This is a genomic window from Microbacterium suwonense, from assembly GCF_030296555.1.
Taxonomy (GTDB): domain Bacteria; phylum Actinomycetota; class Actinomycetes; order Actinomycetales; family Microbacteriaceae; genus Microbacterium; species Microbacterium suwonense.
On the sequence record NZ_AP027728.1, the window covers coordinates 170,668 to 632,040 of the forward strand.

General features: G+C 67.6%; 391 protein-coding genes, 7 tRNA genes, 6 rRNA genes, 57 pseudogenes, 1 riboswitch and 2 other annotated features (2 of these 464 cut by a window edge). Of the genes and pseudogenes, 277 read left to right on the top strand and 184 right to left on the bottom strand.

What is annotated here, in order from left to right; all coding sequences use genetic code 11:
* Together QUE33_RS00930 and QUE33_RS00935 are read left to right on the top strand one after the other, a co-directional pair.
* On the top strand, positions 1-754 hold the 3' portion of the coding sequence (locus tag QUE33_RS00930) for a hypothetical protein (RefSeq protein WP_286301374.1). It extends 89 nt beyond the left edge of the window; only the last 754 of its 843 coding nucleotides appear in the window; its start codon lies beyond the left edge, outside the window; it ends in the stop codon at positions 752-754.
* A 26-nt stretch (positions 755-780) separates the two neighbouring features.
* A tRNA-Ala gene (locus QUE33_RS00935) sits at positions 781-853 on the top strand.
* Positions 854-927: 74 nt separating this feature from the next.
* On the opposite strand, the gene QUE33_RS00940 is transcribed toward QUE33_RS00935, so the two are convergent.
* Both QUE33_RS00940 and QUE33_RS00945 read right to left on the bottom strand, forming a co-directional pair.
* Positions 928-1,602, bottom strand: coding sequence for a hypothetical protein (locus tag QUE33_RS00940; protein WP_286301376.1), 675 nt, complete (start codon positions 1,600-1,602; stop codon positions 928-930).
* Positions 1,599-1,820 (bottom strand): hypothetical protein, encoded by a 222-nt coding sequence (locus tag QUE33_RS00945; protein WP_286301378.1) that lies wholly within the window; start codon positions 1,818-1,820, stop codon positions 1,599-1,601. The genes QUE33_RS00940 and QUE33_RS00945 overlap by 4 nt, the downstream gene beginning before the upstream one ends.
* Positions 1,821-2,667: 847 nt before the next feature.
* Between QUE33_RS00945 and QUE33_RS00950 the strand changes: the two genes are divergently transcribed.
* The 3 genes from QUE33_RS00950 to rrf (QUE33_RS00960) all read left to right on the top strand — a co-directional run bounded on the left by QUE33_RS00950 (position 2,668) and on the right by rrf (QUE33_RS00960) (position 7,906).
* Positions 2,668-4,192 (top strand): 16S ribosomal RNA (locus QUE33_RS00950).
* Positions 4,193-4,573: 381 nt separating this feature from the next.
* A 23S ribosomal RNA gene (locus QUE33_RS00955) occupies positions 4,574-7,683 on the top strand.
* Positions 7,684-7,790: 107 nt separating this feature from the next.
* A 5S ribosomal RNA gene (rrf, locus tag QUE33_RS00960) occupies positions 7,791-7,906 on the top strand.
* Together the 16S, 23S and 5S rRNA genes form the textbook arrangement of a ribosomal RNA operon.
* Before the next feature lie 101 nt (positions 7,907-8,007).
* On the opposite strand, the gene QUE33_RS00965 is transcribed toward rrf (QUE33_RS00960), so the two are convergent.
* Positions 8,008-9,327: an ISL3 family transposase gene (locus QUE33_RS00965; protein ID WP_434019600.1), complete on the bottom strand. Its 1,320-nt coding sequence runs from the start codon at positions 9,325-9,327 to the stop codon at positions 8,008-8,010.
* A gap of 192 nt (positions 9,328-9,519) precedes the next feature.
* Between QUE33_RS00965 and QUE33_RS00970 the strand changes: the two genes are divergently transcribed.
* Positions 9,520-9,654, top strand: a complete 135-nt coding sequence (locus QUE33_RS00970) for a hypothetical protein (protein ID WP_286301380.1) — start codon at positions 9,520-9,522, stop codon at positions 9,652-9,654.
* 79 nt (positions 9,655-9,733) lie between these two features.
* On the opposite strand, the gene QUE33_RS00975 is transcribed toward QUE33_RS00970, so the two are convergent.
* Positions 9,734-10,528 (bottom strand): IclR family transcriptional regulator, encoded by a 795-nt coding sequence (locus QUE33_RS00975; RefSeq protein WP_286301382.1) that lies wholly within the window; start codon positions 10,526-10,528, stop codon positions 9,734-9,736.
* Positions 10,529-10,580: 52 nt separating this feature from the next.
* Here QUE33_RS00975 and hutH point away from each other — a divergent pair, with 52 nt between their 5' ends.
* From hutH to QUE33_RS01000, 5 genes are all read left to right on the top strand, one after another.
* Complete coding sequence (gene hutH / locus QUE33_RS00980) at positions 10,581-12,137, top strand: histidine ammonia-lyase (RefSeq protein ID WP_286301384.1); 1,557 nt, start codon at positions 10,581-10,583, stop codon at positions 12,135-12,137.
* Positions 12,130-13,824 (top strand): urocanate hydratase, encoded by a 1,695-nt coding sequence (hutU, locus tag QUE33_RS00985; RefSeq protein ID WP_286301386.1) that lies wholly within the window; start codon positions 12,130-12,132, stop codon positions 13,822-13,824. Before hutH ends, hutU begins: the two co-directional genes overlap by 8 nt.
* A gap of 37 nt (positions 13,825-13,861) precedes the next feature.
* Positions 13,862-15,067 (top strand): imidazolonepropionase, encoded by a 1,206-nt coding sequence (gene hutI / locus QUE33_RS00990; protein ID WP_286301389.1) that lies wholly within the window; start codon positions 13,862-13,864, stop codon positions 15,065-15,067.
* Positions 15,068-15,090: 23 nt separating this feature from the next.
* Positions 15,091-15,990 carry an agmatinase family protein gene (locus tag QUE33_RS00995; RefSeq protein ID WP_286301390.1) on the top strand — a complete coding sequence of 300 codons (900 nt, stop codon included), beginning with the start codon at positions 15,091-15,093 and terminating at the stop codon, positions 15,988-15,990.
* A gap of 152 nt (positions 15,991-16,142) precedes the next feature.
* Complete coding sequence (locus tag QUE33_RS01000; RefSeq protein ID WP_286301391.1) at positions 16,143-16,787, top strand: SDR family oxidoreductase; 645 nt, start codon at positions 16,143-16,145, stop codon at positions 16,785-16,787.
* Here QUE33_RS01000 and QUE33_RS01005 read toward each other — a convergent pair.
* The 3 genes and pseudogenes from QUE33_RS01005 to QUE33_RS01015 all read right to left on the bottom strand — a co-directional run bounded on the left by QUE33_RS01005 (position 16,757) and on the right by QUE33_RS01015 (position 21,512).
* Positions 16,757-18,691, bottom strand: coding sequence for an alpha-glucosidase (locus tag QUE33_RS01005; RefSeq protein ID WP_286301394.1), 1,935 nt, complete (start codon positions 18,689-18,691; stop codon positions 16,757-16,759). The genes QUE33_RS01000 and QUE33_RS01005 overlap by 31 nt on opposite strands.
* A complete protein-coding gene (locus QUE33_RS01010) occupies positions 18,688-20,142 on the bottom strand; it encodes a glycoside-pentoside-hexuronide (GPH):cation symporter (RefSeq protein ID WP_286301396.1) in 1,455 nt (484 codons plus the stop codon). Before QUE33_RS01010 ends, QUE33_RS01005 begins: the two co-directional genes overlap by 4 nt.
* Positions 20,143-20,214: 72 nt before the next feature.
* Positions 20,215-21,512: pseudogene (locus tag QUE33_RS01015) on the bottom strand (DUF445 domain-containing protein).
* A 78-nt stretch (positions 21,513-21,590) separates the two neighbouring features.
* Here QUE33_RS01015 and QUE33_RS01020 point away from each other — a divergent pair.
* The gene (locus QUE33_RS01020) at positions 21,591-21,863 is read left to right on the top strand and encodes a metal-sensitive transcriptional regulator (protein ID WP_286301398.1); all 273 of its coding nucleotides are present in this window, start codon (positions 21,591-21,593) and stop codon (positions 21,861-21,863) included.
* 14 nt (positions 21,864-21,877) lie between these two features.
* Here QUE33_RS01020 and QUE33_RS01025 read toward each other — a convergent pair whose 3' ends face one another.
* The gene (locus tag QUE33_RS01025; RefSeq protein ID WP_286301399.1) at positions 21,878-23,047 is read right to left on the bottom strand and encodes an acyl-CoA dehydrogenase family protein; all 1,170 of its coding nucleotides are present in this window, start codon (positions 23,045-23,047) and stop codon (positions 21,878-21,880) included.
* Positions 23,048-23,469: 422 nt separating this feature from the next.
* Here QUE33_RS01025 and nrdH point away from each other — a divergent pair, with 422 nt between their 5' ends.
* The 7 genes and pseudogenes from nrdH to QUE33_RS01055 all read left to right on the top strand — a co-directional run bounded on the left by nrdH (position 23,470) and on the right by QUE33_RS01055 (position 29,241).
* On the top strand, positions 23,470-23,703 hold the full coding sequence (gene nrdH, locus QUE33_RS01030) for a glutaredoxin-like protein NrdH (protein ID WP_286301401.1): 234 nt from the start codon (positions 23,470-23,472) through the stop codon (positions 23,701-23,703).
* Between the two features lie 11 nt (positions 23,704-23,714).
* Positions 23,715-24,164: a class Ib ribonucleoside-diphosphate reductase assembly flavoprotein NrdI gene (gene nrdI / locus QUE33_RS01035; RefSeq protein WP_286301402.1), complete on the top strand. Its 450-nt coding sequence runs from the start codon at positions 23,715-23,717 to the stop codon at positions 24,162-24,164.
* A complete protein-coding gene (nrdE, locus tag QUE33_RS01040; protein ID WP_378762115.1) occupies positions 24,131-26,305 on the top strand; it encodes a class 1b ribonucleoside-diphosphate reductase subunit alpha in 2,175 nt (724 codons plus the stop codon). The genes nrdI and nrdE overlap by 34 nt, the downstream gene beginning before the upstream one ends.
* Before the next feature lie 43 nt (positions 26,306-26,348).
* Entirely contained in the window at positions 26,349-27,329 is a 981-nt protein-coding gene (nrdF, locus tag QUE33_RS01045) for a class 1b ribonucleoside-diphosphate reductase subunit beta (RefSeq protein ID WP_286301404.1), read from the top strand.
* 363 nt (positions 27,330-27,692) lie between these two features.
* A pseudogene (locus tag QUE33_RS16435) lies at positions 27,693-27,818 on the top strand (hypothetical protein); the annotation flags it as partial.
* A 387-nt stretch (positions 27,819-28,205) separates the two neighbouring features.
* Positions 28,206-28,976 carry a tyrosine-type recombinase/integrase gene (locus tag QUE33_RS01050; RefSeq protein ID WP_286301406.1) on the top strand — a complete coding sequence of 257 codons (771 nt, stop codon included), beginning with the start codon at positions 28,206-28,208 and terminating at the stop codon, positions 28,974-28,976.
* A gap of 58 nt (positions 28,977-29,034) precedes the next feature.
* Complete coding sequence (locus QUE33_RS01055; RefSeq protein WP_286301408.1) at positions 29,035-29,241, top strand: helix-turn-helix domain-containing protein; 207 nt, start codon at positions 29,035-29,037, stop codon at positions 29,239-29,241.
* A 3-nt stretch (positions 29,242-29,244) separates the two neighbouring features.
* Here the strand turns inward: QUE33_RS01055 and QUE33_RS01060 are convergent, their stop codons facing one another.
* The gene (locus tag QUE33_RS01060; protein WP_286301409.1) at positions 29,245-30,225 is read right to left on the bottom strand and encodes a DNA-processing protein DprA; all 981 of its coding nucleotides are present in this window, start codon (positions 30,223-30,225) and stop codon (positions 29,245-29,247) included.
* Between the two features lie 194 nt (positions 30,226-30,419).
* Between QUE33_RS01060 and QUE33_RS01065 the strand changes: the two genes are divergently transcribed.
* The gene (locus tag QUE33_RS01065; protein ID WP_286301411.1) at positions 30,420-30,776 is read left to right on the top strand and encodes a sulfate permease; all 357 of its coding nucleotides are present in this window, start codon (positions 30,420-30,422) and stop codon (positions 30,774-30,776) included.
* A gap of 8 nt (positions 30,777-30,784) precedes the next feature.
* Here the strand turns inward: QUE33_RS01065 and QUE33_RS01070 are convergent, their stop codons facing one another.
* From QUE33_RS01070 to QUE33_RS01090, 5 genes and pseudogenes are all read right to left on the bottom strand, one after another.
* Positions 30,785-31,357: a hypothetical protein gene (locus QUE33_RS01070; protein ID WP_286301413.1), complete on the bottom strand. Its 573-nt coding sequence runs from the start codon at positions 31,355-31,357 to the stop codon at positions 30,785-30,787.
* Positions 31,358-31,375: 18 nt separating this feature from the next.
* On the bottom strand, positions 31,376-31,834 hold the full coding sequence (locus QUE33_RS01075; RefSeq protein ID WP_286301415.1) for a single-stranded DNA-binding protein: 459 nt from the start codon (positions 31,832-31,834) through the stop codon (positions 31,376-31,378).
* 80 nt (positions 31,835-31,914) lie between these two features.
* A complete protein-coding gene (locus QUE33_RS01080; RefSeq protein WP_286301416.1) occupies positions 31,915-33,693 on the bottom strand; it encodes a type IV secretory system conjugative DNA transfer family protein in 1,779 nt (592 codons plus the stop codon).
* Positions 33,690-34,253 (bottom strand): hypothetical protein, encoded by a 564-nt coding sequence (locus QUE33_RS01085; protein ID WP_286301419.1) that lies wholly within the window; start codon positions 34,251-34,253, stop codon positions 33,690-33,692. The genes QUE33_RS01080 and QUE33_RS01085 overlap by 4 nt, the downstream gene beginning before the upstream one ends.
* Before the next feature lie 121 nt (positions 34,254-34,374).
* Positions 34,375-35,186 (bottom strand): annotated as a pseudogene (locus tag QUE33_RS01090) (HAD-IC family P-type ATPase); the annotation flags it as partial.
* 192 nt (positions 35,187-35,378) lie between these two features.
* Here QUE33_RS01090 and QUE33_RS15930 point away from each other — a divergent pair.
* From QUE33_RS15930 to QUE33_RS01100, 3 genes are read left to right on the top strand one after another with little or no spacing between them, the layout of a single operon-like run.
* Entirely contained in the window at positions 35,379-35,432 is a 54-nt protein-coding gene (locus tag QUE33_RS15930) for a chloramphenicol resistance leader peptide (protein WP_011113070.1), read from the top strand.
* 21 nt (positions 35,433-35,453) lie between these two features.
* Entirely contained in the window at positions 35,454-36,629 is a 1,176-nt protein-coding gene (cmx, locus tag QUE33_RS01095; protein WP_005297378.1) for a chloramphenicol efflux MFS transporter Cmx, read from the top strand.
* A complete protein-coding gene (locus QUE33_RS01100) occupies positions 36,629-37,618 on the top strand; it encodes an IS481-like element IS5564 family transposase (RefSeq protein ID WP_011273866.1) in 990 nt (329 codons plus the stop codon). The genes cmx and QUE33_RS01100 overlap by 1 nt, the downstream gene beginning before the upstream one ends.
* On the opposite strand, the pseudogene QUE33_RS01105 reads toward QUE33_RS01100, so the two are convergent.
* From QUE33_RS01105 to QUE33_RS01160, 12 genes and pseudogenes are all read right to left on the bottom strand, one after another.
* Positions 37,613-37,945, bottom strand: a pseudogene (locus tag QUE33_RS01105) (heavy metal translocating P-type ATPase); the annotation flags it as partial. The gene QUE33_RS01100 and the pseudogene QUE33_RS01105 sit on opposite strands and share 6 nt — an antisense overlap.
* Positions 37,939-38,832 (bottom strand): IS5 family transposase, encoded by an 894-nt coding sequence (locus tag QUE33_RS01110; protein ID WP_286301426.1) that lies wholly within the window; start codon positions 38,830-38,832, stop codon positions 37,939-37,941. The pseudogene QUE33_RS01105 and the gene QUE33_RS01110, both read right to left, overlap by 7 nt.
* 12 nt (positions 38,833-38,844) lie before the next feature.
* Positions 38,845-39,705: an aminoglycoside phosphotransferase family protein gene (locus tag QUE33_RS01115; protein WP_286302971.1), complete on the bottom strand. Its 861-nt coding sequence runs from the start codon at positions 39,703-39,705 to the stop codon at positions 38,845-38,847.
* A 171-nt stretch (positions 39,706-39,876) separates the two neighbouring features.
* Positions 39,877-40,659, bottom strand: a pseudogene (locus QUE33_RS01120) (P-type ATPase actuator domain-containing protein); the annotation flags it as partial.
* A complete protein-coding gene (gene cmtR, locus QUE33_RS01125; protein WP_286301427.1) occupies positions 40,656-41,015 on the bottom strand; it encodes a Cd(II)/Pb(II)-sensing metalloregulatory transcriptional regulator CmtR in 360 nt (119 codons plus the stop codon). The gene cmtR and the pseudogene QUE33_RS01120, both read right to left, overlap by 4 nt.
* A gap of 79 nt (positions 41,016-41,094) precedes the next feature.
* On the bottom strand, positions 41,095-42,579 hold the full coding sequence (locus tag QUE33_RS01130; RefSeq protein WP_286301428.1) for an ATP-binding protein: 1,485 nt from the start codon (positions 42,577-42,579) through the stop codon (positions 41,095-41,097).
* A complete protein-coding gene (locus tag QUE33_RS01135) occupies positions 42,576-43,349 on the bottom strand; it encodes a hypothetical protein (protein WP_286301429.1) in 774 nt (257 codons plus the stop codon). Before QUE33_RS01135 ends, QUE33_RS01130 begins: the two co-directional genes overlap by 4 nt.
* 318 nt (positions 43,350-43,667) lie before the next feature.
* Positions 43,668-44,993, bottom strand: a complete 1,326-nt coding sequence (locus tag QUE33_RS01140; protein ID WP_286301431.1) for an MFS transporter — start codon at positions 44,991-44,993, stop codon at positions 43,668-43,670.
* Between the two features lie 324 nt (positions 44,994-45,317).
* Positions 45,318-46,783: pseudogene (locus QUE33_RS01145) on the bottom strand (SCO6880 family protein).
* Positions 46,784-46,789: 6 nt separating this feature from the next.
* Positions 46,790-48,157 carry a TrbL/VirB6 family protein gene (locus tag QUE33_RS01150; protein ID WP_286301432.1) on the bottom strand — a complete coding sequence of 456 codons (1,368 nt, stop codon included), beginning with the start codon at positions 48,155-48,157 and terminating at the stop codon, positions 46,790-46,792.
* 34 nt (positions 48,158-48,191) lie between these two features.
* Positions 48,192-48,503, bottom strand: coding sequence for a DUF6112 family protein (locus QUE33_RS01155; protein WP_025102595.1), 312 nt, complete (start codon positions 48,501-48,503; stop codon positions 48,192-48,194).
* 183 nt (positions 48,504-48,686) lie between these two features.
* Positions 48,687-49,076: a heavy metal-responsive transcriptional regulator gene (locus QUE33_RS01160; protein WP_085605464.1), complete on the bottom strand. Its 390-nt coding sequence runs from the start codon at positions 49,074-49,076 to the stop codon at positions 48,687-48,689.
* 100 nt (positions 49,077-49,176) lie between these two features.
* Here QUE33_RS01160 and merA point away from each other — a divergent pair, with 100 nt between their 5' ends.
* Positions 49,177-50,553, top strand: coding sequence for a mercury(II) reductase (gene merA, locus QUE33_RS01165; protein ID WP_085605410.1), 1,377 nt, complete (start codon positions 49,177-49,179; stop codon positions 50,551-50,553).
* Positions 50,554-50,645: 92 nt separating this feature from the next.
* Here the strand turns inward: merA and QUE33_RS01170 are convergent, their stop codons facing one another.
* The 9 genes and pseudogenes from QUE33_RS01170 to QUE33_RS01210 form a co-directional block, all read right to left on the bottom strand.
* Positions 50,646-50,912, bottom strand: coding sequence for a DUF6112 family protein (locus QUE33_RS01170; RefSeq protein WP_085605408.1), 267 nt, complete (start codon positions 50,910-50,912; stop codon positions 50,646-50,648).
* Positions 50,913-50,935: 23 nt separating this feature from the next.
* Positions 50,936-52,102 (bottom strand): annotated as a pseudogene (locus QUE33_RS01175) (M23 family metallopeptidase); the annotation flags it as partial.
* Positions 52,103-52,114: 12 nt separating this feature from the next.
* The gene (locus tag QUE33_RS01180) at positions 52,115-52,795 is read right to left on the bottom strand and encodes a hypothetical protein (RefSeq protein ID WP_286301434.1); all 681 of its coding nucleotides are present in this window, start codon (positions 52,793-52,795) and stop codon (positions 52,115-52,117) included.
* A 30-nt stretch (positions 52,796-52,825) separates the two neighbouring features.
* A complete protein-coding gene (locus QUE33_RS01185) occupies positions 52,826-53,842 on the bottom strand; it encodes a ParB/RepB/Spo0J family partition protein (protein ID WP_286301435.1) in 1,017 nt (338 codons plus the stop codon).
* Entirely contained in the window at positions 53,839-54,693 is an 855-nt protein-coding gene (locus QUE33_RS01190) for a hypothetical protein (protein ID WP_286301436.1), read from the bottom strand. Before QUE33_RS01190 ends, QUE33_RS01185 begins: the two co-directional genes overlap by 4 nt.
* A gap of 96 nt (positions 54,694-54,789) precedes the next feature.
* Complete coding sequence (locus tag QUE33_RS01195) at positions 54,790-55,161, bottom strand: hypothetical protein (RefSeq protein ID WP_286301438.1); 372 nt, start codon at positions 55,159-55,161, stop codon at positions 54,790-54,792.
* On the bottom strand, positions 55,158-55,763 hold the full coding sequence (locus QUE33_RS01200; RefSeq protein WP_286301440.1) for a DUF2637 domain-containing protein: 606 nt from the start codon (positions 55,761-55,763) through the stop codon (positions 55,158-55,160). The genes QUE33_RS01195 and QUE33_RS01200 overlap by 4 nt, the downstream gene beginning before the upstream one ends.
* The gene (locus QUE33_RS01205; protein ID WP_350226541.1) at positions 55,760-56,812 is read right to left on the bottom strand and encodes a bifunctional DNA primase/polymerase; all 1,053 of its coding nucleotides are present in this window, start codon (positions 56,810-56,812) and stop codon (positions 55,760-55,762) included. The genes QUE33_RS01200 and QUE33_RS01205 overlap by 4 nt, the downstream gene beginning before the upstream one ends.
* Positions 56,813-57,014: 202 nt before the next feature.
* A pseudogene (locus QUE33_RS01210) lies at positions 57,015-57,941 on the bottom strand (ArdC family protein); the annotation flags it as partial.
* A 210-nt stretch (positions 57,942-58,151) separates the two neighbouring features.
* Here QUE33_RS01210 and QUE33_RS01215 point away from each other — a divergent pair.
* From QUE33_RS01215 to QUE33_RS01230, 4 genes are all read left to right on the top strand, one after another.
* Positions 58,152-58,583: a hypothetical protein gene (locus QUE33_RS01215; RefSeq protein WP_286301442.1), complete on the top strand. Its 432-nt coding sequence runs from the start codon at positions 58,152-58,154 to the stop codon at positions 58,581-58,583.
* A gap of 61 nt (positions 58,584-58,644) precedes the next feature.
* Positions 58,645-59,109: a hypothetical protein gene (locus QUE33_RS01220; protein WP_286301443.1), complete on the top strand. Its 465-nt coding sequence runs from the start codon at positions 58,645-58,647 to the stop codon at positions 59,107-59,109.
* Complete coding sequence (locus QUE33_RS01225) at positions 59,106-60,125, top strand: DUF6545 domain-containing protein (RefSeq protein WP_286301445.1); 1,020 nt, start codon at positions 59,106-59,108, stop codon at positions 60,123-60,125. Before QUE33_RS01220 ends, QUE33_RS01225 begins: the two co-directional genes overlap by 4 nt.
* The gene (locus QUE33_RS01230; RefSeq protein WP_051267424.1) at positions 60,122-61,279 is read left to right on the top strand and encodes an alpha/beta hydrolase; all 1,158 of its coding nucleotides are present in this window, start codon (positions 60,122-60,124) and stop codon (positions 61,277-61,279) included. The genes QUE33_RS01225 and QUE33_RS01230 overlap by 4 nt, the downstream gene beginning before the upstream one ends.
* Here the strand turns inward: QUE33_RS01230 and QUE33_RS01235 are convergent.
* From QUE33_RS01235 to QUE33_RS01285, 11 genes are all read right to left on the bottom strand, one after another.
* Positions 61,260-61,691: an ASCH domain-containing protein gene (locus QUE33_RS01235; RefSeq protein WP_286301452.1), complete on the bottom strand. Its 432-nt coding sequence runs from the start codon at positions 61,689-61,691 to the stop codon at positions 61,260-61,262. The genes QUE33_RS01230 and QUE33_RS01235 overlap by 20 nt on opposite strands.
* Complete coding sequence (locus tag QUE33_RS01240) at positions 61,688-62,980, bottom strand: PIN domain-containing protein (RefSeq protein ID WP_286301454.1); 1,293 nt, start codon at positions 62,978-62,980, stop codon at positions 61,688-61,690. Before QUE33_RS01240 ends, QUE33_RS01235 begins: the two co-directional genes overlap by 4 nt.
* A 32-nt stretch (positions 62,981-63,012) precedes the next feature.
* Positions 63,013-63,729, bottom strand: coding sequence for a GNAT family N-acetyltransferase (locus tag QUE33_RS01245; protein WP_286301456.1), 717 nt, complete (start codon positions 63,727-63,729; stop codon positions 63,013-63,015).
* A 45-nt stretch (positions 63,730-63,774) separates the two neighbouring features.
* Positions 63,775-66,576, bottom strand: coding sequence for an SNF2-related protein (locus QUE33_RS01250; RefSeq protein ID WP_286301457.1), 2,802 nt, complete (start codon positions 66,574-66,576; stop codon positions 63,775-63,777).
* Positions 66,577-66,660: 84 nt separating this feature from the next.
* On the bottom strand, positions 66,661-69,240 hold the full coding sequence (locus QUE33_RS01255) for a DEAD/DEAH box helicase (RefSeq protein ID WP_286301459.1): 2,580 nt from the start codon (positions 69,238-69,240) through the stop codon (positions 66,661-66,663).
* Complete coding sequence (locus tag QUE33_RS01260; protein WP_286301460.1) at positions 69,240-71,393, bottom strand: site-specific DNA-methyltransferase; 2,154 nt, start codon at positions 71,391-71,393, stop codon at positions 69,240-69,242. The genes QUE33_RS01255 and QUE33_RS01260 overlap by 1 nt, the downstream gene beginning before the upstream one ends.
* A gap of 3 nt (positions 71,394-71,396) precedes the next feature.
* On the bottom strand, positions 71,397-71,585 hold the full coding sequence (locus QUE33_RS01265; protein ID WP_286301462.1) for a helix-turn-helix domain-containing protein: 189 nt from the start codon (positions 71,583-71,585) through the stop codon (positions 71,397-71,399).
* A gap of 317 nt (positions 71,586-71,902) precedes the next feature.
* Positions 71,903-74,179, bottom strand: a complete 2,277-nt coding sequence (locus QUE33_RS01270) for a heavy metal translocating P-type ATPase (protein WP_286301463.1) — start codon at positions 74,177-74,179, stop codon at positions 71,903-71,905.
* A gap of 94 nt (positions 74,180-74,273) precedes the next feature.
* The gene (locus QUE33_RS01275) at positions 74,274-74,717 is read right to left on the bottom strand and encodes a CueP family metal-binding protein (RefSeq protein WP_286301464.1); all 444 of its coding nucleotides are present in this window, start codon (positions 74,715-74,717) and stop codon (positions 74,274-74,276) included.
* A gap of 266 nt (positions 74,718-74,983) precedes the next feature.
* Positions 74,984-75,433 (bottom strand): DUF305 domain-containing protein, encoded by a 450-nt coding sequence (locus tag QUE33_RS01280; RefSeq protein WP_350226542.1) that lies wholly within the window; start codon positions 75,431-75,433, stop codon positions 74,984-74,986.
* A 225-nt stretch (positions 75,434-75,658) separates the two neighbouring features.
* Positions 75,659-75,979 (bottom strand): hypothetical protein, encoded by a 321-nt coding sequence (locus tag QUE33_RS01285; RefSeq protein ID WP_286301467.1) that lies wholly within the window; start codon positions 75,977-75,979, stop codon positions 75,659-75,661.
* 529 nt (positions 75,980-76,508) lie between these two features.
* Here QUE33_RS01285 and mobF point away from each other — a divergent pair.
* From mobF to QUE33_RS01305, 4 genes and pseudogenes are all read left to right on the top strand, one after another.
* Positions 76,509-80,054, top strand: a pseudogene (mobF, locus tag QUE33_RS01290) (MobF family relaxase).
* 175 nt (positions 80,055-80,229) lie between these two features.
* Positions 80,230-81,105, top strand: a complete 876-nt coding sequence (locus QUE33_RS01295) for a DUF3800 domain-containing protein (RefSeq protein WP_084147700.1) — start codon at positions 80,230-80,232, stop codon at positions 81,103-81,105.
* Positions 81,106-81,394: 289 nt separating this feature from the next.
* Positions 81,395-81,880, top strand: coding sequence for a DoxX family protein (locus tag QUE33_RS01300; RefSeq protein ID WP_350226486.1), 486 nt, complete (start codon positions 81,395-81,397; stop codon positions 81,878-81,880).
* Positions 81,881-81,898: 18 nt separating this feature from the next.
* Positions 81,899-83,107: a fatty acid desaturase family protein gene (locus QUE33_RS01305; protein ID WP_378762087.1), complete on the top strand. Its 1,209-nt coding sequence runs from the start codon at positions 81,899-81,901 to the stop codon at positions 83,105-83,107.
* Positions 83,108-83,243: 136 nt separating this feature from the next.
* On the opposite strand, the pseudogene pgi reads toward QUE33_RS01305, so the two are convergent.
* Positions 83,244-84,925: pseudogene (gene pgi / locus QUE33_RS01310) on the bottom strand (glucose-6-phosphate isomerase).
* Between the two features lie 98 nt (positions 84,926-85,023).
* Between pgi and QUE33_RS01315 the strand changes: the two are divergent.
* A complete protein-coding gene (locus QUE33_RS01315; RefSeq protein WP_286301470.1) occupies positions 85,024-85,863 on the top strand; it encodes a sulfurtransferase in 840 nt (279 codons plus the stop codon).
* 51 nt (positions 85,864-85,914) lie between these two features.
* The gene (locus QUE33_RS01320) at positions 85,915-86,292 is read left to right on the top strand and encodes a PLDc N-terminal domain-containing protein (protein ID WP_286301471.1); all 378 of its coding nucleotides are present in this window, start codon (positions 85,915-85,917) and stop codon (positions 86,290-86,292) included.
* On the opposite strand, the pseudogene QUE33_RS01325 reads toward QUE33_RS01320, so the two are convergent.
* From QUE33_RS01325 to QUE33_RS01360, 9 genes and pseudogenes are all read right to left on the bottom strand, one after another.
* Positions 86,275-87,227, bottom strand: a pseudogene (locus QUE33_RS01325) (epimerase). The gene QUE33_RS01320 and the pseudogene QUE33_RS01325 sit on opposite strands and share 18 nt — an antisense overlap.
* Complete coding sequence (locus QUE33_RS01330) at positions 87,224-87,844, bottom strand: DUF4166 domain-containing protein (protein WP_286301472.1); 621 nt, start codon at positions 87,842-87,844, stop codon at positions 87,224-87,226. Before QUE33_RS01330 ends, QUE33_RS01325 begins: the two are co-directional and overlap by 4 nt.
* A 28-nt stretch (positions 87,845-87,872) precedes the next feature.
* Positions 87,873-88,100 (bottom strand): annotated as a pseudogene (locus tag QUE33_RS01335) (sugar kinase); the annotation flags it as partial.
* A 66-nt stretch (positions 88,101-88,166) separates the two neighbouring features.
* Positions 88,167-88,385, bottom strand: a complete 219-nt coding sequence (locus QUE33_RS16330) for an OST-HTH/LOTUS domain-containing protein (RefSeq protein ID WP_434019622.1) — start codon at positions 88,383-88,385, stop codon at positions 88,167-88,169.
* Positions 88,313-89,089, bottom strand: a complete 777-nt coding sequence (locus tag QUE33_RS01340; RefSeq protein WP_434019606.1) for an NYN domain-containing protein — start codon at positions 89,087-89,089, stop codon at positions 88,313-88,315. Before QUE33_RS01340 ends, QUE33_RS16330 begins: the two co-directional genes overlap by 73 nt.
* Before the next feature lie 2 nt (positions 89,090-89,091).
* Positions 89,092-90,075 carry a Gfo/Idh/MocA family protein gene (locus QUE33_RS01345; RefSeq protein ID WP_286301475.1) on the bottom strand — a complete coding sequence of 328 codons (984 nt, stop codon included), beginning with the start codon at positions 90,073-90,075 and terminating at the stop codon, positions 89,092-89,094.
* 114 nt (positions 90,076-90,189) lie between these two features.
* Complete coding sequence (locus QUE33_RS01350) at positions 90,190-91,152, bottom strand: LLM class flavin-dependent oxidoreductase (protein WP_286301477.1); 963 nt, start codon at positions 91,150-91,152, stop codon at positions 90,190-90,192.
* A gap of 10 nt (positions 91,153-91,162) precedes the next feature.
* Positions 91,163-92,506 carry an O-acetylhomoserine aminocarboxypropyltransferase/cysteine synthase family protein gene (locus QUE33_RS01355; RefSeq protein WP_286301478.1) on the bottom strand — a complete coding sequence of 448 codons (1,344 nt, stop codon included), beginning with the start codon at positions 92,504-92,506 and terminating at the stop codon, positions 91,163-91,165.
* Positions 92,503-92,838: an alpha/beta fold hydrolase gene (locus QUE33_RS01360; RefSeq protein WP_286301479.1), complete on the bottom strand. Its 336-nt coding sequence runs from the start codon at positions 92,836-92,838 to the stop codon at positions 92,503-92,505. Before QUE33_RS01360 ends, QUE33_RS01355 begins: the two co-directional genes overlap by 4 nt.
* 6 nt (positions 92,839-92,844) lie before the next feature.
* On the opposite strand from QUE33_RS01360, the gene QUE33_RS01365 reads away from it, so the two are divergent.
* Complete coding sequence (locus QUE33_RS01365) at positions 92,845-93,069, top strand: hypothetical protein (RefSeq protein ID WP_286301480.1); 225 nt, start codon at positions 92,845-92,847, stop codon at positions 93,067-93,069.
* Positions 93,070-93,262: 193 nt separating this feature from the next.
* On the opposite strand, the gene QUE33_RS01370 is transcribed toward QUE33_RS01365, so the two are convergent.
* The 5 genes from QUE33_RS01370 to QUE33_RS01390 all read right to left on the bottom strand — a co-directional run bounded on the left by QUE33_RS01370 (position 93,263) and on the right by QUE33_RS01390 (position 99,785).
* Complete coding sequence (locus QUE33_RS01370; protein WP_286301481.1) at positions 93,263-94,903, bottom strand: ABC transporter ATP-binding protein; 1,641 nt, start codon at positions 94,901-94,903, stop codon at positions 93,263-93,265.
* A gap of 163 nt (positions 94,904-95,066) precedes the next feature.
* Positions 95,067-95,765, bottom strand: coding sequence for an ABC transporter permease (locus tag QUE33_RS01375; RefSeq protein WP_286301482.1), 699 nt, complete (start codon positions 95,763-95,765; stop codon positions 95,067-95,069).
* On the bottom strand, positions 95,765-96,688 hold the full coding sequence (locus QUE33_RS01380) for an ABC transporter permease (protein WP_286301484.1): 924 nt from the start codon (positions 96,686-96,688) through the stop codon (positions 95,765-95,767). Before QUE33_RS01380 ends, QUE33_RS01375 begins: the two co-directional genes overlap by 1 nt.
* A 145-nt stretch (positions 96,689-96,833) precedes the next feature.
* Complete coding sequence (locus QUE33_RS01385; protein WP_286301485.1) at positions 96,834-98,360, bottom strand: ABC transporter substrate-binding protein; 1,527 nt, start codon at positions 98,358-98,360, stop codon at positions 96,834-96,836.
* Positions 98,361-98,396: 36 nt separating this feature from the next.
* Complete coding sequence (locus QUE33_RS01390) at positions 98,397-99,785, bottom strand: LLM class flavin-dependent oxidoreductase (protein WP_286301486.1); 1,389 nt, start codon at positions 99,783-99,785, stop codon at positions 98,397-98,399.
* A 255-nt stretch (positions 99,786-100,040) separates the two neighbouring features.
* On the opposite strand from QUE33_RS01390, the gene QUE33_RS01395 reads away from it, so the two are divergent.
* Positions 100,041-101,381, top strand: a complete 1,341-nt coding sequence (locus QUE33_RS01395) for an NtaA/DmoA family FMN-dependent monooxygenase (protein WP_286301487.1) — start codon at positions 100,041-100,043, stop codon at positions 101,379-101,381.
* Positions 101,382-101,414: 33 nt separating this feature from the next.
* Here the strand turns inward: QUE33_RS01395 and QUE33_RS01400 are convergent, their stop codons facing one another.
* Together QUE33_RS01400 and hrpA are read right to left on the bottom strand one after the other, a co-directional pair.
* Complete coding sequence (locus QUE33_RS01400; protein WP_286301488.1) at positions 101,415-102,359, bottom strand: quinone oxidoreductase family protein; 945 nt, start codon at positions 102,357-102,359, stop codon at positions 101,415-101,417.
* Between the two features lie 18 nt (positions 102,360-102,377).
* Positions 102,378-106,390: pseudogene (hrpA, locus tag QUE33_RS01405) on the bottom strand (ATP-dependent RNA helicase HrpA).
* 52 nt (positions 106,391-106,442) lie between these two features.
* Between hrpA and QUE33_RS01410 the strand changes: the two are divergent.
* The 8 genes from QUE33_RS01410 (at position 106,443) to QUE33_RS01445 (ending at position 112,853) form a co-directional block, all read left to right on the top strand.
* Entirely contained in the window at positions 106,443-107,279 is an 837-nt protein-coding gene (locus QUE33_RS01410) for an aldo/keto reductase (protein WP_286301489.1), read from the top strand.
* Between the two features lie 110 nt (positions 107,280-107,389).
* Positions 107,390-107,962, top strand: a complete 573-nt coding sequence (gene msuE / locus QUE33_RS01415) for an FMN reductase (RefSeq protein ID WP_286301490.1) — start codon at positions 107,390-107,392, stop codon at positions 107,960-107,962.
* Positions 107,963-107,975: 13 nt separating this feature from the next.
* Entirely contained in the window at positions 107,976-109,118 is a 1,143-nt protein-coding gene (locus QUE33_RS01420; RefSeq protein ID WP_286301493.1) for a thioredoxin domain-containing protein, read from the top strand.
* Positions 109,079-109,699, top strand: a complete 621-nt coding sequence (locus tag QUE33_RS01425; protein ID WP_286301494.1) for a hypothetical protein — start codon at positions 109,079-109,081, stop codon at positions 109,697-109,699. Before QUE33_RS01420 ends, QUE33_RS01425 begins: the two co-directional genes overlap by 40 nt.
* Positions 109,696-109,860 carry a hypothetical protein gene (locus tag QUE33_RS01430; protein ID WP_286301495.1) on the top strand — a complete coding sequence of 55 codons (165 nt, stop codon included), beginning with the start codon at positions 109,696-109,698 and terminating at the stop codon, positions 109,858-109,860. Before QUE33_RS01425 ends, QUE33_RS01430 begins: the two co-directional genes overlap by 4 nt.
* 56 nt (positions 109,861-109,916) lie before the next feature.
* Positions 109,917-110,825 carry a hypothetical protein gene (locus QUE33_RS01435; RefSeq protein WP_286301496.1) on the top strand — a complete coding sequence of 303 codons (909 nt, stop codon included), beginning with the start codon at positions 109,917-109,919 and terminating at the stop codon, positions 110,823-110,825.
* A complete protein-coding gene (locus tag QUE33_RS01440; RefSeq protein WP_286301497.1) occupies positions 110,822-111,169 on the top strand; it encodes a GntR family transcriptional regulator in 348 nt (115 codons plus the stop codon). Before QUE33_RS01435 ends, QUE33_RS01440 begins: the two co-directional genes overlap by 4 nt.
* Positions 111,170-111,353: 184 nt before the next feature.
* Entirely contained in the window at positions 111,354-112,853 is a 1,500-nt protein-coding gene (locus QUE33_RS01445; protein WP_286301498.1) for an HNH endonuclease signature motif containing protein, read from the top strand.
* On the opposite strand, the gene QUE33_RS01450 is transcribed toward QUE33_RS01445, so the two are convergent.
* Together QUE33_RS01450 and QUE33_RS01455 are read right to left on the bottom strand one after the other, a co-directional pair.
* Positions 112,822-113,718, bottom strand: coding sequence for a dolichyl-phosphate-mannose--protein mannosyltransferase (locus QUE33_RS01450; RefSeq protein ID WP_286301499.1), 897 nt, complete (start codon positions 113,716-113,718; stop codon positions 112,822-112,824). The two genes, QUE33_RS01445 and QUE33_RS01450, sit on opposite strands and share 32 nt — an antisense overlap.
* A gap of 32 nt (positions 113,719-113,750) precedes the next feature.
* Positions 113,751-114,422, bottom strand: coding sequence for a phospholipid carrier-dependent glycosyltransferase (locus QUE33_RS01455; protein WP_286301500.1), 672 nt, complete (start codon positions 114,420-114,422; stop codon positions 113,751-113,753).
* A gap of 49 nt (positions 114,423-114,471) precedes the next feature.
* Here QUE33_RS01455 and rsmI point away from each other — a divergent pair, with 49 nt between their 5' ends.
* The 7 genes and pseudogenes from rsmI to QUE33_RS01490 all read left to right on the top strand — a co-directional run bounded on the left by rsmI (position 114,472) and on the right by QUE33_RS01490 (position 121,480).
* Positions 114,472-115,287, top strand: coding sequence for a 16S rRNA (cytidine(1402)-2'-O)-methyltransferase (gene rsmI / locus QUE33_RS01460; protein ID WP_286301501.1), 816 nt, complete (start codon positions 114,472-114,474; stop codon positions 115,285-115,287).
* An 18-nt stretch (positions 115,288-115,305) separates the two neighbouring features.
* Positions 115,306-115,932 (top strand): class I SAM-dependent methyltransferase, encoded by a 627-nt coding sequence (locus tag QUE33_RS01465; RefSeq protein ID WP_286301502.1) that lies wholly within the window; start codon positions 115,306-115,308, stop codon positions 115,930-115,932.
* A gap of 106 nt (positions 115,933-116,038) precedes the next feature.
* Positions 116,039-117,631, top strand: a complete 1,593-nt coding sequence (metG, locus tag QUE33_RS01470) for a methionine--tRNA ligase (RefSeq protein ID WP_286301503.1) — start codon at positions 116,039-116,041, stop codon at positions 117,629-117,631.
* A gap of 10 nt (positions 117,632-117,641) precedes the next feature.
* On the top strand, positions 117,642-118,535 hold the full coding sequence (locus QUE33_RS01475) for a TatD family hydrolase (RefSeq protein WP_286301504.1): 894 nt from the start codon (positions 117,642-117,644) through the stop codon (positions 118,533-118,535).
* A gap of 41 nt (positions 118,536-118,576) precedes the next feature.
* Entirely contained in the window at positions 118,577-119,422 is an 846-nt protein-coding gene (rsmA, locus tag QUE33_RS01480; RefSeq protein ID WP_286301505.1) for a 16S rRNA (adenine(1518)-N(6)/adenine(1519)-N(6))-dimethyltransferase RsmA, read from the top strand.
* Positions 119,423-119,431: 9 nt separating this feature from the next.
* Positions 119,432-120,495, top strand: a pseudogene (mgrA, locus tag QUE33_RS01485) (L-glyceraldehyde 3-phosphate reductase).
* A 52-nt stretch (positions 120,496-120,547) separates the two neighbouring features.
* Positions 120,548-121,480 (top strand): 4-(cytidine 5'-diphospho)-2-C-methyl-D-erythritol kinase, encoded by a 933-nt coding sequence (locus tag QUE33_RS01490; RefSeq protein ID WP_378762050.1) that lies wholly within the window; start codon positions 120,548-120,550, stop codon positions 121,478-121,480.
* Positions 121,481-121,509: 29 nt separating this feature from the next.
* Here the strand turns inward: QUE33_RS01490 and QUE33_RS01495 are convergent, their stop codons facing one another.
* Positions 121,510-121,977: an Lrp/AsnC family transcriptional regulator gene (locus QUE33_RS01495; RefSeq protein ID WP_286302980.1), complete on the bottom strand. Its 468-nt coding sequence runs from the start codon at positions 121,975-121,977 to the stop codon at positions 121,510-121,512.
* A gap of 265 nt (positions 121,978-122,242) precedes the next feature.
* Between QUE33_RS01495 and QUE33_RS01500 the strand changes: the two genes are divergently transcribed.
* Entirely contained in the window at positions 122,243-124,036 is a 1,794-nt protein-coding gene (locus QUE33_RS01500; RefSeq protein ID WP_286301508.1) for an ABC-F family ATP-binding cassette domain-containing protein, read from the top strand.
* A 56-nt stretch (positions 124,037-124,092) separates the two neighbouring features.
* Here the strand turns inward: QUE33_RS01500 and QUE33_RS01505 are convergent, their stop codons facing one another.
* Entirely contained in the window at positions 124,093-125,409 is a 1,317-nt protein-coding gene (locus QUE33_RS01505) for an MFS transporter (RefSeq protein ID WP_286301509.1), read from the bottom strand.
* Between the two features lie 175 nt (positions 125,410-125,584).
* On the opposite strand from QUE33_RS01505, the gene QUE33_RS01510 reads away from it, so the two are divergent.
* From QUE33_RS01510 to QUE33_RS01540, 6 genes and pseudogenes are all read left to right on the top strand, one after another.
* Positions 125,585-126,151 carry a TetR/AcrR family transcriptional regulator gene (locus QUE33_RS01510; protein ID WP_286301510.1) on the top strand — a complete coding sequence of 189 codons (567 nt, stop codon included), beginning with the start codon at positions 125,585-125,587 and terminating at the stop codon, positions 126,149-126,151.
* 56 nt (positions 126,152-126,207) lie between these two features.
* Positions 126,208-127,573, top strand: a pseudogene (locus QUE33_RS15935) (amidase).
* 10 nt (positions 127,574-127,583) lie between these two features.
* Positions 127,584-128,501 (top strand): alpha/beta fold hydrolase, encoded by a 918-nt coding sequence (locus QUE33_RS01525; protein ID WP_286301513.1) that lies wholly within the window; start codon positions 127,584-127,586, stop codon positions 128,499-128,501.
* 114 nt (positions 128,502-128,615) lie between these two features.
* Positions 128,616-129,527 carry a MetQ/NlpA family ABC transporter substrate-binding protein gene (locus QUE33_RS01530; protein ID WP_286301516.1) on the top strand — a complete coding sequence of 304 codons (912 nt, stop codon included), beginning with the start codon at positions 128,616-128,618 and terminating at the stop codon, positions 129,525-129,527.
* Between the two features lie 95 nt (positions 129,528-129,622).
* A pseudogene (locus tag QUE33_RS01535) lies at positions 129,623-130,665 on the top strand (methionine ABC transporter ATP-binding protein).
* A gap of 80 nt (positions 130,666-130,745) precedes the next feature.
* Positions 130,746-131,234, top strand: a complete 489-nt coding sequence (locus tag QUE33_RS01540) for a methionine ABC transporter permease (RefSeq protein ID WP_350226544.1) — start codon at positions 130,746-130,748, stop codon at positions 131,232-131,234.
* A gap of 107 nt (positions 131,235-131,341) precedes the next feature.
* Here QUE33_RS01540 and QUE33_RS01545 read toward each other — a convergent pair whose 3' ends face one another.
* Both QUE33_RS01545 and QUE33_RS01550 read right to left on the bottom strand, forming a co-directional pair.
* Positions 131,342-132,280, bottom strand: coding sequence for a pseudouridine synthase (locus tag QUE33_RS01545; protein WP_286301517.1), 939 nt, complete (start codon positions 132,278-132,280; stop codon positions 131,342-131,344).
* Between the two features lie 40 nt (positions 132,281-132,320).
* Positions 132,321-132,815 (bottom strand): MarR family winged helix-turn-helix transcriptional regulator, encoded by a 495-nt coding sequence (locus tag QUE33_RS01550; protein WP_286301519.1) that lies wholly within the window; start codon positions 132,813-132,815, stop codon positions 132,321-132,323.
* A 104-nt stretch (positions 132,816-132,919) separates the two neighbouring features.
* On the opposite strand from QUE33_RS01550, the gene QUE33_RS01555 reads away from it, so the two are divergent.
* The 5 genes from QUE33_RS01555 to QUE33_RS01570 all read left to right on the top strand — a co-directional run bounded on the left by QUE33_RS01555 (position 132,920) and on the right by QUE33_RS01570 (position 137,036).
* Positions 132,920-132,991, top strand: a tRNA-Gln gene (locus tag QUE33_RS01555).
* 1 nt (position 132,992) lies between these two features.
* Positions 132,993-134,423, top strand: a complete 1,431-nt coding sequence (gene glmU / locus QUE33_RS01560) for a bifunctional UDP-N-acetylglucosamine diphosphorylase/glucosamine-1-phosphate N-acetyltransferase GlmU (RefSeq protein WP_286301521.1) — start codon at positions 132,993-132,995, stop codon at positions 134,421-134,423.
* A gap of 33 nt (positions 134,424-134,456) precedes the next feature.
* Positions 134,457-135,470, top strand: a complete 1,014-nt coding sequence (locus QUE33_RS01565; protein WP_378762129.1) for a ribose-phosphate diphosphokinase — start codon at positions 134,457-134,459, stop codon at positions 135,468-135,470.
* 19 nt (positions 135,471-135,489) lie between these two features.
* Positions 135,490-135,783 (top strand): hypothetical protein, encoded by a 294-nt coding sequence (locus QUE33_RS15940; RefSeq protein ID WP_350226487.1) that lies wholly within the window; start codon positions 135,490-135,492, stop codon positions 135,781-135,783.
* Entirely contained in the window at positions 135,765-137,036 is a 1,272-nt protein-coding gene (locus QUE33_RS01570; protein ID WP_350226488.1) for an FAD-dependent oxidoreductase, read from the top strand. The genes QUE33_RS15940 and QUE33_RS01570 overlap by 19 nt, the downstream gene beginning before the upstream one ends.
* On the opposite strand, the gene QUE33_RS01575 is transcribed toward QUE33_RS01570, so the two are convergent.
* The 5 genes from QUE33_RS01575 to QUE33_RS01595 form a co-directional block, all read right to left on the bottom strand.
* Entirely contained in the window at positions 137,030-138,424 is a 1,395-nt protein-coding gene (locus QUE33_RS01575) for a sensor histidine kinase (RefSeq protein WP_434019607.1), read from the bottom strand. The two genes, QUE33_RS01570 and QUE33_RS01575, sit on opposite strands and share 7 nt — an antisense overlap.
* A complete protein-coding gene (locus QUE33_RS01580) occupies positions 138,421-138,558 on the bottom strand; it encodes a hypothetical protein (protein ID WP_286301526.1) in 138 nt (45 codons plus the stop codon). Before QUE33_RS01580 ends, QUE33_RS01575 begins: the two co-directional genes overlap by 4 nt.
* Positions 138,559-138,601: 43 nt before the next feature.
* A complete protein-coding gene (locus QUE33_RS01585) occupies positions 138,602-139,330 on the bottom strand; it encodes a response regulator transcription factor (RefSeq protein WP_286301529.1) in 729 nt (242 codons plus the stop codon).
* Between the two features lie 77 nt (positions 139,331-139,407).
* On the bottom strand, positions 139,408-140,811 hold the full coding sequence (gene gnd / locus QUE33_RS01590; protein ID WP_286302983.1) for an NADP-dependent phosphogluconate dehydrogenase: 1,404 nt from the start codon (positions 140,809-140,811) through the stop codon (positions 139,408-139,410).
* 129 nt (positions 140,812-140,940) lie between these two features.
* Positions 140,941-141,066, bottom strand: a complete 126-nt coding sequence (locus QUE33_RS01595; protein ID WP_286301530.1) for a hypothetical protein — start codon at positions 141,064-141,066, stop codon at positions 140,941-140,943.
* A gap of 186 nt (positions 141,067-141,252) precedes the next feature.
* Here QUE33_RS01595 and QUE33_RS01600 point away from each other — a divergent pair, with 186 nt between their 5' ends.
* Entirely contained in the window at positions 141,253-141,870 is a 618-nt protein-coding gene (locus QUE33_RS01600) for a 50S ribosomal protein L25/general stress protein Ctc (protein ID WP_286301531.1), read from the top strand.
* Between the two features lie 87 nt (positions 141,871-141,957).
* The gene (gene pth / locus QUE33_RS01605; RefSeq protein ID WP_286301532.1) at positions 141,958-142,539 is read left to right on the top strand and encodes an aminoacyl-tRNA hydrolase; all 582 of its coding nucleotides are present in this window, start codon (positions 141,958-141,960) and stop codon (positions 142,537-142,539) included.
* Between the two features lie 13 nt (positions 142,540-142,552).
* On the opposite strand, the gene QUE33_RS01610 is transcribed toward pth, so the two are convergent.
* The 8 genes and pseudogenes from QUE33_RS01610 to sdhC all read right to left on the bottom strand — a co-directional run bounded on the left by QUE33_RS01610 (position 142,553) and on the right by sdhC (position 149,634).
* On the bottom strand, positions 142,553-143,137 hold the full coding sequence (locus tag QUE33_RS01610) for a hypothetical protein (RefSeq protein ID WP_286301533.1): 585 nt from the start codon (positions 143,135-143,137) through the stop codon (positions 142,553-142,555).
* Between the two features lie 33 nt (positions 143,138-143,170).
* The gene (gene trpS, locus QUE33_RS01615; RefSeq protein WP_286302984.1) at positions 143,171-144,148 is read right to left on the bottom strand and encodes a tryptophan--tRNA ligase; all 978 of its coding nucleotides are present in this window, start codon (positions 144,146-144,148) and stop codon (positions 143,171-143,173) included.
* A 23-nt stretch (positions 144,149-144,171) separates the two neighbouring features.
* Positions 144,172-145,058, bottom strand: a pseudogene (locus tag QUE33_RS01620) (exodeoxyribonuclease III).
* Between the two features lie 10 nt (positions 145,059-145,068).
* A complete protein-coding gene (locus QUE33_RS01625) occupies positions 145,069-146,220 on the bottom strand; it encodes a YihY/virulence factor BrkB family protein (RefSeq protein ID WP_286301534.1) in 1,152 nt (383 codons plus the stop codon).
* Positions 146,221-146,236: 16 nt separating this feature from the next.
* Entirely contained in the window at positions 146,237-146,995 is a 759-nt protein-coding gene (locus tag QUE33_RS01630) for a succinate dehydrogenase iron-sulfur subunit (protein ID WP_286301535.1), read from the bottom strand.
* A 2-nt stretch (positions 146,996-146,997) separates the two neighbouring features.
* Positions 146,998-148,824 (bottom strand): succinate dehydrogenase flavoprotein subunit, encoded by a 1,827-nt coding sequence (gene sdhA / locus QUE33_RS01635; RefSeq protein WP_286301536.1) that lies wholly within the window; start codon positions 148,822-148,824, stop codon positions 146,998-147,000.
* Between the two features lie 22 nt (positions 148,825-148,846).
* Positions 148,847-149,296 (bottom strand): succinate dehydrogenase hydrophobic membrane anchor subunit, encoded by a 450-nt coding sequence (locus QUE33_RS01640; protein WP_286301538.1) that lies wholly within the window; start codon positions 149,294-149,296, stop codon positions 148,847-148,849.
* The gene (gene sdhC, locus QUE33_RS01645; protein ID WP_286302986.1) at positions 149,296-149,634 is read right to left on the bottom strand and encodes a succinate dehydrogenase, cytochrome b556 subunit; all 339 of its coding nucleotides are present in this window, start codon (positions 149,632-149,634) and stop codon (positions 149,296-149,298) included. Before sdhC ends, QUE33_RS01640 begins: the two co-directional genes overlap by 1 nt.
* A 243-nt stretch (positions 149,635-149,877) precedes the next feature.
* Between sdhC and QUE33_RS01650 the strand changes: the two are divergent.
* The 8 genes and pseudogenes from QUE33_RS01650 to QUE33_RS01685 all read left to right on the top strand — a co-directional run bounded on the left by QUE33_RS01650 (position 149,878) and on the right by QUE33_RS01685 (position 159,306).
* Positions 149,878-150,989 (top strand): annotated as a pseudogene (locus QUE33_RS01650) (mannose-1-phosphate guanylyltransferase).
* 164 nt (positions 150,990-151,153) lie between these two features.
* Complete coding sequence (locus tag QUE33_RS01655) at positions 151,154-152,242, top strand: BMP family lipoprotein (protein ID WP_286301540.1); 1,089 nt, start codon at positions 151,154-151,156, stop codon at positions 152,240-152,242.
* A gap of 98 nt (positions 152,243-152,340) precedes the next feature.
* Positions 152,341-153,855, top strand: coding sequence for an ABC transporter ATP-binding protein (locus QUE33_RS01660; protein WP_286301542.1), 1,515 nt, complete (start codon positions 152,341-152,343; stop codon positions 153,853-153,855).
* Positions 153,852-155,135, top strand: a complete 1,284-nt coding sequence (locus tag QUE33_RS01665) for an ABC transporter permease (protein WP_286301544.1) — start codon at positions 153,852-153,854, stop codon at positions 155,133-155,135. Before QUE33_RS01660 ends, QUE33_RS01665 begins: the two co-directional genes overlap by 4 nt.
* The gene (locus QUE33_RS01670) at positions 155,132-156,406 is read left to right on the top strand and encodes an ABC transporter permease (protein ID WP_286301545.1); all 1,275 of its coding nucleotides are present in this window, start codon (positions 155,132-155,134) and stop codon (positions 156,404-156,406) included. The genes QUE33_RS01665 and QUE33_RS01670 overlap by 4 nt, the downstream gene beginning before the upstream one ends.
* 15 nt (positions 156,407-156,421) lie before the next feature.
* Complete coding sequence (locus tag QUE33_RS01675; protein WP_286301546.1) at positions 156,422-156,820, top strand: cytidine deaminase; 399 nt, start codon at positions 156,422-156,424, stop codon at positions 156,818-156,820.
* Positions 156,817-158,115 (top strand): thymidine phosphorylase, encoded by a 1,299-nt coding sequence (locus QUE33_RS01680; protein ID WP_286301547.1) that lies wholly within the window; start codon positions 156,817-156,819, stop codon positions 158,113-158,115. The genes QUE33_RS01675 and QUE33_RS01680 overlap by 4 nt, the downstream gene beginning before the upstream one ends.
* Before the next feature lie 75 nt (positions 158,116-158,190).
* Positions 158,191-159,306, top strand: a complete 1,116-nt coding sequence (locus QUE33_RS01685; protein ID WP_286301549.1) for an adenosine deaminase — start codon at positions 158,191-158,193, stop codon at positions 159,304-159,306.
* Positions 159,307-159,336: 30 nt separating this feature from the next.
* On the opposite strand, the gene QUE33_RS01690 is transcribed toward QUE33_RS01685, so the two are convergent.
* The 7 genes from QUE33_RS01690 to QUE33_RS01720 are packed head-to-tail and all read right to left on the bottom strand — an operon-like array spanning position 159,337 to position 165,503.
* Positions 159,337-160,053: a TSUP family transporter gene (locus QUE33_RS01690; protein WP_286301550.1), complete on the bottom strand. Its 717-nt coding sequence runs from the start codon at positions 160,051-160,053 to the stop codon at positions 159,337-159,339.
* A gap of 47 nt (positions 160,054-160,100) precedes the next feature.
* Entirely contained in the window at positions 160,101-161,261 is a 1,161-nt protein-coding gene (locus tag QUE33_RS01695) for a mannitol-1-phosphate 5-dehydrogenase (protein WP_286301551.1), read from the bottom strand.
* Entirely contained in the window at positions 161,258-161,692 is a 435-nt protein-coding gene (locus QUE33_RS01700; protein WP_286301552.1) for a PTS mannitol transporter subunit IIA, read from the bottom strand. Before QUE33_RS01700 ends, QUE33_RS01695 begins: the two co-directional genes overlap by 4 nt.
* Complete coding sequence (locus QUE33_RS01705; RefSeq protein WP_286301553.1) at positions 161,689-163,215, bottom strand: PTS mannitol transporter subunit IIBC; 1,527 nt, start codon at positions 163,213-163,215, stop codon at positions 161,689-161,691. Before QUE33_RS01705 ends, QUE33_RS01700 begins: the two co-directional genes overlap by 4 nt.
* 37 nt (positions 163,216-163,252) lie before the next feature.
* On the bottom strand, positions 163,253-164,908 hold the full coding sequence (gene ptsP, locus QUE33_RS01710; protein WP_286301554.1) for a phosphoenolpyruvate--protein phosphotransferase: 1,656 nt from the start codon (positions 164,906-164,908) through the stop codon (positions 163,253-163,255).
* Positions 164,905-165,183, bottom strand: a complete 279-nt coding sequence (locus tag QUE33_RS01715) for an HPr family phosphocarrier protein (protein ID WP_286301555.1) — start codon at positions 165,181-165,183, stop codon at positions 164,905-164,907. Before QUE33_RS01715 ends, ptsP begins: the two co-directional genes overlap by 4 nt.
* Positions 165,180-165,503, bottom strand: a complete 324-nt coding sequence (locus QUE33_RS01720) for a PTS sugar transporter subunit IIB (RefSeq protein WP_286301556.1) — start codon at positions 165,501-165,503, stop codon at positions 165,180-165,182. Before QUE33_RS01720 ends, QUE33_RS01715 begins: the two co-directional genes overlap by 4 nt.
* Positions 165,504-165,657: 154 nt before the next feature.
* Between QUE33_RS01720 and QUE33_RS01725 the strand changes: the two are divergent.
* A pseudogene (locus QUE33_RS01725) lies at positions 165,658-167,334 on the top strand (BglG family transcription antiterminator); the annotation flags it as partial.
* A 74-nt stretch (positions 167,335-167,408) separates the two neighbouring features.
* On the top strand, positions 167,409-167,573 hold the full coding sequence (locus QUE33_RS15945; RefSeq protein ID WP_350226489.1) for a hypothetical protein: 165 nt from the start codon (positions 167,409-167,411) through the stop codon (positions 167,571-167,573).
* Positions 167,574-167,606: 33 nt separating this feature from the next.
* Here the strand turns inward: QUE33_RS15945 and QUE33_RS01730 are convergent, their stop codons facing one another.
* The 3 genes and pseudogenes from QUE33_RS01730 to QUE33_RS01740 form a co-directional block, all read right to left on the bottom strand.
* Positions 167,607-167,873 (bottom strand): HPr family phosphocarrier protein, encoded by a 267-nt coding sequence (locus QUE33_RS01730; protein ID WP_286301557.1) that lies wholly within the window; start codon positions 167,871-167,873, stop codon positions 167,607-167,609.
* Positions 167,833-169,571 (bottom strand): annotated as a pseudogene (locus QUE33_RS01735) (phospho-sugar mutase). Before QUE33_RS01735 ends, QUE33_RS01730 begins: the two are co-directional and overlap by 41 nt.
* A complete protein-coding gene (locus tag QUE33_RS01740) occupies positions 169,568-170,401 on the bottom strand; it encodes a purine-nucleoside phosphorylase (RefSeq protein WP_286301558.1) in 834 nt (277 codons plus the stop codon). The pseudogene QUE33_RS01735 and the gene QUE33_RS01740 overlap by 4 nt, the downstream one beginning before the upstream one ends.
* Before the next feature lie 45 nt (positions 170,402-170,446).
* On the opposite strand from QUE33_RS01740, the gene QUE33_RS01745 reads away from it, so the two are divergent.
* Complete coding sequence (locus QUE33_RS01745) at positions 170,447-171,895, top strand: NAD(P)H-quinone dehydrogenase (RefSeq protein WP_286301559.1); 1,449 nt, start codon at positions 170,447-170,449, stop codon at positions 171,893-171,895.
* Between the two features lie 33 nt (positions 171,896-171,928).
* On the opposite strand, the gene QUE33_RS01750 is transcribed toward QUE33_RS01745, so the two are convergent.
* Both QUE33_RS01750 and QUE33_RS01755 read right to left on the bottom strand, forming a co-directional pair.
* The gene (locus QUE33_RS01750; RefSeq protein WP_286301560.1) at positions 171,929-173,698 is read right to left on the bottom strand and encodes an acetyl/propionyl/methylcrotonyl-CoA carboxylase subunit alpha; all 1,770 of its coding nucleotides are present in this window, start codon (positions 173,696-173,698) and stop codon (positions 171,929-171,931) included.
* 91 nt (positions 173,699-173,789) lie between these two features.
* Positions 173,790-174,437, bottom strand: coding sequence for a Maf family protein (locus QUE33_RS01755; RefSeq protein ID WP_286301561.1), 648 nt, complete (start codon positions 174,435-174,437; stop codon positions 173,790-173,792).
* 34 nt (positions 174,438-174,471) lie between these two features.
* Between QUE33_RS01755 and QUE33_RS01760 the strand changes: the two are divergent.
* From QUE33_RS01760 to QUE33_RS01775, 4 genes and pseudogenes are all read left to right on the top strand, one after another.
* Positions 174,472-175,691: pseudogene (locus QUE33_RS01760) on the top strand (class I SAM-dependent RNA methyltransferase).
* A gap of 94 nt (positions 175,692-175,785) precedes the next feature.
* On the top strand, positions 175,786-176,448 hold the full coding sequence (locus QUE33_RS01765; protein ID WP_286301562.1) for a response regulator transcription factor: 663 nt from the start codon (positions 175,786-175,788) through the stop codon (positions 176,446-176,448).
* Complete coding sequence (locus QUE33_RS01770) at positions 176,438-177,673, top strand: sensor histidine kinase (protein WP_286301563.1); 1,236 nt, start codon at positions 176,438-176,440, stop codon at positions 177,671-177,673. Before QUE33_RS01765 ends, QUE33_RS01770 begins: the two co-directional genes overlap by 11 nt.
* Positions 177,670-178,671 carry a hypothetical protein gene (locus QUE33_RS01775; RefSeq protein WP_286301564.1) on the top strand — a complete coding sequence of 334 codons (1,002 nt, stop codon included), beginning with the start codon at positions 177,670-177,672 and terminating at the stop codon, positions 178,669-178,671. The genes QUE33_RS01770 and QUE33_RS01775 overlap by 4 nt, the downstream gene beginning before the upstream one ends.
* A gap of 243 nt (positions 178,672-178,914) precedes the next feature.
* Here the strand turns inward: QUE33_RS01775 and QUE33_RS01780 are convergent, their stop codons facing one another.
* The 9 genes from QUE33_RS01780 to QUE33_RS01820 all read right to left on the bottom strand — a co-directional run bounded on the left by QUE33_RS01780 (position 178,915) and on the right by QUE33_RS01820 (position 187,092).
* On the bottom strand, positions 178,915-179,148 hold the full coding sequence (locus QUE33_RS01780) for an acyl-CoA carboxylase subunit epsilon (protein ID WP_286301565.1): 234 nt from the start codon (positions 179,146-179,148) through the stop codon (positions 178,915-178,917).
* A 13-nt stretch (positions 179,149-179,161) separates the two neighbouring features.
* Positions 179,162-180,796: an acyl-CoA carboxylase subunit beta gene (locus QUE33_RS01785; RefSeq protein ID WP_286301566.1), complete on the bottom strand. Its 1,635-nt coding sequence runs from the start codon at positions 180,794-180,796 to the stop codon at positions 179,162-179,164.
* 63 nt (positions 180,797-180,859) lie between these two features.
* Entirely contained in the window at positions 180,860-181,426 is a 567-nt protein-coding gene (locus QUE33_RS01790; RefSeq protein WP_286301567.1) for a hypothetical protein, read from the bottom strand.
* A gap of 256 nt (positions 181,427-181,682) precedes the next feature.
* Complete coding sequence (locus QUE33_RS01795) at positions 181,683-182,234, bottom strand: hypothetical protein (RefSeq protein ID WP_286301568.1); 552 nt, start codon at positions 182,232-182,234, stop codon at positions 181,683-181,685.
* A gap of 72 nt (positions 182,235-182,306) precedes the next feature.
* Positions 182,307-183,971, bottom strand: a complete 1,665-nt coding sequence (locus QUE33_RS01800) for an HNH endonuclease signature motif containing protein (protein WP_286301569.1) — start codon at positions 183,969-183,971, stop codon at positions 182,307-182,309.
* 118 nt (positions 183,972-184,089) lie between these two features.
* Positions 184,090-184,392: a hypothetical protein gene (locus tag QUE33_RS01805; protein ID WP_286301570.1), complete on the bottom strand. Its 303-nt coding sequence runs from the start codon at positions 184,390-184,392 to the stop codon at positions 184,090-184,092.
* A gap of 78 nt (positions 184,393-184,470) precedes the next feature.
* On the bottom strand, positions 184,471-185,403 hold the full coding sequence (locus QUE33_RS01810) for a hypothetical protein (RefSeq protein WP_286301571.1): 933 nt from the start codon (positions 185,401-185,403) through the stop codon (positions 184,471-184,473).
* A gap of 80 nt (positions 185,404-185,483) precedes the next feature.
* Positions 185,484-186,176 carry a phosphocholine cytidylyltransferase family protein gene (locus QUE33_RS01815; protein WP_286301572.1) on the bottom strand — a complete coding sequence of 231 codons (693 nt, stop codon included), beginning with the start codon at positions 186,174-186,176 and terminating at the stop codon, positions 185,484-185,486.
* Positions 186,177-186,201: 25 nt separating this feature from the next.
* On the bottom strand, positions 186,202-187,092 hold the full coding sequence (locus QUE33_RS01820) for a hypothetical protein (protein WP_286301581.1): 891 nt from the start codon (positions 187,090-187,092) through the stop codon (positions 186,202-186,204).
* Positions 187,093-187,108: 16 nt separating this feature from the next.
* Here QUE33_RS01820 and QUE33_RS16335 point away from each other — a divergent pair, with 16 nt between their 5' ends.
* Genes QUE33_RS16335 through QUE33_RS01840 form a run of 4 tightly spaced genes read left to right on the top strand, consistent with a single transcriptional unit; the run spans position 187,109 to position 190,160 of the window.
* Complete coding sequence (locus tag QUE33_RS16335; RefSeq protein ID WP_286301583.1) at positions 187,109-187,891, top strand: ATP-binding cassette domain-containing protein; 783 nt, start codon at positions 187,109-187,111, stop codon at positions 187,889-187,891.
* Complete coding sequence (locus tag QUE33_RS16340; RefSeq protein ID WP_286301584.1) at positions 187,888-188,319, top strand: ATP-binding cassette domain-containing protein; 432 nt, start codon at positions 187,888-187,890, stop codon at positions 188,317-188,319. The genes QUE33_RS16335 and QUE33_RS16340 overlap by 4 nt, the downstream gene beginning before the upstream one ends.
* The gene (locus QUE33_RS01835; protein ID WP_286301585.1) at positions 188,295-189,860 is read left to right on the top strand and encodes a hypothetical protein; all 1,566 of its coding nucleotides are present in this window, start codon (positions 188,295-188,297) and stop codon (positions 189,858-189,860) included. The genes QUE33_RS16340 and QUE33_RS01835 overlap by 25 nt, the downstream gene beginning before the upstream one ends.
* Before the next feature lie 33 nt (positions 189,861-189,893).
* Entirely contained in the window at positions 189,894-190,160 is a 267-nt protein-coding gene (locus QUE33_RS01840; RefSeq protein WP_286301586.1) for a DUF3039 domain-containing protein, read from the top strand.
* Positions 190,161-190,186: 26 nt separating this feature from the next.
* On the opposite strand, the gene QUE33_RS01845 is transcribed toward QUE33_RS01840, so the two are convergent.
* A complete protein-coding gene (locus tag QUE33_RS01845) occupies positions 190,187-191,506 on the bottom strand; it encodes a nicotinate phosphoribosyltransferase (RefSeq protein ID WP_286301589.1) in 1,320 nt (439 codons plus the stop codon).
* Between the two features lie 106 nt (positions 191,507-191,612).
* On the opposite strand from QUE33_RS01845, the gene QUE33_RS01850 reads away from it, so the two are divergent.
* The 6 genes and pseudogenes from QUE33_RS01850 (at position 191,613) to QUE33_RS01875 (ending at position 197,241) form a co-directional block, all read left to right on the top strand.
* Positions 191,613-192,728, top strand: a complete 1,116-nt coding sequence (locus tag QUE33_RS01850) for a glycoside hydrolase family 3 protein (RefSeq protein ID WP_286301590.1) — start codon at positions 191,613-191,615, stop codon at positions 192,726-192,728.
* 392 nt (positions 192,729-193,120) lie between these two features.
* Positions 193,121-194,008: an N-acetylmuramic acid 6-phosphate etherase gene (murQ, locus tag QUE33_RS01855; protein WP_286302988.1), complete on the top strand. Its 888-nt coding sequence runs from the start codon at positions 193,121-193,123 to the stop codon at positions 194,006-194,008.
* 11 nt (positions 194,009-194,019) lie between these two features.
* Positions 194,020-194,883: a glutamate racemase gene (gene murI, locus QUE33_RS01860; RefSeq protein ID WP_286301592.1), complete on the top strand. Its 864-nt coding sequence runs from the start codon at positions 194,020-194,022 to the stop codon at positions 194,881-194,883.
* Positions 194,884-194,901: 18 nt separating this feature from the next.
* Positions 194,902-195,641 (top strand): annotated as a pseudogene (gene rph / locus QUE33_RS01865) (ribonuclease PH).
* Positions 195,641-196,234: an RdgB/HAM1 family non-canonical purine NTP pyrophosphatase gene (gene rdgB, locus QUE33_RS01870; protein WP_286301593.1), complete on the top strand. Its 594-nt coding sequence runs from the start codon at positions 195,641-195,643 to the stop codon at positions 196,232-196,234. Before rph ends, rdgB begins: the two are co-directional and overlap by 1 nt.
* A gap of 86 nt (positions 196,235-196,320) precedes the next feature.
* On the top strand, positions 196,321-197,241 hold the full coding sequence (locus tag QUE33_RS01875) for a cation diffusion facilitator family transporter (protein WP_286301595.1): 921 nt from the start codon (positions 196,321-196,323) through the stop codon (positions 197,239-197,241).
* Between the two features lie 24 nt (positions 197,242-197,265).
* Here the strand turns inward: QUE33_RS01875 and QUE33_RS01880 are convergent.
* Positions 197,266-199,742 (bottom strand): annotated as a pseudogene (locus QUE33_RS01880) (ATP-dependent DNA ligase).
* Positions 199,743-199,863: 121 nt separating this feature from the next.
* Between QUE33_RS01880 and ku the strand changes: the two are divergent.
* On the top strand, positions 199,864-200,715 hold the full coding sequence (ku, locus tag QUE33_RS01885) for a non-homologous end joining protein Ku (protein ID WP_286301596.1): 852 nt from the start codon (positions 199,864-199,866) through the stop codon (positions 200,713-200,715).
* A 6-nt stretch (positions 200,716-200,721) separates the two neighbouring features.
* Here the strand turns inward: ku and QUE33_RS01890 are convergent, their stop codons facing one another.
* Positions 200,722-201,480: a DedA family protein gene (locus QUE33_RS01890; protein ID WP_286301598.1), complete on the bottom strand. Its 759-nt coding sequence runs from the start codon at positions 201,478-201,480 to the stop codon at positions 200,722-200,724.
* A gap of 84 nt (positions 201,481-201,564) precedes the next feature.
* Positions 201,565-201,646 (bottom strand) — tRNA-Leu (locus QUE33_RS01895).
* Positions 201,647-201,707: 61 nt separating this feature from the next.
* On the opposite strand from QUE33_RS01895, the gene QUE33_RS01900 reads away from it, so the two are divergent.
* The 7 genes from QUE33_RS01900 to QUE33_RS01930 are packed head-to-tail and all read left to right on the top strand — an operon-like array spanning position 201,708 to position 206,247.
* Positions 201,708-202,898: a TadA family conjugal transfer-associated ATPase gene (locus QUE33_RS01900; protein WP_434019608.1), complete on the top strand. Its 1,191-nt coding sequence runs from the start codon at positions 201,708-201,710 to the stop codon at positions 202,896-202,898.
* Positions 202,895-203,752: a type II secretion system F family protein gene (locus QUE33_RS01905; RefSeq protein WP_286301600.1), complete on the top strand. Its 858-nt coding sequence runs from the start codon at positions 202,895-202,897 to the stop codon at positions 203,750-203,752. The genes QUE33_RS01900 and QUE33_RS01905 overlap by 4 nt, the downstream gene beginning before the upstream one ends.
* Positions 203,749-204,687 carry a type II secretion system F family protein gene (locus QUE33_RS01910; RefSeq protein ID WP_286301601.1) on the top strand — a complete coding sequence of 313 codons (939 nt, stop codon included), beginning with the start codon at positions 203,749-203,751 and terminating at the stop codon, positions 204,685-204,687. Before QUE33_RS01905 ends, QUE33_RS01910 begins: the two co-directional genes overlap by 4 nt.
* A gap of 52 nt (positions 204,688-204,739) precedes the next feature.
* A complete protein-coding gene (locus tag QUE33_RS01915) occupies positions 204,740-204,937 on the top strand; it encodes a hypothetical protein (protein ID WP_286301603.1) in 198 nt (65 codons plus the stop codon).
* 8 nt (positions 204,938-204,945) lie between these two features.
* Positions 204,946-205,347, top strand: a complete 402-nt coding sequence (locus QUE33_RS01920) for a TadE/TadG family type IV pilus assembly protein (protein WP_286301605.1) — start codon at positions 204,946-204,948, stop codon at positions 205,345-205,347.
* Positions 205,316-205,795 (top strand): TadE family protein, encoded by a 480-nt coding sequence (locus tag QUE33_RS01925; protein WP_286301608.1) that lies wholly within the window; start codon positions 205,316-205,318, stop codon positions 205,793-205,795. Before QUE33_RS01920 ends, QUE33_RS01925 begins: the two co-directional genes overlap by 32 nt.
* A complete protein-coding gene (locus QUE33_RS01930) occupies positions 205,792-206,247 on the top strand; it encodes a pilus assembly protein TadG-related protein (RefSeq protein WP_286301609.1) in 456 nt (151 codons plus the stop codon). The genes QUE33_RS01925 and QUE33_RS01930 overlap by 4 nt, the downstream gene beginning before the upstream one ends.
* A gap of 22 nt (positions 206,248-206,269) precedes the next feature.
* Here QUE33_RS01930 and QUE33_RS01935 read toward each other — a convergent pair whose 3' ends face one another.
* Positions 206,270-207,448: an MFS transporter gene (locus QUE33_RS01935; RefSeq protein ID WP_434019609.1), complete on the bottom strand. Its 1,179-nt coding sequence runs from the start codon at positions 207,446-207,448 to the stop codon at positions 206,270-206,272.
* 147 nt (positions 207,449-207,595) lie between these two features.
* Between QUE33_RS01935 and prfB the strand changes: the two genes are divergently transcribed.
* From prfB to smpB, 5 genes and pseudogenes are all read left to right on the top strand, one after another.
* Positions 207,596-208,705: a peptide chain release factor 2 gene (gene prfB, locus QUE33_RS01940; RefSeq protein WP_286301611.1), complete on the top strand. Its 1,110-nt coding sequence runs from the start codon at positions 207,596-207,598 to the stop codon at positions 208,703-208,705.
* A gap of 57 nt (positions 208,706-208,762) precedes the next feature.
* A pseudogene (locus QUE33_RS15955) lies at positions 208,763-209,198 on the top strand (cell division ATP-binding protein FtsE); the annotation flags it as partial.
* 21 nt (positions 209,199-209,219) lie between these two features.
* Complete coding sequence (locus tag QUE33_RS15960) at positions 209,220-209,813, top strand: FtsE family protein (protein WP_350226567.1); 594 nt, start codon at positions 209,220-209,222, stop codon at positions 209,811-209,813.
* Positions 209,810-210,724 (top strand): permease-like cell division protein FtsX, encoded by a 915-nt coding sequence (gene ftsX, locus QUE33_RS01950; protein ID WP_286301612.1) that lies wholly within the window; start codon positions 209,810-209,812, stop codon positions 210,722-210,724. Before QUE33_RS15960 ends, ftsX begins: the two co-directional genes overlap by 4 nt.
* A 64-nt stretch (positions 210,725-210,788) precedes the next feature.
* On the top strand, positions 210,789-211,265 hold the full coding sequence (gene smpB / locus QUE33_RS01955; protein WP_286301613.1) for an SsrA-binding protein SmpB: 477 nt from the start codon (positions 210,789-210,791) through the stop codon (positions 211,263-211,265).
* Between the two features lie 6 nt (positions 211,266-211,271).
* Here smpB and QUE33_RS01960 read toward each other — a convergent pair whose 3' ends face one another.
* Positions 211,272-212,807: a S9 family peptidase gene (locus QUE33_RS01960; protein WP_350226490.1), complete on the bottom strand. Its 1,536-nt coding sequence runs from the start codon at positions 212,805-212,807 to the stop codon at positions 211,272-211,274.
* 32 nt (positions 212,808-212,839) lie between these two features.
* Positions 212,840-213,157 (bottom strand): hypothetical protein, encoded by a 318-nt coding sequence (locus QUE33_RS15965; protein WP_350226491.1) that lies wholly within the window; start codon positions 213,155-213,157, stop codon positions 212,840-212,842.
* Positions 213,158-213,307: 150 nt separating this feature from the next.
* On the opposite strand from QUE33_RS15965, the gene QUE33_RS01965 reads away from it, so the two are divergent.
* Positions 213,308-214,384 (top strand): methylenetetrahydrofolate reductase, encoded by a 1,077-nt coding sequence (locus tag QUE33_RS01965; protein WP_286301616.1) that lies wholly within the window; start codon positions 213,308-213,310, stop codon positions 214,382-214,384.
* Complete coding sequence (gene metE / locus QUE33_RS01970) at positions 214,314-216,566, top strand: 5-methyltetrahydropteroyltriglutamate--homocysteine S-methyltransferase (RefSeq protein ID WP_286302992.1); 2,253 nt, start codon at positions 214,314-214,316, stop codon at positions 216,564-216,566. Before QUE33_RS01965 ends, metE begins: the two co-directional genes overlap by 71 nt.
* Before the next feature lie 121 nt (positions 216,567-216,687).
* Here metE and lexA read toward each other — a convergent pair whose 3' ends face one another.
* Positions 216,688-217,374 carry a transcriptional repressor LexA gene (gene lexA / locus QUE33_RS01975; RefSeq protein WP_286301617.1) on the bottom strand — a complete coding sequence of 229 codons (687 nt, stop codon included), beginning with the start codon at positions 217,372-217,374 and terminating at the stop codon, positions 216,688-216,690.
* 306 nt (positions 217,375-217,680) lie between these two features.
* Between lexA and QUE33_RS01980 the strand changes: the two genes are divergently transcribed.
* The 7 genes from QUE33_RS01980 (at position 217,681) to QUE33_RS02010 (ending at position 222,121) form a co-directional block, all read left to right on the top strand.
* Entirely contained in the window at positions 217,681-217,977 is a 297-nt protein-coding gene (locus tag QUE33_RS01980) for a hypothetical protein (protein WP_286301621.1), read from the top strand.
* A complete protein-coding gene (locus QUE33_RS01985) occupies positions 217,974-218,066 on the top strand; it encodes a LysM peptidoglycan-binding domain-containing protein (protein ID WP_434019610.1) in 93 nt (30 codons plus the stop codon). Before QUE33_RS01980 ends, QUE33_RS01985 begins: the two co-directional genes overlap by 4 nt.
* A gap of 40 nt (positions 218,067-218,106) precedes the next feature.
* Positions 218,107-219,198, top strand: a complete 1,092-nt coding sequence (locus tag QUE33_RS01990) for a histidinol-phosphate transaminase (RefSeq protein WP_286301623.1) — start codon at positions 218,107-218,109, stop codon at positions 219,196-219,198.
* Complete coding sequence (gene hisB, locus QUE33_RS01995) at positions 219,195-219,818, top strand: imidazoleglycerol-phosphate dehydratase HisB (RefSeq protein WP_286301624.1); 624 nt, start codon at positions 219,195-219,197, stop codon at positions 219,816-219,818. Before QUE33_RS01990 ends, hisB begins: the two co-directional genes overlap by 4 nt.
* Positions 219,815-220,453, top strand: coding sequence for an imidazole glycerol phosphate synthase subunit HisH (gene hisH, locus QUE33_RS02000; protein WP_286301625.1), 639 nt, complete (start codon positions 219,815-219,817; stop codon positions 220,451-220,453). Before hisB ends, hisH begins: the two co-directional genes overlap by 4 nt.
* Positions 220,454-220,572: 119 nt before the next feature.
* The gene (gene priA / locus QUE33_RS02005; protein ID WP_286301627.1) at positions 220,573-221,319 is read left to right on the top strand and encodes a bifunctional 1-(5-phosphoribosyl)-5-((5-phosphoribosylamino)methylideneamino)imidazole-4-carboxamide isomerase/phosphoribosylanthranilate isomerase PriA; all 747 of its coding nucleotides are present in this window, start codon (positions 220,573-220,575) and stop codon (positions 221,317-221,319) included.
* The gene (locus QUE33_RS02010; protein WP_286301628.1) at positions 221,303-222,121 is read left to right on the top strand and encodes an SseB family protein; all 819 of its coding nucleotides are present in this window, start codon (positions 221,303-221,305) and stop codon (positions 222,119-222,121) included. The genes priA and QUE33_RS02010 overlap by 17 nt, the downstream gene beginning before the upstream one ends.
* Here QUE33_RS02010 and QUE33_RS02015 read toward each other — a convergent pair whose 3' ends face one another.
* Positions 222,122-222,508 (bottom strand): DUF1844 domain-containing protein, encoded by a 387-nt coding sequence (locus QUE33_RS02015; RefSeq protein ID WP_378761970.1) that lies wholly within the window; start codon positions 222,506-222,508, stop codon positions 222,122-222,124.
* A 212-nt stretch (positions 222,509-222,720) separates the two neighbouring features.
* On the opposite strand from QUE33_RS02015, the gene infC reads away from it, so the two are divergent.
* The 11 genes and pseudogenes from infC (at position 222,721) to QUE33_RS02070 (ending at position 231,484) form a co-directional block, all read left to right on the top strand.
* The gene (infC, locus tag QUE33_RS02020; protein WP_286301630.1) at positions 222,721-223,365 is read left to right on the top strand and encodes a translation initiation factor IF-3; all 645 of its coding nucleotides are present in this window, start codon (positions 222,721-222,723) and stop codon (positions 223,363-223,365) included.
* A 73-nt stretch (positions 223,366-223,438) separates the two neighbouring features.
* Positions 223,439-223,636, top strand: coding sequence for a 50S ribosomal protein L35 (gene rpmI, locus QUE33_RS02025; RefSeq protein ID WP_087133207.1), 198 nt, complete (start codon positions 223,439-223,441; stop codon positions 223,634-223,636).
* Positions 223,637-223,667: 31 nt separating this feature from the next.
* Positions 223,668-224,054, top strand: a complete 387-nt coding sequence (gene rplT, locus QUE33_RS02030) for a 50S ribosomal protein L20 (protein ID WP_286301636.1) — start codon at positions 223,668-223,670, stop codon at positions 224,052-224,054.
* Positions 224,055-224,131: 77 nt separating this feature from the next.
* Positions 224,132-224,944, top strand: coding sequence for a TrmH family RNA methyltransferase (locus tag QUE33_RS02035; protein WP_286301638.1), 813 nt, complete (start codon positions 224,132-224,134; stop codon positions 224,942-224,944).
* 4 nt (positions 224,945-224,948) lie between these two features.
* Positions 224,949-225,626 (top strand): response regulator transcription factor, encoded by a 678-nt coding sequence (locus tag QUE33_RS02040; protein ID WP_286301640.1) that lies wholly within the window; start codon positions 224,949-224,951, stop codon positions 225,624-225,626.
* 2 nt (positions 225,627-225,628) lie between these two features.
* Positions 225,629-227,002 (top strand): sensor histidine kinase, encoded by a 1,374-nt coding sequence (locus tag QUE33_RS02045; protein ID WP_286302995.1) that lies wholly within the window; start codon positions 225,629-225,631, stop codon positions 227,000-227,002.
* A gap of 291 nt (positions 227,003-227,293) precedes the next feature.
* Positions 227,294-227,788, top strand: a pseudogene (locus QUE33_RS02050) (TAXI family TRAP transporter solute-binding subunit); the annotation flags it as partial.
* Between the two features lie 330 nt (positions 227,789-228,118).
* A complete protein-coding gene (locus tag QUE33_RS02055; protein WP_378761964.1) occupies positions 228,119-228,865 on the top strand; it encodes an amino acid ABC transporter ATP-binding protein in 747 nt (248 codons plus the stop codon).
* Between the two features lie 31 nt (positions 228,866-228,896).
* Positions 228,897-229,811: a glutamate ABC transporter substrate-binding protein gene (locus QUE33_RS02060; RefSeq protein ID WP_286301642.1), complete on the top strand. Its 915-nt coding sequence runs from the start codon at positions 228,897-228,899 to the stop codon at positions 229,809-229,811.
* A gap of 72 nt (positions 229,812-229,883) precedes the next feature.
* Positions 229,884-230,540: an amino acid ABC transporter permease gene (locus QUE33_RS02065; protein WP_286301644.1), complete on the top strand. Its 657-nt coding sequence runs from the start codon at positions 229,884-229,886 to the stop codon at positions 230,538-230,540.
* The gene (locus QUE33_RS02070; protein WP_286301645.1) at positions 230,537-231,484 is read left to right on the top strand and encodes an amino acid ABC transporter permease; all 948 of its coding nucleotides are present in this window, start codon (positions 230,537-230,539) and stop codon (positions 231,482-231,484) included. Before QUE33_RS02065 ends, QUE33_RS02070 begins: the two co-directional genes overlap by 4 nt.
* A 53-nt stretch (positions 231,485-231,537) precedes the next feature.
* Here QUE33_RS02070 and QUE33_RS02075 read toward each other — a convergent pair whose 3' ends face one another.
* Complete coding sequence (locus tag QUE33_RS02075) at positions 231,538-232,998, bottom strand: FGGY-family carbohydrate kinase (RefSeq protein WP_350226546.1); 1,461 nt, start codon at positions 232,996-232,998, stop codon at positions 231,538-231,540.
* Positions 232,999-233,150: 152 nt separating this feature from the next.
* Between QUE33_RS02075 and QUE33_RS02080 the strand changes: the two genes are divergently transcribed.
* The 36 genes and pseudogenes from QUE33_RS02080 (at position 233,151) to QUE33_RS02250 (ending at position 276,583) form a co-directional block, all read left to right on the top strand.
* Positions 233,151-234,554, top strand: a complete 1,404-nt coding sequence (locus QUE33_RS02080) for a GntT/GntP/DsdX family permease (protein ID WP_286301647.1) — start codon at positions 233,151-233,153, stop codon at positions 234,552-234,554.
* Positions 234,555-234,615: 61 nt separating this feature from the next.
* Positions 234,616-235,671 carry a phenylalanine--tRNA ligase subunit alpha gene (gene pheS, locus QUE33_RS02085; RefSeq protein WP_286303001.1) on the top strand — a complete coding sequence of 352 codons (1,056 nt, stop codon included), beginning with the start codon at positions 234,616-234,618 and terminating at the stop codon, positions 235,669-235,671.
* A pseudogene (pheT, locus tag QUE33_RS02090) lies at positions 235,671-238,174 on the top strand (phenylalanine--tRNA ligase subunit beta). The gene pheS and the pseudogene pheT overlap by 1 nt, the downstream one beginning before the upstream one ends.
* 21 nt (positions 238,175-238,195) lie before the next feature.
* Positions 238,196-238,289, top strand: a riboswitch (TPP riboswitch).
* Positions 238,280-239,139, top strand: a pseudogene (gene thiM, locus QUE33_RS02095) (hydroxyethylthiazole kinase). Its footprint overlaps the riboswitch before it by 10 nt.
* The gene (locus QUE33_RS02100) at positions 239,136-241,073 is read left to right on the top strand and encodes a bifunctional hydroxymethylpyrimidine kinase/phosphomethylpyrimidine kinase (RefSeq protein WP_286301648.1); all 1,938 of its coding nucleotides are present in this window, start codon (positions 239,136-239,138) and stop codon (positions 241,071-241,073) included. Before thiM ends, QUE33_RS02100 begins: the two are co-directional and overlap by 4 nt.
* A 425-nt stretch (positions 241,074-241,498) precedes the next feature.
* Positions 241,499-242,566 carry an N-acetyl-gamma-glutamyl-phosphate reductase gene (argC, locus tag QUE33_RS02105; RefSeq protein WP_286301649.1) on the top strand — a complete coding sequence of 356 codons (1,068 nt, stop codon included), beginning with the start codon at positions 241,499-241,501 and terminating at the stop codon, positions 242,564-242,566.
* On the top strand, positions 242,563-243,720 hold the full coding sequence (argJ, locus tag QUE33_RS02110; RefSeq protein WP_286301650.1) for a bifunctional glutamate N-acetyltransferase/amino-acid acetyltransferase ArgJ: 1,158 nt from the start codon (positions 242,563-242,565) through the stop codon (positions 243,718-243,720). The genes argC and argJ overlap by 4 nt, the downstream gene beginning before the upstream one ends.
* Positions 243,717-244,615 (top strand): annotated as a pseudogene (argB, locus tag QUE33_RS02115) (acetylglutamate kinase). The gene argJ and the pseudogene argB overlap by 4 nt, the downstream one beginning before the upstream one ends.
* Positions 244,612-245,814: an acetylornithine transaminase gene (locus tag QUE33_RS02120; protein ID WP_286301652.1), complete on the top strand. Its 1,203-nt coding sequence runs from the start codon at positions 244,612-244,614 to the stop codon at positions 245,812-245,814. The pseudogene argB and the gene QUE33_RS02120 overlap by 4 nt, the downstream one beginning before the upstream one ends.
* A complete protein-coding gene (gene argF, locus QUE33_RS02125) occupies positions 245,811-246,746 on the top strand; it encodes an ornithine carbamoyltransferase (RefSeq protein ID WP_286301654.1) in 936 nt (311 codons plus the stop codon). Before QUE33_RS02120 ends, argF begins: the two co-directional genes overlap by 4 nt.
* Positions 246,743-248,170 carry an argininosuccinate lyase gene (gene argH / locus QUE33_RS02130; protein WP_286301656.1) on the top strand — a complete coding sequence of 476 codons (1,428 nt, stop codon included), beginning with the start codon at positions 246,743-246,745 and terminating at the stop codon, positions 248,168-248,170. The genes argF and argH overlap by 4 nt, the downstream gene beginning before the upstream one ends.
* A gap of 88 nt (positions 248,171-248,258) precedes the next feature.
* Positions 248,259-248,903, top strand: a complete 645-nt coding sequence (locus tag QUE33_RS02135; protein WP_286301657.1) for a SatD family protein — start codon at positions 248,259-248,261, stop codon at positions 248,901-248,903.
* Positions 248,900-249,649, top strand: coding sequence for a hypothetical protein (locus QUE33_RS02140; RefSeq protein WP_286301658.1), 750 nt, complete (start codon positions 248,900-248,902; stop codon positions 249,647-249,649). The genes QUE33_RS02135 and QUE33_RS02140 overlap by 4 nt, the downstream gene beginning before the upstream one ends.
* A 43-nt stretch (positions 249,650-249,692) precedes the next feature.
* Positions 249,693-250,994: a tyrosine--tRNA ligase gene (gene tyrS / locus QUE33_RS02145; protein WP_286303003.1), complete on the top strand. Its 1,302-nt coding sequence runs from the start codon at positions 249,693-249,695 to the stop codon at positions 250,992-250,994.
* Positions 250,995-251,043: 49 nt separating this feature from the next.
* Positions 251,044-251,877 carry a DUF4184 family protein gene (locus QUE33_RS02150; RefSeq protein WP_286301660.1) on the top strand — a complete coding sequence of 278 codons (834 nt, stop codon included), beginning with the start codon at positions 251,044-251,046 and terminating at the stop codon, positions 251,875-251,877.
* A gap of 558 nt (positions 251,878-252,435) precedes the next feature.
* A 16S ribosomal RNA gene (locus QUE33_RS02155) occupies positions 252,436-253,960 on the top strand.
* 381 nt (positions 253,961-254,341) lie between these two features.
* Positions 254,342-257,451: ribosomal RNA gene (locus QUE33_RS02160) — 23S ribosomal RNA — on the top strand.
* 107 nt (positions 257,452-257,558) lie between these two features.
* A 5S ribosomal RNA gene (gene rrf, locus QUE33_RS02165) occupies positions 257,559-257,674 on the top strand.
* Positions 257,675-257,764: 90 nt separating this feature from the next.
* The gene (locus QUE33_RS02170; RefSeq protein WP_286301662.1) at positions 257,765-259,474 is read left to right on the top strand and encodes a primosomal protein; all 1,710 of its coding nucleotides are present in this window, start codon (positions 257,765-257,767) and stop codon (positions 259,472-259,474) included.
* Positions 259,474-260,511: an HAD-IIA family hydrolase gene (locus QUE33_RS02175; protein ID WP_286301664.1), complete on the top strand. Its 1,038-nt coding sequence runs from the start codon at positions 259,474-259,476 to the stop codon at positions 260,509-260,511. The genes QUE33_RS02170 and QUE33_RS02175 overlap by 1 nt, the downstream gene beginning before the upstream one ends.
* A 42-nt stretch (positions 260,512-260,553) precedes the next feature.
* On the top strand, positions 260,554-260,718 hold the full coding sequence (locus QUE33_RS15970; protein ID WP_350226492.1) for a hypothetical protein: 165 nt from the start codon (positions 260,554-260,556) through the stop codon (positions 260,716-260,718).
* Positions 260,715-261,511 (top strand): annotated as a pseudogene (locus QUE33_RS02180) (TlyA family RNA methyltransferase). The gene QUE33_RS15970 and the pseudogene QUE33_RS02180 overlap by 4 nt, the downstream one beginning before the upstream one ends.
* Complete coding sequence (locus tag QUE33_RS02185; protein WP_286301665.1) at positions 261,508-262,413, top strand: NAD kinase; 906 nt, start codon at positions 261,508-261,510, stop codon at positions 262,411-262,413. Before QUE33_RS02180 ends, QUE33_RS02185 begins: the two are co-directional and overlap by 4 nt.
* Positions 262,410-264,097, top strand: a pseudogene (gene recN, locus QUE33_RS02190) (DNA repair protein RecN). The gene QUE33_RS02185 and the pseudogene recN overlap by 4 nt, the downstream one beginning before the upstream one ends.
* A 17-nt stretch (positions 264,098-264,114) precedes the next feature.
* Positions 264,115-265,806 carry a CTP synthase gene (pyrG, locus tag QUE33_RS02195; RefSeq protein WP_286303004.1) on the top strand — a complete coding sequence of 564 codons (1,692 nt, stop codon included), beginning with the start codon at positions 264,115-264,117 and terminating at the stop codon, positions 265,804-265,806.
* Positions 265,799-266,374, top strand: a complete 576-nt coding sequence (locus tag QUE33_RS02200) for an NUDIX domain-containing protein (RefSeq protein WP_286301667.1) — start codon at positions 265,799-265,801, stop codon at positions 266,372-266,374. Before pyrG ends, QUE33_RS02200 begins: the two co-directional genes overlap by 8 nt.
* Before the next feature lies 1 nt (position 266,375).
* A pseudogene (xerD, locus tag QUE33_RS02205) lies at positions 266,376-267,277 on the top strand (site-specific tyrosine recombinase XerD).
* A gap of 104 nt (positions 267,278-267,381) precedes the next feature.
* On the top strand, positions 267,382-268,272 hold the full coding sequence (locus QUE33_RS02210; protein WP_286301668.1) for a ParA family protein: 891 nt from the start codon (positions 267,382-267,384) through the stop codon (positions 268,270-268,272).
* Positions 268,256-269,155: a segregation and condensation protein A gene (locus QUE33_RS02215; RefSeq protein WP_378762144.1), complete on the top strand. Its 900-nt coding sequence runs from the start codon at positions 268,256-268,258 to the stop codon at positions 269,153-269,155. Before QUE33_RS02210 ends, QUE33_RS02215 begins: the two co-directional genes overlap by 17 nt.
* A 7-nt stretch (positions 269,156-269,162) precedes the next feature.
* The gene (gene scpB, locus QUE33_RS02220; protein ID WP_286301669.1) at positions 269,163-269,843 is read left to right on the top strand and encodes an SMC-Scp complex subunit ScpB; all 681 of its coding nucleotides are present in this window, start codon (positions 269,163-269,165) and stop codon (positions 269,841-269,843) included.
* 137 nt (positions 269,844-269,980) lie between these two features.
* Entirely contained in the window at positions 269,981-270,796 is an 816-nt protein-coding gene (locus QUE33_RS02225; RefSeq protein WP_286301670.1) for a pseudouridine synthase, read from the top strand.
* Positions 270,793-271,905 carry a prephenate dehydrogenase gene (locus QUE33_RS02230; RefSeq protein WP_286301671.1) on the top strand — a complete coding sequence of 371 codons (1,113 nt, stop codon included), beginning with the start codon at positions 270,793-270,795 and terminating at the stop codon, positions 271,903-271,905. Before QUE33_RS02225 ends, QUE33_RS02230 begins: the two co-directional genes overlap by 4 nt.
* A complete protein-coding gene (cmk, locus tag QUE33_RS02235; RefSeq protein WP_286301672.1) occupies positions 271,898-272,617 on the top strand; it encodes a (d)CMP kinase in 720 nt (239 codons plus the stop codon). The genes QUE33_RS02230 and cmk overlap by 8 nt, the downstream gene beginning before the upstream one ends.
* Positions 272,607-274,130: a ribosome biogenesis GTPase Der gene (der, locus tag QUE33_RS02240; protein ID WP_286301674.1), complete on the top strand. Its 1,524-nt coding sequence runs from the start codon at positions 272,607-272,609 to the stop codon at positions 274,128-274,130. Before cmk ends, der begins: the two co-directional genes overlap by 11 nt.
* Before the next feature lie 139 nt (positions 274,131-274,269).
* Positions 274,270-275,340: a Glu/Leu/Phe/Val dehydrogenase family protein gene (locus tag QUE33_RS02245; RefSeq protein ID WP_286301676.1), complete on the top strand. Its 1,071-nt coding sequence runs from the start codon at positions 274,270-274,272 to the stop codon at positions 275,338-275,340.
* Positions 275,341-275,599: 259 nt separating this feature from the next.
* Complete coding sequence (locus QUE33_RS02250) at positions 275,600-276,583, top strand: NUDIX domain-containing protein (RefSeq protein WP_286301678.1); 984 nt, start codon at positions 275,600-275,602, stop codon at positions 276,581-276,583.
* A 317-nt stretch (positions 276,584-276,900) separates the two neighbouring features.
* Here QUE33_RS02250 and QUE33_RS02255 read toward each other — a convergent pair whose 3' ends face one another.
* The 5 genes from QUE33_RS02255 to QUE33_RS02275 all read right to left on the bottom strand — a co-directional run bounded on the left by QUE33_RS02255 (position 276,901) and on the right by QUE33_RS02275 (position 280,963).
* Positions 276,901-278,757, bottom strand: coding sequence for an HNH endonuclease signature motif containing protein (locus tag QUE33_RS02255; RefSeq protein ID WP_286301679.1), 1,857 nt, complete (start codon positions 278,755-278,757; stop codon positions 276,901-276,903).
* A 66-nt stretch (positions 278,758-278,823) separates the two neighbouring features.
* The gene (locus QUE33_RS02260) at positions 278,824-279,201 is read right to left on the bottom strand and encodes an RNA-binding S4 domain-containing protein (protein WP_286301680.1); all 378 of its coding nucleotides are present in this window, start codon (positions 279,199-279,201) and stop codon (positions 278,824-278,826) included.
* Positions 279,198-279,908 (bottom strand): lysoplasmalogenase family protein, encoded by a 711-nt coding sequence (locus QUE33_RS02265; RefSeq protein ID WP_286301681.1) that lies wholly within the window; start codon positions 279,906-279,908, stop codon positions 279,198-279,200. Before QUE33_RS02265 ends, QUE33_RS02260 begins: the two co-directional genes overlap by 4 nt.
* A gap of 148 nt (positions 279,909-280,056) precedes the next feature.
* On the bottom strand, positions 280,057-280,359 hold the full coding sequence (locus QUE33_RS02270) for a hypothetical protein (RefSeq protein ID WP_286301682.1): 303 nt from the start codon (positions 280,357-280,359) through the stop codon (positions 280,057-280,059).
* 4 nt (positions 280,360-280,363) lie between these two features.
* The gene (locus QUE33_RS02275; RefSeq protein ID WP_286301684.1) at positions 280,364-280,963 is read right to left on the bottom strand and encodes a GNAT family N-acetyltransferase; all 600 of its coding nucleotides are present in this window, start codon (positions 280,961-280,963) and stop codon (positions 280,364-280,366) included.
* A 213-nt stretch (positions 280,964-281,176) separates the two neighbouring features.
* Here QUE33_RS02275 and QUE33_RS02280 point away from each other — a divergent pair.
* Positions 281,177-281,250: transfer RNA gene (locus tag QUE33_RS02280), tRNA-Pro, on the top strand.
* Between the two features lie 86 nt (positions 281,251-281,336).
* On the opposite strand, the gene QUE33_RS02285 is transcribed toward QUE33_RS02280, so the two are convergent.
* The gene (locus tag QUE33_RS02285; RefSeq protein WP_286301686.1) at positions 281,337-281,777 is read right to left on the bottom strand and encodes a hypothetical protein; all 441 of its coding nucleotides are present in this window, start codon (positions 281,775-281,777) and stop codon (positions 281,337-281,339) included.
* A gap of 169 nt (positions 281,778-281,946) precedes the next feature.
* Here QUE33_RS02285 and QUE33_RS02290 point away from each other — a divergent pair, with 169 nt between their 5' ends.
* Positions 281,947-282,234 carry a hypothetical protein gene (locus QUE33_RS02290; protein ID WP_286301687.1) on the top strand — a complete coding sequence of 96 codons (288 nt, stop codon included), beginning with the start codon at positions 281,947-281,949 and terminating at the stop codon, positions 282,232-282,234.
* Positions 282,235-282,397: 163 nt separating this feature from the next.
* On the opposite strand, the gene QUE33_RS02295 is transcribed toward QUE33_RS02290, so the two are convergent.
* Positions 282,398-283,156 (bottom strand): SDR family oxidoreductase, encoded by a 759-nt coding sequence (locus QUE33_RS02295; protein WP_286301688.1) that lies wholly within the window; start codon positions 283,154-283,156, stop codon positions 282,398-282,400.
* A 167-nt stretch (positions 283,157-283,323) separates the two neighbouring features.
* Here QUE33_RS02295 and QUE33_RS02300 point away from each other — a divergent pair, with 167 nt between their 5' ends.
* Together QUE33_RS02300 and QUE33_RS02305 are read left to right on the top strand one after the other, a co-directional pair.
* A complete protein-coding gene (locus tag QUE33_RS02300) occupies positions 283,324-284,205 on the top strand; it encodes an RNA polymerase sigma-70 factor (protein ID WP_286301689.1) in 882 nt (293 codons plus the stop codon).
* A gap of 7 nt (positions 284,206-284,212) precedes the next feature.
* Positions 284,213-284,602 carry a sigma-70 family RNA polymerase sigma factor family protein gene (locus tag QUE33_RS02305; protein WP_286301692.1) on the top strand — a complete coding sequence of 130 codons (390 nt, stop codon included), beginning with the start codon at positions 284,213-284,215 and terminating at the stop codon, positions 284,600-284,602.
* 35 nt (positions 284,603-284,637) lie between these two features.
* On the opposite strand, the gene QUE33_RS02310 is transcribed toward QUE33_RS02305, so the two are convergent.
* The gene (locus QUE33_RS02310; RefSeq protein ID WP_286301694.1) at positions 284,638-285,423 is read right to left on the bottom strand and encodes a siderophore-interacting protein; all 786 of its coding nucleotides are present in this window, start codon (positions 285,421-285,423) and stop codon (positions 284,638-284,640) included.
* A gap of 152 nt (positions 285,424-285,575) precedes the next feature.
* Between QUE33_RS02310 and QUE33_RS02315 the strand changes: the two genes are divergently transcribed.
* The 6 genes from QUE33_RS02315 (at position 285,576) to QUE33_RS02340 (ending at position 288,530) form a co-directional block, all read left to right on the top strand.
* A complete protein-coding gene (locus QUE33_RS02315; protein ID WP_286301696.1) occupies positions 285,576-286,088 on the top strand; it encodes an Asp23/Gls24 family envelope stress response protein in 513 nt (170 codons plus the stop codon).
* Positions 286,085-286,276, top strand: a complete 192-nt coding sequence (locus QUE33_RS02320) for a DUF2273 domain-containing protein (protein ID WP_286301697.1) — start codon at positions 286,085-286,087, stop codon at positions 286,274-286,276. The genes QUE33_RS02315 and QUE33_RS02320 overlap by 4 nt, the downstream gene beginning before the upstream one ends.
* Positions 286,273-286,659, top strand: a complete 387-nt coding sequence (locus QUE33_RS02325) for an NTP pyrophosphohydrolase (RefSeq protein WP_286301698.1) — start codon at positions 286,273-286,275, stop codon at positions 286,657-286,659. The genes QUE33_RS02320 and QUE33_RS02325 overlap by 4 nt, the downstream gene beginning before the upstream one ends.
* On the top strand, positions 286,656-287,243 hold the full coding sequence (locus QUE33_RS02330) for a DNA/RNA endonuclease G (protein WP_286301699.1): 588 nt from the start codon (positions 286,656-286,658) through the stop codon (positions 287,241-287,243). The genes QUE33_RS02325 and QUE33_RS02330 overlap by 4 nt, the downstream gene beginning before the upstream one ends.
* Positions 287,240-287,857: a hypothetical protein gene (locus QUE33_RS02335; protein WP_286301700.1), complete on the top strand. Its 618-nt coding sequence runs from the start codon at positions 287,240-287,242 to the stop codon at positions 287,855-287,857. Before QUE33_RS02330 ends, QUE33_RS02335 begins: the two co-directional genes overlap by 4 nt.
* Before the next feature lie 265 nt (positions 287,858-288,122).
* The gene (locus QUE33_RS02340) at positions 288,123-288,530 is read left to right on the top strand and encodes a hypothetical protein (protein ID WP_286301701.1); all 408 of its coding nucleotides are present in this window, start codon (positions 288,123-288,125) and stop codon (positions 288,528-288,530) included.
* Positions 288,531-288,572: 42 nt separating this feature from the next.
* On the opposite strand, the gene QUE33_RS02345 is transcribed toward QUE33_RS02340, so the two are convergent.
* From QUE33_RS02345 to QUE33_RS02365, 5 genes are all read right to left on the bottom strand, one after another.
* Positions 288,573-289,013, bottom strand: coding sequence for an NAD(P)-binding domain-containing protein (locus QUE33_RS02345; protein WP_286301703.1), 441 nt, complete (start codon positions 289,011-289,013; stop codon positions 288,573-288,575).
* Entirely contained in the window at positions 289,004-289,267 is a 264-nt protein-coding gene (locus QUE33_RS02350; protein ID WP_286301705.1) for an NAD(P)-binding domain-containing protein, read from the bottom strand. Before QUE33_RS02350 ends, QUE33_RS02345 begins: the two co-directional genes overlap by 10 nt.
* 101 nt (positions 289,268-289,368) lie before the next feature.
* A complete protein-coding gene (locus tag QUE33_RS02355) occupies positions 289,369-289,629 on the bottom strand; it encodes a DUF7218 family protein (RefSeq protein ID WP_286301706.1) in 261 nt (86 codons plus the stop codon).
* Between the two features lie 113 nt (positions 289,630-289,742).
* The gene (locus QUE33_RS02360) at positions 289,743-290,168 is read right to left on the bottom strand and encodes a pyridoxamine 5'-phosphate oxidase family protein (RefSeq protein ID WP_286301707.1); all 426 of its coding nucleotides are present in this window, start codon (positions 290,166-290,168) and stop codon (positions 289,743-289,745) included.
* Positions 290,165-292,399: an MMPL family transporter gene (locus tag QUE33_RS02365; RefSeq protein WP_286301708.1), complete on the bottom strand. Its 2,235-nt coding sequence runs from the start codon at positions 292,397-292,399 to the stop codon at positions 290,165-290,167. The genes QUE33_RS02360 and QUE33_RS02365 overlap by 4 nt, the downstream gene beginning before the upstream one ends.
* Positions 292,400-292,510: 111 nt before the next feature.
* On the opposite strand from QUE33_RS02365, the gene QUE33_RS02370 reads away from it, so the two are divergent.
* Entirely contained in the window at positions 292,511-292,672 is a 162-nt protein-coding gene (locus tag QUE33_RS02370; protein ID WP_286301709.1) for a hypothetical protein, read from the top strand.
* A 19-nt stretch (positions 292,673-292,691) separates the two neighbouring features.
* Here QUE33_RS02370 and QUE33_RS02375 read toward each other — a convergent pair whose 3' ends face one another.
* From QUE33_RS02375 to imuA', 4 genes are read right to left on the bottom strand one after another with little or no spacing between them, the layout of a single operon-like run.
* Positions 292,692-296,102 (bottom strand): error-prone DNA polymerase, encoded by a 3,411-nt coding sequence (locus tag QUE33_RS02375; protein WP_286301710.1) that lies wholly within the window; start codon positions 296,100-296,102, stop codon positions 292,692-292,694.
* Positions 296,102-296,854, bottom strand: a complete 753-nt coding sequence (locus tag QUE33_RS15980; RefSeq protein ID WP_350226494.1) for a hypothetical protein — start codon at positions 296,852-296,854, stop codon at positions 296,102-296,104. Before QUE33_RS15980 ends, QUE33_RS02375 begins: the two co-directional genes overlap by 1 nt.
* On the bottom strand, positions 296,736-297,782 hold the full coding sequence (locus tag QUE33_RS15985; protein WP_350226495.1) for a DNA polymerase Y family protein: 1,047 nt from the start codon (positions 297,780-297,782) through the stop codon (positions 296,736-296,738). Before QUE33_RS15985 ends, QUE33_RS15980 begins: the two co-directional genes overlap by 119 nt.
* Positions 297,779-298,354 (bottom strand): DnaE2-dependent mutagenesis accessory factor ImuA', encoded by a 576-nt coding sequence (gene imuA', locus QUE33_RS02385; protein ID WP_286301711.1) that lies wholly within the window; start codon positions 298,352-298,354, stop codon positions 297,779-297,781. The genes QUE33_RS15985 and imuA' overlap by 4 nt, the downstream gene beginning before the upstream one ends.
* 134 nt (positions 298,355-298,488) lie before the next feature.
* Here imuA' and QUE33_RS02390 point away from each other — a divergent pair, with 134 nt between their 5' ends.
* The 3 genes from QUE33_RS02390 to QUE33_RS02400 are packed head-to-tail and all read left to right on the top strand — an operon-like array spanning position 298,489 to position 300,036.
* Entirely contained in the window at positions 298,489-298,959 is a 471-nt protein-coding gene (locus QUE33_RS02390; protein ID WP_286301712.1) for a prepilin peptidase, read from the top strand.
* A 51-nt stretch (positions 298,960-299,010) separates the two neighbouring features.
* Positions 299,011-299,226, top strand: a complete 216-nt coding sequence (locus QUE33_RS02395) for a response regulator (protein ID WP_286301713.1) — start codon at positions 299,011-299,013, stop codon at positions 299,224-299,226.
* Between the two features lie 3 nt (positions 299,227-299,229).
* Entirely contained in the window at positions 299,230-300,036 is an 807-nt protein-coding gene (locus QUE33_RS02400) for a CYTH domain-containing protein (RefSeq protein ID WP_350226496.1), read from the top strand.
* Here QUE33_RS02400 and lpdA read toward each other — a convergent pair.
* On the bottom strand, positions 300,026-301,423 hold the full coding sequence (gene lpdA, locus QUE33_RS02405) for a dihydrolipoyl dehydrogenase (protein WP_286301714.1): 1,398 nt from the start codon (positions 301,421-301,423) through the stop codon (positions 300,026-300,028). The two genes, QUE33_RS02400 and lpdA, sit on opposite strands and share 11 nt — an antisense overlap.
* A gap of 140 nt (positions 301,424-301,563) precedes the next feature.
* On the opposite strand from lpdA, the pseudogene QUE33_RS02410 reads away from it, so the two are divergent.
* The 3 genes and pseudogenes from QUE33_RS02410 to QUE33_RS02420 all read left to right on the top strand — a co-directional run bounded on the left by QUE33_RS02410 (position 301,564) and on the right by QUE33_RS02420 (position 303,362).
* A pseudogene (locus QUE33_RS02410) lies at positions 301,564-302,027 on the top strand (FHA domain-containing protein).
* A complete protein-coding gene (ftsR, locus tag QUE33_RS02415) occupies positions 302,027-302,716 on the top strand; it encodes a transcriptional regulator FtsR (RefSeq protein WP_286301715.1) in 690 nt (229 codons plus the stop codon). The pseudogene QUE33_RS02410 and the gene ftsR overlap by 1 nt, the downstream one beginning before the upstream one ends.
* Before the next feature lie 100 nt (positions 302,717-302,816).
* On the top strand, positions 302,817-303,362 hold the full coding sequence (locus QUE33_RS02420) for a MerR family transcriptional regulator (protein WP_286301716.1): 546 nt from the start codon (positions 302,817-302,819) through the stop codon (positions 303,360-303,362).
* Positions 303,363-303,442: 80 nt separating this feature from the next.
* On the opposite strand, the pseudogene QUE33_RS02425 reads toward QUE33_RS02420, so the two are convergent.
* Positions 303,443-304,254 (bottom strand): annotated as a pseudogene (locus QUE33_RS02425) (ParA family protein).
* A 93-nt stretch (positions 304,255-304,347) separates the two neighbouring features.
* Here QUE33_RS02425 and QUE33_RS02430 point away from each other — a divergent pair.
* The 3 genes and pseudogenes from QUE33_RS02430 to def all read left to right on the top strand — a co-directional run bounded on the left by QUE33_RS02430 (position 304,348) and on the right by def (position 310,032).
* Positions 304,348-307,755 carry a pyruvate carboxylase gene (locus tag QUE33_RS02430; RefSeq protein WP_286301717.1) on the top strand — a complete coding sequence of 1,136 codons (3,408 nt, stop codon included), beginning with the start codon at positions 304,348-304,350 and terminating at the stop codon, positions 307,753-307,755.
* 44 nt (positions 307,756-307,799) lie between these two features.
* Complete coding sequence (locus QUE33_RS02435) at positions 307,800-309,542, top strand: MinD/ParA family ATP-binding protein (RefSeq protein ID WP_286301718.1); 1,743 nt, start codon at positions 307,800-307,802, stop codon at positions 309,540-309,542.
* Positions 309,542-310,032 (top strand): annotated as a pseudogene (gene def, locus QUE33_RS02440) (peptide deformylase). The gene QUE33_RS02435 and the pseudogene def overlap by 1 nt, the downstream one beginning before the upstream one ends.
* Before the next feature lie 104 nt (positions 310,033-310,136).
* Here def and QUE33_RS02445 read toward each other — a convergent pair.
* Complete coding sequence (locus QUE33_RS02445; protein ID WP_286301719.1) at positions 310,137-311,963, bottom strand: AMP-dependent synthetase/ligase; 1,827 nt, start codon at positions 311,961-311,963, stop codon at positions 310,137-310,139.
* 117 nt (positions 311,964-312,080) lie between these two features.
* Between QUE33_RS02445 and QUE33_RS02450 the strand changes: the two genes are divergently transcribed.
* Both QUE33_RS02450 and QUE33_RS02455 read left to right on the top strand, forming a co-directional pair.
* Positions 312,081-312,779 carry a lysophospholipid acyltransferase family protein gene (locus QUE33_RS02450; protein ID WP_286301720.1) on the top strand — a complete coding sequence of 233 codons (699 nt, stop codon included), beginning with the start codon at positions 312,081-312,083 and terminating at the stop codon, positions 312,777-312,779.
* 87 nt (positions 312,780-312,866) lie between these two features.
* A pseudogene (locus QUE33_RS02455) lies at positions 312,867-314,203 on the top strand (class II 3-deoxy-7-phosphoheptulonate synthase).
* 109 nt (positions 314,204-314,312) lie between these two features.
* Here the strand turns inward: QUE33_RS02455 and pknB are convergent.
* Positions 314,313-316,256, bottom strand: coding sequence for a Stk1 family PASTA domain-containing Ser/Thr kinase (pknB, locus tag QUE33_RS02460; RefSeq protein WP_286301722.1), 1,944 nt, complete (start codon positions 316,254-316,256; stop codon positions 314,313-314,315).
* 78 nt (positions 316,257-316,334) lie between these two features.
* The gene (locus QUE33_RS02465; protein ID WP_286301724.1) at positions 316,335-317,540 is read right to left on the bottom strand and encodes a muramidase family protein; all 1,206 of its coding nucleotides are present in this window, start codon (positions 317,538-317,540) and stop codon (positions 316,335-316,337) included.
* Positions 317,541-317,678: 138 nt separating this feature from the next.
* Here QUE33_RS02465 and QUE33_RS02470 point away from each other — a divergent pair, with 138 nt between their 5' ends.
* Complete coding sequence (locus tag QUE33_RS02470; RefSeq protein ID WP_286301726.1) at positions 317,679-318,023, top strand: Rv2175c family DNA-binding protein; 345 nt, start codon at positions 317,679-317,681, stop codon at positions 318,021-318,023.
* Between the two features lie 3 nt (positions 318,024-318,026).
* On the opposite strand, the gene QUE33_RS02475 is transcribed toward QUE33_RS02470, so the two are convergent.
* Positions 318,027-319,106 carry a polyprenyl synthetase family protein gene (locus QUE33_RS02475; protein WP_286303007.1) on the bottom strand — a complete coding sequence of 360 codons (1,080 nt, stop codon included), beginning with the start codon at positions 319,104-319,106 and terminating at the stop codon, positions 318,027-318,029.
* 92 nt (positions 319,107-319,198) lie between these two features.
* Here QUE33_RS02475 and QUE33_RS02480 point away from each other — a divergent pair, with 92 nt between their 5' ends.
* From QUE33_RS02480 to QUE33_RS02570, 19 genes and pseudogenes are all read left to right on the top strand, one after another.
* Positions 319,199-319,591, top strand: a complete 393-nt coding sequence (locus QUE33_RS02480) for a DUF3040 domain-containing protein (protein ID WP_286301727.1) — start codon at positions 319,199-319,201, stop codon at positions 319,589-319,591.
* A 279-nt stretch (positions 319,592-319,870) separates the two neighbouring features.
* Positions 319,871-320,302: a division/cell wall cluster transcriptional repressor MraZ gene (gene mraZ, locus QUE33_RS02485; protein ID WP_286301729.1), complete on the top strand. Its 432-nt coding sequence runs from the start codon at positions 319,871-319,873 to the stop codon at positions 320,300-320,302.
* Between the two features lie 97 nt (positions 320,303-320,399).
* Positions 320,400-321,337: pseudogene (gene rsmH / locus QUE33_RS02490) on the top strand (16S rRNA (cytosine(1402)-N(4))-methyltransferase RsmH).
* Positions 321,334-321,891, top strand: coding sequence for a cell division protein FtsL (gene ftsL, locus QUE33_RS02495; RefSeq protein WP_286301732.1), 558 nt, complete (start codon positions 321,334-321,336; stop codon positions 321,889-321,891). The pseudogene rsmH and the gene ftsL overlap by 4 nt, the downstream one beginning before the upstream one ends.
* A gap of 21 nt (positions 321,892-321,912) precedes the next feature.
* On the top strand, positions 321,913-323,700 hold the full coding sequence (locus tag QUE33_RS02500; protein ID WP_286301733.1) for a peptidoglycan D,D-transpeptidase FtsI family protein: 1,788 nt from the start codon (positions 321,913-321,915) through the stop codon (positions 323,698-323,700).
* Between the two features lie 30 nt (positions 323,701-323,730).
* Positions 323,731-325,141 (top strand): annotated as a pseudogene (locus tag QUE33_RS02505) (UDP-N-acetylmuramoyl-tripeptide--D-alanyl-D-alanine ligase).
* Positions 325,138-326,247: a phospho-N-acetylmuramoyl-pentapeptide-transferase gene (gene mraY, locus QUE33_RS02510; protein WP_286301736.1), complete on the top strand. Its 1,110-nt coding sequence runs from the start codon at positions 325,138-325,140 to the stop codon at positions 326,245-326,247. Before QUE33_RS02505 ends, mraY begins: the two are co-directional and overlap by 4 nt.
* Positions 326,248-326,250: 3 nt before the next feature.
* On the top strand, positions 326,251-327,786 hold the full coding sequence (gene murD, locus QUE33_RS02515) for a UDP-N-acetylmuramoyl-L-alanine--D-glutamate ligase (RefSeq protein ID WP_286301738.1): 1,536 nt from the start codon (positions 326,251-326,253) through the stop codon (positions 327,784-327,786).
* Positions 327,787-327,864: 78 nt separating this feature from the next.
* Entirely contained in the window at positions 327,865-329,052 is a 1,188-nt protein-coding gene (locus tag QUE33_RS02520; protein WP_286301740.1) for a peptidoglycan glycosyltransferase FtsW, read from the top strand.
* Positions 329,049-330,122, top strand: a complete 1,074-nt coding sequence (locus QUE33_RS02525; RefSeq protein WP_286301741.1) for a UDP-N-acetylglucosamine--N-acetylmuramyl-(pentapeptide) pyrophosphoryl-undecaprenol N-acetylglucosamine transferase — start codon at positions 329,049-329,051, stop codon at positions 330,120-330,122. Before QUE33_RS02520 ends, QUE33_RS02525 begins: the two co-directional genes overlap by 4 nt.
* 12 nt (positions 330,123-330,134) lie before the next feature.
* Positions 330,135-331,535 carry a UDP-N-acetylmuramate--L-alanine ligase gene (gene murC / locus QUE33_RS02530; protein WP_286301742.1) on the top strand — a complete coding sequence of 467 codons (1,401 nt, stop codon included), beginning with the start codon at positions 330,135-330,137 and terminating at the stop codon, positions 331,533-331,535.
* Between the two features lie 3 nt (positions 331,536-331,538).
* On the top strand, positions 331,539-332,363 hold the full coding sequence (locus tag QUE33_RS02535; RefSeq protein ID WP_286301744.1) for an FtsQ-type POTRA domain-containing protein: 825 nt from the start codon (positions 331,539-331,541) through the stop codon (positions 332,361-332,363).
* A complete protein-coding gene (locus QUE33_RS02540) occupies positions 332,360-332,536 on the top strand; it encodes a hypothetical protein (RefSeq protein WP_286301745.1) in 177 nt (58 codons plus the stop codon). The genes QUE33_RS02535 and QUE33_RS02540 overlap by 4 nt, the downstream gene beginning before the upstream one ends.
* A 207-nt stretch (positions 332,537-332,743) precedes the next feature.
* A complete protein-coding gene (gene ftsZ, locus QUE33_RS02545) occupies positions 332,744-333,883 on the top strand; it encodes a cell division protein FtsZ (RefSeq protein ID WP_286301746.1) in 1,140 nt (379 codons plus the stop codon).
* A gap of 168 nt (positions 333,884-334,051) precedes the next feature.
* Positions 334,052-334,519 carry a cell division protein SepF gene (locus tag QUE33_RS02550; protein WP_286301747.1) on the top strand — a complete coding sequence of 156 codons (468 nt, stop codon included), beginning with the start codon at positions 334,052-334,054 and terminating at the stop codon, positions 334,517-334,519.
* Positions 334,520-334,578: 59 nt separating this feature from the next.
* Entirely contained in the window at positions 334,579-334,818 is a 240-nt protein-coding gene (locus QUE33_RS02555) for a YggT family protein (protein WP_286303009.1), read from the top strand.
* Positions 334,819-334,965: 147 nt separating this feature from the next.
* Positions 334,966-335,562, top strand: a complete 597-nt coding sequence (locus QUE33_RS02560) for a DivIVA domain-containing protein (protein WP_286301748.1) — start codon at positions 334,966-334,968, stop codon at positions 335,560-335,562.
* Positions 335,563-335,569: 7 nt separating this feature from the next.
* Positions 335,570-336,196 (top strand): signal peptidase II, encoded by a 627-nt coding sequence (gene lspA / locus QUE33_RS02565; protein WP_286301749.1) that lies wholly within the window; start codon positions 335,570-335,572, stop codon positions 336,194-336,196.
* 2 nt (positions 336,197-336,198) lie between these two features.
* Positions 336,199-337,133, top strand: a pseudogene (locus QUE33_RS02570) (RluA family pseudouridine synthase).
* An 8-nt stretch (positions 337,134-337,141) separates the two neighbouring features.
* Here the strand turns inward: QUE33_RS02570 and QUE33_RS02575 are convergent.
* Positions 337,142-337,624 (bottom strand): NUDIX hydrolase, encoded by a 483-nt coding sequence (locus QUE33_RS02575; protein WP_286301751.1) that lies wholly within the window; start codon positions 337,622-337,624, stop codon positions 337,142-337,144.
* Positions 337,625-337,684: 60 nt separating this feature from the next.
* Between QUE33_RS02575 and dnaE the strand changes: the two genes are divergently transcribed.
* The 5 genes and pseudogenes from dnaE to QUE33_RS02600 all read left to right on the top strand — a co-directional run bounded on the left by dnaE (position 337,685) and on the right by QUE33_RS02600 (position 345,364).
* Positions 337,685-341,203 (top strand): DNA polymerase III subunit alpha, encoded by a 3,519-nt coding sequence (gene dnaE, locus QUE33_RS02580; protein ID WP_286301752.1) that lies wholly within the window; start codon positions 337,685-337,687, stop codon positions 341,201-341,203.
* A gap of 99 nt (positions 341,204-341,302) precedes the next feature.
* Positions 341,303-342,508 carry a hypothetical protein gene (locus tag QUE33_RS02585; RefSeq protein ID WP_286301754.1) on the top strand — a complete coding sequence of 402 codons (1,206 nt, stop codon included), beginning with the start codon at positions 341,303-341,305 and terminating at the stop codon, positions 342,506-342,508.
* On the top strand, positions 342,453-343,844 hold the full coding sequence (gene hisD, locus QUE33_RS02590) for a histidinol dehydrogenase (RefSeq protein ID WP_286301755.1): 1,392 nt from the start codon (positions 342,453-342,455) through the stop codon (positions 343,842-343,844). The genes QUE33_RS02585 and hisD overlap by 56 nt, the downstream gene beginning before the upstream one ends.
* Positions 343,845-343,855: 11 nt before the next feature.
* Complete coding sequence (nrdR, locus tag QUE33_RS02595) at positions 343,856-344,332, top strand: transcriptional regulator NrdR (RefSeq protein WP_286301756.1); 477 nt, start codon at positions 343,856-343,858, stop codon at positions 344,330-344,332.
* 10 nt (positions 344,333-344,342) lie between these two features.
* Positions 344,343-345,364: pseudogene (locus QUE33_RS02600) on the top strand (quinone-dependent dihydroorotate dehydrogenase).
* 12 nt (positions 345,365-345,376) lie between these two features.
* Here the strand turns inward: QUE33_RS02600 and QUE33_RS02605 are convergent.
* Positions 345,377-345,937 carry a DUF3043 domain-containing protein gene (locus QUE33_RS02605; protein WP_286301757.1) on the bottom strand — a complete coding sequence of 187 codons (561 nt, stop codon included), beginning with the start codon at positions 345,935-345,937 and terminating at the stop codon, positions 345,377-345,379.
* 44 nt (positions 345,938-345,981) lie between these two features.
* On the opposite strand from QUE33_RS02605, the pseudogene QUE33_RS02610 reads away from it, so the two are divergent.
* From QUE33_RS02610 to QUE33_RS02630, 5 genes and pseudogenes are all read left to right on the top strand, one after another.
* Positions 345,982-347,394 (top strand): annotated as a pseudogene (locus QUE33_RS02610) (M20/M25/M40 family metallo-hydrolase).
* Between the two features lie 100 nt (positions 347,395-347,494).
* A complete protein-coding gene (gene erpA, locus QUE33_RS02615) occupies positions 347,495-347,857 on the top strand; it encodes an iron-sulfur cluster insertion protein ErpA (RefSeq protein WP_286301758.1) in 363 nt (120 codons plus the stop codon).
* An 89-nt stretch (positions 347,858-347,946) separates the two neighbouring features.
* A pseudogene (gene ctaC, locus QUE33_RS02620) lies at positions 347,947-348,845 on the top strand (aa3-type cytochrome oxidase subunit II).
* Between the two features lie 3 nt (positions 348,846-348,848).
* A complete protein-coding gene (gene ctaD / locus QUE33_RS02625) occupies positions 348,849-350,579 on the top strand; it encodes an aa3-type cytochrome oxidase subunit I (protein WP_286301760.1) in 1,731 nt (576 codons plus the stop codon).
* A gap of 3 nt (positions 350,580-350,582) precedes the next feature.
* On the top strand, positions 350,583-351,005 hold the full coding sequence (locus QUE33_RS02630; protein ID WP_286301761.1) for a cytochrome c oxidase subunit 4: 423 nt from the start codon (positions 350,583-350,585) through the stop codon (positions 351,003-351,005).
* A 96-nt stretch (positions 351,006-351,101) separates the two neighbouring features.
* Here QUE33_RS02630 and QUE33_RS02635 read toward each other — a convergent pair whose 3' ends face one another.
* The 5 genes from QUE33_RS02635 to ctaE all read right to left on the bottom strand — a co-directional run bounded on the left by QUE33_RS02635 (position 351,102) and on the right by ctaE (position 356,041).
* Positions 351,102-351,521, bottom strand: coding sequence for a rhodanese-like domain-containing protein (locus tag QUE33_RS02635; RefSeq protein ID WP_286301763.1), 420 nt, complete (start codon positions 351,519-351,521; stop codon positions 351,102-351,104).
* Between the two features lie 76 nt (positions 351,522-351,597).
* Positions 351,598-353,424 carry a cytochrome bc1 complex cytochrome b subunit gene (gene qcrB, locus QUE33_RS02640; protein ID WP_286301764.1) on the bottom strand — a complete coding sequence of 609 codons (1,827 nt, stop codon included), beginning with the start codon at positions 353,422-353,424 and terminating at the stop codon, positions 351,598-351,600.
* Positions 353,421-354,497, bottom strand: coding sequence for a cytochrome bc1 complex Rieske iron-sulfur subunit (gene qcrA, locus QUE33_RS02645; protein WP_286301766.1), 1,077 nt, complete (start codon positions 354,495-354,497; stop codon positions 353,421-353,423). Before qcrA ends, qcrB begins: the two co-directional genes overlap by 4 nt.
* A gap of 36 nt (positions 354,498-354,533) precedes the next feature.
* Positions 354,534-355,367, bottom strand: a complete 834-nt coding sequence (gene qcrC / locus QUE33_RS02650) for a cytochrome bc1 complex diheme cytochrome c subunit (RefSeq protein ID WP_286301767.1) — start codon at positions 355,365-355,367, stop codon at positions 354,534-354,536.
* A 20-nt stretch (positions 355,368-355,387) separates the two neighbouring features.
* Complete coding sequence (ctaE, locus tag QUE33_RS02655; protein ID WP_434019611.1) at positions 355,388-356,041, bottom strand: aa3-type cytochrome oxidase subunit III; 654 nt, start codon at positions 356,039-356,041, stop codon at positions 355,388-355,390.
* A gap of 176 nt (positions 356,042-356,217) precedes the next feature.
* Between ctaE and trpD the strand changes: the two genes are divergently transcribed.
* Both trpD and QUE33_RS02665 read left to right on the top strand, forming a co-directional pair.
* Positions 356,218-357,282, top strand: a complete 1,065-nt coding sequence (gene trpD / locus QUE33_RS02660) for an anthranilate phosphoribosyltransferase (protein WP_286301768.1) — start codon at positions 356,218-356,220, stop codon at positions 357,280-357,282.
* Positions 357,283-357,300: 18 nt separating this feature from the next.
* Positions 357,301-358,281, top strand: a pseudogene (locus QUE33_RS02665) (PHP domain-containing protein); the annotation flags it as partial.
* Between the two features lie 16 nt (positions 358,282-358,297).
* Here QUE33_RS02665 and QUE33_RS02670 read toward each other — a convergent pair.
* Entirely contained in the window at positions 358,298-359,221 is a 924-nt protein-coding gene (locus tag QUE33_RS02670; protein ID WP_286301769.1) for a 5'-3' exonuclease, read from the bottom strand.
* 180 nt (positions 359,222-359,401) lie between these two features.
* On the opposite strand from QUE33_RS02670, the gene rpsA reads away from it, so the two are divergent.
* Both rpsA and coaE read left to right on the top strand, forming a co-directional pair.
* Positions 359,402-360,862, top strand: coding sequence for a 30S ribosomal protein S1 (rpsA, locus tag QUE33_RS02675; RefSeq protein WP_286301771.1), 1,461 nt, complete (start codon positions 359,402-359,404; stop codon positions 360,860-360,862).
* 121 nt (positions 360,863-360,983) lie between these two features.
* A complete protein-coding gene (gene coaE, locus QUE33_RS02680; RefSeq protein WP_286301772.1) occupies positions 360,984-361,586 on the top strand; it encodes a dephospho-CoA kinase in 603 nt (200 codons plus the stop codon).
* Here the strand turns inward: coaE and QUE33_RS02685 are convergent.
* On the bottom strand, positions 361,570-362,241 hold the full coding sequence (locus tag QUE33_RS02685; protein ID WP_286301773.1) for a DUF4126 domain-containing protein: 672 nt from the start codon (positions 362,239-362,241) through the stop codon (positions 361,570-361,572). The two genes, coaE and QUE33_RS02685, sit on opposite strands and share 17 nt — an antisense overlap.
* A gap of 58 nt (positions 362,242-362,299) precedes the next feature.
* Here QUE33_RS02685 and uvrB point away from each other — a divergent pair.
* The 16 genes and pseudogenes from uvrB to QUE33_RS02765 all read left to right on the top strand — a co-directional run bounded on the left by uvrB (position 362,300) and on the right by QUE33_RS02765 (position 379,927).
* Positions 362,300-364,368, top strand: a pseudogene (uvrB, locus tag QUE33_RS02690) (excinuclease ABC subunit UvrB).
* 814 nt (positions 364,369-365,182) lie between these two features.
* Positions 365,183-365,707, top strand: a complete 525-nt coding sequence (locus QUE33_RS02695) for a hypothetical protein (RefSeq protein ID WP_286301774.1) — start codon at positions 365,183-365,185, stop codon at positions 365,705-365,707.
* Positions 365,704-366,669, top strand: coding sequence for an AAA family ATPase (locus QUE33_RS02700; RefSeq protein ID WP_286301776.1), 966 nt, complete (start codon positions 365,704-365,706; stop codon positions 366,667-366,669). Before QUE33_RS02695 ends, QUE33_RS02700 begins: the two co-directional genes overlap by 4 nt.
* A gap of 2 nt (positions 366,670-366,671) precedes the next feature.
* Positions 366,672-367,328 (top strand): hypothetical protein, encoded by a 657-nt coding sequence (locus tag QUE33_RS02705; protein ID WP_286301778.1) that lies wholly within the window; start codon positions 366,672-366,674, stop codon positions 367,326-367,328.
* Entirely contained in the window at positions 367,277-367,963 is a 687-nt protein-coding gene (locus QUE33_RS02710; RefSeq protein WP_286301779.1) for a DUF58 domain-containing protein, read from the top strand. The genes QUE33_RS02705 and QUE33_RS02710 overlap by 52 nt, the downstream gene beginning before the upstream one ends.
* The gene (locus QUE33_RS02715; RefSeq protein WP_286301782.1) at positions 367,960-368,502 is read left to right on the top strand and encodes a hypothetical protein; all 543 of its coding nucleotides are present in this window, start codon (positions 367,960-367,962) and stop codon (positions 368,500-368,502) included. The genes QUE33_RS02710 and QUE33_RS02715 overlap by 4 nt, the downstream gene beginning before the upstream one ends.
* Before the next feature lie 35 nt (positions 368,503-368,537).
* Positions 368,538-371,444 (top strand): excinuclease ABC subunit UvrA, encoded by a 2,907-nt coding sequence (gene uvrA / locus QUE33_RS02720; protein WP_286301783.1) that lies wholly within the window; start codon positions 368,538-368,540, stop codon positions 371,442-371,444.
* Positions 371,444-373,342, top strand: coding sequence for an excinuclease ABC subunit UvrC (gene uvrC, locus QUE33_RS02725; protein WP_286303012.1), 1,899 nt, complete (start codon positions 371,444-371,446; stop codon positions 373,340-373,342). Before uvrA ends, uvrC begins: the two co-directional genes overlap by 1 nt.
* A 29-nt stretch (positions 373,343-373,371) precedes the next feature.
* Positions 373,372-374,243, top strand: a pseudogene (rapZ, locus tag QUE33_RS02730) (RNase adapter RapZ).
* Between the two features lie 87 nt (positions 374,244-374,330).
* Positions 374,331-375,322, top strand: a pseudogene (gene whiA, locus QUE33_RS02735) (DNA-binding protein WhiA).
* Positions 375,323-375,477: 155 nt separating this feature from the next.
* On the top strand, positions 375,478-376,104 hold the full coding sequence (locus QUE33_RS02740) for a superoxide dismutase (protein ID WP_286301785.1): 627 nt from the start codon (positions 375,478-375,480) through the stop codon (positions 376,102-376,104).
* Positions 376,105-376,204: 100 nt separating this feature from the next.
* Positions 376,205-377,215 (top strand): type I glyceraldehyde-3-phosphate dehydrogenase, encoded by a 1,011-nt coding sequence (gap, locus tag QUE33_RS02745; RefSeq protein WP_286301786.1) that lies wholly within the window; start codon positions 376,205-376,207, stop codon positions 377,213-377,215.
* Positions 377,216-377,220: 5 nt separating this feature from the next.
* Positions 377,221-378,440, top strand: a pseudogene (locus QUE33_RS02750) (phosphoglycerate kinase).
* Complete coding sequence (tpiA, locus tag QUE33_RS02755; protein ID WP_286301788.1) at positions 378,437-379,240, top strand: triose-phosphate isomerase; 804 nt, start codon at positions 378,437-378,439, stop codon at positions 379,238-379,240. Before QUE33_RS02750 ends, tpiA begins: the two are co-directional and overlap by 4 nt.
* Before the next feature lie 82 nt (positions 379,241-379,322).
* Complete coding sequence (gene secG / locus QUE33_RS02760; protein ID WP_286301790.1) at positions 379,323-379,571, top strand: preprotein translocase subunit SecG; 249 nt, start codon at positions 379,323-379,325, stop codon at positions 379,569-379,571.
* The gene (locus QUE33_RS02765; protein ID WP_286301793.1) at positions 379,571-379,927 is read left to right on the top strand and encodes an RNA polymerase-binding protein RbpA; all 357 of its coding nucleotides are present in this window, start codon (positions 379,571-379,573) and stop codon (positions 379,925-379,927) included. Before secG ends, QUE33_RS02765 begins: the two co-directional genes overlap by 1 nt.
* A 76-nt stretch (positions 379,928-380,003) precedes the next feature.
* Here QUE33_RS02765 and QUE33_RS02770 read toward each other — a convergent pair.
* A tRNA-Gly gene (locus QUE33_RS02770) sits at positions 380,004-380,077 on the bottom strand.
* Positions 380,078-380,182: 105 nt separating this feature from the next.
* On the opposite strand from QUE33_RS02770, the gene QUE33_RS02775 reads away from it, so the two are divergent.
* The 9 genes and pseudogenes from QUE33_RS02775 to clpX all read left to right on the top strand — a co-directional run bounded on the left by QUE33_RS02775 (position 380,183) and on the right by clpX (position 389,102).
* Positions 380,183-380,259 (top strand) — tRNA-Pro (locus QUE33_RS02775).
* A 59-nt stretch (positions 380,260-380,318) separates the two neighbouring features.
* Entirely contained in the window at positions 380,319-381,761 is a 1,443-nt protein-coding gene (tig, locus tag QUE33_RS02780; RefSeq protein WP_286301795.1) for a trigger factor, read from the top strand.
* A 152-nt stretch (positions 381,762-381,913) separates the two neighbouring features.
* The gene (locus tag QUE33_RS02785; protein ID WP_286301796.1) at positions 381,914-382,504 is read left to right on the top strand and encodes an ATP-dependent Clp protease proteolytic subunit; all 591 of its coding nucleotides are present in this window, start codon (positions 381,914-381,916) and stop codon (positions 382,502-382,504) included.
* Positions 382,505-382,519: 15 nt separating this feature from the next.
* Positions 382,520-383,161, top strand: a complete 642-nt coding sequence (locus QUE33_RS02790) for an ATP-dependent Clp protease proteolytic subunit (protein WP_286301797.1) — start codon at positions 382,520-382,522, stop codon at positions 383,159-383,161.
* A gap of 157 nt (positions 383,162-383,318) precedes the next feature.
* Positions 383,319-384,254, top strand: a complete 936-nt coding sequence (locus tag QUE33_RS02795; protein WP_286301798.1) for a sugar-binding transcriptional regulator — start codon at positions 383,319-383,321, stop codon at positions 384,252-384,254.
* A gap of 50 nt (positions 384,255-384,304) precedes the next feature.
* Positions 384,305-385,264: a deoxyribose-phosphate aldolase gene (gene deoC, locus QUE33_RS02800; RefSeq protein ID WP_378762243.1), complete on the top strand. Its 960-nt coding sequence runs from the start codon at positions 384,305-384,307 to the stop codon at positions 385,262-385,264.
* A gap of 10 nt (positions 385,265-385,274) precedes the next feature.
* Positions 385,275-386,761: pseudogene (locus QUE33_RS02805) on the top strand (aldehyde dehydrogenase family protein).
* Positions 386,758-387,609: an aldehyde dehydrogenase family protein gene (locus QUE33_RS02810; protein ID WP_286301801.1), complete on the top strand. Its 852-nt coding sequence runs from the start codon at positions 386,758-386,760 to the stop codon at positions 387,607-387,609. The pseudogene QUE33_RS02805 and the gene QUE33_RS02810 overlap by 4 nt, the downstream one beginning before the upstream one ends.
* 224 nt (positions 387,610-387,833) lie before the next feature.
* Positions 387,834-389,102, top strand: coding sequence for an ATP-dependent Clp protease ATP-binding subunit ClpX (gene clpX / locus QUE33_RS02815; protein ID WP_286301803.1), 1,269 nt, complete (start codon positions 387,834-387,836; stop codon positions 389,100-389,102).
* Positions 389,103-389,210: 108 nt separating this feature from the next.
* Here clpX and QUE33_RS02820 read toward each other — a convergent pair.
* The 3 genes and pseudogenes from QUE33_RS02820 to valS form a co-directional block, all read right to left on the bottom strand.
* Positions 389,211-391,261, bottom strand: a pseudogene (locus QUE33_RS02820) (M3 family metallopeptidase).
* Positions 391,262-391,428: 167 nt separating this feature from the next.
* A complete protein-coding gene (locus QUE33_RS02825; RefSeq protein ID WP_378762222.1) occupies positions 391,429-391,647 on the bottom strand; it encodes a hypothetical protein in 219 nt (72 codons plus the stop codon).
* Positions 391,644-394,229: a valine--tRNA ligase gene (valS, locus tag QUE33_RS02830; protein ID WP_286301806.1), complete on the bottom strand. Its 2,586-nt coding sequence runs from the start codon at positions 394,227-394,229 to the stop codon at positions 391,644-391,646. The genes QUE33_RS02825 and valS overlap by 4 nt, the downstream gene beginning before the upstream one ends.
* Before the next feature lie 246 nt (positions 394,230-394,475).
* Here valS and QUE33_RS02835 point away from each other — a divergent pair, with 246 nt between their 5' ends.
* From QUE33_RS02835 to ndk, 6 genes and pseudogenes are all read left to right on the top strand, one after another.
* A complete protein-coding gene (locus QUE33_RS02835; RefSeq protein ID WP_286301807.1) occupies positions 394,476-394,628 on the top strand; it encodes a ribbon-helix-helix domain-containing protein in 153 nt (50 codons plus the stop codon).
* Entirely contained in the window at positions 394,625-395,308 is a 684-nt protein-coding gene (locus QUE33_RS02840; protein WP_286301808.1) for a hypothetical protein, read from the top strand. The genes QUE33_RS02835 and QUE33_RS02840 overlap by 4 nt, the downstream gene beginning before the upstream one ends.
* A gap of 318 nt (positions 395,309-395,626) precedes the next feature.
* Positions 395,627-398,968, top strand: coding sequence for an isoleucine--tRNA ligase (gene ileS, locus QUE33_RS02845; RefSeq protein ID WP_286301809.1), 3,342 nt, complete (start codon positions 395,627-395,629; stop codon positions 398,966-398,968).
* Positions 398,965-400,316, top strand: a pseudogene (locus QUE33_RS02850) (bifunctional folylpolyglutamate synthase/dihydrofolate synthase). The gene ileS and the pseudogene QUE33_RS02850 overlap by 4 nt, the downstream one beginning before the upstream one ends.
* Positions 400,313-400,762 carry a DUF4233 domain-containing protein gene (locus QUE33_RS02855; protein ID WP_350226498.1) on the top strand — a complete coding sequence of 150 codons (450 nt, stop codon included), beginning with the start codon at positions 400,313-400,315 and terminating at the stop codon, positions 400,760-400,762. Before QUE33_RS02850 ends, QUE33_RS02855 begins: the two are co-directional and overlap by 4 nt.
* 1 nt (position 400,763) lies before the next feature.
* Positions 400,764-401,180: a nucleoside-diphosphate kinase gene (gene ndk, locus QUE33_RS02860; protein ID WP_286301811.1), complete on the top strand. Its 417-nt coding sequence runs from the start codon at positions 400,764-400,766 to the stop codon at positions 401,178-401,180.
* Between the two features lie 60 nt (positions 401,181-401,240).
* Here ndk and QUE33_RS02865 read toward each other — a convergent pair whose 3' ends face one another.
* Positions 401,241-401,852, bottom strand: a complete 612-nt coding sequence (locus QUE33_RS02865; RefSeq protein ID WP_286301812.1) for a vitamin K epoxide reductase family protein — start codon at positions 401,850-401,852, stop codon at positions 401,241-401,243.
* 268 nt (positions 401,853-402,120) lie between these two features.
* Here QUE33_RS02865 and QUE33_RS02870 point away from each other — a divergent pair.
* Positions 402,121-404,468, top strand: a pseudogene (locus tag QUE33_RS02870) (Rne/Rng family ribonuclease).
* Here the strand turns inward: QUE33_RS02870 and QUE33_RS02875 are convergent.
* A complete protein-coding gene (locus QUE33_RS02875) occupies positions 404,433-404,699 on the bottom strand; it encodes a DUF4031 domain-containing protein (RefSeq protein ID WP_286301813.1) in 267 nt (88 codons plus the stop codon). The pseudogene QUE33_RS02870 and the gene QUE33_RS02875 sit on opposite strands and share 36 nt — an antisense overlap.
* A 213-nt stretch (positions 404,700-404,912) precedes the next feature.
* Here QUE33_RS02875 and rplU point away from each other — a divergent pair, with 213 nt between their 5' ends.
* The 9 genes from rplU to rsfS all read left to right on the top strand — a co-directional run bounded on the left by rplU (position 404,913) and on the right by rsfS (position 411,544).
* Positions 404,913-405,221: a 50S ribosomal protein L21 gene (gene rplU / locus QUE33_RS02880; protein WP_286301815.1), complete on the top strand. Its 309-nt coding sequence runs from the start codon at positions 404,913-404,915 to the stop codon at positions 405,219-405,221.
* 18 nt (positions 405,222-405,239) lie between these two features.
* Complete coding sequence (gene rpmA / locus QUE33_RS02885; RefSeq protein ID WP_286301816.1) at positions 405,240-405,497, top strand: 50S ribosomal protein L27; 258 nt, start codon at positions 405,240-405,242, stop codon at positions 405,495-405,497.
* Positions 405,498-405,596: 99 nt separating this feature from the next.
* Positions 405,597-407,096: a GTPase ObgE gene (gene obgE / locus QUE33_RS02890; protein ID WP_286301818.1), complete on the top strand. Its 1,500-nt coding sequence runs from the start codon at positions 405,597-405,599 to the stop codon at positions 407,094-407,096.
* Positions 407,093-407,881 carry a glutamate 5-kinase gene (proB, locus tag QUE33_RS02895; RefSeq protein ID WP_286301819.1) on the top strand — a complete coding sequence of 263 codons (789 nt, stop codon included), beginning with the start codon at positions 407,093-407,095 and terminating at the stop codon, positions 407,879-407,881. The genes obgE and proB overlap by 4 nt, the downstream gene beginning before the upstream one ends.
* Positions 407,882-407,933: 52 nt before the next feature.
* Complete coding sequence (locus QUE33_RS02900; RefSeq protein ID WP_286301820.1) at positions 407,934-409,211, top strand: glutamate-5-semialdehyde dehydrogenase; 1,278 nt, start codon at positions 407,934-407,936, stop codon at positions 409,209-409,211.
* Between the two features lie 49 nt (positions 409,212-409,260).
* Positions 409,261-409,473: a hypothetical protein gene (locus tag QUE33_RS02905; protein ID WP_286301822.1), complete on the top strand. Its 213-nt coding sequence runs from the start codon at positions 409,261-409,263 to the stop codon at positions 409,471-409,473.
* A gap of 6 nt (positions 409,474-409,479) precedes the next feature.
* On the top strand, positions 409,480-410,082 hold the full coding sequence (gene nadD, locus QUE33_RS02910; RefSeq protein ID WP_286301825.1) for a nicotinate-nucleotide adenylyltransferase: 603 nt from the start codon (positions 409,480-409,482) through the stop codon (positions 410,080-410,082).
* Positions 410,079-411,167, top strand: coding sequence for a hypothetical protein (locus QUE33_RS02915; protein WP_286301827.1), 1,089 nt, complete (start codon positions 410,079-410,081; stop codon positions 411,165-411,167). The genes nadD and QUE33_RS02915 overlap by 4 nt, the downstream gene beginning before the upstream one ends.
* The gene (gene rsfS / locus QUE33_RS02920; protein ID WP_286301828.1) at positions 411,167-411,544 is read left to right on the top strand and encodes a ribosome silencing factor; all 378 of its coding nucleotides are present in this window, start codon (positions 411,167-411,169) and stop codon (positions 411,542-411,544) included. Before QUE33_RS02915 ends, rsfS begins: the two co-directional genes overlap by 1 nt.
* On the opposite strand, the gene QUE33_RS02925 is transcribed toward rsfS, so the two are convergent.
* The gene (locus QUE33_RS02925) at positions 411,519-411,722 is read right to left on the bottom strand and encodes a hypothetical protein (protein ID WP_286301831.1); all 204 of its coding nucleotides are present in this window, start codon (positions 411,720-411,722) and stop codon (positions 411,519-411,521) included. The two genes, rsfS and QUE33_RS02925, sit on opposite strands and share 26 nt — an antisense overlap.
* A 295-nt stretch (positions 411,723-412,017) precedes the next feature.
* Between QUE33_RS02925 and QUE33_RS02930 the strand changes: the two genes are divergently transcribed.
* From QUE33_RS02930 to QUE33_RS15990, 4 genes are all read left to right on the top strand, one after another.
* Positions 412,018-412,090: transfer RNA gene (locus QUE33_RS02930), tRNA-Ala, on the top strand.
* Positions 412,091-412,205: 115 nt separating this feature from the next.
* Complete coding sequence (locus QUE33_RS02935; protein ID WP_286301832.1) at positions 412,206-412,616, top strand: hypothetical protein; 411 nt, start codon at positions 412,206-412,208, stop codon at positions 412,614-412,616.
* Positions 412,613-413,902 carry a tyrosine-type recombinase/integrase gene (locus tag QUE33_RS02940; protein WP_286301833.1) on the top strand — a complete coding sequence of 430 codons (1,290 nt, stop codon included), beginning with the start codon at positions 412,613-412,615 and terminating at the stop codon, positions 413,900-413,902. The genes QUE33_RS02935 and QUE33_RS02940 overlap by 4 nt, the downstream gene beginning before the upstream one ends.
* A gap of 267 nt (positions 413,903-414,169) precedes the next feature.
* Positions 414,170-414,361 (top strand): helix-turn-helix domain-containing protein, encoded by a 192-nt coding sequence (locus QUE33_RS15990; RefSeq protein WP_350226499.1) that lies wholly within the window; start codon positions 414,170-414,172, stop codon positions 414,359-414,361.
* Between the two features lie 112 nt (positions 414,362-414,473).
* Here QUE33_RS15990 and QUE33_RS02945 read toward each other — a convergent pair whose 3' ends face one another.
* On the bottom strand, positions 414,474-415,469 hold the full coding sequence (locus tag QUE33_RS02945; protein ID WP_286303019.1) for a transposase: 996 nt from the start codon (positions 415,467-415,469) through the stop codon (positions 414,474-414,476).
* A gap of 311 nt (positions 415,470-415,780) precedes the next feature.
* Positions 415,781-416,811: pseudogene (locus tag QUE33_RS02950) on the bottom strand (IS3 family transposase); the annotation flags it as partial.
* Positions 416,378-416,512, bottom strand: a sequence feature (AL1L pseudoknot). Its footprint overlaps the pseudogene before it by 135 nt.
* A gap of 716 nt (positions 416,812-417,527) precedes the next feature.
* Between QUE33_RS02950 and QUE33_RS02955 the strand changes: the two are divergent.
* Positions 417,528-417,863 (top strand): glycerate kinase, encoded by a 336-nt coding sequence (locus QUE33_RS02955; RefSeq protein ID WP_286301834.1) that lies wholly within the window; start codon positions 417,528-417,530, stop codon positions 417,861-417,863.
* Here the strand turns inward: QUE33_RS02955 and QUE33_RS15995 are convergent.
* From QUE33_RS15995 to QUE33_RS03000, 10 genes and pseudogenes are all read right to left on the bottom strand, one after another.
* Positions 417,839-418,105, bottom strand: a complete 267-nt coding sequence (locus tag QUE33_RS15995; protein ID WP_350226547.1) for a P-loop NTPase family protein — start codon at positions 418,103-418,105, stop codon at positions 417,839-417,841. The genes QUE33_RS02955 and QUE33_RS15995 overlap by 25 nt on opposite strands.
* Complete coding sequence (locus QUE33_RS02960) at positions 418,069-419,379, bottom strand: ABC transporter ATP-binding protein (protein ID WP_286301836.1); 1,311 nt, start codon at positions 419,377-419,379, stop codon at positions 418,069-418,071. The genes QUE33_RS15995 and QUE33_RS02960 overlap by 37 nt, the downstream gene beginning before the upstream one ends.
* Positions 419,352-419,621, bottom strand: a complete 270-nt coding sequence (locus tag QUE33_RS02965) for a hypothetical protein (RefSeq protein WP_286301838.1) — start codon at positions 419,619-419,621, stop codon at positions 419,352-419,354. Before QUE33_RS02965 ends, QUE33_RS02960 begins: the two co-directional genes overlap by 28 nt.
* Positions 419,614-420,531, bottom strand: a complete 918-nt coding sequence (locus QUE33_RS02970; protein WP_286301840.1) for an N-acetylglucosamine kinase — start codon at positions 420,529-420,531, stop codon at positions 419,614-419,616. Before QUE33_RS02970 ends, QUE33_RS02965 begins: the two co-directional genes overlap by 8 nt.
* On the bottom strand, positions 420,473-421,483 hold the full coding sequence (locus QUE33_RS02975) for a glycoside hydrolase family 113 (protein ID WP_350226500.1): 1,011 nt from the start codon (positions 421,481-421,483) through the stop codon (positions 420,473-420,475). Before QUE33_RS02975 ends, QUE33_RS02970 begins: the two co-directional genes overlap by 59 nt.
* On the bottom strand, positions 421,480-422,001 hold the full coding sequence (locus QUE33_RS02980; RefSeq protein ID WP_286301842.1) for a glycoside hydrolase family 2 protein: 522 nt from the start codon (positions 421,999-422,001) through the stop codon (positions 421,480-421,482). The genes QUE33_RS02975 and QUE33_RS02980 overlap by 4 nt, the downstream gene beginning before the upstream one ends.
* Before the next feature lie 20 nt (positions 422,002-422,021).
* Complete coding sequence (locus tag QUE33_RS02985; protein ID WP_286301843.1) at positions 422,022-423,914, bottom strand: glycoside hydrolase family 2 protein; 1,893 nt, start codon at positions 423,912-423,914, stop codon at positions 422,022-422,024.
* Positions 423,915-424,002: 88 nt separating this feature from the next.
* The gene (locus QUE33_RS02990; protein WP_286301845.1) at positions 424,003-424,881 is read right to left on the bottom strand and encodes a carbohydrate ABC transporter permease; all 879 of its coding nucleotides are present in this window, start codon (positions 424,879-424,881) and stop codon (positions 424,003-424,005) included.
* Positions 424,878-425,849, bottom strand: a complete 972-nt coding sequence (locus QUE33_RS02995) for a carbohydrate ABC transporter permease (RefSeq protein ID WP_434019623.1) — start codon at positions 425,847-425,849, stop codon at positions 424,878-424,880. Before QUE33_RS02995 ends, QUE33_RS02990 begins: the two co-directional genes overlap by 4 nt.
* 75 nt (positions 425,850-425,924) lie before the next feature.
* Positions 425,925-427,237: pseudogene (locus tag QUE33_RS03000) on the bottom strand (ABC transporter substrate-binding protein).
* Positions 427,238-427,382: 145 nt separating this feature from the next.
* Between QUE33_RS03000 and QUE33_RS03005 the strand changes: the two are divergent.
* Positions 427,383-428,516: a LacI family DNA-binding transcriptional regulator gene (locus tag QUE33_RS03005; RefSeq protein ID WP_286301847.1), complete on the top strand. Its 1,134-nt coding sequence runs from the start codon at positions 427,383-427,385 to the stop codon at positions 428,514-428,516.
* On the opposite strand, the gene QUE33_RS03010 is transcribed toward QUE33_RS03005, so the two are convergent.
* Complete coding sequence (locus QUE33_RS03010) at positions 428,513-429,487, bottom strand: acetylxylan esterase (RefSeq protein ID WP_286301849.1); 975 nt, start codon at positions 429,485-429,487, stop codon at positions 428,513-428,515. The genes QUE33_RS03005 and QUE33_RS03010 overlap by 4 nt on opposite strands.
* Before the next feature lie 376 nt (positions 429,488-429,863).
* Entirely contained in the window at positions 429,864-430,256 is a 393-nt protein-coding gene (locus QUE33_RS03015; RefSeq protein WP_286301851.1) for a CPBP family intramembrane glutamic endopeptidase, read from the bottom strand.
* Positions 430,257-430,343: 87 nt separating this feature from the next.
* Here QUE33_RS03015 and QUE33_RS03020 point away from each other — a divergent pair, with 87 nt between their 5' ends.
* Entirely contained in the window at positions 430,344-430,598 is a 255-nt protein-coding gene (locus QUE33_RS03020) for an SDR family oxidoreductase (protein WP_286303022.1), read from the top strand.
* A gap of 79 nt (positions 430,599-430,677) precedes the next feature.
* Positions 430,678-430,974, top strand: coding sequence for a hypothetical protein (locus tag QUE33_RS03025; protein WP_286301853.1), 297 nt, complete (start codon positions 430,678-430,680; stop codon positions 430,972-430,974).
* A gap of 28 nt (positions 430,975-431,002) precedes the next feature.
* Here QUE33_RS03025 and QUE33_RS03030 read toward each other — a convergent pair.
* The 4 genes and pseudogenes from QUE33_RS03030 to dprA all read right to left on the bottom strand — a co-directional run.
* A pseudogene (locus QUE33_RS03030) lies at positions 431,003-431,236 on the bottom strand (integrase core domain-containing protein); the annotation flags it as partial.
* Positions 431,237-431,252: 16 nt separating this feature from the next.
* A complete protein-coding gene (locus tag QUE33_RS03035; RefSeq protein WP_286303019.1) occupies positions 431,253-432,248 on the bottom strand; it encodes a transposase in 996 nt (331 codons plus the stop codon).
* A 311-nt stretch (positions 432,249-432,559) separates the two neighbouring features.
* Positions 432,560-433,590: pseudogene (locus tag QUE33_RS03040) on the bottom strand (IS3 family transposase); the annotation flags it as partial.
* Positions 433,157-433,291: a sequence feature (AL1L pseudoknot), on the bottom strand. (Overlaps the previous pseudogene by 135 nt.)
* A gap of 278 nt (positions 433,591-433,868) precedes the next feature.
* Positions 433,869-434,867, bottom strand: a complete 999-nt coding sequence (gene dprA, locus QUE33_RS03045; RefSeq protein WP_286301854.1) for a DNA-processing protein DprA — start codon at positions 434,865-434,867, stop codon at positions 433,869-433,871.
* Positions 434,868-435,062: 195 nt separating this feature from the next.
* On the opposite strand from dprA, the gene QUE33_RS03050 reads away from it, so the two are divergent.
* Positions 435,063-435,455, top strand: a complete 393-nt coding sequence (locus tag QUE33_RS03050) for a sulfate permease (protein ID WP_286301856.1) — start codon at positions 435,063-435,065, stop codon at positions 435,453-435,455.
* Here the strand turns inward: QUE33_RS03050 and QUE33_RS03055 are convergent.
* Both QUE33_RS03055 and QUE33_RS03060 read right to left on the bottom strand, forming a co-directional pair.
* Positions 435,427-435,774 carry a helix-turn-helix domain-containing protein gene (locus QUE33_RS03055; RefSeq protein ID WP_235774804.1) on the bottom strand — a complete coding sequence of 116 codons (348 nt, stop codon included), beginning with the start codon at positions 435,772-435,774 and terminating at the stop codon, positions 435,427-435,429. The two genes, QUE33_RS03050 and QUE33_RS03055, sit on opposite strands and share 29 nt — an antisense overlap.
* 201 nt (positions 435,775-435,975) lie before the next feature.
* Complete coding sequence (locus tag QUE33_RS03060; RefSeq protein WP_286301860.1) at positions 435,976-436,536, bottom strand: TetR/AcrR family transcriptional regulator; 561 nt, start codon at positions 436,534-436,536, stop codon at positions 435,976-435,978.
* Between the two features lie 58 nt (positions 436,537-436,594).
* Between QUE33_RS03060 and QUE33_RS03065 the strand changes: the two genes are divergently transcribed.
* Entirely contained in the window at positions 436,595-437,023 is a 429-nt protein-coding gene (locus tag QUE33_RS03065; protein WP_286301862.1) for a hypothetical protein, read from the top strand.
* Between the two features lie 91 nt (positions 437,024-437,114).
* On the opposite strand, the gene QUE33_RS03070 is transcribed toward QUE33_RS03065, so the two are convergent.
* Together QUE33_RS03070 and QUE33_RS03075 are read right to left on the bottom strand one after the other, a co-directional pair.
* Positions 437,115-437,564, bottom strand: a complete 450-nt coding sequence (locus QUE33_RS03070) for a hypothetical protein (RefSeq protein WP_286301863.1) — start codon at positions 437,562-437,564, stop codon at positions 437,115-437,117.
* A 119-nt stretch (positions 437,565-437,683) separates the two neighbouring features.
* The gene (locus QUE33_RS03075; protein ID WP_286301864.1) at positions 437,684-439,207 is read right to left on the bottom strand and encodes an FAD-dependent oxidoreductase; all 1,524 of its coding nucleotides are present in this window, start codon (positions 439,205-439,207) and stop codon (positions 437,684-437,686) included.
* An 84-nt stretch (positions 439,208-439,291) separates the two neighbouring features.
* On the opposite strand from QUE33_RS03075, the gene QUE33_RS03080 reads away from it, so the two are divergent.
* Positions 439,292-439,903 carry a TetR/AcrR family transcriptional regulator gene (locus tag QUE33_RS03080; protein WP_286301866.1) on the top strand — a complete coding sequence of 204 codons (612 nt, stop codon included), beginning with the start codon at positions 439,292-439,294 and terminating at the stop codon, positions 439,901-439,903.
* Positions 439,904-439,918: 15 nt separating this feature from the next.
* Here the strand turns inward: QUE33_RS03080 and QUE33_RS03085 are convergent, their stop codons facing one another.
* Positions 439,919-441,064, bottom strand: a complete 1,146-nt coding sequence (locus tag QUE33_RS03085; protein WP_286301867.1) for a calcium:cation antiporter — start codon at positions 441,062-441,064, stop codon at positions 439,919-439,921.
* A 153-nt stretch (positions 441,065-441,217) separates the two neighbouring features.
* On the opposite strand from QUE33_RS03085, the gene QUE33_RS03090 reads away from it, so the two are divergent.
* The 3 genes from QUE33_RS03090 to QUE33_RS03100 are packed head-to-tail and all read left to right on the top strand — an operon-like array spanning position 441,218 to position 443,522.
* A complete protein-coding gene (locus QUE33_RS03090) occupies positions 441,218-442,318 on the top strand; it encodes an NAD(P)-binding domain-containing protein (protein ID WP_286301868.1) in 1,101 nt (366 codons plus the stop codon).
* A 47-nt stretch (positions 442,319-442,365) separates the two neighbouring features.
* Entirely contained in the window at positions 442,366-443,019 is a 654-nt protein-coding gene (locus tag QUE33_RS03095; protein ID WP_286301869.1) for a glycoside hydrolase family 3 N-terminal domain-containing protein, read from the top strand.
* Positions 443,016-443,522, top strand: a complete 507-nt coding sequence (locus QUE33_RS03100; protein ID WP_286301870.1) for a glycoside hydrolase family 3 N-terminal domain-containing protein — start codon at positions 443,016-443,018, stop codon at positions 443,520-443,522. The genes QUE33_RS03095 and QUE33_RS03100 overlap by 4 nt, the downstream gene beginning before the upstream one ends.
* Here QUE33_RS03100 and QUE33_RS03105 read toward each other — a convergent pair.
* The 3 genes and pseudogenes from QUE33_RS03105 to QUE33_RS03115 all read right to left on the bottom strand — a co-directional run bounded on the left by QUE33_RS03105 (position 443,519) and on the right by QUE33_RS03115 (position 446,080).
* Positions 443,519-444,332, bottom strand: a pseudogene (locus QUE33_RS03105) (3-methyladenine DNA glycosylase). The gene QUE33_RS03100 and the pseudogene QUE33_RS03105 sit on opposite strands and share 4 nt — an antisense overlap.
* A gap of 49 nt (positions 444,333-444,381) precedes the next feature.
* Positions 444,382-445,410, bottom strand: a complete 1,029-nt coding sequence (locus QUE33_RS03110; protein WP_286301871.1) for an App1 family protein phosphatidate phosphatase — start codon at positions 445,408-445,410, stop codon at positions 444,382-444,384.
* 13 nt (positions 445,411-445,423) lie between these two features.
* Positions 445,424-446,080: a DedA family protein gene (locus tag QUE33_RS03115; protein WP_286301872.1), complete on the bottom strand. Its 657-nt coding sequence runs from the start codon at positions 446,078-446,080 to the stop codon at positions 445,424-445,426.
* Positions 446,081-446,122: 42 nt separating this feature from the next.
* Between QUE33_RS03115 and QUE33_RS03120 the strand changes: the two genes are divergently transcribed.
* The 6 genes and pseudogenes from QUE33_RS03120 to holA all read left to right on the top strand — a co-directional run bounded on the left by QUE33_RS03120 (position 446,123) and on the right by holA (position 454,241).
* Entirely contained in the window at positions 446,123-447,481 is a 1,359-nt protein-coding gene (locus tag QUE33_RS03120) for an anthranilate synthase component I family protein (RefSeq protein ID WP_286301873.1), read from the top strand.
* A gap of 98 nt (positions 447,482-447,579) precedes the next feature.
* Positions 447,580-450,071: pseudogene (leuS, locus tag QUE33_RS03125) on the top strand (leucine--tRNA ligase).
* A gap of 111 nt (positions 450,072-450,182) precedes the next feature.
* Positions 450,183-450,806 (top strand): helix-hairpin-helix domain-containing protein, encoded by a 624-nt coding sequence (locus tag QUE33_RS03130; protein WP_286301874.1) that lies wholly within the window; start codon positions 450,183-450,185, stop codon positions 450,804-450,806.
* Positions 450,803-452,911, top strand: a complete 2,109-nt coding sequence (locus QUE33_RS03135) for a ComEC/Rec2 family competence protein (RefSeq protein WP_286301875.1) — start codon at positions 450,803-450,805, stop codon at positions 452,909-452,911. The genes QUE33_RS03130 and QUE33_RS03135 overlap by 4 nt, the downstream gene beginning before the upstream one ends.
* A complete protein-coding gene (locus QUE33_RS03140; protein WP_286301876.1) occupies positions 452,908-453,084 on the top strand; it encodes a hypothetical protein in 177 nt (58 codons plus the stop codon). Before QUE33_RS03135 ends, QUE33_RS03140 begins: the two co-directional genes overlap by 4 nt.
* Positions 453,085-453,177: 93 nt before the next feature.
* Positions 453,178-454,241, top strand: a pseudogene (gene holA / locus QUE33_RS03145) (DNA polymerase III subunit delta).
* 118 nt (positions 454,242-454,359) lie between these two features.
* Here holA and rpsT read toward each other — a convergent pair.
* Positions 454,360-454,620: a 30S ribosomal protein S20 gene (gene rpsT / locus QUE33_RS03150; protein WP_286301877.1), complete on the bottom strand. Its 261-nt coding sequence runs from the start codon at positions 454,618-454,620 to the stop codon at positions 454,360-454,362.
* Between the two features lie 286 nt (positions 454,621-454,906).
* Here rpsT and QUE33_RS03155 point away from each other — a divergent pair, with 286 nt between their 5' ends.
* Complete coding sequence (locus tag QUE33_RS03155) at positions 454,907-456,148, top strand: MFS transporter (protein WP_286301878.1); 1,242 nt, start codon at positions 454,907-454,909, stop codon at positions 456,146-456,148.
* On the opposite strand, the gene QUE33_RS03160 is transcribed toward QUE33_RS03155, so the two are convergent.
* The 5 genes from QUE33_RS03160 to QUE33_RS03180 form a co-directional block, all read right to left on the bottom strand.
* On the bottom strand, positions 456,099-456,821 hold the full coding sequence (locus tag QUE33_RS03160) for an alpha/beta fold hydrolase (protein ID WP_286301879.1): 723 nt from the start codon (positions 456,819-456,821) through the stop codon (positions 456,099-456,101). The genes QUE33_RS03155 and QUE33_RS03160 overlap by 50 nt on opposite strands.
* Positions 456,822-456,888: 67 nt before the next feature.
* Positions 456,889-458,607, bottom strand: a complete 1,719-nt coding sequence (locus tag QUE33_RS03165) for an ABC transporter family substrate-binding protein (protein WP_286301880.1) — start codon at positions 458,605-458,607, stop codon at positions 456,889-456,891.
* A 154-nt stretch (positions 458,608-458,761) separates the two neighbouring features.
* Positions 458,762-460,705, bottom strand: coding sequence for an ABC transporter ATP-binding protein (locus tag QUE33_RS03170; protein WP_286301881.1), 1,944 nt, complete (start codon positions 460,703-460,705; stop codon positions 458,762-458,764).
* Positions 460,702-461,331 (bottom strand): ABC transporter permease, encoded by a 630-nt coding sequence (locus QUE33_RS03175; protein WP_286301882.1) that lies wholly within the window; start codon positions 461,329-461,331, stop codon positions 460,702-460,704. Before QUE33_RS03175 ends, QUE33_RS03170 begins: the two co-directional genes overlap by 4 nt.
* Positions 461,310-461,373, bottom strand: partial view of a hypothetical protein gene (locus tag QUE33_RS03180; protein ID WP_286301883.1) — the final stretch only. The gene runs 221 nt beyond the window's last position; 64 of the gene's 285 nt are visible here — the last part of the coding sequence; its start codon lies off the right edge, out of view; the stop codon is at positions 461,310-461,312. Before QUE33_RS03180 ends, QUE33_RS03175 begins: the two co-directional genes overlap by 22 nt.

Sequence of the window (461,373 nt, forward strand, 5' to 3'; positions counted from 1 at the left end):
TGCCGTACGGCTGAATCAGGCGCTGCGGGTGCTCGCCGAGACGAGCGAGACACCCGAGGAGGTGCGACTCGAGCTGACCGCACGAACCGCGCTGCAGCAGCAGCGCCTTGCCAAACGCGTGCAGGCGGAGCGCGAGAACGCCGAACTCGAGCGCCTGCGCGAAGAGCTGGCGGCGACACGTCGCGATCCGCGGGTCAGGCAGGCGCGGGCACGCCGACGCCTGCGGTTCACCGCGAGTCTCGCGCTGGTCGCCTCTGCTGCCATGGTCGGATTCGGCATCTGGGATCTCGTCGTCACGGGCGGATGGATGCTGATGGCAGCCGGCCTCGTGCTGGCGACCGCCGGCGCCTTCGTGCTCGTGCGGATGGCGCAGGTGGCCGCGCACGCCGGGCGGCGCACGTCGGCGCAGAACATCGCGCCGCAGCAGCAGCGGGTCTCCCCGCCGCTGCACGATCAGGGGCCGGCGTCGTGGACGCCCAGGCCGCTGCCGCAGCCGATGGTCGCGGTGTCGGGTTCCCGTGCCCAGCGGGCACGCGCACAGCTGGATGCTCAGCAGGAGCGTGACAGCGCGGCACGGCGAGCCGAACTACGCCGCCGCGCCGAAGAACTGGCGCCGCCCGCACCCGCCGCACTGCCCGTCCGGGCAGCGGGGACGGATGCCAAGGAGTCGCCGTACGCGAAGATGGGCGTCATCGACGACGCCGAGATCGAGGCGCACGTGCGTGAGCTGCTCACGCGTCGGAACGCGGGCTGAGATCGTGATAATCTGTCTGAGTTCAAGGGCCTATGGCGCAGTTGGTAGCGCGCCTCGTTCGCATCGAGGAGGTCAGGGGTTCGAATCCCCTTAGGTCCACCCAATCGGAAACGTTCGAACCCTGTCCCGCGTGATCGCGGGGCAGGGTTCGTTGCTTCCTCAGGGGCGAGTCCTCAGAGGCTTCCGTTCCTGGTCAGGATCACGGCCGCTTTGTTCCCGAGGTGATCGGGTGCGTATTGCACGCGCATCCGCTGTCCAGTGGTGATCTCCCCGGCGATCGTGTCGCTGGACCAGCGAGTGTTGCCGTCCTGATCGGTGAACTTCACCGTGACTTTCGTGACCCGCCGGTAGTTGACCGAGTAGCCGCGAGCGCGGGTGACCACGCCGGTGGCGACGACCCTGGAGCGTTCAGCCACCTTTCGCACAGCGTCGTTGCGCTGCGCACGTCGGCGCAGCAGGATCGACACGATGATCGCGACCACGCCGCCGGCGGCGAACACGACGAACTGGAGATGCCACCATTTCAGACCGCCGGGCGACACCGCACCGCCGGCTACGGCACCGGCACCGAGAGCGATGAACAGCCCCGCCAGCGGCCACACGATGAACCGTGAATCCATGTCCCCCGTGGTGCCGAACGCGATCAGGAACGACCCGGCCAACATCAACGGCAGCGGCGCGATCGTGATGAACGACACCCAGTCGGGCAGTACGGACGCCTCACCGGCCATCACGTGTCCCATGCTCACCGCAGCCAGCACGAAGGAGAGCGTGTAGCAGACGTAGGCGAGGCGCCGGCGCGTGGAATCCCGGTTCCACCACCGGGACTGCGGGTCGACAAGGCTCATGACAGCGGCTCCTCTCTTGCGCTGCGCTCGCTGTTCCTCGCGCCGTCGTCCGTCCGGCCAACCAGGTAGACGTCATCGAACGCCTCGGAATCGCGCATGTTGTGGCCGGACCGGATGCCTGCCCGAGCCGCGGCGGTGGGCGCCGGAGCCATCCACGCCCGTGCCTGCTCATCGGTCGGTACCGGACCCACGAGAGAGACGTGCTTCATGATGTTCATCGCGGCCTCCGTTCGGGCCTCCGGCTGCCGCAGCACCCGAAGACCGGGGCGACCCGAAGACCGGGGCGATGATAAGCACGGTGCGCCGGAAGTCGTTGCTGCCAGCCCACGCGGCCCGATGACGCCCCTCTCGTCGCTGACAGTCTTACATGGACCGCGCTCCCGACCACAGATCGACGCATGTCGCACTGAAGAGCGTGGATCGTGGCGAGCACGGTGAGCGGGCCGAGCCTGTCCGCTTCCCCGCGACGCTGAGGACATCACCCAGGATGCATGTGACGACACGCCCGGGGGTGCGTGGGGATTTGCCGGATGCGGGGGATCGTCGTAGATTATTACCTGTTCGCCCCAAGCGGTTGAGCGGCCGGAAGGCCTGGCTCCCCTCCAAGAGGCGAATCAACCACCTCGACTCGAATCCTCGGATGCGGGTAGGGCTCCGGCCCGAAGAGTGTGGATGTCCCGCCGGGATCGTCGATTTGACAAGCTCGCCGTGACGGATAAGCTAGAACAGTTGCCTCGGAATCGAGGCAGCACCTCTGGTCCTGATCCTCACGGCGTCGAATCGACAGCCGGGTCGGGGCCAATATAATTGTGAAGTTGCCCTGCGCTTCTTGCCTTGGTTGGTGGGTGTGTGGGTGCGTCCGATCCTTGAGAACTCAACAGCGTGCACTTGTCAAATGCCAAATTATCCTCGTCCGGCCTTTTGGTCGGTTGAGTATTCCTTTGGATCAAAGACCATTCTCTGTTTTTTGGAGGGTGGCATTGGATGAAGTCAGTTGATTTTGTCTCTTTGGTCAGTTTCAAACTCGCTGCGTGCCGGTTTTTTGCTGGTGTGTGGTTTTTTTCTTTTACGGAGAGTTTGATCCTGGCTCAGGATGAACGCTGGCGGCGTGCTTAACACATGCAAGTCGAACGATGAAGCTGGTGCTTGCACTGGTGGATTAGTGGCGAACGGGTGAGTAACACGTGAGCAACCTGCCCCTGACTCTGGGATAAGCGCTGGAAACGGTGTCTAATACTGGATATGTCCTATCACCGCATGGTGTGTGGGTGGAAAGATTTTTCGGTTGGGGATGGGCTCGCGGCCTATCAGCTTGTTGGTGGGGTAATGGCTCACCAAGGCGTCGACGGGTAGCCGGCCTGAGAGGGTGACCGGCCACACTGGGACTGAGACACGGCCCAGACTCCTACGGGAGGCAGCAGTGGGGAATATTGCACAATGGGCGGAAGCCTGATGCAGCAACGCCGCGTGAGGGATGACGGCCTTCGGGTTGTAAACCTCTTTTAGCAGGGAAGAAGCGTAAGTGACGGTACCTGCAGAAAAAGCACCGGCTAACTACGTGCCAGCAGCCGCGGTAATACGTAGGGTGCAAGCGTTATCCGGAATTATTGGGCGTAAAGAGCTCGTAGGCGGTTTGTCGCGTCTGCTGTGAAATTCCGAGGCTCAACCTCGGGCTTGCAGTGGGTACGGGCAGACTAGAGTGCGGTAGGGGAGATTGGAATTCCTGGTGTAGCGGTGGAATGCGCAGATATCAGGAGGAACACCGATGGCGAAGGCAGATCTCTGGGCCGTAACTGACGCTGAGGAGCGAAAGGGTGGGGAGCAAACAGGCTTAGATACCCTGGTAGTCCACCCCGTAAACGTTGGGAACTAGTTGTGGGGTCCTTTCCACGGATTCCGTGACGCAGCTAACGCATTAAGTTCCCCGCCTGGGGAGTACGGCCGCAAGGCTAAAACTCAAAGGAATTGACGGGGACCCGCACAAGCGGCGGAGCATGCGGATTAATTCGATGCAACGCGAAGAACCTTACCAAGGCTTGACATACATCAGAACACCCTGGAAACAGGGGACTCTTTGGACACTGGTGAACAGGTGGTGCATGGTTGTCGTCAGCTCGTGTCGTGAGATGTTGGGTTAAGTCCCGCAACGAGCGCAACCCTCGTTCTATGTTGCCAGCACGTTATGGTGGGAACTCATGGGATACTGCCGGGGTCAACTCGGAGGAAGGTGGGGATGACGTCAAATCATCATGCCCCTTATGTCTTGGGCTTCACGCATGCTACAATGGCCGGTACAATGGGCTGCGATACCGTAAGGTGGAGCGAATCCCAAAAAGCCGGTCCCAGTTCGGATTGAGGTCTGCAACTCGACCTCATGAAGTCGGAGTCGCTAGTAATCGCAGATCAGCAACGCTGCGGTGAATACGTTCCCGGGTCTTGTACACACCGCCCGTCAAGTCATGAAAGTCGGTAACACCTGAAGCCGGTGGCCTAACCCTTGTGGAGGGAGCCGTCGAAGGTGGGATTGGTAATTAGGACTAAGTCGTAACAAGGTAGCCGTACCGGAAGGTGCGGCTGGATCACCTCCTTTCTAAGGAGCATCTGACACTTTCGGGTGTTTAGAACCCAGTTCGAAGGCGTTCGTTCTTCGCTGGGGCTCATGGGTGGAACATTTGACATGGCATCACGGATGCGTGGTGTTCTTAGTACGCTGCTTCGGCGGTGGGAACGGGACGTCGCGGGGATGTGGTGTCTGCACGCTGTTGGGTCCTGAGGGACCGGGCCGGCTTCTTCTCCTGTGGGGGAGGGGGTTGTTCTGGGACTTCTGGGCCTCTTCTGGTTTCTGATCCGTGTGGGTTGGTTGCTGGTGGGGGTTCCGCCCGTACTTTGAGAACTACACAGTGGACGCGAGCATCTTAAAGAATAACGATCACCGGCGCCCTTTTCCTGGGGTGTTGGTGTGCTCATGTGATTTCAAGTCTTTAAGAGCAAACGGTGGATGCCTTGGCATCTGGAGCCGAAGAAGGACGTAGCAATCTGCGATAATCCTCGGGGAATTGATAAGCGAGTTTTGATCCGAGGGTCTCCGAATGGGGAAACCCCGCCAGGCGTTTGTGCGACCTGGTGACTCCCGTCTGAATGTATAGGGCGGGTAGAGGGAACGTGGGGAAGTGAAACATCTCAGTACCCACAGGAAGAGAAAACAATATGTGATTCCGTGAGTAGTGGCGAGCGAAAGCGGATGAGGCTAAACCGTTTCTGTGTGATACCCGGCAGGGGTTGCAGGAGCGGGGTTGTGGGACTTTTCGTATTGTTCTGCCGAGCAGTGGGCGTGATGTGACTGTATAGACGAACGGTCTTGAAAGGCCGACCATAGTGGGTGCCAGTCCCGTAGTTGAAATGTGGTTCACAGCGTGAAGAGTATCCCAAGTAGCACGGGGCCCGTGAAATCCCGTGTGAATCTGTCAGGACCACCTGATAAGCCTAAATACTCCCAGATGACCGATAGCGGACAAGTACCGTGAGGGAAAGGTGAAAAGTACCCCGGGAGGGGAGTGAAATAGTACCTGAAACCGTTTGCTTACAAACCGTTGGAGCCTCCATGGTAGGGGTGACAGCGTGCCTTTTGAAGAATGAGCCTGCGAGTTAGTGATATGTGGCGAGGTTAACCCGTGTGGGGTAGCCGTAGCGAAAGCGAGTCTGAATAGGGCGTTTTTAGTCGCATGTTCTAGACCCGAAGCGAAGTGATCTATCCATGGCCAGGCTGAAGCGCGTGTAAGAGCGCGTGGAGGGCCGAACCCACTTAGGTTGAAAACTGAGGGGATGAGCTGTGGATAGGGGTGAAAGGCCAATCAAACTTCGTGATAGCTGGTTCTCTCCGAAATGCATTTAGGTGCAGCGTTGCGTGTTTCTTGCCGGAGGTAGAGCTACTGGATGGCCGATGGGCCTCACCAGGTTACTGACGTCAGCCAAACTCCGAATGCCGGTAAGTGAGAGCGCAGCAGTGAGACTGTGGGGGATAAGCTTCATAGTCGAGAGGGAAACAACCCAGACCACCATCTAAGGTCCCAAAGCGCGTGCTAAGTGGAAAAGGATGTGGAGTTGCTTAGACAACCAGGAGGTTGGCTTAGAAGCAGCCACCCTTGAAAGAGTGCGTAATAGCTCACTGGTCAAGTGATTCCGCGCCGACAATGTAACGGGGCTCAAGCACGCCACCGAAGTTGTGGCATTGACATTTTTGGTAGGCCTTCGTGGTCCAGCCGTGTTGATGGGTAGGAGAGCGTCGTGTGGCGAGTGAAGCGGCGGGGTGACCCAGCCGTGGACGCTACACGAGTGAGAATGCAGGCATGAGTAGCGAAAGACGTGTGAGAAACACGTCCTCCGGAAGACCAAGGGTTCCAGGGTCAAGCTAATCTTCCCTGGGTAAGTCGGGACCTAAGGCGAGGCCGACAGGCGTAGTCGATGGACAACGGGTTGATATTCCCGTACCGGCGAAGAACCGCCCAAGCTAATCCAGTGATGCTAAGTGTCCGAAGCTCCTCATCGTCGCCTTCGGGTGACACCGGGGGTGGAGCACACGACCCTATGCTGGTGCGGCTAGCGTATTAACAGGTGTGACGCAGGAAGGTAGCCCATGCCAGGCGATGGTTGTCCTGGTGCAAGCGTGTAGGCCGACTCTTAGGCAAATCCGGGAGTCAGGAGGCTGAGACGCGATGCGGATGAAAAGTGGGTGATCCTCTGCTGCCAAGAAAAGCATCGACGCGAGGTTCAAGCCGCCCGTACCCCAAACCGACTCAGGTGGTCAGGTAGAGAATACCAAGGAGATCGAGAGAATCGTGGTTAAGGAACTCGGCAAAATGCCCCCGTAACTTCGGGAGAAGGGGGCCACCCGCTTATACGGATTTACTCCGGAAAGGGTGTGGTGGCCGCAGAGACTAGTGGGTAGCGACTGTTTACTAAAAACACAGGTCCGTGCGAAGACGCAAGTCGATGTATACGGACTGACGCCTGCCCGGTGCTGGAAGGTTAAGAGGACCGGTTAGCCCCTTGTGGGCGAAGCTGAGAATTTAAGCCCCAGTAAACGGCGGTGGTAACTATAACCATCCTAAGGTAGCGAAATTCCTTGTCGGGTAAGTTCCGACCTGCACGAATGGCGTAACGACTTCCCAGCTGTCTCAACCGCGAACTCGGCGAAATTGCATTACGAGTAAAGATGCTCGTTACGCGCAGCAGGACGGAAAGACCCCGTGACCTTTACTACAGCTTGGTATTGGTGTTCGGTGTGGCTTGTGTAGGATAGGTGGGAGACTATGAAACCGTGACGCCAGTCATGGTGGAGTCATTGTTGAAATACCACTCTGGTCACTCTGGATATCTAACTTCGAACCGTGATCCGGTTCAGGGACAGTGCCTGGTGGGTAGTTTAACTGGGGCGGTTGCCTCCTAAAGAGTAACGGAGGCGCCCAAAGGTTCCCTCAACCTGGTTGGCAATCAGGTGGCGAGTGTAAGTGCACAAGGGAGCTTGACTGTGAGACTGACAAGTCGAGCAGGGACGAAAGTCGGGACTAGTGATCCGGCAGTGGCTTGTGGAAGCGCTGTCGCTCAACGGATAAAAGGTACCTCGGGGATAACAGGCTGATCTTGCCCAAGAGTCCATATCGACGGCATGGTTTGGCACCTCGATGTCGGCTCGTCGCATCCTGGGGCTGGAGTAGGTCCCAAGGGTTGGGCTGTTCGCCCATTAAAGCGGTACGCGAGCTGGGTTTAGAACGTCGTGAGACAGTTCGGTCCCTATCCGCTGCGCGCGTAGGAAGTTTGAGAGGATCTGACCCTAGTACGAGAGGACCGGGTTGGACGAACCTCTGGTGTGCCAGTTGTTCCGCCAGGAGCACCGCTGGTTAGCTACGTTCGGGATGGATAACCGCTGAAAGCATCTAAGCGGGAAGCCGGCCTCAAGATGAGACTTCCATCACCCTCCGGGGTGGAGAGGCTCCCAGCCAGACGACTGGGTTGATAGGCCAGATGTGGAAGCACCGCAAGGTGTGCAGCTGACTGGTACTAATAAGCCGATGACTTGATAACACTGTTCTTCTGCGAGATGAACGCGTCCACTTTGTGGTTCTCGACGTACGGTCGGGAACCGACAACACACCACACACGTGTGTGTGTTGCTGAAACGTCAATAGTGTTTCGGCGGCCATAGCGTGAGGGAAACGCCCGGACACATTCCGAACCCGGAAGCTAAGCCTCACAGCGCCGATGGTACTGCAGGGGGACCCTGTGGGAGAGTAGGACACCGCCGGACTTCTTCTGTGAAAGAGCCACCCATTGCTGGGTGGCTCTTTTGCGTTAACGCCTGTCGCAGCTGCTGCCGCATTTGACGGCTCTTCGGACTTTCGGTGGGGGTCATGGGGTGAGGCCGCCGGCGGCGAGGAGCATGCGGAGCCGGTAGTTGTCGCGGTTGCGGAAGCCGCGGGCGAGGCGGCGGTGCAGCTCGATGATCCCGTTCACGGCCTCAGTTCCGCCGTTCGATGATCGTCCGGTCGTGAAGTACGCCAGGAACGCGGCTCGCCAGCGGCGGAGGGTGCGGCCGAGGCGGGCGATCTCGGGGATCGGGCAGGTGTGGAACGACTCGACGACCTTCTGCGCGATCCGTCGCCCCTCGGCGAGGTCCTTCTGGTGGTAGGCGGAACGCAGTTGCTGGGCGCACTGCCACGCGACGAACACCTCGTCGTGCGCGGGGTCGGCCTCGATCGCTGCCGCGAGTCTGGTCCGCTGCTTCTCGGTGAGGTTCTCGGCGCCGGCGCGGAGGATGGTCTGGATCCCGTAGAGCGGGTCGCCCTTACGACCGCGATGCCCGAGGGTGTCCTGCTGAACCCGGCGGCGGACCTCGTCGACGGCGGCGGTGCCGAGCTTGACGACGTGGAACGCGTCCAGCACGGCCGTGGCGTCTTCGAGCTTGTCGTCGATCGCGGTCTTGTAGCCGGCGAACGGGTCAAGAGCGGCGACCTTCACGTTCCTCCGGAACGCTTCGCCGCGTTCGGCGAGCCAGGACGCGTAGGCCTTCCCGGAGCGGCCAGGCACCAGGTCAAGCAGCCTGGCCCGCGTCTTTCCGGTGCTGTCGCGGCTCAGATCGACCATCCCGGTCAGCTCCTTCGGACCGCTCTTGCGGGGGTCGACGTGATGCCAGATGTGCTCATCGACACCGAGCGTGGTGACGTTCTCGAACCGGGACTCGTCGGCCGCGAGCCGCTCCAACTCAGGCTCGACAGCGCGCCACACCGTCTTCCACGACGTGCCGAGCTGACGGGCGATACCGTGCACGGTGGCGTGCTCGCGGCGCAACTGCCCGATCGCCCAGCCGACGGCGCGCGTGGTGATCGACCCGCGCCGGGCGACCAGGCCCGGGAGTTGCTCCACGAACGTCCGCCGCGCGCATCCCACCTCATCGCACCGCCAGACCCGCTGCCGCCACACAATCCGCACCCGCGTCGTCGCGGGCACATCATGAAGCACCCGTCGGCGGCGGCCACGACCGGTCGCGACGACCCCACACGAGGGACAGCCGGTCGGTGCCGCTGGCGTCGAGACCGTCACCACCAGCAGCCCGTCGCGACGGTCGACGCGCTCGACATGGACATCAGGAAGACCCAGCAGAACGTCGCAGCGGGAACACGGATCAGTCGCAGAGCGCGCAGAAGCGCACCCCGAAGTAGGGTGAAGCACGTCGAGGTCCTCGTGAAGATCAGACAGTTAGCGCTACTGATCCTCGGGGACCTCGACCCCTACCCGCCGAACATCACCCGGCGAGCCTCACCCCCACCGGATGTCCGAAGAGCCCATTTGACTTCCCGCAGGGCTGGGCTATGGTCAGAGGTCAATCCATACCCGCCATCCGATAGAGGGGAAGCGAGTCACATGGCCGGAAAGACACCGCAGGCACGAGGCGGCAAGAAAGCACCGAAGCTCTCGCTGAAGGAGAAGAGGGCCGAGAAGCGCGCGAAGCGCGAACCGGAGGCCTTCATCAGCACACGCAAGGACGCGCGCGGCTGAGCATCTCCTCCGCTCGTGCCGACGGGCACCGGGGCGTCGTGGACGGCATCACGCCGGTTCCACGGCGCCCCGGCGCTTCTCACCCACTGCCATAGCCCAGCCTGAGCCGCATCAGGCGGGCCGTCCCGAGCACCGCATTCTGCGGATCGACCGAACGCTCGTCCTCCCAGGTGATGGCGACGGCCGCAGCCGGCCAGTCCGCGTGATCGCGCACTACTGCCGCTACCGAGCGAAAACCGGGAGTGACCTCGCCGTCCTCTGTCGCCACGCCGGCAGCGCGCACCTCTCGCAGCGCTTCCCGCAGCTCGCGGGGACGGCGCGGGCCTCTTCCGGTGCGGTCGGTGAAAGCCGCGGCATCCGGATACAGGGCGCGCACCTGCGCGTGGGGCAGCGCAGCGAGCATCGCCCTGCCCGTAGCGGTCAGATGCGCAGGCAGCCGAACGCCGACATCCGTCACCAGCGCCGGCCGTCGAGCGGCACGCTCCTCGACGATGTACAGCACGTCACGACCGCTCATCACCGCCAGGTGCGCACTCTCGCCGATCCGATCGGCGAGAGCCGCGATGAGCGGTCGACCCACGCGCGCCAGCGGCTCCTGCCTGGTGTAGCCGCCGGCGAGCTCGAAGGCGCTGGTGCCCAACCCCCAGCGCCGCTCCTGTGCCAGATGCACCACGAACCCGTGCTCCTCGAGCGTGGCGAGCAGGTGGTACACGGTGGAGCGAGGAATGCCCAGTTCCCGCGCCAACGCCGACGCCGCGACCGGAGCAGCGCGACCGGCGAGATGCCGCAGGATCCGCAGAGTCTGATCGGCCGCTGGAACCTGGGCACGGACGGCCCCGGCATCCGGCGTCACTGTGTCTGGGATCACAGACATAGTCTGCCACGAAGCCCTCGCGGAGCGACGATGCGCGGTGTGGAATCGGATCATGCAGCAGAACTCTCCCGTCATCCTCGGCATCGCGCCCCTCTCCGCGGCCGACGTGGTCGCCGTCGCACGCCACTTCGCGAAGGTCGAGATCGCCGACACCGCCCGGGAGCACGTGACCACGGCACGCGCCGTGATCGACGGTCTGGCCGCCGACCCCCACCCGCACTACGGCGTGTCCACAGGGTTCGGCGCACTGGCCACCACCTTCATCGCTCCCGAGCGCCGTCGACAGCTGCAGCTCAGCCTGATCCGCTCCCACGCCGCGGGCACCGGAACCGAAGTCGAGACCGAGGTCGTGCGCGCCCTGCAGCTGCTGCGGCTGCAGACCCTGGCATCCGGGCACACCGGTGTGCGACCGGTCGTGGTCGACACCTACGCGGCCATGCTCAACGCCGGCCTCACGCCCGTGGTGCGGGAATACGGATCGCTGGGCTGCTCCGGCGATCTCGCCCCGCTCGCGCACGTCGCGCTGGCGGCGATGGGCGAAGGAGAGGTGCGGGTCGTTCGCCAGGACGAGGAGCCCGGCCAGCCCGTCCCGGCATCCGACGCCCTCACCGCAGCCGGTATCGAACCGCTCGTGCTGGTGGAGAAGGAAGGCCTGGCGCTGATCAACGGCACCGACGGCATGCTCGGGATGCTGCTGCTCGCACTGCACGATCTGGAGCGCCTGGTCACCACAGCCGACCTCGCCGCAGCGATGTCGATCGAGTCACAGCTCGGCACGGATGCCGTGTTCGCCGCCGACCTGATGGCCTTGCGTCCACAGACCGGGCAGACAGCGTCAGCGGCGAACCTGCGGGCCTTCCTCGCCGACTCGCCGATCGTGGCCAGCCACAAGGGACCGGAGGATGGCCGCGTGCAGGATGCATACTCCCTGCGCTGCTCGCCCCAGGTGCACGGCGCCGCCCGCGACACCATGGCGCATGCCGCGATGATCGCCGAGCGGGAGCTGGCATCCGTCGTCGACAACCCCGTCATCACCGCCGACGGCCGCATCGAGTCCAATGGGAACTTCCACGGTGCGCCGGTCGCCGCCGTGCTGGACTTCCTCGCGATCTCTGTCGCCGACGTGGCATCCGTCTCGGAGCGGCGCACCGACCGCGCCCTGGATCCTGCCCGCAGCCGCGGGCTTCCGCCGTTCCTCGCGCACGAGGTGGGCGTGGACTCCGGCCTGATGATCGCGCAGTACGCGGCCGCGGGCATCGTCTCCGAGCTCAAGCGGCTCGCCGCACCGGCATCCGTCGATTCCATTCCCTCCTCCGCGATGCAGGAAGATCACGTCTCGATGGGCTGGGCCGCTGCGCGCAAGCTGCGCCGCGCCATCGACGGACTCACCCGGGTACTGGCGATCGAGATCCTCACCGGCGCTCGCGCGCTTGACCTGCGCGCACCGCTGGCGGCCGGCCCCGTCACCGGCGCCATCCGCGACCTGGTCCGCACCGTGGCCGACGGGCCGGGACCCGACCACTTCCTCTCACCCGACCTGGAGGCCGTCACCGAGCTCGTGCGCTCGGGCGCCGTCCTCCGCACTGCGAAGGAGCACGCGAATGCCTGAGCCCACCCTGCCTGAGCCCACTCTGCACGACCCGACCAGGCGTATCCGTGCGCCGCGCGGCAACCAGCGAACCGCCAAGAGCTGGGGTGCGGAGGCTGCCAAGCGGATGCTGATGAACAATCTCGATGCCGAGGTCGCCGAGCACCCAGAAGACCTCGTCGTCTACGGCGGCACCGGCCGCGCCGCACGCAGCTGGGAGGCGTACGACGCGATCGTGCGCACCCTCGACGAGCTCGAACCCGATGAGACGCTGCTCGTGCAGTCCGGCAAGCCCGTCGGCGTGTTCCGCACCCACGAGTGGGCGCCGCGTGTGCTCATCGCCAACTCGAACCTCGTCGGCGACTGGGCCACGTGGCCCGAGTTCCGCCGGTTGGAGTCGCTCGGCCTGACCATGTATGGACAGATGACAGCCGGCTCGTGGATCTACATCGGCACCCAGGGCATCCTGCAGGGCACCTACGAGACCTTCGCCGCCGTGGCGCGATCGCTGGGGCGCGAGTCGCTGAAGGGCACCCTCTCGCTCACCGCCGGCGCCGGTGGCATGGGCGGCGCGCAGCCGCTGGCCGTCACGCTCAACGAGGGCGCGGTGCTGATCGTCGACGTCGACGAATCCCGCCTGGCCCGCCGCATGGAGCACGGCTATCTCGACGAGTACACGACCGACCTTGATTCCGCTGTGGCCCGGGCCGTGGCGGCGAAGGACGCGGGCCAGCCGCTGTCGGTCGGCCTCGTCGGCAACGCCGCAGAGATCTTCCCCGAGCTGTTCCGGCGACAGCAGGCCGGTGAGCTGGTCGTCGACATCGTCACCGATCAGACCAGCGCCCATGATCCGCTCGCCTACCTGCCGCTCGGCATCGACGTCGCGGATTGGAAGGCCGAGGCCGAGCGGGATCCTGCGGAGTTCACCCGGCGCGCGCGTGAATCGATGGCCGCGCACGTGAACGCCATGGTGGCCTTCCAGGACGCGGGAGCCGCGGTCTTCGACTACGGCAACTCGTTGCGGGCGGAGGCGAAGCTGGGCGGCGCCGACCGTGCCTTCGAGTTCCCCGGGTTCGTGCCGGCGTACATCCGCCCGCAGTTCGAAGAGGGGCGCGGACCGTTCCGCTGGGCCGCACTCTCGGGCGACCCCGATGACATCTACAAGACCGACCGCGCCATCGCGGAGCTGTTCCCCGAGGACACCGCACTGCACCGCTGGCTGGAGAAGGCCGCAGACAAGGTGCACTTCGAGGGTCTGCCCGCGCGGATCTGCTGGCTGGGCTACCAGGAGAGGCATCTGGCCGGGCTCAAGTTCAACGAGATGGTCGCATCCGGCGAGCTGTCCGCACCGATCGTGATCGGCCGCGACCATCTGGACTCCGGCTCGGTGGCTTCGCCGTATCGCGAGACCGAGGCCATGAAGGACGGCTCCGACGCCATCGCCGACTGGCCTCTGCTGAACGCGCTGCTGAACACCTCGTCGGGTGCGAGTTGGGTGTCGCTGCATCACGGCGGCGGTGTCGGCATCGGTCGCAGCATCCACGCCGGTCAGGTCACCGTCGCCGACGGCTCGGAGCTCGCCGCGCAGAAGCTGGAGCGCGTGCTCACCAACGATCCGGGAACCGGAGTGATGCGCCACGTGGATGCCGGCTACGAGCACGCCCGCGATATCGCCCACGAACGCGGGCTGAAGGTGCCGATGCTGTGAGCACCGAGACGAGGACGAGCCCCGGCAGGAAGATCCCATGCGCACCCTGATCACCAACATCGGCGAGCTCACGACCAACGCCCCCGACGTCCTGCACGATGCGGCCGTGCTCATCGACCACGGCCGGATCGAGTGGGTCGGCCCGGCATCCGACCCGTCTATATGGCGCAAAGGTACGGAAATGGGTGTGGAAACCGTGCACGAGTGCCACAGAGACGGGCCTGGGACGCGGGTCGTCGACGCTGCGGGTCGCGCGGTGATCCCCGGCTTCGTCGACAGCCACAGCCACCTCGTGTTCGGCGGCGATCGGGCCGCGGAATTCGAGGCGCGCATGGCCGGGCAGAAGTATGCCGCCGGCGGCATCCGCTCCACCGTCGCCGCCACCCGCACCGCCACCGACGACGAGCTGCGCGCCAACGTGCGCCGGCTCCTCGACGAGATGCTTGCCCAGGGCACCACGACCGTGGAGATCAAGAGCGGCTACGGGCTGGACGTCGACACCGAAGCCCGGCTCGTGCGGCTGGCGGCGGAGGTCACAGACGAGGTCACCTTCCTCGGCGCGCACGTGGTGCCGGCCGAGTACGAGGACCGCGCTGACGCCTACGTCGATCTGGTGATCGGCGAGATGCTCGACGCCTGCGCGCCGCACGCGAAATGGATCGACGTGTTCTGCGAGAGCGGCGCCTTCACCGAGCCGCAGTCCCGGCGTGTGCTCGAGGCGGGCATCGCGCGGGGCCTGCAGCCGCGCATGCACGCCAGCCAGCTCGGCCCCGGCGGGGGTGTTCAGCTCGCGATCGAATTGGGCGCGGCATCCGTCGACCACGGCACCTACCTGACTGACGCGGATGTGACTGCGCTCGCCGCCTCCGACACCGTGCTCACGCTGCTGCCCGGTGTGGAGTTCTCCACCCGGCAGCCGTATCCGGACGCGCGCCGGCTCGTCGACGCGGGCGTGACCGTCGCGCTCGCCTGCGATACGAACCCCGGATCGAGCTTCACCTCGTCGATGCCGTTCTGCGTCGCTGTCGCCGTGCGCGACATGGGCATGACACCCGCCGAGGCGGTGCGGGCGGCCACCCTCGGCGGTGCGCAGGCGCTGCGCCGCTCCGACATCGGCGTGATCGCGCCCGGCAAGCGCGCCGACCTGGTGCTGCTGGATGCTCCGAGCCGGGTGCACCTGGCCTACCGGCCGGGAGTGCCGCTGGTGCGGCAGGTGTGGAAGGACGGCATCGCGGTCTGCTGACCGGATGCCAGGAGAGGACGAAGATGACACTGCCGCACGACGAGCGCTGGCCGCGAGCCGGCTCCTGGCCCGCGCGCACCGCAGGGGAGAGGACGGATGCCGTGCTGCTGGGCGTTCCCACCTGGCGCACCTCGATCTCGGCCACCGGGGCCCACGCGACGCCGGCGGCGATCCGCGACGCCCTCCCGCGATACAGCACTACGCTCATGGGGCCGCCCGCCGTCGACCTGAACGAGGTGCTGCGCATCGCCGACGCCGGCGACGTCCACGAACCCGATGGCGACGAGGGCACCGAGCGCGCGGTGCAGCGGGTGCGGGAACTGGCTGAGGAGGCGCGCCTGGTGATCGCACTCGGCGGAGACAACTCGCTCACCTATCCGGTGGCCCGCGGTGCCGGCGCCGACGGGCTGATCACGATCGACGCGCACTTCGACCTGCGCGACGGCGTCTCCAACGGCTCGCCCGTGCGGCGCCTCGTGCAGGACGCCCCGGACGGTGAGCGCATCGACCCGCAGCGCATCGTGCAGATCGGCATCGCCGACTTCGCCAACTCCGCCGCCTACGCCCGGCGCGCCGCCGACTGGGGCGTTCGGGTGATCACCCTCGACGAGGTGCGTCGGCGCGGCATCGCCGAGGTTGCAGCCGAAGCACTGCGGGTTGCCGGCGTCGGCTCCCGCATCCATCTCGATATCGACGTCGACGCTGCCGATCGCGCCGCCGTGCCGGGGTGTCCGGCCAGCGTGCCGGGCGGCTTCGCCGCGTGGGAGCTGCGCGCCCTCGTGCGTGCGCTCGCCGCCGACGCGCGGATCGTCAGCGCGGACATCGCCGAGGTCGATGCGACGGCGGATGCCGAGGACGGCCGAACCGTGCGCCTGGCCGCGCTATGCGTACTGGAGCTGCTGGCGGGGCTTTCCGCGCGCTGACCTCGCGAGACTTCTGCTCCAGCATGAGACGGCTCGTCATGAGGGAAGTCTCGTGCGGGGGAGGAAGTCTCGTGCGGGGGAGGAAGTCTCGTGCGGGGGAGGAAGTCTCGGCGGATGGGCGGGGGCGCCGTAAGCGCGGGTAGCGTGGAGACATGGCACGGATTCTGATCGTCGGCGGCCACGGCAAGGTCGCACTGCTGCTCGCCCCGCTTCTCGCCGCCCGCGGCGACGAGGTCACCTCTGTCATCCGCAATCCCGCCCACGCCGATGAGGTGCGCGGCACCGGCGCGGAGCCCGTGATGTTCGACATCGAGCGCGAGAGCCGCGAGAGCTTCGCCGCGCTCATCGCCGGGCACGACGGCGTGGTCTGGTCGGCCGGTGCCGGCGGCGGCTCTCCGGAACGCACGCGCGCGGTCGACTTCGAGGCCGCCGTGCGCTCCATGGACGCTGCGAAGGATGCCGGCGTGCGCCGCTACGTGATGGTCTCGTACTTCGATTCCTCGCCGCAGCACGGCATCCCCGCATCGGATCCGTTCCATGCCTATGCCGAGGCGAAGGCCGCTGCCGACGAGTATCTGCGTGCCACCTCCCTGGACTGGACGGTTCTCGGACCCAGCCGCCTCACGCTCGGTGAGGGCACCGGACGCATCGACGTCACGGCTTCGAACTCGGGTGAGGTGTCCCGCGCGAACGTGGCGATGGTCGCCGCTCAGGCTCTTGCGGAACCCGCGACCGTCGGGCAGACGATCCGCTTCAACGACGGGGATCAGCCGATCGCTGAAGCATTGGCAGGCTGAGCGCGCCGGATGCGCACCACCGCCTCATAGGGGGTCAGGCGGCCCCAGCGGTGCTCCGGACTGCTGAGCACCGTCTGCCAGCCGGCATCCTCCCCGGCCAGGCGCTGCGTCCGGTCGGTGAGGTTGATCGACACCTCGACGGTGACATCGGCGGCGGCGCGCCGGTACGTCCACACTCCGCGGCGGCGCGGTCCGAACTCGATCGGCGCAGTGACCCACTCCGGGTGCGCGCGGCGCAGCGCGATCAGGGCGCGGTAGGCGCTGAGCACGGATGCCGGGTCGGCCGCCTGCGCTGCGGCATGCCACACCTCCTGCTGCGCGTCTCCCTCCAGCCAGGGCTGCGCGGTCGTGAAGCCGCCGCCGGCATCCCACGGGATCGGCACGCGGGCGTGGTCCCGGCTTCCGGCCAGCACATTGGCCAGCGCTGCGGCATCCGACTGTCCCGCCTCGCGCAGCAGGGCATACCTGTTCAGGCTCTCCACATCGCGCAGCTGATCGATCGACGCGAAGGCATGGTTCACCAGGCCGAGCTCCTGCCCCTGGTACAGGAACGGCGTGCCGCGCAGCGTCAGGGTCAGCACCGCCAGCAGCCGGCCCAGGGCGATGCGGTGCTCGGGGCGCGGGTCGATCTTGGAGATCATCCGCGGATTGTCGTGGTTCTCGAAGAACACCGCCGGCCAGCACGTGCTGCCGTAGCCGCGCTCGTACCGCTCGACGTGATCGCGCAGGTAGGCCAGGTCGTACCGGTAGTCGTCGAAGCGCACCCGGCCCGGCATGTCCAGGTGATCGAAGGTGAACACAAGATCGAGCTCGCCTCGGGAGGCCCCGGTCAGCAGCCGGCCCAGCTGCATGCCCACACCCGGTGTCTCGCCGATCGACACCGCGCCGTACGGGTCGAACGCCTCCGCACGCAGCTGACGCAGATGCTCGTGCAGGCGGGGCCCGGCGAAGTAGTGCTCGACCCCGGTGAACTCCATCAGCGCGCCGATCGTCGCGTCGCCGTCGGGCAGCGCGGGCGGCTTGGAGATGTAGTTGATCACATCCAGACGGAACCCGTCCACGCCGCGCTCCAGCCACCAGCGCACCATGTCCACGATCTCGGCGCGCAGCGGGGCGTGCTCCCAGTTCAGATCCAGCTGCCTGGACGAGAACAGATGCATCGCCCAGAGCTGCTCCTGCGGAAACCAGCGCCAGGCCGGCCCGGAGAAGAACGAGGTCCAGTTGTTCGGCGGCGCATCCGGCGTCCCCTCGCGCAGCAGATAGTAGTCGCGGTACGGGGAGTCGGGGTCCGCGAGCGCGGCGCGGAACCAGGCGTGCTCGTCGGAGGTGTGGTTCACGACCAGATCCATGATCAGGCGCATCCCGCGCCGGTGCAGCTCGGCGATGAGCTGGTCGAGGTCGTCGAGAGTGCCGTACTCCGTTGCGATCGCCCGGTAGTCGCGGATGTCGTAGCCGTTGTCGTCCTGTGGGGAGTCGTACACCGGGCTCAGCCACACCGCGTCCACGCCCAGCTCCTGCAGGTGATCGAGGCGGGAGAGGATGCCGGGGATGTCGCCGACGCCATCGCCATCGCTGTCCTGGAAGGAGCGCGGATACACCTGGTAGAAGACGGCGCTGCGCCACCAGGCGTCGGCCGGGGTCTCGGCGTCGGAGGGGATGTCGCGATTGGTGTTGAGTACCTGCAGCAGCGCGTCGAAGAACCCGGCATCCACCCGGCCGCCGGCGAGCTTCGCCACGGTGCGCAGTCGCAGCGCACCGACCAGGGGATTGTCGATCCAGCGGGTGGAACGGCCCAGCTGCAGCAGGATCTTGCGCACCGCATCGTTGCCGAGCGGATGCGCCCAGACGTCGCGGATGCGACTGTCGAGCGTGAGGAGTGCGGCCTCACCGCCGGATGCCGTCACCGGGCCTCCTCCACGCCCGCCGCCGCGGGCCTGTCGGGTGCCGTGCCGTCGGGTGCCGTGCCGTCGTCGGCGGGTGCCGCGCCGTCGTGCTCGAGGCTGTTGCGTTCGTGTAGTTCGGCGACGATCTGCGCGTACCGGCCCTCGTCGAGCCGGTAGCCCAGCCGGTAGACGACATAACTGGCGACCACGAGGATCAGCGGCCCGATCAGCATCGTGAGCTTGACCAGCAGGATGCCGCCGTCGGTCATGTCGGCGGCGCCCTCGGCCTGCTGCATCCCCGAGGCGATCACCGTCCAGCCGATCACGCCGCTGGAGAGCGCGGAGCTCATCTTGTAGATGAACGGCTGCAGCGACAGGGTGACGCTGTCGTTGCGACGGCCGAACTTCCAGTTGCCGTACTCGACCGTGTCGGCGATGAACATGAGCATGAGCAGCTGGATGGCGGCCTGGCCCGAGAACAGCAGCAGGGCCGCGAGCAGCGTCATGAACACCGAACCGGCCGGCGCGAAGGCGAACACGATATACCCGGCCGCGACCGTGGAGACGGCGGTGGTGAACAGGGTGCGCCTGGTCATCCTCCGGCTGATCATCGGGTAGCAGGCCAGAGCGGCGATCTGTGCGACGCCGAGCACGAGGGCGAACAGGGTGTACATGTTCACATCCCCGTAGACGTACGTGAAGTAGTACAGCCCGAAGCCGATCGTGGTGGCGAAGGCGAGGTTGAACAGCAGCAGCGCGATCGTCGCGACCAGCAGCTGATCGTTGCGGAAGATCAGCCGCACGAGTTCGCGGAACCGGGTGCGCTCGCGGCTGTGCACGATCGTGGGGTCCTCGCGCACGGTCACGAGCATGACCGTCTGGAAGACGAGGAGCAGGATGCTGCAGGCGACGGCGATGAGCGTGTATGCCGTCCGCACATCGCCGGTGACGGCGGTGAGTGCCTCGCTGACCGGCACGATCGCGATGACGACCGCGAAGACGCCGACGTTCGCGCAGATCCGAGCGAACGCGCCGATGCGCTCTCGTTCGGACTGCTGCTGGGTGAGAGAGGGCAGGATCGACCAGTAGCCGATGTCGTTGGCGGTGTAGGCGAGCCCCCACAGCACATAGACCAGGGCGAAGACGGTGACGAAGGCGCCGTCGCTCAGCCCGAAGTCCGTGAACATCACGATCAGCAGGGCTGACGAGACCAGCGCACCGAGCAGGATCCACGGCTTGAAGCGGCCCCAGCGGGTGTGCGTGTTGTCGACGATCACGCCCATCACCGGATCGCTGATCGCATCGAACACGCGAGCGACGACCAGCACAACGGTCACGGCCGCCAGCACTGCTGCCGAGACGCGCAGCACGTCGCTGAGATAGAAGATCAGGTACATGCTCACGAGCGTGTACGACGCATCGCGTCCGATCGTGCCGATCCCGAATCCGTAGCGGTTGCGTGCCGGTCTCATGGGCTCTCCTCCGGGTCGGCGGCTCCTGCGGCGCGGGTTCGGATGCCGCCGGCGGGAACCGGCGTGCGGGTGTCAGCCTATCGGGATGATCGCGTGGGCGACGGCGTAGATCGCCAGTCCGGCGAGGGCTCCGACGACCGTGCCGTTCAGGCGGATGTACTGCAGGTCGCGGCCGACCATCAGCTCGATCTTCTCGGTGGTCTCGGCGGCATCCCACTTCTCGACCGTGTCGGTGATGATCGAGGCGATGTCGTGACGGTAGCGGTCGACGAGGAACACCGCAGCATCCGTCACCCAGCCGTCCACGCGCGCCTGCAGAGCGGGCTCGGTCGCGAGCCGGCTGCCGATCTCGGCGACCGCGGCGGCCGCGCGGCGGCGCAGCCCGCTCTGCGGGTCGGCGAGCGCGGCGAGCAGCCCGTTCTTGGCGGTGTCCCAGACCTGGCTGGCCAGGGCGATAACACGGGGGCTGTCGAACACTGCGGCCTTCGCGCCTTCGAAGCGGTCGCGCATATCCGGGTCGCGCTGCAGCCGGTCGGCGAGGCGGGCGAGGTAGCCGTCCAGCGCGCGACGGGCCGGATGCTGCGGATCGGCCTGCACGGCCTCGACGAAGCGCACCGCCTCGTGGTGCACGGTCTCGTCGATGAAGCGGTGCGCCAGCCGCGGCACCCACGACGGCAGCCGCTTGGACACCAGCCCTTGGAACGAGTGCGCATTGGCATCCAGCCAGGTGGCGACGCTGTCCACAGCCAGATCGACCGCGCCGCGATGAGCATCCGCCTCGACGATGCGCTCCAGCCAGCCGCCGGCCGAGGGCGCCCAGTCCGGCGCGATGAGGTGCTCGCGAGCGAGGTCGGCGATCAGCGTCTGCACGTCGTCGTCGCTGAGGGCGCGCAGCACCGCGGAAGCCGCCGTCGCACCCTCCGCGGCGACGCGCTCGGCGTGGGTCTGCCCCGTCGGGCCCACGGAGGGGTCGCTGAGCCATTCGCCCAGCCGCTGGGACAGCGCGGTGCGGGTCAGCTTGTCGCGCACGACGGGGCCGGCGAGGAAGTTCGTCTCGACGAACTCGCCGAGTGTGCGACCGATCTCGTCCTTGCGGTTCGGGATGATCGCGGTGTGCGGAATCGGAAGGCCCAGCGGATGCCGGAACAGCGCGGTCACCGCGAACCAATCCGCCAGCGCGCCGACCATGCCGCCCTCGGCGGCCGCGCGCACGTGACCCAGCCACGGATGGCGGCCCTCCAGCCAGAAGGCGATCACGAAGACGAGAGCCATCACGATCAGCGCTCCGAGCGCGACCGCCTTCATCCGCCGCAGACCGCGCAGTCGCTCCTGGTCGGCGGGGAGAGCAGAGCCATCGGCGTTCGCGACATGTCGTCATCCTTTCACGCGGCCGGGCTCCGGGTGCTCGACCCGTTCTCGTCCTGAGCGGAGACGGCTACCCTCGAAGGGTGATCGACGACATCAAGAAGCGTGCTCTGCACCGCACCAGCATCCTCGAGGGGCAGCTGCGCGGCATCGCGCGGATGATCGAGAACGAGGAGTACTGCATGGACATCATCACGCAGTCGCGTGCCGTGCAGCGCTCACTGGAATCCCTGAACCGGCTGCTGCTGGAGAATCACCTGCGCACCCACGTCACCGACATGTTCGAGCAGGGCGGCGACGAACGCGAGCAGGCCGTGAGCGAACTGCTCAAGGCATTCGACTTCGACCGCAGGTAGGCCGCGCTCGCAGGTCAGGAGCCGGGAGTCTCCAGTGGACCCAGCCAGGCGCTCGCCGCCGTGGCGTGCGCCGACTCGGGATCGGACGGGTGGAACATTCCCGCCAGCGCGTCGCGGTACAGCCGCGACAGCTCGTTCGAGGTGAAGTACGAGCCGCCGCCGGCGACGAGCATCGCCTCGTCCACCACCTGCTTGGCCATCACGACCGCCCGGTGCTTCACCCCCGACAGCAGAGTGAACCAGCGCGGACCGTGGTCGGCCAGCTCGTCGACGTCGCGGGCGAGCGAGGAGATCTGCGGGGGCAGTGCGTCGTAGGCGAGCGCCATGTCGGCGATGCGCCAGCGGATGTCGGGATCCTGACTGTAGGTCGTGCCGGTCTTCTTCGAGCGCCGTGCCTGCGCGGCGGCGACCGCCAGATCGAGGCCGCGCCGGGCGATGCCGGTGTACACCGACGCCAGCAGGATCTCGAACACGCTGAAGATGCCGAACACGATCGGATCGGGGTTCGGGCCCGGGTCGATGCGGCGCACGATGTGCTCGGGGGCGGCGACAGCGCCGTTCAGACGGGTGGTGCGGCTCTGCGTACCCCGCATTCCGAGCGTGTCCCAGTCGTCGCTGGTGACCACGGCATCCGTCCGGTCGACGAAGGCGAAGACGAGCTTCGGCGCGTCGTCGCTGGACGTGTCCAGGCCGTGCAGGCCGAGCTTCGTCCACACCGGGGCGAGCGAGGTGAAGATCTTCGTGCCGGTGAAGGCGTAGCCACCGTCGGGCCGGGGCTCGGCATCCGTGTCGCTGCCGAACAGCACCAGATCGTTGCCGCCCTCGCTGATGCCGAAGGCGAACACCTCGCCGGCCGCTGCGCCGCGCTGCACGAACTCCAGCCCCGGCACGCCGCGGTCGCCGAACACCTTCGCGACGCCGGTCCACACCAGGTGCATGTTGATCGCCAGGGCAGTGGCGGGGGATGCCGTCGCCAGGCGCTGCTGCAGCAGCGCCGCCTGCTCGAGCCCGAGCCCCGCGCCGCCGAGTTCGGCGGGCACGAGGATCGCCAGGTAGCCGGCCTCTCGCAGCTCGTCGAGATCCTGCTGAGGGAAGGTGTTCTCGCGGTCGTGCACGACGGCGCGCTCGCGGATGCGCTCGAGCAGGTCGTCGGGAAGGTGCGCTGCGGGGTCGAAGGTGCTCACCCGCCCAGCCTATTCCGCACGGCGGGGTCGGAGGCGTGCGGTCTGAATCGGCCCGCTTCCGGGGTGCACAGCGGATGCGAGAGGGCGGATGCCGCGACACGCCGCGACACGCCGAAGGACGTTCTCCACAGAAAATCGGATGTCGGTGACCGGGCGTAGCGTGCCGCCTGTGGATGGATCCGATCGGTGGTCATCGCACCCGCGAGAACATGCGGTTCGCGAGGGGTCCGAGCGAGCTCGCGACTGTGGAAGGATCCGTGGACAAGCTGTGTTGTATCTGGGGAGAGCGGTGGAAAACTACACGGATGTAACTACTATCCCTAGTGGTCAGCCGCAATGCCCGTCCCCATATGTAGTATTGAAGTCCCGGTGGGGGTCTGCCGGAGAAACAGTTCGGATCTGAGGGGAAGAAGACAGAAATCATGTCGATCACGGTCTATACCAAGCCTTCGTGCGTGCAGTGCAACGCCACCTACCGTGCCCTCGATGCGAAGGGCATCGAGTACGAGATCCTCGATCTCTCCGAGGATGCCGCGGCGCTCGAGCAGGTCAAGTCGCTCGGCTACATGCAGGCGCCGGTCGTCGTCACTGACGAGGGACACTGGTCGGGCTTCCGCCCGGACAAGATCGACGAGCTCGCAGCTCGTCTGGCGTGAGGTGAGCGCCCATGAGCGCAGTCGCGACCGCCGCGCCGCTCCTGGTCTACTTCTCGAGCGTCTCGGGCAACACTGCGCGATTCATCGAGAAGCTCGGGCTCCCCGCCCGCCGCATCCCGCTGCATCGCAACGATGAGCCAGTCGTCATCGACGAGCCGTACGTGCTGGTCACCCCCACCTACGGAGGCGGCCAGGGGCGCGGTGAGGAGAAGGGCGCGGTTCCCAAGCAGGTCATCCGGTTCCTCAACGACGAGCACAACCGAAGCCTGATCCGCGGAGTCATCTCCGCGGGAAACACCAACTTCGGCGAGTCCTTCTGCCTCGCCGGAGAGATCGTGAGCCGCAAGTGCAAGGTGCCGCACTTGTACCGGCTGGAAGTATTCGGCACACCGGATGATGTTGATCGCGTGAGCGACGGATTGGAACGATGGTGGACACCGCAGTTGACGAGCAGACAGTGACCGAGCAGGTCGCGTTCAAGGTCAACCCCGCGTACGAGGGGCTGGACTATCACGCGCTGAACGCGATGCTGAACCTGTACGACGCGGACGGGAAGATCCAGTTCGACGCAGACAAGCGCGCCGCACGGGAGTACTTCCTGCAGCACGTGAACCAGAACACGGTGTTCTTCCACTCGCTCAAGGAGCGGCTGGACTACCTGGTCGAGAAGGAGTACTACGAGGGTGCTGTCCTCGACCAGTACTCCTTCGAGTTCATCCAGAAGATCAACGACTTCGCCTACTCGAAGAAGTTCCGCTTCGAGACCTTCCTCGGCGCGTTCAAGTACTACACCAGCTACACGCTGAAGACCTTCGATGGCAAGCGCTACCTGGAGCGCTTCGAGGATCGCGTCGTGATGACCGCCCTCGCGCTCGCCGAGGGCGACGAGCAGGTGGCGCTCGACCTGGTCGACGAGATCATCTCAGGCCGCTTCCAGCCGGCCACGCCCACCTTCCTCAACGCAGGCAAGGCGCAGCGTGGCGAACTCGTCAGCTGCTTCCTGCTGCGCATCGAAGACAACATGGAGTCGATCGCCCGCGGCATCAACTCCTCGCTGCAGCTGAGCAAGCGCGGCGGCGGCGTCGCCCTGCTGCTGAGCAACATCCGCGAGTCCGGTGCGCCGATCAAGCAGATCGAGAACCAGTCATCCGGCATCATCCCGGTGATGAAGCTGCTCGAAGACAGCTTCAGCTACGCCAACCAGCTCGGCGCCCGCCAGGGTGCCGGCGCGGTGTACCTCAACGCGCATCACCCCGACATCATGCGGTTCCTGGACACCAAGCGCGAGAACGCCGACGAGAAGATCCGTATCAAGACGCTCTCCCTCGGCGTCGTCGTGCCCGACATCACGTTCGAGCTGGCCAAGAACGGCGAGGACATGTACCTCTTCTCGCCGTACGACGTCGAGAAGGTCTACGGAGTGCCGTTCGGCGACATCTCTGTCACCGAGAAGTACCGCGAGATGGTCGACGACGCGCGCATCAAGAAGACCAAGATCAACGCGCGCGAGTTCTTCCAGACCATCGCCGAGATCCAGTTCGAGTCGGGCTACCCGTACATCATGTTCGAGGACACGGTGAACAAGGCCAACCCGATCAAGGGCCGCATCAACATGTCCAACCTGTGCAGCGAGATCCTGCAGGTGAACACACCCACCACGTACAACACCGACCTGTCGTACGACCAGATCGGCAAGGACATCTCCTGCAACCTCGGTTCGATGAACATCGCCCTGGCGATGGACGCCGACGACCTCGGAAAGACCGTCGAGACCGCCATCCGTGCCCTCACCGCGGTGAGCACACAGAGCCACATCAGCTCGGTGCGCTCCATCGAGGACGGCAACGACCGCTCGCACGCCATCGGACTGGGGCAGATGAACCTGCACGGCTACCTGGCCCGCGAGCACGTGTTCTACGGGTCGGAAGAGGGAATCGACTTCACGAACATCTACTTCTACACGGTGCTGTTCCACGCGCTGCGCGCCTCGAACCGGCTCGCGATCGAGCGTGGCGAGACCTTCGACGGCTTCGAGGACTCGACGTATGCGTCGGGGGCGTTCTTCGATAAGTACATCGAGAAGGCGTGGGTGCCTGAGACCGAGAAGGTCAAGGAGCTGTTCGCCGGCAAGCACATCCCGACCCAGGAGGACTGGGCCGAGCTGCGTGACAGCATCCAGAAGCACGGCATCTACAACCAGAACCTGCAGGCGGTGCCGCCGACCGGATCCATCTCCTACATCAACAACTCGACCTCGTCGATCCACCCGATCGCGTCGAAGATCGAGATCCGCAAGGAGGGCAAGCTCGGTCGTGTCTACTACCCGGCACCGTTCATGACGAACGACAACCTGGAGTACTACCAGGACGCGTACGAGATCGGCTACGAGAAGGTCATCGACACCTACGCCGCCGCCACGCAGCACGTCGACCAGGGCCTGTCGCTGACGCTGTTCTTCAAGGACACCGCCACCACCCGCGACATCAACAAGGCGCAGATCTACGCCTGGCGCAAGGGCATCAAGACGATCTACTACATCCGTCTGCGGCAGATGGCGCTCGAGGGGACCGACATGTCCGAGTGCGTCAGCTGCATGTTGTGATCGGCCTCTGGTCAGTACTGTCTAAGGGAAAAGGAAAACAAGGATGACTCCGTCTCCGAAACTGCAGCTGGTCAGTCACGTCGATGCGATCAACTGGAACCGCATCGAGGACGACAAGGATCTCGAGGTATGGAACCGTCTGACCGGCAACTTCTGGCTGCCCGAGAAGGTGCCGCTGTCGAATGACGTGCAGTCGTGGAACACGCTCACCGAGCAGGAGCAGCTGCTCACGATGCGCGTGTTCACCGGCCTGACCCTGCTCGACACGATCCAGGGCACGGTCGGCGCGGTCTCGCTGATCCCGGATGCGGTCACCCCGCACGAGGAGGCGGTGTACACCAACATCGCCTTCATGGAGTCGGTGCATGCCAAGAGCTACTCCTCGATCTTCTCGACGCTCGCGTCGACGAAGGAGATCGACGAGGCCTTCCGCTGGTCGACGGAGAACCAGAATCTGCAGAAGAAGGCGCAGATCATCCTCGACTACTACCGCGGCGACGACCCGCTCAAGCGCAAGGTGGCCTCCACGCTGCTGGAGTCATTCCTGTTCTACTCGGGCTTCTACCTGCCGATGTACTTCTCGGCACACGCCAAGCTGACCAACACCGCCGACCTGATCCGCCTGATCATCCGCGACGAGGCCGTGCACGGCTACTACATCGGCTACAAGTACCAGCGCGGTCTCGAGACCGAGACGCCGGAGCGTCGCGAGGAGCTGAAGGACTACACCTTCTCGCTGCTGTACGAGCTCTACGACAACGAGGTGCAGTACACGCAGGACCTCTACGACAGCGTCGGCCTGACCGAGGACGTGAAGAAGTTCCTGCACTACAACGCCAACAAGGCCCTGATGAACCTGGGCTACGAGGCGATGTTCCCCTCGACCGTCACGAACGTGAACCCGGCGATCCTCTCGGCCCTCTCGCCCAACGCCGACGAGAACCACGACTTCTTCTCTGGGTCGGGCTCCTCGTACGTGATCGGCAAGGCCGAGGCCACCGAGGACGACGACTGGGACTTCTAGAAGTTTTCTGAGAAGCCTCGGCTGAAAAGCCTGGTCAACGGCCCGGATCCGCGAAATCTCGCGGGTTCGGGCCGTTTTTATGCCCTCTGTTCGACGACAGAGGAGAACAGAGATGACCAGGAATGTCCGTTCGGAGTGGCACGTGGATGGCACGCGCACACCTTCCCCATGGAAGCGAGGAGGCCAGCCACCCGAAATTTGGGGTTGGCACACCGCCGAGGCCGTGCCACTTCGTGCCATAGGAAGCTCGGGTGATGCCCCACGATCCGCGGAAACACGCGGGTTTCGGTGTTCACGCGGATCTAGTGGCACGGAGTGGCACGAGGGTCCAACCGCGTCCATCCGAGTACACGGGAGGGCATCATGAGCGGGACGAAACGCGAGGCATGGGGCAGCTTGCGCAAGCTCCCGTCGGGTCGCTGGCAGGCCCGCTATCCCGCGCCAGATGGCGAGATGTACCCGGCGCGAACCGAGGACGACAAGGCGCTGACGTTCGTCACGAAGACCGATGCGCGAAAGTGGCTCGCGTCGATGCACTCGAAGATCTCTCTCGGCCTGTGGGAGCCGCCAGAAGTCATTGCGGAGCGACGCCGCGCCGAGACTGCCGCTGAGCAGTCGCGATCCATGGGTTTCGAGGAGTACTCGAAGCGCTGGTTGCAGATGATCAAGACCGAGCCGAACCGAAGCGGCAAGATACGTGCCGTCGGCACTGTCCGCTCCTATCAGGGCAAGGTCTCGGGCTATCTCGTTCCTGAGTTCGGAGACACTCCAATGCGGGACATCGACATCGACCGCATCCGCGTGATGACAGACCGACTCGACAGAATCCCGGCTCCGCTGAACCCGAGATCGAAATTCAATGGGATCACTCGGCCCGTGCTGATCGTGCTCATGATGATCCTGCGCCAAGCGGCCCGCGACGGCATCATTCCTTCGGCGCCAAGCGTCTCGATTCCCCGCCAGGAATCGGTTCGCCATGATGCCGACCATGATGAGAGCGAGGACATCATCACACCGAAACAGGTGGAGGCCCTGTATCAAGCGGTTCCGGATCAGTGGGCGATCATGGTGCAGCTCGCCGCCTGGTGTCAGTTGCGACGTGGGGAATGCCTGGGGTTGCAACGGCGTGATGCCGAATGGCACGACGACGGCAGTGCGACTCTGCACGTGCGACGTCAGCTGAACGCCAACACCGGCGACTACACCGACCTGAAGAGCGAAGCAGGCAAGCGGTCGCTGAGCATCCCGAAGCTCATGACCGATCGACTGAAGCAGCACCTCAAAGACCACGTCGCAACCGAAGACAAGGCTCCGCTTATCCCGGCAAGCATTCGCGGCAGCATGCCGCTCTCGAATACCCGCTGGGGCTACATCTGGGCCGACGTACGCGACAGCGTTGACGGGCTGCCGCACCGCTTCCGCTTCCATGACCTGCGTCACACGGGGCTGACGATCTTCGCTCAGGAAGGCGCGACGCTTGCCGAGCTGATGCGGCGCGGAGGGCATGCCGACATCCACATCGTGCTGCGATACCAGCACGCCACGATGAATCGCGATCGAGAGCTGGCGGATCGGATGAGCGCACGCGTCGCAGCGACCCTCGACCCGAGCCTCGCCCGGAAGAAGAACACAGGGGAGGAGTCGTAAGCGGACAGCCGCGGACACCTGTGAGGTAACACCAATCCATTCACAGGAAGGCACTGCCATGAACTCTCGAACTCGCAGCGAAGAGCACGAACCCGACTTGGTCTCACTGGCCGTCGCGGCCGAAAGCCTGGGCGTCTCAGTCAAGACGATCCGGCGTCGAATCTCCGACGGCACGGTTCGCGGATACCGAGTCGGGCGCCTCATTAGGGTTGACATGGAGGAACTGCGCAGGAGTCTCGTCGTGGAGATCCCAACGATGAGATAGCGGTTACAGCGCGCGGTTGGTCGGCAGGACGGCACGCGACGCCCCCAGGTGGATGACGCTCCTCTTGGGGGCGTTCGTGCTGTCAAGCATCCGCGTGACGTCCGATGCGTTGAGGACGACGCACGCGCTCCCGTCCTGAAGCAGGTGATTCGTACCGGCGCTGGCGGCGGAGGTAACGGGACCGGGGACAGCGCCAACGATGCGACCCAAGTGCTCAGCCTCCCGAGCTGTGTGCAATGTTCCAGACCGAAACCCTGCTTCAACGACGATGGTGGCGCCAGAGAGCGCTGCGAGGATACGCGACCGATCCAGAAAACGTTGGCGGGTCGGGCTAACACCGGGCGGTAGCTCGGAGAGCACCAGCCCTTGGCGTGACACGCTCCCAATGAGGTCTGCGTGACCTGCTGGATAGGGGCGGTCGACGCCTGAGGCAAGCACCGCGATCGTGTTGCCGCTCTCGATGAGCGCACACCTGTGCACGGAGCCTTCGATACCGTAGGCAGCACCGGCGACGAGGGTCTTGCCGTTCCGGGCCAGCTCGCTGGAGATGTCCTCGGCAACGTGCACGCCGTAGGCGGTCGCCGCCCGGGCGCCAGTGATCGTGATCAGCTGGGAGGGCTGCGCGACGAGAAGCTCTGCACGTCCCGCAGCCCAGAGCGCGTACGGGGCTCGCTCGCGGAGATCGTTGAGGGCGGCGGGCCACTCTGAGTCCTCGGGTACAAGCACCCGATAGTCGTTCTCAGTTAGCAACCGCGAGGCCACCTGATCGGGATTCGCGCGTGATTGCAATCGATCTCGCCAGATTGCCGCCTCGACTCGATCCATCCCGGGAATCGCGGTGGTGCGCTCGATCAGAGCGATCAGCTCCACCCCACCGACTCGCTCAAGGAGTGCGCCCGTTGTGGCGTCGTTCGGAGTGCCGATCAATGACAGCACTTGGCGGGCAGTTCGCTCATCTTTAGTGAGGTTTGAGAGTGTGGGCATGATGGCCTCCTTCGAGGTGAGATCTCACTCAGAAGGTGTGCGCATGCTGCCCTTTTCGACTCGTGCGGGGTAGGCGTACCCTGGGAGACGAAGCAGGTTCTCAACTCTGCGGGCCCTTCGGGGCGGCCCTCTCGGGCGCTCGATTCACATGCTGCTTCCTCGGCGGAGATCGACGTGTGACGAGAGGCCCCATCATGATCCGTTTGATATTGACGGTCAGCAGCTTCATCTATGCAGTCCTGCAGCGATACGCACCCACGAACATTGTGCTGGGCCGGATCCGGCGACGCCGTGGCCTGAAATGGGGCGTTCCCGCGATGCTCTTGGCTGCGCCGTACATCGTGCTCGCGTATTGGTGCTCATCTGCGATCGGCGATGGCGCCCCAGGTTGGCTCAACCTCGTCATCCTGTTGTGCCTATGGAACGCGTTGAGGTTCGTCGCGATCGGCCCGATCTCCGTGGCACTTCTGATTCGTGTGCGACACAACGAAGCGGTGGCCCTTCGCGAACAAGCGCGTCACGAACGTCACGAGGAACTCGTCAGCACGTGAAGGCTGAACTACTCCTGACCAGACACCTCCCCGGGCCGATCGTCGATGCTTGCGTAGAACGCATCCTCTGCGGCCCTGCGCGCCTCAACCTGTTCGAGCACGAACTGTACGAAATCAGCATCCCGATCCATGATGGCCTGCTCCACGATGTCGACGGTGCGTTCCTCGCCAGGCCAGACGGTTTGCCGCGTCGGGCGATCCCGGTCAAGTCGTGTGCCACTTGCCGTCACCCAGTCACGCAGACGCTGACGGGCCTCGGCGAAGTCGCGATGCCACCCGAACGGTGCTGAGCCGTCTTGGTTGGCGTCGTAGGCGCTCAACCAATGCAGGTGGAGTGCGGAAAGCTCCCAGAGCAACTCGGGGTGACGATGCCAGATCGGCGGAATCACCGCGGCGGGTAGGCCGTATTCCATGCGGAGCCAGTTCACCCAGCGATTGAGTTCGAGGAGTTCTTCTTCGAGATCTTGCGATGTGAGGAGATTCCAATTGATGGGATGCGGTGGCTCTGCGACGAGATCCGGCTCAAACTGCTCAGCCTGGATCTTCTCGTTGCCCTCGCCGGGGACGTTGTGCTCGTTCATGTGCTGCTCCGATCCGGCTCAGTACCCGAGAGACGGAGCACCGTTTACGGCCCCAGAGGCTCGGGGTGCGAATGCGCGGCGCTGCTCTTTGTCGGCGCTGCTCCGCGAGGCGGTCTTGCGGGCGGAGCGGTCGACTTCGTACCGGGTGCGGGCCGCGTCGTGGCCGATGCGCTTTGCGACGAACTCCTCGCTCTCGACGCTTTGACCCTCACGCTCGTAGCTCACGGGTCGCTGGTATCCCTCGGCAATGAAGTTGTCGCCTTTGGCGAATCGTTCTGAAGCGCGTTCGGCGGAACGCCCGAACATGACGAGGTGGTGGAAGCTCGACTCCAGTTGCGTGAAGCTGCCGTCTTCCTCGCGGCGGAAGTGCTCCTGCCCGAATCGGAAGTAGAGGCGCGGGTTTCCGTTAGCCGAGACGGTCAGCTGCGGTTCTGAGGTGACGAACCCCGAGACGGATTCCTGTGTGTGGATCGACATGATGTTCTTCCTGTCTGGTCAGGCGGCCGCCTTTGTTCAGCAGCTGCGACAGGTAGGTGCGCGACCGTCACCTGTGCTTGCTAATACTTGGGGTGCCGCAGCAGAGCCTCCGTCGCCGAACGATCGAGGCGGAGCTTCTCTCCGTCAGCACGTTTCGGCCACGGATGTAGATCGGTGATGATCGGTGGCGTCGATCGGAGCAGGATCACTCCGGTCCCGAACGGGAGAGTTCGGATCCGATCCGGGGGCATGATGGGGACTCTGCGGACGGAGCGCTGATTGGAGCGTGAGCCGTAGTCGCCGAACGTGACTGAGTCAGTGAACTCGTCTCGCTCACCGATGAGGGTAGACAAATCTTGGAGGTCGCGAGAGTTCGATGCACCGCCGAGGATGATCTTCGCGATGCTTGCGTCCCAGATCGCAGCGGCCTGGTTCTCTGACCACTTGTCGCGTGCTTGAGCGAGCGATTGGAGCACCGGCATCGTCGTGATGCCCGTGCCGCCACCCTCGGCCATGAGGGTTGGCAGTGAAGGGAGCGGGGCGAGGTTCCCGATCTCATCGAGCGCGAGCAGTAGCGGTGGATCCAGCCTCGCGCCGGGTGATCGTGCGGCCATGCGGCGCGCGGTTTCGACGAGATCTTCGACGAAGGCAGCGACCAGTGCGGCGCTGTTTCCGGCACCAGCCCCAGTCGCGAGCAGGTACAACGTGCCCCGGCTGCGAATGAACTGCTCCGGGTCGAAGTGCTCGCCCTCAGTGGGGCTTACCGCGTCCAACACCCTGGGGTCGGCGAGTGACGCCAGTGCGAGCGACACTCCCTGCCAGATACTGTCGCGAGTGCGCGGGTCAGCGTCGAGCATCGCTTCCAACGATTCGGCCCATCCCGTTGCAGCGAGGGGCGAGCCGGTGAGGATCGCAACAGCCTCGGCAGCGGCCGCAGGGTCGAGCGTCCACCGGAAGAGTTCCGCCGGGGTCCTGTGATCAAGAGCGGCAGCGTGGAGGAGAGCTTGCAGCGCGACCCGAGTCTTGCCCTCCCAGAAGCCGCCGCCTTCGACGCCACCCGAGGATAGCTCGGTGGCCGCTGCGAGACCGGTCGCCCGGATCATCGCGGTGAGCGGATCTTCGCAGCCTCGGATCGGCGACCATCGCAACCCGGCGGGAATGCCTTCGGCCAGGTGCTGCGGATCGAACACCGCGACGGGGCCAAGTCGCTCTCGCGCCTTGAGCGTCACCGTAAGGTTGTCGGGCCGAGTGGACGTTGTGACGACTGCGCCTGGCGCGTCAAGGATCGCCGGAATCACGATATGCAGCCCCTTACCTGAGCGCGGCGGACCGATCAACAGGATCGAATCTTCGACGCTCGCCCAGATCTGCTTGCCGTGCGAGCGGCCAAGCAAGAAGCCCACATCTTCCGGCTTCGGGTGCTCAAGCGAAGGACGCAGCGTCGCAGCACGACGAAGGAGCGCCTTCGAGGAGGCGCTGGATGCGACGTCGTGCCTGCTCGCGGTCCCTTGAAGCTTGCGGGGGTCGGAAGTGGCGGCCCGAGTATGGCGTCGTATCCGAGCCCAGACCCACATAATCGCGGTGGTGAGCAAACCGAGAAGAAGGGACGCTACGACCCAGTAGACAGCTGAATTGAGGCCGGGTGCCCCGAGAACAGCGGCGGGATCAGCAGGGGCAAAGATCACGTTGACGCCACCGGCGAAACCGACCGCCGGTTGTTCAGCACCAGTCAGAAAGGCTGCGATCGAACCGGCCCCGCGGAGCACGGCAGCGATACCGAAAAGTGCGAAGAGGCCAATCATGAGGGCGTTGGTCAGCTCATCCCCAAGACCGCGGCTATAAGACTGGGCGCTGGTCATGCTGGCAACCGCTCAGTGACGATGACGCCAGACACGCGCCCGATCAGCAGGAACTCTGCGTTCCCATCCGCAACCTGACTGAGATCGATAACTGCACGAGCTGTGCCGTCAGCGGCACCTTCCGCGCTGGAGACCGAGAGCGCGACCGTCACGTCTTCGCCGGGAATGAAACCGGAACCACGGACCTCGATCAGCTGATGCGTTGGTCGATGACGCGCTCGCCGCGTGGCATCGGGTACCGGAGGCTCTGCTGCCATGCGCTCGCGCCGCGTGGCGTGGACAATGTCGGTGAACACGGAGCCGTCGTACTCCCGCACCTCGACACGAACGGTTCGCTTGCGGTGCGCGGAGAGCGCATCGAGCAGCTCGCCAAACCGAGCCCTGCTCCATTCAATGTCCGGCGTCGGCGGCAAGAATTCGTGCCCGTCGTAGGTGACATGCATCGCACCCCGCTCATCGACGAGGATGCTGGCGATCGGAAGGTTGACAGGCGTCTCGAACTGGACTTCACCTGGGCTGCGACTATTCATGTTGCACAGGTGCGCGAGCCCCTGCGACACCCGTCGCGCCCCAGGCGTCAGCGTTTACGTAAACAATCTCGCTTTCCGCAGGAGCGCTGCACCCGGCAGGACTTTCGGCCAGCTACCCGTAAATTCGTGTGGTGAAACACAGTCGACGCGGCTATGCCATCGCAGGCTTCGTTCGTGCTGCGCGGAGTCCATTGAGGATGACGATGACCTCGGCGATCTCGTGTACGAGAACCACGGCGGCAAGCCCAAGTACGCCGAACATGGCAAGGGGTAGGAGCACGACGATAATCAGGAGCGACAGGATGATGTTCTGGTTGATGATGCGCCGCCCGCGGCGGGCGTGTTCGATTGCGCGGGGGATGAGGCGGAGGTCATGGCCGGTGAACGCGATGTCGGCGGATTCGATCGCGGCATCCGAGCCGGTCGCACCCATCGCGATGCCGATGTCGGCAGCGGCTAGGGCGGGGGCATCGTTGATGCCGTCGCCGATCATCGCGACCGGCCCCGCCTGGGAGAGTTCGCTGATCGCTGTCGCCTTGTCTTCGGGGCGGAGTTCGGCGCGCACGTCGTCGATCCCTGCCTGCGCGGCGAGAGCCCTCGCGGTGCGGGCGTTGTCGCCGGTCAGCATGGTGACACCGATGCCCTGACGAGTGAGCGTGCGGATGACCTCGGGAACTTCTGGGCGCAGCTCGTCACGGACACCGATCGCGGCGACCGGCGTGCCGTCACGATGCAAGATCACGACCGTCATGCCCTGCTCCTCCAAACCCGCGACCTGGCCCCCGAGGGTGCCCGGGTCGAGCCAGCGCGGACTGCCCACGGTGATTCTCGATCCGTCGACGTTTCCCTCGATGCCATGCCCCGCCTGCTCGTTCACATCGACGGCGGCGCTGGCTTCGGGCGCTGTCGCGGTGATCGCCGCGGCCAGGGGTGGGTGCTGTGGTGCTCTAGATGTGATGTCCAGGGACGTTGTTCTGGCCCCCGCCCGTAATGACACCGTGCCGATTCAAGAAGTATCTGTCCAGACCGCTTGCCATTGAAGGCATGTTAGAGTTTGGGGCATGTCGAGTCCCGAATCAGACAGGTCAGGGGTTGTCGGTCACACCGCCAGCCCCTTGAACCACTAGTTACGACGCCCACGATCTGTGTGGGCGTATGTCTGGCGTACCCGGGGCGCTGGCCGTGGTGACAAGAAGAACCATTTCTTGATCTCACACCTCGGAGTACTCGATGCCTTTTGCCCTCTACATGCTTGCCCTGGCGGTCTTCGTCATGGGCACTTCAGAATTCATGCTCGCGGGATTGCTCCCCGCGATCGCGACCGAACTTGACGTCTCGGTCGGCACTGCGGGCCTGCTGACCTCCGCATTCGCAGTCGGTATGGTCGTCGGCGCGCCAGTGATGGCGGCATTCGCTCGCCGTTGGCCACCGCGGCTCACATTGATCGTTTGCCTTCTCGTGTTCGCGGGAAGCCACGTCATCGGAGCGATGACACCAGTGTTCTCTCTCCTGCTCATCACCCGGGTGCTCAGCGCTCTCGCAAACGCAGGATTCCTCGCCGTAGCACTGAGCACGGCCACTACCCTCGTGCCAGCGAACCAGAAGGGGCGTGCACTGTCGATCCTGCTCTCCGGCACGACGATCGCAACCGTCGTGGGCGTCCCCGCCGGGGCACTGCTCGGCACAGCGCTGGGCTGGCGAACGACGTTCTGGGCGATCGCCATCCTCTGTATTCCCGCGGCCGTTGGAGTCATTCGTGGCGTCACGAACAATGTTGGTCGGAGCGAGACTAGCGCGACCTCACCAAGGCTCCGTGTCGAGCTCAGCCAGTTGGCGACGCCGCGGCTCATCCTGGCCATGGCACTCGGAGCGCTGATCAACGGAGGGACCTTTGCGGCATTCACCTTCCTGGCACCCATCGTGACCGAGACCGCGGGCTTGGCCGAAGCGTGGGTGTCCGTCGCGCTGGTGATGTTCGGCATCGGATCGTTCCTTGGCGTCACGATCGCAGGACGACTATCAGATCAACGACCTGGCCTCGTGCTCGCAGTCGGCGGACCGCTATTGCTGACAGGCTGGATCGTGTTGGCAGTGGTCGCATCTCATCCCGTTGCGCTTATCGTCCTCGTCCTCGTTCAGGGATTCCTGTCGTTCGGCGTCGGCAGTACTCTGATCACGCGTGTGCTGTATGCAGCATCGGGTGCGCCAACGATGGGCGGTTCGTACGCAACCGCAGCATTGAATATCGGAGCTGCAGCGGGGCCCGTGCTTGGTGCGCTCGGGCTCGCGACCGGGCTGGGGCTGCTCGCGCCGGTTTGGGTCGCTTCGGTGCTGACAGCGATCGCTCTCGTCATCATGCTTCTCACCAGACGCGCGCTTACGAAGACCGCGGCGGAGGCCAATTGATGACCCATCCGAACGCTCTTCTCACTCCTCGTGCCCGTCTCCGGTTAGCTCGGCTGATTGTCGAAGACGGCTATCCGGCCACGATCGCCGCAAAGATGTTCATGGTCTCCCCGATCACTGCCCGGAAATGGGCAGGCCGCTACCGGGAAGAGGGTGAGTTTGGGATGCAGGATCGCTCCAGCAAGCCGCACCGGATCCCAGGCAGGACGCCCGAGCATGTCAAGAAGAAGATCATCAACCTGCGCTGGCGGCTTCGACTGGGGCCAGCCCAGATCGCTGCGCGACTTGGTCTCTCGACGTCGACTGTTCACGCGGTCCTCGTCCGTTGCCGCGTGAACCGCCTCTCGCATATCGATCGTGTCACTGGCGAGCCATTGCGGCGATATGAGCATCCTCATCCGGGATCGTTGATTCATGTCGATGTCACGAAGTTCGGCAACATCCCCGACGGCGGTGGACATCGTTACGTAGGTCGGCAGCAAGGCGCACGGAACAAGCTCGCGACTCCGGGATTACCACGAGGAAAAGATCACAAGCCGCGCACCGGGACGGCGTTCGTTCACACAGTCATCGACGACCACTCCCGCGTCGCATACGCAGAAATCTGGTCGGATGAGCAGGCGAGCACAGCGGTGGGAGTTCTCGAACGCGCCGTGGCCTGGTTCGCCGAACGAGGCGTGACCGTCGAGCGAGTCCTATCCGACAACGGGTCGGCATACAGATCCCACGCATGGAGGGACTTCTGCGCTCGGCTCGGCATCCGACACAAGCGGACACGCCCCTACCGGCCGCAGACGAACGGGAAGATCGAGCGATTCCACCGCACGCTCGGGGACGGCTGGGCCTATGCCAGGTTTTACGGTTCAGAGGCCGAACGACGCCTGGCGCTGCCCGGCTGGCTCCACTTCTACAACCACCACCGACACCACTCTGCGATTGGCGGCGTACCCTTCGACCGACTCAACAACGTCCCTGGACATCACATCTAGAGCAGCCGCCCACTCCAGAGCCTGAGTTTCGGTGACGCCGTCTGCGGTAAGCACCGCGGTCACGGCGGGTTCGTTTCGGGTAAGTGTGCCGGTCTTGTCGACAGCGATGTGGCGGATCGTGCCGAACCGTTCGAATGCGGCGCCGGATTTGATGATCACACCGAACTTGCTCGCCGAACCGATCGCAGCAACCACCGTCAGTGGCACAGAGATCGCCAGCGCGCACGGTGACGCTGCCACGAGCACGACGAGGGCACGGGTGATCCAGAGTTCCGGGTCGCCGAACAGTGAACCGATAAGCGCAACCAACGCGGCGAGAACTAGGGCGTGTCTGACAATTGCTGGGTCCAGGCGATGACGGCGTTGAGGACGACTGCGGCGCGGTAGACGATGGCGTGCTTGTCGTAGCGGGTGGCAAGTCCGCGCCATTGCTTCATGCGGCAGTAGTTGCGTTCGATCACGTTCCGGTGGCGGTAGTCCGCGTCATCAAGGCCGACAGGCCGGCCGCCACGTGAGCCGCGTCGCTGGCGGTGGCCTTTCTGGTCGTCGGGTTCGGGGATCACGGCTCTGATTCCGCGGGTGCGGAGGTGACCGCGGATCGCGCGCGAGGAGTATGCCTTGTCGCCGCGGACGGCGTCCGGTCGGGTGCGTGGCCTACCGCGATCTCGTTCGACCCGCAGTTGCGCCATCAGCGGCAGGAACATCGGTGAGTCCCCGGCCTGTCCCGGCGTGATCAAGGTCACCAGCGGGAGTCCGTTGCCGTCGACGAGTTGATGGATCTTCGTAGAGAGGCCGCCGCGGGAGCGGCCGATGCCGTGATCAGGCGGCTCGAGCCTCGGATTCGTGTAATTTGATCCAGCCCCTGTGAGGCGGGTGGTGTTCGTAGCGTGCTGGTGCGTGCGGGCGATCGTGGAATCTACCGATATCGACCAGTCCACCATCCCGGCGGCATCCGCCGCAGCGATGACCTTCGCCAGCACCCGATCCCAGATGCCCTCCGTCGCCATCCGATGGTGCCAGGTCCAGACCGTCTGCCAGGGCCCGAACACCGCCGGGAGATCCCGCCACGCGATCCCCGTTCGATACCGGTACACGATGCCTTCGACCATGAGCCGCGCATCCGCGAACGGCCTACCCTTACGCCCCGTCGGACGCGGCAGCATCCCCTCAATCAACGACCACTGAGCATCCGAGAGCTTCTGAAACCGCGACACGTGTCAAGTGTCTCAGCCCGCACGCTCAACCTTTCCGGAACCCACCGAGGGGGCGAGAGCGTCGTCTACCGTTTTGGCGGACGTGCTGATGGCGGCATGTCCGTCCTCGATGTCCCACAGCGTGTTCTGCAGCAGGCGAGCAACCGTCCACCCGGCTGCACGACCACGGTCGAGGTCGAGCATCTCGGTGAGGATGTCGAAGCGTCGTCGCACGATGCGTGGCGCCTCGGTGAGGGTGTCATCGGTGCTCCACCCGCTGTCCAGCGCAGGCCAAAGATCGAACCCAGGATCGCCAACGAGAGGCTCCGGATCGATCGCCAGCCATGGTTCGCGGTCGGCTGCGAGGACATTGCCATAGTGCAAATCCCAGTGCAGCAGGTGATGTCCGGGCGCGGCTTCAAGATCGGTGACTCTGCTCATCCATCGACGGAGCCGAGCCCGGTCGTCACGTTCAAGTGCTGTCATTGCTGCGGGCGCGTCGTCAAGCATCCCAGAGAGGATCGTCTGGAGTTGAGGAAGCCCGTCGGGCGCAGGCGCGCTATGCAAGCGCGCTAGAAGCGACCCGACCACACGAACAGCGTCGTCGTCATTCTCGACGACCTCGAGGGTGCGATCGGCATGGAGGCGCTCGAGGAGCATTGCGCCCCGGCCGCGGTCGCTGTCCAAGAGGCGAACTATCCCTCGGCCGTTCCATCGGACGAGACCGATGATCGCCGCCGTGGTCTCGGCCCGCGGTACCTGCAACTTCAACGCTGCCCGTGTCCCATCGGCGCGACGCACCGGCACGACAACCCCCGCTTCCCCCGATCGGACCGCACCTTCCGCTCGAAGCTCCCACTTTTGAAGGAGGTCGCCTGCGACCGACGACAACATACTCGCCCATTCGCGGGTCACGTCATTGCCTGTCACGAAAGCACTGAGAACGCTCGCCGGAACAACGAACTCTCGATCTCGGCCCATGCTCAACAGTTCACCACAGAGCGCCACGCCGCCGACCCCAACGGCCACCACGGCCCATAACTACGCCAATTGTCAGACACGCCCTAACACCCCTGGCACGAGTGGGCGGGCGATCCGGTCCGCGAGGCGGGCACGGTCACCCTTCTCGGCCTGCGCCTGCTCGACCAGCTCCACGATCGTGGTCAACGAGTTATCGGTCCCCGCGGCGGTCGTCTCAATTTCCAGCGCGCCTGAGGCGTTGATTGCACCCGCGGACACGATGTCGCCCGGTTCGACTTCGACGGGGATCGACTCGCCCGTGATCGCCGAGGTGTCCAGGCTGGAGCGACCGGACCGAACGACCCCATCGGTCGCGACGCGCTCCCCAGGGCGCACGAGCAGGAGCTGCCCGACGGCGAGATCTTTTGCCGGAACCTCGACCGAGGTGCCGTCCCTGCGGATTGTTGCAGTCTCAGGGACAAGTTTCAACAGGGCCCGCAGTCCGCCGCGGGCTCGGTCCATCGCCTTGTCCTCCAGGGCTTCGGCGATCGAGTAGAGGAATGCAAGCGCGGCGGCTTCCTCGACATAGCCGAGGATCACAGCGCCGACCGCGCTGATCGTCATCAGAAGGCTGATGCTCAACTTGCCCTTGAACAGTTTGCGAATCGCCCCTGGTGTGAACGTCGAGGCGCCCAGCAGCAGGCCGATCCAGAACAGCATCTGCGCCGCGACCTCGGCCCCAGACCACTCGCAGATCAGACCCGCGAAGAACGCGACGCCAGAGAAGACCGGAACCATGATCCCGCGGTCTTTCCACCACGGCGAATCGTGGTGGACGTCTTCGTCGACCGCTGGCCCGCCGACCGCGGTGTTGATGGGTGCGCTCATGCGCTTGCCCCCGCCCCGCAGCAGCCCGGCACGGTGCACGACGTGTCCACGCACGGAGCATTATCGTCCACGGCGAGCGTCACGTCCACGAGCGAATTGAGCGCAGCAGCTAGGTGCGGGTCTGCGATCTCATACCGGGTCTGCCTTCCCTCGGGCTCGGCCACCACGATGCCACAGTCACGCAGGCACGTCAGATGGTTCGAGACATTCGACCGGGTCAGCTCCAGCTCGCGTGACAGCACGGCAGGATAGCTGGGGCCGCCGAGCAGTGTCATGAGGATGCGGGAGCGCGTCGGGTCGGCCATGGCTCGACCGAGCCGGTTCATGACGTCGAGACGGGAAGCAATGGTCAGCATGTACTGATCATACAGTGGCAGCTGTATAAGAGAAATTGGTGACTCTTGCTTCAATACAATGACTGGATTTGTTCCTCGCTTAGCCAACCATGCGACCCGTGGTGTCGAAGAGTGCCAGCTCGTCGGGGTGCAATTGATGCTGGCAGACGAACGAGCGATCCTTGATGCGCCAGAGCCCCTGTCCCACGCCGAGCCCGGGCAGTAACTTCTGCTCGGTTCCGGTGAGCCCGAGTGTTCCGGCTGTGACGCCGAGCTGGTCGGATTCCTGTCGATAGATGATTCTCGTCTCGGCGTTGGCCAGCAGACTGTTAGCAAGGGCGCGCATCGCGGAGCCTTGGTCGCCGACGTTCTCCAGGTCGGTCAGCTTGTGGAAGATCAGCATATTCGCGATCCCATAGTGACGAGCGAGCCTCCAGTGGGCATCCATCCTTCGCAGCAGTGCTGGGTGAGACATGAGCCGCCACGCTTCGTCGTAGATGCACCAGCGTTGCCCGCCATTGGGATCGAGCAGGGCAGACTCCATCCACGCAGAGGAGCAGGTCATGAGCACCGAGATCAGCGTGGAGTTCTCGGTCACCCGTGAAAGGTCGAGTGAGATCATCGGCAACGTCGGATCGAACGTCACAGTCGACGGGCCGTCGAAGAGCCCGGCGAGATCTCCCGCAACAAGCCTTCGGAGTGCGTGCCCGACGAGCCGCCCGTCCTCCGCGAGCCTGCCGTCAGGGTCTGCGTGCGGGGTGGGGGCGAGGATGTGCTCGACAACCATTGGAAGGATCGGTACATCGTTACTGCGCACGACCTCGGTCAGCGCGGTATCGATCGCCGTGTGCTCCAGCGGGGTGAGGGGTCGAGTAAGAACCGTTTCAGCGAGTGCACCGATCAGGTCGCGGCGCCGAGACGCGACGGTGGACGCCCAGCTCTCGTCGCTCATGCCAGAGGGGCGGTAGCCCTCGTCGAGAGGGTTGAGCCGTGTGGCAAGCCCGTGCCCGAGCACGATTGCACGCCCGCCGACGGCCTCGGCGACGGCCGTGTGTTCGCCCTTCGGGTCACCTGGCACGTAGACGCGGCGCCCGAATGGGAGGGACCGTGTGTAGAGGCTCTTTGCCAAGCTGGACTTCCCGGAGCCTACGATGCCCGCGAGCACGAGATTCGGGGCGGTGATGATGCCGCGGGCGTACAGCACCCACGGGTCGTAAACGAACGAGCCGCCCGAATACAGGTCCTGACCGACGAAGACGCCATCGGAACCGAGCCCGCCCTCGGCGAGGAATGGGTACGCCCCTGCGAGAGTGGCAGAGGTGTCCTGATGTCGGGGGAGACGGAACCTGCCTGGTGAACGTAGCTGAGCCGGGCCAGGTTCCCCAGCGGCGGGAAGATACGACGTGCCCCGACGCTCAGCCAGCTCGGCGAGATACTTGGCGCGCGTTTCTTCGCGTTCAGAGTGCTGCTGCTCGGTCTGTAGCTTTGCGGCCGCATTTTGACGCTGCTTACGCACTCGACGCTTCTCGGAGGCTGGAGCAACGAGGACCGCCGTATGGAGCCGCTCGGTGTCATCCCGGTTCATAGCCCCAGCCCTCGCTGTTGCTTGAGTGCAGTGATGTTCGCAGGCTCGAACCAGGATGCTCGCTGTTGGCGCCGCGCCGCTGGGCGCGCATCGAGGCCGCGCGACTCGTTCGGAAGTCCGTCTTCGGCGTCGATGGTGTGGAGTCGATAGAGGGCGACGTGGTTGAAGCTGTGACTGTAGGCGAGGTGGTAGTCCCCCTCGCGCAGCTCGTGCTCCAACGGCTCGCTGGGCGGCTCGTCGTAGACGTACCCGTTCTCCATCGCCGCGCTCGTGGTCTCGTGTCCGTAATCCCAGCTCTTCAGGTGGTCGAGCGCGGCGGCAGGGCCGTCGGCGTCGATCATGTCGAGCACTTCGTCGGCTTCTTCACCTTGCATGAAGACGACGTTGACCCATCGAGCTGCCGGGGTGATGTCCGTCGCGGGCGCGTCGTGCCAGGCGACACGGCTCGCTGCGGATGCTGCGGCGTTCAGTCGCTCCTCGGCTTGGTCGATGAATGTCGCCGCCTGATGCAGCTCATCGGCGGCAGCGAGTGCATCCGTTGATCCAACGGCATGGTTGCCGTGATCGTCGAACGCACGGGCACGATTGCTGATGTGGGCAGTAGCGAGCTGATCGAGCACCTGCCTCAGCGACCGGATTCCCGACAGCAGGTCGCCGAGCACGCCATAGAGATCCTGGGGGTTCTCGAAGTTGCGTGATGCATGCGCGAGCCCGCGCAGCGCCTCGGATGCTTCACCGGCATCGGCGCCGGGATCGTAGAACGTTGGCATTGGGAATCCTTTTGGCTTTCGATGGCGGCATTGATGACCATCAGGTGCGCATCCCAGGCACCGGTCACGATCACTTGAAACCGGCAGCAACCGTAAGGTCAGAGCGATCGCGCAAGCCGATTGCCACTGAAGTGTGACGGCATCGGGACCTCGGGAAAACTGCGTGGATCGTCCTGCTTTGAGTGCGGACCCAAAGCAGGACGACCGGACACCAGCCGGAGATGGAAGGGTCGAGTGCCTATTGGGCAATTGCCCGGTGCTCCCGCGTGCTCGGAAGCACGATGCGTGAAGCGAGCGCTCCTGCGGCGATAAGCCCGATCACGGCGAGGGCACTGCTGACCAGATACGGCGCATCCCCGGTAAACACGGGCGCAAAGCCGATGCCCAGGTAGAGGGCGATGCCGGTTGATCCCCTAATTGATCGGAGGCTCGCTGGACACCAGAGGCGATCCCGGCATCGTGGTCGGTGACGCCGCTCACCGCCGCGTATTGGAGGCCAACCAGACCGAAGCCCATGCCTGCGGCGATAAGGATCATCGCGGGAATCATCGCTGGTGCTGGTCCGTGCATGTGTACGACGATCGCGATGGTTCCCATCGCCAGCGCCGTGAACACGAGGCCAGCGAGGATGCATGCACGCGCGCCCCAACGGTCGAGCAACCTGGGCACGAACGTCGCCGCGATCACGAGCGAGACGGCCAAGGGGATGAGCGTGAATCCTGTCGCCAGCGGGCTGAGCCCCAGACGTTCTTGCAGGTAGAAGGTGAAGAGCAGGAACGACGTTGACAGTGCGGCGCTCAAAAGCGCCGTGGCTCCGTTCGCGAGGACTCGCGTCCGGTTGCGGAAGAACGTCATCGGCACCAAAGGATTCGCTGCACGTCGCTCAACCACGACGAACAATGCGGCGCAGACGAACGAGCCAGCAAGTGCGGCCACCCAGGTCACGGTTTGCGCACCCGAGCCTGCTTCGATGATTCCGAACACGAACAGCAGCGGCGTCGCGGTGAGCAAGATGGCGCCAGGAAGGTCGAGCGGAGTGGGCTTCGCCGCGCTTCCAACGGGGAGGAGGATGCCCGCTGTGACCAGCACGAGCAAGACGAACGGAATCGCCACAAGGAAGATCCATCGCCAGCCGTAGAACTCGGTGATGACCCCGGAGAGTACGAATCCGAGCACGAGGCCACAGCTGGCGACTGCTGCCCAGACACTCAGTGCCCGTGACCGTCCGCGCCCTTCGGGGAAGAGCATGACGATGGTCGCCATCGCTGCGGGGAGTGCAAGCGCTTCACCGACTCCCTGCAGCAATCGGGAGGCGACGAGGATCGGGAATGACCATGCGATCCCAGCCAGTAGGGAGGCCGCGCCGAAGATCGCGGTGCCGGTCAGGAGCACGCGTCTCCTGCCGAACACGTCGCCGAGGCGCCCACCCAGCATGAGTAGGCCACCTCCCGTGATCGTGTAGGCGACCACAACCCAGGTCAGCTGACTCTCTGATGCGCCAAACTCGGCGCCGATGGAAGGTAGTGCGACGTTCACGACGGTGACGTCGACGGCAATGAAGAACTGCAGGATGGAGAGACAGACAAGGACAAGCCATGCACGCACCGATGATCTATCCCGGTGCAAGGAAATGCGAAAGGACACGAATGCTCCGTTGTTCGAAAGATGAACCCCGGGCAGCAAAAAATACCGCTCCGGACTAACTACGAAGCGACGGAAACGTCAGAGGATGATCGCCCCGCCGCTAGCGGAGCGTCCTCGTAACAGCGGCGGCGGCCGCGGCAGAAGCGCCAGACATGGAATCCAAGATATCAGGTGTTGATTCAGTGCTCGGGCGATTACGATATGACCGCGGCTACACGACGCCGAGGCCGCCCGGAACGTGCGGCCAGGAGTAATCCTTCCGACTGGCGATCACGACGATCAACTATCGAACCGCATCCATGAGCTGCGACTTCGAGGTCCTGCTCACACCACCCGGCACAGAGGCAGCGCGGCGGCGGTGAATGCCTGCGCCTGCTGACCGACGAGGAGCCGCGTCTCGCAGGAGGCTTGAATCGCGGCTTGCTCGATCGCAGCCACTGCGGCGTCGAGGTCGTCGGCGGTGCGTGCTGAGACCGAGACAAGACCCGTGTAGCGGAGCACACCGTGCCCGGCAGTGAGGTCGGCCTCCTGCTGCAGCACGTCGTGAAACTCCGCCGTCTGCGATGCGTCCTCGATCTGACCGATCCGCTGACGCTGGGCCGCATCCGAGATGTACTCGGTCTTCTTCTTTCGGATATCGCGCGCCGCCTGATCGGAGCGCATCGGAGTGCAGAGTAGCGAGAACGACCGTTGAGTCCCTGTTGAGAGCAGCAGCGGCGCGAGGAACCCGGGGTAGACCATCGACCGCGGCCACTCCGAGATCCACAGCACCGCGTGGAAGGCCGAGTCGGTGCGCAGCCTCGACCACGATTCATTGACGGCGACCGGCCCGGCCGTCGCGAGCGACTGACCAAGTTCACCGTGGCGTTCAAGGGTCGCCGCGACCGCAGGATCGTAGGCCGAGCGCAGGATCACTGCGATCTCACCGCACGTCAGCCACGACGACGGTGAGAGGTCAGCGGATCGCAACGCGGCGATCAGCGTCGACATCTCCTGACGGAGCACAGCCGCCGCGCCGCGGATTCCGCCACCGGCAGTGCGGATCTGACGGGATGCTGCGCGCATGTCGAGGAGAGAGACAGCGTGGTCGCGTGGCGTTCTCCGGCGGGCCCTGCGCGGTCGATCAGCTCCGCGTACATGGTCGAGGCCCAGGACGCGTCGGCGTTACCGTGAGACGCCCACCATTCAGCAAGCCCTGACCCAGAGTCGGGCAGCGTGCGTTCCAGTACCTGGAGCATCGAGATGCGTCCTGAGCGGCAGACGGTTGCGAGCACCCGGCCCCACGAGCTGACTCGGCGTTCCTGTTCGCCGGGGTCGAGGAGCACGAATGCGGGATGCGAGACCGCCACGATCGCTGTGAGCGTTTCCGCGGTCGGATCATGCACCATTCCTGCGCCCGTGGCGGGGTCGTCGTACTCGCGGAGCCGCGCCATGTCGCCGGGAAGCGCGAGAGTCCCCGCGGGCCTAGGTTTCACAACTCGCCGACGGTAGAGAAGCTGCCCGCCAGTGGTCTTCCACATCCACCAGACCACCACTGGGATCCACTCGACGATCGCGCGTCCCGCGATCCGGATCCACACCACGGCCGCAGCGGCAAGCCACACGGGTGCGGAGAACGCGATGAGAATGCCGCCGCCGGCGTAGAAAGCCCACACGAGCGCGCCGATCCCGAGACCGAGAGCGACAAGTTGCGAGAGCGACAGCCCGAGTAGGACACCTCGGCGGGTAAGCCGGGAGAACTTCACCGGGACGAGGTCACCGGCGCGTTGCACGTCGTGATTCTTCGGCATGATCGGTCACTCCTTGCCGTTTGGCCGGGCCCGCGGGGTGCTAGGCGGTGCGGGGTCTGATCGTGGTGCTGGCGGCTGAGGCACAGAGGGAGCCGCCGATGTTGTTGGTGCCGCAGACGGGGCAGCCCCGATTTCACCTGCGCCAGTCATCGCTGTTTCGGCGGTGCCACCGACCGCCCGCCCGAGCTTCGGCCCGGCGGTCGCTGCGCCCTTGACGACTTCGGCTCCGATGATCACGGCTGCTGCAGGACCGGCCGCCGCGGCAGCTCCAGCACCAGCGCCTGCGCTCGCGCCGGTTCCCGCTTTGGCTCCTGCTGTTGCTCCGCTGGTACTCGCCCCAGCTGTGGTTGTTGTGCCTCGCGCACCGCTCGACGCGTGAGTCGCACCGGAACCACCCCCGGAGCCGCCATCCAGCACTTTCTTCACCCCGTCTCCCTGTGGTTTCGACGGAACAGGGATGGGGCGGTTGACGGCGTTCTTAGCTTCCTGCTCACTTCCCATCGCCTGGTAGAGATCGAAACCCAAGAAAGAGATGAATCGATAGACCATGTACGGCGCGAACGCGGCGATGAACAGAAGCACAATGCCAGAGATCGGCTCCGTCACCGAGGAGAGGTCCGCTTCGATCGGCGTCGAGACCTGAGTGATTGCGATGAGGAACACGACGACGAGTACGAGCTTGGACACGATCAGGGCGACGACGAACGCCACCCATTTGCCGATCCATCCACGGGTGACATCCCACGCAGCCCCTGCGAAGGCGATCGGCGCAAGCACGATCGCGACGAGCAGCAGAGCTTTGCGAATGAGGAGTGAGAACCAGACAATCGCGACCGCACAGATCATGAGCCCGGCGAGGAATATCGTGATGATCGCTCCGACGCCGGGCGCAGCAATGTTGATTGTGGTGAGGCCTGCGGTGAGCAGCGCGATCTTGTCGCCCATTGTCTCGGTGGTCTCTCCCGCGGCTTGGACGATGCCGATGGAGAGTTGGTCGACGATCTCCAACGCCGTTGCCGTCAGCGTGATGACGACAAACGAACCGAGTACGGCTTTGGCCGCTCCGAGCGCTGCCCGTGAGAGCGCAGCAGGTTCGCGCCGGATCAGACCCAGGATGAGCTGGAAACAGAAGAAGAGCAGCACGATGAAGACACCGATACCGAACAGCAGGTTGTAGACGTCGAGGTAGCCCTGCGACTGGACGTCGACGAGGGTGGTGCTGTCGAAGACGGTCCACATGGCTTCGATGAGCCATCCGGCGGCTTGTCCCATCGTCGCGGCCAGCCAGTCGAATGGGGCAGACACCAGCGTTGCGGCGCCTTCGCCGACGGCATCGCACACGCTAGAGATGACGGGGATATCGCAGACACTCATCGCATTGCTCTCGAAGTTGGTGGGTTCGCGAAGCTCACACCTGCTGCCCGACGTTCCAGAAGAAGTTGATCAGCGTCACGGAGGCACCGCAGATGATGGCGGCGCCACAGGAAACGAGTACGCCGAGCTTGCCGCGGGAGGCGAGGTGGGGATTGGATGAGTTCGCGCCGAATCCCCACACGATCGCCGACACGATCAGTGCGAGCACGGACAGGATCAGCCCGATCGTCATGACGGCGCCGACGATCACGCGCAACTGACCGATCCCGGGCAACCCGGAATCGTTCGGAGTTACGTCGATATTCATCGGCAGAACTGCGGTGAGGGTCGTGATGAGTTCGAACACGGTGGCTCCTTGGCGTGAGCACCGCCCGCGGCGGTGACGGAACAGGGTCGAGAGCCAGGTGCGCAGGTCATCTCCTGCGGGGCATAGCACGATCCGCCAAGTCCACTCGCCGAGCCACGAACTCGGGCACTCGGTCGTACAACCTCAACCGCATGCTGTCAGCGACGATGTTTCGAACGTCCTTCAGAGGTAGCGGCAAATGGACTCTGGCGTGCAGGGTTCGGATGCGGTTGCCGTGGCGTGTGCGCGAAGCTCGACGATGTTGGAGCGCAAGGCCTGCAACTTTTCGATCTGCGCGTCGATGTCTACGAGCTGACGGTCAAGGAGGCCTTGCACGTGATCGCAGGGTGACTGGCCCGAGTCGCGAACATTCAGAATCTCGGCGGTTTGTGCCAGGGTGAGCCCTGCCGCACGTGCCCGGTCAATGAATTCAAGCCTCTGAACTGACTCGTCCCCATAGCTGCGGTACCCGGTAGTGGTGCGCTCTGGCTGCGGGAGTAGCCCGCGCTCTTCGTAGTACCGGAGGGTCGACGTCGTAGTCCTTGCCTTTTCGGCGAGTTCTCCGATTCGCATGATGACCCCTCCCGTAGACAGCTTGACCTTCAACCATACTTGAAGGTGCATTCTTTCAGGAGTGGTCGAACGTACGGCCCGGTTCGATAGGGGAAGCGCCATGACGCAACACACAGAGTTCGACCTTGCGGTGATCGGGACTGGCGGCGCAGCAATGTCCGCAGCGATCCACGCTCGATTGGAGGGTGCGAGCGTCGTCGCTATCGAGTCCGGCACGCTTGGCGGTACCTGCGTGAACGTGGGCTGTGTGCCTTCGAAAACACTCCTCGCGGCCGCCCACACACGCCACGCCGCGATCACCAATCCGTTTCCCAGCGTCTCCACGTCCGCTGGCGATGTTGACCTTGCTGCGCTGATGCAACAAAAAGACGAGCTGGTCGGCATGCTCCGCCAAACCAAGTACGCAGATATCGCCTCTGCGTACGGGTTCGAGATCCTTCCCGGCAGCGCCGCGTTCGCCAGTCCATCCGCACTGCTCGTAGATGACCGACCGGTGCGTGCCAAGTCGTATCTCATAGCTACCGGTGCAGAACCACTCATCCCGGCTATCCCCGGTATCGAACAGATCGAATACCTTACGTCAACTACAGCGATGGAATTGACCGAGCTACCCGATTCGCTTGTCGTGATCGGCGGAGGTTTCGTCGGTCTGGAACAAGCCCAACTCTTCGCCCGGCTCGGGGTGGACGTCACCGTCATCGGACGGCTCGCCCCACACGCCGAACCGGAACTCTCCTCAGAACTCCGCAAGGCCTTCCTGGCTGACGGAATTACCGTCATTGGCGACCGAGCCGCCAGCATCGCACGTATCGACGGCTTGGTGCACGTGACGACGGGCCGGGGGACAGTGGCTGTGGGTGAACGGGTACTCGTAGCCACCGGCCGCACACCGCGCACCGAAAAACTCGACCTTGCCGCAGCGGGCATTGCTACCGACGAGCGCGGCTTCGTCGTCGTTGACGAACTTCAGCGGACAACCAACCCGGCCGTGTTCGCCGCCGGTGATGTCACCGATGCACCCCAGTACGTGTACGTCGCCGCGATGGCCGGAAAGATCGCTGCGCGGAACGCCCTCGGTAGCTCTGAGCAGGTTGACTACACCGGGATCCCCTCCGTCCTGTTCACCTCGCCTCAGCTCGCTTCCGCCGGGATCACCGAAGCAGACGCCATCGCCGCCGGATACCGGTGCGCTTGCCGCTACTTGCGACTGTCCGATGTGCCCCGAGCGATCGCCAATCATGACACCCGCGGCGGCATCAAGATTGTCGCCGATTCTGACTCCGGCAAAGTTCTCGGCGTCCACGCACTCGCCGACGCTGCTGGCGAGATGATGCTCGCCGCGACCTACGCGATCAAGGCGGGATTCACCGTCACGCAACTCGCCGACACCTGGGCGCCTTATCTGACCATGGCGGAAGGCATCCGCCTCACGGCGAACCTCTTCCGGAACGAACTCCCCACCTCATGCTGCGCCTGATCTCACGGCCAGGCGACTTGGGGCGAACCGAATGGCGGAGAGTCACTTCAGCCTGATCCTGGCTCGGCTCAGGTGCGCAAAGCCATGATTGGCTACAGCTGCCCGCCCACGTTGATGAGCCAGTTGACCCACGTGACGCCGCCTCCGGCGAGGATCGCGGCGCCGAGTGCGACGAAGACCCCGGCGCGCGCCTTCGCGGCGACCCCAGGGTTACCCGTCGACGTGGCGATGGCCCAGGTGATCGCGCTGATGATGATCATGAGCACCGCGACGATCAGGATGATGGTGAGCATCGCGCCGATCACGACTCTGAGGTCACCGATGCCGCTGAGGCTGCCGAAGTCAGGAAACACGTTCATCAGAGACCGCCTCCAAGCGCGGAACATCCGGCTCCTGCCGTAGCTTCGGGGAGATCTGCTGCGTCGTGATCATTGAGCCATTTCGCAGCATCCACCGCTTCGCCGTTCGTTCCACCTGGTCGAACCTCGAAGTGCAAATGAGGGCCTGTTGAACGCCCGGACGAGCCCACGTCGCCGATGTGTTGCCCGGCGACAACGCGCTCGCCGACGGTGACGTGGATGCCGTGCTGCCACATGTGCGCATAGCCGGTCGCGACCGTCACGCCACCGAGGCGGTGCTCGATTACGATGAGGCCGCCGTAGCCTCCAGAGAACTCGGCAACCGTCACGACACCGTCAGCCGCGGCGAGGATCGGCGTCCCATCCGGCGCGGCGAAGTCCGTTCCGCTGTGGAAGGCGCTCTCGCCAGTGAGGGGATCGGTTCGTGGACCGAAATCACTTGTGTGCACCCAGGTTCCCTCCGGCAACGGGAACACGACGCGCGAGGCCTCCGCCACGTCGACGACAGGCGACGCAGGGGCCGTTGGCGTCGTCGTCGCTGCCAATGTGCCACGCGTGAGTGTCGTGAGGATCGTCTCGGCGACGGGCTCATAGTTGTTGTACCGGTCGGGGTACGCCGACACTTCGACTGCTTGCGCGACTTCGCCCTTGCCCATGCTCTGCCAGCCGGGGATGTCCAGAAGACCACGGGGCGAGGGGTAGTTGGGGCCGGTCGGGCCGCCGAAGAATGCTTTGGCTTGGTATTCGGGTTCCATCAGCTCCGCGATCGATCCCCAGCCCGATTGCGGTCGCATCTGGAACAGGCCGAGTGAGTCGTGATCGGAGCCGTTCCCATCGTTCGGATAGCTGCCGGACTCGGGGTACGCTCCGGTGTTCGCGAGCTGTCGAAGCGTTGACTCGGTCAGCGCTGCCATCAGTGCGATCTGGATGGCGTCCCTCGTCACACCGTCGATGCTCGATCCGACGGTGATGATCGTCGCAGCGTGCGTGAGCTGTTGCTTGTTCAGGGTGAATGTCTCACCGTTTGCGGTCGTGACCACGAGAGAGTCCGGCACGTTTCCGACGGTGAGTCCCGACGAGGCAAGGCACGCGATGGCGGTGGGATTCACCACCAGTCCGACGGTGACGAGTCCGAGGGTCGGTGCGAGCAACATCAAGGCGACCACTGCGATCGCGAGTTTCTTCATCATGAGCCAGTCGTCCTAACGCAGCGGATTGTTCAATTGCGAGAGCCGCAGGACGTAGCAAGGGTCCTCGGCCGGGCACGCGATGAAGATCGTGAACGCGACCGGATGCTCTGCGGTGACCGAGTCGCCGTTCCACACGCCGGATCGCTGGCGGATACCCTCGATCGTGTATGCCGCGGCGCCGTCGGGGAGCTGCCCCGGGCGAGCCTGCGCGAGCGCATCAGCCCAGGTATCCGGCACGAACACTGAGGTGATCTCCAACCGCTGCGTCGTTGCGTACGGTCGCAGCTGCGCCCACGCGCTCGACGTGGGCAGGTAAGTGGCGATGTCGGCGGCGAGCCCCGACTGTTCGAAGCCGGTCGGGTCGGCGACGTCGAGGATGACTGCGGTGTAGTCGAGCGGCAGGAACGCACTGCCGGTGTCCCAGGTGAACAGTGCCGCGGCGACGCTGCGTGCGAACGCCTCGGCGTCGGTGGTCGGTGGGATCGACGGGATCCGAGATGGTGAGGTCGGCTCACGAGAAGGTTCTGCGCTCGGAGCAGCACTCGACAATGGAGGATCAGTTGACTCGGTGGGTTGCTCGGATCCGATGACGAGTCCGTAGATGCCGATTCCGGCGACAAGGATCGCCAGCGACAGCGCCGCGGTGAGGGCGATCAGAGTGCGGCGTGCGCGAGGAGCGGTAAGAAGCTTCATGCGGGACAGGTGCGCCGCATCTATCCCGAGTCAGAGGGCGCGAAGGTTCCCCACCTGGGCCGCCGACTCGGCGTCCGCACGATCAACGTCGCGCGCGGCACGGAGTTGCTCAGCGACCTGAACGGTGGCTTCAACAACGTGCAGGAACATCTCGACCTCGGCGTCACTCAGTTGGCGGGCCAGCTCATCGATGTCGAAGTGCCGCCACCAGCCGTCGAGTTCCGTCCACGTGACGACGAATGCGCGAATCGGCCACGGCTCGTCACCGTCGACGCGCGAGGTCAGCGCGCTTGGCGAAGGTCGCCGTTTGGGTTTCGGAGCGTTCTTGATGCGCGCGAGTGCTTCCTCAGCCAGCTTCGCCACATCCACGACGTCACCATCGGTTTGGGCTGCGGTCACGAGCTGCCGAGCACGCTGAAAGCTCGGGTGCACGGGAGCGCCTGAGCCGATGAGTTCTAGCTCGGCTGCGATTCCTTCTCGCACGGAGTCGGGCTGACTTTCGTCTTCCGCCATCTGCTGCAGGTAGTTGATCTTCTCCAACGTCGTATGAGAGGCGCCCTCCGGGATCATGGCGGCAGCTTGCTCGCGCGCGTCTCCGACAGAGTCTGACGGTGCCGCAAATTTTGCGGCACCGTCATTTCCCGGCTGATTCACGGTGCTGAATCGTGATGCTTCTTGGCGGCGGGCGGCGTCCTCAGCCATCAACGTCTTGATCTCCCGGTACAGCGCGGCATTCTCCAGTTGGGTGAGCGACTTGTGCAGCGCGTTGTCATCCTGCTCAGCAAGCAGATGCGCGAGTTCTCCCGAGATCCCTGAGCGCACCCAGACTTTGACGTGCATCCATCCCAGTCGCTTGATCGCGGCCAGCCGACGGGCACCACACACGAGATTGCCCTCCGGGGTTACGGTGATCGGTTGTAGCAGCCCGTCCCGTTCGATCGACGCGGCGAGGAGATCGAGTTCCCCGAGATCCCTGCGGTGACGATGGCCAACGTGGATTGAGTCGACAGCTCGCTCCAGCTCAATGTGCCCGTCGTGCGTGCTCATCGTCCGCTCCCGTGTTTGGGCGCAGACGTCACGATGATCGACACGAGGTCGTCATCGAGCAGCAGAGCAGGAAGAGTCTCGCCGACAAGGATGCGAAGGAGGATGCCGCGGCCGGTGCTCGTTGCGCGATATGCGGGGTTGGGATGTCCGAGCAGTGCGTGCAGCAGGGCCGACCACGCGTCGCCGGGCAGATCGAGGAGCGCGCGAGCATGCTTGTCACGGCGCAACACTTCGTAGGCGCTCTGCCGAGACCCGGCCCGTGCGATCGCGCCACACACGTGCTCGATCGCGGCGCGGGTCGTGCTCTCCGGCCAGCCCAGCGTCGCGAACAACGCGATTGACACTTCAATCGCCTGTTTGGCGGTGCCTACCTCGTCATTCTTGTTGGCGTCTTCAGCCTCAGGTTCGAGGTACTTGTCGACCACATGGAATGCGGGATGGTAGTCGGCGAGAGGATTCTCTCTGTCAGCGAATCGTTCTGGGTCATGGAATGCGGAGACGTGCGGGCGGCGAGCTTGGTGCGTGGCGCAAAGTAGCCCTTGCCCACGCTCTTCGGCGATGCAGGTGATCTGCACGCCGCGAGTGACGACGGCCCAGGGGTCGTCAGCTTCGCGGGCCGAACGAGTTCGCATCACATCGAAAGCTGCGGATGCGGCCTCCCACGGGTCGAGCCCGTGTTTTCGAGCGAGCGCCCCATACTTCTCGGCAGCAAACGTGGCGAGTTCCGCGGCTACGCGGTCGTGTTTCCATGCGTGGGCACCCGACTGGTGCAACCGGTGCAGCAGGGCGCGCAACCCTTCGCTCGTGGTGAAGTCCTCGCGAGGGTGCGACGGGGAATAGTGAGTGGTCATGACAAGAGCACCTCCTGCCATGCAGGTGCGCACCCGCTCCCCAGTGGGAAGGATGGATGCAGATGAGGTACCCATGACGATGTCCGCTCTTCACGATCAGGCGGTGCCGATCGAGCTGCGCCCCGCATCCGGTCGCGTGGCACCACGCCCAAACGCTGAAAGGGGCGGGAGATGACGTGCACGTTCGGCGATGCGCCGGGTGCCGTCCTGTGCCGCTGTCCGCGTGCGCCGATGCAGCTCGGACTGGAAGTTGATCCCCGCACCGGCCACTCGTGCGCTGCTGCGAGCCACCAGGTCGGTCGGGCGTACCCATTCGACACCGCGCCCTCGGTATGTCGCAGGATCGCGCATCGAACTCCGCTGCTGATTGCGAAGCCTCATTGACTCGACGGCTTCATGCCTCGTCGTAACGTCGATGGCTTCCGCATCGATGGGGCGGTTACCGACGTCGGCCGTGTTCTCGTTCATGTTGAGTCCTCTGTTTCGTCGGGTGCGGAACGCGCCCGCTCATGTTCAGTAGGTGCGCTCGCGAACCAGCGCCCGACGGTAGAAGGATGCACGGCGAGTTCGCGGGCGATGCGCTTGTTCGACCAGCCTTTTTCACGCAAGACGGTCGCTTGTTCCTGGGGAGAGAGAAGCGCGACATCGGCGTGCTCCTCGGCCGCCTCAGGCGTGCGCACGAGCAGCACAGTCAAGTGCGTGATTGCCAACAGCACCACCGGTGGAACGGCAGCGACAGCCGCGGCAAGCACACTTGGCACGTCGGCATCGGCGGCGACCACCGCATGGATCGAGTTTGCCGTCACCGAAACGGCTGCGGCTCCCGCAAGCAGCGCCCACGGATACCAGGCGGAACGTGACCCGGCGAGGGCAACAACAGCAACGGTCGAAACGACGATGACGCCGTCGACAATGAGTGGCCACGCCCATGCCTGCCCCGCACCGATGCCCGAGCGGGCAGCGAGATCCGCCAGGGAGGTAAACGACAGCCAAAACGCTCCCGCAGCGATGAAGACTGTGCCCGCGACCGCCGTGATGATTGCCGATCGGCGCGCCCGAATGCTCCTCATGCCAAGGCCCGAGAATCCGTGACCGGTCGCGGTCGGTGCGGCGGCGTCATGGGGGCGCCCAATGGTAATCGTTGAGCTGACCGGCCATGCACGGATCGATAGGCCGAGCGGACGGTCGTCGTCACTTCACGCTCGCTGAGCCCAGCAGTCGCACCCGCGGCCGTGAGAGCGTCGAGCGCCGCTCCTGTGGGGATGTCTTTCTCCGCCATTTTGCAGGCTGCCCAGAAGACGCCGTGGTTCCGCTCGCCCTCTTGGAGGCGGGATACCCAACTCGCCAATCGCGTGAGATCAGCGGGTGCCATATCTGTGGCTGCATCGCGTGGGTTCGCGGACGGCCGTGGAGGATCCAAGAGATCACGAAGGCGCTGTGCGTCGAGCGGATGTCCGCTTCCGTGAGCGAGCCGCAACGTCTTGTAGCGGCGCGCTTCACCGTCAATGGTCCGCACCGAGGGCGGCAGGATGATGTAGCCGCCGTCGCCACGAAAGTCGATTCCCGCTCGCGCCGACTGCCAAGACCTCTGGTCCGAATTGCCCCTCGCAGGGAAGTGCAAGTGCAGGCCGCCCGACGGCGTTTCCACCGCTGCGACCCAGCCATTCACCAGCCCTTCGCGTCGCGCACGCTCCAGCGCGGAGTATCCATCGACAGCGCCATGAATGTCGACATCGACCACGACGAGTCCCGAGGCTGCACCCGTCGGCATCCCAATGTTTGCGGTGGGCATCGCGGTCCACCAGCGCCGCACCAGGTCTGCTTCGGCGCTCGCCGCGTGAAATCCTCCCGCGACAACTGGGCGCTTCCCGCCAGCGGCACATGGGAAGACCGGGATGCCGCTCGCTGCTAACACGAGCGCGCTTCGACCGAGTGGGTCCTCGCGACCCATTCGATCGAGCACCTGCGCGAATGAATCTGCTGCGCTCATCACAGCCCCCGTGAGTCGATCGTTGCCGCGTGCTTCGAGCTGCTCGCGATGGTTGGCGCAGTGTTCGTCCGCGTCGCGGCGGCGGAGTTGGTGCGCCCGGCGGTGCGATCGAGCCCAGGGGAGTGCCATCGCCGATCGTCTGCGTGTCCAGCTGATCGAGGATTTTCATCGCAGTGGCGCGCACTCGTTCCCCGGTCGTGCGCACGATCTCCGCGGGTTCCTGGCCGTCGACGTTTGCGGCCCACGAAGTGACATACGGAATCGTGTAGTCGCTGGTGTCCATGCCGTGTGCAGCGCCAATCATCAGCGCGACGGACTCGGCCTCTACTTCGCCAACACCCCGGCGCTGCCGCGCGGCATCTTGATCAGGCCCGTGCATCAGCACGTGCGCGAGTTCGTGCGCAAGCGTCTTCACGCGCGCGGCAGGATCCATGTTCTCGCGTACCTTGACGGTCTTATCCGTGTAGTCAGTGACACCGTTCGCCCCGTGAATCAGGCCCTCGTGCTCCACATTGAGGAGCTGAAAACCTGCCGCCTCGATTCGCTCGGCCAGCCCCGCCCAGAGGCCGTCCGGTGCTTCGCCCTTCAGCAACGTCGGTGCAGGTGGAGTCGGCAAGGTGTCGCCGGAGGTCTGCGCCGCGTCCCACACGTAGGCGGGGCGGACGCCGATCATCTTCGAGCGGACCTCTTCGCTCGGTCGTGGTTTCTCGAATCGGTTGAGCCGTCGCCACGACGCTGGATCCGCAGGCGTCGGCGACGCGAAGCGACCGGTCACCGGAGCAAGAATCTGATACCCAGGTTGCCCCTTCTCGACCTGGCGACCCAACTGCTGCCACTGCTTGTACCCAGCCACGTATGACGGCATCGGCTCGGACACTAGACCTGCTTCGAATGCGGCGGCGTGCTGCATCCAGATGAGCAGGGTGTTGTTGAACGAGCGGCTGCGGAACCTGGCTGCAAACCGAAGCGCAGCTGCCCAGTCCTCGCCAGACACCAGCTTGTCAACTGCTTCGGTCAGCTTCTCGTGCAGCTCATCGAGCTTCGCTTCGCGGGTGGCACGGCGTTCCTCTGTCGACACCATCAGGTGCCCTCCTCTCCGGCGCGCCACGTCGCAGGAGTGCGTGGCGATACACCGGTGAGGTGGGCGAGCGACTCCACGAACTCTGCGGATGCCCCTGCGGGTTCCCACAGCACGACGTGGCGACTCGTTTCGGCGCGAGTGCGGTCGACGATGCTTGGGCAGCCAGGAGCTGGGCATGGTTCACCTCCCTAAGAGTGATCGAAGGGTCCAGAGACTCCCGGGCGTTGAGCATGCTCAAAACGTGCGGGGCTTCGTTTCTAGCATCGACCGTTGAGCATGCGCAACCCTTGATTTGTTCATGCTCAACGGCTATATTGAGCATGCGTAACGTGCCGGGATTACCCTGCCGACGATGCTTCTCACCGCGAGCGAAGGAGGTCAGCGCGCATGACCGACGACGAGAGCGCGACTGCGGCTGCGGATCTTGCGAAACGCCTGCGGCTGTTGCTCGATGTTGCAATCGCCGAGACCGGCTCCGAGCCGACCTACTCGCAGATTGCGGCGTTTCTTCGGGATCGCGGCACCAACCTGTCACGGTCGCGCTGGACGTACATGGTCAATGGGCACCGGTACGTTCAAGACCCCGCCGTCTTTGCCGGGCTTGCATCGTTCTTCGACGTCGACACCGACTTCTTGATCGGCGCGAACGACGCCGAAGTTCCCGAGAAGGTGAGCGCCCAACTCGACCTCGTGCGCTCCATGCGCGCGGCGAAGGTGAAGTCCTACGCGGCCCGCACGCTTGGAGATATCTCACCGAAGGCACTCCAAGCCATCAGCAAGTTCTTGGATGAGGAAATGACGCATACAGACCAGCAATAACGGCGTCGCTCACGTAGCCGAGTCGATGCCGCGAAGTACCCTCGAAGGAGGTGAGCGCACCGTGAATATCGAACAGGTCGTTCAGACGGCTGTCTCGGATCTTGCCCTCGGCAGTGTCTTCACCTTCGACGATCTCTACGGTGTCGTGCAGCAACGCAGGGGGCGCCGCCTGCGTATCGTCGAGCTTGCCGAAATCGGCGATCACGACGGACTCTGCGCGGTCTGGCTCACCACCGACGAAGACGACATCATCATCCACGCACGCACTGACTCCGCCCTACATCGCCAGCAGTTTGTTCTACACGAGCTGTCGCACATGATCCTGGGCCATTGCGACGGCGACGAGTGCACGGAGACGGACGTGCTCCTGCCTGACATTCCTCCGCACACTCGCGCCCGCCTGCTCAGGCGGCAGGACCTTGATTCCGACACCGAGATTGCCGCGGAGTCTCTCGCGGACCGGCTCGCGGCAGGGATCCGAGGGTCCGCTTTCGCGGAGTCTCGCTACTTCGAGGTCTTCGGATGATCCAGACGCTCGTTGCGATCCTCATGTGGGTTCTCGTCGCGAGCCTGCTGATCCTGCGACGAGGGCGCCCAGACCGCAGCATTACGTACGCATCGGTCACGATCGCGATCGCGATGACCCTCAACGTTGATGCGATCTACCTGGCCGTCGATCCTTTCCTTGGCGGAACGAACATCACGACTCTGCTTTCCGACGCGCTCTTGATGATTGGGCTCTTCTTTCTGGGCCGCGCGGCGATGAAGGCTGGTGAGTATCGTCCCCGCTTGGTGCGAGCAGCCGTCGGGCGCCCCGCCCTGATCCTTGCCCTGGTCACGACGACGGTGTTGTTCTTTTTCATCGACCGCGGGGCGTCGACCGCGACATTCATGCTTGACCTCGGCGACCAGCCGGTAACGGCCGCCTACTCAATGATCGGCTTCACCTACTGCGGCATCGTCCTGGCGGCCATGTTTGCGTTGGCGGCACGCCAACTTCGCGTCGGCACCGGCATTCAGCGCATCCCCGCACTCCTCCTGCTCCTTGGCTCGGCGTGCGGCGTCGGTTTGGCCGTCGTGGTCCTCGTAATGGATGTCGCACACGTCGCGGGTCAGCTGGAACTGATGCGCACGTTCGGCGAAGCATACGGGCCGCTCTCGCTGCTCACTTTCCTGTTCTTGTGCGCCGGGTTCGCGGGGCAACCAGTTGTCAGGTCGTTGCGTGAACGCACACGGCGCGCGCAGATAGCGCAGATCACGGGGGAGCTGGAACCGCTCTGGCAGCGGGCCACGAGCGTTCGCCCCGGGCTCAGCAGTACCGATGCCCTCGGCGCCAGTCTTGACGATCCTGAAGGACGATTGCATCGCGAAGTGGTTGAGATTCGTGACGCCATGATCGATCCACGCGTGACATTCGAGGTGACGCCTGCTGAAGAAACTCTCCTAGAGCGGGCTGAGGCGCAACTTCTGGGGCTCGACTCGGGCGTGGCGCGCACAGGTTTGCGCGCGGATCGTGGCGACAGCAGCAGGGAGCACGCATGAAGCGGCGGCTCGCGATCGGCGGCGCTATGGTCGGTGCTGCTGGTGCAGCCCTGGGATGGACGATCGCGCGGAAGCTAACAACACCAGTCGGGCCACGCCGTTTCAAGCTGACCTTGCGCAGCGTTGAGGTCAATGGTGATCGCCAACTTCTTCTGCTCGACCGTACTTGCGATACCGAAGCGCCCGGCACCTACAATCTCTGGTTTGAACGCGGCGGATGGGCGCAACTCGGCAACGAAGTCGAGGATCGTGGTCAGAACCAAGTCGCGCGCGCCCTCGTGGGAGTGTCACCAGGGCTCACGCCGCGAGCTGGTGATCGAGTCTCGTGGAGCGGCATCTACTACGCCACACCCGCCGATGCCGGGCTCGATGCCCGCGACATCTCGATCGTGACGCCGGTGGGCTCGGCGCCTGCATGGCGCGTCGACGGTGATCTATCCACCTGGGCGATTCACGTCCACGGACTTGGCAGCCCCCGAGCGGGCACACTCCGTGGCGTACAGGTCGCGACGGAACTAGGACTCACGTCACTCGTGGTGAGTTACCACAACGATGGGGAAGGGCCCACCGCGGGACGTGGTCGGTCCACACTTGGCGCCACCGAAGTCGAAGACATTGAGGCAGCGATCGGATACGCGGTTCGCCGTGGAGCAGAACGGATCGTGCTGTTCGGCTGGTCTATGGGAGCTGCGATCGCACTGCAGGTTGCGCATCGGTCTGACTATGCACCACTGGTAGTGGGACTTGTCCTCGATTCGCCGGTGCTCGACTGGGTGGAGGTCATCAAGGCAAACTGCAAGCGCGCTGGGCTCCCGGGTGGCGCTGGTCTGCTTGCCGTTCCGTGGCTCACCCTCGGCACGCTCGCCCGACTACTGGGGTTGCCTGTTCGCATCCCGCTACGAGAATTCGACTGGGTGACCCGCGCCGAGGAACTCGCCGTGCCGAAACTCATCCTTCACGGCAGTCACGATGACTCGGTACCGATCAGATTGTCGTCGGTGCTCGCAGAACGTCGTAAGGACCTGGTGCAGTTGGAAGTATTCGACGCCGGGCACACGCTGGCCTGGAACTCGGACTCTCAGCGATGGAAATCTTCTGTCTCGACTTGGTTGTCCGAGGGGCCACTGGCCGGAATCAGACGTCCGGAGCGCTGAGCTGCTTCGCCTGCTCGACCTGCTCGGTGGCCAGATAGCGGAAACTTTGCGAGGGTTCGATACCGAGTACCGTCCTGAGTGAATTGAGCGGCACCGGTTGTTCCCAGGAGTCTGGGCAGTCAACCTCCAAGAGCGTCGATTCGTCGGCGCCTTCGAGGTACGCGTTGAGGTCGCTCTCGCTAATACCAATGTCCGATCCATGCAATCCCCACACGCAATCAGGGTTCACCTTGATCGTTCGCCGAAGACGCACGGTGCCGAGGACCGCTTTCTCAGGGGAACTTGAATACAGAACGACTGTGGTTCCCGGATCGATGTATGGGAACCTGCGCCGTACTTCGATCGTCTTGCGTCCCTCTAGGATCGCCCGAGCGAACTGCGGCTTTATCGATAAGAGTAATGCTCGGGTCATCGCTCAGCCCACCTCGGTTGCATCCGCATGATGTCGTCGAACACGCCGGGTGTCGCTCGACGGGCGGTGATCTTGGAAGTTGTCACGTCGTGCTTCCTCAGGATGCGATCGAGTGTCGCGCGATCAATGGGCCTTTCAAGTAGCTGTGTGTCCTCGACCCGCCATACCGCCACTTTCCCGTTCTTTGAGTGTGCCTCGATCTCTCTGGTTCGAAGTGTGCCGATCGCTCGATACTGCTCAATCGCTGTCTCTACTGGAAGCGTCGTTGCCTCTACGACGCGTGAGTGTGCAACCACGGCACGGACAGCTGAAGCTTTATGTCCCTTCGGGTCCCAGCTGACGTACCATAAGACTCGCGAAGGCACCTCTTGAACTCCCTTCGGAGCGGCGAAGTAGACGACTTGCCGCGCGAAGCCCAATGCTCGCTTCTCACGTGTGTTGAACAGAGTGTCGTTGTAGCCGATGAGTTCGCGTGCGTACTTGGGCTGGATAGGTACGATGTGGACCGGAATGTCGCGTGCTATGAGGACCTGGGGCCAGTTGATTCGCTCATACTCGCTGACCTCGGTCGCGGTGATCGCTCGCGCGGCGGCATCAGGCGAAGCCAGCCAGGATAGCTTCACGCGCGGCACCTGTCCGGTGAAACCGTCAGCGTGCAATGCAGACCTCAGTGCCGGTGAGAGAGCTTGATCGGTAATGGAGATGCTGTCGGCGCCCTGCTCCAACGCGCGCCAGCGAAGATGACGTACCAGCTGGAACGCGATGGTTTCGCCAAGCGAACCACTACCGACTCGCAGTATCGGAACGAGGAGCGTCGCGCCACGTTGCTCAGTTGCAAGTAGTGCCCAGAGGCGAGATCTCTCGTCGACGAGTACCTGTAGCCCGAACTCTGACGGCTTGGCGAGTATCGCCTGGAGCCGTCGGCGGAAAGCCTTACCCTTCTCAGAAGAGGTGCGCTCCACGAAGGCTTCTTCGAGCCGCGACGACAGCGACGCCACTTTCTCCCACTGGAGGCCCACGGCCTCCAGTTGCTCGGAACGGAATCTAAATGGTGGCGCTGGGGGCATCAGTCGTTGAATGAGGTCGACGGGGCGAAGCACCTCGGTTCCGAACTCAGCTTCGATCCATGTCTCGCAGGCTGCAATAAGGTTCGAGTCACGGGTTACGAAGAACTCTGCTCCAGCAAGGATTGCGTCGGCGAGATGCTTGACGTCATCAGCCAGGCTGGCGTCGCCCGTCGTGAGCCGTTCCGGCATTCTTCGAAGGAGTTCGGATGCGAGGCCGCGCATCCCTCCCTCTCTTCGGAGCGTTACAAGGCCATTCAAGGCCTCACGAACCCTGTCGCGCTCGCTCTCTGGTTGTAATCGATCGATGTCTGAAGCGACTTCGGGGAGATCGTCAACTCAACTTCATCGATAAGCCAATCCGCTTCAAGACCGAGTGACTCTTCACGTTCAGGGCGTTCGAGCGCGCTTGAACAGTACAGGTCGATGATGACGTTTGAATCGAGTACAGCTTTCGGCTTTGTTGAGTCGTACAGCGCACTCTCAAACAAGTCGAGTTGGCCAATGGATCGCGTCCAAATGGTGAGTGTTGACCCAGCCTTTGCGCGGCCGGGCCGCTGTCCCGCTGGCGCCATGTCGAGCGAACGCCAGAAATCATCGAGCCCATAGTCCACGCGGCAGTGGGCGGTTATCATCGTGCGAGCGGGGTTCAAGTCAATGACTTTGTTCACCATTGCTCTCGCCAAGCCAGACCGCCGGGCAGAGTCGCCAACGCAAACGTGAACAAGCCGGATGAGATGCCGCCGAGGCGTACTGAAGAGCACATACCCGGCGATCTCACCGTCGATAAGCCCGAGGACGAGTTGTCCCTTGTTTCCGGCTGCTTCAAAGGCAGCGTAGGGGAGATGCCCCAGCGTGGCCCTGCCCTCCCGGTGAAGTCCGATGACAGCCTCGAAGTCTTGGCCGTGAGACGGAGACTTAGGGTCCCATACGCGGGTCGAGAGGGAACGAGGGACTGAAAGTTCAGCGGTCATGTCACCACCTCGCCCCTCGATAACGGTCGAAGCTGCGGCGTTGAGTCATCCCGCTTTCACCGCCCACCGGATGGTGAGAATGTGTTTTCGTTCGTCGGTGCCCTTCAGCGCCTGCTCGATCATGTCGAGGTAGTCGTCGGCCTTCTGCCTCAGCGCATCGCGCTCAACCTTGAAATCGTCGTAGAGTGCCTCGGCCCGACGTGCGAGTCGTTGTGCCTCCTTGCGGAGTTTGAGTCGCTCCGAAAGGTCATCGGTCCTGCGCTCGCGGGCGCGGGCGTCTTCTTCTTCCTTGTTGAGCTTGCGCACTTCGGCTTCGTACTTGGCCTTGTGATCCTTTAGTCGTGATTCGACGAGGTCTCCCTGTTCAATGTTGAACTGGGCTGTTCGATTCTGTACCTCGACGTTGAATGCTTCACTTTGTTGCGTGAGCGCAGGCTGCAGGATCGTCGTGTCGATGTGGTCCGAACTGGACACTTCTACGCAGGTGAGATCGAGAAGCTGCTCGACTTGCTCGGCGTCCAGCATCATGCCGCTGTCGGTGCGACCAGCGCCAAGTACATATGACTCGGTGACTGTGTCGTTTCCCGAGCGCATCGTGAACGTCAGCAGCTCGGCAGTCAGGATGCCTTGTTCGCCGACAAGTTCGCGCGTAGAGGCAGCAACACGATCCGAGTCCGCAATAGAGAAGATGAGGTTCGCGGCTGGAGCCTCTTCGGCGAGTGCGGTTTGCACTACGAACTGTCCGAGGTCGCTGCCGTAGCGGTACTGGTGTGCACCACGTTGTGGCTTCGACTTGAAGAAGTACTTCCCGGTCGGAATCCCATCGGCAGGGGCGCGCGTGAGCGTGAAGTTGTGCCCGCCGGAATCGAACTCCGCGAATGAGTCGAGTTGGCGGCGCGTCACCTGCAGCAAGAGCTGCTCAAACTTGTTGAGCACGACCCCCTGTTGGGTGTCGTAGCTCTTGAGCTTGTCCTGCACATTCGGGTCTAGGTTGTCGAACACGCGGGCCCGGGTCGAACTCATCTCTTGGCTGATCTCAGCTTCGTACTGGCGCTCCAGTTCATTGAACGCGTGATTGATCTCATCGGCAGTGCGGCACCGCTCAAGGATCGCGGCGATGGACTTCTCGAAATCGAGTCCGTCCTCGATCGACCCGAGCACCTCGTCAGACGCCCCAAATACGGATGTGAACAGGTTGAACTTCTCGGTGAGGAGCTCAAGGATGCGCTCTTCGGCGAGGTTCCCTTGATTGGAGAAGTTCACGACGATCACGTTGTGTTGCTGCCCGAATCGGTGCACACGACCGATACGTTGCTCGACGCGCTGCGGGTTCCAGGGAAGGTCGTAGTTCACGAGCATCGAGCAGAACTGCAGGTTGATGCCCTCGGCGGCCGCTTCCGTGGCGATCATGATCGTGCCGCGCTCGCGGAACTCGTCGACGAGTGCTTTGCGCCGATCCGCTGACGGGTTGCCCGTGATGAGGTCCGACCCGTCGTTCGCTTCCAACCAGGCACGGTAGATCTCGGTCGCTTCGGGAGAATTGTTTGCGCCGTTGAAGAGCACCAGCCCGTCCCCGCGTCCTGCTTCCCGCAGTGCGGCGGCCAGGTATTCCTGTGTCTTCGTGGAGTCGGTGAAGATGATCGCCTTCTGCGGGGCGCCGATCTCGGCAAGTTTCGCTAACCCCTGGTCGAGGGCGTCCAAGAGCTTGACTGCCTTCTGGTTCACGGTGATCGACCGGGCGAGTTCCGCGTAGGATCGCAGTTCCGCGACCTCGGCTGCGATCTCCTTGCGGGTAGTCTCAACAGCCGCGGATTGCTCGGGCGAAGGGAGTGCGAATAGGGTCGACTCGGATGCCTCGATCTCTTCGTCCGTCATGTCTTCATCGACCAGCGCTCCGCGGTTCGAACGGCGGCGACCGGATTCGAGTTCCGCTTCAAGCCTGTTTGCGACGCCTTCGAGCGTTGACGCGACGGCATACGTGGACGATCCGAGTCGTTTACGCAGAATCAGCGCCGACAGGTGCCGCTGAGAACTCGCGAATGCGTAGAGGAACGGGCGCTGAAGATATGAGTTGACCTTGTTGTAGAGGTCTTGCTCCGCTGGGGACGGCATGAAGCCGAATGTGAGCGGCATGCGTTCGGTAAAGCGAATGTACTTCTGTGCATCCTTGCGAAGCGTCCGTTTCGCAAGGTGCGAAATGCGCATGGAGAGATCATCGTTCCCGTAGTCATCGGGATGGTCGACGTACCGCTCCTTGAACCCCTCGATCGAGTGAAAGAACTCCGGATCAAACACCGAAACGAGGCCATACAGCTCTTCGAGCCGGTTCTGCAGCGGCGTCGCGGTGAGCAAGAGCGACTTCCCAGCCGAGGCCATCACCTCGGCCACAGCCTGTGCAATCTTCGCGTCGCCCTTCCAGAAGGACCGCAGGCGGTGCGCTTCATCCGCGACAACAAGATCCCAATGCCGGGCAAGATCATCGACATTGCGTAATACGAACTCGTATGAGCAGATCAAGACTTCACTCGCCAGACCTGCACTGGGCTTGAGGAGTTGCTCCTTGTTCTTCGAATCGATCAGCTGTGATGGGATCGCGAACTTTTCGTCCAGCTCCTGCCGCCACTGCTGGCGCAGCGACGATGGCGCGATGATCAGGACCCGCCGTTTGCGTTCCGCCCAATACTGGCAGAGCACGATGCCCGCTTCGATGGTCTTCCCAAGACCCACCTCATCCGCCAGGATCACGCCCGGTGAGGTGGAGCTCTGCAGTGCGAAAAGTGCCGCATCGATCTGGTGAGGCTTCGGCTCGACCTGCGCGTCAAACAGCAAACCGGCGAGCTTGCCCACGTGGTCAGACGCGTACGAACGCTCCAACTGGTGCGCGTAGAACTTCGCCTGATGTGCGGTCAGCGATATCGCCAAGATCCAGCCTTACCGGTAGTCGCTGGACAGGTCGGACTCGTACAGTGCCTTCGCGTCATGCACGTCACGGATCGCTTCACGCACCTGGTCACGCTTCAGATCGAGCACCCGGTACACGCCATTCGTCTCGGCCACGGACTCGATTCGCCGGAACTCGTTGCCGTAGTGTTCCGCGAAGTCGGCAAGCCCACGGAGCTTTGGCATCGCATCAGCGAGGTGGTGCCCATGCGGATCGACCAAATCAACAACCACCCCGTTCTGCCCCTCAGCGAAGAAGACGAAATCTGGCCGAAGCGCTTTCCAGTTGCGCGCTCCATCCATGTAGGCGATCGCGAGCGACTCCTTCACCGCGCGATCCGGGTTGCGCCACCATCCAACGAAGCCATTGCGGCCGGACTCGGCCGCGAACACGTGGCGCTCCCACGAGTTCAGCTCAACCGGATAGTCACCGGCATCGGTCACCATCAGATGGTTGCGGTAGACAGGCAGATCGGTCTCAGAGCCGTCGGCCTCGCGTGCCTTGGTTTCTGCCTGCCCGGTCTTTGGGCTGACGAGGCTGATGCGCTCGGGCTCCGTCGACATGCCCTCAAGACGGTCATACTCGGCCTGCTTATCGTCGCTGAGGTTCTTTCGATCGACTCGCGTGTCGGTCAGCCAAGTGCGTGCCAGGCGATCGGCTTCAGCTTCGACACTCACCACGATGTCGGGTACGAGCCCGATCGCCGCGACCTCGATGTATGCCTCAAGCAGGTCGTCTTCGATGGCATCTTCGGGCACCAGGAAGTCCACGTACGACGAGCACAAGGCCGGGCTCAGGTGACGTTCAGCGACCTTGTACGCCTCGGTGATGGCGCGAGTATCGGCAGCGAGTTCGAAGGACGAGTTCACCCACAGTCCACCGCCCAGCCGCGCTCGCAGCTCTTCCCCCGACATCGTCAGCACGTCTTCGCGAGCGCGATCCACCTGCGCCTTGTACTGCATGGCGCGTGATGCGACCACGTTGTTCAGTTCGTCATGTGCGCGTTTGAGTGCCTGGTCGACGACCTTGTCCTTGGTGAGGGCGGCAGCAAGCGCGGTTAACCGTTTGATCGGCTTGCTGCGGTGCTTCGGGATCGTGACCGTGGGCAGTGCTTCGAATTTCTCCCAGACTTCCGCGGGGAGTTCTAGGTTGGGGTGCAACAGCACCGGGTCGAACAGTACCCGGCGCCCTTCGCCGCCTCCACTGTCGCCCTCGTCGTCCTTCGATGTGGCGCCGTGCATGAGCATCTCGGCGACACGCATCGCCGTGGTGCGGTCGAAGTACGGCAGCATGCAGTCAACCGAGTTGAGGACCTCGTTGCCGGGGATACGTCGTGCGAGTGGCGTGCGGATCATGCGCCCAAGAAGCTGTGTGATGTTCGTGGGGTCGGAGGCCGGTCGGAACGACACCAGCACCTCGGCGCGCGGGCAGTCCCACCCCGTCGAGATTGCCGACTTTGCGATCAGCACCCGCACATGCGTGGAGTCCTGTACACGCTGAGGTTCGATGTACGGAATGGTGTAGCCACCGACCTTGAGGTCTTGGTGTTCGCCGAACACGTTTGCGATCGCGCCGTGGTCGAGTTCGGGCCACGACTCCAGGATCGTGTCAATCGTGCGCACCAATGTTTCGTCGCTCGGCTTGTCGGCCATCTGCACGACCAGGAGCGGCACCACGGCGTCAGCTTCCTCCTGCTCTCGCGTGTAGGCATCCCACGCGCGGCCCGCCTCACGAATCTTCTCCACGGCACGCCGCAGCAGCACCGTGTCGAACGCACCTGACTCCGCCGGAATCGACAACACAATGTCGTCCTTCAACAGGCCCGACGCCTGCACCAATGCCGAATCGACCTCGACGCTCGGCAGCGCGGTGCGATTCGTGACCGACTTCATCGCCTGATCGAAGCGTTCCACGGTCGCAGAGATACCGAACACGATCGGAATTGGGGGTACCTGCCCTTGGCCGTTGATGAGCCGCTGCACAATCGTGGAGCGATCACGCTGCGGCTTCATTCCACGGTGCGCCTCATCAAGCACCAGATACAGGGTGAGTTCCTTGTTCTCGATCGTGTTGATGATCGTGTCGTAGATGTTCGACTGCATCTCATCGGGCGCGGGCGTCAGCTCGTCGATCGTGGCGCTCGGATCAAGCCTGGCACCGGCACCCTTCACGAGGTTCGAAGTCTTGCTGAGCTTCTGAGTGTTCAGAAAGTAGACGTGCCCCGGCTGAAACGAAGTCTCACGGAAGTCATTCGTGATGAGCTTCAGACGCCAATCCAGTTCGCTGGATGCTGCCTGAATGCGTGCTCGTGACTGTTCATTCAGTGACGGGTCATCAGAGAACCACAGCACGACCGCACCAGGGTCCGCGGCGAAGTCGAACTCGTCAGAACCCGAAATCAGTGCTTCGATCACCGCAGCTGCCATGACGGTCTTGCCCGCACCAGTCGTCGCCGACAGTGAGAACTGCGAAAGCGACCCGTAGCGCTGGTACATGTCCTTCGCCTGCGCCAGGTTTCTGAGCACATTGCCGACGGCTTCAGCTTGGTAGTCCTTGAGTGTGTACCGCATCAGACTGCCCGCCCCTGGTTGATCTCGAAATTCTGCAGGTACGACTCGTAGAGCCGCACCATGTCAAGCTCCGACGGAAGCTCCCGGCACACCATCTGGAATGCTGCATCGTCGTCCGTGACGACGAATACAGTGCGAACGCTCTCGGCATCGCGCATCGCTGCGAAGAATGCCTCGGCGTTGTCGATGTTCTCCAGCACCGCATACACCTCGGACAAATCCCAGCCGCGGTCACCGAGGTCATCGACGATGCGCCCGGCCGAGCCAGCCCGCAACCACAGCATCGGTGCGATGCGCTCGAACGCACGGTTGTGGCGAACCGAGAGGGGCGACTCGTACGTCAGGGTGAAGAACGCTGCGTTCTCCTCAAAGCCGTCAGCCATCGGAAACTCGTCAGTGAACTTGTAGTCACCCTTGATCGGCTCACCATCTGGCGTTCTGCCGGTGATCGCGGCACGGATGCGTGGCTTCGTGATGTAGTCACAGATGCCCCATTGCTCCCATTCGGGGTCACCGGGGCGCAGTCCCTGCATGCGCAGCCCCTTCTGCTCGTCGGCTCCCACCTCGTTGTTCGTGACCGAAATGCACTGACGGAATCCGTTGTCCTGATGATTCAGTCGCATGACGGCATGTGCTGTGGATCCAGAGCCGGAGAAGTAGTCGAGCACCACTGCGTCTGGCTTGTCCTTGATGAAGAACCGCAACGAATCCTCGACCGCGTATAGGGCTTTGGGGAATGGGAACTTCGCAGAATCCAGTAATCGATTGAGGAGCTGAGAACCATGGTAAGTCGCATCGTGGCTTGAGATATTCCACTGAGTGCCAGGAATAAACTCTCTTTTGTAGTCGCTGGCGTCTACGATCACCTGCCCGCTCTCGGGGTGACGACCTACCACCTCCACTTGACCGGATTGAATCTTCTGGATGCTTCCCCTCTTTAGGTAGCTGATCGGATACCCGTTATCGTTCTTTTGGCCTACGCGCACATAGCCACGCTCGACCAAGTCAAGCAACGCACCAGACGAAATTTGCCAGTTCGCTTCGGTGCCGTCTGGCCTGATCGGCCAAACAATTTCATAGCCATCTTCAGAAACAAGTTGGTTATCCCGGGGCGTGTTCAGGGGCGGGGCGTCGCCCGCGCCGACAATTCTAGGCCCAATGGGATCGACATAGATGGGGTAGAAGAGTCCAGGTCTATCCGAACGCAGTGAGTTGGTTCCACTCCTTCTCAACTGTGACCAGACAATGCCTTGCGAAGCCCCAGTCGTCCCTTTGTTCTTCCCGAGAGCCCAGTCATCGGAAAGTGGGAGGGGCTGCACGAAAGAACCTCCCAGTTGGACGAAGAAGATGTACTCATCGGTGCGATAGAACTGTGATCCCCTGGCAACGCCCTTTTGCGCGATGATGCTAGAGACCATCTGGATTCGCGCTTCAGGGAACATCTGCTCCAACAGCATCCCAAGCCGCAGGTACTCCTTCTCGTCGATCGTGACTATGAGCACGGAGTCTTCGGGGTTCAGGAGTTCGCGCGCCACCAGGAGCCGACGTTCCATGAACGCGAGCCACTTTGAGTGGCGGTAGTCGTCATCGCCTTCGACGTAGTCGTTGTTGTACTTCCAGTCGCGGGCGCCGGTGTTGTAGGGCGGGTCGATGTAGATCGCGTCGATCTTGCCGCGGTGCGTGTAGGTCAGCATTTCGAGGGCGTGATAGTTCTCAGCGTTGATCACCGTATGGAATGGCTTATCGCCGCCACGCTCGACCCGCCCAGTCTCGACGAGGCCTGGGAAGATCTTGTCGTCAAACTCAGCCACGACCACGAGATCATCGAGTGGTGCGGTTCGCCGCTCGGGTGCATCGGTTACGTTCTCAACCAAATGCGCGAGCTGGGCACCGGTCTCATCCGAGGTGAATGACTCCACCCGCCAGAGCCGCGCGTCGCCCTTGGCAGTCTCGCCTCGTGGAGGGAGCACCCGCACTTTCGAGCCACGGCGCACCGGCTGGCCAGGCAGCTCGACAGCTTCGGGCTGGTGGCGTTCGAAGACAAGACCGAAGCTGCGTCGCTTCGTCAGAGCGGTGATCTCTTTTTCGAGATCCGCCCCGAGCTGGGGGTCGGCGCTACGCAGTTGACGGAGTAGATCCGTAAGGCGTGACATCGGCTAATCGTTCTCCTTTGTCGAGGCGCCGCCTTGGCGCACCCACTCGTCAACTTCGCTGACCTGAAACTTCCAGAGGCGACCGACCTTGTGCGCGGGCATGTTCTGGGTGCTGATCCACGCGTACACGGTGTCTTTGGAGACGCCGAGATGGGAGGCAATCTCATCGGCAGAAAGCCATGGCTCAGTCATATCGCCTCCGCGGCGTTTCGGTGGAACAGACGGTACTAAACCGGATCTTATCGGCTACAGGCCAGTTATCTCGGAATGAGTACGGCCTTTCGGTCGCAGCCATGCATCGCGGCAGCATCCGCCCGGGTGGCACGACGAAATCCAGCACGAACGATGACAACCCGGCGTCGCCCCGTTCGGTATGTCGATGTGCATCCACTTACTCATGCCGCGACCGAGTACTGATGATCTGCCCGTCGTTCGGGTGTACTCGGCCGCGGCAACAGGACCGTCGCGTAATCGCGCGCGGCCCGGGTTGATTCGATTCGTCTTCTGACTCAATGGGTCAGGGCGGATTCGCGTTTCGTCGGTTGGAGTGGTGCCAGCTTCTCCGGGTCCAGCTCATGACGGCGGAGCAGTTGAGCGTTCAGGGCGACGATGATCGTGGAGAGCGACATCAGCACGGCGGCTGCGGCCGGTGGGAGCGTGAAACCGATCGGCGCGAGCACGCCTGCGGCCAGCGGCACAGAGATCACGTTGTAGGCGGTTGCCCACACCAGGTTCTGCACCATCTTCCGGTAGGAGGCGTGTGAAAGCTCGATCGCACTCAACACGGCGCGCGGGTCGCTCGATACCAGGACGATGCCTGCCGACTCGATCGCGACGTCGGTACCCGCACCGATCGCGACACCCACATCCGCGCGGGCAAGAGCAGGTGCATCGTTCACGCCGTCGCCAACCATCGCGACCTTGTAACCGCGGTTCTGCAACTCGGCGACCTTGTCGGACTTGTCGCCAGGCAGAACGCCCGCAAAGACCTCATCGATGCCAAGGTCAGCTGCAACCGCATCCGCCACCTGCTGGGCGTCGCCGGTGATCATGCCCACGCGAATGCCACGTCGATGCAGTTCATCGATGGCCGCGCGAGACTCGGGACGAATCACATCTTGCAGCGCGAATGCGCCCTCGATGCGACCGTCGATAACCGCGAAGAGGACGCTCGATCCAAGCGACTCCCATTCGGAGACCTTCGCTTGAATACCCTCGGGGATGGGCAGGCCAAGTGAGTCGAGCAGGCGCGGTCCACCAACCCGCACTTCGACGCCATCCACAGTTGCTGTGACCCCTACGCCCGGCTCGGAACGGAACGCGTCCACCGATGGCATGGCCGATCCGGCAGCGTGTTCCTGCGCCCATGCGCCGATGGCGCGGGCGACCGGGTGCTCGCTGGGAGATTCTGCGGCAGCAGCCAACCGGAAGACGCGCTGCGGGTCGGCGCCCGGGACGACGGTTGCCGCCGTGACCGCGTGGCGACCCTCGGTGAGGGTTCCGGTCTTGTCGAACATGACGACGTCGACGCTGCGCATGCGCTCAAGCGCCAGACGGTCCTTGACGAGAACGCCAGCGCGAGCGGCGCGCTCGGTTGCGATGGAAATCACGAGCGGAATGGCAAGACCCAGCGCGTGCGGACACGCGATGATCAGCACCGTCACGGCGCGAGTGATTGCATCGGCGGGGCTACCGACAATGAGCCACACGATCACGGTGATGATGGCCGCGGTGACGGCGAAGTAGAACAGCAAGGCCGCTGCCCGGTCGGCGAGTGCCTGCGCGCGGGTGGACGATGCCTGCGCATCAGCAACCAGTCGACGAATGCCAGCCAGGGCGGTGTTCTCGCCAACGGCGGTCACACGAACCTGGATTGCGGAGTCGGTGGCGATGGTGCCCGCGGTGACCGCGTCTCCAGCTGTGCGGGTGACGGTCGTTGATTCACCGGTGACCATGGACTCATCCATGTCGGCGAACCCAGTTTCTACAGTGCCGTCGGCGGGCACGCGCCCTCCGGCTCGAACGAGGACGAGGTCACCCGTTGCGACATCGGTGCTCGGTACTTGCTCCACGGTTCCGTCTGCGCGGACCAGCTCTGCGGTATCGGGTAGCAACGCAGCGAGGGCATCAAGAGCGCTGGATGCCCCACCGAGCGCGCGCATTTCCAGCCAGTGCCCGAGGAGCATGATGACCACGAGCAGGGCGAGTTCCCACCAGAAGTCGAGGTCAAGTCCAGCGCCCAGCGACGTGGCCCAGGATGCGAGGAACGCGACGGTGATGGCCATCGCGATCAGTAGCATCATGCCTGGTTGCCGAAGCCGAATCTCCCGCAGCGCGCCCTTCAAGAACGGCATGCCGCCGTAGAAGAAGATGACCGTGCCAAGGACCGGGGCGATCCATGTCGTCCAGCCGGTTTCAGGTATGTGGTAGCCGAATATCATCGCGACCATCGGACTGAAGATGACCACCGGAATCGACAGCACAAGTGTCACCCAGAACCGGTTGCGGAACATCGCGACGCTGTGTCCGGCATGCGCGCCCGGGTCATGATCTGCGTGGGCGTCGTGGTTCGCATGGCCCGCATGGCCCGCATGGGCGTCGTGGGCGGCATGCTGATCCGGACGCGCGTCGGTAGCGGTTTCAGCGTGCGCGTGGTGATCAGGATGCGCCTGTGCCTGATGATGGTCGTGGTGGCCGGATGCGTTGTCCCTAGGTAGCGCCTCCGGCGGGTGATCGCCGTGACCTCCCGAGTGGTCGTGGTGCTCATGGGCTGGATCTCGATGCATGGTGAAGTCCTAATCTCTAGGTGGGTGCGTCGGGCTCGATGCCCCGCTGTTGTCGGGTGGGAGTCGCCGTGTTTCATCGGGCGGCTCCCGAAAATCACGTGAGCTGGAGCGTGGTGATGCAGGTCGCGGCGTCGTTCGCGGTCGAGAACGGGGTCTCGCCGGTCTTCCCGTCGTAAGTCACCTCGATCGTCCCGCTCAGGTCGCGGGGGAGCCAGAACCCAGCGAACCCGTTGTCGAACGTGGTCGTGGTCTCTTCGAGAATCACGTCACCGGTCGCATCGTCGATGAACCGCACCTCGATTTGCTGCGCAGAGAGTTCTCCTCGGCAGGTCGTGAGGCTGTGGTAAAAGCACTCGTGAGTCTGCGACACGAAGGGGGCGACCGAGACATAGGTCACGTCATCCGGCATGTCCAAGGAGACTTCGGTGACGTTGTCGGTCAGGACGAGGGCATCGGGCTGCACGGATGCGATCAAGTCGGCAGGTCGGTCGCTTACGTTCATCCGGTCGAGCGTGTCGATGATCTCCGTCGCCGACATGTCGGTCAGGTTGTGAGAGGCGAGCAGGTCGGCGCCAGGAGTGTCGGGCGCCGCAGGCTCCGGGGCGGAGCACCCAGCAAGCGTAAGAGAGAGGATTGCCGCAGCTGCCGCGGCAAGGGTTGTGAGTCGTTTCATAACGTCGTCGTCTTTCAGTCGAGGCCCGGCTGCGGTCCTGGATAGCCAAGGGTGCGCAACCGGTGCTGTGTGTCGGTGTTGCTGGGGTCGGCGCGTAAATAGCTTCGCGCCGACCCCAGGGGGATGGGTGGTTAGAGGCTCAGCAAGATGTCGCGCATGGTCTCGATCTCACCGTTCTGGGTGTCGATGATCGCCTGTGCCATCGCGACGGCATCCGGATTCACCCCGGAATCGACCTGAGCTTGCGCCATCTCCACGGCACCCTCGTGATGCACGATCATCTGCTCCAGGAACAGTCGGCTTGCGTCGGGTCCAGTTGCGGCTTCGAGTGCCTGCATGTCTTCCTCGGTCATCATGCCGTCCATGTGGCCGCCGTGGCCCATGCTCATGCCATCGGTTGCGGCCTGTGGCATGCCCCAGGTTTCGAGCATGGTGTTGAGCGTGTCGATCTCAGGCTTTTGTGCGGCTTTGATTTCTTCGGCGAGGGTGACAACACGAGGGTCGATGTCATCCTTCGCGAGAATCAGGTCGGACATCTCGACGGCCTGCACATGGTGAGGGACCATCATCTGCGCGAACATCACGTCAGCAGAGTTGAAGTCCTCCGACACTGACGATGGCGCTGTCGAAGTAGCAGGTGCGGGTTCCGCTGGGCCAGTCGTGCAACCGGCAAGGACCAGTCCGGCGGCGAGGATGCCCGGGACAATAAATAGGGTTCGGAGTTTCATGAGTTATTCCAATACGTCGAAGAATTTGGGATCGGCAAAGCGAGGCCATGCGCACGTGGCGCGGCCCCGGTAGACCGATCAAGTTCGACTGATGGAGAGTTCTTGCGGCGATGGCGTCATCGGACGAGGCGCACCGCGGACATGCACTGCGATCTTCAATGCGCGCGCACCGAACCAGTGATCGGTGGCCAATCGCCGGGCAAGAACGAAGAGGAAGAACACACCTGCGGTCAGGAACACGAGCATGCAGATGACCTGGACCATGTCATGTTCGCCGCAGCTCGCTCCGCAGGCGACACCGGGATCCGAAAGTCCATCTGCGTGCGCGGCTGTTGGGTGCTCGCCATGCCCGGAGGTGACCGCCGTCGTGGGGCTTCCAGGCGCGGCTTCAGCGTGCATTATCGACGCCGTTGCAGGTGCGGCCTCGTGGCTCCCACCATGCCCGAAGGCGTGCATGAGTACGGCGCACAGGAGGAGAGCGCCGAGTGCGAATAGCGCAACGAGGAACCGGGGTGGGTGCGGGCTGACCGGACGCGAAGGGGCGGTATTCGCTATCGACATACCTCCACCTCCCGGGCCGGTAAGACTCAAATTGCCTCACCCATTCTATTCAATACCACTCCGCATGATACCTCCCCGGGGTATTCAGCGGGAGTGTGGTTTCTGAGTGGCATGTGCCAAAGGACGGAGCGAGCAGCTGCCCGAGGTCGGCACTCGCGGCGTTGACCTGCGCACTGAACCAAGGTATGCCGTGGAGGTTCTTGTCGCCTGGACTTGATCGATCACGCCGGTCGTTGACACAGGCCAGACCTTCGTCTGTAGCCCCACGCGTCTGGCAGATCGAGGAACGTCGCCTTCCGCGACGAGTTCGTGACGCCTCAGATGCCACATGTTCACCTCCTCCGTAACGGAGGATAGGTGGGCACGAATGACGGTGTCGATGAGGCTGATGTCGGCGGGCGATGGGTACAAGTACCTGTTGCGCACCGTCGCAGCCGGGGACGGTGACCGCGACCTCTCGACGCCGCTGACGCGCTACTACGGCGCCGACGGCACGCCACCCGGCAGGTGGATGGGTGATGGCGTGGCTGCGCTTGGAGGCGGACGACTCCTCGTGGGCGAAGAGGTCTCCGAGGCCCAGCTCCAGCTGCTCATCGGTATGGGCCGCGACCCCATCACGGGCGAACCACTCGGGCGGGCGTATCCGCAATACAAGCCCAGAGCCGATCGGATCGCCGAGCGAGTCGCTGCGCTCGCGCCCGATCTAAGCGCTCCGGCGCGCGGTCGCGAGGTGGCTGCGATCGAAGCTGAAGAGTCAGCGCGGGGCACCCGTCGAGCGGTCGCAGGATATGACTACACGTTCTCGATCCCGAAGTCCGCCTCCGTGCTCTGGGGGTCGCCGACGCTGGGACGCAATCGCTCATCGTTGATGCCCACCATGCGGCGGTTGCAGAGGCGGTTGCGTTCATGGAGCGCGAAGTTGCAGCCACTCGCGCCGGTGCAACCCCGGCGACGGTGCCGTTGCGCAGGTCGACGTACGCGGGTTGATCGCGACGGCATACGACCACTACGACTCACGGGCTGGCGACCCACACCTACACACCCACGTCGTCATCGGCAACAAGGTCCAGACCGTGCTCGACAACAAATGGCGCAGCCTCGACAGCCGCCCGATGCACGCCGCAACGGTCGCGCTCTCCGAGCTTCATGAAGCCGTGTTCGCCGACCACCTCACACGCACACTGGGCGTCGAATGGGAAGCCCGCGAGCGAGGTCGCGACCGAAACCCGGCGTGGAGCATTGCCTCAGTTCCGCAGGCCCTGGTCGATGCGTTTTCATCGCGTTCGAGACACATTGATGAGGAGAAGGATCGTCTCATCGCGGCGTACGTCGAGAAGCACGGCAGGCAGCCATCCAGTGCGAGGATCATCAAGCTGCGTGCTCAGGCGACACTCGCGACGCGGCCGGAGAAGGAGATCCATTCGCTCGCTGACCTCACTGACCGCTGGCGGCAACGCGCTGGGGCGATCCTGGAGGAAGGCGCGACGAGCTGGGCGCGAACGGTTGTCGCCAACGATGCGCCAATGTTGTTACGTGCAGACGATATGCCAGTGGACGTCATCGCGAACCTCGGCTCGAGCGTGGTCGCGACTGTAGGGGAGAAGCGCTCCACCTGGCGACGCTGGAACCTCACCGCCGAGGCGGCCCGCCAGACAATGGGGTATCGCTTTGCGAGCACGCGCGACCGCGAGGCGGTGATCGGCATGGTCGTGGATGCTGCCGAGAGTGCATCATTCCGGTTGACGCCGCCCGAGCTGGCATCCAGTCCCGCAGTCTTCCGACGTGCCGATGAGTCGTCGGTGTTCCGCCCGAAGCATTCCACCGTCTTCTCATCAGGGGAACTGCTCGACGCCGAGGACCGATTGCTGCAGCTCTCACGCACGACGTCGGGCCCCACGATTCCGCTGGCGACCATCGAACGAGTTTCGCGGAAGCCGGACGGTGAGCGACGGATGCTCGGCGTTGATCAAGCATCCGCGCTGGCGGCGATCGCCGTGTCTGGACGTGTGGTCGACGTGCTGGTCGGCCCCGCCGGAGCAGGAAAGACGACAGCGATGAGCGCGCTCCGGCAGGCGTGGGAAAAGGAACACGGCCCCGGCTCTGTTGTCGGACTCGCGCCCTCGTCGGGCGCGGCCGAGGTGCTCGGCGAAGACCTCGGGATCGTGACTGAGAACACCGCGAAGTGGTGGCAGACACACCTCCAAACCGGTGAGACGTTTACCGCGAATCAGCTCGTGATCATCGACGAGGCATCCCTTGCCGGAACGCTGTCACTTGACCGCATCGTCGGGCTCGCGGCGGACACTGGAGCGAAGGTGTTGCTCGTTGGTGACTACGCGCAGCTCCAAGCTGTGGACGCGGGCGGTGCGTTCGGGCTTCTCGCTCACGACCGTGACGACGTCGCCGAACTCGTCGACGTGCACCGTTTCACACACGACTGGGAGAAGCGCGCCTCCTCGACCTCCGCCACGGTCGCGCCGAAGTGCTCGACACCTACGCGGAGCGCGGCCGCATCGTTGAGGGTGACACCGAAGCCATGATCGAGGCCGCGTACGCTGCATGGCGGACCGACCAACTCGTCGGGCGGGCGACCGTGCTCGTCTCTGACTCGAACGAATCGGTCACTGCGCTCAACACTCGTGCACGTACAGCCCTGATCCTCGATGGTGTCGTGCGCGGCCCGCGCGAAGTTGACCTGCACGACGGCACCCAAGCGGCGAACGGCGACGTCGTGATCACGCGTAAGAACGATCGGCGACTTCGGGCAGCTGGAAGCTGGGTACGCAATGGTGACCGCTGGCACGTTCTCGATGTTCGCACGGATGGTTCGATGCTCATTCGACGGGAAGGACGCTCACGAGGAGCCAACCTGCTGCTCCCGGCAGACTACGTCGCCGAGCACGTCGATCTCGGCTACGCTGTCACCTCCTTCCGCGCCCAAGGCCTGACCACTGACACAGCGCATGTACTTGTGGATGCTTCGCTGACGCGCGAGAGCCTGTACGTCGCAATGACCCGGGGTCGCGACGCGAACATCGCCTACGTCGCAGTCGACAAGCCCGATGACTCCCACGTAGGTCCGCACCCCGGCGACCATGGGGAGGCCACCGCACAGAGCGTTCTGAGTGGTGTGCTCCAGCACGTGGGCGCCGAGCTGTCTGCGCACGAAACCCTCGCTGCCGAGCAAGAGCTCTGGGGAACCATCGCCCAGCTCGCCGCCGAGTACGAGACGATCGCCGCTGCCGCGCAGCGCGACCGGTGGGCGTCGCTGATCAGGTCCTCCGGGCTGAGCGCCGAGCAAGCGGAGAGTGTGGTCGATTCTGATGCGTTCGGGCCGCTTACCGCTGAGCTACGCCGGGCTGAGGCTAACAACCACGACGTCGAGCGACTGCTGCCTCGTCTCGTGCGTGCGCGCGACTTCGGTGACGCCGACGACATCGCCGCGGTGCTGCGTCACCGTGTGGCTACTGCAACCACACGACCCGCCGGATCGGGGCGCATCAAGAAGCCCGCGAGGCTCATCGCTGGCCTCATTCCCGAAGCGACCGGTGCGATGAACGAGGAGATGCAACGCTCACTCACGGAGCGTGCGGAGCTGATCGAAGAGCGGGCAGACGCACTCCTCAGCGCGGCAATTACTGATTCAGCGCCATGGTTGACGGCAGTCACCGCCGAGCCTGGCGATCTGCGCAGCCTCAACGTCTGGCGCCGCAACGCTCGCGTGGTCGCCGCTTATCGCGATCGGTACGGAGTCACGGCAGCGACACCTCTCGGGCCCACTCCCGATGCCACAACCCAGAAGGTTGACCGTGCACGCGCTGAGGGTGCGCTTCGCTCGATCGAAGGACTGGCACGATCGTCGTGGGAGGGGTCACGATCAAGCGCCAGACCGGCTGAGGTCCCGAGGCTTTGACCCCGAGACCGTCTCGATGTCGGTGCTGCCCAGTATCCTGGGCGTAACCTTCTCGAACTCCGATCGCTTGCTCGGTCTGCGGAGTACGCGTAGGATTGGGCCTGGACGCGCATTTGCGCTCCACTTCCGAGGCCCGTGTTTCTGACACGGGCCTTCGTGTTTCCTGGAGGAATGATTGTACATCGGCTACTTCGACGAGTTCGGTCACAACGGCCTCTACGTCAGCAGGGAGCACGAGTCGTACAAGACCCATCCAGTATTCGGTCTCGGGGGCTTCATCATCCCGGTGGACAACGTGCGTGAACTCTCCGGCGCGTTCCGATACATCAAAGAGTCCGGACTCAAAGAAGAGATCGACGTCAAGGTGATCTCGCAAGGGAAGAAGGTTGAGCACTGGGAGAAGAAGGGATCGGCCCTCCTCACCACGCAGAACGTTGAGAAGTACCGCGAGGTACGCCGCATCATTGGACGTGTACTCACGAAGCTCGAACAGTTGGACGCAAAGGTCGTCTTCTACGGTCAGGAGAAGCCGCGCGGAGGCCCCGAGGCGATCTCAGAGACCAATGCTAAACGGTACGACCACGCCATGAAGCAGCTCATCCAGCGGATCCACTGGAATCTCCCCGATGGAGAGAATCTCATGATGATCCTCGATAAGCAGGGTGACCGGGAACGTCTCGAAGTGTTCGCGGGTGCGGCCTCGTTCATGTTCTCCCACGAGAACGCCACACGGTTGCTGGAGCCCCCGATGGAGGTTGAGAGCCACCTCTACCAAACAGTGCAGTGCGCAGATTGGATCTGTGCATTGCTGGGCCGCATCGCTGCCTACAAGTTCGACCCTGATTTCGAAGAGTTCAAGTGGGCGCCCAAGTACTTCGGCGATCGTCTTGCACGAGTCACGAGTGACAGCAGCAAAGTCCGTGCTGAAAGCGGCGGCAAGGACCTCTACCCGAGATACATGGGCAACTTCACCACCTGCTATGACCCAGTGCGTGTGCCAGCATCGAGAGGTTCCCTGCAAGCGCTGAAGGATCGCTTCTCAAACCAGTAGCGGACCGGCGCGATTTTCGCTCAGCGAGTAGAATCGAGGTGTGCCACGCACCGCTGGACAGCAGTGGACACACAGCCTGTTTCAGAGTGGCACGCAGAGGGCACGGCCCCGCTGCGGGCCCCGAAGTTCCGCGTGATCACGCGGCCCATGACGAGTACTGGGACTTCTGACCACCCCTGGCCAGGCGATATCTGAAACGGAAATGCCCCGGCGGCTGCTCCTCTCGAGCGGTTCGCCGGGGCGTTTGGCATATGTGCCACACTCGATCACGACACCGAGGAGCGTCCTTATGGCCAGTGCGCGCGTGAAGCAGGGTCGCAGAGCGGCCCGCATCGGCCCGGCATCCGACACGGGACATGGCAGCACTCCCACGCGAACCGCAGCGCGGTGGGGTCTCGCCGTCCTGCTCGGCGCGGCGGGCATCGGACATCTCAGCTGGGGGAGGCGTGGCTTCCGCATCACGGTGCCGGACTGGGCGGTGCGGGTGCTGCGTCTGGACAAGGATGCGATCGTCATTGCATCCGGTGTCGTCGAACTCCTGCTCGCCGCCGCGCTGTTGATGTTGCCGAACGAGCGCACCCGCGTCGGCAGGATCGTCGCGGCATTCTTCGTCGCCGTGTTCCCGGGCAACGTGCATCAGTGGCGTACAGGCCGCTCGGCGCCGCTGCTGGACACCGATCGCCGCCGCTTCATCCGACTGCTCCTGCAGCCCGTCTTCATCGTCTGGGCGCTGTGGAGCACGGCGTCTTTCAACGGCCGCCGACACGGTTCCTGAACGTATACCTCCCGCCGTATGTCACCCCGCGTACGCTGGGAAAAAGCGATCGGCAACTGCCCTTGGCTTCCAAAGCTCAAGGGCTCCGATCGACTGGAGAATCTCATCTCTCTCACTCAGATCGAAACGACCGCGGCGTCGAAGACGACCTACGGTCCGATCCGTCAGACCTATTCCGGCAACGCCGATTTCCCGCCGATGGCACGTGCATACAAAGAGGTCATGCACGTCGTCCGTGAGATGGGGCTGCTGCAGCGCACCCCCATCTTCTACACACTCGTCGGCGCCGCGATCCTGCTCGGCTTCGCAGGCTGCGTGACCGGCTTCATCCTGCTCGGCGACAGCTGGTTCCAGCTGCTGATCGCCGCCGCGCTCGGCATCCTGTTCACCCAGGTCGCCTTCCTCGCGCACGAGGCCGCCCATCGCCAGATCCTGGCCGACGGGCCATCGAACTTCCGCCTCGCCCGCATCCTCGCGGGCGTGGTCGGGATGAGCTACTCCTGGTGGGACTCCAAGCACACCAAGCACCACGGCAACCCGAACATGGTCGGCAAGGACCCTGACATCGAGGTCGACACCATCTCGTTCCTCGAGGAGGATGCGGCACGCTCGCGCGGCGTCATCCGCTGGATCACCAAGCGTCAGGGCTGGCTGTTCTTCCCGCTGCTGACGCTCGAGGGGCTGAACCTGCACCGACTGAGCTTCCAGCACCTGTTCTCACGGGGCACCGTCAAGGGCCGCTGGACCGAACTGGGCATCATCACCCTGCGCTTCGCGCTGCTGCTGACGCCGCTGTTCCTGTTCCTGCCGCTCGGCATGGCCTTCGCCTTCTTCGGTGTGATGGTGGCCGTGTTCGGCGTGTACATGGGCGCATCGTTCGCCCCGAACCACAAGGGCATGCCGATCATCGCCCCCGACGCTCGCTTGGACTTCTTCTCGAAGCAGGTGCGCACCTCGCGCAACGTCACCGGCGGCTGGTGGGCGACCTGGATGTTCGGCGGCCTGAACTACCAGGTCGAGCACCACCTGTTCCCGAACATGTCGCGACTGAACCTCTCGCGAGCACGCGAGATCGTCAAGGACTACTGCTCCGCGAACGACGTGCCGTACACCGAGACGACCGTGCTGCGGTCCTACGGCATCGTCATCCAGTACCTCAACCGGGTCGGCCTCGCCGCGGGCGACCCCTTCGACTGCCCCGTCGCCGCGCAGTTCGGCCGGGCCTGAGCCTCGGAGCGGCTCAGCCGTCCAGCGATCAGGCCGCCGAGTAGCCGCTCCGCGTGAGCGCGCGCCAAAGGCGTGGCGTTCGGAGGCAGAGGGATCTCGTCGGCGGTCGTGATGCGCTATGCGCCCGGATGCCGTCTCACGGCCGCCGGTGCTCCTGGTAGTACGCCAGCAGAGCCTGCGTGGAGGCGTCCTGCGCGGCGAGCGCCTCGGCGTCCCCTTCGATGGCCGGGGCGATCTGCAGAGCGAGCTGCTTGCCGAGCTCCACACCCCACTGGTCGAAGGAGTTGATGCCCCAGATCACGCCCTGCGTGAAGGTGATGTGCTCGTACAGCGCGATGAGCTGTCCGAGCACGGAGGGCGTCAGCGAATCCGCGAAGATCGACGTCGTCGGTCGGTTGCCGCTGAACGTGCGCGCCGCGACCAGCGCGCCCGTCGTGCCCTCCGCCTGGACCTCTTCGGCCGTCTTGCCGAACGCCAGCGCCTTGGTCTGTGCGAGGAAGTTCGCCAGGAACAGTCCGTGCACGTCGCGCCCGTCGTCCTGCAGTGGGTAGGCGGGGTTCGCGAAGGCGATGAAGTCGGCGGGGATCAGTCGTGTGCCCTGGTGGATCAGCTGGTAGAACGCATGTTGGCCGTTGGTGCCCGGCTCTCCCCAGAAGACCTCGCCGGTGGTCGTGGTCACCGGCGACCCGTCCCACCGGACCGACTTGCCGTTGGATTCCATGGTCAGCTGCTGCAGGTACGCGGCGAAGCGGCTCAGCTGCTGTGCATACGGCAGCACGGCGTGCGACTGCGCGCCGAGGAAGTTCGAGTACCAGACGTTCAGCAGTCCCATCAGCACCGGCACGTTGCGCTCGAGCGGAGTGGTGCGCACGTGCTCGTCGACGGCGTGGAAGCCGGCCAGCAGTTCGCGGAACGCAGCCGGACCGAACACCACCGCCAGCGACAGGCCGATCGCCGAGTCGACCGAGTAGCGCCCGCCCACCCAGTCCCAGAAGCCGAAGGCGTTCTTCGTGTCGATGCCGAAGTCGGCCACCTTGTCGAGGGCGGTCGAGACGGCCACGAAGTGGTGCGCGACAGCGTCCGTCCTGCTCTGCTCGTCGTCGCCGATCGCGCCGGATGCTGCCAGCCCCGCCCACAGCCAGTCGCGCGCGAGGCGCGCGTTGGTCAGCGTCTCCAGGGTCGTGAAGGTCTTCGAGGCGACGATGAACAGCGTGGTCTCGGGGTCGAGGTCGGCGGTCTTCTGCGCCAGGTCGGTGGGATCGATGTTCGAGACGAAGCGCGCCTGGATCCCGGCATCCGCGTACGGCTTGAGCGCCTCGTAGACCATCACCGGGCCGAGGTCCGAGCCGCCGATGCCGATGTTGACGACGTGCGTGACCTTCTTGCCCGTCACGCCCTGCCACTCCCCGGAGCGCACCCGGTCCGCGAACGCGGAGAGCGAGGACAGCACCGACTGCACATCGGCATCCACGTCCTGGCCGTCCACGACCAGCGCCGGCGACACGCCCGCAGGGCGGCGCAGGGCGGTGTGCAGCACTGCGCGGTCCTCGGTGGTGTTGATGTGCTCACCGGCCAGCATGGCGGCGAATCGCTCGGCGACGCCGGTCTGCTCGGCCAGGCGCACCAGGGCGGCCACGATCTCGTCGGTCACGAGGTTCTTCGACAGATCCACATGCAGGTCGGCGAGCTCCAGGCTCAGCTTCTGGACCCGGTCGGGGTCGGAGGCGAACCAGGCGCGCAGATCGGGGAGAAGCCCTCGTGCAGTGCGGTGAGCTCGGCCCAGGCGGAGGTTGTCGTCGAGTCGATGGGAGCGGTCATGAAAGCAACGTTAGCGCCGGATTCGGCTGTGCGGGATCTCGGAGTCACGTAGCGTTGGCGGTGAGGGAAACAACCATGCCCGAGCAGATGGGGTGCGCATGACGACCAGGCAGAGTCCGCTGATCTCGGCGGCCGAGCTGCGGGAGCGGCTGGACGAGGTGCACGTGCTCGACGCACGCTGGCAGCTGGGGCGCGACGACGGTTATGAGCAGCATCTGGCCGGCCACATCCCCGGTGCGGTCTTCATCGATGTGGAGCGCGAGCTGTCGCGCCATGGCGAGCCCGCTGAAGGTCGGCATCCGCTGCCTGATGACACCGCCCTCGCGGCCTCCGCCCGACGCTGGGGCATCCGTTCCGGCGTCCCGGTCGTGATCTACGACGACGTGCGGATGCTGGCGGCGTCGCGCGCCTGGTGGGCGCTGCGCCGTGCGGGTCTGCACGATGTGCGGGTGCTGGACGGCGGCTGGCCGGCTTGGCTTGCTGTGGGCGGAGAGGCCGAGACCGGAGCAGTGCCGACGCCGGAAGGCGATGTGGCGCTCACTTCGCCTGGTCGTGCGGGAACCATCGACACGGATGGCGTCGCCGGCTGGCCCCAGACGGGTGTGCTGCTCGATGCGCGCGCGGCCGAGCGGTACCGCGGCGAGACCGAGCCGATCGATCCGATCGCGGGGCACATCCCCGGGGCACGGAACCTTCCGATCGGACGCATGCTCACCGATGACGGGTGCTTCCGACCGGCATCCGACATCGCCGCCGCATTCGACGAGGTCGGGGTCGACGGGACCATACCCGTCGCGGCATATTGCGGCTCGGGAATCACCGCGGCGCAGCTCGCACTCGCCGGCGCCATCGTCGGGCGGGAGCTGACCGTGTACCCGGGTTCATGGAGCGCCTGGTCGAACACACCCGGGCTGCCCGTCGCCGTCGGCGAGGCCTGACGCAACCCGTTCGAGGGGCCGGCGGCGATCCCGGTCGTCTACGCTGTGAGCATGGGATACCTGGTCTCGCTGCTGGTGGTGGCGCTGATGGTGTTCGCTCTGGTGGACATCATCCGTCGCGACGACTCGCAGGTGAAGTACATGCCGAAGTTGGTCTGGCTGCTGCTGGTGATCCTGCTGCCCTTCATCGGGAGCGTGCTGTGGTTCGGCATCGGACGGGAATACCCCGAGGGCGGCATCCGGCTCGAACGCCCCGCGCGCCGGGAAGCCGCCCGGCCGTCTCAGCCGACTGCGCCGACCGTGCCGATCGACACCCGCACCACCGAGCAGCAGATCGCGGATCTCGATCGCGAGATCGAGGAGTGGCGGCTGCGGCAGGAGATCGCGAAGCGCAAGCGCGAGCGCGGGGAGTCAGCGGACGAGGCCTGACGCCTCCAGCGCCCCGTCAAGATCCGGATGCCGGAACACGTATCCCGCCTGGGTGAGCCTGCCCGGCAGCACCCACCGGCTCTTCAGGATCAGCTCAGTCTCGGTGCGGATGCCGATCGCGCCGATCTCCAGCATCCATCGCGGTGTCGGCGGGCCGAAGCGCACGCCGAGCGCACGCCGAACGGATGCCATGAACGTGACGTTGTCCACCGGGTTCGGCGTGGAAGCGTTCACCGGACCGTCGAGCTCGGGATGCTCTTCGAGGAAGTCGATGATGCCGACGACGTCGTCGACATGGATCCAGCTGAATCGCTGACGACCGCCGCGCGCCCCGGGGAAGTGCGCGGTGCCGGCCTCGCGGCGCGCCCTGGTGACCGGCCACCAGCCGTCCAGCTGTGTGCCGCCGAGGCCCAGCCGTGCCAGGTGCCGCAGCGGCCCCAGAACCCCGCCATCGCCCAGCACGATCGCCGTGCGCAGCGCCACGCGCCGCGTCGCAGGCAGACTGTCGGCGAACAGCGCCGCTTCCCACGCCTTGGCGACCTCGACCGAGAACCCGGTGCCGATCTCGCCGTCGGCCTCGGTCATCGGGCGGTCTTCGGCGTGCCGGTAGATGGTCGCCGTGGACGAGTTGACCCACAGCGGAGGGGAGCGGACGCCCGGCCGATCGCCCCGCTCAGCGCCGCGGTGGTGTCGAGCCGGGAGGAGAAGATCAGTGCGCGGTTCGCCGGGGTGTACCGGCAGCTGACGCTCTTGCCGGCCAGTCCCACCACAAGCCCTGCACCGTCGACGGCGGCGTCGATTCCGGCCTGGTCGCTCCAGGTGAGATCCGCGTCACGGCGTGAGATCGTGACGACCTCGCGCCCCTCGGCGCGATACTTCTGCTGCAGGTGCCGGCCGATGAACCCGGTCGACCCGCCGATCACCACGCGGCTCATCGCGCATCCTCCTCGAGTGCGTAGCTGAACGAGCCCTCGTACTCGTACAGCCGGCCGATCAGCGGCATGTCCACCGTCAGCGAGACGTGTTGCCGCCCGGCGCGCTTCTCCGCGCTCTCACGCAGCCGCACGACCGGGGCCAGGAACCGGGGCAGTGCGATGCGCACGCGACCCAGACGGATGCCGACCGTCGCGCTGCGCAGGGCGAGCGCGTCGCCGTCGACGGTCACATCGAAGGAGACGGCCAGCGTGGTCGGCTCGCCGAGCTGATCCACGACCCTGCCGCGAGGGCGGGCACTGACGGCATCCTTCATCGTCCAGTCGCCGGAGGGCAGATGCAGGGTGCGGATGCCGATCGCCTTCCCCGCGATCGTGCGGTTGTGGATCGTGAACGGCACATCGTGGTCCCAGCCGGCATGCACGACCGAGTGGCGCTGCAGCATCCGCAACACCGGCCACAGCCAGCGACGCGGCGTGCCGACCCGCTCGAACACGCCCTCGCCGACGCCCACCTGCCCGCGGGGGATCGCGGAGAAGTAGGTGCGCAGGGCCGGATGCAGCTGAGTGCGGTGTTCTCCCAGCGCCCGCAGATACGGGGACTGAGGCACGTGTTCCATGCTTCGAGGTTAGCGTTCGGTGCGGAGGTCAGCGTTCCGCGGCGACGTGGGCGTCGACGTTCGCCGGCGAGAGCACGTGCCGCGCGACCATGATTGCCGCCCCCAGCACCGCAGCGCGGTCGGCGGCCTGAGTCTGCACGATCGCCAGATGCTGCGTGGCCAGCGGGATCGATCGACGGTAGACCACCTCGCGCACCCCGGCCAGCAGATGCTCGCCTGCCCGGCCGATGCTCCCGCCGAGCACGATGATGGATGGGTATCGTTCGACGCGGCCTTCAGTAATCAATAAGGAGGGGTGCAGGCGTGAGGCGCCGTGACGGAGTCAGGCCTCCCGCAACCGCACCATCCGCTCGTGGCCGCTCTCCTCGAGCTCGGCGATGTCGTCGCGCGAGCGCAGGAAGTCGTTGAACGACCGGTAGCCGAGTGCCTTCTCGCTGAACGACGGGTCCATCCTCCGCATCTGCGTCTTCACTGCGGAGGCGTGCAGCCATTCATCGGCATCCGCCTTGTCGTGTCCCAGACGCAGCGCGCGCTCCAGCAGCGCCGTCGCTTCCCCTGCTCGTCGTTCTTGGGGGCGGACCTGGCCCTGCGACTCTTCGCCGGGGTCTTCGCCTCGGACTTCTCCTTGGCCTCGGGTGCACCCTTGCCGGGCGGGGGAGCGGCATCCACCGGCTTCGTCGGCCGCACCACGCCGGGCAGCGAGTCGTACGATTCGAACTCGTCGCACGCCGCCGCCAGCGATTTGGCCGTGGAACCGGCCACTCCGACGCCGATCACGTAGCGACCCAGACGCTTGCATCGCTGCGCAAGCGGCACGTAGTCGCTGTCACCCGCGACGATCACGACATGCGTAAGGTCGGGCAGCCGGAACATGTCCTCGACGGCATCCACAGCCAGGCGGATGTCGGCGCCGTTCTTCGCGTAGGCGGCGGCGGGGAACAGCTGCACGAGGTCGACGGCGCGCGCCACGAGCTGCGAGCGGTACTCGGCGTTCACCGGCGAGGACCAGTCCGCATAGGCGCGCGTGAGCACCAGCGTGCCGAACGACGACGCGTAGTCGATGATCGCGCCGACCTCGATCATCGCCTGCTTCAGACGTTCGGCGACCTCGGCATCGTGCGGATTCTCGGTGATGCGCTGACGGTCCTTGCCATAGGCGTTGCGGCCGTGAACCCGGTCGTACCAGGAGATGACGATGTTGTCGAAGTCGAGATAGACGGCGACGCGTCCGGTTGCGTCAGCCATGCTCAGCGCTCCTCAGGGTAGGTGACGCCGATCTGGCGGCGGATCTCATCGAGCGTCCCCATGATTCCGACCGATTCACTGATCGGGAGTTCGAGGCCCTTCAGCAGCCCGGCAGCGACGAATCGCTCGGCTGCGAGAGCCTGGTATTGCATGCCGCGCCCGTCGACCTCGGATCGATATTCCTCCAGCACTGTGCCGTCGGGGGCGACGACACGGAAGGACGTCGGGGTGTACCAGATCCGGTCGATCTCGATACGAGCCTCGGTGCCGAGCACGGTCGCCGTGTTCGGCCCTGCGGTCCGCGACGAAGAGAGCGTGGTCGAGATGGCTCCACCCGCGTGCGTCATCACCGTCGCGACCTCGGCATCCGCTCCCGTCTCCATGAGACGCGCCGACGCCTGGATGCTCACCGGCTCGCCGAGCACGTCCCAGACGAAGGAGATCGGGTAGATCGCCAGATCCAGCAGCGCCCCTCCGCCGAGTTCCAGCGCATTCAGCCGGTGGGTCGGGTCGGCGGTGATCTTCTGGGTGTGATCGGCCATCACCGCGCGGATCTCGCCGATCGTGCCTGCCGCGATGATCTCGCGCAGGCGCACCATGTGCGGGAGGTACCGGGTCCACATGGCCTCCATGACGAGCAGCCCCTTCTCCGCCGCGAGGCGCTGCAGGTCCTCGGCCTGCGGGCGATTGAGCGTGAACGATTTCTCGACCAGCGCGTGCTTGCCGTGCTCCAGCGCCAGCCGTGCGCCCGCGTGGTGCATCGGATGCGGTGTGGAGACGTAGATGATGTCGACGTCGGGGTCAGCGGCCAGCGCTTCGTAAGAGGCGTGGGCGCGGGGGATGTCGAAGCGTGCGGCGAACGCATCGGCCGAGGCCTGTGATCGCGAGCCCACCGCGACGAGGTCGAGACCCGCCGTGCGCAGGTCGGATGCGAAGGCGGCGGCGATGCCGCCCGTGGCGAGGATGCCCCAGCGAAGTCCGGTCATGGTCTCCAGCGTATCGGCCTGGACTAATCCGCGAGCGCGAGTGACCGCTGCGAGATGAGCGGGAGCACCTGCTCGGCGATCCGCTCCAGCTCCTCGTCCAGGGGGACGCCTGGATCAGCAGCAGGGTGATGCCGGCATCCGCATACTCGTCGATGCGCTCAGCGACCTGCTCGGCCGTGCCGACCAGGTTCGGGCGCAGGCCGCGGGTTCCCACGGAGTACTCCCGCTTGGACAGCTCCAGCGACAGGTTGGAGTTCTGCCGGAACTGTTCGAAGGACGCGTAGCCGGGGAGTCCGGGTCAACGGCGGTGATCCGCTCCAGCTCGCGCTGCGCCTCGGCCTCGGTGTCGCGCACGATGACGTACGCCGGCATCCCGAACTCGGCGATCGGACGGCCGTGCAGCCGCTCGGAGCGCGTGTTCATGTCGGAGACGTTCGCCCGCACCTCGTCGAGCGTGCCGCCGTGCATGACGTAGGCGTCGGCGAAGCCGGCGATCGCCTCGCGACCGGAGTCGCTCTCACCACCGGCGAAGATCACCGGATGCGCGGACGGCTTGGGCTCGACGATCGTGTCCTCGAACTCGTAGTGATCACCGCTGAACGAGAACGGCGTGCGCTCCCACAGTCCGTTCAGCACCGACACGAACTCGGTGGCCTGCGCGTAGCGGGCGTCATGCGTGGGGAAGACACCGCCGAACTGACGCGCCTCCTCGGCCCACCAGGCCGCCACGACGTTCAGTGCGACGCGTCCGGGGGCGATGCTGTCCAGCGTCGAGACGGTCTTCGCGAGCACGGCGGGCAGATGGAAACCGGGCCGGACCGCCGTCATCACACGCAGGCGCTTGGTGGCGGCGAGGATGGCAGCCGACAGCGACCACGCCTCCAGGCTGGGCGCCTCAGTGCCCTTGCGGTCGTTGAGGTACAGCTCGGGGACGAGTGTGGTGTGGAAGCCGAGCCGGTCAGCCTTCACCGACACCTCCCGGATGTACTCCCAGGTGGCGGCCATCCGCCCCTCATCGCGCACGTTGCGCAGGAATCCGCCGTAGACGGGGGTCCAGTATCCGAGGTCGATGGCCATGATGCTCCTGTCAGATCTGCGCGAGCGCGCGGTCGAGGTCGGTGATCAGGTCGGCGGGGTCTTCGATGCCCACCGACAGTCGCACGGTGTTCAGCGAGATGCCCGCCGCCGCACGCTGTGCGGGGGTGAGGTGGGAGTGGGTCATGGATGCCGGGTGCGCGATCAGGCTGCGGGCATCGCCCAGATTCGCCACCAGGCGGAACACGCTCAGCTCGTCGACCAGGCGGGAGATCCGCTCGGTGGCATCTTGCTCGGGCCCGGCGACGTCGAAGGAGAACACCGAGGGGATGCCGTTCGGCAGGTAGCGCCCGGCGAGGTCGTGCCAGGGATTCCCCTCGAGTCCGGGGTGGTGCACGGTGGCGACCGAGGGATGCTGGGCCAGGTGCCGCGCGATCGCCAGCGCGCTCGCCGACTGGCGGGCCACGCGCAGGTCGAGCGTCTCGATACCCTGCAGGATCTGCCAGGCATTGAACGGCGAGATGGAGGGGCCCAGGTCGTGCACGTACTTCGACCTGACCAGCGCGGCGAACGCCTGGCCCTGCCCGAAGCGCTCCCACAGCACCAGGTCGCCGAAGCGCTGGTATGGGGCGGTGAACTGCGGCCAGCGTTCGGGCTCCGCGCCGAAATCGAACGTGCCCTGGTCGACCACCACCCCGCCGAGGGAGGTGCCGTGGCCGGCCAGGAACTTCGTCGCCGAATGCACCACGAAGTCGGCGCCGTGCTCTCCGGGACGGATCAGGGCGGGAGTGCCGACGGTGCTGTCGACCACGAGCGGCAGGCCGGCCCCGTGCGCGATGTCGGCGACTTTCCGCACGTCCAGCACCTGCGCGATCGGGTTGGCCACGATCTCGGCGAACAGTGCACGCGTCTGCGGCGTGATCGCAGCCTGCCAGGCATCCGGGTCGTCCTGGTCGACGAAGGTCACCGGGATGCCGAAGTCGTCAAAGGTCTCCTGCAGCAGGTCGACCGTGCCGCCGTACAGCTGATCGGCCGCGACGATGTGCCCACCGCGTCCGGCGAGGGCGAGCAGGGTGACGGCGACCGCAGCCTGTCCTGAGGCTACGGCGACCGCGCTCGTGCCGCCCTCGAGAGCGGCGACCCGCTCTTCGAGCACCTGCTGGGTGGGGCTGGCGTTGCGGCTGTAGATGATCCCCGGCTTGCGCAGCGCGAACAGGTCGGCCGCCTCCTGCAGCGAGGAGAACTCGTAGGCGGCTGTCTGGTGGATCGGCGGCACGGCGCTGGACCAGGGGCGGCCGACGGTGTACCCGGACTGCACCTGCCTCGTGGCGAAACCGCGCGTGGGGGAGTCCGTGGCGTGGCCTGGTGTGCTCGGCTCCGCGGCGATGCCGGTCATGCCGTGACCCTCTCGTCTGCGGAGGAGCGCACGATCGGCGCGTGCACGTCGCCGGCCCGCAGGCGCTCGAGCCACAGCACGATGCTCGCGGCCACACTGCGGTGGCTGGCGTCGTTGAGCGCATCGTGCAGCCCATCGACGGTCTCGATCAGGTCGATGTCGGGGATCGATGACAGCGCGGCGGCCGCGGCGGAGAAGGGCGAGACCGGGTCGGCTCCGCCATGTACCGCGAGCACCGGAACGGCGATCGCGGCGAGATCAGCGGCGGCGGGGAGATCTGGTGCGGTGACGGATGCCGCGGGGCCGGCGGCACGGGCATTCTCGGCGAGCACGCCCAGGTGCAGAGGGCAGGCGGTGCGCTCGGCATCCGTGGGTGCGTGGTCGGTATCGACGACGACGCCGGCGACGATGGCCGCGTCGGCGACATCCCCCGGGTCAGCGCCGCCAGTACGGCGGAAGCGCCGGTGTCGGATCCGACCAGCACACGCGGTGCGTCCGGCTGCTCGCCGAGCCAGGCGGCCGCTGCCACGGCATCCGTCGCCTCGAACACACCCACGGTGTAGCCGTCCGCGCTGAGACGGCGTCCGAAGCGTTCGTAGATCAGGGCGTGCTCATCACGGCCGGCGACGAGGGCGAGGGTGCCTCGTATGCGTGCGGGCGGCGCCCACAGGACATCGGGTGCGGTGGAGGAGGTCATGTCGTTCATCTTCGGTGTGTTGGCGGTCGAGGGCGAGACGTGTGTCGAACTGTTGCGGATCAGGCTGTCTGCGCCCCCAGTTCCGCGCGCAGGGCTGCGCGGCGTTCCCGGCCGGCGCCCGCGGAGCTGAGAGTGGGCGCAGACTCAAGCAGCAGGCGCGTGTACGGATGCTGAGGGGCGGCGATCACGTCGGCGGTCGGCCCGTCTTCAACGATCGCGCCGTGATAGAGAACGATCAGACGATCCGTCACGCCGGCGACAGAACCGAGATCGTGCGAGATGAACAGCTGCGCGATGGGTCTCTCCGCGACCGTCACGCGCAGCAGATCGAGCACATGCACTCGGCTGGAGGCATCCAGTGCGCTCACGGGCTCATCGAGGATCAGCAGCTGCGGCTCGACGACCAATGCTCTCGCCAGTGCGATCCGCTGCCGTTGCCCGCCGGACAGATCCGCGGGCAGACGCCGCCCGAGTGCGGGATCGAGGCCGACCAGAGCGAGAACATCGTCGACACGCTGCTGGACCTCTGCACGGGGTGAGTCGCCGCGGATGCGCAGCCCTTCGGCGACCGAGTCGGCGACGGTGATGTCGGGGTCCAGGCTTTGGAGCGGGTCCTGGTACACGTACTGCGCGACACCGGAGCGTCGATACTCGCGCAGCGTGCGCCCGCGCAACCGGCCGAGATCCTGTCCGCCGACTCGTACCGTGCCACTCAGCACGGATGTGAGACCGAGCAGTGTGCGAGCGAGTGTGGATTTGCCGGAACCGGTCTCGCCGATGAGCCCAACGCGTTCACCGGGGGCAAGTGTGAGGTTGATGTCATGAAGGACGGCTTGCGCCCTCGATCGCGTGCCATAGCCGAGCGTGGCGTTCGTCAGCTGCACCAGCTCAGACATGCGCTGCCTCCGCGACGAGGAAGCGATCCAGCCCATACTCGGCATGATCCGAGAGCAGCCCACGCGTGTATGGATGCTCAGGATCGTGCAGTACCTGCGTGGCTGTTCCCTGCTCCACGATCCGGCCATGCTGCATGACGAGGATCCGCTCACAGACCTGCGCGACGACTGGTAGGTCGTGCGAGACGAACAGGATCGCGACCCCCGAGTCGCCCTCAGATCCTCGAGCACGTCGAGAACCTCGGCCTGTACGGTGACATCGAGTGCCGTCGTCGGCTCGTCGGCGATGAGCAGATCCGGCGACTCGGCAATCGCGATGGCGATCATCACGCGCTGAAGCATGCCGCCGCTCAGCTCACGTGGGAGGCGTCGGGCGACGCGTTCGGGATCAACCAGGCCAAGCTCTCCGAAGCCTGCGACCGCCGCATCGCGTGCATCCTGGCGCGCAAGACCTCGCTTGACACGATGCACCTCGGCGAGCTGCCGTCCGACAGGGATCGAGGGGTTCAGATACGCACCGGGATCCTGAAACACAGCTCCGATCCGCGTGCCACGGATGGCACGCCAAGTCGATGGTGTGGCGTGCAGCAGATCGCCGCCGTCGAACCGGATGTCGACCGCCTCGACGGCGAGAGGAGAGGGCACGATCCCGAGCACAGCACGGCAGGAGAGGGATTTGCCGCTGCCGGATTCTCCGACGATGCCGAGCGCCTCGCCGGGGTCGACGTGGAATGATGCCGAGTCGACCAATCGCGCGCCGTTCGGAGCCATGATCGAGAGCGAATCGACCTGGAGCAAAGTCATGCGGATACCTCCTGTGCCACGGTGTCGGTGCTCGGTGCACGCTTCGCCGTGCGTCGTGTCTGTGCATCGCGGACTGCATCGGCGAGAGCGTTCAGTGCCCAGACTGTGATGACGATCAGAACGGCGGGTGCGACCGGTCCGAGCGGCCGCTGGTAGAGATACTTCAGGTCCGTAGCCAGCAGCCCGCCCCACGTGGGATCGGGGGTACGACTCCGATCCCGAGGAACGTCAGCGATGCGACGATGACCAAGGCCGCACCGGTCAGGCCTGCCGCTGCCACAGCGACTGCTGGAAGCACATGCCGCCATACGTGCCGTCGCAGCACCCAACTGGTGGAGGCGCCCAGCAGCACCGCAGCCTCGGCGTATTGCGAGCTGGCTGCGCTGAGAGCGGCAGCTCGCGTCACGCGATAGAACGCAGGTGAGATGAGGATGCCGACCGCGACCATGGCCTGCGGCACACCGTTGCCGAGAAGGGCCGTCATCGCGATGGCGAACACGAGGAACGGCAGCGTCATGAGAGCATCCATCAGACGCAGCGAGAACCATTCGAAGGCTCGGTTCAGATACACGGACAGCAGCGCGGGGATCACCCCGAGAATAAGCCCGACGGCGACTGCCATGAGAGCAGAGAGCACCGAGATCGGGGAGCCGACGAGCAGACGGCTGAGCACATCACGGCCTAGATCGTCGGTGCCCAGCCAATGCACCGCGCTCGGGCCCTGCAGCATAGCCGTCGTGTCTTTGGCGAACGGATCCTGCGGTGCCAGAAGAGGGCCGAATGCAGTCAGGGCGATGACGATCACGAGGATGCCGGCTGCCACCTTCGCGCTTGTCGGATGCAGCACATCGCGCAGATTCATCACACTGCCCTTCGAGTGGCGGGCTGGAGTGCGGTGAGAACGACGTTGACCAGCACGTTGAATGCGAGCACGAGCACGATGGAGATGACGAGGGTGCCCTGTACGACAGGAACGTCACCGCGCAGCGCGGAGTCCGCCGCGAGAAGTCCGAATCCGGGCATGTTGAAGATCGTCTCGGTCACGACGGCACCACCCAGGAGCGCAGGGATCTTCATACCCAGCACGGCGATCGCCGGTCCCGAGCCGTTGCGCAAGGCGTGCACGGTGAGGATACGGCGCGGAGAAAGACCGCGCACCACAGCGCCGGTGATGTACGGCTGCGAGAGCGAGTGCACGAGGCCGGTGCGCAGTTGACGCGCGATATCGGATGCGGGCTCCAGGCTGAGGGCGATGGAGGGCATGATGATCAGTTGGAACCACAGTGAGGGGTTCTGCCCGAACGGGACATACCCCGAGGAGGGCAGCAGCCTCAGCCAGACGCTGAAGACGACGATCAATCCGATCGAGACGACGAACGGCGGCAGTGTCGATAGGCCAGTCGTGGTCGCAGTGATAGCACGATCCACAGCGCGACCCTGATTCAGGGCGGCGATGATCCCAAGCGCAGTTCCCGCGACGATGCCGATGATCAGTGCCATACCGGCGATCGACGCAGTGATGGTCAGTCGCTGCCCGATCAGCTCGGTGACCGTGAAGCCGTTGTACCAGCTGACGCCCAGATCTCCCCGGAGCAGGGCAGCCATCCAACTCAGATACTGCACGATGAGTGGCTGGTCCAAGCCGAGTTCGGCGTTGATCTGCGCGATCCGCTCCGGAGTCACCTCATCACCGGATAGCGCGGCGGCCGGGCTCAGGCCACTCGCCGCACCGAGCAGGAACGTGATGAAGGTGGCGAACACGAACACCGGGATGACGATCAGCATGGTCGCACCCAGCGCTCCCAGCAGTCGCCTTGCGACGCGGGTGGCACCGGGAGCCCGGGGATCGCGACTGCTGCGCGATCCCCCGCCTCGGGTGTCAGAGTGAGTGTCGTCATGAGGCTGTCGACGGCGGCTCAGTCGCCGACCGTCACCCCTCCCAACGGACCTGCGACGGGAGCAGGTTCAGCGTGCTGACCGATGGGGCGGAGACCATGATCCACGGCGCGCTGTACAGGTAGTTGGTCGGCGACTGCTCGACGCCGATGCGCACGGCCTCATGCAGCACGGACTGGTACTCGGGGGAGTCGATCGGCGTGCTCCGGACCGCGTCGAGGGCCTCGAGGAACTCATCGCTGGAGTGTGGACCGCTGATGTTCATGATGCCCTGCGGCCCGTAGGTGGCCAGCAGATTCGCGACCGGGGATTCCCGTCCGATCGTGCCATCGAGAGCCAGCTGCGGATTCTTGGCGACGTACACCTCGTCCTGCCAGGTGGTCGAGCCGGCCGGAACCACCTTGATGGTGGATTTCACGCCGATGTCGGCGAGCTGCGACTGGGCCAGCTGTGCGCTCAGCTCGCCTGTCGCCATCGTGGTGATCTCGATCGACAGATCGCCGTCGTCATAGCCGGCGTCGGCGAGGATCTGGCGGGCCTTCTTCGGGTCGTAGCTCCAGATCTTCTCCACCTCAGGGTTGAAGGCGACGTATCCCTTCGGGAACGGCTGATGTGTGACTGTGCCCTCGCCACCGGTCAGTACGTCCACGAACTCCTGACGGTCGAAGGCGTATCGGAATGCCTCGACGACAGCCGGGTCGTCGAACGGTGCTTTGTTCAGGTTGATCGAAGCGTCATTGGCAGCCAGCGTCCCCGCTACGGAGACGGTGAGGCCTGCGGCCTTAGCCTGCTCGACCTGGGTCGCGGGCAGCCGCGCGACATCGATCGACCCGGACTGCACAGCGGAGACCACGGTCGCGTCGTCGAGTGCAGTGGACAGCTCGAGACGATCGATGTGGATGTCTTCGGCATCCCAGTAGTCCTCGTTCTTCACGAACGTGGCGTGCGATTCAGCGACGAAATCGGTCATGACGAACGGACCGGCGCCGACCGGATGCACGGCCAGCTCGTCCGGATTCTCAGCAGCGGTCGGGCTTGCGATCGCGCCCGTCCGGCCCGCCACGAGGTACGGGATCTGGTAGTCGATCGATGACAGGTGCAGGGTCACCTCGGTCGGGGAGTCCGCAGTGACGCTCTCCAGGTCGGCGAGCTGATCGCGCAGGTGGGAGTCGTCCTGCGTCTTCCCGCGTTCGAAGTGTGCCTTCACCGCCGCAGCGTCCAACGGCGTCCCATCGCTGAAGGTCAGACCTTCACGCAGGGTGAAAGTGATCGCCTTGCCGCTGTCGTCGTACGCCCACGACTCAGCAAGGCTCGGCTCCACGTTCCCCTCGGTATCCAGTTTCGTCAGTGATGCGTAGGCGAGCGAGATCGTGTTGATGTCGATTCCCGTTCGGCTGGCGACCGGATCCCATGACGTCGGCAGGCCGAACGACCAGCGCAGCACCGATTCCTGATCGGAGGAGGTCGGACCGCTGTCACCGGGTGTGCCGCAGGCGGTCATACCGGCGATCAGGGTCGTCGCGATGGCTGCTGCTGCAAGTGGGCGCCAGTATCTGGTCACAATGGTCTGCTTTCTTCCGGGGTCGGATGTGGGTGGTCAGTGCGCGGTGCTGAGGCTCGCCGCGTTCGCCGTCTGCTCGACTCTGGTGGCGGACACGGTGTAGCGGTTGGCAGGAAATGGCAGGCCGAGGTGCTCGCGCAAGGTCGTGCCCTCGTACTCGGAGCGGTGAAGGCCGCGCTCCTGCAGGATCGGGATCACCTCGGCCACGAAACGTCGGAACTGGGCGGGATGCGAGACGAAGACGTTCAGCCCGTCGAAGGCGCCCGCCTCGAACCATTCCTGTATCGTGTCGGCGACCGTCTTGGCCGACCCCACGAAGGGAGACGGATGCAGTGCGGCGCGGCGCTCGACCACCTGCCGCAATGTGAGGTCATCCTTCCGGGCGGCGGCGACGATCGCCTCGGCCTGGGTGCGGAAGCTGTGCTCGGCGAGGTGGAGCACGTCGGGGAACGGCGCGTCCAGGTCGTAGCCGCTGAAGTCGTGCCATCCGAAGGGGCGTCCGAGCTCTGCGAGCGTGATCTCGAAGGAGTTGCTCAGCTCGTGCTGAGCGCGCTCGATCTCACGGGCATCGTCATCCGTGTCGCCGACGACGATCCGTGCGCCCGGCAGGATCAGCACGTGGTCGGGGTTGCGGCCGACGGCAGCGGCACGACTGCGGATGTCCGCGGCGAACGCCTGACCGTCAGCGATGCTGGGCGTGAAGGTGAAGATGCCGTCCGCATAGCGACCACCCAGGTCACGACCGTCGTTACTGTCGCCGGCCTGGAAGATCACCGGCTGGCCCTGCGGGGAGCGCTGGATGTTCAGCGGGCCGACGACCTGGAAGAACTCGCCGTCGTGGTTCAATTCGTGCAGCTTGGCCGGATCGAGGAAGACCTTGGTCTCGCGGTCGCGGGGGAAGGCATCGTCCTCGTAGCTGTCCCACAGCCCCTGAGACACCTCGATGTGCTCGGCGGCACGACGGTAGCGCGTCGGGTAGTCGAAGTGCTCGTCACGGCTGTAGTTCCCGGCGGTTCCGGCATCTCCACTGGTGACGACGTTCCAGCCCGCGCGGCCACGGCTGATCAGATCCAGCGAGGCGAATCGGCGGGCCAGGTTGTACGGGGAGTTGTAAGACGTGGTCGCGGTGCCTACCAGTCCGATGCGCGACGTGCTGACGGCAAGGGCCGAGAGCAGTGTGAGCGGCTCGAGCCGGTTCAGATAGTGAGGCGGCGAGTGCGGAGTGATGAACTGGCTGTCGACGATGAAGACGAGGTCGAACTTCGCCTCCTCGGCGAGCCGGGCGTACTCGATGTACCAGTCGATGTCGACGCTCGCATCGCCGGGGATCTCGGGGTCCAGCCAGCGCAACTGGTCCCCGGGACCGCCGGTCCCGGTCAGGATCGCGCCGAACTTGATCTGCCGTGGGGTTCGCTCATGGGTCACTTCTGCCTCCTCCGTCGTCGTGCTTCCCCGATTCTGAGGGCGCGCGTCGGCAGTCGGAAAGCACCGTGTAACACGGCGTGACTTGGTGACGTCGCATGACGCGAATGCGTCATGAAAGGGAGAGAAGCTCCCGAAGGCCGGGATATCGGAGTATCTTTGCGCGCTGCAGTGAGAGGTGTGCACATCGTTCGTGGTGTGTGTTGGCGCGTTACGGCACCACTTGCCGATCTCCGCTGAACGCGAGAGACATGGCTCATGACCATTTCACAGGACGGCATCATTCTGGGCGCGGTTCTTGTGGGAGCCGGTGATGGCTCCTATCGGGGACTCTGGCGCGATCCGGACGTTCCGAGCGAGGCAAGCACCGACATCGACTGGTATGCGGAGCAAGCTCGACAGGCCGAGGCCGCGCAGTTTCACTTCGTGTTCATCGTGGACAGCCAATTCATCGATGAGACGTTCCCGCCGCATCATCTGAACCGGCTGGAGCCGTTGACACTGCTCTCTGCAGTGGCTATGCGCACCGAACGCATCGGCCTCGCCGCAACGATCAGCTCCACCTACGCGGAGCCGTGGGATATTGCTCGCCGGCTAGCCTCGCTCGACGTTCTCAGCGGCGGGCGGGCGGCCTGGAACATCGTGACGAGTATGGATCCTGGGACGGCGGGAAACTTCGGACGTCCTGCACATCTCGATGGCCCTACCCGCTATCGGCGCGCCGCGGAAGCAGTACGGGTCGTCAGGCGACTCTGGGATAGCTACGAGGATGACGCCTTCCCGAGGGACCGCGACACAGGAGAGTTTCTTGATCCGACACGGCTGCACGCTGTCCATCACCATGGAGAATTCTTCGACGTCGCGGGGCCGCTGAACATCCAGCGATCTCGCCAGGGGCAGCCAGTGCTGATTCAGGCCGGCACATCCGAGCAGGGACGGCAGCTGAGCGCTGAGGTGGCAGAGATCGTCTTCAGCTTCGCGACCACGATCGCGCAGGCCCGAGAGCTTGCCGACGATGTGCGCGAACGTGCGCGACATGTAGGCAGAGATCTGAGCACGCTCCGATTCGTGCCGGCGTTAAGCGTCTCGATCGGCGACAGTGACGAGGAGGTGCTCGCTCTCATCCGTGCCCGCCGCGCGGCCACGGATGACATCTCCGCCGCCGCTCGACGAGCACTCGGGAACGTTGCGGTCGATGAGGCGCAGCTGGATGCACCAGTTGCAGACCTGCTGCGCTCTCACGCTGACGTGCTGACGTCGACGACGGCGAGAGATTTTGCCGTCGCCGCAGCGCGTGGGCTGACGCTGAGGCAATGGCTGAACATGCAGCAGGCGCACTGGGCGCATTTCTGCGGTGCGCCCCACGACATCGCCGACGAGATCCAAGCGTGGGTCGAGTCGGGTGCTGTTGACGGATTCAACCTCTTCGTCCATGAGCCGCAGCAGTATCGGCGCTTCTGCGGGGAAGTCGTGCCGATCCTGCGCGCTCGTGGACTGGTGCGCGATCGCCGCGCCAATGAGACGCTGCGCGAGAGCCTGGGATTGCCGTTTCCGGAGAACATCCACACCGTCGCTCGACGCGAGGGCGTGACGAGCTGAGCGAGGACACGGCGAGGAGCGGCATCCCCTCGCTCAGGGCACCAGGACGATCTTGCCGCTGGCGGCATGCTGCTCGATCAGCTCGTGGGCGCGGGCCGCGTCGGCCAGGGGCAACTCGGGACCGAGCTCGATCTGGAAGTCGCCGGCCTCGATGAGGTTGATCGTCACGCCCACGGCCTCGCGGCGCCAGGCGAGCTGCTGCTCGGTGAGCGGATGCGGGCTGCCACCGGAATAGGCCTGGATGCCGAAGTCCGCGGCATCCGGTCCGCGCACGATGGTCGCGATCCGCTCACGGTCGGCGACCAGTGCCAGCGAGGTCTCGATGGCCTCATCGGTGCCCGCGCAGTCCAGGGCCACATCCACACCCTGCGGCGCGGCCTCGCGCACGCGCTCCAGCAGCCCGTCGCCGTAGGCGACGGGCACGGCGCCTAGCGCGCGCAGCTGCTCATGCCGTTCCGGGCTCGCCGTCGCGACGACGGTCGCGCCCCACAGCACCGCGAACTGCACCGCGGCCTGCCCGACGGCCCCGGAACCGGCATGCACGAGCAAGGTCTCTCCCTTGCGGACGGCGAGGGAGCGCAGCGACTGATAGGCGGTTCCCGCCGGGATGGCGATCGCGGCGCCCTCCGCAGAGGTGACTCCATCGAGAAGACGGGTGATGTTGTGCACCGGAACGGTCAGTGCCGAGGCGTAGGTGCCGCGGGTGTCGCCGATCGCCACCCGATCGCCGACGGCGAAGCCGGTGACGCCGTCGCCCAGCGCGGTGATCGTGCCGGCACCGTCGAATCCGACATGACGCGGCTCGGTGATCGGGGGCAGCGGACGGTGCCCCGCGCGCTGCTTGACGTCGATCGGGTTCACGCCGGCGGCTTCGATCTGCACGACCACCTCGCCGGCGCCAGCGACGGGGTCGGGCACCTCCACCAGCTGAAGGACGTCAGGGGAACCGATTTCTGTGTAGACGATCGCGCGAGCCATGATGCCAGGCTAACCCGGTCAGCGCGCCGCGAGCGCCTTCATGATGCGCTGCGGAGAGACCGGCTGGGCGGTGCCGAGGCGCTGCGCGAACACGCTCACGCGATACTCCTCCAGCAGCCATCGCACCTCGACGAGAGTCGCTGATGCATCAGCCGCGGGCGGGATCGTGCCGCCGGCATCCTCGAACGCCTTCGCCATCCGCTCGTACTCGGTCATGCGCGTGCGATCCTTGCCCGGCTCGTTCGCGAGCGTCTTCAGTCGCTCCAGCATCCCGTCCAGATACCTCGGTAGGTGCGCGAGCCGCTCCACGCCCGTGGTGGAGATGAACCCGGGCCGGATGAGCCCGCCCAGCTGCGAGCGGATGTCGTTCAGCGGGCCCAGCAGGGCGAGCGAGTTCTGCGACTTGATGCCGCGCTCCACGTCACGGCTCTTCGTGAGGATGCGGGCCACCAGCGACACGCAGGTGAACAGGCTGTCGACGAGCGTCGCGTTCACGGCATCCCGGACCCGGCGGAACTCCGCCTCCGTGCGGATGACGCCGGAGGGCGCCCCCTCATCGATCAACCCGCGCACCACGGCGGTGCGTGCGTCCTCGATCAGCGCTGCGACGTTCTGGTAAGGCGAGGCCGCCAGCGCCAGCTTCTCCGCCGAGGTCAGGTGGTTCTGCACGTACGAGGCGGGGGAGGGGACGTTCAGCAGCACCAGGCGCAGCACGCCGTCGCGGGTGGCGGATGCCGCGGCGTCCGCTGTCGCCTCCAGCCGCACCGACACCGTCGAGCCGCGGTCGACGATCGCCGGGTAGCCGCGCACGACGCCGCCGGCCACCTTCGTATCGAGCACGTCGGGAAGGTCTCCGAAGGTCCAGTCGGTGAGGCCGTCCTGCGCGATCGGACCGCGGGCGGATGCGGCGGCGACAGCTGCGGCATCCGGTCTGCGCTCCCTGCCTCCACCGGGCGAGCCGGGCCGGGCGATCGACTGCGCCACGCTCTGCCGTGAGCGGTCCGACAGGCGCTGCTGCAGGGTCGCGAGGTCACGATCCGACCCCGCAACGCGCCCGCGCTCGTCCACGGCGCGGAAGTTCATCCGCAGGTGACCCGGCACCCGCTCGTCGTCGAAATCCGACGCCGAGACGGGCTGGTTCGCCAACGGCTGGATCAGCCGTGCCAGCGCCTCCTTCAGCGAGCGCCCGGGCAGGCCGAAGTGCTTCTCCGGCCCCTCGTCGGCGAGCTGCTCGCTGAACTTTCCCGCCCAGTCGGCCGCAGGCACCACATGCCGCCGGATGGCCTTCGGCAGCGCCCGCAGCAGCCCGGTGATCAGCTCATCGCGCAGCCCGGGAACCTGCCAGTCGAAACCGGCGTCGCGGATCTGCGGCAGCAGCGCCAGCGGCAGCACCACGCTCACGCCGTCGTCCTCGGCGCCCGGCTCGAAGCGGTAGGCCAGCCCCAGCACCTGATCGTCCTGCGTCCACCGGGTGGGGAACTCGGCCTGATCCGCACGGCCGTCGTCGTCGAGCAGGTCGCCCTCGCGCATGACCAGCAGCTTGGGCGTCTGGGCCAGCGCCTCGCGCCACCACTTCTCGAAGGAGCGCACATCGAACACCTCGTGCGGGATGCGCTCGTCGTAGAAGGCGAACACGGTCTCGTCGCCGGCGAGGATGTCTCGGCGTCGCTCGCGCTCCTCGAGTTTCTCCAGTCGGCGCCGCAGCTCGGCGTTCGCCCGCCAGAACGCACTGACGCGTTTGTCGATCCGGGAGGGTCCCACTCGCCCTCGACCAGCGCATGCCGCAGGAACAGTTCGCGGGCACCGGCGCGGTCGATGCGCGCGAACTGCACGCGCCGCTTGGGGATGATCTCCACGCCGAACAGCGTCACCTTCTCGTAGGCGACGGCGGCACCGGCATCCTTCGACCAGTGCGGCTCGGTCACCTGGCGCTTGGCGAGGTCACCCGCCAGCGCCTCGGCCCATGCCGGGTCGATCGCGGCGACCGTACGGGCATAGGTGCGGGAGGTCTCCACGATCTCGGCGGCCATGACCGCCTGCGGTGACTTCCTGCGCAGCCCCGACCCGGGGAAGATCGAGAAGCGGATGCCGCGGGCGCCGCGGTACTCCGCGATGCGGCGCTTCTCGCCCTTGGCCTTGTTCTTCGACGTGGACGCCGTGCGCTCGTCGAGGATGCCGATCTGCGAGAGGAGGCCGGCGAGGATCGCCCGGTGAACGGCATCCGGATCGGGTGCGCCCTCCGTCGCCGGGCGACCGGAGTGCTTCGGCGCCTTCACGAGGGTCTTGAGCTGACGGTGCACGTCGAACCATTCCCGCACGCGCACATAGTTCAGATGCTCGCTGCGGCACATCCGTCGGAAGGCGCTGGATCCGAGCTCCTTCTGCTGCTCGCGCAGGTGATTCCACAGGTTCACCAGGGTGAGGAAGTCGCTGGTCGGATCGACGAAGCGGGCGTGCATCCGGTCAGCCTCGTCGCGTACCGACTGCGGTGCGTCCGCAGAGGGGCGTTCGCGCACGTCCTGGATCGACAGCCCCGCGACGATGGGCGTGACCGCGGTCAGCACGTCCGATCCGGCGCGGGCGGCCTCTACGAGCATCCGGGCGAAGCGGGGATCCATCGGCATCCGCGAGATCTCACGGCCGACGCGCGTGAGCCGCGGCTGGGAACCGCGCGGAAGGTCGACCGCGCCGATCTCGGTGAGCAGATCGAACGCGGCCTTCACGCCGCGCGAGTCCGGGGGAGTGAGGAAGGGGAACTCGGTGATGTCGCCGAACCCGAGCGACAGCATCTGCAGCACCACCGAGGCCAGTGAGGTGCGCAGGATCTCGGGTTCGGTGAACTCCGGGCGCTTCTCGAAGTCGTCTTCGCTGTACAGGCGGATCGCGATGCCCGAGCTCTGGCGCCCTGCGCGTCCCGAGCGCTGGTTCGCGGATGCCTGTGACACGGCCTCGATCGGCAGGCGCTGCACTTTGGAACGCGCGCTGTATCGCGAGATGCGGGCCGTGCCCGCGTCGATCACGTATTTGATGCCGGGTACCGTCAGGCTCGTCTCGGCGACGTTCGTGGCCAGCACGACACGTCGGCGCAGCCCCGCGACCTTCGACTTCTCGAACACCCGGTGCTGCTCGGCGGCGGACAGTCGCCCGTACAACGGCAGCACCTCCACCGGCGAGGTCGACGAGCGGTACGCTCCGCGCACGGCCTCGGCAGCATCGCGGATCTCGGCCTCACCGGGAAGGAACACCAGTACATCGCCCGGTGCTTCCCGATCCAGCTCGCGCAGCGCCGCGACGATCGCACCCACCTCGTCCTCCGGCTCGGTCGCGGCCGGTTCGGAACTCCGGAGACTCTTCACTGAATCGCGTCCTGCGGGGCGGCCACGTCCACGTCCGCCTGCGGCGGATTCTTCCGGAGTCGCGTCCGCGTCGCTCAGTGGCCGGTAGCGGATCTCCACCGGATAGGTGCGCCCGGACACCTCCACGATGGGGGCCGGCTCACCGTTCCGTGACGTGAAGTGCGCGGCGAAGCTCTCGGGATCGATGGTGGCGGAGGTGATGATCAGCTTCAGATCGGGCCGCTCGGGAAGGATGCGGTGCAGATAACCGAGCAGGAAGTCGACGTTCAGGGAGCGCTCGTGCGCCTCGTCGATGATGATCGTGTCGTAGCGGCGCAGCAGACGATCGCGATGGATCTCGTTCAGCAGGATGCCGTCGGTCATCAGTGCGATGCGGGTGGCATCGGAGACCTGATCCGTGAAGCGCACCTTGTAGCCGACCAGATCGCCCAGCTCGACGTGCAGCTCCTCTGCGACGCGCTCGGCGATCGTCCGCGCCGCCAGCCGGCGCGGCTGTGTGTGCGCGATGCGCTCACGGCCCAGCTCCAGGCAGATCTTCGGCAGCTGGGTGGTCTTTCCCGATCCTGTGGCGCCGGCGACGATCACGACCTGGTGGTCGCGGATGGCGGCGGCGATCTCGTCCCGCGCGGCCGAGACCGGCAGCTCCGGCGGGTACACGATGACGGGCGAAGACATAGCCCTCCATCGTACGACGCCGCCTGATCTGCAGTGACCGTACGCTGTAAGCATGACGATCCCCACACTCGAGTTCAACGACGGCAACAGCATCCCTCAGCTCGGCTACGGCGTCTTCAAGGTGCCGGCCGACGAGGCCGAGCGCGCGGTCGCCGAGGCGCTCGACGCCGGCTACCGCCACATCGACACCGCGGCCATCTACGGCAACGAGGAGGGCGTGGGCGCCGCCATCGCGAACAGCGGCATCGCGCGTTCCGAGCTGTTCGTCACCACCAAGCTGTGGAACGACCGCCACCACGACGACGAGCCCGACCGGGCCATCGCCGAGAGCCTCGAGCGGCTCGGGCTGGAGCAGGTCGACCTCTACCTGGTGCACTGGCCGACCCCGGCGAAGGACGACTACGTCCACGCGTGGGAGAAGATGATCGGCATCCGCGAGCGCGGACTCGCCCGCTCCATCGGCGTCTCGAACCACCTCGTGCCGCACCTGGAGCGCATCGTCGCCGCCACCGGCATCACCCCGGCCGTGAACCAGATCGAGCTGCACCCGGCCTACCAGCAGCGTGAGATCACCGACTGGGCCGCCGCGCACGGCGTGCTCATCGAGTCATGGGGTCCACTGGGCCAGGGCAAGTACGACCTGTTCGGCACGGATGCCGTCGCCACCGCGGCCGCTGCCACGGGACGCACACCCGCGCAGGTGGTGCTGCGCTGGCACCTGCAGAAGGGCTTCATCGTCTTCCCGAAGTCGGTGCACGCCGAGCGCATGCGCGAGAACCTCGACGTGTTCGGCTTCCAGCTCGACGACGCGCAGATGGCCGCCATCGACGCCCTCGACCCGCTGGACGGATCGGGCCGGGTCGGCTCGCAGCCGAACGATGTGAACTGACGGATCTCTGACGGATCCCTGGCGGCTCGTTCATGTCGCCGCGTTCCGTCTCATGACGCCCCGTTTCACTCGTCGTGACGCGGGGCGTCATGCTCAGTAGCGTCGGAGACATGTCAGCCCGCTACCGTGTCGTCGCCGTCTCCGGATCCCTGCATGAGCCCAGCAAGACCACGGCTCTGCTGCGCGCCATCGCTGCAGCGGTCGCCGAGAGGATCGACGTGGACGTGCACATCATCGAGCTCACCGAGATCGGCCCGGGCCTGGCGGGCGCGCTGCGTCGCGACGATCTGCCGCCCGCCGTGGAGGAGCAGCTGCGTGCCATCGAGGAGGCCGATCTGCTGATCGTGGGCAGCCCGGTGTACCGGGCATCGTTCACCGGGCTGTTCAAGCACCTTTTCGACTTCATCGGCCAGTACGCACTGGTCGGCAAGCCGGTGCTGCTGGCGGCCACCGGCGGCGGCGAGCGGCACGCCCTGATCATCGAACATCAGCTGCGTCCGCTTTTCGCGTTCTTCCAGGCGCTCACCCTGCCGCTGGGCGTCTACGCCAGCAACACCGATTTCGCGGGTTACGAGATCATCTCCGAGCAGATCCTCTCTCGCGTGACGCTCGCCGCCGAGCGCGCACTGCCGCTGGTCGGCTACGCCCCGGTCACGGACCCGCGCGCGCTCGCCGCGTTCTGACCCGTCGCCCCGCGTGCCTGCGGCACGAGAGCGCGGCATCCGGCCGGCATCCGCCCTCAGCACCGCGGTGTCCGCGGCATCCGCCCTCGCGAGCACTCCTGCGGCGTACGGTGGTGCCATGACCAACCGGCTCGCCGACACCCTCAGCCCGTACCTGCGCGCGCACGCCGACAACCCCGTGGACTGGTGGCCGTGGAGCGCCGAGGCCTTCGCCGAGGCGGGCCGTCGCGAGGTGCCGCTGATGATCTCGATCGGCTACTCCACGTGCCACTGGTGCCACGTCATGGCCCGCGAGTCGTTCTCGGACCCTGCGACGGCCGCGCAGATCAACGAGGGGTTCGTGGCGGTGAAGATCGACCGTGAGGAGCATCCGGAGGTCGACGCGGCGTTCATGGCCTCGGCATCCGCTTTCACCCAGAACCTCGGCTGGCCGCTGACGGTGTTCCTCACGCCGCAGGGCGGCACTTTCTACGCCGGAACCTACTGGCCGCCGCAGGCTCGTGGCGGCACGCCAGCGTTCCGTGATGTGCTCACCGCCGTGCGAGAGGCCTGGACGGCGCGGCGTGCAGAGGTGCTCGCCTCGGCGGATGCCGTCGCCGAGGCGCTGCGGGCCGCCGCGCACGCGCCGGAGTCGGCACTTCCCGACGCCACCGCGCTCCGTGCCGCGGCGGCGTCGATCATCGAACGCGAGGATCGTGAGTTCGGCGGATTCGGCGGCGCGCCGAAGTTCCCGATGGCCACCGCGCTGCGGTTCCTGCAGCATCCGCTGGCGGGCGGATCGGATGCCGTGGACCGTGCGCTGATGGCGATGTCCGCCTCCGAGCTGCGGGATGCGGTCGACGGCGGCTTCTTCCGCTACGCCACGCAGCGCGACTGGACCGTGCCGCATTACGAGCGGATGCTGACCGACAACGCGCAGCTGCTGGAGGTCGCCCTCGATGCCGGCCGGCAGGATGCCGTGCAGGGGATCGTCGGCTTTCTGCTCGGCGTGCTGCGGCGTGAGGGCGGGGGTTCGGCGCGGCGCAGGACTCGGAGTCGTGGATCGACGGCGAACGCAGCGAGGGCGGCTATTACCGCCAGGACACGGCTGCCCGCTCGAGGCTGGAGCCGCCCGCCGTGGACGGCAAGGTGCTCACCGGCTGGAACGGGCTCGTGATCGGTGCGCTGGCCCGTGCCGGCGCGGTGCTGGGCGAACCCGCCTGGGTGGCCGCGGCCGCGAGCGCTGGGGAGCACGTTCTGACGGTGAACCGGGGAACGTCGGGACAGCTGGTGCGCTCTTCGCTGGATGGCGCGGCAGCGGACGCCGTGGCGACGTCGGCCGACGTGGGGCTGCTGGCGGACGGGCTGTTCGCGCTCGCGCTCGCAACCGGCGACGCGTCGTGGGCGACACGGGCGCAGGAGGTGCTGGCCGAGACGCCCGTGCCGGATCCGGTGCTGGCAGGTCAGGGGATCCCCCGCGGCGCCGACGACGGCGACGGCGATCTGCCCTCGGGGCCTGCGGCACTGGCATCCGCTCATCTCACCGCCTGGCGGCTGGGCGCGGGGAGCAGCACCGTGCGCGCGCGGAGGAGCTGGTCGCGGGGGTGGCCGGTCGGGCGCTGCAGCATCCGATCGCCTACGGCGCGATCCTGCGGGTGGCGGCGGGGCTGGCGCAGCCGCCGCGGCAGGTCGTCGCTGTCGTCGCCTCGGAAGACGACGAACTGGCGCACGCCGCGCGAAGGACGGATGCCGAGGTGATCGCCGTGGTCACGCCTGCGCAGGCGAAGGCGTTCGCGGATGCCGGGTTCGCGCTGTTCGAGGGCAAGGAGGCGACCGAGGGCGTCGCCTACGATTGCCGCGACTTCGTGTGCCGGCTGCCGACGAGTGATCCGAGAGCGCTGGCTGTATCAGTCTCTTGACACACCAATCCCTTCTTGTGTATCGTTCGAGTGGTACACGAAAAAGGGGGATCCACATGTCAGGTCCGGTAGTCGTTCTCTTCGCAGTGCTGATCGTGCTGGCGGTCGTCCTCGTGTGGTCGATCGCACGTCGTCGTCCGGCCGCGCTGCCCGATCGGGTCGCCCCCGTGATCTCCGCCGCACGACGCCGGGCGCTGACTGCCGTGGCGTGTGCGTTCGTCGTCTTCCTCGCCGGCGTTGTGGCCGCAGTGACGATGCCCGCGCTTTTGGGGTGGCCGCTCGCTGCGGCACCGCTCGTGGCGGTGGCCGCGGCCCTGCTGCTGTACGCATCGACTCCGGCGCGCACCGTGCCCGTGGCGGCGCATCAGCCGCGTGCCGCCGCGCTCAGGTACCGGTCGTGGTGGACCGTTGCGCCACGCCGCTGGCTGTACGCCTGCCTCGAGATCGTGGTGGTCTTCGTCGCAATCGTGGTGTTCTGTGGGATGACGGCCCAGGCCGACGAGCAGGGACGGTCGCGCAGCATCCGCTTCGAGTCCGCGCTCGAGGCCTCTGAGGTCAGTCCGTATCCGGGGTGGTTCTACGGAGTCCCCGCGCTGATCGGACTCATCGTGCTCATGGCGGCGACGGTGATCGCGCTGCATCGGATCGCCGCGACGGTGGCGCTGCCTGCCCCCGAGGAGGCGGATGCCGATATCCAGTGGCGTCGGGCGTCGGCGGCGGTGGTCGTCCGGCTCGTCAGCGGCGCCGTGCTCTTCTCGGGTGGCGGGATCGCGCTCATCGCAGGGGGTGGCGTCCGCCGGGCGATGCTCGAGAGCACGCCGACGCTGTGGGCGATCGTCGGCGATGTGCTGGTGATCGTCGGAGTCGTCTTCCTGGTGCTCAGCGTCGTGTGCGTCGCGCTCGCCGCACTGACCGCCTTCACGATCGGAGAGAAGATCAGCCGCATGCCGGAGCCGGTGCGATGATCACCGTCGATCCGACCGGCGCGGTGGCGCCGTTCGAGCAGATCCGCTCGCAGCTCGCCGACGGCATCCGCTCCGGTGAGCTGCCCGGTGGGCATCGACTGCCCTCGATCAGGCAGCTCGCGGGAGATCTGCGTGTCGCCGCAGGCACCGTCGCCAAGGCCTATGCGCTCCTGGAAGAGGAGGGCTTGGTCGAGACCAGTCGGGCGCGGGGAACCCGTGTCGCCGCAGGGCACGCGTATTCACAGGACGTCCGCGATGCCGCTGTCTACTTCGCCTCGACGGCCAAGGGTCTCACTCTCGACCAGGCGCTCGGTGCCGTCAGGGCCGCCTGGAACGCGCGTTGAGGTCCGTCGGCGCAGGCGATCATCCCTGATTGCGCGGACGGCGCCGGGCGGTGCGTTCGTTGCCGTGTCGGTAGTTGATTCTTCCTGGCGTCTCAGGAGTATCGAAAACTCGCTTCAACCTGAGGTTTAAACTTTGCCCCGAATAGATGTTCGAATGTCGGAGGCCATCGGTTGAATGGAAGGCATGAACGGCATCGTCGATCGACTCGAGCAGCTGCAGGCGGATTTCGCCTCGGTGGTCGCCGACGCATTCGCAGACGAGCAGATCGCACAGCTGTCGGATGCCGAGGTGATGCGACTGCTCGAGGTCACCGGCCGCATGCGGCGGGGGATCGACGCGACGATGGTCGAGGCGACCGTGCAAGTGCGGGAGCGTTCGGAGGGCCTGCGCGCCGAGCGGATGACCACCTCATACGGATGCGATCGTCCGGCCGATCTGCTGCAGCTGGTGCTGCGCGTGGATCGGCGTACCGCGGGCAGCCTGGTGCGGGCCGCCGGGTTCAGCGCCCGGATGCAGGGCATCACCGACGGGGCGTTCCTGCCCGCGCGGTATGACGCGCTTCGCCGGGAGCTGAACGATGGCACTGTCGGTATCGACGGCTTTCTGGCCGCGGCGGCGCCGATCGAGCGCAGCAGTGCACGGCTGTCGCCGGAGGCGGTGGTCGAGGCTGATCGGCAGCTGGCGGCCTTCGCCCGCGGAGAGCTGGACCCGGATGCCGGTGCGACTCCGGATGCTGGTGCGAATCTCGGTGCGGGCACCGACCCGGCGCCGACTCCTGCTGAGCTCTCGCAGCTGGCTCACGTTCTCGCCGCGTATCTCGACCCCGACGGCGCCGAGCCCACCGACGACCTGGCCTCGCGAGAACGCGGGCTCTGGCTCGGCAGGAAGCGCGACGGCCGCATCCCGATGCGAGGCGAACTGCTCCCCGAGGTTGCCGCGCAGCTGCTTCGGCTGGCCGACAGTCTGCTAAACCCCCGTGTCGACCCGGTCGCCGTGCCCGGCGGTGTGCACTTCGAAGAGCGAGAGCCTGCGGACGATCCGGAAGGCGAGTCTCTCGTGCCGATCGACGACCGCACCCGGCCGCAGAAGATGCACGATGTGTTCGCGACGATCCTCGCCGCGGCCGCACGGGGCGGTGAGCTTCCCGATCTGGGCGGCGCGGCCCCGACGCTCGTCGTCACCGTCGACGCCGCCGACTACGCGGCCGGCTCGGGATGGGCATCCGTCGATGGTGTCGACGCACCGGTGCCGATGCGCGTGGCCGCGCAGGTCGGCTGTGCGGGCGGTATCCAGCGGGTGATGTTCGACGACCGCGGCCGGATCGTCGCCCTGGGCACCTCGGCGCGCATCTTCAACGCGCTGCAGCGCCGGGCGATCGTCGCGCGAGACGGCGGATGCATCATCCCTGGCTGCACGATCCCTGCGACCTGGTGCGAGATCCATCACGTTCAGGAGCATTCTCAGGGCGGTCCGACACACACCGACAACGGTGTCGCGCTCTGCTGGCACCATCACCGCACTCTGCACCTGTCGGAATGGCAGATCCGGATGCGACAGGGTGTTCCCGAGATCCGAGGCCCGGCCTGGTGGGATCGCAGACGACGATGGCGCCCGACGGGAGCGGGCGAGGCGAGGCGACGCCGGGAACCGGTCAGATCCAGCCCGGCAGCCAGTTATGGATGAGCCAGAACTCGTAGGGCACGCTCATGCCCGTCCACACCGGGTAGTAGAACGCCGAGACCAGCACCACGACGCACAGGTACACGACGACCGTGCGCTGTCCGGCCTGTCGGCGGTGCAGCGGAGCGTGCTTCGGCCCGGCGAGCTCGCGCAGCGCCACTGCGAGTGCGATCACGAGGAACGGCACCATCACGACCGTGTAGAACTGGAAGATCGTGCGGTTGCCCACCAGCAGCCAGGGGACGTAGGTCGCGATCAGCCCCACCAGTGCGAACGTGAGCATCGGCGCGATCGGCTGGCGCTGAATCATCGCGCGCACGAACCGATACAGCAGATACGCCGCGGCGGCCACGCCGGCGTACCAGATCAGCGGATTCGGCACCGACGAGATCACGGCGATGCAGTGATCCGTACCGCACGGTGCCGGCGAATCGGCCACCCAGATCGCCGTCGGACGCAGCAGCAGTGGCCACTGCCAGGCCGGGCTCGCATACGGATGTGGAGACGCCAGCCCCACGTGGAAGGCGAGGATCGCCTCGTGGTACTTCCACAGGGCGATGAAGGGGTTGGCATCCGTCTGCCTGTCGTACCCGCCGGCCGTGAGCAGCCAGCCCGTCCACGACATCAGATAGGTCAGCAGCGCCGGGCCCACCAGGAGCAGGAACGAGGCCGGCCCTTGCCGGAACACGGCATCCGTCGGCCACAGGGCGATTCCCGCGCGCCGCCGTGCGAGCGCGTCGGTGACCACCACGTACAGGCCGAACACCGCCAGCGCGTACACGCCCGACCACTTCACCGCCGTGGCGGCACCGAACGCCATCCCGGCGGCGATCAGCCACGGGCGCGCCCACAGTACAGGTCCCGTCATCCGGGCCACCTGCGCCATCCGCGTCAACTGCGTCACCTGCGTCGGGGACTCGGGAGGATCGTCCGTGCCGATGGCATCCAGGAGGGGAGGGTTCGGCGGCGATCGAGCAGCACGAACAGTACGCCCAGCATGATGAAGAAGGTGAGGATCCCGTCCAGCAGGGCGATCCGGCTCATCACGATCCCGAGGCCATCGATGGCGAGCAGTCCGCCGGCGATCGTCGAGGCTGTGCGTGAGCGGGTCAGCAGCAGAGACACCAGGTAGACCAGCAGCACCGTCAGCGAGCCGAGCAGTGCGGTCGTCAGCCGCCAGCCGAAGCTCGAGCCGGGGCCGGCTGCCGCCATGCCCAGCGCGATGATCCACTTCCCCAGCGGCGGATGCACCACGAACGAGCCCGCCGTCTGCATGGCCGAGTCGTCGCCGTCCGCCAGCTGCGCATCGGCGTCGTCGCCCCATTTCGCCTCGTAGCCGAGGTTCCACAGCGACCAGGAGTCCTTCACGTAGTAGGTCTCGTCGAACATGATCTCGTGCGGATGCGCGAGGTTCACCAGGCGCAGCACCGCCGCGAGCACGGTGACCAGAGCCGGTGCCAGCCAGGCCAGCATCCGGGCCGTCGCCGGGTTCGCCATCGCACGGCCGCTCAGGCGCTCGAACCAGGTGCTGCGTCCGGTCAGCGGCGGCAGCAGCGGCGTGGGCGAGGTCACCCGATCAGCCTACGCAATCGGGCCCGATCGCCCCGCCTAAGCTGGACGGGTGATCATCCTCGCGGCGACTCCGATCGGCAACCTCGGCGACGCCTCGCGAAGGCTGACAGAGGTGCTCGAGAACGCCGAGATCGTCGCCGCGGAGGACACCCGCACCACGCAGCGACTGATGCAGGCGCTGAAGATCGCGAACCGCCCCCGGCTGATCGCACTGCACGACCACAACGAGAAGCACAAGGCCGCCGAGCTCGCAGCTCTCGCAGCCACGCAGGACATCGTCGTGGTCAGCGATGCCGGGATGCCCGCCGTGAGCGACCCCGGTTACGGGCTGGTCGCAGCGGCCGTCGAGGCGGGGGTGACCGTCACGGCGATCCCCGGCCCGAGCGCGGTGCTCATGGCGCTGGCGATCTCCGGGCTGCCCACCGACCGGTTCACGTTCGAGGGCTTCCTGCCGCGCAAGCCGGCCGAACGGCGGAGGGCACTGCGGATGCTGGCATCCGAGCCCCGCACCATGGTGTTCTTCGAATCGCCCTCACGGCTTGCCTCATCACTGGCCGACATGGGCACCGCCTTCGGAGACGACCGCCGCATCGCGGTGTGCCGTGAGCTCACCAAGCTGTACGAGGAGGTGCGCCGGGGCACGGCATCCGCACTCGTCGCCTGGGCCGAGCAGGGCGTGAAAGGCGAGATCGTCGTGGTGGTCGAGGGTGCCGCACCTGCCGCGGTGTCCGCCGATGACGCCCTCGCCCAGGTACAGACGCTCGTCGTATCCGGCACCCGCCTGAAGGATGCCTGCGCCGAGGTCGCCACGGCCACCGGTCTGTCCTCCCGCGACCTCTACCAGGCTGCGCTCGCCGCGCGCTGATATGACGGAGTCCCTCATATGACGCAGTCCCTCATCGGGTATGCGTACGACGCGCGGGCCGAGGAGTACCTCGCTGTCGCGGGCGAGATCGATCAGATGACCCCCGGCGACACGGAGCTGATCGCGGCGTGGCGGGATGCGACGATGGGACGGCTGCTGGATGCAGGGTGCGGACCGGGCCACTGGACGCGATTCCTGCACGATGGCGGCGCCGCCGGGCATCCGCGGGACGTGCTCGGCATCGACCTGTCTGCCGCGTTCATCGCGCATGCGCGGGAGCTCAGCCCGCACGTGGAGTTCGTCGAGGGCTCGTTCGCGGATCTCCCGCTGCCGGATGCCTCGATCGGCGGCATTCTCGCCTGGTACTCGTTGATTCACACGCCGCCGTCCGAGCTGCCGGCGGTCCTCGCCGAGTTCGCCCGCGTACTCGCTCCCGGCGGCAGCATCCTGATCGGCTTCTTCGACGGCACCCCGCGCGAGCCCTTCGCCCACGCCATCACGACCGCATACTTCTGGACGACGGATGCCCTGGCAGGCCCACTCGAAGACGCCGGGTTCACGATCACGGCGTCCGAGTCCCGCCCGCGGGTCGATGGCGAGGTCAGCTCCCGCCCGCACGGCGCAGTGACCGCCGTACGATCATGACGACCACCAGCGCCACCAGCACCGCACACGCGCCGGTGATCACGAGGGCTACCGGCCAGAGGTCACGAATCAGAACCGGCCCCGCTTCCCGCCTAGAATCGAGAGCATGCCCGCAGGCGAATCGTTCTACATCACCACGCCGATCTACTATCCCAGCGACGTGCCGCACATCGGCCACGGCTACACGTCCGTCGCCGTGGACACTCTCGCGCGCTGGCACCGCCAGGCGGGCGACGACACCTGGATGCTGACCGGCACTGACGAGCACGGTCAGAAGATGCTCCGCGCCGCCGCGGCCAACAACGTCACCCCGCAGGAGTGGGTGGACCGGCTGGTCGGCGAGGCATGGTTCCCGCTGCTGAAGACCCTCGACGTCGCCAATGACGACTTCATTCGCACCACGCAGGAGCGGCACGAGGAGCGCGTGAAGAAGTTCGTGCAGGCGATCTACGACCGCGGCTACATCTACGCCGGCGAGTACGAGGCGCTGTACTGCGTGGGATGCGAAGAGTTCAAGCCCGAGAGCGAGATTCTCGACGGCACGGGGCCCTTCGAGGGGCTGAAGGTCTGCGCCATCCACTCCAAGCCGCTGGAGCTGCTGCAGGAGAAGAACTACTTCTTCAAGCTCAGCGAGTTCCAGGATCGCCTGCTGGAGCTGTACCGCGACCAGCCCGATTTCGTGCGCCCGGAGTCCGCGCGCAACGAGGTCGTCTCCTTCGTGCGGCAGGGCCTGAAGGATCTCTCCATCTCGCGCTCGGCGTTCGACTGGGGCATCGAGGTGCCGTGGGACAGCTCGCACGTGATCTACGTGTGGGTGGATGCGCTGCTGAACTACGCCACCGCCGTCGGCTACGGCGACGACCAGGCCACCTTCGATCGCCGTTGGCCCGCCTATCACGTGGTCGGCAAGGACATCCTGCGCTTCCACGCCGTGATCTGGCCGGCCATGCTGATGGCCGCCGGCGTCGAGGTGCCCAAGGGCGTGTTCGCGCACGGCTGGCTGCTGGTCGGCGGCGAGAAGATGTCGAAGTCGAAGCTCACCGGTATCGCGCCCACCGAGATCACCGACGTGTTCGGCTCGGACGCGTACCGCTTCTACTTCCTCTCGGCCATCGCGTTCGGCCAGGACGGCTCCTTCTCCTGGGAGGACCTGTCGGCCCGCTACCAGGCCGAGCTCGCCAACGGGTTCGGCAACCTCGCCTCGCGCACCGTCGCGATGATCGAGAAGTACTTCGACGGCGTCGTCCCCGAGGCGGCCGAGTACAGCGAGCAGGATCTGGCGATCCAGAAGAAGGTGGCGGATGCGGTGGGCGCCGCGGATGCCGCGATGGAGCACTTCCGCATCGACGAGGCGATCCACGCGATCTGGACGATCGTCGACGCGCTGAACGGGTACATCACCGAGAACGAGCCGTGGGCGCTGGCCAAGCAGTCGGATGGCGGAGACGAGCAGAAGCGTGCGCGCCTGGGCACAGTGCTGTACACCTGCGCCGAGGGGCTGCGCGCTCTCGCCGTGCTGCTCTCCCCGGTGATGCCCGAGTCGACCGGCAAGCTCTGGGACGCGCTCGGCGCGAACGAATCGCTGGGCGAGCTCACTGCGCAGCCGCTTCGCGAGGCAGGTGCCTGGGGTGCGCTCCAGCCCGGAACGACGGTGTCGGCGCTGGCGCCGCTGTTCCCGCGCGTGGAGCAGACCGCCTGAGCCGATCGTCATGACCGAGACCTACGTGCGCGCGCGCTCCACCAAGGGACGCAAGGACCTGAGCTACCCGGCGGCCCCGGAACCGCTCGCCGTGCCGGTGTACGACAACCATGCGCACCTGGAGATCACCGACGGCCCCGGAACGGACTCGGGAACCGAATCGCTCAGCCTGACCGAGCAGCTCGACCGGGCTCAGGCCGTCGGCATCGCCGGTGTGGTGCAGGCCTCGGGCGACATCGAGTCCTCGCGCTGGGCGGTGGAGGCTGCGGCATCCGATCCCCGCGTGCTCGCGGCGGTCGCGATCCATCCCAACGACGCGCCCACGTACGCGGCCGAAGGGCGGCTGGATGAGGCGATCGCGGTGATCGACGAGCTGGCCGCGCACCCGCGCACCCGGGCGATCGGCGAGACCGGCCTGGACTACTTCCGCACCGACGAACCCGGCCGACCCGCCCAGCACGAGTCCTTCGAGGCGCATATCGCGCTGGCGAAGAAGCACGGCATCGCCATGCAGATCCACGACCGCGACGCGCATGACGAGGTGCTGCAGACCCTCGCCCGCGTCGGCGCGCCCGAGCGGACGGTGTTCCACTGCTTCTCGGGCGACGAGGCGATGGCGCGGATCGCTGCGGATGCCGGATACTGGCTCTCCTTCGCCGGCAACGTCACCTTCAAGAACGCGCAGAACCTGCGCGATGCGCTGCACGTCACGCCACTGGATCGTATCCTCGTCGAGACGGATGCCCCGTTCCTGACCCCCGTGCCGCTGCGCGGCCGCCCGAACGCCCCGTACCTGGTGCCGATCACGGTGCGCTTCATGGCCGCCGAGCTGGCGATCGATCTGGACGCGCTGTGCGCGCAGCTGGCGGCGAACACTCTCGCGGTCTACGGCTCCTTCGACTGAGAGCCATCGGCCGCGCGCGTGCGATGCGGGAGAATGGGTTCATGACCGTCACCCTGCTCGGCGCCACCGAGATCCGCCGTCTTGCCGCCGAGCTCGACGTGACGCCCACCAAGAAGCTCGGGCAGAACTTCGTCGTCGATGCGAACACCGTACGCAAGATCGTGCAGGCGGCCGAGGTGCGGCCGGGCGAGCACGTGGTCGAGATCGGGCCGGGCCTGGGATCGCTGACCCTCGCGATCCTCGAGGCCGGAGCGTCGGTCACCGCCGTCGAGATCGATCACCGGCTCGCCGAGCGGCTACTGCAGACCGCCGCAGAGCGCGGGGCCGCCGAGGGGGCGCTGACCGTGGTGGATGCCGACGCCATGCGCATCACCGAGCTGCCGGGAGAACCCGCCGTGCTGGTGGCGAACCTGCCGTACAACGTGTCGGTGCCGGTGCTGCTGCACTTCCTGGAGACCTTTCCGCACCTTCAGCGCGGCGTGGTCATGGTTCAGGCCGAAGTGGCCGAGCGTCTTGCCGCCGCCCCCGGGTCGAAGATCTACGGCGCGCCCAGCGTGAAGGCTGCCTGGTACGGGCCATGGCGGCTGTGCGGCACCGTGTCGCGCCGGGTGTTCTGGCCGGTGCCGAACGTCGACAGCCTGCTGGTCGGCTTCCACCGCGATACCGAGCCGCGCGGCGACGAGACCGAGCGCCGGCGCACCTTCGAGATCGTCGACGCCGCCTTCAACCAACGTCGCAAGATGCTGCGGCAGGCGCTCTCCGGCCAGTTCGGCGGCTCGGCTGCGGCATCCGCTGCACTGGAGTCCGCCGGAGTGGCACCGACTGCGCGCGGCGAGGACCTCACCGTCGACGACTACCATCGCATCGCCCGGGTCGCGCTGGGCTAGCCTGACTGGGTGACTGATTCCCGCTTCAACCCCGACGTCCCCGAGATTCACCGCCCGTACGTCGCGGCATCCGATCGCTATCAGCGCTTCGAGTATCGCCAGGTGGGCTCATCGGGGCTGTACCTGCCGCCGATCTCGCTCGGCCTGTGGTGGAACTTCGGCGACAATATCCCGCTGGACAACCAGCGTGCGCTGCTGAGGCATGCCTTCGACAGCGGCATCACCCACTTCGACCTGGCCAACAACTACGGCCCTCCCTACGGTTCGGCCGAGAAGAACTTCGGGCGCATCTTCGCCGAGGACTTCGCCCCCTACCGCGATGAGCTGATCATCTCGTCGAAGGCCGGCTGGGACATGTGGCCGGGGCCCTATGGCGACCTGGGCAGCCGCAAGTACGTCCTCGCCAGCGCCGAGGCGTCGCTGACGCGCATGGGCCTGGACTACGTCGACATCTTCTACTCGCATCGGGTCGACCCCGACACCCCGCTCGAGGAGACCATCGGCGCGCTGGACACCCTGGTGCGCCAGGGCAAGGCGCTTTACGTCGGCATCTCCTCATACAGCGCCGAACGCACGCAGGCGGCTCTCGCCGTGGCGCGAGATCTCGGCACCCCGCTGATCATCCACCAGCCCTCGTACTCGATCCTGAACCGCTGGGTCGAGGACGGCCTCACCGACACCCTGCGCACAGAGGGGATCGGCGCCATCGCCTTCACCCCGCTGGCACAGGGGCTACTGACCGGCAAGTACCTGGCCGACGGCACGGCGCAGCGGGCGCAGAAGCGCGGATCGCTGCCCGACCGGCCGCTCTCCGACGAGGGACTCGCGGTTCTACGCGGCCTCAATGACATCGCCGCGGAGCGGGTCAGAGCCTGGCGCAGATGGCGCTGCAGTGGACGCTGCGCGATCCGGTGGTCGTCTCGGCGCTGATCGGCGCCTCGCGCCCCGAGCAGCTGGACGAGAACATCGCGGCGGTGAACGGGCCGGAGTTCTCCGACCAGGAGCTCACGGCGATCGATGCGCTCGCGCACGGCATCGACGTCAACCTGTGGTCGGTCTCCTCCGACCTGTGAGCGGGGCACGGCTCAGCGCAGACGGTGCGCTGAACGGCCGAAGGGAGCCGAAGTGAGCACGATCCGTCACACGGATGCCGTGCACGTGCGCGCACCCGGGAAGATCAACGTCTACCTGGGCGTCGGGCCCCGCCACGACGACGGCTATCACGCGCTCGCGACGGTCTTCCAAGCGGTGTCGCTGTACGAGGACGTCTACGCGACGCCCGCGGATGGCTTCTCCCTGGAGGTCGCAGGCAGCGTGGACGTCTCGGATGTGCCCCTCGACGACCGCAACCTGGCCCTGCGCGCGGCGAAGCTGCTCGCCCGGACCGCCGGCATCGACGAGGGCGTGCACCTCGACATCCGCAAGGGCGTGCCGGTCGCCGGCGGCATGGGCGGCGGCTCGGCGGACGCGGCGGCAACGCTGGTCGCCTGCGATGCGCTCTGGGGCACCGGCCTCGGTCCGCGCGGCCTGCACGAACTGGCCGCCCGGCTCGGCGCCGATGTGCCCTTCGCGCTGCACGGCGGCACCGCGGTCGGCACCGGACGCGGCGATGAACTGACCCCGGCGCTGGCCCGAGGGCGCTTCGACTGGGTACTCGTCCTCAGCGAGCAGGGGCTGTCCACTCCCGAGATCTACGCCCGCCTGGACGAGCTGCGCACGCACGGCGACGCGCTCGCCGACGACGCCACGAGTCTGCTGGAGGTGCCGGTCGCCCTGCTGCAGGCGCTGCGTGCCGGCGACGCCGCCGAGCTGGCACCCGTCATGCTGAACGACCTGGAGGCGGCGGCGGTGCTCGATCGCCCCGACCTGGAGGCGACTCTCGCCCATGGCGTGCGCAGGGGCGCGCTCACCGGCATCGTCTCGGGGTCCGGACCGACGATCGCGTTCCTGTGCGCCGGTCCCGAAGCCGCACGCACCGTGCAGGAGGAGCTGCGGGCCACCGGCCGCGAGGCTCTGCACGTGCACGGCCCGGTGCCCGGCGCGCAGATCCTCTCCTGACAGCCCGGATGCCGGGCAGCCGGTCCCGCTCAGGGCAGCGGGGCCTTCAGCAGTTCGCTGACCCGGTAGGGGATCACCTGCCGCAGGAACAGACTCGTCGAAGTGCGCAGGATGCCGGGGCACAGCCGCACGACCTCGGCCACGCGGTAGAGATCGTCGGGGTCGGTGGCCACCACGCGCAGCAGCAGATCCGTGTCGCCGGCTGGGGCGAAGCACTCCAGCACCTCGGGAACGCGACTGAGCGCGTCGATGGCGGCGCCGATCTTATGCTGATCCAGCTCCACCTGGATCGAGGCGGAGACTCCCCGGCCGAGCGCCGCCGGCAGGATGCGGGAGCTGTGCGCGCGCAGGTACGGGCCCGACTCGAGCCTGGCCAGCCGGGCGTGCACTGTGCCCCTGGCCAGACTCAGATCCTGCGCGATCAGGGCGACCGGTCGCCGCGGGTCGGAATCGAGCACCGCGAGGATGCGTCGATCTGTCTCGTCCAGGCTGTCCATATCGACCACCGTCGTCTCTCTGATCGGGTTCTGATTGATCGAATCGATCAATCCAGCTCAAGCTTATGGTCTTCACGCCCGAGACATGGTGAGATCAGTGTGTCAAATGATCGATCATCGTCACGAGCGAGGATCATCGGACGCTCGCAGAGGCGGTCACGAGCCGCGGAGGGAGGGTCCAGGACCGGGAGCGCTGCCGCTCACAGCACATCGCATCGCATCGCAGCGGCAGCGCTCGGTCGTCGGCGGCTAGCCTGGAGTGGACATGGCACATCTGCTCGGGGCTGAAGGCCTCCACCTCGAATATCCCACGAAGGTCGTCTTCGACTCGGTGACCGTCGGCGTCGAAGAGGGCGACCGCATCGGCATCGTCGGACGCAACGGCGACGGGAAGTCGAGCCTGATGGCGATGCTCGCCGGGCGCAGGCAGCCGGACGCCGGGCGCGTGACCGTGCGAGGCGGCGTGACGATCGGCGTGCTCGATCAGGCCGACACGCTCGACGAGTCCCTCACCGTGGGGAGCGCCGTCGTCGGCGACACTCCGGAGTACGAATGGGCCGGCGATGCCCGCATCCGCGATGTCATCGGCGGTCTGCTCGCCGAGCTGGACTGGACCGCCCCCGTCGCCTCGCTCAGCGGCGGCCAGCGGCGGCGGGTGGCGCTGGCGAAGCTGCTGACCGGCGACTGGGACGTGATCGCGCTCGACGAGCCGACCAACCACCTCGACGTCGAGGCCATCACCTGGCTCGCCGGGCACCTGAAGACGCGCTGGGCGCGGAACTCGGGCGCACTGCTCGTCGTCACGCACGACCGCTGGTTCCTCGACGAGATCTGCACCGCCACCTGGGAGGTGCACGACCGGATCGTGGAGCCCTTCGAGGGCGGCTACGCGGCGTACATCCTGCAGCGGGTGGAGCGCGACAGGATGGCGGCGGTCACCGAGGCGAAGCGCCAGAACCTCGCCCGCAAAGAGCTTGCCTGGCTGCGCCGTGGGGCCCCGGCGCGCACGGCGAAGCCGAAGTTCCGCATCGACGCGGCCAACGAGCTCATCGCCGACGTTCCCGAGATCCGCGACACGGTATCGCTGCAGTCGCTCGCCGTCTCGCGCCTCGGAAAGGACGTCGTCGATCTGCTGGACGCGGGGGTCGGTTACGGGGACCGCGACGTGCTGCAGGACGTCGAGTGGCGCATCGCACCGGGGGAGCGCACCGGCATTCTCGGCGTCAACGGCGCAGGCAAGTCCACGCTGCTCGGCCTCGTCGCCGGCACCGTGCAGCCCACCAGCGGCCGGGTCAAGCGCGGCAAGACCGTGCAGGTGCGTACACTCACCCAGCGCATCGACGAACTGGAGCAGCACTGGAACGATCCGGTGCGCACCGTCATCAGCGGGCTGCGCACCTCGTACACCTTCGGCGCCGGTTCCAAGGCGCAGGAGCTCTCGCCCGGACAGCTGCTGGAGAGACTCGGATTCAACTCGGCGCAGCTGTCGACCAGGGTCAAGGAGCTCTCCGGCGGCCAGCAGCGCCGGCTGCAGCTGCTGCTGGTGCTGCTCGACCAGCCGAACGTGCTGATCCTCGACGAGCCCACCAACGACATGGACACCGACATGCTCGCTGCGATCGAGGATCTGCTGGACTCCTGGCCCGGCACGCTCCTGGTCGTCTCGCACGACCGGTACTTCCTGGAGCGGGTCACCGACCAGCAGTACGCCGTCATGGGAGGGCGACTGCGGCACCTGCCCGGCGGGGTGGACGAGTACCTGCGGCTGCGAGCGGTGGAGCAGAAGACGGATGCCGGGATCGCCCCGGCATCCGGCGGGCGGGCCGAGCCGGCGCTGGACGGCGCCGCGAGGCGGGCTGCCGAGAAGGAGCTCGCGGCGCTGGAGCGGAAGATGCAGAAGCTGAACGAGCGGATCGACCGCGCCAAGCGCGCGCTCGCCGATCACGACCAGTCCGACTACGCCGGGCTCGGCGAGCGGATGAAGGAGATCCAGGCGCAGCAGGATGAGGTGGAGGCGCTCGAGCTGCAGTGGTTCGAGCTCACCGAGCAGCTCGGCTGAGCGTCCTCAGCGCGCGGCGAGGAGGTCCCGCCCGACGGTCTCCTTCATGATCTCGGTCAGACCGCCGAGGTCTCGGCGAGGCTCGGAAGCGGCGCCGCAGCGCCGCGATCCCGGGTGAAGCGGGCGAGGATGCCGAAGAACAGCAGCGACACGATGCCGGCTGCGATGCCGGTGAGCGACATGGCCTGAGCGAGGGCCTGCCCGCCGGGAAGCGCTCCCGAGACGAAGGCGACCGCGCTCGGGCCGATCGTGGCACCGGGGCCGACGCCCAGCAGCACGAGCGCGCCGCCGGCGAGTCCGCGCAGCTCATTGGGCAGATAGAGCATCAGGAAGGCCGGCACCGCGGTCCCGATGAATGCGCTCGCCGCCACGCCGACGCCGAAGATGGCGGCGGGGCCGATCCCGGTCGGCATCAGCGCCATCGATCCGGCCGCTCCCAGCACGACGGCGGCGAGGCCGATCGCCAGCGCACCGCGTCGGTTCCGGCGCCGCAGCAGCTCGATGATCCAGCCCGCGAGGGCTGCGCCGACGATGCCGCCGACGAGCATGACCACGCCCACCATGTTGCCGACGACGAGTTCGCTCAGCCCGAACTCCCGCATCAGCGCGGGCGCCGCCCACACCTGCAGCACCGATGCCGCGACCTGGGCGAAGGCGAAGCCGATGAACAGCGGCCACAGCACGGGCGCGTGGCGACGCAGCTCGCCGAAGAGCACTCGGGTGCTGCGGGCGTCTCCGCCGGTCTCGGAGCGTTCGGGCTCGCGGAAGCGGATGAAGAACGGGATCAGCAGAACGCCGATCGCCCCGAAGATCAGTACGGTGTAGCGCCACGGCTCGGTGGCGACGACGGTGGACATCGCGGTGAAGATCATCCCGCCGAGAACGAAGCCGAGTCCACCGCCCAGCGCTTGGCCGATGGTCAGGGCGGCCACGGCTGTGCTGCGCCTGCTGCGCTCGGACAGGTCGGCGGCCAGGCTGAACGGCGCGGTGATCAGCACGGCCTGCACGCAGCCGATCAGCACCTTGGCGACGGCCAGCAGCGCGAATCCCGGCGCGATCACGATCAGCACCAGGGCGATGGTCCACACGATCAGCGCGATGAGGATCATCCGTGCCCGGCTGAAGCGATCCACGAGCAGGCCGATGGGCAGCGCGCAGACCGCGAAGGCGATGGTGGGGAACGCGCCCTGGAGCAGACCGAGCTCGGCGTCGGAGAACGCGAGGTCGCGGCGCATGGGTTCGATCAGCAGGCTGATCAGACTGGTGTCCATCAGCAGCAGTGCCGATGTCAGCACCAGCAGCACCAGCGAGCCGGTGCGGGTCCTGCGTGGGGTGAGGCGCACGTCGCTGGGCGCCCCCATGGGTTCGGTCATCTCTGTCTCTCCGTCTGTCCGGGATCCGCAAGCAGAAAAAGCTACGGGCTGTAGCCTAAAAGTAGAGTGTTCCCTTCGGGATAACAAGAGTCAGCCTCAAGGATTGTTGCGGATCCTCCGTGAGCCGACGTAGAGTGAATAGCTACACAATGTAGTGTGTGGTGAGGAGGTCGCGGTGGGACGCACGCGAGATGTCGAGCTGGAACAGCGGCTGCTGTCCGCCACCTGGGACGAGCTGCTCGCTGCGGGCTACAACGCGCTGTCCTTCGCGCGGGTCGCGGCCCGCGCCGGCGCGCACCGCACCGACATCTACCGTCGATGGGCCTCGAAGGCGCAGCTGGTGACCGCAGCGCTGGCGGCGCATCTGCCGCCCGTCGCGCAGTTCGACACCGGCTCGCTGCGCGGAGACATCCGCGCCTATCTCCACGCGCTGTGGCAGACCTGGTCGTCCGACTGGGTGGACGCCATGATCGGCGTGCTCGCCGACCTCGACGAAGAGGCGGAGCGGACGATCCTCGCCATGAGCCTGGAGCGCGGCAAGCCGTTGCGCGACGGGATCATGCGGGCCGTTCGCCGCGGTGAGCTCGTCGACATGCCCGACCTCGCCATGATCGGCGACCTGCTGGAGGGGCCGCTCATGCACCGACGACTCATCGCCAGGCAGGTGATGACCCTCGACGACCTCGACGCGCTCGCCGACCTCGCCTGCGGTCTGATGAAGGTCCAGGAGGTGACAGCGTGAGCGCCCTGCACGATCTCTCCGCATCCGAGCAGCGCAGCGCCCTGCGTGCCCGCGAGGTGAGCTCGCGGGAGCTGACCGCGCACTACCTCGACCGCATCGATCGGCTCGCCGAGCCGCTCGGCGCTTTCGTCACCGTGGTTCCCGAGCAGGCCCTGGCGGAGGCCGATCGTGCGGACGCTCAGCTCGCCGCGGGGGAGGGCGGCGCGCTCACCGGTCTTCCGCTGGGCATCAAGGACCTGCATGCGGCCGCAGGGATCCGGATGACGGCGGGATCCCCCGCGCTGGCGGACGTGATCCCGCCGCGGGACTCCTGGACCGTCGACCTGCTCCGCCGCGCCGGCGCGGTGATCGTGGGCAAGACGAGCACCGCCGAACTGGGCTCCACCTGCTTCACGGAGGATCACGTCACCGGTCATGCCGCCGTCACGCCGTTCGACACCCGGCGCTATTCGAGCGGATCCTCCGGCGGCGCGGCCACGGCGGTCGCTGCGGGGCTGCTGCCCTTCGCCCACGGCAGCGACAGCGCGGGTTCGATCCGCACCCCCGCCGCCACCAGCAACCTCGTCGGCGTCAAACCCAGCCGCGGGCTGGTCAGCATCGCACCCGCGTCGACGTTCATGGCGATGGGCACCGAGGGACCGTTGGCCAGGACGGTAGCGGATGCCGCCCTGCTGCTCGACGCGATGGCACAGCCCTGGGCGGGCGACCTCTACGCCTGGACGCCGAAGGAGAGCCTGGCCGCCGGGATGACGCACGCCATCGATCGCCCGCTCACGGTCGCGATGTGGACCGAGACCGGAATCGACGGGGTCGATGAGGATCCGGAGATCTCCGCTGCCGTCCGTCGCACGGCGCAAGCTGCGGGATGCCGGGCACGAGGTGCGCGAGATCGGCATCCCGGCCCGTCTCGACGCCGACGTCGTCGGCCCGCTGCGCACCTGGCTGACCAGCGCGGTGGCGATGTCGGCGAGCATGATGGTTCCCGCCGAGCGCTGGGGGAGCTACACGGCACTCACCCGATTCCTCATGCAGCGGGCGCAGGAGCTCTCGGCTGCGGACGTCATGCTCGCGCAGGCCAGGCTCGCCGGGTACGCGAGCAGGTTCCTCGCCGCCTTCGAGCACGTCGACGTCGCACTGACCCCGGTCACCAGCCGCCCGCCGGTGCTGCGCGGCCACTTCCTCTCCGAAGGGCTGGAAGCAGTGCTGGACCGGATGCTGGACTGGTCGTGCCCGACACCCTGGGCGAACCTCACCGGCCAGCCCGCGATCGCCCTGCCGGCGGGGTTCACCGCCGAGGGGCTCCCGCTGTCGGCGCAGCTGGTGGGGCGCCCTCGCGCCGATGCCCTCCTGCTGGCACTGGCAGGACAGCTCGAATCCGCGCAGGACTGGCACCGGGTGCATCCCGCAGTGTGGGACGAATGAGAGTCAGGACATGAGCCGATCCGATCGCACGGCTCCGGGACCGCTGGACCCGGGCGCAGGACTGTCCGAGAACATCGTGCACCTCGCCGACGGGCGCCGCATCCGCACCGTCGTTGCGGGGGAGTCGGCGGGCCCGCTGGTGGTGTTCGAAGCGGGGATGAGCGCCCCGGCCGCGGAGTGGCTCGCCGTGCAGCGCGGCGTCAGCGCCCATGCCCGTACGCTCTCGTACGATCGCTCCGGCTACGGCGGCAGCGACGACGACGCCCAGCCGCGCACCGTCGCCCGGATGGCCGACGACCTCCACGCCGTTCTCACGGCAGCGGGCGAACACGGCCCCGTCGTGCTCGTGGCACACAGCTGGGGCGGGCCGATCATCCGTGCGTTCGTCCGCAGCCATCCCGATCGCGTCGCCGGCATCGTGCTCGTGGACGCCTCCCTCGCCTCGTCCACCGTGACCCGCAAGCAGGTCGTGCTGGGGCGGGCGTCCTTCCGGATCACCTCGCTGCTGGTCCGGCTGGGCGCGGGCGCGCGGGTGATCCGCATGGTGCTGCCGCACGGCCACGCGAGCGAGTTCAGCGACGATGACATGGCGATCGTGACCAGGGACTACGCCTCGGTGCGAGCGATGCGCACCGGCGTCCGCGAGGTGAACGAGGTCCTGGCCGTCGGGCCCGCGCTTCGCGAGTGGGAGGCCGAGGGGTTTCCCGACGTGCCGGTCGTCGCGCTGCAGGGCGGCCGCCGCGAGAAGAGCGCGGCGGCGCAGCGGTTCCGCGAGGAGTTCAACCGGAATGCGGCGGAGCTGCTGGCCGACCATCCTCGCGCACAGGTCGTGATCGTGGAGGGCTCGGGGCATCTGATCCCGCAGGAGCAGCCTCGTGCCGTCATCGATGCCGTCCTCCGGGTGGCAGCCGAGGCAGCGGGTTCCTGAGGAGGCCCCCGGCGCCGCCTCTGCTGTGACGCATTGTGACAGCAGGATTACGAGACGCACCGACGTGCCACGTACCGTTTTCGAGTCCCCCACGAGAGGAAACCCGAAAGCATCATGTCCCGCCGCACCACCACCTTCGCAGCCGCCGCCGCAGCGGTCGCCCTGATCGCATCCCTCGCCGGCTGCGCGTCGAACCCCGCCTCCAGCGGTGACAGCACCGCGCCGTCCGCACAGAACGAGACGGTCAAGATCGGCGTCGTCGGCAAGGGCGACGCGCAGTGGCCGGCGTTCGTCGACGCCGCCAAGAAGGAGGGCATCGACGTCGAGCTGGTCGACTTCGGCTCCTACGAGCAGCCGAATCCCGCGCTGGCAGCCGGAGAACTCGACCTGAACCAGTTCCAGCACATCGTCTACCTCGCGCAGTACGACAAGGCGTCCGGCGAGGACCTGCAGCCGATCGGCGCCACCGCGATCTACCCGCTGGGCCTGTACTCCAAGAAGTACGACTCGGTGGACGACATCCCCGAGGGCGAGACCGTCGCCGTCCCGGATGACGCCTCCAACCAGGCCCGTGCCCTGCTCGTGCTGCAGTCGGCCGGTCTGGTCAAGCTCCGCAGCGGCGGCACCATCGTCAGCGACCTCGCCGACATCGACGAGGCGGCCTCCAAGGTGAAGGTCACGGCCCTCGAGGCCGCGGTCATCCCGACCGCGCTCCCGGATGTCGCCGCGGCGATCATCAACAACGACTTCGTCACCGATGCCGGGCTGAGCTTCGAGGACGCGATCGCCCAGGACGACCCCTCCGACCCGAACGCGCTGCCGTACGTGAACATCTTCGCCGCCCGCGCCGACGACGTCGACAACCCCACCTACAACAAGCTCGTCGAGATCTTCCAGAACGACGAGGCCGTCCAGAACGGACTGCAGGAGGCCTCCGGCAACACCGCCGTGCTGCTGCAGACCCCGGCTGCCGATCTGCAGGCCTCGCTGAAGAAGGTCCTCGAGGACACCGCGATCAGCAAGTGAGACGACGCATTCACATCTGAATGCGAGAGAATCGGGCGGCGCATCTCAGCGCCGCCCGATTCTCTCGTCCGATCCGCCATCCTCCGGAGTGCACTATGGCCATCGTGAGCCTCGCCGGCGTCAGCAAGACGTACCCGGCCCGTGGGCGTGACAGCGCCGACGTCACCGCCGTCGACGACGTGACCCTCGACATCGAAGCCGGCGAGGTGTTCGGCATCATCGGCTACTCCGGGGCGGGGAAGTCCACGCTGGTGCGGCTGATCAACGCCCTCGAGCCGGCCACCGCCGGTTCGATCCACGTGGACGGCGTCGACATCACCGCGCTCAGCGAGCGGGAGCTGCGCGGCGTCCGCGGCGGCATCGGCATGATCTTCCAGCAGTTCAACCTGTTCTCCTCGAAGACCGTCAAGGCCAACATCGCCTATCCGCTGAAGCTCGCCGGCTGGTCGAAGACCGAGATCGACGAGCGGGTGAGCGAGCTGCTGAGCTTCGTCGGGCTGGCCGACAAGGCGCGGGCGTACCCCGAACAGCTCTCCGGCGGGCAGAAGCAGCGCGTGGGCATCGCCCGGGCGCTGGCCACCCGGCCGAGCATCCTGCTCGCCGATGAGGCCACCAGCGCGCTCGACCCGCAGACCACGCATGAGGTGCTCGAGCTGCTCGCGCGCGTCAACCGGGAGCAGGGCGTCACGATCGTCGTCATCACGCACGAGATGGACGTGATCCAGACCATCGCCACGAAGGTGGCCGTGATGGAGCACGGCAGGGTGATCGAGCAGGGCGACGTGTTCGACGTGTTCTCCCGCCCGCAGAACCCGGCTTCGCAGCGTTTCGTCGGCACCGTGATCAAAGGCCTCCCGTCGCCTGCCGAGGCCGCCGCCCTGCGCGCGCGGCACAGCGGTCGCCTGGCGACGTTCTCCTTCCGCGACGGCGACTCCTCGCAGTCCCAGGTGCTCCTCGATCTCGCACAGGCCGGGCTGGAGTTCGAGCTGGTCTACGGCGGCATCAACGACATCCGGGGTCGGGCGTTCGGGCACCTCACGCTGGCGATCCGGGGGCGGATGCCGAGGTGGATCGCGCACTGGCCGCGATCAGGCAGCATGCCGAGGTCACCGAGATCGACCAGCAGGAGGTGCGCTGATGGAGCGCTTGATCGAGCTGGGCCCGGAGTTCTGGAAGGCCGCGGTCGAGACGCTGTACATGACGGCCTTCGCGCTGGTGATGGCCGGCATCCTCGGCACGCTCATCGGCGTCGGCCTGTACGTGACGCGCCGCGGCGGGCTGCTGCCGAGCCGGGTGGCCAACGGCATCCTCGAGCTGCTGGTGAACTTCTTCCGGCCGATCCCGTTCGTGATCTTCATCGCGGTGGCCATGCCGCTCACGCGCGCCGTGATCGGCATCGCCATCGGCACGACAGCCGGGGCGTTCGCGATCGGCCTCGCGGCGTCGTTCGCGATCGCCCGTATCGTCGAGCAGCACCTCGTGTCGGTCCCGCCCGGCGTCATCGAGGCGGCGCGGGCGATGGGGGCCGGACCCTGGCGCATCCTGTTCACGGTCGCCATCCCCGAGTCGCTGGGCCCGCTGATCCTCGGCTACACCTTCATCGTCGTCGCGCTGATCGACATGACTGCGATGGCCGGCCTGATCGGCGGGGAGGGCTCGGCGCCTTCGCGCAGATCTACGGCTTCCGCCAGTTCGAGCCGGTGGTGATGTGGGCGGCGATCTTCCTCATCGTGCTCTTCGTACACCTCGTGCAGCTGCTGGGCACCAGGCTCGCCCGGGTGGTCATGCGGCGCTGAGGACGGGAGGCGCTGACCTCAGCGGCTCGGCGCCTCCTGCAGCGTCCTGCGCGTGACGAACTCGCGCGGTGCGCCCGAGAGCGGGTCGACGAACCGCAGCTCTCGCGCCAGCAGCTGCAGCGGCCGGTCGAAGTCGTCCGGCGCCTCCGGCAGCAGCACGGGGTAGAAGCCGTCGTTCAGGATGCCGGCGCCCAGCGCCGCCAGATGCACGCGCAGCTGGTGCATCCGGCCCGAGTGCGGTCGCAGCCGGGTGTGCAGCACCCGGTCGTCCGCGTGGATCAGCTCGATGAGCGTCTCGGAGTTCGGCTCGCGCTCGGCATCCGCTCGCACGCAGACGTGCGCGCGCAGCTTCTCGATGTGATTGCGGAACACGACCGGGAACGGGTGTCCTGCCAGGGCGGGGGATGCCGCATCCCAGCCCTCCGGCAGCGCCGAGACCGCCTCGTACACCTTCTCGACCTGCCTCCGCTCGAACAACAGCTGATATGCGCCACGGGTCTGCGGCCGCACCGAGAACATCAGCAGCCCCGCCGTCGCCCGATCCAGACGATGGATGGGGGTGAGGTCGGGGAGGTCGAGCAGTCTGCGCAGCCGCACCAGAGCCGAGTTCTGCAGGTACTTGCCGCCGGGAGTGGTGGGCAGGAAGTGCGGCTTGTCGGCCACCACCAGATCCGCGTCCTGATGCAGCACCTCGATCTCGAAGGGGATCTCGCGCTCGATCGGCGGCTCCCGGTAGTACCAGACGAACTCGTGCACCCCCAGCGGCGTCTCGCGGTCGAGCGCGGAACCGTCGCGCGCCACGATCTCGCCGCGATCGAAGCGGGTCAGCAGCCGTTCGGGATCGAGGTGGAAGAATCGCTCGGCCATGTACGCGCCGACCGTCGGCCAGGGCCCCGTCAGCGGCAGGTGCAGGCGCGTCGCGCCGACGCCGTCGCGCACCGGGAGCGGGGATGCCATCGCCATCAGCGACCGCCGATCTGGCGTCGAAGCAGGAGGGTCATGCGTCGAAGCTCAGGCTGAGCTTGCGCAGCAGTCCGGCGAGTCGCTCGCGATCCGCGCGCGGCAGGGCACGCAGCAGTTCGGCCTCGGCATCGACCAGGCGGGTGATGGCGGCATCCACCCGCACCCTGCCGTCGTCGGTCAGGATGACGAGGATGCTGCGCCCATCGCCGGGGTCGGCCTCGCGTCGCACGAACCGGCGGCCGACGAGCCGGTCGATGCGGTTGGTCATGGTGCCGCTGGAGACCAGCGTCTGCTGCAGCAGCTGCTTCGGCGACAGCCGGAACGGCGCGCCGGCACGGCGCAGTGCCGAGAGCACGTCCCACTCCCACGGCTCGATGTCGCTGCGGTGGAACACCTCGCGCCGCGCGCGGTCGAGATGACGGGAGAGCCGATCCATCCGGGAGAGCACCTCGAGGGGTGAGAAATCCAGGTCGGGTCGCTGCGCGTTCCACGCGCTGACGATCCGATCGACCTCATCCGCCTCGTTCATCCCTCCATCATCCCGCATGCGCCGGATCGCGACCCGATCGACGGAAGCACGGCCGCCGACATGGCAGACTTGTCACGCGGCCTGCAGGCTCTGCCCGGCCGCGGTCCGCCGTAGTGTAATGGCAGCACGACAGCCTTTGGAGCTGTTAAGTCCAGGTTCGAGTCCTGGCGGCGGAGCATGTCGCAGAATGCACTCGCCATCATCGTCCTCGCCGCCGGCCAGGGAACGCGCATGCGCTCACGTCTGCCGAAGGTGCTGCACCAGATCGGCGGGCGACCGCTGGTGGGTCACGTGCTGTCCACGGCCCGTTCGCTGGGCGCGCAGCACATCGAGGTGGTCGTGCGGCACGAGCGCGATCAGGTGGTCGCCGCACTGGCCGAGCAGTATCCGGAGGCCGTTTTCGTCGATCAGGACGACGTGCCGGGCACCGGCCGCGCCGTGCAGGTCGCACTGGATGCGCTGCCGGCCGACTTCGACGGCGATGTGCTCGTGCTCTCCGGGGACTGCCCGCTGGCGGATGCCGAGACTCTCACCGGCTTTCTCGCCGAGCACCGCAGGGCGGACGCCGCCGCCACGCTGATGACGGCCGTCGTCGACGATCCGACCGGCTATGGCCGGGTGATCCGCGACGCCGACGGCGGCGTGGAGCGCATCGTGGAGCAGAAGGATGCCGATGCCGGAGAGGTCGCCGTGCGCGAGATCAATGCCGGCATGTACGTCTTCCGTGCGCAGGCGCTGCGCACGTATCTGCCCGCAGTCGGCGTCGACAACGCGCAGGGCGAGATGTACCTCACCGATGTCCCCGCCCTGCTGCGTCGCGACGGCGGCCGGGTCGCGGCATCCGTCGTCTCCGACGTCACGGTCACCTACGGGGTCAACGACCGTGCGCAGCTGGCCGAGGTCGGCCGCCTGCTCAACCAGCGGATCGTGCGCCGCTGGCAGCGCGAGGGCGTGACCGTCATCGACCCGGCGACCACCTGGATCGACGACGACGCCAAGCTCGCCGCCGATGTGACCATCCTGCCGAACACGCAGATCCTGCGCGCCACGGTCATCGGCTCCGGCGCCACCATCGGACCGGACACCACGCTCGTGGACTGCGAGGTCGGCGAGGACGCCGTCGTCAAGCGCACCGATGCGAACCTGGCCGTGATCGGCGCCCGCGCCACGGTCGGCCCGTTCTCCTTCCTGCGCCCGGGCACCGTGCTGGGCGCCGACGGCAAGATCGGCGCCTACGTCGAGACCAAGAACGCGCAGATCGGTGAGGGCAGCAAGGTCCCGCATCTGTCCTACGTGGGGGATGCCACCATCGGCCGCCACGTCAACCTGGGTGCGAGCACGATCACCGCGAACTACGACGATGTGCACAAGCACCGCACCGAGATCGGCGACGAGGTGCACACCGGCTCGCACACGGTGCTCGTCGCCCCCGTTAAGCTGGGTGCAGGTGCGAAGACCGGTGCAGGCGCCGTCGTCCGCAAGGACGTCCCCGCCGGATCGCTGGCCATGAGCGTCGCCCCTCAGCGCAACATCGAGGGGTGGGTCCAGAAGAACAGAGCAGGAACCGGCGCGGCCGATGCGGCCGCACGGGAACGATCGGCGGAATAGGCGGCGCGGATGGGGCACAAGAAGAAGAAGACGATGGCGCTGGACCGCGAACGCGGTGTGGCACCCGGTCTGATCGCGAAGACCAAGAAGCGGCTCGTCGTCGCCGGCGGGCGCTCGCACCCCGATCTGACCGCCGCCGTCGCCGCGGCACTGGGCCAGGAGATGGCGCCCGTCGAGCACCGCACCTTCGCCTCCGGGGAGATCTACGCCCGCTTCGAGGTGTCGATCCGCGGCTGCGACCTGTTCATCGTGCAGTCCTTCGGCGAGCCCGTGAACGAGTGGCTCATGGAGACGCTGATCATGCTGGATGCCGCCAAGCGCGCCTCCGCCAAGCGCATCACCCTCGTCGCCCCCTACTACCCCTACTCCCGGCAGGATAAGAAGGGCCGCGGGCGCGAGCCGATCAGCGCCCGGCTGATCTCCGACATGCTCAAGGTGGCCGGCGCCGATCGCATCATGAGCGTGGATCTGCACGCCGCGCAGATCCAGGGATTCTTCGACGGTCCCGTCGACCACCTCTTCGCCAAACCCGTGCTGCTGAAGCACTTCGAGGAGACGCTCACCTCCGAGGATCGCGAGACGCTCACCATCGTCTCGCCTGACATGGGGCGTGTGCGCGTCGCCGACACCTGGTCGGACAGCCTGAACGCCCCGCTGGCGATCATCCACAAGCGCCGTGACCCGAAGGTCGCCAACCAGGTCTCGGTGCACGAGATCGTCGGCGAGGTCGAGGGCCGCACCTGCCTGCTGGTGGACGACATGATCGACACCGGCGGCACGATCGTCAAGGCGGCGCAGGCGCTGAAGGCCAACGGCGCCCGCCGCGTGATCGTGGCCGCCACGCACGCGATCTTCAGCGACCCGGCCTCTCAGCGGCTGCAGGACGAGGCGATCGACGAGGTGGTCATCACCGACACGGTCCCGCTCTCCGAGTCGCGCCGTTGGGACGGCCTGACGATCCTGCCCATCGCCCCGCTGCTGGCCGCGGCCATCAAGCAGGTCTTCGAGGACGGCTCGGTCACCAGCATGTTCAACGGCGACGCCTGAACGTCGCCGTGCGATACCGGTGATCACCTCTCTCACCGCGCTGCGCCAGCGGGTGCTCGGCGTGCTCGGCGCCATCTCGATGTACCGTCTGGTCTTCTTCGCCCTCGTGGCGCTCGCGGTGGTCGCCCTGGTGTTCTCCTTCACCGACCTGGTCGTGCCCGATGCGGGGAGATCCTGGCATCCTTCGCTGTTCTCGCGGCCGCGATCTCTGCGGTCGACGCGATCTCGCAGCGGATCCTGCGCCTGCCGTGGCGCGTCGAGTCGTCGCTGCTCACCGCGCTCATCCTGCTGTTCGTGCTGCAGCCCTCGCTGACCGTCGCCGGGTTGGCGGGAACAGCGCTCGCGGGTGCCGTTGCGAGTCTGTCGAAGTATCTGATCGCCTGGCGCGGCCGGCACATCCTCAACCCCGCCGCATTCGGTGCGACGGTGGTGACCGTGTTCGGGCTGGGCACGTTCTCGTCGTGGTGGGTGGGCACGCCGGTACTGGCCGTGGCAGTCGCCGTCCTGGGTCTTCTCGTGCTGTGGCGCACCGAGAAGGTGCGCATCGTGCTGGTGTTCCTGCTGGTCGTGGTCTGCGTCTCTGTGGTGCATCAGGCCGTGCAGGCGCAGCAGGGCGGTGCGGCTGCGATGCCGGCGGATGCCGTGCTGTTCGCCATCGGGCAGACTCCGTTCCTCTTCCTGGGCGCGTTCATGCTGTCGGAGCCGCTGACGCTCCCGCCGCGCCGCTGGCAGCAGTTCGGCGTCGCGGGTCTCGTCGGCGTGCTGGCAGGCTGGCCGATCCCGGTGATCGGCACGGTCACGCTCGGGCAGGAGCGCGCACTGCTGATCGGCAACCTGCTCGCCTTCGCCTTCGCTCTGCGCGGTTCGGTGCGCCTGGTGCTGGACAAGCGCCGGATGGTCACCCCCACCGCGCAGGAGATCACCTTCCGCACGAAGGGGAGACTGCGCTTCCTGCCCGGGCAGTACCTCGAGCTGGACGTGCCGCACCGCCGGCCGGATGCCCGCGGCACCCGCCGTGAGTTCAGCATCGTCTCCGCGCCGAGCGACCTTCCCACGCTGCGCATCGCGTACAAGAACGGCGACCAGAGGCATCCCTCCAGCTACAAGCGCGCACTGGCCGCAGCCGAACCCGGTACGACCCTTGCGGTCACCGGAACCTGGGGAGATTTCCTGCTGCCGCGTGGCGGGGCGATCCTCATGGTGGCGGCGGGGATCGGCGTCACCCCGTTCGTCTCGCAGCTGCGTCAGCTGCACGCGCAGGGTGCGGAGCGCGACGTCGTGCTGGTCTATGTGGCGTCCGAGGCGGCCGAGCTGGCATACCGCGACGAGCTCGAGGCGACCGGCGTGCGTGCCGTGGTCTTCACCCGTGATGAGCCGCAGAGCCTCGCCCCGAACTGGACCTGGGCGCAGGGCGTGCGACTGGATGCGGCGGGGCTGGAGCGCGTCGTACCGGACATCGCCGCGCGCCATGCATTCATCTCGGGCCCGCCCCGGCTGATCGCCGACCTCGCACCCGCGCTGCAGAAGGCGCGCAGTCTGAGCACCGACGCCTTCGCAGGTTACTGAGCGGCAGCTGCCGTCGGCGGGGCGGACGGCGCCGTCGGGGAGGCGTCCGCGAGCGGCAGACGCACGGTGAACGTCGTGTCGCCCGGTTCGCTGGTGACCTCGATCGTGCCGCCGTGCCCCTCGACGATGGCCTTCACGATGGCCAGCCCCAGCCCGGTGCCACCGGTGCGGCGGGCCCGGGAGGCGTCGCCGCGCGCGAAGCGGGCGAACATCTCCTCACGCACCTCCGGATCGATGCCGGGGCCGTCATCGTGCACGCGCAGCAGGGCGGTGCGATCCTGTCTCGTCAGCGCGAGGGTGATGTTCGTCCCGGCCGGCGTATGGGTGCGGGCGTTGGCGAGCAGGTTCGCCAGAACCTGATGCAGGCGTCCGGCGTCGCCGGTGATCATCATGACCTGCTCGGGCACCTCCAGCTGCCAGGTGTGATCGGGGGCGGTTGGCTGCGCGTCGGTCAATGCCTCCACGGCGATCTGGGTCAGATCGACCGCGTCGTGCATGAGCTCCCGACCCTCGTCGAGGCGGGCGAGCAGCAGCAGATCCTCGACCAGACGTGTCATCCGCAGCGACTGCGCCTGGATGCGCTCCAGCGCGGCCGTGGTCTCCTGCAGCGTCGCGTCGTCGGCATCCATGGCCTCTGCACCGTCCGCAGCACCCGCTCCGGCCGTGCCGGCCGCCCGCCGGATGGCCTTGAGTGACAGTTCGGAGTAGCCGCGGATCGAGGCGAGCGGTGTGCGCAGCTCGTGGCTGGCGTCGGCGACGAACCTGCGCATCCGCTCCTCGTTGTGCTGCCGTGCCGACAGTGAGGAGTCCACATGGTCGAGCAGCGTGTTCAGCGCCACGCCCACTCTGCCGACCTCGGTGCGCGGGTCGGCCTCGTAATCGGGAACGCGCTCGGTGATGCTCACCTCTCCGCGATCCAGCGGCTGACCCGCCACCCGGGTGGCTGTGGCCGCGACGGCGCGCAGCGGCCTCAGCCCCATGCTGATCGTGAGCGCGGTCGTCAGCGCCAGCAGCAGCAGGCCGCCGAGGGTGGCGAGGGCGATCACGGTGAACAGCAGCGTCATGGTGTGCTGCACTTCGGAACGCGACAGCCCGGTGGCCACTACGACACCGTTCTCGGTCTGGGTGGCCGTGACCCGGTACGAGCCGAACTCGGGCAGCGTCACGGTGGCCGAGTTGGTGTGGCGCAGCGCGTTCGTGACGATGCGGATGTCTGAGTCGGAGATCACCTCCCGCGAGCCCGGGGTCACGACGATGCCGGATGCCGGCATTCCCGGCGGCGCGATCAGCAGCAGCAGGTTGATGCCCTGCACCTGATAGCCGGCCAGGATGTCCTCGGCGGTGAGCGTGCGCCCCAGCGGCAGCATCCGGTCGGCCTGCGCGGTCACGAGGATTTCGTCTTCGCCGCCGTCGTGTCCAGCTGCTCCTGCAGTCGCTGCTCCAGAGCGCTGCCGAGCGTGGCGCTGGTGATGACGGCGACCACGACGAGGATGAGGGAGACGAACCCGATCACGGCGGCCATCAGTCGTGCCTGTAGGCTCACCGGTCGAACGAACATGACGGCCCTACTGCGGTGACTTGATCATGTAGCCGACTCCGCGCACTGTGTGCAGCAGGGGAGTGCGTCCGGCGTCGATCTTCTTGCGCAGGTACGAGATGTACAGCTCGACGACCGACGACTTGCCGCCGAAGTCGTAGCTCCACACCCGATCCAGGATCTGCGCCTTCGACAGCACGCGCCGCTCATTGCGCATCAGAAAGCGCAGCAGCTCGAACTCGGTGGCAGTCAGCTCGATCTCGTCGTCGCCGCGCATCACTTCGTGGCTGTCCTCGTTCAGCGACAGATCGGCCACGCGCAGGATGGACTGCTCGTCGTCGACCTGCCCCTGGCCTGAGCGCCGGATCACCGCGCGCAGGCGGGCGATGACCTCCTCCAGGCTGAAAGGCTTGGTCACGTAGTCGTCGCCGCCGGCTGTGAGGCCTGCGATGCGGTCGCCGACTGAGTCCTTGGCGGTCAGGAACACGACCGGCACGAGGTTGCCCGCCTCGCGCAGTCGGCGCAGCACGCCCATGCCGTCCAGATCTGGCATCATCACATCCAACACGAGAGCGTCGGGCTCGAAGTCGCGTGCCGCCTGCAGCGCTTCCAGCCCGGAGCCGGCGGTGCGCACCTCCCAGCCCTCCATGCGCAGGGCCATGGCGAGAAGGTCGGTGAGCATCGGCTCGTCATCGACTGCGAGGATGCGCAGCGGGGCTCCGTCGGGACGACGAAGGTCGGGGTGCTCGTGGCTCATGACTCCAGTCTGCGCCAGCACCCCGACCTTCGTCTATGGGATCCCTATGAGAGATCTGTGGGTGAGGGACCGGCGTCCTAGTGCGTGTCCTCGGCCTCGACCTCGGTGCGATCGCCCGACCACAGCGTGTGGAAGGTGCCTTCGCGGTCGACCCGCTTGTAGGTGTGTGCGCCGAAGAAGTCGCGCTGACCCTGCACCAGCGCCGCCGGCAGACGGTCGGCACGGATGCCGTCGTAGTACGACAGCGACGACGAGAAGGCGGGGGCGGGGATGCCGGCCTGCGCCGCAGCCACGACCACGCGACGCCAGGCGGCCTGTGCGCGCGTGATCGCCTCGGCGAAGTACGGCGCGGTCATCAGCACCGGTAGCTCGGGGGTCTGCGCGTAGGCGTCCGAGATGCGGTTGAGGAACTGCGCACGGATGATGCAGCCGCCGCGCCAGATCTTCGCGACGGCGCCCAGGTCGATCTTCCAGTCGTATTCGGCGGCGCCGGCACGGATCTCATCGAATCCCTGCGAGTAGGCGACGATCTTCGAGGCGTACAACGCCAGTCGCACGTCCTCGATGAACGCTTCCTCGTCATCGACGGAGAACGCCTCGGCGGGGCCGGGCAGCCCCGCTGCGACGGTGCGCTGCTCGGGGTGCGAGGACAGGGAGCGGGCGAAGGTGGCCTCGGCGATGCCGGAGACCGGCACGCCCAGCGAGAGCGCGGTCTGCACGGTCCAGGCGCCGGTGCCCTTCGCGCCCGCCTGGTCGAGGATGACATCCACCAGCGGCTCGCCGGTGGCGGCATCGACCTGACGGAGCACCTCGGCGGTGATCTCGATCAGATACGACTCCAACTCGCCGGTGTTCCACTCGGCGAAGATGTCGGCGATCTCGGCCGGGGTCTTTCCCGTGCCGCGGCGGATCAGGTCGTAGGCCTCGGCGATCAGCTGCATGTCGGCGTACTCGATGCCGTTGTGCACCATCTTCACGAAGTGGCCCGCACCGTCGTGTCCGATGTGCGTGACGCACGGCTCGCCCTCGGCGACCGCAGCGATGCTCTTCAGGATCGGTCCGAGGGTCACCCACGACTCGTCTGAGCCGCCGGGCATGATGCTGGGGCCGAGCAGGGCGCCCTCCTCGCCACCGGAGATCCCGGCGCCGACGAAGTTGATGCCCGTCTCGCGGACCGCCTTCTCGCGGCGGATGGTGTCGGGGAAGTACGCGTTGCCGCCGTCGACGATGATGTCACCCGGCTCGAACACCTTCACGAGCTCGTCGATCACCGCATCCGTCGGCCCGCCGGCCTTGACCATGATGATCGCGGTGCGCGGCTTCTGCAGCGACGCGGCGAACTCCTCGTACGAGTACGCCGGAACGAACTCCGCCTCCGGATGCGAGGCCACCAGCTCATCCGTCTTGGTGCGGGAGCGGTTCAGCACCGCCACCGTGTTCCCCTCGCGGCTGGCCAGGTTGCGGGCCAGGTTCGACCCCATCACAGCAAGTCCGACGACTCCGATATTGGCTGATGCTTCGGGCACTGAGAGCTCCTCGATCGTGGTGCAGGTGCTTTCAGCGTATCCGCTGGCGGGCGACCGGGATCCCGCGTTTCATCGAAGGACGGCTCAGTCCTTGCGGTTGGTCGCGCGGCCCATCCAGTACATGGCCCCGATGGACGAGACGGTGCCCACGACGACGATCGCGCCGATGAGCCAGAAGACGACGTGGGAGAGGAAAGCGGCATCGAGCATGCCAACAGCCTAGCGAGCTTTCGGGTACGATGGAGAGGTTCCTCGGCGAGGGATGCCGCCCGTGCGCGCATCCGTGATCGACGCGGCGATGTGAGCCCTGGTGGTCTCCCTCTTCGCGTCCGCATTCGAGGCGCCGAAACCCATCGACCACCGTGCGGCCCCGCCGCACGTCTGAAGGAGAACATCATGTCCGACGACAACAAGGTCCACGTCGACCTCCGCACCAACTTCGGCAAGGGCTTCGCGCGACGCCTGCGCGCCGAGGGCAAGATCCCCGCGGTGGTCTACGGCCACGGCGGAGCCCCGCTGCACGTGGCGCTGCCCGGTCACCAGACCTCGCTGATCATCCGTCGCGCCAACGCGCTGCTCGACCTCGACATCGAGGGCAAGTCGCAGCTCGTGCTGGTCAAGGACGTGCAGCGTGACCCGGTGCGCCAGATCATCGAGCACATCGACCTGCTGGTGGTCAAGAAGGGCGAGAAGGTCGCCGTCGAGGTGCCCGTCATCGTCACCGGCGAGTCGTTCTCGGGCACCATCGTGACCGTCGACCTCGCGACCATCAAGCTCGAGGTCGAGGCCACGCACATCCCGCAGCACGTCGAGGTCTCGGTCGAGGGTCTCGAGGAGGGTGCGCGCATCACCGCGGGCGACGTCACGCTGCCCAAGGGCGCCGCTCTGCTCGACGACCCCGAGGTGCTGCTGGTGGCCGTGTCGCTGCCGGCTGCCGAGGTCGCCGAGGACGAGGGCGACGCCGAGGCCACCGAGGCTGCGGCTCCGGCCGCCGAGGAGCCTGCTGCGGAGTGATCCGCTGATGGATTCGACAGAGGGGGCGCGAGCTATCGCGTCCCCTCTGTCATATCGCTGGTGAGGCTGCGAGAGGAACTGAGGAGCATGGCATCCACCTGGCTGATCGTGGGCCTGGGCAATCCCGGGCCCCGTTACGCCGCGACCAGGCACAACGTGGGTCAGCTGGTCGTGGACGAGCTCGCCGCCCGTCGGGGTGAGCGCTTCCGCGAGCACAAGGCCGGTGCCCGGGTGGTGGAGACCTGGCTGCGCCCCGGTGGCGACAAGCTGGTGCTGGCCAAGCTCAACTCGTTCATGAACGTCTCAGGGGCTCCGGTCGCCGCGCTCGCGCGGTTCTACTCCGTGGAGCCCGAGCACGTCGTCGTGATCCACGACGAGCTCGACATCCCGTACGACAGCATCCGCCTGAAGGTGGGCGGCGGGCACGGCGGGCACAATGGGGTCCGCGACATCGCGCGCGCCCTGGCCACTCCCGAGTTCCCGCGAGTACGGGCGGGAATCGGGCGCCCGCCCGGCCGCCAGGACCCGGCGGACTGGGTGCTCGCGCCCTTCGGGCCCACGGAGCGGAAGACGCTGCCGAACTTCCTCTCCGATGTGGCGGATGCCGTGGAGCAGCTCGTCGGCGAAGGGCTGCTGGCCGCCCAGCAGAAGCACCACTCGCGCGGCTGACGCGTTCCGGCGGTCAGAGGCCGCTGGAGGCGGAGGCGAAAGCGCCGATCCCCAGGAAGATCGAGACCACCAGGAAGAAGCCGACCGGACCCAGCACCGACAGCACGATGGCGGTGATCCCCAGGCCGCGACCCCGTCGCTTGGCCGCTGCGACGATGCCGAGCACGATCGCACCGATGCCCAGTGCCGTGCCCGTCCAGAACGTGATCTCCGCCCACAGGACCTGAGTGCGAGCGGGCGACAGCACGGCGAGGTCGTCGCTGAACGAGGAGTCGACGCTGATGGCGACGCCCGGCAGGAGCGCACCGATCTGATAGGCGATCAGGCCGCCCACGATCGGAACGACGATCGCGGCGAGGAGTGCCAGGACCAGCGCTACGGCTCCCGTCGTCCGTGTGCCCTGCGGACGGGCGGGAGGCACCTGATAGCCGCCTCCCGGGTAGCCGCCCACGGATGCCTGATAGCCGCCCACCGGCACCTGGTAGGCGCCCGGGGGAGCCGCCGGAGGCGCGGGCATCGCAGGAACGGGCATCGCAGGAACGGGCGGCGGGCCGACGGGGCCGTCCCCGTCGGGGGCGGGGAACTGCGGGGTGCTCACGACATCCTCCGGCTCAACTCCTGCTGCGGGCCGTCAGACCCGGCGCAGCAGCCCGATCTTGTCGTAGACGTCGGCGAGGGTGACATCGGCCACCTCGTCCGCCTTGGCAGCGTTCCCCGCCAGCACGCGGTCGAGCTCGGCCGGATCGTCGAGCAGCTCGTTCGCCCGCTCGCGAACAGGACCGAACTCGTTCACGACGACCTCGGCGAGCCCCTTCTTGAAGTCTCCGTAGCCGCGGCCGGCGTATTCGTCCTCGATGGCGCCGATCTGCTGGCCGGTGAGGGCCGCATAGATCGTGAGCAGGTTCGAGACCCCGGGCTTGTTCTCGCGGTCGTAGTGCACCGAGCCCTCGGTATCGGTGACGGCGCGCATGATCTTCTTGGCCGATTTCGCGGGGTCATCTAGCAGCCACAGCACTCCGGCATCGCTCTCGGCGGACTTCGACATCTTCGCCGTCGGGTTCTGCAGGTCGTAGATGCGGGCGGTGTCCTTCTGGATCACGGCCTTCGGAATCGTGAAGGCCTCGCCGAAGCGCTTGTTGAACCGCTCGGCGAGATCGCGGGTGAGCTCGACATGCTGCTTCTGGTCGTCGCCGACGGGCACCAGCTCGGACTGGTACAGCAGGATGTCCGCAGCCATCAGCACCGGGTAGGTGAACAGGCCCACCGAGGTCGAATCCTGGCCGTAACGGGCCGACTTGTCCTTGAACTGCGTCATCCGCCCGGCCTCGCCGAAGCCGGTGATGGTGCTGAGGATCCAGGCGAGCTCGGCGTGCGCGCGCACATGGGACTGCACGTACAGTGTCGACTTCGACGGCTCGATGCCGGCGGCGATGTACTGCGCGGCCGTGCGTCGGGTCTTCTCACGCAGCTCGGCCGGGGCCTGCGGCACGGTGATGGCGTGCAGATCGACCACCGAGAAGAACGCGTCGAAGGAGGACTGCATCTCACGCCACTGCAGCAGCGCCCCGATGTAGTTGCCGGCCTGGAGGGAGTCGGCGGAGGGCTGCATTCCGGAGTAGAGGCGGGGTCTGGTCACCGTTCAATCCTATGCGGCGCATCGTGCGCGCCCGATTCCGTCTCGGGGTACGCGTAGTCGACCACGACCGGCGCGTGGTCGCTCCAGCGCTCGGCATAGGATGCGGCGCGCGCCACGTGGTAGGACTGCGCGCGCTCGGCGAGGGCGGGGAGGCCAGGTGGTAGTCGATGCGCCAGCCGGTGTCGTTGTCGAACGCCTGGCCGCGCGCCGACCACCAGGTGTACGGACCGTCGACTTCGCCGTGGAAGCGGCGCCCCACATCCACCCAGCCCAGCCCGGTGCCGACGGTGCCGTCGACACAGGTGATCTCACGGCCGGCCTCGCCGAGGAAGCGATCGAAATACGCCCGCTCGCGCGGCAGGAAGCCCGACTTCTTCCGGTTGCCTCGCCAGTTCTTGATGTCCAGCTCGCGGTGGCCGACGTTCAGGTCACCGGTGACGACGGCGAGCGCGTCGTCGGCCGCGAGCTCAGCCAGCCGCGGACCGAACGCCTCGAGGAACTTCCACTTCTCGTCCTGCTTCGGGGTGTCGGCCTCTCCGGAGTGCACATAGGCGCTGACCACGGTGAACGGCCGGTCGCCGAGAAGGAAGTCGCCCTCCAGCCAGCGGCCCTTCGAATCGAAGTCGTCGTCGCCGAAGGCGGTGCGGGTGGCCAGCGCCGGCGTGCGGCTGACGATGGCGACTCCGGCGCGGCCCTTCGCCGTGGCCGGGTCGTGCACGATCGACCAGCCCGGGAACGCGGCTTCGAGGTGCTCGTCCTGGCCACGCACCTCCTGCAGGGTCAGGATGTCGACGTCGGCGGCGTCGAGCCAGGAGTGCATCCCATTGCGCACCGAAGCGCGGATTCCGTTGACGTTGACACTGGCGACACGCAGGTGGGGCATGCCCTCCAGCCTAACGAGGGCCCCCGACATCGGCGGGCGGGGGAGCGGCATCCGCTGTGGGCTCCGCCACGAGCCTGGCGAGCTCGGACTCCGCCTCCCGCACCGCCCGATCGGCGGCCCGCTTCCGGTACCAGGGGGCCTCCATCCGGGCCAGGCGTGCGTCGCGCAGTCGCGCGCGTCCCTCCGCGATGCGAGCCCGGCGCTGCGCCATCCGCCGCTCCTGCTCGGTCTGCTCCAGCAGCGGGACGTCGCGGTCGTGCGCGGCGACCGCGATCCACGCGGTCGCGACCAGCATGATCACGCCGTTGAGGCGGAACCACAGCAGCAGCCCGATGAAGATCGCGAACGTGGCCAGCAGCGGATTGGACGGCGTGTAGCTCAGCAGGAAGCCCGCCCCGAACTGCAGGATCGTCATCGCCCCGCCGCCGAGCAGCGCGCCCGGCCAGATCGTGCGCCAGTCCAGCGCCGTGCCGGTGAGGAAGCGCACCAGGGCCGCGAGTGCACTGGACATCAGCACGAAGGAGAGCAGGACGGTTCCCAGCCGGATGCCGCTGTACAGACTGTCGGAGCCGACCTCCCAGCCCAGGGTGGAGAGCAGCCAGCTCAGCACGGACGCGCTCACCGAGCTGAGCGTGGAGGCGATCACCAGCGAGATCCCGAACAGCGCCGCGGCCAGCAGATCACGCGCCTTGAGCAGGAGGTAGCTGCGCCGCTGCGGCGGCAGGGCGAACATGTCGCGGACGGCGCGGCGCGAGAAGGTGACCCAGCCGACCGCTGTCCACACGACCGTGAAGAGGGCGATCAGACCTGTCACGCTCAGCACGCTGGTGGTGCTGGTGGCGATCTCCTGCACCTGTGCGCGCGTGATGACGCCGACGCCTTCGACCTCGCCGATCAGGTTCGGGATGTACCCGTTGATCATCGTGATCAGCGCATCGACGGCCTCAGCGCTTCCGCCGAGCCAGAGCCACAGACCGGTGATCGCGAACGCCAGGTAGATGGCGGCGAAGATCGCGAACAGCGCCTGATAGCTGACCCCCGCGGCCAGCACGAACCCGTTGTTGAGCAGGAAGTGCCGCCACACGCGCACCGGGAACAGGCCGGCGGTTCGCCGGGCGAGAACGGCCGCGCGCCCGGCTGAGTCGATCAGTCGGGCGCGCATGCGGAGAAACGGGCGTTCAGCGGCCGCCGCGGAGGACGGCCTGCTTGACCTCGGCGATGGCCTTGGTGACCTCGATGCCGCGCGGGCAGGCCTCGGTGCAGTTGAAGGTCGTGCGGCAGCGCCACACGCCCTCCTTGTCGTTGAGGATGTCCAGGCGCACATCGGCGGCGTCATCGCGCGAGTCGAAGATGAAGCGGTGCGCGTTCACGATCGCGGCGGGGCCGAAGTACTGTCCGTCGGTCCAGAACACCGGGCAGGACGAGGTGCACGCCGCGCACAGGATGCACTTGGTGGTGTCGTCGAAGATCGCGCGATCGGCGATCGACTGCACACGCTCCTTGCCCTTCTCGGGGGTGGAGTTGGCGATCAGGAACGGCTGCACCTCACGGTACGAGGCGAAGAACGGCTCCATGTCGACGATGAGGTCCTTCTCCAGCGGAAGGCCCTTGATGGCCTCGATGTAGATCGGCTTGGAGATGTCGAGGTCCTTGATCAGCGTCTTGCAGGCCAGGCGGTTGCGGCCGTTGATGCGCATGGCATCCGATCCGCAGATGCCGTGCGCGCAGGAGCGGCGGAAGCTCAGCGACCCGTCGACCTCCCACTTGATCTTGTGCAGCGCGTCGAGCACGCGATCGGTCGCATACAGCTCCACGTCGTAGTCCACCCAGCGCGGCTCCTCATCGACCTCCGGGTCGAAGCGCCGGATGATGAAGGTGACCAGGAACGTCTGCACACCCGATTCGTTGGATGGAGCCTCTGCGACGGCGTTCGACATGCTCAGTACTTCCTCTCCAGCGGCGGGTAGTTCAGCTCGCCCTTGTCGTTCTTGGTGAAGACCACGGGCTTCCAGTCGAGCTTGATGTGATCCGTGGCGTCGGACGAGTGCGGGTCGCCCACCAGGTACGCCATGGTGTGCTTCATGTAGTTCTCGTCGTCACGGTTCGGATAGTCATCGCGCATGTGACCGCCGCGGCTCTCCTTGCGGTTGCGGGCCGCATAGACGACGACCTCGGCGATGTCGAGCAGGAAGCCCAGCTCGACCGCCTCGAGCAGGTCGGTGTTGAACCGGCGGCCCTTGTCGTCGACGTGGATGTTCTTGTAGCGCTCGCGCAGCTCCTCGATCACGCCCAGCACGTGCTCGAGCGACTCATCGGTGCGGAACACCTGAGCGCCCTTGTCCATCTCGTCCTGCAGCTTCTTGCGCAGCACGGCGATGCGCTCGGTTCCCTGGTTCTCACGCAGGCCGTCGATCATGCCCTTGACGAAGTCGGCGGGGTTCTCGGGCAGCGGGACGAACTCCGCGGTCTTGACGTACTCGACCGCGTTGCGGCCGGCGCGCTTGCCGAAGACGTTGATGTCCAGCAGCGAGTTGGTGCCCAGGCGGTTCGAGCCGTGCACCGAGACGCAGGCGCATTCTCCTGCGGCGTACAGGCCGGGCACCGGAGTGGTGTTGTCCGCGAGCACCTGCGCATCGTTGTTAGTGGGGATGCCGCCCATCGCGTAGTGCGCGGTGGGCATCACCGGGACCGGCTCGACGACCGGATCCACGCCCAGGTAGGTGCGGGCGAACTCGGTGATATCGGGGAGCTTGGTCTCGAGGACCTCGGCGCCCAGGTGCGTGCAGTCCAGCAGCACGTAGTCCTTGTGAGGGCCGGCGCCGCGGCCCTCCAGCACCTCCTGCACCATGCTGCGTGCGACGATGTCGCGCGGTGCGAGGTCCTTGATGGTGGGGGCGTAGCGCTCCATGAAGCGCTCGCCGGAGGCGTTGCGCAGGATCGCGCCCTCGCCGCGGGCACCCTCGGTGAGCAGGATGCCGAGGCCGGCGAGGCCCGTGGGGTGGAACTGGAAGAACTCCAGATCCTCCAGCGGCAGGCCCTTGCGCCAGACGATGCCGACGCCGTCGCCGGTGAGGGTGTGGGCGTTGGAGGTGGTCTTGAAGATCTTGCCGAAGCCGCCGGTGGCGAAGATGACCGACTTCGCGTGGAACACGTGCAGCTCGCCGGTGGCCAGGTCGTAGGAGACCACGCCGGCGACCTGGGTGGCGCCCTCGTCGTCCTTCACGGTGATCAGGTCGAGCACGTAGTACTCGTTGAAGAAGTTGATGCCCAGCTTGACGCAGTTCTGGAACAGCGTCTGCAGGATCATGTGCCCGGTGCGGTCGGCGGCGTAGCAGGCGCGGCGCACCGCGGCCTTGCCGTGCTCGGAGGTATGCCCGCCGAAGCGGCGCTGGTCGATCTTGCCCTCCGGCGTGCGGTTGAAGGGCAGCCCCATGTTCTCCAGGTCGATGACCGCGTCGATGGCCTCCTTGGCCAGGATCTCCGCGGCATCCTGGTCGACGAGGTAGTCACCGCCCTTGACGGTGTCGTAGGTGTGCCACTCCCAGTTGTCATCCTCGACGTTCGCAAGGGCCGCGGCCATGCCGCCCTGCGCGGCGCCGGTGTGCGAGCGCGTCGGGTACAGCTTGGAGATCACCGCGGTCCGCGCGTGCGGCCCGGCCTCGATCGCGGCGCGCATGCCGGCGCCGCCGGCGCCGACGATGACGATGTCGAACTCGTGGTAGTGCACGCCGTCGCGGATGACGGAGTCAGGGGTCTGAGTGGTCACTGTGTTGTTCTGCCTTCTTCGTCTACTTGGCCAGGGCCTGGCAGGTCTGCCACATCGCGCCGTCTTCGAGGACGCCGTTGCAGGGGTCGAATGTGAACACCACCAGGGTGCCGAGGATGATCAGCAGCGCCGCGGCCAGGCCGAGGGCCCAGACCAGCGCCTTGCGCGGACGCTCGTGGGTGACGTAGTCGTTCACGATGGTGCGCATGCCGTTCGCGCCGTGGATCAGTGCGAGCCAGAGCATCAGCACGTCCCACCACTGCCAGAACGGCGTGGCGTACTTGCCTGCGACGAACGCGAAGTCGATCGCGTGGATGCCCTCGCCGTCCATCAGGTTGATGTACAGGTGTCCGAAGATCAGCACGATCAGGATCACGCCCGAGCCGCGCATGAACATCCAGCCGAGCTTCTCGAGGTTCGACTTGCGCCTGCGGCGGGCGACGGGAGCGGGTGCGGCGGTCTGCGTGGACATCAGTGGGACCCTCCGAACGCGAGCATCAGGTGTCGAGCGGCGAAGCCGCCCACCAGGACGACCCAGACGCCGATGACGATCCAGAACAGCTGACGCTGGTACTTCGCACCCTTGGACCAGAAGTCCACCAGGATGATGCGCAGGCCGTTCATGGCGTGGAAGACGATGCCGGCGACCAGCACGACCTCGCCGAGTGCCATGATCGGGTTCTTGTAGGTGCCGATCACCGCGTTGTACGCCTCGGGGGAGACGCGGATCAGCGCTGTGTCCAGCACGTGCACCAGCAGGAAGAAGAAGATGGCCACACCGGTGATGCGATGCAGTACCCAGGACCACATCCCCTCACGACCCCGGTAGAGCGTGCCGCGTGGAGCCTTCGAGGTGGTCTCCGATATCGACGGTGTCAAGCGTGGTGTGCTCGTGGACACGTCGTCCTCCCTGCTCGATCGTGACGTCGGGTCCGTGCATCCGGGCACGCCCGACCGGCTCCATCCTATTCCTGTCAGAACACTGGGTGCGACGAAGGGGACCCTTAGCGAGTCCGGTGCCGATAGGCCGGCCTGCACCGATAGGTTGGGGCGATGGGCCGAATCGACGACTTCTACGCGGTGATCCCTGCGGGCGGCATCGGCAGCAGGCTCTGGCCGCTGTCGCGTGCGGATGCACCGAAGTTCCTGCACGACCTCACCGGATCCGGTCACTCGCTGCTGCGCGACACCTGGGATCGGCTGATCCCACTGGCGGGAGAGGACCGCATCGCCGTGGTCACCGGCCGTGCGCATCGTGCCGCAGTGGAGGGTCAGCTGCCGGGCATCCCGGACCGGAACGTCTTCCTCGAGTCCGAGCCGCGCGAGTCCGCCGCGGCGATCGGTCTGGCCGCAGCCGTCCTGCACCGCCGCGACCCGGACGTCATCATCGGCTCGTTCAGCGCCGATCACGTCATCCGGGGCACCCAGGTGTTCGAGTGGGCCGTGCAGCAGGCCGTACAGGTGGCGCGTGCGGGGTACATCGTGACCATCGGCATTCCACCCACCGAGCCGTCGGTCGGCTTCGGGTACATCAAGCGCGCCGGCGAGATCGTCATCGACGGCGCCCCGGAGGCCACCCTCGTCGAGCGCTTCGTCGAGAAGCCCGACCTCGCGACGGCCAAGGACTACGTGGCCAGCCGCGACTACCTGTGGAACGCGGGAATGTTCATCTCGAAGGCGAGCGTGCTGCTGGACGAGCTCGCAGCCAATGAGCCCGGCTGCACGCCGGGCTCCTGGAACTGGCCGAGGCATGGGACGATCGCGACCGGCGGGGGCCGGCCGTGGACCGCATCTGGCCGGGACTGAAGAAGATCGCCATCGACTACGCCGTTGCCGAGCCCGCCGCCGAGCGCGGGCATCTCGCGGTGATCCCCGGCCACTTCGACTGGGATGACGTGGGCGACTTCGCCTCGCTGACCAAGCTCATCAATCACGGGCGCAAGAACGACCTGGCCGTGCTCGGCCCGCGCGCGCGGGTGCTCACGGATGCCGCCAGCGGCATCCTGGTCAGCCAGACCTCGCGAGTGATCAGCCTGGTCGGAGTGAAGGACATCATCGTGGTCGACACCGACGATGCTCTGCTGGTGACCACCGTCGAGCACGCGCAGCGGGTGAAGGGCGTGGTGGAGTCGCTCAAGCTCACCGGCCGGGGCGACGTGCTCTGAACCTCCGGGTCGTGCCCGTCCGCCAATTGGATCCCCGCGTTCTCATTGCGGATTTGTAACCTTTCGCCAGCACATCCGCGCCGAGTGGCGCGCCGCGGCGTAACAGTGGGTAACTTAGACCGATCCGCGATATCCGCGGGACAGATCTCATGGGGAGGCAAACAGTGCCCGTCTCTACGACCAAGAAGATTCTCGGGGCGACCCTCGCCGCCGGAGTCATCCTCGCCCTCGCCGGCTGCGGCCAGGCGCCGACGACCGAGAAGCCCGGCAGCGACGGCGGCGACAAGCCCGCCGCATCCGACTTCCAGACCTGCATCGTCTCCGACATGGGCGGCTTCGATGACAAGTCCTTCAACCAGCTGTCCTTCGAGGGCGCCGAGAAGGCCGCCGACGAGATCGGGGTGAAGCTCAAGGACGCGCAGTCCAACGCCGAGACCGAGTACGCGCCCAACGTGACGAACATGGTCGATGAGGGCTGCAACGCCATCGTGACCGTCGGTTTCGCGCTGTCGGCCGCGACGGTCGACGCCGCGAACGCCAACCCCGACACCGACTTCATCCTCATCGACGACGCCGGCGGAGACGCCAAGCCCGACAACCTCAAGCCGTTGCTGTACAACACGGCCGAGGCCGCGTTCCTGGCGGGCTACCTGTCGGCCGGATACTCGCAGACCGGCAAGGTCGGCACGTTCGGCGGCATGGAGTTCCCGACCGTGACGATCTTCATGGACGGCTTCAAGCAGGGCGTCGACTACTTCAACCAGGAGAACGGCGAGAGCGTCGCCGTCGTCGGCTGGGACGGCAAGACCGGCTCATTCACAGGCGGTTTCGAGGCCAACCAGGATGCCAAGACCGTCGCGACGAACATCATCGACCAGGGCGTGGACGTGCTCTTCCCCGTCGGCGGTCCGATCTACCAGTCCGGTCTGCAGGCCATCAAGGACTCCGGCAAGGACATCGCGCTGATCGGCGCCGACGCCGACCTGTTCAACACCGACCCGACCACGGCCGACTTCGTGCTCACCTCCGTGATGAAGGAGATGGACGTCTCGACCTATGAGGCCGTCATGGCCGCCGCGAACGGCGAGTTCAGCGGCGATCCGTACATCGGCACGCTCGAGAACGAGGGCGTCGGCATCGCGCCGCTGCACAACTTCGAGAGCAAGGTCGATGCTGATCTGATGGCGCAGGTCGACCAGATCAAGCAGGACATCATCGACGGCAAGATCACCGTCAAGTCCTACCTCGACTGAGGAAGTCCACAGCGGGGAGGCCGTGCTGCGGCCTCCCCGCTGTCGTCTGCCCGGGCGATCCCTGGGCGCGGCGAGAAGTCACGAATAGGATCGGACACATGAAGCTCGAGCTGCGCGGCATAACGAAGAGGTTCGGCGCACTGACGGCCAACGATCACATCGATCTCGTCGTCGAACCCGGGGAGATTCACTCCCTGCTGGGGGAGAACGGCGCCGGCAAGTCCACGCTGATGAACGTGCTCTACGGCCTGTATCAGGCGGATGAGGGCCAGATCCTCATCGACGACGTGGTGCAGCACTTCGACGGGCCCGGCGATGCGATGAACGCCGGCATCGGCATGGTGCATCAGCACTTCATGCTCGTCCCGGTCTTCACCGTGGCCGAGAACGTCATGCTGGGCCACGAGACGACCTCGTTCGGGGGCAGGCTCGACCTGGCGGCGGCGCGACGGCAGGTCACCGAGATCTCCGATCGCTTCGGCTTCGACGTCAACCCGGATGCCGTGGTCGAGGACCTTCCCGTCGGCGTGCAGCAGCGGGTGGAGATCATCAAAGCGCTCTCGCGGCATGCCCGCATCCTCGTCTTCGACGAGCCGACTGCGGTCCTCACCCCGCAGGAGACCGACGAGCTGATGGCGACGATGCGCCGGCTCAAGGAGCAGGGTACCGCGATCGTGTTCATCACGCACAAGCTGCGCGAGGTGCGCGAGGTGGCCGACCGGATCACCGTGATCCGGCTCGGCAAGGTGGTCGGCGAGGCCGAGCCCACCGCATCGAACACCGAGCTGGCCTCGCTGATGGTGGGGCGCGCGGTGGAGCTGACCGTGCAGAAGGGTGCTCCCGCGTATTCCGGCAACGCGCTGGTGGTCGAGGGGCTCACCGTCACGGATGCCGCGGGCGCCGTGCTCGTGGACGATGTCTCCTTCGAGGTGCGCGGCGGAGAGGTGCTGGCGGTCGCGGGTGTGCAGGGCAACGGCCAGACCGAGCTCACCGAGGCACTGATGGGCCTGCAGGAGAAGGTGCGCGGCAGCGTCCGCCTCAACGGCCAGGAGCTCGTCGGTCGCAGCGTGAGGCACATCCTGGACGCCGGCGTGGGTTTCGTTCCCGAGGACCGCGGCGTCGACGGGCTTGTGAAGGAGTTCTCGATCGCCGAGAACCTCATGCTGGACCGGTCGGGTGGCGCCCCCTTCGTGAAGGCCGGCGCTCTGCAGCTCGGGCTGCTGGATGAGTTCGCACGAGAGAAGATCACGGAGTTCGACATCCGGACCCAGGGGCCCTCGCAGCCGGCCGGACGGCTCTCAGGCGGCAACCAGCAGAAGGTGGTGCTGGCGCGAGAGCTGAGCCGTGACCTGTCGCTGTTCGTGGCGGCGCAGCCCACCCGGGGCGTGGACGTCGGCTCGATCGAGTTCATCCACAAGAGGATCATCGAGACCCGCGACGCCGGCGTGCCGGTGGTGCTGATCTCCACCGAGCTCGACGAGGTCGCAGCCCTCGCCGATCGGATCCTGGTGATGTACCGGGGCAGGATCGTCGGCATCGTGCCCGGCGACACCCCGCGCGAGCAGCTGGGCCTGATGATGGCCGGCGCCGTGAGCGAAGGAGCGCAGGCATGACCGCCCAGACCCCGGCCCCGGTGACGCCGAGGACGCATGACGTGCCCGAGCCCTCCCGCTGGCGCGAGGCCTGGATGCGCGTGGCCAGCGGCAACGCCCTCGTCTCGCTCCTGGCGGTGGTCGCGGCGGTCATCGTCGGCTCGATCCTGATCGCGCTGACCGACCGGGACGTGCAGGCCGCCGCCGGGTACTTCTTCCAGCGGCCCGGCGACACCTTCAGCGCCGTCGGCAGCGCGGTCGGCGGTGCGTACGCGGCGCTGTTCCGCGGTTCGATCTACAACTTCAACGCGAACTCGTTCGCGATCGGCATCCGTCCGCTCACCGAGACGCTCAAGTTCGCGACGCCGCTGATCGCCGCAGGATTGGGCGTGGGCCTGGCCTTCCGTGCGGGGCTGTTCAACATCGGCGGTCAGGGGCAGATGCTGATGGCGGCTGCGGCCGCCGGCTACGTCGCGACCGCGTGGGATCTGCCCTTCCCGCTGCACATGGTCGCCGCTCTGGTGGCGGGCGTGATCGCCGGCGCGATCTGGGGTGGTATCGCCGGGATTCTGAAGGCGCGCACGGGGGCGCACGAGGTGATCGTGACGATCATGCTCAACCACATCGCGTTCTACCTGCTCGCCTGGATGCTCGCCACGCAGGGCGTGCTGCAGGCACCGGGCTCCAACAACCCCAAGACCGCGCCGATGGCAGGCAGCGCGGTGCTGCCGCAGATCCTCGGCCCGATGTACAAGCTGCACCTCGGATTCCTGTTCGCGCTGATCGCGGTCGCCATAACCTGGTGGCTGCTGGAGCGCTCGAGTCTCGGATTCCGCTTCCGCGCCGTCGGCGAGAACCCCGCCGCGGCGCGCACCGCCGGCATCTCGGTCGGCCGGATGTACTTCCTGGTGATGGTCATCGCCGGTGCACTGGTAGGTCTGGCGGGGATCAGCCAGGCACTGGGCACTGAGCCCAACGGCTTCGGCGGCGGGATCGATGCGGGCATCGGCTTCGATGCGATCACCGTGGCGCTGCTGGGGCGTTCCCGGCCCGTCGGCATCCTGTTCGCCGGCCTGCTGTTCGGTGCGTTCAAGACTGGCGGTTTCACCATGCAGGCCTCTCAGGGCATCCCGATCGAGATCGTCCTGGTCGTCCAGTCCCTGATCGTGCTCTTCATCGCCGCACCGCCGCTGGTGCGGGCGATGTTCGGCATCCCGCAGCCGGGCAGGCCGTCGCGCCGGCAGCGCCGCGCCGCCAAGCGCCGCACCGATACCACCGAAGGACAGGAGGTGTCAGCGTGAGCGTCCAGACACTCCAGGCCGAGCCCCGCACCATCGCCGTCGTCTCCTGGAAGACGCCGATCATCCTCGGCGTGATCACCGTCGCGGTCGCCCTGCTGCCGCTGCTGGCGCCCCGGGTCGGGGACTCGACCTTCCGCTTCGCCGCAGGCAGCGAGATCCTCGCCGTCCCCGACCTTACCTTCCCCGGAACCCCCGCTGCCTGGATCGGGGTGTTGATCGGCGCGGCGATCACCGTGGTCGCGGCCTTGCGGATCGCATCGCACCGTCGCGTTCCGCTCTGGCTCATCGCGCTGTACGCGGTCGCGCTGATCTTCGGCTTCCTGTCTTGGGCGGCCGCCGGCAGCACGGGCACACTCCCGATGATCAGCCTGCTCAGTGGCGCGCTCGCGCTGGCGACGCCGCTGATCTTCGGTGCACTGGGCGGTGTGATCGGCGAGCGCGCCGGTGTGGTGAACATCGCGATCGAGGCGCAGCTGCTGGCCGGCGCCTTCTGCGCGGCGATCGTCGCCTCGATCACGGGCACGCCGTGGGCGGGGCTGATCGCCGCGATGGTCGCGGGGCTGCTCGTCGCCCTCGTGCTCGGGGTCTTCGCGATCACCTACCACGTCGACCAGGTCATCGTCGGAGTGGTGTTGAACGTGCTGGTCATCGGCATCACCAGCTTCCTGTTCCGGCAGGTGCTGGCGCCGAACCAGGCGACGTTGAACACCGTCGAGCCATTCAAGCGCATCAGCATCCCCGTGCTCAGCGAGATCCCCGTGCTCGGGCCGATCCTGTTCCGCCAGACCGTGATCGTCTACCTGATGTACGTGATCGTCTTCGTGGTCTGGTACGGCATGTACCGCACCCGCTGGGGACTGCGTATGCGTGCTGTAGGCGAGCATCCTCAGGCCGCCGACACCGTCGGCATCAACGTGCTGCGCACCCGTTACATGAACGTGCTCATCGCCGGTGCGATCGCCGGGATGGGCGGCGCGTTCTACACTCTGGTGTCGGTGCCGCGGTTCAACTCCGAGATGACCGCCGGGGCGGGCTTCATCGCCCTCGCGGCGGTGATCTTCGGAAAGTGGGATCCGATCAAGGCCACTCTGGCGGCCTTGCTGTTCGGCTTCGCCACCAACCTGCAGAGCGTGCTGAGCGTGATCGGCTCGCCGGTGCCCAGCCAGTTCATGCTGATGCTGCCGTATATCGTGACGATCTTCGCCGTGGCGGGTGTGGTCGGACGTTCACGTCCACCCGCCGCTGACGGCCAGCCGTACATCAAGTCCTAGGAGCCGTGACGAATCATGACCGACATCGACTGGGATGACCTGCGTCAGGTCGCGGCCGAGGCGATGCAGAAGGCCTACGCGCCGTACTCCCGCTACCGGGTGGGGGCGGCGGCCCTCGTCGACGACGGCAGGATCGTCGCCGGATGCAATGTCGAGAACGCCTCGTACGGCGTCGGGCTGTGCGCGGAGTGCGCGCTGGTCGGCGACCTGCACATGTCCGGTGGCGGGCGCCTGGTCGCATTCGTCTGCGTGAACGGCGAAGGCCAGACGATCATGCCCTGCGGCCGCTGCCGTCAGCTGCTGTTCGAGCACTCCAGCCCTGAGATGCTGCTGGAGACGGTCTCGGGCATCCGCACCATCGACGAGGTGCTGCCCGACGCGTTCGGACCGCGCGATCTGGAGGATGTCCGATGAGCGCTGCGATCGAGCCGTTCGACGCGGTCGACGTCATCCGCACCAAGCGCGACGGCGGTGCCGTCGGCGAGGCGGCGCTGCGCTGGATGATCGATGCGTACACCCGCGGCTACGTGTCCGATGCGCAGATGGCGTCGTTCGCGATGGCGATCCTGCAGCGCGGCATGGAGCGCGACGAGATCCGCGTGATGACCGACGCGATGATCGCGACGGGGGAGCGGATGAGCTTCGCCGCCCTCGGCAAGCGCACCGTCGACAAGCACTCCACCGGAGGCGTGGGCGACAAGATCACCCTGCCGCTGGCGCCGCTCGTGGCCGTGTTCGGCGTGGCGGTGCCGCAGCTGAGCGGCCGAGGGCTGGGGCACACCGGCGGCACACTCGACAAGCTCGAGTCGATCCCCGGCTGGCGTGCGGCGCTGAGCAATGACGAGATGTTCGCGCAGATGCAGAGCGACGTCGGCGCGGTGATCTGCGCGGCGGGCTCGGGGCTGGCTCCGGCCGACAAGAAGCTCTACGCGCTGCGGGACGTGACAGGCACGGTCGAGGCGATCCCGCTGATCGCGTCCAGCATCATGTCGAAGAAGATCGCCGAGGGCACGGATGCTCTGGTGCTGGACGTGAAGTTCGGAAACGGCGCCTTCATGCAGGACATCGACCGCGCCCGCGAGCTGGCGCGCACGATGGTCGCGCTCGGCACCGACTCGGGAGTCGCCACGACGGCGCTGCTGACCGATATGAACACCCCGCTGGGCCTGGCCATCGGCAATGCCAATGAGGTCCGCGAGTCGGTGGAGATCCTCGCCGGCGGCGGCCCCGCCGATGTGCGGGAGCTGACGCTGGCACTGGCCCGGGAGATGCTCGCCCTGGCCGGGCAGCCGGATGCCGATGTCGAGGCGGCGCTCGATGACGGGCGTGCGATGGATTCGTGGCGTGCGATGATCCGCGCCCAGGACGGCGACCCGGATGCCGCACTGCCGACCGCGCGGGAGACCCACATCGTGCGCGCCGCCGTCGACGGCGTGGTGACCCGCATGGACGCGCTGCCGTTCGGCATCGCGGCATGGCGGTTGGGCGCAGGGCGGGCGCGGGCCGAGGATCCGGTGATCCACGCCGCCGGAATCGACCTCGCCGTCAAGCCCGGTGACCGGGTGAGCGCAGGGCAGGCCCTGTTCACGCTGTCGGCCGAGGACGATGTCCGCTTCGCCCGTGCGCTGCAGGCACTGGACGGCGCCTACGAGATCGGCCAGGCCGCCCCCGAGATCGCGCCGATCGTGCGCGAGCGCATCACCGCCTGAGACCAGACTCGCGGCCACGAGCCGAGACGACGACCCGAGATGACCCGATGATGACCCGAGGATGACGGAGACGCGATGACCATCGATCAGAACGGCGACATGACCGTGCAGGGCGCCTCGCTGCGTGCCCTGCCGAAGGTGTCGCTGCACGACCATCTGGACGGCGGGGTGCGCCCGGCGACGATCCTCGAGCTGGCGGAGGAGGCGGGCGTGACCGCCCCGGCGACGGATGCCGGCGCACTGCGCCGCTGGTTCGCGGCGCAGTGCGGCGCCGGTTCGCTCCCCGAGTACCTGAAGGCCTTCGATCTGGTCACCTCCGTGCTGCAGAGCAAGCGGGCGCTCACCCGCGTGGCGCGCGAGTTCGTCGCCGATCTCGCTGCGGACGGCGTCGTGTACGGCGAGGTGCGCTGGGCACCCGAGCAGCATCTGGCCGGCGGACTCAGCCTCGATGATGCCGTGCGTGCCGTGCAGCGCGGCATCGAGGAGGGTGAGGACGCAGCCGACGCCGCGGGGCACGGCATCCGCGTCGGTCAGCTGCTCTCCGCCATGCGGCAGGGCGACCGGTCGCGGGAGATCGCCGAGCTCGCCGTGCGCTTCCGCGAGCGCGGTGTGGTCGGCTTCGATCTGGCGGGGCCCGAGAACGGCTTCCCCGCATCCGCACACCGCGAGGCGTTCGACTATCTCGCCGCCGAGTTCCTGCCGGTGACCGTGCACGCCGGCGAGGCCGCGGGCCCCGGCTCGATCCGCTCCGCGCTGCTGGACGGGCGCGCGCTGCGCCTGGGCCATGGAGTGCGCATCGCCGAGGACCTGCAGGTGATCGACCGCGAGGGCGACGAGGTGCAGGTGCAGTTCGGCGACCTGGCGCGCTGGGTACGCGACCGGGAGATCCCGTTGGAGCTCTCGCCCACCTCGAATCTGCACACCGGCGCGATCGCCCAGTGGGGCGATGAGCTCGCCGACCATCCCTTCGACCTGCTGCACCAGCTGGGTTTCGCCGTGACCGTCAACACCGACAACCGCACCATGAGCGCGACCTCGCTCACCCGGGAGCTCGCCCTGCTGGTCGATGCGTTCGGCTACGACCTGGACGATCTGGAGGCCTTCCAGTTCAACGCGGCCTCGGCGGCATTCCTCCCCGTCGAAGAGCGTGAGGAGCTCGTCGAGGTGATCGCGGAGGGCTTCGAACGCTGACTCACCGGCGCGCCCGTCGGCGCGGCCTGTTCAGAACAGTGAGACGACCGCGCGCCCGAGCACGACGATCATCCCCGCCCAGGCGCACAGCAGCATGACCCGGCGGGCGAGCACGAGCGGCACGCGCCGCGCGGCGACCGCGCCGAGGATCATGCCGCCCGCCGTGCATGCGGCCAGGATCAGCAGGTCCGATGCGGCGATCGTCGGCAGGCCGCGCAGCGCGACCGACACCGCCCCGTAGCCGAGGAACACGATCTGCGCACTGGCGGCGAAGCGGCGCTGCGGCCAGTCGTCACCGAGCGCGAACGAGGCCAGGGCGGGGCCGGAGAGACCGCTGGATGCGTGCATGAAGCCGGCCAGGGCTCCGGCGCCTATCGCGCCGGGGCGTCCGCGCAGATGACGGGCGATGCGTCCCATCCACTGCACGCTGAGTGCGATCACGCCCATGGCGCCGATCAGGAACAGCAGCGCGGTCTGACCCAGCACGACCGTCGTCAGCGCACCCAGGGGAGCCGCAGCAAGTCCGGCTGTGAGCAGCCAGAGGGTGCGCGGCCAGTCGATGTCCCGCCAGGCGCTCGGGACGGCGAACAGCGAGGCCAGCAGGGCCAGCAGCACCGCGATCGTGACGCCCTCGACCGGACCGTACGCGAGAACGATGGGCCCGATCAGCACCAGCACGAAGGCCAGGCCTGTGACGCGCTGCACGACGGCGGCGACGATCGTGACGGCCGCGATGAGGATGAGCATGTGACTCCTGAGGGGCGGTCCGCAGGCCGGGCCGCCCCTCAGCGAGCTTAGAGGGAGCCTGCGACCTCCGCGGCGCGGGAGGTGAACGCCTCGCTCACGGCGGGGAAGAGCGGATGCTGAGCATCCAGTCCCGTCACGTCCGAGGCCAGCTGCACGGCATCCTCCGTGCGCAGCCGCTGCTGCAGTTCGACGGACTGCTCGTCGGCCGGGTCGTCGAAGGCGAGCGCCGCCCGGACGGCGACCAGCAGAGCATCCGCGCTCAGCCCGTTCTCGACGGCCTCGGCCGCGGGGCCGATGAACCGCTCGTGCCGGGAGAGCTTGCGCAGCGGCTGACGGCCCACCCGCCACACCGTGTCCGGCAGCGCCGGGTTGGCGAAGCGGCGCAGGATCGTCGCCCGGTACTCGGCGAGCTCCTGCGGGTCGAGGCCGTGCTTGACGGCCAGCAGCGCGGAGGTCTCGGCGAGAGCGGCCGCCACCTGGGCGGCGATGGTCTCGTCTGCCAGCACATCCGAGATGCGCTCGATGCCGGCCTGCGCACCGAGATAGGCCGTCGTGGCGTGCCCGGTGTTCACCGTGAACAGCTTGCGCTCGATGTACGGCGCGAGGTCATCCACGAAGTGCGCCCCGGGGATGTTCGGCAGGTTCCCGCCGAACGGACCCTGTTCGATCGCCCATTCGAAGAACGGCTCGACGGTGACATCGATGCCTGCGTCCGCGGGCTGGCCGGGGACGATGCGGTCCACGGCCGTGTTGGCGAACACCGCCCGGCCGGCGAGGGCCTCCCAGCCCTCGCCGGCGCGGGCGATGATCTCCTGCTTCAGCAGGTCGGTGGCGCCGATCGCGTTCTCACACGCCATGATCTGCAGCGGTGCCGCCGCCGGATCCCGCCGCCGCAGGGCGTCGAGGATCGGTGCGGCGACGAACCGCAGCACGGTGGCGCCGACCGCGGTGGTCACGACATCGGCATCCGTGATCTCGGCGACGAGCCCCTCGGGATCCTCGGCGCTGTTGACGGCACGGAAGCCGGTGACCTGCGTGTCGGCGCCGCCCTCGCCCACTTCGTGCACCGTGTAGCCGTCCGCCGCGTTGATCGCGTCGACCAGCCCTGCGGCGACATCGGAGAACACCAGTTCGTAGCCGCCCTGGTGCAGCAGCAGCCCGACGAACCCCCGGCCGATGTTGCCGGCGCCGAAGTGGACGGCCTTCATGCCTCGTTCACCGCCGACAGGAGCTCGTACAGCTCCTCGGGAGTGGCCGCCGCGTTCAGCCTCGCCACGTCATCGTCGTCCGAGAACAGGACGGCGATCTGCGAGAGGATCTCGAGGTGCTCGCCGTCCTTCCCCGCGATGCCGATCACGAACGTGGCCCGCTCGCCGTCCCAGTCGACGCCCCCGTCGTAGCGGGCGACGCTGAGCGCCGAGCCGAGCACAGCGTCCTTCGCGTCGTTGGTGCCGTGCGGGATGGCCAGGCCGTTGCCCATGAAGGTGGACACCGCCGCCTCGCGGTCGTGCATGGCCTGCAGATAGTCGGCCGTCACGGCGCCCGCGGCGACCAGAGCGTCGGCCGCCTCCTGCAGCGCTTCGTCACGCGTGGCGCTTCCGGGGTGGATGCGTACGCGGTCCTGCGTGAGAACGCTCATTTCTCCTCCTGGTCTCGGACCATCTCCACGACCTCGTCATACTTCGGCGAGTTCATGAAATTGTCGACGGACACGTGGATCGAATCCGGCGACTTCGACTTCGCGCGGTCGGTGAGCTGCTGCTGGGTGATGACCAGGTCAGCGGTGCCGTCGAGGTTCGCGATCGCCTGGTTGACGACGGTGATGCCCTCGATGCCGGCCTTCTTGATCTTGTTGCGCAGCACACTGGCGCCCATCGCAGACGAGCCCATGCCGGCATCGCAGGCGAACACGATGTTCTGGATGCGGCGCGTGGCGACGGCGGTGCCACCGCCGAGGGTGCCGAGCACGCTGGACTTCTTGCCCTTGTTGGCCTCGGTCTGCGCGATGGCCGCAGCGAATGCCGCGTCACCGCCCTCGGCCGCCAGGTCGCGCTTGCGGCTGGCGAGCAGGATCGGCATGCAGACGACGAAGGTCACGGCGGCGGCCAGCACGACCGACAGGAGCACGCCGAGGTGGCTGCCCGGTGCGATCTGGAACAGTACCGCGAAGATCGAGCCGGGAGCGGCGGGTGCCACCAGGCCGGACTGGAAGACCACGTTGGTCAGCACGCCCGTCGCACCGCCGGCGATCAGGCCGATCAGCAGGGTCGGCTTGGCCAGCACATAGGGGAAGTAGACCTCGTGGATGCCGCCGAGGAACTGGATGACTGCGGCGCCGGGTGCGGTGGCGCGTGCGGCACCGACGCCGAACACGGTGATCGCCATCAGCAGGCCGAGGCCCGGGCCGGGGTTCGCCTCGATGAGGAACAGCAGGCTCTTGCCGGTCTGAGCGGACTGCTCGGTGCCGAGCGGGGTGAACACTCCGTGGTTGATGGCGTTGTTCAGGAACAGCACCTTGGCGGGCTCGACGATGATGCTCGCCAGCGGGAGCAGCTGCGTGTCGACCAGCCATCCCACCGCACCGCCGAGGATCTCGGTGACCCACTTCATGATCGGCGCGAGCCAGAAGAACGCGGCGAGCGAGGCGAAGAAGGCGACGAATCCGGCCGAGAAGTTGTCGACCAGCATCTCGAACCCGGGCTTGATCCTGCCCTGCCACGGCTTCTCCACCCACTTCAGGATGAGGGCGGTGAGCGGACCGGCGATCATCGCGCCGAGGAACATGACCGTTCCCTCCGCACCGATGATCACGCCGAAGGCGGCGACCGCGCCGACGACGCCGCCGCGGTGCCCGTGCACCATCTTGCCGCCGGTGAAGGCGATCAGCAGCGGCAGCAGGTAGCTGATGATCGGACCGACCAGACCGGTGTAGTCGGTGTCTCCGATGGTGCCGCCGCCGAGGATCGCGGAATCGGCCCATCGCCAGGCCTCGATCGGGCCGTCGTTTCCGACCCAGCCCTTGTCGATGAACAGGGCGGTGATGATGCCCCAGGCGATGAAGGCGGCGATGTTCGGCATGATCATGCCGGACAGGAACGTGCCGAATCTCTGCACGCGTACTCGGGCTCCGCCCGTCGTCGCTGCGGGTGACGTCGTCGTCATGGTGTCGTCTCTTTCTTGTATCGGGTGGGTGGGGGGACTATTTCTGCGCTGCGGTTCGAGCGGCCTCGCGTGCGCCGGCTGCGTCATCCGCATCGAGGGCGGCCTCGGCGATGCGCCGGGCGTCTTCGAGGCTGTGCTGCCCGATCGAGCGGCGCACATCGGCCAGGGCCGCCGGCGCCATCGACAGGCTGTTCGCGCCCAGGCCGACGAGCACGACCGCCAGCAGCGGGTCGGCCGCTGCTTCGCCGCAGATGCCGACCGGTTTGCCCGTGCGGGCGCCGGCCGCACCGACCTCGCGCACCAGCCGCAGCACCGCAGGATGCCATGGATCCTGGAACGAGGCCACCGAGCCGAGCAGGCGGTCGGCGGCCATCGTGTACTGCGTGAGATCGTTGGTGCCGATCGAGGCGAAGTCGGCGTGCGCGAGAACGCGGTCGGCCAGCAGAGCACTGGCAGGGACCTCCACCATCACTCCGGCCGTGCGCAGTCCGTATTCGCGCGCGAGGGTGGTGAAGTACGCCGTCTCCTCGACGGTGGTCACCATGGGCGCCATGACCCACAGGTCGGCAGAGGTGGCGGCATCCGCTTCTGCGAGCGCGGTGAGCTGCTCGCGCAGGATGTCTTCGCTGGCGCGCAGCGCGCGAAGTCCGCGCAGGCCGAGGGCCGGGTTCTCCTCGTGCGCGTCGTTGAGGAACGCCAGGGGCTTGTCGGCGCCGGCATCGAGCAGTCGCACCACGACCTTCTTGCCCTCGAACGCCCCGAGCAGCTCGGCATACGCGGTGCGCTGCTGCTCGATGGTGGGCGCCTGCGCGGAGGAGAGGAACAGGAATTCCGTGCGGAACAGGCCCACGCCCTCCGCGCCGCGCGCCACTGCGTCGGCCGCATCGGAGGGCTTGCCGAGGTTGGCCAGCAGACTGATCGGCGTGCCGTCGGCGAGCGTCCCCGGAGTGACCGGACCGGCCTCCTCGGCCTCCCGTGCGGCGATGCGCTCGGCGACCGCTGCGAGCTCGTCCTCGGTCGGGGAATCGTTCACGGTGCCGGTCGCGGCATCCACGACCACCGTCGTCCCATCGGTGAGCGAGAGGGCGTCGGCGGCGCCGACGACGGCGACGATGCCCTTCTCGCGGGCGAGGATCGCCGTGTGCGAGGTGGGGCCGCCGTCGGAGGTGATCAGCGCCAGCACCTGGTCGAGCTTGAGCAGCGCGGTGTCGGCGGGCGCGAGGTCGCTGGCGACCAGCACGAACGGATGCCCGGGATCGGGCACGCCGGGAGCTGCGACCCCCGCCAGGTGCGCGAGCACCCGCTGGGCGATGTCCTCGAGGTCGGCGGCGCGCTCGCCGAGGTAGCCGCCGACGGCCTCGAGGGTCGCACGGAAGCCGGCGAAGGCATCGAAGACGGCCCACTCCGCTGTCGTCCCCTCGTCGATGCGGGCGTCGATCTCATCCATGAGCGTGGGATCCTCGGCGATCATCGCCTGAGCCTCCAGCACCTCCTGGGCGGCGCCGCCGGCGGCATCGGCGCGCTGCTGCAGGTCGGCAGCGACCGCGGAGACGGCCTCGCGCACGCGGCTGCGCTCGGCATCCGCGCCGGCTTCGCTGTCCTGCTTGACGGGTTCCGGCAGCGCCTGCGCCATCCTGACCACGGGACCGGTGGCGATGCCCTGCCCGATCCCCACTCCGCGCAGGGTGCTCATGCTGTCTCGTCGTGGTCGGTGGTCAGCACTTCGGTGAGCGTGTCGAGCACGGCCTCGGCGTTCTCGCCATCGGCGGTGAGCACGACGTGGTCGCCGAAGTCGATGCCGAGTGCCACGACGGCCAGAATGCTGGCGGCGTTCACCGGCTTGCCGGAGTCCTTCGCGATGGTCACCGGGATGCCGGCGTCCTTCGCCGTCTGCGCGAACAGCTTCGCGGGGCGAGCGTGCAGCCCGTGAGAGGAGCCGACGCGGACAGTGCGGGACGAGGCGGTCATGGGATGTCCTTCCGGTCTTGCGGCGCGGCCATCGCGTCGCGTACGAACTGCAGCGTTCTGCTGCCATCGAAGTCCGTGGTGACGTCGCCGGGCAGGACGACGACGGGGGAGCGGTCATCGAGGGTGGTGCGGATGCCGTCCGCGTGAGTGGCCAGATGCGGCCCGACGAGCACCAGATCGACGCCCACGGCCGACAGCGCCGCACGTTCGGTGCCTGCTTCGGCGGTCCAGGGCAGGCCTGCGTTCGCCGCGGCACGTGCCAGTCGCTGCGCGACGAAGGTGCTGGACGCCCCCGCACCGCACACCACGAGAATCCGCATCGATCTCCCTTTCCGCCTCCAGTGTCGCCCCGGCTCTCAGCGTTCTTCCAGCAGACTTCTTTCCGCCCCTGCGGAATGGCGGATGCGACGCCGCAGACGCCCGGCTGCTGGCATCATGGAGACGCGGGGAATCAACGGCGAGAAAGGCGGGTGGATGTCGCGTCGACGTCAGGACCAGCTGCTCGCCGTACTCAGGCGGGAGGATTCCTGGGTGACTGCCGCGGGGCTCGCCGACCAGCTCGGGGTGACTCCGCGCAGCATCCGCTCCTACGTCGCGGCGCTGAACGCTCGCACCCCCGGCGGGGAGGCCGTCGAGTCGGGGCCCGCCGGCTACCGCGCCGGCGCGGGCGCGGCCGATGCGGCGGGCGCGCCGGATGCCCAGAGCACTCCCCGAGCGCGGCTGCACGGTCTCATCCGCGCACTGGTCGACCGGGCCGACGGCATCGACTTCCATGACACGGCGCTGACGATGCACGTCAGCGAGACGACCCTCGAGAACGATCTCGCCCGGGTGCGCACCCTGCTCGAGGGCGGGCAGGTCGTGCTGGAGCGCGACCGTGATCAGGTGCGGCTGCGCGGCGACGAGCCCTCGCTGCGGCGCCTGCTCAGCAGGCTCGCGCAGGACGAGATGGATGCCGGACCGCTGCGGCCGGACGCGCTGCAGCGCGCACTCGCCCCCGGGACCGTGCCTGCCGGTCAGGTGGGGCCGTTCAAGGCAGGGCTCGTGCGCGACCTGGGCGAGCTGGGCTTCTACGTCAACGAGCTCGCGATCAGCGACGTGCTGCTGCACATCACCATCGCCGCCGAGCGTGTGGCGGCAGGTCGCCCGCTCGCCGAACGTGCCGAAGCCCCCGACGACTCCGTCGCCGCCGTCGGCGAGGCGATCGCCGCGCTCGCGCAGCGGCACTTCGGCGTCGCGCTCGGAGACGGCGACCGCGAGCATCTGGCGAACCTCGTGCTCACCCGTGTGGTCACCCCCGGCGAGCAGCGGCGGGCACACGCTCCGCATCTCGCCGACCCGGAGGTCGAGCGAGCGGTTCGCGCTGAGATCGAGCAGGCGTCCCGTGACTACCAGGTCGACCTCGTCGACGACGCCTTCATCGTGCGGCTCGCGCTGCACGTGCAGAACCTGCTGCGGCGGTCGAAGGAGCAGGCCTGGACCCGCAATCCGCTCACCCAGTCGCTGAAATCGTCCTATCCGATGATCTTCGACGTCGCGGTCTCGATCGCCAGCGGGCTGCACGACCGGCTCGGTGTGCCGCTGCAGGAGGACGAGATCGCCTACATCGCCATGCACGTGGGAGGGCGGCTCGAGCGCAGCAGGGCGGCGGATGCCATTCTCACCGCCACCATCGTCTGCCCCGGCTATCGCGAGCTGCAGGATCTGCTGCGCTCCAGCGTCGACAGATCCCTGGGCCGGCTGATCGAGGTCGTGCGAGTGGACACCAGCGTCGATCCCGACTGGAGCTCGCTCGACACCGACCTCGTCCTCAGCACGATCCCCGCGGCGGGCGCCGACGAGCGCGTGGTGCGCATCACCCCGTTCCTCGCCGAGGCGGACATCGAGCGCGTGCAGCAGGCCGCCGCACGCATCCGCCGTGCGCGCCGGCTGAGCAGGCTGCGTGAGGAGCTGCAGCGGTACTTCTCGGCCGATGCCTTCCTCGTGCCGGTGCCGGATGCCGGCGAGGAGGCGATCATCCGCCGGCTGGGCGGGATGCTGACGACGGCAGGCCTGATCGGCGAGGACTACATCGAGAACACCATCGTGCGGGAGCGGATGTCATCGACCGCGTTCACGGATGCCCTGGCAGTGCCGCACGCGCTGCAGATGACAGCGCAGCGCACGGCCATCGCTATCGGCATCGCCGACGGATCGGTGGCCTGGGGGACGGCCGGGTCCAGGTCGTGGCGCTCGCCGCGTTCAGCGAGAGCGATCGGGATGCGTTCCAGACCGTGTTCGAGCAACTGGTCGAGGTGTTCAGCGAGCGCGACAGCGTACAGCGCATCGTGCGCCGCGCGAGCGGGTTCGACGCCTTCCTGGATGAGCTGGTGGCCGTCATCGACGGCTGACTCCTGCAGACCGGCGGCGGCTCATCCCGGGGCTCAGCTGGGCCTCAGCACAGCCTCCAGAGCGTCCAGCAGCGCGCCGGCACGGGGAGAGTCCGCAACCTCGAAGACCACCTCGTCACCGACGCCGATCGCCAGATCCATCACGGCCAGCACACTGGTCACCTCGGCGGATTCGCCCGAGCGGGTGGAGAGCAGCACGGGCGAATCATGCGCCTGCGCCAGACGGGCCAGCTCGGCGACCGGGCGCGCGTGGGCGCCGTCATCGACGCCGACCGTGACCCGCCTGCGCAGCATCGTCATCCCGCTCCGCGAGGAGCTCCCGCACCGCGGCCTCCAGCTCCGCCACCGCGGCCTTCGCCTCGGCGGCGGTCGCGCCTCTGGCATCGAGGTAGATCTTCAGCTTCGGCTCGGTGCCGCTGGGGCGCACGACCACGCGCGACCCGTCCGTCAGGGCGTAGCGCAGCACATCCCCTGCGGGCCGGCCGGAATCGCTGCGGGACAGGTCGTCGACGACGGTGATCGCCCGGGCGCCGAACGACGCCGGCGGCTGTGCGCGCAGCGATGTCATCGTGCCGGCGATGATCGACAGGTCGTCGACTCGGACGGACACCTGGCCGCTGGCGAAATGCCCGATCTCGGCACCGAGCTCATCGAGCAGCCCGGTGATCGTGGTTCCGCGCACGCGGGCGTCGGCGGCCAGGCCCAGCATCGCGACCGCGGCCGAGATGCCGTCCTTGTCGCGCACGGTCTGCGGGTTCACCAGATAGCCCAGCGCCTCTTCGAAGCCGAACGCGATCTCCGGGGCGCGGGAGATCCATTTGAAGCCGGTGAGGGTCTCGTGGAAGTCCAGTCCGTAGGCGGCGGCGACGGCCGCGAGCCCGGGGAGGAGACCAGCGAGCAGGCCAGCGATGCGCCCGGTGCGCCCTGCCCGTCCTGCTCAGCCCGTGCGCTCTTGACCGCCTTCGCGGCCCGCCAGCCCAGCAGCAGTCCGACCTCATTGCCGGTCAGCCGCCGCCAGCCGCCGTCAGCGCCGGCGTCGGGGACGGCGACGGCGAGCCGGTCGGCATCGGGGTCGTTGGCGATGATGAACTCCGCATCCACAGCACGGGCGCGGGCGAAGGCGAGATCCATCGCGCCGGGTTCCTCGGGGTTCGGGAATGAGACTGTGCGGAAGGCGGGATCGGGGTCGCGCTGCTCGTCGACCACTCGCGGTGCGGGGTAGCCTGCGCTCTTGACGACGCGCGAGAAGGTCTCCCAGCCGACACCGTGCATGGCCGTGTAGACCCAGCGCATCTCCTGTACGCCGAACGGCGCGGGAGCGACCGCGGCGGTGGCCGCGACGTACGCGTCCACGAGCTCCTCCCCGGCGATCTCGTACGCTGTCGAGCGAGGCAGCAGACCGACGTCCCCGGCATCCGCGACGCGCTGGATGTGTCCGGCGATGTCCGCGTCGGCGGGGGAGACGATCTGCGAGCCGGCGTCCGCACCGCCGAGGTACACCTTGTAGCCGTTGTCGTTCGGCGGGTTGTGGCTCGCCGTGACCATCACCCCGGCGTCTGCGCCGAGGTGCCGCACTGCGAACGCCAGCACGGGGGTGGGCAGCAGCCGGGGCAGCAGGATGGTGCGCAGCCCGGCACCGGCGAACAGCTCGGCGGAGTCCAGTGCGAAGCGCCGTGAATTGCGACGCCCGTCGTAGCCCACCACGACGGTGGGCGTGCCGGAGACGCGCTGCAGCAGATAGCCGGCAAAACCGGCGGCTGCCTGCGCGACGAGCACCCGGTTCATGCGGTTGCTGCCTGCGCCCAGCGCTCCGCGCAGGCCTGCGGTTCCGAACGCCAGACGGGTGCAGAAGCGGTCGTCGAGATCTGCGAGCGCCGCTGCCTCGCCGGCGGCCGCGCGGGTGATCAGCCCCGCCAGCTCGTCGCGGGTCTCGGCATCCGGGTCCTGCCGGAGCCAGGCCCGCGCCTGCGCGAGCCGCTCCTCGGTCGCGGTGCTCACAGCGCCTCGATCACACGGGCGAGCAGCGCGGAGATCACCGGTTCGGCGGCCCTGCCCGCCTCGATGACCTCGCCGTGGCTGAGCGGGGTCTTCTGGATGCCGGCGGCCAGGTTCGTGATCAGCGAGAAGCCGAGGACCTGCATGCCGGCCTCGCGGGCGGCGATCGCCTCCAGCGCCGTCGACATGCCGACGATGTCGCCGCCGATGGCTTTCGCCATCTGCACCTCGGCAGGGGTCTCATAGTGCGGGCCGCGGAATTGGGTGTACACGCCCTCATCGAGGGTGGGGTCGACGCTGCGCGCGATCTCGCGTAGGCGAGCCGAGTACAGATCGGTCAGGTCGATGAAGGTGGCGCCCTCCAGCGGCGAGTCGGCGGTGAGGTTGATGTGGTCGCTGATCAGCACGGGCTGACCGGGCTTCCAGCTCTCGCGCACGCCGCCTGCGCCGTTGGTGAGCACCATGATCTTCGCCCCCGTGGCGGCCGCGGTGCGCACACTGTGCACGACGCGGCGCACGCCGTGGCCCTCGTAGTAGTGCGTGCGTGCGCCGATCACGAGCACGTTCCGCCCGTCCCGGGCGCGGATGCTGCGCAGCGTGCCCACGTGGCCTTCCAGAGCCGGCCGGGAGAACCCGGTGACCTCGGTGGCCGGGATCGTGGCGACGGTCTCGCCGATGAGCTCTGCGGCCTTGCCCCAGCCGGAGCCGAGGGTGAGGGCGATGTCGTGGCGGGCGACCCCGGTGAGGCGCGCGATGTCGTCAGCGGCCTGGGCGGCGACGTCGAACGGACTCGCATCCGGCGCGTCGAGGGGGTGCGTGAGAGTGTCTTGCATGAGTCCACTCTAGGAATGTGCGTCGCGCACTGCCAGTACGGAAGAATGGAGACCATGTCTCAGACTTCCTTCGCGAATCGGCAGAGCGTGGCCGTCCTCGGTGGCGGCCCCGGCGGGTATGAAGCCGCCCTGGCCGCCGCACAGCTGGGTGCCGAGGTGACCCTTGTCGAACGCCTCGGAGTGGGCGGATCCGCCGTGCTCACCGACGTGGTGCCGTCCAAGAGCCTGATCGCCACGGCCGACGCCGCCGTCGCGATCTCGGAGGCAAGTGATCTGGGCGTGCAGTTCTACGCCAAGGGCGCGCACGGAAAGCCGCTCAAGCCGGAGATCGCCATCAACCTGGCCGCCGTCAACAAGCGACTGCTGGCACTGGCCGGTCAGCAGTCCGAGGACATGCGGGCCACGCTGCTCGAGGCGGGGGTGCGCATCCTGTCGGGGCAGGGCCGGCTGGAGGGGCCGAACGCGATCGTCGTCTCGACCGGCCCCGGCGGCACCGACTTCGACCGGGTCGAGGCCGACACCGTGGTCGTGTCGGTGGGCGCGTCTCCTCGTGAGCTCGACGCCGCCAAGCCGGACGGCGACCGCATCCTCACCTGGACGCAGCTGTACGACATGAAGGCGCTGCCCGAGCATCTCATCGTGGTGGGTTCAGGCGTCACCGGTGCGGAGTTCGCATCGGCCTACATGAACCTCGGTGCCAAGGTCACCCTCGTCTCCAGCCGCGACCAGGTGCTGCCCGGTGAGGACGGCGACGCGGCGAAGGTGCTCGAGCAGGTGTTCACCCGTGGCGGCATGCAGGTGCTCTCCAAGGCGCGTGCCGAGAAGGTGGAGCGCACGGATGCCGGAGTGACCGTCACTCTCGCCGACGGCCGCACGGTCGATGGCAGCCACTGCCTGATGGCGGTGGGCTCGGTGCCGAACACCGCAGGCATCGGCCTGGAGGAGGCCGGGATCGAGCTGAACGAGTCGGGGCATGTGCGGGTCAACCGCGTGGCGCGCACCTCGGTGCCCAACGTGTATGCGGTGGGGGACTGCACGAACTTCTTCCCGCTGGCATCCGTCGCGTCCATGCAGGGCCGCACCGCCGTGTTCCACGCGCTCGGCGACATCGTCATCCCGCTCGAGCAGCGCAAGATCACCGCGAACATCTTCACCGCACCCGAGATCGCGACGGTGGGCTTCTCTGAGCAGGACATCGAGAGCGGTGCGGCCGACGGCATCGCCTACAAGCTGCCGCTGGCGGCGAACCCGCGCGCGAAGATGATGGGCATCAAGGACGGCTTCGTGAAGGTGATCGCCCGCAAGGGGTCGGGCACAGTGATCGGCGGCGTGATCGTGGCGCCCAAGGCGTCGGAGCTGATCTACCCGCTGGCGATCGCCGTGGAGCGCCGGCTGAACGTCGACCAGGTCTCGCGGGTGTTCGCCGCGTACCCGTCGCTGTCCACGAGCATCACCGACGCCACCCGGGCGATGCACATGGTGAACATCTCCTGAGGCCGCTGGTCGTGACCGGGGTCGGCCCCGGGATCAGCTGATCGTGAGCAGCTGGTGCCCGGCCGAGACCGTGGTGCCGGCGGCGGCGCTGATGTTGCCGACGGTGCCGTCCTTGTGCGCCTGCAGCGGCTGCTCCATCTTCATCGCCTCGAGCACCACGACCAGGTCGCCCTTGACGACCTGCTGGCCCTCTTCGACGGCGATCTTGATGATGGTCGCCTGCATGGGCGACTTGACCGCGTCACCGGATGCGCCGGAGTTGGCCGTGCTGGCGTGGGTGCGACGAGACGGCGGCACGGCGGCCGGACGGCCCGCGGTCCCGGCGATCGGCGCGGTCACCCGGTCGGGCAGGCTCACCTCGAGACGACGGCCGGAGACCTCGACGACGACGGTGTGCCGACCCGGCGCCGGGGCCGGGTCGTCGAGCTCGCCGTCCCAGGCCGGGATGTCGTTGACGAACTCCGTCTCGATCCAGCGCGTGTACACGCCGAAGCGGCCATCCTCGGCGGTGAACGCGGGATCGCGCACCACCTTGCGGTGGAAGGGCAGCACGGTGGGCATGCCGGCCACCTCGAACTCGTCGAGGGCGCGTCGGGCGCGCTCCAGCGCCTCGGCGCGGTCGCGCCCGGAGACGATGATCTTCGCCAGCAGCGAGTCGAAGGCGCCGGAAACGGTATCCCCGGCGGTGACCCCGGAGTCCAGGCGCACACCCGGTCCGCCGAAGGTCTTGAACACCTTGATGGGCCCCGGCTGCGGCAGGAACCCGCGCCCCGGATCCTCGCCGTTGATGCGGAACTCGAAGGAGTGTCCCTGCGGGGTCGGATCGTCGTAGTCGATGATGCCGCCGGCGGCGATGCGGAACTGCTCACGTACCAGGTCGATGCCGGTGACCTCCTCGGAGACCGGATGCTCGACCTGCAGGCGGGTGTTCACCTCCAGGAAGGACACGGTACCGTCCGCACCGATCAGGAACTCGCAGGTTCCGGCGCCCACGTAGCCGACCTCCTTGAGGATGGCCTTCGACGCGCTGTACAGCTGTGCGTTCTGCTCGTCGGTCAGGAACGGCGCCGGCGCCTCCTCGACGAGCTTCTGGTGGCGGCGCTGCAGCGAGCAGTCGCGCGTGGAGATGACGACGACGTTGCCCTCGGCATCTGCCAGGCACTGGGTCTCGACGTGACGCGGTTTGTCGAGGTACTTCTCCACGAAGCACTCGCCGCGGCCGAAGGCCGCCACGGCCTCGCGGGTGGCCGACTCGAACAGCTCGGCGACCTCGTCGAGCTCGCGGGCCACTTTCAGTCCGCGCCCGCCACCGCCGTAGGCGGCCTTGATCGCGATGGGCAGGCCGACCTCCTTCGCGAAGGCGACGACCTCCTCGGCGGTCTCGACCGGACCCGGCGTTCCCGGGGCCAGCGGCGCGCCGACCTTCTCGGCGACGTGACGGGCGGTCACCTTGTCGCCCAGGGACTCGATCGCCTCGGGAGAGGGGCCGATCCAGATCATGCCGGCGCCGATCACCGCTCGGGCGAACCCGGCGTTCTCAGCCAGGAACCCGTAGCCGGGGTGCACGGCATCGGCGCCGGAGCGCCGGGCGACGGAGAGGATCTTGTCGATCTGCAGGTACGTGTCGGCGCTGGTGGCCCCGTCGAGTGCGTAGGCCTCGTCGGCCAGCCGTGCGTGCATGGCATCGCGATCCTGGTCGGCGTATACGGCGACGGAGGAGATCCCGGAGTCCCGGGCTGCGCGGATGATGCGTACGGCGATCTCGCCGCGGTTTGCGATCAGGACCTTGGCGATATCGGGCATGGGTTTCAGCCTAGCGAGTGTCGGGCCGATCCTTTTGACGACTCTCCACAAGAAATCGGCCGATGCGTGGTCGCGACTGCACGGATCGGGGTCAGCGCGCCGTCCACAGCTGCGTCCAGACCACCCCGAGCTCGCCTGCCAGCATCCGCAGCGTCGACAGCGACATGCCGACCACGGTGGAAGGGTCACCCTCCACCCGGGTGATGAACGCGCCGCCCAGGCTGTCGACGGTGAAGGCTCCGGCGACGAAGAGCGGCTCCTCGCTGGCGACGTAGGCATCGATCTCGGCATCCGTCACGTCGGCTGCGAAGGTGACCGATGCCTCGGCGACTGCGGTCGCCTCGACGGGATCGGCGCCGGGGCGCACGCGGAACACCGAATGGCCCGAGTGCAGCACGCCGGTGGCGCCTCGCATCCGCTCCCAGCGAGCGCGGGCGGCCTCGGGCGTGTACGGCTTGCCGTAGATCTCACCGTCCAGCGCGAACATCGAGTCGCCGCCGATCACGATCCCGTCGAAGTCCGGATGCTGCTCCGGCAGCCGTCGCACCACATCGGCGGCCTTGGCCCTGGCCAGCAGCAGCACCAGCTCCCCGGGGCTCAGCGGCGCATCGCGGTCGGCTGCGGCGGACGCGGCCTCGGCATCCTCGTCGACCTCGGGGGCGAGGGTGAGCGGCTCGATGCCCGCCTGCCGCAGCAGCATGAGGCGGGCGGGGGAGGTGGATGCCAGGCAGACGCGCATGAATCAACGCTATCCGGTGTGCGATCCTGGCAGGATGACCTCCTCACAGCCCATCCTCGATCTCGACATCACCGGGATCGCTCACGGCGGCACCTTCATCGCCCGGCACGAGGGGCGGGTGGTCTTCGTGCCCGATGCGATCCCCGGTGAGCGCGTGCGGGTGCGGATCACGGATGCGGGCAAGGCCTCGTTCTGGCGCGCCGAGGCATTGGAGGTGCTGGAGGCGTCTCCGCATCGCCGCGCGCATGTGTGGGCCGAAGCCGACATCTCCCGCGCTCCCGAGGATCGCGTGGGCGGTGCGGATCTCGGCCACATCATTCTCGGCGCGCAGCGCGTGCTCAAGCGCAGGGTGCTGCAGGAGGCGCTGGACAAGTTCGCCGGGCCGGGCATCGAGGCGCCCGAGGTGCAGGCCGTCGACGCTGTGACGGACTCGGCGCAGACCAGGAGCGACGGCACCGGCTGGCGCACCCGGGTCTCGCTGCACGTGGACGCGGACGGGCGGGTAGGCCCGTACGCGGCGCGCAGTCACCGTGTGATCGACGTCGCGAGCCTGCCGCTGGCGCGTCCCGCCGTGGCGGAGGCCGCCTTCGCGCTGCGCCCGCAGAAGCCGGGCCGGGTCGACCTGGTCGAGCCAGGGGATGGTCGTGTGCGCGTGCTGCCGCGGCCGGAGGGTGCGCGTCGCGGCAAGCCCCAGACGGTGTTCGAGTTCGCCGGTGGGCGGCGCTTCCGTGTGGACGCCGGTGGCTTCTGGCAGGTGCATCCGCAGGCGGCCGACGCGCTGCATCGGGCGGTCGGCGAGGCGCTGGGGGCCGGCTCGATCCGGATGCGACCCATTTCGACCTGTACGGCGGGGTGGGGCTGTTCGCCGCCACGCTCGGCGAGCAGGGAGCACGGGACATCGTGACCGTGGAGTCCGACCGGCGGGCGACCGAGCATGCCGCCGCGAACCTGGCGGAGTTCGACGCGCAGGCCGTCACCGGCCGCGTGGACCGCTTCCTGTCCGGGCTGCCGGAGGGGACCAGGGCCGGCGCGGTGGTGCTGGATCCGCCGCGGGCAGGGGCGGGGCGAGTGGTGGTGGAGTCGATCCATGCACTCGATCCCGAGGCTGTGGTCTACGTCGCCTGCGATCCGGTCGCGTTGGCCAGGGATCTCGGGACGTTCCGGGAGCTCGGCTGGCAGGCCGCATCGCTGCAGGCGTTCGATCTGTTCCCGCACTCGCACCACTTCGAGACCGTCGCGCTGCTCACGCGCTGAGGTCATGTGCTGAGGTCATGCGCCGAGGTCATGCGCCGGGGTCATGCGCCGACACTGGCTGAGTGCATGCTCCGGCACTGAGTAGGCTGGCGGCATGAGCACCGTCGCCCTCATCGACGACCATGAGTCGGTTCGTCTGGGACTCGAAGCCGCCTGTCTGCGCGACGGTGCGCAGGAGGTCGTGTTCTCGGGTGCCACCGTCAAGGAGTATCTGGCCTGGCGATCGGCATCCGGTTCCCGTCCCGTCGATGTCGTGGTGCTGGATCTGACGCTCGGCGACGGCACCACGGTGACCGAGAACGTCGCCACCCTGGTCGCCGACGGCGCCAGTGTGGTCATCCACAGCGTGGCCGATCGGCCTGCCGCAGTGCGAGAGGCGCTCGTGGCGGGGGCGGCGGGGGTGGTCAGCAAATCGTCCGCGCTGGATGATGTGCTCGAGGCGATCAGCACGGTCGCCCGCGGCGAGGCGCTGAACAACGTGGAGTGGGCCAGCGCCGTGGACGGCGACCGCGACTTCGCGGATGCCCAGCTGTCCAGCCGGGAGCGCGAGGTGCTGCGACTGTACGCGACGGGGTTGCCGCTGAAGGCCGTGGCCGAGCGCCTGGGCGTGGCGTACTCCACAGCCAAGGAGAACGTCACCCGCATCCGGGTGAAATACGTCGAGGTCGGCCGTCCCGCCCCCACGAAAGTCGATCTTCTGCGCCGTGCGGTCGAGGACGGCATCGTTGCCCCGGAGGGGCTGACGAGTGTCGGCTGAGGCGCGAAGCCTGCAGGACGCTTGGACGAGCCTTCCCACCCCGGGCGATGTGGGGGTGGGGCTGGGCCGGTTCACGGGTCAGCGCATCGACCGGATCCTGGCGATCGTGGGCGCGATCGGCTCGACGGCGCTTGGCGCCCAGGCGCTGCTGAGTGCTGTGACCACGCTGACCCGCCCGGACTGGCTGCATCTGACGCTGATGCTGGTGGTGTTCGGTCCGCTGCTGTGGATGATCGTCGCATGTGCGGTCGGGCGCTGGGTCAGGCGGGTGAGCGGCACGTTCGCGGTCGTCTACGCGCTGGCGCTGCTGCTGTGGCCGGCGGTGGTCGACAGCACGCGCAACGTGCCCTCCGACCAGCCATGGATCTTCTTCCTGGTGAACATCGGCGTGGTCGCGGCGGTGCTGGCGTTCCCACCGCGACTACAGTTCGCCTGGGCGCTCGGTCTTCCGCTGATCTACGGCTTCGTGCGTCTGACCCAGGGCGAGTTCTCGCGGAGTTTCTGGGTCGCCACCGGCTTCGATGTGTCGTTCACGATCATCCTCGGGATGGTGATCGTGTCGCTGGCGTGGATGTTCCGCCAGGTGGCGGCCGGTGTGGACGACGCTCGGGCGAAGACGGTGGAGGCCTATACGGCTGCGGCCGCGGCCTCGGCCGCTGAAGAGGAGCGCGTCGCGATGGGTGCGCTCATGCACGACAGCGTGCTGGCGGCGCTCATCGCCGCCGAGCGCGCCGCCAGCGAGCGCGAACGCACCCTGGCGGTGGGCATGGCGCGGGAGGCGCTGACCCGGCTGGCCAACACCGAGGCATCGATCGCGCATGAGGGCAGTGACGAGCCGGTCGAGCGGACCCATATCGTCGCCGAGCTGCGCCGCACGTTGTCGGAGCAGGGCGCGGATGCCGTGGTCGAGGAGCGCGGCACGCCCGTCGAACTGCCCGGCCGGGTGGCACGGGCGATGGTGCTGGCCGCCCGGCAGGCGATCGGCAACGCGCTCGCGCACGCCGCCGGCCGGGGGTTGCACGTCGTCGCGGAGTCGCACGCGCCGAATCAGCTCACGCTCACCGTGCTGGATGCCGGCCCCGGTTTCGATCCGGATGCCATCGGCGAGGATCGGCTCGGCATCCGGGCGTCGATCATCGCCCGTATGGCCGCGATCGCCGGAAGATCCCGGATCACCTCGGACGAGAACGGCACCACCGTCGAGTTGAGCTGGGAGAAGTCATGAGACGCTCCGTGCGCAGCATGACCACCGCGCTCGCGCTGGGCTTCGCGCTGTACTTCGCCGCCCGCGCCATCTGGTGGACCGAGCAGCCCGCCGTGCCGCTGCTGCTGGTCGCCGCGATCGTGCTCTATCTCGCCGCTGTGCTGACCGCCGTGCTCGCGTCGTCGGCGGACGGGGTGCGGATGCCGATGGGCGCGGCGGTGCTGGCGCTGATCTCCAGTGCCGTGGTACCCACCCTGGCGAGCCTGGCCCTCGAGCGGGAGATGCGCGGCGCGCCGTTCGCGACCTGGTACATCGGCGCGGTCGGTCTGCTCGCGGTGGTGTGCATCGTGCGCCGGCACGCCGTGTGCGGTTGGGTCGCGCTGGGGGCGCTGATCGTGTCGGCCTCCGCCTACATGGGAATCGTGGATGCGTTCACGCTGGGACTGGTCGGCTCGATCACCTGGGTGGTGGTGGCGCAGCTGCTGGTGATCTTCTGGGAGCGCGCGGTGCGCGACACCGAGAAGCTTGCGGATGCCCAGCAGGCGGTGTCGGCGTGGCATGCAACCCAGGTGGTGCGGCAGCGCGAGCGGCGGGTGCGCGCGCAGCGTGCACTGGCCATTGCGGGCCCGGTGCTCACGCGCACGGTGGCGTCGCACGGCCATCTGAACGAGCAGGAGAAGCTGGAGGCGAGACTCGCCGAGGGGACGATGCGCGACGAGTTGCGCGGCGGAATCCTGCTGAACGATGCGGTGCGTCAGGCGATCTCGGATGCCAGGAGGCACGGTGCCGTCGTCACCGTCTTCGATGAAGGCGGGCTGGAGGGCACCGATGATGCGCGGCTCGATGAGATCCGCGACGAGCTGGCGAGCGTGGTGGCCAGCGCACGATCGAACCGGGTGATCATCCGGGCAGGACGTGACGATCAGGTCGCGGTGACCGTGGTCGGCCGGGCTGCCGGAGGCGCGCACGACGACGATGCGGTCGATCTCTGGCACGAGATCCGTCGCACCCGCGAGTGAGCCCGCTCGCTCGGACGGGCCCGCTCTCTCGGACGGCGGATCGCTCGGAGAGAGTGGGCGAGGGGCGGCGAAGCCGCCCGCCCCTCGCCAGTGGCGGAGCAGTTACCCGAAAACTGTCCGCTGGAGGCGGTGATTGCGTCTGTCTACCCTGGGACAGAGCAGCCGCCTAACGCGAAGCGTTGATACAAGTCTGGCGCGCGTCAAGCGGTCTGTCTGTAGGTATTTCGGGGGACAAATCGGAGTTCAGCCCGAGAACCGGCCCCAAGGGATGTCGCGGCGCAGCGGCTTGCGCAGTCCGCGCTGCGTGCGCTCCCAGACTGAGACGCGCGGCTCCTCGGCCACGGCCTCCTCTGTCTCGTGCAGATAGGCGTCGCTGACGACGGCGATGAGGGCGGCGAGCTCTTCCTCGCTGGCGGTTCCCCGCACGATCTCGATGCGCGGCGTCTCGTCCGACCCGGCGCTCGCTGCGGTGTTCATGATGCTCTGCCGTTCACAGCGGGATGTTCCCGTGCTTCTTGGGCGGCAGGTCGGCACGCTTGCCCTTCAGCGCGCGCAGCGCCTTGGCGATGGCTACGCGGGTGTTCGCCGGCTCGATGACGCCGTCGATCTCACCGCGCTCAGCCGCCAGGAACGGCGAGGTGACGCTGTAGGTGTACTCATTGGCCAGGCGGGTGCGCACCGCGGCGACGTCTTCGCCGTTCTCCTCGGCCTTCTTGATCTCGCCGCGGTACAGGATGTTCACCGCGCCCTGGCCGCCCATCACGGCGATCTCCGCCGTCGGCCAGGCCAGGTTCACGTCGGCGCCGAGCTGCTTGGAGCCCATCACGATGTAGGCGCCGCCGTAGGCCTTGCGCAGGATCACCGTCACGAGGGGGACGGTGGCCTCGGCATAGGCGTAGATCAGCTTCGCACCGCGGCGGATCACGCCCGTCCACTCCTGGTCGGTGCCGGGCAGGTAGCCGGGCACGTCGACGAGCGTGACGATCGGGATCGAGAAGGAGTCGCAGAAGCGCACGAAGCGGCTGGCCTTCTCGCCGGCCTCGATGTTGAGGGTTCCGGCCATCTGGGAGGGCTGGTTGGCGATGATGCCCACAGAGCGCCCCTCGATCCGGCCGAAGCCGATCACGATGTTCGGGGCGAACAGCGGCTGCACTTCGAGGAAGTCGCCCTCGTCGACGACGTGCTCGATCACGGTGTGGATGTCGTAGGGCTGGTTGGGGGAGTCGGGGATGATCGTGTTCAGGCGCTGATCGGCATCCGTCGTCTCCCAGTCGAAGTCGGCGGCGTATCCGGGCAGCTCCGCCATGTTGTTGTCGGGGAGGAAGCTGAGCAGGGTGCGGGCGTAGTCGAGGGCGTCGTCCTCGTCGGATGCCAGGTAGTGCGCGACGCCGGAGCGGGTGTTGTGCGTGTAGGCGCCGCCGAGTTCCTCCATGCCGACGTCCTCGCCGGTGACCGTCTTGATGACGTCGGGTCCGGTGACGAACATCTGGCTGGTCTTGTCGACCATGATCACGAAATCGGTGAGGGCGGGGCCGTACACGGCGCCACCGGCGGCCGGACCCATGATGATGGAGATCTGGGGGATGACGCCCGAGGAGCGGGTGTTCATCTTGAAGATCTCGCCGTACTTGCTCAGTGCCAGCACGCCCTCCTGGATGCGGGCGCCGCCGGAGTCGAGGATGCCGACGACGGGCATGCCGCTGGTGAGGGCGAACTCCATGATCTTGATGATCTTGTCGCCGGACACCTCGCCGAGTGAGCCGCCGAAGGTGGTGAAGTCCTGCGAGTAGACGGCGACGGTGCGGCCGTGGATGGTGCCGATGCCGGTGACGACGGAGTCGCCGTACGGGCGGTTGCGGTCCATGCCGAAAGCGGTGGTGCGGTGGCGCACGTATTCGTCGAACTCGACGAAACTGCCGTTGTCGACGAGAAGCTCGATGCGCTCGCGGGCGGTCATCTTGCCCTTGGCGTGCTGCTTCTGCTGGGCGATCTTCTCCGGCTGGACGACGGCTTCGTCGAAACGCGCGCGAAGGTCCGCGATCTTCGCGGCCGTGGTCGAGAGGTCAGGGGTGTCCGTCACGGATTCCACCCTAGCGTCGGCGGTCGTTGCGCCGTTGGATGCCATGCACAACGGATTCGGGAATCCCTTGGCAGATGCGGATGCTCACGTGACTGCGCGGTGGCGTGGTCAGCAGCCGGGTGCGGTCGGCGCCTCGGTGCAGGTGTGCGCGACCAGGGCGGTGCGGGCCTCGTAGATGCGGATCTCCTGGGCGGGGCCGGGAAGTGTGAGGGTGCCGCTGATTCGGAACCAGCCGGCGCCGAGGTCGATCTCGGCGGTGTAGGTGGTGTCGACATGCGCCTGGTAGGTGCCGCGCTCCTGATAGGTGTGGCTCGTGTCGGTTGGAGTGAACTGAGCGAGGTTGAGATCCTGCCAGCTGCGTCCGGCGGTGGTCGTGGTGTGCGTCTGCCCGTCGCCGTAGTGGAAGGTGAAGGATGCCGGGGTGAATCGTGCGGCGATCGCATAGCCGAACAGGGTGCCGTTGCGGGTGTGCACGCCCGCGTCTGCGGTGAAGTTGGTCGGGAGCCCGGCGACGCCGAGGTTGTCGGGTTCGCCGGTGAGGATGCTCGGTGCCGGAGCGAAGGATGCGAGGTCGGTGATCGTGAACGTGGGGGTGGCGGGCGTGCCGTCTTCGTCACTCGGTTCGGCGTCCTTGGGGGTCAGCCGCAGGCATTCGTCGAGGCTGGTCCACTCCACGCAGCGGCTGTCGAACGGATGCGTCGGCTTCGGCGGCCTCGGTGGCTTCGGTGTGACGTCGATGTTCGCGGTGGGAGCGTTCGGGGTGGAGGGGAAGACTCGGAGTGCCTTGTGGGCTGGTCGGCCTGAGATCCCGGGATCGTCTTCTCCCCGCTGATCTGGACTCCTTCTCCGTTGTTCTGTCCGGAGCAAGTCATAGTGGGAATCGGGCATTGAACTGGCGCGTCTCCGACGCCGCCGAAGATGAGGAGAAAAACTATTGGGAGCATGTCCTGCTCTCATCTCCGGTCGTGCTGATCACGCGCAGCCCGGTGGACGTATCTGCTGCGTTGAAGTCGACGAGCAATGACTGAACGGGCGCACGCCCTTCAGGAATCAGCGATGCACCTTTTGAGTCGATGACGTCGGTGTTCGAGACGTCTGCGCATATATGTAAGGAGACGGTTCCTGCATTTGTATCAGTAGCAATTCCGGTGACTGTGACAATCTCGGTATCTCCTACTAGAGAGACATTCTCGGCGTGGAGTTCGCTCAGTGACTTTTTCAGTGCAGTCGAGGCTTGGCCCGAAGCCCAATACATCACGGGTTCGAAGGTTTTTGGATCCCCTGTGTCGACGTCATTCAACGCATCCGTATACGCCCGATACGTCTCTTCCGCGGCCTTGAAAGCATCCTCGTCCGACGAGAACAGCGCGGTCTTCGTCGGCGTGGGCTTCGGCTCGGGCGTGCAGGCCGCCAGCGTCCCGAGCGCGAGCAGCCCAGCGGAGAGCGCGCCGATGGCACGGACGGAGGCGGTCGCAGAAGTCACCCGGCTACGGTAACGCGAACGCGATCACCGCCGCAGAAGTTATCCACAGGATCGATATCGGCGGCAACGTGATCAGTCCGAACCAGAGCTGAAGCTGATCAGTTGAAGAAGTGCATGCGCGCGCCTCGCAGGAGACGCACTGGTGCCCTTGATCTCAGAAGGGTGCGTCGATGTCGTGGGGAGCCATTTGGCGTGCGGTCTTGCCGGGTGGTGGTGTGTCCGATCCTGCCGGCCCTGGTTCCACGGGTACGAACATGACCCGTCGGGGCGGCCGGTCCTGGTGGATCCTGCCGGTGGGGCTGGTCCATTCGAGGGTCCAGTCGGGGAGCGCCGGGCGGACCAGCGATGAGCATCCGGAACATCGGGATGCTTCAGCGCATGATGGGTTCTGCAGAGATGGGCGAGATTGTTCAGCGCCGTTCTGCCGCCCTTGGCGTGGTCGAAGGTGTGGTCGGTGTCGCAGCGGTGGACGGGCATGCGGCATCCGGGGAAGCGGCAGTGCTGGTCTCGGGCCCGCAGATGACGACGCATGGCGGCGGTAGGGGTGTAGGCGTCGGTTTCGGTGACGAGCCCGGTCGGATCGAGGAACAGACGGCTCCAGCTGGTGGCACCGCTGGCGAGGGCGCGAGCGACATCGGGGTGGATGGGGCCGTGGCCATCGAGAAGGGCAGGAAGGTCGTCTGCGTCGGTGAGGGTGCTGCGGGAGACGGTCACCTGGAGGTGCGCGGTGATGTTCTCCAGGCCGGTGCCCTGCACGGTCGTAGGAGAAGCTCCGAGAAGAAGGTCGGTGAGCAGATCGGCGCGGATCTGGTCGAGGGAGCGGGTGTCGGCCGGGATGCGGGTGACCTGCGGCCCGGTGGCGATCATCTTCTCGATGTGTTCCCAGTACGCGGCCGACTCCGCATCCGCATCGACTTCGTCGGGGAAGGGGTCGCGGGTGAACGTATCGGCTCCGAAGATCGCCCCGTTGGCGTCAGCACCGGCATCGTCGGCGCGGGCGCCTCTCCCATCGCCCTCAGCGTCGGGCCCCTGACTCTCGGCATCCCGCTCATCGTCGGGGAGGGTGGGGGTGCGGTGGTCGGGGTGCTGTTTCTGGTGGCGGGCCATCCGGGTCAGGCGATCCATGATCGCCACGGCGAGGTGTTCGGGGAGGACGGCTTGGAGCAGGGCGAGTCCGTCGCCGATCGGGCGGATGTTCACCTCGCGTTCCGCGGCGGCGACTCGATGGCGGTCGGCAATGGTGAGTCCGGCCAGTGCGGCAGCGAGTTCTCGTACGTGTGCACGGGTGCGGGCCGGTGCCTCGCGGGCCGCGAACTCCAGCGCACCGGCCTCGTACAGGGTCAGCGTGTCGGCGGGGAGGGCCCCGTCGGACACTCCCCGCGTCACTTCGGAGGAGGCGCGCAGGATCTCTCGCACGTGCCCGGCGCTGATCTCTCCTGCCCGGAACGACGCTTTCAGCGTGGGGAAGGACTCGGACAGCAGGTGCGCGTCGGCGAAGGCATGCTCGAGCGACCCTTTCGCGATCCGCCCTGCGGCAGAGTACTCCGCGATCATCGACCGCCAGATGGCGTCCCGATGCATCGGCGCCTCCGCCACGTCGGCATCCATCAGCGTCACCCGCCGTGCGAGCAGCTCCGACGCGTGCGCCTCGAGAGCGGCGATCTGCCGACGTGTTCTGATCCACTCGTCCAGCAGGGCACCCTGCTCTTCAAGCCGGGAGATCAGTGCGGTGGACATGCCCCCAGTCTAGTACAAAGATTCGAATAACGGAAGTGTTGTGGTGAAGAATCACGGGCGTGTCTCGTCACGGTTGCGCCCGCTCAACGACGGGGTTGAGCATCGGAGCGGAACAGCATCACACGACGAACCGCCAGACGTACTCGAGTCCGTCGTGCTGCCGGAACCAGGCGATCGTGACGACGAGTTCGTCGAGATCACCGTCGCACAGACACAGTTCGATCGTCTCGCTCGGCAGAACCTGACCCCACAGCTCCACGAGCCGGCCGTCGTCCGCGTCGCTGCGCAGCACCTTGACGAAGTCCACGGGCTCCTTGCCGGCGTTCATCACCATGGGATGCGCGCGATCCTTTCGGGTCACCACCCACGGCACGCAGTACGCGGTCGGCGGCGGAGGGCTCGTGTCGAGAGAATGCAGCATTCCGCCACGCTAAGAACTTCCGCCGACGCCGGAACGCCCCTGACGACGCGGTTCACCTGACCTGTGCAGAAGTCGCTGTCAGCCGGCTGATGTGGAGGGCGAGTCGGGCGCGGGAGTCACGACGATCTCAGCGGACGATCCGGATGCCGAGCTGCCCTCGGCATCCGCTCGCCTGCCTCGTCTGCCCAGTCGGGACGTGACGCCTGCTCCGAGCCGGCGTGCACCGTCCAGCATCCGTCGCTCGAGCTTCTCGCTTCCCGCCTCGGGCTCCAGTTCGGGCGGCAGCCACGGGGGAGCGGCGCCGAACGCGCGACGGGAGTTGCTCAGCACGCGCCGTCCGAGCAGATGGTTACCCGCCCCGCCGACGACCGCGCCGACGCCGAACGGCAGCGCCTTTCCCAGAAACGATGCTCCGCCACGCGCAGCGAACTGGCGGATGAATGCCGTCTTCAGCCGATCCACCAGAGGCCCCACCGCCGCGCGCGGGAGCGACTTCGTGACCAGCTCGCCCCAGTACGACGAGCGGGTCCCTCCCTTGCCTGCCGCCTGCTTCGCCAGCTGCGAGACCAGGTCGATGCCCTCCTTGCCGAGCATCAGCGCCATCACAAGTGCCCGCGCGCGCTCCGGATCGCTGACCGCGATGCCGTGCACCTCGGCGACGGACTGAGCGAACAGCGCAGTCGACTCCATGAAGCCGAGGGTCTCCGCACCCGACAGCGCCAGAGTGACGCCGGTGCCGATCCCGGGTACCACGGCGGTCGCGCCGACTGCGGCGCCGCCGGTGGTCACGGCGGCAAGATAGCGGGTCTGGAGGATGCCGACGATATCGTGCGGCGTCGCGTGCGGATGGCACAGACGGATGCTGCGGATGTGAGCCACGACCAGCGGCCGCTGCACCGCGAGCACCCGGTCGAGGCTGCGACCCGAGAAGGAGCGCTGCTGCCACGCCGACGGCACAGGCGCCGGCGCATCGTCCGGAAGGACGTACAGCCTGTGGATCTTCTCTGGCATGCCGTGATCCTATGCGCGGCATCCGCGAGAACGCCGATAGCCGCCCCCGGGGGAGACGGCTATCGGGAGAGGAGGGCGGATCACACGAACAGGTTCGCGCGCTCCAGGTCCTCGGCGAAGTCGACCTCGACGGCGTACAGGTCGGAGACGTCCATGGGCTCGAGCAGCAGGCCGTCCTCGGCGATCGCCAGCTCGAGACCGCGCTCGAAGTAGTCCTGGTCGCCGACCCGCTGCAGCTGGCGCATGAACGCCTTCTTGTCGGCGGAGGCGATGTAGTTGATGCCCACAGCCTCGCCGAGCCCGCCCTTGACGGTCTTGGAGAGCTCCTTGATGAAGCCCTCGGCGGTGACGGTGTACTTGACCTCTTCGTCGCTGACCTTGGCGGTGTTCACGGTGACGAACGACTGGTCGCGCTCGATGAACTCGATGGCACGGCCAAGGATGCGCGGGTCGAAGACCACATCGCCGTTCATCCAGAGCACTCCGCTCCTGCCGGTCGCGCTCAGCGCTCGCAGCAGGCTCTTCGACGTGTTGGTGACGTCGTAGCGCTCGTTGTGCACGTACTTCGCTGCCGGGAAGGCCTCGATGATGGTCTCGGCGCGGTAGCCGACGACGGTGGTGATGCGGGCGTCGGTGCCGAACGCGGCACGGATGTTGTCGTGCTGCTGCTGCATGATGCTGCGGCCATCGCTCAACTCGGTGAGCGGCTTCGGCAGGGCGCGGCCGAGGCGTGAGCCCATACCGGCGGCGAGGATCACGGTCTGAAGAGTCACGTTTTCTCCTAAAAAGAGGCTGTGTTCACTGCCGATTCATCGACAGGACACCTCTTCGTGCCAGGAACATGCTACTGATCGCACCTGAGAGACCCCCGTTCAGGTCGGTGACGTTGCCGTTTCGTGACCGTTCGCACACGTGATGCACAGGATCCCGGCTGCCGCGGAACCGGCGGTTTTCCGCATGTGTCGGACGGCGCCAGAACGGTTGCGCACGCTTGATACCGTAGTACCCGTGACCGCTTCTCTCGACTCCGGAGATGACCGCATCGATACCTCTCTCAGGGAACGCGGCGGATCCTGACACGCCCGCGGCGGCGAAGAAGGCGGCGGCGAGCACGACGAAGAAGGCGGCGGCGAAGACCGCTGCCTCCCAGGGAACATCCCAGAGCACGGTTGCCAAAAAGACGGTTAAGAGCACACCGGTCAAGAAGACGGCCAAGAGCACGCCGGCCAAGAGCGCAGCGGCGGGGACTGCCGCGGCGAAGAAGGCGGCATCGACCACTGCTGCGTCGAAGTCCGCGGCAGCCAAACGGACGGCCGCTACGACCGCAGCGAAGACCGCCGCCGCGAAGAAGGCCGCTGCTGCTCGTGCCGAGGCCAAAGAGACGGCGAAGGCGTCCGAGGCGAAGACCGCCGCCGCGAAGGCAGCTGCGGTGAAGAAGGGCGCGTCGACCACGACCCCGTCGAAGAAGACCACGACTGCGGCGAAGAAGACGGCGACTGCGGCGAAGAAGGCCACGAGCTCTACCTCGGCGACGTCCAAGACCGCCGCCTTGAAGTCGCGCGCTTCGGCGTCCACGTCGAAGACTGCGACCACGCCGACCAAGAAGTCCGCACCCACCAAGAAGGCCACCGCAGCCAAGAACTCGGCGGCCACGTCCACCGCGGCGGCGAAGAAGACCGGCCCGGCCAAGGGCTCCGAGTCGAAGGTGACGAGCGGGGAGCCCGCTTCAGGAGCCGATGTCGCTCGGCCGGCGGCATCCGATCCGTCCATCATCACCTTTGTCCCCGCAGTCGGCGCTGACGCGCCGGCAGTCGGCACTGAGTCGACGGATGCCGAAGACGCCGTCTCCGCGCGCCGCGCGACAGCCGCCTCGGACAGCGCCCCTGCTTCTGAGGAAGCCCGCTCGTCTCGTGGGGCCGCAGTGACCGACGATACGACCGCGGCGAGTACCGCATCGGCCTCCGTCGACACCGCACCCGAACTCGACACCGCACCCGAACTCGACACCGCACCCGAACTCGACAGCGCACCCGAACCCGACACCGCACCCGAACCGGTCTCGGCTGCGGAGCCCGCTGACCCCGCAGCCGAGACGGTCGTCACCGCTGTGCCCGTCACCGACGTGCCCACCACCGGCACCCCCGCCGACGCCGGTGCGGCCGATGCCATCCGCATCCGTGGGCTCGTGAAGCGCTTCGGTGACTCCCGTGCCGTCGACGGCATCGATCTGACGGTGCCCGCCGGCTCGTTCTACGGGCTGGTCGGACCCAACGGCGCGGGCAAGACCACCACTCTCTCGATCATCGCCGGACTGCTGCGTCCGGATGCAGGAACGGTGCACATCAGCGGCATCGACCAGCACGCGAATCCGCTCGGCGCGAAGCGTGTGATGGGCGTGCTGCCCGACCGGCTGCGCACTTTCGACCGGCTCACCGGCCGTCAGCTGCTGCACTACTACGGGCAGCTGCGGGGCTGGATCGTCCTGTGATCGACAAGCGCATCGGCGACCTCGCGCGTGCCTTCGACCTCACCGAGGCGCTCGGCCGGGTCGTATCGGACTACTCGGCAGGCATGACGAAGAAGCTCATGCTCGCCGGGGCGCTGATCCATTCCCCGCGCGTGCTGGTGCTCGACGAGCCCTTCGAAGCCGTCGATCCCGTCTCGTCGGGGGTGATCCTCGACATCCTGCGCGCCTACGTCGACCACGGCGGCACCGTGATCCTCTCCAGTCACGGCATGGATCTGGTGGAGCAGGTGTGTTCCCGGGTCGCGGTGATCGTCAGCGGAGAGGTGCTCGCCGAGGGGACCGTCGACGAGGTGCGCGCCGGTCAGACGCTGGCCGCCCGATTCGTCGAGCTCTCCGGCAGCGGCGGCGAAGTGGAGGGGCTCGAGTGGTTGCACACGTTCTCCGACTGAGACTGGCGCTGCTCGCGGGCGCCTTCCGGCGGGAACGCCTGGTGCGCAGCGTGCTCGGCCTGCTCGTGACCGTCGCGGTCACGGTAGCCGTCTGCATCGCGGTGCTCGGCCTGGGCAGCGCGCCCGTGGCCACCTCTCGCACCCTCATCGTCCTCAGCGCTGCGGCCGCGTTCCTCGCGTTCCTGCTCGCGCCGATGCTCACCGGATCGGCGGATCAGCTCGACCCACGGCGATTCGCGCCGTTCGGCGTCGATGAGAAGCGGATGCCGTGGATCCTCGCACTGGCGTCTCTGGTCAGCATCCCGAGCTTCGCGCTGATCGCTGTGCACGTCTGCTTCGTCGTCGTCGCGATATCCGCTGGTCTCGCCTGGCCGGTCGCCGTGCTCTCGGGACTTGTCAGCGTGGTCTCCACGGCGCTCATCGCGCGCATCGGCATGGCCGTCAGCGCCATCGTCCTGCCCGAACGCCGCTCCCGTGAGCTCACCGTGCTGATGACGATCCCGATCATCGTCATCGCGTTCCCGGTCGCCGCGTACTTCTCCTCCGTGCAATGGGACGGCCACGTCCCCTCGGTGGTGGCCTCGGCGACCGCGGTGGTGGGATTCACCCCGCTCGCAGCCCCGCAGGCGTTCGTCTTCCACCTCGTCGCCGGCGAGCGGGGCGCGGCATGGGCCAGCGGGCTGATCGCCCTGGCATCGGTGGTCGCGCTGCTCGCGCTGTGGGCGTACCTGGCGCACCGGATGATGACGACCACCGAGCGCCCCTATGTCACGCGCGAGCGCACCAGCCTGGGATGGCTCTCAGTGCTCCCCGCGGGCGCGTTCGGCGCCATCGCCGCCCGCAGCCTGGTGTACTGGCTGCGCGACCGCCGGTACATCGTGAACATTCTGATCGTGCCGATCGCCGGCGTGCTCACCGTACTGCCGCTGATGGTCGCCGGGGTGCCGCCGTGGATCGCCGCACTCGTTCCGGTGCCGCTGATGGCACTGTTCTTCGGATGGCTGCCGCACAACGACGTCGCCTATGACTCGACGGCGCTGTGGATGCACATCGCCAGCGGCGTGCGCGGGATCCCCGACCGCTTCGGACGCCTCGTCCCGGTGCTTCTGGTTTCGATCCCGGTGCTCGCGATCGCCGTGTCGCTGACGCTCGCCTTCATCGGCGACTGGCAGCTGCTGCTGCCGCTGATCGGCGTCGCGGCCGCACTGCTGCTGACCGGGCTGGGCATATCGAGCATCGCCTCCGTCGTCGCGCCGTATGCGGTCTCCCGACCCGGCGACAGCCCGTTCCAGCAGCCGCAGCGCTCGTCGTCGCGCGGATCGTTCGGAGCCGCGAGCACCTTCATCGGAGCGCTGGTGTTCAGCATCCCGACGCTGTGGCTGTTCGTCCTCACCGTCGTCGACGGCGATCGGCACGCGCCGGCCGCCTTCTGGACCGGCGTGATCACCGGCGTGCTGGTGCTGATCGGCGGTGCGGCGATCGGCGGAGCCATCTTCGAACGTCGCGGAGCGCGCCTGATGGAGTTCGTCGAGACCACCTGATCCGGGCGGTCCCACGACGGCTAGAATCACCACATGAGTACTCCGCTGGACAGCCCCGATCAGGGTGGCGTGGCAACACTTGATCGCGAACTCGAAGAGCTCCTCCGCGAGGAGAACCTCGAGCCCGGCGACCATGAGCGCTTCTCGCACTACGTCAAGAAGGACAAGATCCTCGAGTCGGCCATCACCGGCAAGCCGGTGCGGGCGCTCTGCGGCAAGAAGTGGACACCGGGGCGCGACCCGGAGAAGTTCCCGATCTGCCCGACCTGCAAGGAGATCTACGAGAAGATGATGTTCTGACCCCTCGCTGAGGTCTCAGACCACCGTCAGTCGGCGTCGACGAAGAGGGTCGGGATCGCCGGGTCGGACTTGCTCAGTGCCAGCGCACGCACCGGCAGCTCCTCCCGCACCCGCAGGTGATGCGCGCGGGCGGACTCCGTGCCGTCGTGCCCCTCGTACGCGCTGTCGATCTCGCCGCCGTCCACCAGCATGACCTGCAGCGCCCGGGAGTCCGGATGATCGGATGCCGTGTCGACCTGCTCGAAGCCGTCGGCCACCGAGATGGTCTCGGCGACGGCGACGCCGCTCTGCAGCGAGCGGAACGCGGCCTTGCGCCCGCCCTTGGAGGCCTTGTCGGTGGACGCCTTCGCCACCGCCACCCACGAGCCGGACGGATCCTGGCGCGCCACGAGCTTGTAGACCATGCCCGCCGTCGGATATCCCGATCCGGTGACCACCGAGGTGCCGACGCCGTAGGAGTCGACCGGGGACGCCGCCAGGGCGGCGATGGCGTATTCGTCGAGGTCGCTGGTGACGGTGATCTTCGTCTCGGTCGCACCGAGCTCGTCCAACTGCGCGCGCACCTCTCCGGCGACGATCGGCAGGTCGCCGGAATCCAGCCGCACGCCGCCCAGCCCGGTGCCGGCCACCCGGATCGCGGTCTCGACGCCGGTGCGGATGTCGTAGGTATCCACCAGCAGGGTGGTCTCGACGCCCAGGCTCTCCACCTGGGCCCGGAAGGCGTCCTCCTCGCTGTCGTGCAGCAGCGTCCAGGAGTGCGCCGCGGTGCCCATCGTGGGGATTCCCCACTGGCGTCCCGCCTCGAGGTTGCTGGTCGCGCTGAAGCCGGCGATGTACGCGGCGCGCGCCGCAGCGACGGCGGAATACTCGGCCGCACGGCGCGAGCCCATCTCGGCCAGCGGGCGCTCGCCGGCGGCGATGCTCATCCGGGCCGCGGCCGTGGCGACCGCGGAGTCGTGGTTGAGCACGCTCAGCGCCAGGGTCTCCAGCACCACGGCATCCGCGAACGACCCCTCGACCGTGAGGATCGGCGAGCCGGGGAAGTACAGCTCACCCTCCCGGTAGCCGCGGATCGTGCCGGTGAAGCGGTAGTCCTCCAGATAGCGGATCGCGTCGGCGTCGACCACGTCGTTGTCTCGCAGATACCGCAGCTCGTCCTCGCCGAAGCGGAACTCGCGCAGCAGCGTGAGCAGCCGTCCGGTGCCTGCGACCACGCCGAAGCGGCGACCCCCGGACAGCCGTCGCGAGAACAGCTCGAACACCGAGGGGCGGCTGGCCGTGCCGTCGCGGAGCGCGGCGGCCAGCATGGTCAGTTCATAGCGGTCGGTGAGGAACGCGGAGCTCATCCGCTCAGTGTATCCGCGCGGGGAATCGGGAATACTGATCACCGTGCCGGCTCATGGTGAGACCGCATCAAGACACGACGTCCTGACACAGGAGGAGGAGCCGAGCATGACGCAGCCGGATGACCTGGAGAGACTGGCGAACAGCGTGCTGTGGCCCGGTTTTCTCGGCGATCGAGTGCCGGACTGGCTGACGGATGCCCTGCAGAACGGCCTGGCGGGAGTCGTGTACTTCGCACAGAATCTCGTCGGCGACACCGCCCAGCTGAGCGCGCAGATCCACCGCATCTCCCCGCATGCACTGATCGGCATCGACGAGGAGGGCGGCAGCGTCACGCGCCTGGAGACCGGCACCGGCTCCACCGTGCCCGGCGCCGCCGAGCTGGGTGCGCTCGACGATCTCGACGCGACCCGCGCGACCGGCCGCGAGATCGGTCGCCGTGTGGCCGCCGTCGGTGCGGATGTCGTCATCGCCCCCGTCGCCGATGTGAACACCGATCCCCGCAACCCGGTCATCGGCGTGCGGGCGTTCGGCTCCAGCACCGAGCTCGTCTCGCGTCATGTGGCGGCCGCCGTACGCGGCATCCAGTCCACCGGCGTCGCCGCCTGCGCCAAGCACTATCCCGGCCACGGCGACACGCACACCGACTCGCATCATGACCTGCCGCGGATCACGCTGGGACAGGACGAGATCGACCAGGTGCACCTGCCCCCGTTCGCGGCGGCCGTCGATGCCGGGGTGCGGGCCATCATGACCGCGCACATCGCCGCACCGCAGTGGGGTGAGGCGCCGGCCACCCTCAACCCGCTCGTGCTCGGACGTCTGCGCGCGGACGGCTTCGACGGGGTGGTCGTGACCGACGCCCTCGACATGGCCGCGATCCGCGAGAGCGTCGGGATCGGCGGAGGAGCGGTGCAGGCGCTGGCCGCCGGCGCCGACCTGCTGTGCGTCGGCAATCCGACCAATCCGGGTGAGGCGATGCTGCCCGATCAGGACGAGCGGGACTATCTTCAGGCGCGGGATGCCGTGGTCGCGGCGCTGCGCTCGGGGAGCTGCCGCGTGCGCGGGTGGAAGAGGCAGCCCGTCGCGTCGCCGCGCTGGCCGGTGCAGTGCGCTCGCGCGGATCGGTCGCCGAGGAGCCGTTCGACGCCGACGGCATCGCCGACCGCGCACTGCGCGTCGACGGATCCTTCCCGCCCCTGCCGGACGCACCTACGACCGTGATCGACCTGCGCCGCGCCTCATCGCTCGCGGTCGACAGCGCGGCATCGCACGTCGCAGAGGCGCTCGCGGCCGGAGGCGAGGTGGTGCGGCTGGATGCGGAAGGGGCCGCGGATGCCGAGATCGCCGCAGCCGGCGCGCCGAGCATCGTGCTCGTGGATCGCTTAGACCCGGATGCCGCGCAGCGGACCGTGCAGGAGCGCATCCGCGCGGAGCTCCCCGGGATCGTGACGGTCAACGTCGGTCTGGCCGTCGACGCCGCCGAGCCCGTGATCACGGCATCCGCGGCGAGTCTGCTCTCCGCTCGCGCTGCCCGCCGGGCGCTGCTGCGAGGAGCCGGCGGATCCGACCACGACGAGCTGCGATCCACCCTCGCCACCTTCGCGACCGAGCGGGTGGATCCGCGTTTCGCGGAGCTCGACCGGCTCGACACCCGCGACCAGGTGCGTCTGATGGCCGAGCACGGACACCGCGCGGTCGATGCGGTCGCCGAGGCGAGCGAGAGCATCGCCCGGGCGGTGGACGGCATCGTCGAGCGGATGCGGCAGGGCGGCCGGCTGATCTACCTCGGCGCCGGCTCTCCCGGCAGGATCGGCGTGCTCGACGCCAGTGAGATCCCGCCCACCTTCGGCGCCGACCCGGGCCTCGTGGTCGGGGTGATCGCCGGCGGCGACCGGGCGCTGCGTGCGGCCGTGGAGAACGCCGAGGACGACGCCGAGGCCGGTGCCGCCGAGCTCGCCGAGCTGGAGGTGGGACCGCTCGACAGCGTGGTCGGCATCTCGGCATCCGGACGCACGCCCTATGTGATCGGGGCGCTGCGCGAGGCCCGTGCGCGCGGCGCTCTCGCGATCGGGGTCGCCGGCAATCGGAGCGCGCAGCTGTCCGCTGACGCCGACATCGCCATCGAGGCCGAGGCAGCGCCCGAGATCGTGGCGGGCTCCACCCGGCTGAACTCCGGAACGGCGCAGAAGCTGGTGCTGAACATGCTGTCGACCCTGGCGATGGTCAAGCTCGGCAAGGTGTACGGCAACCTCATGGTCGACGTGCAGTCCACCAACGAGAAGCTGCGCGCCCGTGCGGAGCGCATCGTCATCACGGCGACCGGCTGCACCGCCGAGACCGCCGCGCGGGCGCTCGCCGCGGCGGATGGCTCGGTCAAGCTCGCGATCGGCATCGTCATGACCGGATCGGATGCCGAAGCGATGCGCCGCGCGCTGCAGGCGGCGCACGGCGATCTGCGCACCGCGCTCGCCGCTGCCGGCGGTGAGGACGCGGGCGCGTAGGCTTGAGGATCATGAACGACGCGCCCATCGGCATCTTCGACTCCGGGGTCGGCGGGCTGACGGTTGCCAGAGCCATCCGGGCGCAGCTGCCGCAGGAATCGCTCGTGTACATCGGCGACACCGCCCACTCGCCGTACGGGCCCAAGCCCATCGCCGAAGTGCGGCAGTACAGCCTCGAAGTGCTCGACACGCTGGTCGATCAGGGTGTGAAGATGCTCGTGATCGCCTGCAACACGGCATCCGCCGCCATGCTCCGCGACGCTCGGGAGCGCTACGACGTCCCCGTCGTCGAGGTGATCGGACCCGCGGTGCGCCGCGCGGTCTCGACCACCCGCAACGGCCGGATCGGCGTGATCGGCACCGTCGGCACGATCAGCTCCCGCGCCTATCAGGACATGCTCGAGGTCAACGCGAACCTCGACGTGTTCACTGCGGCGTGCCCGCGCTTCGTCGAGTTCGTCGAGGCCGGGATCACCGGCACCGCCGAGGTGCTCGCGGTGGCGGAGGGCTACCTGGCGCCGCTGCGCGACGCCGGCGTCGACACGCTCGTGCTCGGCTGCACGCACTACCCGTTCCTGCGCGGAGTCATCGGCTATGTGATGGGCGAGGGGGTCACGCTGGTCTCCAGCGACGACGAGACCGCCGCCGACGTCTACCGACAGCTCGTCCGGCGCGACCAGCTCGCCTCGGGGGCCGCCGTGCCGACCTACACCTACGAGGCCACCGGCGCCTCGGCCGACGAGTTCACCGCTCTCGCCAACCGGCTGATGGGTCACGAGGTGCGCGACGTGCAGCTCGTGCAGACCGGTGTGATCACCCTGCCGGACCTGTCCGATTTCGAGGACGCCGAACCGCCGGCCTCCGCCCAGACCTGACCCCTCCGAGAGGACACTATGACCGACATCGTGCGCGCCGACGGCCGCTCCACCGATCAGCTTCGCGAGATCACCATCGAGCGCGGATGGTCCGCGAACGCCGAGGGCTCGGCCCTGATCAGCTTCGGCGGCACGAAGGTGCTGTGCACCGCGTCGTTCACCAACGGCGTGCCGCGCTGGCTGACAGGGAAGGGCAAGGGTGGGTCACCGCCGAGTACGCCATGCTGCCTCGTGCCACCAACAGCCGCAACGACCGCGAGAGCGTGAAGGGTCGCATCGGCGGCCGCACCCATGAGATCTCCCGCCTGATCGGCCGTGCGCTGCGCGCGGTGGTCGATACCAAGGCGCTCGGCGAGAACACGATCGTCATCGACTGCGACGTGCTGCAGGCCGACGGCGGAACCCGCACCGCGGCGATCACCGGCGCGTACGTCGCGCTGGCCGATGCCATCGAGTGGGGACGCGAGAAGAGGTTCATCGGCCGCAACTCCACGCCGCTGCTGGACTCGGTCGCCGCCGTCTCGGTCGGCATCATCGACGGCGAGCCCATGCTCGATCTGGCATACGTCGAGGATGTGCGCGCCGAGACCGACATGAACATCGTCGTCACCGGCCGTGGGCTGTTCGTCGAGGTGCAGGGCACCGCAGAGGGGGCGCCCTTCGACAAGCGCGAACTGGATGCGCTGCTGGAACTCGGGGTGAACGGCTGCGCGAGCCTGAAGGAGCATCAGCTCGCCGCGCTGTCGGTGGATGCCTGATGCGGGTCGTCCTCGCCACGCACAACCCGCACAAGGTCGCCGAGTTCGCACAGATCGTCGCATCGACCAGGCCCGACCTCGAGGTCGTCGGCTACGACGGCCCTGAGCCGGTCGAGGACGGCGTGACCTTCGCGCAGAACGCGCTGATCAAGGCGCGGGCCGCCGCCGCGCACACCGGCCTGCCCGCACTCGCCGACGACTCCGGCATCTGCGTGGACGTGCTGGGCGGCTCGCCCGGCGTCTTCTCGGCATACTGGGCCGGGCAGAAGAAGGATGCCGTCGCCAACCTGGAGCTGCTGCTGGACCAGCTGCACGACATCGCCGACCCGCATCGCGGTGCGCAGTTCCACTCCACGATCGCCCTGGTCACCGCCGAGGGCGCCGAGCATGTCGTCGAGGGCATCTGGCCGGGGCGCCTGGCGCACGCGGCGGCGGGGGAGGGCGGCTTCGGCTACGACCCGATCTTCATCCCGGACGGCCAGGATCAGGCATCCGAGCGCACCGTCGGCCAGTTCACAGATGCCGAGAAGCAGTCCCAGTCGCACCGCGCCCGAGCTTTCCGCGCTCTGGTACCGCTGCTGGCCGGGCTGTGAGGGCTCGTCCCGCTGTTGAGAACCGTTACCGTTCCCGACTGCGCGGAACGGCCACAGGGCGGCTGAACCCGGCCTAGCCTGGAGGTATGCACGATCACGCGCCCGCAGCGGGCGGCCTCCGCGATGCCGGTCACCGGCGCCTGCTGGCGGTCTCTCTCGGGCTGACCGTCACAGTGATGGTGGTGCAGGTGGTCGGGGCGATCCTGTCGGGGTCGTTGGCGCTGCTGGCCGACGCCGCGCACATGTTCACGGACTCCTCAGCACTGGTGATCGCGCTCATCGCGACGGCGGTCGCCGCACGTCCCGCAGACGACCGCCGCACGTTCGGCTATCAGCGCGCGGAGGTGTTCGGCGCGCTGATCAACGCGATCATCCTCAGCGTGCTCATGGTCGTCGTCGCCGTGCAGGGCGTGCGAAGGCTCATCGAACCGGGAGAGGTGGAGGTGGCGGGCCCCCTCATGCTCGTCGTCGCCGTCGTCGGCATGGTCGCGAACGCGATCTCGATGTGGATCCTCAGCCGCGCCCAGCGGACCAGTATCAACGTGCGCGGCGCCTACCTGGAGGTGATGGGCGACCTGATCGGCTCGGTGATGGTGATCGTCGCCGCCGTCGTGATCGTCGTCACGGGCTGGATGCCCGCCGATGCCATCGCCTCGCTGGTGATCGCCGCGATGATCCTGCCCCGGGCGATCTCACTGCTGCGCGAGGTCTTCTCGGTGCTCGCCGAATCCGCGCCGAAGGGCATGTCGGTCAACGAGATCCGCGAGCACCTGACGAAGTACGACGGCGTCGTCGATGTGCACGACGTGCACATCTGGCAGCTCACCCGCGGTGCGCCGGTGTTCACGGCACATGTCACGGTCGCCCCTGACGTGTACTCCGCGGCGCGCTCGGCGGAGCTGCTGCAGGAGCTGACCTCGTGCCTGGCCGAGCACTTCGATGTCGAGCACTCCACATTCCAGTTCGAGCCGGCCGATCACGACGACTGCGAGGCGACGCACGCCTGACGGCGGCGCAGCGCTCGCGACGGCTCAGGTCTCCTGCCGGACCTCGCGGGGATCCTTGTCGGGCCGCAGTCCGCGCCAGCGTGCGTGACGCAGGATGCCGCCCGGCGACCAGTTCGCGAACTCCACCTCCCCGACCAGCTCGGGACGCACCCATTGCGCGTCCGAGGCATCGGCGGACGGCACCCCTGCGAGCCCCGGCGACGATGCGCGCAGCGGCTCCAGTCGGGCGGCGAGGTCGCGCAGCATCCGGTCGGTGAACCCGGTGCCGACGCGGCCCACGTACCGCAGGGAGCCGTCCTGGTCGGGCACGGCGAGCAGCAGCGAGCCGATCGTGCCGCTGCGGTTGCCGCGGCCGGGACGGATGCCGACGATCACCGCCTCCTGCGTGCGGGTGTGCTTGAGTTTCAGCCACGACGACGATCGTGCTCCGGGACGGTAACCGGACTCCGGGTCCTTCGCGACGACCCCCTCCAGCCCGTACCGCGCACTCACAGCCAGTGCCGCGTCGAGATCGTCGAAGACGGGCGGAACCTGCACGGGAGCGGTCACATCGGCGGTGAGCTGCTCCAGCAGCTCCCGGCGCTGCCGCAGCGGCAGCCGGCTGAGATCGTGCCCGTCCAGCCGCATCAGGTCGAACAGCACGTACCTCACCGGTGTTCGCGCGGCCTCGCGCTCGATCTCGCGGGCGCGGGTGAGGTGCATCCGGTCCTGCAGTCGGCTGAAACTGGGTCGCCCCTGCGCGTCGAAGGCGACGATCTCGCCGTCGACGACGGCATCGGATGCCGGCAGGCTCAGCGAGCTCGGGGAGGTCAGTTCCGGGTATCGCCCGGTGATGTCGGTGCCGCTGCGTGCTCGCAGCGTGAGGCGGTCGTCGGCCCAGGTGCCGATGGCGCGGATGCCGTCCCATTTCACCTCGGCCCAGGACGGCGTGCTGAGCGCCCGGGCCAGGCCCGGCGTGCCGGTCTCGGCGAGCATCGGACGGATGCGGGCAGCGTCGCCCCTCTCGCGTGCTGCTTCGTGCGCGTGCTCAGGAGCATCCTGCAGTGCCGGCTGTGACGTGCGCTGTGACAGGTGCGGGTTCGTGCGCTGTCTCGTGTGCTGTTTCGTGCGCGGTGCACCGGCATCCGGCATCCGATGCAGCAGCCACTGCGACTTCTCGCCCTCGCCTTCGGTGCGGATCAGGGCGAGCCGCGCCGAGCCGAGCCGGCCGCCCGCTCTTCCGGTGAAGGTGCCGATCACCTCGTCGTCGCGCCATTTCTCCAGCATCACCGTGCCGATGTCCCAGACGGTCATCGACCCTGCGCCGTACTCACCCTGGGGGATCTCGCCCTCGAATGTGAGGTACTCCAGTGGGTGCGGCTCGGTCATCACGGCGAGATGATTGCGCTCCGAGGTCTCGGGGACCCCTTGGGCACAGCCCAGCTGATCAGCACGCCGTCACGCTCGATGCGCAGGTCGTAGTGCAGGCTGCTGGCGTGATGCTCCTGGATCACGAAGCGCGGCGCCGTCGCGGTAGCGGCATATGCCGCGCGCGGCATGGGCTCGGGAGTCTTCGCGGCGTCGCGTTTGGCGAGGTAGGAGGCCAGTGCCGGATGCGGCGAAGCGAGCGCGGCGAGCGGATCGATGCCGGCATCCACCCGCTCCAGCACCTCGGCGAACTCGAGGTGCCGCAGCTCCGGATCGTCCAGCTCTTCCCAGGTGCGCGGCGCCGCCACCAAGGGATGCGCGCGGCCGCGCAGCGAGTAGGGGGCGATGGTGGTCTTGGAGGTGCTGTTCTGACTCCAGTCGATGAACACCCTGCCGGTGCGCGCGGTCTTTGCCATCGTGTGCGTGGCGATTTCGGGATGATCCGCCTCGATCAGCCGCGCGAGCTCCTTGGCGACGGCCGAGACCTCGTCGCTGGTCTGCCTGCCGGTGCCGTCGTCGGTGGTCGGCAGACGCGCGTACAGATGGATGCCCTTGCTGCCGCTGGTCACCGGCAGCGGCTCCAGACCCATGCCGGTGAGGATGCCGCGAGCGATCCGCGCGACCGCGGCGCACTGCGCGAGCCCCGCACCGGGGCCGGGGTCGAGATCCAGCACGAGACGGTCGGGTCGGCCGCGGCCACCGGAATGCGTGAACCGCCACTGCGGCACGTGCAGCTCCAGCGCGGCCACCTGCGCGAACCACGCCAGCGTGGCGACGTCATCGGCGAGAGGGTACTCCTTCGGCCCCTCGGAGTGCTCGATCGGCATCCGCCGCACCCAGTCCGGCGCGCCCTGCTCCAGTTGCTTGGCGAAGAAGCTCTCCGCCGGAGCATCCGTGGTGCCGACCCCGTCCACCCAGCGCTTGCGCGTGACCGGGCGGCCGCGCAGGTGCGGCAGCATGACGGGCGCGACGCGGGTGCAGTACTCGAGGATCTCGCCCTTCGTCGTGCCGGTCTCGGGGTAGACGACCTTGTCGAGATTGGTCACGCGCAGGCGACGGCCATCCACCCGCACGACCTGCCCGCTCGCTGCCATGTGCACAGAGTAGTCGGCACGGGTAGTCGGCACGGGTAGCCGGCCCAGGGAGATCGGCCCAGGGAGATCGGCCCAGGTCAATCCCCTGGCCGTCTCGGCTGTGACTGGTGATACTTGTGTGATGAGGAGCATCTGGAAGGGCGCCGTGACCTTCGGCCTGGTGAACGTGCCGGTCAAGGTGTACTCGGCGACCGAGGACCACGACATCTCGCTGCACCAGGTGCACGACGAGGACGGCGGCCGCATCCGCTATCAGCGCGTCTGCGAGCTGGACGGCAAGGTCGTCGCCTACGCCGACATCGACCGGGCGTACGTCGACGAGGACGGCCAGACCGTCGTGCTCACCAAGAAGGATCTCGAGGCGCTGCCCGCGGAGAAGAGCCGGGAGATCGACGTGGTCGAGTTCGTGCCCAGCGATCAGATCGACCTGCTGACCCTGGACAAGCCCTACTATCTGGAGCCGGACTCGAAGTCGCCGAAGGCGTATGTGCTGCTGCGCAAGACCCTGGAGCAGACCGACCGCACCGCGATCGTGCGGTTCACACTGCGGCAGAAGACCAGGCTGGCCGCCCTTCGCGTGCGCGGCGACGTGCTCGTGCTGCAGACGCTGCTGTGGGCAGACGAGGTGCGCGAGGCATCGTTCCCCGCGCTGGAGGAGGATGTGAAGATTAGCAAGAAGGAGCTCGAGCTCTCTTCGGCGCTCGTCGACAGCTACTCCGGCGACTTCGAGCCGGAGGAGTACGTCGATGAGTATCAGAAGGAGCTGCGCACCCTGATCGAGGCGAAGATCGAGGCCGGCGAGACCTTCGACGTAGCGGAGACCTTCGCAGAGGAGGATGAGGGGACCGGCGGCGAGGTCATCGATCTGATGGAGGCGCTGCGCGCCAGCGTGGAGAAGACCAAGGCGGCGCGAAAGGATGCCGAGCCGAAGGCCGAGGGCAAGAAGACCGGCGGGAAGAAGCGGGCCGGCTGAGCCTTCTCAGTGCTTGCCGTCGCCGTCCAGGTCGGGAGCGCGGTCGAACACCTCGGCGTCCAGTCGCAGCGCCTGCGCCTCGACGGCATCCGTCTCGGTATCCCCGCCGGCCTCGGCGTACTTCGCCGCCTTGCGGCGTTCGCCGAGGTAGTGCCAGAGCACGATGAGCGCCGAGCCTGCGACAGCAGCCAGCAGGATCAGATCGATGTAGTCCTTCACGAAATCAGCGATCGGGGGAATGTAGCCGATCGCGTAGCCGAACATCGTCAGGCCGAAGCCCCACAGGACCGCGCCGATCAGGTTGTACAGCGAGTAGCGCTTCCACGGCATGTGGCCGACGCCCGCGGCGACCGGGGCGAAGGTGCGCACGATCGGCACGAAGCGGGCGAGGATCACGGTGATGCCGCCGAAGCGCTCGAAGAACGCATTGGTGCGCTCGACGTTCTTACGGCTGAACAGACCGGACTCCTTGCGCTCGAAGACCGCGGGGCCGCCCTTGTGGCCGATGAAGTAGCCGACCTCTCCGCCCACGAAGGCCGAGAGCCCGATCAGCAGTGCGACCAGCCAGACGTTCACCCCAAACACGCCGTTCGGGAACTGGTCGGTGCTGTGCGACAGCAGACCCGAGATAACCAGGAGCGTGTCGCCCGGCAGCAGGAAGCCGACGAGCAGTCCGGTCTCGGCGAAGATGATGAAGCACACGACCAGCAGAGCCCATGCGCCGGCCCACCCGATGATGAAAGCGGGGCTGAGCCAGTCGGGCATGAAGGCCGTCGGAGCCTGAATCAGGGAGTGAAGCAAGGGGAGGATTCCCGTCGTTGGTTTTCGGCGGTGAGGAGTGAAGCTACGTGCGGGAGATGGGACTTGAACCCACACGCTCGAAAGCACAGGAACCTAAATCCTGCGTGTCTACCAATTCCACCACTCCCGCGCGTGGTCAAGTCTAGCGATCCGAGGGTGGGGGTTTTCCGTAGATCTGCCGAGGAGTTCCTGTGGATAACTTTGACGGGCCGATCGCCGGATCTGCCATGATCTCGGGCGTGAGTCATCCGTCCTACGTCGTCGCCGAGCGGGTTCGGCGACGATTGCGCCTCGAGCACACCGATCCGTCCTCGAATCCCGACGAGGCGCGGCACATCGCCCAGACCGAGGTGCGCCGTCACAACGACCTGGCGCTGCAGCGCGGCGAGGCGATCATCGACGACGAGGCGGCGCTGATCAGGGACGTGCTGGCCTCCGTCTCGGGGTTCGGCGCGCTGCAGCCGCTGCTCGATGACCCCGAGATCGAGGAGATCTGGCTGAACGGCCCCGACCGCATCTTCGTGGCCCGCGGCGGTACCACCGAGCGCGTCGACCTCCGGCTGACGGATGCGATCATCCGCGACCTGGTCGAGCGGATGCTGCAGTCCACCGGACGGCGGGTGGATGTCAGCCAGCCTTTCGTGGACGCGTCGCTCCCGGACGGCTCGCGTCTGCACGTCGCCATCGCCGACGTGGTGCGCGGCTCGTGGGCTGTCAACATCAGGAAGTTCCTGCCGCAGCATCGCACCCTGGAATCCCTGGTCGCGCAGGGGTCGGTGCCGGCGCACATCGCCGACCTGCTGCGGCAGGCTCTGCTCGACGGGCGCAGCATCATCGTCTCGGGTGCGACTCACGCGGGGAAGACCACATTGCTCGGCGCGCTGCTGGCATCCGTCGCCGATCAGCAGCGGATCATCACAGTGGAGGAGACCTTCGAGCTGGCCGTCGAGGGGCCGGATGTGGTCGCGCTGCAGGGGCGGCAGGCGAGTCTGGAAGGCACCGGTCAGATCACGCTGCGCCGGCTCGTGAAGGAGGCGCTGCGGATGCGGCCCGATCGGATCGTCGTGGGAGAGGTGCGTGATGCGGAGGCCCTCGACCTGGTGCTCGCGCTGAATACCGGTGTTCCCTCGGCGGGAACGATCCACGCCAACTCTGCCGATGAGGCGCTGGAGAAGCTCGCCCTGCTGCCGCTGCTGGCCGGGCGCAACATCGACAGGGCCTTCATCGCTCCTGCCCTGGCCACCTCGATCTCGTACGTCGTGCACTGCCGTCGCGACGCCGATGGGACGCGCCGGGTCGTCGAGGTGGTTGCACCCACCGGCGAGGTGCAGCACGGTCGCATCCTGACCGCCACGATCCACCGGGCTGGAGCACCGGTATGACCCTGCTGCTCGGCGCGCTGCTGGCAGCGGGGCTGCTGCTGTGCGCATCGCCCTGGCTGTGGCCGCCCCGCGAGCACGCACCCCGAACCGCGCGCAGGAGCCGGGTGCGCAGGCTGCTGGAGGAGGCGGGCCTTGCTCGCGCATCCACCCGCACCCTTCTGATGACGATGATCTCGGCGGGACTGGTCGCGGCATCCGTCGCCTGGCTGATCACCGCACTGCCCATCCTCGTGCTGCTCGCCGGCGTCGCCGCCGCGTCGGCACCCGTGCTGTACCTGCGCGGCCGGCGACTGCGCCTACGCAAGGCGCGCCGCCAGCTGTGGCCGGATGTCTGCGACCTGCTGGTGGCCGCGATCCGGGTCGGGCTCTCGCTTCCCGACGCGGTGGCGAGCCTGGCCGACTCCGCCCCACCGGCGGTCCGGCCGGCCTTCGCCGTCTTCGCCCGGGATCTGCACGCCACCGGACGGTTCGAGACGAGCCTGGATCGGCTGAAGACCACGCTCGCCGATCCGATCGCCGACCGGATCATCGAGACGCTGCGGATGGCCAGGCAGGTGGGCGGAACCGAGTTGACCGGCGTGCTCCGCGCGCTGTCGTCATCGGTGCGCGCCGATGCCGCCCTGCGGGGCGAGGTCGAGGCGCGGCAGTCCTGGATCCGCGGCGCCGCCGTGCTGGGGGCCATCGCACCATGGGTGATCCTGGGGCTGCTGGTGATGCGGCCGGAGGGGCGTCAGGCCTATGCGAGCACCGAAGGGATGGTCGTGATCATCGTCGGAGCGGCGGTGTCGGTGATCGCCTACCGGATCATGCTGCGCATCGGCCGGCTCGCAGAGCCGGAGAGGTGGTTCGGATGAGCGATGTCACGGATGCCGCGCTCGCCGTCCTCCTGGGCGGCGGCTTCGCCCTGGGGGTGCTCGGGGTGCTCTCCGCGCTGCCGAGGTGGGGCGCGCTTCCGCTGGAGCGTCGTATCGCCCCGTACCTGCGCGACGTGGTGCGCGACGAGGATCTGCCGTCGGGGATACTGCCCAGGGTGGCGATGCTGCCGGTGCAGGGGCGAACGCTCTGGGAGCGGCTGCGGTTGTCCTTCGAACGGATCGTGGGAGGCGGGGATGCGCTGGCTCTGCGCCTCGCTCAGGCGGGCACGGCGCAGTCTCCCGCCGCGTTCCGAGGCCGTCAGCTGGCGTGGGGCGTGGCCGGGCTGGTGGCCGGTGCGCTGATCGTGGTCGTGATGGCTCTCGCGGGCCGGTTGACACCGCCGGCGGTTCTGCTGCCCGTGCTCGTCGCCGCAGGGGCCGCCGTCGCCTACGACATGCAGTTGACCGCACGTGCGAAGTCACGGCGTGCGCGGCTGACCGATGAGCTGCCGACGACCCTGGAGTTCCTGGCGCTGTGCCTCTCGGCGGGGGAGTCGCTGCTGGATGCGCTGCGCCGGGTCTCGGGGATCGGCACCGGCGAGCTCACCGAGGAGCTGCGGCAGGCCGTGCTGGCGGTGCATACCGGCTCGCCGATGGCCGACGCGCTGGGCGAGACCGCGACCCGTCTGCAGCTGCCCGGCCTGTCGCGTGCGGTCGACCAGATCGTGGCAGCCCTCGAACACGGCGCGCCGCTGGCCGCAGTGCTGCACTCGCAGGCGGCGGATGCCAGAGACGAGGCCAAGCGGGTGATCATCGAGGACGCCGGGAAGAAGGAGATCCTCATGCTCCTGCCCCTGGTGTTCCTGATCCTGCCGCTCTCGGTTCTGTACGCCATCTACCCCGGACTCTTCATCCTCCGGCTCGGCCTCGGCTGAGCTCCGATCCATCAGGCTCGGCCTCGGCTGAGCCCCGACACAAGGAACAGATATGACGACGATCAAGAAGACGATCAAGAAGTGGCTCTCCGCGGGCAGGGGCATCGCCCAGGACGAAACCGGTGACGTGCCCGGCTGGGTGCTCGTGACCCTGATGACCGCTGCCTTGGTGGTGCTGATCTGGGCCGTCGCCGGCCCCGCGCTGGTGGACCTGTTCGAGCAGGCGATCGGCCGCGTCTCGGGCATCTGACCAGGCTCATGCGCAGCTCCGCATCGCCGACCGATGAGCGCGGCTCCAGCCCCGTCGAGTTCGTGCTCGTCGGCGCGCTGCTGACCGCGCTCGTCCTGGCGGTGCTGCAGGTCGCCTTCGCCGTCTACGTGCGCAACGTCGTCCATGACGCCGCCGTGGAGGGCGCGCACTATGCGGCGCTCGCCGACACGACACTGGCCGATGGCGCGGCACGTACCCGTGAGGTCATCGGCCGTGCGGTCGGCAGTGCGTACGCGCAGGATGTCGCCGTCGGCCAGGATCGCAGTCTGGGGCATGAGAGCGTCGTGATGCGGGTGCGCACCACACTGCCTGTGCTCGGTCTCATCGGAGTTCCCCACGGGATGGAGGTGGAGGCGCGTGCGCCCGTCGAATCCTTCGACGTCGAGTGAGCTCGGCCCCCGGTGGGCGGATGACACCGGCTCGGCAGCCCTGGAGTTCATCACCGTCGGCGTGCTGCTGCTGGTTCCCCTGGTCTACCTCGTGCTCACCCTCGGGGCCGTGCAGGAGCAGACGCTCGGCGCCGAGGCCGCGGCGCGGCACACCGCGCGCGTGATCGGCCAGGCCCCGGACGCCGACACCGCCGCCGCGCGCGGCGACGGCGTGCTGCAGAGCGTGATCCGCGAATACGGCATGGACGCGGATGCCGTGGACGTCAGCATCCGCTGCCGCCCCTCCGGCGCCGCCTGTCCCACGGCTGGCAGCACCGTCATCGTCACCGTCACCACCCGCGTGAGTCTGCCGTTCATGCCGCCGCTGTTCGGCCTGGATCGGATCGCCGCGATCCCCGTGCAGGCCGAATCGGCGCAGAAGACCTCGAGACTGTGGGGGAGCGGATGATGCCTGTGCGAGCGCGTCGTCGGTTCGCGGCACGCCTCCGTGCTCTCGCGGGCGACGACGACGGCAGCATCCTGCCGCTGATCCTGGGCTATGTGCTGCTGGCGATCGCGGTGATCCTGGTATGCACCTGCGCCACCGACCTGTACATCGCGCAGAAGCGCCTGGATTCCCTCGCCGATGCCGCCGCGCTCGCCGGAGCCGACGGCTTCACGCTCGAGGCTGCGGACGGGCGGGTGCACGCCGAGCTGACCGATGAGAAGGTGCGGGAGCAGGCGGATGCCGTGGTCGCCGCCGTCGCACAGGAGGCGCGGATCACGTACGCCGGGACACCGGACGGCGTCTCGGCGCGCGTGACCGTGAGCGTGGTCTGGCATCCGCCGATGCTCTCGCCGTTCGTCCCCGAGGGGGTGCCGCTGGAATCGACGGCGACCACCCGCACGGCGTTGCGCTGACCCGCGCCGGCGCCGGGCCGGGTCAGTCTCGCGCGCGCGGCACGTAGCGCGGCGTCCAGCGCAGGAACCCGGCCGCGCCGACGAGCGCCACCACGCCCATCAGGCCGGTGGCCAGCGACAGGGATGCCGCGGCGGTGATCGCCGAGATCGCCACGGGGGCGGCGGCGCCGCCGGCATCCGTCAGCGTTCGCCACGAACCCAGGAACGCCGCAGGATCCCGATCCGGAGCCAGGTCGGCGCCGAAGGTGAGCAGGATGCCGCTGGAGAGCCCGTTTCCGACACCGAGGACGGCGGCGAGAGCGCCGTACCAGAGCATCGCCGAGTCGATGTCGTGCGTGAACGACAGCGCGACGAAGCCCAGGCCCATCAGTGCCAGCGCAGGCATGACCGCCCAGATTCGCCCGAATTTGTCCATCACCTGACCGCTCGCGTAGAACAGCGCGAAATCGATCGCGCCGGACACACCGACCACCAGCGCGATTGTGGTCGCATCCAAGCCGAGCGAGACGCCCCACAGCGGCATGATCACCTGGCGTGCCGAGCGCACGGCCGACAGGCAGGCGGCCGAGACTCCGAGCCGGGAGAGCACCGTGCGGTGCTCCCACAGGGTGCGGAACACGCCGCGCTGGTCGGCCACCGGAATGGAACCGGTGACCACTTCTCCGGAATCCTCTGCGACGGCTGCACCGGTGGGCTTGAGCAGCACCGGAATGGTGCGCTCCGGATCGGGGCCGAGCAGCACCAGCACGACGAGCACAGCCGTGCAGCCCAGGAGGAACCAGACCGTGGACAGCTCGGTGCCGGTCAGACTGATCAGGCCCGCGGCGATGAACGGCCCCACGAACACGCCCAGGCGAAAGCACCCGCCCAGCAGCGACAGCAGTCGCGCACGGAACCGGATGGGCACGCGTGTGGTCATGAACGCGTGCCTGGCCAGTCCGAACGCGGCCGCGCACAAGCCCAGCAGGAACACGGAGGCCGTCAACAGCATCAGCGACGACGCCAGCAGCATCCCGACCCCCGCGACCATCGCCGCCAGACCCGCGTAGACCATCGTGAATCTCTCGCCGATCTTCGCGACCAGCCAGCCCGAGGGGATGTTCCCGCACAGCTGTCCGACCACCAGGGCCGAGGTCACCAGCGCCGCCATCGGGACATCCGCGCCGAGCTCGGTGGCGAACACCGGGATCAGCGGGATCACGGCTCCTCGCCGAGGGCGAACAGCACAGTCGGGATGTAGACCATCGGTCCGAACTGCCTGATGACCCTGCCGACGTTTTCGCTCACCTCCCCACGCTAACGCCGCCGGGCGCGGAAGCAGGTGTGCGGCGCGGTAGGCTGGACTGCCATGTTCGAACTCGATCTCTCCGCCGACATCCAGGCCCTGCGACACACCTTCGGTGATATCCGCGAGGTCGTCGACGTCGACGCTCTGCACGCGGACATCGCGCGTCTGAGCGAGGAGGCGGGTGCGCCCGATCTGTGGGATGACCCCGATCAGGCACAGAAGGTGACCAGCGCACTCAGCCACAAGCAGGCCGACCTCAAGCGCGTCAGCGAAGTCGAGCGGCGCCTCGACGACCTGGAGGTGCTGGTCGAGCTGGCCAACGAGATGCAGGACGAGGACTCCGCCGAGGAGGCGCGCAGGGAGCTCGCATCGCTCACCGAGACGATCAACCAGCTCGAGGTGCAGACGCTGCTGGACGGCGAGTACGACGATCGCAACGCGATCATCACCATCCGCTCCGGAGCAGGCGGCGACGATGCCACCGACTTCGCTGAGATGCTCATGCGCATGTACCTGCGCTGGGCCGAGCACCACGGCTACCCGGTGAAGGTGATGGACACCTCCTATGCGGAGGGCGCCGGCATCAAGTCGGCGACGTTCGAGATCACCGCGCCGTACGCCTTCGGCACCCTCTCGGTCGAGGCGGGCACGCACCGCCTGGCACGCATCAGCCCGTTCGGCTCTGCCGACAAGCGGCAGACCTCCTTCGCCGCCGTCGAGGTCATCCCCCTCATGGAGGAGGCGACCGAGGTAGAGATCCCCGAGAACGACATCCGCGTGGACGTGTTCCGCTCCTCGGGCCCCGGCGGCCAGTCGGTGAACACCACCGACTCCGCGGTGCGGATCACTCACCTGCCCACCGGCATCGTCATCTCGATGCAGAACGAGAAGTCGCAGATCCAGAACCGCGCGGCCGCGATGAGGCTGCTGCAGACGCGTCTGCTGCTGCTGCAGAAGGAGCAGGAGGCAGCGAAGAAGAAGGAGCTGGCCGGCACGATCACCGCCAGCTGGGGCGATCAGATGCGCTCTTACTTCCTGTACGGCCAGCAGCTGGTCAAGGATCTGCGCACCGGCCACGAGTCGGGCAACCCCGCGAGCGTCTTCGACGGCGACCTCGACGACTTCATCTCCGCCGGCATCCGCTGGCGCAAGCGCAAAGAAGAGGACTGACCTCAGCCGGGTGTCGCTGAACCGGCCGCGCCGCGCCGCGCTTAGGCTCGATACGCCATGATCCGGTTCGAGAACGTCACCAAACGCTACCGCGGCACCAAGCGCCCCGCACTCTCCGACGTCGACTTCAATGTCGAAGCCGGCGAGTTCGTGTTCCTGGTCGGAGCGTCCGGCTCCGGCAAGTCGAGCTGCCTGCGACTGATCCTTCGCGAAGACGTGCCCAGCGCGGGGCGCGTCGCCGTGCTCGGCCGCGATCTGCGCTCGCTCGCCAATCGCAAGGTGCCGTACTTCCGCCGCCACATCGGCTCGGTCTTCCAGGACTTCCGGCTGCTGTCGACGAAGACCGTGTACCAGAACGTCGCCTTCTCGCTGCAGGTGATCGGCACTTCGCGCGGATTCATTCAGCAGGCGGTGCCCGAGGCACTCGCCCTGGTGGGGCTGGAGGGCAAGGCAAAGCGGATGCCGCACGAGCTCTCCGGAGGAGCAGCAGCGCGTCGCCATCGCCCGCGCGATCGTGAACCGCCCGAAGGTGCTGCTCGCCGACGAGCCGACCGGAAACCTCGACCCGGCCACCTCTGTGGACATCATGCAGCTGCTCGCCCGGATCAATGCCGGCGGCACGACGGTGGTGATGGCCACCCACGAGGCCGGGTTCGTCGACCAGATGCAGCGGCGCGTCATCGAGTTGAAGGAGGGCGTGCTGGTGCGCGATGAGCTGGGCGGCGGCTACGGCGACACCTCCGGCATCCCGCGCCTGCGTCCCGAGGCCGTGCCGGGAGCGGCGGCCGCAGCGGCGCTGACCGCCGTGCAGGAGGTGCAGCGGCAGACGACCGCGGTGCCGGTGGTGGCACCGGATGCCGTGCCGACGGATGCCGTGACCGGTTCTGCGGCAGCATCGGATTCGGCGTCCGCTGCGCCCGCCTCCGCGTCCACGCCCGAAGCACCGCCGCCCGAGGTCGTGCCGCCGGAACCGGTCGTACAGCCCGCCCACAGGACCCACCCGACGAACCCGATCATCATCCCGGATGTGCAGGTCGACGAGCTCGGCGTGGCCGATCGGCTCGGTCTTTCCGACGGCGATGACGAGGAAGTGGGCCCGACCTCATGAATCTCGGACTCATCGTCGGCGAGGCCCTGCTCGGCCTGCGTCGCAATCTCTCGATGGTCATCTCGGTGGTGCTGGTCACCTTCGTCTCGCTCACCTTCGTCGGCGCTGCTGTGCTCATGCAGACTCAGATCAGCACCATGCGTGCGTACTGGGGCGAGAAGGCCGAGGTGACGGTGTACATGTGCTCGCCGCTGTCGACCACGCCGAACTGCGTCGGCGGCGAGGCCACGCAGGAGCAGATCGACAAGGTCAAGGAGTCTCTCGAGGGCGACGCGCTGGCGCCGCTGATCAGCGAGATGCGCCTGCAGAGCAAGGAGGAGGCGTACCGCGACATCGTCGCCCAGCTCGGCGAGGAGCAGGCCAGCGTCATCGGCGTGGAGAACACCTCGGTGGACTTCCGCGTCACCATGAAGGATCCGCAGCAGTCGGAGGTGATCACCGAAGCGTTCTCAGGCCAGGCCGGCGTGGATGCGGTGAAGGACCAGCGCAAGCTGCTCGATCCGCTGTTCTCCGCGCTCACCGTGGCGACGTACATCGCCGTCGGTGTCGCCGCACTCATGCTGATCGCCGCCGTGCTGCTGATCTCCACCACGATCCGACTGTCGGCCTATGCGCGCCGGAAGGAGATCGGGATCATGCGGCTGGTGGGCGCTTCGAACAGCTCGATCCAGACCCCGTTCGTGCTGGAAGGCGTCTTCGCGGCCTTCCTCGGGTCGGTCTTCGCCAGCGCGGCGGTGCTCACCGGCGTGCACTTCGGGGTGGAAGGGTATCTGGCCGAGCGCGTTCCGTTCATGCGGCCACTGGTGGGGATGCAGGACGCCGTCTTCGTGGTCCCCGTGCTGGTCGGCATCGGGATCCTGCTCTCGGCGCTGTCCGCCGGCTTCGCGATCCGGCGCTGGCTGCGCACGTGAGCGCCGGCACCTGAGCTAGACTGATCGGCTGGCCCGGCACGGGCCTGCGGAAACAGGAGACATCATGCCCAGGGAACGCGGTGAGAAGGTCATCGCGACCAACCGTCGCGCGCGTCACGACTACAACCTCGAGAAGTCGTACGAAGCAGGCCTCGTGCTCACCGGCACTGAGGTCAAGTCGCTGCGCCAAGGGCGCGCGAACCTCAGCGACGGCTACGCGTTCATCAAGGGCGGCGAGGCCTTCCTCGATGCCGTGCACATCCCGGAGTACTCCCAGGGGCACTGGACGAATCACTCCGCCAAGCGCATCCGCAAGCTGCTGCTGCACCGCGACGAGATCCACAAGCTCGAGCACGCGGTCTCGGCCGGCGGCTACACGCTGGTGCCGCTGCGACTGTACTTCTCTGACGGCCGCGCCAAGGTCGAGATCGCACTCGCGAAGGGCAAGCGCGAGTACGACAAGCGTCAGACGCTGCGCGAGCGGCAGGACACCCGCGAGGCCGAGCGCGCGATGCGCACCCGCAACCGCATGGGGGAGTGACCCCGGTCAGAGCCGCGGTTCGAAGCCGAACGTCGTCCCGAGGAATCGCAGCTCGGTCTGCAGCGACGAGACGATCGTCTCCGCGCGGCGGAAGCCGTGCCCCTCGCCCGGATACAGCACGTACTCGTGCGGGACGCCACGCGCGGCCAGCGCGTCGCGGATCGCCTCGGACTGCGACGGCGGCACGACCTTGTCATCCGCGCCCTGCAGCAGCAGCACCGGCACATCGATCCGGTCGGCGTGCGTGAGGGGCGAGCGTGCGATGTAGACCGCTTCGGCCTCGGGGAGCGGGCCGACCAGCCCGTTCAGATAGTGCTTCTCGAAGTCGTGGGTGTCGGATGCCAGCATCCGCAGATCCGCCACGCCATACCTGCTGATGCCGGCGGCGAACGCGCCGCCGCGCACCAGCGCGCTCAGCACCGTCCAGCCGCCCGCCGATCCGCCCTTGATGGCGATTCGGGCGGGGTCGGCCACCCCTGCCTCGGCGAGCCCCTGCGCCGCCGCGATCACGTCGTCGACATCGACGACGCCCCACTGTCCGTCGAGCCGCTTGCGGTACGCTCGCCCGTAGCCGGTGGATCCGCCGTAGTTCACATCGAGCACGCCGATGCCGCGGCTGGTCCAGTAGGCGTAGGCATCGGATGCCGCGCCCGACACGTGCGAGGTCGGTCCGCCGTGCACCATCACGATGTACGGCGGGAGCTCACCGTCGGGGGCGGTCGCGTCGGGGTTCGCGGGCCGGTAGTCGAAGGCGTGCACCGCACCGTGAGGTCCGTCGAAGGTCACCGCGCGGGCCGGAGGGCACCAGCCGGGATCGGCGGGTTCGCCGCCGCGGATCGCGGTCACCTCATCCGAATCGACATCCACGAACCACAGGCCGCGGGAGACTTCGGCGCCGGCTCCCGAGATCAGCACGCGGGAGCCTGACACGTCATCGATGCTCACCTCGGCCGTCGCGGGGAGCTCGAGCCTTCGCTCCGTCCCGGCTGCCGGGTCGATCAGCACCACGGCATCCCCGCCGTTCGTGCGGACCGCGACGATGCGGCCGTCATCGAGCACGGCGTACCAGCGAGTGCCGAGCACCCACAGGGCGCCCCCGGTGTCGGCATCGGCCAGGAGGAACGGCTCCGTGGTCGCGGGAGGCGTCTGCGCGGGCGGAGGAGTGTCCTCTGCGATGCGAGCGAGGTGCAGATTCCAGCGCCCGGTGGCGTCGTCGGCGTACAGCAGCTCGTCGTCGGAGAGCCACTCGGGCTGCAGTGCCGCGCGGCAGGGGACCGGTGTGAGCGATCCGGACTCCAGATGTACGACCGCGACTCGCGCATGCTCCCAGGGCATCCGCTGCTCGGTCCACTGCACATAGGCCAAGCGCGTCCCGTCCGGCGACAGCGACGGGTGGGCGTAGAACCCCGAACCGTAGTGGGACACCCACGCGGCGGAGTCGTCGTCTGCAGCCGACCCGTCCGTCGGGATCTCCGCGATGCCGCGCCAGTGCTCCTTTCCGCGCAGATCCTCGCGCACGGCGAATAGGCGGCCCTGCTGCACGGTGAGGCCGCCGAACTGTGCGCCCGGTGCCGTCAGCGGCTCGGGGCGCCGCCGCGCAGCATCCGATGCACCCGCTGGTCGGCCGCGTTCACGAAGTACAGCGTGCCCTCGGCATCCGCCGTCCACGCCCCGCCACCGTACTCGTGCACCCGCGAGCGGGCGTTCCACGGCTCGGGCAGGATCTCGCGGCCCGAGGAGCTGCGTACCGTGACCCGGCCACCCTGCGACGGCACCGACTCACCCCACCAGATCTCGTCGCCGACGAAGCGTGCTCCGTCGATCCGCGGAGGGGATGCCGAGACGTCGGCGGCGGAGAGCGGCGAAGGCCAGGAACCGTACGGCATGGTCATGCACACGACCCTACCCGCGAGGCGGTGCGACGACGCCGGGTGACATATGGCGTCACACAGTGTGCGCCGGGCCGCTCCGCCGTTCTACCGTGCTGAGACACCCTGCTCCAGGTCGGCGGGGACGAGTCCTGATCAGCGAGGGAGAGACCCATGCGCCGCGTGCCGTTCTCCTTCGAGCTGTATCCACCGCGATCACCGGCCAGCACACCGGCGCTGCACGAGACGATCGACCGACTCGCGGCGGCCGGACCCGATTTCCTCTCGGTCACCTATGGCGCCGGAGGCTCCACCGGCGGGCGCTCGCTGGAGGTGCTGCGCCACATCCGCACGCACACCGACGTCGAGCCCCTCGCCCATCTCACCTGCGTCGGCAACACCTATGCGGGGGCCGCGCGCCTGATCCGGGAGTTTCTGGATGCCGGAATCCTCAGCTTCCTCGCGCTGCGCGGCGACCCGCCTGCCGGTCTCGGCGAGGGCGAGCCGTTCCTCGGCGACCTGGAGAGCTCCGCGCAGCTCGTGCAGCTCATCGACCGCGTGCAGGCCGAGCGCGCCCCCTACGAGGAATCGCCCGTACCGGGGAACCCCGCAGCGGTACGCGTCGCACCCCGCCGCAAGGTGAGCATCGCCGTGGCGGCGTTCCCGAACGGTCACCCTCGCTCCGCATACAGCAGCCAGCACGTCGATGCGCTGCTGGCCAAGCAGGCCGCCGGCGCCACGCTCGCCATCACACAGCTGTTCTTCCATGCGGATCACTATCTGGCCTTCGTCGAACGTGCCCGCCGCGCCGGTGTCACCATCCCGATCCTGCCCGGGATCATGCCGATCACCTCACCCGCTCGGCTCGCCCGTGTACTGGAGCTGACCGGGGAGGAGCTGCCCGGAGAGCTGTCGATCTCCTCGAGGTCGAGCCGACCGCCGAGGGCCGCAGGCAGGTCGGCATCGAGTGGGCCGCCGATCTCGCCCGTGCCGTCGTCGCCGGCGGCGCACCGGGAGTGCACCTCTACGCCTTCAACCAGCACGACACCGTGCTCGACGTCCTCGCCCAGGCGGGCATCCGCACCGGGCTGCAGCTCTCCGCATCATCGAAAGGAACCCCATGACCGCTTTCCCCGCCGGAACGATCCTCGGCTACCCCCGGATCGGCCGCCGCCGCGAGCTGAAGAAGGCCGTCGAGGCATTCTGGGCCGGCCGCATCGACGAGCAGAGCCTGCGGGCGACGGCCGCTGAGCTGCGTGCCGCCAACCGCGAGCGTCTCGCGGAGCTCGGCCTCGGCCGCGAGGATTCCGCCATCCCCGAGTCGTTCTCGTACTACGACCAGGTGCTGGACGCCGCCGTCACCGTCGGCGCGATCCCGACCCGCTTCGAGCACCTCCGCGAGCAGGACGGCACGATCGGACTCCCGGCGTACTTCACCGTCGCGCGCGGCGAGGGCGACCGTGCGCCGCTGGAGATGACCAAGTGGTTCGACTCCAACTACCACTACCTGGTGCCCGAGATCGGCCCCGAGACGGCGTTCTCGCTCTCCAGCGACCGGCTCGTGCGCGAGGTCGCCGAAGCGGCAGACGCCGGATTCCGCACCCGCCCCGTCATCGTCGGACCGGTCACCCTGCTCGCCCTCGCCAAGGCGTCGGATGACGCGCCGGAGGGCTTCGATCCGCTCAGCAGGCTGGACGACGTGCTCGCCGTGTACGCCGAACTGCTCGCGAAGCTGAAGGCCGCCGGCGCCGAGTGGGTGCAGCTGGATGAGCCCGCACTGGTCAGCGAATCCCTACCCGCCTCCACCGCGCAGCTCGCGGATGCCGCACAGCGTGCCCTCGCCGTGCTCGGCGGCGCCGTCCAGCGCCCCGCCATCTTCGTCGCGGCGCCGTACGCCGAGCTCGGCGACGTGCTCCCCGTGCTCGCCGCTGCCCCCATCGAGGCGATCGGCATCGACCTGGTCCGCGGGGGCATTCCGGCATCGCTGCCGGAGCTGAACGGCAAGACCGTCGTGGGCGGTGTGATCGACGGCCACAACATCTGGCGCGGCGATCTGGACGGCGCCCTCGGAAAGCTCGAGGCGCTGCGGGCCCTCGGCGCTGAGTCCGTCTCGGCATCCACCTCCACCTCACTGCTGCACGTGCCGCACGATGTGCAGGAGGAGACCAAGCTCGATCGACGCCTGGTGTCGTGGCTGGCCTTCGCCGACCAGAAGGTCGGTCAGATCGTCACGCTCGCGCAGGGACTCGCGGAGGGCCGACAGGCGGTCGCCGCAGAGCTCGACGCCGCATCCGCTGCCCTCGCCGACCGCCACGACGCCCCCGGCGTGCTCGACGGCTCGGTGCGTGCGCGTGCGCTCGCCGAGGGTGACTTCTCCCGGGTCTCCTACGAGGAGCGCAAGAGCGCCCAGGAGGCGCTGAATCTTCCCGCCCTGCCGCTGACCACGATCGGATCGTTCCCGCAGACCGCCGACATCCGTCGTGCGCGTGCGCAGTTCGGTCGTGGTGAGGTGCCGCAGGACGACTACGAGGCCTTCCTGCGCTCCGAGATCGACCGCGTCGTCGCGCTGCAGGAGGAGCTGGGCCTGGACGTGCTCGTGCACGGCGAGGCCGAGCGCAACGACATGGTGCAGTACTTCGCTGAGCACCTGGACGGCTTCGCGGTGACCGAGCACGGCTGGGTGCAGTCCTACGGATCGCGCGCCACCCGTCCCTCGATTCTGTGGGGCGACGTGTCGCGCCCCGCGCCGATCACCGTGTCGTGGGCGGCGTACGCGCAGTCGCTGAGCGCCAAGCACGTCAAGGGCATGCTCACCGGTCCGGTGACGATCCTGGCATGGTCGTTCGTGCGCGACGACCAGCCGCTCGCCGAGACCGCCAACCAGGTGGCACTGGCGCTGCGCGACGAGATCGCCGACCTCGAGCAGGCCGGAATCGAGATCATCCAGGTCGACGAGCCGGCGCTGCGCGAGCTGCTGCCGCTGAAGAAGGCCGACCAGGCCGCCTACCTGGACTGGTCGGTGCGCTCGTTCCGCCTCGCCACCGGCGGCGCCGCGGCAGGCACGCAGGTGCACACCCACCTGTGTTACTCGGAGTTCGGCGTGGTGATCGACGCGATCCGCGCGCTGGACGCCGATGTGACCTCGATCGAGGCCGCGCGCAGCCGGATGGAGGTCGTCGCCGATGTGGCGCGATCCGGGTTCGACCACGGCGTCGGGCCGGGCGTCTACGACATCCACTCGCCCCGCGTGCCCAGCGTCGACGAGATCGAGCAGCTGCTGCGTCGTGCAGTGGACGAGCTGCCGCTGCAGCAGCTCTGGGTCAACCCGGACTGCGGGCTGAAGACCCGCGGCTACGACGAGACCGTGGCATCGCTGCACAACATCGTCGAGGCCACCCATCGCGTCCGCGAGGACGTGGTGGTCCCCGCCTGACCCGTACTCGCGGCGAGACCCTCGTCAGCGTCGAGACCCCTCCTGAATTGCGAGATCCAGGAGGGGTCTCGACGTTCAGGAGGGGTCTCGGCGGAGTCAGGTGAGAGGAGCCTGGGCGCGGTCAGACGGCGCGCAGCACCGCCACCACCTTGCCGAGCACGACCGACTCGTCACCAAGGATCGGCTCGAACGCAGAGTTGCGGGGCAGCAGCCAGATGTGCCCGTCGCGGCGCCGGAACGTCTTCACGGTCGCCTCGCCGTCGATCATCGCTGCGACGATCTCGCCGTTCTCGGCGGTGTTCTGCGTGCGCACGACCACCCAGTCGCCATCGCAGATGGCTGCGTCGATCATCGACTCGCCGCTCACCTTGAGCATGAACAGATCGCCCTTGCCGACGAGCTGACGGGGGAGCGGGAAGATCTCCTCGACCTGCTGGTCGGCGGTGATCGGCACACCGGCTGCGATCTGCCCGACCAGCGGCACCAGCGCGGCGTCGCCCACGGCCGGGGAGGTGTCGGCCGGGCTCTCGGTGCTCGTGCCCGGCAGATCGATCAGCACTTCCATGGCGCGGGTCTTGCCCGGGTCGCGGCGCAGATAGCCGCTGAGCTCCAGCTGGCCCAGCTGATGGGTGACGCTGGACAGCGACTTCAGGCCGACGGCGTCGCCGATCTCGCGCATGCTCGGCGGATAGCCGTGCCGCGCGATGGAGGTCTGGATGACCTCGAGGATCGCCAGCTGCTTGGCGCTCAGGCTCTTGCGCCGACGGGTGCGCGGAGCCTCGGATGCGGGGGCGGGGATGTCGCTCATCGGTGCTCCTTCGTTCGAGTCGACCGGGGCGGGATCCGCGCCGACGCGGGTGCCCGGTTCGAATGTCGGTGGCCAGTGGTGTGCTGTCCGTATCGAAACCGTATCCGATAGAACGCGGAAAACGGAAGATTCGTTCGAGCGAGTCGACGAAATGGTCGCCTGGATTTCGAAGAACGCTTGACAGATGTTCGAGATCGAAGATAAGTTCGGAACGTAGCTTCGCATTCGGCATCCCCGGCCGGGTGCCGGATGCGAAAGCTGCACCACTTCCGCCGGGCGATCGGCGGACGAGAAGAGGAGCATCAGATGAGCACCATCAGCATCCAGAGCCCCGCGATCCTGCGCGCCTCCGCCGGTGCCGCCGGGCGTTCGATGCGCACGACCAGGCTGCGTATGACCGCGCGCGGCCGCCGTGTGTTGGCAGCCGTCGTCGCCGCCCCTCTCGCTGCCGGGATCGCGTTCTCCGTGATCGCGGGCGGCTCCGCCCTGGCCTCCGGCGAGCACGGCGACCCGGTCTCCTTCGAGACGGTGACGGCGCTGCCGGGGAGACCCTCTGGTCGATCGCCACCGAGACCGCACCGGGTGTGGACCCCCGCGTCGTGATCGACGACATCATGAGTCTGAACAACCTCAGCAGCGCATCGATCCAGGTCGGTGACGAGATCGCGATCCCCACGCAGTACTCCCGCTGACGCCGTCATCCGGCTCTCGGCAGACGTCCCGCGCTCTACCATGGGAAGGGTGACCTCTCTCGACGAGCTGCCCCTCCGCGACGACCTTCGCGGGCTCACTCCCTACGGTGCGCCGCAGGCGCCGCTGCCGGTCGCGCTGAACGTCAACGAGAACACGCATCCGGTGCCGGAAGCGGTCGTCGGCGAGATCCTCGATGACGTCGCTCTCGCGCTCAGTGAGGTCAATCGCTATCCCGATCGGGAGTTCACCGAGCTGCGCGAGGCCCTCGCCGACTATCTCGGGCACGGGCTCACTGCGGATCAGGTCTGGGCGGGCAACGGCTCCAACGAGGTGCTGCAGCACATCATGCAGGCCTTCGCCGGTCCCGGGCGCACCGTCTTCGGCTTCGCGCCCACCTATTCGATGTACCCGCTGATCGCCCAGGGGACGGGTGCGCAATGGGTCGCCGGCACTCGTGAGGACGACTACTCGATCACGCCCGAGAGCGCGGCGGAGCAGGTGGCCGCAGCGGATCCGGATGTCGTGCTGCTGTGCTCGCCGAACAACCCGACCGGAACGCCGCTCGGACTCGACGTGATCGAGGCCGTGTACGCGGCGGCGCGCGGCGTCGTGGTGGTCGACGAGGCGTATCACGAGTTCGCGCCGAAGGACGCGGTATCCGCACTGTCGCTGCTGCCGGGGAGCCCACGACTGGCGATCTCTCGCACCATGAGCAAGGCGTTCGCATTCGCCGGGGCGCGGGTGGGATACCTCGCCGCCGATCCCGCCTTCATCGACGCGCTGCGCCTGGTGCGTCTGCCCTACCACCTCAGTGCTCTCACTCAGGCGGCGGCGACCGCGGCGCTGCGAAATGCCGGCACGATGCTGCAGATGGTCGACGAGATCGTCGAGCAGCGCGACCGGATCTCCGCGACCCTGGAAGCACTCGGCTACCGGCCGCACCCATCGTGGTCGAATTTCGTGCTCTTCGGCGGGGTGGACGACCCGAAGGCCCTCTGGCGGGCGCTGTACGACCGCGGTGTGCTGATCAGGGATGTCGGCATCCCCGGCCACCTGCGCGTCTCCGCCGGCACCGAGTCCGAGACCACGGCCTTCCTGGAAGCACTTGCGTCGATAGGATCAGCATCATGAGCGACACCCGCCCCGCCCCGCAGCCTCGCACGGCGCAGCGTGCCCGCAGCACCTCCGAGTCGACCGTCGAGGTCGAGGTGAACCTCGACGGCACCGGCCGCAGCGACATCAGCACCTCTGTGCCGTTCTTCGACCACATGCTCACCGCGTTCGCGAAGCACTCGCTCACCGACCTCACGGTGCGCGCCACGGGCGACACCCACATCGACGCGCACCACACCGTGGAAGACATCTCCATCGTGCTCGGACAGGCCATCCGTGAGGCGCTCGGCGACAAGTCGGGCATCGCCCGCTACGGTGACGCGCTCGTGCCGCTGGACGAGGCGCTCGCGCAGGCCGTCGTCGACATCTCCGGGCGTCCGTTCCTGGTGCACGACGGCGAGCCCGCCGGCTTCGAGCTGCACCTGATCGGCGGCCACTTCACCGGGTCTCTGGTGCGGCACGTGTTCGAGGCCATCGCCTTCAACGCCGCGCTGACCGTGCACGTGCGCGTGCTCGGCGGACGCGACCCGCACCACATCGCCGAGGCGGAGTTCAAGGCGTTCGCGAGGGCCTTCCGGCAGGCGAAGGCACTGGACCCGCTGGTCGAGGGCATCCCGTCGACCAAGGGCGCGCTGTGACACGGACCCCGCGCGTCGTCGTCTTCGACTACGAGTCGGGGAACGTCCACTCCGCGGTGAAGGCCCTTGCTGCTGCCGGCGCAGAGGTGCAGCTCACCGACGATCGGCGAGCCGCTCAGGAGGCGGATGGGCTGTTCGTGCCAGGAGTCGGGGCCTTCGCAGCCGTGGCCGAGGCACTGCGTGCGCACGGCGGAGACGAGATCATCGACCGGCGGTTGGCCGGCGGACGGCCCGTCCTCGGTGTCTGCGTCGGGATGCAGGTGCTGTTCGAACGCGGCGTCGAACGCGGCCAGAACGCCGAGGGACTGGGCGAGTGGCCGGGCACGGTCACCGAGCTGGATGCTCCCGTGCTGCCGCACATGGGCTGGAACACGGTCGAGGCGGGCGAGGACAGCGTGCTGTTCCGCGGCATCGAGGATGAGCGCTTCTACTTCGTGCACTCGTTCGCCGCGAAGGCCTGGGACATCGAGGTCACCGGTCCGTTCCGGCGACCGGCGCTGACCTGGGCGACGCACGGCGAGCGATTCCTCGCCGCCGTGGAGAACGGCCCGCTGTCGGCCACCCAGTTCCACCCCGAGAAGTCCGGCGACGCCGGCATCCGCCTGCTCACCAACTGGGTCGGCTCGCTCGGCTGAGGCCGCGGCACACCGACGCTCCGACACAAGGGACCTGCCATGTTGAACCCGGCACCAGCCCGGACTAGTCTCGTCTCTCGTGTCCGCACCCGGCGGATCCCTCCCGAATCAAGGACGTCATGAACGACTTCGCACAGGCCCCTTCGCTGATCCTCCTCCCCGCGGTCGACGTCGCGGGCGGCAAGGCGGTGCGTCTCACCCAGGGTGAGGCCGGCACGGAGACCAACTACGGCGACCCCATCGACGCCGCCGGCGAATGGGTCGACCAGGGTGCGCAGTGGATCCATCTCGTCGACCTCGACGCCGCGTTCGGGCGCGGCAGCAACGCCGGCATCCTGCGCAAGGTCATCAAGCAGTACCGCGGCGTGAACATCGAGCTCTCCGGCGGTATCCGCGACGATGCCAGCCTCGAGGCGGCGCTGGAGTCCGGCGCCAACCGCATCAACCTCGGCACCGCCGCGCTGGAGAACCCGGAGTGGGCGGCGGACGTGATCGGTCGCTACGGCGAGGCCGTCGCCGTCGGTCTGGATGTGCGCGGCAGCACGCTGGCAGCCCGTGGCTGGACCAAGGATGGCGGTGACATCTGGGAGGTGCTGGAGCGCCTGGAGGAGGCCGGATGCAGCCGGTACGTCGTCACCGACGTCACCAAGGACGGCACGCTGCGCGGCCCGAACCTCGACCTGCTGCGTGAGATCACCTCGCGCACGCCGAAGCCGGTGATCGCATCGGGCGGCGTCTCGAACCTCGACGACATCGCCGCGCTGCGCGACCTCGTGCCGCTGGGGGTCGAAGGCGCCATCGTCGGCAAGGCGCTCTACGCCGGGCAGTTCACCCTGGCAGAGGCGCTGGATGTCGCCGGCGACTGACGACGCCTGCGGTCATGGGGCATCGGTGGGATCGACGGCATCCCCTGGTGGCGCCGACTCTGCGGGCGTCCCGTGGGCGGGGCGCAGCTTCGAGCCGAACACCCGCGCCGACGACGACGGCTCCGCCGACCCCACGCTGCTGGATGCGCTGCTGAGCTTCCGCGCCGGGACCGGATCCCAGGTCGAGGTCGTCGATGCATTCCGCGATGCGCGCGTGCTGGTGCCGCTCGTCGCCGAGAAGGGCGACGAGGGCGTCGGCCCGACCGGCCTGAAGGTCGACAAGACGCAGGAGCTGTCGATCGTGACAGTCGCCGCCCCCGACGGGCGGCGCGTGCAACCGGCGTTCTCGTCAGTCGAGGCCATGAGCCGGTGGGATGCCACCGCCCGTCCGATCCCCGTCGAGGCCGTCCGCGTGGCGCTGTCGGCATCGAGCGAGCAGACCGATCTGATCGTGCTCGACCCGGCCTCCGAGACCGAGTTCGTCTTCCGCAGGCCGGCGGTGTGGGCGATCGCGCAGGGGCAGCCCTGGGAGCCGAGCTTCCTCTCTCCGGAGGTCTTCACCGCGCTGCGCGAGAGCATCGGCCACGAGCTGGCCGTCATCGACGTCGCCGTGGCGTCGGGGGACCCGGACGCCAGGATGCGTGGCCCCGAGCTGGTGGTCACGCTCGAGCTCATCGACGGGCTGGACCGGGAGACGCTGGATGCCGTGCTCGCGCGCCTCGCACAGCGCTGGGCCGCCGATGACCGGATGGCCGTGCTGGTGGACTCGCTGACCGTGAAGCTGACCCGCTCGGCGTCGTGATCAGCTGACCGGACCGGTCCACTTCTCGCCGGGGCCCTTGCCGACCTCGTCCTTGATCGGAGAGGCCTCGCGGAAGGCGAGCTGCAGGGAGCGCAGGCCGTCGCGCAGCGGACGGGCGTGCGCGTTGCTGATCTCCGGTGCGCCGGCGGTGATGAGACCGGCGAGGGCGTTGATGAGCTTGCGCGCTTCGTCCAGGTCGAGCTGCGCCTCGGGGTCGTCGGCCAGGCCGAGCTTGACCGCAGCCGCGCTCATCAGGTGCACGGAGGTCGTGGTGATCACCTCGACGGCGGGAACGTCGGCGATGTCACGCGTCGCAGAGGAGGCGGCTTGCTCCTGCTGCGCCCAGCGCTCGTGGCGGTCATCGGGGTGCTCGGCAGGAATCGTCACTTGAGGATGCTTTCTGATAGACTTCTGCGGGCTCCGGAGCGTCATGCTCCGGCACGAAAGAGGATTCATTCCCACCCGCGCTTGCCGCTCCAGGCTACCGGGTTCTGCACCCCGCCGGATTCCGGTGGAATGGGTGTCACAGGCCGGTGTCTCTGAGATGCACCGGCGGGTGGGGAGACTTCGATTTCGCCCGAGATGCAACCCGCATCCCGGTGGCCGAAACCACGTCTAAGGAGCTCCGCATCAGCGATCCCCGTACCAATGAGCGCATCCGCGTCCCCGAGGTCCGCCTCGTCGGCCCCGCGGGTGAGCAGATCGGTGTCGTCCGCATCGAGTCAGCGCTGCGTCTGGCCCAGGAAGCAGACCTCGACCTCGTCGAGGTCGCACCCAATTCCAAGCCGCCCGTGGTCAAGATCATGGACTACGGCAAGTTCAAGTACGAGGCAGCGCAGAAGGCGAAGGAAGCACGCCGCAACCAGGCGAACACCATCCTCAAAGAGGTGCGCTTCCGCCTGAAGATCGAGGCTCACGACTACACGACCAAGCTCAAGCGCGCCGAGGGCTTCCTCAAGGCCGGGGACAAGGTGAAGGCGATGATCCTGTTCCGCGGTCGTGAGCAGTCGCGTCCCGAGCAGGGCGTGCGCCTGCTGCGCAAGTTCGCCGAGGACGTGGCCGAGTTCGGCACGGTCGAGTCGAACCCCACGATCGATGGCCGCAACATGGTCATGGTCGTGGCTCCGCTGAAGAACAAGTCCGAGGCCAAGGCCGAGCAGAACGCCGTCCGCACCGCGCACAAGCAGGCTGTCCGCGAGGCGAAGGCGGCGAGCGACGCGCCCAAGGACGAATCCGCGGCCTGAGCCGCCCCACAGCTCCCGCACCGCGCGGGTAACCCACCGTCGCCCGAACGGGCGCCACACGAAGGAAGAGAAGATGCCGAAGCAGAAGACCCACTCGGGTGCGAAGAAGCGCTTCAAGATCACCGGCAGCGGAAAGCTGAAGAAGCAGCAGGCCGGCATGCGCCACAACCTCGAGCACAAGTCGAGCCGCCGCACGCGTCGCCTGAACCAGGACCAGGTCCTCTCCAAGGCCGACACCAAGGTCGCCAACAAGCTTCTCGGCCGCGGCTGAGCGCCCGACGTACGAATAGGAACATAGGAAAATGGCAAGAGTCAAGCGCGCAGTCAACGCGCACAAGAAGCGTCGCGTCATCCTCGAACGCGCCTCGGGCTACCGTGGCCAGCGCTCGCGTCTGTACCGCAAGGCCAAAGAGCAGGTCATCCACTCGCTGGTCTACTCGTACCGCGACCGTCGCAAGCGCAAGGGCGACTTCCGTCGTCTGTGGATCCAGCGCATCAACGCCGCTGCCCGCCAGAACGGCATCACCTACAACCGCTTCATCCAGGGCCTCGGCCTCGCGGGCGTCCAGGTGGACCGTCGCATGCTCGCCGACCTGGCCGTGACCGACCCCGCGGCGTTCGCCACGCTGGTCGATGTCGCGAAGAAGGCACTGCCCTCGGACGTCAACGCTCCGAAGGCCGCCGCCTGATCTGAACGATCCGGAAACGGGCGTCTCCCCTGGGGGAGGCGCCCGTTTCGTCGTTGTGCTCCCAGTACACTGAGAGCGTGCTCGAGAATCCCCGATCGCCCCGAGTCCGTGCCGTCGCGAAGCTGACCAAGCGCAGCGCACGCGCGGAGGCCGGGCTGTTCCTGCTCGAGGGCCCCCAGTCGGTGCGCGAAGCGCTGAACTACCTGTCCGACGCGATCGTCGAGCTGTTCGCGACGCCGACGGCGTGGGAGAAGCACTCCGATGTGCGCGCGCTCGCGACCGAGCACGGCATCGAGGTCGAATACGTCACCGAGAGCGTGCTGTCGGCCATGGCCGACACCGTCACGCCGCAGGGGATCGTCGCGGTGGCGCGCCAGACGCCCACCTCGGTGCGGGACATCTTCTCGGCATCCCCTCGCCTGATCGCCATCTGCGAAGAGGTGCGCGACCCGGGGAACCTCGGCACGATCATCCGGGCGGCTGACGCCGCGGGGGCGGATGCTGTCGTGCTCACCGGTCGCACGGTCGACCCGTACAACCCCAAGGTGGTGCGCTCCACGACCGGGTCGCTGTTCCACCTGCCGTTCTCGGTCGGGGGAGACCTCGTGGATGTCGTCACCCGCGCGCACGGAGCGGGGATGCAGGTGCTCGCCGCGGACATCAAGGGCGAGGACCTGCTGCAGGCCAGGGCCGATGGCGTGCTGGAGCGGCCCACCGCGTGGCTGTTCGGCAACGAGGCACGCGGACTGGACGATGAGATGCTCGGGCTGGCCGACCATTCGCTGCGCCTTCCGATCTACGGTCGCGCAGAGTCGCTGAACCTGGCGACCGCGGCCAGTGTGTGCCTGTACGAGAGCGCCTTCGCGCAGCGCGCCGGCGGAGGAGCGTGACGACGTGCGCATCCTGATCGTCGAAGACGACGATCGCGTGGCCGAGGCGCTGGAGGCCTTCCTCAGCCGGTCCGGGTACGCGACCGTCCGTGCCGTCGACGGCGCCGAGGCTCTCGAGATGCTCGGGTCCGATACCGAGGTGGTGCTGCTCGATCTGGGTCTGCCCGACATCGACGGCATCGATCTGTGCCGTCGCATCCGGGCGCAGAGCGGGGTGCCGGTGATCATCGCGACGGCGCGCAGCGACGTGCAGGAGCGCATCCGGGGGCTGCGCGCGGGCGCCGACGACTTCGTCGTCAAACCGTACGACGTGCGCGAGCTGCTCGCACGCATCGAGGCGGTCACCCGGCGGCTGCATCCGCTGGACGCGCTGCCGCCGGCACCGGCCGATCGTGCCGTCATCGAGGCGGACGGGGTGAACGTCGACCTGGTCGCGCGGCGGGTGCTCGTCGACGGCACCCCGATCGATCTCACGCGCAAGGAGTTCGACATCATCGCCGTGCTCGCACGCTACCCGGGTGTCGCCGTGCCGCGCGATCGGCTGATCCGCGAGGTGTGGAACACCGACTGGCAGAGCTTCGCACGCTCGCTGGAAGTGCATGTGGCATCGATCCGCCGCAAGATCGGGAGGGCGTCGCTGATCGAGACGGTGCGGGGCGTCGGGTACCGGCTGGAGGCGTGACCATGCGCCGCCGGCTGATCATCGTCTTCCTCGTCCCGCTCGTGCTGGTGCTGACCGTGCTCGGCGGCGCCTATGCCTGGAGTGCGGCGCGGAGTGTGCAGCAGGAGTTCTACGCCGAGCAGCTCGGAGACCTGAGCTATTTCGTCACCGGAGCGCGTCAGGCGCTGCTCTCGGGCAGCACCGAGGTCTTCGACGGCGAGGTGCAGCGCTATCGCGAGCTCTACGGCACGCGTGTCGTGATCGTGGATCGCACCGGTCGCCCATGGGCGCCGGCGGATGCCGACCCGGTGTTCGACAGCCCCGACGTCGATGCGCAGATCAAGCTGGCGCTCTCGGGGCGCAGGGGAGAGCTGCCGCAGAACGCCCTGCCCTGGCAGTTCACCGACCTGTCACTGGTGGAGCCGGTGTTCGACGGCGGCGACGTGATCGGCGCCGTCGTCATGTCGGCCAGCGTCGACGTGCCCCGCGCGGAGATCGGCAGGCAGTGGCTGCTGATCGTCACGGTCGCCGCCCTCGTCATCGCAGCCGGACTGCTCGTGGTGTTCCGTCTGGCCGGGTGGGTGCTGCGCCCCGTGCGGCGACTCGATCAGGCGATGGAGGCGATGGAGCGCGGCGACATGGAGGCCCGGATCGCCGACGACACCGGTCCTGCGGAGCTGCATCGCATGATCCTGATGTTCAACAGGATGGCCGACGAGATCGAGCGGGTCGTGGCCAGGCAGCAGGAGTTCGCGCTGAACGCCTCGCACGAGCTGCGCAACCCGCTGAACGCCCTGCTGCTGCGCGTCGAGGTGCTCGCTGCGGATCTGGGCGAGACCGGCGCCGCAGACGTGGAGAAGATCCGCGAGGAGGGGCAGCGGATGACGCGCATCCTCGACACGCTGCTCGGCTTCGCGCGGGGCGCCGTGCGCGAATCGGACTTCGAGGACGTCGACCTGAGCGCGCTGCTCGCACGGCGGGCGGAGGCGTGGCGCGAGGTCGCCTCCCGGAAGGACATCGTCCTGCAGCTCGACTCCGCACGCGTGCGCGCACGGGTGGACGAGGCGATCGTCGAGAGCGCACTGGATGCCGTGATCGACAACGCCGTGAAGTTCTCCGCGGAGGGCGGCCTGATCGAGCTCTCCGCCGACCGGGTCGATGGCGGTGCCCGGATCTCGGTCCGCGACCACGGCCCTGGCCTGGCTCCGGCTGAGCTGGAGCAGGCCGCCGACAGGTTCTGGCGCAGCCCGCGCAACCAGAACGTGCGCGGGTCGGGGCTGGGACTGGCGATCGCCACCGACCTGCTGCGCTCCGTCGGCGGACGGCTGGAGGTCGCCTCGCCGGAGGGCGGCGGTCTGGCCGTGTCGTTCACGCTGCCCGCAGCGGAGGATCGATGAGAACCGGATGCCGGCGGATGCTGGCCGCACTCCTGACCGCCGTGGTCATCGTCGGCATGGCGGGGTGCGCTCCCGAGCGCCCGGAATGGGCTCGGCATCCGCTGCGGATCGCGGGCGGCGGGGTCACCGGCGTGTACTACGACTACGGCGAGCACCTCGCGGCGGCGCTGCGGCGCGATCTGGATGCCGATGCGCAGGTGATCGAGACGAACGGCTCGGTCGACAATCTGCGCCTGATCGGCGAGGAGTGCGCAGCTCGGGTTCGCGCAGAGCGACGCGATCGCGGATGCCGTGGCCGGCACCGGCGATTTCGACGCGCCGCTGCCGATCCGGGCGGCCGCCCGGCTGTACGACGAGTACGTGCATGTGGTGGTGCGGGCGGATTCCGGCATCCGAGCGATCTCCGATCTCGCCGGGCGCAGCGTCTCTCTGGGCGGACAGGGATCGGGGGTCAGCGTGGTCGCACGCCGCATCCTGCAGGCGTCCGAGGTCGCGATCGGCGACGTCGACGATGCGGGACTGGGGCTGGACGCCTCCATCGAGGCACTGAGGGATTCCCGCGTCGACGCGTTCTTCTGGGTCGGCGGCCTTCCCACTCCCGGCATCGAGAGGCTTGCGGCCGGGCTGCCGATCCGGCTGCTCTCGATCGATCCCGATGTCGTCGAGCGGGCGGATGCCGCGCACGCGGGCGTCTACCGCTCCGCCGAGTTCCCGATCGGCACCTACGGCAGCGATGAGCCGACCCTGGCGATGACCGTGCCGAACTACCTGGTGACCTCGGTCGAGGTGCCGGACTCCCTGGTGCGGGGCGTGCTGGCCGAGCTGTTCGCGACGCGGTCGGAGATCGCCAGGAGGTGCCCGCCGCGGCGCTGCTGGATCGGCGGCTGGCGATCTTCACCGATCCGATCGAGCTGCATCCCGGAGCGCAGGAGTACTACCGGCAGTCGCGACGCTGATCCGGCCGTTCGCGCTCCGCCCGCCGCCAGACTCAAGAAACACTCAAGGGACTGGTTCGCAGACGGATCCGTGCATAGTCTGAACGGGTCAGCGGATTCGATGGGGAGCGCTGAAGAAGGCGTGCTCCCCACGACCGGCAGGTCCCATGGGAGGCGCACAATGAGCACAGCCGAATCGCTGGTCGTCGTCGAGAACGTCCAGAAGCACTACGGCGAGTTCCACGCCCTGAAGGACATCAACCTCACGGTCGACAAGGGCGAGGTCGTCGTCGTGATCGGTCCCTCCGGGTCGGGCAAGTCCACGCTGTGTCGCACGATCAACCGGCTGGAGACCATCACCAGTGGCACGATCAGCATCGACGGCAAGCCGCTGCCCGCCGAGGGCAAGGGACTCGCCGAGCTGCGCGCCGAGGTCGGCATGGTGTTCCAGTCGTTCAACCTGTTCGCGCATCTGACGATCCTCGAGAACGTCACCCTGGGTCCGATCAAGGTGCGGGGACTGAAGAAGACGGATGCCGAGAAGGAGGCGATGGCGCTGCTGGAGCGCGTCGGTGTCGCCCAGCAGGCCTCCAAGCTCCCCGCCCAGCTCTCCGGCGGTCAGCAGCAGCGCGTGGCGATCGCCCGCGCACTGGCCATGCACCCGAAGGTGATGCTCTTCGACGAGCCCACCAGTGCGCTGGACCCCGAGATGATCAATGAGGTTCTCGACGTCATGGTGGGGCTGGCCAAGGAGGGGATGACGATGATCGTCGTCACTCACGAGATGGGCTTCGCCCGCAAGGCCGCCAACCGCGTGGTCTTCATGGCCGACGGGCAGATCGTCGAAGAGGCGACGCCCGAGGACTTCTTCCTGCACCCGAAGAGCGACCGCGCCAAGGACTTCCTGTCCAAGCTCCTCACCCACTGACCTCCGTCCACAGCACAAGAAGGAGAAAACAATGCGACGCACACGTGCACTCGCGGGAATCGGAATCGCAGCGACGGCGCTCCTGGCGCTCACCGCCTGCAACAGCGGCACCCCGTCCACACCCGGCTCGGATTCGGGCGACAGCGGTGACAACGGCGGCGACTCGGCCATCTGGGAGGTCGCCAGCGACGTCTCCCTGGACGGCAGCCCGACGTTCGAGAAGATGCAGAAGAACGGCGGCGTCACCGTCGGCGTCAAGGAGGATCAGCCCGGACTCGGCTACCTCGACCCGACCACCAACGAGCGCAGCGGCTTCGACGTCGACATCGCCCGCTGGATCGCGGCTTCGCTCGGCTTCGACGAGGACAAGATCACGTACAAGCCGATCGCCTCGGCCAACCGTGAGCAGGCCATCAAGAACGGCGACGTCGACTACTACGTCGGCACGTACTCGATCACCGACAAGCGCAAGCAGGACATCGACTTCGCCGGTCCCTACTTCATCACCGGGCAGGGTCTGCTGGTGCGCCAGGACAGCGGCATCGACGATGTCAAGGACCTCTCCGACCTGAACGGCAAGACCGTCTGCTCGGCGACCGGCTCGACGCCGATCCAGAACATCAAGGCCAACTACCCGGAGATCAAGACCAAGGAGTACGACATCTACTCCGGCTGCGTCGAGGACCTGCTCAGCGGCTCCGTGGACGCGGTCACCACCGATCAGGCGATCCTGATCGGCTACGCCGCGCAGCACCCCGACGAGCTGAAGATCGTCGGCGGTCTGTTCACCGAGGAGCGCTACGGCGTGGGCATCCCGAAGGGCGATGAGGTGCTCAAGGACCACATCAACACGCTCTTCACCGATGGTCACGACATCTGGCAGAAGATCTTCGACAAGAACCTCGGCAAGTCGGGCATCAAGGTCGACCAGCCCGAGGTCGACTGACCGCGCCGTCGTTCATCACTGATGGGCGGTCCCGCATCCACGGGGTCGCCCATCGAGAAGAAGGAGGATGGCATGGATGCCATCTTCGGCAACCTCGACCTCTGGGGTCAGGCGATCGGCAACACCCTGCTGGTGTTCGCCTTCGGCGGTGTGATCGCGCTGGTCCTCGGGACGATCGTCGGCGCCATGCGCGTCGCGCCGGTGCCGATCGCCCGCGCAGTGGGCACCGGATATGTGAATCTCATCCGCAACACCCCGCTCACCCTCATCTTCTTCATCTTCGTGTTCGGCTACCCGCAGCTGGGGCTGCCGAAGCTGTCGAACACCGTGCTCGGCATCATCGCCATCGGCGTGTACACCGCCACCTACGTGGCCGAGGTGCTGCGCGCCGGCATCAGCACCGTCCCGGTCGGCCAGGCCGAGGCCGCCCGAGCGATCGGGCTGCCGTTCGGGCAGGTGATGACGCTGGTCATCCTGCCGCAGGCGTTCCGCTCGGTCGTCCCACCGATGATGAGCGTGTTCATCGCCCTGCTGAAGAACACCACCGTCGCCGCCGGATTCTCGGTCGCCGAGCTCGCTGCGCTGCGCTCGACCATCTACGACTCGCACGACCGGCCCGGTACCTCGATGGAAGTGCTGCTCTGGGTGGCTGTCGTGTTCGTCGCCCTCGTCATGCTGCTCAGCTGGGCTCAGCAGCATCTGGAGAAGAAGTGGAGGATCGCGCGATGACTTCCGTCCTCTACGATGTGCCCGGCCCCCGGGCGATCATCCGAAACCGCGTCGTGGCCGTGGTCACCATCGCCCTCGTGCTCGCGGTGCTCGGCTTCGTGGTCTTCCGCTTCGCCGTGACCGGGCAGTTCGACGCCGACCGCTGGTACGTGTTCACCTTCAGCAACGTGTGGATCGGGATCACCACCGCTCTGGGCAAGACGGTGGGGGCGTTCGCCACCGCCGCCGTGCTGAGCCTGGTGCTCGGCTTCGTGCTGGCCATCGGCCGGCTCTCCGACCACGCCTGGGTGCGGGTGCCCGTCACGGTCATCACCGAGCTGTTCCGCGCCGTGCCGGTGCTGGTCATGATGATGCTGCTGTACTACGGGCTGCCTGAGCTCGGTGTGAAGATGGATCCGTACTGGGCCGTCGTGATCGGGCTGATGGTCTACAACGGCTCTGTGCTCGCCGAGACCCTGCGTGCCGGCATCGAGGCGCTGCCGAAGGGGCAGAAGGAGGCCGGCTTCGCGATCGGCCTGCGCAAGAGCGGCGTGATGTCGCTGATCCTGCTTCCGCAGGCCGTGCGCGCCATGCTCCCGGTGATCGTCGCTCAGCTGGTCGTCACGCTCAAGGACACCGCGCTCGGGTTCATCATCACCTACCCGGAGCTGCTGTACTACGCCAAGCAGCTCACCGCGCACCCGACCCGGCCGATCCTGCAGTCCGCCATCGTCATCGGCGCGATCTACATCGCGATGTGCCTGATCCTGTCGGGCGTTGCGAAGTGGCTCGAGATCCGCACGCGGCATTCGCCGAAGCTGAAGGGGTACACCCCCGATGCCGGCGGCGGAGATCCCCGGATCCACGAGGGTTCGACGGTCACCGAGGTGATCGCGATGCAGCGCGGGACCGGCAAGTTCGATCAGGGGAACGCACCGGGGGCTTCTGAGTGCGAGGGGTCCTGATCTCCGGAGGGAGCGAGGGGGCGGGCATCCGATCGGATGCCCGCCCCCTCGTGTCAGTCCGCGATGACGCTGTCGTAGACGCGTTCGAAGCGTGCGCGCAGCTCGTCATAGTAGGGCCGCTGCCCAGCATCCGGCGTCGTCAGGTCGGTCTGCGGGATCCTCGCGAGCGGATGCCCGCTCTGCAGCGCCGACAGGGCGAGAGCCGCGGTGCCGCGCATGGTCACGCGCTTGACGTCCACGACCTGCACGGGGAAGCCGAGAGCCTGCGCGACCGGATTCATGAAGCCGGGGTACGCGCCGGTCACACCTCCCGAGGCGATGACCCGCGCGATGTCCGGGCTCACCTCGCGCAGCTGCTCGAACACCCGGGCATAGGAGACGGCGATGCCCTCCACCGCGCCGCGCCACAGCTCGCGGGGTCCGGACGCCGACGAGACGCCGGTGAGCACTGCCCGGGCATCGCCCGCCCAGCCGGTGGCGCGCTCGCCGGTGAGGAACGGCAGCACCAGCGGCGTGCCCTCGACGGGCTCGGCGCGGAGCACCTCGTCGATCTCCTCGTACGACAGCGGCGCCAGCGTACTCTGCAGCCACAGTGTGACGCGCCCGACGTCGTTGAGCGCACCGCCGACGATCGACTGCGAGCGTGACACCCGGTAGGCCCACAGACCCGTGGGGAGCACCTCGGGGGTGCCGTCGACGATCACCCGGATGGCTCCGGAGGTGGCCGCCGACATCGCGGCGATGCTCGGGTCATCGGCGCCGACCCCGATGTTCGAGGCCAGGCCGTCCGGGACGGCCGGGAACCAGGCGGCGCCGTCGAGCGCCGGCCACCGCCGGATCGCCTCTGCGGAGACGTCGGTGATCGGCTCGTCCGGATCGATCAGCGGAGCGAACCGGGAGCGGTCCACGCCCACGGCCTCGAGCAGCTCGTCATCGAGCTCGCAGGTGTGCCGGTTCAGGATGCCCGCCCACGCCATGGTCGAGGTCGCAGCGCCCGAGACGCCGGCGAGCTTCGCGTACACGTACTCGCCGAGCGAGAGGAACTTCGCCGTCTTCGCGAACACCTCGGGGAACTCGTCCTGCAGCCACAGCATCCGCGGCGGGTGATAGCTGGTGTGCAGGCGCGTGCCGGTGCGCTGGTGCACGGCGGCCTCGTCCAGCCGCGTCCGCAGCCGTGCCAGGTGCTCGGCCGAACGGGAGTCCGCATAGGTGAAACAGGGGTGAGCGCGTCGCCCTCGGCATCCACGCAGACCAGCGACGACGCGAACGTGTCCATCGCGACCGCGCGCACCAGCCCGGGCTCCACGCCCTTCAGTGCTCCGTCGATGACCGCGCCGACCTCGCGCACGATCCGATCGGCATCGACTTCGGCCGTGCCGTCGGCCGACTCGACGAAGGCGTGGTCGGCCTTGACCAGATGCTTCTTGATGGGGCGTGCGTACGCGTCGTACAGGCAGGCGCGAGTGGATCCGGAGCCGATGTCGACCGCCAGCACGTAGGGAGCAGATGCGGATGCCAGTGCGATGCTCCGAGTGGTCGGGATCTGCTCGTCTCTCATGCGTGGCACCTCGTCCTGTGAGTCCCTCTCGTCGCCGATCCTACCGGCGAGTATCGTGTGCCGTGCGGTTCCGAGTCGCTGGCGACCGGCCGCAGTGAGGAGCACCACATGTATGCACTGGCAGGTGGGGCATCCGCCCTGAACGCGGTCTTCGCAGCCGAGACCGTGCAGCCGGCTGCGGGCACGGCGCAGCTGATCATCGCCGCCGTCATCTCGATCGTGCTGATCGTGGTGCTGATCGTCTGGGTGAAGATGCATCCGTTCTTCGCCCTGATCCTCGGCGCGGCGGTGATGGCTGTCGCCGCGAACATGGGCTTCGAGAACGCGTTCACCTCGTTCTCCAAAGGTCTGGGCGACACGGTCGGCGGCGTCGGCGTGCTGATCGTGCTGGGCGCGGTGATCGGCCGGTTCCTCACGGAGTCCGGCGGCGCCGACGAGATCGTCGACACGATCCTCGCCAAGACGCCGTTGAAACGACTGACCTGGGCGATGGCGCTGGCGGCGTTCATCATCGGCATCCCGCTGTTCTTCGAGGTCGGTGTCGTGCTGTTGATCCCGATCGTGATGCTGGTGGCGAAGCGGGCGGGGCTCCCCGTCATCCTCGTCGGCATCCCGGCGCTGGCGGGACTCTCCGCCCTGCACGGCCTCGTGCCGCCGCACCCCGGGCCGCTCATCGCCATCGACGCGCTGAGCGCAGACCTGGGTCTCACCCTCGCGCTGGGGCTGCTCGTCGCGATCCCGACGGTGATCATCGCCGGTCCTGTGCTCGCCAAGCCCATGGCGCGCTGGGTGCCGGTGCAGGCATCCACCACGCTGCTCGCGCCGGTCAGCGAACGCGAGGGCAGGCGGCCCGCATTCGGCGTCGCGCTGTCGGTCGTGCTGATGCCGGTGGTGCTGATGCTGCTGATGACGATCGTGAGATCGACCGGGTTCGACGACAGCGTGCTCGGTCAGATCCTGGTCTTCATCGGCACGCCCCTGCAGGCGCTGCTGATCACCTCGCTGTACGCGATGATCGTGCTGGGCACCGCGCTCGGGCGCACCATGGGCGAGGTCGCCAAAGAGACCGGCGACGCGTTCGCCCCGATCGCCTCGATCCTGCTGATCGTGGGCGCGGGCGGCGGTTTCAAGCAGACGCTGGTGGATTCGGGCGTCGGCGAGGTGATCGGCAACGGCATCGCCGGCTCGGGCATGCCGCTGCTGCTGGCCGGCTGGCTGGTCGCGGTGTTCATCCGCCTGGCGACAGGATCTGCGACGGTGGCGACCATCACCGCCGCGGGGATCATGGCACCGCTGGCCGGTGATCTCAGCAGCACGCACGTCGCCCTGATGGTGCTCGCCATCGGTGCGGGCTCGGTCTTCCTCTCGCATGTCAACGACGCCGGTTTCTGGCTGGTGAAGGAGTATTTCGGCCTGACCGTGGGACAGACCTTCAAGACATGGAGCCTGATGGAGTGCGCGGTCTCGGTGGTGGGTCTGCTCGGCGTGCTTCTGCTCGGCCTGATCGTCTGATCCGTCCCGTGATGCAGTCGTCCACCGGCGCGGGAGCCCTGCTCGCGCGCCGGTAGACTCGATTCTCGTGTCAGAGTCTCCCGAAACACCCCAGATCACACCGGAGGCGGTGGAGTCCGCCGTCGACGCCGCGCTCGCGGCGATCGCCGCGGCATCCGATACCGCAGAGCTGAAGGCCGCCCGCGCCGCGCACATCGCCGAGGGCTCCCCGCTGGCCGTGCTGAATGCATCGATGCGCCAGGTGGCACCCGAGCACAAGGCCGCATTCGGCAAGCTCATCGGCCAGGGCCGGGGACGGGTCTCGCAGGCGCTCGCCGCACGGGAGACCGAGCTCGCCGAGGCCGAGACCGCCGCGCGTCTGGAGGCGGAGCGCGTCGATATCACCGCTGTGGCCTCGCGCTCGCGGGTGGGCGCACGTCATCCGCTGACGCTGCTGCAGGAGCAGGTGTGCGATGTGTTCGTCGGCATGGGCTGGGAGATCGCCGAGGGCCCGGAGCTCGAGCACGAGTGGTTCAACTTCGATGCGCTCAACTTCGACGAGGACCACCCCGCCCGCCAGGAGCAGGACACCTTCTACGTCGACCCGACCTCGCGTCACCTGGTGATGCGCACGCACACCAGCCCCGTGCAGGTGCGTTCGATGCTCGACCGCGAGCTCCCGATCTACGTGCTGTGCCCCGGCCGCACCTACCGCACCGACGAGTTCGACGCCACCCACCTGCCGGTGTTCAGCCAGTTCGAGGGCCTGGTGATCGACAAGGGCATCACGATGGCGCATCTGAAGGGCACGCTGGATCACTTCGCGCGGCAGATGTTCGGGCCCGAGGCCAAGACGCGCCTGCGCACCAACTACTTCCCGTTCACCGAGCCCTCCGCCGAACTCGACCTGTGGCACCCGACCTTCAAGGGCGGCGCGCGCTGGATCGAGTGGGGCGGATGCGGAATGGTCAATCCCAACGTGCTGCGTGCGGCGGGCATCGACCCCGAGCAGTACAGCGGCTTCGCGTTCGGGATGGGGATCGAGCGGACCCTGATGTTCCGCAGCGATGTGAAGGACATGCGCGACATGGCCGAGGGCGATGTGCGCTTCAGCGAGCAGTTCGGGATGGTGGTGTGATGCGCGTTCCGCTTTCCTGGCTGCGCGAGTACGTCGAGGTGGCCGCGGATGCCACGCCGGAGGATGTGCTGGCATCCTTCGTGTCGGTCGGCTTCGAAGAGGAGGACATCCACCGCTTCGAGATATCCGGTCCTGTCGTCGTCGGGCGCGTCCTCGAGCTCACGCCCGAGCCGCAGAAGAACGGCAAGACCATCAACTGGTGCCAGGTGGACGTCGGCGAGGCCAACGGCGGCGTCCGCGGCATCGTGTGCGGCGCGCACAACTTCACCGTGGGGGACAAGGTCGTGGTAACGCTGCCGGGTTCCGTGCTGCCCGGCCCCTTCCCGATCGCGGCGCGCAAGACCTATGGCCACGTCTCCGACGGCATGATCGCCTCGGCCCGTGAGCTGGGGCTGGGTGACGAGCACGACGGCATCATCGTGCTGTCGACGCTGGGGCTGGATCCCGAGGTCGGCACGGATGCCATCGAGCTGCTGCACCTGGACGATGTGGCCGTCGAGATCAACGTCACCCCCGACCGCGGGTACGCGTTCTCGCTGCGCGGCGTCGCCCGGGAGTACTCCCACGCCACCGGCGCCGCCTTCCGCGACCCGGCCGAGCGCGACTTCTCCGAGCTGCAGCCGGGCTCCGGCTTCTCGATCAGCGTCGATGACCGCAACCCCATCCGCGGCAACGTCGGGGCACGCGAGTTCGTCGCCCGCGTGGTGCGTGATGTCGACCCGTCGCGCCCGACCCCGCCGTGGATGATCGCGCGGCTGGGGCTGGCCGGGATGCGCTCGCTGGGCGTGCTCATCGACATCACCAACTACGTGATGCTCGAGCTCGGCAACCCGATCCACGGCTACGACCTGGACAGGCTGCAGGGCGGCATCGTGGTGCGTCGCGCCCAGGAGGGCGAGCGGATGACCACACTGGACGGCCACGACCGGGCGCTGCACGTCGAGGATCTGCTGATCACCGACGGCTCCGGCCCGATCGGCCTCGCCGGCGTCATGGGCGGCGGCACCACAGAGATGAGCAGCACCACCCGCAATGTGCTGATCGAGGCGGCGACGTTCGACCCGGTCACGATCGCACGCACCGCCCGCCGGCACAAACTGCCCAGCGAGGCCTCCAAGCGCTTCGAGCGCGGGGTGGACCCGCTCATCCCCTTCGTCGCGGCGCGTCGCGTCGCCGACCTCATGGTGGAGCTGGCCGGCGGCACGCTCACCGAGGAGGGCGGTGCGCTGTTCACCAAGGTAGAGATCGCCGGCATCGATCTGCCGCGCGGCTTCACGCAGGGCGTGGTCGGGGTGGACTACAGCGATGACGAGATCGTCGGCGCGCTGGAGATGATCGGCGCCGAGGTCACGGCGAACGACGGCGGCTGGTTCGTCATCCCGCCGAGCTGGCGCCCCGACCTGACCGACAAGTGGACGCTGGTGGAGGAGGTCGCCCGCATCCACGGACTCGACCGGATCCCCTCCGTGCTGCCCACCCCGCCCTCCGGTCGCGGGTACACCGTGCTGCAGCAGGGTCGCAAGCGGGTCGCGGATGCACTGGCTGCGGCGGGCTTCGTCGAGACCCCGGCGTTCCCGTTCACCACCGAGGAGCAGAACGATCTGCACGGCTCGGCCACCGGCGAGCACCTGCCCAGCATCCGGCTGGCCAATGCACTCGACGGGCAGGTCCCCTTCCTGCGCCGCTCCCTGATCCCCGGTCTGCTGCAGATCGCGCATCGCAACATCTCGCGCGGACTGGTGGATCTGGCGGTCTTCGAGACAGGCGTCGTGTTCGCTCCCGAGGCGGGCGTGACCTACGGCACGGACTTCATCCCACCGCTGGGGCAGCGACCGAGCGATGAGACGCTCGCGCACCTCAACGCGTCGATCCCCCGCAGCCGCGGCATCTGGCCGTGCTCCTCACCGGGAACATCACTCCGCGCCAGCCCGGCCGCAGCGCCGAGCACGTGGAGGTGTCCGATGCGCTCGACGCGGTGCGCGTGATCGGCGTCGCAGCCGGCGTCGACATCGACGTGGCCCAGACCCAGCGCGCGGCGCTGCATCCCGGACGCGCGGGTGTGCTCAGCGTGCGCGGCGAAGACGTGGGCTACGTCGGCGAGCTGCACCCGCAGGTGTCGGCGGATGCCGATCTGCCCGGCCGCGTCATGGTGCTGGAGCTCGATCTCGACCGTGTGCTGACGCTCGCGGGCGAACGCGTGGTCGCCGCATCGCTGTCGACGTTCCCGGCCGCAACCCAGGATGTCTCGCTGGTGGTGGATGCCGGGGTTCCGGCATCCGAGGTGCGTGCCGCGCTTATCGAGGGCGCGGGCGAGCTGCTCGAGTCGGCGACCCTGGTCGACGACTATCGCGGCGAGGGCGTGGGCGAGGGGCGCAAGAGCCTGAGCTTCGCGCTGCGCTTCCGGGCATCCGATCGCACTCTCACCGCCGCCGAGGCGACCGAGGCGAAGCTCGCGGGCGTCGCTGTGACCGCAGAGCGATTCGGAGCCGGCATCCGCGACTGAACGCTTCCCGGTAGACTCACCGGCAGTGACACGGGGTGCCGCATCCGCGGCTGAGATCACACCCGTCGAACCTGATCTAGCTCGTACTAGCGAAGGGATGTCGCCATGAGCGATACGTCGTACCTGCCCACCGGAGGACCCTCGTCCGCCGATCCCGTCTCGGCCGCCGCCGACCTGCTGAAGCGCCTGCGTGCCGCGCCGCCGCTGACGCACTGCATCACCAACTCGGTGGTGACCGGGTTCACCGCGAACGTGCTGCTGGCGCTCGGGGCCGCGCCCGCCATGGTCGACATCGTCGGCGAGGCCGGGATGTTCGCCGGGGCGGCCTCCGGTGTGCTGATCAACCTCGGCACGCCCACGCCCGAGCAGCGCGCCGCAAGTCTGGAGGCGGCGGCGGGGGCGAACACCGCAGGAACGCCGTGGGTGCTCGATCCGGTCGCCATCGGCGTGCTGCCGGTGCGCACGGGGCTCGCCGGCGAGCTCGCGGCCCTGCGGCCGACGGCCATCCGCGGCAACGCCTCCGAGATCCTCGCCCTCGCCGGCCTCAGCGCGGGCGGCAGGGGCGTCGATGCCACGGACACACCGGAAGCCGCAGCCGACGCGGCGCGCACCCTGGCCGAACGGTGGGGAGCACGGTCGCCGTCTCCGGCGAGGTGGATCTGATCACCGACGGGCGGCGTGTCATCCGCGTCGCGAACGGCGATGCCCTGCTCACCCGTGTCACCGGAGGCGGATGCGCTCTCGGAGCCGTCATGGCGGCCTTCCTCGGCACGGCCCGTGGCACCGGTGCCGATGCGCTCACCGCGATCGCCGCCGCCACCCTCGTGTACACGGTGGCGGCGGAACGTGCGGCGGCCGCGGCATCCGGGCCAGGCAGCTTCGCCGCGACCCTCCTCGACGCGCTCGCGGCGATCGAACCGGCGGACGTCGTCTCCGCCGCCCGCATGCGGGAGGTCGCCGCATGAACGCCGACCTCTCGCTGTATCTCGTGACGGATGCGGCGCTCTGCGGCGATCGCGGCGTCGTCGCCACCGTCCGGGAGGCTGTTGCGGGCGGTGTCGCCATCGTGCAGCTGCGCGACAAGGACGCCTCGGATGCCCAGACCGTCGACCTGCTCGTCGAGCTGTCGCACGCGATCGCCGGCCGCGCACTGCTCGTGGTGAACGACCGTCTGCAGGCGGCGGTCGATGCCCGCTCCCGCGGCGCCCGTGTCGACGGGGTGCACCTCGGGCAGTCCGATGCCTCCGTGCGCGCCGCTCGCGAGGCGCTCGGACCGGACGCCCTCATCGGCCTCACCGCCAACACACCCGCTCACCTCGACGCCGTGCGCGCCCTGCCGCCGGGCACCGTCGACTACGTCGGCATCGGGGTCATCCGCCCGACCAGCACGAAGCCCGACCATCCGCCCGCACTCGGCGTCGCGGGCTTCAGGACACTGGCAGCCCTCAGCCCGGTCCCGGCCGTCGCGATCGGCGGCATCGGGATCGACGACGTCACGGCGCTGCGCGAGGCCGGCGCGGCAGGGGTCGCCGTGGTGTCCGCGCTGTGCGCGGTCGAGGATCCACACGCCGCCGCCCGCGCATTCCGTCGTGCCTGGCGCGGGCAGCGCCCTCCCCGGGTGCTCAGCATCGCCGGGAGCGACCCTTCGGGAGGCGCGGGGATCCAGGCCGATCTGAAGGCCATCGCCGCCAACGGCGGTTACGGCATGGCGGCGATCACGGCGCTGACCGCGCAGAACACCCGCGGAGTGCGCGGGGTGCACGTGCCGCCCGCCGACTTCCTGCGCGCACAGCTCGATGCCGTCGCCGACGACATCGAGATCGACGCGGTGAAGATCGGGATGCTCGCGGATGCCGAGGTCATCCGCACCGTCGGCGACTGGCTCGCGGCGCGCCGGCCCGACACGGTCGTGCTCGACCCGGTGATGGTCTCCACCAGCGGCGACCGCCTGCTCGATTCGGACGCCGAGGCCGCCCTGCTCGACCTCGCCTCCCACGCGGATCTGCTCACCCCGAACCTCGACGAGCTGGCGGTGCTCTCGGGGTGCCGCGTCGGCGACTGGCCCGAGGCGCTGGCGGCCGCGCAGCAGGTCGCCGCGCGCACCGGCGCCCTCGTGCTCGCGAAGGGCGGGCACCTTGCCGGGGATCAGACGCCGGATGCCCTGGTCGGCGCCGACGGCGTGATCGTGGAGCATCGCGGCGCGCGCATCGACACCACCAGCACGCACGGCACGGGCTGCTCGCTGTCGTCGGCCCTGGCCACCCTGAGTGCCCGCGGGAAGGACTGGCCGGAGGCCGTCGCGGGCGCCCGCGAATGGCTGCGCGAATCGCTGCGTGCCGCCGGGACGCTGGACGTGGGCCGCGGGAACGGCCCGGTCAGCCATCTTGCCGGACTGTGGCAGCGCGGTGCCCTGGAGACCCGTCCGAGCCCCGACGATGTCCGCGACGCGTGGTGGGTGAGCATCGCGGAGGTGCGCGCCGACATCGACGCGCTGCCGTTCATCCGCGCCCTCGCCGACGGCACGCTCGGCCGAGACCGATTCCTGGGGTACCTCGCCCAGGATGCCCTGTACCTGCGCGAGTACGCGCGGGTGCTCGCGGAAGCGGCCCGGCTGGCGCCGAGCACCCAGGAGCAGGCGTTCTGGGCGCAGTCGGCGCAGGGGGCGATCGCCGGCGAGCTCGAACTGCACGCATCCTGGCTGACCCCCGACACCGGCACCTCTGCCACGACGTTCTCCGCCGAGCCGAGCGCGGTGAACACCGCCTACCTCGACCACCTGCGCGCCGCGGCGTTCAGCGGAGACCACGCGGTGCTGATCGCCGCAGCCCTGCCCTGCTTCTGGCTGTACACCGATCTGGGTGTTCGGCTGCACGCGGGGAGTTCGGGGAGCATGCGCTGAGCGATCGGCATCCGTTCGCCTCCTGGCTGTCCACGTACGCCGATCCCGCCTTCGCCGTCGCGACCGAACAGGCCATCGGCTTCGTCACCCGGGCGGCGGCCGCAGCCGACGACGAGCGCCGAGAACGCATGCATCGCGCGTTCCGTCGTTCGGCGGAGCACGAACGGGCCTTCTTCGACCTGTGAGGGCGTCCCGACTGTGACGCGTCGATTTGCGGATGCTGCGGCTTCGACGCTACTGTCGCGTCATGCCTTCGGTCGTCCTCGCTCCCGCTTCGCGGTTCCCGAGCGCGCGTCGACGCCGTGTCGGCCGCCGAATCTAGGCGACCCCGCGCAGCCCGTGCCGTCCCGGTACGAGTCGGATGCCGGTGTCGCCGCTCCGGCCAGGCCCGTCATCGGGCGCACACCGACCGTTAAGGTGGAAGCATGACGTACTCCGTCGCCGTCTCCGGCGCATCAGGCTATGCGGGAGGCGAGATCCTGCGGCTGCTCGCCGCGCACCCCGACATCGAGATCCGCACCGTCACCGCGCATTCGAACGCGGGGCAGCCGCTGATCCAGCATCAACCGCACCTGCGCTCGCTCGCGCACCTCACCCTGCAGGACACCACACCGGAGGTCCTCGCCGGCCATGACGTCGTGGTTCTCGCCCTGCCGCACGGACAGTCCGGTCAGTACACGGATGCCCTGGGCGAGACGCCGCTGGTCATCGACGCCGGCGCCGACCACCGCCTCACCTCGCAGGACGCCTGGGCGGCGTTCTACGGCGGCGACTTCCACGAGCCGTGGGCATACGGCGTCCCCGAACTCCTCGTGGACGCCGGCTCCGGAACCGGCACGAAGCAGCGCGAGGTGCTCCGCAGCGCACGGCGCATCGCCGCACCGGGCTGCAACGCCTCGACGGTCAGCCTGAGTCTTGCGCCCGGCGTCGCAGCCGGCGTCATCGACCCGGGCGACATCGTCAGCGTGCTCGCCGTCGGTCCGTCCGGCGCGGGCAAGAGCCTGAAGCCCCACCTGCTCGGCAGCGAACTGCTCGGCACCGCCAACCCCTATGCCGTCGGCGGCACGCACCGGCACATCCCCGAGATCAGGCAGGCGCTCGCTGCAGCCTCCGGCGCCGCGCCGGACGGCATCCGGGTCTCCTTCACCCCGGTCATCGTGCCGATGGCGCGCGGGATCCTCGCCACCTGCACCGCGCCGATCGCCGAAGGTGCCACGGATGCCCAGATCCGCGACGCCTGGCAGAGTGCCTACGGCGACGAGACCTTCGTGCAGCTGCTGCCGGAGGGCTCCTTCCCCCGCACCGCAGACGTGCTCGGCGCGAACACCGCGCTGATGGGGCTGGCCATCGACCGTGCGGCGAACCGCGTAGTCGTCGTCACCGCGGTCGACAACCTCGTCAAGGGAACCGCCGGCGCGGCCGTGCAGTCCATGAACCTCGCGCTGGGCCTTCCGGAGGACCGCGCCCTCACCGTGAACGGAGTAGCGCCGTGAGCGTGACCGCACCCCAGGGATTCGACGCCGCCGGCGTCGCCGCAGGGCTCAAGAGCACCGGGAAGCCGGACGTCGCCGTCGTCGTCAACCGCGGGCCGCGCAAGGTGGGCGCCGCGGTGTTCACCAGCAACCGCGCCAAGGCGAACCCGATCCTGTGGTCGCAGCAGGTCATCGCCGACCGCACGGTCGAGGCGATCGTGCTCAACTCCGGCGGGGCGAACTGCTTCACCGGTGCTTTCGGCTTCCAGACCACGCACCTCACCGCCGAGAAGGCCGCCGAACTGCTCGATGTCAGCGCCGGCGATGTCCTCGTCTGTTCCACGGGACTGATCGGCACCGGCGACGAGGTGTTCCGTGGCAAGGTGCTCGACGGCGTCGAGCGCGGCATCGCAAGCCTCAGCGCCGATGGCGGACAGCTCGCGGCCGAGGCCATCATGACCACCGACACGGTCTCCAAGACCGCCGTCCTCACCCGCGACGGGTGGACCATCGGCGCCATGGCGAAGGGTGCGGGCATGCTCGCACCGGGACTTGCCACCATGCTCGTGGTGATCACCACGGATGCCGACCTGGAGGCCTCCGAGGCCGATGCCGCGCTGCGCCGCGCGACGAACGTGAGCTTCGACCGGCTCGACTCCGACGGCTGTATGTCCACCAACGACCAGGTCACGCTGCTCGTCAGCGGTGCCAGCGGCATCCACCCCGATCTCGACGACTTCACCGCCGCGCTGAGCGAGCTGTGCGGCGAGCTCGCACAGAAGCTGCAGACGGATGCCGAGGGTGCCAGCCACGACATCACCATCGTGGTGCAGCACGCCGCCACCGAGGAGGAGGCCGTCGAGGTCGGCCGCTCGGTCGCCCGCAACAACCTGTTCAAGGCGGCGATCTTCGGCAACGACCCGAACTGGGGTCGCGTGCTGGCGGCCATCGGCACCACCGCCGCGCAGTTCGACCCCTACGACGTCGACGTGACGATGAACGGCGTGCGGGTCTGCTCCGCGGGCGGCCCCGACCGGCCCCGCGAGGACGTCGACCTCACCCCGCGTGCGACGCGCCTGGAGATCGATCTGAAGGCCGGCGAGGCCACCGCGACGATCCTCACCAACGACCTCACCCACGATTACGTGCACGAGAACAGCGCATACGCCTCATGACCGACCTTCAGCTGACCGCACCCGAGGAGGCCGCCGTCAAGGCCGCCACGCTCATCGAATCGCTGCCCTGGCTCAAGCGCTTCCGCGACCAGATCGTCGTCGTCAAGTACGGCGGCAACGCGATGGTCTCCGAGGAGCTGCAGGACGCCTTCGCGCAGGACATCGCATACCTGCGCTACGTGGGCGTGCAGCCTGTCGTCGTGCACGGCGGGGGCCGCAGATCTCGAACATGCTCGACCGGCTCGCCATCCCCAGCGAGTTCAAGGGTGGCTACCGGGTGACCAACACCGAGGCGATCAGCGTCGTGCGCATGGTGCTCACCGGGCAGGTCAATCCGACCCTCGTCGCGAAGATCAACTCGCACGGTCCCATCGCCACCGGGCTCAGCGGCGAGGATGCCGGACTGTTCGGCGGTCGCCGCCGCGGCGTGATCATCGACGGCGAGGAGGTCGATCTCGGCCGGGTGGGTGACGTGGTGCAGGTCGACCCGACCCCGGTGCTCGATCATCTCTCCGCCGGGCGCATCCCGGTGGTCTCCTCGATCGCCCCCGATCTCGACCATCCCGGCCAGTCCCTGAACGTGAACGCGGATTCCGCGGCGGCGGCTCTCGCCGTCGCACTCGGCGCCCGCAAGCTCGTCATCCTCACCGACGTCGCGGGGCTGTACGCCGACTGGCCGAACCGCGACTCGCTGGTCTCGCACATCGCCGCCGACGCGCTCACCGAGATGCTGCCGGCGCTGGAGTCCGGGATGATCCCGAAGATGCGCGCCTGCCTGGACGCCGTGCAGGGCGGCGTGGACGCGGCGGCCATCATCGACGGACGGGTGCCGCACTCGGTGCTCGTCGAGCTGTTCACCAGCAAGGGAATCGGTACGGAAGTGGTGGCATCATGACCTGGAACGACGACGCGAGTCGCGATCTGCTGACCCTGGGCGGGCGCCTCGCGCTGCTCACCCGGGGCGAGGGGTCGTGGGTGTGGGATGCCGACGGGAACCGCTACCTCGACTTCCTCGGCGGCATCGCGGTGAACTGCCTCGGCCACGCGCATCCGGTGTTCGTCGAGGCGGTCTCGACGCAGGCGGCGACGCTCTCGCACGTGTCGAACTACTTCGCCTCCCCGCCCCAGCTGGAGCTGGCAGCGCGGCTGAAGCGCCTGGCCGGCACCGGCGAGCAGGGCCGCGTGTACCTGGCGAACTCCGGCACCGAGGCGAACGAGACGGCCATCAAGCTCGCCAGGCTGCACGGCAACCCCACCGGCCGTACGACCATCCTCGTCGTGGACGGCGCGTTCCACGGCCGCACCATGGGAACGCTGTCGCTGACACCGAAGGCGATGTACCGCGACCCCTTCCTGCCTGCCGTTCCCGGCGTGGTCACCGTCGAGCGCTCCATCGCGAGCCTTGAGGCAGCCTTCGCCGCCGGGGGAGTGGCGGCCATGATCGTCGAGCCCATCCAGGGCGAGGCGGGCGTCGTGGAGCTGCCGGAGGGATTCCTGCGCCGGGCGCGTGAGCTGACCGCCGAGCACGACGCGCTGCTCATCCTCGACGAGGTGCAGACCGGCTCCGGTCGCACCGGGGAGTGGTTCGCCTTCCAGCGCGAGGGGATCACCCCGGATGCCGTCACGCTCGCCAAGAGCATCGGCGCCGGCTTCCCGCTCGGTGCGATGATCACCTTCGGCTCGGCCAGTGAGCTGTTCTACCCGGGCACGCACAACTCCACGTTCGGCGGCAACCCGCTGGCCAGTGCCGTGGCGAACGCGGTGCTCGGCCACATCGAGGACGAGAACCTGCTCGCCAACGTCAACGCCCGCGGAGCGCAGCTGCGCGCCGGGGTCGCCGACCTGCCATTGGTGACCGGCACCACCGGTGCCGGGCTGCTCATCGGCATCCGTCTGTCGGCGCCGGTCGCCGCCGACGTGCGTCAGGCCGCTCACGAGCGCGGGCTGATCATCAACGCGCCCACCGGCGATGTCATCCGCATCGCGCCGCCGTACACCATCGGCGATGCCGAGGTGACCGAGTTCCTCACCCTGTTCCGCGCGGCGCTCGACGCCGTCGCATCCGCATCCGACACCCTGGAGAACCTCGCATGACCCGACACCTGCTTCGCGATGACGACCTGACTCCCGCCGAGCAGAGCGAGGTGCTCGATCTCGCGGTCGAGCTGAAGAAGGACCGCTGGTCGAATAAGACGCTCGCCGGTCCGCAGACCGTCGCCGTGATCTTCGACAAGTCGTCCACCCGCACCCGGGTGTCCTTCGCCGTGGGGATCGCGGATCTGGGCGGCTCTCCGCTGATCATCTCCACGGCCAGCAGCCAGCTCGGCGGCAAGGAGACACCCTCCGACACAGCCCGCGTGCTCGAGCGCCAGGTGGCGGCCATCGTCTGGCGCACCTACGCCCAGTCGGGGTTGGAGGAGATGGCCCGGGGGACCCGCGTGCCGGTCGTCAACGCGCTCTCCGACGACTTCCACCCCTGCCAGCTGCTCGCCGACCTGCTCACGATCCGCGAGCACAAGGGACAGCTGAAGGGCCTCACGCTCACGTTCTTCGGAGACGGGCGCAGCAATATGGCGCACTCCTACCTGCTCGCCGGGGTCACCGCGGGGATGCACGTGCGGATCACCTCGCCCTCGTCCTATGCTCCGCGCGCCGATGTGGTCGCCTCCGCCGAGAAGCGCGCCGCCGAGACCGGCGGGTCGGTCACCCTGCTGACCGATCCCCGCGAGGCCGCGCTCGGCGCCGACGTGGTCGTCACCGACACCTGGGTGTCGATGGGCAAGGAGGAGGAGAAGATCCAGCGCCTGCGCGATCTGGGTGGCTACAAGGTCACCTCCGAGATCATGGCGCTCGCCGACCCCGAGTCGATCTTCATCCACTGCCTTCCCGCCGACCGCGGCTACGAGGTCGACACCGAGGTCATCGACGGTCCGCAGAGCGTGGTCTGGGACGAGGCCGAGAACCGGCTGCACGCGCAGAAGGCCCTGCTGGTGTGGCTGCTCGGCAAGCAGGAGGAGGCGAAGTGACGGACGAGACGCACGGCACGAACGAGGGCGCGCTCTGGGGTGCACGGTTCGCCGGCGGACCCTCGCCGGAACTGGCGGAGCTGAGCCGCTCCACGCACTTCGACTGGGTGCTCGCGCCGTACGACATCGCCGGCTCGCATGCGCACGCCAAGGCGCTGGAGGCCGCCGGGTATCTGGATGCAGAGCAGGCGCGCGTCATGCACGCCGGCCTGGATGCGCTGGCCGCGAGGATCGCCGACGGTACGCTGCGGCCCGATCCCGGCGATGAGGACGTGCACGGTGCGCTGGAGAAGGCGCTGATCGCCGAGATCGGCCCCGAGATCGGCGGCCGCCTGCGGGCCGGGCGCAGCCGGAACGATCAGATCGCCACCCTCGTGCGGATGTACCTGATCGACCATGCCAGGGTGATCGCCCGCGAGGTGCTGCGCGTGATCGACGCGCTGGTCGCACAGGCCGAGGCGCACCCGGATGCCGTCCTGCCCGGGCGCACCCATCTGCAGCACGCCCAGCCCGTGCTGCTCGCCCATCACCTGCAGGCGCACGCCTGGCCGCTGGTGCGCGAGCTCGAGCGTCTGGTCGACTGGCGCCGCCGCGCGGGCTTCTCGCCGTACGGCGGCGGAGCGCTGGCCGGCTCCACGCTGGGCCTGGATCCCGCGCTCGTGGCCAGCGAGCTGGGCCTGGATCGGCCTTCCGAGAACTCCCTCGACGGCACGGCCGCGCGCGACGTGGTCGCCGAGTTCGCGTTCATCGTGGCGATGACCGGCATCGACCTGTCGCGCCTGTCCGAGGAGATCATCCTGTGGAACACGCGCGAGTTCGGCTTCGTCACGCTCGACGACGCCTACTCGACCGGCTCCAGCATCATGCCGCAGAAGAAGAACCCCGACATCGCGGAGCTCGCCCGTGGCAAGTCGGGCCGTCTGATCGGCAATCTGACCGGCCTGCTGGCGACGCTGAAGGCCCTCCCGCTCGCGTACAACCGCGATCTGCAGGAGGACAAGGAACCGGTGTTCGATTCGGTGCAGACGCTCGAGGTGCTGCTGCCGGCGTTCGCGGGCATGGTCGCCACGCTGCGCTTCGACACCGTGCGGATGGCCGAGCTCGCGCCGCAGGGCTTCTCACTGGCGACCGATGTCGCCGAATGGCTCGTCACGCAGCGCGTGCCGTTCCGCGACGCGCATGAGATCTCGGGCGCGCTGGTGCGTGCATGCGAGCAGCGCGGGATCGGGCTGGAGGATGCCGATGACGAGCTGTTGCGCTCGGTCTCGGAGCATCTGACGCCCGGGGTCCGCGAGGTGCTCACGATCGAGGGATCGGTCGCGTCCCGCACGGGGGCGGGCGGCACGGCGCCGGCTCGGGTCGCCGAGCAGCGTGCGGAACTGGTGGCGCGCACCCAGGCGGCCGCGCACGCGCTGGGGCTCTGAGGACGACCGGGATCCACGACCTCGAGCATATTCCACGAATATAATCATTCTAGTTATTATTCTGGATAATTCGTGATACGGTTATCACATGGTGGTCGCAGTGATCGCAGACATCGTCGGCTCACGCCGGCTCGATGACCGCGCCTCGGCCCAGCGTGCGTTCGACGAGGCGATCGCCCGTGTGGAGAGTGAGCATCCGCTGGCCGAACAGGCGCTGCGGCCCACAGTGGGCGACGAGCAGCAGGGTGTCTACCGCACGCTCGACGATGCTCTCGCCTCGCTGCTCCTGCTGCAGCTGGCGCTGCCGGGCGGAGTCGAGTTCCGCTTCGGGCTGGGCGTGGGGATGATCCGCCGGATCGACTCCCAGCACGGCGAACTCTCCGACGGCCCGGGATGGTGGGCCGCCCGGGAGGCGATCGAGGACACGCATGCACGCCAGCAGCGCGCGGTGCCGACCTCACGCACCTGGATCGTCGGTGCCCCCGGTCAGACTGAGGTCATGGACACCGTGATCACCGCATCCAACGCCTACCTGCTCGCCCGGGACGAGATCGTCTCGCGCATGAGCGAGCGTGAGAGACGGCTGGCATACGGGCGCTTCGGCGGGCTGTCCCAGCGTGTGCTGGCTGAGCAGGAGGGGATCACGCAGCCGGCGGTGTCGAAGTCCCTGCACGGTTCGGGGGCGACCGCGCTGCTGGAGGGGCTCGTGCTGCTCACAGGAGCGAGCGCATGATCCTCGCGGCCCTGACGCTGACCGCCATCGGCGCATCCGATCTGGTGCGCCGCTTCGTCCTCCACAGGGGTGTCCGCATCGTTCTGCTGTCCCTGCTCGTCGTCGCGGTGATCGGGCTGGGCGCCTGCAGCGCCGCACTGGTTCCCGCCATCATCGCCTGCGTGCTGTCCGGCCTGTGGCTGTGGACGGTGCCGCTGGATGCCACGGGACGAGCGTCATTCTGGCCGGCGGCGGTGCTGGCAGGTGTCGTCTTCGTGACCACTGTGCTCATGCCGGTCCGCGAGGCTCCCGGACTCATCGGCGAGGTGTGGAGCGTCCGCTCGCCGGCCGGGGATCTCGGATTCGACGTCGCCGTGCTCGCCCTGGGGGTCGTGCTCTTCGCGACCGAGTCGGCCAACCTCGTCGTCCGGGCGGTTCTGGATCGCGAGGGCACCTGGCGGCCCGCCGACCTGGGCGGAGCACTGCGCGGCGGGCGTCTGCGCCAGCCGCAGCCGCCCGCCACCGGTTTCCAGGGCGGTCGCCTGATCGGACCGCTGGAGCGCATCCTGGTCCTCGCGCTCACGCTGGTGTCTGCATACCCCCTGCTCGCGGCGATGCTCGCGGCGAAGGGCATCGTGAGGTTCCCCGAGATCTCCAAGGACGGCGAGACCGGTGCCCGTGCGGAGTACTTCCTCGTCGGCAGCCTGGTCAGCTGGGTGACCGCGCTGGCGGGTGCGCTGCTGGTGTGGTGGGGTGCGCGCAGCTGAGCGGATTCCCGCTGGTAGCCTGGAGCGCGTGTCGAATACCGCTCTGACGACCGCCGCCCTCACCACCAGTGCCGTCGCGCTCGACCCCGCGTTCGAGAACGTGTGGGATGAACTGCTGTGGCGCGGCCTCGTCCACGTGTCCACGGATCAGGAGGCGCTGCGCGCCCTGCTCGGCGGAGACCCGATCACGTATTACTGCGGCTTCGATCCCACCGCTCCCAGCCTGCACCTGGGCAATCTCGTGCAGCTGCTCACGCTGCGTCGCATCCAGCTCGCCGGGCACAGGCCGCTGGGTCTGGTCGGCGGTTCGACCGGCCTCATCGGCGATCCGCGGCCCACCGCCGAGCGCACGCTGAACACCCGCGAGACCGTCGAGGAGTGGGTGGGTCGCCTGCGGGCACAGGTCGAGCGCTACTTGAGCTTCGAGGGCGAGAACGCCGCGCGCATGGTGAACAACCTCGACTGGACGGCGCCGCTGAGCGCGATCGACTTCCTGCGCGAGATCGGCAAGCACTACCGTGTGGGCACGATGCTGAAGAAGGATGCCGTCGCCGCGCGGCTGAACTCGGATGCCGGGATCAGCTACACGGAGTTCAGCTACCAGATCCTGCAGGGGATGGACTTCCTCGAGCTCTACCGCCAGTACGGCTGCGTGCTGCAGACCGGCGGCTCCGACCAGTGGGGCAACCTCACCAGCGGCACCGACCTCATCCACCGCGTCGAAGGGGTCTCCGCGCACGCGATCGGCACGCCGCTGATCACCAACAGCGACGGCACCAAGTTCGGCAAGAGCGAGGGCAACGCGATCTGGCTGGATGCCGAGATGTGCAGCCCGTACCGGATGTACCAGTTCTGGCTCGGCACGGCGGATGCCGATGTCGTGGACCGGCTGAAGGTGTTCACTTTCCTCACGCGCGCCGAGATCGAGGAGTACGCGACTCTGGTCGAGACCGAGCCGTTCCGGCGCGCCGCTCAGAAGCGCCTCGCCCTCGAGGTGTGCGCGACCGTGCACGGCATCGAGGCGACCGCGGCGGTGATCGCGGCATCCGAGGCGCTGTTCGGCCAGGGTGATCTGGCCGCACTGGACGCGGCCACCCTGCGCACCGCCCTCGACGAGCTGCCGAACGCGACGGTCACCGCCGGCACTCCGGTATCCGAGGCGCTGGTGGCGGCAGGGCTGGTCTCCAGCGTGTCCGAGGCGCGGCGGGCGATCTTGCAGGGCGGGGTCAGCCTGGACGGCGAGCGGGTAGCCGACGATTCGGCGACTGTGCAGGGCTCGCTGCCGGGAGGCGTCTCGGTGCTGCGCCGCGGCAAGAAGACCCTCGCCGGCATCTTCCTCGGCTGAGGCGCCGTTTCGACTGCCGGTGTCTCCGGCAGCGCATCCAGGAGGTTCGATGCCGTTCACGCCGAGTCATGCGGTGGTGGCGCTTCCCTTCGTGCGCACGCCGCTGGTGCCCGCAGCGATCGCGATCGGCGCGATGACCCCGGATCTGCCGCTGTTCCTGCGCGGGGTCGGCCTGTCGTACGGGTTCACGCACTCCCCGGTGAACATCGTCTGGACGGCGCTGATCGCCCTGCTGCTGCTGGCGATGTGGGGGATCGTGCTGCGGCCGGGGCTGGTTCGGCTCGCACCGGATGCTCTGGCGGCTCGACTCCCGCAAGGCTGGGGCCGTACCAGCCTGGGGGCTCTGCGGCAGGCGGGGGCCTCACGGTGGACGCTCGGCTCTGCGCTGTGGCTGGTGGTCTCGCTCGTGCTGGGGGTGCTCTCGCACATCGCCTGGGATCTGTTCACGCATGAGGGGCGCTGGGGCATGGTGGCGATCCCGCTGCTGCAGCAGTCCTGGGGGCCGCTTCCCGGCTACAAGTGGCTGCAGCATGGCTCCAGCCTGATTGGCCTGCTGATCATCGCGGCCTGCGCGCTGGTCTGGCTGCGGGGCCGGGACGTCGCACATCGCCCGCGGACGCTACCGGCCTGGCTCCGCTGGAGCTGGTACCTGACGCTGCCGGCGTTCCTGATCGCGGGGTGGGCGATCGGGCTCGCGCTGTACGGACCGCTGACCGAGGCGTTCACCCTGCAGCACCTCGCCTACCGCACCCTGCCGGCGGCATCCGGACTCTGGGGTGCGATGACGGTACTGCTGTGCGTAGCGATCGTGCTCACCACTCCGGCAGTTGGGCACCCCACGGACGCGGCGCCGCGAACCGCTTCGGAGCACCGGGCCGGCTGACCGCGGGGAGGACTGTCGTCACCTGAGGTCCCGAGCTCGCCGATCATGGGGGAGACCCTACGCCGTGGCGCGCAGGGTGCGGATGGGCGCGACACGCCCGGGGGTGCGTGGGGATTTGCCGGATGCCGAGGATCGCCGTAGATTATTACCTGTTCGCCCCAAGCGGTTGAGCGGAAGGCCGGAAGGCCTGGCTCCCCTCCAAGAGGCGGACAACTTCTCTTCTTCCATCGACTTCGTTGGTGTAAGGTAGAGGTTCCGGTTCCGGCCTGACTGCTCTGCAGTCCCGGGTGCCGGGTATGATTGTGAAGTTGCCCTGCGCTTCTTGCCTTGGTTGGTGGGTGTGTGGGTGCGTCCGATCCTTGAGAACTCAACAGCGTGCACTTGTCAAATGCCAAATTATCCTCGTCCGGCCTTTTGGTCGGTTGAGTATTCCTTTGGATCAAAGACCATTCTCTGTTTTTTGGAGGGTGGCATTGGATGAAGTCAGTTGATTTTGTCTCTTTGGTCAGTTTCAAACTCGCTGCGTGCCGGTTTTTTGCTGGTGTGTGGTTTTTTTCTTTTACGGAGAGTTTGATCCTGGCTCAGGATGAACGCTGGCGGCGTGCTTAACACATGCAAGTCGAACGATGAAGCTGGTGCTTGCACTGGTGGATTAGTGGCGAACGGGTGAGTAACACGTGAGCAACCTGCCCCTGACTCTGGGATAAGCGCTGGAAACGGTGTCTAATACTGGATATGTCCTATCACCGCATGGTGTGTGGGTGGAAAGATTTTTCGGTTGGGGATGGGCTCGCGGCCTATCAGCTTGTTGGTGGGGTAATGGCTCACCAAGGCGTCGACGGGTAGCCGGCCTGAGAGGGTGACCGGCCACACTGGGACTGAGACACGGCCCAGACTCCTACGGGAGGCAGCAGTGGGGAATATTGCACAATGGGCGGAAGCCTGATGCAGCAACGCCGCGTGAGGGATGACGGCCTTCGGGTTGTAAACCTCTTTTAGCAGGGAAGAAGCGTAAGTGACGGTACCTGCAGAAAAAGCACCGGCTAACTACGTGCCAGCAGCCGCGGTAATACGTAGGGTGCAAGCGTTATCCGGAATTATTGGGCGTAAAGAGCTCGTAGGCGGTTTGTCGCGTCTGCTGTGAAATTCCGAGGCTCAACCTCGGGCTTGCAGTGGGTACGGGCAGACTAGAGTGCGGTAGGGGAGATTGGAATTCCTGGTGTAGCGGTGGAATGCGCAGATATCAGGAGGAACACCGATGGCGAAGGCAGATCTCTGGGCCGTAACTGACGCTGAGGAGCGAAAGGGTGGGGAGCAAACAGGCTTAGATACCCTGGTAGTCCACCCCGTAAACGTTGGGAACTAGTTGTGGGGTCCTTTCCACGGATTCCGTGACGCAGCTAACGCATTAAGTTCCCCGCCTGGGGAGTACGGCCGCAAGGCTAAAACTCAAAGGAATTGACGGGGACCCGCACAAGCGGCGGAGCATGCGGATTAATTCGATGCAACGCGAAGAACCTTACCAAGGCTTGACATACATCAGAACACCCTGGAAACAGGGGACTCTTTGGACACTGGTGAACAGGTGGTGCATGGTTGTCGTCAGCTCGTGTCGTGAGATGTTGGGTTAAGTCCCGCAACGAGCGCAACCCTCGTTCTATGTTGCCAGCACGTTATGGTGGGAACTCATGGGATACTGCCGGGGTCAACTCGGAGGAAGGTGGGGATGACGTCAAATCATCATGCCCCTTATGTCTTGGGCTTCACGCATGCTACAATGGCCGGTACAATGGGCTGCGATACCGTAAGGTGGAGCGAATCCCAAAAAGCCGGTCCCAGTTCGGATTGAGGTCTGCAACTCGACCTCATGAAGTCGGAGTCGCTAGTAATCGCAGATCAGCAACGCTGCGGTGAATACGTTCCCGGGTCTTGTACACACCGCCCGTCAAGTCATGAAAGTCGGTAACACCTGAAGCCGGTGGCCTAACCCTTGTGGAGGGAGCCGTCGAAGGTGGGATTGGTAATTAGGACTAAGTCGTAACAAGGTAGCCGTACCGGAAGGTGCGGCTGGATCACCTCCTTTCTAAGGAGCATCTGACACTTTCGGGTGTTTAGAACCCAGTTCGAAGGCGTTCGTTCTTCGCTGGGGCTCATGGGTGGAACATTTGACATGGCATCACGGATGCGTGGTGTTCTTAGTACGCTGCTTCGGCGGTGGGAACGGGACGTCGCGGGGATGTGGTGTCTGCACGCTGTTGGGTCCTGAGGGACCGGGCCGGCTTCTTCTCCTGTGGGGGAGGGGGTTGTTCTGGGACTTCTGGGCCTCTTCTGGTTTCTGATCCGTGTGGGTTGGTTGCTGGTGGGGGTTCCGCCCGTACTTTGAGAACTACACAGTGGACGCGAGCATCTTAAAGAATAACGATCACCGGCGCCCTTTTCCTGGGGTGTTGGTGTGCTCATGTGATTTCAAGTCTTTAAGAGCAAACGGTGGATGCCTTGGCATCTGGAGCCGAAGAAGGACGTAGCAATCTGCGATAATCCTCGGGGAATTGATAAGCGAGTTTTGATCCGAGGGTCTCCGAATGGGGAAACCCCGCCAGGCGTTTGTGCGACCTGGTGACTCCCGTCTGAATGTATAGGGCGGGTAGAGGGAACGTGGGGAAGTGAAACATCTCAGTACCCACAGGAAGAGAAAACAATATGTGATTCCGTGAGTAGTGGCGAGCGAAAGCGGATGAGGCTAAACCGTTTCTGTGTGATACCCGGCAGGGGTTGCAGGAGCGGGGTTGTGGGACTTTTCGTATTGTTCTGCCGAGCAGTGGGCGTGATGTGACTGTATAGACGAACGGTCTTGAAAGGCCGACCATAGTGGGTGCCAGTCCCGTAGTTGAAATGTGGTTCACAGCGTGAAGAGTATCCCAAGTAGCACGGGGCCCGTGAAATCCCGTGTGAATCTGTCAGGACCACCTGATAAGCCTAAATACTCCCAGATGACCGATAGCGGACAAGTACCGTGAGGGAAAGGTGAAAAGTACCCCGGGAGGGGAGTGAAATAGTACCTGAAACCGTTTGCTTACAAACCGTTGGAGCCTCCATGGTAGGGGTGACAGCGTGCCTTTTGAAGAATGAGCCTGCGAGTTAGTGATATGTGGCGAGGTTAACCCGTGTGGGGTAGCCGTAGCGAAAGCGAGTCTGAATAGGGCGTTTTTAGTCGCATGTTCTAGACCCGAAGCGAAGTGATCTATCCATGGCCAGGCTGAAGCGCGTGTAAGAGCGCGTGGAGGGCCGAACCCACTTAGGTTGAAAACTGAGGGGATGAGCTGTGGATAGGGGTGAAAGGCCAATCAAACTTCGTGATAGCTGGTTCTCTCCGAAATGCATTTAGGTGCAGCGTTGCGTGTTTCTTGCCGGAGGTAGAGCTACTGGATGGCCGATGGGCCTCACCAGGTTACTGACGTCAGCCAAACTCCGAATGCCGGTAAGTGAGAGCGCAGCAGTGAGACTGTGGGGGATAAGCTTCATAGTCGAGAGGGAAACAACCCAGACCACCATCTAAGGTCCCAAAGCGCGTGCTAAGTGGAAAAGGATGTGGAGTTGCTTAGACAACCAGGAGGTTGGCTTAGAAGCAGCCACCCTTGAAAGAGTGCGTAATAGCTCACTGGTCAAGTGATTCCGCGCCGACAATGTAACGGGGCTCAAGCACGCCACCGAAGTTGTGGCATTGACATTTTTGGTAGGCCTTCGTGGTCCAGCCGTGTTGATGGGTAGGAGAGCGTCGTGTGGCGAGTGAAGCGGCGGGGTGACCCAGCCGTGGACGCTACACGAGTGAGAATGCAGGCATGAGTAGCGAAAGACGTGTGAGAAACACGTCCTCCGGAAGACCAAGGGTTCCAGGGTCAAGCTAATCTTCCCTGGGTAAGTCGGGACCTAAGGCGAGGCCGACAGGCGTAGTCGATGGACAACGGGTTGATATTCCCGTACCGGCGAAGAACCGCCCAAGCTAATCCAGTGATGCTAAGTGTCCGAAGCTCCTCATCGTCGCCTTCGGGTGACACCGGGGGTGGAGCACACGACCCTATGCTGGTGCGGCTAGCGTATTAACAGGTGTGACGCAGGAAGGTAGCCCATGCCAGGCGATGGTTGTCCTGGTGCAAGCGTGTAGGCCGACTCTTAGGCAAATCCGGGAGTCATGAGGCTGAGACGCGATGCGGATGAAAAGTGGGTGATCCTCTGCTGCCAAGAAAAGCATCGACGCGAGGTTCAAGCCGCCCGTACCCCAAACCGACTCAGGTGGTCAGGTAGAGAATACCAAGGAGATCGAGAGAATCGTGGTTAAGGAACTCGGCAAAATGCCCCCGTAACTTCGGGAGAAGGGGGCCACCCGCTTATACGGATTTACTCCGGAAAGGGTGTGGTGGCCGCAGAGACTAGTGGGTAGCGACTGTTTACTAAAAACACAGGTCCGTGCGAAGACGCAAGTCGATGTATACGGACTGACGCCTGCCCGGTGCTGGAAGGTTAAGAGGACCGGTTAGCCCCTTGTGGGCGAAGCTGAGAATTTAAGCCCCAGTAAACGGCGGTGGTAACTATAACCATCCTAAGGTAGCGAAATTCCTTGTCGGGTAAGTTCCGACCTGCACGAATGGCGTAACGACTTCCCAGCTGTCTCAACCGCGAACTCGGCGAAATTGCATTACGAGTAAAGATGCTCGTTACGCGCAGCAGGACGGAAAGACCCCGTGACCTTTACTACAGCTTGGTATTGGTGTTCGGTGTGGCTTGTGTAGGATAGGTGGGAGACTATGAAACCGTGACGCCAGTCATGGTGGAGTCATTGTTGAAATACCACTCTGGTCACTCTGGATATCTAACTTCGAACCGTGATCCGGTTCAGGGACAGTGCCTGGTGGGTAGTTTAACTGGGGCGGTTGCCTCCTAAAGAGTAACGGAGGCGCCCAAAGGTTCCCTCAACCTGGTTGGCAATCAGGTGGCGAGTGTAAGTGCACAAGGGAGCTTGACTGTGAGACTGACAAGTCGAGCAGGGACGAAAGTCGGGACTAGTGATCCGGCAGTGGCTTGTGGAAGCGCTGTCGCTCAACGGATAAAAGGTACCTCGGGGATAACAGGCTGATCTTGCCCAAGAGTCCATATCGACGGCATGGTTTGGCACCTCGATGTCGGCTCGTCGCATCCTGGGGCTGGAGTAGGTCCCAAGGGTTGGGCTGTTCGCCCATTAAAGCGGTACGCGAGCTGGGTTTAGAACGTCGTGAGACAGTTCGGTCCCTATCCGCTGCGCGCGTAGGAAGTTTGAGAGGATCTGACCCTAGTACGAGAGGACCGGGTTGGACGAACCTCTGGTGTGCCAGTTGTTCCGCCAGGAGCACCGCTGGTTAGCTACGTTCGGGATGGATAACCGCTGAAAGCATCTAAGCGGGAAGCCGGCCTCAAGATGAGACTTCCATCACCCTCCGGGGTGGAGAGGCTCCCAGCCAGACGACTGGGTTGATAGGCCAGATGTGGAAGCACCGCAAGGTGTGCAGCTGACTGGTACTAATAAGCCGATGACTTGATAACACTGTTCTTCTGCGAGATGAACGCGTCCACTTTGTGGTTCTCGACGTACGGTCGGGAACCGACAACACACCACACACGTGTGTGTGTTGCTGAAACGTCAATAGTGTTTCGGCGGCCATAGCGTGAGGGAAACGCCCGGACACATTCCGAACCCGGAAGCTAAGCCTCACAGCGCCGATGGTACTGCAGGGGGACCCTGTGGGAGAGTAGGACACCGCCGGACTTCTCTTAAGTAAGATGGCCACCCAAGGTTGGGTGGCCATCTTGCGTTAACGCGCGAGGTCATGCGCATACAAGCAAACAGGGAGTCAGAATGTCGGAAGAGCAGCGAGACCGCCGAGACGGTGAGGGCGCGCGCGATCGACGTTCCGACTCCGACCGCAAGCCACGGAACGCCAGTTCGTCGCCGCGCACACCGCGTGGCGATGGCGCCCGGGGCGGACGCGACACTCCGCGCAAGCACGGCGACCGTCCCTATCGCAACGACCGTCCGCAGGGCGAACGTCGCTCCTACGGGGATCGCGACCGCGCTCAGGGTGACCGCAGCCAGAGTGATCGTCCCTACCGGAATGATCGTGCTCAGGGCGACCGCCCGTACCGGAATGATCGCGCCCAGGGTGAGCGTCGGTACCGGAATGACCGTCCTCAGGGCGACCGCCCGTATCGGAATGATCGCGCCCAGGGTGAGCGCCCGTATCGGAACGATCGTCCTCAGGGCGAGCGCCGTCCCTACGGCAACCGTGACCGTCCCCAGGGCGACCGTCCGTACCGGAATGACCGTCCTCAAGGTGAGCGTCCGTACCGGAACGACCGTCCCCAGGGCGACCGTCCGTATCGGAATGATGGCCCTCAGGGTGAGCGTCGTCCCTACGGCAACCGCGACCGCACCCAGGGCGACCGTCCGTACCGGAATGACCGTCCTCAGGGCGAGCGCCGTCCCTACGGCAACCGCGACCGCACCCAGGGCGACCGTCCCTACCGCGACGACCGTCCTCAGGGCGAGCGCCGTCCCTACGGCAACCGCGACCGCACCCAGGGCGACCGTCCCTACCGCGACGACCGCGCTCAGAGTGAACGTCGTCCGTACAACGATCGCGACCGCTCCCGGGGGGACCGCGATCGCAGCCGCGGCGATGGCGGATCCTTCAGAGATCGCCCCCGTGGCGGTTCCGAGCGTCCGTACAACGAGTACGCCCCGGTGCGCGAGCGCATTCCGGAGCCGCCGCTGCCGGACGAGATCACCGCGCGGGATCTGCATCCGTCGGCGCGCAACGAGCTCAAGACGCTGAGCAAGGAGAACGCCGAGCAGACCGCCAGGCATCTGGCCATGGTGGCGCAGCTGGTCGACGATGAGCCCGAGCGTGCTCATGAGCACGCACTGGCCGCGTCCCGTCGTGCAGGGCGCATCGCCGTAGTGCGGTCGACCCTTGCAATCACCGCGTACGGCATCGGCGACTTCGCGCTCGCGCTGCGTGAGCTGCGCACCTACCGTCGCATCTCCGGCAAGGACGACATGATCGCGCTCATCGTCGACAGCGAGCGGGGAGTCGGCCGCCCCGACCGTGCGCTCGAGGAGGGGCGCAGCGTGGACCAGAGTGTGCTGGATCCTGACGTTCGCGTGGCATTGGCCATCGCGATGTCCGGCGCACGCCTGGATCGTGGTGAGACCGAGCTCGCACTCGGTGAACTGGAGATCCCGGAGCTCGATCCCGACCGTGCTTTCGAGTGGAGCCCCGCGCTGTTCTCTGCGCGTGCGGCGGTGCTCGAAGACCTGGGGCGCACTGAGGAGGCGGCGTTCTGGACAGAGCGTGCCGAGGTCGCCGCCTCGGCGCTGGGCCTGGACGGCCAGTTCGACGAGATGATCGTCGAGGACGGTCTCATCGAGGACGAGGACGGGGACGAGGACGAGGACGAGGACGGGGATCTCGACGACGGTCACGATGAGCACGACGAGGTCCGAGGTGTCGAGCCCGATCCCGAGCCGCAGCCCGCATCCGAGTCCGACGACGAGACGGAGGCCTGATGGCGCTGTTCCGCCGAGCGAAGCCCGCATCCACCCCTCTCACCGATCGTGACGCCCTGCTCGCCGACCTCGACGGCGTCGTCTATGCCGGGCCCGGCGCACTGCCGCACGCCATCGACAGCCTGAACCGCGCGGCGGCGAGCATGCGCCTGGGCTACATCACCAACAACGCCTCCCGCACCGACGCCTCGGTGGCAGAGCATCTCACCGACCTCGGCCTGACCGTCGCCGCCGATGACGTCGTCACCAGTCCCCAGGCCGCCATGCGGCTGCTGGCGACCCTGGTTCCGGCGCCGGCGAGGATCCTCATCGTCGGAGGAGAGGGGCTGGTGGACGAGGCGCACAAGGCCGGCTACACGGTCACCCGCAGCGCGGAGGATTCCCCCGCAGCAGTGGTGCAGGGCTTCGCCCCCGAGGTCGCCTGGACGGATCTCGCCGAGGCGGCGTTCGCCCTGCAGCTGCCCGAGGACGAGGGCGGCATCCCGTGGATCTCCACGAACACCGACTGGACGATCCCGCGCGAGCGGGGTGTCGCACCGGGCAACGGCACGCTCGTCTCTGCCGTGCACACGGCGATCGGCCGGCTGTCGACGGTCGCTGGCAAGCCCGAGAAGCCCATCTTCGAGGTGGCGGTGGAGCGGTTCGGCGCGCAGCATCCGCTGTTCATCGGCGATCGGCTCGACACCGACATTGCCGGAGCCTCGCGCGCCGGCATCGACTCGGCGCTCGTGCTGACCGGCATCGACCGGCCCAAGCACGTGCTCGCCGCTCCCCAGGGATCCCGGCCCGACTACATCCTCAGCGACCTGCGCGAGCTGCACGAGCCCTACCCGCCGACGCTTCAGCGCGACGGCGTGTTCACGGTGAACGGCGCATCGGTGCGGGTCGTCGACGCGGATGTGCAGATCCTCGCGGCCGGCGGATCGCAGATCGACCTGCTGCGCGCCGGAGCAGCGGCGATCTGGGCGACAGGGCTGATGATCTATGCGTTCCGGGTGCCGGAGCAGCTGTACGCGGATCCTTTCCACAGGCCCTGAGCGTCTCCCGCGCGTGGTAGCGATGAGCGTTACAGTGGTCGGATGGAGCACACGCCAGACGAGCCGTCCGACGCCCTCTGGAGCCGACTCCGTCTCATCGAGGGGCAGCCGCTCTCCTCGCGCGCGGAGGCCTACGGCGCGCTGCACGACGAGCTCATGAAGCGGCTCGAGAGCGCGCCCCGCGGCGACGCCCCGGGGCAGCGATGACCAGACTCGACGCGGCCCTCGCTGCGCGAGGACTGGCACGATCGCGCACGCATGCCGCGACGCTCATCGCCGACGGCATGGTGCGCGTCGAGGGGCGACCGGTCGTGAAACCCGCGACCCCCGTCTGCGATGACGACGACATCCGTGTGGATGGAGGCGACCAGTACGTCAGCCGGGGTGCGCATAAGCTCATCGCCGCGCTGGACGGCTTCTCCGTGGATCCGACAGGCCGGCTCGCGCTCGACATGGGCGCCTCCACCGGCGGCTTCACGCAGGTGCTGCGCGAACGCGGTGCACGACGCGTGCTGGCCGTCGACGTCGGCCACGGGCAGCTCGCCGACACGATCGCCGCCGATCCCGGCGTGATCAGCGTGGAGGGCTTCAACGTCCGGCACATGACCGCACAGACGCTCGCGGATGCCACCGGCGAACCTGATCGGCCCGGCCTGGTCGTGGGTGATCTCTCGTTCATCTCGCTCGCACACGTGCTGCCCGCCGTCGCGGACGTCGTGGCGACGGACGGCGAGGTCGTCGTGCTGATCAAGCCGCAGTTCGAGGTCGGTCGCACCGCGATCAGGGGCGGTCTGGTCACGAACCCGACCCTGCGCGTGGACGCCGTCGAACGCACGCTGTGGGCGGCGCACGATTGCGGACTGGGCGTGCTCGGCATCCTGCCGTCGCCGATCCTCGGCACGCACGGAAACGCCGAATACCTGGCGCACCTCGCGCCCGGCCGGGGACGGATCCGTCAGAATGGACTGAGCAGATCGCACACGTGGCAGGAGGACGATGAACGAGCGCCGCATCCTGGTCGTCGCCCACGCGAAGCGGGAGGAGACCGTCACCGCCGCCCTGCGCATCATCGACGCTCTGCACGATGCCGGTGCGATCCCGGTGCTCCCCGCACCCGACCGCGACGAGCTCGCCGACGTCGATGCCCGCTTCGCCGAGCTCGCGCTGCTCGGTGCGGACGTCGCCGCAGACGACCTGGAGCTGGCCATCGTGCTCGGCGGCGACGGCACGATCCTGCGCGCAGCGGAGCTCGTCCGCGAGTCCGGAGCGCCCGTGCTCGGCATCAACATGGGGCACGTCGGCTTCCTCGCCGAGATCGACCGCGACGACATGGATGCCGCCGTGCGACGCGTCATCGACCGCGACTACGAGGTCGAGGAGCGGCTCGCCCTCTCCATCCGGGTGAAGGACGTCGACGGCGGTGTCGTATACGAGACCTGGGCGCTCAACGAGGCGACGGTCGAGAAGGCCAGCCGTGAGCGGATGATCGAGGTCGTGATCGAGATCGACGGCCGGCCGCTGTCCAGCTTCGGATGCGACGGGATGGTCGTCTCCACCCCGACGGGATCCACCGCGTACAACTTCTCGGCCGGTGGCCCGGTGATCTGGCCCACGGTCGAGGCGATCGCCGTCGTGCCGCTGTCGGCGCACGCACTGTTCGCCAAACCACTCGTGGTCGGGCCGGAGGCATCCGTCGCCATCGAGCTGCTCGAGCGCACCGGCGGCACCGCGATCCTGTGGTGCGACGGCCGGCGCTCGCACGAGCTGCCCCCGGGGGCGCGCGTGGTCGTGCGGCGCTCCACCCACCCGGTGCGGCTGGCGCGACTGCATCCGACCGCCTTCACCGAGCGGCTGGTGCGCAAGTTCCAACTGCCGGTCGCCGGATGGCGGGGCGCCTCGTGATCGACGAGATGCGCATCAAGGGGCTCGGGGTGATCGACGACGCGACCCTGCCGCTCGGCCCCGGCTTCACCGCCGTGACCGGCGAGACCGGTGCGGGCAAGACCATGGTCGTCACCGGGCTCGGCCTGTTGCTGGGCGCGCGGGCGGACTCCACCGCCGTGCGGGCGGGCGCGGCGCAGGCTTCGGTCGCCGGCGTGTGGCTGGTGCCGCAGCAGGGCCCCGTCGCCGACATCGTCACGGATGCCGGCGGCGAGCTCGAGCCCGCAGGCGACGACGCCGAACTGTACGTCTCCCGCACGCTCAGCGCCGAGGGCGCAGCCGCGCGAGCGTGGGAGGGCGGGCGGCCCCGGCATCCGTCCTCTCGGCGCTGGCCGACGAGCTCGTGGTCGTGCACGGGCAGTCCGATCAGCTGCGCCTGCGCTCGGCATCCGCGCAGCGCGAGGCGCTCGACCGCTTCGGCGGTGAACGGGTCGCCGGTGCTCTCGTCACGTACACGGAGTGCTTCCGCCGCTGGCGCGAGCTGGACGCCGAGATCGCCGAGCTCACCGAGAACCGAGACCGGCGGATGGCCGAGGCCGCCGCCCTGCGGGAGCAGCTCGCCGAGATCGAAGCGATCGAACCTGAAGCGGGGGAGGATGTCTCGCTGAACGAGCGGGCGGAGCGGCTCGCGAACTCCGAGGAGCTGCGCCAGTCGGCAGCCCTCGCTCGCACCGCACTGTCGGCCGAGGACGACACCCCGGACGTGGCCGTGCTCCTCGCCGAGGCGCGTCGCTCGCTGGAACGCGCCGCCGACCCGACCCTGGCAGAGATCTCCGAGGCTCTCGCCGATCTCGGCTACCGCGCCGCCGACCTCGCCGGGCAGCTGTCCAGCTACCTCGCCGACCTCGACGAGTCCGGGCCGCACGAGTTGGCTGCGGTGGAGGAGCGCCGGGCCGCGATCGGCGGCCTGATCCGGCAGCACGGATCGCTGGATGATGCGCTGGAGCTGTGGCGCACCGGCTCGCTGCGCCTGGCCGAGCTCGACGACGACGGCGACCGCATCGAGCGGCTCACCACCGAGGCCGCGCAGGCTCGTGCCGCGTTGGATAAGGCCGCCGCCGCCCTCACCGCCGCCCGCACCGAGGCGGCCGTGCGCCTGTCTGAGAAGGTCACCGAGGAGCTGCACGCACTCGCGATGCCGGATGCCCGGCTCGAGGTGCGCGTGTCGCCGGGCCCGGAGTCGACGCACGGCCGCGATGAGGTGGCGATCCTGCTGGCGCCGCATCCCGGCGCCGAACCGAGGTCGGTGTCGCGCAGCGCGTCCGGCGGTGAGCTCTCCCGCGTGATGCTGGCCATCGAGGTCGTCATCGCCGGCACCGATCCGGTGCCCACCTTCGTGTTCGACGAGGTGGATGCCGGAATCGGCGGCGCCGCCGCCATCGAGGTCGGCCGACGGCTGGCCACGCTCGCCCGCACCGCACAGGTGATCGCCGTGACGCACCTGGCGCAAGTCGCGGCGTTCGCCACCAACCACCTCTCGGTGGTGAAGTCCAACGACGGATCCGTCACCGCCTCCAGCGTCACCCGACTGGCAGGAGAGCAGCGCGAGGCTGAGATGGCCCGGCTGCTGTCCGGACTCGCTGATTCGGATGCCGCACTCAGCCACGCCCGCGAACTCCTGAGCCTGGGCTCGGAATCGAACTGATAGGATAAAAGCCCGTGATGAACACTTCTGTTGCGGGGCCCGTGAACGACACCACCAGACACATCTTCGTGACAGGCGGTGTCGTTTCGTCATTGGGGAAGGGCCTCACAGCGGCCAGCCTGGGCAACCTCCTCACCGCCCGCGGACTGCGTGTGGTGATGCAGAAGCTCGACCCCTATCTGAACGTCGACCCGGGGACGATGAACCCCTTCGAGCACGGCGAAGTGTTCGTCACCGACGACGGCGCCGAGACCGACCTGGACATCGGCCACTACGAGCGATTCCTCGGCATCGAGCTCTCGCGCGCGGCGAATGTCACCACGGGCCAGATCTACTCGCAGGTGATCGCCAAGGAGCGTCGCGGCGACTACCTCGGCGCGACCGTGCAGGTGATCCCGCACATCACCGACGAGATCAAGCGGCGCATGCGCCTGCAGGCCACTGAGGAGCCCCGCCCCGATGTGATCATCACCGAGGTCGGCGGCACGGTCGGCGACATCGAGTCGCAGCCGTTCCTGGAGGCCGCCCGGCAGCTGCGGCACGAGCTCGGGCGCGGCAACGTGTTCTTCGTGCACGTCTCCCTCGTCCCGTTCATGGGCGCGTCGGGCGAGCAGAAGACCAAGCCCACCCAGCACTCCGTCGCGGCCCTGCGCCAGGTCGGCATCCAGCCCGACGCGCTTGTGCTGCGCAGCGATCGTCCGGTCAGCATCGGCAACCGCAACAAGATCGCGCTGATGTGCGACGTCGACACCGAGGGCGTGATCAACACCGTCGACCTGCCGAGCATCTACGACATCCCCTCCACGCTGAACGAGCAGGGGCTGGACGCGTACATCATCCGGCGTCTGGACCTGGACGAGCGGGCCGGCGAGGTGGACTGGACCCGCTGGAACACCGTGCTGCACGCCGTGCACAACCCCAAGCACGAGGTGACGATCGGTCTGGTCGGCAAATACATCGACCTTCCCGACGCCTACCTGTCGGTGACCGAGGCGCTCAAGGCCGGTGGCTTCGCACAGGAGACCAAGGTCAGCATCCGCTGGATCCCCTCGGACTCCTGCGAGACGCCCGAGGGCGCGGCGAAGGCGCTCGGCGATCTGGACGGTATCTGCGTGCCCGGCGGCTTCGGAATCCGCGGCATCGAGGGCAAGCTCGGCGCGCTGCGCTTCGCACGCGAGCAGGGCATCCCGGCGCTCGGCCTGTGCCTGGGACTGCAGTGCATGGTGATCGAGTACGGACGCAACGTGGCGGGCATCGCCGGGGCGTCCTCGACCGAGTTCGACCCAGACACCGCCGAGCCGATCATCGCGACGATGGCCGAGCAGGTCGAGATCCTCGACGGGGGTGACCTGGGCGGCACCATGCGGCTGGGGCTGTACGAGGCGACCCTCGCCGAGGGGTCACTGGCCCGTGAGCTGTACGGCTCCGAGAGTGCATCCGAGCGGCACCGCCACCGCTACGAGGTCAACAACGCCTACCGCGACCGACTGTCCGAGGCCGGTCTGGTCTTCTCGGGGCTGAACCGCGAGCTCGACCTGGTCGAGTACGTCGAGCTGCCCCGTGACGTGCATCCGTTCTACATCGCCACGCAGGCGCACCCCGAGCTGCGCTCGCGCCCCACCGCACCGCATCCGCTGTTCCGCGGACTCGTCGGAGCAGCCATCGAACGGCATCGCTCCAGTGAGCTGTTCGGTGACGACGATGCCTGAGAGGACTCTGCTGAAGGACGAGCCCCTCGAGCCTGAGGTCGTCGCCAGCGACCTCGTCTACAAGGGCTGGGTGTGGGACGTGCGCTCGGACCGGGTCGCGTACGGCGACGGCGAGATCGTGCGCGAGTACGTCGCGCATACCGGCGCGGTCGCTGTGCTCGCCCTCGACGATCAGGACCGGGTGCTGCTGATCCAGCAGTACCGGCATCCGATCCGGCACCGCGACTGGGAGCTGCCAGCGGGACTTCTCGACATCGCCGGCGAGGATCCGCTCGCCGCCGCGCAGCGCGAGCTCGCCGAGGAAGCCGACGTCACGGCCGCGCACTGGGAGCACCTGGTGTCGTCCTGGACGACGCCGGGCGGCAACGACGAGATGATCCACATCTATCTCGCGACCGGGATCGCTGTGGCACCGGCCGTGCACGCGAGGGAGGACGAGGAGGCCGACATCCGCGTGGAGTGGGTGCCGCTGGCGGATGCCGTGGATGCTGTGCTCGGCGGGCGGATGCACAACGGCATCCTCTCCATCGGCGTTCTCGCCGCATCGGCGAAGCGGACCCGGAGCTGATGTGCAGCTCGATCGTGCGCTGAACGCCTATCTTCGCCACATCACGATCGAGCGCGGCCTGTCCGAGCACTCCATCGCTGCCTACCGGCGCGATCTGAACGGCTACGTCGACTGGCTCGCCGCACAGGACATCGAGACGACGGATGCCATCACCCAGGCGGTCGTGGCGGCGTTCATCGCTGAGCGCTCGGCCGCCGATCCGCCGCCGGCGGCGACGAGCCTGGCGCGCCTGCAGTCCTCCGTGCGTGGGTGGCACCGCTTCCTGGCACGGGAGGGCATCGACCAGGACGACCCGACTGGCCGGCTGCGGCCGCCGAAGACGCCGCGCCGACTGCCCAAGGCGCTCACCATCGAGCAGGTCGAGCAGCGCTGGCGGCGCCCTCGCCGGACGAGCCCCTCGGCATCCGCGATCGCGCCCTGCTCGAGCTGCTGTACGCGACCGGTGCGCGCGTCTCCGAGGCCGTCTCGCTCGATGTCGACGACCTCGCCTATGGTGACGTGCTGCGGCTGCGCGGCAAGGGCGACAAGGAGCGCATCGTGCCGATGGGCTCCTACGCGCGGGCGGCCGTCGACGCCTACCTGACCCGGGTGCGTCCTTCGCTGGCGGCGAAGGGGAAGGCGACCGCGCGGCTGTTCCTCGGTGCGCGAGGAGCGCCGCTGTCGCGTCAGAGCGCCTGGCTGGTCATCCGCGCCGCCGCGGAGAGCGCCCAGATCACCGCGGAGGTCTCGCCGCACACGCTGCGGCACTCCTTCGCGACGCATCTGCTGCAGGGCGGCGCCGACGTCCGCGTCGTGCAGGAGCTGCTCGGGCACGCCTCGGTGGCCACCACGCAGATCTACACGCACGTCTCGGTGGACACTCTGCGCGACATCTACGCCACCTCGCATCCGCGCGCCCGCTGAGCATCCCCGTCGGGCACGCCGCGGGCGCTCCCGTCCGCGTGCCGGGACTGCGCGCACCTGCCCTGCGGCTACAATCGAGCAAGCACGAACGAGCAGGAGCACTGGTGGCGGAGAAGGCGACGAAGTCCGGATCGAAGGCGACGAAGGGGGACGACACCCCCATCGGCCCGACCGGTCGTCCCTACCACGGCTTCGACATCCCCGCGCCGCTGGACTCGCATGGGCCCGCGCGCATCATCGCGCTGTGCAATCAGAAGGGCGGCGTCGGCAAGACGACCACCTCGATCAACCTGGCGGCCGCGCTCGCCGAGTATGGACGCAAGGTGCTGGCCGTCGACTTCGACCCGCAGGGCGCGCTGTCGGCCGGCCTGGGCATTCCGACCCACGACGTGCCGACCGTGTACGACCTGCTGCTGGACACCAAGCGCGATCCGCGCGAGGTCATCGTGCACTCCGCGACCGAGAACCTCGACGTGCTGCCGGCCAACATCGACCTGTCGGCGGCCGAGGTGCACCTGGTCAACGAGGTCGCCCGCGAGACGATCCTCTCCCGCGTGCTGCGGCACGTCACCGGGGAGTACGACGTCATCCTCATCGACTGCCAGCCCTCGCTCGGCCTGCTCACCGTCAACGCATTGACGGCTGCACACGGTGTGCTGATCCCGCTGGAGTGCGAGTTCTTCGCGCTGCGCGGCGTCGCGCTGCTCATCGAGACCATTGACAAGGTGCGCGACCGGCTCAACCCGTCGATCACGCTGGACGGACTGCTCGCCACGATGTACGACTCGCGCACCCTGCACTCCCGCGAGGTGCTGGAGCGCGTCGTGGAGGCCTTCGGTGACGACGTGCTGGAGACCGTGATCGGCCGCACCGTGAAGTTCCCCGACGCGTCCGTGTCGGGGGTGCCCATCACCGAGTTCGCGCCGGAGCACGCAGCCGCCCAGGCCTACCTGCGACTGGCGCGGGAGCTGGTCGCCCGTGGCGCCGTCGCCTGAGGACGCTCCTGCCGTTCAGGACGCTCCCGTCGCCGAGGACGCGCGGGGCGTCGACGACGCTCCTGTCGAGGACGCTCACGTCGCGGGCGCCCACGTCGAGGACGCCGGGTTCCGGGTGTCGCTGTCGAACTTCGACGGCCCGTTCGATCTGCTGCTGAACCTGATCTCCAAGCACGAGCTCGACATCACCGAGGTCTCGCTGAGCAAGGTGACCAACGAGTTCATCTCGTACCTGCGGGAGCTGGACGGCGAGGAGGAGCTCGAGCAGGCCTCGGAGTTCCTGGTCGTGGCGGCGACCCTTCTCGACATGAAGGTGGCGGGGCTGCTGCCGCAGGGCGAGCTGGTGGATGCCGAGTCTGTGGCGCTGCTGGAGGCCCGCGACCTGCTGTTTGCACGCCTGCTGCAGTACCGCGCCTTCAAGGAGGTCTCGGCGTGGTTCGCGCGCTGCCTGCAGCGGGAGGATCGGCGGCACGTGCGCGCAGTGTCGCTGGATGAGAAGCACCGCCGACGGACCCCGGAGCTGGTGTGGTCGCTGAGCGTCGACGACTTCGCGGCGATCGCACTGCTGGCCTTCGCGCCCAGGGAGATCCCCACGGTGGGGCTGGATCACCTGCACGCGCCGCTGGTGAGCATCCGGGAGCAGGCCGCGGTCGTGGTCACGTTGCTGCGCAGCACCGAGTCGCTGACCTTCCGCGAGCTGGTCAGCGGCGTGAACGAGGCGGGGATCGTCGTGGCGCGCTTCATCTCGGTGCTGGAGCTGTACCGGCATGCCGCGCTGTCCTTCGAGCAGCTGGAGCCGCTGGGCGAGCTGACCCTGCGCTGGTCGGCGGAGAACTGGTCCGACGAGCAGCTCGCGACCCTCGGCGCGGACTACGACAAGTGAGGCGACGATGACCGACGAGCAGACAGTGACGGACGACGAAGCTGTGGTGGATGACGCGGCTGTGGCTGGTGAGCAGACAGTGGCCGATGGACAGGTACTGGATGCCGGTGCGGCACCTGACACGACCTTGGAGACTCCGCTCGCGGAGCGGGTCGAGGCGATCCTGCTGATCATCGACGAGCCGATCGCCCTGGTCGCTCTCGCCGCCGCCGTGCACGCCCCGGTGCCCGCCGTGCGGCAGACTCTGGAGTCCCTTGTCGAGGACTACGACGGCCGGGGCAGAGGGCCGCGCCGCGGTTTCGAGCTGCGCGAGGTGGGTGGCGGGTGGCGCCTCTACGTGCGCGAGGAGCACGATGATCTGGTCGCCGAGTTCATCGGCGGTCAGGCCCCGGCGCGTCTGTCGCAGGCGGCGTTGGAGACCCTCGCCGTGATCGCCTACAAGCAGCCCGTCACGCGCGGACAGGTGGCATCCATCCGTGCCGTGAACGTCGACTCGGTGGTGCGCACCCTGCTCGCGCGCGGGCTGATCACCGAGCTGTTCGCGGATGCCGAGACCGGAGCCATCAACTACGGCACCACCGATCAGCTGCTGCAGCACCTCGGGATCAATTCGATCGACGAGCTGCCTCCGATCTCGCCGCTGCTGGACGACGGCGCCGAGGGATTCGACGAAGGGACTCTGCGGTGAGGATCTCGCGACGAGACGGTGTCGAGACTGGATTCCGCGCCGACGGATTCGACGAAGGGACTCTGCGGTGAGGATCTCGCGACGGGACGGTGCCGAGGCTGGATTCCGCGCCGAAGGATTCGACGAGGAGTACTTCGATGACCGGTGCGGAAGGGACGGCATCCGCTGAGGGCGTGCGGCTGCAGAAGGCGCTGGCGAACGCCGGGGTCGCCTCGCGGCGCGTGATCGAGCAGTACATCGTGGAGGGCCGCATCCGGGTGAACGGGCGCACCGTCACCGAGCTGGGCACGCGCATCGACCCGGACAGCGACCTGATCGACGTCGACGGCACCGCCGTGCAGCTGGACGTCTCCAAGCGCTATGTGATGCTCAACAAGCCCACCGGCATCTACAGCACCATGCGCGACGAGAAAGGCCGGCCCGATCTGCGTCGCTTCACCAAGGACTGGCCGGAGCGGCTGTACAACGTGGGCCGGCTGGATGCCGAGACCAGCGGTCTGCTGATCCTCACCAATGACGGCGATCTGGCCCACGTGCTCGCGCATCCGTCGTTCGGTGTCACGAAGGTGTACATCGCCAAGGTCGCCGGCACCGTCACTGCGCAGACGATCGCCACGCTGACCCGCGGCTTCGACCTGGAGGACGGCCCGATCAAGGCCGACAAGGCGCGTCTGCTGGATGCATCGAAGGGTTCGGGACCGGGTTCCGCGTCGAGTCTGGTGGAGCTGACCCTGCACTCCGGACGCAACCGCATCGTGCGCCGGATGATGGCCGCGGTGGGGCATCCCGTCGAAGAGCTCGTACGCCGGCAGTTCGGCCCGCTGCACCTGGGAACCCTCCCGGCGGGGAAGGCCAGGGAACTGACTAAAATCGAACGTGGCGCGCTGCTGACCCTCTCGCGCCAGGATTCACCTGCGGCCGCGGGAGACGACGACAAGCAGGAGACCGAGTGAGCGATTCCACGAACGCCCGCGCTGCGCGCGTGTCCGGGACCGTGCGCATCGTCGGCGCCGGCCTGCTCGGCTCCAGCATCGGCCATGCGCTGCGCGCTCTCGACGTCGACGTCGTGCTCGCCGACGCCTCGCCCTCGCAGCTGCGGCTGGCGATCGACTACGGCGCCGGCCGTGCGGAGCGCGAAGACGACAACCCGAGCCTGATCGTGGTGGCGGTGCCCCCGGATGTCACGGCGGACGTCATCCAGGCCGAGCTCAAGGCCTACCCGGATGCCGTCGTCACGGACGTCGCCAGCGTCAAGCTGGAGCCCTTCGACCAGCTGCGACGGCGCGGCGTGGATCTGACGCGGTACATCGGCTCGCATCCGCTGGCCGGGCGTGAGCGCGGCGGGGCGATCTCTGCTCGTGCCGACCTGTTCGTGGGTCGTCCGTGGGTGGTGTGCCGCGACGAGGAGACCCGTGCGGCCGATCTCTCGCTCGTCGAGGCCCTCGCGCTGGACCTCGGCGCGATGCCGCTGGAGATGACTCCGGAGGAGCACGATCACTCGGTCGCGCTGACCTCGCACGTGCCGCAGGTGGTCGCGAGCCTGCTGGCGGCCCGCCTGGCATCCGCCGACGAGGACGCGCTGCGACTGGCAGGGCAGGGCGTGCGCGACACGACCCGCATCGCCGCATCCGCTCCTGAGCTGTGGGTGCAGATCCTCAGCGCGAACGCGGAGCCGGTGGTCGAGGTGCTCGATGCGCTCGCCGCCGACCTGCGCGACGTCTCGGATGCCCTGCGCGAGCCGAACGCACCCGGCGCCCGCCGCAGGGTGGCGGATGCCATCAAGCACGGCAATGAGGGCGTCGAACGGCTGCCGGGCAAACACGGCCAGAACCGCCGTTTCGAGCAGCTCGTCGTGATGGTCGACGACACTCCCGGCCAGCTGGGCCGCCTGTTCGGCGAACTGGGCGAGCTGGGCGTGAACGTCGAAGACCTGCGCCTGGAGCACTCCCCGGGCGCGCAGTTCGGCCTGGCCGACATCAGCGTGGCGCCGGCCGCGCTGCGCGGCGCCATCGAGGGACTGGAAGCACGCGGCTGGCGGATTGCGGGGAACACCAATGACTGAGGCCTCTGAGTCGGCGCACCGCGCCGACAAGTTCATCGCCATCGACGGGCCGGCCGGCTCCGGCAAGTCCAGCGTGTCCAAGGCCATCGCTCGCAGGCTCGGCTACGGCTACCTCGACACCGGCGCCGCCTACCGGGCGCTGGCCTGGCAGGTGCTCGAGCGAGGTGCGGACACCGCCGATGCCGATGCCGTGCGATCGGCAGCATCCGATTTCCCTCTGATTCAGCGCCTCGACCCCGACGACCGGCACGTGCTGGTGGGGGATGCGAACGTGACCGACGCGATCCGCGACCCTCGGGTGTCGGCGGCCGTGAGCGGCGTCGCCCGTGTGCCCGAGGTGCGGGTGCAGGTGAACGAGATGTTCCGGCGGATGGTGGCCGAAGCCGACTATCCCGCCGTGGTCGTCGAGGGCCGTGACATCACGACCGTCGTCGCCCCGGATGCGCCCGTGCGCATCCTGCTGACCGCCGCCCCTGAGGTGCGTGCGGCGCGCCGGGCCGGTGAGCTCGGCGGATCGGATCCGGTGGCCGTCGCGGCGGCACTGCACAAGCGCGACGCTTCCGACAGCAGCGTGGTCGACTTCCTCAACGCCGCACCCGGCGTGGACGTCGTCGACTCGACAGAACTCGATTTTTCCCAGACCATCGATGCCGTGCTCGCCGTGATCGAGCGCCGCCGCGATGCCGACAAGGAGCGCCACCATGGCCGATGAAGAGTACGAGGGCGGTCCCGACCACCTCGCCGAGAAGATGGCCGAGCTCGACGAGCAGCTCGCCGAGCAGCGTGCGGAGCTGATGCGCGGCACGCTCGCCGACTACGAGTTGGACGACGACGATCAGCAGCTGCTCGAGGGCGCCACGCGCGGTGAGGACGGCATCGAATACCTGCCGGCGCTGCCGGTGGTCGCGATTGTGGGGCGTCCGAACGTCGGCAAGTCCGCGCTGGTGAACCGCATCCTCGGCCGCCGTGAGGCCGTCGTGGAGGACACCCCTGGCGTCACCCGCGACCGGGTCACCTACAAGGCCGAGTGGATGGAGAAGCGGTTCTCGCTGGTGGACACCGGCGGGTGGGAGCCGGATGCCAAGGGCATCGACCGCTCGGTGGCGGCCCAGGCCGAGGTCGCGATCGACCTGGCCGACATGGTGCTGTTCGTCGTGGACGCGAAGGTCGGCGCGACCTCGACCGACGAGCACGTCGTGAAGCTGCTGCGCAAGAGCGGCAAGCCGGTGTTCCTGGTCGCGAACAAGATCGACGACGCGCGACAGGAGCCCGAGGCTGCGGCACTGTGGAATCTGGGCCTGGGCGAGCCGTACCCGGTCTCGGCCATCCACGGGCGCGGCGTCGCCGATCTGCTCGACCTCATCGTCGAGAAGCTTCCCGAGGTGTCGACGGTCGCCAAGGCCGAGATCGGCGGACCGCGCCGCGTCGCCATCCTGGGGCGTCCGAACGTGGGCAAATCCTCGCTGCTGAACAAGGCGGCGGGGGAGGAGCGCGTGGTCGTCAACGACCTGGCCGGCACCACCCGCGACCCGGTGGACGAGATCGTCGAGCTCGGCGGGAAGATGTGGCGGCTGGTCGACACCGCCGGCATCCGCCGTCGCGTGCACCTGCAGCAGGGGGCCGACTTCTACGCCTCGCTGCGCACCTCCGCCGCGCTGGAGAAGGCCGAGGTGGCCGTGGTCGTGCTGGATGTGAGCCAGCCGATCAGCGTGCAGGACCTGAACATCATCGACATGGTGCTCGACTCGGGTCGTGCGCTGGTGCTCGCATTCAACAAGTGGGATCGCCTCTCGGACGAGGACATGGAGAACTCCGAGCGCCGCCGATACCTGGAGCGCGAGATCGAGCAGGACCTTGCGCACGTCGCCTGGGCCCCGCGGGTGAACATCTCGGCGAAGACGGGCCGGCACTTCGACCGGCTCGTGCCGGCGCTGGAGCGCGCGCTGGAGAACTGGGATCGTCGCATCCCCACCGGCAAGCTCAACGCCTTCCTCACCGAGCTCGTCGCCGCCAATCCGCATCCGCTGCGCGGCGGCAAGCAGCCGCGCGTGCTGTTCGGCACCCAGGCGGCAACGCGTCCGCCGACGTTCGTGCTGTTCACGACCGGATTCCTCGACCCCGGGTATCGCCGGTTCATCCAGCGCCGACTCCGCGAGCTGTACTCCTTCGAGGGCACGCCGATCGTCATCAACATGCGCGTCAGGGAACGGCGCCAGCGCAAGTAGCCGGGGCGGTGTAGGGAGCCGGGCCGGCGTTGGCAGTCGGGCTGGGTGTTCGTTCCGTTCCCGGGGATAATGGGAGCGGATGCCATGATCCCGGCATCCGTATCCGCTCGGCCCACGAGGCCCGCTGAAGGAGACTGCGATGACGCACACCCTGCCCCTGCCCGATTTCGCCCACGAGCGCGTGGAGGTGATCACGGGCCGCCGCAGTGGCCTGTTCATCGCGGTCGCGCTGCATTCGTCGGTGCTCGGCTCGGCCCTCGGCGGTGCGCGGCTGTGGACCTATCCGCACTGGAGCGATGCCCTCGGCGACGCCCTGCGGCTCTCGGCCGCGATGACACTGAAGAATGCGGCGGCCGGTCTGGACGCGGGCGGCGGGAAGTCGGTGATCCGTCTGGAGCCGGGGGAGACGCTGGATGCCGATCGTCGCCGCGATGCCTTCCTGGACCTGGGCGATGCCGTCGAACTGATGGGCGGGCTGTACCGCACGGCTGAGGATGTCGGATCGACCACGGATGACATGCTCACGGTCAGCGAGCGCACGCAGCACGTCGTGGGCCTGCCCTCGACCGTCGGAGGCTCGGGCGAGCCGGCCGGTCCGACCAGCCTGGGTGTGTACGCCTCGCTGCTCGCCGTGCTGGAGCGGGTGACCGGATCGGCATCCGCCGAGGGCCGCCGTGTGACGATCTCGGGCCTCGGACAGGTCGGCGGGCGACTCGCGACGCGTCTGGCCGAGCAGGGTGCGCAGCTGACTGTGACCGACATCAACCCGGCCCGGCGCGCGTTCGCCGCCGAGCTCGGGGCGACGTGGGTGGAGCCGGGCACTGAGCACCTGGTGAGCGGCGATGTGTTCGTGCCGGCGGGGATCGGTGGCGTGCTCACCGACGAGGTCATCGACGCACTGGATGTGAGGGCCGTCTGCGGCCCGGCGAACAACCCGCTGGCCGATCATTCGGGCGCCGACCGTCTGGCCGGGCGCGGGATCCTCTACGCACCAGACTTCGTCGTCAACGCGGGCGGGGTGATCTACCTGGACCTGGAGGCCAAGCAGATCGGGTCGAGCGATGAGATCATGGCCCGCGTCGCGGGGATCGGCGACACGGTGCGCACGATCCTGGACGATGCCGAGGCGCGCGGCGTGACTCCACTGCAGGCCGCGGAAGAGCTCGCGGCGTCGCGGTTGCGTGCGGGGGCTGAGGTGGGTGCGCGCTGATGCCGGCGTGTATTGATGCGTCGGTGAGTACTGACACGGTGGTGTGTACTGACGCCGTGCGTGCTGAGCATGACATGCACTGAGCGGGGCGTGTGCTGAGCGGGGCGTGTGCTGACGCTGTGGTGAGTGCTGAGCGTGGCTGATGCTGACGCCGTGGCGGTGAGGTCGAGACGGGCGCTGATGAGTCGGCGGTGAGGCTGGTGCGGTAACCTGCCGACTCGTGCCGCCACAGCTGGTGCTGCTGTGAAAGGCTGGAAGGGTGACGATCATCCCTCCCGCACCCGGCGAGCCGCGCCGTCCGCACGGGCCGCGCGACAGCGGGGATGCCTGGGTGGTTGCGGAGACGGGGGAGCGTTACTGGGGGCGCTACGGCGCCGCGGGGCTGCTCGCGGTCGATCCGCGGCGAGGTGTGCTGCTGCAGCATCGCGTGGAGTGGAGTCACTTCGGCGGCACCTGGGGCATTCCCGGGGGTGCGTTGCATGAAGGCGAGTCGGCCCTGCGCGGCGCACTGCGCGAAGCTCAGGAGGAGGCCGGGATCCCGGACGGGGCCGTGCGTGCGCGGTTCGCGAGCGTGCTCGACCTGAACATCTGGTCGTACACGACCGTGATCGGGGATGTGCAGGAGCCGTTCGAGCCGGTGATCAGTGACCCGGAGAGCCTGGCGCTGGAGTGGGTGCCGGTCGACCAGGTGGATCAGCGACCGCTGCACCCCGGCTTCGGCGCGGCGTGGCCGGAGTTGAGGAGGCTGCTGTCGGTGCGTCCCACGATCGTGGTGGACGCGGCCAACGTGGTCGGATCCGTGCCCGACGGCTGGTGGAAAGACCGAGCGGGCGCGGCGGCCCGGCTGCGCGACCGGCTGTCGTCGTGGATGCAGGATGGCGTGGCATCGTCTGCGCTCGATCTCGGAGCGACTCGCTGGTATCCGCAGGTGTCGATGGTTGTCGAAGGGCAGGCGCGAGCGCTGACGGATGCTGGTGCTGCGCGTGCTGGCAATGGCGAGCCTATCGGCGGCTGGCGCGTCGAGGGCGGACGCGTCGAGGGTGGCCATGCCGAGGTCGGACGTGTGCAGGTCGTGCGTGCCGAAGCGGCCGGCGACGACGCGATCGTCGACGAGGCGAGCCGCTTGAATGAGGAAGGGTCGCAGGTGACGGTCGTTACGAGCGACCGGGGGCTGCGGGCACGAGTCGAGGAGACCGGTGCGCGAGTTCAATCTGCCGGCTGGCTGCTGCGTCAGCTGGGCTGAGGCGCGGGACTCGGCTGGTCTGAGGCGCGCCGACTCGGCTGAGGGTGCCGAGAAGGAATCAACCCGGCTGAGACGGGAACGGTCGTGCTCTTGTACGTCTGACTGGTGCTGTGGCGCAGCGCTGTGGTGCTGGTGCTGGTGGCGCAGCGTTGACGGAAGTGCCGGTGCTGTGACCTCGCGAGCCCGAGACCTCTGTAACGCTGAGCGCATCGGTTCGTTGTCGTTGTCGTTGTCGTTGTTTCGGGTTCACGTTCGGGTGCAGGCACCGGTGCGGGTGCCAGGGCAGGCACGTCTCGTCGCCGCCCGTCGGCGGGTCGTCAGAAAGGGGCACCCACTTCTGTCGCGGTGGGATGCGTGGGATCGACGGAGGAGGCATACGTCCAAGGCGGCGTACATCCTGGTGGTGGTGCTGATCCTGGCGGTGCGGTCGAAGTCGGCCGATCTGCCGACGTGGATGACGTTGCTGACATGAGCGGCTCCGTGGATGCGGATGGCTCACTCGAGTCGGACGGCACGAACATGACACGTCGGGGTGCGGGATCGGGATAGGTGCGTCCGGTCGGGCTGATCCACTGCACTGTCTGGTCGGGTAGCTGTCGTGCCCGCCATCGGGCGGTCTCGGGGATGTCGGGATGCTTGAGCACGTGATGCGCCCGGCAGAAGTGAGCGAGGTTGTCGATGGCTGTCGGGCCGCCCAATGCGTAGTCGTGGTTGTGGTCGATGTCGCAGCGGTGCACGGGCTGTCGGCAGCCCGGGAATCGGCAGTGCTGGTCGCGGGCACGCAGGTAACGGCGCATCGGCTCGGTCGGAGTGTAGGTATCGGTCTGCGTGAGCATCCCGGTCGGGTCAAGGAACAGGCGAGTCCATCCTGTGCGAACGCCGGCGAGAGCGCGGGCGGTGTCGGGATGCAGCGGCCCGTGTCCGTCGAGCTGCGCGGGCTTGTCGTCATCGCCGCGGAGTGTCGTGGCGGCGACGGTGACCTGGATGGTGGCGTGAATGTTCTCCATACCGGTGCCGTGTGCTGCGGACGGATCGGAGGCGAGCAGCAGATCGGTGAACAGATCCGCCCGCAGCTGATCGATCGTGCGGGAATCGTCGGGAAGCCGGATGAGCAGCGGGCTGTCCGGGTTCGTGCGTGGATCAGAATCCAGATCCGGGAGGGGCGGCAGGCCGAATGGGAACGGATCCTCATCCACGGGGGAATCGGCCACGTTGGTCTTGCGCGTATCGGCCTCCTCCACACCGGTGGGGGAGCGCATCTCGTGGGAGCCGGTCTCGCGGGTGAACGGGTCGGTGGTGAACGTGTCGCCGTGGAAGATCGCTCCGGACCGCTCATCGTTCCGCACCGCGGATTCCGCCCTGGTTCCCGCTGCGGGGTCGCCGGCCTTATCGGCATCGGCACCGGCGGAGCTGTCGTCGTCGGGCTGATGGGATTCGATCCATAGGATCCAGGCGTCGAGGGCCGCCCACTCGGCATCCGTGGGCTCGGCAGCAGGCAGGCAGGTGGGACGGTCCTCGGGATGACGGCGCTGGTGCCGGGCCAGGGCGGTGAGGCGGTCAAGGATCGCGACGGCGAGATGCTCGGGCAGCACTGCCTGCAACAGCGCCATCCCCTCCCCGACGGAGCGCACGGTGATCTCTCGCTCACTCCGGGCGCGCGTGTGCTGTTCGACGACCGTGACTCCGGCCAATGCTGCGGCGACCTGCCTGGCATGCGCACGGGTGCGGGCCGGAGTATCGGCCTCTGCAACCTCCAGGACTGCCGCCTCATACAGGTTCAGTGTTCCGGCATCCACCGTCCCGGCATCGATCGCCTCCCGCACGGGCTGCGCCTCGCGCAGGATCGCCCGCACATGCGCGGGAGTGATCAGACCTTGCTCGTGAGAACGACGGGTTGCGGGGTGCACGTCGTACAGGGTGCGGGCGTCGACGAACGCGAATTCCATTGATCCCTTTGAGAGGTGACCGGCTGCGGCATACTCCGCGAACATCGAGCGCTCGATCGCATCCCTGTGCATCGGCTGTGCTGCGACCTCTTCCGCCCAGATCTCCCACCGCTCTGCGAGCAGTGCCGCCGACTCCGCCTGCAGCACTGCGATCTCTCGCTGCTTCGACACCCACGCCTCCAACAGCGCGCCGCGCCGTTCGAAGAGAGGGATCGGATCCGAAGTCATGCATCCAGTGTAGAACAAAATTACGAAAAGACAAGTTTCAGACGTGATTAAACATCGAACAGAATCTCACTCGGATTGGTCTCGCCTTCGCAAGCGGTCGATCTCGCGCCGCTCGCGTTTGGTCGGGCGCCCCGCACCGCGGTCGCGCACGGCCAGCATCGCGACAGGATCGCGGGGAGGCGTGCGGTCCTCGTACGCGGTGACGGCGACCGGCGCTCCGACACGCTTGACGAGCGTCCGGCGCACCACCAGGATGCGGTCGAATCCGGAGATGCGCACGCGCACCTCATCCCCGGGCTTTACGGTCTGTGCCGCCTTCGTGCGCTCACCGTTCACCCGCACATGCCCTGCCCGGCATGCGGTCGTCGCAGCTGACCGCGTCTTGTAGATGCGGATCGCCCACAGCCAGCTGTCGATGCGCGCCGGCTTCATGGCATCCGTCATCGCGAATCTCGTATCGCGAGAGTCCGGAGCACACCGTACACGATGAGGCCCTGGCCGAGCGTGTAGGTGAGCATGACGGCGGGGCTCATCCACTCCGGTGCGGTGTCGGGCAGGAACAGCCGGAAGGCGAGGAGGGAGTCGCTGGTGAGGAAGAAGGCGCCGCCGACGGCGACGATCGGGTGGCACCGAGCCGAGCTGACTGCGGTGCCGGCCAGCACCAGTCCGTAGCCGGCGACTGCGAACAGGAGTGAGCCGGTGTGCGGGCCGATGACGATCAGCATCCCGACCCACCATGCTGCGTAGATCAGAGTCCACCATGGCAGACGGCGCACGCGTGCGTACCGGAGGAACAAGGCGATGTAGCCGAGGTGAGCGATGCCGAAGAACAGCAGCATCAGCGGGAGTTCGGATCCGACTGGGAAGAACGTCCCTGCGCCGTCGCCGAGCAAAGAGAACAGCAGTGCGCCGAGTAGCAGAGCAAGTGCGGACCGCGGTCGAAGGCGTGGTGCGGCGAGGAGGACGGGCAGCGTGAGCAGCGGCATCAGCGTCAGCTTGGTGGGTGCGGCGAAGGGGTTGTGCGTCGCGAGTGCGGTCACGTGGACGATCGTGAGCACGACGTACGGCACCCAGGCGAGAGAGTCGAGTAGGCGGATGCCGCCCGGCGTCCGCTCGGGTTGGATCGCGGACGTGTACGTCGATGCGCTCACGATTCCACCGTCACAGAGGTGACGGCGCCATCGGCATCGAGGTGCGCTGCCGGCCAGTACCCGTCGGGGAAGTGCTCGCCGCAGGTGTCGACGAAGTGCAGCACGAGCTCACCGTCTGCGGCTGCCTCAATCGCCTCGAGCCGAAGGTCTACGGCAGCGCCCGCGAGTTCGTTCGGAGTGGGCTCCACATCGCTGAACTGGGTGACGATGGCATCCGATGTTCGTCGACGGATGCCGTCGAGATCGGCGACGATCGCTCGCAGCCGGGGAGGCGTGCTCGGACGTCGTCGACGTCGGGGCCGTCGATCATCAGCTCCACGTCGTCGCCGTCGAGATCGATGCGACCGGCGTACCAATCGTGCACGGCGACGGTGCCGTCATCGAAGGTGCTCTCGGCGCGCGTCAGCAGACCCAGATCGGGGTCGTCGATGGGCGGATGCTGTGCGGTCATGGCTTCACGGTAGCGCGGAGGAGTGCGCGAGGTCGCGAACGACGAGGACACGTCGGCGGGTGAGAGGCTCCGTCGGATGGAAGCCCTGAGCGATGAAGGTGGAGAGGGCCCCGTGGAACAGATCGTTGGAACGGTGTGTGCCCTCGGAAGTGTCGACCGGATACGCCTCGATGACGCGGGCGCCGGATTCGCGCGCGTAGTCGATCGCGGCACGCAGCAGCTGCGCGTTGAGTCCCTTGCCGCGGTGCTCGCGCCGCATGACGAAGCATGTCACGGCCCAGACGCTCTCGTCATCGAGCGGCTCGGCCGTGGCCGCCGCGATGGCGCGCGTGCGCAGAATCCGCGTCTGCGCTGCGCGAGGGCCGATGCGGATCCAGCCCGCAGCCTCTCCGTCGACGTAGGCGACCAGCCCCGGCGGGGGACCGGCTGCGATCTCATCGTGCAGCATGTCGCGGCGCTGATCGACGGTCGTCGCGTGCCAATCCTTGTTGCTCACGACCGGCCAGATGCACTGACAGCTGCGCCCGTCCCCGCCGCCGGAGAGGGAATGCTGCACGTCATCCCATCGGCCGATCGTCGCGCGTTCTATGGTGATGGTGGACATGCATCGCACGCTACGCGGGGCTTCGGACATCGGCAATGCGTCGGCGCGCGTCGTCCTGCCGTCGATGGTTCGCGGGGGCGTTTCCGGTGGGCTACGATGGATGAGTTGCCCGCGTGAGAGCGCGGACTGCCACGGGCTGTGGCGCAGCTTGGTAGCGCACTTGACTGGGGACCAGGTGAGTTAGAGCGGCGATACAACCAGAAAACTAAACAACGGGATGTGGCGCAGCTTGGTAGCGCACTTGACTGGGGGTCAAGGGGTCGCAGGTTCAAATCCTGTCATCCCGACAAAAAGCCCTGGTGAGAAGCAATTTTCACCAGGGCTTCGTCGTTTCTGGGTTACCGGCCAGAACGTGTGTATGGGGTCGGGCGTGTCATCGGCTGCGGAGCCATCCTGAGCGGTTCCAGAGGCCTTCTTCGGCGCTGAGGGCGGTGTCGTAGAGGCTGACTTCGGCGGTGTCAGTTTCGTCGTCGGCGAAGTCGACTGCGTCGTCGGGGTCGTTGGTGTTGTTGAGCATCGCTGGCGGCGGGTGCGCAGGGTCGGTGTTCGTATAGAGCCACCATTCGAGAGCTCGTCGTTGGTGGTGTTCGCTGAGCCCGCGGTGGTGGGTGAGGATGCGCCGCAGGGGCGAGTTGATGCCGCCTTCGATCTTGTTCGTCGTCGATGAGATCTTCAGCTCGGCCAGCTTCGGGTCCAGGAACGTGAACAGGTGCCCGGCAAGGACCAGGCGATGCAGGACATGGTGGGCGGAGCGGAGGCGTTGGTGGGTGAACCACCACTTCTGGCCTGCTCGCGCCAGTGCTCGCAGCGGCATACGGGGTGCTCCGCACGATCCGCTCCGGGCGCGGGCTCGCGATCGGGGTGCTGACCGGTGTGTACGGTCTCTGCCTCATCCTGAGCGCGGTCTTCCTTCCCGACGCCACGGCGGGGTCCCGCCTGAACAGAGTGACAGTGCAGGCACGACGAGCGGCATTCTGCACCTCGTGTTCGGCGCCGTCGGCTTTCTCTGTCTCGCCGTCGCCGCGTTCGCCTACTCGTGGTGGGCATCGCCTCGCGGTGAGTCTGGGCAGGCCCGGCTCGGCCTCTGGTGCGGGATCGTCGTGGTCGTCGGGTTCGTCGGGGGAGCGGCGCTGGCGCAGTCCGCTGCCGGTGTGACGCTGCTGTGGCTGTCCGTCCTCGCAGGTCTGCTCTGGCTCGCCCTGGCCTGTGCTCACCTCTACACCGTGGTCCCGCATCCGCTGATCGCACAGCGGAGCCCCCCGGAGTCCTGAGCCCGCCGTGGACGTAGCGCTCGGGATCGCCGTGGGCGGATCGCTCCCCGCTCCTGCTCCTCGATGACGAAGCCGACGACGAAGGCGGTGACGAGCTCGGCGGCGGTGACCAAGTCGGCGATCGCCATCCCCGTCGCCGTCCAACGCTGCAACCAGCGTGCGCTCAGCGGGCGCTCGTCCCCACCCGCCAGTCGTGGTACCGGGTCGGCGCGATGGATGCCGTGGCCTCCGGCAGCAGGTCGCGATGGGCGAGCCGTGCGCCGAAGTACGTGCCGAGCGGATCGGCCACGACCTCACGCTCGTCGTGACGGAAGCGCAGATCCTGCAGGGCGATCTCCCGGAGCGTGAACACCTCCGGGCCGCCGAACTCGATCATGCCGTTCAGCGGCTCGGAGACGGCGACGCCGGCGACGGCCTCCGCGACGTCGTCGGCGGCCATCGGCTGCACGAGGGCGTCCGCGATCTGTCCCCGTCCGCCGCGCATCGCCTCGTCGGAGATGTTGCGGATGAACTCGAAGAACTGGGTGGCATGCACGAGCGAGTACGGCCGGCCGGAGGCGACGATCATCCTCTCCTGCTGCTGCTTGGCGATGAAGTACCCGCCTTCCACGCGGGCGAGTCGCTCGGTGCCGACCACGGACAGTGCCACGTGGTGCCCGACGCCGGCGGCCTTACCGTAGCTGAGCAGATTCATCGTCGACGTGGAGAAGAACTCCTGCGCGCCCGCCTCGTCGGTGTACGACGAGTTCGAGACGTCGACCACGACCTCGGCCCCATCGAGCGCCTCTTCCAGCCCTTCGCCGGTGAAGGAGTTCACGCCGGTGCTGCGGGCCGCAGCGATGACCTCATGCCCTGATCCGCGCAGCTTCGCGACCAGTCTGGTGCCGATCAGGCCGGTTCCTCCGATGACCGTGATTCTCATGTCGATCCCTCATATCTCGTCGATGCGGACAGCTGTCCCTGCCCATGTGACCGGGACGGGGCCGTGGCTGTGACATCGGCTCTCCGAGACCGGTTGTCACAGATCGCCGCAGTGCGCTGTCATGTCTTGCAGCGGGGTGCATCGTGAGGATGAGGGAGTATGAACGCATGAGCGATGACGGACTCGGCGATGCCGTGGAGCTGTTCGCCGGGCAGAGGCGGCGGCTGTTCGGGATCGCGTACCGGATGCTGGGAACGGTGTCGGATGCCGAGGACATCGTGCAGGAGACCTGGATCCGCTGGCAGAGCACCGACCGCGATCGGGTGGCGGAACCTGCGGCCTTCCTCGCGACGATCGCCACGCGGCTGTCGATAAACGTCCTCCAGTCGTCGCACACCCGCCGTGAGACCTACATCGGACCGTGGCTGCCCGAGCCAGTCAACACCGACGACGACCCCGCCCTCGGCGCCGAGCGGGCCGAAGCGCTGCAGTTCGCGATCCTGCTGACGCTCGAGAAGCTGACGCCGGCGGAGCGCGCGGCCTACATCCTGCGCGAGGCCTTCGACTACCCGTATCCGCGCATCGCCGAGGTGATCTCCACGACGGTGGTGAACGCGCGGCAGCTGGTCAGCAGGGCCCGCTCGCACCTTTCGTCGGCCCGCCGATCCGAGGTCGAGCCGAGGCATCAGCGCCGTCTTCTCGAGGCGTTCCTGACCGCCGCGCAGCAGGGCGATGCGCAGGCGCTGGAGCGGCTCTTCGCCGATGACGTCGTCAGCTACACCGACGGCAACGGGGTCAAGCTCGCCGCACGGATCCCGGTCATCGGCCGGTCGCGGGTGGCGAAGTTCGTGGCGGCCTTCTCGCACCACTTCTGGGTCGGCAAGCAGATCGACTGGGTCCAAGTCAACGGTCAGCCCGCGGCCGCGCTGACCGAGAACGGAGTGGTCACCACCGTCGTCACCGCGACCACCTCTGAGGATGGCATCCGGCAGCTTCTCTGGGTGATGAGTCCCGACAAGCTCGGCCACGTGGCCGCGGTCACTGCATGAGGGCCAGGTGGCGCCAGCCTCGGACGGCACCAACGCGGCAGCCGGATGCCGAGCGGAGGATCGTGGAGAGGCTCATTGCGGCGCTGTCATCGTCGTTCCCGGGGAGAGCGGCACGGTGATCGGCCCGGATGCGGTGCTGATCGTCGACGATGGCGGGCACGGTCCCGTCACGCCGACACGGATGCAGGGACGGGCCCGGGTCATCGGCGGTCTCCGCGAGCTGATGGCGGCGGGGACCACGCCGACGCTCGCGTCGATCAACGGATCGCACGGCATCACGCTCGCCCGAGACGGCAGAGTCGTCGGAGTGATCACCGTGCAGGTCGGCGGCGGGATGCTGTCGACGATCTGGGTCGTCAGCAACCCGGAGAAGCTGCGCCATTGGAATGCCGGGTGACAGCGTCCTGGGCGGAATGCCGGGTGACGGCGCCCTCAGTCGGCGGGCATGATCTTCCCGATCGGCTCGCGCTTCTCCGCCTGGAACCGATCCTCGGTGCGCCCGCGTGCCCAGTATCCGGACAGCGAGACCTGTGAGCGCTCGAGACCGCGTTCGTCGAAGAACACGCGCCGCAGCGCCTTCATCGACTCCCGCTCGCCGTGAGCGAAGACATCCACCCGCCCGTCGCGCCAGGAGAGGGCACGCACGGCCTCGGCGAGGAAGTCCGTGCCGTGGGCGTCGTCCACGAGCCAGCGCACCTCGATTCCGGCAGGGGCAGTGAGCTCGAGGATCGCATCCTCGGTGTCGACTTCGATGAGCACCACGCCGACGGCATCCGTCGGCAGCGCCTCCACACCCGCGGCGATGGCCGGCACCGCCGACAGGTCGCCCGTGAACAGGTACCAGTCGGCCTCCGGATCCGGCCGGTACCCGCCGCCGGGCCCCATCAGGCTCAACGTCTCGCCGGGCGCGGCCGTCGCAGCCCACGGCGCCGCGAGTCCCTCGTCGCCGTGCACGACGAAGTCGATGTCGAGGGTACGTGACTCCGCATCCACCCGACGCACCGTGTACGTCCGTGTCACGGGGTGCGATTCCGGCGGCGGTGTCGTGAACTTCAGCTTGACGTACTTGTCCGTCTCCGGTCGATCCTCGAAGCTCGAGAATCCCGGACCACCGAACCGCACCCGCACCAGCTGCGGACTCAACCACTCGGTGGAGATGACCACGAGTTCGACGGAGGGACGAGGGGTGCGAGGTGAAGTGCGAGAAGAGAGGGCCATCTCACCCACAGTACCCATCGCAGGATGGAACGGGGCCGGAGCGCTTTGTGACGTTTCGGCTCCGGAGCGCGTCTCATAGACAGAGCGCTCTTCTTCGCTCGGGGAGAAGCACAGTCGTCCGGATCGTGCTGGGGAATGTGGAGGTGGGTCCGATGGCCACGAATGAGACGAATACGACCACCGGTGCCGGCGAGAAGGCGCCCGCAACGCAGGCGGCTGCGCCGGCCACGCCCTCGCGCGTGGACCGCGCTCCTTCCGGATCGCGACCCGACGGCACGAGCGGCTCGTCTGCAGGACGCACGATGATCGCCGAGGGAGTGGTCTCCAAGATCGCGGGCATCGCCGCACGCGAGGTCGCGGGGGTCTACGCCCTCGGCGGTGGAGGCGCGAGGGCGCTGGGCGCCATCCGCGACGCGATGAACGCCACCGACCTCACCCAGGGTGTGAAGGTCGAGGTCGGCGAGACCCAGGCCGCGGCGGACCTCACGATCGTGGTGGAGTACCCGTCGCCGATCCAGGACGTCGCCGAGAACGTCCGTGCGGCTGTCACCGACGCGATCACACGACTGGTGGGTCTGGAGGTCGTCGAGGTCAACGTCGACGTGAACGACGTGCATCTGCTCGATGACGGCTCCGACGGCGACGCCGAGCCCCGGGTCTCATGAGCGCCACGCTCGCCGGGGCACTCACCGGCGCGGTGCTGGCATTCGCGGCGCTGATCTTCGGATTCTGGGGCTTCCTGCTCGTCGCGGCGCTGATGCTGCTCGGCGCCCTCGCCGGCAGGGTGGCATCGGGCCGGCTGGATCTGCGCGCCCTGGCGGCGGTGTTCACCGGCCGACGCACCTCGTCATGAGCACGACGGCCGCCGGAATCCCGGCAGGCATGCACCCCGGCGCCGGCACCAGAATCCGCGGAGCGGTGCGTGTGCGGGAGGGAGTGCTCGAGAAGGTCATCCTCGCCAAGGCTGCGGTCAGGGTCGGCGTCCCGCGCGGCGACGTGGACGTCGAGGTGGCCGAATGGGCCGGTGGCGTCGCCGTGCGGATCGCGACGAAGCTGCCGATCCCCGACCTGGACGACACCGAAGCGATCCGCTCGCAGGATCCGATCCTGGAACGGATGCGGCAGCTGCAGTCGGACCTCGCCGACGATCTGGCACGACTGACCGGGCGCAGCATCCGCCGGGTGTCCTTCACGATCACCGGAGCGATCATTCCGGAACGGAGGCGGGTGAGATGATGGCCAGTCCCGTGCTCACTCGGGTGGTGCGTCGTGAGACGCATTCGCCGCGCACGGTGATGACCGTGATCGTCGTCGTCCTGATCGCGCTGAGCGCGGTGTACGCGGGGATCGAGATCGTGCTGCACCTGCTCGGAGCGGAGCCGCTGCTGGTCGCACCGGGTGCGGCGCTGACCTGGCTCATCGCCCTGCCCGCAGCACAGCCGCAGCCCGCCGTCATCGCCGGCGGATCGGCTGTGGCGGTGATCGGCGTGATCCTCGTCTGGCTCGCTCTGAGCCCCGGGCGCCGCCCGAAGCATGCGCTCGCCGTCTCACCTCACGCGGTCGTCGTCGACAACGGCGTGATCGCCTCGGCGGTCGCCGAGCGGGTGCGCCGAGAGCTGGACCTGTCCCGCGGAGCGGTCGTCGTCGGCATCGGTCATCGCGGCGCCGACGTGACCGTCCGTCCCGAGCCGGGCCAGATCATCGAGAAGAGCCGGGTGCGGTCCGTGGCACAGGCCGAGCTCGCCGACTACCGGGTCGTTCCCGCCCTGCGGGTGCGCGCACGCGTTCTGCGTGCGCTCGATGCAGAGGAGGCGACATGAACGCCACCAACCGTGCGGTGAACCGGACGCTGCTCCTCGTCACCGGCCTGCTCCTCGTCGCCGCCGGCGCCACGGCCGTGACAGCCTCGGCCTGGCCCGTCGTGGGCGAGAGCTGGAGCGCCGGCCTGGCCGCCGCGGTGACCTGGATGCAGGATGCCGAGGGGCTGACACGGATATCGGATGCCACGACGCTGAGCGCCTTCACCATCGGGCTGCTGGCGCTGCTGCTGATCACCGTCGTGATCGGCCTCGCCGTGATCTCGAAGCTCGGCGGCGGGCGGAGCAGCACCGTGGTGCGCAGCGAGCCGGGCGAAGACGCGCAGGGTTCGGTGACGATCCGGCAGGGGTTCGCCGCGGATGCGATCACCCAGTCGCTCACCGGGCACAGCGAGATCCTCGCATCCCGGGTGAGCGCGCACAGGGTGCGCGGCACGGATGTGCTGCACGTGAGCGTCACGCCGCGAAAGAACACGTCCCCGGTGGAGGTGGCGGCGACGGTGACCCGGCTGGTGGACAACCTCGCGACCCTGACCGGGCGGGAGACGCCGACGTACGTGTCGGTGCATTCCGGCATCCGTTCGCGACTCGCCGCCGATCGGCCTCGAGTGAGATGACCCGGTACCCGTCCGACCCCGAGGCGAACGCGACGCGTGTAAAGCGGAGCACATCAGTGACATCACGGAAGGAACGCTCTCATGGACTCTTTCGACTCTCTGCTTCTCGACCTCACCACCGGAGGCAGGACGAAGAAGTGACGAATCCTCATGATGATCCGGGCGCTCGGAGCATCGGGGGATCAGGAGGATCCACAGCCGGGCATGACACAGTGGAGGCGTGCTCCGCCTCGGTGATGGCATGTCGAACCGGAGGAGGACGTCCATGCCCGCTTGGTGGGAACAGCTGCTGCACATCACGATCGGACGGGTCAGCCGTCACGACCACCTCCCCGATCTGCGGCGCCTCTCCACGCAGCCCGTCGCGCTGGAGCGCACTCACTATCTGGTCAACGACCGGGAACGTCACGCTCAAGGTCATCGCGCCTATGTCCTGCGCACCGAACGGGGCGCTCGGCGGGATGCCGCCGACGTGGCCGTCTCCTCGAACGGTCGTGGCGTCGGCTATCTGCCCGCCCAGGCGGCGAGCACCGTGGGGCCGCTGCTGGATTGCATCGGCGGCACGGCCGTGGTCAACGGTGCCGGGACGAGGGCGGGCAGCATCCGGCTCTGGGTGGATCTGCCCACGCCGGAGGCGCTTCACGAGTTCGTGCGCACCGCCGCCGCGCAGTGAACGACGATCCGGTCGCCGTGCGCTCGCCGCCGTGAATCGGATTCACCGCTCCCACAGCGTCCCGCCGCGCGCCCGCGCGACCACGATCCCGCGCTGCGACGCCTCGAACCTCTCCAGCATCGCGCGCAGCTCACCGGCATCCACATCCGCGCCGAACGCCTCCGCGCCGGGCTCGAGCATGATCCCGGATGCCAGAGGACCGGCGATCACCGGGTCGAAGCCCATATCGTCCACCAGGCGGGAGACGGCAGCCAGATCTCCCGCCGCGTCGCCGGCGATGGCGATCGCCTTGCGGCCCGGTGCTCCTGCCGGCTTCGCCTCGTCCTCGAGATCCTGATACCCCATATGCCCGAGCGCCTTCACGACGCGGGCACCGTGCAGGAACTCCTGCACCAGTTCGCTCGTGGAGGTGCGTGGGTCGTTCAGATCGGGGCGGATGCCGTCGGCGCCCCACCAGTAGTTCATGGCGTCGATCACCAGCATCCCCCGCAGTCGCTGTGCAGGCAGCGTCCGGTAACTGCCCAGGGGAGCGCCAGCACCACGGCATCCGCCTCATCGATCACCGCGTCGATCGATGAGGCGGTCGCACCGATCGCCGCCATCGCCCGGGCGATCGGCTCGGGCGCCCCGGAGCGCGCGACGAGCACCCGGTATCCTGCGGATGCGGCGAGTGTCGCCAGCACCGTGCCCAGCCGCCCCGCGCCGATGATCCCGAGGGTGCGGATGGGTGCGTCCATGCCGCAATCGTATGCGCGGTGCGCGGTGCGCGGGCCGATCCGCGGCGGGCCGACGCGCCAGCACCGATCGGATCAGAGCTGGTCGGATCAGTGCTCCCGGATCAGTGCTCCCGGAGCATCGTGATCAGCTCGTCCTTGCGCTTGCCCGAGTACCCCTCGATGCCGAGCTCCTTCGCCCGCTGCCGCAGCTCTTCGACGGTGCGGTCCTCGTAGTCCTCCGACTCGCCCCCTCGGCGTCCGACCGATGAGCGGCCGTCGCGGGCGGCGGCGTTCGAGATGCGTGCGGCCTTCTCCTTCGACGCACCATCGTCACGGAGCTTCTCGTACAGCTCCTCGTCCTTGAGTTCCGGCTGGTTCGGCACGGCTGCCTCCTCGAATCGTGGTCTGCCGCGATCAGCGACGCCCACGAAGCTACCCATCGATGCCGGCGCGCCCCACCCTCTTGACAGCGGCCCTCGGTCGACCTAGCCGCGGCTTACGTCCACGATGTCTCCGCGACCCGCGGTGGATGCTCGCCGGCGTCGTACACGCGCACCCAGGTCGCCTCGACGGCCACGACGACGAAGCCGTCGTCGAACACCCGCGAGTTCGGGAACCGCTCGCTGTACACCTCGCCCAGGCGCCAGCGCTCCTCATCTCTGGTGACATGTGCGCGCCCCTCCAGCTGCACGGTCACGTCCGCTCCGGTCACGGCAACGGCCACCGCCGGACGACGTGCGATGTTCGTCACCTTGCGTGACTGGGAGGTCGCATCGAAGATCAGCATGCCGTCATCCGTCGCGGTCAGGCCCACATAGGCGGCCTGGGGCTCGGCATCCGATCCCACGGTGGCCACCACGCCCGCTCCGCACGTGCGGATGAAGCGCGCGACGGCGGATCGGTCTGCAGGGTCGATGCTCATGTTCCGACGTTACGCGCATCGGGGGAGGTGTGCGACGGGTTCTCGCGGCTCAGGCGCGAGGGCCACCAGATCGCCCGGCCGATGTCGTGGCTCAGCGCCGGCACCAGCAGGGAGCGCACCACGAAGGTGTCCAGCAGCACGCCCAGCGCGACGATGAACGCGATCTGCACCAGGAAGAGGATCGGGATGACCGAGAGGGCTGCGAAGGTGGCGGCGAGCACGAGCCCCGCCGAGGTGATCACCCCGCCGGTCACAGCGAGACCGCGCAGGATGCCCTCGCGGGTGCCATGCAGCCGCGACTCCTCGCGCACGCGCGTCATGAGGAAGATGTTGTAGTCGATGCCCAGTGCGACCAGGAAGACGAAGCCGAACAGCGGCACCGCCGGATCCGCCCCGGGGAAATGGAACACCCCGTTGAACGTCACGGCGGCGATCCCCATCGCGGCGCCGAACGACAGCACTGTGGTGAGGATGAGCAGCACCGGCGCCAGCACGGCGCGCAGCAGCAGCATGAGGATGATCAGGATCACGCCGAGGATCACCGGGATGATCAGGTTGCGATCGTGGATCGACGCGGTGTTCGTGTCCACGGCGGTGGCGGTCACCCCGCCCACCAGCGCACCGGTTCCCTCCAGCGTCCGACGCAGATCCTGCACCGTGCGCTCGGCGGACGGCGAGTCCGCCGCATCGGTCAGCGTGCCCTGGAGCAGCACTCGGCCATCGACGACCGTGGGATCCGGAGCGGGGGTGCCGGGTGGACCGAACGCGGTGACGCCGTCGGCGGTGACCGGAGCGCTGCCGGAGGGCGAGTCGGATGCGGTGACCGCGACGCCGTCGATGCCGTCGTCGTCGAGCAGCGCATCGGCGGCATCCTGCATCCCCGCCTCGTCGACGAGCACGTACACCGGGCTGCCCGAACCGCCGGGGAAGTGCTCGCCGAGCACCTGCTGCCCGTCGCGCGCCTCGGAGGCGCCGAGTACGAGATCCGACTGCGGCACGCCGGCGGCATCGAGCTGTACGAGCCCGACGGCGGCGATCGCCAGCACGAGGGCCGTCGAGATCCAGATCACCCGGGGACGCCGGCGGATGCTGCGGGCCAGGCGCGGCCAGAGGCCGGGAGCGTCCAGCGGGCTGGCGTCTGCGACGCGGTCGGGGTCGTAGGCGGGGCGGCGGGGCCAGAACGCCGCCCGCCCGAACAGACCCAGCAGGGCGGGCAGGAGCGTGAGGGCGGCGAGCATGGCGAATACGATGCCGATCGCGGCCACGGGACCGAGGGTGCTGTTGGATTTCAGGTCGCTCAGCAGCAGGCACAGCAGGCCCGCGATCACCGTCCCGCCGGAGGCGAGGATCGGCTCGAACGCGCCCTTCCACGCCGCGCCGACCGCCTGCCAGCGGTTCTGCGTCGCATGCAGCTCCTCGCGGAAGCGCGCGACCAGCAGCAGCGAATAGTCCGTCGCGGCGCCGATGACGAGGATGAACAGGATGCCCTGGGTCTGCCCGCTCAGCAGCAGGATGCCGAACTTCGCCGCCCACCACACCACCAGCAGCGCCACGCACAGTGCGAACAGGCTGGTGCTGAGCACGACGATCGGCAGCAGCAGGGAGCGGTAGACGATGACGAGGATCACCAGCACGGCCAGCAGTGCCACCAGCAGCAGGATGCCGTCGATGCCTGCGAACCCGGCGATGAGGTCTGCGGTGAACCCGGCGGGCCCGGTGATGTGCACTGTGACGCCGTCGGGAACCGCGGCGCGCAGATCCGCCGACAGCGCAGCGGACACATCGCCGACGTCGGTGTCGGCGTCGATGGGAACGAACGCCTGCGCCGCTAGGGCGCCTTCGGAGACGATCACGGGCGAGGACTCGTCCTTCACCCCTTCCGCGGTGACGGCGTCGTCCAGCGCGGCAGTGAGCTTCTGGTGCAGAGCGTCGTCGATCTCGGCATCCGATTCGAAGACCACCACGGCCGGTATCGAGTCGGTGCCGAGGAAGTCATCGAGCGCCTTCTGCACCTCGGTGGCGGGGGCCGAATCGGGCAGATACGCGGTGCGGTCGTTCGAGGAGACCTCGTCGATCCTGCCGAACAACGGCCCGCCGAGACCTGCACCGGCGAGCCAGAGCAGGATCACCGCGGCCGAGATCAGCGCGCGAACCGTCCGGTGGCGGTCCCGGTGGCGATCCTTCCGGTGGCGATCCTGTCGGGATGCGCGCAGCTCCGCTCTCGTCGTCATGTGGTCTCCCCTGTCCCTCGCACATGTCTGTCCCCGTGCACATGCGGACGTGGCAACGCTACACCGGGACTCCGCCGCCTCCCACGTGCGCACGGAGCATAGAGTGTGTTCATGGAGAAGAGTCGACCGGGTGGGCCCGAGCGGCCGGCGGCCGTCGAGGCCGAGCAGGCGCTCCGTGAGGCGGATGCCGCCGCCGAGGCTGCGAAGACGGAAGCGGAGCGCTGGGGCGGCGCCGACAAGCTGCCCTCCGAGCCGGAGAAGCGCTTCTGGTGATCCCGGTTCGGGTACCCGCTCACCGGAAGTCCCGGGAGCGGTGCGCGAGGCCGGTGCGCAGATCCTCGAAGGCATCGGCGAGCACGTTCGACACGCCCTCGGGGGAGCGCTCCAGGATGCCGCGCACGATGAGCGCGGGCGAATCGCGGGCGATGCGCCGGTAGCGCCCCCACACGCCGGTCGAGCAGATCACGTTCACCAGGCCGTGCTCGTCCTCCAGGTTCAGGAAGGTGATGCCGCTGGCGGTGGCCGGGCGCTGCCGGTGCGTGACGACCCCGGCCACCTCGATGCGCCGTCCCGGCTCGTGGATGCGCAGCTGGGCGGAGTCCAGCACTCCCCGTTCCGTCAGGCCAGCACGCAGATGCGCCATCGGATGATCGTCCGTGGAGACGCCGGTGGCCCACAGATCCGCAGCCAGGCGCTCGTATCCGCTCTGATCCGCGAACAGCGGCGGCTGCACGGCGACAGCGGTGCCCGGCAGGAAGCGGGCGCGGTCGGCGGCGGCGGCGCCGGCCTGCCAGATCGCCTCGCGTCTGCTCAGGCCCAGGCATTCGAACGCCCCGGCGGTGGCCAGTGCCTCCAGGTGGGCAGTGGTGGCATCCGTGCGCCGCACCAGGTCGTGCAGATCACGGAACGGACCGTGTCGTTCACGTGAGGCGACGATCCTCCCGGCCAGCTTCTCGCCGATCCCGCGGATGCCGGAAAGGCCCAGTCGCACGGCGAACCGACCGTCGCGGCGATGCGCCGCCGACTCGTCCGGGGCCGTGCGGTCGAATGCGCCCACCGGGGGCTGCGGCACGGTGAGACAGGAGTCCAGACCGGTGGGCGCCGTACCCTCCTCGATCCGCTCCAGACCGTCCAGTGCACCGGAGAGATGCAGTTGCGGTCGCAGCACGCGCACACCGTGATGGCGGGCGTCGGCGGTGAGCGAGGACGCCGAGTAGAAGCCCATCGGCTGGGAGCGCAGCAGCCCGGCCAGGAACGCCGCCGGATAGTGCAGCTTCAGCCACGAGCTGGCGTAGACGAGCAGCGCGAAGGACAGCGAGTGCGACTCGGCGAAGCCGAAGTTCGAGAACGCCTGGATCTGCGCATAGATGCGATCGGCCGTCTCCTCGCTCAGGCCCTTCGCGCGCATGCCCTCGTACAGCGAGTCCCGGATCCGGTCGATCCGCTCCAGCCCGCGCTTGGAGCCCATCGCCCGGCGCAGCAGATCAGCCTCGTCGGCGGTGCAGTCGCCCAGCACCGTCGCCATCTGGATCAGCTGCTCCTGGAACACCGGGATGCCCAGGGTGCGCCCCAGCACCTGCTTCAGCGCCGGATGCGCATAGGTCACCTCGTCCTGCCCCAGCTTGCGCCGCACGAACGGGTGCACGGCGCCACCCTGGATGGGGCCCGGACGGATCAGCGCGATCTGGATCGCCAGCTCGTAGAACTCCCGGGGCTGCAGACGCGGCAGCAGCCCCATCTGCGCACGCGACTCCACCTGGAACACCCCGATCGAATCGGCCCGGCAGAGCATGTCGTACACCGCCTGCTCCTCCTTGGGGATGTCGTCCAGCGTCCAGACCTCGCCGGTGGCCTCGGCGATCAGATCGAAGCAGTGCCGCAGCGCCGACAGCATCCCGAGCCCCAGCAGGTCGAACTTCACCAGCCCCATCCAGGCTGCGTCGTCCTTGTCCCACTGGATCACCGTGCGGTCCTGCATGCGGGCGTGCTCCACCGGCACCACCTCGCCGACCGGCTGGGCGGTGAGCACCATCCCGCCGGAGTGGATGCCCAGGTGTCGCGGCGCCTTCAGCAGCTCACCGGCATAGGCCAGCACATCGGCCGGGATGTCGCTGCCCTCGGCGGCCTCGATCCCCGCACTCCACCCGTCGACCTGCTTCGACCAGGCGTCCTGCTGGCCCGGGGAGTGCCCGAGTGCCCTGGCCATGTCGCGCACGGCGTTCTTCGGCCGGTACTGGATGACGTTCGCGACCTGCGCGGCGCGCTCGCGGCCGTAGGTGCGGTAGACCCACTGGATGATCTCCTCCCGGCGGCTGGAGTCGAAGTCCACATCGATGTCGGGTTCCTCGTTGCGGGTGGTGGCCAGGAACCGCTCGAAGGGCAGCCCGTACAGGATCGGGTCGACCGCAGTGATGCCCAGCAGGTAGCAGACCGCGCTCGCCGCCGCCGACCCGCGGCCCTGGCAGAGGATGCCGCGGCGCCTGGCCTCCTCGACGATTCCGTGCACGATGAGGAAGTAGCCGGGGAAGTCCTTCTCGGCGATGACGTTCAGCTCGCGTTCGATGCGGCTGCGGCCGGCGGCGTCCAGGCGGGGATACTTCGCAGGCACCGCCTGCCAGACGAGCGCGCGCAGATGACTCATCGGCGTCTCGCCCTCGGGCACCTCCAGCTGCGGCAGTGCCGGCTTGGCGCGCCGCAGCGGGAAGGCGCACTCCCCGGCGATGCGCAGACCGTTCGAGATCGCACCAGGGTATCGGCGGAAGCGCTCGGTCATCTCGGCGCCGCTGCGCAGATGCGCCGACCCGTGTGCGGGCAGCCAGCCGTCGAGGTCGTCCATGCTGCGGGTGGCGCGCACTGCGGCGATGGCCTCGGCGAGTCCGGCCTTTCCGGGCGTCGCGTAGTGCACGTTGCCGGTGGCGACGACCGGCAGCTGCAGGTCTGCGGCGAGCAGTGCGAGGGCGTCGTTGCGACGACTGTCGAGTGGATCGCCATGGTCGAGCAGCTCGACGGCCACCCGGTCCTGGCCGAACAGGTCGACCAGCCGGCGCAGTGGTGTCTCGGCGTCGCCGCGGTCGAGCCCCTGGCGCACACCGCCCTTTCGGCATCCGGTCAGAATCGTCCAGTGCCCTCCGGCGGCGGAGACGAGATCGTCCAGATCGTAGAGCGGCCGGCCCTTCTCGCCGCCGCGCAGCTGAGCGCGGGTGATGGCACCCGCGAGCCGGTGGTACCCCTCGACGCCGTTCGCCAGCACGAGCAGATGCTCGCCGAGCGGGTCGGGAGCACCGTTTCGGCCGGGGGACGGCTTCCCGTCCGAGGCCCCCAGTGACAGCTCCGCACCGAAGACGGTCCGCACGCCGGTGAGCTCGGCGGCCTCGGCGAAGCGGGCCGCGCCGTAGAAGCCGTCGTGGTCGGTGATCGCCAGCGCTGCCAGGCCCAGTGCTTCGGCCTCGGCCAGCAGCTCGTCGGGGGAGGAGGCGCCGTCGAGGAAGGAGTACGACGAGTGCGCGTGCAGCTCGGCGTACGGCACGGCGCTCTCGGGGCGGGACACGGCGGGAGGGGACGCCGGCGGCCGGTGTCTGCTCAGCGGAGTGGGCGCATTGCGCGACGTGGTCGGCTCGGCGGATGTCGGGGCCGGATCCGTTGGCGCGTTCAGAGTGCGCTCCAGCTCGCTCCAGGAGAGCCGGGGGCCGTTGTTCCAGCCCATCAGCGGTACCGCCCCTCGGCCCACCAGGCGCCGTCGGAGTGCAGCACCAGCCAGGCGCGATGCTGTGCGTCGAGCAGCTGGAAGCGATGACCCGACCGGCTGCGGGCGGCATCCCAGCGATGTTCGTGCACCGGCCAGGGGCCCGCCCAGCCGATCACCTCGCTGTCGTCGATGAGCGCAGGAGGGCAGGAGATCTCACCGCGGGTGCCGATGCTGATCGCCGCGCCTTCCGCGCCGGTCACACGCACCGGGCGCATCGGACTGTAGACCTCGGCGGGCAGCGGGGCAGGCAGACTCCCCGGCCAGGGCTGTGCGGGGTCGCGCTCCACGACCGGACGCTCGCCCCACGGCGTCAGCACCTGCCGGTCGGCGAGCAGACGCCCGCCCGAGAGGGCGGCCGTGGCCACTCCGGTGTGTCCGAGCAGCGTCTGCACGCGCGAGACGGCGTGGTGCAGGCGCTCATCCGTTCCGGAGCCGAACAGCCCGGGCTGATGATGCGCGGCATCGTCCACTGCGACAGGGGCGATGCGCACCCCGACGATCCCGCGGAAGGCGCGCGCGGCATCGGCGTCCTCCCCGGGCCTCGAGTCCGCGGCGAGCGACTCGAGCTGCCAGCGCACCCGGTCGACGAGGTCACCGGCATCGAAGCAGGTCGGGTGCAGCCAGGTGCGCGAGAACACGGCACCGTCGTCGTCGGTGAGATCGATGCGTACCTCGGTGCACACCGCGGACGCGTCGGCGAGGGCCAGCATCACGGCATCCGTCGTCTGCCGCACGGCGAAGGCGATCTGATCGGACTGCCCCAGCGGTGTCTCGAACGCCGCTTCCTCGCCAGCTGCGGATCGGGGGTCGCGGCTGCAGCGGCCGGGAGTCAGCACCGCGCGCCAGGGCGTGCAGCCGGGCGCCGTGCTCGCCGAAGCGCTCCCGCACCGCCACGGCCTCCAGCGCTGCGAACCCGCCGAGCGTGGAGATGCCCAGGCGCCGCAGCAGATCCGCCAGCTCCGGCTCTCCGAGCACAGCCAGGGGAAGCGGGGCGAGGAAGGCGCGCGCCTGACCCGTCGGGATCACCGCACACTTCGCGTCGGCGGCGCCGCGGGCCGCCAGCTCGGCGGTGAAAACCCCGTCTGCGACGCCCACTCTGACCTCCGCGTAGCCGGCCTCGGCGAGGATTTCCCGCAGCGCCGTCGCCGCGGACTCCTCGCCGCCGTGGTAGCGCGAGATGCCGCGCGAGCGGAGTGCGGCCAGTCCCGGGCGCAGCAACTGCACGCCAGGGGCGTTCTCGTCGATCAGTCGCAGCACCGGCAGGAAGGCGCGCTCGTCCTGCGCGGTGTCGTGCGGCAGCATCCGCAGCGAGGGCAGCCTGCTCTGCGCCAGCCGCCGCCGTTGCCCGACGCGCACTCCATGCTCCCGCGCCGATTCCGTGCAGGCCGTGACCACCCCGCCATGCACGAGAGCGGTGGGCGGATGCGGGGAGCGGCGCCCAGAGCAGCGCGCAGCGGCCAGTCGGGAAACCACAGCACGTGCATCCGCACAGGGGCGTCCATCACGCCACCGCCCAGCGGGGATGGGCGGGCAGGGGTGCAGCCGCAGGCGCGGCCTGGACGTCGCCGAGCCCACCGGGCGCTGCACGCGCAGGCTCTGCGGACGCGGGGCGGATCGGGTCTGCGCGGTCACCGTCACCGTGCGCTCGGACAGCAGACCCCACCCTCGCCCAGGCCCTCCCAATGCGGGTCGTGCAAAGTGATCAGCCCCTCGCCCTGCGGCCAGGGGGAGGTGGACAGCACGGTGCAGCCGCGATCGCGCAGCCGGGCGGTCAGCCGCGCGGCATCCGCATCCCGCACCGCCGAGAGCGGGTTGACGGCGATCAGCGGAACCACCTCGGCCAATGCCGAGACGACGGCCAGCCACCGCTGCGCCGGCGAGGGCACCAGGATCAGCCGGGACAGATCAATGCCGAAAGCGGTGGCGGCCTCGAGCCCGAGGGCGGGCATGCCCACTGCGGCGCACCAGCTACCGCGTTGCGAGACCGCGCCCATCAGGGCGAAGAGCAGACTCGGCGACGGCGAGATCGAGTACACCGTGCCAGTCTGCAGCCCCTGATCGGGGAGCAGATCCTGCAGCGCGGGAGGCAGCGGCAGCGTCGCATCATCGCTGCGACGGCGCTGCATGCGCCCGATCTCCCGGCGCAGTCGCACAATGTCTCCCGCGCGCTCATCGGCGGGGGAGAGCGCCGTGATCGTCCTGATCCCCATGCATCCATCCTCGAAGAAAGATTCGAACAATTCAAGTACGCATCGAAGACTAGATCGCACATCCGACATTGTGAAACCGGACGGTTATCCACAGGCCTCCGCGAGGGCATCGCGAACTCCTCTACTCTGCGAACATGACCTTCCACGCCGCCGCCGTGCTGCTCGTGCACCTGGTGCTGGCGGGAGTAGGACTGTGGCTGCTGGTGATCGATGCGCGCACGCACCGGCTGCCCAATCGCATCGTGCTTCCCACGCTCGGCGCGCTGATCGTGCTGGTGATCGTCGAGGCGCTGGCGACGGGCGAGGCCGGCCGGATGCTGCGCGCACTGCTCGGCGGGCTCGCCCTCGGCGCCTTCTACGCCGCCATGCACCTGGGTTCGCGACGGGGGATGGGCGGCGGCGATGTGAAACTCGCCGCCGTGATCGGACTGGTGCTCGCCTGGCACGGCTGGTGGACGCTGCTGCTGGGAGCGGCCGCGGCCTTCATCCTCGGGGCGCTGTTCGCGATCGTGTTGATGCTGCTGCGGCGGGCGAACCGATCCACGCGCATCGCGTTCGGGCCGTGGATGATCCTCGGCGCGGCGCTCGCGATCGCGGGGACCTGACGCGCGCGATGTGCTGGCATCGTCGTCCGCGTGGAGGACTATGGTGAGCACATGGCAATCGCACGACTTCACGGCGGCCCGCTCGACGGGCAGATCATCCCGCTCGATGACGCGGATCAGGACTCCCTGATCCTGCCCTACAGCGAAACCCAGCTGACCTATCAGCGCGAGGGCGATGCGACCAGCACCGGCGACCATGACGGTCCCACCGAGGTGGGCTTCCGGTATGTGGAGTCCAGCGACGACATCGTCCCCGGCGACGACTGAACCGTGGCATCCGATCCTGCGGCGGATGCCGCCGGCGACCCGCAGCGCACCTTCGAGATCGAACGCAAGTACGACGCCGATGCCGACACCGCGCTGCCGGACTGGTCGCGCATTCCCGGCGTGACCGCAGTGAGCGCGGGCGAGCCGCGTGAGCTCGACGCGCGCTACTTCGACACGGCCGACCGCACCCTGGCCGGACACGGCATCGCGCTGCGGCGGCGCACCGGCGGCCCCGACGCCGGCTGGCACATCAAAGGGCCGCGGCAGGGTGATGGACGGCTGGAGCTGGGCTGGCCGCTGGACGAGGACGGACGGATGCCGGATGCCGTCGCGCAGACCCTCGCGCAGTGGACCTCGGAGGAGCTGCATCCGATCGCCCGCATCGAGAACTCGCGTGTGGCCTACCGGCTGCGCGGCGCCGACGGTGTGATCGCCGAGTTCGTCGACGACCATGTGCGTGCCACAGACCTGCGCACCGGCATCCGCCGGGAGTGGCGGGAGTGGGAGATGGAGCTGGGCGCCGGCGCTCCGGCCGGCGAAGCCGGTCGGGAGGCTTTCTTCGCCGCCGTCGAGCAGGCCGTCCTCGCCGCGGGGGTCGTCCGCCGTCATCCGGATCCAAGCTCGCCCGCGCCCTCGGCGGCTGACACCGCAGCCTCACCTCACGCGCACCTCACGTGTACTTCCACGTGCACTCCCACGTGTACCTCCGTCGAGACCCCTCCTGAACGTCGAAACCCCCTCTGTCTCGCGCGATTCCTGAGGGGTCTCGGCGAGGAGAGGGGGTCTCGGCGGCTGTGCGTCAGAGGTTGATCATGTGGCCGGCGAGGCCGTGGAAGCCCTCCTGCAGCGCCTCCGACAGTGTCGGGTGCGTGTGCACGTTGCGAGCGGCCTCCAGAGCGGTCAGATCCCACTTCTGCGCGAGGGTCAGCTCGGGCAGCAGCTCGGACACGTCCGGGCCGATCAGGTGCCCGCCGATGAGCTCGAGGTGCTCGGCGTCGGCGATGAGCTTGACGAAGCCGATCGGCTCGCCCAGGCCGTTGGCCTTGCCGTTCGCGCTGAACGGGAACTTGGCGACCTTGATCTCGCGTCCCTCGGCCTTGGCCTGCTCCTCGGTGAGGCCGAAGCTGGCCACCTGCGGCTGGCAAAACGTGGCGCGCGGCATCATCCGGTAGTCGCCCAGCGTCTGCGTCTCGGCACCGGCGATGGTCTCGGCGGCGACGACTCCCTGCGCCTCGGCGACGTGAGCCAGCTGCAGCTTGGCGGTCACATCGCCGATGGCGTAGATGCCCTCGACGTTCGTGCGCATGTGGTCGTCGATGTCGATGGCTCCGCGCTCGGTGAGCTTCACGCCGGTCGTCTCGAGCCCGAAGCCCTCGATGTTCGGCGCGAAGCCGACGGACATGAGCACCTTGCCCGCGTCGAGCTCGCCGGCCTTGCCGTCACGGGTCTCGTAGGTGATGTGCACCGAGGAGCCGTTGTCGGTCACGGTCTTGACCGCGGTGGAGGTGAGGATGTCGACGCCGAGCTTCTTGTACTGGCGCTGGATCTCCTTGGAGACCTCGGCGTCCTCGTTCGGCAGCGCACGGTCCAGGAACTCGATGATCGTGACCTTCACGCCGTAGTTCACCAGCACGTAGGCGAACTCCATGCCGATGGCGCCGGCGCCGACGATCGCGATCGACTCGGGCAGTTCGCGGGCGAGGATCTGCTCCTCGTAGGTGACCACGTTCTCGCTCAGCTGCACACCGGGCAGCAGGCGCACGGTCGAACCCGTGGCGATGATGGCGTTGTCGAAGGTGACCTCCTCGGTCGTGCCATCGGACTTGGCCACCGAGATCGCCTTGGGGCCGGTGAACGTTCCGCGACCTTCGTACTCGGTCACCTTGTTCTTCTTCATCAGGAAGTGGATGCCCTTGACGTGGGTCTCCGAGACCTTGCGGCTGCGGTCGAACGCCGCGCCGAAGTCGAAGTGCACGTCACCCGAGATGCCGAAGAACTCGGCCTTGTGGGTGAACGTGTGCGCGACCTCCGCGTTCTTCAGGAGCGACTTGGAGGGGATGCATCCGACGTTCAGACACACACCGCCCCAGTACTTCTCCTCGATGATCGCAGTGGACAGTCCGAGCTGGGCGCTGCGGACGGCGGCGACGTATCCGCCAGGGCCCGCGCCGAGGATGACGACATCGTAATGTGGCATGTCCTCCAGCCTATCGTCTGCATCGCGCACGGGATGAGCAGATGATCGTGCAGATGACCCAGATCGCCCTCCCGATCGGCCTGCCTCATCCGATAGGCTGAAGGGCCGGAGGAGGGAGACCCGTGACAGACGACAGCACGATCGGCGCCGGAGGCGCGATCCACCGCAATGGCGAGCCGCGTCACGACGTGACGCAGACGTTCGGCCACGAATCCGACCTCTCGTTCGTGCCGTTCGGCGCCGACCTGACCGAGGCCGAGAGCGCAGCCATCGCGGCTCTTCCGGCTGGTTCCGCCCTTCTCCTGGTGCGCGCGGGGCCCTCGCCGGTGCGCGCTACCTGCTCGACGCCGACGTGACGACCGTGGGCCGTCACCCCGAGGCCGACATCTTCTTCGACGACGTGACCGTGTCGCGTCGTCACGCCGAGATCACCCGCGCAGGAGCGGTGTTCGAGATCATCGACCAGCGCTCGCTGAACGGCACCTACGTCAACGGCGAACGCGTCGACCGCAGTGAGCTGGCCAACGGCTATGAGCTGCGCATCGGCAAGTTCCGGATGAACTTCTTCGCCTCCCCGATCGATCTCGCGGCGGCGAACGACTGATGGCGGCGGCTGCCGCCGCCCGGGAGCGCTCTGCGCCCACAGGGCTCCTCAGCATCGGTCAGGTACTGGCCCGGCTCACCCCGGAGTTCTCGCAGCTCACGTCCAGCAAGCTCCGCTTCCTCGAGGTGCAGGGCATCGTCAGCCCCTCGCGCACCGAGTCCGGCTACCGCAAGTTCTCTGCATCCGACGTCGAACGTCTGCGCACCGCACTCATCCTGCAGCGCGACCACTATCTGCCGCTCAGCGTCATCCGGGAGCAGCTGGACGAGGCGGAGGCGAAAGGTGAGAGCTGGGGCGACATCGTGCCACGGTCGATCGCGCCGCCCGCGCGCCGTCACCGCCGCGAGGAGCTGATCGCTCGCACCGGTGCGACTCCGCAGCTGCTGAACGATGCGATCAGCGCCGGTCTGATCACCGCATCGGAGACCTACACAGACCAGGTCTCGTCGCTGCTGTCCGGATTGGTCACGCTGGCCAGGCACGGCATCGAGCCGAGGCACCTGCGCAGCCTCCGGCAGAACGCGGAGCGCGAGGCGGCCCTGATCGAGTCGGCGCTGTCGACGCTGCTGCGGCGCACGGATTCCGCATCCCGGGAGCGGGCCGCCGAGCTGGCGCCCGAGCTGGCCACACACATCGACGAGGTGCGCAGTCTGATGGTGCGTCAGGCGCTGGAACAGGTGCTTTCGTAACGAACCGGTTGCGACACACCTTCCGCTCCCGGCGGATGTGATTGCCCGGCCGGGGGTGCTGCTCTAGCGTTGAGGTATTCGTTCAGGAGAGGACAGACGTATGAATGCGGATGAGCTGACAGGCGACCCGCGGTTCGTGACCGAGCTCCTCTTCACCGATGGCCTTCCCGCCATGGACGACGAGGTCGGCTACCGCGGTGCCGTGGCGGCGCGCGCGGCGGGCATCACCTATCGCCAGCTGGACTACTGGGCGCGCACCGAGCTGGTCGTCCCGACCGTGCGCGGTGCCTCGGGCTCGGGCTCGCAGCGCCTGTACGGCTTCCGCGACATCCTCGTCCTCAAGCTCGTCAAACGTCTGCTCGACACCGGCATCTCTCTGCAGCAGATCCGTGTCGCCGTCGAGCAGCTGCGGGCGGCAGGCATCCGCGATCTCGCCGGAACCACACTGATGAGCGACGGGGCCTCGGTCTACCTGTGCACTTCCAACGACGAGGTCATCGACCTGGTCAGCCGCGGACAGGGCGTGTTCGGCATCGCCGTGGGCAAGGTCCTGCGCGAGGTGGAATCCACCCTCGTCGAGTTCGACCCGACGGCGCCGGATCCGGTGGACGAGCTCGCCGCACGCCGTTCCAAGCGCACCGCGTAGCCGAAGCGCACCGCGTGGTGCCGCCCGCAACCACGTAGCCTCAAGCGCACCGCGCAGCGGTCCCTCGGGGACGGCAGGGATCAGGCCTGGGCGCCGGTCTCGGGAACGGGAACCCGACCGGTGCGGATGATGCGGTCCAGCAGCTGATCGAAATCGCCCGCGAGCTCTTGAGCCGACTCGCCGGGCCAGATGTGCAGCGGCTTCGCCGCGCCCTGCGCCTGCTGCAGCGAGGTGCGCTCGGGCAGCTGGGGCGCCAGCACCAGCGGGCCGAACATGTCGCGCAGCTCCTTGATGCGGAACTGATGCTCGATCGACTGCGGGCGCACGCGGTTGACCACGATGCCCAGCGGCTGCAGGCGGGGGAGAGGCCTCGGCGGATCTCCTCGATCGCGCGCAACGCACGATCGGCCGCGGCGACCGAGAACAGGCCGGGCTCGGTGACCACCATGACGCGGTCGCTGGCGGCCCACGCGGTGCGGGTGAGGGCGTTCAGCGACGGTGCGCAGTCGATCAGCACGAGGTCGTACTCGCTTTCGACCGTGGCCAGCGCCTCTTCGAGCTTCCACACATCGCGCACACTCGGGTGCGGTCCGTCGAAGTTGATCGCCGAGGGGCTGCCGATCAGCAGATCGATCGTGCCGGGGTGCACCTTCGCCCAGCCGCTGGAGGTGATCGCCTGCCGGACCACCTTCTCCTTGGGGTTCTCCAGCACATCGGCGATGTTCAGTCTGCCGGCGATCTGGATGTCCATGCCGGTGGAGACATCCGACTGCGGGTCGAGGTCGACCACGAGAGTTCGGATGCCACGGGCGAAAGCGGCGGAAGCGAGACCGAGGGTGACGGTCGTCTTGCCGACGCCTCCTTTGAGGGAGCTGACGCTGAGTACGTGCACGGCATACACGTTACCGTGCCCTAGTCTGGGGACACACTCAGCCCCCGCTCTGCGCGCAGTCCTCTGTGCGCATCGACCTCCGAAGAGGTGTGCATGTTTCAGAAGATCCTGGTGGCAAATCGTGGTGAGATCGCGATCCGCGCATTCCGCGCCGCGTACGAGGTGGGGGCGCGCACGGTCGCGGTCTTCCCGTATGAGGATCGGGGTTCGCTGCATCGCCTGAAGGCCGATGAGGCCTACGAGATCGGTGAACGGGGTCACCCCGTGCAGGCATATCTGGATGTGGATGCCATCATCGAGATCGCGCGGGATGCGGGAGCGGATGCCATCTACCCGGGATACGGCTTCCTCTCCGAGAACCCCGAGCTGGCGGAGAAGGCTGCGGCGGCGGGCATCACATTCATCGGTCCGCCCGCGCAGGTGCTGGAGATGGCGGGGAACAAGGTCGAGGCCAAGCGGCATGCCGTCGAGGCCGGCGTGCCTGTGCTGCGCTCCACCGAGGCATCCGACGATGTCGACACCCTGGTCGCACAGGCCGATGAGATCGGCTTCCCGCTGTTCGCCAAGGCCGTCGCCGGCGGCGGCGGCCGGGGCATGCGGCGCGTCGAGACGAAGGGTGAGCTCGCACCCGCTCTGGCCGAGGCGATGCGCGAGGCCGGCGCCGCCTTCGGCGACCCGCGGATGTTCCTCGAGCAGGCTGTGCTGCGTCCCCGCCACATCGAGGTGCAGATCCTCGCCGACGGCCAGGGGAACACGGTGCACATGTTCGAGCGGGACTGCTCGGTGCAGCGTCGCCACCAGAAGGTGATCGAGATCGCTCCCGCCCCGAATCTCGACGACCAGACCCGGAGCGCCCTGCACCGGCATGCGATCGCGTTCGCGCGCTCGATCGGCTATCAGAACGCCGGCACGGTCGAGTTCCTGCTCGAGACCACGGGCCCGCGCGCGGGCGAGGCCGTCTTCATCGAGATGAACCCGCGCATCCAAGTCGAGCACACCGTCACAGAAGAGGTCACCGACGTCGACCTGGTGCGTGCTCAGATGCAGATCGCCAGCGGCGACACCCTCGCTGACCTCGGCCTGGAGCAGGACGACATCCAGCTGCGCGGAGCGGCGCTGCAGTGCCGCATCACCACCGAGGACCCCACGCAGGGCTTCCGGCCGGATACCGGCAAGATCACCACCTACCGCTCGCCCGGCGGCGCCGGCATCCGTCTCGACGGAGGCACCACCGCCGCAGGATCGCAGATCAGCCCGTACTTCGATTCGATGCTGTCCAAGCTCACCTGCCGCGGCCGCTCGTTCCCCAGCGCCGTCTCGCGGGCGCGACGCGCCCTGGCCGAATTTCGCATCCGCGGGGTCTCGACGAACATCCCGTTCCTTCAGGCCGTGCTCGATGACCCCTCGTTCGCCGCGGGCGACCTGTCGACCTCGTTCATCGACGAGCGCCCCGAGCTGCTGCGTGGCCGGGTGTCGAAGGACCGCGGGTCGAAGATCCTGAAGTGGCTGGTGGAGGTGACGGTCAACAAGCCGCACGGTGAGAACCCGCTGATCCTGCCGCCCTCGCACAAACTACCGGCGCTGGATCTCAACGTCGACGCCCCGGCCGGCTCCCGCCAACTGCTGCTCGAGAAGGGCCCTGCAGGCTTCGCCGCCGCGCTGCGCGAGCAGAAGGCCCTGGCCGTGACCGAGACGACCTTCCGCGACGCGCACCAGTCGCTGCTGGCCACCCGGGTGCGCACCAGCGACCTGGTCGCGGTCGCGCCGCACGTGGCGCGGATGACCCCGCAGCTGCTGTCGGTCGAAGCCTGGGGAGGAGCGACCTACGATGTCGCACTGCGCTTCCTGGGCGAGGACCCGTGGGAGCGCCTGGCCGCACTGCGCGAGGCGCTGCCGAACATCAACATCCAGATGCTGCTGCGCGGGCGCAACACCGTGGGATACACCCCGTACCCCACCGAGGTGACCGACGCCTTCGTGCGCGAGGCGGCGCAGACCGGCGTGGACATCTTCCGCATCTTCGACGCGCTCAACGACGTATCCCAGATGCGCCCCGCCATCGACGCGGTGCTCGCAACCGGCACCGCCGTCGCCGAGGCGGCACTGTGCTACACCGGCGACCTGCTGAACCCTTCCGAGGACCTGTACACGCTGGACTACTACCTGCATCTGGCAGAGCAGATCGTCGAGGCCGGCGCGCACGTGATCGGCATCAAGGACATGGCGGGCCTTCTGCGCCCCGCCGCCGCGGCGAAGCTCGTCACGGCGCTGCGCGAGCGCTTCGACCAGCCGGTGCACGTGCACACGCACGACACCGCCGGGGGTCAGCTGGCGACGCTGCTCGCCGCGAGTGCGGCAGGAGCGGATGCCGTGGATGTCGCCTCCGCACCGATGTCCGGGACCACCAGCCAGCCGTCGCTGTCCGCACTGGTCGCCGCGCTCGCACACACCGAACGCGACACCGGCATCTCGCTGCAGGCCGCATCGGATCTGGAGCCGTACTGGGAGGCGATGCGTCGCCTGTACCGTCCGTTCGAGTCGGGGCTCCCCAGCCCCACCGGCCGGGTGTACCACCACGAGATCCCCGGCGGTCAGCTCTCCAACCTGCGCCAGCAGGCCATCGCCCTCGGGCTGGCGGATGACTTCGAGCTCATCGAGGACATGTACGCCGCCGCTGACGAGATCCTGGGCCGCGTGCCGAAGGTGACGCCGTCGTCGAAGGTCGTCGGCGATCTGGCGCTGCACCTGGCGGCGGTCAAAGCCGATCCGGCGGACTTCGCCGCGAACCCCGAGCGCTACGACATCCCGGACTCGGTGGTCGGCTTCATGGCGGGAGAGCTGGGCGACCTGCCCGGCGGATGGCCGGAGCCGTTCCGCACCAAGGTGCTCGCCGGTCGAGCCGCCAAAGCGGGGATCACCCCGATCACGCAGGCGCAACAGGCCGCACTGGACGGCACCTCCGAAGAGCGGCGCGGGATGCTCAACGAGCTGCTGTTCCCCGCACCGACCAAGATCTTCCGGCAGCATCGTGACGACTACGGCGACCTGTCCGTGCTGGAGACCTCGGACTACCTGTACGGTCTGGTCCCGGGAGCCGAGCACGCGGTCGAGATCGAGCGCGGCGTGCGCCTGTACGTCGGACTCGAGGCGATCGGCGAGGCCGACCCGAAGGGCATGCGCACGGTGATGACCACTCTGAACGGACAGCTGCGTCCGGTCTCGGTGCGCGATCGGTCGATCATCGTCGAAGGCCGCCAGGCTGAGAAGGCGGACACCTCCCAGCCCGGCCAGGTCGCCGCACCGTTCTCGGGCGCGGTGACGCTGAAGGTCGAGGAGGGCGCGAGTGTGAAGGCCGGCGACCCGGTGGCGTCGATCGAGGCGATGAAGATGGAGGCGGCCATCACCACCCCGGTGGACGGCGTCGTCGAGCGCCTGGCGATCGGCTCGACGCAGCAGGTGGACGCCGGCGATCTTTTGGTCGTCATCCGTCCGGCGCACTAACCTGGGGCGGGCGCTGATCTGCGCCGAAGCTGGGAGTGGAAACCGTGACGCCGAAGAACACCGTCGATCCCGAGGGAGACGATTCGCTGGGCGTGCTCGACGACACCGCGTCGTCGGACACGATCGCGTTCGGTCCCCTCGGCGGCACAGAGCAGGTCAGCGTCGCGCTGCCCACCGGTGGTGAGGACGACGATCTGGTGCAGGAGAGGATCGTGGCGGGAGAGGTCGTCTCCGACCTGATCATCGACACCTCCGCGGTCGCCGATGAGGACACGCTCGCCCGCATCAACCAGGATGCGCAGGGGATCGTCATCGAGCTGCCCGTCGAAGCGGATGCCGTCGCCGACGCGGATGCTGTGGCTGACGACGATACGATTGCCGACGCTGTCGCCGAGGCGGGCGATGACACGGATGCCGATGACGCCGCCGACATCGTGGATGACGCCGCCCACATCGTGGATGCCGACGAGGCCGCCGACATCGTGGATGCCGACGAGGTGTCGGTGTCGGGTGACGATGCGGCGGAGGCCACGGCGCCGGAAGAGACGGCATCCGAGGAGACGGCCGAGATCGACGCCTCCGGGCTCTCACCGCTCGAATCGGCTGTCGCCGTGGCGAAGGCGGAATTGCGCGCCGCGATGTCCCCGACGCCCACGAAGAATCAGATCGAACCGCGGCCCCGTGGGGCCCGGACCGCAGAGGAGAACCGCCCCGTGGCGACCGACGACAGCGCACCCGCTGCGCGCCCCGACGCAGACACCGCGCGCGTCCATGCGGAGCCCGCGCGACCGGCATCCGAGGTGGCATTGTCCTCGAAGCGCCTCGACGATCTGAGCGACTCCGCCCGTGAGAGCGCAGACCTGCTGACCGCAGATCGCCTGCTCGATCCGTCCCGCATCGCCAAGCCCGAGCCCGAGGGCACCTGGAGTCACCTGCTCTATGCGATCTCCGGCGGCCGGATCAACATCGGCGACGGACGCAGGGCCCGCGAGCGCAAGGCGCTCACGGCGCGGATCGCTGCGTCCATGGCGGGCACGGCGCGCTTCGTTCCGGTGCTTTCGCGCAAGGGCGGAGTGGGGAAGACCACGGTCACCGCGCTGCTGGGCATGGCACTCGCAGACGCCAGGGACGACCGGGTGATCGCGGTCGACGCGAACCCCGATCGGGGAACCCTGGCCGAGCGGGTCGTCGGCAGCCAGGCCAAGTCCGTGCGGGATCTGGTGCGCTCACAGAACGAGATCCGCGGGTTCCACGACATCTCGGCTCTCGTGGCCCGCGACGAGACCCGTCTCGACGTGCTGGCATCCGACGCCGACCCCCGGGTCTCGGAGGCGTTCGGCGACGCAGACTACCGTGACGTCGCCGCCGTCGCCGCGCAGTACTACTCGCTCGTGCTCACCGACTCGGGCACCGGCATCGTGCACTCCGTGATGGAGGCCACTCTGCAGCTCGCGGACCGCATCGTCGTGGTGTCCGGGCTCAGCGTCGATGAGGCGCGCCTGGCATCCGAGACGCTCACCTGGCTGGAGACCAACGGCTACGCCCAGCTCGCACGCGACGCCGTCGTGGTGCTGAACCAGTCGACGCCCGGTGCGCCGCTCGTGCGCCTGAGCGAGCTGGAAGCGCATTTCTCCACCCGCGCCAGTCAGGTGCTGCGCATCCCATACGATGCGCAGATCGCCGGTGGGGGCCCGATCGACTTCGGCAGCCTGCAGCCCGAGACGCGACGTGCGGCACGCGAGATCGCGGCCGTGCTCGTCGAGGGACTGCGCACGAAGGCCGCCTGATGACCGTCCGCGAGATCAGGCTGTACGGCGACCCCGTGCTGAGGCAGGTGTGCGCTCCGATCGAGAAGATCGACGATGGCGTTCGCGCCCTCATCGCCGACCTCGTCGAGACCGTCGAGCTCCCCGGTAGGGCCGGCGTCGCCGCCAACCAGATCGGCGTCGCGCTGCGCGCCTTCAGCTATAACATCGACGGCGACATCGGCTACGTGATCAACCCGGTGCTCACCGAGGTGCGTGGGGAGGCTGAGCCGATCGGCGAGGGATGCCTGTCGGTTCCCGGCCTGTGGCACGACACGCCCCGGCATCCCTGGGCACGTGTGGAGGGCATCGATCTGGACGGCGAGCCGGTGGTGCTGGAGGGGAGGGGCTGCTCGCCCAGGCCCTGCAGCACGAGACCGACCATCTGGACGGGATGGTGTACCTTGGCCGCCTGCAGGGCGAGACGCGCAAGCTCGCGATGCGACAGGTGCGCGAGAGCGACTGGTTTTGACACGGATCGGAGCAATGCGGCGAAGCCGCGTTGATGCGGTCGCGTGTCAACATTGAGCGAGCGCCAGCGAGTCGAAATGTCGTGAGATCGTCGGCGCGGAGCGCTCACCCCAGAGGCGTCGACGTCGTCTGCACCGGCTCGTCGTAGATCTCGGAGATCTGCTGCGCGAAATCCTTCAGGATGACATTGCGCTTGATCGACAGCTTCGGCGTCAGATGCCCACTGGCCTCGGTCCACTCGACCGGCAGGATGGTGAACTTGCGGATCGACTCCGCGCGCGAGACGGTCTTGTTCGCCCGGTCCACCGCCCGCTGCACCTCTTCGCGCACGGCGGCGTTCTGACTGGCATCCGTGAGCGACATGTCCGAGGGCAGGCCGTTGTTGGCGAGCCACGCCGGCAGCATCTCCGAATCGAGGGTGATCAGTGCCGAGATGAACGGCTTCTGATCGCCGAGCACCACCACCTGTCCCACGATCGAGTTCGAGCGGATCGGATCCTCGAGCTGGGCCGGTGCGACGTTCTTGCCGCCTGCGGTGACGATGATCTCCTTCTTGCGGCCGGTGATCGTCAGGAACCCGTCGGAGTCGAAGCTGCCCATGTCGCCGGTGCGGAACCAGCCGTCGTGGAAGGCCTCCGCAGTGGCCTCGGGGTTGTTCCAGTACTCCTTGAAGACGTTGATGCCCCTGACCTCGATCTCGCCGTCCTCGGACAGCCGCACGCCCACCCCCGGGAGGGCGGGGCCCACAGTGCCGATCTTGGACTTGTCGGCGAGGTTCACCGTGGCCGGGGCCGTGGTCTCGGTGAGTCCGTAGCCCTCCAGGATCACCACGCCGAGGCTGTGGAAGAAGTGTCCCAGGTGCGCGCCCAGCGGTGCGGATCCGGAGACCGCGTAGGCGACGTTGCCGCCCATGGCCTGGCGCAGCTTGCCGTACACGAGCTTGTCGAACAGGGCGAACTTCAGGCGCAGGCCGAGCGGCACCTTCTTGCCCTCCTCGAGCAGCTTCGAGTGCTCGACGGCCACAGCGGCGGCGGCGCGGAAGATCTTGCCCTTGCCGCCCGCCTCGGCCTTCTGCTCGGCAGAGTTGTAGACCTTCTCGAACACCCGCGGAACGGCGAGCAGGAAGGTCGGCTTGAAGGAGCCCAGCGCAGGTAGCAGATGCTTGGTGTCGGGCTGGTGTCCGGTGCGCACACCGGCGTGGATGCCCAGCACCGAGATGAACCGGGCGAACACGTGCGCGGTGGTGATGAACAGCAGGGTCGAGGCGCCCGGCATCGTGACGACGGCATCGAGCGCCTTCGCGGAGTTGCGCGAGAGCTCGACGAAGTTGCTGTGCGTGAGGACGCAACCCTTGGGGCGGCCCGTGGATCCCGAGGTGTAGATGAGGGTCGCGATGTCGGATCCGACCGCCAGGTTCCGACGGCGCTCGATCTCGGCATCCTCGATCTCGGCGCCCTGCGCGGTGAGGGTGTCGATCGCGCCCAGGTGCATCTGCCAGACCTCGCGCAGCAGCGGCAGGTCGCCGCGCACCTCGTCCACGCGCGCGAAGTGCTCAGTCGACTCGACCATCAGCGCGATGGCACCGGAGTCCTCCATGATCCACTGGATCTGCGAGGGGGAGCTGGTCTCGTAGATCGGCACCATGACCGCGCCCGCATAGAACAGGGCGAAGTCGATCAGCGTCCACTCGTACGTGGTCGATGCGATGAAGCCGACCTTGTCACCGGGCTGGATGCCGGCGGCGACGAAGCCCTTCGCGAGGGCGATCACCGCGGTCTCGAAATCCCGAGCGGAGATGTCGCGCCAGCCATCGCCCTCCGGCACCGAGAAGAGCGCAAGATCGGGGGTCTGGCGCGCGCGGATCGCGAGCAGATCGGAGGTGTTCGCCTGGGGGTCGGCGGGGACGATCGCGGGGACTTCGAACTGGACCACGGCAGCTCCTTCGGTACCGGATGGACGGGTGGTGCTCTGAGTCTAAGTCATGGCATCCAGTCGCAGGGAATCTGATACTGAGTCGCCGCCGAACGCTCGGCGCTAGACTTCAAGACCATGTTCTACTGGCTGATGAAGTACGTCGCGATCGGACCACTGGTCAAGGCGATCTTCCGACCCTGGATCGTGGGGCGCGAGCACATCCCGACCTCGGGTGCGGCCATCCTGGCGAGCAACCATCTGTCCTTCGCCGACTCGATCTTCCTGCCTCTGCTGCTGGATCGCCCGATGTCGTTCCTGGCCAAGAGCGACTACTTCACCGGGCGCGGGCTGAAGGGCTGGGCGACCAGGATGTTCATGAAGGGCACCGGCCAGATCCCCATCGACCGCTCGGGCGGCAAGGCTTCCGAGGCGTCGCTGAACACGGGACTGCAGATCCTGGGACGCGGCGATCTGCTCGGCATCTACCCCGAGGGCACCCGCAGCCCAGACGGCAAGCTGTACCGAGGGCGCACGGGCCTGGCGCGCATGGCGCTGGAGGCCAAGGTCCCGGTGATCCCGGTGGTGATGGTCGACACCGACAACGTCATGCCGATCGGCACGCGCATCCCTAAGGTGATGCGCGTGGGCGTCGTCGTCGGCGAGCCGCTGGACTTCTCACGCTACGCGGGCATGGAGAACGACCGTTACATCCTGCGATCGGTCACCGACGAGATCATGATCGCGCTGCAGCAGCTGGGCGCGCAGGAGTACGACGACGTGTACGCCTCGTCGGTGAAGGATCGCCTGCCGCCGAAGACCGTACGCCGCCGCTGAGAGCACTCGCCCGAGCATCCGCCACAGCCGCGTCACGGCCGCGTCACGGCGGCAGATGCGGCGATGCGCGGACACTAAGCTGGGGAGATGCTTCCCTCGCACCCTGAACTCGACGCGTGGCGCTCCTCCCGATCAAGCAGCAGCCGCAGTGGCCGGATGCCGAGCAGGTGGCCGAGGTCTCCTCGCAGATCGCCGCGCTGCCCCCGCTGGTGTTCGCCGGCGAGGTCGACCAGTTGCGGGCGAAGCTGGCACGTGCCGCCTCGGGCAATGCCTTCCTGCTGCAGGGCGGCGACTGCGCCGAGACCTTCGCGGGTGCGACCGCCGACCAGATCCGTAACCGGATCAAGACCGTGCTGCAGATGGCGGTCGTGCTGACCTACGGCGCCTCGATGCCGGTGGTGAAGATGGGGCGGATGGCCGGGCAGTTCGCCAAGCCCCGCTCCAGCGACTCCGAGACGCGCGGCGAGGTGACCCTGCCCGCCTACCGCGGCGACATCGTGAACGGCTACGACTTCACGGCGGGCTCGCGTCAGCCCGACGCACGGCGCCTGCTGCAGGGGTATCACACCGCGGCATCCACGTTGAACCTCATCCGCGCCTTCACCCAGGGCGGTTTCGCCGATCTGCGCGAGGTGCACTCCTGGAACCGGGGTTTCGCGCAGAACCCGGCCAATCAGCGCTATGAGCGGATGGCCGCCGAGATCGACCGTGCCATCAAGTTCATGGAGGCGGCCGGAGCGGACTTCGAAGAGCTCAAGCGCGTGGAGTTCTTCACCGGGCACGAGGGTCTGCTGATGGACTACGAGCGGCCCATGACGCGCATCGACTCCCGCACCGGCACGCCCTACAACACCTCCGCGCACTTCCTGTGGATCGGGGAGCGCACCCGCGATCTCGACGAGGCGCACGTCGACTACTTCTCGCGCATCCGCAACCCCATCGGCGTCAAGCTCGGGCCGACCACCACGCCCGAGACGGCACTCGCGCTGATCGACAAGCTCGATCCCGAGCGCGAGCCGGGCCGGCTGACCTTCATCACCCGGATGGGCGCGGGGAGGATCCGCGATGCCCTGCCGCCGCTGCTGACCGCGGTGCAGGACTCCGGCGCGACGCCCCTGTGGGTGACCGATCCGATGCACGGCAACGGCATCACCACCTCGACCGGCTACAAGACCCGCCGCTTCGACGACGTGGTCGATGAGGTGCGCGGCTTCTTCGAGGCGCACCGTGCTGTGGGCACGTTCCCCGGCGGCATCCACGTCGAGCTCACCGGCGATGACGTCACCGAGTGCCTGGGCGGGTCCGAGCACATCGACGAGGCCACGCTCGCGACGCGGTACGAGAGCCTGTGCGACCCGCGCCTGAACCATATGCAGAGCCTGGAACTCGCCTTCCTGGTCGCCGAGGAGCTCGAGAAGCGCTGAGCGCCCCGCCGGGTTGCGCTCGGCATCTGCGCCAGTTTCCGGCATCCGCGCCATCGATCGATGCAGCGGATGCTGAAGAGTGCAGCGGATGCGGGCTCGGCGGCGCCGGTCAGCCGCTGACGTTGATGACGATGTAGATCTCGGTTCCCTTGCGGCGCATGGAACCCTGCTCGGGGTCGGTGCTCTGCGCCTTGGTCAGGCCGTTCGGGACGCCGTTCCAGAACGGCGCATACCTCACCTCGAAGCCGGCGTCCTTGAGCTTCCGCACCGCTTCGTCCCGAGTGAGCCCGGCGACATCGGGGACCTTGAAAAGCTGCGGTCCTTTCGAGACCGTCAGCGTCACCGTGTCGTCGGGACGCCAGCTGCCGCCGCCCGGACGCTCCGCAGTCTGCGAGATCACGCTGCCCTTGGCGACGGTGTCGCTGAACTCCTCCGGAGTGTTCTCATCCACCTTCAGCCGTGCGTCCTGCAGGATCTGCTTCGCCTCGCCGAGCGGCTTGCCCGCGACATCCGGAACCGGGCCGAGCGAGACCTGGATCAGCGCCTCGTCGTCTTCGAACAGGTCGCAGCCGTCGCCGCACGCGTATGTGTCGCCGCCGGCGCGAGGGATGATCCGCACGTTCAGCACCAGGCCGGGGTCGAGCGTGGCGAAGTACTCCTCGACGTCCTCGTCGACCCTGACGCCGTTGCCGATGAGCGTCTGACGCGCCTTCTCCTCGGTCAGGCCGCTGAGCTTGCCGATGGTGTGCTTCGCAGGACCCGATGACACGATCAACTCGACCGTGCTCTGCTTATCCACGCGTTCACCGGCACCGGGGTCGGAGTCGATCACATCGCCCTTCGGCACGTCGATGGACGAGCGTTCGGTCGTGGTCGGGATCAGATTCTCGGCCGTGATCGTGTCCTGGGCGACGGCGAGCGGCATCCCGGCGACCTCGGGCACCGCGATCAGTGAGCCCGGTCCGGAGCCGAACCACCAGCCGGCGCTTCCGGCGGCGACCGCCAGCAGCAGCACCAGCGACAGCAGCAGCGCACCCCGGGCGCGGCGGCGCTCGGTGCGGCGGCGCAGCCGAGCTCCGTTGTCGATCTCCGTGGCTTGGGGGACGGAGGCTTCGGAGACGACTGCGGTGCCGGGGAGGATCTTGGTCACTGCGCCGGAATCGTGACCGACGGAGATGGGCGCCGTGGTGGCGGTGGAGATCGGTGTCACGTCCAGCTCGCGCTCGATCTCGCGCAGCCGGTCGAGCATCTCCTGGGCATCCAGCGGCCGCTCGTCGGGTGACTTGTCGGTCGCCCACAGCACCAGCTCATCGAGCTGCTCTGGCACGCCCGGGTTGCGCACGCTCGGACGGGGCACCTGCTCGGTGGCGTGCTGAAAGGCGATCTGCATGGGCTGCTCGCCCTTGTACGGCTGCTCACCGACGAGCATCTCGTACAGCATGATCCCCAAGGCGTAGATGTCGCTACGGGCGTCCGCGGTGCCCCGTGTGACCAGCTCGGGCGCGAGGTAGGCGATGGTGCCCAGCAGCTGCGCACCCGTGGCGGTGTTCGCGGTGGTGGCGCGGGCCAGCCCGAAGTCGCCGATCTTGATGCGGCCGTCCTCGGCCAGCAGCACGTTCTCGGGCTTCACATCCCGGTGCACGATGCCGGCGCGGTGCGCCGCCGAGAGCCCGGAGAGGATGGCGTCCATGATCGTGATCGTCTGCGGCACTGTCAGGCGCTTCTGCTCGCGCATCAGCTCGCGCAGTGTGATCCCGGGCAGATACTCCATCACCAGGTAGGCGAGGTCGCCGTCCTGCCCCTGGTCGAAGACGTTCACGACATGCGGGTCGGCCAGACGCGCCGCAGAGCGCGCCTCTTGGATGAACCGGCTCTGGAAGGCCGAGTCGTCGCTGAGATGCGCGTGCATCACCTTGAGGGCGATGCGCCGCTCCAGGCGCATGTCGGTCGCGACGTACACTGTCGCCATGCCGCCCCGGGCGATGCGCGCACGCACCCGGTATCGACCGTCGACAAGCCGCCCGATGAGGGGATCGGCCTGCGCAGTGTTCACGGAACGAGTCTATGAAGAACCGGCACCCGGCCCGGGCAGCGGCGCACCCTGCCAGGTTTCGATCCGGTGACGAGTGGCTCACCGGAGCGTCGCGAGCCAGCGATTCGCCTGCTGCTCCCATTGCCCGTAGCGATCCGGGTAGGCGGAGATCTGCACCGCCTGAGCGGCGGCGGTGAACGGCTTGTCCTGCCAGCCCGGGATGTCGAGCAGACCACGGCTGTTCGTGCCGTTGGGATCCTTCGCGCCGCCGTAGAACACCCGGATGCTGCGGTCGGCGTCCATGATCTGCTCGGCTGTTCCCCAGCCCTGGCTGGGGCGCTGCTGGAACAGGCCCAGGGAGTCGCGGTCGCCGTGATCGAGATTGCGCAGCGAGGACTCCACCATGGCCGTCGCCAGCGCGATGGCGATCCCGCGCTCGGGCACGCCGAGCTCGCGGCCGATGCGGATGATGTGCAGGGCGTTCGCGCGCTGGGCGGCGTCGAGGTTCGCACTGCGCTGTGCGGGAGCCGGCGGGGTCAGTCGCAGGGTCTGGCCGGGATAGATGATGCTGCCGGTGCCGAGACCGTTCGCCTGCAGCAGGACGGCGACACTCGTGCCGTGCTTGCGGGCGATGCCGAACAGCGTGTCGCCCCTGACGACGGTGTGGGTCTTGGCGGATGCCGGTGCGGCCGGCGCGGAGGCCGGCGCCGGGGCGGACGAGCCGGGGGATGCGGCCGGTGCTGCGGGCCCGACGGAGAGCTTCTGCCCGGGGAAGATGAGCGCGGAGCGGCCCAGCCCGTTCGCGGCGATGATGTTCGCGACGGTCGTGCCGTAGGTGCGTGCGATCGCGTAGACGGTGTCGCCGCGAACCACGGTGTGGGTCCTGTCGGACTTCGCAGGTGCAGTTGTCGGCGCGGGCTTCGCGGGTGCGGTCTTCGCCGGTGCGGGCTTCGCGGCCGCTGCGGTCAGTCGCAGCGTCTGGCCGGGGTAGATCACGGTTCGCCAGCCCAGGCCGTTCCACGCGAGCACATCGGCCGGGCGCAGACCGTGACGGATCGCGATCCCCGACACGGTGTCACCCGGCCGGATCGTGTAGGTGGTCGGTTGCGCGCTGGCGTGCTGCACGTTCGCGACGGTGGCAGGGCGGGGGACGACGGTCGGATGGACACGCGTGGGGGCCGGGTCGGTTCTGACCGGCTCACGGGCGTCTGCCGGGGCTGTGGTGAGGACGGCGGCGAGCGTGCCGATCACGGCAGCCGGGGCTCCGAACCGGAATGCGCCCCTGCGGGTCGAGCGAGTATGCATGAGAATCCCCCTGTTTTCCTCAGGACACGCTGACACGGATGTAAAGATCTGTCAACAGAAGTGACCGCTGTGGCGGATGTGATCAGTGATGCTCCTGTGGTGATCGTGCGGAGCCGAAGCGGGTGAGATAGTGGACAGGTGCCTGAGAACACCCTTGAGATCACCGACTGGCTGACCATCCCCGATCTCGTCGACGTGCTCGACGAGACCCCGAGCCGGGTGCGTCGGCTGCTCGATGAGCGCTACCTGGTCGGCTCGCGACGCAGTGGGGTGTTCGCCGTCCCCGCCGTCTTCATCGTGGATGGCCGGCCGCTGTCGTCGCTGCGCGGCACCGTGATCGTCCTGCAGGACGCCGGCTTCACTGACGACGAGGTCATCGACTGGCTGCTCAGCGAGGAGGACTCGCTGGGGCGCACGCCGATCGCGGCGCTCCTCGCCGGTCATAAGAGCGCGGTGCGGCGCGTCGCGCGTACGCTCGCCTGAGCTTCACGATGAGCGGCTGATCGCGGCAGCTGCCAGCGCGCGCAGCGATGCCGCGGCGTCTTCTCCGACATCGGCGGCCGTCAGTGCGCTCTCGGCCTGAGCCGTGAACTCCGCGATCATCGCCTCGATCCGCGAGACGGCCCCGGTGTCCTCGATCAACCGCTGCAGGCTCGCCACGGCCTCCGCAGAGAGGTGCGGGTCGCCCAGCGCCGCATCCAGCTGCGCTCGAGTCGCCGGCTGGAGCTGCCCGCGCGCTACGGCGATCAGTGCGGTGCGCTTGCCCTCGCGCAGGTCGTCGCCGGCGGGCTTGCCGGTCACGGCGGGGTCACCGAACACGCCGAGAAGGTCGTCGCGCAGTTGGAAGGCCATGCCGATCGGGTGGCCGATGTCTCGCAGCCCGGCCAGCAGGCCGGCATCCGCCCCCGCCAGAGTGGCGCCGAGCAGGAGCGGCTCGACCACGCTGTACCGCGCCGACTTCAGTGACGCCACGCGCAGCGCCCGATCGAGCATCTGCTCGGGCGGGTTCACGCTCCACGCCGATTCCTCGGTGATGTCGAGCAGCTGCCCGACGGTGACGTCCCGGCGCATGCGCGCGTACTCCGCGCGGGTGGCTGCAGCGTGCGGATGCCCCTGCAGGGTCTCCTCGAGCAGATCGTCACTCCACGCGACGAGCAGGTCACCCAGGAGCACGGCCGACGAGCGCCCGAAGGCCTCGGCGTCTCCGTGCCACCCCGCGGCGCGGTGTGCGGCCTCGAGCGCGCGGTGCGATGCGGGGCGCCCGCGGCGGGTGTCGGAGTTGTCGATCAGGTCATCGTGAACCAGGGCGGCCGACTGGAAGATCTCCAGCGCCGCACACAACCCCCACAGGGGTTCGAGATCGGTAGCAGATGCCCCGGATGCCGCCTGCCAGCCGGCATGACAGAACCTCGCTCGCAGGCGCTTGCCGCCGGTCAGAGTGGCACGCGCGGCATCGAGGAACAGCCCGGCGTCCGGGCCGTAGTCGTCGCTGTCCGTCGCGATGCGGGCGAGGAAATCCTCGAGTCGGGCGGCGACCGCCTCGGAGACGATGGGGGAGGGCACGATTCCCAGCCTAGATGCAGGAATTCGCCAGCGCTCGGCTAGCCGACCGCTCTGCACACGGGTAGAGTGGAGGGAACGAACCAAGGGGGTCGGAGATGCCTCTTTCCGAACAAGAGCAGCGCATGCTCGACGAGATGGAACGCCATCTTCTGCAGCACGACGCTGATGTCGTGACCGCGCCATCCGGCGATCGCTCGCTCAGCTATCGAAATCTCGTCTACGGTGCCCTGCTCATGCTCGTCGGCGTCGGCGGGCTCGTCGCAGCCGTCGTCTCCAGCCGTGGTCTCGGTGCTGTCGGCAGCATCATCATCGGCGTGGTGGCCTTCCTCGCCATGCTCGGCGGAGCCATCCTCGCCTTCACCCCGGTTCGACGTACCGACGGCTCCGGTCTTCGTCCGGATGCGGAGCCGCGTCAGCCGCGCCCCCACGACTCCTCCTTCATGGATCGGATGAACGACCGGTGGGATCGGCGACAGGACGAACGCTGATCCGACCTGCGGATCGGCTTGTCTCCACACCACGCCCGGATGCTGAGCATCCGGGCTTTTTCATGTTCTGATCCACCCGCCTGAGCGAATCGTCGGCATTTTCCTCCACCCGTCCTCCACTGCGCTCCACCCCCGTGATTCCGCGTGATCACGGGGGTTCTTTCGTGCAGTACGGAGCGAAGACTGAGAATGGGCACAATTGTGCGTAGGAAAGTGGAGGGAAGTGGAGTAAAGTGGCGCGTACCTCGAGTTGGCCGGACGCAGAGGGGGTGGTGGCCGATGTTGCTGGGGACGCATACGCCGAAGCTCGACGACAAGGGCCGCGTGATCCTTCCTGCGAAGTTCCGTGAGGATCTGGCCGGCGGCATCGTGGTCACCCGAGGGCAGGAACGCTGCCTGTACGTGTTCAGCACCGCCGAGTTCGAGGCCATGCACGAGCGCATCCGGCAGGCACCGCTGAGCAATAAGCAGGCCCGTGACTTCCTGCGCATGTTCCTCTCCGGCGCCAGTGCCGAGATGCCCGACAGCCAGAACCGCATCACCCTCCCGGCGCACCTGCGTCAGTACGCCGGGCTGGAGAAGGAGCTGGTCGTCACCGGTGTCGGCGCCCACGCCGAGATCTGGGATGCGTCCGCCTGGAACGCCTATCTGGAAGGCAACGAAGAGTCCTACGCAGATCTGGAGCAGGAGGTGATTCCCGGATTGTTCTGACCACGGCTGTGATGCCTCGCCGCTTTGCCCCGACACACTTCCCCGGTGCCGGGTCGAGCGGAGAGGAATCAGAGCCGGAGGTCACGGGAAGACGATCATGAGCCTCCGCGACATCCATACCCCGGTGCTCCTCGAGCGCTGCATCGACCTGCTCGGCCCCGCGCTGACGCAGGACGGCGCCGTGCTCGTAGACGCCACGCTCGGCATGGGCGGGCACTCCGAGGCGTTCCTGGAGCGCTTCCCGAACATCCGGCTGATCGGCCTGGACCGCGACACGGACGCGCTGCGGATCGCGGGTGAGCGCCTGGCGCCCTTCGCCGATCGGATCACGCTCGTGCACAGCGTGTACGACGAGATCGGCCTGCACGCGCTGGGCGCCTCGGCGATCCTGTTCGACCTGGGCGTCTCCTCGCTGCAGCTCGACGAGGCCGACCGCGGCTTCGCGTACTCCAAGGACGCCCCGCTGGACATGCGGATGGATCAGACCAAGGGTCGCACGGCTGCGACCATCCTCGCCGAGTACAGCGAGGGGCAGCTGCGCCGCATCTTCGAGCGCTACGGCGAGGAGAAGCTCGCCGGTCGCTACGCCCGGTTCATCGTGCAGGCCAGGGCGCAGCATCCGCTCACCCGCTCCGGTGAGCTGGTCGACCTGCTCATCGAAGCCACTCCCGCCGCCGTCCAGCGTGCCGGCCACCCTGCCAAGCGGGTCTTCCAGGCGCTGCGGATCGAGGTCAACTCCGAGCTGAGTGTGCTCGCCGATGCGATCCCCGTCGCGATGGACGCGCTCCAGGTGGGCGGCCGGATCGCGGTGATGGCCTATCAGTCGCTGGAGGACCGCCTGGTCAAGCAGGCCTTCGCCGCGGCATCCGCGTCGACCGCGCCCGCGGGCCTGCCTGTCGAACTCCCCGAACACGCCCCCGCTTCCGCGTGCTCACGAAGGGGGCCGAACTGGCGGGGGACGAGGAGCGCGCTCGGAACCCGCGTGCCATTCCGGTGCGGCTGCGCGCCGCCGAGAAGCTCAGGGAGACGCCATGAGTCTGCTGAACGTGCGCGTCGCACCGCGCACCGAACCCGCACCGAAGCCGCCGCGCCGACTGCGGCCGGTCTCCGCGCCGTCGGGTCTGCGTCGCCCGAAGCTCGCCTATGCCGCCCTCGCCGTCGGGGGAGCGCTGGCCATCGGCGCGGCGCAGATCGGGATCTCGCTCGCCTCCACCCAGGACGCCTTCGTGCTCGCCAAGCTCAACGGCCAGCAGCACGAGCTGACCCTTCAGAAGCAGGCGCTCGGCGACGAGGTGGCCGGCCTGAACTCACCGCAGGCGCTGGCATCGAAGGCCGACAGCATGGGCTTGGTCGTCGTGGGATCCGCGTCCTATCTGCGTCTGAGCGACGGCGCCGTGCTCGGCGCCGGCAGCGGCGCCTCGTGGATCTCGACAGTGGCGCCGAACAGCTCCACCAAGGTCGGAAACGCCCTGCTCGCGCCTCCTCCGGCCCCCAAGGCCGAGCAGATGCCCGCGGATTCGACCGCGCAGCACGAGCCCGACCTGCCCCCCGTCATCAGCGACGGCCTGCCTTCCCCGACCACTCGATAGCCCCAGGATGGAGACCGCCGCATGACGACACGCGCAACCCGCGGGACGCGACGGCGCACGGTCGTCGCCCTCGCAGTGATCCTCACCGTGCTGGCAGCATTCGTCTTCCGCCTGGTCGACATCCAGGTCGTGCACGCCGACGACCATGTCGCCGACTCGATGACCAAGCTGAGCACCTCCACCAGCATCCCCGGAGCCCGCGGCGACATCGTCGACGAGAACGGCACCGTGCTCGCCTCGGATGCGTTCGTCTACGACTCGCAGCTGGATCCCAAGCTGATCGACACCTACGAGAAGGAGACCGATCCGAAGAAGAAGCCCGAGCTGTCGTGGGCCCAGGCCAGTGAGAAAATCGCCGAGATCGTCGGGATGGAGCCGGACGAGGTGCGGGAGCTGGTCTCCTCGGCACTGGAGGCGAATCCGAACAGCCGGTACGCCAAGCTGAAGAACGGTCTCTCCACCGATCAGTACCTCGCGCTGAGGGATCTGCACCTCGCCTACGTCGCCAGCAAGAAGCGCGCCGTGCGGGTGTACCCGAACGGCGCGGTGGCAGGCAACCTCGTCGGGTTCCTGAACGGCGAGGGCGAGCCCCAGTACGGCATAGAGCGGATGGATCAGAAGTGCCTGGCCGCCACCGACGGCTCCAACAGCTACAAGATCGGTCGGGGCGGTGTGCGGATCCCGGGCAGTGAGCGCATCGTGCCCGCCATCGATGGCGGAACCGTGCAGCTGACGATCGACAGCGACCTGAACTGGTACCTGCAGCAGATGATCGCCGAGGAGACGCAGCGGCAGGGAGCGCAGACCGGCAGCGTCACCGTTGTCGAGGTGAAGACCGGCAAGATCCGTGCCGCGGCGGAGTATCCGGCGGTCGACCCGAACAACATCAACACGGTCGATCCCACCTACTGGCGCTCGCACATCTTCTCCGACGCATACGAGCCCGGGTCGACGTTCAAGGCCATCACCGCCGCGACCATCATCGACCAGGGCAAGGCGACCCCCACCTCGCACGTGACGGCACCCGCGCGGGTGACCTTCCCCAACGGCACGACCATCAACGATCCGTTCCCGCACCCGGTGCACGAGTACACGCTCGCGGGCGCCCTGATCGACTCCTCGAACGTGTCCCTCTCGAAGTTCGGCACCATGGTCGACCCCGCCACCCGCGCGGACTACCTGAAGCGCTTCGGCGTCGGAGAGAAGACCGCGGTCGGCTTCCCCGCCGAGCAGAAGGGGCTGATCAAGGATGCCGACAAATGGAACGGCGGCGACGTGTACACCACGACGTTCGGCCAGGCGTTCACCGTCACACCGGCGCAGCTGGCCGGTGCCTACCAGGCACTCGCGAACGACGGGAAGAAGATCGACCTGTCGCTGGTGGAGTCCTGCACCGACGCCGACGGCACGGTACACGAGGCCGCCGCGCCGAAGAGCGAGCAGATCGTCAAGCCCGACACCGCCAAGCAGGTCCAGCGGATGCTGGAGAACGTGGCCGTGCAGGGCGGCAACGCCAAGACCACTGCGGTCCCCGGCTACCGGATCGGCCTGAAGACCGGGTCGGCGCAGAAGTCGAGCGGAAACGGACCCGGCTACAAGAAGGGCGTGTACTTCACCAGCATGGTCGGCATCGCCCCGATCGAGGATCCGCAGTACGTCGTCGTGGTCACGCTCGACGAGCCGACTAAGATGAGGACTTCAGCAGCAGACGCCGTCGCCTTCCAGCAGGCGATGACCCAGGTGCTCAAGACCTATCGCGTCGCGCCCTCCTCGGAGCCGATGGACGCGCTGCTTCCCAAATTCAACTAGCCGGCGTTCCGCCGCGCATGGAGTTGCCACATGATCGCCCTGTCGCTTGCCGAGATCGCCGAGATCCTGAACGGCGAGCTGAGAATGATCGACGCCGATTCGCCCGACACGGTCGTCGACGGCTCGGTCGACACCGACTCCCGTGAGATGACCGCAGGGTCGATCTTCGTGGCCAAGCCGGGGAGACCACCGACGGGCATCGTTTCGTCGGAGCAGCGGTCGACGCCGGCGCCGTGCTGGCGATCGTCGAACGTCCGGTCGAGGTGCCGGTTTCGCAGATCGTCGTGGCGGATGCGGTCGTGGCACTCGCCGATCTCGCTCGTGCGGTCGTCGCGCGGGTGCGGGCGACGGGTGGGCTGCGCATCGTCGGGATCACCGGATCCAACGGCAAGACGACCACCAAGAACCTCCTGGCCCGCATCCTGGAGGACGACGGCGAGACAGTCGCCCCGATCCGCTCCTACAACAACGAAGTCGGCGCGCCGCTGACCATGCTGCGGGTCACCGACCGGACGCGCTACCTGATCAGCGAGTTCGGCGCCGCGGGGCCGGGCAGCATCGCCCAGCTGGCCGGACTTGTCGAACCCGACATCGGGATCGTGCTGATGGTCGGGCTCGCACACGCCAGCGGGTTCGGCGGCATCGAGGCGACCGCCCTGGCGAAGTCTGAGCTGGTACAGGCGACGCGCACGGGCGGCACCGCCGTGCTCAACGTCGACGACCCGCGCGTCTGGGCCATGCGCACGCTCGCCGCCGACCGCGATCAGACAGTGGTCGGCTTCGGACAGGGGCCGGATGCCGTCGTGCGCGCCGAAGAGATCGTCGTGACCGCCGAAGGCACCACCTGCACGATCGTGAGCGGCGAGGAGCGCATCCCGCTGCGCCTGCGGGTTCTCGGCGCCCACCACGTCGGGAACGCGCTGGCCGCCATCGCCGCTGCAGGAGTGCTCGGCATCCCGGCATCCGACGCCGTCGCCCGACTGGAGACCGTCGAGGTCGCCGAACGCTGGCGGATGCAGCCGATGGGCAATGACCGCGTGCGCATCATCAACGACGCCTACAATGCCAGTCCCGACTCCATGGCGGCCGCCCTGCGCACGCTCGCGCAGATCACCGCGCCGGGGAGCGCACCGTCGCCGTGCTGGGGGCGATGACCGAACTCGGCGATGCGGCGGGCGAGGAGCACGACAGGATCGGGCTGCTGGCCGTGCGGCTGAACATCCAGCGCATCGTCGTGGTGGGCGCCGAGGCGCGTCGCCTGTACCTGGCCGTCGTCGGCGAAGGATCCTGGGACAGCGAGGCCGTGCATCTGCCCGACCAGGATGCGGCGTTCGAGTATCTGAAGGGCGAGCTGCGGGAGGGCGATCGGGTGCTGGTGAAGTCATCGAACGCCGTGGGCCTCCGGCACCTCGGCGATCGTCTGGGAGAATGGTTCTCGTGAGGTCCCTGCTTATGGCGACGGCGATATCGCTCGCCTTCTCGCTCTTCCTGACCCCCGTCTTCCTGAAGGGGTTCCGCAGGATCGGCTGGGGGCAGGTCATCCGCACCCCCGAGGACATCGCCAATCCGAACCACGAAGCCAAACGAGGCACACCGACGATGGGCGGTGTCATCTTCATCCTCGGCACGATCGTCGGCTACTTCGCCGGCACGTTCTTCGGCGGCACGACGCCCGCGCTCTCGGCGATGCTGGTGCTCTGGCTCATGGTCGGCTTCGGGATCGTCGGCTTCATCGACGACTACATGAAGGTGCGCAGCCAGCGCAGCCTGGGACTGTCGGGCTGGCGCAAGATCGTCGGACAGCTTGCGGTGCTGATCCCCTTCGGCGTGGTCGCGCTGAACTTCCCGAACTCGCTCGACCAGTACCCGGCCAGCGGCTTCGTCTCCCTCTTCCGCGACATCTCCTGGCTGAACCTGTTCGCCTTCGGTGCGGTGCTCGGCTGGGCGCTGTACCTGATCTGGATCTCGGTGATCGGCGTCGCCACCTCGAACAGCGTGAACCTCACCGACGGACTCGACGGCCTCGCTGCCGGGGCCGGCGTGTTCGTCGTCGGCTCCTACGGACTGATCGCCTTCTGGCAGTTCAAGCAGTCCTGCGTGGGCGAGGGCTGGAACACCGTGGGTTGCTACGAGGTGCGTGAGCCGCTGAACCTGGCGACGGTCGCCGCGGCCTTCGCCGGCGGGCTGATCGGGTTCCTGTGGTGGAACGCGCCCAAGGCGAAGGTCTTCATGGGCGACGTGGGCTCGATGGCGATCGGCGGCGTGGTCACGGCGATGGCGATCCTCACCCGCACCGAGCTGCTGCTGTTCGTGATCGCCGGCATCTTCGTGATCTCGTCGGGCTCGGTCATCCTGCAGCGGCTGTACTTCAAGCTCACGCGCGGTAGGCGGCTGTTCCTGATGAGCCCGTTCCATCACCATCTCGAGATGCGCGGCTGGGCCGAGGTGACCATCGTCGTGCGGCTGTGGATCATCGCGGGCCTGCTGGCGGCATCCGCCGTCGGCCTGTTCTACGTGGACTGGTTCGCCCAGGCTTCGAACGGCTGACCCGTGGGTGCGGATCGTCTTGACACGCTGACCAGCTGGCGCGCCGACTGGAGCGGACTGCGCGTCGCCGTGCTGGGGTTGAGCGTGACCGGCTTCTCGGCCGCCGACACGCTCGCAGAACTCGGCGCCGACGTCCTGGTGCTCTCGGAGGGTGCTGCGGAGGAGTACGCGCGTCTGGTGCCGGTGATCGGCGCACGACTGGAACTCGGCCCGCTCGGCGAGGTCCCCGAGGTGCTGCGCGACTTCGACCCCGAGGTGATCGTCGCCTCACCTGGCTTCGCGCCCGCGCATCCGGTCGTCCGGTGGGCGCAGCGCAGCGGCATCGCGCTCTGGGGCGATGTCGAGCTGGCCTGGCGGGTGCGCGACAAGGTGCTCCGCGACAACGGGACGCCCGCCGAATGGGTGCTCATCACCGGCACCAACGGCAAGACCACCACCACTCAGCTCACCGCCACGCTGCTGAACGCCGGCGGGCTGCGGGCGGCGCCCTGCGGCAACATCGGCGTGCCGGTGCTGGATGCGGTCCGCGATCCGGGCGGTTTCGACGTGCTGGTGGTCGAACTCTCCAGCCATCAGCTCTGGTACATCGGGAAGTCGGCACCGGCCGGGCAGCTCGTGCCGCACGCGTCGACCTGCCTGAACCTGGCCGACGACCATCTCGTCTGGCACGGCAGCGCCGACGCGTACCGTGCGGCCAAGGCAGTCGTGTACCGGAACACGACCGCGGCCTGCGTCTACAACAAGGCCGACCTCGCCACCCTGCGGATGGTGGAGGAGGCGGATGTCATCGAGGGGGCCCGCGCCATCGGCTTCGACCTCGGCACGCCCGGCCCCAGCGATCTGGGGGTCGTCGACGGCATCCTGGTGGATCGGGCCTTCCACGACGATCGGCGGCACAGCGCGCTGGAGGTGACCACCGTCGACGAGCTGCGCGCGGTCGGCCTGGCCGCACCGCACGTCGTGCAGAACATCCTCGCCGCCTCCGCGCTCGCCCGCTCGCTGGGCGTCGCCCCCGCCGCGATCCACGATGCGCTGCAGACCTTCACGATGGATGCGCACCGCATCCAGCTCGTCGCCGAGCATCGCGGGATCCGGTGGGTGGACGATTCCAAGGCGACCAACCCGCACGCCGCCGCCTCGTCGCTGCGAGCGCACCCCGGCGCGATCTGGATCGTCGGCGGCGACCTCAAGGGCGTCGACCTCGATGACCTGGTCGCCGATGCCGGGGCCACGGCAGGCGGCGCGATCGTGATCGGCGTGGATCGTGAGCCCGTTCTGTCGGCATTCCGGCGACACGCGCCGCACGTGCCGGTGCGGGAGGTCGGCACTGGCGACACTGGAGAGGTCATGGACCGCGTGGTGGAAGTCGCGACGGGGATGATCCACGGCGAGGGCACGGTTCTGCTGGCCCCCGCAGCGGCATCCTTCGACCAGTTCACCAGCTACGCGGACCGGGGAGAGCGCTTCGCCCGGGCGGTGCGCGAATGGATCGAGCGGGGGAGCGCAGATGACGCAGACGGCTCACCCGCCGCGCACTGAGGGCCGCCCCCAGAGCAGGGGCTGGCAGCCCGCGTCTCGCTGGGCAGGCTGTTCGTGCCGCCGTCCACGGAGTTCGTCATGATCGCCTCCACGGCGGTGCTGCTGACGATCTTCGGTGTCGTGATGGTGCTCTCCGCCACCAGCGCCAACCCCACAGGCCCTCTGGAAGCCGCGCTGCGGCAGGGGATGTTCGCCGCCATCGGTATCCCGCTGATGTTCCTGATCAGCCGACTGCCGGTGACGTTCTTCGGCAAGATCGCCTGGCCAGCGCTGATCCTGGCGGTGATGTTCCAGTTGCTCGTGTTCGTGCGGGGCGTGGGAATCTCGTCCTACGGCAACAGGAACTGGATCAAGCTCGCCGGCGTGCAGCTGCAGCCCTCCGAGTTCCTCAAGCTCGCACTGGCCATCTGGATCGCCTTCGTGCTGCTGCGCAAGCAGTCCAAGCTCGGCACCTGGCACCAGGTGTTCATCCCCGTCGTGCCGGTATCGGTGTTCGCCATCGGCACCGTCCTCGCCGGCGACGACCTGGGCACCGTGATGGTGCTCGTGCTCGTCGTGCTCGGCTGCCTGTTCTTCTCCGGGGCGAAGCTGCGTCTGTTCATCCTTCCGCTGCTGGGCGGACTGGTGGCGGTGGTGGCGTTCGCGCTGACCAGCGAGAACCGTATGAAGCGCATCCTCGCCGCCTTCAACCCGGCGGCCTGCGATGCCGAGAAGGAGTGCTACCAGGCCGTGCACGGCATGTGGGGCATGGCCAACGGCGGCTTCTTCGGTGTGGGACTGGGGAACTCGCAGGAGAAGTACTGGCTGCCGGCGGCCTCGAACGACTACATCTTCGCCATCGTCGGCGAGGAGCTGGGACTGCTCGGCTGCCTGCTGGTGCTTGCGCTGTTCGCCGTCTTCGCCGTCGGCGCCTTCCACATCATCCGCAAGACCGACGACCCGTTCATCCGCATCGCGGCGGGTGGGATCACGGTCTGGGTCATCGGCCAGGCGCTGATCAACATCGGCGTCGTGGTGCGCATCTTCCCGGTGATGGGCGTCCCGCTGCCGTTCATGTCGCAGGGTGGCACCTCGCTGCTCTCGGTGATGATGGCATGCGGGGTGCTGCTCGCCTTCGCACGCACGATCCCCGCGTCGGCGAAGCCGGTCAAGGGGGCGGCCTCGAAGACCGCCGCGGGCGCTTCCCGCAAGCCTGCCAGGAGCACAGCATCGAAGGGTAAGGTCACGAGGGGCGATGCACGGAGCGAGCGGAGCAAGTCGAAGTGACCACCTACCTTCTGGCCGGCGGGGGCACCGCCGGCCATGTCAATCCGCTGCTCGCCGTCGGAGACGTGCTGCGCGAGCGTGACGGCGACGCCGTTCTCGTGCTCGGCACGAAGGAGGGATTGGAGTCCCGGCTCGTCCCGGCTCGCGGCTATGAGCTGCTGATCGTCGACAAGGTGCCCTTCCCGCGCAGACCGAACCGCGCGGCCCTCGGGTTCCCGCTCCGATTCCGTCGTGCGATCGCGCAGGTGCGCGCACACATCCGCGCTCACGGTGTGGATGTCGTCGTCGGGTTCGGCGGGTACGCATCCGCCCCCGCCTACGTCGCCGCACGGCGCGAGCGGATCCCCTTCGTGGTGCACGAGGCGAACGCGAAGCCGGGTCTGGCCAACGTGCTGGGTGCGCGGAGTGCGGCAGGAGTGGGCGTGGCGTTCGCGGGGACCCCGCTGCGCGGTGGCGAGGTGGTCGGAATGCCGCTGCGCCGGGAGATCGTGGAGCTCGACCGCGCGGCCTTCCGAGCGGAGGCTGCGGCCGAGTTCGACCTGGACGCCGACCGGCCCGTGCTGCTGGTCTTCGGCGGATCGCTCGGTGCCCAGCGGCTCAACGAGGCTCTCGCCGGCTCGTGGCAGGACATCCTCGCCGCCGGCTGGCAGCTTCTGCACGTGACCGGGGAGCGCAGCGACCTGGCGGATCCGCAGGTGACCGGCTACACCCTGCGCCGGTACGTTGACCGGATGGATCTCGCGTTCGCCCTCGCCGATCTCGTCCTCTCGCGCTCGGGATCCGCCACCGTCAGCGAGATCAGCGCCCTCGGACTGCCCGCGCTGTATGTGCCGTACTCCGTCGGCAACGGGGAGCAGCGGCTGAACGCCGCATCCGCTGTCGCCGCCGGCGCCGCCCGGCTGCTGGACGATGCGGGCTTCGACGCCGACGCCGTCCGCACGCAGGTAGTGCCGCTGCTCGGCGACCGGGAGCGCATCGCCGCGATGGCCGAGGCCGCGCAGCGGGTCGGCAGCCGCACGGGCACGGAGGACCTGGTGGCGCTCATCGATCGAGCCCTCGCGGAAAAGTAGACTGGTGCGGACATGATCAGACCCGACCTCACCCTGCCCATCCCCGAGACCATCACCTCCGCGCACTTCATCGGCATCGGTGGCTCCGGGATGAGCGGCCTCGCCCGGATGTTCCTGGATGCCGGCATCCGCGTCTCCGGCTCCGACCGCGCCGACAGCGACAATCTGCGCGCCCTGGCGGCTGCCGGGGCGACCGTGCACGTCGGGCACGACGCCGCCCACTTGGGGGATGCCGACACGGTGGTCCACACCGGGGCGATCTGGCCGGAGAACCCCGAGTTCGTCACCGCCAAGCAGCGCGGACTGCACGTGATCCATCGCTCGCAGGCCCTGTTCTGGCTGATCGGCGGACGCCGCCTGGTGTCGGTCGCGGGAGCGCACGGCAAGACCACCTCCACCGGGATGCTGGTGACGGCGCTGCAGGCGCTGGACGCCGACCCGAGCTTCGTCAACGGCGGCGTGATCGAGCAGCTCGGCCTGTCGAGCGCCTCCGGCGCCGACGAGCTGTTCGTCATCGAAGCCGACGAGTCCGACGGCACGTTCCTGCTGTACGACACCTCCGTCGCGCTGATCACGAACGTCGACCCCGATCACCTGGACTTCTTCAGCTCCGAGGACGCCTTCTACGACGCCTTCGTGCGCTTCGGCGACGAGGCGCGGGAAGCCGTCGTGATCTCCAGTGACGACCCGGGAGCCCAGCGGGTGCGGGCGGGGCTCGGCCACCGTCGCGTGGTGACCTTCGGGCAGGCGGAGGATGCCGATCTGCGCATCGCCGACATCGACACCTCCGGCGCGGCCGCCGCCACCCTGATCAGCGGCGACGAGTCCGTGCGTATGCGGCTCGCGGTGCCCGGCGCGCACAACGCGATCAACGCGGCGGGCGTGGTGGCCGTGCTGATGACGCTGGGACACGGGCTCGCCGAGGCCTCAGCCGCGCTGGAGGGGTTCGCGGGGACCGTGCGCCGCCTGGAGCTGCACGGTGACGCTCGTGGGGTGCGCGTGTACGACGACTACTCCCATCATCCGACCGAGGTGCGGGCCGCACTGGAGGCGATGCGCGGCATCGCGGGGGGCGGACGCGTCATCGCGATCCAGCAGCCGCACACCTATTCGCGCACGCAGCACCTGCACCGCGAGTTCGCCGAGGTGCTCGAGGAGCTCGCCGACCACACCGTGATGCTCGACGTCTACGGTGCCCGCGAGGATCCGGTGCCCGGAGTGACGGGGCGGCTGGTCAGCGACGACTTCTCGGATCAGGCCAGGGTGCATTACGTGCCGGACTGGCAGGAGGCCGCCGACTACACCGCGCAGGTCGCGCGCGCAGGTGATGTCGTGGTCACGCTCGGCTGCGGGAACGTGTACCAGATCATCCCGCAGGTGCTCGATTCCCTCCGGCGCACTCCAGGAGCCTGAGACATGCGTCGCCCGGCACCGCTCCCGGCCTCGGCGGAGGATCCCGACGAGGTCGACGCCCCCGCACGGCGGCCCGGACGGCTCCGCCGCCGTGCGGCGACAGACGTGCGCACCGATGTGGACGAGCCCTCTGTCGTCGAGTCCGCAGCGAACGTCACCGAGGAGATCGAGACGGATGCCGGCGTCGCCGCCATGCAGGATGCGGATGCCGTGCAGGCCGGGTTCGAGCCTGCGGACCCGGACGGCATCGTGCGCAGTGGCGACGTCTGGCGCGCAGCGCGCGCCAGGAGGAAGGCGCTGCGGGCGGAGATCCGCCGCTTCACCCAGCGCTCCCGCCGACGGCGGATCATCTGGTGGTCGTCGATCGGCGCGATCGTCGCACTCGTGCTCGGCAGCGTGATCGCCGCGTACAGCCCGCTCTTCGCGGTCGAGAAGGTCACCGTGGTCGGGGCCGAGAGGGTGGATGCCGCAGCGGTGCAGCAGGCGCTGTCCGGACAGCTCGGCTCGCCGCTGGCCTTGATCGACGCCGGTGCGGTGAAATCCGCGCTGACCGAGTTCCCGATGATCGAGACCTATGCGATCGAGGCGCGACCGCCGCATGAGCTGCTGGTGCGCATCGTCGAGCGCACACCGGTCGGGGTGATCCGCTCCGCCGCCGGATACACCCTCGTGGACGCGGCGGGTGTCGTGCTGGCCACCACACCGCAGAAGCCGGAGGGGCAGCCTGCGCTGTCGATCTCGGGCGGCACGGACTCCGCGGCGTTCCACAGCGTGGGTCTGGTGATCCGCTCCTCCCCGCCGACCTGCGCGCGCAGGTCGTGCAGGTGAAGGCCTCATCGGCCGACGACGTCACCCTCGTCCTCCAGGACGGCAAGAACGTCGTCTGGGGGAGCGAGGAGGACTCCGTGACGAAGGCGATCGTCCTGGTCGCGCTGATCAAGAATGCGCCGGAGTCGCACACCTTCGATGTGTCGGCGCCGACGGCTCCCGTGGTCCGCTGACGCGACTCGAGCAGCGGTGAGCCGTCCGGTGGAGGGCTGAGCGGATGCCGCAGGATGGCGATCGAGACGACACGCCGTGTCGGTGCGCGCGCAGGCCCGGCTTGCGCATACCGTCAATGACGAGAACGCAATACCGGGAAATAGTTTAACCCTCTCGTAGAGGTTTAAGGTTTATCCCTCGTCAGGCTCGAATAACGGAGGCCGGCCATGAGCCAGAACCAGAACTACCTCGCCGTGATCAAGGTCGTCGGCGTCGGCGGTGGCGGCGTCAACGCCGTGAACCGCATGATCGATCTCGGGCTCCGCGGAGTCGAGTTCATCGCCGTGAACACCGACGCGCAGGCGCTGCTGATGAGCGACGCCGACGTCAAGCTCGATGTGGGACGCGAGCTCACCCGCGGCCTGGGTGCCGGAGCCGACCCGGAGGTCGGCCGGCGCGCGGCCGAGGATCATGCCGAGGAGATCGAGCAGGCACTCACCGGCGCCGACATGGTCTTCGTCACTGCGGGCGAGGGCGGCGGCACCGGCACCGGCGGCGCTCCGGTCGTCGCCCGCATCGCCAAGTCGATCGGCGCTCTGACCATCGGCGTGGTCACCAAGCCGTTCTCCTTCGAAGGCCGTCGACGGCAGAGTCAGGCCGAGGCGGGTGTCTCCAAGCTGAAGGAGGAGGTCGACACCCTCATCGTGGTGCCGAACGACCGCCTGCTGGAGATCAGCGACCGCGGCATCTCGATGATCGAGGCCTTCGCCACCGCCGATCAGGTGCTCCTGGCCGGTGTGCAAGGCATCACCGACCTGATCACGACCCCCGGTCTGATCAACCTCGACTTCGCCGACGTCAAGTCGGTCATGCAGGGCGCCGGCTCCGCGCTCATGGGCATCGGCTCGGCGCGGGGAGCCGACCGGGCGATCAAGGCCGCCGAACTGGCCGTCGAGTCGCCGCTGCTGGAGGCGTCGATCGAGGGCGCGCACGGTGTGCTGCTGTCGATCCAGGGCGGATCGAACCTGGGCATCTTCGAGATCCACGACGCGGCCGACCTGGTCAAGGAGGCTGCGCACCCCGAGGCGAACATCATCTTCGGAACCGTCATCGACGACACCCTCGGCGACGAGGTGCGCGTGACCGTGATCGCCGCCGGCTTCGACGGTGGGGAGCCCTCGCCGCGGCTGGAGCCCCTGGACGTGAAGCGTCCCGAGGCGAGCCCGCTGCCCGAGGTCCGCCTCGACCCGAGCAACGACGACGAGAGCGATGAGCCGAAGGCGCCGGCGGCGCCGGCTGTGGCGCCCAGCATCGATCCGGCGTTCACCGACGACAGCGACCTCGACATCCCCGAGTTCCTGCGGTGAGTCCGGCAGTGCGGTTCCCGGCGGCGAATGCGAGTCTCGCCGGGAGCGCACGAGCGCATATGTCGCCGCGACACGCCTGCAGATCGGTCCGGCAATCACCGGACCGCGCCCCGACCGGGGTTAACCTTTCAACCAGACCAGCCCGCACCGTTCGAACCGGAGGACACGATGGGTAACCCGCTGAAGAAGACCATGGTGTATCTCGGCCTCGCCGACGAGGAAGAGGTCTACGAGGACGAGGCCCCTCAGGCCCCCGTCCGCGCATCGCGTGAGCGCGAGCGGGAGCGGGAGGAGCAGGCGCCCGCCCCCGTGACGCCGCTCCGCCGGCCCACTGCCGTGCGCCAGCCGGCGGCGGGTGCGGTCAACGAGATCCTCACCGTGCACCCGAAGCAGTACCGCGACGCTCAGGTGATCGCTGAGAACTTCCGCGACGGAGTCCCCGTGATCATCAATCTGTCTCAGATGAGCGATGCCGATGCGCGTCGTCTGATCGACTTCGCCAGCGGGCTGTCGCTGGGACTGTACGGGCGGATCGAGCGGGTCACCAGCAAGGTGTTCCTGCTCTCGCCCGAGAACATCGCGGTATCCGGCCAGGGCGGCATCGCCCAGGCGGCGCCGGCTTCGTTCGACTCCTGACCTTGGGAGCGATTCTCAGCATTATCGGCGGCATCGCCGAGCTGGTGCTGACGCTGTATATGCTGGTGCTCATCGCCCGGCTGGTGCTGGATTACATACCGCTCTTCAACCGGAACTGGCGTCCCAAGGGCGTGGGCCTGGTCCTCGCCGAGGCCGTCTACACGCTGACGGATCCGCCGATCCGCTTCTTCCGCCGACTGGTCCCGCCGCTGCGGATGGGTACGATCTCGCTGGACTTCGGCTTTGCGCTGACGATGATCGTCGTGCTCATTCTGATGACCATCGCGCGTGCTCTCTGACAGGGCTCTCGTGCGGAGCTCGTCTCGCGCCGCACAGACAGGGGGCTATGCTTGGCTCCCAGATGCGCGCCCCGGGTACGCGTCTGAAGAACACCGCGCCATCTTCAACGACTGGCCGAAAAGAACTCATCGAAAGAGGAGCCACCCATGGCACTTACCCCGGATGACGTCGTCCACAAGGAGTTCCAGCACGTCCGCTTCAAGGACGGCTTCGACCCCGAAGAGGTCGACGACTACCTCGACGAGATCGTCGTTGAATGGCGCAAGACCATCGAGGAGAACAACGAGCTGAAGGCCAAGCTCGCGGCCTTCGAGTCGGGGCAGGGCGCCCAGGCCGAAGCTCCCGCCCCCGCGGCAGCGGCACCGGTCGCGGCAGCACCCGTCGAAGCCGCCCCCGCGCCGGACACTGCGGCATCCGCCACGGGCACCTCTGCAGGCATCATCGAGCTGGCCCAGCGCCTGCACGATGAGCACGTCGCCGAGGGCGAGGCCAAGCGCCGACAGCTCATCGCCGAGGCCGAGACCGAGGTCGCGCGCATCCGCACCGAGGCCGAGGCGAAGCAGCGTGAGGAATCCGCTCGTCTCGAGCGCGAGCGCAACACTCTCGAGGCGCGTATCACGGAGCTTCGCGAGTTCGAGCGCGACTACCGCAGCAAGCTGCGCACCATGATCGAGAGCCAGCTGCGCGATCTCGACCAGCAGTCGTCCACCGACTCCACTCCCGTCTCGGCCATCGGCCTGTAGGTCACCCTTGACAGGACGTCGTCCCCTTCGTCGGTCGGCGGCCGGTGCGATCGTCGCGATCCTCGCGGCGTTCGTGCTGGCCGCCGATCAGTTTGCCAAGCACCTCACCGTCGAGCATCTTCCCGCAGAGAAGGTCGTTCCGGTGCTGGGGGAGTTCCTGCAGCTGTTCTACATCCGCAATTCCGGTGCGGCGTTCTCGATCGGTGCCGGGATGACGTGGATCTTCACGATCGCGCTGGCCGTCGTCGCGGTTGTCATCGTCTGGAAGACCGTGGGCGTGCGCTCGCGGCTATGGGCGGTCGTGCTCGGCTGCCTGCTCGGCGGTGTGCTGGGGAACCTCACGGATCGGCTGTTCCGGGAACCGGGGTTCGGGCGAGGTCATGTCATCGACATGATCTCGATGCCGTGGATGCTCCCGGCGATCTTCAACGTCGCCGACATGTTCATCGTCACCGGCATGATCGCCGTCGCGCTGCTGGTGGTCATCGGGCTGCGCCTGGACGGCACTCGCGAGCGCGATCATGCGGAGCGGGCCGATGCCGCAGCCACGGACGACGCGGCCGAGCGCGAAGCAGCCCCGACCGAGGACAGCGCGATCGGACCGGGCACCACCAGCACGGCCGCAGAGGGCTGAGCATGCAGACTCGCAGTCTGCCCGTTCCCGACGGGCTGGAGGGATCGCGCGTCGACGCTGCGCTGGCGAAGATGCTCGGCTTCTCGCGGACCTTCGCCGCCGACATCGCCGAAGCAGGCGGTGTGAGCCTCGACGGCGTGCCGCTGGGCAAATCCGACCGGCTTCACGCCGGAGGATGGCTCGAGGTGAGCTGGACGCCCAAGGAGGAGCCGCGGATCGTCCCGGTCGCCGTCCCGGAGCTGGGCATCGTGCACGACGACGAGGACATCGTGGTCGTAGACAAGCCCACAGGTGTCGCGGCGCACCCGTCGGTGGGGTGGGAGGGCCCCACGGTGGTGGGAGCACTGGCCGCAGCAGGCTTCCGGATCGCCACCAGCGGTGCACCGGAACGTCAGGGGTGGTGCACAGGCTGGACGTCGGCACCAGCGGCCTGATGGTGGTGGCCAAGACCGAATCCGCATACACGGCACTCAAGCGCGCGTTCAAGGAGCGCACGGTCGAGAAGGTGTATCACGCGGTGGTCCAGGGTCATCCCGACCCGCTGGCCGGCACGATCGACGCGCCGATCGGCCGGCATCCGCACCATCATTGGAAGTTCGCGGTCGTCCCGGACGGCAAGGCATCCGTCACCCATTACGAGACACTCGAGGCGTTCCCGGGCGCCTCACTGCTGGAGATCCACCTCGAGACGGGCCGCACGCACCAGATCCGCGTGCACATGGCCGCTCATCGGCATCCGTGCGTGGGCGACCCGCTCTACGGGGCGGACCCCGTTCTCTCCGCCCGGCTGGGACTGACCCGGCAGTGGCTGCACGCCCACCGGCTGGCGTTCGCGCATCCCGCGACGGGGGAGTGGGTGCGCTTCGAGTCGCCCTATCCGGCTGACTTCGAGCATGCTCTCGACGTGCTCGACCCCGGACGGGCCTCGGACGACTGAGGCCGGGTTCAGCGCCCCGCGCGCCCGCCGTGGAAGTGCGCCGCGTCGTCCTCGGCGAGGGCGAGGGCGATCTTGCGGACATGCTCCCTGTCGACCTCATCCATCTCCGCGAGGTCGTAGAAGCCGACCTCGGTGAGCTCGCCGTCGGCCGGATGAGGCTCGCCCGACACCCAGGTGCAGCGGAACACGATCTCGAGGTAGTCGACCTGGTCGCCGTTGAGGTAGGTGATGCGCGGGAGCTGGTGCACCAGAGCGACCCGGTCGACTGAGACGACCACCCCCGCCTCCTCCATGCACTCCCTGGCAGCGGCGTCGGCCGGCTCCTCGCCGGGTTCCACGATGCCGGCGATCGCCTGCCAAGCGCCGTTGTCCGCGCGCTTGCCGAGCAGCACCTTCTCGTCGCGGAACACGACCGCAGTCGTGCCCACCAGCGGGAGCGGGGCATGGCCGATGCGCTCGCGCAGCGCGAGCACGAAATCAGGGGTCGCCATACGTCGACCATACCTTCGGCGCCCCGCTCGCCTGTCGGATGCCGAAGGTAGGCTCGAATCATGGCCTCCGACTCCTTCGCGCACCTGCATGTCCACAGCGAGTACTCGATGCTGGACGGCGCTGCGAAGATCGCCTCCATGACCCAGGCTGCGGCCGACTACGGGATGCCGGCGATCGCCGTCACCGATCACGGCAACACCTTCGCGGCATTCGAGTTCTACAAGGCGGCGAACGCCGTAGGAGTCAAGCCGATCATCGGCTTGGAGGCATACGTCACGCCGGGCACGCACCGCAGCGACAAGTCGCGGGTCGCGTGGGGATCGCCCGATCAGAAGAGCGACGATGTCTCCGGATCGGGTGCCTACACGCACATGACGCTGTGGAGCGAGAACACCGGCGGCATGCACAATCTGTTCCGGCTCAGCTCGCTCTCCAGCCTGGAGGGGTACTACTTCAAGCCGCGGATGGATCGCGAGCTGCTGCAGAAGTACAGCAAGGGCCTGATCGCGACGACCGGATGCCCCTCGGGCGAGATCCAGACCAGGCTGCGCCTCGGCCAGTACGATGCGGCGCGGGCGGCCGCAGCCGAGTTCCAGGACATCTTCGGCAAGGAGAACTACTTCACCGAGATCATGGATCACGGTCTGTCCATCGAGCGCCGTGTGGTCAGCGACCTGCTGCGGCTGTCGAAGGATCTGGGCATCCCGCTGGTCGCCACCAACGATTCGCACTACACGCACCAGCACGAGGCCGACGCGCACGAGGCGCTGCTGTGCGTGCAGTCCGGGTCGACCATGGACGATCCGAACCGGTTCAAATTCGACGGCGACGGCTACTACATCAAGACCGCCCAGGAGATGCGCCAGCTGTTCCGCGACCACCCCGAGGCGTGCGACAACACGTTGCTGATCGCCGAGCGCTGCCAGGTGGAATTCGACACCTCGGCGAACTACATGCCGCGCTTCCCCGTGCCCGAGGGCGAGACCGAGGACAGCTGGCTGGTCAAGGAGGTCGAGAAGGGGCTGCACTACCGGTATCCGAACGGCATCCCCGACCGTGTGCGCCAGCAAGCCGAGTACGAGCTCGGCATCATCCTGCAGATGGGCTTCCCCGGCTACTTCCTCGTGGTCGCCGACTTCATCAACTGGGCCAAGGACAACGGCATCCGCGTCGGTCCCGGCCGCGGCTCCGGTGCGGGATCGATGGTCGCCTACGCGATGAGGATCACCGACCTCGACCCGCTCGAGCACGGGCTCATCTTCGAGCGCTTCCTCAACCCCGACCGCGTCTCGATGCCCGACTTCGACGTCGACTTCGACGACCGCCGTCGCGGCGAGGTGATCGACTACGTCACCGAGAAGTACGGCGACGACCGCGTCGCGCAGATCGTCACCTACGGCACGATCAAGTCGAAGCAGGCGCTGAAGGATGCCGGACGCGTGCTCGGCTTCCCGTTCAGCATGGGCGACCGGCTGACCAAGGCCATGCCGCCGGCGGTGATGGGCAAGGACATGCCCCTGGACGGCATGTTCGACACGGCGCACCCGCGCTACAAGGAGGCCAGTGAGTTCCGGGCGCTGATCGAGACCGACCCCGAGGCGAAGACAGTCTTCGACCGTGCGCTGGGGCTGGAGGGGCTCAAACGCCAATGGGGCGTGCACGCGGCCGGCGTGATCATGTCGTCGCATCCGCTGCTGGACATCGTGCCGATCATGAAGCGCGAGCAGGACGGCCAGATCGTCACGCAGTTCGACTACCCGTCCTGCGAATCGCTCGGCCTGATCAAGATGGACTTCCTGGGGCTGCGCAACCTCACGATCATCTCCGACGCGCTCGACAACATCCGCACCAACCGCGGCGAGGAGCTCGACCTGGAGCACCTGGGTCTCGATGACCGCGCCGTCTACGATCTGCTCGCACGGGGCGACACGCTCGGGGTGTTCCAGCTCGACAGTCCGCCGCTGCGCTCGCTGATGCGCCTGATGAAGCCCGACAACTTCGGCGACATCTCGGCGCTCATCGCGCTGTACCGGCCGGGTCCGATGGGCGCGAACTCGCACACCAATTACGCCCTGCGCAAGAACGGCCTGCAGGAGATCACGCCGATCCATGCCGAGCTCGAGGAGCCCCTCGCCGAGATCCTGCAGGAGTCCTACGGCCTGATCATCTATCAGGAGCAGGTGATGGCGATCGCACAGAAGGTGGCGGGATTCAGTCTGGGTCAGGCAGACATCCTGCGACGCGCGATGGGCAAGAAGAAGAAGTCCGAGCTGGACAAGCAGTACGAGGGCTTCCACCAGGGCATGATCGACCGCGGGTTCGGCGAGGGCGCGGTGAAGGCGCTGTGGGACATCCTGCTGCCGTTCTCGGATTACGCGTTCAACAAAGCGCACTCCGCCGCCTACGGGCTGGTCTCGTACTGGACCGCATATCTGAAGGCGCATTACCCCGCCGAGTACATGGCGGCGCTGCTGACCAGCGTCGGCGACTCGAAGGACAAGATGGCGGTGTATCTGAACGAGTGCCGTCGGATGGGCATCAAGGTGCTCCCGCCCGACGTATCCGAGTCGATCAACTTCTTCGCGGCCGTCGGCGAGGACATCCGCTTCGGTCTGGGCGCCGTGCGCAATGTCGGCAGCAACGTCGTCGACGGCATCGTGACCTCGCGCGACGACGGGCCGTTCACCTCGTTCCACGACTTCCTGGACCGGGTGCCGCTGCATGTCGCCAACAAGCGGACCGTGGAGTCGCTGATCAAGGCCGGCGCGTTCGACTCGATGGGCGACACCCGTCGTGCGCTGCTGGAGATCCACGAAGACGCCGTCGAGGCAGCCGTGGATCGCAAGCGCAACGAGGCACAGGGCGCCATCGGCTTCGACTTCGACAGCCTCTACGACGGATCCGAGGAGGCACCGCCGGCCAAGGTGCCCGAGCGGCCGGAATGGATCAAGAAGGACAAGCTGGCCTTCGAGCGCGAGATGCTCGGCCTGTACGTCTCCGACCATCCCCTGGCGGGGCTCGAGGTGCCGCTGGCCAAGCACGCATCGATCTCGATCAACGACCTGCTCACGTCGGAGGACCTGCAGGACGGCGATCAGGTGACGGTGGCCGGCCTGGTCACGAGCGTACAGCACCGGGTGGCGAAGGCGAGCGGCAACCCCTACGGCATGATCACCGTCGAGGACTTCAACGGCGAGGTGACCGTCATGTTCATGGGCAAGACGTACACCGAGTACCAGCACACCCTGCAGCAGGACGCCATCCTGGCCGTGCGCGGCCGGGTATCCCGTCGTGACGACGGGTTGAACCTGCACGCGCAGTCGGCGTTCGCCCCCGACATCGGATCGTTCGACGCTGCAGGCCCGCTTTCGCTGCTGGTGGCCGAGCAGCGCGCGACCGAGCGGACGATGCTCGAGCTGGCAGAGGTGCTTCGTCGGCATGCTGGCGACACAGAGGTGCTGCTGCGCGTGCATCGCGGGGGAGCGGCGAAGGTGTTCGAGGTGCCCATGCCGGTCACCGTCTCCGCCGACCTCTTCGGCGACCTGAAGTCACTGCTCGGGCCGATGTGCCTGGGCTGAGCCGATTTCACTGAACGACGCTTCTCTCAGGCTGGCGCACCACTGCTCGGTAGGATCGGGGGCGCGAGAGAACGTGACCGAGACGAGAGGACCCGTTCGATGAGCACCCCCGAACCGACCGGACCCGACTCGACCGACCCCGAGCTCGGCGAGACGGATGACGTGATCTCCCCGGGTGACGCGGCCTCCTTTCCGGATGATGCGATCTACTACGAGGAACAGGTGGAGCCGGAGTATGGCATCCTCGGTTTCACGCTGCGAGAGCTGATCATCGTCGCGGCCTGGGCGGTCGCCTTCGTCGTCTCGTTCTTCTCCGTGTCGCAGCATGCCGGATCGGTGTGGACCGGCGGGATCGATTGGATCCTCCCGATCGGCCTTCCGACGGCCGCGGTCTTCCTGGTGGTGCTGCGTCGCTTCTCCCCGGACGGGATCCGACGGGTCGGATCCCTGGGCATCGACCAGTTCGCCTCAGTGGCCGTCTCCGTCGCCGCCGTGGTCTGGGCACAGCTGCTCTGGCGCCAGATCGCCGTGAGCATCGACACCGGAATGCTTCTGGTCGGGTGGGTGCCGGTCGTCGCCGAGGCCGCGATGCTCGCGCTGGTGGCCGCAACCGTCACCGCACCGCTGATCCCGCGTCTGCGCGATGACTTCCACGGCCGCATGGAGACGCTCGCCCATCGCAATGCGAATCCCGTCCGTCCCGTGATCGCCCGTCCGCGCCGCGAGCGGGCCGCTGCCGGGATCGAAACCGATCCCGCACCCCGGGGCGAACCCCTCGCCGCGACAGCGGCGGATGACGATGCCACCCGCGTGATCGAGTCGATCCCGCTCTCCGGTGCGGTCACCGCCGACGCGACGGATGCTTCCGACGCGACGGATGCTTCTGAGGACGCGGATGTCGCCGAGGCGACGGAAGCCGGACAGGCGACCGACACGAGCGACCGGGCGGCCTCAGCCGGCCCTGAGGCGCCGCTGCGGCGTACGCGCAACGGCCAGGTCCGCGGTCCCGAGCCCGAGCTCGAGCCCCGTGACACGGATCCCGAGTCCGGCGAGCCGGAGTCCCACCAGCCGGAGTCCCACCAGCCGGAGTCCCACCAGCCGGAGCTCAGCACCGACCAGCGCCCCTTCTGGATCCTCGCCCCCACGGAGCGCGAGGTGCTCGATGAGCACGGGCATCCGCTGTTCCGCATCGGACCGGCGGCGTGGGCGCTGGTCATCGAAGACCGTGGCGGGGCATTCGTCGTGCGACATGACGACGGCCGGATCGGCTATCTCCACGACATCACAGACATCACGAAGGGCTGACACAGTGCGTACGATCGATCTCCGCGGCGAGAGCCTCACACCCGTGGGAATGCTCGCATCCGTCCCCCGTGCCGCACAGGCGCGCGCCGAAGCCCTCGCGGCCGCCGAGACGATCGTCGACGACGTGCGCACCGGCGGTGAAGTCGCGCTGCGCGATCAGGCCGAGCGATTCGACCGCGTCACCGGGCACGCCATCCGGGTGCCTGCCGAGCACCTGGCCCAGGCCGCCGCCTCCGTCGATCCGGAGGTGCGTGCGGCACTGGAGAGCGCGATCGACCGCGTGCGCCGTGGATCCGCGGCGCAGGTTCCCGCGCCGCAGACCACCGAGATCGGGCCGGGCGCGCGCATCTCGCAGCGCTGGCAGCCGGTCACCCGTGCCGGGGTGTACATCCCCGGCGGCAAGGCACCGCTGGCGTCGAGCGTCGTGATGAACGTCGTCCCCGCTCAGGTCGCCGGTGTCACCAGCATCGCCCTCGCCTCGCCGCCGCAGGCCGCGCACGACGGCCGCGTGCACCCCACCATCCTCGCGGCAGCGGCGCTGCTGGGCATCGACGAGGTGTATGCGATCGGCGGCGCCGGCGCCATCGGTGCACTGGCCTACGGCGTGCCCGGCATCGGACTGGATCCGGTCGACGTCGTCTCTGGTCCCGGCAACAACTACGTCGCCTCGGCGAAGCGCGTGGTGGCGGGCGTGGTCGGCACCGACTCCGAAGCCGGGGCCACCGAGATCCTCATCGTCGCCGACGAGAGCGCCGATCCCGATCTGGTGGCCGCCGACCTGGTCAGCCAGGCCGAACACGACGAGCAGGCGTCCGCCGTGCTCGTGACGGATTCCGCCGAACTCGCCGAGCGCGTCGCCGAGCGCGTCGCCGAGCGCGCAGCGCAGACCCGGCACGCCGAGCGTGTCGCCGCCGCTCTGTCGGGCCCGCAGTCCGCGATCGTCCTCGTCGACGATCGTGCGATGGCGGAGGCCTTCAGCAACGCCTACGCCCCCGAGCACCTCGAGCTGCACCTGGTGGACGCCTCGGCCGCAGCGGAGAGGTTCACCAGCGCCGGTGCCGTCTTCGTCGGCGACCAGACTCCCGTCAGCCTCGGCGACTACATGGCGGGCAGCAACCACGTGCTGCCGACCGGGGGCCAGGCGCGCTACGCCGCCGGACTCGGCGCCTACACGTTCCTGCGCCCGCAGCAGGTGATCGAATACGACCACGCAGCGCTCGCGAGGGCACGTGCCGGCGTCGTCGCGCTCTCGGATGCCGAAGTGCTGCCGGCCCACGGCGAGGCCGTCGAGGCCCGCTTCGCCGCCCGCTCAGGAAGCGCGGCGGCAGCCGGGTAGGCTGGCAGATCATGCACTGCCCCTTCTGCCGGCATCCGGACTCCCGCGTCATCGACTCGCGCACCAGCGACGACGGTCTGTCGATCCGTCGCAGACGGCAGTGCCCGGAGTGCGGCGGCAGGTTCTCGACCACCGAGACGGCGAGCCTGATGGTGATCAAGCGTTCGGGCGTGCTGGAGTCGTTCAGCCGGGACAAGGTGATCGCCGGAGTCCGCAAGGCATGCCAGGGACGCCCGGTCACCGAGGCGGATCTCGCGGTGCTCGCGCAGCGCGTCGAAGAGGCCGTCCGGCAGACCGGAGTGTCCCAGCTGGACACGAACGAGATCGGCCTGGCTATCCTCGGACCGCTCCGCGACCTCGACGAGGTCGCCTACCTGCGCTTCGCAAGCGTCTACCAGGAGTTCGACTCGCTGGAGGACTTCGAGCGGTCGATCAGAGAACTGCGCGCCGATCACGCGAACGCCGAGGCGACGGCCGGCGACCGGTAGCCTTGCAGTGATGTATTCGCTGCTCTTCCGCCACGTCCTCTCGCGCCTCGATCCGGAGTTCGCGCACCACGCCGCCATGGCCGTGATCCGTGTGCTCGGCGTCCCGCCGTTCTCCTGGCTCGCCCGCACGATCAGCTCCCCGGGGCCCGAGCAGCAGGTGCACGCCCTCGGGCTGACCTTCCCCTCGCCGTTCGGCGTCGCCGCCGGGTTCGACAAGAACGCCGTGGGCGTGCGCGGGCTGGACGCGCTGGGCTTCGGGCACGTCGAGATCGGCACCGTCACCGCGATCCCGCAGGAGGGCAACCCGAAGCCGCGGCTGTTCCGGCTGGTGCCCGACCGCGCTGTCATCAACCGGATGGGCTTCAACAACGCGGGGGCGGACGCCGCCGCCCGCCGGCTGCGCTCCCTGCGCCGCCGCGCGCCGCGCGCGGTGATCGGCGCGAACATCGGCAAGAGCCGCGTGGTCGCCGTGGAAGACGCGGTCGGCGATTACGTGGCGTCCGCCACCGCGCTCGCGCCGCTCGCCGACTACCTGGCCGTCAACGTATCCTCTCCGAACACGCCGGGACTGCGCGGGCTGCAGGCCGTCGAGACCCTCGCGCCGCTGCTGCGCGCCGTGAAGGACGCGGCGGGGGCGACACCGCTGCTGGTCAAGATCGCCCCGGATCTGAGCGACGAGGAGATCACCGCCATCGCGCAGCTGGCGGTCGACGAGGGGCTGGCCGGCATCATCGCGCACAACACCACCATCGCGCGCGACGGTCTGCGCACGGATGCCGCTGTGGTCGAGGCTGCGGGTGCAGGGGCCTCTCGGGAGCGCCGTTGAAGCAGCGCTCGCTCGAGGTGCTCGCGGTGGTCAGGGCAGCGGTACCGGCGGACTTCTGCGTCATCGCCGTCGGCGGCGTCGAGACCGCCGAGGACGTGCAGCGGAGACTGGATGCCGGTGCGACGCTCGTACAGGGCTACACGGCGTTCCTGTATCGGGGCCCGCTGTGGGCGCGCCAGATCAACCGCGGGCTGCGGGGGCGCTGAGACGCGCGGAGATCACGCCGGGTAGGCGCGCCGCTTGACCTGCGGCTTCGGCAGGCGCATGAAGCGCATCTGCAGTGCCCGCATCGCGGCGTACCAGCCGAGACCACGCTCACGGCGCTCGATCCCGAACTTCGCGGCGACCTTGCGCTTGACGCGCATGCTCAGCAGCACCATGTCGCCGATCGCCAGCAGCATGTACCCCCACAGGGCGACCATCGCCCACACCTGGACCTCGGGGATCGGCGTGAGGTTGAGCAGGATCACCAGCAGCATGGCGGCCATCAGCCACTCGGAGATGTGCCAGCCGGCATCCACGTAGTCGCGCACCCAGCGGCGCTGCGGGCCCTTGTCGCGGGCGGGCAGGAACTTGTCCTCGCCGCGTTCCATGCCCAGCCGGGCGCGCTCGCGACGTGCACGCAGATCGGCCTTGGCGGCTGCGCGCGCCTCTTTGGTGTTCGCGACGAGGGGGCGCCGGTTCGCTGCCTCGCGCTCGGCGCGGGTCGGCGTCGGGCGTCCCTTGCCCACAGCGGGCGTCTCGGGGGCGTCGTCTGCGGCGGGGGTGGGCTTGGGCACGTTCGACCTCAGTTCGGAATCGGGTTCCCCTTAAGATTACTCGCATGACCTCGCCCTCATCGCCGGAGCAGCCGGCATCCGATTCCGCCGTCCTCGAGGCGGTCGCTCTCGGTATTCCCAGCGCCCTCTCCGATCTGGGGCATCTCGTGCGCATTCCGGGCATCGCATGGCCGGCCTTCGACCAGACCCAGCTGGAGCGCAGCGCCGAGGCCGTCGCCGAGCTGGCCCGGGGAACCGGTGTGTTCGACGAGGTACGGGTGCTGCGCGCGCACGTCGACGACACCGACGAGCTCGGCCAGCCCGCCGTGCTCGCCACCCGCGCTGCCCGGGGCGGCAAGCCCACGATTCTGCTGTACGCGCATCACGATGTGCAGCCTCCCGGATCCGATGAGCTGTGGGACACGCCGCCGTTCGAGCCGACCGTGCGCGAGGGGAGGCTTTACGGCCGCGGCGCTGCGGACGACAAGGCCGGGATCATGGCGCACATCGCCGCGCTGCGAGCCGTCGCCGAGGTGGTCGGCGACGACCTGGAGCTGGGCGTGGCGCTGTTCATCGAGGGGAGGAGGAGTACGGCTCCCGCTCTTTCGCGCGCTTCCTTCGCGACAACGCCGAGGCGCTGCGGGCGGATGCCATCGTCGTCGCCGACTCCGGCAACCTCGATTCGCACACCCCGGGGCTGACCGTCTCGCTGCGTGGCAATGCGCGCTTCACGCTGCGCATCCGCACCCTGGAGCACGCCTCGCACTCGGGCATGTTCGGCGGGGCGGTGCCCGACGCCATGATGGCCGCCGTCACGCTGCTGGCCACACTGTGGGACACCGATGGATCCGTCGCCGTGGAGGGCATGACGGCGCGGGCGGGGAGACGCCCGCATACACAGAGAAGACACTGCGCGAGGAGACCGGCCTGCTCGCGGGTGCTTCGCCGATCGGGCGGGACGACATCCTCGGCCGGATCTGGAACAAGCCATCCATCACGATCACCGGGATCGACGCCACCAGCGTGGCACAGGCGTCGAACACGCTGCTGCCCGAGGTGAGCGTGGTGGTCAGCGCGCGCGTCGCGCCGGGCCAGGATGCGAAGGACGCCTACGCCGCGATCGAGGCGCATCTGCGGGCGCACGCGCCGTTCGGGGCGGAGCTGACGTTCAGCGACGTCGATCTCGGTGACGGCTTCCTGGTCGACACCGACGGCTGGGCGGTGGAGCTCACCAGGGGGCGATGGCCGACGGCTACGGTGCCGACCCCGCCGATCTCGGCGTCGGCGGGTCGATCCCGTTCATCGCCGACCTGGTGCGCGAATTCCCCGGTGCGCAGATCCTGGTCACCGGCGTCGAGGACCCGCACTCCCGCGCGCACAGCCCGAACGAATCGCTGCACTTGGAGACGTTCCGCAACGCGGTGCGCACCGAGGCGCTGCTGCTGAGCCGCATGAACGCGCGCGCCACGGCATCCTGACCGGCCTTCGGCGCACCCGCGGGAGCAGACCCTCCCGGTGCGCACCGGCGGTAGGATCGGGGTGAGCAGCCGTCCGCGCTGCACGTCTGCAAGGAGTGACATGAGCGACATCGCACTGACCGAAGAGACCACCGCCGCCCACAGCGTCTCGCTGACGGATGCCGCGGCGCAGAAGGTCAAGAGCCTTCTCGAGCAGGAGGGCCGCGACGACCTGCGTCTGCGCGTCGCCGTCCAGCCCGGAGGATGCTCTGGACTGATCTACCAGCTCTACTTCGACGAGCGCTTCCTTGAAGGCGATGAGACCATCGACTTCGACGGGGTCGAGGTCATCGTCGACAACATGAGCGTGCCCTACCTCGAGGGCGCTTCGATCGACTTCAAGGACACCATCGCGGAGCAGGGTTTCACGATCGACAACCCCAACGCCGCGGGCAGCTGCGCATGCGGTGACAGCTTCCACTGATCGTCCTCAACCTGCGTGGTTGGCATGAATAGGGTGTGAGCTTGCCCTAGACTTGATCACGCTCCTGTCCGAGATCTGAAAGGTGCATCGTGCCCTCGAAACGCCGCCTTCGTTGGGCCGCACTCCCCTGGGAGTCGCGGCAGCCGTGGTTCTGGCAGGGTGTTCTGCCACTGAGCTCCACGGCTTCCTCCCCGGCTTCGAGGACGGTGCGCCGGCAGCGACGAACCAGACGGAGAATGTGGCCGGGCTGTGGGTCACCTCCTGGGTGATCCTGCTGATCGTGGGCGTCGTCACCTGGGGGCTGATGGGCTGGGCGGTCGTCATGTACCGCCGCCGCGCTGGGCAGACCGGTCTTCCGGTGCAGCTGCGCTACAACATGCCGATCGAGATCCTCTACACGGTCATCCCGCTGCTGCTCATCATGGGCATGTTCTTCTTCACCGCCCGTGCGCAGGCCGATATCGAGACGCCGTGGGAGAATCCGGACGTCGAGATCACCGCCATCGCCAAGCAGTGGGCCTGGGACTTCCAGTACGACGGCGAGGCCGAGGACAACTCCGACGCCGTCTGGACCATGGGGGTCCAGGCCGATCCCGACGAGAATGGCGACATCGACCGCACGAAGCTGCCGACACTGTACCTGCCGGTCGACAAGAAGGTCACCATCGACCTGCAGTCGCGCGACACCATCCACTCCTTCTGGATCATCGACTTCCTGTACAAGAAGGACATGTACATCGGCAAGGACAACAGCTGGTCGTTCACCCCGACGCGCATCGGCGAGTACGACGGCAAGTGCGCCGAACTCTGCGGCGAATACCACTCGATGATGCTGTTCAACGTCAAGGTGGTCTCTCAGGACGACTACGACGCATACCTCCAGACCCTCCGTGACGAGGGCAACACGGGCGACATCACCGACGCCTACGACCGACTCAGCAATCTTCCGGGCACCGGCGCGAGCACGGGCGAAGAGGAAGGGAAGTAAGGCATGACCACCACAGCTGAACCCAACCTGCTGCAGGGTGTGCGCCCCACGACGATTCCGCCCCGTCAGGCGTCGCTGCTCAGCTCCACCCGCGTGGAGCAGAAGGGCAACATCGTCGTCAAGTGGATCACTTCCACCGATCACAAGACCATCGGGTACATGTACCTGATCACCTCGGTGCTGTTCTTCCTCCTCGGTGGTGTGATGGCGCTGATCATCCGCGCCGAGCTGTTCGCCCCCGGCATGCAGATCGTGCCGACCAAGGAGCAGTACAACCAGCTGTTCACCATGCACGGCACGATCATGCTGCTGATGTTCGCGACGCCGCTGTTCGCCGGATTCGCCAACGCGATCCTGCCGCTGCAGCTGGGTGCTCCCGACGTCGCCTTCCCGCGATTGAACGCCTTCGCCTTCTGGCTGTTCTCCTTCGGGTCGACCATCGCCGTCGCCGGCTTCCTGACCCCGCAGGGCGCGGCGTCCTTCGGATGGTTCGCCTATCAGCCACTCGCGAACGCCACGTTCTCGCCGGGGGCCGGTGGAAACCTGTGGATGCTGGGGCTGGGCCTGTCCGGATTCGGAACCATCCTCGGTGCCGTGAACTTCATCACCACGGTGATCACGATGCGCGCCCCCGGTATGACCATGTGGCGCATGCCGATCTTCTCGTGGAACACCCTGATCACCAGTCTGCTGATCCTGATGGTGTTCCCGGTGCTGGCCGCCGCGATCCTCGCCGCGGCTGCAGACCGCGTACTCGGCGCACACGTCTACGATCCCGCCAACGGCGGTGTGCTGCTCTGGCAGCACCTGTTCTGGTTCTTCGGGCACCCCGAGGTGTACATCATCGCGCTGCCCTTCTTCGGCATCGTCTCCGAGGTGTTCCCGGTGTTCAGCCGCAAGCCGATCTTCGGCTACAAGACGCTGGTCTACGCGACCATCTCGATCGCCGCGCTGTCCGTGGCGGTGTGGGCTCACCACATGTACGCCACCGGCGGCGTGCTGCTGCCGTTCTTCTCGCTCATGACGATGCTCATCGCCATCCCGACCGGTGTGAAGATCTTCAACTGGATCGGAACGATGTGGCGGGGCTCGATCACCTTCGAGACGCCCATGGTGTTCGCCCTCGGCTTCCTCGTCTCGTTCGTGTTCGGCGGGCTCACCGGCGTCATCCTGGCATCGCCGCCGCTGGACTTCCACATCACCGACTCGTACTTCGTGGTGGCGCACTTCCACTACGTGGTCTTCGGCACCGTCGTGTTCGCCATGTTCTCCGGCTTCTACTTCTGGTGGCCGAAGTGGACCGGACGGATGCTGAACGAGCGCCTCGGCTACATCCACTTCTGGATGCTGTTCATCGGCTTCCACATGACCTTCCTCGTGCAGCACTGGCTGGGCGTGGACGGCATGCCGCGTCGCTACGCCGACTATTCGGCCTATGACAACTGGGAATGGGGCAACCAGGTCTCCACGATCGGTGCCGTCATCCTCGGCGCATCCATGCTGCCGTTCTTCCTGAACGTCTGGATCACGGCTCGCAAGGCGCCGAAGGTCACCGTCGACGACCCGTGGGGCTATGGCGCATCTCTCGAGTGGGCGACGTCCTGCCCGCCGCCGCGTCATAACTTCACGTCCATCCCGCGCATCCGCAGTGAGCGCCCTGCATTCGACCTGAACCACCCCGAGGCGGCTGAGCAGCCCGTGCCGGTGGGTGCCGCGACCGGAGAGGCCAAGTAACCCATGCGCACCAATATCGTCGTCTGGTGGGTCCTCGTCGGCTTCTTCGGGATCCTGTCCGCGGTCTACACCGTCTGGAACCTGCTCGATCCGTTCCACGGCTACGTGGAGTGGGTCGGCACGGTCGGACTGCTGTTCATCGCCTTCATGGCCGCGATGATCGCGATCTACCTGCGCAAGACCTACAGCGCACAGGGCGGGGAACTGCCCGAGGACGTGCTGACCGCCGACATCGATGACGGTGACCCGGAGCTCGGCGAGTTCAGCCCGTGGTCGTGGTGGCCGATCGTCCTGGCCGGTTCCGCCTCCGTCTTCATGGTCGGACTTGCCGTCGGGCATTTCCTGCTGCCGATCGGGCTGGCGATCTTCGTGGTTGCGATCGTCGGCTGGGTGTACGAGTACTACCGCGGACATTTCGCCCGCTGACCGAAGCAGAGAAGCACCCCCGTGGCCTCAGACCCGGGGGTGCTTCGTCGTTCATGCTGTGCATCGGCGTCCCGGCGCATACCGAGAGGCCAGCTGTCAGGGCCTCGTGCGGATGCGGGGCACACCGGTGAGCGGATCGATGGGGCGGCGATGCACCCCGTCGTGGTCCTCGACGGGGTAACCCTCGCGCACCCAGTACTCGAAGCCGCCGATCAGCTCGCGCACGGGGTAGCCCAGCTTCGCGAACTCCAGGGCGCCCTTGGCACCGGCGTTGCATCCCGGGCTCCAGCAGTACACGACCACCTCGGAGCCCTCCGGAACCTCCTTCGGGGCCCTCTCTGAGATCTCCCGGTAATGCATGTGCACGGCGCCCGGGATGCGCCCCTGCGCCCACGCCTCATCCGTGCGCACGTCGATCACCACGACCGCCTCACCGGCCTTCTGAGCGGTGTACAGGTCGCTGCCATCGGTCTCGTAGGCGAGCTTGGCGGCGAAGAAGTCCTCACGATCGATCATGCGATCAGGCTACCCCGGGGCAATGAAGAGGGCCCCGTCTGTGACAGACGGGGCCCTCTTCGGGGAGCGGGGAGGGTTACTCTCCGCCCTCCGACTTCTTGCGCGGCTTCTTCTTCGCCGGCTCCTTGGCGATCACCGAACTCGGAGTGTTCGGCGTCTCATCGACCGTGATGTCGGCGGGCTCGATCTGATCCTCCGAGGTCACACCTGCGCGCGCGTGCGCACCCGCGATCTCTTCGGCCTCGATCTCGGCATCGTGCGCGAGGGCGTGCTGCTGGTGAGCATCCGCCGCGTCGATCTGCGCCTGAGTGAGCGGCTGCAGCCGATCCTCGAAGAACCAGCGCGAGAGCGAGGAGCGCAGGTTCTCGTGCCACGGGATGCGGCCCTTCGCGTTCGGCCGGACCACCAGCGGCTGGTAGGTCTCGTAGTCGATGAGCTTCCAGCGGTCGTACACATCGACCGGCTGGTGCACCTCGACGAACTCGCCACCAGGCAGACGCACGATGCGTCCGGACTCGTAGCCGTGCAGCACGATCTCGCGGTCCTTCTTCTGCAGCGCGATGCAGATGCGCTTGGTGATGAAGTACCCGAGCACCGGTCCGACGATCAGCAGCGCCTGGAGCGTGTGGATCACGCCCTCCATGGTCAACATGAAGTGCGTCGCCATGAGGTCGGACGATGCGGCCGCCCACAGCACCGCATAGAAGATCATGCCGGCGACGCCGATGGCCGTGCGCGTCGCTGCGTTGCGCGGGCGGTCGGCGATGTGGTGCTCGCGCTTGTCGCCGGTGACCCAGGCCTCGATGAAGGGGTACAGGGCGACGAGGACGATGAACACACCCAGCACGGCGACCGGGATCAGGATGCCCAGCGACAGGGTGAAGTTGCCTAGCGGAACATCCAGATGCGGGGGAGCGAGGCGCAGCGCGCCGTCGGCGAAGCCGATGTACCAGTCGGGCTGGGTACCCGCCGACACCGGTGACGGGTCGTACGGACCGTAGTTCCACACCGGGTTGATCTGGAAGAAGGTGGCTATCAGCACGATGGTGCCGAAGACGATGAACAGGAAACCGCCCATCTTGGACATGTAGACCGGCATCATCGGGTAGCCCACGACGTTGTCGTTCGAGCGGCCGGGACCGGCGAACTGGGTGTGCTTGTTGATGACCATCAGCATGAGGTGAAGGGCGACGAACGCGATCACCAGCAGCGGCAGCAGCAGGATGTGCAGCGTGTACAGGCGACCGACGATGTCACTGCCGGGGAACTCGCCGCCGAAGATCAGGAACGAGGTCCAGGTGCCGATCAGCGGGATGCCCTTGATCATGCCGTCGATGATGCGCAGGCCGTTGCCGGAGAGCAGGTCGTCCGGAAGCGAGTAGCCGGTGAAGCCCTCGGCCATCGCCAGGATGAACAGCACGAAGCCGATCACCCAGTTCAGCTCGCGCGGCTTGCGGAATGCACCGGTGAAGAACACGCGCAGCATGTGGATGCCGATGCCGGCGACGAAGACCAGCGCCGCCCAGTGGTGGATCTGGCGGACCAGCAGGCCGCCGCGCAGATCGAACGAGATGTGCAGCGTCGACTCCAGCGCCGCCGACATCTCGATGCCCCGCATCGGCTCGTACGCGCCGGTGTAGTGCGTGGGAACCATCGTGGCCTGGAAGAAGAATGTCAGGAACGTGCCCGACAGGAAGACGACGACGAAGCTCCACAGTGCGATCTCGCCGAGCATGAACGACCAGTGATCGGGGAAGATCTTCCGGCCGAGCTCCTTGACGAACCCGGAGAGGCTGGTGCGCTCGTCGATGTAGTTGGCCGTGGCGCCGATGAAGCGGCCGCCGAGCGGCTTGTCCCTCGTGTCAGCGGGCTTGGTGTCCTCGTGAAGAGTTGCGGTGCTCAATGACGCTCCCAGAAGCTCGGGCCGACAGGTTCGTTGAAGTCGTCGGTGGCGATGAGGTAGCCCTCATCGTCGACGGCGATCGGCAGCTGCGGCAGCGGGCGCGCAGCCGGTCCGAAGATGACCTTGGCGTGGTCGGTGACGTCGAACTGCGACTGGTGGCAGGGGCACAGCAGGTGGTGCGTCTGCTGCTCGTAGAGCGCGACAGGGCATCCGACGTGGGTACAGACCTTGGAGTACGCGACGATGCCGTTGTACGACCAGCTCTTGCGCTCCTCGGACTCGATCAGCTGCTCCGGGCGCAGGCGCATCAGCAGAACGATCGCCTTGGCCTTCTCCTCGAGCAGACCGCCCGCGTGGCCGAGTTCGTTCAGCCCTTCGGGGATCACGTGCACAGCCGACCCCAGCGTGACGTCCGCAGCGCGGATCGGCGTGCCCTCGGGGTCGTGGACCAGACGTGTGCCGGCCTTCCACATGGTGTGCTGCAGGAGGGCAACCGGGTCGCCGGCCTGCGGGTTATCCGGAGTGGCGAACGGTGCGAGGCCGCGGAACAGCGTGACGCCCGGGACGATGGAGGCCACGACGGCGGCGATCAGCGAGTTGCGGATCATCGTGCGGCGGCCGAACCCGGACTCCTCGTTCGCGTCGGCGAACGCCTGGACAGCCGCCTCGCGTGTGCTGTCGCGACCGCGCGTCGGGTGACGGTGCTCGATGAACTCCTTGTCGTTCATCAGTGTCTTCGACCAGTGGATCGCGCCGATTCCGATGCTCAGCAGGGCGAGGGCGATGCCCAGGCCGATGAACAGGTTGTTGTAGCGCACATCGATGAGTGAACCCGACTCGATCGGGAACAGCATGTACGCGGCGACCGCCCAGATGCTGCCTGCCAGCGACAGGTAGAAGAGCGTGTAGACGGTGCGAGCCGCGGTCCTCTCGACCTTCGGATCCTTGTCCGTCATCCGCTCACGGTGTGGCGGCACTCCCGGATTCACTGCGGGATCGCTGACTGCGACGCCCAGCCCCGGTGAGGGCTGGTAGGCCCGCTCCAGAGCCTGCGTGTCGTCGTCGTTTGCCATGGTGCTCCTCGTGCGTGGTTCGTCGATGAAAGTGCGTCAGTTGGACTTCGCCGTGATCCACACGGTGAGGGCGACCAGTGCGCCGATGCCGAAGATCCAGATGAACAGGCCCTCGGAGACGGGGCCCAGCGAGCCGAGCGTGAATCCGCCGACCTGGACCTCGTTCTGCTGGAACACCAGGGCGGCGATGATGTCGCGCTTGTCCTCGGTGCTCAGGTTCGTGTCGCCGAACACGGGCATGTTCTGCGGACCGGTGACCATGGCCGCGTAGATGTGCAGCGCGCTCGTCGAGGTCAGCGCCGGGGCGTACTTGCCCTCGGTGAGCGCACCACCGGCGGCGGCGACGTTGTGGCACATCGCACAGTTGATGCGGAACAGCTCCGCACCCTTCGAGATGTTGCGCTCATCGGAGGCGTTCTCAGGATTGGCCTCACCCGAGAGCACCCAGTCCTCCGGGTAGGTCGGGCCGGGGGCGACGGACTGCACGTAGGCGGCCATGGCGCGGATCTGCGCCTCGGTGAACTGCGGCGCCTTCTGCGGAGCCTGCGGCCCCTGCATCTGCAGCGGCATCCGGCCGGTCGCCAGCTGGAACTCGACAGACAGCTCGCCCACGCCGATCAGGCTCGGACCCTCGCTGGTGCCCTGCAGATCCATGCCGTGACAGGTCGCGCAGTTGGCGGTGAACAGCTTCTGCCCGTCGGCGACCGTCAGCTCGGCCGCGGTGCTGGTCTGCGTGTCGGCTGTCGCACCCATCGCTGCCGTCGCGCCGGCGTAGACGCCGCCGGTGAGCAGCAGCCCGGCGCCGATCAGTGCGGCTGCGGCGAAGGGACTGCGGCGGCCGCGCGAACGGTGCTTCTTCTCTCGTGCCATGTCAGAAAAACGCTCCGCTCTCATTTCAGGAAGTAGATGACGAAGAACAGGACGACCCAGACGACGTCGACGAAGTGCCAGTAGTACGACACGACGATCGAGGAGGTCGCCTCCTTGTGACGGAAGTTCTTCACGGCATAGGCGCGTCCGATCACGAGGACGAAGGCGATCAGACCGCCGGTCACGTGCAGGGCGTGGAAGCCGGTGGTGAGGTAGAACGCGGAGGCGTACGAGTCGGCCTGGATCGGCAGCCCCTCGGTGACCAGCTGTGCGTACTCCCACACCTGGCCGCTGACGAAGATCGCGCCGAGGATGAAGGTGAGCCAGAACCACTCGACCATTCCCCAGCCGAACAGGCGGCGGCGGCCGGCTGCGTTCACCTTGCCGCGCGCGACATGGTACGGCTGCAGGTCCTCCGCCGCGAAGACGCCCATCTGGCAGGTGAACGACGACGCCACGAGGATGAGCGTGTTCACGAGCGCATAGGGGACGTTCAGCATCTCGGTGCGGTCGGCCCACAGCTCCGGGGAGGTGCTTCGAAGGGTGAAGTAGATCGCGAAGAGTCCCGCGAAGAACATCACCTCGCTGCCGAGCCACACGATGGTGCCGACAGCGACCGGATTGGGGCGCTTGATGGTTCTTGCCGCCGGGGCATGCGTCGCTGAGGTGGTCACAGACCCATTATGGCCGATTCTGCGCGGTGATTCTTGCACCTCCCTCGCCCGTTTCGCTGTTCCCAGACTTAGGAGGACCTAAGAAATGCCTGCGAATCCGCCTGGGGACAGCGAAGGATGCCGCGCTGCCGTCATGCGGAGACTGCACGCGCCATCGCCGGATTATGATCGCAGTCATGGCTGACTCCCTCACCTGGCCCGATGTGCTGTCCACTCTGCTGGAGAGGCGTGATCTCAGTGTCTGGGAGTCCACCTGGGCGATGCGGCAGGTGATGCAGGGCAAGGCCACTCAGGCGCAGCTGGCCGGCTTCCTGATCGCGCTGCGCGCCAAGGGCGAGACCGTCGACGAGGTCGTCGGCTTCCGAGACGCGATCCTCGAGGCCGCCGTGCCGCTGCCGGTCTCCTCGGATGTGCTCGACATCGTCGGCACCGGCGGAGACCGGGTGGGCACGGTGAACGTGTCGACGACGGCGGCCATCATCATCGGCGCCACAGGGGTCCCCGTCGTCAAGCACGGCAATCGCGCGGCGAGCTCGTCCTCGGGCTCCTCCGATGTGCTCGCCGCCCTCGGGCTGAACATCTCGCTCGATCCCGTGCATGTGGCATCCGTGCTGGAGCGCACCGGCATCACCTTCGCCTGGGCTGCGGCGTTCCACCCCGGTTTCAAACACGCCGGCGCCGTGCGCTCCGAACTCGCCGTCCCGACGGTGTTCAACGTGCTCGGCCCGCTGTGCAACCCGGCGCGCGCGGAGGCCAACGCGGTCGGCGTCGCCAATCCCGACCTCGTGCCGCTGATCACGGGGGTGTTCCGCACTCGCGGTGCCACGGCGCTGGTCTTCCGCGGCGACGATGGACTCGACGAGCTGACCACCACCGGTCACAGCCGCATCTGGGAGGTCGCCAGGGGCGACGTCCACGAGCACGACCTGGATCCCCGCGATCTCGGCATCCCACTGGCCGATCTGTCGGATCTGATCGGCGGCGCCCCCGAGCTCAACGCCCGCATCCTGCGGCGCACGCTGGATGGCGAGAAGGGTGCGGTGCGCGACATCGTGCTGCTCAATGCCGCGGCAGGCATCGTCTCCTACGAGCTCTCCCACGATGCGGCGCTGACCCAGCGGCCCATAGTCGAGCGGCTGGGCGAGGCCTACGAGCGCGCCGCCGCTGCCATCGACGACGGTCGTGCGGCTGCGAAGCTCGATGTCTGGATCCGCGCCACGCAGGACACCGCAGCGGCCTGACCGGCCCGCCTCGATGCCATGGATCCCGTCGACGCTCTGCGGGAGATCGCCGGCCTGCTGGAGCGCGAGCGTGCATCGCGGTACCGGGCCCAGGCATTCCGACGCGCGGCGGCCGTGCTCGACGCGCTGCCGGACGAGGCGCGACGAGACCCCGCGCGCCTGCGCGCGCAGAAGGGCATCGGATCGTCCACCTTCGAGGTGATCCGGCAGGCGCAGCAGGGGACTGTGCCCGACTATCTCAGCGAGCTGCGCGGCGCCGTCGAGCCCGAGCGGGCGTCCGCGCTGCGGGCGCGGCTGCGCGGTGATCTGCACAGTCATACCGAATGGTCCGACGGCACGACGCCGATCGAGGCGATGGCGCAGGCCGCAAGAGCGCTGGGTCACGAGTACCTCGCGATCACCGATCACTCGCCCCGACTGCGCATCGCCCGCGGGCTCTCGCCTGAGCGGCTTCGCGAGCAGGTCCCGCTCGTGCGGGCGCAGTCCGGAGACGGCCTCACGGTGCTCGCCGGAATCGAGGTCGACATCCTCGACGACGGCGAGCTGGATCAGGAGGCGCAGCTGCTCGCGGAGCTCGACATCGTCGTGGCCTCGGTGCACTCCAAGCTCCGCATGGGCGCCGCTTCGATGACACGCCGGATGATCGCGGCGGTGTCCGACCCGCACGTGAACGTTCTCGGACACTGCACGGGAAGGTTGGTGCAGGGCGAGCGCGGCACCCGTCCGGCATCCGAGTTCGACGCACGCGCCGTGTTCGCGGCGTGTGCCGAGAACGGCGTCGCGGTGGAGATCAACTCGCGTCCCGAGCGTCAGGACCCGCCGGACGAGCTCATCGCGATCGCGCTGGGAGAGGGCTGTCTGTTCGCGATCGACTCCGACGCGCACGCGCCGGGGCAGCTGTCGCTGCTGGATCATGGCGCGGCGCGGGCCGAGGCGGCGGGTATCCCCGCGGATCGCATCGTCACGACCTGGGACCTGGCGCAGCTGCGCGCGTGGGCGGGGAGTGATCCCGCGCTCAGCCGACGGATGCCAGCGCGCCGAGCGCCCTGGTCATGGAGGAACCGAGGTTCCAGCGCTCCGCCAGCAGATTCGCCGGATCCGCCTGTGCCGGATCGAGCGCGCGCACCGGCGTTCCGGGCGCGACGATCTCGAGATCGGTCACCACGCGCACGACCGCGGGTGCGACGTCGAGATAGTCGGATGCTGCGGCGAAGCGCGCTGACATGGCGGCGCTGAGCTGTCCGCTCGCGGCCGCCAGGCGGATGCCCTGGAGGTCGCCATGCGCCTGCAGCAGTGCGGCAGCCGACTTCTCGCCCACCCCGCTGACCCCCGGCAGGCCATCGGATGCATCGCCGCGCATCGTGGCGAAATCGGCGTACTGCGATGGCAGCACCCCGTATCGGGTGAGGATCGTGTCGTCGGTGACGGTCTCGAGATTGCTCATCCCGCGGGCCGTGTAGATCACCCGTACGTCTCGCGCGTCGTCGACGAGCTGGAACAGGTCGCGATCGCCGGTGACGATGTCCACCGGCAGCGTCGCGCACGTGGCGAGGGTGCCGATCACGTCGTCAGCCTCGTGTTCTGCGGCGCCGATGATCGGGATGCCGATCACGCCGAGAGCCTCGCGGATCAGCGGGATCTGCTGCTGGAGCGGGTCCGGGACCTCCTCGACATCCGGTGCGCCGGGCACCACCTCGATGACGCGGTGCGCTTTGTAGCTCGGGATGAGGTCGACGCGCCACTGCGGACGCCAGTCGTCGTCCCAGCAGGCGATGATCTGCGTCGGCCGGTAGAGCGTGACGAGCTTCGCCACGATGTCCAGCAATCCGCGCACGGCGTTCACCGAAGAACCGTCCGGCGCCTTCACCCTGTCGGGCACGCCGTAGAAGGCACGGAAATAGAGACTGGCGGTGTCGAGCAGCATCAGACGGTCGGTCACGGCATCAGCCTAGGTGAGGGGGAGCGGGAGCAGCCGGGAATCTGATAATCTGGAGTGTCACTCGTGGCGAGCATCCGCATGCCTGCGTGACATCGAAATCCACAACCAATTCGCCTCGGCTTGATTCTGGCATGCCAGAAGCTGCGGCCCGATTCTCCATTCACAAGGACAACCCACTACATGACTAGCGCAACGACCGCCCCGGCCACCAAGCAGGTCGCGATCAACGACATCGGATCTGCCGAGGACTTCCTGGCCGCGGTCGAGAAGACCCTGAAGTTCTTCAACGACGGCGACATCATCGAGGGGACGATCGTCAAGATCGACCGCGATGAAGTTCTGCTCGACGTCGGCTACAAGACCGAGGGTGTCATCCCCTCGCGTGAGCTCTCCATCAAGCACGACGTCGACCCCAACGAGGTCGTCGCCGTCGGCGACCAGGTCGAGGCACTCGTTCTCCAGAAGGAGGACAAGGAAGGCCGACTGATCCTCTCCAAGAAGCGTGCGCAGTACGAGCGCGCCTGGGGCGACGTCGAGAAGATCAAGGAAGAGGACGGCGTCGTCACCGGCACTGTCATCGAGGTCGTCAAGGGCGGTCTCATCGTCGACATCGGGCTGCGCGGCTTCCTGCCGGCCTCGCTCATCGAGCTGCGTCGCGTCCGCGATCTGACCCCGTACCTCGGTCAGGAGCTCGAGGCGAAGATCCTCGAGCTCGACAAGAACCGCAACAACGTGGTGCTCAGCCGTCGCGCTCTGCTCGAGCAGACGCAGTCCGAGTCGCGCACCTCCTTCCTGAACAACCTGCACAAGGGTCAGGTCCGCAAGGGCATCGTCTCGTCGATCGTCAACTTCGGCGCATTCGTCGACCTGGGTGGCGTGGACGGTCTGGTGCACGTCTCCGAGCTGTCCTGGAAGCACATCGAGCACGCCTCCGAGGTCGTCGAGGTCGGCCAGGAGGTCACCGTCGAGATCCTCGAGGTGGACCTGGATCGCGAGCGCGTCTCCCTGTCGCTGAAGGCGACGCAGGAGGACCCGTGGCAGATCTTCGCCCGCACCCACGCGATCGGCCAGATCGCACCGGGCAAGGTCACCAAGCTCGTTCCGTTCGGTGCATTCGTGCGCGTCGCAGACGGCATCGAGGGTCTCGTGCACATCTCGGAGCTCTCCAGCAAGCACGTCGAGCTGGCCGAGCAGGTCGTGTCGGTGGGTGAAGAGGTCTTCGTCAAGGTCATCGACATCGACCTCGAGCGTCGCCGCATCTCGCTGTCGCTCAAGCAGGCCAACGAGGCCGTCGACCCGCACGGCACCGAGTTCGACCCGGCCCTGTACGGCATGCTCGCCGAGTACGACGAGAACGGCGAGTACAAGTACCCGGAGGGCTTCGACGCCGAGACCGGTGCCTGGAAGGAGGGCTTCGACGCTCAGCGCGAGGCCTGGGAGCAGGAGTACGCCGCCGCTCAGGCGCGCTGGGAGGCTCACAAGGCTGCGGTTGCCAAGGCAGCCGAGGCCGAGGCCGCTGCAGGCGACGACTTCGGTGTTGCCGCTCAGCCGTTCACGGCCGAGTCCAGCAGCGCGGGCACGCTCGCCGATGACGAGGCTCTCGCCGCTCTGCGCGAGAAGCTCTCGGGTGGCAACGCCTGATCAGCGCATAACCAGAACGGGCCGTCGCCCCGCCTCCGGGCGGGTGCGGCGGCCCTTTCCGTATGCAATACCGTCGCCGACGGCCGAGGGGTGCCGGGAATGCGCGTGCCAGGATGGAGGCATGCCCCTCATCGCCCTCACCGGAGGCATCGCCTCGGGAAAGTCGACCATCGCAGCCCGGCTGGCTGAACACGGCGCGGTCGTCGTGGACGCGGATCGGATCGTGCGTGAGGTGCAGGAGCCCGGATCGCCGGTGCTGGCCGAGATCGCGGCCGTCTTCGGTGACGAGCTGATCGCTGCCGATGGCGCTCTGGATCGCGCGGCGCTCGGCGCCATGGTGTTCGGCGACCAGGAGCGGCTCGCGCAGCTGAACGCCATCGTGCACCCGGCCGTGCGGCGAGAGTCCGGCCGTCGCTTCGCGGCGGCATTCGCATCCGATCCCGGCGCCGTCGTCGTCTACGACGTGCCGCTTCTGGTGGAAGCCCGTGTCGACGACCCCTGGGATCTGATCGTGGTTGCCGATGCGCCGGCCGAGGTGCGCGAGCGCCGGCTGATCGAGCTGCGCGGGATGTCGGCGGAGGACGCTCGGGCGCGCATCGCCTCGCAGGTTCCGGATGCCGAGCGTCGGGCGATCGCGGATGTCGTCATCGACACCTCGGGAGACCTCGAGAGCACCAGGACGCAGACGGACGCGCTGTGGGAGCGGATCAGCTCGGGCCGCTGAGCCTCCTTCGCCGCCGGAACCGGGTCGCCGTCGTCAAAAGGTGCGCCCGGGTGGCGCTGACAGCGGCGCGCGCTGCGCGGGATCGAGCGCGTCGTCGCTGTGCCATGAGGATCAGGGCGATGATCAAGCCCACCAGCAGCACGAGCGCCAGGATCGGCACGACGATGGCGGCGACGGCCAGCAGGAACGACGCGCCGTCCTCGGCGGTGCTGAGCGCGGGAGCCGCCAGTCCGCCGGTGACCGCGTTCGCCGCCACTCGGCCGAGTGCCTTGACCACGTGCACGGCGAGGGCGATCGCCACCCCGATCACGACCGGCACCCAGGCGTTGTCGGTGAAGAAGGCCGAGGGATCTTCGACGGCGATCGTCTGCGCGCCGGCCCCGGCGCCGAAGGCGATGCCGCCGGAGGCCGGCCGCAGCACGCTCTGCACGATGTCGTTCACTGAATCCAGCGCGGGGATCTTGTCGGCGACGATCTCCAGCACCAGGAGTGCTCCGATGATCCACAGCGTCACATCGCCGGACAGCCATGACCACCCGGTCGGCAGCTGCACGGCGGGGACGAAGCGGTCCGCCAGACCGAGCAGGAACAGCGGCATCCAGGCGTTGAGGCCGGCGGATGCCGCGAGACTGGAGCCGATCAGGAACTCGATCACGGCTCCACCCTAGACGCAGCGGCGAGCCGATGTCGGCGGCTCGATCTACGCTGGAGGGATGCAACCCACGCGCAGCGTCCGGCCCTTCGAGGTCGTCAGCGAGTACATGCCCGCGGGCGATCAGCCTCAGGCGATCGCGGAGCTCGCCGCGCGTGTCAACGCCGGTGAGACCGATGTCGTGCTGCTGGGTGCGACCGGCACGGGCAAATCGGCGACCACCGCCTGGCTGATCGAGCAGGTGCAGCGGCCGACCCTGGTGATGGCGCACAACAAGACGCTCGCCGCCCAGCTGGCCAACGAGTTCCGCGAGCTGCTGCCGCACAACGCGGTGGAGTACTTCGTCTCGTACTACGACTACTACCAGCCCGAGGCCTACGTCCCTCAGACGGACACCTTCATCGAGAAGGACTCCTCGATCAACGCCGAGGTCGAGCGACTGCGGCACTCCACCACCAACTCGCTGCTCAGCCGGCGCGATGTCGTCGTGGTCAGCACCGTCTCGTGCATCTACGGACTGGGTGCACCCGAGGAGTATCTGCGTGCGATGGTGGCGCTGCAGGTGGGGGAGCGATACGACCGCGACGCCCTGATCCGGCAGTTCATCGCCATGCAGTACAACCGCAACGACGTGGACTTCTCGCGCGGCAACTTCCGGGTGCGCGGCGACACCATCGAGATCATCCCGGTGTACGAGGAGCATGCCATCCGCATCGAGCTCTTCGGCGACGAGATCGAGGCGCTCTACTCCCTGCATCCGCTCACCGGCGAGGTCATCGAGAAGCTGGACGCCGTGCCGATCTTCCCCGCCTCGCACTACGTCGCGGGAACGGATGTCATCCAGCGGGCGATCGGCACCATCGAGGCGGAGCTGGCCGAGCGGCTCGCCGAGCTCGAGCGGCAGGGCAAGCTGCTCGAGGCGCAGCGCCTGCGCATGCGCACGACCTTCGATCTCGAGATGCTGCAGCAGCTCGGGTTCTGCTCGGGCATCGAGAACTACTCGCGGCATCTGGACGGCCGCCAGGCGGGGAGCCACCGCACACTCTGCTGGACTTCTTCCCCGACGACTTCCTGCTCGTGATCGATGAGTCGCACGTCACCGTGCCGCAGATCGGCGCCATGTACGAAGGCGACGCCTCCCGTAAGCGCACACTGGTCGAGCACGGCTTCCGCCTGCCGAGTGCGATGGACAACCGTCCGCTGCGCTGGGACGAGTTCAAGAACCGCATCGGGCAGACCGTGTACCTGTCTGCGACCCCGGGCAAGTACGAGATGGGGATCGCCGACGGGGTGGTCGAGCAGATCATCCGCCCGACTGGGCTGGTCGACCCGCAGATCATCGTCAAGCCGTCCAAGGGTCAGATCGACGACCTGCTCGAGGAGATCCGGCTCCGGGTCGAACGCGACGAGCGCGTGCTGGTGACGACGCTGACCAAGAAGATGGCTGAGGAGCTCACCGACTTCCTCGGCGAGCACGGCGTGCGAGTGCGCTATCTGCACTCCGACGTCGACACGCTGCGCCGTGTCGAGCTGCTCACCGAACTGCGAGCCGGTGTCTACGACGTGCTGGTCGGGATCAACCTGCTGCGCGAGGGACTCGATCTGCCCGAGGTCTCGCTCGTGGCGATCCTGGATGCCGACAAGGAGGGATTCCTGCGTTCCGGAACCTCACTCATCCAGACCATCGGCCGCGCCGCCCGCAACGTGTCGGGTGAAGTGCATATGTACGCCGACAACATGACCGATTCGATGACCAAGGCCATCGAGGAGACAGAGCGACGGCGCGAGAAGCAGATCGCCTACAACACCGAGCACGGCGTCGACCCGCAGCCGCTGCGCAAGCGGATCGCCGACATCACCGAGGTGCTCGCCCGCGAGGCAGCCGACACCGCCGACATGCGAGCGGGGCGGAACAGATCGGGCAAGGGCAAGTCTCCGACGCCCAACCTCCGTCGCACGGGAATCGCCGCCGAGGGGGCCGCGCAGTTGGAAGAGACCATCACAGACCTGTCCGACCAGATGCTCGCGGCGGCGGCGGAGCTGAAGTTCGAGCTCGCCGCCCGGCTGCGCGACGAGGTGCAGGATCTGAAGAAGGAGCTGCGCGCCATGGAGAAGGCCGGGCACGCCTGACCCGTCGACGTCCGGCGGCGGCGGTTATCCACAGGCGATCTGTGACGTGTCCTCCTTGCGCCTAATGTGGAACTCATGACCGTGGACGTTGAACAGCACCCACGGGAGGCGGTGCGTGATGTCGCGAGGCAGCGGTCATGGACGCCGTTCGGCGTGGTTATCGTGCTGTTCCTGATGGCGATCCTCGCAGCGGCGGTCGCCGGGCATCCGAGGATCGCCGCCTCGAGAGAAGACCCCGGACCGCTGCCTCTCCCACAGGTCGAGCCGACGCGTGTCCCCACGACGTCACCGTTATCGCTCGACACCGGTGACGGTGAACTGGCACTCCTGATCATCGGCATCGTGCTGGCAGTCCTGGTGTCCTCGCTGCTCGTGCTGGGGCTGATCCTGCTCGCGCGCAGGCTCGTCCAGGCCTGGCGCGATCGTCCGCTCCGCCGACAGGACGCTGCCGAGACGGATGTCGAGGTGGCAGCGACCGAACTGCCCTCCGACGCGGTGCCGGACGCTCCGACGATCAGGCGGGGGATCTCGGCTGCGCGAACCATGATCGAGCGGCACGAGGCTCCCGGTGACGCGATCATCGCGGCCTGGATCGGTCTGGAGGAGACCGCGGCCGATTCCGGGGCCGGGCGCGGGCGCAGTGAGACGCCGTCCGAGTTCACGCTGCGAATACTGCTGCACAGGCCCGGTATCGACGGGCCCGTGCACTCCTGCTCGCGCTCTACGAGCGAGTGCGCTTCGGCGGCCATGTCGCGAGCGAGCAGGATCGCAAGGAGGCAGCCGAGGCGCTGCGCGCGATCGAGGAGCGCTGGCGATGAGGCGACTGCGTGCGCTGCTGCCGGCCGTGGGAACGGGCGTGCTGATCGGCATCGTGCTGACCGTGCTGCGGCTGCAGGTCGAGTTCGCCTGGGCCTGGGCGCTGCTGGGTGCGGCCATAGTCCTGCTGCTCGGTCTGCACCTTCCCGACGACCCGCGTGCCGACTCCCCGCGTGTCCGGGTGCAGTCCGACTATGTCGGCTCCGATGTCTCCCGGCTCGCCTGGGCCATCAACCTGCGCACCGACACCGTCAACGAAGCGGTGACCCGCCGCCTGCGGGCCACCCTGCGCCGTCGGCTGCTGTGGCAGGGGATCGATGTCGACGACGCTCGCTGTGCCCCCGAGGTGGAGCGGCTGCTGGGCGAAGGCCTGTGGACGCGCTTGAACGGTCGCCGAACGACCATCGCCGATGTGCGCGAGGCACTGGTCGCTGCGGAGCAGCTGGCACCACCCGGCATGGCACCGCCTGAGACCGCTTCACGGAACGCAGACGACTCATCGCAGAGGGAGAGCAGAGCATGAATTTCGAGGACATCGCCGATCTCGGTCACCGCGTCCGGCAGGCGGTGGCGACCGTCGTGGTCGGGATGGACGGCCCTCTGGAGATCGCGCTGGGAACCATTCTGGCCGGCGGGCACGTGCTGTTCGAAGACGTTCCGGGGCTCGGAAAGACTCTGGCGGCGCGCAGTCTGGCATCCGCTCTCGGACTGTCGTTCCGTCGGCTGCAGTGCACACCGGACATGCTGCCCGGCGACGTGACCGGGTCGTACGTGTATGCGCCCGACACCGGCGAGTTCGTCTTCCGTCCCGGACCCATCTTCACCGGCCTGCTGCTGGCCGACGAGATCAACCGCACCACGCCGAAGACGCAGTCGGCCATGCTCGAGGCGATGGCGGAACGGCAGGTGACGGTGGAGGGTAACAGCTTCGCCCTCGAACCGCCGTTCCATGTGATCGCCACGGCGAATCCCATCGAGTACGAGGGCACCTACTCCCTGCCCGAGGCGCAGCTGGATCGCTTCATGGTGCGTCTGTCGGTCGGCTACCTCGACCAGCGCGGCGAGACCGAGATCCTGCTGGGCAGGCTGCGCCGCCAGCAGGAGCAGACCCACGTCGACGCGGTGCTGGCACCGGGACAGCTGCAGGAGCTGCAGCGGGCGGTCGAGCAGATCCATGTCGATCCGGATGTCGCCGCCTACTGCGTGGCGCTCGCGGCGGCTACCCGGTCGGCGCAGCATGTGGCCGTTGGAGCATCTCCGCGCGGGTCGCTGTCGCTGGTACTTCTGGGGCGCGCGCTGGCAGCCTTGGACGGACGGGATTACGTGCGACCCGACGACATCAAGCGCATTGCGGTACCGGTGCTCGCGCATCGCCTGACGCTCACTCCACAGGCCTGGGCGCAGGGCGTCGATCCGGCAGGGGTGGTGCGGAACCTCGTCACATCGGTCGCGGTGCCGCCCAGCGTCGCGGCAGAGCGTGGCTGATCATGACGCCCAGCCCAGGCACGGAGCGGGCGCGGCGCGCTGGCCCGTCTCTGTTCTTCGCCGTGTTCGGCGCGGTCGGTGTTCTCATCGTCGGTGTCGTGCTCTCGCGTCCCGATGTGGTCGCGGTCGGGCTGCCGCTGGCGCTCTGGTCGGCTCATGCGCTCAACTCGCGCGGCGGAGGAGGCGTCGCGGTGCACATCGACAGGGTGGCGGATGCCGCGGACACTCGCCTGAAGGACGAGATCCGGGTGGAGTCGGATGCCGACATGGTCGAGGTCGCCGTCGTCCAGGCCGAGCGCACCGGACGGAGGGTGTTCGTGCCCGGCCGGTTCACGATGCGCGCGAGCAGTCGACCGCTGCACTCGGGCCCGCTGGTCAGCGTCCAGCTGACTGCGCGGACGATCGATGCCGATGCGGCCGAGCTCGGTGCTCCGCAGGCGTCGGCGGCGATCACCAGAACCGTGCAGCCCCCGCCGCACCGACTTCCGCGGATGCCGCTGGCGCCGCGGCTGACGGGTTGCACGGCTCACACGAAGGTGTGCGTCCGGGGCAGGGCGGCGACTTCCGCGACATCCATCCCTTCGCGCCCGGAGACGAGCTGCGCCGGGTGGATTGGAAAGCGACGGCGCGTGCGGCCCGGCGCCCGGGGGAGCTGCTGATCCGCCGCACGAACACCCTCAGCGATGCCTCGGCCGTTCTCGTGATGGACACCGCCGACGACCTCGGGGCGGTCGTCGCCACCTGGGGTCGTACGGACCCCGCCCGCAGCGGCGTGACCTCGCTGGACCATGCGCGCGCCGCCGCGCGGGCGATCGCGACGGCCACGATCGGCCAGGGCGATCGTGTCGCGTTCCACACGCTCGCGCATGGCGGTCGATCCGTGCGCTCGGGCGGCGGACGGCGGCACCTCGCCCGTGTCGTCGCGGAAATCTCGGCGAGCGGCCGCGCCGGAGACGATGCCCGGTTCCGTCGCACTCCGCCCGTACCGCACGGTTCGATCATCTACGTGCTGTCGACGTTCTTCGACGGGGCGGCCGCCGAGATCGCCACTCGCTGGCGCGCCTCCGGCCACAGGGTCGTCGCGGTCGACACCCTTCCCGAGCTCGACCGCGGTCGCCTCAGCGCCGAACGTCGTCTGGCATTGCAGGTGCTGCTCGCCGAACGACAGGACATGATGCATCAGCTGCGCGAGGCGGGCGTCGAGACCCTGCACTGGAGCGCTGACATCGACGCGCAGCTCGGTGCACTGACCCGGGCCGGTCGACGGCCCGGCCTGCAAGGCGGTCGGCGATGAGGCGCGATGAGACGCTCAGGACCGGTGTGGCTGTGCCCGGTGCGCTGCTGTCGGTGATCGCAGCGGGCGTGGCGGCCGGTGCGGGTCTGCTGCTCGGCGCCCCACTGTGGTGGGTCGTCGTGCTCGCTGCTGCAGGGCTTCTGGGCGGCATCGTCCGGATGGCCGGCGGACCGTGGGCAGCCTGCGCGATCCTGATCATCATGCTCATCATCGCCGAGCCCGACGCGTGGCGCACGGCGATCGTGATCTTCACCGTGCATCTGCTGCAGGTGCTCGGCTCGCTGACCTTCGCGATTCCGCTGCGGGCGCACGTCACACTGCGCGCGCTGCGTCCGACAGCGGCCCGCTTCGCGGTGGTGCAGCTGATCGCACAGGCGGGTGGCGCGTTCGCATCCCTGCTGCCTGGTGGGCGGTCGATCCCCGGCGCCGTGATCGTCGCAGCCCTGACCGCGCTGGCGATCGCCTACGCGGGAAGGCGGATGCTGCGGACCCAGCGCACCAGGGCGCTCCCGCCCGAGCAGCCACCGGGGGTACGCTGAGTGCCGGTGTCGGTGGTCACTCTTAGACTTGTCCGGTGCCCATTGTTCCTGTCGCCTCCTCCGGCAAACTCAGTGTCCGCGGTGCCCGCGTGCACAATCTCAAGAACGTCGACATCGACATCCCCCGTGATTCCCTGGTGGTCTTCACCGGGCTGTCGGGGTCCGGCAAGTCGAGCCTCGCCTTCGACACGATCTTCGCGGAGGGGCAGCGCCGCTACGTCGAATCGCTGAGCGCCTACGCGCGTCAGTTCCTGGGCCAGGTGGACCGCCCTGACGTCGACTTCATCGAAGGGCTCAGCCCCGCTGTGTCGATCGATCAGAAGTCGACCAACCGCAACCCGCGCTCCACCGTCGGCACGATCACCGAGATCCATGACTACATGCGCCTGCTCTGGGCGCGCATCGGCATCCCGCACTGCCCGGAATGCGGCGAGCGGATTCAGCGGCAGACCGTGCAGCAGATCGCAGATCAGCTGGTCGAACTGCCCGAACGCACCCGGTATCAGATCGTCGCCCCCGTGGTCACGCAGAAGAAGGGCGAGTTCGTCGACCTGTTCAAGGAACTCGGAGCCAAGGGCTATTCCCGGGCCGTCGTCGACGGCGAGCTGATCCAGCTCGCCGAGCCGCCGAAGCTCAAGAAGAGCTACAAGCACGACATTGCCGTCGTGGTCGACCGGCTGGTGGCATCCGACGACATCCTCGCCCGGGTCACCGACTCCGTCGAGACGGCACTGGGGCTGGCTGGCGGCATCATGCAGGTGAACTTCGTGGACGAGGAGGGCGATGCGGCCTGGCAGTCGTTCTCGGAGAAGCTCGCCTGCCCGAACGGCCATCCGATCACGCTCACCGAGATCGAGCCGCGCACCTTCTCCTTCAACGCACCGTTCGGCGCCTGCCCGGTGTGCTCCGGCCTGGGGACGCGGATGTCGGTGGACGTCGATCTCATGCTCGGCGACGAGAACCTCTCCATCCGCGATGGTGTGATCCTGCCATGGACCACCCAGGGGAAGGGGGTGTTCCAGTACTACGAGCGGCTGCTCGAGGGGCTGGCTCGCGACCTGGACTTCTCACTCGACACGCCATGGAAGAAGCTGCATTCCGATGTACGTGAAGCCGTGCTGCACGGCAACGACTACAAGGTCAGCGTCAAGTGGAAGAACCGCTACGGCCGCGAGATGCGCTACACCTCGGGCTTCGAGGGCGTCGTGCCCTACATCGAGCGGCAGTACATGCAGGCCGAGTCCGACACCCAGCGCAGTCGCTGGGGCGAGTACCTGCGTGAGGTGCCGTGTGCCGCCTGCGGCGGTGCGCGGCTGAAGCCCGAAGTGCTCGCCGTCAAGGTGCACGGGCACTCCATCGCCGAGGTGTCGAGCCTGAGTCTTGCCGATGCCAGCGCGTTCATGCAGACGCTCCAGCTCACCGACCGCGAGGCGAAGATCGCCGCGCAGGTGCTGCGTGAGATCAGGCTGCGCCTGGAGTTCCTGCTGCAGGTGGGGCTGTCCTATCTGAACCTCGGCCGCTCGGCGGGATCGCTGTCGGGAGGAGAAGCGCAGCGCATCCGCCTGGCGACGCAGATCGGCTCCGGACTGACCGGCGTGCTGTACGTGCTCGACGAGCCCTCGATCGGTCTGCATCAGCGCGACAACCGTCGCCTGATCGAGACCCTCATCCGACTGCGCGACCTGGGAAACACGCTCATCGTCGTCGAACACGACGAGGAGACGATTGAAGCGGCGGACTGGATCGTCGACATCGGACCGGGGGCAGGCGTCAACGGGGGAGAGGTCGTGCACTCCGGGCCGTTCTCGGCGCTGCTGGGCGAGTCCGGGTCGATGACGGGTGACTATCTGGCCGGCCGACGGGAGATCCCCACCCCTGCCACGCGGCGTCGCATCGACAGGAAGCGGATGCTGACCGTGGTCGGAGCGCGCGCGAACAACCTCAAGAACGTGACGGCTGAATTCCCGCTCGGCGTCCTCACCGCGGTGACGGGCGTGAGCGGCTCGGGCAAGTCGTCTCTGGTGAACGACATCCTGTACCAGGTGCTGGCGGGTCGTCTCAACGGTGCCCGCACGGTGCCGGGCAAGCACACGCGCGTGACAGGACTCGACAACCTCGACAAGGTGGTCCACGTGGACCAGGCGCCCATCGGGCGCACCCCGCGCTCGAATCCCGCCACCTACACCGGCGTCTTCGATCGCATCCGCACCCTGTTCAGCGAGACACCCGAGGCGAAGGTGCGCGGCTACCGGCCGGGCCGCTTCAGCTTCAACGTCAAGGGCGGGCGCTGCGACGCGTGCTCGGGCGACGGCACGATCAAGATCGAGATGAACTTCCTGCCCGACGTGTACGTCGACTGCGAGGTCTGCCACGGCAAGCGGTACAACCGCGACACCCTCGCCGTGCACTACAAGGGCAAGAACATCGCCGAGGTGCTGGAGATGCCGATCGTCGAGGCCGCGGAGTTCTTCGAGCCCATCCAGGCGATCCACCGCTACATGAAGACACTCGTCGACGTCGGCCTCGGCTACGTGCGGCTCGGTCAGGCGGCCACCACGCTCTCCGGCGGCGAGGCGCAGCGTGTCAAGCTGGCCACCGAGCTGCAGCGCCGCAGCAACGGCCGCAGCGTATACGTGCTCGACGAGCCGACCACCGGTCTGCACTTCGAAGACGTGCGCAAGCTCCTCGAGGTGTTGAACGGTCTGGTGGACAAGGGCAACACGGTCATCGTGATCGAGCACAATCTCGACGTGATCAAGTCGGCGGACTGGGTGATCGACCTGGGCCCCGAGGGCGGATCCGGCGGCGGCGAGGTGCTCGCCACGGGGACGCCCGAGCAGATCGCGGCGGTGGAGGAGAGCCACACCGGCAGCTTCCTGGCCGAGGTCCTGGACGTCCCGTCGAGCGCAGCGACCGGTCGGGCGGCGCGCAAGGCGGGATGATGGCCGACGTCCTGCCGTACAAGCCGCGGACGGGCGAGATCCCCACCGACCCCGGGGTGTACAGATTCCGGGATGCCGAAGGGCGCGTCCTGTACGTCGGCAAGGCGAAGAACCTGCGGCAGCGGCTGTCGAACTACTTCGCACCGCTGCGCACGCTGCACGAGCGCACGCGGCGGATGGTGACCACGGCGGCCTCGGTGGAGTGGACGGTCGTCGCCACCGACGTCGACTCGCTGCAGCTGGAGTACATGTGGATCAAGGAGTTCGATCCGCCGTTCAATGTGCGCTACAAGGACGACAAGTCCTATCCGTTCATGGCGGTCACCCTCGCCGATGAGGCGCCGAGGGTGCTCGTCACGCGGAACCGGAAGATCCCCGGTGCGCGCTACTTCGGGCCCTACCCGAAGGTGTGGGCGGTGCACGAGACCATCGACCTGATGATCAAGGCGTTCCCGATCCGCACCTGCAGCGACGCCAGCTACCGCCGTGCGATGCAGACCGGTCGGCCGTGCTTCCCCGGCCAGATCGGCAAGTGCGGCGGGCCGTGCTCGATGACCTGCACGATCGAGGAGCATCGTGCGCAGGTGCAGGATTTCATCGCCTTCATGGCCGGCGGCGACGAGCGCTTCACCCGTGACCTGACCAGGAGGATGCAGGCGGCATCCGCGGCGATGGACTACGAGTCCGCGGCGATGTACCGCGACAAGCTGTCCGCGATCGAGGCGGTGCTCGGCAAGAGCGCCCTGGTGCTGCCGTCCGATGAGGACGCCGATCTGTTCGGCATCGCGGAGGATGAGCTCTCGGCCGCCGTGCACCACTTCGTGATCCGCGGCGGACGGGTGCGGAGCGTGCGCTCGCTCACGCTCGACAAGGAGCTCGACATCTCCGGGGGCGAGCTGGTCGACCAGGTGCTGCAGCGCGTGTACGGCGATTCCGGCGATATTCCGCGCCGTGTGCTGGTGCCGGTGCTTCCCGACGACGCCCCCGAACTCGAGCAGTGGCTGCGCGGCAGGCGAGGCCGGAAGGTCGAGATCGCGGTGGCGCAGCGCGGGCAGCGGGCGGAGCTCATGCGCACCGCGACGCTCAATGCGCAGCAGGCGCTGCTGCGGCACAAGACCCGGCGCACCAGCGACTATGTGGCACGCACCCAGGCGCTCACCGACCTGCAGGAGGCCCTCGGCATGAGTGAGGCTCCGCTGCGCATCGAGTGCTTCGACATCTCGCACCTGAGCGGTACGAACGTGGTCGCATCGATGGTGGTGTTCGAGGACGGGCTGCCCCGCAAGGATCAGTACCGCTCGTTCAACATCGCCGAGACCACCGACGACACCGACTCGATGTATCAGGTGCTCATGCGGCGGCTGGCTCGTGTCGATCCGGCACGGGAGGACGACGTCGAAGAGGAGGAGGGCGCGCCGACGGCGATGGCGCGCCGGCCGCGCTTCGCGTACCGGCCGCAGCTTCTCATCGTGGACGGCGGACAGCCGCAGGTGCAGGCGGCGGCTCGCGCCCTCCGGGACAGCGGGCGCACTGACATCGCTCTGTGCGGCATAGCGAAACGGCTCGAGGAGATCTGGGTTCCCGACGATGATTTCCCGGTGATCCTGCCGCGCACCAGCGAGGCACTCTACCTCGTGCAGCGTCTGCGCGACGAGGCGCATCGCTTCGCGATCACGCACCAGCGGCGGCGCCGTCGTCGTGACATCAGCACCGTGCTCAGTGAGGTCCCCGGCCTCGGCGACGCGCGCATCAAGGCCCTGCTCAAGCACTTCGGCTCGGTCACCGCGCTGCGCGCGGCCGCACCGGATCAGATCTGCGAGGTCAGTGGGATCGGCCCGGTCCTCGCCGAGAGCATCCACGAGCACCTAGCGGGTCAGCGCAGCGCACCGAGTCGATAGGCTGGTAGCAGCGGAAGGGAGACACGACGATGGCGGCCGCAGATGAGGGCGAATTCCTGATCGTCACGGGAATGTCGGGCGCGGGGCGCACGACGGCCGCGAATGCGCTCGAGGACCTGGGCTGGTACGTCGTCGACAATCTGCCGCCGCAGATTCTGCGTCCGCTGCTGGAGCTCACCGACATGGGCGGGGGCAATCTGCCCAAGGTCGCCGCGGTCGTCGACGTCCGCGGGCGCGGTCTGTTCGACGATTTCCCCGGCGTGGCACGCGCGCTGCGATCCCGTGGTGGGGTGAAGGTGCTCTACCTCGATGCTTCCGATGACGTGCTCGTTCGCCGCTTCGAGGCGGTGCGACGACCGCATCCGCTGCAGGAGGACGGAACGCTGCTGGACGGCATCCGCACCGAGCGCGCACGCCTCGCGCCGATCCGCGAGGCGGCGGATCTGCTCATCGACACATCCGCTCTGAACATCCATCAGTTGGCGATGCAGGTGTCTGAGATGTTCTCTGAGGAGGGCGCGGCGCGCCACCGCCTGACCCTGCTCAGCTTCGGCTTCAAGTACGGCGTGCCCACCGATGTAGACCACGTGGCGGACATGCGCTTCCTGCCCAATCCGTTCTGGAACGAGGAGCTGCGCGACTGCACCGGTCAGGACGCCCAGGTGCGCGATTTCGTGCTGTCGCGGCCGGGTGCCGCGGAGTTCCTCGACGCCTACGTGCAGGTGCTGCGCCCGGTGCTGGCGGGGTACCAGCGCGAGAACAAGAGCCACTCCACGGTCGCCATCGGCTGCACAGGGGCAAGCACCGCTCCGTGGCCGTCGCCGAGGAGCTCGCGCGTCGCCTGGCCGACGAGCCCGGCGTGGCGGTGAACGTCCGTCACCGCGATCTCGGGCGCGAGTAAACGCATCCGTGGGCCAGGAGAGGCATCCTGGCCTTGTAAGCTATTCCCTTGCGTCGCGATCCGACGCCAGGATCGTGAAGGAGTCCCGTGGCACTCACCACCGACGTCAAGGCTGAGCTCGTCAGCTTCCGCAGCGCACCCCCGACAGTGCGTGTCGCAGAGGTGACGACGATTCTTCGCTTCGCCGGTGGGCTGCACTCCATCGCGGGCCGGGTGGCCGTCGAGGCCGAGGTCGATGCCGAGACGCTGGCGCGCCGCGTCAGCCGCGACCTCAGCGAGATCTACGGGGTGCGTCCGGAGATCGCGCAGGTGAAATCCAGCTCCGCGCAGGCGGGGTCGGCCGGCGACGGCGCGCGCTGGGCGGTGCGTGTGATCGGTGCGGGGAGACCCTCGCGCGCCAGACCGGACTCCTGGACGCACGTCGCCGACCGGTGCGCGGTCTGCCCAATCGTCTGACCACCGGATCCCCCGACGAACTCGCGGGCATCTGGCGGGGTGCCTTCCTCGCAGCGGGTTCGCTGACCGAGCCCGGACGCTCGGCGGTGCTCGAGGTGGCCTGCCCCTCCAGCGAGGCGGCGATGGCGCTGGTGGGCGCAGCTCACCGGATCGGCATCGCGGCCAAGGCCCGCGAGGTGCGCGGGCTGCCCCGCGTGGTGGTTCGCGAGGGCGAGGCGATCCGGGCGATCCTGGTCGCCATGGGCGCTCGCCGCACCGCGGCCACCTGGGAAGAGATGCGCCAGCGACGCGAGGTGCGGGCCGGCGTGAACCGCCTGGTCAACTTCGACGACGCCAACCTGCGTCGCTCCGCCCAGGCTGCCGTCGCCGCCTGCGCACGGGTGGAACGCGCCCTCGAGATCCTCGGTGACGATGTGCCCGACCACCTGCGCACCGCCGGTAATCTGCGGCTCGCGCATCGCGATGCCAGCCTCGATGAACTCGGTCATCATGCCGATCCGCCGCTCACCAAGGACGCGGTGGCCGGTCGCATCCGTCGGCTGCTGGCGATGGCGGACAAGCGCGCGCAGCAGGAGGGCATCCCCGGCACCGAGGCCGCCGTGCCCGCAGGCCTGGAGGATTGACCTCGCGCTTCGAGGCGGCAGTGTCGTCATGGCGGGAAGGATCCCGCCGCTGAGCCCGTTGTCGTCAGTAGGATGTGAAACGTCTGCTCTGCAGCGCACACGGCGTCGCAGAGAACGCAAGCGCCGTGGCGCGGCGCGGATTGGATGAAATCGACATGGCGACTTACACGCTTCCCGACCTTCCCTACGACTTCGCGGCCCTCGAACCGCACATCAGCGGCAAGATCATGGAACTCCACCATGACAAGCACCACGCCGCATACGTCGCCGGCGCCAATGCCGCGCTGGATGCCCTCGCCGAGGCACGCGACAGCGGCAACCTCGCGAACGTCAACAAGCTCGAGAAGGATCTGGCGTTCAACCTCGGCGGTCACGTCAACCACTCGATCTTCTGGACCAACCTCTCACCCAACGGTGGCGGACAGCCCGAGGGTGAGCTCAAGGCGGCCATCGACGAGTTCTTCGGCTCCTTCGAGAAGTTCCAGGCGCACTTCACGGCGGCGGCCTCCGGCATCCAGGGCTCCGGCTGGGCCGTGCTGAGCTGGGACCCGATCGGCGCCCGGCTGATCATCCAGCAGCTCTTCGACCAGCACGCCAACACCGCTCAGGGCACGGTTCCGCTGTTCCAGCTCGACATGTGGGAGCACGCCTTCTACCTCGACTACCTGAACGTCAAGGCGGACTACATCAAGGCGGCATGGAACATCGCCAACTGGGAGAACGTCGCCCAGCGCTTTGAAACAGCACGTGAGAAGACCTCCGGTCTGCTGGTACTGTCGTAAAAGATGGGCGTCCTGATGGGCGAAAAGCCCGTCAGGACGCCGTTGTCCGCGCAATCTGCGAATTTTACGCATTTCCTTGATTAAGAACCAGGAGACTTTCGTGTCTGTCAAGATCGGTATCAACGGCTTCGGTCGTATTGGACGAAACTTCCTTCGTGCAGCTCTCGCTCAGAACGCTGACCTCGAGATCGTCGCTGTCAACGACCTCACCGACAATGCCGCTCTCGCGCATCTCCTGAAGTACGACTCCGTCGGTGGACCGCTGAGCGTCGAGGTGTCGCACGAGGGCGATGTCATCACGGTCGGCGGCAAGGCCATCAAGGTGTTCGAGGAGCGCGACCCTGCAGCGCTGCCGTGGGGCGAGCTGGGCGTTGACATCGTCATCGAGTCGACCGGCCGGTTCACCAAGGCTGCGGACGCGGGCAAGCACATCGCCGGCGGCGCCAAGAAGGTCATCATCTCCGCCCCCGGCACGGATGTCGACGGCACCTTCGTCGTCGGTGTGAACGAAGACAGCTACGACGCTGCGAACCACAACATCATCTCGAACGCGTCGTGCACCACGAACTGCCTCGCGCCGCTGGCCAAGGTCTTCAACGACACCTTCGGCATCCAGCGCGGCTTCATGATGACCGCACACGCCTACACGGCCGACCAGAACCTGCAGGACGGCCCGCACGGCGACCTGCGCCGCGCCCGCGCGGCCGCGATCAACATCGTCCCCGCTTCGACCGGCGCAGCCAAGGCCATCGGCCTGGTTCTGCCCGAGCTGAACGGCAAGCTGAGCGGATCCTCGTACCGCGTGCCGGTTCCCACCGGTTCGATCGTCGACCTGACGATCATCTCCGACCGCGACGACCTGACCGTCGACGAGGTCAACGACGCGTACCGTGCGGCAGCCGCCGACGGTCGTCTGCAGGGGATCCTGCAGTACAACGAGGACCCGATCGTGTCGAGCGACATCCAGCTCAACCCGCACTCCTCGATCTTCGACGCCGGCCTGACCAACGTCAGCGGCAACCTCGTGAAGGTCTCGAGCTGGTACGACAACGAGTGGGGCTACTCGAACCGCCTGGTCGACCTGACCGAGTACGTCGCCGAGCGTCTCTGATCTCCATGACGCTGCGCACCCTCGACACGCTGGGGTCGCTTGAAGGCAAGCGCGTCATCGTCCGCTGTGATCTGAACGTCCCGCTCCGGGACGGGGTCATCGCGGACGATGGCCGCGTTCGCGCCTCGCTGCCGACTCTGAACGCACTGATCAACGCCGGCGCGCGGGTGATCGTGTGCTCGCATCTGGGCCGTCCCAACGGCTCTCCCGACCCGCAGTACAGCCTGGAGCCGGTCGCGCAGCGTCTGTCCGAGCTGCTCGGCAAGCCGGTGGCCTTCGCCCGCGACACGGTGGGCGAATCCGCCCAGCATGCGGTCGCCGCGATCGAGGACGGCGGGGTCGTCGTGCTCGAGAACCTGCGGTTCAACGCCGGCGAGACCGCGAAGGACGATGCGGCTCGCAAGTCCTTCGCCGCAGAGCTGGCCGCGCTCGGCGACGCTCTGGTCTCCGACGGGTTCGGAGTCGTGCACCGCAAGCAGGCCAGCGTCTACGAGCTGGCTCAGCTGCTGCCTTCGGCGGCGGGTCTGCTGATCGCGACCGAGCTGGACGTGCTCGACCGGCTGACCGAGAACCCCGAGCGCCCGTACACCGTCGTGCTCGGCGGGTCGAAGGTCAGCGACAAGCTCGGCGTCATCTCCCACCTGCTGCCGCGGGTGGATCGGCTGCTGGTCGGCGGCGGGATGCTGTTCACGTTCCTCGCGGCCGAGGGTCACGCGGTGGCCTCCAGCCTGCTCGAGCAGGATCAGCTCGACACCGTGCGCGGCTACATCGCAGACGCCAGGGAGCGAGGGGTCGAGCTCGTGCTGCCGACCGACGTGGTGGTCGCCTCCGGGTTCTCGGCGGACGCCTCGCATGAGACGGTGGCGGCGGATGCCATCGAGCAGAGTGCGTTCGGTGCATCGGGCATCGGCCTGGACATCGGCCCGGACAGTGCGGCGCGTTTCGCCGAGGCGATCCGCGACTCGAAGACGGTGTTCTGGAACGGCCCGATGGGCGTGTTCGAGTTCCCGGCGTTCGCTTCCGGCACCAAGGCCGTCGCGCAGGCGCTCACCGAGGTGGACGGCCTCGGCGTGGTGGGTGGGGAGACTCCGCCGCTGCAGTGCGCCAGCTGGGATTCTCGGACGATCAGTTCGGGCACATCTCGACCGGCGGCGGTGCCAGCCTCGAGTTCCTCGAGGGTAAGAAGCTACCTGGACTGGAGGTCCTCGGATGGCAGTCTCAATGAATTCGTCTGCTGCGCAGAACAGGCGCACCCCGCTGATCGCGGGGAACTGGAAGATGAACCTCGACCACCTGCAGGCGGTGGCGACCGTGCAGAAGCTGCACTGGACGCTGAAGGACGCCGATCACGACAACGGATCGGTGGAGGTGGCGGTGTTCCCGCCGTTCACCGACATCCGCTCGGTGCAGACGCTGATCGATGCGGACAAGATCCCGTTCGCACTCGGCTCGCAGGATGTCTCGGCGCACGATTCGGGTGCATACACCGGAGAGGTGTCGGGAGCCTTCCTCGCGAAGCTGGGCGTGCGATATGCGATCATCGGGCACTCCGAGCGCCGCGAGTACCACCACGAGAGCGATGAGATCGTGAATGCCAAGGTCAAGGCAGCGCTGAAGCATGGACTGGTGCCGGTGATCTGCGTGGGCGAGACCGCGGCCGACCTGGAGGAGTTCGGCGCCAGCGCCGTTCCCGCCGGTCAGCTCGAGAAGGCACTCGACGGCATCCCGGCATCCGCCGACATCGTCGTCGCCTACGAGCCGGTCTGGGCGATCGGGTCGGGTCAGGCGGCGACGCCGTCGCAGGCGCAAGACGTCTGCGCCGCGCTGCGCGGTGTGATCGGCCGTGTCCTCGATGAGGATGCAGCGGCGCGCACCCGCGTGCTCTACGGCGGATCCGTGAAGTCCGGCAACATCGCCAGCTTCATGCGCGAGCCCGATGTGGATGGCGCTCTGGTGGGCGGTGCGAGCCTCGTCGTGGACGAATTCGCGGCGATCGTGCGCTTCCAGAAGCACGTCGGAGTGTGAGTCGGACGGGGCGCCCCGGCGTCTCGCCCTATAATCGACAGCTAGGCGGGTTGTTTTCGACCCTGGCGAAAGGCTTCATCTGGTGCTGGTTCTCGAGTTCGTGCTGCAGGTCCTGCTGGGAATCAGCAGTGTGCTGCTGACGCTCCTCATCCTTCTCCACAAGGGTCGCGGTGGTGGCCTGTCCGATATGTTCGGCGGTGGCATGTCCGCGACCGTCGGCTCGTCCGGCCTCGCGGAGCGCAACCTCAACCGGTTCACGGTCGTCCTCGCGCTCGTCTGGTTCGTGACCATCGTCGCCCTCGGCCTGATCACGAAGTTCTCGGTGATCTGATGGCCACCGGCGGCAACGCGATCAGAGGAACGCGGGTGGGCTCCGGCCCGATGGGCGAGCAGGATCACGGCTATCACGCCGATCGGATCGCCGTGTCGTACTGGGACGGACTCGGCAACGAGACCGTGCGCTACTTCGCGGCAGGACTCCCAGAAGAGGAGATCCCGGAGACGATCGACCACCCGCACTCGGGGCTTCCGGCGGGGCGCGATCGCCAGAACCCGCCTGCCATGGCGAAAGCCGAACCGTACAAGACGCACCTGGCCTACGTGAAGGAGCGGCGCACCGACGAAGAGGCTCAGCAGCTTCTGGAGGACGCCCTCACCCAGCTGCGGGAGCGGCGCGGGCAGAGCTGAGCAGCCACGATCTGAAAAGGACGCCCCCGGTGGATACCGGGGCGTCCTGCGTTTTCGCGATCTGGTTCTCGCGATCTGGAGGGGCTGACGGGAATCGAACCCGCGTCATTAGTTTGGAAGACTAAGGCTTTACCATTAAGCTACAGCCCCGCACGTGCCCTGCTGAGCAGAGCACCTCGTAAAGCATAGCGGACGGTGAAGGCGTTCCTGTCCGTTAGACTCGATGAGGCCGTTCCCGTGCGCGCGGGTTCAAGCCGGGGCGTAGCTCAGCTTGGTAGAGCGCCCGCTTTGGGAGCGGGAGGTCGCAGGTTCAAATCCTGTCGCCCCGACCACGGCCTCCAGACTTCATGCCCGTGCCATCCGCGCGGAAACCACAAGGAGACACACCAGTATGGCCAACAGCACCGTCGAGAAGCTTTCCCCGACCCGGGTCAAGCTCAGCATCACGGTCACCCCCGAGGACCTCAAGCCCAGCATCGCTCACGCGTACGAGCACATCGCTCAGGACGTGCAGATCCCCGGCTTCCGCAAGGGCAAGGTCCCCGCTCCGATCATCGACCAGCGCATCGGCCGCGGTGCGGTCATCGAGCACGCTGTCAACGAGGGGCTCGACAAGTTCTTCCGTGAGGCCGCGACCGAGCACAACGTGCGCATCGTCGGCCGCCCCTCGGCCGACATCACCCAGTGGCCGAACGAGAAGGACTTCTCCGGTGACCTGCTCGTCGACGTCGAGGTCGACGTGCGTCCTGAGATCGAGGTGCCCTCCTTCGACGACATCACCATCACGGTCGACGCCGTCGAGACCGACGACGCGGCGATCGACGCCGAGCTCGACAGCCTGCGCGCCCGCTTCGGCACGCTGATCCCCGTCGACCGTCCCGCTGCGAAGGGCGACTTCGTCGAGCTCAACCTGATCGCCGCGATCGACGGCAACGAGATCGACCGCGCCGACGGCGTCTCCTACGAGGTGGGCTCCGGCGAGCTGCTGGACGGCATCGATGAGGCCATCGACTCGCTCACCGCCGGTGAAGAGACCACGTTCCGCTCCAAGCTCGTCGGCGGCGACCACGCCGGCGAAGAGGCCGAGGTCACTGTCACCGTCAAGGGCGTCAAGGAGCGCGAGTTGCCCGAGGCCGACGACGACTTCGCCCAGATGGCCTCCGAGTTCGACACCATCGCCGAGCTGCGCGACAGCCTCGCCGAGCGCGTCGGCCAGCAGGGCGTCTTCACGCAGGGTGCCGCGGCTCGCGACCAGCTCATCGAGACCCTGCTCGAGAAGGTCGAGATCCCGGTGCCCGCGCAGCTCATCGAAGACGAGGTGCACAACCACCTCGAGAACGAGAACCGTCTGGACGACGACGTGCACCGTGCCGAGGTGGCCGAGGCCAGCGAGAAGCAGTTCCGCACGCAGGTGCTGCTGGACACCATCGCCGAGGGTGCTGACGTGCAGGTCTCCCAGGAGGAGCTGAGCCAGTACATCGTCCAGTCCGCCGCGCAGTACGGCATGGCTCCGCAGGAGTTCGTCGAGGCGCTGCAGGGCGCCGGCCAGTTGCCGTCCCTGGTCGGCGAGATCGCCCGCAACAAGGCCCTCGCCTCGGTGCTCGGCAAGGTCAAGGTCGTCGACAGCAAGGGCAAGGCCGTCGACCTCTCCGAGTTCATCGGCGACGTCGACGACGAGCAGGCGGATGCCGAAGAGGCTCCCGCCGAAGAGAAGCCGGCCGCCAAGAAGAAGGCCGCAGCGAAGGCTGAGAAGGCCGACGACTCCGAGGCGGAGAAGAAGCCGGCTGCCAAGAAGGCTCCCGCCAAGAAGGCTCCGGCGAAGAAGGCCGAGTGATCGCAGATCATTCTGAGAAGGCGGATGCTGCGGCATCCGCCTTCTTCTTCTCCGCGCCCGGCGCGTTGATATGCCGACGGCGAACACGGGAGAAGCGGCCCTGGGCCGCCGGTAGATTCGAATCACCGAAACACGGGAACAGGAGAGCTGACATGGCTGAACCTCTGATGGCGACGAGCGTCTTCGACAGACTGCTGAAGGATCGCATCATCTGGCTGGGCTCCGAGGTGCGAGACGAGAACGCGAACGAGATCTGCGCGAAGATCCTGCTTCTCGCCGCCGAGGACGCCGAGAAGGACATCTACCTCTACATCAACTCGCCCGGCGGTTCGATCACGGCGGGCATGGCCATCTACGACACCATGCAGTTCGTGCCCAACGACATCGTCACGGTCGGCATCGGCATGGCTGCCTCGATGGGCCAGCTGCTGCTGACCAGCGGCACCAAGGGCAAGCGCTACATCACCCCCAACGCTCGCGTGCTGCTTCACCAGCCGCATGGCGGCTTCGGCGGCACGGCCAGCGACATCCAGACGCAGGCACAGCTGATCCTCTCCATGAAGCGCCGTCTGGCGGAGATCACCGCCGAGCAGACCGGCAAGAGCGTCGAGCAGATCAACGAGGACGGCGACCGCGACCGCTGGTTCACCGCCGACGAGGCCCTCGAGTACGGATTCGTCGACCACATCCGCGAGCACGCCACTGACGTGCACGGCGGTGGCGGAACCGGCGCGGACAACTAAGGCAGGACGACACATATGTACACACCCACTTTCCGTGCCGCCGGCAACCTCCCCTCCAGCCGCTATGTGCTGCCGCAGTTCGAGGAGCGCACCGCCTACGGCTTCAAGCGTCAGGACCCGTACAACAAGCTGTTCGAGGATCGCGTGATCTTCCTCGGCGTGCAGGTCGACGATGCATCCGCCGACGACGTCATGGCTCAGCTGCTGGTTCTGGAGAGCCAGGACTCCGAGCGCGACATCACCATGTACATCAACTCGCCCGGTGGCTCGTTCACCGCGATGACGGCCATCTACGACACCATGCAGTACGTGGCGCCGCAGATCCAGACCGTCGTGCTCGGCCAGGCGGCGTCCGCCGCATCCGTACTGCTCGCGGGCGGGGCTCCGGGCAAGCGACTGGCGCTCCCGAACGCCCGCGTGCTCATGCACCAGCCGGCCATGGGCGAGGCCGGTCAGGGCCAGGCCTCCGACATCGAGATCCAGGCGAACGAGATCATGCGCATGCGCACCTGGCTCGAAGAGACCATGGCCAAGCACACCGGTCAGCCCGTGGAGAAGGTCAACCGCGACATCGACCGCGACAACATCCTCTCGGCCGAGCAGGCCAAGGAGTACGGCATCGTCGACCAGGTGCTCACCTCGCGTAAGCGCGCCTGAGTCCACGCGTGCCACGAGCGGCCCGGATCCGTCCGGGCCGCTCTTTCGCGTCCGGATGCCGACGAATGCGCGCCACGCCGGCACTGCCGCGCTCATATGAGCAATTGAGTGCGCGAGCGTGCGTCTGCTTCTAGGCTGGAGCAGTGAGGAGGATGCCGTGGACGACGAACTGCTGATGGTACGTGTCGCCGAGCTCTCCTACGACGAGAACAAGACGCAGGACGAGATCGGCGCACTCCTGGGCATCTCTCGCTGGAAGGTCGGCAGGCTGCTCACCCAGGCGCGTGAGCTCGGCATCGTCCGGATCGAGATCGTGCACCCGCGTGCGCGGAGGCTGGGGCTGGAGCGGACGCTCGTGGAGCGTTTCGGACTGACAGATGCCGTCGTCGTTCCCGCGCCCGATGATCCCGCTGCCGTGCTGGAGCGTGTCGCCCGCGCCGCAGCCGACATGCTGACGGCCCTCCGTCCGGTGCCGCGCATCCTCGCGGTCAGCTGGGGGCGCACCCTCACCGCCCTCGCCGAGGCGCTGCCCGACGGCTGGGCGCACGGCATCACCGTCGTGCAGGCCAATGGTGGAGTGAGCCTGAACCGCCGCTCGGGAGGTGCAGCATCCGTCGCCGTCACCATCGCCCAGCGCGGCGCCGGGCAGGCCGTGCTGCTGCCGAGCCCGGCCATCCTCGAGCGGGTGGAGACGAAGCAGGCCATCGAGGCCGACCGCACCGTCGCGGCGATCCTCGAGCAGGCAGCGCACGCCGACACCTTCCTGTTCACCGCAGGCCCGTGCGACCCGGCATCCGCTCATGTCGAGAACGGGTATCTCACGGCATCCGACATCGCCGAGCTCGCCCGGCGCGGAGCGGTCGGCGATCTGCTCGGCCGCTACATCGACGCCGACGGCAACATCGTCGACCCGCAGCTCGACGCCCGCACGGTCGGGGTCGGGCTCGACCGGGTGCGCTCCGCATCCCGTGCCGTCTTCGTCACCGCGGGTGACGCCAAGCACGACATCGCGCGTACAGTCGTCAGCAACGGGCTGTGCAGCGTACTGGTGACCGACGAATCCACTGCACGTGCACTCTTGGAGGAGAAGTGACGATCACAGAGCTCGAACGATCGGACGGCCGCCGCTCGGCGGTCGATGTACTGGGCGGTGAGCCCGACGATGCGACACTGCGCCGCTTCCTGCACGGCCTGCCCGGCGTGGACGCCGTGGGCCTGGAGCAGCGTGCGGCGGGTCTGGGCACCCGCTCGATCAAGACGACCTCGAAGGCGTGGGCGCTCGACAAGATCATCTCGCTGATCGACCTGACCACGCTCGAAGGCGCCGACACCGCCGGCAAGGTGCGCTCGCTGGTCGCGAAGGCGAAGACACCGGATGCCGCCGATCCGGCCACACCGCGGCCGGCGGCGGTCTGCGTGTACGGCGACATGGTCGCTCACGCGATCGAGGCGCTCGGGGCGCTGCACGGCGACCCCGACGACAGCCGGATCTCTGTGGCCGCGGTGGCGACGGCGTTCCCGTCCGGACGTGCATCGATCGAGGTCAAGCTCGCCGACACCGCGGATGCCGTGGCGGCCGGCGCCGACGAGATCGACATGGTGATCGACCGCGGGGCGTTCCTGGAGGGGCGCTACGGGCTGGTGTTCGACCAGATCGCCCGCGTGAAGCAGGCCTGCCGCCGCGAGGACGGTTCGTACGCCTCGCTGAAGGTCATCATGGAGACCGGGGAGCTGAACACCTACGACAACATCAAGCGCGCCTCGTGGCTGTCGATCCTCGCCGGCGGCGACTTCATCAAGACCTCCACGGGAAAGGTATCGCCGGCCGCGACCCTGCCGACGACACTGCTCATGCTGCAGACCGTGCGCGACTGGCATCGGGCGACGGGGGAGAGGATCGGTGTGAAGCCCGCCGGCGGCATCCGCTCCTCGAAGGACGCCATCAAGTACCTCGTCACGGTCGCCGAGACCGCAGGCGAGCAGTGGTTGCAGCCGCATCTGTTCCGCTTCGGCGCATCGAGTCTGCTCAATGACGTGCTGCTGCAGCGCCAGAAGATCACCACCGGCCACTACTCCGGTGCCGACTACGTGACCATCGACTGAGGAGCCTCATATGTCATTCCTGGAATACGCTCCCGCGCCCGAATCCAAGGCGATCCTGAACCTGAAGGACAGCTACGGTCTGTTCATCGACGGCGAGTTCGTCGACGGCTCCGGACCTTCCTTCCACACCATCTCTCCCGCAGACGAGAGCCGCATCGCAGAGATCTCCTCAGCATCCGATGAGGACGTCGACCGCGCCGTCGCCGCAGCGCGCCGGGCGTACGACAAGGTCTGGTCGAAGATGAGCGGCCGCGACCGCGGCAAGTACCTGTTCCGCATCGCCCGGCTGGTGCAGGAGCGGGCGCGAGAGCTGGCGGTGGCCGAGAGCCTGGACAATGGCAAGCCGATCAAGGAGAGCCGCGACGTGGACGTGCCGCTCGTGGCCGCCTGGTTCTTCTACTACGCCGGCTGGGCCGACAAGCTCGACTACGCCGGCCTCGGCGCAGACCCGCGCTCGCTGGGTGTCGCCGGTCAGATCATCCCGTGGAACTTCCCGCTGCTCATGCTCGCCTGGAAGCTCGCACCGGCGCTGGCCGCAGGCAACACCGTGGTGCTCAAGCCGGCCGAGACCACGCCGCTGACGGCGCTGATCTTCGCCGAGATCCTGCAGCAGGCCGATCTGCCCGCTGGTGTGGTGAACATCATCACCGGTGCTGGTGCTCCAGGCGCGACTCTGGTGCGCCACCCCGACGTCGACAAGGTGGCCTTCACCGGGTCGACCGGTGTGGGCCGCGACATCGCGAAGGCGATCGCGGGCACCGATAAGCGCGTCACCCTCGAGCTGGGCGGCAAGGCCGCGAATATCGTCTTCGACGATGCGCCGATCGACCAGGCCGTGGAGGGCATCGTCAACGGCATCTTCTTCAATCAGGGCCACGTGTGCTGCGCAGGCAGTCGCCTGCTGGTGCAGGAGTCGATCCATGACGAGGTCGTCGACCGGCTCAAGACCCGACTGTCGACACTGCGCCTGGGTGATCCGCTGGACAAGAACACCGACATCGGCGCCATCAACTCGGCCGCGCAGCTGGCACGGATCCGCGAACTCAGCGACATCGGCGAGGCCGAGGAGCCGAACGATGGACCGCCGACTGCGCGATCCCGGAGAAGGGGTTCTGGTTCGCCCCGACGATCTTCACCGGCGTCGAGGCCTCGAGTCGCATCGCGCGCGACGAGGTGTTCGGTCCGGTGCTGTCGGTGCTGACCTTCCGCACCCCCGCCGAGGCGATCGCCAAGGCCAACAACACGCCCTACGGGCTGTCGGCCGGCATCTGGAGCGACAAGGGGTCTCGAATCCTCGCCGTCGCCGACAAGTTGCGTGCGGGCGTGGTGTGGGCGAACACGTTCAACCGCTTCGACCCCTCCAGCCCGTTCGGCGGCTACAAGGAATCCGGGTACGGGCGCGAGGGCGGCCGGCACGGGCTGACCGCCTACCTCGCACCCCGACCGGTCGCCGCGCCCATCGCGGCGCGCGCACGCAGCAAGGAGATCAGCAAGTGAGCAGGCGACTGACCGTTCCCAAGACCTACAAGCTCGCCATCGGCGGCGCCTTCCCGCGCAGCGAGTCCGGCCGCACCTACCAGGTGCTCTCCGCCAAGGGCGCATTTCTTGCGAACGCTGCGAAGGCCTCACGGAAGGATGCCAGGGATGCCGTCGTCGCCGCTCGCTCGGCGGTGAAGGGCTGGTCGGGGGCGACTGCGTACAACCGTGGGCAGGTGCTGTACCGCGTCGCGGAGATCCTGGAGGGGCGTCGCGCCCAGTTCGTCGACGAGATCGTCGACCAGGAGGGCGTGTCCGCTGCTGTCGCGGGTGCCCAGGTGGACGCGGCGATCGACCTGTGGGTCTGGTACGCCGGCTGGTGCGACAAATACGCGCAGGTCGGCGGCAACGCCAACCCTGTGGCGGGGCCGTACTTCAACATCTCGGTGCCCGAGCCGACCGGGGTCGTGGCGATCGTCGCCCCGCAGGATTCCGCGCTGCTGGGCCTGGTGTCGGCGATCGCGCCGGCACTGGTGACCGGCAACACCGTCGTCGTGGTCGCCAGCGAGCAGCATCCGCTCTCGGCGATCAGCCTGGCCGAGGTGCTCGCCACCAGCGACGTGCCCGGCGGCGTGGTGAACATGCTCACCGGGTCACCGGCCGAGATCGCACCCTGGTTGGCCTCGCACGCCGACGTGAACGCCCTGGATCTGGCCGGTGCGGGTGACCTGGACTGGGTGGAGCTGGAGATCGCTGCAGCCGACACCCTCAAGCGGGTGCTGCGTCCCGGCGTCGTCGAGCAGAGCCTGGACCGGATCACCGCGTTCACCGAGACGAAGACCGTGTGGCACACCAAGTCGATGGTGTGATGGCTGATCCGTCGTCGCCCCTGTCTGGCTGCGCCGCCCCTGCTCATCCACGTGAATGGGCAGGGGCGGCGACGACCAGTAGGGGCGGAGTGCCGGGTTCCCCGCAGCGGAGATCCGCGCCCCGTGCTCGTGCGCGCCAATACGCCACGGTGTCGGTGCTGGCGGTTAGGCTCGAATGACGGCATCAGGAATCCGCCTGGCTGCCGGCTTCGAGGAGGACGCGCATGGCACGCATCGGTGAGAGCGCCGACCTGTTCAAATGCTCTTTCTGCGGCAAGAGCCAGAAGCAGGTGCAGCAGCTGATCGCCGGCCCCGGCGTGTACATCTGCGACGAATGCGTCGAGCTGTGCAACGAGATCATCGAAGAGCGGATGGCCGAGGCCGGCGGCGGGCCGGTCGCAGACTTCGAGCTGCCCAAGCCGCGCGAGATCTTCTCCTTTCTCGAGGAGTACGTCGTCGGGCAGGAACCCGCCAAGCGCTCGCTCGCCGTGGCCGTCTACAACCACTACAAGCGCGTGCGCGCCCGCGGCACACTGCAGACCGCCGAGCAGCGCGCCGAAGAGGTCGAGGTCGCCAAGAGCAACATCCTCATGCTCGGGCCGACCGGCTGCGGCAAGACCTACCTCGCCCAGACGCTCGCCAAGCGGCTGAACGTGCCCTTCGCCGTGGCCGATGCGACCGCGCTCACCGAAGCCGGCTATGTCGGCGAGGATGTCGAGAACATCCTGCTCAAGCTGCTGCAGGCCGCCGACTACGACGTCAAGCGCGCCGAGACCGGCATCATCTACATCGACGAGATCGACAAGATCGCCCGCAAGGCCGAGAACCCCTCGATCACCCGCGACGTGTCGGGCGAGGGCGTGCAGCAGGCGCTGCTGAAGATCCTCGAGGGCACGGTGGCATCCGTGCCGCCGCAGGGCGGGCGCAAGCATCCGCACCAGGAGTTCCTGCAGATCGACACGACGAATGTGCTGTTCATCGTCGCCGGGGCCTTCGCCGGCCTGGAGGACATCATCTCGGCGCGGGTCGGCAAGCACGGGGTCGGCTTCGGGGCTCCGCTGCACGACAAGGGCAAAGACCTCGATCTGTTCGGCGAGGTGCTGCCCGAGGACCTGCACAAGTTCGGCCTGATCCCCGAGTTCATCGGCCGCCTTCCCGTCGTCACCTCGGTGTCGCCGCTGGATCAGGAGGCGCTGATCGAGATTCTCACCGGACCGCGCAACGCCCTGGTCAAGCAGTATCAGCGCATGTTCGAAATCGACGGCGTGCAGCTCGAGTTCGATGAGGACGCGCTGCGCTCCATCGCCGACCTGGCCGTGCTGCGCAAGACCGGCGCACGGGGACTGCGCGCCATCCTGGAGGACGTGCTCGGCCCGATCATGTTCGAGATCCCCTCGGCCGAAGACGTGACCAAAGTCGTCGTGACCAAGGCATCCGTCGAGGACGGCGCCCCGCCCACGGTGGTGCTCGCCCGCAAGCGCAAGAGCGCCTGAACGGAGTGACACCGCTTCGGAAATCTGCACAGCTTCGGATGAATCTGACGGATTTCTCCGAGAACGTGCATTTCTCCGGTGATCTCCCGGGGAGTCTCCTGGTCGCCCTCAGCCATCGAGCCCGCGGCGCTTCAGCAGCGGGGCGAGTTCGGCATCCCGGCCGCGGAAGTCGCGATATGCCTCCAGCGGATCCTTCGATCCTCCGACGCCCAGCAGACGCTGTCGGAAACGGTCACCGTTGGCGCGGGTGAGGCCACCGTTCTCCCGGAACCATTCGACGGTGTCGGCGTCGAGCACCTCGCTCCAGATGTACGAGTAGTACCCGGCGCTGTACCCACCCGAGAACACGTGTGCGAAGTACGTCGACGAGTAGCGCGTGGGTACGACCGGGTTCAGCAGACCGATGTCGGCCAGAGCGGATGCCTCGAACGCGGCGACGTCGTCAATGTCCTCGCCTGCGCCGATGCCGTGCCAGGCCTGGTCCAGCCAGGCGGCCGCGAGGTACTCGCTGGTGGCATGCCCCTGGTCGAACGATTCGGCGGCTCGCAGACGCTCTACGACCTCGGGGTTCAGTGGCTCACCGGTGTCGATGTGCCGGGCGTAGTTCTCCAGCACCTCGCTCCACAGGATCCACATCTCGTTGACCTGGCTGGGGAACTCCACGAAATCACGGAACACGTTGGTGCCCGAGAAATGCGGGTACGTCACCCGCGCGAAAAGGCCATGCAGTGCGTGCCCGAACTCATGGAACAGGGTCGTCACCTCATCGAGCGTGAGCAGCGTGGGCTGCCCGTCGCCGGGCTGCGACACGTTGAGGTTGTTGACGACGACAGGCAGCGTGCCGCGCAGCGCGGACTGGCTGACGATCGGATTCATCCAGGCCCCGCCGCGCTTGGAGTCCCGTGTGTACAGATCCAGCACATACAGGCCCACCTCGGATCCATCGGCGTCGTGCACCTCGAACACCCGGGCGCCGGGATGGTACGCCACCAGATCCTCGCGCTCGGTGAACTCCACCCCGTACAGCCGCTCGGCGGCGAAGAACACGCCGTCGCGCAGCACCCGCTCGGCCTCGAACCACGGACGCAACGCCGCCGTGTCGATGCCGTACCGCGCCTGCCGCACCTTCTCGGTGTAGAACGCCCAGTCGTGGGCCTGAAGGGCGAACGGCTCCGGCTCGGAGGAGTCGATGATCTCCTGCAGTGCCACACGTTCGCGTTCGGCGTTGCGTGCGGCGGGTGCGGCGAGATCGCGCAGCATCCGCTCCACGGCATCCGGGCTGCCCGCCGTTTCATCGGCGGTGACGTAGGCGGCGTGCGAGGGGTGGCCCAGCAGAGCCGCCCGCTCGGCGCGCAGCCGCACGATCTCGGTCAGCACGGCTCGGTTGTCGTTGTCGTTTCCGCGGGATGCCCGGGACAGCGACGCTGCCAGGATCCGCCGACGGCTCTCGCGCACGGTGAGCGAGGCGAGGTAGGGATGGCCGCTGAACAGCGGCAGGCCGACCAGGAACCGGCCTGCCTCACCCCGGTCTGCCGCAGCTCGAGCGGCGGCGCTCAGCTCGCCCTCGGTCAGACCATCCAGTTCGGCGGCATCGTCGAACAGCACAGCCAATTCGTTGGTGTCGTTCAGCAGGTTCTTCTCGAACGCTGTGCTCAGCGTCGACAGGCGTGTGTTGAGCGCGGTGAGCCGCACCTTGGCCTCGTCGTCAAGGGCGGCTCCGGCGTGGGTCATCTCCCGAAAGTGACGTTCGACGAGGTACCGCTGCTCGTCATCCAGCCCCAGTTCGTCGAGCTGCGCATGCACCTGCGACACCCGCCAGTACAGCTGAGCATCCAATCGGATGGCGTCCTCGTGGGCCGCCATGAGCGGAGAGAGCTCTTCCTCGATGGCCTGGATCTCGGGGGTCGCGTCCGCCGAGCTGACGGTGTAGAACGTGTGCGCGACCCGATCGAGCAGTTCGCCGCTGCGCTCCAGCGCCACGAGGGTGTTCTCGAAGGTCGGCATCGAACGTACGACGGTGATCGCACGCACCTCCGCCAGCTGCGTGGCGAAGGCCTGCCGGAACGCAGGCAGATAGTGTTCGGGCCGGATGGCGGCGAAGTCGGGCAGCCCGTACGGGAGTGGCGAGGGGAGAGCAGTGGGTTCGTGGCCTCGGTCATCCCTCGAGCCTAGGGGCCGATCGGGCGGCTGTCGGGCAGCCGTTCAGGCGTGCCAGTACCGGCGTCGGATCCGTATCCAGTCGTTGCCCGGCAGGTGGGGATACAGCAGCGACGCGGCCAGGCAGTACTTGCTGGGCCCCCGCCCGTTTGACGAAAAGGGTTACATATCAGTCCTCGAACGGGCGGGCGAGAACCTCGCCGGATGCCGTGAGCAGCACCTCCCACCCGGCATCCAGCTCGGCCAGCGGCCGGCCTTCCAGCCAGGTGAGCGTCCAGTGCCCCGACAGGCCGCGTCCCTCGACCTCGGCGATCGCAGGACGCAGCGCCTCGGGCACGGAGGCCGGTGGCTGCGTTCCCGTCGCCCAGCGCGTTCCGAGCTGCATCATGCCTCCGGTGCCAGTTCGATCGCGGTGACGGCGAGCTCATCGGCCTCCGCGAAGTTCAGCTCGGCGATGCGGCCGACCGCCCGCAGATCGCCGGCCGCGGCGCGCAGCGCCTCGATCTGGGCTGCGGGTGCGGCGATCGTCGCTGTCGCCACCGGGGTCTTCTGCGAGGCCTTCGCCTCGGTCTTCGCCCGGCGGATGCCGATCAGCGCGGCACTGGCTGCGGTGAGCACCGCGGCGTCTCCCTCGATTCCGGCGGGCTCCGGCCATGACGAGGTGTGGATCGAGCCCTCTTCGAACCACGACCACGCCTCCTCGGTGGCGAACGACACGATCGGGGCGAGCAATCGCAGCAGGGTCGACAGCGCCAGCCGCAGGGCGAGCGCCGCGGATGGCTGCCCGACGTCGGTCTGGTCGTAGGCGCGCTCCTTGACGAGTTCGAGGTAGTCGTCGCAGAACGTCCAGAAGAACGCCTCCGTCACCTCCAGCGCCTTGGCCTGGTCGTAGCCCTCGTACGCCGCGGTGGCCTCGCGCACGACCTGGTCGAGCGTGGTCAGCATCGAGGCGTCCAGGGCGTGCGTGATCTGCGCGCCCTCGGGCACGGGGAACGACAGCACGAACTTCGCGGCGTTCAGGACCTTGATCGCCAGGCGGCGCCCGATCTTCACCTGGGTGGGGTTCTGCGGGTCGAACGCGGCGTCCATGCCCAGGCGGCTGGAGGCCGACCAGTAGCGCACCGCATCCGATCCGTGCTTGTCGAGGATGTCGGCGGGGGTGACCACGTTGCCCTTGGACTTGGACATCTTCTTGCGGTCGGGGTCGACGATGAAGCCGGAGATCGCGGCGTTGCTCCAGGGGGCGCGCTGATCCTCCAGAGTGGAGCGCAGCATGGTCGAGAACAGCCAGGTGCGGATGATGTCCTGGCCCTGCGGGCGCAGATCGAACGGCGCCACCAGGTTCCACAGCTCTTCGTCGCGCTGCCAGCCCCCGGCCAGCTGCGGGGTGAGCGATGAGGTCGCCCAGGTGTCGAAGATGTCCTGCTCGGCGACGAAACCGCCGGGCACGCCGCGCTGATCCTCGGTGTAGCCGGCCGGCACGTCACTGGTCGGATCGATGGGAAGCTGGTCGTGTGCGGGGGTGAGCACGCGGTCGTAGTCGCGCTCGCCGTTCTCGTCGAGGGCGTACCAGATCGGGATCGGCACGCCGAAGAAGCGCTGACGCGAGACCAGCCAGTCGCCGGTGAGGCCGCCCACCCAGTTCTCGTAGCGCACCCGCATGAAGTCGGGATGCCAGGCCATCTTCTTCCCGTTCTCGAGCAGCTGGTCCCGCAGCTGCTCGTCGCGGGCGCCGTTGCGGATGTACCACTGCCGAGTGGAGACGATCTCCAGCGGGCGGTCGCCCTTCTCGAAGAATTTCACCGCGTGGCTGAAGGGCTTGCCCACCTCGATGAGGTCGCCGGACTCGCCCAGCAGCTCCACGATCGCCTTGCGCGCGCTGAACACGGTCTTGCCGGCCAGCTGCGCGTAGGCGGCCCTCCCGGCATCCGTCACGATCGCCTCGGGGGCCTCTGCGAGCACACGGCCGTCCTTGCCGAGGATCGTGCGGTTGGGTAGATCCAGCTCACGCCACCAGACGATGTCGGTCACATCGCCGAAGGTGCAGATCATCGCGATGCCGGAGCCCTTGTCGGGCTGTGCGAGGTGGTGCGCGAGCACGGGCACCTCGACGTCGAAGATCGGGGTGCGCACCGTGGAGCCGAAGTATGGCTGGTAGCGCTCGTCGTCGGGGTGCGCGACCAGGGCCACGCACGCGGCGAGCAGCTCGGGACGGGTGGTTTCGATCTGGATGTCACCCGAGCCGTCGCTGCGGTGGAACGCGAGCCGGTGGTACGCGGCCTGCTGCTCGCGATCCTCCAGCTCGGCCTGCGCGATCGCGGAACGGAAGTCGATGTCCCACAGCGTCGGTGCCAGCGACTGGTAGGCCTCGCCTCGCTCCAGCCCGCGCAGGAAGGCGAGCTGGCTCTGCCGGATCGTGTCGTCGGAGATGGTGCGGTAGGTCTGCGTCCAGTCCACGCTCAGGCCCAGCTGGCGGAACAGCGCCTCGAACTGCTTCTCGTCCTCGATGGTCAGCTTCTCGCACAGCTCGATGAAGTTGCGCCGGCTGATCGGCAGCTGATCGGCGGCACGGGACGACTTGTTGTCGCCGCCCTCGAACGGCGGCGTGAAGTCGGGGTCGTAGGGGAGCGAGGGGTCGCAGCGCACACCGTAGTAGTTCTGCACCCGACGCTCGGTGGGCAGACCGTTGTCGTCCCAGCCCATCGGGTAGAACACGTGCTTGCCGCGCATGCGCTCGAAGCGGGCTTTGATGTCGGTGTGCGTGTACGAGAACACGTGGCCGATGTGCAGGCTGCCGGAGGCCGTCGGCGGGGGCGTGTCGATCGAGTAGACACTCCCACGACCGGATGCCGCGGCGCCGGCGCGATCGAACAGGAAGGTGCCCTGCTCGCTCCAGCGCTCACCCCACTTCGCCTCGAGACCTTCGAGCACGGGCTTGTCGGGGATCTGGTTCGGGTCGGACGCAGCCATGAAGGTCTCCTTGAGCGATGTGTGCGGCACTGTGTGAGCGTGCCTGAGTGTGGGGTGTGCAGCGAGTCTACCGGGCTTCGAAGAATGCCGGGGTGAGCAGGTCGGCCTGGCGGTAGGTCAGGGCGGCGCCAGGCGCGTCGGGCGCGGAGACCAGGGCTGGGCGGAGGTCGCATCGCGCCATGCGATCGACTCCAAGTGCGGGCGTTGACACTTTACGAGTGCTCGCAGAACGGCTATATTGCTAGCATGCAATCAAGTGAGCCGAGGGTGCAGTTCAACGTCTACCTGCCACCGGACGTCATCCGGTCGGTCAAGCACCGCGCGATCGACGAGGAGTCCAGCCTGTCGGCGCTCGTCGAGCGCGCGCTGCGGCGGTACCTGGAGGAAACGGAATCATGACCACGGTGCAGCAGATCGTCTATGCTCGGCATCCCGAGCGCTGGCATGCGCTCGCCGTAGCCCTGGGACTCGTCTCACCCCACCCGCCGGAGCCAGGCTGGGCGGAGTTCGACGGCGGTGGCATCCTTGCGATCCATCGGGAGAACGATGACCACAGTGACGGTACGGTCGACCTGCATCTGCTTGTCGACGATCTGGATGCCGCGGAGGCGGCGCTCGACGACCGGGATGTCACCCGCACCGTGATGGAGGGCGTTGGAGAGATGCTTCTCGTGCGAGCAGCGTCCGGCATCGAGATCAGTGTCTCCGAGGGGACTCGCACTACTTCCGGGCAGGTGGCGGTGCAGCCGATCTGGTTCCAAGAGGACGTGGTGGAGGCCCGCAGCATTCTCGAGGCGGTGGGTTTGCGCGCCGACATCGTGGCCGACCGCGGCGGGTGGGTGGAACTGCGCGGAGGAGGCGGCGGATCGGTAGGGGTGCATGGGGCATCCGAGCCCTCGATCGGGCTGGGGTTCCTCGCACACGGTGATCTCGACGCTCTCGCAATGCAGCTCACGGATGCTGGCTTCGAGGCATCCGTCGTGGATGAGGCGTACGCACGCACGGTCCGCGTCGCCGACCCCGAGGTGTGGATAAACGGCATCCAGGCTGACCTGTACGGCTACCATCGCGAGGCGTGACCGGCCGCGGATGGAAAGGGCTGGTTCACCTGCTCGGGAACCCGCGGTTTCCATCTCTCGGGTGAACGGGCGCCGCCCGAAGGCAGCGCGCGGCAGGGTCGCGGACTGACGTAGAATGGCCGGACAAGCACTGATCCGGCCATCACCGGGGAGCTCTCGGAAGAACGCAGGCGACTGCAAGTAGAACCGAGCGGGGCAGGCCCGTCATCGCCGCAGTGAGAGTGGCTTCGCGAGAAGCACGCAGGGTGGTACCACGGTCCGCGCGAGAGCACGGGTCGTCCCGGCAAGCAGCATCCACCCACGACACTGCGAGCACACATGACCTACCCCCGCACCTCAGGCACCGCATTCGGACCCGCCGCCGTCAACCCGAGCCCTCGATTCCCCGAGATCGAGACCGAGGTGCTCGAGTTCTGGAGGAACGACGACACGTTCCGGGCCTCCATCGCGCAGCGCGAGGGCGCCGACGAGTGGGTCTTCTACGACGGACCTCCGTTCGCCAACGGCCTGCCCCACTACGGGCACCTGCTCACCGGCTACGCGAAGGACGTCTTCCCGCGCTTCCAGACCATGCTCGGCAAGAAGGTGGATCGCGTCTTCGGCTGGGACACGCACGGCCTGCCCGCCGAACTCGAGGCGATGAAGCAGCTCGGCATCACCGAGAAGAGCGAGATCGAGGCCATGGGCATCGACGTCTTCAACGCGAAGGCGCGCGACTCGGTGCTCACCTACACGCACGAGTGGCAGGACTACGTCACCCGCCAGGCGCGCTGGGTCGACTTCGAACGCGGATACAAGACGCTCGACCTCGGCTACATGGAGAGCGTGCTCTGGGCGTTCAAGACGCTCTACGACAAGAACCTCGCCTACGAGGGCTACCGTGTGCTGCCGTACTGCTGGCGCGATGAGACCCCGCTGTCGGCGCACGAGCTGCGCATGGACGACGACGTCTACCAGGACCGTCAGGACCCGTCCGTTACCGTCACGTTCCCGCTGACCGGCGCGAAGGCCGAGTCGCTGGGGCTGACCGCCGTGCGCGCCCTCGCCTGGACCACCACGCCGTGGACGCTGCCCACCAACCTCGCCCTGGTCGTCGGCCCCGACATCGAGTACGTCGTGCTGCCTGCGGGCCCCAACGGCGCCGCAGACGTCGTCGCAGGCGACGATGTCGCCGAGAGCGCCGCACACCGCTACCTGATCGCCCGCGACCTGCTCGCCGGCTACGCCAAGGAGCTCGGCTACGAGTCCGGCGATGACGCGCTCGCCGCAGTGGAGGCCACCCATTCCGGCGCTGCGCTCGAGGACATCACCTACGACCGGCTGTTCGACTACTACGCGGATGCCGAGACCTGGGGCACCGAGAAGGCCTGGCGCATCCTCGTCGACGACTACGTCACCACCACCGACGGTACGGGCATCGTGCACCAGGCGCCCGCCTTCGGTGAGGACGACCAGCGCGTCAGCAATGCCGCCGGCATCCCCACGATCCTCTCGCTCGACGACGGCGGGCGCTTCCTGCCGCAGGTGACGGATGTCGCCGGAGAGCTGTGGATGGATGCGAACACGCCGCTGATCCGCCTGCTGCGGGCGGCAGGACGGATGCTGCGCGAGCAGAGCTACGTGCACTCGTACCCGCACTGTTGGCGGTGCCGGAACCCTCTGATCTACAAGGCGGTCTCCAGCTGGTTCATCCGGGTCACCGACATCAAGGATCGGATGCTTGCGAACAACGAGCAGATCACCTGGGTGCCCGAGAACGTCAAGCACGGCCAGTTCGGCAAGTGGCTGGAGGGGGCGCGCGATTGGTCGATCAGCCGCAACCGCTACTGGGGCTCGCCGATCCCGATCTGGAAGAGCGACGACCCCGAGCACCCGCGGGTGGACGCCTACGGATCGCTCGCGGAGCTGGAGCGCGACTTCGGCACGCTGCCGCGCAACGAGAAGGGCGAGGTCGACCTGCACCGGCCGTACATCGACGACCTCACCCGGCCGAACCCCGACGATCCGACGGGCAAGAGCACCATGCGGCGCATCGAGGACGTGTTCGACGTGTGGTTCGACTCCGGATCGATGCCGTACGCGCAGGTGCACTACCCGTTCGAGAACCAGGAGTGGTTCGACTCGCACGCGCCGGCGGACTTCATCGTCGAGTACATCGGGCAGACCCGCGGCTGGTTCTACGTGATGCACGTGCTCTCCACCGCGCTGTTCGACCGACCCGCGTTCACCGGCGTCAGCTGCCACGGCATCGTGCTCGGCAGCGACGGGTACAAGATGTCGAAATCGCTGCGCAACTATCCAGACGTCAGCGAGGTGCTCGACCGCGACGGCTCGGACGCCATGCGGTGGTTCCTGATGTCCAGCTCGGTGCTGCGCGGCGGAAACCTCGCGGTCACCGAGGAGGGCATCCGCGCCGGCGTGCGGGAGTTCCTGCTGCCGCTGTGGAACTCCTGGTACTTCTTCGCGACCTACGCGAATGCGTCCGGCGCCGACGGGTATCAGGCCACTTGGCGTACCGACTCCACGGATGTGCTCGACCGCTACATCCTGGCCCGGCTCGGCGACCTCGTCCGCGATGTGCGCGCAGACCTGGAAGGGCTCGACTCCACCACGGCATCCGCCCGCCTGCGCGACTTCGCCGAGGTGCTGACCAACTGGTACATCCGCCGCTCCCGCGACCGGTTCTGGACCGGCGCGACCGACGACCCCACCAGCCGCGAGGCCTTCGACACGCTGTACACGGTACTGGAGACCCTCACCCGGGTGGCGGCACCGCTGGTGCCGCTGGTCAGCGAGCGCGTCTGGCAGGGGCTCACCGGCGGTCGCAGTGTGCACCTGACCGACTGGCCGGATGCCGAGGCCTTCCCCGCAGCGGACGATGTGCGCGACGCCATGGATGCGGTGCGCGAGCTCTCCAGCGTCGGCAACGCGCTGCGCAAGAAGGAGAAGCTGCGCGTGCGCCTGCCGCTTGCGCGCCTGACAGTGGTCTCGCCGCTGGCCGGACAGCTGGCGCAGTTCGAGGACATCCTGCGTGAGGAGCTGAACGTCAAGACGGTGGAGCTCGTGCCGCTCAGCGACGACACCGCGGCGGAGTACGGCATCAGCCACCGGCTCAGCGTCAACGCGCGGGCAGCCGGGCCGCGCCTGGGCAAGGACGTGCAGCGGGTGATCGCCGCAGCCAAGGCCGGTCAGTGGAGGGAGTGGAAGGGCGCCGTCGTCGCCGGCGGCGTGGAGCTCCAGCCCGGCGAGTACGACCTCGTGCTCGAGACCACCGGGCGTCCGGCAGGCGAGGCGCTCGCCGTCGTCCCGACCGGCGGCTTCGTGCTGCTGGACACGGCCACCACGCCCGAGCTGGAGGCCGAGGGACTCGCCCGCGACGTGATCCGCGCTGTGCAGGACACCCGCAAGAAGGCCGGCTTCGATGTGAGCGACCGCATCCGCCTGCAGCTGCGCTTCGAGGATGCGGCAGACGCGGATGCCGTCTCCTCGGCGTTCGCGCTGGCCGAGGTCGCCGAGGAGACGCTCGCCGTGGAGCACCGGCTGCTTCGCACCGGCGAAGCGCTCGAGCCGAGCGAGTTCACCGCAGAGGTGGGCAAGGGCACCTACGCGAACCGCGGCGCCTTCACAGTCGCCGTCGCCAGGATCGGAGCAGAGCTGTGAGCGACGCCCAGCGCGCAGACGCCGTCTACGAGAAGCTGCTGGAGCGAGCGGGGGAGCGCTGGGTGCAGCCCCGCAAGGAGCGCACCGCCCGCATCCTGACCCTGCTGGACGACCCGCAGCGCACCTACCGCGTGGTGCACATCACCGGCACCAACGGCAAGACGTCCACGGCGCGGATGATCGAGAGCCTGCTGCGTGCGCATGGGCTGCGCACAGGGCTGTTCACCAGCCCGCACCTGAAGCGCTTCACCGAGCGCATCATGATCGACGGTGAGCCCGTCGCCGATGCGGCCGTCGCCGATGCCTGGGACGAGATCGAGCCTTTCGTCGGGATCGTGGACGCCGAGCTGGAGGCATCCGGCGATGCGTCGCTGACCTTCTTCGAGCTGCTCACCGTGCTGGCCTTCGTCGCCGCCGCCGACGCTCCGGTCGACGTGCTCGTGCTGGAGGTCGGGATGGGCGGCTCGTGGGACTCCACGAACACCGCAGACGGCGACGTGGCGGTGTTCGCCCCCATCGACATGGATCACGCCGACAGACTGGGTGCCACGATCGAGGCGATCGCCGAGGTCAAGTCGGGCATCATCAAGGACGGCGCCGCCGTCGTGTCGGCCGAGCAGAAGCCGGAGGTCGCCGAGGTCCTGCGGAAGACGGCCGCCGAGAAGGGCGCGACCATCGCGTTCGAAGGCGTGGAGTTCGGACTGTCGGAGCAGAAGCTCGCCGTGGGCGGCCAGATGATCAGCGTGCGCGGGCTCGCCGCAGAGTACGCCGACGAGTATCTGCCGCTGTACGGCGCGCACCAGGGTCACAATGCGGCCCTCGCCGTCGCGGCAGTGGAGTCGCTGATCGGCGGTGCCGAGCGCCGCATCGCCGGCGATATCCTCACTGAGGGACTGCAGAACGCCACCTCGCCCGGTCGTCTGCGCTGGTCGGCGTCGCGCCGACCGTGGTGGTCGATGCCGCGCACAACCCGCATGGAGCACAGGCTCTCGCCCGCGCTCTGGATGACAGCTTCGACTTCGACGAATGGGGTCTGGTGCTGGGCGTCTTCGCCGACAAGGATGCCGACGGCATCGTCGACCGGCTGCTGCCGGCGGTCACCGAGGTGTTCGCCACGTCCCCCGACTCGGTGCGGGCGGCGGATGCCGATGCGATCGCAGACCTGGTCGAGGCCCGCGGCAGACGCGCCAGCGTGCACCCGACCCTGGCCGACGCGGTCGATGCCGCCCGGGAGTGGGCGGCGGGCTCCGACCGCCGGGCCGTCGTGATCGCCGGATCCATCGTGCTCGCCGGAGAGGCGCTGCTGCTCTCGGAGGACGAGGACTGGAAGAGCGGATGGAGCAGATGAGCGCCGCACGCACACGAACCCCACGGCCCCGGCGACCCCGCACCCTGGTGCAGAAGCTCGGTGCCGTGGTGCTGGGCTTCGAGGCGATCGTCGTCTTCCTCGCCGGGCTCACCGTCTACGGATTGAAGGTGCTGCCCGCCGGCATCCCCGACTGGTGGGGCATCGTCGGGGGAGCGGCGCTGGGGCTTGCGATGATCGTGCTCGCAGGTGCGATCGCGCGGCCCGGTGCCATCGCGGTCGGTTGGGTGCTGCAGGTCATCGTGCTGGCGTCCGCGGTCCTCGTCCCCGCCATTGCGCTGGTCGCACTGGTTTTCGGTGGCATGTGGGGATATGCGACGATCGTGGGGGCCCGCGTGGATCGCCGGGGTGCGACGACGATGCTCGATGACGCTCCGCCACCGGCCGCCACCCAAGACCCCCATCAGCCTCACACAGAGAGCGAATGACATGGCCACTGAAGAAACCCTCGTCCTCGTCAAGCCCGACGGCGTCGCCCGCGGACTGACCGGCACCATCCTCGGTCGCATCGAGGCGAAGGGCTACGCCCTCGTCGACATCCGCCTGGTCGAGCCCGACCGCGATGTGCTCGCCGCGCACTACGCCGAGCACGAGGGCAAGCCCTTCTACGAGCCGCTGATCGAGTTCATGATGTCCGGTCCCTCCGTCGCCATCCGCCTCGCGGGCGACCGTGTGATCGAAGGCTTCCGCTCGCTGGCCGGCACCACCGACCCGACGACTGCGGCTCCCGGCACGATCCGCGGCGACTTCGGGCGCGACTGGGGCCTGAAAGTGCAGCAGAACCTCGTGCACGGCTCGGACAGTCCCGAGTCCGCCGCGCGCGAGCTCAGCATCTGGTTCGGCTGAGCCCGGAAACCGCGAGAGGGACGCCCACCGGGCGTCCCTCTCATCGTCTCTCGAGTGTGTTCAGGCGAGCATCCGCCCGACCTCGCCGAGCAGGTCGATGCCGGCGATCTGCGCGAGCACGACGATGATCGCGAACGCGACGATGGATGCCAGCGGCGTCCACGCCATGAGGCGGCCGAAGGCCTGCTGCACGGACCTCTTCTTCGAGAACGTCCCGTTGCGGCCGAGTTCGACGACGGTGGTGAGGAACGTCGGGATCACGACGAGGTAGGTCAGCCCGCACCAGGGGCAGAGTGTGTGCAGCGCGAAGAAGCTCTGCCCGATCAGCCAGGCGATGAAGACGAACGCGAAGGCGATGCCCAGGCCGAACAGCGCCCAGAACCAGCGCGGGAATCGCACGCCCGCGAGCACGGCGACTCCCATCACGAGCACGGCCATCCAGCCGGTCACGCCGATGAGCGGATTCGGGAAGCCGAACACCGCACCCTGCCAGGAGTCGAGGTTCTTCGTGCACTGCACGAAGATGCTCACATTGCAGCTCAGTACAGCGTCGGGATTCTCCAGGCTGATGAACTTGTCCATCGTGAGCTGGAAGGCGGCCCACCAGCCGGCGAGGCTCGCCACGATGAGCCAGATGCCGTAGCCGATGTGCCGGGTTCGCTGCGCGGTCATATCGGGATTATCCCAGCGCCGGCTATGCGGTTCGGGTGAGTCCGACCCGCGCGTCGTGCACTCGATGCCACCTCTCGGCGCTCGGGATGCGATAATGACTGAAGATGCCTTCGCGAGAAGTCTCGATCGCATCGATAAGACTTCGGGGCCGAATGCCCCACGTGATCTGGCCACTGAGCAGATCGCATGCCGATTGAGTTCGCGGTCGCTGTATAACCGCACGAGTTTCCGCGGCGCACGCAGTGCCCGCGCAGGGAGTAAGCCAGAGATGGCCGCTGAGAATGATGACAAGACCACCCCTACCTTCGACACGACGCCGGCACAGCCGGTAGTCGAGGCGCCTCCGGCGGAGGAGAACCTCACCGAGACGCCCGGCTCGGACACGCCGGAGACGCCCGACTCGGGCACGCCGGCGGAGCCGCTGAAGCCTGCTGAGCCGGCGGAGTCCGCTGAGCCGACGGCGGCTGCCGCTGCGGAGAAGCCTGCCGAGCAGGCAAAGCCCGCCGAACCGGAGAAGCCCGCCGAACCGGAGCCCATCACCGCGGTGAGCCTGGGTCTGCTGCCGGAGGTGTTCGTCTCGAAGCCCTCCACGCAGCTGCACTTCTACGCACCGGAGATCGTGCCGCTTCCCGCGGCGTCGAACGACGACGAGGGCGAGGAGCGCGGCTCCGGCTCCTCTCGTCGCGGCGGCCGCCGCCGGCGCGGATCCGATGGCGATGACGGTCACGACGAGCCCCGGCAGCGCCAGCGGCAGGTGGAGTACATCACCGAGCCGAAGGCCATCAAGGGGTCGACGCGCCTGGAGGCCAAGAAGCAGCGGCGTCGGGACGGTCGGGATGCCGGACGTCGGCGCCCCGTCGTCACCGAGGCCGAGTTCCTCGCACGTCGTGAGGCCGTCGATCGCACGATGGTCGTGCGCGCCAAGAACGGCCGCACCCAGATCGGAGTACTCGAGGACAACGTCCTCGTCGAGCACTATGTCGCGCGCAGTCAGGACGCCTCGCTGATCGGCAACGTCTACCTGGGGCGCGTGCAGAACGTGCTGCCGAGCATGGAAGCCGCCTTCGTCGACATCGGACGCGGCCGCAACGCCGTGCTGTACTCCGGTGAGGTCGACTGGGCGGCTGTCGAGACCGGCAACCAGCCGCGGCGCATCGAGCTCGCTCTCAAGCCCGGCGACCGCGTGCTCGTCCAGGTCACCAAGGATCCGGTGGGGCACAAGGGCGCCCGGCTCACCAGTCAGATCTCGCTTCCCGGCCGCTACCTGGTGTATGTGCCGGGCGGTTCGATGAACGGCATCTCCCGCAAACTCCCCGACAACGAGCGCGCGCGACTGAAGCGCATCCTCAAGGAGGTACTGCCGGAGTCCTCCGGCGTGATCGTCCGCACCGCGGCCGAGGGCGCCACGGAGGAGCAGCTGACCCGCGACGTGCAGCGGCTCACCGCACAGTGGGAGCACATCCAGAAGCTTGTGCAGAATCAGCAGGCTCCGGCGCTGCTGCACGCCGAACCCGACCTGCTGGTCAAGATCGTCCGCGACGTCTTCAACGAGGACTTCACGCGCATGACCATCCAGGGCGACGACGCGCACGAGACCATCGCCGCCTACCTCTCCAGCGTCGCGCCCGACCTGCTCGAGCGCGTGGAGACCTACACCGACGAGGTCGACCCCTTCGACGCCTACCGCATCACCGAGCAGATCGAGAAGGCACTCGATCGCAAGGTGTGGCTGCCCTCGGGCGGCTCGCTCGTGATCGACCGCACCGAGGCGATGACCGTCGTCGACGTCAACACCGGAAAGTTCGTCGGCTCGGGCGGCAACCTCGAGGAGACGGTGACCAAGAACAACCTCGAGGCGGCCGAGGAGATCGTCCGACAGCTGCGACTGCGCGACATCGGCGGCATCATCGTGGTCGACTTCATCGACATGGTGCTCGAGTCCAACCGCGACCTCGTGCTGCGCCGACTCATCGAATGCCTGAGCCGCGACCGCACCAAGCATCAGGTCGCCGAGGTCACCTCCTCGGTCTCGTTCAGATGACCCGCAAGAAGCTGGGTCTCGGCCTGCTGGAGACCTTCAGCGAGCCCTGTGAGGTCTGCGCGGGCCGCGGCGTGGTCGTGCATCATGACCCCGTCGTCAAGCACCGCGGCGGCCCCTCGGGCGGACAGGGACGGCGCTCGCGCGGTTCATCGTCCTCGCAGTCGGGCCAGCAGGCGTCCGCGGCCGCCCAGAACGCCGCTCAGGGCACGACGCACAGCATCACCGAAGGTGCCAAGTCCGCACTGGCGGCGATCGCGGCATCCACCATCCTCCCGGTGAACGGCGACGCGCCCGCCGTCGTGGCGGAGGGTGACCAGCCGACGGCCGGACCTGAGCGTGCCGCCGAACCCGAGCGCACGGCCGACGCCGAACGCCCCAAGAAAGGGCGCAAGAAGCGCGGTGAGCGCAAGGGGCCGAAGAGCGAGGCCGAGCAGCTGCTCGACTCCGTGCTCGACGCGCTTCCGGAACCGAAGGCGCCCGGTCAGGGGCGCAATCGGCGCCGGGTGACCACGGCCATGCTCACACCGACCTCGTCCGACTCAGTGTCGGTCCCGGCGACGGATCCGCAGGCCTGACGCGATCAGACGACGGGTGAGCTCCTTGCCGCCGACCCGCTTCGCACCGGCGGCGAGGAGTCTGGGCACCGCGTCTGCCGGAACATCGTAATGATCGAGGTCGAACGCACGCGCCGGTACACCCTGCGCGGCGGCGAACGCATGCAGCTCGTCGAGATCCGCGTCGCTGATCAGATGCGCCCAGAGCCGTCCATGCGCCGGCCAGATCGGGTCGTCGACGAGAACGGTCATGACGCGATCCTAGGCCTGTGACGCGTGAGGGCGGCGACTTTGCGGCATCGCCCCCATTCCGGTAAAGTAGTCCTTTGGTGCGAGACCCCTGTCTGCTCTCCCGGCGACAGGAGAAGTCTTGCGTCCGCACCCTTCGCGAAGGCGTCGTACGCAAGCAGTAGTCTTCCCGTGAGATTCCCGGAGCAGTCCGCTCCCCAACGAAACAGGTATGAAGTGGTTTACGCAGTAGTGCGCGCCGGTGGCCGGCAGGAGAAGGTCGAGGTCGGAACGATCGTTCAGCTCGACCGTGTTCAGGCTTCCCAGGGTGAGAAGATCGAGCTGCCTGCCGTGCTTCTCGTCGACGGCACCACGGTGACCACCGACGCGGACAAGCTGGCGAAGGTCAAGGTCACGGCTGAGGTCATCGGCAACCTGCGCGGTCCGAAGATCGTCATCCAGAAGTACAAGAACAAGACCGGCTACAAGAAGCGCCAGGGCCACCGTCAGGACCTCACGCGCGTCAAGATCACCGGCATCAAGTAAGCACGGAAGGCTCAGGACATGGCACATAAGAAGGGCGCGAGCTCGACCCGCAACGGTCGCGACTCCAACGCACAGCGACTCGGCGTCAAGCGCTTCGGCGGCCAGGCCGTCAACGCAGGCGAGATCCTCGTCCGCCAGCGCGGCACGCACTTCCACCCCGGCACCGGCGTCGGCCGTGGCGGCGATGACACGCTGTTCGCCCTCGAGGCGGGTGCGGTCGAGTTCGGCACGAAGGGCGGCCGCAAGGTCGTCAACATCGTCGCTGCAGCGCAGTAAGCACAGCAGACTCTTTGGAACGGGGTGGGCTTCGGCTCGCCCCGTTCCTGCGTATCAGGCACATCCGCACGCTCCCGCCCCACTGAGGAGGAACACGACATGGTCACCTTCGTCGACACCGTCACGCTGCACCTTCGTGCGGGCAAGGGCGGCAACGGCTGCGTCTCGGTGCGCCGGGAGAAGTTCAAGCCGCTCGGCGGGCCCGACGGCGGCAACGGCGGCGACGGCGGCGACATCGTGCTGGTCGGCGACGCGCAGGTGACCACGCTGCTGTCCTACCACCACTCTCCGCACCGCAGCAGCGGCAACGGCGGGTTCGGCATGGGCGACCACCGCTCCGGCTATGCCGGTGAGACCCTCGAGCTGCCTGTTCCGCTGGGTACGGTCGTGAAGTCGGTGGACGGCGAGGTGCTGCACGACATGGTCACGCCGGGGGAGCGCTATGTCGTCGCCGAGGGTGGCCGAGGCGGACTCGGCAATGCTGCGCTGGCCTCCCCGAAGCGCAAGGCACCGGGCTTCGCGCTGCTGGGCACGCCCGGCGACGAGGGATCCGTCGTCCTAGAGCTGAAGACCGTCGCCGATGTCGCGCTGGTCGGCTATCCCTCTGCAGGCAAGTCGAGCCTCATCGCCGCGATGTCGGCCGCGCGGCCGAAGATCGCCGATTATCCTTTCACCACGCTGCATCCGAACCTCGGCGTCGTGCAGGCCGGTGACAGCCGCTACACCGTCGCGGATGTGCCGGGCCTCATCGAGGGCGCCAGCGAGGGCAAGGGCCTCGGACTGGAGTTCCTGCGTCACGTCGAGCGCTGCAGCGCGCTGCTGCACGTGCTGGACTGCGCCACTCTCGAGTCCGGACGCGACCCGCTCTCGGATCTCGATGTGATCCTCGCCGAACTCGCGGCGTATGAGGTTCCAGAGGGCCAGATCCCGCTGCTGGAGCGTCCTCAGCTGGTCGCGCTGAACAAGATCGACGTGCCCGAGGCACGTGACCTGGCCGAGCTGGTACGTGCCGACATCGAGGCGCGCGGCTTCCGGGTGTTCGAGATCTCGACGGTCTCCCGCGAGGGCCTTCGTCAGCTCAGCTTCGCTCTGGCCGAGCTGGTCGACGCGCATCGCGCGGCGACCGTGGTCGAGACGCCGCCGGAGCGCATCGTGATCCGACCTCCCGGTGCGCGCAAGGACTTCACGATCCGGGTCGAGGGCGGAACCTACGGCAACGTCTACCGGGTGCTCGGCGACAAGCCGGTTCGCTGGGTGCAGCAGACCGACTTCCAGAACGAGGAGGCCGTCGGATACCTGGGCGACCGCCTGGAGAAGCTCGGCATCGAGGACGCGCTGCTCAAGGCCGGCGCGGTCGCGGGCTCCACCGTCGTCATCGGCGACGGTGCCGACGGCGTCGTGTTCGACTGGGAACCCGCAATCGCATCCACGGCCGAGCTGATGGGCTCCCCGCGCGGCACCGATATCCGCATCGGCGGAAGCAGCCGTCGCACCACGAGCGAGCGACGCGAGAAGTACTACGCCCGGATGGATGCCAAAGCGGCGGCCCGTGCCGAGCTGGAGGAGCAGCGTCTTGCCTCGCGCGAGGGCGAGGAATGAGCGCATTAACCCGCGCGGAGCTGGCGTCGGCTGCGCGCATCGTCGTCAAGGTCGGATCGTCCTCGATCAGCGGTGAGGCGTCCTGGCGCATACCGATGATCGTGCAGGCGCTGTCGGCGGCGCACCGCCGCGGCACCGAGGTGATCCTGGTCTCCTCCGGGGCGATCGCCACCGGCATCCCCGTGCTCGACCTCGAGTCGCGGCCCACCGATCTCGCGACCCAGCAGGCGACCGCGGCGGTCGGTCAGAACCTGCTGGTGTTCCGCTATCAGGAGGCACTGCGTCCCTTCCGCATCGTGGCAGGGCAGGTGCTGCTGACCACAGGTGATCTGGAGAACCCCACGTCACGCAGCAACGCGCGTCGTGCGATGGATCGGATGCTGGCGCTCGGTGTGCTGCCCATCGTGAACGAGAACGACACGGTCGCCACCCAGGAGATCCGCTTCGGCGACAACGACCGGCTGGCGGCTCTGGTCGCCCAGCTGCTGCACGCCGATGCGCTGGTGCTGCTCAGCGATGTGGACTCGCTGTACACCAAGCCCCCGACCGACCCGGATGCCGAGCCCATCGATGTGGTCCAGGCCGATGCCGATCTGGCCGGCCTGGAGTTCGGCGCGGCCGTGGTCAACAGCGTGGGCACCGGGGGAGCGGCGACGAAGGTGTCCGCTGCGCGGATGGCCGCCGGCTCCGGCATCGGTGTGCTGGTCACCAGCGCCGACCTGGTGGGCAGGGCACTCGAAGGTGCCCCGATCGGAACCTGGTTCGAGCCGTCGGCCACTGGCTGATCACAGCAGGTCACACGCATCCCGAGGGGCGGGGCGCCGATACACTGACGGCATGAGCACCACCACCGTCGTCGACCCCGCAGCAGAGACCGCGCAGCATCGGCTGGCCCGCGCGAAGGAGGCCTCGAGGTCGATCGCCCGCCTCAACAGCGGCGAGAAGGAGCGTGCCCTGGAGGCCATCGCCGGTGCCATCGAATCGAACGCCGCGGACATCGTCGCCGCGAACCGCGTCGACATCGCACGGGGACGCGAGGCGGGGATCGGAGATGCGCTCATCGACCGGCTGCGCCTGGACGACAAGCGCGTCGCAGCTCTGGCATCCGCTGTGCGCGACGTCGCTGCCCTGCCCGACCCCATCGGGCAGGTGCTGGGAGGACACCGGATGCCGAACGGCGTCGCCCTCGAGCAGGTGCGCGTGCCCTTCGGTGTGGTCGGCGCCATCTACGAGGCCCGTCCGAACGTCACCGTCGACATCGCCGCGCTCGCGCTGCGCGCGGGCAATGCGGTGGTGCTGCGCGGCGGCAGCGCGGCACGCGAGTCGAACACCATTCTGGTCGAGGTCATGCGCGGGGCGCTGGGCGGCGTGGGGGTCGACCCCGAGGCCATTCAGACCGTCGATGACTTCGGGCGCGAGGGCGCCAGAGCGCTGATGCAGGGGCGCGGCTTCATCGACGTGCTCGTTCCCCGTGGCAGTGCCGCACTGATCGAGACCGTGGTGACAGAATCCACCGTGCCGGTGATCGAAACCGGGGCCGGCGTCGTGCACATCGTGCTGGACGAATCCGCCCCGGTGGAGTGGGCGCGCGACATCGTGGTGAACGCGAAGGTGCAGCGACCCAGCGTCTGCAATGCCGTCGAGACAGTGCTGGTACTGCGGCAGGCCGCACCGCTGCTGGTTCCCGTGGTGGCCAATGCGTTGCAGAGCGAGGGCGTGGCGATCCACGGAGACGATGTCGTCGCCGGGCTGGTCTCGAACGTCATCCCCGCCACAGACGAGGATTGGGCGACCGAGCACCTCAGCCTGGACATCTCGATGAAGGTGGTCGACACCCTGGATGACGCGCTCGCGCACATCCGCAGGTACAGCACTGGCCACACCGAATCGATCATCACGAACGACTCACGCAATGCCGAGCGCTTTCTGGCCGAGGTCGATTCGGCGGTCGTCATGGCGAACGCGTCGACCCGGTTCACCGATGGAGCGGAGTTCGGCTTCGGAGCCGAAGTGGGCATCTCCACGCAGAAGCTGCACACCCGCGGGCCGATGGGTGTTTCCGAGCTGACCAGCACCAAATGGCTGGCCAGGGGTGCCGGTCAGACCCGCGGTTGAGGACTAGAATGGTGAAGCGTTCGCCCGATCGCCCAGAAACGGAGCCAGCATGAACCTCGTCGCTCAGATCGCGATGGCCGCCGCCGAGACCGAACACCACGGCAATGTGGCAGCGGAGACCGTGATCTACGGCCTGATCGCGGTCGGGATCTTCGCGCTGATGGGTCTTGTGACCCTGTCGTACCGCAACGTCGCCAACCGTCACGCCGCAAAGGCCGAGGCCTTCGCCGAGAAGCACGGCGAGGACGGCCACGGCCACTAGGCGTTCATGCGGGAATCCACAGCTCGAGCACCACGTGTCGGCGTGATGGGCGGTACTTTCGACCCCATTCATCACGGTCACCTGGTGGCGGCGAGTGAAGTGGCGCACTCCTTCGGCCTGGACGAGGTGGTGTTCGTTCCCACCGGTGAGCCGTGGCAGAAGCAGCACGTCTCGCCCAGTGAGCACCGCTATCTGATGACCGTGATCGCCACGGCGTCCAACCCCGATTTCACGACGAGCCGAGTCGACATCGACCGCGACGGGCCGACCTACACGATCGACACGCTGCGCGACCTGAAGCGCGAGCGTCCCGACGCAGAGCTGTTCTTCATCACGGGTGCGGATGCCGTGGCGCAGATTCTCAGTTGGAGGGACCATGATGAACTGTGGGATCTCGCCCATTTCGTCGCGGTCTCCCGACCCGGCCATGTGCTCAGCACCGACGGACTGCCCACGGCGAATGTGAGCCAGCTGGAGGTTCCGGCGCTGAGTATCTCGTCGACCGCATGTCGCGAGCGGGTCTCCGACGGGCAGCCCGTCTGGTATCTGGTGCCGGACGGCGTCGTCCAGTACATCGCAAAGCATCATCTGTATCGGAGCAAGGCATGAGCACATCCGAAGAGAACGGTCACACACAGCTCACGCGCAAGCAGCTGCGTGAGATCCGTCTGACCGGTTCAACGCCGGTCATCACCGAGGAGGAGGCGGCCGCGGCATCCGTGCAGCAGCCGACCACGGTGCTGCCGCGCGCCGCTGAACCGGTGCAGATCGCGCCCGCCTCGGCTGTCGAGGAGCCGTCTGCCGGTGCGCCGCTCACTCGTCGACAGATGCGCGCCCTGGAGAAGGCGCGCGAAGAGGCGTCCGCTGGAGGATCCGCCGCAGGCGCTGCTGAACCTCGCGCCGCGGAGCCTGCTCCCGTGGAAGAAGTTCACGTCGAAGATGCTCCCGTGGAACAGGCTCACGTCGAAGACCCTCCCGTGGAAGAGGTCTCCGTTGGAGATGACGCGGTCGAAGACGGGACGGGCGAAGAGGACACCGTCGAAGACGCTCCCGTCGAAGGCGGTTCCGCGGAGCCTGCGGCCGCCGAGGAGCTGGTCTCCGGTGTTCCTGAGTTCGACCCGAAACCAGCATCCGCCCCGCGTTTCGAGGCGACGGAGTCGCTCACCCCGGATGCCGAGACCGAGACGGGCGAGCGCCCGATGGTCGGTGCAGCGTTCGGACTCGGCATCAGAACCGATCACAAGAGTCCGTCATCGAGCGCGCTGTTCGACGAGCTGCTCGAGGGAGACACCTCGACATCGCAGCATGGCGCCTCCACCGCACTGATCTTCACGCCGTCGCCCGGAGCCGGCTCGCTGTCGGGCCCGATCGCATCGACAGGTGAGATGCTGGTCACCGGCACCTATGCGCTGCCGGACGGGCTCGGCTCGCAGGGGCACGCGCGCGGAGCGGCCGATGGCAGGGAGATCGATTCTGTGCTTCTCGACGGCGAGCTCGCCCCGTCGTCGTCGCCCACGCCGATCGCCGCGAGCTCTGCGATCAGCACATCACGGCCCGCGGGCGAGGTCATCCGCCCACCCGCACCCGATAAGGGCAACAAACTCATGCTCACCCTGGCGGTCGTCGCCGGCGGCCTGGCCATCGTGCTGGCCACCACGCTCGTCATCGCCTTCACCACAGGAGTCTTCGGCTGATGCAGTCCCCCGAGAACGCGACCGAGATGCTTCAGATCGCTGCAGACGCGGCGGACTCGAAGGGCGGCGAGGATCTGATCGCCCTGAACGTCTCCGGCCCGCTGCCGCTGGTCGACATCTTCCTGCTCGTCACAGGAAACAGCGAGCGCAACGTCGCAGCCATCGCCGATGAGATCGAGGACAAGCTGCTCGAGGCCGGCCACAAGCGGGTGCGCAGGGAAGGCCGCGCCGAATCGCGCTGGGTGCTGCTGGACTTCGGCGACCTGATCGTGCACGTCTTCCACGCCGCGGAGCGCGTCTTCTACGGTCTGGAGAGGCTCTGGAAAGACTGCCCGGTGGTTCCGATCGAACTCACGGAGCGTGTGGCGGGCGAGTAGCCCCGTCCCCGTCGTCATCGCCGCCCGTGGCGAGCCGGTCGGCTTCGGCGCTGTCGATCAGATCGGGATCGGCATCGGGGTCGAGTACCCGCTCTCCGTTCACCTCCCGGGTCGCGGGATCGGTCGATGCCTCGGCATCGGGGTCCTCGGGAAGATAGTTGGGAGTCGGGTTGGACATGGCTCGTTCCTCTCGCATCGGATGCCTGGACGGTATCCGCCTGACCGGGTGTGGGCGAGCGGGTTGACGTGTTGCTGAGAAGCGGCTAGCCCAGCCGTCGTGCATGACGGCATCGTCATGCACGCCACCGACTCGCACGGGCTCCACTGGGCGGTTCCGCAGGGCAGATCGAGTCCACGAGAAGGGCAAGGGGAGGGGGCCTTACGACACTCCCGGCGTCCCGCCGCGATTGGCGATGTCCCGAAAGTCCGTAGTATGCTTTACAGGTTGCCGCGGCCCCGGTCCGGCAGCAGATGGGCCTGTGGCGCAGCTGGTAGCGCACCTGCATGGCATGCAGGGGGTCAGGGGTTCGAGTCCCCTCAGGTCCACTGAGTAATCACCCGATCAGGGCTGATTTCTCGCCTAACTGGATGAGTTGAGACCTCCAGCGGAACCATACCGAGTCCCACCCTTGGGGCTCGCGGATTCGCGGAGGTCTTTCTCATGTTCAACGACGACATCACCCCTGAGGCAGTCGACGCCTTGGTTGCCGACCTGTCGGCAATGCTTGAGGTCGAATCGATCCGTCCGGAGCGGATGCCAGCGGCACGGATGACAGTGAGCGGCACCGTTCGCAGCGTCAAGGTTCAGGCCGTCCCCGGCTTCGTCTGCGTCGACAGCGGCAAGCAGGGCACGTGCTACGCGTTCGAGGTAGGCGACTTCCTCGCGTCGCTCCGACAGATCGCGGCTGGCGAGGAAGTGGTTCGCGTGCCGGAGTTCGACGGCGGGCGCGTCATGCACATCGACAGGCACGGCGAGCGGCTCAGCGTCATCATGTCCAGCACCTGGTTCTCGGTCGATGCTGGTGAGTTCATCCGGTGTGCAGCGCGTGCCGGTCTCGGCGTTGCGGCATGACTGCGAGGAAGACGGGGCTTACCCGTCGCAATCCTTCCGAGTTCGGCACTGTCGAGGTACGCGGCGAGCGCTTCAGGGCGCTCTATCGCGTGAAGGGGAAGACGTTCCGTGCGCCGAAGACCTTCGACACCCGACCGGCCGCGCGCGCGTGGCTTGCCGATCAAGAGAAGTCACTGCGCGGCGGAACCTGGATCGATCCGCGACTCGGCGCAGAAACCGTCGGCGGATACGCAGAGGATTGGCTGACCTCCAGAACGGATCTCGCCCCGCGAACCATCGAGTTCTACCGGGGCGCACTGGATCGCTACATCATCCCCAAGCTGGGCAGTGTCGCGCTGTCTGCGCTCACTCCGGCGAAGGTGAACGCGTGGCGTGCGGAGTGTCTCAGAGACGCAGCACAGCGGCACGCCGAGCCTGAGCCGTCGAAAGAGAACCCGGCCCGAGCGTGGGCAATCACCAACGGCGTCCAGATCGCCGCTACCGGGCGCATTCCTCGGTCGGTGCGCGAGGCATGGGAAGCGGCAGGGTCACCCCTGCCCGACGCTGAGACACGCGCAAACCGTGGCGATGGGTCCGCGGCTGTCGCCGCCGCATACAGGGCGCTGAAGACGATCCTGGCGACGGCAGAGCGAGACGACATCATCGCAAAGAATCCCTGCCGACTCCGCAATGCAAGCGCCACGCCGGTCAAGGATCGGTCGCCAGCGACACCGGAGCAAGTGCGGATGCTCGCCGATGCTATGCCAGAGCGTTACGCGGCGGCGGTAACTTTGGCGGCATGGTCGGGTCTTCGATCAGGAGAGCTTCGCGCACTGGCACGTCGACACATCGACCTTGAAGAGGGGACTGTGCGCGTCGAGCGGGCAGTGGTCGAAGTCGGCGGCAATGCCGCGACGTTCGGGCCGACGAAAACGGCAGGGTCTCGCCGGACTGTGGCGCTCCCCGCGTTTGTGGTCGACGAACTCCGTGTTCATCTCGAGCACCACGTCGACCAGAATGCGGACGCACTGGTGTTCGGCACCGCGACAGGGGCGATTCTGACGCGCCATTGGCTCGGAGACATGTTCCGGCGAGTGCGGCAGACAGTGGGGCTCCCTGCGCTGCGCTGGCATGATCTGAGGCATACCGGGGCGTCGCTGGCCTACTCGGTCGGCGCATCGGTGCCCGATGTGCAGAAACGGCTCGGCCACACGACGATGCGCGCGGCGTCAATCTATGCCCACAGCTACGAAGAGACCGACAAGAAGATCGCAAATCGGCTGAGTGCTGTATTCGGTTCGGTGTGATCCCAACACCGGATTTACACATGCCCGTCAGAATCTTGGCGATGAAGTACAGGGGCCGCATTGTCGGGAAAGCCCCAGGATTATCGAGCGCTTTCACCGCTATCCTGCAAGTGCCCCCGGCAGCTAGCCGAAAGCCATCGTCGGGGAAGCACGTGAATCAGGTACTTGTAAAGGCATCCCGTCTCATCACAGGGGTACGGCAGGAACTCGGACCGTCCCACTCCCCTGGAGCCGCAGACACAGCACGACTCTGTCTGGAGGGCTCCCATGCCTCAAATATCCGACCTTCGAACATTCACCGTCAAGGAAACCGCCGCACAACTCGGTTTGTCGGTGCAATCCACCTACCGCGCGATCTACAACGCCGGTCTGCCCGTCATCCGAATCGGCTCCGCGGTTCGCGTACGTGAGCGCGATTTGCTCGAGTGGCTGGACTCGCGGACGGAGGTCGCCGCGTGAGCAACCTCGTCCATCTCGCCGCTTCCGACATCCGCAACGGGCAAGCAGGGTCCCGCCGAGTGAAGACCGCCCTGGCAGAAGCCGGAATCAATCTCAGATGCTCCTATATCTGTCAAGCCGCGATTTGGAGAGGTGGTCGGGATTCGCGGATGGGGCGCATCGCGGCCCAGATTTCGCGGGCGAGGAGTCGTTTCAGACACCGGATGATCTCAGACTTCGTCTTTCCTTCGGTGATCCGGCGGGCGACGTAAGCCTTGGTGGGTTCGTGGTGCTGCATGCGAACGATGACGACACGGTAGAGCGCGGCGTTCGCTTGCCGGTGACCGCCCCGATTGAGCCGGTGTCGGGTGGTCATCCCCGACGATGCGGGGATCGGGGCGACACCGCAGAGCCTGGCGAACGCGGCCTCCGAACGGATCCGTTCCGGATTGTCGCCGGCGACGATCAGCATCTCGGCCGCGGTGTCAGGACCGACCGCAAAGGCTTTCGCGAGGTCGGGAGCGATCTGCGCGGTCAGCTCTGCCAGGAGCTTCTCATGCCCGGAGATCTCGGCATCCAGTACTTCCCACCGACGAGCGATCGACCGCAACGTGTGCTTGGTCGACGCGATGATCGTGGTCACCTGGCCCGGACGAAGCGCCGCGCAACGGTGAATGAGCGCCATCTTCGATAGCGGCTGCAGCTCCTGACGCAGATCATCAGGGGCATTCACGATGACCTGCTTGAGGCTGATCATCGCGGATGTTCGCGCCTTGACGGCGATGTCCTTGGCGACCTTGATCTGACGGATCATCTCCACGGTTCCGTCAGCTGACTTCGGGATGGCCGTGGCCAGGCCCGCGAGAACTGCCCTGGCTGCATTCTCGGCATCGATCGTGTCGGACTTGCCTCGCAACCGCCGGTCGCGACGGTCCGTTCTCATCACCTCCAGCGTCCCGATTCCACGACGGCGCACTGCGCCGGCCAGGCCTGCGCCATAGGAACCGGTGCCTTCGATACCGAACGTGAGCTTCCCACCGAACGACTCGCCCCAGTCGATCAGCTGACCGTATCCACCGGAATCCGCCGCGAAAGACCGGCGATCCAGGACCGCGCCGAGCTCATCGATCGCGACGGCGACGTGGACGTGTTTGTGAGTGTCGACGCCGACAACGACTCGACGGTGAGGGGGACATGCTGCATGCTCATAGTGCTCGCTCCAACCAGATCAGGACAGGGTGAGTGACACTGGCCGGTCGGGTGGACGGGACTGTGATGGGACTGTTGCGATCAGGCTCCTATGAGGTCACGCCCGCCCGGCCAGCACCACGAAGGTGATGCGCCTCCTGACGGACGACAGATCAACAGCAAGGACACCCAGACTTCGAGGTCAGTCGTCAGCAAGAGTCAGGCCGCCAGGAGGTACTCGACACTCTCACAGTCGTAGCTGTCGCCGACGGTTCCGATCGAGGGCGTGGCGCCGATCTCTGCGAGGCGTTCACCGTAGCGAATCGACGTGAATTGAGAGCCCGCGTCGCTGTGACACCGCAGATCCTCGTGATGGGCGCCGCGGGACCAGCGGGCCATCTCGATCGCGTCGAGGACCATCTCGGTGCGCATGTGCGGCGCGACCCGCCACCCCACGATCATGCGGGAGAACGCGTCGACGATGAAGCACACATACGCGACGCCGGCCCAGGTCGGCACGAATGTCAGATCCGTGACCCAGAGCCGATTCGGCGCGGTCGCGGTGAACTCCCGTTTCACGAGGTCCGGGTGCCGCGCCGACGAAGGATCCGGCCTGGTCGTCTTGATCCGCTTCGACCGCCTCGCGCCTTCGATCCCCGCGATCCGCATCAACCTGGCGGTCTGGTCCCGGCCGATCGTGATCCCCGCACGTCGGGCGGCTTTCCAGAGTTTGCGGACCCCGTAAACGCGATAGTTGGCTTCCCAGATCTCGACCAGCTGCGGCACCAACTCCTCGTCCCGCAGGGCACGAGCCGAGGGGGCGCGGATCTTGGCGGCGTAGTAGCTGCTCGGAGCCACCTGCAACAGTCTGCAGATGAGCTCGACTCCGAGGCGACGGCAGTCCACGACGTCGTCTTTGTTCGCGTCGATGAACGCGACTACTTCCGGTAGTGGCGGTCGAGCTCCGCCCCGAAGAAAGACGCGGCTCGCTTGAGCACCTCGTTGGCCCGGCGAAGCTCCCGATTCTCTTGCTCGAGCTCTCGCACCCGCTGCGCCTCGGCGCTGCTCACGCCGGGGGCGACACCGTCATCGACGTCGGCCTGCCTCACCCACGTCCGCACGGACTCGACCCCGTAGCCGAGTTGCGTCGCGACGCGCTGCACGGTCCCTTGCGTGACGCCGAGCTCAGCGCGCAGCGTTCTCACCATCCGCACTGCGGCGGCCTTCTCCTCGCTCGAGTAGCGACGCGTTGTCGGCTTCCCATTCGCCAGTTCTTTGGGCATAACTCCATCCTCGTTTCCAAGGTCAGGAGTCTCCATCAGACCCAGGGCGCTTCATTGCCCGAGTGCGAAGTGATTGAACTTCCAATGTCCGATGGTGGTGAAGATTCGGTCAGCTCGTTCGCCGCTACGGTGCCTGACGCCCAACGCCACGCTGCTACCAAGCCGTCGGTCATCTGGAGGGAACTCATCGGTGACCTCGTCCAACAGTCGGCCGACGGTATGGATGGTGCGATTGACGAGCTCCGTGAGGGGACGACTTGCTGGCTCGGGTCTGCCATCGCCTACTGAGCGGGCCGCATTCGCCGTGCGCGCCGCCCTCGGGATCCTCGATTCGTCCACCCGAACTCTCTCCTTTCACGGCTCCTATGCGCGCGCGGTGTTGAAGGGCTCGCCGGCGGATTTGCTCGTCCTGCCGTGAACGGGATGGCTGAAATGATCGCTCATGGCAAATTGTGGCAAGCGGCGCCAACCGGAGGTTAGCTGAAGTTTGCCCTACTCCCGACTGATATCGAAGCCCCTTGGCAAGTGCGGCGCGACGCGCCGATAAGCCCACAAACTGAGCACCGGCGGCGGACGAGCGCGCTTGACGAGCGTGGCGTGTGGCCTCGCAAGACTGGTGTCACCGGGTACGCAACCCGCCGGGTTGCGCGCCCTCGCCTCGATCCAAATGCGAGCCGGCGCCAGCTGGCGCCGCAGAGATCGCAGCGCTCATCGGAATGCCAGAGGCCGTTGACACCGCGGGCCTCGTCATCACCGGCGAGGGGGCGTATGACGGGCAGTCAGCGGCGGGGAAGGTGCCATCGTTCGTCGAGAACCTGGCAACGCGAGCTGGAGTTCCCACGGTCCCCATCGCGGGCCGAATCGACTGCGTAGCGGACACATCAGTCTTCAACGCCGCCGTCTCGCTCAGCGTACTTGCTGGGAGCGGCGCGGCTTCGCTCGCCGATCCCACGCGGTGGCTTCGTGATGCGGGCAGAGCAGCCTCTCCTCACGGTGATGCTCAGCCGCAGCGGGCAGGCTCCACCTGTCAAGCAAAGTGCAAGCGGGAGTAAAGTCCGCCGCGGGCGACGAGCTCGTCGTGTGGCCCCGATTCCTCGACACGGCCGTCGGCGATGACCACGATACGATCAGCTCGACGCACCGTGGACATGCGATGCGCGACCACCAGCGTGGTCCGTCCCCGCCGAGCGCGGTCGAGTGCGTCGGTGACGCGCGCCTCCGATTCGGCGTCGAGGGCGCTGGTCGCCTCGTCGAGGATCAGTATCCGCGGATCGCGGAGAAGTGCGCGCGCAATGGCAAGGCGTTGTCGCTGGCCCCCGACAGCCCGGACCCTCGTTCGCCGACCAGCGCGTCGAGGCCGGCCTCGTGAGGCTTGAGGAGGTCGAGAGCGTGTGCTTCGCTAAGGGCCGCAATCACGTCGACATCCGTTATCCCGACGGCTCCGTAGGCGACGTTATCGCGGATCGTGCCCGCCAGGAGCACGGTTTCCTGCGGCACGATCGAGATGAAGCGTCGCATCGAGCGAAGATCCACCTTGGCGATGTCGACTCCGTCGATCAGCACACGTCCGTTCTCCGGGCGGACGAAGCCCAGGATGGTGTTGAGGATGGTCGACTTCCCCGAACCGGAGGGTCCGACGAAGGCCACGGTCTCTCCCGCCGCGATCTGGAGATCGATGCCGTTCAATGCGCGAGGCCCGTCGTCATACCGCACGATGACACCCTCGAGCGCGATGTCTCCGCGGAGGGCTTCCACCACGTGTTTGCCCGCGTTGTCCTCGATGTCGAGTTCCTCCGCGACATCCGCGATCGATCTCAGCGCGTCGAGGCCGCGCGTGAGGATCGGGGCGGCGTTCATCAGCATGACGATCGAGTTGGTCAGCATGCCGAAGTACGTGCTGAGCAGCACGACCTGACCGGGCGTGATGGAGAGCACGCCGCTGATGGCCAGAGACGCCGATCCGATCAGGCACATCAGCCCCAGCGCCTGGTAGGAGATCCACGACAACGCGCCGAAGCGTCCGTTGAGCACGTCGAGGTCGCGCCCCGCACGCCGCACCGAGTCGGCACGTTCGGCGACGCGCGCGATGGCGACGTCTTCGAGACCGTGCCCGCGGGTGATCGGCAGCAGGGCGGCCATCTCCGACACCTGCGCCGACAGGCGCTCGACCTCGTGCCGGAATGCCTCGTTGCGGGCCGAAGCGCGGCGCCGGATGTAGACGATGAGGGCTGCGGCGATCGGGATCGTCACGGCGAACACCGCGACGAAGGCCGGCACGTTCAGGGCAGTTATCACGATCGCGCCCACCAGGGTCGCGAGCGCGGAGATGATCGTCGGGAACAGCTGCGCGAGCATGAGCTCGATGTTCTCGACGTCGCGCACGATCTTGGTCTGCACGACCGACGCGCTCTGACGATTGTGGAAGCCGATCGAGAGGCGCTGCAGTCGCGCGGCGAGTCCCGTGCGCACGGTGTAGGCGAGCGTGCGTGTGGCGGTGCTCGTAAGGCGCACGACGACCATCTGGAAGGGGTAGTTCAGCGCTATGAGCGTCGCCGCGAGCGCCCCCACAGCCACACCCGCTCGAGCGGACCGCCGAGCACCACGATGTCGATGATCGCGGCGGTCACCGGTGGAAGCACCCACACCGGGCTGTCCTTCACAACGAAGGCGAGCACCGCGCCGAGCATGCCGGCGCGATGCGGTCGCAGAAGGCGGAACAGCGACCGCAGCGGCTGAGCGCGCCGCACGCTCACGGTCAGCTGCTCCTCCGGGGTGCCCGGCTGGCCCCGCGAGATGGCGTCGTCAGCCACTGACCGCGATGTGTGCCGAGAACGGATGCCGCGGGCTCAGCGACGCGAGCGCCTGCGCACCGTCGACGCCTTCACCGCGCGACGGCTCCCAGGTGGCGGCCACGCCGGAGCGGACGAGTTCGCTCGCGAACGTCGACCTCAGCAGCGACGAGCGGAAGACACCCCCGACGGTGCACACGCGCGCCCCGGGGTCGCCCTCGGCTCCGACGCGGCGGAGGCCCGTCACGACGCTGCGTGCCAGTTCGGCGGCGGCACGCTCGACGATCGAGACGGCTACCTCGTCACCGGCCTCGGCGTGCTGGCCGGCGAGGCGAGAGAACGACGCCACGCGGCGCACCCAGTCACGTTCCGCCTGCAGCGAGATGTACGCGTCGGGAAGCGCGGGCCAGACGTCCTCGACAGCCGTCGTCATCGACGTCGCGGGTCCACGACCGTCATAGGCCCGCATCACCGCAGTGAGCACCTCGCGTCCGATCCAGAATCCGCTCCCGGCATCGCCCATCGTGTGCCCCCACCCGTCGACGCGCGCGACATCGTGCCGACCCACCGCGAGGGTCACCACGCCCGTGCCGCTGGCCACGACGGCGCCGCGGGAATCGCCGAGGGCTCCGAGGAATGCCGTCGTGGAGTCGTGCGCGAGCAGCACACGGTGCAACGAGGTGTCATCGAGCAGCCGGACGAGCGCGCCGGCATCCGCTTCTTTCTCGGTGAGGCCGGACACTCCCGCGCTGAGCACCTCGGCGCGGATACCCGACAGAGTGAGAGCCGCGCGCGCGACATCGGCCAGCTGAGGCAGCAACGGCTCGCTCGTGCGGATGCCCGGCAGGTTCTCCTCGAAGACCGCGTCGCCCTCACTCACCCGGACCTTCATGCTGGTCTGGCCGGCGTCGACGGCCAGGACCGCGGTCATCGGCTTCCCGCCGTCGACATCGCCCGGTAGCGCTCGCGCAGCCACTGCCCCGCCGGCTTGCCGTATGGACAGTAGTCATCGTTCCCCGGCGCCTCGTCGAGGAGTACAGCTCGGCGGGCCAGTCCCAGAGCATGAGGCCGCCCACCCACGGCCGCGCGGCGACGGCATCGAACATGACGCGGTAGTAGTCGAGCTGCTCCTGACCGGAAGGGCTCCCCGGCAGGGCCCAGTCGTTGGGCAGCTGCGCCGAGCCGGTCCGCGACGGGCATCCGGCCTCCATGAAGAAGAAGGGCTTGCCCGCGGCGGCGATCACCGGCTCGATGCGGTCGAGCTGCGTCTCCCACTCGTCGATCGGGTAGTAGCCGCTCGACGAGATCACATCGACGGCATCCCACCACGACACGTGGTCTTCCTGATACTTGTCGCAGTTGTATGTGATGAGACCCGAGTACACCTCGCGCACGGCGGAGATCAGACGGCGCCAGTGCGCCTCCTGTCCGTCTGCGCGCACCATCTCGCACCCGACGCACAACATCGCGCAACCCTCGGCCTCCGCCACGCGCGCGGCGTCGAGAATGAACGCGGAGTACGAGGCGAACCAGTCGCTCCAGCTGGGCTCCCGCGGCACGTCCCAGTCGAAGAAGCCGATGTGCGCGCGCCACGTGCCGTCGTGGACGTTCACGACCGGTTTCAGACACACCTTCATGCCGAGCGCGTGGGCCTCACGGATCGCCCACACGATCTCGTCGTCGGTCACGGTGGGCTGCAGGTCGCGGTCGATCGTCGTGGAGAAGGTGCGTTCCTGCTCAGCGGCAAAAGCGATCGCGGTCCAGGTGACGGCGTGGTCGGCCATGGCGCGCAGGGACGCCGCGGCGGCCGGTGTCGCCCACGTGCCTCGCACGCCGACCCAGCCCCACGTCATGCCGCAGATCGGCTCGTCGAGGGCGCTCATGCCGACACCAGCTGGTTCGCAGTGCGCAGCACGCGGGGGTCGCGGAGGTCGTCGGCACCGAGCGATGCACCGTCGTGGCGCACGCGGATCACCACGCTCTCGCCGGGGAGGAGGGTGTGCAGCGCACTGTCGGCCTGGGCGTCGGGTGACACCTTGTCGACGAGGAGCGTCACGTCGCGTGCGAAGGCCCGCGCAGTGACGGTCACCTCGGTCCCTCCCGGTGCCGGCTGCGATACCACCTCGAGATCCTGCGCGGGCAGCGCGCTGTCCCGCGGCTCGGCGAAGTACCACGTCGCGCGGGCGTCATCGGCATCCGCTACGAGCACCTCCGACCCGGCGTCGCCGACATCGACGAGCGTGGACGGCAGGACGATCCGCGTCGTGCTGCGCGCCGGGACCGTGAACGGGATCTCGCTGCGCTGCAGTTCGGTGCCGTCGAACCGCACGCGACGCGCCCGAAGCACGCCCACCCACTCATCGTCGGTGTCGTTCCCGATCGCGGCAGTCGGCTCGCCCACGGGGCCGAGTGGCTGCACAGTCACCACGCGGGGGCGAAAGCCGCGGCCAGAGCGTGGAAGAGCGGCTTGACGCGCTCGTCGCCGTCGATCGCGGCCCACGAGGTGACCGGCCAGCAGTCGTTGAGCTGCCACACCACCGCACCGCTGTTGCGCGGTGCGAGCGCGCGGAACCATTCGAGCGCGAAGCGCACGGCGTGGGCCTGGTTCAGCTGCATCGCCCAGTGCCAGGTCTCCATGTCCTCCGGTACACGGAAGTGCGAGACGAGGCCGGTGGTGAGCTTCACATTGCCCTCCATCGCCTTCTGATGGACGATCATCCCGGGCGACTCCGGGGTGAGCGGGTCATCGTCGAGCCAGCGGGTGAGCGTGGTCCATGTTGGGGGCGCCTGCCAGCCGAACTCTGCGACGAAGCGGGGTCGGTGATCGCGATAGGTCAGGTAGTCCTGTCGGTTCCACTGCTCCCACAGGTGCATCGTCCCGTGCTCTTCGGCATTGGGGTGGTGGCCCGTCTGGTGCCCGCCGTCGGCGCCGGTCGTGAACGGACCTTCCCAGCCTCCGCCGGGGGAGAACGGGCTTCCCGGCGAGTACGGGACGTGCGGGGCGAGCTCTGCGACCACACGGGGGAGGAGGTCGTAGTAGTAGAACGCGCCCCACGTCTTGCCGTCGAGGCGCTCCTTCCATACCCAGTCCTCGAAGCCCCACAGGTTCTCGTTGTTGCCGGTGAGCAGCACGAGCGACGGGTGTGACGCAAGTCGGGTCACGTTCTCGCGCGCCTCTGCCTCCACCTCCGACCGCAGCGGCTCCTCTTCCGGATATGCCGCGCACGCGAACAGGAAGTCCTGCCACACCAGGAGCCCGAGCTCGTCGCAGAGGTCGTAGAAGTCGTCGGACTCGTAGAGGCCGCCACCCCACACTCGGATCAGATTGAGGTTGGCGTCGAGCGCTTGGTGGAGTCTGCGCTCCAGTCGGGCGCGGTCGACTCGCACGGGGAGCGCGTCGTCGGGTATCCAGTTGACACCCTTCACATAGACGGGCTGACCATTAACGACCAGAGTGAACGGCGTGCCCGCGTCGTCCGGCTCGACGTCCCAGTACACGTCGCGGAAGCCGACGCGGCGTGTCGTGCGGTCCAGGTTGCCGGCAGCGTCGTCCAGCGCCACGACCAGGTCGTAGCGGGGCTGCGCGCCATAGCCGACCGGCCACCACCGCTCGACCCGTCCGAGATCGAGGTGGACGCCGAGACGGTCGCCATCGACTGCGGCGACAGCCATGGACGCATCGTCGGCGTCCACCTCAGGCTCGCCCATGGAGAGTCGGACGAGCAGTTCGGAGGTGTCGCATCCGGGGGCGCGTTCGATGAGTCCCTCGACGTGCACCGCACCGCCGGGACCGTGTGCATCGGGGGTCGCCGTGACCCGCACCTCGTGGAGCCGAGCTGTCGACCAGGACTCGAGCCTCACGCCTTTCCACAATCCCGAGGTGAAGGTCGCTACGCCCCAGTCCCAGCCGAAGTTGCACGCCGACTTGCGGATGGCCTCGTACGGCAGCGGGTACGGTCGGGGGCGTGCCCCGAGCGCGAGGCTCTGCGCATTGGCATACGGCACGGGCGCGCGAAAGCGGACCTCCAGGCTGTTATCGCCATCGCGGAGGGCCTGACCGACGTCGAATCGGTACGACCGATGCTGGTTCGCAACGGTACCCAGCACCGTTCCGTTGAGCACGATCTCCGCGACGGTGTCGATCCCCTCGAAGACGAGGTCGTGGCGCTGCTCGCCGTCGGGCGACCAGGCGAAGCGGGTGCGGTACGTCCAGTCGACCCGGCCGATCCAGGCGACGAGAGCTTCGTTCTCGCCGCGGTAGGGGTCGGGGATCAGTCCCTGTGCGAGCAGATCGACGTGCACGGTGCCCGGCACCGTCGCCTCGACCTGGATGCCGGCGAGGTGCGGGGGACGGGGCCTGCGGCGGCGTGGAAAGTCCAGCCGTCGTGGAGGGCGAGGGAGATCACTTGACTGCTCCAGAGGTCATTCCGCGGTAGATGAACCGCTGCAGGAGAACGAACGCGACGAGGGTGGGGATGATGACGAGGATGGTGCCGGCGGCGATGATCTCCCAGTGAGCCCCGAACGGTCCCTTGAATCGGAACAGCGAGGTGGAGATCGTGCCCTCCGACGGCCAGTAGAGGAACGGGAGGTAGAACTCGTTGTAGATCGCGATGCCCTTGATGATCACGACGGTGGCGATGGCAGGCCGCAGCAGCGGCAGGATGATCCGCCAGTAGATGGTCCAGCGGTTCGCCCCATCGATCATCGCCGCCTCGTCGAGTGACGTCGGGATCGACTGCATGAACTGGATGAAGATGTAGATCGAGATGATGTCGGTGCCGAGGAACAGCAGGATCAGCGCCGCCATCGAGTTATAGAGGCCCAATCCGTTGATGATCTGGAACGTCGCGACCTGACTGGTCACTCCCGGGACGAGGGTGGCCACCAGGAACAGGCCGACGACGAGGGTGCGACCACGGAACTGGAAGCGGTCGATCGCATAGGCCGCCATCGTTCCGATGAGGATCGTCCCCGCCAACGAGATGACGAGGATGATGGACGTGTTGATGAACCCTTCGACCATCCCGCCCTTCTCGAACGCCTCGATGTAGTTGTCGAAGTTGAACCAGCTCGCCGGCAGATCGAAGGGGCCGGACTGGCCGAACTCCACCGAGGACTTGAAGCTGGCGATGAAGAGCACGCTCAGCGGGATGACGGCGACGACCACGCCGAGAAGGAGGGAGCCGTACTTCGTGGTGCCGGCGGCAGCGCGGCCGAGGCGGATGCGAGCATCGGTCTTGGCGCGCCCCGGAGTGCCGCGATGTGCAGTGGTGGTCATGTCAGGTCGACCTTCTCGTCGGGGAAGACTTTGCGCTGGACCCAGGTGACAACGAGCACGATCACCAGCAGCACCACCGCCATGGCGGATGCGAGTCCCACCTGCCGGAATGTGAAGGCGGTCTGCAGCGTCTGAATCACGAAGGTGGAGGTGCCGTTGGCGCCGCCGGTCATGATGAACGGGATCTCGAAGACGGATAGGCTGCCCGAGATCGCGAGGATGAAGCTGAGCCCGATGATGCGGCGGATCCCGGGGAAGGTGAGCGCCCAGAACTGCTGCCACTTGCTGGCGCCGTCGATCTCTGCCGCCTCGTAGAGTTCGCTCGGGATCGACTGGATCGCTCCGAGGAAGAGCACGAAGTTGAGCCCGGTGTAACGCCATACGCTCGTCGCGGCCAAGGAGTAGTTGGCGATGTCGGGGTCGCCCAGCCACAGCGGGGTCTCAGCCACTCCGAACCAGCCCAGGACCGTGTCGAGTGTTCCTCCTGGCTGGAACAGGTAGAGGAAGACGAACCCGATCGCCACCCCGTTGATGAGGTAGGGGAAGAACAGCACGCCGCGGAAGAAGTTCGAGAACCACGTGCGCGTGGAGAGCAGCGCCGCGAAGTAGAGGGCGATCGCCATCTGCACGAATGCTCCGGCGAAGTAGTAGATGCTGACGAAGAAGACGCCGAAGATCTGCGGGTTGGTGAACACCTGCACGTAGTTGTCGGCGCCCACGAAGTCATCGACCGGGCCGATGCCGCGCCACTCATGGAAGCTGTACCAGATCATGTTGGCGGCGGGCAGGTAGGTGAGCAGGAGCAGGAGGCCGACTGCGGCGAGGAGGAAGAGGTACGGGGTCGACCTGCGAAGAAGGCCGCGGCTTGCGGGAGCGCCGGACCCGGCGCCGAGGACGCGACGAGGGCGGCGCCGGCCCGACGTCGAAGGGACCGCAGGGGAGGCCTGAGCCAGCGGCGCGTCGGTCAGGGGGTGGTCATTTCATACTCCTTGGCTGATTCTGGGCCGGGGCGGGTGCCCCGGCCCAGAAGGCATGCGATCCGATCAGCCGACCTGGGTGATCGTGTCGGCCCAGCGCTTGTTGAGCTCGTCGAAGTACGACTGCTTGTCGCCGTCGGCCGCGCCGCGAGCGATGTCGATGAGCTTCTGGCGGTAGATGTTCGCCCAGATGTCGATCTGCGACTTCTCGGCGATCGTGTTGAACAGCGCTTCCTTGCCAGCGGGTGCGGCGTTGAGCTCGATCAGCTCCACACCGTTGTCGCTCAGACCGGAGAGGTTGTCGGGAAGGTCCTTGCTCAGCAGCGCCGAAACCATCCCCTGCGTGTCGGTGAAGCCCGAGTCCTCGATCAGAAAGTCGATCCACGCCCGTGCGGCCGCCTTGACGTTCGAGTTCACGTTGATGCCGAGGTTGTAGTCGCCTCCCACGACGGCGTATTGCGTGCCGTCCGCGCCCGTGGCGGGGAAGGTCATGTAGCCGACCGTGGACGGGTCGACTCCGTTGTCGTCGGCGGCCGCCTGGAGCTGGGAGATGGCCCAGGATCCGAGGGCCATGGTGGCGATCTTGCCGGTGGCGAAGTCGACCTTCGACTGCTCCCAGTTCGTGGTCAGCGGGTCGGTTTCCGTCAGGCCGGCGGCGACGGTTTCGTAGATCAGCGAGTCGATGGCGTAGATGTCGTTGCCTTCAGTCCACGGCGCGGCGTTCTCCGCCATCGTGTTCACCGCGTCGGCATCGCCGGTTACAGCACCGAGATTGCCGGACCACTGACTGAGCGGCCAGCCGTCCTTGTAGTTGGTGTACATCGGAATGGCGTCCGTCTTGTCCTTGATCGCGGTGAGCGCCGTGAGCCATTCGGACTCGGTCCGGGGAGCGTGGTGACGCCCGCCTCTTCGAAGACCTTGGTGTTGTAGACGATCCCGTTTGCGTTGCCGCCGAGCGCGAGGCCGTACTGGGTGCCGTCGAAGCTCTTCGGCGCCAGGAAGCGGTAGTCGGCCTCGAAGTCCGAGGTCTTGCCCAACGGCTCGAAGTAATCCGCGAACTGATCGGGCAGGACACTGTTCGGGATACCGAGCACGTCGCCGTAGTTCTTGGTGCTCAGACGCGTGGTGAGCTCACCCTCGTAGTCGGTGATGCCCTCAAACTTCACGCTGGCGTCGGGGTACTTGGCGGTGAACTCTTTCGCGTATTCATCGAATGTCCCGTCCTGGACGAGGTCGGTGCGCCACGTGACGAAGGTGACTTCGCCGGACACGGCCTCGGAGTCGCCGCTGGGTGTGGGGCTCGTTCCGCCGGCGCAGCCGGCGAGCGCAACGCCGGTAAGCGCGAGCATCGCGATCCCGGTGAGTGCCTTCTTTGACATCGGGTCCTTCTCTCTGTGTGTGTTCGCCCTTGAACGGTCGCCGCCGCGTCGCGGGATGGGATTGCACGGCTCACGCTAAGCCGTGCGTGAAGGAATCGCAAGCACAAATGTCAACGATGTCTTTCGCTGTCCGAACCGACATTGATTGAACAAAAAAACGATCTACCTGGGATTATTCGACCACCTGTGCTGCTTAGGGGTTGCGAGATGTCTGCGAAATGTCTATCGTCGGTCATCGGCAGAATGGAGCACTATGGCTATCCAATCGAGAGCGACCGTCGAGGATGTCGCCCGACTGGCTGGCGTGAGCGCGAAGACGGTTTCGAGGGTGTTTGCTCAGCGGGAGCTGGTCGCGGCGGAAACCGTCGAGCGGGTGCTCGCAGCAGCGAAGCGGCTCCGATTCCGACCAAACACTCTCGCCAGAGGTCTGCGCCGCGGTGGCGGCACGAACGTCGTCGGCTTCATCATGGGAGAGCTGAGCAACCCGTTCTACTACAAGGTCGCCTCCGGAATCGAGAAGGAACTGGCGGCCCACGGCTACAGCCTGGTCGTCGCCACTACGGATGACACCGCCGAGGGCGAGGAACGGGTCGCGGACACCCTCCTCGCGCAACGGATCGGCGCACTGCTTCTGATCCCTGTCGGCGATGATCAGTCGTATCTGGAAGGGGAGCGACAGCTGGGCACCCCGGTCATCACCATCGACCGCCCCGCTCGAAACCTCGCGGCAGACGCAGTCGTCCTCGACAACCGATCGATAGTGAGGGAAGCGACGTCGCGACTGTTGGCCCGCGGCCACACGAGGATCGCATACGCGTGCAACCCGGCCTCGGTGTACACCCAGGACGAGCGCCTCGGCGGCTACCGCGAAGCCATGCACGCGGCGGGGATCGCCAACACCGAGCCCTGGGAGGTGCGCCGCGACGATTTGGACCTCCCGGCGGCTGAACTCATCCACGAGCTCATGGCCCGACGCGAACCCCCGACAGCGATCATCGCGGGAAACAACCGGATGACGGTTGGGGTTCTGCGAGCTCTGGCCGGCACTGCTCGGGCAGACCGAACAGCTCTGGTGGGGTTCGACGACTTCGACACCGCGGACGTGTTGGGCGTCACGGTGATCTCGTACCAGCCAGAAGAACTGGGCCGACGTGCGGCACAGCTGGCGCTCGCGCGCATGGCCGATCCGGGCGGGTTCATCCGTCAGGAGACGCTACCCACGTGGATCGTCGAGCGGGGAAGTGGCGAGCGCCCGCCCGCCGATCTCGAAACCGCTTAGGTGCGCGCGCGCTCGCCGATGAACCGCGTCTGGGCCGTCCACTGGAAGGACTGACCGCCTTCGTGCTGATTGAAGTGGTAGACCTCGATGGCCTTGTCCGTTCCCCCGTACCGGTTGAAGGCTGCGAACACCGTCGACGGGGGGCAGATCGGGTCGAGTAGCCCCACGGAGAACAGCGCCGGCGCCGTTGCCCTCGCCGCGTGGTTCACGCCGTCGAAGTAGGAGAGCACGTCGAAGACCCGATCCTCCGCGCCCCGGTACACCGAGAGGTAGCGTGCGACCTCCTGGTAAGGGTCTGTATCCGTCATACCGACCGCGCGCTCGAAGTGACAGAGGAAGGGCACATCGGGCATCGCAGCAATCACGTTGGTCGACAGACCCGCGGCGGCGATCGCGATGCCCCCACCCTGGCTGCCACCGACTACCCCTACCCTGCGGGCGTCCACCTGAGGCATCGCCCGCACCGCATCGACTGCCAAGGCGGCGTCTGTGTAGACGCGCCGGTAGTAGTACGTCGAGGGGTCTTCGATCCCACGGGTCATGAACCCCGGTGCTGCCGGGCCTGTCGGATGGGGATCCGGGGTATCGCCGCCGGAGCCCCACGTCGATCCCTGGCCCCGGGTGTCCATGAGGAAGTGGGCGTAACCGGCAGATGCCCAGCCGATCCGCTCGACCGGGATGCCGCGCCCGCCGTTGTAGCCGTTGAACTCGACGACGGCGGCGAGAGGGCCCTCTGTCGCGCGAGGTACCGTCAGCCAGCCCTTGACATCGTCTCCGCCGTACCCGGAGAACGTGACATCGAAGACGTCAAGAGTCGTGAACGGCGTATCGACCTCGACGAGTCGAGGCGCATGCGCTACGGCCCGAGATTCCGACAGCGTCGAGGACCAGAAGTCGTCGAAGTCGCGCGGCTCACGTACTTGCGGCGCGTAGTTCTGAAGCTCGGGCAAGGATAGGTCGAAGCGGGGCATCGGAGTTCCTTCTCGAATTGATCAAGACTACCCTATTCAGTCAGCCGTCCATGCAGAGGCCGCCGGGCGTGCGCCCTGCGCAGCGGGCCAACTGCATCACGTTGGGCTTATGAGTTGAGAACGGGGAAGGTCGCTACCCGTCCTGGATGGCTCGGTCGCGCCTCTCGAACCCATCGATGGAGGAGGCTTGGCTGCTCACCTCACTGCTCGGAGCCACGAGGATGCCGTGATCCTCGAGTTGCGCGGCGAGTGGAACGACGACCAGACGCCTATTCACCCAGACGAGGCAGCGGGTTGCTAACCCCGTCTCGCTACTGTCTGTGGCGCGGCCACGAGCGCCGCTTCGCCGCGAGCGCCGCTTCGCGGCAAGCCGTGATCACACAGCGAGCTTCGGCGAGGGGTCCACGCGGCCTCGGATGAAGAACAGCGCGATGAGGCCGACCAGGATCACCGCCCAGTTGCCGAGGTTCGCGAACGTTCCGAGGCTCGCGTCGGCGGGGTACTGGACCTGGAGGAAGATGCTGGGGTCGGTGCTCGCGTGCAGCAGGATCGGGGCGATGATCGTCCCGGTCACACGCATCGCGAGGTACATGCAGACCCCGAACGCGAAGGTGTAGACCAGCTGGACGCCGGTGGCGAGCAGCGACTGCCCCGTCAGCAGGTTGCCCGAATGGAGAAGCGCGAAGAGCGCCGATGAGACCACCGCCACCACCAGCTCTCCGGAGCCGGCCTTGCGGAGCAGGTTCACTACGAAGCCGCGCGTGAGCACTTCCTCGGCGAACCCGATGAAGAGGCCGGCGAGGAGCCAGGTGGCAACGACGTCGCCTCCTGCCGCGGTAGCCGAGACCCCTTCGAGATCACAGACGAGGAGTGGCGCCGATTCTTCGAAGTCAACGTTCTCGCAAGCGTTCGATTGATGCGCGAGTACCTCCCAGGGATGATGCGCCGCGGGTACCGACGGGTCGTTTCGATCGCTAGCGACTCGGCCGTGGTGAATCCTGCGGAGATGATCCACTATGGGATGAGCAAGACGGCGCTTTTGGCGGCTTCTCGGTTCTCTTGGTGTGAAGCATCGCTCGAGCCATGTCGTCGAGACTCCGGACTGCGTTAGCCGAAGTGCGGTCGACCATAGTGTCGAGGTTGCTCCGGGTCTCTACTCCTCCCACCCTTTGCGCAGCTCCTCCAAGTACGTGGGTGAGTACTCGTCGGAGCAGCCCTGCCAGGCGCGCGACAGCCTCCCGATGGGATCGGCTGGCTTCGGCTTCGGACGCCCTCGCGATGGCGGTACGGATCGCGCGCAGGCTTGGGGTTTCGAGTTTGAGGGTGTGCGTGTCCAGGAACGCCAGGTTCCCGTGCTGACCGTCGCGGCCCATGCTGACAACGCGCCGGCCGTCGTCGAGGCTTCCGTGATCGGGAGTGTGCATGTGTCCGTGCAGGAGCAGGACGGGGCGAACGGCGTTCAAGACGCGGCTGATCCGTTTGCGTGAAGCGCCCTGGGTCTGATGGAGACTCGCGCTATTTGATTCCGACCAGCAGGTTGCGGTCGCCGTTGACAGCATAGAACGCGTTCTCGAACTCGGCGGGTGGGACGTCGCCGAGGTAGCCGTGGAGGCGCTGCGTGTTGTGCCAGTGCACCCAGCCGAGGGTCGCGAGCTCGAGATCTTCGATGGTCTTCCACGGCTCGGGGCGTGCGGGGCCTCGGACGAGTTCGGCCTTGTAGTAGCCGTTCACCGTCTCGGCCAGGGCGTTGATGCTCCTATATCTGTCAAGCCGCGATTTGGAGAGGTGGTCGGGATTCGCGGATGGGGCGCATCGCGGCCCAGATTTCGCGGGCGAGGAGTCGTTTCAGACACCGGATGATCTCAGACTTCGTCTTTCCTTCGGTGATCCGGCGGGCGACGTAAGCCTTGGTGGGTTCGTGGTGCTGCATGCGAACGATGACGACACGGTAGAGCGCGGCGTTCGCTTGCCGGTGACCGCCCCGATTGAGCCGGTGTCGGGTGGTCATCCCCGACGATGCGGGGATCGGGGCGACACCGCAGAGCCTGGCGAACGCGGCCTCCGAACGGATCCGTTCCGGATTGTCGCCGGCGACGATCAGCATCTCGGCCGCGGTGTCAGGACCGACCGCAAAGGCTTTCGCGAGGTCGGGAGCGATCTGCGCGGTCAGCTCTGCCAGGAGCTTCTCATGCCCGGAGATCTCGGCATCCAGTACTTCCCACCGACGAGCGATCGACCGCAACGTGTGCTTGGTCGACGCGATGATCGTGGTCACCTGGCCCGGACGAAGCGCCGCGCAACGGTGAATGAGCGCCATCTTCGATAGCGGCTGCAGCTCCTGACGCAGATCATCAGGGGCATTCACGATGACCTGCTTGAGGCTGATCATCGCGGATGTTCGCGCCTTGACGGCGATGTCCTTGGCGACCTTGATCTGACGGATCATCTCCACGGTTCCGTCAGCTGACTTCGGGATGGCCGTGGCCAGGCCCGCGAGAACTGCCCTGGCTGCATTCTCGGCATCGATCGTGTCGGACTTGCCTCGCAACCGCCGGTCGCGACGGTCCGTTCTCATCACCTCCAGCGTCCCGATTCCACGACGGCGCACTGCGCCGGCCAGGCCTGCGCCATAGGAACCGGTGCCTTCGATACCGAACGTGAGCTTCCCACCGAACGACTCGCCCCAGTCGATCAGCTGACCGTATCCACCGGAATCCGCCGCGAAAGACCGGCGATCCAGGACCGCGCCGAGCTCATCGATCGCGACGGCGACGTGGACGTGTTTGTGAGTGTCGACGCCGACAACGACTCGACGGTGAGGGGGACATGCTGCATGCTCATAGTGCTCGCTCCAACCAGATCAGGACAGGGTGAGTGACACTGGCCGGTCGGGTGGACGGGACTGTGATGGGACTGTTGCGATCAGGCTCCTATGAGGTCACGCCCGCCCGGCCAGCACCACGAAGGTGATGCGCCTCCTGACGGACGACAGATCAACAGCAAGGACACCCAGACTTCGAGGTCAGTCGTCAGCAAGAGTCAGGCCGCCAGGAGGTACTCGACACTCTCACAGTCGTAGCTGTCGCCGACGGTTCCGATCGAGGGCGTGGCGCCGATCTCTGCGAGGCGTTCACCGTAGCGAATCGACGTGAATTGAGAGCCCGCGTCGCTGTGACACCGCAGATCCTCGTGATGGGCGCCGCGGGACCAGCGGGCCATCTCGATCGCGTCGAGGACCATCTCGGTGCGCATGTGCGGCGCGACCCGCCACCCCACGATCATGCGGGAGAACGCGTCGACGATGAAGCACACATACGCGACGCCGGCCCAGGTCGGCACGAATGTCAGATCCGTGACCCAGAGCCGATTCGGCGCGGTCGCGGTGAACTCCCGTTTCACGAGGTCCGGGTGCCGCGCCGACGAAGGATCCGGCCTGGTCGTCTTGATCCGCTTCGACCGCCTCGCGCCTTCGATCCCCGCGATCCGCATCAACCTGGCGGTCTGGTCCCGGCCGATCGTGATCCCCGCACGTCGGGCGGCTTTCCAGAGTTTGCGGACCCCGTAAACGCGATAGTTGGCTTCCCAGATCTCGACCAGCTGCGGCACCAACTCCTCGTCCCGCAGGGCACGAGCCGAGGGGGCGCGGATCTTGGCGGCGTAGTAGCTGCTCGGAGCCACCTGCAACAGTCTGCAGATGAGCTCGACTCCGAGGCGACGGCAGTCCACGACGTCGTCTTTGTTCGCGTCGATGAACGCGACTACTTCCGGTAGTGGCGGTCGAGCTCCGCCCCGAAGAAAGACGCGGCTCGCTTGAGCACCTCGTTGGCCCGGCGAAGCTCCCGATTCTCTTGCTCGAGCTCTCGCACCCGCTGCGCCTCGGCGCTGCTCACGCCGGGGGCGACACCGTCATCGACGTCGGCCTGCCTCACCCACGTCCGCACGGACTCGACCCCGTAGCCGAGTTGCGTCGCGACGCGCTGCACGGTCCCTTGCGTGACGCCGAGCTCAGCGCGCAGCGTTCTCACCATCCGCACTGCGGCGGCCTTCTCCTCGCTCGAGTAGCGACGCGTTGTCGGCTTCCCATTCGCCAGTTCTTTGGGCATAACTCCATCCTCGTTTCCAAGGTCAGGAGTCTCCATCAGACCCAGGGCGCTTCACCTGTCGAAGATCGACAGTTCTCGGCTCGATGCTGCCATCGCAGTCATTGAACCTCTCTTCGATCGTGCTTGCGAACGGATGACCGGACACTCTCACGCCGCCGAGTACATGAGCACCAAGCCGACTGTGAGCGAAGTGCAGGAGGACTGGGAGAAGGCGAAAGCAGCGCGCTCGGCATACATCGCCACCTGAGCGGCAGATCGTAGAAGCGGCTCGCAGGCAGCTACAGGGCGCGGGTGCTCATCGACTTCGTGGCTGTTGACGGCCGCCCTGAATCGCGGGAAGCCGCAGATGCCCGGATCGCGCTTGCGCCGTCACGTCCGCGTGGAGAGAGCAGGTCCGCGGCATCCGTCACCAGTGACGCGCCATCTCGCAGGAGTTGGTGCGGCCCGGCGCTCGCTGCGCTGGTCACCGGGCCGGGAACAGCTCCGACAGTGCGGCCAAGCTCGTGCGCACGCCGGGCGACGGTCATTGATCCAGAGCGAACGCCAGCCTCGACCACGACGGTCGCTGTGGAGAGCGCAGCCATTAGGCGCGCCCGAGCAATGAAGCGATGGCGCGTCGGGACTGCGCCGGGTGGCATCTCACTGACCATGAGGCCCAGGTCGGCCACCCGCTCAAGCAGTTCACGGTGACCCATCGGGTACATGCGGTCTGCGCCGTTCGCCATGACCGCGATCGTGTCGCCGCCGGATGCAAGGGCCGCTCGATGGGCCGCTCCTTCGATGCCGTACGCACCGCCGGCCACGACAAGCCGCTCAGCGTTGGCGAGGTCGGAGGCAAGCTGCCCGGCCACATGGTCGCCGTAGGAGGTCGAGGCCCTCGCGCCGGTGATCGTGACGAAATCGCTGAGCGGTCGCGCGAGGAACGATGTCGTGCCACGAGCCCACAGGACGTATGGCCGTCGGTCGCCAAGATCGTCGAGCGCGGAAGGCCACTCCTTGTCGCCGGGGACTAGCGCGCCGATACCAGCGCGCTCGGCTTCGACGACGTTCTGCTCAAGTGTCCGAGCGTCTGAGCGCTCGAACTGGGAACGCCACACCTGGGCGTCAACGTTACTGAGGCCCGGCACCACGTCGTCACGTTCGGCGAGTCGGAGCAACTCAAGCGCTCCCAGCTCGCCCAGGAGTCGGCCTGTTACCGCGTCGTCTGGTTCGACGATCATCGACAGCACCATCCGTGCTGTGCGCTCGTCCTGGACTACGTCGCTCAGGTTCGTCATCGTCGGGCCCTCTCACTCCTACAGAGAGGTGCGCGCGGCAACTCGGGAGCGAAGGGTTCCGTGAACGCCGACCCCGGCGTACAGTGGATGGTGAGGCAGGTTCTCCTCATATTGCGGGTCCTCCGGGACGGCCTTCGGGCACTCACACACGTTCTGCCTCCTCGACGGAGTAACACGTGTGACGAGAGGCCCGCCATGTTCCGCCTTATCTGGACGCTCAGCGTTCGCACCCGCGACTACCTGCACCGCTACATGCCGAGCAACCGCCTGCTCGCTGGCATCCGCACCCGCCGCGGACTCAAGTGGGGGATACCCGCGATGCTGGTCGCGCTTCCGTACATCCTGATCGCCAGCATCTGCTCTGGCTCGGCAGCCGACGGCGGCCCCGGCTGGCTCCACCTCATCGTGCTGTGGGCATGCTGGAACGCGCTCAAGTTCATCATCATGGGACCCCTGAGCGTCTCCGTGCGCGCCTGCGCGAGGCTGCGGTCCGTCGTCACCGGCGCCACGACTCGCGCGTCGAGGCGAGCCTGCGTGAGCCAGCCCTTCGTGTCTAGGCTCAACCGCCCACGGCAGTGGATGCCGTGATGCGAGAACCACAGCGCCCGCCAGGCCGGATCACGATGCCGTGCGAAGCGAGCGCTCGCCGGACAGCCTGAGGCCCCGCCCCAACCTTCACGCCGACCTCTACCAGCGTCAACCCGCTGAGGTAGAGGTCGGCTGCTTCGTGGATGCGGGAGGGATCGAACCGTCCACGGCGGATCGTCACCTCCCGCCGGGTGAGGTGGGTGGCGACTGTGCGGCGGTTCACGCCGAACACGGATGCCAGTTCCACGAGCGTTGCGCCCTCGCGGTACTGCGCCACCAGATCGTCGACCTGCTCCGGGCGAAGGAGGGTTTGAGCCATCCCAAGTGATCGCACCACTCGCCCCCTGGAGTCGGACACAGTAGGCTCAGAGGAGCGCTGGTCGTGGTTGTAGAAGCCCCGTGACCTGCGCAAAGACAGAGTCTTCAGGTGTGGGCAGGGGTTCTCAAACTCTCTACGGAGGTCCACCACGATGCTCTTGCTCGAACCCTCGACAAGAGCGATGAGATTATCGGACAGGCTTCAGCGTGCGGTCTCGACGGGGGCGAAGACAGTGCGCACCGTGGCCGCGACGATCGCCTCAGCGTCGATGTGCGCGTGCCGCCCGATCGCATGCAGAAACAAGCCCTCGAAACAGGTCGCGATCAGCTGCACGCCGAGCAGTGGATCGGGCGCTCCGAGTGCCACGAGGGCGGGCAGGATCGACCTCTCAATGCCGATTCGCCCCGCAGTGAGCGCGGATCGGACCGCCGCGTCGTGGCCACCTTCGACGATCAGGGCGAGGCGAGCGGCCGTCACAGTGCGTGACGGGCCGACCAGATAGCGGAAGAGCGTCGTCAGCGACTCCGCGAACTCCTCGGGCGTGTTCGCTGTGAAGCCGGTGTCGATCTCGGGGAGTTCGCTCGCGACCATGTGCTCGCAAACACCGAGCAGGAGCGCTTCACGCGTGCGGAACACGTTCGAGGTGGATCCGCGCGGGATCCCGGCGCGTTCGTCCACTCGCAGATGCGTCAGTGCGCGGATGCCGCCGCTGGCCAGCAGCTCGATTGCGGCGGTGATCGCGCGGTCTCGGATATTGGCCATGGAACGAATCTACTATGAACGTAGTGCCTAAACACTATGGGCGTAGTAACATGAGGCCATGACGCCCACCGCCTTCCTCGCGGGACTCGTGCTCGGCTTCCTGGCAGTCACGGCCATCCTCGGTGTGGCATCGCTTCTGGCCTGGCGGCGTCACCGCGCCGAAGACTTCCCGACGACGAAGGTCACGACCCACATCGCCTTGCAGGTCGCGAGCATCATGCTCTGGATCGTCTTCCTCGTCACGATGCGGCCGTGGGTCGCGTGGACTGCGTTCGCGGTCATCACGGCCGGTCAGGTCTTCGGCGACCTGCTCATGTTCGCGAGCTACCGTGCACGACACCGGATCGCCAAGGCTGGCAGCTACATCGCGGTAGCGAAGGACGTGCTCGGGTTCACTCGCCCCGTCCCCGCGCTGCACGCGATCATCGGAGCTCTCGGATGGCTCGCCATGCTCGTCGTCTGCATCCTGGCAACGCCCGCGTATTGAGGCAAGGTTTCACCAGTCAGAGCCGCCGGTGTTCAGTGATGCTGGTCACGGCTGGGTGCGGACCGCTCGCGCCCGCTCCGTCATGCTCGGTCTACTCGCTCGCCGTGCTTTCCAGCGCCCACTTCTTGACGATCCCGAGGTTCGCCAGCGGGATGTAAGAGCCGATCTGCGGATGATCCACGGACACGCCGAAGGCACCCGCCTGCTGGAAGCGGATGACGTACTCGAGTGCGTCCGGCATCGGTATGCCGAAGACCGGTACGCTATCGGCCCCGGGTTCGGTCAGGCCGAGAAGCCGACCGGCTTCGGTCGCTCTGGCCGCGCTGCTGTAAATGCAGATCACCGGCCCCTGTTCGAGACCCGCTGAATAGGGATGCGGTTGCTCGGCGGATCCACGGGCGATGAAGAACCACGTCGGCAAGCGGCTCACCTGCTTCCACAGGGCCATCTCCGGCGCCGTGTCTCCCTGCGGTGCCGCTCGGACTGCCTCATGAAGGCGGTCCAGCTCGGCGGTCATCTCTGCTTCGACGCTGTTGCTCATCGATGTCTCCCTGTGCGTAGTGTCAGCAACCAGTCTTGCAGAGCGCTTGGACATAAGCGGCACCGGCGGCCCGACGTCGTGATGGTCGCGCTTCTGCGGTGACCGGACGCCTCATTCGATCAGCGGAATCGAGACAGGCGATCGGTGACGGCGCGCGCGTCTCCGACATCGGAGATGAGGGCGATATAGCCGTCTGGACGGAGGAGCACGAGTGAGTGAGGCGTCGCGCGGTAGGCCTGAGTCAGATGGCCGCCGGCGTCCGCGACCTCGTCGCGCCGGGCCGGATGCTCGACGATGCGCAGTATCCGGAGCTCGGAGCCGGCGTCGTCGACGGTGACCGATCCCGTGAAGTCCAGGAGCGTAAAGCGGCCGCCGCGCGTCAGCTCGAACAGTCGATGCTCGCCGTTCGGATCGGTCAGCCCGGTCGCATCGGGTGCACGGTCTCCGGCGCGCAGCTCGGCGGAATCGTCGCGGTCGTCCTGCACCAAGGCGGAGCTGCGGTAGCCGATGTCGAGCTGGATCGTGCTCGCATCGCGGCGGGTCGATGGCCCCTTCTGCTCAAGGACCTGCTTCAGGCGGGCGTTCGAGAGCTCGAGCACGCCCGCGGCGATCGGCCGCCGCTCGGCCTCGTAGCTGTCCAGCAGAACGTCCGGAGCTCCGTCGGCGACGGCTGCGAGCTTCCAGGCGAGGTTGTGAGCGTCCTGGATGCCGGTGTTCATACCCTGCCCGCCGGCCGGCGAGTGAACGTGCGCCGCGTCTCCGGCGAGGAAGACACGCCCGGCGCGGTAACGGTCGGCGAGACGGACGTTGGCGCGCCAGAGCGTGGACCACTCGGGCTCGTGCAGACGGATGTCGGAACGACCGCTGCGGCGCTCCAGGATCGCCTGAAGGTTCTCCAGAGCAGTCTCGGCGGTCTGCCCGGGCACGATACTGGCCTGATACTGGAACAGGCCGGTGGAGGGGAGCGGGCACAGGCTGGCAGCGCCCTCCGCATGCCGCCACATGTGCCAGGAGCCACGGTCGACGCCATCGGCGGCGAGGTCGGCGACGAGCATCCGCACGCCTTCACGAGTCTCACCCTCGAAAGCGAACCCGGACTGCTTGCGGACGATGCTGCGCCCGCCGTCGCAGCCGACGAGCCAACGCGAGACGATCGTCGTCTGCTCGCCGGCACGGACGATCGTCGCCGACACCGCGTCATCCGACTGCTCCACGCGCTCCAGGCGCGTACCGAACTCGACCTCGCCGCCGAACTTCGCCAGCAGCGACCGCAGGGTCTCCTCGATCCGCCACTGGGGAGTGATGAGGCTCGTCGTGTAGGGGATATCCGGCCGGTTCTTGAGGGATTCCGGCTCGGCGCCGCCGAGGGTGACTGTGCCGTCGAGCCCGGTCGATCGCATCGGCATCGCCATCCGGCCGTGAGAGAGCACGCGGTCGACGATGCCGAGATCCTCGAACACCTCCAGGGTGCGCGGCTGCACTCCTTTGCCGCGGGATCCGATCTGCGGGCCGGCGCCGGCGTCGATCAGCCGGAAGGGAACGCCCTTCCGTGCGAGTTCGCAGGCCAGCGTGAGCCCGGTGGGACCGGCCCCGACGACCAGCACCGTGGCCTCCGCCGGCACCGACGATGTCGCATCGGTCATTCGTCATCCTCCTATAAGATAGTAAAAGCTATCTAAACGATAAACGTGGTTGCCGAGAAAGTAAAGACTGTCTATCGTCGAACCATGCCCACCGTGCCATCCGAATCGCCCCGTCGACGTCGGCATGGCAAGCAGCTCGAGGAGGCTCTGCTCACCTCGGCGTGGGAGGAGCTGGTTCAGGCGGGGTACGGCCGGCTCACGATGGAATCAGTGGCCCGACGCGCGCACACGAGTGAGCCGGTGCTCTACCGCCGCTGGGCCAACAAGGACGAGCTCGTCCTCGCCGCCGCCGAGCACTATCGTGCCGTCAACCCCGTCGAGATCCCGGACACCGGAGCCCTGCGCAGCGATCTGATCGCCTATATGACCGCCTCGAGCCAGGCACGCGCGACCTTCTTCGCCGTCGCCGCCGCGGCCGCGTTCTCAGGGCTGCTGGCCGACACCGGGCTGACTCCCACGCAGATCCGCGAAAGGGTGATGTCTGCCGAACCTCTCCCATCCAGCCAGGAGATCTACCGGCGTGCTCACGACCGCGGCGAGCTCGACCTGCACCACATCCCCGACTCGGTGCTCGAGATGCCGTTCGAACTGGTGCGCTACAACCTGCTGATGGACCTCAAACCCCTGGGGAGCTCCCGCATCCGCTCCATCGTCGACGAACTGTTCCTGCCGCTGCTGGAACTGCACCGGAAGTGAAGCGGCGGCCCGTCGTCAGGCGAACACACTCATCCCGTACAGCACGAACAGGAACAGATGCGCGGCGCCGTGCAGCGCGGTCACCCGCCGGCCGCTGAAGGTCGCCAGCGTCAGCAGCAGGGTCATGCCCAGCAGCAGCAGATTCACCGGGGTTTCGGCCAGCAGCACCTGCTGGCCGGTGAGCAGACCGATCGTCAGGACGGCGGGGATGGTCAGGCCTGCGGTGGAGACCAGGGCGCCGTGGCACAGGTTGCTGACACGCTGCATCTCGCCGGAGAACGCTGCGCGAATGGTGGTGATGGTCTCGGGCAGGAACACGATCACGGCGATGAGGATGCCAGACAGCGCGACAGGCGCCCCGAGGCGGTCCAGACCGTCGTCCAGCAGGGTCGCCATGTCGTGTGAGAGCAGCACGATCGGCAGCACCATGGCGATCAGCAGCAGGGTACGGATGACGAGCTCGGCACGATGCTGCGCGAAGACGAGCGCGATCGGGCCGCGCTCGGCATGCGAGACGGATGCCGGAGGCACCGCATCCGCGACCTCCTGGAAATCCGCCCGCTGGGCACCCATCTGGCGGATCAGGAAGAACGCGTACAGCCCGACGGTGAGCAGGATCAGCGGAATCGCCTGCGCGGGTGCGTAGGCCCCCTCGATGCCGATCAGGGCCGGCAGCGCGAACGCCACCGACAGCAGCACGATCAGCATGCCCAGATACAGCGAGACGCCGGTGCGGTTCGCGCGCAGTCGGGGATGCCGCAGGCCGCCGACCAGCAGGGCGACGCCGATCACCAGGTTCATGATGATCATCGAGACCGCCATCACCGAATCACGGGCGATCGTGGCATGGTCGCCAGGGCCGAGCATGACCGCGGCGATGAGGATCACCTCGATCGCGGCGATGGAGATCGTCAGCACGAGCGTGCCGTACGGGTCACCGAGGCGACGGGCGAGGTGCTCCGCCTCGGTCACGACGCCGAATGCGCACACGGTGATCACCGCGACGATCACCAGCAGCACCACCCAGAGCACTGCGGATGGAAGAGGCCCGGCGAGCAGGGGTGCGCACAGCAGCACGATGAGGAACGCTCCCCATCCGAGTGCCAGGCGGAGGATCGCGAGAGGGGAGAGAACGGCTCGAAGGAGGGATGTGACGGCCACGGAGTCGCACACAATCTGCAGGGCCGTCCCTGCTCGTGATTCGCCGACGGGTCGTCCCGCCGGTCGCTTTCGAGCCGATTCTATCAAGGCCCGTCGACAGGCTCAGAAGCTCCCATTCGGAACATTCGCAGCATCCGGAGCGTTCCCGCAGTCGTGAGCATTCTCGAGAGCATCGTGATCGGAGCCGGGCAGGCGGGACTCTCCTCGTCGTATCACCTGCGGCGTCTCGGGATCGATCATGTCGTGCTCGACGCGAACGAGCACGCCGGCGGCGCCTGGCAGCACCGCTGGGATGCGCTGACGATGATCGACGTGCACGGCGTCGCCGAGCTTCCCGGAGCGCAGGCCCCGCCGCGCAGCTCGGCGCAGGCCAACCGGGTCGTGCCGGCTTCCTTCGAGGAGTACGAGCGCCTCCATGACCTTCCTGTGGTCCGCCCGGTCACGGTACGAGAGGTGGTCGATGACCACGGCACCCTGGTGGTGCGATCGGATGCCGGAGTCTGGCGCACCCGCACCCTGGTGAACGCCACCGGAACCTGGACGAAGCCGTTCCTGCCGCACTATCCCGGCATGGAGACCTTCGTCGGCGAACAGCTGCACACCGTGGACTACCCGGGGCCCGAGTATTTCCGCGGCAAGCGTGTGCTGGTGGTCGGCGGGGGAGCCTCGGCGGTGCAGTTCCTCGGGGCGCTCGCGCCGATCACCGACACGCTCTGGGTGACCAGGCGGCCACCGGTCTGGCGCACCGACGAGTTCACGCCCGATGCCGGGGCCGCAGCCGTCGCCCTCGTGGAGCAGCGCGTCGCACAGGGGCTCCCACCGCAGAGCGTGGTGAGCGTGACGGGCCTCATGCTGCGCCCGCAGGAGCGCGAGGCCGAACGTCTCGGCGCATACGCTGCCCGGCGTCCGATGTTCGAGCACATCGAGCCCGATGGAGTGCGCTGGAGCGACGGCGCCTTCGAGCCCGTCGACGTGATCCTCTGGGCCACCGGGTTCCGTCCTGCCATCGCCCATCTCGCACCCCTGCACCTGCGCGGCCCGGCCGGCGGCATCCAGCTCGATCGCCACGGGCGCGGCACGACGGCCGTCGTCGACCCGCGCATCCAGCTCGTCGGATACGGGCCATCCGCAAGCACCATCGGAGCCAACCGCGCCGGCCGCACCGCCGCTCGCGGCGTGCAGCGCCAGCTCGCGTCAGACACAGAATCCGGCACGGCATCCGCCGCCGCTCCGTCTTGCGCTGTCGTGCACTGAGCGGCCCGCCGGACGGGCGGTCAGGATGACCGGGTAGCCTCGCAGCTATGCGTCGAGCCGGCTGGGGAGCAGTTGCGGGGCTGCTGGTCGCAGTCGTCGTTGCCGGCTGTGCGCCGTCGGCTGGGCCGGCCCCCAACGCGCCCACGACGCAGCGCACACCGTCCGCAACGCCCACCCCGACGCCGACTCTCGATCCCGCCGAGGCCGCCGTGGCGCAGATGAGCGTCGAACAGCGGGCCCGGAGCGTGGTGATGGGGCACGTGCCGGGAACAGACACCACGGTGCTGCGGGATTACATGTCGTCGGGGCTCGGCGGCTTCATCCTCATGAGCGACAACATCTCCGGCGGTCCTGATCAGGTGCGCGCCGTCACCGCAGCGCTGACGGTCGATCCGCAGCTGCCTCCGCTGATCGCCATCGACCAGGAGGGCGGAGTGGTCTCCCGGCTCTCCTGGGACGCGCTGCCCGCTGGGCGCGGATTGCAGAGCGCCGACGCGGCCTCGGTCGAGTCCGCATTCGCGGGCCGGGCCGAGCTGGTCGCCGCCGTCGGAGCGAACGTCAACTTCGGCATCATCGCCGACGTTCCGCTGGGCCCGACGTCGTTCATCGCCTCACGCGCACTGGGAACCGATGCCGACTCGGCGGCCACCCGCGTGCGCGCGGCCGTGCAGGGGAGAAGGGCATCGTCCTCTCGACGTTGAAGCACTTTCCCGACCACGGCGCCGCGCCCGGTGACTCGCATCACCTCATCCCGACCACCGACGTTCCTCTCGAGAAGTGGCGGACGGCTGACGCGAAGCCCTTCATCGCCGGGATCGACGCCGGCGCGGAACTGCTGATGTTCGGACACCTCGCATACACTGCGGTCGATGCCGCACCGGCCTCGCTCTCGGCGCGCTGGCATGCGATCGCCCGCGACGAGCTGGGCTTCGACGGCGTGATGATCACCGACGACCTCGGGATGCTCAGTTCATCCGGCGTGGCCGCCTACCACGACCCGGTCGCCAACGCCGTCCACGCGATCGTCGCCGGCAACGACATGGTGCTGATGGTCGCCGGCGCCGACGCGGAAACAGCACCGGCGATCGTCAAGGGACTCGTAGCCGCCGTCGCTGACGGGCGGCTGCCGGCGCCGCGGCTGGACGATGCCGCGACGCGCGTGATGGAGCTGCGGATGCGATCGGCGACGGCGCAGGCTCGTTAGCCCTGCTCGCCGAGCCAGGCGTTCAGCATCCGCCCGCGCAGTACGGCGCCGCGGTCGGCGAACTCGCGCTGACGTCGCACGTACTCCGCCTTTCCCTCCGACGTCTCGATCCGCACCGGGCAGACACCCCACTCGCTCAGGTCGTACGGCGCCGCCTCCATGTCGAGCTGGCGGATGTCGCGCGCCAGCTCGAAGGCGTCCAGCAGCAGCTCGCCGGGCAGCAGCGGTCCCAGCTTCATCGCCCACTTGTACAGATCCATCCCGGCATGCAGGCAGCCGGGCTGCTCCAGCTCGGGCTGGGAGTCGCGCGTCGGCTGCAGCCGATTGCGCGGGGCGGCGTCGTCGGTGAAGAAGCGGAACGCGTCGAAGTGCGTGCAGCGCAGCTCGTGTGCCTCCACCACGGCATCCGTGCCGTCCTGCCCCAGCCGCAGCGGCGCCGGATGCCGATGCTCGGTGTCGCGATACACCATCGCCCATTCGTGCAGGCCGAAGCAGCCGAACTGTCCGGGGCGCGCGGCGGTGCGTCGCAGCATCCGCTCCACCAGCCCGGCGAGCTGCGGCTTCTCGGATCGGAACAGCGCAGTATCCGGCGCCACCGCGTCATCCGGACCTGCGGGGGTACCAGCGCCAGCCGAGCCGCTCTGGAGCGTTCTGCAGAGCCACCCCCGCGCCGGGATGCCAGCGGCGCAGCACCGACGGCTTGTACGCGTAGTAGGTGAACAGGAAGTCCCACACCGGATGCTTCTCGCCCCGCACTGCGCGGGCCCGGTGATCGGCTGTCAGCGCATCCGCCCGCGTTTCGTGTGCGATCGCACGCGCTGTCCATTCCTCCCGGGGAGGGTCGTGATCAGCGCCGTGCTCATGATGACGTGTCGATGATCCCGGCCTCGCGCAGCTGATCGCGCAGTCCCGCGCCGTCTTCGGCGCTGACCCATGGCACGGGTTCCGGTCCGTGCTTGACGCTCGCGCGCCCGCCGGCGAGCACCGCCTCAGCGGGCAGCAGACGACGGATGGCGACCCCGGCGACCGATTCCGGATGCTGCTCGAGGAACGCGGAGTAGATGGCCTCGTCGTGCTGGCCGTCATCGCCGACCAGCAGCCAGCGCACCTCCGGGAACTCCTCGGCGAGCCGCAGCAGGTTGGCGGACTTGTGCTCACGACCGCTGCGGAACCAGCGGTCGTGAGTGGGGCCCCAGTCGGTGAGCAGCATCGCGCCCGCTGGGAACAGGTGCCTGCTCAGAAAGCGTCGCAGTGTGGGGGCGACGTTCCAGGCGCCGGTCGACAGGTAGATCACCGGGGCGCCGGGGTGGTCGCGCCGCAGCTGTTCGAGCAGCACCGCCATCCCGGGTACGGGGGTGCGCGCGTGCTCGTTGACGACGAAGGAGTTCCAGGCGGCGATGAACGGCCGCGGGAGGGCGGTGACCATCACCGTGTCGTCCACATCGCAGACGACGCCGAAGCGCGTGTTCTCGGCGACCACGAAGACGGTCGCCTCGACGGGTTCGCGGCCCTCGACCGCCATGGTGAAGGTCTGCCAGCCCGGTTCGAGGTGGGCTTCGATGACCGTGTCGATCACCCCGCCGCGGTCGGCGACCACCTCGTGGGTGCGTCCGGCCAGTTCGACCCGCACCGCGGCGAAGCTGACGGGGATTCCGACGAATGCGCGCCAGCCGCGCACTCCGGCGCCCTCCCCGCGCTCCTTCTCCGGTGGCGGAGGGACGATGAGCACCCTGCCGACCACGCGCACCCAGCCGGTGCCGCCGTAGCCGGGAAAGGGCACGATGGTCGCCGAACGACCACGTCGGCGGGCACGGCGCTCGCGCCAGACGTGAAAGCGGTGTTCGAGGCGAGCGAACCAGTGGATCTTGCTCGCCGAGGCAGAGGACATCGAGTCCAGTCTTTCACGCTTCCCGGCGCGGCTCATCCTTCATGTGGCGCTCCTCGCGGCGGGCGATGATCTTCTTCGTGACGAGGATGCCGATCAGCAGAACGGCGATGGCTCCGACGAAGACGTACCCCGCATAGTGCACGCGCTGCGAGAGCTCCATGTAGCTGCCCGCGGCGCCGGCGGCGAGACCGACGTAGATCGATGCCCATAGCGCGCATGCCGGCAGTGTCCAGGCGATGAAGCGGCGGTAGGGGTATCTGCTCATCCCGACGGTGAGGGGGACGAGCGAATGCAGCACGGGCAGGAATCGCGACAGGAAGATGGCGATACCGCCACGACGCTGCAGGTAGCGTTCGGACCGCCGCCACTGCTCGGCACCGATGCGGCGACCGAGCCACGATGCGCGGATGTGCGGGCCGGCCCACCGGCCCAGCCAGAAGCCGAGCGATTCGCCCAGGATCGCACCGGCGATGACCGCGATGCCGAGGGCGATGCCCTCGAGCCAGGAGGTCACGCCGATCGCGGCCACCAGCACGATGGTGTCGCCCGGTACGAGCAGGCCGATCAGGATGCTGGTCTCGAGCATGATCGCGACCCCGGCCAGTATCGTGCGCAGCACCGGATCCACGGACTGCACCATCTCGATCGCCCAGAGCACGAAGTCGTCCACCCCACGAGCGTACGGCTTTGCGCAGACCGTACGCTGAGAGGCGTGCCCGTACCCCGCCCGCTCGATGCTCTCGCGCTCGACGACCCCGCGCCGGGCGTCGTCGACGTCGAGAGTCTCTTCCTGCGTCTGCTCTCGGATGCCGAGGCCTGCTTCTGGCTGGATGCCGGGGCGGATGCTGCCGCAGGATGGAGCATCATCGGCACAGGGCGCACAGAGACCGACCCCGACACGGTGCGCGCAGTGCGCCTGACCGGTCACAGCGCAGCTGCGGACGACGAGACGGATGTGCCGTTCCGCGGCGGCTGGGTGGGCTGGCTGGACTACGAGCAGGGGGCGGCTGTGCTCGGCGCCCCGACGGTACCGCCGGGCGGCGGCGGGCGTGCCGCATGGATCGCGGTCACCCACGCGGTCGCCGTCGACCACGGCACCGGGCGCGTGGTCGTCCTCGCGGATGCCCGTGAGCTGCGTGAGTGGCATGCGAAGGTGCGGGACGCAATAAGGTCGGGCCCGGTCTCCGATCCGCCTCCGGCACCGGCCGCACGGCATCCGGCATCCGCCCGGCACAGCGTTGCCGCGTACATCGACCTGGTCGAGGAGTGCCGCGCGGCGATCGAACGCGGCGACGCCTATCAGCTGTGCCTCACCACCCGGTTCGCCGTGCCGAGCCCCGCCGATCCGATCGCCGTCTACCGGCATCTGCGACGGGCGACTCCCGCTCACCACGGCGGCTTGATCCGGGTGGGGCGGCGCTATCTGCTCAGCGCGAGCCCGGAGCAGTTCCTGCGGGCTGAAGGCGGCACGGCGTCCACCAGCCCGATCAAGGGCACCCGCCCGCGCGGTGCGACGGCCGAGGACGACGCGCGACTCGCCGAGGAGCTGCGCACGGATGCCAAGGAGCGCGCCGAGAACGTCATGATCGTCGACCTGATGCGCAACGACCTCTCGCACGCCGGCGTTCCGGGCACGGTGCGGGTGCCGCGGCTCTGGGAGGTCGAGACCTACCCGGCGGTGCATCAGCTGGTCAGCACCGTCACCGTGCAGCTGAGGGACGGCACGCGCGTCGGTGACCTGATCGACGCGACCTTCCCTGCGGGGAGCATGACGGGTGCGCCGAAGCTGTCGGCGATGACGATCCTGAACCGGCTGGAGCAAGCACCGCGCGGCGTGTACTCCGGCTGCTTCGGCCATATCGGCCTCGACGGACGGATCGATCTCGCCATGGTCATCCGCTCCATCGTCATCGACGCAGAAGAGGCCTATGTCGGAGCGGGAGGCGGCATCACCTGGCTCTCACGCGCGAATGCCGAGGCCGCAGAGGTCGCGGTCAAGGCCCGCGCGCCCCTGGCGGCGCTGGGCGCCACAGTCCCCGCCGAGTGGGCGGCTGTCGACCAGTCGCGATAACCTGGAACATCCCTTCCTTCCGGGCCACCCCGCACCTGCAGATTGGTCGTTCCTTGTCCGAGCACGCGTCCGAAACCCACACCGAAGCCGCTGAGGCGATGTCCGCGCATGACATCCAGCGCAGGTGGCAGAACTACTGGGCGGAGAACGACACCTTCCGCGCGGGCGGGGCGGACGACGACAGGCCGCGCAAGTACATCCTGGGCATGTTCCCGTACCCCTCCGGCGACCTGCACATGGGGCACGCGATCAACTACCTGTACCCCGACATCGTCGCGCGGTACTGGCGGCACCGCGGGCACAACGTGCTCAATCCGATCGGCTGGGACTCGTTCGGGCTGCCGGCCGAGAACGCGGCCATCAAACGCGGAGCCGACCCGCGCGAGTGGACGTACAAGAACATCGACCAGCACAAGGCCGGCTTCCGCGGCTACGGCATGTCGTACGACTGGTCGCGCGTGCTGCACACCTCCGACCCGGAGTACTACCGCTGGAACCAGTGGCTGTTCCTGCGGCTGCACGAGCGCGGCCTGGCATACCGTAAGAAGAGCGCGGTGAACTGGTGCCCGAACGACCAGACCGTGCTCGCCAACGAGCAGGTCGTCGACGGGCGCTGCGAGCGCTGCGGTGCCGAGGTCGTGAAGAAGAAGCTCACGCAGTGGTACTTCAAGATCACCGACTACGCCGACCGGCTGCTGGACGACCTCGACCGGCTGGAGGGGCACTGGCCGCACAAGGTGCTGCAGATGCAGCGCAACTGGATCGGTCGCTCCACGGGGGCCGACGTCGACTTCCGCATCGAAGGGCGCGAGGAGCCGGTCACGGTGTTCTCCACCCGCCCCGACACGCTGCACGGTGCCACGTTCTTCGTCGTCGCGCCTGACTCCGATCTGGCTGCGGAGCTGGCATCCGGCTCCTCTCCGGAGGTGCGCATGCGCTTCCAGGACTACCTCGACACCGTGCAGAAGCAGACCGAGATCGAACGGCAGTCCACCGACCGGCCCAAGACCGGCGTGTTCCTGGAGCGCTACGCGATCAACCCGGTCAACGGCGAGCGGTTGCCGATCTGGGCGGCCGACTACGTGCTGGCCGATTACGGCCACGGCGCCGTGATGGCCGTGCCCGCGCACGACCAGCGCGACCTGGACTTCGCCCTCGCGTTCGACCTGCCGGTCAAGATCGTCGTCGACACCACGGTCGAAGGCGGCGCGAATGCCGGCGGTGACCTGGCCGAGCTCGACCCCGTCCTCACCCGGACGGCGCTGGTCGGCAGCGGGCGGATGACCGGATCGGGGAGCTCGACGGGCTCGACAAGGATGCCGCGATCGCGGCGACCATCCAGCGGATGACGGATGCCGGAACCGGTCGCGCCGCGAAGAACTACCGCCTGCGCGACTGGCTGATCTCCCGCCAGCGGTTCTGGGGCACCCCGATCCCGATGCTGCACCTGGAGGACGGCTCGGTCGTGCCCGTTCCCGAGGACCGGCTGCCGGTCACCCTGCCGAGCGTGGACGGGCTGGACCTGCGGCCCAAGGGCACCTCGCCCCTGGGCGCGGCGGAGTCGTGGGTGCGCACGGTCGACCCGGCATCCGGTAAGCCGGCGCTGCGTGACCCCGACACCATGGACACCTTCGTGGACAGCTCCTGGTACTTCCTGCGGTTCCTGTCTCCGAACAGCGACCAGTTCGCCTTCGACCCCGACGAGGCCAAGCGCTGGGCACCCGTGGACGGCTACTTCGGCGGTGTCGAGCATGCCATCCTGCACCTGCTGTACGCGCGGTTCATCACGAAGGTGCTGTTCGACCTGGGACTGGTGGACTTCGAGGAGCCGTTCTCGAACCTGGTGAACCAGGGCATGGTCATCATGGACGGCGCGAAGATGTCCAAGAGCAAGGGCAACCTGGTCGAGCTCTCCGAGCTGCTGGGCCAGTACGGCGCCGACGCGCTGCGTCTGGGGCTCGCCTTCGCCGGGCCTGTCGAGGATGACAAGGAGTGGAACGGCGTGTCGCTGGCCGGCGCGCAGAAGTTCCTCTCGCGCGCGCTGCGGGCGGGGGATGAGACCTCCAGCCCGGTCGGCGCGGATGCGGCCACGGGCGATGCCGCGCTGCGGCGGATCACGCACCGCCTGCTGGCGGACGCCCCGGGACTGGTCGAGCAGACCAAGTTCAACGTGCTGGTCGCGCGTCTGATGGAGCTGGTCAACGGCATCCGTAAGACGATCGACTCCGGTCCGGGCGCCGCCGACCCAGCGGTGCGGGAGGCCGCCGAGACGGTCGCCATGCTGCTGGAGCCGATCGCGCCGCACACCGCCGAGGAGCTGTGGGCCCGTCTGGGTCACGAGCCGTCGGTGAGTGCCGCGCAGTGGCCGGATGCCGACCCGAAGCTGCTCGTGGAGGACACCGTCACCACAGCCGTGCAGATCGGTGGCAAGGTGCGCGCGACGATCGACGTGCCCGCCGACATCTCGGATGCCGACCTGGAGGCCGCCGCCCGTGCCGATGACCGCGTGCAGCGAGCCCTGGAGGGCAAGGAGATCGTGCGCGTGATCGTGCGTGCCCCGAAGATCGTGAACTTCGCCGTCAAGGGCTGATCCGGTACGACCTCAGGCACAGGTCCTGCACATCCCGGCGGTCTGCAGGAGTTCTCCACACCCACCGGGATCCGGGCCTTCGGGCGGATGACGGATGCGTAGCGTGACACAGTGCCCGCTTCGGATCCGACAGACCAGGATGCCCCACCGCGCGCGCGGCTGAGGCTGGGGATCGGCGCCGCCGTCACGCTGGGCCTGGTGGTGCTGTCGGCTGCGGTCGGCTGGGGGATTCTGCGCGGGCAGAGCGCGCCGACGGAGGTCATCGCCGTGGATGGCAGCGACAGCACCGGGATGAGTGTCGAAGCCGACACCGGTCTCTACGTGCACGTGCTGGGCGAGGTCAGCCGTCCCGGCCTGTACATCCTGGACGCCGACGCGCGGCTCGTGGATGCGTTGGCGGCGGCCGGCGGCACACTCGACACCGCGGATCTGAGGGCGGTGAACCTGGCGCGCACGCTCAGCGACGGCGAGCAGATCATCGTCCCCGCAGAGGGCGAGACGGAGGCCGCGGAAGGATCGGCGGCCTCAGCGGTGGGAGCCGACGGCAAGATCGACCTGAACGCCGCTACCCAGGCCGACCTGGAGACGCTGCCGCGGATCGGTCCCGCCCTCGCGCAGCGCATCCTGGACTGGCGGGAGCAGAACGGCCGGTTCCGCGCCGTCGAGGATCTGCTGGCGGTGCCCGGAATCGGAGACAAGCTGCTGGCCGGCATCCGCGACAGGGCGCGGGTATGAAGGATCTGCGCACCAGCCTGCTGGCGGTGATCCTGTGGGCTGTGGCACTGCTGTGCATCGGTCTGCCCTGGCTCGCCGTTCCAGTGGCGGGTTCGTGTGCGGTCGCTGCTGTGGGAGTGCTCCTGCTCTCACGGCTGACGAGCAAGCGGTTCAACGGGTTCATCGTGCTCCTGCTGCTGTGCGCCAGCGCACTCGGGACGACCGTGGCGGGGGCGTTGCCGCAGCGGGCGGTGCTCGCGGAGTCGGACGGACGCGCGGTGGAGGCGCTCGTGCAGGTCTCGTCCTCGGCATCCGTGGGGTCGGACGGACGACTGTGGTTCGACGCGCAGACGCAGCAGGTGGGCCCGCCGGGACGGATGTCGCCGCTGCGGGCTCCCGTGCGCGTGGGCGTCGATCCCGTCGATGGTGCGGACATGGGAGCGCTGCTGCGCGTGAGCGGGCAGGCGAAGCAGACCGAGCCCTCGGAGCAGGCCGGGCTCGTGATCTTCGGTACCGAGACGGAGGTCGTGACACCGGCATCCGGGATCTTCGCGATCGCCGCCACGACGCGCGCCGACTTCGTCGCGCGCGCCACACGTCTGCCCGAGCCCGGTGCCGGGCTGCTGCCGGGGCTCGCCGTGGGGGACACCCGGGCCGTCTCCGAGAGCCTGAACGCCGCGATGATCGCCTCGGGGCTGAGTCATCTGACGGCGGTGAGCGGGGCGAACTGCATGATCATCGTCGCCGCGGTCTTCTGGCTGGTCTCGCTCGCGGGTGGCGGACGCACCCTGCGCGTGGTGCTGGCGATGCTGTCACTGGCGGCGTTCGTCGTGCTCGTCACCCCCGAGCCCAGCGTCGTGCGGGCGGCGGTGATGGCGGCGCTGGCGATGCTCAGCATCCTGCTGGGGCGCCCGAGTGCAGGGCTGGCGATGCTCTCGCTCGCGGTGTGCGGGCTGCTGATCGCCGATCCGTGGTTCGCCGCGTCGCCGGGTTTCGCCCTGTCGGCGGCTGCGACTGCCGCACTGCTGGTGCTCTCGCGTCCGCTGCTGCGCGGACTGGGGCGTTGGATGCCGGCACCCCTCGCGCTGGCGCTGTCGGTGCCGCTGGCGGCGCAGGTGGTGTGCGGGCCGATCATCGCGCTGTTCTCCGACCAGCAGTCTCTCGTCGCCGTCGCCGCGAACCTCATCGCCGATCCTGCCGCCCCCATCGCGACGGTGATCGGGTTGCTGGCCTGCCTGACTGCGGCGATCCCGCCGCTCGCCGATCTGCTCGCGGCGGCCGCCTGGCTGCCGGCCGCGTGGATCGAGATGACCGCCACCGTCAGTGCGGGCCTGCCCGGTGCGACGGTGGCCGTTGTCGCCGGGCCTGTCGCAGCGCTCGTCGTCGGCGTGCTCAGCGTCGCGGCGACGGTCATGCTGGTGCGTGGTGGGCCGCGATGGCTGCGTGCGGCATCCGCCCTCGTCCTCATCGTCGCGCTCGGCGCGACCGGGGCGCGGATGCTGCTGAGCGGGCCCCTTGCGACGCTGACGACCCCGGGGGAGTGGTCGATCGCGGCGTGTGACATCGGCCAGGGGGATGCGGTGCTGATCAGATCGGCGGGGAGGACGGCCCTGGTCGACACCGGCCCCGATCCCGACGCACTGCGGGACTGCCTGGCGCAGACCGGCACCTCGCACATCGACCTGTTGGTGCTCACGCACTTCGATCTGGATCACGTCGGCGGCACGGGCGCCGTGACCGGGCGCGTGGGCACCGTGCTCCACGGCCCGGTCGCCGACCGCGGCGATCGGCGACTGCTCGACGATCTCGCCAACTCCGGAGCGACGCTGCGGGAGGCGAGCACGGGCCTTTCCGGCACGCTCGGCGGCGCCCGCTGGCGGGTGCTCTGGCCGAATCCGGACCCGATCGCGTTCCCCTCCGGCAATGACGCGAGCGTGGTGGTGGAGATCGCCGGGGAGGCGTGCCCCGCACCATCCTGCTCGGAGACCTGGGCGCCGGATCGCAGCGTATGCTGCTGGCCACGGGTCGGGTGCGGGGATCGTACGCTGTCGTCAAGGTCGCGCATCACGGCAGCCGCGATCAGGAATCGGCGCTGTACGCTGCGCTGCACGCGCCGGTCGCAGTGATCAGCGTGGGGGAGGGCAACGATTACGGGCACCCGCGGGCCGAGACCCTCACCCTGCTGGAGAGCGTCGGATCGCGGACGCTGCGCACCGATCAGCGCGGCCTGATCCTGCTCGGCCTGCGCGACGACGAGCTGCGGGTCTGGTCGATGCGCTCGCCACCCGAGGGCGGCTGATCGGTGGAACCAGATCGGCGAGGGTCGAACCGTGGGCGCTGATTCGAGCCGGCTGGGGACGATCGCTGTCGGCCCCCGCCGGTAGGCTGGGGCATGGCCGCCCCTCGCTCCTCAGCCCGTGGATCCGGTGCGCGCGGCTCAGCTGCGGCGAAGGGGGCGAAGATCCCCCAGGTGGCGTGGCGCGAGCCGCGTCCCGCACCGATCGTGCTGGTCTCCGGGCCCGAGGAGGTGCTCGCCGAGCGTGCGATCGCCGGCGTGCGCGACTACCTGCGTGCCGAGGACCCGGCGCTCGAGGTCAGCGACATCCGCGCCGACGACTACGAGGCCGGCACCCTGTTCGGTCTCACCTCGCCCTCGCTGTTCGGAGAGCCGCGACTGGTGCGCGTCTCGGGCGTCGAGAAGTGCTCCGACGCCTTCCTGCAGGAGGCCGTGAAGTACGTCGAGAACCCGCAGGAGGGCGCCACCGTCATCCTGCGGCACACCGGAGCCAGCGTCCGCGGCAAGAAGCTCCTGGACGCCGTGCGTTCGGGCACAGGCGGCGGCATCGAGATCCCCTGCGCCGCCGTCAAGCGCGATGGCGACCGTGTCGACTTCGCGGCGGGGAGTTCAAGGCTGCGCACAAGCGCATCGCCCCGACGGCGCTGCGGTCCCTGGCATCCGCGTTCGCCGACGATCTCACCGAGCTCGCCGCCGCCTGTCAGCAGCTGATCGGAGACGTCGAGGGCGACATCACCGACGAGATCATCACCAAGTACTACGGCGGCCGCGTCGAGGTGTCGGCGTTCGTCGTCGCCGACACCGCCATCGCCGGCCGCTACGGCGAGGCGCTGATCGCACTGCGTCACGCCCTGGCATCCGGCGCCGACCCGGTACCGATGGTCGCGGCCTTCGCGATGAAGCTGCGCACCATGGCGCGCGTGGCCGGCAATCGCGAGCCGAGCCGCCAGCTCGCGCAGCGACTGGGCATGAAGGACTGGCAGGTCGATCGCGCCCGACGCGACCTCGCCGGCTGGAACGAGCGCTCACTGGGCATGGCGATCCAGGCCACAGCCCGAGCGGATGCCGAGGTCAAGGGCGCCGCGCGCGACCCGATCTTCGCCCTCGAGCGCATGGTCGCCGTCATCGCGACCCGTGAGCCCTTCACGTCGACTCCCTGACGCCCGCTCAGCACGAGACGGAACTGGTCGGTAACCGGCAACCCGAGACGAGCCGGGGCCGATCGGAGACGAAGAAGGCCCGCCCCGCGAACGGGACGGGCCTCTCACGAAAGTCGGCTCAGAGAGCGGCGACCTGCTTGGCGATCGCCGACTTGCGGTTCTTCGCCTGGTTCTTGTGCACGACGCCCTTGCTGACGGCCTTGTCGAGCTTGACCGACGCGACCTTGAGGGCGGCCTCAGCGGCCTCCTTGTCGCCGGCGAGGACGGCCTCACGGGTCTTGCGGACGAGCGTCCGCAGCTCGCTCTTGACGGCCTTGTTGCGCTCCTGAGCCTTCAGGTTGGTCTTGTTGCGCTTGATCTGCGACTTGATGTTTGCCACGTGTGGACACGCTTTCTGTCTGGATGATGATCGGATGCTGCAGACGAGAGAGGGCGTCGGCAGCGGTCGTGAAGGACGAACCAACACGCAAGCCAAGAGTCAATGTTACCAGCACCGGACCCCTGCTCGCGAAACGACGAGGGATGGCGCGCCATGCGCGGGATCCAGTCGCGTGAAAGGCGGAACTGGGTGCAGAATCGACGGTACCCGATCGACGATGACGTCAGGAGTCCCATGTCTCATTCACCGGCCGTAGAGCCCGCCGACCTCCTGGATCATCGGGTGAGTGGCCGATGACCGACACAGCGAAGGTCGGCGCACGCTGGATGACGCTGTTCAGTCTCGCCTGGCTCGTCATCTGGACCGTGCAGCTCACCCCCGTGCGCTGCTGCTGCCCCTGCAGCTGGACACTCCCGAAGACGACTGGATCCGCGGAGTGGTCTCCTCGGGTCTCGTTCTGGGCATCGGCGGACTCGTCGGAATCGTCGCCGGCCCGCTGGTCGGCTCGATCTCGGACCGGTCGCGCTCCACCCGCGGACGTCGTCGTCCGTGGGCTCTGGTCGGTGTATGGGTGGCGGCGATCTTCCTCGTGCTCACCGGGCTCTCCGAAGGCCCGTGGCTGGTCGGCGCCAGCTGGGTGGGGGTCTCGGTCGGCATCTCCGTGGCATCCGCTGCCTTCACCGCCCTCATCGCCGATCAGCTGCCGTCCTCGCAGCGCGGTGCGGCCTCGTCGGCGGTCGGTTCCAGCCAGGCGGCCGGCATCGTACTGGGTGTGGGGCTGGTCGTGCTGCTCGGACTCGGCGTCTTCTCGGGCTATCTGCTGCTGGCCGCCATCATCGCCGTCGTCGGCACCCTGAGCGCGCTGCTGCTGCCCGATCCGCCCGCGACGGCATCCGATCTGCCCCCGCGATCGGTGACGCGTCCCCGGCTCGGCTCGCTGCGCGACCGCGACTTCGCCTGGATGCTCGGAGGTCGCCTGGTCGCGAATGTCGGCAATGCGCTGGGCACCGCGCTGTTCCTGTTCTTTCTGCTGCACGGCCTCGGCCAGCCCACAGCCGAGGCCCAGGACAACCTGCTGCTGCTGATCGTCGTCTACACGGTCTTCGTCGTCATCGCCTCGGTCGTCACCGGCATCCTCTCCGACCGCACCGGCAAGCGGCGAGGGCTGACGGTCGCAGCGACCTTCGTGCAGGCGGCGTCGGGAGTGGCGATCGTGATCGTGCCCACCTTCGAGATGACGATGGTGGCAGCCGCACTCATGGGGCTGGGCTACGGCTCCTTCTCGACGGTCGGCCTCGCCTTCGCCACCGACCTGCTGCCCGATGAGCAGGATCATGGTCGGGATCTGGGCATCGTGAACGTCACCGCGGCCCTCGGTCAGCTGATCGGCCCCGTGCTGGGCGCCGCCTTCGTGGCGCTGGTCGGCGGCTTCTGGCTGGTGTTCCTGATGGCGGCAGTGCTGTCGGTGATCGGCGGCCTCATGACCGCTCTCGCACGACAGCCAGCGCCAGTCCCAGCACCGCATTGAACGCCCGCGGTCGCATCGCCGTCACCAGGTGCGTGCTGCGCGGCACGACGATCAGCTCCGCATGCGGGGCAAGCCGGCGGAACAGGCTCTCCTGGATGCGCAGCTGATCGAACTGGCCGTTCACGAACCACAGCGGCACCCGGATGCGCGAGACCGCGGACGTGAGATCCAGCGTCGACAGACTGCGCAGCGCGGGATCCTGTGCGTCGAACGCGTAGCCGCCGGCACCGAAATCGGCCCTGGTGTCCTCCGGGATCGTCGCGGTCAGCAGGCGTTCGGCCAGCCACGTCCCGCGGTCGGGGAGCGCATCGAGCGCACCGGCGAGCAGTCGATAGGTGCGCAGGGCGGCACCCTGGGGGAGCGTCGTGCACGACGCCGCGACCAGCGCCGACACCGGCGGCGGATCCTCTCCGCCGGCGTAAGCCAGCGACAGCAGGCCGCCCATCGAATGCCCCACCAGCAGCACCGGTCCGCGCTCTGCCGCCCCGCGGACGGCGGCATCGATGGTGTGCAGCGCCTCGTGCAGAGTGAAGTCCTCATCCATGCGGGTCCCGTGCCCAGGAAGATCCACAGCCACGGCGGGGACACCCGCCTCCTCGAGGTAGGCGAGTTGCGCGCGCCACATCGTGGCGGAGGTGCGGATGCCGTGCACCAGGACGACCTGTTCAGTCACGCTCCCAGCATAGAAAGAAGCGGGGCCGGTGGATGACCCACCGACCCCGCTTCGCGAGCGGAAGTGCTTACTTCTCCCAGCCCACGTTCTCCACCGGCTGCACGCCGAAGAGGTCCAGGCCCACATAGGGCTCGGGGGTCAGGTTGGCCAGACCCTTCTTGGTCGCAGAGATCGACGGACCGTTGTACAGCGGGATCAGGCCCCACTCCTTGAAGATCTCGACCTCGAGGTCCATCGCGGCTGCGGTCTGCTTGACCGGGTCGCTGATCGACTCCACCTGGTCGTGGATCTTCTGGTCGGTCTCGGCGTTCTGCACGCCCGAGAGGTTCAGGCCCTGGTCCTGACCGTACAGCTGGAAGAACCAGGCGGCGCCGAACGGGTCGGACGAGGTGAAGCGCAGACCGGCGACATCCCAGTTCTTGGAGTTGTAGTCCTCGGCGAACTTGTTCGACGGGCGGACATCGATCTTCAGATCGAAGCCGATCTCCTTCTCGGACTTCTGCATCGACTGCGCGAGCGCTGCCTGCGTCGGGTCGTCGCTGAAGATCGGGTAGGTGACGGACAGCTTCACACCGTCCTTCTCGCGGATGCCGTCGGCACCCTTCTCCCATCCGGCCTCATCGAGGATCTTGTTCGCCTCGTCCGGGTCGTACTTCCAACCCGCCTTCTCGAGCGAGTTGCTGTAACCGGGCTGGAACGAGAACAGCGTGAAGGAACCGGCCGGCTCCTCGTCGTAGTCCAGGCCGTTCCAGGCGATCTTCTTCTGCTGCTCGATGTTGATCGCCATGAAGAACGCCTTGCGCACCTCGACGTCCTGGAACTGCGGCTTCTCGGCGTCGACCTCCAGCAGCGTGTTCGCGGTCTGCTGAGCGCGGTGGATCGTGATGTCCTTCATGTCGGCGACCTGCGCGAGGCGGTCCTTCGTGCCGACGCCGACCTGGTCGATCTGGCCGTTCTTGAAGGCGTTGATCGAAGCCTGGGAGTCCATGCCCTGGAAGGTGACCCTGTCGAGCAGCGGCTTGTCGCCCCACCACTTGTCGTTCGGCTTGAACGAGATGAAGTCGGTGTTCGCGTCGAACTCATCGACGGTGTACGGGCCGGCGCCCCACTCCGCGTGCGGATCGTCGATCATGGCGTTGTTGAAGGTGTCCGGATCGGCCAGCTTCGGGTGGATCACACCAGTGAGGAACGGCATCTGCGGCCAGGCGAACTCGCCCTTGAAGGTGACGATCGCGGTCTTGGGGGTGTCGCCCTGCTCGACCTTCTCGATCTCCTTGTAGCCGTCGATCGCGTTCGGATGGAAGCCCTCGTCGTTCGAGCGGTTGGCCTTCCAGGTGGCGTCGATGGCCGTCCAGTCCATCGGCGTGCCGTCGTTCCAGGTGGCCTTGTCGGTGAAGGTGAAGGTCAGAACCGTCTTGCCGTCCTTGACCTCATACTTCCACTCATCGAGGTAGTTGTCGTTCTTGTACGGCGTGCCGTCCGGCTTCATCAGCATGACCTGCGGCGTGTACCACGCGGCGAGTGTGGCGGTGCTTGCGCTCGCGTCAGTGTTGAAGGCGTTCAGCTGCTCCGGGATCTCCGCGATGGGGAAGTTGACCGTGCCACCCTGCTTCAGGTTCTCACGGGGCTGCGGGTTGTAGTCCGCTGCCTGGGTCTCGGGGGCCTTGTCGCCACCGTTGTCGCCGCCGCCGTTACCGGTGTTGCCGGTGTCGGTTGCGCACCCGCTCAGTGCGAGTGCGAAAGCGCCGGTGAGTGCCAGCGCTCCCATCAGCTTGTGCTGCTTCATGGTGCTCCTTTCGCCTTTCGGCGTGTCATAAGGGGAGGTTAGTTCGCATCGCGTCGCATGCAAGGCGTGTGTGAGTGAATCGTGACTAACCGTTATCGGACGGTGACCCGATGGTGACCCGATGGTGATGTTCCGCCGGGTCAGGACGGGCCACTCACACGGTCGCGGGCCGCGTGCTCATCGTCTCGGGGTCGAACACGACACGTTGGCGGGTGCGCTCGATGTCGGGGTCCGGCACCGGGATCGCCGAGAGCAGCGCCTGCGTGTACGGATGCTGAGGGTTGTCGAACACCTCATCCACGTCGCCGTACTCGACGAACTCGCCGAGATACATCACGGCGACCCGATCGGCGATGTGGCGGATGACCGAGAGGTCGTGTGCCACGAACAGGTACGACAGGCCCAGCTTGGCCTTCAGCTCGTCGAGGAGGTTGATCACGCCCGCCTGGATCGACACGTCCAGTGCCGAGACCGGCTCGTCGAGCACGACGATCTTCGGGTTGGTCGACAGTGCACGGGCGATGCCGATGCGCTGCCGCTGTCCACCCGAGAACGCGCCGGGGAAGCGGTCGCGATGCGCGGGGTTCAGGCCGACCAGGTCCATCAGCTCCTGCACGCGGGAGTGGATCTCGTCGCGGTGCATGCCGATCGCGTGCATCGGCTCGGCGATGATGTCGGTCACCGTCATGCGCGGATCCAGGGCGCCCATCGGATCCTGGAAGACGATCTGGATGTCGTGACGCAGCTTGCGCTCCACGCTCCTGCTGGTGAGGCCGTTCACGCTGGTGCCGGCGATGACGATGTCGCCGTCCTGCTGCTTCTCGAAGTTCATGATCTCGAGGAGCGTGGTGGTCTTGCCGGAACCCGACTCGCCCACGATCGCCATCGTCTCGCCTTCGCGGACATCGAAACTGATGCCCTTGACGGCCCGCACCTCGCCGACCTTGCGCTTGAAGAGCGCGCCCTTCAACAGCGGGAAGGTCTTGACCATGTTGCGCACCTCGAGGGTGACCGGCCGCTCCTCGCGCGGCTTGCGGGTCAGCTCGCTTTCGTGCAGCTCGGGTGCCGGGTACACCGGCAGTCCGCCGATGAGTCCGTCGCGATCGATCTGATCGGCGCGGATGCAGGCGGCCAGATGCTGCTCGCCGCCGTCGGATCCCACCGGCATCAGATCGGGCTCGCGCTTGAGGCACGCGTCGACGACGATCGGGCAGCGGGAGGCGAAGGGGCACGCATCCGGCAGATCGATCAGCAGCGGCGGGTTGCCCTTGATCGGGATCAGCGGCTCCTTCTCTGCCTTGTCGATGCGCGGGATGGCGCCGAGCAGGCCGATCGAGTACGGCATCCGCGTGTTGTGGAACAGCTCGTGGGCCGGAGCCTGCTCCACGGGTTTGCCTGCGTACATCACCATGACTTCGTCGGCCGTGCGGGCGACCACACCCATGTCGTGCGTGATCATGATCACGGCGGCGCCGGTCTCGGACTGAGCCTTCTCGATCAGATCGAGGATCTGGGCCTGGATCGTCACGTCCAGCGCCGTGGTCGGCTCGTCGCAGATGATCAGGCGCGGGTTGTTGGCCATTGCGATCGCGATGACAACCCGCTGGCGCATCCCGCCCGAGAACTCGTGCGGGAACGACTTCATCCGCTTCTCGGGCTCGGAGATGCCCACGACGGTCAGCAGCTCGAGCGAGCGCTCCCAGGCGTCCTTCTTCGAGAGCCCGCGGTGCACGGTGAGCGCCTCGACGAGCTGGTCGCCGATGGTGAAGACCGGGGTCAGCGAGGTCAGCGGATCCTGGAAGACCATGGCCATGCCGTTGCCGCGGATCAGCGACATCTGCTTGTCGGTCTTGCCCAGCAGCTCTTGTCCCTCGAACTGCACGGAGCCGGTGACCTTCGCGTTCTCGTCGAGCAGTCCCATGATCGCGAGGGACGTGACGGACTTGCCGGAGCCGGACTCTCCGACGATGCCGAGCGTCTTGCCGGCCTCGAGATCGAAGGAGACCCCGCGCACGGCATCGACGCGCCCGGCCTCGGAGGCGAAGCTGACCTTGAGATCGCGGACGGAGAGGACGGTCTGTGACGTGGGAGTGTTCATGCCTGGCCTCCTGCCGCCGAGGTGGGATCGAGGGCATCGCGCAGACCGTCGGCGACCAGCGCCATCGACACGGTCAGCAGCGTCAGCGCCAGCGCGGGGAAGTAGAACTGCCAGGGGGCGCTGGTGACGGTGGCCGCTCCGTAGCCGATCAGCGAGCCCAGCGACACATCGGGGATCTTGACGCCGAAGCCGATGAACGACAGGCCGGTCTCGGTCATCACGGCGCTGACGACGCCGAGCGTGAAGTTGATCACCAGGAGCGAGCCGATGTTGGGCACCAGGTGGCGCAGCACGATCTTCATGCCGGGCACGCCCATGTACCGCGCCGCATCGACGTACTCGCGCTCGCGCAGCGACAGCGCCAGTGTCCAGATCACACGGGCCGGGAAGAACCAGCTCACGAAGATCATCGCCAGCGAGATCACTCGCCAGTCGCCGCCGGCGTCGTTGGACACCAGAGCGAGGATGAGGAACGTGGGCACCACCATCAGGAAGTGGATGATCAGCAGCGTGATCTGCTCGATGCGACCGCGGAAGAAGGCCGCCGCGGTGCCGACGATGGCCGACAGTGCGGTTACGCCGACGGAGACCGTCACGGCGATCATCAGCGAGCGCTGCAGGCCCACCGCAGTCTGCGTCCAGGTGTCGTTCCCCCGGCAGTGGTGCCG

Excerpts from the sequence above, each read along its gene's own strand:
- QUE33_RS03095 (WP_286301869.1), top strand. The coding sequence starts at position 442,366 with ATGCGTCGAGCCGGCTGGGGAGCAGTTGCGGGGCTGCTGGTCGCAGTC.
- QUE33_RS02450 (WP_286301720.1), top strand. The coding sequence starts at position 312,081 with ATGTTCTACTGGCTGATGAAGTACGTCGCGATCGGACCACTGGTCAAG.
- QUE33_RS01215 (WP_286301442.1), top strand. The coding sequence starts at position 58,152 with ATGACCGACGACGAGAGCGCGACTGCGGCTGCGGATCTTGCGAAACGC.
- QUE33_RS01685 (WP_286301549.1), top strand. The coding sequence starts at position 158,191 with ATGACCATCGATCAGAACGGCGACATGACCGTGCAGGGCGCCTCGCTG.
- erpA (WP_286301758.1), top strand. The coding sequence starts at position 347,495 with ATGAGCGACATCGCACTGACCGAAGAGACCACCGCCGCCCACAGCGTC.
- QUE33_RS02375 (WP_286301710.1), bottom strand. The coding sequence starts at position 296,102 with ATGGGCTGGAACAACGGCCCCCGGCTCTCCTGGAGCGAGCTGGAGCGC.
- QUE33_RS02900 (WP_286301820.1), top strand. The coding sequence starts at position 407,934 with ATGAGCACCACCACCGTCGTCGACCCCGCAGCAGAGACCGCGCAGCAT.
- QUE33_RS01595 (WP_286301530.1), bottom strand. The coding sequence starts at position 141,066 with ATGCTCGATGCCGCTTTCCTCTCCCACGTCGTCTTCTGGCTCATCGGC.
- QUE33_RS01160 (WP_085605464.1), bottom strand. The coding sequence starts at position 49,076 with ATGCGAATCGGAGAACTCGCCGAAAAGGCAAGGACTACGACGTCGACC.
- QUE33_RS01410 (WP_286301489.1), top strand. The coding sequence starts at position 106,443 with ATGACGATCCCCACACTCGAGTTCAACGACGGCAACAGCATCCCTCAG.
- QUE33_RS01065 (WP_286301411.1), top strand. The coding sequence starts at position 30,420 with ATGATCCGTTTGATATTGACGGTCAGCAGCTTCATCTATGCAGTCCTG.
- QUE33_RS01665 (WP_286301544.1), top strand. The coding sequence starts at position 153,852 with ATGACCGCCCAGACCCCGGCCCCGGTGACGCCGAGGACGCATGACGTG.
- QUE33_RS01275 (WP_286301464.1), bottom strand. The coding sequence starts at position 74,717 with ATGTCGGCGACGGAGATCATCGACACGCTCGACCGGATGAACGTAAGC.
- scpB (WP_286301669.1), top strand. The coding sequence starts at position 269,163 with ATGACCGACGAGCAGACAGTGACGGACGACGAAGCTGTGGTGGATGAC.
- ku (WP_286301596.1), top strand. The coding sequence starts at position 199,864 with ATGAGGAGCATCTGGAAGGGCGCCGTGACCTTCGGCCTGGTGAACGTG.
- rpmA (WP_286301816.1), top strand. The coding sequence starts at position 405,240 with ATGGCACATAAGAAGGGCGCGAGCTCGACCCGCAACGGTCGCGACTCC.
- QUE33_RS01355 (WP_286301478.1), bottom strand. The coding sequence starts at position 92,506 with ATGACCGGCATCGCCGCGGAGCCGAGCACACCAGGCCACGCCACGGAC.
- QUE33_RS01240 (WP_286301454.1), bottom strand. The coding sequence starts at position 62,980 with ATGCGCGGCCTCGCATCCGAACTCCTTCGAAGAATGCCGGAACGGCTC.
- nrdE (WP_378762115.1), top strand. The coding sequence starts at position 24,131 with ATGGTGGACACCGCAGTTGACGAGCAGACAGTGACCGAGCAGGTCGCG.
- QUE33_RS02065 (WP_286301644.1), top strand. The coding sequence starts at position 229,884 with ATGGATGCCATCTTCGGCAACCTCGACCTCTGGGGTCAGGCGATCGGC.
- QUE33_RS01370 (WP_286301481.1), bottom strand. The coding sequence starts at position 94,903 with ATGACTTTGCTCCAGGTCGATTCGCTCTCGATCATGGCTCCGAACGGC.
- cmx (WP_005297378.1), top strand. The coding sequence starts at position 35,454 with ATGCCTTTTGCCCTCTACATGCTTGCCCTGGCGGTCTTCGTCATGGGC.
- QUE33_RS02285 (WP_286301686.1), bottom strand. The coding sequence starts at position 281,777 with ATGCCGCTGCGAGCACTGGCGCGAGCAGGCCAGAAGTGGTGGTTCACC.
- QUE33_RS02535 (WP_286301744.1), top strand. The coding sequence starts at position 331,539 with ATGCGTCGCCCGGCACCGCTCCCGGCCTCGGCGGAGGATCCCGACGAG.
- ftsR (WP_286301715.1), top strand. The coding sequence starts at position 302,027 with ATGGCGGCGGCTGCCGCCGCCCGGGAGCGCTCTGCGCCCACAGGGCTC.
- QUE33_RS02365 (WP_286301708.1), bottom strand. The coding sequence starts at position 292,399 with ATGACGACGAGAGCGGAGCTGCGCGCATCCCGACAGGATCGCCACCGG.
- QUE33_RS02550 (WP_286301747.1), top strand. The coding sequence starts at position 334,052 with ATGGGTAACCCGCTGAAGAAGACCATGGTGTATCTCGGCCTCGCCGAC.
- QUE33_RS01345 (WP_286301475.1), bottom strand. The coding sequence starts at position 90,075 with ATGACCGGACTTCGCTGGGGCATCCTCGCCACGGGCGGCATCGCCGCC.
- QUE33_RS02555 (WP_286303009.1), top strand. The coding sequence starts at position 334,579 with ATGCTGGTGCTCATCGCCCGGCTGGTGCTGGATTACATACCGCTCTTC.
- QUE33_RS02635 (WP_286301763.1), bottom strand. The coding sequence starts at position 351,521 with ATGATCGATCGTGAGGACTTCTTCGCCGCCAAGCTCGCCTACGAGACC.
- glmU (WP_286301521.1), top strand. The coding sequence starts at position 132,993 with ATGTCGCAGAATGCACTCGCCATCATCGTCCTCGCCGCCGGCCAGGGA.
- QUE33_RS01440 (WP_286301497.1), top strand. The coding sequence starts at position 110,822 with ATGATCACCGTCGATCCGACCGGCGCGGTGGCGCCGTTCGAGCAGATC.
- nrdH (WP_286301401.1), top strand. The coding sequence starts at position 23,470 with ATGTCGATCACGGTCTATACCAAGCCTTCGTGCGTGCAGTGCAACGCC.
- QUE33_RS02335 (WP_286301700.1), top strand. The coding sequence starts at position 287,240 with ATGAACGCCACCAACCGTGCGGTGAACCGGACGCTGCTCCTCGTCACC.
- QUE33_RS01915 (WP_286301603.1), top strand. The coding sequence starts at position 204,740 with ATGACGACGATCAAGAAGACGATCAAGAAGTGGCTCTCCGCGGGCAGG.
- QUE33_RS02325 (WP_286301698.1), top strand. The coding sequence starts at position 286,273 with ATGAGCACGACGGCCGCCGGAATCCCGGCAGGCATGCACCCCGGCGCC.
- QUE33_RS01905 (WP_286301600.1), top strand. The coding sequence starts at position 202,895 with ATGACCCTGCTGCTCGGCGCGCTGCTGGCAGCGGGGCTGCTGCTGTGC.
- QUE33_RS02520 (WP_286301740.1), top strand. The coding sequence starts at position 327,865 with ATGATCGCCTCCACGGCGGTGCTGCTGACGATCTTCGGTGTCGTGATG.
- gnd (WP_286302983.1), bottom strand. The coding sequence starts at position 140,811 with ATGGGGTCGAACCTGGCCCGCAACCTGGCCAGCCGCGAGGGGAACACG.
- dnaE (WP_286301752.1), top strand. The coding sequence starts at position 337,685 with ATGGCCTCCGACTCCTTCGCGCACCTGCATGTCCACAGCGAGTACTCG.
- QUE33_RS01270 (WP_286301463.1), bottom strand. The coding sequence starts at position 74,179 with ATGCATCGAGATCCAGCCCATGAGCACCACGACCACTCGGGAGGTCAC.
- QUE33_RS01435 (WP_286301496.1), top strand. The coding sequence starts at position 109,917 with ATGTCAGGTCCGGTAGTCGTTCTCTTCGCAGTGCTGATCGTGCTGGCG.
- trpS (WP_286302984.1), bottom strand. The coding sequence starts at position 144,148 with ATGCAGCCCTCCGCCGACTCCCTCCAGGCCGGCAACTACATCGGGGCG.
- QUE33_RS01785 (WP_286301566.1), bottom strand. The coding sequence starts at position 180,796 with ATGGCATCCAACGGCGCAACGACCGCCGACGCTAGGGTGGAATCCGTG.
- QUE33_RS01255 (WP_286301459.1), bottom strand. The coding sequence starts at position 69,240 with ATGCGGTACACACTCAAGGACTACCAAGCTGAAGCCGTCGGCAATGTG.
- QUE33_RS01200 (WP_286301440.1), bottom strand. The coding sequence starts at position 55,763 with ATGAGGAGCATTCGGGCGCGCCGATCGGCAATCATCACGGCGGTCGCG.
- nrdI (WP_286301402.1), top strand. The coding sequence starts at position 23,715 with ATGAGCGCAGTCGCGACCGCCGCGCCGCTCCTGGTCTACTTCTCGAGC.
- QUE33_RS01315 (WP_286301470.1), top strand. The coding sequence starts at position 85,024 with ATGACGACCAGGCAGAGTCCGCTGATCTCGGCGGCCGAGCTGCGGGAG.
- QUE33_RS01840 (WP_286301586.1), top strand. The coding sequence starts at position 189,894 with ATGAGTACTCCGCTGGACAGCCCCGATCAGGGTGGCGTGGCAACACTT.
- QUE33_RS02500 (WP_286301733.1), top strand. The coding sequence starts at position 321,913 with ATGACGACACGCGCAACCCGCGGGACGCGACGGCGCACGGTCGTCGCC.
- metG (WP_286301503.1), top strand. The coding sequence starts at position 116,039 with ATGCCCGCAGGCGAATCGTTCTACATCACCACGCCGATCTACTATCCC.
- QUE33_RS01060 (WP_286301409.1), bottom strand. The coding sequence starts at position 30,225 with ATGCCCACACTCTCAAACCTCACTAAAGATGAGCGAACTGCCCGCCAA.
- QUE33_RS01805 (WP_286301570.1), bottom strand. The coding sequence starts at position 184,392 with ATGCTGCATTCTCTCGACACGAGCCCTCCGCCGCCGACCGCGTACTGC.
- QUE33_RS01495 (WP_286302980.1), bottom strand. The coding sequence starts at position 121,977 with ATGGACAGCCTGGACGAGACAGATCGACGCATCCTCGCGGTGCTCGAT.
- QUE33_RS01300 (WP_350226486.1), top strand. The coding sequence starts at position 81,395 with ATGGCCAGTGCGCGCGTGAAGCAGGGTCGCAGAGCGGCCCGCATCGGC.
- QUE33_RS01550 (WP_286301519.1), bottom strand. The coding sequence starts at position 132,815 with ATGAACGAGGCGGATGAGGTCGATCGGATCGTCAGCGCGTGGAACGCG.
- QUE33_RS02855 (WP_350226498.1), top strand. The coding sequence starts at position 400,313 with ATGAGCGCCGCACGCACACGAACCCCACGGCCCCGGCGACCCCGCACC.
- QUE33_RS03110 (WP_286301871.1), bottom strand. The coding sequence starts at position 445,410 with ATGTCCTCTGCCTCGGCGAGCAAGATCCACTGGTTCGCTCGCCTCGAA.
- QUE33_RS01450 (WP_286301499.1), bottom strand. The coding sequence starts at position 113,718 with ATGACGGGACCTGTACTGTGGGCGCGCCCGTGGCTGATCGCCGCCGGG.
- QUE33_RS02330 (WP_286301699.1), top strand. The coding sequence starts at position 286,656 with ATGATGGCCAGTCCCGTGCTCACTCGGGTGGTGCGTCGTGAGACGCAT.
- ftsX (WP_286301612.1), top strand. The coding sequence starts at position 209,810 with ATGAATCTCGGACTCATCGTCGGCGAGGCCCTGCTCGGCCTGCGTCGC.
- QUE33_RS02270 (WP_286301682.1), bottom strand. The coding sequence starts at position 280,359 with ATGACCGCACAGCATCCGCCCATCGACGACCCCGATCTGGGTCTGCTG.
- QUE33_RS02575 (WP_286301751.1), bottom strand. The coding sequence starts at position 337,624 with ATGGCGACCCCTGATTTCGTGCTCGCGCTGCGCGAGCGCATCGGCCAT.
- QUE33_RS01400 (WP_286301488.1), bottom strand. The coding sequence starts at position 102,359 with ATGGCTCGCGCGATCGTCTACACAGAAATCGGTTCCCCTGACGTCCTT.
- QUE33_RS02585 (WP_286301754.1), top strand. The coding sequence starts at position 341,303 with ATGAGCACCCCCGAACCGACCGGACCCGACTCGACCGACCCCGAGCTC.
- QUE33_RS02825 (WP_378762222.1), bottom strand. The coding sequence starts at position 391,647 with ATGATGCAGCTCGGAACGCGCTGGGCGACGGGAACGCAGCCACCGGCC.
- QUE33_RS01700 (WP_286301552.1), bottom strand. The coding sequence starts at position 161,692 with ATGAGCGTTCTCACGCAGGACCGCGTACGCATCCACCCCGGAAGCGCC.
- QUE33_RS01445 (WP_286301498.1), top strand. The coding sequence starts at position 111,354 with ATGAACGGCATCGTCGATCGACTCGAGCAGCTGCAGGCGGATTTCGCC.
- QUE33_RS01755 (WP_286301561.1), bottom strand. The coding sequence starts at position 174,437 with ATGCGCGTCTGCCTGGCATCCACCTCCCCCGCCCGCCTCATGCTGCTG.
- ndk (WP_286301811.1), top strand. The coding sequence starts at position 400,764 with ATGGCCACTGAAGAAACCCTCGTCCTCGTCAAGCCCGACGGCGTCGCC.
- QUE33_RS02700 (WP_286301776.1), top strand. The coding sequence starts at position 365,704 with ATGAATTTCGAGGACATCGCCGATCTCGGTCACCGCGTCCGGCAGGCG.
- QUE33_RS01230 (WP_051267424.1), top strand. The coding sequence starts at position 60,122 with ATGAAGCGGCGGCTCGCGATCGGCGGCGCTATGGTCGGTGCTGCTGGT.
- QUE33_RS01320 (WP_286301471.1), top strand. The coding sequence starts at position 85,915 with ATGGGATACCTGGTCTCGCTGCTGGTGGTGGCGCTGATGGTGTTCGCT.
- QUE33_RS01585 (WP_286301529.1), bottom strand. The coding sequence starts at position 139,330 with ATGAGCCACGAGCACCCCGACCTTCGTCGTCCCGACGGAGCCCCGCTG.
- murI (WP_286301592.1), top strand. The coding sequence starts at position 194,020 with ATGAACGACGCGCCCATCGGCATCTTCGACTCCGGGGTCGGCGGGCTG.
- QUE33_RS02790 (WP_286301797.1), top strand. The coding sequence starts at position 382,520 with ATGTACACACCCACTTTCCGTGCCGCCGGCAACCTCCCCTCCAGCCGC.
- QUE33_RS01715 (WP_286301555.1), bottom strand. The coding sequence starts at position 165,183 with ATGACCGCCTCGTCCCGCACTGTCCGCGTCGGCTCCTCTCACGGGCTG.
- QUE33_RS01235 (WP_286301452.1), bottom strand. The coding sequence starts at position 61,691 with ATGACCCGAGCATTACTCTTATCGATAAAGCCGCAGTTCGCTCGGGCG.
- QUE33_RS01285 (WP_286301467.1), bottom strand. The coding sequence starts at position 75,979 with ATGCACGCTGAAGCCGCGCCTGGAAGCCCCACGACGGCGGTCACCTCC.
- QUE33_RS01705 (WP_286301553.1), bottom strand. The coding sequence starts at position 163,215 with ATGACGACGACGTCACCCGCAGCGACGACGGGCGGAGCCCGAGTACGC.
- QUE33_RS01890 (WP_286301598.1), bottom strand. The coding sequence starts at position 201,480 with ATGCCCGACTGGCTCAGCCCCGCTTTCATCATCGGGTGGGCCGGCGCA.
- pyrG (WP_286303004.1), top strand. The coding sequence starts at position 264,115 with ATGAACACTTCTGTTGCGGGGCCCGTGAACGACACCACCAGACACATC.
- argF (WP_286301654.1), top strand. The coding sequence starts at position 245,811 with ATGACCCGACACCTGCTTCGCGATGACGACCTGACTCCCGCCGAGCAG.
- QUE33_RS01875 (WP_286301595.1), top strand. The coding sequence starts at position 196,321 with ATGCACGATCACGCGCCCGCAGCGGGCGGCCTCCGCGATGCCGGTCAC.
- QUE33_RS03010 (WP_286301849.1), bottom strand. The coding sequence starts at position 429,487 with ATGCCCCGCTTCGACCTATCCTTGCCCGAGCTTCAGAACTACGCGCCG.
- QUE33_RS02465 (WP_286301724.1), bottom strand. The coding sequence starts at position 317,540 with ATGCATACTCGCTCGACCCGCAGGGGCGCATTCCGGTTCGGAGCCCCG.
- QUE33_RS03165 (WP_286301880.1), bottom strand. The coding sequence starts at position 458,607 with ATGAAGCAGCACAAGCTGATGGGAGCGCTGGCACTCACCGGCGCTTTC.
- QUE33_RS02345 (WP_286301703.1), bottom strand. The coding sequence starts at position 289,013 with ATGCTGGTGATCGACGCCATGAACTACTGGTGGGGCGCCGACGGCATC.
- QUE33_RS02905 (WP_286301822.1), top strand. The coding sequence starts at position 409,261 with ATGAACCTCGTCGCTCAGATCGCGATGGCCGCCGCCGAGACCGAACAC.
- QUE33_RS02715 (WP_286301782.1), top strand. The coding sequence starts at position 367,960 with ATGAGGCGCGATGAGACGCTCAGGACCGGTGTGGCTGTGCCCGGTGCG.
- QUE33_RS01810 (WP_286301571.1), bottom strand. The coding sequence starts at position 185,403 with ATGCCAGAGAAGATCCACAGGCTGTACGTCCTTCCGGACGATGCGCCG.
- ftsL (WP_286301732.1), top strand. The coding sequence starts at position 321,334 with ATGAGTCTGCTGAACGTGCGCGTCGCACCGCGCACCGAACCCGCACCG.
- QUE33_RS01350 (WP_286301477.1), bottom strand. The coding sequence starts at position 91,152 with ATGGCCATCGACCTCGGATACTGGACCCCCGTCTACGGCGGATTCCTG.
- QUE33_RS03055 (WP_235774804.1), bottom strand. The coding sequence starts at position 435,774 with ATGGCTCAAACCCTCCTTCGCCCGGAGCAGGTCGACGATCTGGTGGCG.
- priA (WP_286301627.1), top strand. The coding sequence starts at position 220,573 with ATGAACGACTTCGCACAGGCCCCTTCGCTGATCCTCCTCCCCGCGGTC.
- QUE33_RS01010 (WP_286301396.1), bottom strand. The coding sequence starts at position 20,142 with ATGAGACCGGCACGCAACCGCTACGGATTCGGGATCGGCACGATCGGA.
- QUE33_RS01920 (WP_286301605.1), top strand. The coding sequence starts at position 204,946 with ATGCGCAGCTCCGCATCGCCGACCGATGAGCGCGGCTCCAGCCCCGTC.
- QUE33_RS02430 (WP_286301717.1), top strand. The coding sequence starts at position 304,348 with ATGTTTCAGAAGATCCTGGTGGCAAATCGTGGTGAGATCGCGATCCGC.
- QUE33_RS01980 (WP_286301621.1), top strand. The coding sequence starts at position 217,681 with ATGAGCACCATCAGCATCCAGAGCCCCGCGATCCTGCGCGCCTCCGCC.
- QUE33_RS01600 (WP_286301531.1), top strand. The coding sequence starts at position 141,253 with ATGTCCGACGACAACAAGGTCCACGTCGACCTCCGCACCAACTTCGGC.
- QUE33_RS01780 (WP_286301565.1), bottom strand. The coding sequence starts at position 179,148 with ATGAACACCGCAGCGAGCGCCGGGTCGGACGAGACGCCGCGCATCGAG.
- QUE33_RS02200 (WP_286301667.1), top strand. The coding sequence starts at position 265,799 with ATGCCTGAGAGGACTCTGCTGAAGGACGAGCCCCTCGAGCCTGAGGTC.
- QUE33_RS02835 (WP_286301807.1), top strand. The coding sequence starts at position 394,476 with ATGCAATCAAGTGAGCCGAGGGTGCAGTTCAACGTCTACCTGCCACCG.
- QUE33_RS02275 (WP_286301684.1), bottom strand. The coding sequence starts at position 280,963 with ATGTCCACCATCACCATAGAACGCGCGACGATCGGCCGATGGGATGAC.
- QUE33_RS02765 (WP_286301793.1), top strand. The coding sequence starts at position 379,571 with ATGGCCACCGGCGGCAACGCGATCAGAGGAACGCGGGTGGGCTCCGGC.
- QUE33_RS02295 (WP_286301688.1), bottom strand. The coding sequence starts at position 283,156 with ATGAGAATCACGGTCATCGGAGGAACCGGCCTGATCGGCACCAGACTG.
- QUE33_RS02080 (WP_286301647.1), top strand. The coding sequence starts at position 233,151 with ATGTATGCACTGGCAGGTGGGGCATCCGCCCTGAACGCGGTCTTCGCA.
- QUE33_RS02480 (WP_286301727.1), top strand. The coding sequence starts at position 319,199 with ATGCCTCTTTCCGAACAAGAGCAGCGCATGCTCGACGAGATGGAACGC.
- QUE33_RS01775 (WP_286301564.1), top strand. The coding sequence starts at position 177,670 with ATGAGACGCTCCGTGCGCAGCATGACCACCGCGCTCGCGCTGGGCTTC.
- coaE (WP_286301772.1), top strand. The coding sequence starts at position 360,984 with ATGCCCCTCATCGCCCTCACCGGAGGCATCGCCTCGGGAAAGTCGACC.
- QUE33_RS02315 (WP_286301696.1), top strand. The coding sequence starts at position 285,576 with ATGGCCACGAATGAGACGAATACGACCACCGGTGCCGGCGAGAAGGCG.
- QUE33_RS00995 (WP_286301390.1), top strand. The coding sequence starts at position 15,091 with ATGACACTGCCGCACGACGAGCGCTGGCCGCGAGCCGGCTCCTGGCCC.
- QUE33_RS01845 (WP_286301589.1), bottom strand. The coding sequence starts at position 191,506 with ATGAGCTCCGCGTTCCTCACCGACCGCTATGAACTGACCATGCTGGCC.
- QUE33_RS00975 (WP_286301382.1), bottom strand. The coding sequence starts at position 10,528 with ATGTCTGTGATCCCAGACACAGTGACGCCGGATGCCGGGGCCGTCCGT.
- argC (WP_286301649.1), top strand. The coding sequence starts at position 241,499 with ATGACGTACTCCGTCGCCGTCTCCGGCGCATCAGGCTATGCGGGAGGC.
- QUE33_RS02695 (WP_286301774.1), top strand. The coding sequence starts at position 365,183 with ATGAGGCGACTGCGTGCGCTGCTGCCGGCCGTGGGAACGGGCGTGCTG.
- QUE33_RS01265 (WP_286301462.1), bottom strand. The coding sequence starts at position 71,585 with ATGACTGAGCCATGGCTTTCTGCCGATGAGATTGCCTCCCATCTCGGC.
- QUE33_RS02010 (WP_286301628.1), top strand. The coding sequence starts at position 221,303 with ATGTCGCCGGCGACTGACGACGCCTGCGGTCATGGGGCATCGGTGGGA.
- QUE33_RS01965 (WP_286301616.1), top strand. The coding sequence starts at position 213,308 with ATGCGCCGCGTGCCGTTCTCCTTCGAGCTGTATCCACCGCGATCACCG.
- QUE33_RS02955 (WP_286301834.1), top strand. The coding sequence starts at position 417,528 with ATGCCAGAGGCCGTTGACACCGCGGGCCTCGTCATCACCGGCGAGGGG.
- QUE33_RS02840 (WP_286301808.1), top strand. The coding sequence starts at position 394,625 with ATGACCACGGTGCAGCAGATCGTCTATGCTCGGCATCCCGAGCGCTGG.
- QUE33_RS02175 (WP_286301664.1), top strand. The coding sequence starts at position 259,474 with ATGGCGCTGTTCCGCCGAGCGAAGCCCGCATCCACCCCTCTCACCGAT.
- rsfS (WP_286301828.1), top strand. The coding sequence starts at position 411,167 with ATGCAGTCCCCCGAGAACGCGACCGAGATGCTTCAGATCGCTGCAGAC.
- rplT (WP_286301636.1), top strand. The coding sequence starts at position 223,668 with ATGGCAAGAGTCAAGCGCGCAGTCAACGCGCACAAGAAGCGTCGCGTC.
- QUE33_RS01190 (WP_286301436.1), bottom strand. The coding sequence starts at position 54,693 with ATGACCACTCACTATTCCCCGTCGCACCCTCGCGAGGACTTCACCACG.
- clpX (WP_286301803.1), top strand. The coding sequence starts at position 387,834 with ATGGCACGCATCGGTGAGAGCGCCGACCTGTTCAAATGCTCTTTCTGC.
- QUE33_RS01540 (WP_350226544.1), top strand. The coding sequence starts at position 130,746 with ATGGCCGGCATCCTCGGCACGCTCATCGGCGTCGGCCTGTACGTGACG.
- QUE33_RS02225 (WP_286301670.1), top strand. The coding sequence starts at position 269,981 with ATGACCGGTGCGGAAGGGACGGCATCCGCTGAGGGCGTGCGGCTGCAG.
- proB (WP_286301819.1), top strand. The coding sequence starts at position 407,093 with ATGAGCGCATTAACCCGCGCGGAGCTGGCGTCGGCTGCGCGCATCGTC.
- QUE33_RS02370 (WP_286301709.1), top strand. The coding sequence starts at position 292,511 with ATGGAGAAGAGTCGACCGGGTGGGCCCGAGCGGCCGGCGGCCGTCGAG.
- QUE33_RS02060 (WP_286301642.1), top strand. The coding sequence starts at position 228,897 with ATGCGACGCACACGTGCACTCGCGGGAATCGGAATCGCAGCGACGGCG.
- uvrC (WP_286303012.1), top strand. The coding sequence starts at position 371,444 with ATGGCCGACGTCCTGCCGTACAAGCCGCGGACGGGCGAGATCCCCACC.
- nrdF (WP_286301404.1), top strand. The coding sequence starts at position 26,349 with ATGACTCCGTCTCCGAAACTGCAGCTGGTCAGTCACGTCGATGCGATC.
- QUE33_RS01170 (WP_085605408.1), bottom strand. The coding sequence starts at position 50,912 with ATGAACGTGTTTCCTGACTTCGGCAGCCTCAGCGGCATCGGTGACCTC.
- QUE33_RS02300 (WP_286301689.1), top strand. The coding sequence starts at position 283,324 with ATGAGCGATGACGGACTCGGCGATGCCGTGGAGCTGTTCGCCGGGCAG.
- QUE33_RS01305 (WP_378762087.1), top strand. The coding sequence starts at position 81,899 with ATGTCACCCCGCGTACGCTGGGAAAAAGCGATCGGCAACTGCCCTTGG.
- QUE33_RS01205 (WP_350226541.1), bottom strand. The coding sequence starts at position 56,812 with ATGGCACTCCCCTGGGCTCGATCGCACCGCCGGGCGCACCAACTCCGC.
- QUE33_RS01475 (WP_286301504.1), top strand. The coding sequence starts at position 117,642 with ATGACCGAGACCTACGTGCGCGCGCGCTCCACCAAGGGACGCAAGGAC.
- QUE33_RS01660 (WP_286301542.1), top strand. The coding sequence starts at position 152,341 with ATGAAGCTCGAGCTGCGCGGCATAACGAAGAGGTTCGGCGCACTGACG.
- QUE33_RS03080 (WP_286301866.1), top strand. The coding sequence starts at position 439,292 with ATGCCCACCGTGCCATCCGAATCGCCCCGTCGACGTCGGCATGGCAAG.
- QUE33_RS02940 (WP_286301833.1), top strand. The coding sequence starts at position 412,613 with ATGACTGCGAGGAAGACGGGGCTTACCCGTCGCAATCCTTCCGAGTTC.
- QUE33_RS02915 (WP_286301827.1), top strand. The coding sequence starts at position 410,079 with ATGAGCACATCCGAAGAGAACGGTCACACACAGCTCACGCGCAAGCAG.
- QUE33_RS03075 (WP_286301864.1), bottom strand. The coding sequence starts at position 439,207 with ATGACCGATGCGACATCGTCGGTGCCGGCGGAGGCCACGGTGCTGGTC.
- QUE33_RS01680 (WP_286301547.1), top strand. The coding sequence starts at position 156,817 with ATGAGCGCTGCGATCGAGCCGTTCGACGCGGTCGACGTCATCCGCACC.
- QUE33_RS03065 (WP_286301862.1), top strand. The coding sequence starts at position 436,595 with ATGACGCCCACCGCCTTCCTCGCGGGACTCGTGCTCGGCTTCCTGGCA.
- QUE33_RS02100 (WP_286301648.1), top strand. The coding sequence starts at position 239,136 with ATGAACGCCGACCTCTCGCTGTATCTCGTGACGGATGCGGCGCTCTGC.
- obgE (WP_286301818.1), top strand. The coding sequence starts at position 405,597 with ATGGTCACCTTCGTCGACACCGTCACGCTGCACCTTCGTGCGGGCAAG.
- QUE33_RS15980 (WP_350226494.1), bottom strand. The coding sequence starts at position 296,854 with ATGCTGGCCCTCGCCGACGCGTCCGCGGTGTGCACCGAGGTACGCATC.
- QUE33_RS01625 (WP_286301534.1), bottom strand. The coding sequence starts at position 146,220 with ATGCGCGCCCGACTGATCGACTCAGCCGGGCGCGCGGCCGTTCTCGCC.
- QUE33_RS01465 (WP_286301502.1), top strand. The coding sequence starts at position 115,306 with ATGACGCAGTCCCTCATCGGGTATGCGTACGACGCGCGGGCCGAGGAG.
- sdhC (WP_286302986.1), bottom strand. The coding sequence starts at position 149,634 with ATGTGGTCCTGGGTACTGCATCGCATCACCGGTGTGGCCATCTTCTTC.
- rpsA (WP_286301771.1), top strand. The coding sequence starts at position 359,402 with ATGACTAGCGCAACGACCGCCCCGGCCACCAAGCAGGTCGCGATCAAC.
- QUE33_RS02560 (WP_286301748.1), top strand. The coding sequence starts at position 334,966 with ATGGCACTTACCCCGGATGACGTCGTCCACAAGGAGTTCCAGCACGTC.
- QUE33_RS00940 (WP_286301376.1), bottom strand. The coding sequence starts at position 1,602 with ATGAGCCTTGTCGACCCGCAGTCCCGGTGGTGGAACCGGGATTCCACG.
- QUE33_RS01640 (WP_286301538.1), bottom strand. The coding sequence starts at position 149,296 with ATGTCCACGCAGACCGCCGCACCCGCTCCCGTCGCCCGCCGCAGGCGC.
- prfB (WP_286301611.1), top strand. The coding sequence starts at position 207,596 with ATGTTCGAACTCGATCTCTCCGCCGACATCCAGGCCCTGCGACACACC.
- hutU (WP_286301386.1), top strand. The coding sequence starts at position 12,130 with ATGCCTGAGCCCACCCTGCCTGAGCCCACTCTGCACGACCCGACCAGG.
- QUE33_RS02185 (WP_286301665.1), top strand. The coding sequence starts at position 261,508 with ATGAACGAGCGCCGCATCCTGGTCGTCGCCCACGCGAAGCGGGAGGAG.
- QUE33_RS01690 (WP_286301550.1), bottom strand. The coding sequence starts at position 160,053 with ATGCTCATCCTCATCGCGGCCGTCACGATCGTCGCCGCCGTCGTGCAG.
- QUE33_RS03170 (WP_286301881.1), bottom strand. The coding sequence starts at position 460,705 with ATGAACACTCCCACGTCACAGACCGTCCTCTCCGTCCGCGATCTCAAG.
- QUE33_RS01505 (WP_286301509.1), bottom strand. The coding sequence starts at position 125,409 with ATGACCGAACCCATGGGGGCGCCCAGCGACGTGCGCCTCACCCCACGC.
- QUE33_RS01080 (WP_286301416.1), bottom strand. The coding sequence starts at position 33,693 with ATGACCAGCGCCCAGTCTTATAGCCGCGGTCTTGGGGATGAGCTGACC.
- QUE33_RS01850 (WP_286301590.1), top strand. The coding sequence starts at position 191,613 with ATGACGCAGCCGGATGACCTGGAGAGACTGGCGAACAGCGTGCTGTGG.
- QUE33_RS15970 (WP_350226492.1), top strand. The coding sequence starts at position 260,554 with ATGGAGCACACGCCAGACGAGCCGTCCGACGCCCTCTGGAGCCGACTC.
- smpB (WP_286301613.1), top strand. The coding sequence starts at position 210,789 with ATGCCCAGGGAACGCGGTGAGAAGGTCATCGCGACCAACCGTCGCGCG.
- nrdR (WP_286301756.1), top strand. The coding sequence starts at position 343,856 with ATGCACTGCCCCTTCTGCCGGCATCCGGACTCCCGCGTCATCGACTCG.
- QUE33_RS01135 (WP_286301429.1), bottom strand. The coding sequence starts at position 43,349 with ATGCCAACGTTCTACGATCCCGGCGCCGATGCCGGTGAAGCATCCGAG.
- mraZ (WP_286301729.1), top strand. The coding sequence starts at position 319,871 with ATGTTGCTGGGGACGCATACGCCGAAGCTCGACGACAAGGGCCGCGTG.
- QUE33_RS02320 (WP_286301697.1), top strand. The coding sequence starts at position 286,085 with ATGAGCGCCACGCTCGCCGGGGCACTCACCGGCGCGGTGCTGGCATTC.
- QUE33_RS01695 (WP_286301551.1), bottom strand. The coding sequence starts at position 161,261 with ATGAAGGCCGTCCACTTCGGCGCCGGCAACATCGGCCGGGGGTTCGTC.
- QUE33_RS02935 (WP_286301832.1), top strand. The coding sequence starts at position 412,206 with ATGTTCAACGACGACATCACCCCTGAGGCAGTCGACGCCTTGGTTGCC.
- QUE33_RS01765 (WP_286301562.1), top strand. The coding sequence starts at position 175,786 with ATGAGCACCGTCGCCCTCATCGACGACCATGAGTCGGTTCGTCTGGGA.
- QUE33_RS01070 (WP_286301413.1), bottom strand. The coding sequence starts at position 31,357 with ATGAACGAGCACAACGTCCCCGGCGAGGGCAACGAGAAGATCCAGGCT.
- QUE33_RS02740 (WP_286301785.1), top strand. The coding sequence starts at position 375,478 with ATGGCGACTTACACGCTTCCCGACCTTCCCTACGACTTCGCGGCCCTC.
- QUE33_RS03135 (WP_286301875.1), top strand. The coding sequence starts at position 450,803 with ATGAAGGATCTGCGCACCAGCCTGCTGGCGGTGATCCTGTGGGCTGTG.
- QUE33_RS02875 (WP_286301813.1), bottom strand. The coding sequence starts at position 404,699 with ATGACCGTTCTCGTCGACGACCCGATCTGGCCGGCGCATGGACGGCTC.
- lexA (WP_286301617.1), bottom strand. The coding sequence starts at position 217,374 with ATGAGCGACATCCCCGCCCCCGCATCCGAGGCTCCGCGCACCCGTCGG.
- merA (WP_085605410.1), top strand. The coding sequence starts at position 49,177 with ATGACGCAACACACAGAGTTCGACCTTGCGGTGATCGGGACTGGCGGC.
- QUE33_RS02390 (WP_286301712.1), top strand. The coding sequence starts at position 298,489 with ATGACCTTCCACGCCGCCGCCGTGCTGCTCGTGCACCTGGTGCTGGCG.
- rdgB (WP_286301593.1), top strand. The coding sequence starts at position 195,641 with ATGCGGGTCGTCCTCGCCACGCACAACCCGCACAAGGTCGCCGAGTTC.
- QUE33_RS01750 (WP_286301560.1), bottom strand. The coding sequence starts at position 173,698 with ATGCCCGATATCGCCAAGGTCCTGATCGCAAACCGCGGCGAGATCGCC.
- QUE33_RS02150 (WP_286301660.1), top strand. The coding sequence starts at position 251,044 with ATGCCGTTCACGCCGAGTCATGCGGTGGTGGCGCTTCCCTTCGTGCGC.
- hutH (WP_286301384.1), top strand. The coding sequence starts at position 10,581 with ATGCAGCAGAACTCTCCCGTCATCCTCGGCATCGCGCCCCTCTCCGCG.
- QUE33_RS01100 (WP_011273866.1), top strand. The coding sequence starts at position 36,629 with ATGACCCATCCGAACGCTCTTCTCACTCCTCGTGCCCGTCTCCGGTTA.
- tig (WP_286301795.1), top strand. The coding sequence starts at position 380,319 with ATGGCCAACAGCACCGTCGAGAAGCTTTCCCCGACCCGGGTCAAGCTC.
- QUE33_RS01260 (WP_286301460.1), bottom strand. The coding sequence starts at position 71,393 with ATGTCACGCCTTACGGATCTACTCCGTCAACTGCGTAGCGCCGACCCC.
- QUE33_RS01330 (WP_286301472.1), bottom strand. The coding sequence starts at position 87,844 with ATGGAACACGTGCCTCAGTCCCCGTATCTGCGGGCGCTGGGAGAACAC.
- QUE33_RS02630 (WP_286301761.1), top strand. The coding sequence starts at position 350,583 with ATGCGCACCAATATCGTCGTCTGGTGGGTCCTCGTCGGCTTCTTCGGG.
- QUE33_RS02045 (WP_286302995.1), top strand. The coding sequence starts at position 225,629 with ATGCGCCGCCGGCTGATCATCGTCTTCCTCGTCCCGCTCGTGCTGGTG.
- QUE33_RS03070 (WP_286301863.1), bottom strand. The coding sequence starts at position 437,564 with ATGAGCAACAGCGTCGAAGCAGAGATGACCGCCGAGCTGGACCGCCTT.
- QUE33_RS01375 (WP_286301482.1), bottom strand. The coding sequence starts at position 95,765 with ATGAATCTGCGCGATGTGCTGCATCCGACAAGCGCGAAGGTGGCAGCC.
- QUE33_RS01115 (WP_286302971.1), bottom strand. The coding sequence starts at position 39,705 with ATGTTGTCGTCGGTCGCAGGCGACCTCCTTCAAAAGTGGGAGCTTCGA.
- ptsP (WP_286301554.1), bottom strand. The coding sequence starts at position 164,908 with ATGAGCACCCTGCGCGGAGTGGGGATCGGGCAGGGCATCGCCACCGGT.
- QUE33_RS01740 (WP_286301558.1), bottom strand. The coding sequence starts at position 170,401 with ATGCAAGACACTCTCACGCACCCCCTCGACGCGCCGGATGCGAGTCCG.
- QUE33_RS01630 (WP_286301535.1), bottom strand. The coding sequence starts at position 146,995 with ATGTCGAACGCCGTCGCAGAGGCTCCATCCAACGAATCGGGTGTGCAG.
- valS (WP_286301806.1), bottom strand. The coding sequence starts at position 394,229 with ATGGCTGCGTCCGACCCGAACCAGATCCCCGACAAGCCCGTGCTCGAA.
- cmk (WP_286301672.1), top strand. The coding sequence starts at position 271,898 with ATGACTGAGGCCTCTGAGTCGGCGCACCGCGCCGACAAGTTCATCGCC.
- QUE33_RS01000 (WP_286301391.1), top strand. The coding sequence starts at position 16,143 with ATGGCACGGATTCTGATCGTCGGCGGCCACGGCAAGGTCGCACTGCTG.
- der (WP_286301674.1), top strand. The coding sequence starts at position 272,607 with ATGGCCGATGAAGAGTACGAGGGCGGTCCCGACCACCTCGCCGAGAAG.
- QUE33_RS01185 (WP_286301435.1), bottom strand. The coding sequence starts at position 53,842 with ATGAGCACGCACGACGGGCACATTGAGCTGGAGCGAGCTGTCGACTCA.
- QUE33_RS02245 (WP_286301676.1), top strand. The coding sequence starts at position 274,270 with ATGACGCACACCCTGCCCCTGCCCGATTTCGCCCACGAGCGCGTGGAG.
- QUE33_RS01055 (WP_286301408.1), top strand. The coding sequence starts at position 29,035 with ATGAACTCTCGAACTCGCAGCGAAGAGCACGAACCCGACTTGGTCTCA.
- QUE33_RS01730 (WP_286301557.1), bottom strand. The coding sequence starts at position 167,873 with ATGACGATGCTGCGCAGGCGGGTCACGGTCGGCGTCGATGACGGCGCC.
- QUE33_RS01530 (WP_286301516.1), top strand. The coding sequence starts at position 128,616 with ATGTCCCGCCGCACCACCACCTTCGCAGCCGCCGCCGCAGCGGTCGCC.
- QUE33_RS01075 (WP_286301415.1), bottom strand. The coding sequence starts at position 31,834 with ATGTCGATCCACACACAGGAATCCGTCTCGGGGTTCGTCACCTCAGAA.
- QUE33_RS01545 (WP_286301517.1), bottom strand. The coding sequence starts at position 132,280 with ATGGCATCCCCGCTCCCGGTGCGCGACGGCGTCGGCGCGACGCGCCTG.
- QUE33_RS01930 (WP_286301609.1), top strand. The coding sequence starts at position 205,792 with ATGATGCCTGTGCGAGCGCGTCGTCGGTTCGCGGCACGCCTCCGTGCT.
- QUE33_RS02925 (WP_286301831.1), bottom strand. The coding sequence starts at position 411,722 with ATGTCCAACCCGACTCCCAACTATCTTCCCGAGGACCCCGATGCCGAG.
- QUE33_RS02785 (WP_286301796.1), top strand. The coding sequence starts at position 381,914 with ATGGCTGAACCTCTGATGGCGACGAGCGTCTTCGACAGACTGCTGAAG.
- QUE33_RS02865 (WP_286301812.1), bottom strand. The coding sequence starts at position 401,852 with ATGACCGCGCAGCGAACCCGGCACATCGGCTACGGCATCTGGCTCATC.
- ctaD (WP_286301760.1), top strand. The coding sequence starts at position 348,849 with ATGACCACCACAGCTGAACCCAACCTGCTGCAGGGTGTGCGCCCCACG.
- QUE33_RS01745 (WP_286301559.1), top strand. The coding sequence starts at position 170,447 with ATGGAGACCATGTCTCAGACTTCCTTCGCGAATCGGCAGAGCGTGGCC.
- QUE33_RS02255 (WP_286301679.1), bottom strand. The coding sequence starts at position 278,757 with ATGACTTCGGATCCGATCCCTCTCTTCGAACGGCGCGGCGCGCTGTTG.
- cmtR (WP_286301427.1), bottom strand. The coding sequence starts at position 41,015 with ATGCTGACCATTGCTTCCCGTCTCGACGTCATGAACCGGCTCGGTCGA.
- nadD (WP_286301825.1), top strand. The coding sequence starts at position 409,480 with ATGCGGGAATCCACAGCTCGAGCACCACGTGTCGGCGTGATGGGCGGT.
- QUE33_RS01395 (WP_286301487.1), top strand. The coding sequence starts at position 100,041 with ATGACCATTTCACAGGACGGCATCATTCTGGGCGCGGTTCTTGTGGGA.
- QUE33_RS01720 (WP_286301556.1), bottom strand. The coding sequence starts at position 165,503 with ATGCGGATTCTCGTGGTGTGCGGTGCGGGGGCGTCCAGCACCTTCGTC.
- QUE33_RS02260 (WP_286301680.1), bottom strand. The coding sequence starts at position 279,201 with ATGACGGATGCCATGAAGCCGGCGCGCATCGACAGCTGGCTGTGGGCG.
- hisD (WP_286301755.1), top strand. The coding sequence starts at position 342,453 with ATGACGACGGCCGGATCGGCTATCTCCACGACATCACAGACATCACGA.
- QUE33_RS01245 (WP_286301456.1), bottom strand. The coding sequence starts at position 63,729 with ATGACCGCTGAACTTTCAGTCCCTCGTTCCCTCTCGACCCGCGTATGG.
- QUE33_RS01525 (WP_286301513.1), top strand. The coding sequence starts at position 127,584 with ATGAGCCGATCCGATCGCACGGCTCCGGGACCGCTGGACCCGGGCGCA.
- QUE33_RS02395 (WP_286301713.1), top strand. The coding sequence starts at position 299,011 with ATGGCAATCGCACGACTTCACGGCGGCCCGCTCGACGGGCAGATCATC.
- QUE33_RS02055 (WP_378761964.1), top strand. The coding sequence starts at position 228,119 with ATGAGCACAGCCGAATCGCTGGTCGTCGTCGAGAACGTCCAGAAGCAC.
- QUE33_RS01340 (WP_434019606.1), bottom strand. The coding sequence starts at position 89,089 with ATGGCTGACGCAACCGGACGCGTCGCCGTCTATCTCGACTTCGACAAC.
- hutI (WP_286301389.1), top strand. The coding sequence starts at position 13,862 with ATGCGCACCCTGATCACCAACATCGGCGAGCTCACGACCAACGCCCCC.
- QUE33_RS00945 (WP_286301378.1), bottom strand. The coding sequence starts at position 1,820 with ATGAACATCATGAAGCACGTCTCTCTCGTGGGTCCGGTACCGACCGAT.
- QUE33_RS02140 (WP_286301658.1), top strand. The coding sequence starts at position 248,900 with ATGATCCTCGCGGCCCTGACGCTGACCGCCATCGGCGCATCCGATCTG.
- msuE (WP_286301490.1), top strand. The coding sequence starts at position 107,390 with ATGTCAGCCCGCTACCGTGTCGTCGCCGTCTCCGGATCCCTGCATGAG.
- QUE33_RS02360 (WP_286301707.1), bottom strand. The coding sequence starts at position 290,168 with ATGAGCATCGACCCTGCAGACCGATCCGCCGTCGCGCGCTTCATCCGC.
- QUE33_RS15990 (WP_350226499.1), top strand. The coding sequence starts at position 414,170 with ATGCCTCAAATATCCGACCTTCGAACATTCACCGTCAAGGAAACCGCC.
- imuA' (WP_286301711.1), bottom strand. The coding sequence starts at position 298,354 with ATGGGGATCAGGACGATCACGGCGCTCTCCCCCGCCGATGAGCGCGCG.
- QUE33_RS01580 (WP_286301526.1), bottom strand. The coding sequence starts at position 138,558 with ATGGCCGCCGTGATCGGGTTCGTCTCCCTCATCCTCGTCGTGGTCGCC.
- QUE33_RS02340 (WP_286301701.1), top strand. The coding sequence starts at position 288,123 with ATGCCCGCTTGGTGGGAACAGCTGCTGCACATCACGATCGGACGGGTC.
- QUE33_RS01910 (WP_286301601.1), top strand. The coding sequence starts at position 203,749 with ATGAGCGATGTCACGGATGCCGCGCTCGCCGTCCTCCTGGGCGGCGGC.
- QUE33_RS01565 (WP_378762129.1), top strand. The coding sequence starts at position 134,457 with ATGGCGCTGGACCGCGAACGCGGTGTGGCACCCGGTCTGATCGCGAAG.
- murC (WP_286301742.1), top strand. The coding sequence starts at position 330,135 with ATGATCAGACCCGACCTCACCCTGCCCATCCCCGAGACCATCACCTCC.
- QUE33_RS01990 (WP_286301623.1), top strand. The coding sequence starts at position 218,107 with ATGGGAAGGGTGACCTCTCTCGACGAGCTGCCCCTCCGCGACGACCTT.
- QUE33_RS00970 (WP_286301380.1), top strand. The coding sequence starts at position 9,520 with ATGGCCGGAAAGACACCGCAGGCACGAGGCGGCAAGAAAGCACCGAAG.
- QUE33_RS01130 (WP_286301428.1), bottom strand. The coding sequence starts at position 42,579 with ATGAACCGGGATGACACCGAGCGGCTCCATACGGCGGTCCTCGTTGCT.
- QUE33_RS02170 (WP_286301662.1), top strand. The coding sequence starts at position 257,765 with ATGTCGGAAGAGCAGCGAGACCGCCGAGACGGTGAGGGCGCGCGCGAT.
- QUE33_RS02975 (WP_350226500.1), bottom strand. The coding sequence starts at position 421,483 with ATGAGCGCCCTCGACGAGCCGATCTGCGGCATGACGTGGGGCTGGGTC.
- QUE33_RS03060 (WP_286301860.1), bottom strand. The coding sequence starts at position 436,536 with ATGGCCAATATCCGAGACCGCGCGATCACCGCCGCAATCGAGCTGCTG.
- QUE33_RS02135 (WP_286301657.1), top strand. The coding sequence starts at position 248,259 with ATGGTGGTCGCAGTGATCGCAGACATCGTCGGCTCACGCCGGCTCGAT.
- qcrA (WP_286301766.1), bottom strand. The coding sequence starts at position 354,497 with ATGGCAAACGACGACGACACGCAGGCTCTGGAGCGGGCCTACCAGCCC.
- hisB (WP_286301624.1), top strand. The coding sequence starts at position 219,195 with ATGAGCGACACCCGCCCCGCCCCGCAGCCTCGCACGGCGCAGCGTGCC.
- QUE33_RS02310 (WP_286301694.1), bottom strand. The coding sequence starts at position 285,423 with ATGGCCCTCTCTTCTCGCACTTCACCTCGCACCCCTCGTCCCTCCGTC.
- rsmA (WP_286301505.1), top strand. The coding sequence starts at position 118,577 with ATGACCGTCACCCTGCTCGGCGCCACCGAGATCCGCCGTCTTGCCGCC.
- QUE33_RS03050 (WP_286301856.1), top strand. The coding sequence starts at position 435,063 with ATGTTCCGCCTTATCTGGACGCTCAGCGTTCGCACCCGCGACTACCTG.
- QUE33_RS01500 (WP_286301508.1), top strand. The coding sequence starts at position 122,243 with ATGGCACATCTGCTCGGGGCTGAAGGCCTCCACCTCGAATATCCCACG.
- QUE33_RS01150 (WP_286301432.1), bottom strand. The coding sequence starts at position 48,157 with ATGAGTGTCTGCGATATCCCCGTCATCTCTAGCGTGTGCGATGCCGTC.
- pth (WP_286301532.1), top strand. The coding sequence starts at position 141,958 with ATGGCATCCACCTGGCTGATCGTGGGCCTGGGCAATCCCGGGCCCCGT.
- lpdA (WP_286301714.1), bottom strand. The coding sequence starts at position 301,423 with ATGCCACATTACGATGTCGTCATCCTCGGCGCGGGCCCTGGCGGATAC.
- QUE33_RS02070 (WP_286301645.1), top strand. The coding sequence starts at position 230,537 with ATGACTTCCGTCCTCTACGATGTGCCCGGCCCCCGGGCGATCATCCGA.
- QUE33_RS01195 (WP_286301438.1), bottom strand. The coding sequence starts at position 55,161 with ATGAACGAGAACACGGCCGACGTCGGTAACCGCCCCATCGATGCGGAA.
- rpmI (WP_087133207.1), top strand. The coding sequence starts at position 223,439 with ATGCCGAAGCAGAAGACCCACTCGGGTGCGAAGAAGCGCTTCAAGATC.
- QUE33_RS01280 (WP_350226542.1), bottom strand. The coding sequence starts at position 75,433 with ATGTTCGCGCAGATGATGGTCCCTCACCATGTGCAGGCCGTCGAGATG.
- dprA (WP_286301854.1), bottom strand. The coding sequence starts at position 434,867 with ATGACGAACCTGAGCGACGTAGTCCAGGACGAGCGCACAGCACGGATG.
- QUE33_RS01675 (WP_286301546.1), top strand. The coding sequence starts at position 156,422 with ATGACCGACATCGACTGGGATGACCTGCGTCAGGTCGCGGCCGAGGCG.
- trpD (WP_286301768.1), top strand. The coding sequence starts at position 356,218 with ATGGCTGACTCCCTCACCTGGCCCGATGTGCTGTCCACTCTGCTGGAG.
- QUE33_RS01225 (WP_286301445.1), top strand. The coding sequence starts at position 59,106 with ATGATCCAGACGCTCGTTGCGATCCTCATGTGGGTTCTCGTCGCGAGC.
- QUE33_RS01380 (WP_286301484.1), bottom strand. The coding sequence starts at position 96,688 with ATGCTGATCGTCATCCCGGTGTTCGTGTTCGCCACCTTCATCACGTTC.
- qcrC (WP_286301767.1), bottom strand. The coding sequence starts at position 355,367 with ATGGCACGAGAGAAGAAGCACCGTTCGCGCGGCCGCCGCAGTCCCTTC.
- QUE33_RS02120 (WP_286301652.1), top strand. The coding sequence starts at position 244,612 with ATGACCTGGAACGACGACGCGAGTCGCGATCTGCTGACCCTGGGCGGG.
- QUE33_RS02705 (WP_286301778.1), top strand. The coding sequence starts at position 366,672 with ATGACGCCCAGCCCAGGCACGGAGCGGGCGCGGCGCGCTGGCCCGTCT.
- QUE33_RS15965 (WP_350226491.1), bottom strand. The coding sequence starts at position 213,157 with ATGACCATGCCGTACGGTTCCTGGCCTTCGCCGCTCTCCGCCGCCGAC.
- ileS (WP_286301809.1), top strand. The coding sequence starts at position 395,627 with ATGACCTACCCCCGCACCTCAGGCACCGCATTCGGACCCGCCGCCGTC.
- ftsZ (WP_286301746.1), top strand. The coding sequence starts at position 332,744 with ATGAGCCAGAACCAGAACTACCTCGCCGTGATCAAGGTCGTCGGCGTC.
- QUE33_RS01800 (WP_286301569.1), bottom strand. The coding sequence starts at position 183,971 with ATGTCCACCGCACTGATCTCCCGGCTTGAAGAGCAGGGTGCCCTGCTG.
- QUE33_RS02350 (WP_286301705.1), bottom strand. The coding sequence starts at position 289,267 with ATGGACGCACCCATCCGCACCCTCGGGATCATCGGCGCGGGGCGGCTG.
- tpiA (WP_286301788.1), top strand. The coding sequence starts at position 378,437 with ATGAATTCGTCTGCTGCGCAGAACAGGCGCACCCCGCTGATCGCGGGG.
- QUE33_RS01180 (WP_286301434.1), bottom strand. The coding sequence starts at position 52,795 with ATGAAGCTTCTTACCGCTCCTCGCGCACGCCGCACTCTGATCGCCCTC.
- QUE33_RS02970 (WP_286301840.1), bottom strand. The coding sequence starts at position 420,531 with ATGACCGCGGTCCTGGCCGTCGACGCCGGCCAGACCAGCATGAAGGTC.
- QUE33_RS02990 (WP_286301845.1), bottom strand. The coding sequence starts at position 424,881 with ATGACCACCACTGCACATCGCGGCACTCCGGGGCGCGCCAAGACCGAT.
- QUE33_RS02420 (WP_286301716.1), top strand. The coding sequence starts at position 302,817 with ATGAATGCGGATGAGCTGACAGGCGACCCGCGGTTCGTGACCGAGCTC.